We start from the raw sequence: 461,373 nt of genomic DNA, 5'->3' as shown, positions 1-461,373 counted from the left end.
CGAGGGCGCGCTGCTGTACACCTTCGACATGGCCGCCGTCGGCCAGCCGCTGCAGGTCCACCTCTCGGCGCGCCTGGAGCGCGTCGCGGGCTAGATTGGTGGGCGTGGACCTGGCGGAGATGCTCCGGTCGCGCGGGCTGCGGCTCACCGCGCCGCGCCAGCTCGTGCTGGAGGCGGTCTACCGGCTGCGCCACGCCACGCCCGACCAGATCCACGCCGAGGTCGCCGAGAAGGCCGCCGGGGTCAACATCACCACCGTGTACCGCACGCTCGAGCTCCTCGAGGAGCTCGAGCTGATCACGCACGCCCACCTGTCGCACGGCGCGCCGACGTACCACGCGGTCGACGAGCACCAGCACGCCCACCTCGTGTGCCGCGGCTGCGGCTCGGTGCAGGAGCTGCCGTCGCCGGTCCTGGACGGGCTGGCCGGCGAGCTGCTGGCCGAGCGGAGGTTCCGCCTGGACATCGGCCATGTGGCGCTGTTCGGCCTGTGCGGGGCGTGCGGGGACAGCCGAGGAGAGTCATGCTGAGCGCAGTGCCCGTCGCCGCCCTCGATCCCAACGACCCCGATGCCGGCGCCGTCGCCCACTACGGCGAACCGGCCCGCGAGCAGCGCCTGCTCGACACGGCCGCGGGGCTGGTCGACCGCTCCCACCGGGGCGTGCTCGCCATTCCCGGCGAGGACCGGCTGGGCTGGCTGCACAGCCTCACCACGCAGCACCTGACCGGCCTCGCGCCGTACAGCGGATCCGAGCTGCTCGTCCTGTCGCCGCACGGGCACGTCGAGCACCACGCGGCGCTGACCGACGACGGGGCCGCCACCTGGCTCGACACCGGCGACGCGCCGGGGCTGCTGCAGTTCCTCGAGCGGATGCGCTTCCTGATGCGGGTCGAGCCGGCCGAGGTCACCGCCGACTGGGCGCTGCTGTCGATCGTCGGGCCGCAGACCGACGAGGCCCTCATCGCGCTCGGCGTCGGGCCGCTGCTGCCGCCCGACCTGCTCGCGGTGCCCGACGCCAAGTTCGCGACCGGGTCGGTGCCGCCGCGGCCGACCGTCGTCTACAGCGCCGCCGCGCTGCCGGGCGGCGGGTGGGTGCGCCGCATGTCGTACGGGGCCGACCTGCTCGTGCCGCGCCCGACCGTGCCCGAGGTGGTCGAGGCGGCGGGCGTGCCGCTCGCCGGCATCTGGGCGTTCGAGGCGATGCGCGTCGCCGCCCGCCGGCCGCGGGCCGGGTTCGAGACCGACCACAAGACGCTGCCGGCCGAGGTGGGGTGGACCGCGCCCGCCGTACACCTGGAGAAGGGCTGCTATCGCGGCCAGGAGACGATCGCGCGCGTGCACCACCTGGGCCGCCCGCCGCGCAAGCTGGTGCTGCTGCACCTCGACGGGATCGCCACCGACGAGCTCCCGGCCCGGCACACCCCGGTCACGCTCGAGGGCGGCGAGCGGCCGGTCGGCTTCGTGGGCACCGCCGTGCGCCACTACGAGCTGGGGATGATCGCCCTGGCGGTGGTGAAGCAGAACCTCACCCCGGATTCGGTACTGCGGGTGGGCCCCTCCACAGCGGCGATGGACCCGGAGCAGTAGGCGGGCCGAACGTGGCAGGATCGGCGGCGTGATGACAACGACGTTGATCACGGTGGCTCCCACCGGCGCGGAATCGCGCAAATCGGACGTTCCCGCGCTGCCCGTGACCCTCGATGAGCTGGTGGCCACGGCCCGGGACTGTGAGGCGGTGGGCGCGAGCGTGATCCACGTCCACCTCCGCGACGACGCCGCGGAGCCCACCCTCGACCTCGGCCGGCTCAAGGACGCCGTCGCCGCGCTGCGCGCCGAGACCTCGCTGATCGTGCAGCTGTCGACCGGCGGCGCCGTCACCGACCCGGAGGCGGACCGGCTGCGCGTGCTGGAGGCCCAGCCCGACATGGCGTCGTGCACGATGGGCACGGTCAACTTCGGCGACGACGTGTTCCTCAACCGCTGGGCGTTCATCGTCGACCTGCACACGCGCATGCAGGAGCGCGGGATCGTCCCGGAGTACGAGATCTTCGACCTCGGCCAGCTGGCCACGCTGCGCCGGCTGCTGGACCGCCACGGGCTGCCGGCCGGCGGGCACGTCCACGTCGACCTGGTCATGGGGGTGCCGGGCGGGATGCCGGGCACCGTGGCGGCGCTGGCCGCCTGCGAGGCCGCGCTGCGTGACCTGCCCGAGGGCACCACGTTCTCGGCGACCGGCATCGGGCGGTCCTCGCTGCCGGTGCTGCTGGCCGCGCTGGCCGCCGGCGGGCATCTGCGGGTCGGGATGGAGGACACGGTCACGTACGCCAAGGGTCAGCCGGTGGAGAGCAACGCCCAGCTCGTGGCCCGGGCCAGCGGGTTCGCCCGGCTCGCCCAGCGCCCGCCGATGACCCCCGCCGACGCCCGCGCGCTGCTCGGGATCGCGAATGTCTGACCTGTATGCCGGGGGCGAGCTCATCGCCGAGGTGGTCCGCAACGGGGTCGTGGAGAGCCGCCACAGTGGCTCGGCCGTCGTCCTCGACGCGCGGGGCGAGGTCGTGGCCTGGGCCGGCGACGTGCTCGGCGCCGTGTTCCCGCGCTCCTCGAACAAGCCGATGCAGGCGGTCGGCATGCTGCGCGCGGGCCTGAAGGTGGACGATGCGCAGCTTGCGCTGATCGCGGCCAGCCACCGCGGGCACGAGATCCACGTCTCGGGGGTGCGCCGGCTGCTCGGTGACATCCCGGTCGAGGCGCTGCAGTGCCCGCCGGACTACCCCCTCGCCGACGAGCCCCGCGACGCCGCCGGCCGTCGCGAGCGGCTGTTCATGAACTGCTCGGGCAAGCACGCCGGCATGCTGCGCACCGCCCGGGCCAACGGCTGGCCCCTCGAGACGTACCTCGACCCGGCGCACCCCCTCCAGGTGGGGCTGATCGCCACGGTGGAGGAGCTGGCGGGCGAGCCGGCCCGGGCGATCGCGGTCGACGGCTGCGGCGCCCCGCTGCTCGCCATCTCCCTGCGCGCCCTCGCCGGCGCGTTCCTCCGGCTGGTCGGCGCGCCGACCGGTACGGCCGAGCGCGCGGTGGCCGACGCGATGCGGGCACACCCGGAGATGGTCTCCGGCGACGACCCCGGTGAGGACGACACGCGGCTCATGCGGGCGGTGCCCGGGCTGCTGCTCAAGAGCGGCGCCGAGGGGGTCTCGGCGGCCGCGCTGCCCGGCGTCGGCGCGGTCGCGCTGAAGATCGACGACGGCGGCCCGCGGGCCCGGCTGCCGGTGCTCGCGGCCGGGTTCGCCCGGCTCGGCGTGTCGCTGCCGGGCAGGGTGGAAGTTCCGGTGTTCGGCGGCGGGCGCGAGGTCGGCGTGGTTCGCTCAGTATGGTGAGGCGGTTCACGCTAGCTGTGGTTAGCGTTTTGCTTGCAACAGTTAGCAGGCCGCGCTACCGTCGGTAAGCGTGAACGAAGAGCCGCGCGACCTGGGTGGGTTCATCCGTGACCTGCGCCGTAACGCGCGCATCTCGCTCCGGCAGCTCGCCGAGCAGGCCGGAGTGAGCAACCCGTACCTGAGCCAGATCGAGCGCGGCCTGCGCAAACCGAGTGCCGAGGTGCTGGCTCAGCTCGCGAGCGCACTGCGGGTGTCGACCCCGCTGATGTACCTGCGGGCGGGGTTGCTCGAGCGCGAGGGGCACGACGTGCTCGCCGCGATCGCGGCGGACGGTGACCTCACGGTTGCCCAGAAGCAGTCGCTCACCCAGATCTACGAGACGTTCCGCCGGGAGAACGCGCGGAACGCTCCGGCCCCCGAGCCCGGGCCGGACCCGGAGCCGACCCCTTCCCACGAGGAGACGCAGTGACCACGAAGACCACCACTCGAAAGATCCCCACGCCGCTCTACGCCGCGGCCGGCGCCGGCGACCTCGCCTACCAGCGGCTGCGCAAGCTGCCGGAGCAGGTCGCGCAGCTGCGCGCCCGCGTCGAGGAGCTGCGCCCGGCCACCACTGACGGCACCCTGCGCACCGATCTCAACCGCCTGCGCGGCATGGCCCGGCGCAATGCCGCCAGCTTCCTGGCGTCCGCCCAGGCCGGCGCCCAGGTCGCGCAGGACCGCGCCCTGGCCGTCTACACCGACCTCGTCGCCCGCGGCGAGAAGGTCGTCAACACCGCGCGCGGCGCCGAGGCCGAGGCGAAGGTCGAGCTGGAGCCGGCCAAGAAGGCCGTGACCGCCACCGCGACGGCCACCACGGAGCCCGAGGCCGCCGCGCCGGCAAAGAAGCCCGTCGCCAAGAAGGCCGCCAAGCCGGGCGCGGATGACGTCAGGATCGCGGAAACCAAGAAGTAACGGTGTTTCTCGGGAGCCCTCCGGCACCGTCTCGCACGGGCCGGGGGGCTTCGGCATAAGCTCGGTGCATGGTGAGTGCGGTCCCGATCTTCTACGCACAGGTCGAGAACTACATCTCGATCATCGTGTGGATCTTCAGCCTCGTGCTCGGCGCCGCGGCCTTCCTGCACTGCGTGGTGCAGCGCAACGACGCGTTCCCGGCGATCGGCACCATGTCCAAGTCCATCTGGCTCGCGCTCATCGGCGGCGGCGAGCTGCTCACCGCGATCTCCCCCAACCTCGGGCTGGGCTATCTCGGGATCTTCTCGCTCATCGCGACCGGGATCTTTGCGGTGTACCTGCTGGACATCCGGCCCGCCCTGCGCGACGCGGTCGACGGCCACGGCTCCTGGTGAGCTGATGGACTTCCGCTGGCCGCCCCCGCCGGACGGGCGCCCCGACCGGTTCCGGCCGCCCGTGACCCGGGGGCCGCAGACCGGCCGGCCGACGCTGCCCGCGCCGCCGACGGAGCTCGTGGCGACCCCGCACGGAGTCGAGCTCGAGCAGCTCGTCACCGGCGAGGGCGGCCCGGTGACCGTGTTCGCGCACGGGCTCGGCAGCGGCATCGCCGAGACCCGGCCGCTGGGCAGCGCCGTGCACGGGCGGAAGGTGTTCTTCCAGTTCCGCGGGCACGGGCAGTCGGCGGCGCCGGGGGGCGTGTGGACGTACGTCGACCTGGCCCGCGATCTTCGCGCCATCGCCGATCTCTCCGGCGCCACCCGGGCGCTCGGCGTCAGCCTCGGCGCCGGCGCGCTGACCCGGCTGCTGGCCGACAACAACGGCCGGTTCGAGCGGGCCGTGTTCTTCCTGCCCGCCGTCCTCGACACGCCACGCCCGGCCGCCGCCCAGGAGCGCCTCGGCGCCCTGCTCGAGGCGATCGAGGCCGGCGACGCGGCGGCGGTGGCCGACGTGATCTCCCAGGAGGTCCCGGCCCAGATGCGCAACACGCCGTCGGTCTGGGCGTTCCTGCGCCAGCGGCTCGACCAGCTCATGCGCGACGGCCTGGCCGCCGGCCTGGCCAGCCTGCCGGAGCAGTCGGCGATCGACGACCGGGCCGACCTCGCCGCCGTCACCGCGGAGTGCCTCGTCATCGGCTGCCGCGGCGACGACCTGCACCCGGCCGCCGTCGCCGAGCAGCTCGCGGCGGCGCTGCCCCGCGCCCAGCTGCACATCTACGACCGCCCCGGCATCCTGTGGACCCAGCGGGCCGACCTGCGCGGCCGGATCTCCACGTTCCTCAACGCCTGACGGCCCGGCGAACGGCTCACCGGTAGTGGCCGAACGGGTGACCCTCTGACGTGTATCAGAACGCGCCCCGACGGGATCTGTACTGCATGACTACTTCGCAGTGCTGGGCGGGCCCGACCCGCCGCTAAAGTCGGGTTTCATGGGTGTCACACATCACGGCCGCACCTACCGGCTGGACCTGGCCGACCCGACGCTTCGGGAGTGGACCTGCACGGTCCTGTACTCCTCGGCGGAGGACGGCATCGTGCTCGACCGTTCGGCGTTCTACCCCGGCGGGGGCGGCCAGCCCCCGGACCACGGCGTCCTGCTCTGGCAGGGCGTCCAGACCCGCATCGTCGGCACCCGCAAGGCCGATGACCTGTACCTGCAGCCGGCCGAGGGTGACCCGCTCCCCCCGCCCGGCACCGAGGTCACCGGCGCCGTCGAGGACGACCGCCGCACCAAGCTCATGCGCACCCACTCGGGCCTGCACGTTCTGTGCGGCGTGGTGTTCCGCGACTTCGGCGCCCTGGTGACCGGCGGCTCGATGGAGCCCGCGGAGGCCCGGATGGACTTCAACCTGCCGGAGGTACCGCCGGACTTCAAGGCCCGCCTGGAGGAGCTCGTCAACGCCGAGGTGGTCGCCGACCGCAAGGTGGTGACGAAGGTCCTGGCCCGCGACGACGCCCTGGCCCTGCCGGACATCATCCGCACGCAGTCCAACCTGATCCCGGCCGACGAGGAAGAGATCCGCATCGTCGACATCATCGGGCTGGACACGCAGGCGGACGGCGGCACGCACGTCGCGTCGACGGCCCAGATCGGCCGCCTGCAGGTGGTGAAGGTCGAGTCCAAGGGCAAGGCCAACCGCCGCGTCCGCGTCCGCCTGACCGACTAGTCGGCCGAGACGACGACCGCGTCCGGCGGCGGCTCGTGGCGGTGCTGGACCAGGTGCCGGATGCCCGTGTTCAGCACCGCGACCAGCGGTACCGCGACCAGGGCGCCGATGATCCCGGCCAGCACCACGCCCGTCGCGATCGCCACGATCACCGCCAGGGGATGGACCGAGACCGCGCGGCCCATGATCAGCGGCTGCAGGACGTGGCCCTCGAGCTGCTGGACCGCGATCACGCCGATCAGGATGACCACGGCGGTGATGACCCCCCGGTCGACCAGCGCGATCAGGACGGCCACGGCGCCGGAGACCGTCGCGCCGACGATCGGGACGAACGCGCCCAGGAAGACGAGCGTGGCCAGCGGAAACCAGAAGTCGACGTCCAGGAAGAACAGCAGCAGGCCGATGCCCAGCGCGTCGATGAAGGCGACGAGGACGGTGGCGCGGACGTAGGCGACCAGCGTCTGCCACGCCGCCTCGCCGGCGCGGCGGATCGGGTCGCGGGCCGGGGTCGGCACGATGCCGGTCACGAAGTACCAGATGCGCTTGCCGTCGCGCATGAAGAAGAACGTGACGAAGAGGATCAGCAGCGTCAGCGCCAGGAACTCGATCGTCGCCGTGGCGGTGCTGAGGGCGCTGTCGGTCAGGCTGCCGCGGTTGTCGCTGAGCCACGTGGTGGCGGCCTGGAAGGTGGCGTCCAGCTGGCGGCCGCTCAGGTGCAGCGGGCCCGTCGTGAGCCAGACCTGGATCTGTTTCACGCCGGCCGACGCCTTGTCGGACAGGGCCGGAAACCCGTCGACGAACTCGCTGACGACCAGGGTCAGCACGCCGGCCACGGTGGCCAGCCCGCCGATGAGCACCAGGAACGCGGCCAGCGACGGCGGGAGCTTCACGCGGCGGCGCAGCACGCCCATCACGGGGGCCAGCAGCGCGGACAGCAGCAGCGCGATGCTCAGCGGGATCAGGACCGTTCTCAGCCGGCCGATCAGCCACAGCAGCACGGCCAGGGCGGCGATGAGGATCAGCAGGCGCCAGGACCAGGCGGCGGCGATGCGCAGGCCCCGGGGTACCTCGGCGTCGTCGCGGCTGGTGGTCGTCGCGTGGCTGATCTCCTGATCGGGCGCGGGCGGCGGCGGCAGTTCGGCCTCTTCGAGCTCCGCGATGAGGGCGGCCGCCTCGCGCTCGGCCTTGGCCGCCTCCAGCCGCCGGAGGTAGGCGCGGCGCAGGCCCGCCCGCACCGTGTCGAACCGGCTCACGTGTCGAACCTCCTTGCCGGGCAAGCCCGCCCCCCGGCTGGCCAGGACCATTACGGTAGCCCGGGCCGCCGGGTGTTGGCACGCACCCAGGCGGTAGCGTCGCAAGCGTGACAGCTCAACCCGCGGCCGGTTACCAGCCATCCACCGACCAGATGTCCGGCGACCTACCGGGCGACGCCCTGCCGATCCGGCTCCTGCACGACCGGGTGCTCGTGCGGCTCGAGGGCGCCGAGGGGGAACGGCGGCACGTGTCGGGCATCGTGATTCCGGCGACCGCGTCGGTCGGCAAGCGGCTGTCGTGGGCGACCGCGGTCGGCGTGGGGCCGAACGTGCGCTCGATCGTCGCCGGCGACCGGGTGCTGTTCGACCCCGAGGACCGCTCCGAAGTGGAGCTGCAGGGCCGCGACTACGTGCTGCTGCGTGAGCGCGACGTGCACGCGGTCGCGGCCCGGCGGGTCGAGCCCGACTCGACCGGCCTCTACCTGTAGTACATCGGGGGCGGCGGCACGGCCGCGGTCAGGGCGACCGGGACCGGCACGACCGGGGTCGGCGGCGCATCGAGCACGCGCACCACACCGTCGGGGAAGGTGATGTGGTACCGCGCCCCGTCCCACACCGCCCGCGGCGACTGCGGGTCGCGCCCGACGAAGACCTGCCGGTAGGCGTCGAGCGCGCTGAGCAGCTGCCGCTCCTCGGCCAGCGCCTCCATGCGCCGCTTCGGCTGCTTGTCCAGGCCCCGTTGCAGCCCGTCGCGCAGCAGGGCGAGCCGGGTCGCGTCGAACTGGAACGCGCGCATCGCCTTGGCGCCCGCGTCGCCGGCCACGCGTCTGGCCCAGCGGCGGGCCGAGATCCTTCGGCCCAGGGTGCCGAGCGCGGCCACTTCGGGCGGCGAGAACCAGCCCGCCCGTGCGTACTCGCCCAGCACCCGCTCGGTGAGCCGGCCCTCTCCGGCCCGCAGCCACAGCGCGAACCCGACCTGGCACAGGAAGATGGGCATCATCACGGCGAAGTACCCGTACAGCAGCACCCAGGCGCTGGCCGACGCGGTGACCGACATGAAGTTCCAGGAGCCGTGCAGCATCATCGCCGTAAGCAGGCCGGCCAGCGGGGCGAGGAAGCGCACCGCCTTGGTCGACGAGCGCGACGCGACGCCCAGCCCGATGCCGGTCATCGAGGTGAACAGCGGGTGGGCGAAGCCGGTCATGAGGATCCGGACGATGAAGATGGCGATCAGCGCGGCCGCGCCCGAGACCGGCCCGGTCTTGTCGGCGGTCTCGCCGTACCCCTTGAAGCCGAGGTACAGGATGTTCTCCACCATGGCGAAGCCGGTCGCCGACAGGCCACAGTAGACGATGCCGTCGATGATGCCGGAGAACGCGCGCGGGCGGCGCCAGAACAGCAGCACCGGGCCGAGGGCCTTCATGCTCTCCTCGATCAGCGGCGCGAGCAGCACCGCGACGAGGCTGTCCTTGAGGCCGGCCTGCTCGGCGAAGTAGCTGCCGACGGTGTTGACCACCAGCGCGACGCCGGTGGCCACGCAGGCGCCCCAGCCGAAGACGAAGACGAGGTACTTCACCGGCTCCGGCTCGTAGCGATCCAGCCACAGGAAGCAGGTCACGAGCACCGGAACCGGGATGACGGCCGACACGACGCCGACGAGCAGCGCCGTCCAGCCGCCGCTGAACCCGAAGAAGGCGAGCACGGCCACGCCGCACAGGGCGATGAAGCTCATGACGCCGATGAGCATCAACAGCCGCCGCCGGTCGGAGCGCTTGGCCGGCGGCGCGGCGGCGAGGGCGAGCGCCGCCGTCGGGTACTCCTGCTGCCCCGTGCTCGGCTCGGCCGCCTCGGTGATGTTGGGCACCCCGGGCCCCGGCAGCACGGCCGGCCACGGCGCCGGCGCCCCCGGCGCCGGCTCGCCCGTCGGCGGCCCCCACGGATTGGGCGCGGCCTGAGGCGCCGGCCCAGCCTGGGGCGGTGGCCCGGCCTGCGGCGCCGGCCCGGCCTGCGGTGCCGGCGCGGGAGCCGGCCCGATCTGGGGCGATGCGCCTACCTGAGGCGCCGAGGCGGGCGGCGGCGCGGGCGAACCCGAAGCCTCGCCGCCCGGAGAAGCCCAGCTCGGAGGGGCCCAGCCGGCGCCGGAAGCCGGCGAGCCGTCGCCCGGGTTCGGCGGACCGGACGAGGGCGAGTCCGGCGTCCCAGTCGGCGGGAGTTCGCTCATGCCGCAACTTTATCCGCGGTACCGTCGGGTCAGGTCATGAGTGCCAGCGCACAGCCCCGGCTTGCTGGCCGGCAACCCTCGCGTTCGCGGCGGGGTGCCCCGGGTGATGACCCGGCCCGGCACGCGGTGTGCCCGGCAAGCGCGAACGAAGGGTGCTGCCCCATGTCCGATGTGCTGTCCCCCGGCGAGATCAAGCTGCCCGACGGCCGGTCCGTCGACTTCGCCAACCTCGACATCGCCGCCACCGCCCCGTGCCTGCGGTCCGTCGCCGACGTCGTGGCCGACCTGCTGCCGTACTACGGCTCGGTCCACCGCGGCGCGGGCGCGCTGTCGCAGCGGTGCACGCGGGAGTACGAGCTGGCGCGCGAAACCGTCGCGGACACCCTCGGCCACGGCCCGGCCGACACCGTGATCTTCACGCGCAACACCACCGACGCGTTCAACCTGCTCGCGCGGGCCGTCCCGCCCGGCACCACGGTCGTCACGTTCGGCGCCGAGCACCACGCCAACCTCCTGCCCTGGCGCGACGCGGTCCGCCTGCCCGCGCCGAGGTCGCCGGAGGAGGCCGTCGAGGCGTTGGAGCGTCAGCTGTACCGCGGAAAGGGCCAAACCCTGGTCAGCGTCACGGCCGCCGGCAACGTGACCGGCGAGGTGTGGCCGGTGGCGCGGCTGGCCGAGGTGGCGCACCGCTTCGGCGCCCGCATCGCCGTCGACGCGGCGCAGCTGGCCCCGCACGCCGCCGCGTCCCTGTCCGGCCTGGGCGCCGACTACGTGGCGTTCTCGGGCCACAAGCTGTACGCCCCGTTCGGCGCGGGCGTGCTCGCGGGCCGCGCGGACTGGCTCGAGGCCGCCGAGCCGTACCTGGCCGGCGGCGGCGCGAGCGCCCACGTGTCCGACGACGCCGCGGTGCGCTGGGCGAGCGGCCCCGCCCGCCACGAGGCCGGCACCCCCAACCTGCTGGGCGCGGTCGCCCTGGCCACGGCCCTGCGCACGCTGCGCGAGCGGTCGTTCGAGGAGCCCGAGGCGGCGCTGGTCCGCCGCCTGCGCGCGGGCCTGGCCGCGCTGGCGCACACCGAGGAGCTGCGCCTGTTCCCCGCCGACGCCCAGCGGGTCGGCATCGTGTCGTTCGCCGTGCTGGACCGCGACCCGGCGGCGTTCGCCGACGCGCTGGGCCGCGACCACGGCATCGGCGTCCGCACGGGCCTGTTCTGCGCGCATCCGCTGACCCGCCGCCTGCTGGCCGAGGCCGCCGCGCGCAAGGGCGCCGATCGGGCGCCGGCCCAGGCGATCCGCGCGAGCATCGGCATCGGTACCACTGTCGAGCACGTCGACCGCCTCCTGGCCGCGCTGCGCTAGCGCCCTGCCGGGCCGACCGCCTTGAGCACGCCGGGCCGGCCACGGATCGCCGGCCGCGCTCCGCGGTGCTTGGGGTGCGCGCCGGCCCGCGATCGCGCGGTCGATGCTCCCCCGCGGTCTGCACTGCCCTCGGGAGCCGGGCGCACGATCGGCGCTCGCCCGCGGGATTGAGCCCCGCGGGCTGCGCAGGGCCGCCTGGACTGGGACCGCCCCAGGCCTGTTTTGGTCCCGGCGCGCGGCCGACCGCTGGCAACAGCCCACCACCTGCCGCCTCGCGATGTGCACCCCGCGCGAACCATCGACCCGGATATAACCGATAAATCCGATATGTCCGTCACGAAGTGGCGGACATATCGGATCACCAAAGCGAAAGCGGCGACCTAGTCGACAGCTTGCAGGAGATCGCCCAGCGTTTCGATGCGCTCCAGGACATAGGACGGGGTCAGGTCCGTGGCGGTCAGTTCTCCCGCCTCGACCTCGGGCCAGGACAGCGGGGCGCTCACCGTCGGGGTTTCGCCGGCGCGCAGGGAGTACGGCGCGACCGTCGTCTTGAAGGCGTTGTTCTGGCTCCAGTCGATGAAGACCTTGCCGGGGCGCAGCTGCTTCGCCATTTTGGCGACGATCAGGCGCGGGTGGGAGGCGGCCAGCTCCTCGGCCAGGGCCTTCGCGTAGGCGCTCACCTCGTCGGCCGGCTCGTCGCCCGGGAGCGGCACGATGAGCTGCATCCCCTTTTTGCCCGACGTCTTGGCCACGCCCGCCAGGCCGTCCTCGGCCAGGCGCTCGCGCATGAGCAGGGCGACCTCGTAGCACTCGGGCAGGCCGGCCGGCGGGCCCGGGTCGAGGTCGACGACGAGCTGGTCGGGGTCCAGCGCGCGGCCCTCGTCGTCGACGCGCCACTGCGGGGTGTGCAGCTCCAGCGCCGCCAGGTTGGCCAGCCACACGACCGTGGCGACCTCCTCGACCACGATGAAGTCGATTTTCTCGCGGTTCTTGGTCGAGCCGGGGACCGGCAGGCGCACGGTGCGGACCCAGTCGGGGGTGCCGCCGGGCGCGTTCTTCTCGAAGAAGCTGTTGCCCTCGACGCCGTTGGGGTAGCGGGTGCGCGTCAGCGGGCGGCCGGCCAGGTACGGCAGCAGGGTCGGGGCGATGCGCGTGTAGTAGTCGAGGACCTCGGCCTTGGTGAAGCCGGCGCGCGGGTACAGCACCTTGTCGAGGTTGGAGATCTCCAGCTGGCGGCCGTCGACCTCCACTCGCAGCCGGTCAGGCATCGCTGACCTCCTCCGGCGTGAGGTCCGGGCGGATGCGCAGGAAGCGCGGGAAGCGCAGCCGGCCGTCGCGCGTGCGGTGGCCGAACTTCACCTCGACGACGAGGTGCGGGTCCACCCAGACGGCGCCGCGGGCGTCCTCCCGGGGTACCGATGCGCCGAACGGATTCTGGCTCGTCGACAGCGGCTCGAGCGCGGCCAGCAGCTGCCGTTCGGCGGCCCCGGAGATGCCGCCGCCGACGCGGCCGCGGTAGGCGAGGCCGGTCTCGCTCGGCACGCCGACCAGCAGGGCGCCCAGCGCGCGCTTGCCCGGGCGCCAGCCGCCGACCACGAACTCCCGGCTCTCCTCGAGCTTCACCTTGATCCAGTCGGTGGTCCGGATCCCCTGGTGGTACAGCGAGTCCGCCCGCTTCGCCACCACGCCCTCGAGCCGGTTCTCGCGGCTGGCGGCGACGGTCGCCGCGCCGTCGTCGAAGGACGGGGGCACCATCGCGCGGGGCCCCAGCTCCAGGGTTTCGAGGCGTTGGCGGCGGGTGCGGTACGGCAGCGAGACCAGCTCCTCGCCCTCCGCCCGCAGCGCATCGAAGACCAGGTAGGTGACCGGGACGGTGGCGGCCAGGCGGGCCGCCCGGTTGGGCTCGCGCACGTGCATGCGCTCGGCGAGCACCTGGAACGAGGGCTGGCCGGCCTCGTCCATGGCCACGACCTCGCCGTCGAGCACCGAGTCGGCGAGCCCGCGCCCGATGGTGGCCAGCTCCGGGTAGGCGGCCGTCACCTCGGCCCCGCTGCGCGCGAAAAGCCTGGTCCGGCCCTCGGCGACGACCGCGATGGCGCGGATGCCGTCCCACTTGAACTCGTACGCCCAGCCCGGCCCGGTGGGCAGCACGCCGGGCGAGGCGAGCATCGGAGACGGCGGGCCGGCCATAGCCACACCATAGTTCGCCTTGGAGTTCCTCGCGCCCAGGTCAAAACGATGCGATTCTGTTGGTTGAAGGTCCACATCCTGCGGAAAGGGATCTCCATGCGCGCGATCTGGAAGGGCGCGGTCTCCTTCGGGCTGGTCTCGATCGCCGTGCGGCTGTACTCGGCGACCGAGGAGAAGGACATCCGGTTCCACCAGGTGCACCGGGACGACGGCGGGCGGATCAAGTACAAGCGGGTCTGCTCGATCGACGGCGAAGAGGTCGCCTACGACGACATCGCCAAGGGCTACGACCTGGGCGGCGGCGAGATGGTCATCCTGACCGACGACGACTTCGCCGAGCTGCCGCTGACCACCAGCCGGGCGATCGAGGTGCTGGAGTTCGTCCCGACCGAGCAGGTCGACCCGATCCTGTACAACAAGGCGTACTACCTCGAGCCCGAGCAGACGGCCGCCAAGCCCTACGCGCTGCTGCGCGACGCGCTCACCAACACCGAGCGGGTCGCCATCGTCAAGGTGGCCCTGCGCCAGCGCGAGCAGCTGGCGACGCTGCGCGTGCGCGACAACGTGCTGGTCCTCAACACGATGCTGTGGCCCGACGAGATCCGCGCCGCGAAGTTCGACATCCTCGACGAGGACGTCACGGCCCGGCCGGCCGAGCTCGCAATGGCCGGCTCGCTGATCGAGTCGATGGCCGCCGACTTCGACCCGGCGACCTACACCGACAACTACCGCGAGGCCCTGCAGGAGGTCATCGACGCGAAGGTGGCCGGGCGCGAGGTCGTCCAGCCCGAGGAGGCCGAGGAGGCCCCGGCCGCGGCGGTCGACCTCATGGCCGCCCTGCGCGCCTCGGTCGAGCGCGCCCGCGCCGCCCGCGGCGAGGAGCCGGCGGCGGCCCCGGAGGCCGAGGCCGAGTCGGAGCCGACCCCGATCAAGAAGGCCGCGGCGAAGAAGGCGGCGCCGGCGAAGAAGACGACGGCCGCGAAGAAGACGACGCCGGCGAAGAAGGCCGCGGCGAAGAAAAGTGCGTGAAGTACACGGTCGCGCCGGCCTGGTCGAGCAGTAGCCCGTCGCCGATGTCCAGCCAGTGCGGGGCCGGCGGCGCGAACGGGCGCAGGTCGGCGGGGATGTCCGGGGCGCTCGCGGGCGTCGCCGCCGCGGCGAGGCTCGTCGCCGTGGCCTGGTCGGTGACGACCAGGCCGTTCATCTCGTAGTCCATCGGGCCGATCTCCGGGCACTGGCGGGGGCGGGCCTCGCGCTCCTGCCAGTGGACCGAGCGGATGGGTTTCAGCCGGGGGTACATCTGCTCGATGCGGGCCGGCTCGGTGAACACCGCGGTCTTGGTCGGCTTCGTCGGGTCCGCGCAGCCGGCCAGGCCGGGCAGCCAGTCCTTGAGCTGGGTGGCCACGCCGCAGGCCGCCGCCACGCAGGCGATGACGGCGGCCGTGATGAGCAGCGCGATCTTTGCCGGGCGGGTCACCCGTTGATCTGTACCACCTCCAAAGCCCCGCCCGCATAGTCGGCCCGGACCCGCTTCTTGTCGAACTTGCCGACGCTCGTCTTCGGAACCGCCTCGATGAACGACCAGCGCTCCGGCAGCTGCCAGCGGGCCACCTTCTCCGACAGGAACTCGCGCAGGGTGTCGGCGTCGGCGCTCGCGCCCTCGCGCAGGACGACCGTGGCCAGGGGTCGCTCGCCCCACTTCTCGTCGGGCACGCCGACCACGCAGGCCTCCAGCACCGCGGGGTGGGCCATCAGCGCGTTCTCGAGGTCGACCGAGCTGATCCACTCGCCGCCGGACTTGATGACGTCCTTGGCGCGGTCGGTGAGGGTGAGGTACCCGTTCGGGGTGAGCGTGCCGACGTCGCCGGTGCGCAGCCAGCCGTCCTCGAACTTGTCGGGGTCGGGGCCGTCCTCGCCGATGTACTGCGCGGTGATCCACGGGCCGCGGACCTGCAGTTCGCCGACCGCCTTGCCGTCGGCCGGCATGACCTCGCCGGCCGGGCCGACGATGCGGCCCTCGACGCCGGCCGGGATGCGGCCCTGGGTGTAGCGGTACGCCCACGCCTCCGGGCCCTCGACGCCGTACGGGGCGCGGGAGACCGAGCCGAGGGGGGACATCTCGGTCATGCCCCACGCGTGGATGACCTGGATGCCGTAGCGGTCGGCGTAGGCGTGCATGAGCGCCGGCGGGCAGGCCGAGCCGCCGATGACGACCTCCCGGAGCGAGGAGGTGTCGGTGGGGTTGGCGTCGAGGTACGCGAGCAGGTCCGTGAAGATCGTGGGCACCGCGCCGGCGAAGGTCGGCTTTTCGGTCGCGATCATCTGGGCCAGCGGCGCGGCCTGCAGGAAGCGGTCCGGCATCACCAACGAGGCGCCGCTCATGAGCGCGGCGTAGGGCAGGCCCCAGGCCATGGCGTGGAACATGGGCACGATGCACAGGTCGCGGACCTGCGGGCCGAGGCCGAAGCTCTCCGCCATGCACACCTCCATCGAGTGGAGGTAGATCGAGCGGTGGGAGTAGGCGACGCCCTTGGGGTTGCCGGTGGTACCGCTGGTGTAGCACAGCGCCGCCGCGTCGTCCTCGTCTAGCACGGGCCAGTCGTACGTGTCCGGCTTGCCCTGCAGCAGATCGTCCCAGCGGTGTACGTCGACCCCGTCCTTCTGCAGCTTCGAAGTGTCACCTTCACCGGCGACCACGATGTGCCGGACCGTCGTCAGGTGCGGCAGCACGCCGGCCAGCAGCGGGATCAGCGTCGAGTCGACGATGACGACCCGGTCCTCCGCGTGGTTGGCGATATAGATCAGCTGCTCGGGGAACAGCCGGAGGTTGAGCGTGTGCAGGACGGCGCCCATGCTCGGCACGGCGAGGTACGCCACCAGGTGCTCGGCGTTGTTCCACATGAGCGTGCCGACCCGCTCGTCGCCGGTGACGCCCAGCTCGCGCAGGCCGTGGGCGAGCTGGGCGGCCTGCCGGCCGACCTCGGCGTAGCTGGTGCGGCGCGCGCCCTCGCCGGTCCAGGTCGAGACCTCGGACTCCCCGTGGACGGTGCTGCCGTGCTGCAGAATGCGAGAGATCAGGAGGGGTGTCTTCATCATCGTGCTGCGCATGGACAGCACGCTAATGTGCGCTGCGCCACATTGGAACCCCGTGGTTAACTCGCCAGTAACCAGCCTTGTCGCGCTGTTGCACGAAAAATCCGGCACCTTCGGCGCCGGATTTTTCGGACTTATCACGATAAAGCGGGTTCTCCTTGGGCGGCGCCACGGTGTCGAGAGGCGGTTTCTGAAGCGCGACTGTGCGCGGACGCCGCAGGCCCGGGAGTCACGGACCGCGCCCACGGCGGACGTCGCGGCAGCTCGGCGCATGAGCGCGACTGTGCGCGGACGCCGCAGGCCCGCGAGTCACGGACCGCGCCCACGGCGGACGTCGCGGCAGCTCGGGCGCGGACGCGCAGGCCCAGGAGTCACACGGCGCGCGAGGCGGGTTCTGGAGCGCGACTGTGCGCGGACGCCGCAGGCCCGGGAGTCACGGACCGCGCCCACGGCGGACGTCGCGGCAGCTCGGGCGCGGACGCGCAGGCCCAGGAGTCACACGGCGCGCGAGGCGGGTTCTGGAGCGCGACTGTGCGCGGACGCCGCAGGCCCGGGAGTCACGGACCGCGCCCACGGCGGACGTCGCGGCAGCTCGGCGCATGAAAAAGGCCCGGCACCTCGCGGCGCCGGGCCCTTGGTTGTTCAGGCGATCAGAACGCGCCGACCTTGGCCTCCATCTCGGCGGCGGCCTCCTCGCCGTCGGCCGGGGCGGACGGCGCGGCGCCCTGCAGGGCCTTGTTCGGCAGCGCGATCGTGATCAGCGTGCCGACCAGCGCGACGACCGCGGCCGACAGGAAGACCGGGTGCAGCGCGTTGACGAAGATGTGCTCGACCATCTGCAGCTGGGCCGGGGGCAGCGCGCGGACCTGGGCCGGGGCGTTGATCGACACGCCGCCGGCGGCGCCGTGCATCTGCTTGGCCAGCTGGTTGTTCATGACGGCGCCCAGGGCGGCGACGCCGACCGAGCCGCCGAGCGAGCGGAAGAACGTCGCGGCCGAGGTGCCGGCGCCCATGTCGCGCAGGTCGACCGCGTTCTGCACGGCCAGGATCAGCGGCTGCATCGCCAGGCCCAGGCCGACGCCGATGATGGTCATGTAGATGAACGCCTGCCACAGCGGGGTGTCGACCTGGAGGCTGGTGAACAGCAGCAGGCCGGCGCCCATGACGACGGTGCCCGCGACCGGGAACCACTTGTAGCGGCCCAGCTTGGAGATGACCCGGCCGGCGACGATCGACGTCACGATGACGCCGGCCATCATCGGCAGCATCAGCAGGCCGGAGCGGGTGGGGGTGGCGCCCTTGACGATCTGCAGGTACAGCGGGACGTAGATGATCGAGCCGAACATCGCGAAGCCCAGGATGAACGTCGAGGCGTTGGCCAGCGAGAACGTCGGGCGCTTGAAGAGGCGCAGCGGCAGGATCGGCTCCTCGGCGCGGGCCTCGACGAAGACGAACGCGACGGCGAGGACCGCGAAGGCGGCGAACAGGCCGATGATCTTCGGCGAGTCCCAGGCGTAGCCGTCGCCGCCGCCCAGCGAAAGGGCCAGCAGCAGCGCGCTCGACCAGGCGACCATCAGGGCGGCGCCGGCGTAGTCGACGCGGTGGTCGCGGCGGGTGTGCGGCACGAGGCGCAGCACGCGGGCGCAGACGTACATGGCGAAGATCGCCAGCGGCACGTTGATGTAGAAGATCCAGCGCCAGTCGTGCTCGGCGAAGTAGCCGCCGACCAGCGGGCCGGCGACCGAGGAGATGCCGAACACGGCGCCGAACAGGCCCTGGTACCGCGCCCGCTCCCGCGGCGCGACGACGTCCGAGACGATCGTGAACGCGAGCGTCATGAGGCCGCCGGCGCCGATGCCCTGCAGGGCGCGGGTGGCGATCAGCTCGGGCATGTTCTGCGAGAGGCCGGCCAGCAGCGAGCCGAGCAGGAACGTCGCGATCGCGAACAGCAGGACCGGTCGGCGGCCGTAGAGGTCGCTGATCTTGCCGTACAGCGGGGTCGACGCCGTCGAGGCGAGCAGGTAGGCGGTGACCACCCACGAGTAGTGGTCGAGGCCGCCCAGGTCGCCGACGATCGTCGGCAGCGCGGTGCCCACGATGGTCTGGTCAAGCGCGGCCAGCAGCATGCCGGTCATCAGGCCGCCCATAAGCAGCAAGATCTGCTTGTGGGCGAGTACAGGCCGGGCCTGTGTGGTCATCGGGCGTCCCTTTCCAAGGTTGTGCCACTCTGAGGAAGTCGTTCGGCGATCGACTCGTTGAGCCGGGTGAAGAGCTCGGCGAACTGCTGCCGCTGCTGCGGCGTCCAGTCGGCGAGGAGCTCCTGCCAGATGGCCAGCCACCGCTCCCGGTTCTCGGCGAAGACCTCGCGCCCGAGGTCGGTGACCTCGACCAGGCTCGCCCGCTTGTCGGACGGGTCCTGGAATCGGCGGATCAGCCCGGCGCTCTCCAGCGCGGCGGCCTGCCGGCTGACCGTGGAGAGGTCGAGGCTCACGTCGGTGGCGAGGGTCGACAGCCGGGAGGGTCCGTCGACCGCGACCCGGCTCAGCAGTACGTAGGCGGGGCGCTCAAGGCCGCGACCGGCCTCGTTCCATTTGAGCGTCGCGAAGAGCCGCTCGGACAGCCGGATGAACCGGCCGACCTGCCGCCCGATCGCGGCATGCTCGCTGTCCTCGTACACGCTCGTCGGCTCCCCCATCGGTCGATACTTGCTTGCCACAAGCATCGGTACCGAGGGCAGCCGACATCAACCTATTAAGGGGTGATACGCGTTACTGCGGCCTGAGCTGGGAAATCAGTCCTCGCGGCCGAACTCGTAGCGATCGGCCGGATACGCCTTGTCGCCGACGACGAGGACCGGGACGCCCTCCATCATGCTGTGCTCTTTCTTCTCCGCGGGCGTCGGCATGCGCGCGGTGACGACCTCGCCGGCGTGCAACCAGACGCGCTCGCGAGGCTGGAGCGAACGAACCCGGCTGCGATATCCGCGCTTGCTCTCTACAAGTCCTTCACTACGCAGATGAGCCATGGCGTCACGGATTGTGTCGCGCCCGACGTCGTGCTCCTCGGCCAGATACTTCTCCGAGGGCAGCAAACTCCCTGGTGGGAGCTCCCCACTGATGATCTGTTGCCGAATCGCGTCCGCGACCTGTCGATAGAGCGACAGGCCGGAGCTCCGGGAGATCATGCTGGCGACCATACGAAGGTCCATCGGCCAGCCTCTTTCTGGCCTTAGGGCCTCTCGGCTACTATATCGGCAGGCGCGGGACAGGGCTGGGCGGTTCGGTCCCGCGCCACCCCCCAGACCGGGGTGTGGCGCCCGTTCCACTGCTGCGAGCCGCGCGGGCGCCACACCCCCTGGCCGAGAAGGAGCCCCGAGATGCCGATCGAGGAAGAGCCCCTGAGCCCCATCGTCGCGATCGATCTGCGCTTCCTGAACGCGGTCATCACCGAGGACGAGGGCGACCCGATCCTCCTGGTCGACGACGGCGACGTGCAGATCGAGTTCACGTCGGGCATGTGCGGCACGCGGGAGCAGGCCATCATCGGGGCGCAGCGGCTGGCGTCGACGGCTCTGGAGTACGCCGCGACAGTCCGGCGGCGGCCGGCCTCGAGCTGATCGCCCCGCTCCCCCGAATCACCCCCGCGTCGCCACTGGGTCCCCCAGGGCGATTTTTTGTTTCTCTGACGTCCGTCAGTTGATCCGAACGCCGCTATCGACAATCCCGCACTATCAGCGAGAACCTCGGTGACCAAGCTGGCCTCGCCACCAGCTAGGCATGCTCGCGCAGGATCGCGGCGACTACGCCAAGGCCGAACGCCGCTACCAACAATCCCGCACTATCAGCGAGAAGCTTGGTGACCAGGCCGGCATCGCGATCAGCTTGAGCCAGCTGGCCAACCTGCGGACCGCGACCAGCGACAGTGCCGCGGCGACTCCTCTGCTCATCCAGGCACTGTCGATCAGACTCGCCATCGGCGTGCCGCAGGCTGTCAACGACATCAGAGATCTCGTGGACATTCGCGATCAGATCGGGGAGAACGCGTTTTCCGAGGCGGGTTGTCGACGGCGACTCCTACGACGATCTCATTGCGCTGCTGGATGCCGAGGAATGAAAAACGCCGCCCGGGCAGCTCCCGAAGGAACTGCACGGGCGGCGAAGGGGCTTCTCAGGCCGCCGAGCGGCGGCGGGACAGCACGACGAACAGGCGGCCGGCGACCAGCAGCAGCAGGCCGGCGCCCAGGATCATGAAGGCCCGCGGGCCCGTGACCGGCAGGGTTCCGCCGCCGCCGCTCACGTCGCCGTAGCCGCCGGGGGCGCCGCCGTAACCGTAGCCGCCCGACGGGGTGGCCGCGGCGGCCTCCAGGGCGCAGATGCCCAGGTCCAGGATCGTGGTCTTGTCGGGCTGGTCGCCGCCGTAGCCGCCGGACGACGACTTCCATGAGGTGCGGACGATCAGCTTCACGCGGACCGAGTAGGCCTTGGCGTACAGGCCGGTGGGGCTGGTCTGCTTGGCGAGGGTGCCGATCTCGACGCGGAGGATGACCACCCGGGCGGGGTGGGCGCGGGAGCCCTCCGGGGCGTGGACCGTCGACTCGCCGTGGCCGACCGCCGGGAGGCCCGGCAGCAGGGTGTCGAGCAGGGACTCCGGGATCGCCGTGACGCCGGACAGCGTGCCGGACAGGGCCGACGTGGCGCCGCCCAGGAGGTCCAGCAGGGAGATGCCGCTGAGGACCGGGAGGTTCTCGGTGCGGGCCAGGTCCTCGGCGGCGTTGCGGGCGGCGCCGTCGACCGGGACCACGATGTCGGCGTGGGAGCCGGCCGAGTCGATGCGCAGGGCGTCGCGGCCGGGGATGCGTACCTCGAGGACCGGCGCCTTGAAGTCCGCGGTCTTCTTCGGGCCGGCGGCGACCGTCAGCGACGGGGCGCTCAGGACCTTCACGCCGATCGCCGACGGCGAGCCGGGGAGCAGGGTGAAGTCCGCGATGCCGCCGGTCGCGGTGGCCGAGGCGGCGGCCTTGCCGCTCTGGGTGGCGACGGCCGTCGACGTGCCGGCCTCGATGGCGCCGAAGCGCAGCAGCGCGCGGCCGCCGCGGGCCGGGAGGATGGCCAGGCCGGCCAGGCGGGCCTGGGCGGTGGCGCGCGGGCCGGCCGCCTCGGTGCACTTGGCCGCGTCCTGCCAGGTGGCGTGGGCCTGCAGGCGGCCCGTGCCCGTGGCCAGGGCGCCGATGTTCAGGCCATCCACGGGTACGGTCGCCGGATCCTGATGCGGGGGCGGGGCCTGCTGGTAGGCGCTGGGGCCGATCAGGCCGGGGGGCAGGACGCCGCTGCTCTGGATGTAGCGGGCGTCGGCCGCGGCCCGGGCGGGGCCGCCCGCGAAGCCGGAGTGCGCGGTCGCGGCGCGCAGCTCCGGCAGGGGTGGCTGGTTGAGGCCGAGGGGGCGCAGGTCAAGGCCGCCGACCGCGAGCGTGTTGCTCGCCGCGGTCGCGCCGAAACCGTCGGGGCAGCCCGAGCTCTCCGCCGCGCCCGCCGTCGCGGGTGCCGCTAACGCGACCGGGCTCACTGCTCCGAGCACCCCCGCGGCGGCGAGGGCGACGAGGTACCGGGCTGTTTTTGGGCGCGCGGAAGCTACTGGTGCCGTCATGACTTGGGTTCCTCCGAGACCGGGGAGTTGCGGGTTGCAAGCCCGTAGGGCGTGCCACTGCTGCCCCCAACGAGGCCTTCCCCGGCGGAGTTACGCCCGGGTTTACGGGCTCATCCGCACTAGTAACGACGAAAGGCGTGAGATGGGTACGGGGTCCACCAAAAGTGGCGAGTCGGACTTTTCCCGCCTTTTCGCATCATCTGGCCCGAGCCATAGGCGTGCGACGTGGCCCGCGTTACTGTGATCGCCATGGGCATGCTGTGCGCGGTGAGTTTCAATCGCTACGGACGGCTGTTCTACTTCGATCCCGGTGACCTGCGGCCGCAGGTGGGCGACCGGGTGCTGGTGCCGACCGACGACGGGCCCGAGGTGGCCGAGTGCGTCTGGGCCGCCCAGTGGGTCACCGAGGAGACCGAGGGCTTCCCGCGCCTGGTCGGGCTGGCCGGCGACGACGACCTGCGCCGCGACGAGCTGCTGCGCAAGCGCAAGGCCGAGGCCAAGGTCGCGGCGAAGCGGCTCATCCGCGACCACGAGCTGCCGATGAAGGTCGTCGCAGTAGACCACGTGCTGGACTCCACGGGCGGGCAGGGCGCGCGGACGACCATCTACTTCACCGCACCCCATCGGGTGGACTTCCGCTCGCTGGTGCGGGACCTCGGCGCCACGCTGCACTGCCGGGTGGAGCTGCGCCAGCTCTCCGCCCGCGACTCCGCGCGCGTGCAGGGCGGCATCGGCTCGTGCGGGCGCGACCTGTGCTGCGCCACGTTCCTCAACGACTTCGAGCCGGTCACCATCCGCATGGCCAAGGACCAGGACCTGCCGCTCAACCCGCTGCGCATCTCCGGGGCGTGCGGGCGACTGATGTGCTGCCTGAAGTACGAACACCCCCTATATCAGACATTTCAGGCGAATGCCCCCGCCGTCGGGGCGCGGGTGAGCACCCCGGAAGGCGACGGGCGCGTGGTCGGGCACAGCGTCCCGCGCGACTCGGTCATCGTCCGCCTGGACGCCGACGGCTCCCGATGCTCGTGCAGCCGGGCGTCGGTCTGCGGCTCGCGCCAGGCCTACGAGGAGCGCCACGCCTGAGCCGCCGGCGGCGGGACGGTCACCGTCCGGCCTCAGGGATGCGAACATGGCCGCAGTAGCGGCCGGCATCGATGGCACGGCCGGGAAGAGGGGGGTTCCCGCGTGGTCACCGTGCTCATCGCGGACGACAACAGCATCGTGCGCGCGGTACTGCGCGAGACCCTCCACGGCGCCGCCGACCTGACCGTCGTGGCCGAGGCGGCGAACGGGGTCGAGGCGCTGGAGCTGGCCGCCCGGCACCGCCCGACCGTCACGCTGCTCGACCACCGGATGCCGCTGCGCGACGGGCTTTCGGTGGCGGCGGCCATCGGGGCGTACAGCCGGGTGCTCATGCTGACCCGCAGCGTCGAGGAGCGGGTCGTGCTCGACGCGGTCCGGGCCGGCGCCCACGGGTTCCTCGTGCACGGCCAGTTCGCGCCGGCCGAGCTGCTGCAGGCGGTCCGCGCGGTCGCCGGTGGCGAGTCGCACCTGTCGCCGTCGGCGGCGCGGGTGCTCGTGGACACGGTGCGCGCGGCGCCCCGACCGACCGACCACTATGGACTGTCCAACCGGGAGCGCGAGGTGATGGACCTTATCGCCCGCGGACTGTCCAATGCGGACATCGCCCGGACGCTGGTGCTGTCGCCCAAGACGGTGGAGAACCACGTCAACCACATCTTCGCCAAGCTCGGCGTGGCCAACCGGCGGGCCGCCGTGGCCCGCTGGACCCCCAATCCGGGGCCCGGCGGCACCCAGGACTAGTGGGTGCGCACGACGACGTCGACGTCGCGGCTCGCGCACAGCAGCACCGGCCCCGTCCGGCCCTCGGCGCCCCGCGCCACGACCAGCGCCCGGCAGCGCGCGGCGCCCGCCATCCGCCGCCACAGGGCGGCCGCGCCCGGGTGCGCACCGGTGACCGCGCCGTCCGGCTCGTACCCGTGGCAGCCGAGAATCGCCACGTCGGCCCGCAGGTTGGCGAACGCCGGGCCGGCCAGCGGGTCGAGCAGCAGCCCGGTCGCGGGGTCGTAGGTGCCGCCGCTGAGCACCAGGTTGATGCCGGGCGCCCGGCGCAGTACGTCGGCGACGGCGAGCGAGGCCGTGCACACCGTCACGCCGGCGAACGCGGTCAGCCCCGCCGCGACCGGCACGAGGTCGTCGAGGAAAACGACGTCGCCCGAATGCACGAGCTCGGCCGCGTCGGCCGGCAGCGCCGCGCCGCCAAGCGTGCGCACCACGCGCCGGGCGGCGACCAGCGCCCGCAGGTCGCCGCGCACGGTGACCGCGGAGACCTTCAGCTGCGCCGCGAGCTCGGCCACGCTGAGTTCACCCCGCTCGGCGAGCAACGCCAGCAGCCGTCCGTGCCGCACACCCATGCAGGAAGTTTCGGAATCGATTGCACCCCAGGCAAGTCCATGGTGTCGTGGCGACCGTGACGAAGGTGCTGGTGGTCAGCGGGGCCGGGCACGCGCTGGCCGAGCTCGTCCGCCCGGCCGCCGACGCCGTCGAGGTGCGCCCGCTCGCCGAGGTGCTCGCGGCCGGGGGCGGCGGCGCGGACCTGATCGTGCTGCACACGACCGCAGCGGTACGCGAACTGGCCGCCCTGGCCGCATCCCCCGCCCCGCGGCCGCCGGTCCTGATCGTCACCAACGGCATCGTGCCCGGCGACGTGCTCACCGCCCTGCGCTCGGGCGCGCGCAGCATCCTGATCGACGGGCAGTACACCCGGGCCGACCTCCACGACGCGGTGCGCGCCACGGCGGCCGGGCACAGCCGGCTGTCCCCGTCGGCGCTGTCGGTCCTCGTCGACCACGTGCAGAGCCGGCCGCTGGAGCACGGGCCGGGCCCCTTCCGCCAGCCGCTGACCCGCCGCGAGCTGGACATCATGGAGCTGCTCGCGGCCGGCGAGCCCAACGGCTCGATCGCCGACCGGCTCGACCTCGCCGAGAAGACGGTCCGCAACCGGGTCAGCCAGATCTACCTCAAGCTGCAGGTCAACAACCGCACCGAGGCGATCGTGCACTGGCTCAGCCGCACGGGGAGCCGTTGACGGTGAAGGCGGTCGGGTTGGGGTTGCGCTCCGTCCACGTGCCCTGCAGCCCGAACGTCAGCGACTTGCCGGGGTCCAGGACCGGCCGGTCGTTCGTCGGGGTGACCGTGACGTTGGCCCCGTCCTGCGAGGCGATCGCGTTCCAGTAGCTGTAGAGCTTCTGGCCGGCCGAGTACTGGAAGGCCATCGACCAGCCCCGCAGCGGCGCGGCGCCGGTGTTGGTCAGCGTCACGTTGACGACGAAGCCGTTGGCCCACTCGCTCTGCTTGATGTACATGACCTGGCAGAGCCGGGTCTCGGCCAGCGTGGTGGAGGTGGTGCCCGGCACGGCCGGGGCGCTGCCGGACGCCGGGGTGGACGGGCGCGCGGTCACGGAGCGGGCCGCGGACGGGGTCGTCGCCGCGCCCGACGGGGAGCGCCCGGACGCGTCCCCGGAGGCCCGCGCCGTCGCCGGGCCCGCCGTCGCCCGCGGATCGAAGGGCAGGCCGGTGTCCTGCCCGGCGAGCGGCGTCGTGTGCGCGTCGGGCGTTTCCAGGATCAGAACGGCCGCCAGTGGTACCAAGGCAGCCGCCACCGCAGCGGCCAGCCGGACGCGCCCCGAGGGCCGCCGCGCGTCCTCCACCACGGCGCCGGGCACGGTCGCCGTCACCCGGGTGCCGCCGCCGGGGCGCGACCAGACGTCGAGCTGCCCGCCGCAGACCCGCGCCCGCTCCTGCATGCCGACGATGCCGTGGTGGCCCTGGCGCTGCAGGTGGGCGAGGCTGTCCGGCACCAGGAACCCGTCGCCGTCGTCGCGGACCTCGAGCGTGATCGCGTCGCCGTCGCGCCCGAGCGTCACCGCCACCGTCTCGGCCCGCGCGTGCGCCGCGACGTTGCGCAGCGCCTCGCGCAGGATCCAGCACAGCTCGATGCCGGCCTGCGGCGTCGGGTCGGTCCCGTCGCCGTCGTCGAGCCCGGCGCTGTGCAGGATCACGCCGATCCCGGTGCGCGCCGACCACTCCTGGCTGATCGCGGCGACGAGGTCGGACAGCGGCGCGTCGGCCGGGCTGGTGCGCAGCTCCTCGATCAGCCCGCGCGCGTCACGGGCCGCCTCGCGGCTGCCGTCGGCGAGCGTCGCGGCCAGCCGGGAGGCCCGGTCGGGCTCGTCGAGGCTGTCGGGCAGGGCGGCCGCGCCGAGCGCGATCGCGTCGAGGGTCTTGCTGAGCGAGTCGTGCATCTCGCGGGCCAGCCGGGCCCGCTCCTCGGCCGCCGCGGCGGCCCGGATCCGCCGGCCGCGGGCGGCGCGGTAGCGCCAGGCGTACAACGCGGCGACGGGCAGCGCGCCGGCCACGACGACGGCGACCTTGGCCGCCGCGCCGTCGGCGAAGAACAGCAGGGGCAGGGCCAGCAGCGCGCCCGGCCAGCCGAGCAGCGCGCCGGCCAGCGCGGCGGCGAGGATCAGCAGGATCGCGGCGGGCAGCGGCGCGAGCACCGTCGCGGCGGCCACCGCCGCGCCGGCCGCAACGAGCGCCGCGCCGGCGCGGAGGCGGAGATGGTCACCCATGGCCCGTCGAGTATCACACCTCGGGTCCCCAGATCTCGTTCTCGTAGCGCGACAGATCGCCGGCCGGCAGCCAGCGCTGCAGGTCGGCGGCCGGGAGGGGGCGGGAGTAGTGGTACCCCTGCGCCTTGTGACAGCCGAGCAGCGTCAGCTCCCGGGCCTGAGCCTCGCTCTCGACCCCCTCGGCCACGGTGTCCAGGTGCAGGATCTGCCCCAGCCGCAGCACCGCCTGCGCGACCGCGCCCCCGCGCGAGGTCCCGTCGAGCTCGGCGACGAACCCGCGGTCGAGCTTGAGCGCGTCGACGGGGAGGCGGGCGAGGTAGCGCAGCGAGGAGTACCCGGTGCCGAAGTCGTCGAGCGCGATGCGGATCCCGGCGTTGCTGAGCACGGCCAGCTGCGCCACCGACGCCGACTCGCCGATGACCGCGCCCTCGGTCACCTCGAGCACGAGGTTTCCGGGGAAGAACCCGGTCCGCTCGAGGATCTTCAGCACCTGCGCCGCGAACCCGTCGTCGTCGAGCTGCCGCGGCGAGACGTTGACGTTGAGCTGCAGCGCCGGCATCCTTCGCTGCCAGCGCGCGGCCTGCCCCGAGGCCTGCTCGAGCACCCAGCGCCCGAGCTCGCCGATGACGCCGATCCGCTCGGCAAGCGGCACGAACGCGTCGGGCTCGAGCACGCCGCGGCTCGGGTGCGCCCAGCGCACGAGGGCTTCGACGCCCGCCAGTTCCCCGTCGGGAAGGGCGACGATGGGTTGGTACACCAGGCGCAGCTGCCCCGCCCCGACCGCGCCCCGCAGCTCCTCCGCCAGCGGCGTACCGCCCGTCAGGCCCGGCTCGTACGACGCCCAGCGCACCTCGTCCGCGCGCTGCCGGGCCCGGTCCAGGGCCAGCGCGGCGCGGCGCAGGAGGTCGTCCGGCTCGTACTCGCCGGGCGCCGCCACGGCGATCCCGATGTGCGCGGGGGCGGCCGCGGCGATGCGGCGGGCGACGGCCTCGGCGTTGTCGACGGTGCGGATGTCCTGCAGGACGGCGGCGAAGTCCTCCCCGACGCGGCCGACCGGGTCGTCGCGCTGGACGGTGCGGCGCATGACCTCGCCGAAGCCGTCGAGGGCGGCGCGGGCGGGGTCGTCGAGGCCGACGAGCAGGACCGCGGTGCTGCGGCCCTCGCGGGCGCCGCGGCTCAGCACGGCGGCGAGGACGTCACGCATGACCGCGACCCTTGCGCGCCTCGGCCCGGGCCCGCGCCTTGCCCGCGCCAACCCGCGACATCGCGGCCCGGGCCCGCGCCTTGCCCGCGCCAACCGGCGACATCGCGGCCCGGGCCCGTGCCGTCGACGTTGTCCCAGGCTCGGCGCGTGACACCTCGGCCCCGGCCATCCACACCCCGGCCTCGGCCAACGACACCTCGGCCGCGGCCGACGCCACCTCGGCGCAGGGCAACCACATCGCGGCCCCGGCCAACGACACCTCGGCGCCGGGCAACGACACCTCGGCCGCGGCCGACGCCACCTCGGCGCAGGGCAACCACATCGCGGCCCCGGCCAACGACACCTCGGCGCCGGGCAACGACGCCCCGGTCCTGGTCAACGACGCTCCGGCCCGGGCCACCGAGACCGCGATCCGGGTCCACGACATCCCGGGTCCGGGCGGCGGCGCGGTGTCGGCCTCACGCATCGCTCGGTCCTGCATGCGCACGCCGGCCACCCGGCTCATACATCGCCCGTTTTGCCGCGATATTTCGGAAATGTCGTCCAGACGGTGCGCAGTCGGCGATCCACAACGGCCCGATCGGCCGCCCGCGCCCGAACTTGACGAAATGACATCGGCGCCGTCGCCGCGGTTTGACCCGGCATCCGCCCCGGCCCTAGTCTCGGCGTCGCGACCAGGGATGCGGAAGTGAGGCCTTGATGACGCGCCGGACCGGACTCGCCGGAGTGCTCCTGCTGACCGGGCTCGTCGGGCTCCTGGCCGGCTGCGGGAGAAAGCCCGTCGACCAGGTCGACCCCGCCGCGCTCGAGGGCCACTGGCACAGCACGTGCGGCAGCGAGATGGACATCGACGCCGGCGGCAAGCTCTCGGTGCGCGAGTTCAAGACCGACGGCGACGACCTGCGCCTGATCGGCCCCGGCACGTGGCGCCTGGAGCCTGACCCCAACCCCGGCAGGCAGCAGATGCGCCTCATCGTGGCCCCCGAGCACCAGCAGGGCCACGAGACGCTGCGCCTGGTCAAGGACGGCCACAAACTGGTGATGGAGCAGGACCTCGGCGGCCTCGACGTGTGCCGCTTCATGCGCAGCTGAACCGCACTGCCGCCCGCCCCGCCGAGGGTTATCCACAGGCGGGGAATTGGTCTTCCGCGGTGCTCGGGGGGTGCCGTACGGTCACGCAGGGAGGTTGTATGGGGCGGGAGTTCGATGGGTCGTGAGATCGACGAGGCTTGGATCGAGGAGGCGGTCGAGCGCTACCGCCGCATCGAGACCCTGCACGCCGAGTTCGACAAGGCGGTGAAGACCGTCGAGGTGACCGTCCGCTCGGCCGACGGCTCGGTCGAGGTGCTGGTCACCGCCGACGGCACGATCCGCGACGTCCGCATCGAGGGCCCCCTGCACAACCGCACCGGCGAGACCCTGTCCCGCTCGGTCCGCGAGGCGGTGACGGCCGCCGCGGACGCAGCGGCCTGGGCCCGCAAGAGGCTGCACGCCGAAACCTTCGGCGACTACCGCTCGCTCGACTGAGCCGGCCCAACGAACGGGGGTGTCCATTGCGGCTCGACGATCTTGCGAATCGGCTTGAGGCCGGTGGCGACGAGCTGGCCGGCGCGAGCACGACGCTGAGCCTCACCGACCCGGGCCCGCGCACGCTCGGCGCGGACGGCACCGGCGCGCTCGGCCGCGCGTCCCGAGATCTGCACCGCCTTCTGGCGACCGCTCTCACGGCCCGCGGCTCCGAGGCCGCCGCTCACGGCGCCCGGCTGGCCGAGACCGCGCACGTCCTGCGCCGGGTCGCCGCCAACTACCGCTCCGCCGAGGAAGAGTCCGGGGGCCGGTCATGACCCCCGCCGAGGCAGCGCGGGCGACGTCATGACGGATGCGCTCGATCGCCTGGCCGAGACCACGCACGCCCTGCGCCGGGTCGCCGCCAACTACCGCTCCGCCGAGGACGAATCCCGGGGGCCGGCCATGACCCCCACCGGCGCAGCGCGAGCGACGTCATGACGGATGCGCTCGATCGCCTGGCCGACATCGGCGACGACCTGCTCGGCCGGGTCGGCGGCCGGCTGTCCCAAGGCGGGATACCGGCCGGCGGCCCGGTCTGGGTCCTGCTCCGGCGCGTCGGCGCCCTGCCGGCCGACGTCCTCGACTACGCGCTGACCCTCGACGTCGAGGCGCTGCGCACGGCCGCCGCCGACCTGCACGGGGTCGCCGACCGGTTCGGCGCCCTGCCGGAGCGGCTGGAGGCCGGCGTCGGCCGCAGCGCCTGGGAGGGCGCCGGCGCCGAGGCGTTCGGGATCGTCTGGCACGCCCTGGTCGAGCACGTCGGCGACGGCGGCGACCCGGCCACGATCACCGGCCGGCTCGCGGCCACCGCCGCCTACCTCGACGCCCTCGCCGACTGGGCCGCCGGCTTCCGGCGCGAGCTCGCCGAGATCATCGCGCGCGCCGCCGCCTCGGCCGAGGCCGTCGCCGTGCTCGCCGCCTCCGCGGGCCCGGAGACCGCCGCCGCGGCCGCCCGGATCGCCGAGCGCGTGCTGGAGTCCGCCGCGGGCGCCCTGGACGCCGCCGAACACCTGCACGCGCGGTGGGGGGACCGGCTGGCGGAGCTCGAGTACGAGCCGCCGCGCGTTCCCAGCGGTCCGGCGGTCATCTCCGGCGTCACCCGCGTCAACCTCTGACGGCCACGCCGACCACTGCGCGCCCGCGACCACGCGGCCACCGCACCGCACGACCGCGACCACAACCGGCACCGCACGACCGCGACCACGCGGCCACCGCACCCCGCCCCGCGGCCACAACCGGCACCGCACGACCGCGGCCACGGGGCCACCGCGCCCCATGGCCGCGATCACGCTGCCACCGAACCCACATCCGCACGCCCGCGACCGCACCGCGGGCGGCGGCTACTGGATGCGGATCGGGGTGTCCATCAGGTGCAGCTGCATCGGATGGCGGGGCTCGAACCAGGGCGCGTCGTGCGGGGCGTCCGGGCGGGCGTGCCAGCCCCGGGCCGTGCGGCGCACGCCGATCGGGTAGATCGTCAGCGAGCCGTCCGCCGCGAAGTGCAGGCGCAGGAAGCCCTTGTAGCCGGTGATGCCCTGGCCGGCGAAGAGCTCGTTGACGTTCACGTCGAACTTGGAGGCGATCACCAGGTAGAGGGCGAACACCTCGCCGGCGGCCAGGGCGGACAGCGGGAGGTACAGCACGATGGACAGCAGCAGGGGCAGCGGCCAAACCAGGTCCACGAACGGCAGGCTGAGCCAGGCCCAGGTGCCCAGCGCGGCCAGGCCCACGAAGGCGGCGCCGTGCAGCAGGCCCAGCAGCCAGTGGCGGGGCCTTCGCTGGCCGGCGGCGCGGGGCATGGCCAGCAGGCAGGTGCCCAGGAGGTCGAGGACCACCATGAGTACCGCCGGCACCGTCACCAGACGCTGCTCGACGCCCGAGACGACGCGGTCGGCGGCGTTCACGAACGCGAGCATCGTCAGCGTCTGCAGCAGGCCGAGCAGGCCCAGGAACATCGGGTTGCGCCACGGCAGCCGCCAGAACACGCCCAGCGCCAGGCCGCGCGACTGGGGCTTCGTCGGGAAGGTGCGCTGCAGATCGTACGTGCGCGACGGGGAGGCGTTGCGCACCAGCGTGCGGACCGGGGGGACGGAGATCTTCTCCGGCAGCTCGTGGGTCGGGTACAGGTACGCGCCCCCTCCGCCGCAGGTGATCAGCTCGCGCTCCGGCCGGGAGTACCGCGCGTAGTGGTGCAGGTCGCCCGAGATCATCAGGCGCACGTCGGCGCCGGTGGGGGCGATGATCGTGCGCACGAAGTAGTCGAGGCTGTCGTACGCCTTGCGGTCGTCCGTCGCCTCCACCCAGCTGGGCGAGGGCGGGCAGATGATGACCCGGTCACCGGGGCCGAGGCGGGCGGCGACCGACCGGAAGTACCGTAGCTGCGGATCGTCGATGTAAGCGTCGCCCTGCACGTCGATCCCGAGCAGCCACCAGCGGTGCGGGAGCTCGACGGCGAAGTAGGAGCGGTCCTGCCGGGTCCGCCACCCGCCGACGGCGCCCTCGTCGCCGCGGACGAAGAGCCGCAGGAAGGCGGTCAGGCCGTCGTACCAGTCGTGGTTGCCCGGCACCGCATACATCCTCGGCTGCGGGCCCTCCGCCGGCCGCTCGGGCAGGGCGGCGCGGAACGGTCCCTTGAAGCGGTCCTCGTACTGCTGACCGCTCGCCGTCGGATAGACCTGATCCCCACCGAGCACCAGCACCTCGCCGCGCGGCAGCTCATGCCCGTCGACGGTCAGGGCCGGCTGGGCGAGGAGGTACGCGACGGAGTACGTGGCGTTGAACCCGTCGCCGGTGTCGGCCGCGTAGTCGAGCCAGAGCTCGCCGCCGTCGGGCCACTCGTCGTCGTTGACCTGGCCCGAGTACCCGGCGCTCTCGCGCAGAATGCGGGACGGGAGGGCATCCTGGAGCTCGCGCTTGTCGAGGTACGCCCCGAAGAGGTCGGCGAGCAGCACCCGCACCGCGGTCCCGCTCAGCAGCACCGGGCTCAGCCACGGCACCCCCCGCCGCGGCGTGAACCCCGTCTGGTCCGGATCGAGCGCCGTCGGCCGCCCCCCGACGGGCGGCCCCGCCGAGTCGTCTTCCTGCGGCAACGGCAGCAATGGCTCCCCTGGCTCCGCGGAGAGTTCCCCCGGCGCGGGCGGCATGTCGTCGGGCATCACGGGGCGTGACGTTACCGCCGCGCGCCACGACGGGGAATCCCCTCGCGCACCCCCGGGGGTCGTGCCGTACACTCGTAAACCGTTGCCGCCTTAGCTCAGTCGGCAGAGCGATTCACTCGTAATGAATAGGTCGACGGTTCGATTCCGTCAGGCGGCTCCACCGGCTTGACCAGCCATGAAGCGGGCCCGGGAGATCATCCCGGGCCCGCTTTGCTGATCTCGGTGTGTCGGTGGTGCGTCAGGCCGCCGCCATCGGATCGACCTCAGCCGCGCCAGAGGGCGAGCATCATGGCCTCCACGGCGATCCTCGGCTTCACGTTGGCCTCGATCGCGACCCGGCACTCCAGCACGGCCTCGAGGCGGCGCAGCGTGCTCTCGGCGGGCCACTTCCCGGCCGCGGCCTCGGCGAGCTCGTCGACGTCGCCGTGCACCGGGTCGACGCCGGCGGCGAAGGTGTGGACCAGCACGTCGCGGTAGAAGCCGGCCAGGTCGACCAGCGCCCGGTCGAGCGAGTCGCGCTGGGCCCGCGTCGCGCGGGACTTCTGGCGGCGCTCCAGGTCCTTCAGCTGCCCGGCCGAGCCGCGAGCCGCGCCCGCGGCGCCCTTGCCCGTGCCGCCCGCCCCGAGCGCGGTCTCCAGGGCCGACCGCTCCTTGGCGTCCGTCTCCGCGACCGAGGCGACGGCCTCGGCCTCGGCGGCTTCGATGAGTGCGCTCGCCGCGTCGAACGCGGCGCCGATCCCGGTCAGCCGCCGCGGCACCGCCAGCACGGCATCGCGCCGCGTGCGCGCCTGCGGATCGCGCGCCAGCCGCCGCGCCCGCCCGACATGCCCCTGGGCGGCGGCCGCCGCCCAGGCCGCGGTCTGCTCGTCGATCCCGTCCCGCCGGTTCAGCACCGCCGCGATGGCATCGGCCGGCGGTTGCCGCAGCGGTACCACCCGGCAGCGCGACCGGATCGTGACCGAGATGTCGTCCGGGTGCGTGCTCGGCGTGCACAGCAGGAACACCGTCCGCGGCGGCGGCTCCTCCACGGCCTTGAGCAGCGCGTTGCCGGCCGCCTCGGTCAGCCGGTCGGCGTCCTCGACCAGCAGCACCTGCCACCGCCCCTGCGTCGGCGAGCTCGCCGCGCGCAGCACGAGCGCGCGCATCTCCCCGACCGCGATGGACAGCCCTTCGGGCACGACGAACCGCACGTCCGCGTGCGTGCCGCCCAGCGCCGTATGGCACGCCTGACACCGCCCGCATCCGCCGTCGGGGCACTGCAGCGCCGCCGCGAACGTCCGCGCGGCCACCGACCGCCCCGAACCCGGCGGCCCGGTGAACAGCCAGGCATGCGTCATCGCCTGCTGCCCGGCGGCGTCCGGCGCCTCCCCGCGCACGATCGCCCCGGCCGCCTCGACCGCCCGCGACAGCGTCGCCACGGCATCGGGCTGCCCGACAAGCTCCTCAAAGATCGGCGGCGTCATACGCGAACACTCCCGCCCGACAAATCCGATATGTCGCCCACGGTGCGGTCAGCCGGCGTGTCGACCGCCCACGTCCACCCGCGCCCGGGGAAGCCGGCTACGACCGGCCCGTCCCCACTCGGCATAGCGGCCAGATGGTGGGGCCCGGACAACGCATCGAGCAAGGCCACCGACGACCGGCAAGCCTCACGCCGCCGGGTCGGCACAGCTACCGGCGGCCCGGCAACAACCCGCTGAGCAACAAGCGGCCGGCCGCACGTCGCCGCCGGTGCGGAGGCGCGCAACGTCCCACGACCCGCCGACGAGGGCGCCGATCGCGCGCCTTGCACCGCCGTGCGGCCGGCGCGGCGCGACGGCAATGCCGACCGAAGCCGCAGAGATGCCAACGCGGCCGCCAGCGGCGGTGGCGAGACCAACCACGAAACCGCGGCGAACCCCGAAGCCGCAGCCAACCGAGGAACCATGGCCGCCCGCGGAGCCGTGGCGGGCCGCTGAGCCGTGGCGAACCGCGGAGCGGAAGCGAACCGCGGGGCGGGAGCGTGCCGCAACGCGGGAGCGGGCCGCGGAGCCGTGGCGGGGCGCGGAGCCGTGGCGGGGCGCAACGCGGTGGCGGGGCGCGGAGCGGGAGCGAACCGCAACGCGGTGGCGGGCCGCGGAGCGGAAGCGGGCCGCCGAGTGGTCATACGCGGCTGCCCTTGTCGAACGAATCCGGCAGATCCGACTCGTCGGTGAGCTCGTCGCCGGTCAGCGTGGTCGCGACCTCCGCCGCGTGCTGCAGGACCGTGTCGATCGAGAACTCTTCTTCCGGGATCAGGTGGCGGACGCGCTGCAGGACGCCGGCCGACAGGGCCTCGATCGAATTGGTGGCGTCCAGGACCAGGTAGCGGCTCGGGTCGGCCGAGGCCAGGTCGAGGAACGCGTAGCGCACGCGCTCGTGGAAGGCCAGCGACTCGCTCTCCAGGCGGTCGGCCTCGCCGCGGCGGCCCGCCCGGGACAGGCCGGCCGACGGGTCCAGGTCGAGCAGGACGACGAGGTCGGGCTTCAGGCCGCCGGTCGCCCACTTCGACAGCCACGACACCTCGTCGACCGGCAGGGTGCGGCCGGCGCCCTGGTAGGCCAGCGACGAGTCGACGTAGCGGTCGCTGATGACGACGGCGCCGCGCGCCAGGGCCGGGCGCACGACCGACGCCACGTGGTGCGCGCGGTCGGCGGCGTAGAGCAGCGCCTCCGCCCGCGGCGTCATGGGCTCGGCGCCCTCGGCCGGGCGGTCCAGGACCAGGCTGCGGATGCGCTGGCCGATCGGGGTGGCGCCGGGCTCGTGGGTGACGACGACGTCGCGGCCGACGCGCCGCAGGGCCTCGGCGAGCAGGCCGACCTGGGTCGACTTGCCGGCACCCTCGCCGCCCTCGAACACGATGAACACGCCCTGCGCCGCCTTGGGCTCGGCCGCGCTGAGCGGGCGGCCGCGGATCGAGCCGAGCAGGTCGGGCAGGATCGGCACGCCCTTCTTGTCGTCCATCTGGCGCAGGGCGAAGAGGCCGGCGAGCACGCCGAGGACGCCGGCGATCCCGAGCAGCGGCCGGGTGCTGGAGACGTCGAACCGGTAGAAGCCGAGGTCGATCGTGCGGGTGCCGCCGGCGCCGACGATGACGCTGGACAGCGAGATGGTCAGCATGAGCACCACGCGGGTGCCCATCTGGACGAAGGCGAAGGCGCGGCCGCGCATGTCGTCGGCGACCTCGCCGCCGAGCAGCGTGGTGCCGGACAGGAACGCCATGCCGGCCCCGACGCCGACGAGCAGCGCGCCGCCGACGGCGATCGTGAGGTGGGTGGCGAAGGCCAGGATCACCACGGAGCCGGCGGCCAGGATGATCGACAGGCCGAACCAGCGCCGCCGGGACAGCGCGCCGACGAGCTTCGGGCCGACCGCGATGCCGACGCCGAGGCCGAGGAACAGCACGGCGAAGAGCAGCGCGAAGGCGGCGTCACCGGCGCTGAGGGAGACCGCGTAGAACTTGGCCGTGCCGACGACCACGCCACCGCCGGCGAAGGCGCCGAAGATGCCCAGCACCAGGCCGCGGACCAGCGGGGTCTTGCTGACGAAGGCCCAGCCCTGGGTGAACTCGCGGATCATGCCGGGCTTGCGCTCGACGGCGGCGGTGCGCCGGCCGCTGATCTCGCGGATGCCGAAGAAGACGGTCATCGCGGTCGCGAGGAACGTCAGGGCGTTGAACCACAGCGCGACGTTGCTCGGCTGGGCCCAGCGCGGCTGCTCGCCGCCGAAGATCGCGACCACCAGCCACTGCAGGCAGATCAGCACGAGCGCGGCGACGACCGGGGTGATGCCATAGGTCGTGGCCAGCGTGAGCTGGTTGGCCGTCTCCAGCCGGGCCCGGGGCAGCAGGTTGGGCACCGCCGCCTCCTTCGCCGGCGTCCAGATCATCGCGACGGTCTCGATGATGAACGTGGCGACGGCCGTCCAGCCGATGATCAGCGCCCCGTCGGTGGTGAACAGCGCGGCGGCCGGGATGGAGGCGAAGAAGAGGAAGCGCAGCAGGTCGCAGACGACCATCGTCAAGCGCCGGTCGAACCGGTCGGCGAACACTCCGGCGACCGGGCCGAGGATCAGCGCGGGCAGCAGGCGCACGGCGATGACGGAGCCGAACGCCACGCCCTTCGCGGCCGAGTCGGACACCTGCGCGGCGGCGAACGTCGAGGCGGCGAGCAGGCCGAGCCAGTCACCGAGGGACGACAGGCCCAGGACCGCCCACAGCCGGCGGAAGGGCCGGATGCGCAGAACCGCCTGAAGTTCCCCGAAGCCGGAAAGATCGCTGGTGGCGATGGTGGCACCCCCTTTTCTCGGCTCTCACGCTACAGGTCACCCCTGACAATTCCGGAAGCGCAGAGAGGTACGCGAGGTTCTTTCATATTCTCCGCCGTCTCGGTACGGTGAGGCGTGTCCAGCTCCCGTGCCGCTCAGCGAGCCCGCTACGACCGGGCCACCGCCGATCTCGACCCGCCGTTCGCGATCGTCGACCTCGACGCCTTCGACGCGAACGCGGCCGCCCTGGTCGCCCGGGCCGCCGGCAAGCCGCTGCGGGTGCCGAGCAAGTCGGTCCGGGTGCGCGCCCTCATCGAGCGCGCCCTGGGGCGCAGCGGGTGGCGGGGCATCATGGCGTACACCCTCCCGGAGGCCATCTGGCTCGCGGAGCACGGCTGCGCCGACGACATCCTCGTCGCCTACCCCACCGCCGACCGCGCGGCGCTGCGCCGGCTGGCCACCGACGAGAAGCTCGCGGGCACCGTCACCGTCATGGTCGACGGCCCCGACCAGCTCGACCTCGTCGACGCCCTGGTGCCGGCCGACCGGCGGGCCGCGCCGGTGCGGGTCTGCATCGACCTCGACGCCTCCTGGCGGCCGGTGTCCGGCGTGCACATCGGCGTGCGGCGCTCGCCGGTGCACAGCCCCTCCCAGGCCGGCGCGCTCGCCGCCGCCATCGCCGCGCGGCCCGGGTTCCGGCTGGTGGGCGTGATGTCGTACGAGGCGCAGATCGCCGGCCTCGGCGACGCGCCGCCCGGCCGGCCGGTGCGCGGCGCGCTCATCCGCGCGATCCAGGCCCGCTCCATGCCCGAGATCGTGGCCCGCCGCGGCGCGGTCGTCGCCGAGGTCCGCCGCCACGCCGAGCTCGAGTTCGTCAACGGCGGGGGCACCGGCAGCGTGGCCGCGACCGCCGCCGACCCGGCCGTGACCGAGGTGGCCGCCGGATCCGGGCTGTTCGGGCCGTGGCTCTTCGACGGGTACACCACCTGGCGCCCCCAGCCCGCGGCCTTCTTCGCGCTCTCGGTCGTGCGCCGGCCCAACGACCGCACCGCGACCGCGCTCGGCGGCGGCTGGATCGCCTCGGGCGAGGCGTCGCCGACCCGCCAGCCGCTGCCGTGGCTGCCGGAGGGCCTGCGGCTCATCGGCACGGAGGGCGCCGGGGAGGTGCAGACGCCGCTGGTCGGCCCGGGCGCGGCCGGCCTGCGGGTGGGCGAGCGCGTGTACTTCCGCCACTCCAAGGCCGGAGAGCTGTGCGAGCACGTCAACGAGGTACACCTCGTGCAGGGCGAAACGATCGTGGACGTGGTGCCGACGTACCGCGGCGAGGGCAGAGTGTTCCTGTGACGAATTGGCGGACAGCCATGGAGGCCGCGCTCTACGGCCCCGAGGGCTTCTTCGTCCGCTGCGCGCCCGCCGAGCACTTCCGCACCAGCGCGCTCGCGTCGCCGCTGTTCGCCGGCGCCATCGCCACCCTGCTGGTCCGCCTCGACGCGGCGCTGCACCGCCCCGACCCGCTCGACCTGGTCGACGTCGGCGCCGGCCGCGGCGAGCTGCTCACCGGCGTGCTGGCCGCGCTGCCCGAGGACGTCCGCGCCCGCGTCCGCGCCGTCGGCGTCGAGAAGGCCCCCCGCCCGGGTGAACTGCCCTCCACGATCGGGTGGACCGCCGACCTGCCCTCCGGCGTCGTCGGGCTCCTCGTGGCCACGGAGTGGCTCGACAACGTTCCCGTCGACATCGTCGAGCTCGATGAGCATTTCCGGCGGCGGTACGTCCAGTGCTCCCCCGACGGCGTCGAGTCCCTCGGCGCCGAGGTCTCCCCGCCGGACGCCGCCTGGCTGGACCGCTGGTGGCCGCTGGACGGCGCCCCGGTGGGCGCCCGGGCCGAGATCGGCGCGCCGCGCGACGAGGCGTGGGCGGCCGCCCGGGCCGCGATGGCGCGCGGCCTGGCGCTGGCCGTCGACTACGGCCACTTCGCCGCCGACCGCCCGCTCTTCGGCTCGCTGACCGGCTTCCGGGCGGGCCGCGAGGTGCCGCCCGTGCCCGACGGCTCGTGCGACATCACCGTCTCGGTGGCCCTGGACTCCCTCGGCTCGCCGACCCGCACGCAGCGCGACGCCCTGCGCGTGCTCGGCATCGACGGCTCGCGCCCGCCCCTGGCCATGGCGTCGGCGGACCCGGCCGGCTACGTGCGCGCGCTGGCGAGGGCCTCGGCGGCGGCCGAGCTCATCGACCCGGCGGGACTGGGCGGCCACCACTGGGTGATGCACTGGGCGTACGCCGGTGGGTATGACTAGTGGTCATACCCGCGGTACCATATCCGTTATGACGACGAAGGTGACCCTCTCGTTCTCCGACCAGACCATCGCCGACGCCCGCCACTGGGCCGAGCGCGACGGCGTGTCGCTCAGCGCGTGGATCGACCGTGCCACCCAGGAGCGGGCGCTGCGCGAGATCTTCTCGGCCCACGCCGAGGCCGTGCGCCGCGCGAAGGTGGATCTCGACGCCACGGCACTCGCCGACGAGGAGGAGATCGCGCTTGTGAACGCCGAGCTATACCGTGGACGGCGTGCGTCGCGGTGAAGTGTGGCTCATCAAGGGTGCGCGTGAGCGCCTCGGCCTGATCGTCAGCTCCGATGTCTTCAACAGCACCGATGTCCCGGTGGTCATCGTCGCCGAGGTGACCGACGCCGAGGAGCTGCGCGACTCGCCGCTGGCGGTCGAGCTCGACGACCTCGTGGTGATGCCCGACCGCCTGTCCTCGCCGCTGAAGCGGTGGTTCACCGAGCGCGTGGCGGTGGCGGACACCAGCACGATGCACAACGTCTCGCGAGCGCTGCGCATCCTGCAGGACCTCTAGGCTAGAGGTATGACGTCCGAGCTGACGGTCGGCACGGGTGCGGGCCTCGACACCGCCGACATGGTGCTCAACATCGGCCCGCAGCACCCGTCCACCCACGGCGTGCTGCGCCTCAAGCTGCTGCTCGACGGCGAGCGCGTGATCAGCGCCGAGCCGATCATCGGCTACATGCACCGCGGCGCCGAGAAGCTCTTCGAGGTACGCGACTACCGCCAGATCATCATGCTGGCCAACCGCCACGACTGGCTGTCGGCGTTCTGCAACGAGCTCGGCGTGGTCCTCGCCGTCGAGCGGCTGATGGGCATCGAGGTCCCCGAGCGCGCCGTCTGGCTGCGCACCGCCCTCGCCGAGCTCAACCGGGTGCTCAACCACCTGATGTTCCTGGGCTCCTACCCGCTGGAGATCGGCGCGATCACGCCCGTCTTCTACGCCTTCCGCGAGCGCGAGACGATTCAGACCGTGCTCGAGGAGGCCTCGGGCGGGCGGATGCACTACATGTACAACCGCGTCGGCGGGCTCAAGGAGGAGGTCCCGGCGGGCTGGACCGGCCGGGCCCGGGCCGCGATCGACCAGGTGCGCCGCCGGATGCCGGACCTCGACTCGCTGATCCGGCGCAACGAGATCTTCCTGGCCCGCACGGTCGGCGTCGGCGTGCTCACCGCCGCCGAGGCGGCCGCCTACGGCGCCTCCGGCCCGGTCGCGCGGGCCTCGGGGCTGGACATCGACCTGCGCCGCGACGAGCCGTACCTGGCCTACGGCGAGCTGTCGGTGCCCGTGGTCACGCGCACCGCCGGCGACTGCCACTCGCGCTTCGAGGTGCTGCTGGACCAGGTGTACGTCTCACTCGACCTCGCGCAGCAGTGCCTCGACCGGGTCGACCAGCTCACCGGGCCGGTCAACGTCCGGCTGCCCAAGGTGGTCAAGGCGCCCGAGGGCCACACCTACGCGTGGACCGAGAACCCGCTCGGCGTCAACGGCTACTACCTGGTCTCCCGCGGCGAGAAGACCCCCTGGCGGCTCAAGCTGCGCACCGCCTCCTTCGCCAACGTGCAGGCCCTGTCGACGCTGCTGCCGGGCACGCTGGTGCCCGACCTGATCGCGATCCTGGGCTCGATGTTCTTCGTGGTCGGAGACATCGACAAGTAGGCGTGTCCGGCCGTGGCCAGTCAGCGCCAGCGATCGTCCGAGCCCTCGAAGTCGACGATCTGGCGCGCGGCCCGTCCGCCGCGGTGCTCGTCGCGGGCGCCGTTCCAGCCGTACTCGTCGTCGTCCTCGGCCGGCCGCGCCCGCCGGGACACGCGCTCTTCGCCGTACTCGCGACCGCCACCGTACTCGCGCCCGCCCGACCGCTGGGCCGTGTTGATCTCGGACGCCCAGCGCGACGCCGGCTCGGCGGGCGACGCGGGCAGGGCGTGGGCGCTGCCGAGCGCCGGCCGTTCCGAGCGGCGCACCTCCGACCACCGGGTGCCGCCCGACTCGTCCCGGCGCCCCTCCTCGTAGGTGCTCTGCGACCAGCGGGCGTCCGCGCGCCGATGGCCGCCGGTGCTCTGCTCGAGCTCCCAGTCGCGCTCGCGCTCGCGGCTGGCCTCGGAGCGGCGCGGGCTCTCGGTGCCGGAGTCGTAGCGGGAGCCCCGCCGCTGCTCGTACTGCTCCTCGTCGTCGGACGCGCGCGCGCCGTAGGTGCGGGAACCGTGCCGGGCCGAGCGGCGGTCCTCGTCGTCGTCCTCGATCGCCCTGCGGTGGCCGCCCGTGTGCGGCTCGTCGTCGTAGAACTCCTCGTGCCGCACGGTCGCCCAGCGGTCCTCGATCCGCACGTGCGTGCCGGTCTCGTCGGCGTGCACGGCCTCACGGCGCTCGCCCATGCGCAGCTCCCGGCCGCCCCGCTCGTCGCTGTGCACGGAGGCCCAGCGGTCCGTGGTACGCATGCCGGTCACGGCGGCCTCGTCGTCGGGCTCCGGGGCGCGGCGCCGGCCGCCGCCGCGGCGCTCCACGTCCTCCCCGGCGGGCCGGTGCTGCGGCCAGTCGCCGCTGTCGGAGCGGGCCATCCGCTCGCGCAGCAGCTGCTCGGTCCAGGACGACTCGCGCGAGGCCTCGCGGACCCACTCGCTGCGCTCCGAGCGTTCTGGGCGCTCCGCCCGTTCCGAGCGCTCGACCCGCTCGGGGCGTTCCGGGCGCTCAGCACGTTCCGAGCGCTCTGCCCGCTCAGGGCGGTCGACCCGATCCGGACGCTCCGGACGCTCCGGGCGTTCCGGACGGTCCGAGCGCCGGGGCCGGTCGTCGGGGCGGGCCGAGACGCGCTCGGAGCGGTCAGGGCGGCGCTGCTGCGGGATGTCGGGGCGCCCCGACGGGGGCCCGCCCGACGGGGCGCCGTACACGGTGCCGGACCGGGTCTCGGTCGGGTCCATGACCGTCGTCTTGGTGGTGACCTGCACGGTCTCGGTGCGCCGCAGCACGCCCGGCACGGCGGCCGATCCGGTCGGGTGGACCGGCGGCGGCTGGGCGGCGGCCCGCTCGAGCTGGCCGCGCAGCAGGTCGACCTGGCCGCGCAGCGCGTCGACGGTCTCGTGCAGCACCCCGATGCGCTCCATGAGCTGGCCGTGGGTGGCCCGGGCGGCGTGGGTGATGTCGCCGCGGATGTCGTCGCGGAGCTGGTCCATCTCCTCGTACACCAGCTCCTCGACCTCGCCGCGGATCGCCTCGCCGTCGCGGCGCAGCACGATCGACAGGCCGATGAGCAGCACGACGAGGAGGGCCAGCACGGCCGCGAGCTGCAGGACGAAGCCGCTGCCGACGAGCAGGAGCAGGGCGGCCAGCGGCGACAGGCCGACGCCGCCCCAGAACAGGAGCGGGAGCAGCTTGGCGCTCGCCTTTACCCCGGGTGCTCCGGTGGTCTCCGCGGCCGGCATGAGCAGAGAACTTACCCGGTCTTCAGCACAAACGAAATGTCCTCCCGTCCCGCCTCATCGATCAGGAAGAAGCGGGACGAGAGGACCAAACCGGACCAACTAGCCGTGTGAGCGAAGCGAGGCTTCCGCCTAACCCAGCGAACCGTCGGACGAGAAGACGAGCACGAGCGAGGCGTTGCCCTTCTTCAGCGCGTCCTTGCTCTGCGGGCCGCCGGCGTCCAGGCTCAGCACCTTGCCGAACTGGATGCCGTACTTGCTCTGCAGGCCCGGCTGGCAGAACGGCCGCTGCGGGCACTCCGCCGGGCCGCCGAGGATCGTGGCCTGGCCGGAGCACTTCGAGGCGAAGTCGCTCAGCGTCTTCACGCCGTACTTCGTCGCGAACTCCGACGTCACCGCGAACGCGTTGCCGTCGGTGGCCGAGGAGGCCTTGCCGAACGACAGGCCCTGCTTGCCGCCGATCTCCTTGAGCGCCGTCACCGTGGCGTCGACGTCACCCGAGGCGAGCGGCTTGGCGTCCTTGCCGTTGACCGCCTGGTTGATGAACTCGGTCAGGGTCGCGGCGTACTCGGGCACGACCTGGATGTCGCCCTTGGTGAGCTGCCCGTAGTACACCTCGCGCTTGCCGATCGTCTGGACGCTGGCGTCGTAGCCGGCCGCCTTGAGGACGATCTCGTACAGCGCGCCGAGCGTGGCGCTCTCCGAGAAGTCCGCGGCGCCGATCTTGATGGCGCCGCCCTTGCCCTTCTCGATGCCGGTCGTGAGGTTTTCGGCCTTGGCGAACTCGTCCGCCGCGACCTTCGAGGTCTTGCGGTCCACGTCGACCGCCTTGTTGAGCGCGATGAGCTTGTCGACGGTCAGGGCCGTCGACACCTTGTCCAGCGCCGCGACGAGCGCCGGGTCGGCGACCTTCGTGTTGATTGCCGGGATGACGTTGTCCGCCAGCTGAAGCTTTTTGTCGTCGTCGAGAACCACCAGCTTCTCGCCGGCGACCGGAGCGCACCCGGCACCGCTGACGCTCGGCGGCGCCTGAGTGCCCGAGCTGCCTTTCTCACCACAGGCGGCGAGGCCCAGGGCGGAAAAGCTGAGAAGTATGCCAAGCGTGGCGCGCATGGCTGTACGCAAAATGGCCCGCCTTCCGTGTCCCGGCGCGATCACTGTGACCGGCCGCGTGTCCGACGGACGGCGCTATCGGCTAAGAAGCCCGCCCGCTTCCAATTAGGCAACCCCGGCTATGGAAATTCGGCAACCGCAAGCAGGCACGTTTTCGTAACGACCGGTTACGCCCGGCCCGCGGCCCGCCTGAGAACCCGTGGTGTGAGCTTGCGCTCTATGACGGCCATCACTGCGTCGGCGAGCAGGGCGAGGCCCGCGACGAGAATTGCGCCGGCCAGAATCTGCCCGCCGTGGCCCGGGCCGAGCCCGAAGCCGGCCGAGATGATCATGCCGAGGCCGCCGCCGTTGACCGCCGTGGCCAGGGTCGCGGTGGCCACGACCGTGGTGGTCGCGATCCGCAGGCCCGTGGCCAGGAACGGCACGGCGAGGGGCAGCTCGACCCGCAGGAGCCGCTGGGCCGAGGTCATGCCCATGCCGCGGGCGGCGTCGCGGACCTCGGGATCGATCTGCTGCATGCCGGTGTAGGCGTTGGCCAGCAGCGCGGGCAGCGAGAACACGGCGAGGGCGATGACGACGGCGGGCATGCCGAGGCCGAGCGGCGTCAGCGTGAGGATGGTCAGCAGCGCCATCACCGGGACGGCCTGGGTCAGGTTGGACAGCAGGACGATGACGCCGGAGGCGGCGCCGCGCCGGCCCAGCGCGATGCCCAGCGGCCACGCGACGGCGCAGCCCAGGAGTACCGCAAACACGGAAATCTCGATGTGCTCCTGCAACCGGTCGATGATCCCGCCCGGATTTGTCCAGTTCAGCGGGTCGTTGAACCAGACAAGCGCATCGCTGATGGCGCTCATGCCGACCGCCTCCGCGTCCATGGGGTCAGCGACCGGCTGACGAAGATGAGGATGACGTCGAGGACCAGGGCCAGCGCGACGCAGAGCACGGCGGCGGTGGTGATCTCGGCCTTGTAGAAGTTGTTGCGGAAGCCGGCGAGGATCAGCCCGCCCAGGCCGCCCTGCGAGCCGACGATCGCCCCGACCGTGACCAACGCCACGGTCGAGACCGTGGCCAGTCGCAGGCCGGTGAGGATGCCGGGCAGGGCCAGTGGCAGCTCGACCCGCCAGAGCCGGGCGAGTTTGGTGTACCCCATGGCGGTGGCCGCCTCGCGCACGTCGGCCGGCACCTGCAACAGGCCGGTGAGCGCGTTGCGGATGAGCACGATCAGCGCGTACGACGTCAGCGCGACGACGACCGGGGACCGCCCGGTGCCCATGAACGGGGCCAGGAACGCCAGCAGCGCCAGCGACGGGATCGTGTAAAGCACGCCGGCTGATGTCAGAATCGGCGTGGCGAGCGGGCGTACCCAGTAGGCCAGCACCGCCAGCGGTATCGCGATGACCACCGCGATCGCCACCGACCAGACCGTGATGACCACGTGGTCGAGCAGGGCATCCCGCAATGTGTCGTAGTTGTCCTGGACATACGACCAGGAGAACCAGGGATTGCCCGCCTCACCGCGAGCCAGGAAGGACATGGGTGGACGTTACCGGGAAATATGATGCCAACGCGAAGCACGACGCCGCGCCGATCGCTCTCGATCGGCTGCGCAAGGTGTATCCGGACGGCACGGTGGCGGTCGGCGAGCTCAGCCTCGAGATCGGCAGCGGCGAGGTCACGGTGCTCATCGGCCCCTCCGGCTGTGGCAAGTCGACAGTGCTGCGGATGGTCAACCGGCTGATCGAGCCGAGCGACGGCCGCATCCTCATCGATGGGACGGACGTCACACAGGCCGACCCGACCCAGCTGCGCCGCACGATCGGCTACGTGATCCAGAACGTCGGGCTGTTCCCGCACCAGACCGTGCGGGCCAACGTCGGCACCGTGCCGCGGATGCTCGGGTGGGACCGCAAGCGCATCAACGAGCGCACCGACGAGCTGCTGGAACTGGTCGGGCTCGAGCCGTCGCAGTACGCCGGTCGCTATCCACACGAGCTGTCCGGCGGGCAGCGCCAGCGGGTCGGGTTCGCCCGGGCGCTCGCGGCCGACCCCAAGGTGCTGCTCATGGATGAACCGTTCTCGGCGGTCGACCCGATCAACCGGGGGAGGCTGCAGGACGAGTTCATGCGGCTGCGGGAGGCGGTGCGCAAGACCACGATCCTCGTCACGCACGACCTGCAGGAGGCGATCAAGCTCGGCGACCGCATCGCGGTGCTGTCCGATCACGCCCAGCTGCAGCAGTACGCCACACCGGCGGAGCTGCTGGCCCGGCCGAGCAACGAGTTCGTGGAGCGGTTCGTCGGCGAGGACCGCGGCATCATGCGGCTGTCGGTCACGCCGATCCCGCGCGACGGGCTACGGCCGGTCGCCGAGGCGGGCGACGGCGCGCCCTCGGTCCCGGCCGGCGCGACGCTGCGCGAGGCATTCGGGGCCATGCTCGCCGCGGGCCGCGGCGCCGTGGTGGTGCGTGACGGCGACGCGGCCATCGGAGCGCTCACCGCCGCCGACGTGCAGGTGGCCCTGGCGTCTGCGGCGGTGGATTCGGCGGCCTGATTCGCATTTTCCGCTGGTGTACTTCATGCCGGAGCGTGCCCGCGCGTCCTACGGCCGGCGACCGGCCATCGACGCGAGGCCGACGATCCAGCCGACGATCAGCCCGTAGCCGGCGCCGGCGGCGGCGTTGACGGCGGCGGCGGTGAACGAGGCGTTCGGGAGCAGGAAGGTCGTGATGAACGCGGCCAGCGCGGGGGCGAACATGTAGGCCGCCCACCCGGTCAGCAGCGCCGCGATGGTGCCGCGCGCGCTGGCCAGCTCGGCGCCCGCGAGCAGGTTGAGGAACATCGCCGTGAAGACGATGACCAGGATGGCCTTGAGATCCGCGCCGAGCAGGTCGCGCAGGGACGTGTCGCCATCGATGGTCCAGGCCGGCCAGGCGAGGGTCTCGAGGAAGACGCCCCGGTTGCCCGACTGCACCCAGTGGACGTACCACGGGCTGCCGAAGATCAGCACCAGAAGTGCGGCGACGAGTGTACCGGTACTCGTCGCGGTGCGGTAGCGATTCCGCGTAGTGACTGCCATGCCGGGATTAGGCCCGGCCGGCGCGAAAACTAAACCGGCGGGGTTTGCATCAACTCTCGTGATTGATGATGTAGTCGATGAAAGCGGCCCTGACCAGGGGTTCGTTCTCCCCGTAGTGGTGCCCGGTCGCCTCGCGCCACAGCGCGACGGCATCGTCGATGGTGGCGTCGAGCGAGCCGATCCAGCCGTCCTGCGTGTCGTCGTCGCTCAGCGTGACGTGCGTGAACAGGTCCCAGAAGAACTTGATGTCATGACGCTGCCGGGCAAGGGCGAACGCGCGGCCCCGCAGCTCCTCGGTGGTCAGCGAGTCGAGCTCGCCCAGCGTGGCGTCGGTCATGGGCAAGATTTTATCGGGTTCCCCAGCGATCCTCGACGCCCCAGCCCCCGTCGGCGGCCCCGCTCGAGGCCGGCCAGCTGCCGGTGCGGCTGGACGGCGGCGACCACGAGTCCTCCTCCGGCTCGGCCGGGCCGGTGATCGACGGCGGCGTCCACACCTCCTCGCCGGGGTCGTCGGCGATCGTGCGCGGCCGGCCGAAGGTCTCCACGAGCCGGGTCACCACCAGGCCGATCGCGATCGCCCCGGCGGCCAGCGTGAACGGCTGCAGCTTCCAGCCCTCCGCCGCCGTGTACTGCAGCAGCAGCGTGATCACGGCGGCCCCGAGGACCGTGCCGAGGACGCCGCCGCGGCGGCCGAAGGCGGAGGTGCCGCCGGCCAGCGCGGCGCCGAGGGCCAGGCCGGTCAGCGCGAGGCCGCCGATCGAGGCGTCCCCGGCCACGACCTGGCGCTGGTCGAGGGCGATGAGCACGCCGGCGGCCGCGGCCAGCAGCGCGGAGCCGGCGATCGCGAGGCCGGTGAAGGTGGCCGCGCCGCCGCCGCGGCGGTCGGCCGGGTCGCGGACCGGGCGGAAGCGGCCGAGCGCGCGGCGCAGCGGCCGGATCAGCCCGAGGGCGGCGCCGCCGACGGCGAGCACGGCCACGCCGATCGCCCACCACAGCGCGTGCGAGTGCGGGTCGTACGCGCCGCTGACAATCTTCTTGTCGTGCTGGTCGGCGATCCAGGCGATGAGCGCGAACGCGACGGCGAGGCTGACCGCCCAGCCGGGCACGTGGAAGGCCACCACGAGCACGGCGATGACGACGCCGACGCCGAGGGCGATCAGCGCGGTGATCCCGGCGGTCGGGGCCAGGCCGCGATCGGAGTTGCCGGCGAAGAACAATGCGGAGGCCACGGCGATGGGCCCGACGGCCAGGTTGACCGCGCCGGCCCGCAGCGTGAGGCCGACCGCGGCGGCGAGCAGGCCGAGCTCCGCGCCGGCGAGCAGCAGCGAGTGCAGCTCAGCGCCGCGCAGCGCGGCGGACCGGGCGTCGTGCAGGAGGTACACCAGGGCGGCCGCGGCCAGCAGCAGGACCATCTCCCACAGCGCGTGCACGGCGAAGCGGTCGCGGCCGGGCTCGCCGTGCTCCGGGTCGTCGAAGACGTCGCCGAGCTGCTGGGCGGTCGGCGTGCGGCGGCGGTTCTCGCCCAGGTCGAGGGTGCTCGCACCGGTCGGGGCGCCGTAGGCGGGCGAGACCGGGAAGGCGCCGGGGGTGTACACGGACTGGTTGGAAACGCCCAGCGTGGGCGCGTCCTCGGGCACGCCGCCGGAGCGGAAGTCGGGCTCGTCCCGGAAGCCGGGCTCACCTCGGAACCGTGAGTCGTCGTACGTCATGGCCCACGCCTCCTGCCAACCAACCGGTACGGGTCGCACAGTAACCGCGGATGGTGACCAGCGACACCCCCCCCGGCGTACCAAAGCGGGGTCTTTGTGTTGATCCGGCGCCGGGCGGTCAGGCGTTCTGGTCGTCGGGTGTCCGGTCGGCCCCGTCCGCCCGGTGCTGCCTGGGCAGATCCTTGTCGCGGCCGCTCGGAGGGACCCGGCAGGAGCGCTCGAGCCACAGCGCCGCGGCGATGAGCACGATGGACGCGGCGACGCCGAGGAGGGCCTGCGGCAGGTTCTCGGAGACCTTGGCCAGCACGCCACGCTGCGTGAGCAGCCAGGAGGACAGGCCGATGTACATCCCGCCGAACAGGGCCGCGACCAGCGCCGAGGCCTTGCCGAGCACCGCGTAGCGGGCGATCACCAGCGGCTGCAGCGGCCCGGCGCCCTCTTTGCGCAGGATCCGGTTGCGGGTGGAGTACGCCTCGACGCCCTCGAAGATGGCCAGCCCGATCAGCGTCAGCGGCGGCAGCCACGGCAGCGTGGGCAGCTCGTTCCAGAAGTTGCTGATGGCGATCCAGGACAGCGCGGTGGTGGCGAGCGCCGCGATCACCAGCGTCGCGGGCCGGGTCGGCTCCATACGGCCCTTGGGCCCGTCGGCGTTAGGTCGGTTCGGCTCTTCGGGTGACGGCGTGGCCATCGTCTTTCCGCTCCAGATCACGAATCGAGGTGGACGTCAACTCTTGGACGCAGGGCGGCGAGGTCGTCGGCGACCTCGTCGGCGCGGAGCAGGTCGTTGACCCAGCCGCGGCCCGGAAGCTGGGCGTACGGCTGGATGTCGATCCACGGCCGGAGCACGAAGGCCCGCAGGTGAGCGCGCGGATGCGGCAGCGTCAAGTCGGGATCGTCGGAGGTCACCGGCTCCCCGTCGTCGTTCCATACGGCAATCACGTCAACGTCAAGGGTACGCGGGCCGAAGCGGCGGGCGGGGTCACGCACGCGACCGGCCTCGTCCTCGAGCCGTTGAGCGGCGGCCAGCCACTCCCGCGGGCCGGCCGCCGGGTCGACCGCCAGCAGCACCGCGTTGAGGTAGTCCGGCTGGTCCGGGTCGCCCCACGGCGGGGTCTCGTAGACGCCGGAGACCAGCACGACGGCGTCGCCCAGCCCGTCGACCGCGCCCCGCAGGTGCCCCTCCCGGTCGCCGAGGTTGCTGCCGAGCGACAGCAGGGCGCGGGTCACGCGGGCTCCTCGCGCGTACGCCGTACGACGACCGCCACGTCGGCGAACTCGAGCGGGATCGGCGCCTGCGGCTTGTGCACGGTCACGGTGGCCGCCGCGACCCGGGCATCGGCCAGGCAGACCCCGGCCAGCCGGCCCGCCAGGGTCTCGATGAGGTTGACCGGATCACCGGAGACGACCGCGGCCAGGCGTTCGGCCAGCTCGCCGTAGTGCACGGTGTCGGCGACGTCGTCGGAGGCCGCGGCCGGGCGCAGGTCAAGCTCGAGGACGGCGTCGATCACGAAGTCCTGGCCGGTGCGGCGCTCGAAGTCGAAAACGCCGTGGTACCCGCGGACCTTGAGCCCGCGCAGCTCGATGCGGTCGGCGCTCATCGGGCCGCCCTCGTGGCCAGCCAGACCTTGATCGCGTCGACGTTGCCGCGGACCTCGTGCACGCGCACGCCCCAGGCGCCGGCGGCGACGGAGAGCACGGTGGTCGCGATCGTGGCGGCCTCCCGCTCGGCGGTCGGCCGGTCGCGGCCCTCGGCGTCGGCGAGCAGCCGGCCGAGGTGGGACTTGCGACTGGATCCGACCAGGACCGGGTGGCCCAGCCCGATGAGGTCGGGCAGGTGGGCGGCGAGCTTCCAGGTGTGCTCGGGCTTCTTGGCGAAGCCGAGCCCGGGGTCGAGGATCAGCCGTTCGGGGGCCACGCCGGCGGCCACGGCGGCGTCGACCCGCTCCAGCAGCTCCGCGGACACCTCCTTGACCACGTCGTCGTACACGGCCAGGTCGGCCATGCGGCGGGAGTGCCCGCGCCAGTGCATGAGCACCCAGGGGCACCCGGCGTCGGCGACGACCTTGGCCATGTCCGGGTCGGCGAGCCCACCGGACACGTCGTTGACCAGCTCGACGCCGGCCTCCAGCGCCGCCGCGGCCACCGCCGCCCGGGTCGTGTCGATGCTCATGGCGACGCCCTCGGCGGCCAGCGCCCGGATCACCGGCAGCACGCGGGCCAGCTCGGTCGGCGCGTCGACGCGGTCGGCGCCGGGGCGCGTGCTCTCCCCGCCCACGTCGATGACGTCGGCGCCCTCGTCGCGCATCTGCAGCGCATGCTCGACGGCGGCGTCCAGGCCGTCGTAGCGGCCGCCGTCGGAGAAGCTGTCCGGGGTCACGTTGAGCACACCCATGACCACGGGGGAGGGACCTCGAAGGGGCATCACTTGAATGAAGGTACTCAACTCAACGGACGGACTCGGTGGCGACCTGCGGCAACCTGCGAGGGACGGCGCTGAAGTGTCTCACGAGGCACACTGTGCACACTGACCACGGAGCGGTCAGCTTGTTGGAAAGAGGGCTGCACCGTACTCTCTGCAAGTGAACGTTATTCGGACCGTTAAACCCGACAATGGGCATTTAGCAGGGCAAACGCCCGGATAAGGTTCCGCCGGAGAGCGACACAGCAGCCGCGGTGATACCGCAGGGTCGTCTTTTCGGCGAGGCTTAACGCGCGGCGTGCACCTTGCCCGTCGCGCCTCCGGGGAGGTCTGATGATGTTGATGGAGATCGGCCAGGCGCTGTGGGGCTCGGCCACACACGCCGTGGATGCGATCGCCCTCGCTCCGACGCCGACGCCCGAGCCGAAGACGATCAACACCGACGGCATCCTGAACTTCTTCACGACCAAGATCGTCCCGATCCTGCTCGCCGCACTCGGGGTGATCTTCATCGGCCGGGCCAGCAAGGGTGAGGTGTCGCGCGTCCTCACGAGCTCGGCGATCGCGATCATCGGCCTGGCCTTCGTCGCCGGCGCCGCGTCGCTGTTCTTCTTCGGTGACTCGCTGGTCAGCATCATCTTCAAGTAGGCCTAGCCAACATGCGCCTGCGCACAGACGACGACATCTACCGGGCCCGCCTGGTCTACCTAGGCCCGCCCGGCTACACGCTGCCCATCCAGTTGCCGTACGCGCAGTACGGGGTGTTCGCGCTGCTGGTGCCGCTGTTCATGTTCATCCGCTACCTGATCACGCTGCACGTCGACTACTTCCCCGCCTACGAGATCGCGCTCGCGATCGTGGCGACGTCGCTGATCTTCCGTTACGTCGACCCCGATCGACCCGCCCGCATGGTGGTCCGCACCGCCCTGACCGACTGGCGTCACACCCGCGAGCCCAGCTCCGAGCTGCGCGACGCCCGCCTGGTCGCCACGAAGGTGCGCATCCGCCCGGAACTCACCGGTGATCTCGTATGACCACTCCGCCGCCCCGTAGGACCGGGGGCTATCAGGACCGGCCGGACGTCGATGACGACGCTGCGCAGTCAACCGACTACGATGGGGGGCTGCGCGCGGTCGCCGAGGGCGGCCGGGTCGCGATGTTCCGCGGCACCGGACCGTCCGAACGGCCCGTGAGCGGCCAGCCGGCGCCCGACGTCGACTCGCCCTTCATGGGCCTGTTCGACGACCCGCCGCGCGACCGGATGCGGGCCCTCGAGCCCGGCGGCCGCCCCGAGCGCACCGAGCGCGTGCGGCCGATCTCCGGCATCCCGGTCTCCGCCGCGCCCACGTCCGGCGCGGGGCGGGCCCCCGAGGACCTGCGGGTGCCTCAGCGCACCACGCCGCGCGTCCCGATCGAGCCGCCGCGCACGAACGGCGAGCGGCACACCACCCGCCCCGTCCACGAGGAGCGCGGGCGACGCGAGGCCCCACGCGCTCCGCAGCGGGCCCTGCCGCCCGCCGGGCGGACGGTGACCACCACGCCGCCGACGCGGCCGGTCCAGCCCCCGCCGGTGCAGTCCCCGCCGGCCCGGCGGACCGCGCCCGAGCGCGCGGTCCCGGCCCAGCAGCCCCCGCGCCCGCCGCGGATGCAGCCCCCGTCACGGACGCAACCCCCGCCGCAGCGGGGCCGCAAGACGCCGCTGGACCGCACGCCGAAGCCCCGGCACAAGGACCGCAGCGCCTCGATCGACCTGGCGATCACCGAGATCGCCGGGCACCTGACGTTCACCCCCAACACGGTCACCGCCTGGTACTGGCTGCCCGAGGTGCGCTGGGCGTTCCGGCCCGACGCCGAGCGCGAGGCCCTGCTGTCGGCGATCTCCGAGCAGTTCGCCGGCCTGGCCGGTTTCCGGCTGCACCTGCGGCGCACCACCCGGCCGTTCCCGGCCGACCAGTGGGCCCGCGTGGTCGACGGCAACACGCCACACCCGCTGCCCGGCGCGCCCGGCGGCCCCTCCTGGGCCGACCACCTCGTCGCCGCACAGAAGCACCTGCTGTCGATCAACCACGCCGAGGGCCAGACGTACCTCGGGATCGCCTTCGCCCGCCGCACGCTGGGCGACACCTTCGCCGAGCGCATCGGCGCGCTGTTCAAGCGCGGCGTCGCCGACGCCGAGCGCCGCCGGATGGCCCGCACCGTCGAGCAGTTCGACGAGGTGCTGGGCGCCTTCGGCATGCGCGGCCGGCGGGTCACGACGTTCGAGCTGGAGTGGTTGCTGTACCGCTCGGTCGCGCTGTGCATGTCCCCGCCGGGCCACGTCACCGCGCTCGACGGCGGCTGGGACGCCGGCGACCTGCTGGCGCTGACCGAGGCCGTCGAGCGGTACCGCACGCCCTACGGCTCGACGGTGAAGCTCGTCAACCGGGTCACCGGCGAGGAGCGCCACGTCGCCGTGCTCACCGTCGGCCGGATGGAGCCCCTGGAGATCCCCGAGCGCCACGAGCCCTGGCTGCACTTCCACGAGCGCCTGCCCTGGCCGATGGAGCTCTCCTCGCGGATCGACATCCTGGGCCCCAACGACTCCTTCCGCAACCTCGAGCACCGGCTCCGCCTGATCCGCTCCCAGCAGGCCGACTACTCCGAGCACGGCATCGACGCCCCGCCGGAGCTCGAGCGCCTGGCCAAGCGGGCCCTGACCATCGGCGACGAGATCAGCACCGGCCTGCCGGTCGACTCCTCGCGGGCGCACGGCTGGCACCGCATCGCCATCGGCGGCCGCACCCGCGAGGAGTGCCTCGAGCGCGCCCGCCGGGTCACGCAGATGTACTCCCGCGAGATGCGCGTCGCGCTGCAGCACCCGAAGAACCAGGACTGGCTCGCGCGCGAGTTCATCCCCGGCGAGCCGCTGGCCAACACCGGCTACCTGCGCCGCATGCCGGTCAAGCTCTTCGCCGCCGCCCTCCCCCAGGCCGCGTCCACGGTCGGCGACCGCCGCGGCGACCTCATCGGCCGCACCGCCGGCACGTCCCGCCGCCCGGTCTTCCTGGACCTGCACTTCCCGATGGAGGTCCGCGAGCGCTCGGGCCTGGCCGTCTTCGTCGCCGAGCCCGGCGGTGGAAAGTCGACCCTGATGGGCGCCCTGGGTTACCTGGCCGCCCGCCGGGGCGTCCAGGTCACGCTGCTTGACCCGTCGGGCCCGCTGGCCCGCCTGTGCCAGATGCCGGAGCTGGCGCCGTACGCCCGCGTGCTCAACCTGACCGGCTCGGAGCAGGGCACCCTGGCCCCGTACGCGCTGATCCCGACCCCGCAGCGGGCCCACTACGCCGCTGGCCCCCCGGGCGACCGCGAGTTCGAGATCGCCGTCTCCAACGCCCGCGCCGAGCGCCGCATGCTGGTGCAGGACATCTGCATGATGCTCGTACCCCCTCAGGTCGCCCGCGAGGCGTCGACGGCCACGATGCTGCGCCACGCCGTCCGCCAGGTCCCGGCGGAGGAGTCCTCGACCCTCGAGGACGTGATCCGCTCCCTGCGCGACACCGGCGACCACGACGCCGCCGAGCTCGGCAACCTGCTGCTCGACACCGCCGAGATGCCCCTGGCGATGCTCTTCTTCGGCTCCCCGCCCAGCGGCCTGCTCGGCCCGGACGCGGCCCTGACGGTCATCACCATGGCCGGCCTGCGCCTGCCGGACCTGAAGATCGAGCGCGAGTACTGGTCGGCCGAGGAGTCACTGGCCCTGCCGATGCTCCACACCGCCCACCGCCTCGCCGTGCGCCGCTGCTACGGCGGCGACATGTCCCAGCGCAAGCTCGTAGGCCTGGACGAGGCCCACTTCATGGAGGGCTGGCGCTCGGGCCGCTCGTTCCTGGTCCGCCTGGCCCGCGACTCCCGCAAGTGGAACCTGGCGGCCCTGGTCGCCTCCCAGAACCCGAAGGACATCCTCGGCCTCGACGTCCAAAACCTGGTCTCGACGGTCTTCGTCGGCCGGATCGCCGAGGACGCCGAGATCGCCGCCGAGGCCCTGCGCCTGCTACGGGTCCCGACGGACGTCGGCTACGAGCAGACTTTGGCCGCACTGTCCCAGGTGGACACCAGCTCCTCGTCCCGCCTGGGCTTCCGCGAGTTCGTGATGCGAGACGTGGACGGCCGAGTCCAGAAGGTCCGCGTGGACGTGTCGTACGTGCAGGACCTGCTGCGCTACTTGGACACGACGCCGGGCGCACCACCTACCTCGACCACCATCGGCGGCGAGGTCGTGGACATCCACGACGACGACCCGGAGGACGATCGGTGAGACGCCTGCCCGTGTACGTGGCCGTGGTCCTCGTCACGGCCATGGCCACACTCTTCGGAGCCCCCGCCACACTCGCCACCGCCTCCCCCACCCACGCCCCTGGCGACCCCCTCTGCACCGTCGAGGAATGGCGGGTGCCCACCAACTTCGAAAACTGTGCCAACCGTCTCCAGGTCGACGTACAGGGGAAGCTCAGCTGCCTGGACGCACCGACGCCCAGCGCCCCGGATTCCGGCATGGCCGGTTGGTTTGCCCAGCAACCAGAACCGGACCGCGGTTCGCGGCTCCTTTTCCGTTATAGCGAATACGGCTACGCCGGGTACGATTTCACGACGTACGATCTCAAGTGCGCTTCAACTGTCACCAATCCTAGCGCAGAATTTGAAAATACCGTTGCGAATGGCGAGTTCGCAATCGCAACGGGGGTGCTCGGCGCATCCAACGCTCTTCGGGAAAGGGCCTGGGACCCGTCCTACATGTGGGGCTGGGCCGACCCGCTGGTAAACACGGCCACAAAAGCGGTCTACTCGAAGGTGTTCACCGCTTTTGGTGCAGTCACTCTCGTAATCGTCGGTCTGTACCTTCTTTGGCGTTCGCGCCAGTCCGATCTGTCCAACGCCGTGACCACCGCCGGCTGGGCGATCTTCGTCATGGTGCTCATCACGGCAATCGCCCGGTGGCCCAGCTGGTCAGCCGGCCTCGCCGATCAGACATTGATCACCAGCCTGAACGCCATTCACAGCGCCGTCGGACCGCCCGATCAAAGCATCCCTCCAGGCGAGTGCCGCAATCTCGACCCAAAGGCGTGCGTCGACACGCGTCCTCCTGCGGTCCGCGCGAGCGACACGGTCGTTGACGGCCTCCTCTACCGCAACTGGCTCCGCGGGACCCTCGGTTCCGCAGACAGTCAGACTGCTCAGAAATACGGTCCGGCTCTTTACGATGCGAAATCGTTCAGCTGGGACGAGGTCGAGCGCATCCGCACGGCGGAGCAACGCGCACGGGACGAGGAAGACAAGCGCATCCGCGAGCACCGCCCTGGACCACCCATCGAGTCGAACGAGCGCAAGGTCCTGACCGAAAAAAAGCAGCAACGTTGGATGAAGATTGCGGAGCAGATCCGCACGGAAGACCCGGAAGCATATGAGCATCTTCAGGGCAGCCGTGGAATGGATCGGATCGGATCGGGCTTCCTCGCGATCCTCTCCGCGCTCTTCTTTGCACTATTCGACATCACTGCCTCGATCCTTGTCATTCTCGGGTTCCTGATCTTCAGGTGGGCGGTCATTGCCTCTCCGATCCTCGGGACGATCGGATTGCTGCGGCCGGCGAATGCCGGGCTGCGGCGGCTCGGGAACGCGGTCATCGCAGCGATGTTCAACATCGTCATCTTCGGGACCGGGTCGGCGATCTACCTCTTTGCCGTAACGTTGATCTTGAAGACGCCGTCGCTGGCGCCCTGGTTGCAGGTTTTACTGATCTGGCTGACCGGGGTTGTCGGGTGGCTGTTGTTGCGGCCTTATCGGCGGATCACGCAGCTCGGCGGGAAGGACTCAACGCGGGCGCTCACGTCGGCCGGCAGTTGGCATCGGCTGTTCATGCGGGACGTGCGGGCGGCGGCGGCGCTCAAGGTGGTCGACGCCGGGGGTACCAGGGAGCCGGGGTCGCAGCGCGGCGGTGGTGAACTCCAGACCTCGCAACGGCCGGAGGCGCGCAGCGAGGACACCGCCTCGGTCGGAGCCGGAGCCGGGGTGCCCGTCGAGCGGCCGGAGACCGGTGGCAACCGGCGCGGGCAGCAGCAGGGCAGTCGGCGGCGGGAGTCGACGTGGGAGGAGCCCGATCTGCCGGCGGAGAACGTGCCGTCGTACTCGATCTATCGGCCCGAATCGGAGCGGTCCACGTCCGAGCGGGGGAACACTCGGGGCGCGCGGCGGCCCGAGTCGGCGAGCCTGCCGGGGTAGGCGGCGATGCGCACGGTCCTGCGGCTGCTCGGGACGCGGTACGGCATCGCGTTGGTTCTGGTTGTCGTCGTGCTCGGGGTTGTCGCGCTCGGGCGGACCGTGCTCGACAACGGGGCCGGGCGGTCGGGCAACGACGCGATCGGGCCGACCGTAGCGCCGGTGCCGACTTCGGCGGATCCGTACTCCTCGCTCGGGGATGACGGGGTCGACGAGTCGGCCGCGGCGGCGCCGGCGGTGAGCAAGGGGGCGGCCGACGCGGGGACCGTGGCCACGCGGTTTGCCAAGGCGTGGCTGCGCAAGCCCGGAGTCACCGGGGAGCAGTGGCGGGCCGGGCTCAAGCCGGACGCCTCGACGGAGCTGATGGCCGCGCTCGCCGATACCGATCCCGCCGACGTGCCGACGGCGGCGATCACCGGGGCGGTACAGCTGCAGCCCAATGGCGGGACGACCGTGGCCCGGATCCCGGCGGAGGGCGGGACGATCGTGCTCGGGCTGCAGGTCGCGGGCGGGCGTTGGCAGGTCACCTCGCTGGACTGGGAGACGGCGTGAGCGGCATCGGGGAAGACGAGGATTTCGCGGTACCGAAGCGGGGCAAATTCATCCGTCCGGCTCTGCTGGCGGCGTTGTGCTCGGTGCTCCTGCTCGTGTGCTGCGCGGGCGGCGTCGTGGCGTTCTTCTTCGACGCGAAGCGCAACACGCAGACGTACGACACCGGGTGCGGCAACGGGCAGCTCGTCAACGCGGCCGCGGCCAACCTGCCGAGCCATCATGAGCTCTCCGACGAACAGGTCCGCAACGCCGCGATCATTGTGCGGGTCGGGCAGGACATGAACGTGCCGCCGCGGGGGTGGGTGATCGCGGTCGCCACCGCGATGCAGGAGTCGAGCCTGCACAACCTGCCGAATCTCGGGGCGCGCAACGACCACGACTCGCTCGGGCTGTTCCAGCAGCGGCCGAGCAGCGGATGGGGTACGCCGCAGCAGATCATGGATCCGCAGTACGCCTCGCGGAAGTTCTACGAGAAGCTGCTCACCATCCAGGGCTGGGACAAGATGAGCCTCACCCAGGCCGCGCAGAAGGTTCAGATCAGCGCGTACCCGGACGCGTACGCCAAACACGAGCAGCTCGCGAGCACGGTCGTCAACTCGCTGACCGGCGGGGCGGCGCGCGCGGCCGGCGACTCCACGAAGCTGACGTGCGTCAGCGGGGAGCAGGTCGCGGCGTCGGGCTGGACCGCGCCGGTCAACGGCGAGGTCGGCTCCGGCTTCCGCACCGCGGACCGCCCGACGCACCAGGGCGTCGACCTGATCGTCGACCGCGGCACGCTGATCCGCGCCGCCGCCGCTGGCATCGTGGTGAAGGTGCGCTGCCAGGCCCACCTCGCCAACGGCACCGAGTGGGGCTGCTGGCGCGACGGCTCGCCGAACGTGCTCGGGTGCGGCTGGTACGTCGAGATCCAGCATGCGAATGGCATTCTTACGCGGTACTGCCACATGGTGAAGCAGCCGAGCGTCGTCGTGGGCCAGCACGTCGCCCCGGGCCAGGAAATCGGGTTCTCCGGCACGACCGGGCACTCCTCCGGCCCGCACGTGCATTTCGAGGTCCACATCAACAGCGACCCGAGCAACAACGGCGCGATCGACCCGGTGCCGTTCATGCAGCGGATGGGGGCACCCTTGGGAATGAAGCCGTGACCGACCTGCCCGGCGACGCGGACTTCCCCGACTGGGATTTATTGGCCGGCGGTACGGCCAGAACTCCCGCCGGCATCGAACTGGTCCCCGCCTCGTCGCTACGCGACCTGCGCGGCCGCCGCGCCGTCGTCGGCGTCCCCGGTCTGGGTTGGCGGGCGGACCTGCGCATCGACGACAGTGTGGTGCAGGCCAGCCGGACCTATGTGCCGGCGCTGCCGGAGCAGGAGTGGTACCGCGCCGAGTCCGAGCAGACCGAAGTCTTCGCCCCGCTGGTCCCCCTGGAGCGCGTGTGGGTCGAGCGGATCTCGAGCACGGTCACGGCATCCGCCGACCTGACCCTGGTGTCGCTGGACGCGCCTCCCGCGCGTCCTGCGCGACCGGCCCGCGACGTCAAGGCCATCACCGGCCTGCGGGTCGTCCGCGTGCCCGGCCCTGAGGACAAGACGGGCCGGGATCAGCGCGATCTGCGCGCGGTCACGGAGGCGTACAACAGCGCCGAGGGCGACATCTGCATCCGCGTGTGCCGGGAGTTGGACTGGTACCGCTGGGCATGGAGCGGCCAGCCCCCAAAGACCCTCGAAGTCCCCATCCACCTGCTCTGGGCGGAATAGGTACAGGTTAGTTCGCCTTCGTGGCTTTACATAGCCGCCAGGTCGGGCTCTTGGACAGCTGGAACTTCCAGTGCTGCTCAGTGATGGACTGGCCGCCTGACGCCTCGGTCAGCACGATTTGCAGCGTGGCGTCGACGTCGGCTCGATCGCCGTCAACCGTCACATCGAAGCTGCCCGGCTGCACCACCGCTGAGGTGGAAAAGCGTCCCTCGAGTGCCTTCACATCGTTCAAGGTGGCCTCGATGTCCGCCAGATCCGCGGACGAGCACTCAAACAGTTTTGCGCGGATGTTGTCCCGCTTGTTGAACTTGACGTCGACGTATTGCTCGATGACCCCTTCCGGCTGGCTGCGATCGGGTTCGACGGCCTTGTTGTAGTAGATGTAGCCGGCTCCAAGGCCGCTGAGGCAGACGAATGCCGCCAGGCCCAGCAACGTCCACAGGATCGTGCGGCGGGTGGCCTTGCGCTGCTTCGGGTCCGGTGGTGACGGCGGGGGCGGGTCCGTCCGCGGGCGCCCGATCGGAACGCCGCGGTCAATGATCTCGCCCTCAAGGACCTCCTCATTCGCCGGCCGAGACCGGGGAATCGCCTGCCCCTGATCCACCCGCGGGTCGTTCGGCTTCGATGGGTCCACGCTCAGAGGCTAGCGGCCCGAGGCCGCCCGGGCACCTTCCCGCGCCGCACCCCGGCGCGCGGGCGATGAGGGCAGCCCGGCGACCTGCGACAACGCGGTCGTTGGCGTGCACCTGCTGACGGGATTCGCAGTCTGCGTTACCGTTCCCGCATCTGGCTTAGCGAAAACTGGGAAGGGGCACGGTGGCACGCCTTCGGGCACGGATCGAGCGAGCGGCTGCGCAGCACCGGCACACCGCTGCGCTCGTCGCCGCCGCCGGGCCGATTCTCGAGGGGTACTCGGCCAATGCCGCGCCCGCCGAACAGTACGCCGAGCAGCACGACCTCGCGGCCGGGCTGCGTGCCAACGCGGCCATGCTGGCGCCGGGGTGGCTGGGGGCGCAGCTGGACGCGCTGGCGCCCGCGACGCCGTTGGGCGGGCCCCTGCCGCCCACGTTCGTGCGGGTCGGGCAGGCGCATCCGCTGGACGACGCGCGCTTCCCGGTGATCGTGCCGCTGCTGCGGGCCGGGCACATCGCGATCGACGCCGACGCGCGGGACAGCCGCGTGGCCGGGCTGCTGCGCAGCCTCGTGCTGCGGCTGCTGGCGTCCTCGCCGCCGGGGTCGGTGCGGATCCGCACGATCGACGCCGTCGTGGACGGGTCGACGTTCGGGTGGTTCACGGGGATCGACGCGATCATGCCGCCGCCGGCGACCGATGCCGAGGGGCTGCGGGCCGTGCTGGACGAGGGCGAGCGGTGGCTGGCGGCGCGGACCGACGGGCCGGCGCCGACGCTGCTGATCGTCATCGCCTCCCTGCCCGAGCTCACCGAGGGGCGCGACCTCGCGCGGATCGCCGGGCTGGCGCACGCCGGGCCCGCGGGGCGGCTGCACCTGATCGCGGCGGGGTGGCCGCCGCCGCCGCTGACGCAGGAGACGACGCAGGCGCCGCTGCCGCACGCCACCCAGATCGCGATCCGCAACCCGCATGCCTGGGTCGGCGACCCGCCGGGGGCCACGTTCTCCGGGACCGGCACCGGGCCGAGCCGGTTGAACGCGCCGGTGTACCTCGACCCCGACCCGCCGGCCGAGCTCGTGCGGCAGGTGTGCCTCCAGCTGAGCGGGCCGTGGTCGGCGCCGCCGGTGCCGGTCGGCGAGCCGAGCCGCACGGCCTGGCTCGACTACGTCGCCGCCGGGCAGCGGCTCGACACCGTCCGCCGTGAGGTCATCGCGGTGGTCGCCGAGCACAAGGCGGCGCTCAAGGCCGCGCAGGCCGACCTGGCCGCGATCCGCGGGAAGCTGGCGCACCACCAGGCCTACCTCAACGAGCTCGTCGGCGAGGCCGGCGGCCGGCCGGTCGAGCTCGTCCCGGCGTGGCCGGAGATCCAGGCCGCGCACGCGGCGCTGACCGCGGGGCCGCAGCCGGTGGACCCGCGCCGCGGCGCCCCGATGGCCCCGCCCCCGCCGCCGTCGCCCTACGGCGGGCCGCCCCAGGCGTGGGCCCAGGGGCAGCGCGTGCCCATGCCGCCCGTGAGTGCGCCGCCCATCAGCGGCGCGCCCGCCGTGGCGATGCCGGGGACGCCGGCCGTCGCGGGGGCGCCCCGGATGCCCGGCGGGCACACCGGCGGCTATCCGGTCGTCGTGCCGCGCAGCGCGCCGCCGGTCCCGCCGCCCAACATCCACAACACGGGAGCGATCCCGCGGGTGCCCGTCAGCGGGGTACCGAATCGGATCAGTGCCGTGCCGGTCTCCGGGGCGGCCGGGGCCGTCGGGACCGGTGTCGTGAACCCGCTGAGCCCGCCCGTGCCGAATTCCGTGCCCGGAAGGGTGTCGACGGCCCTGCGGATCGCGGCGGCCGGTCTCAAGCAGTCTGAGGCCGCCCTGGCGGCCCCCGGGCGGCAGTCGGCGTCGAACCGGCGGGTGTGGGTCAACGCCGGGATCTACTTCGCCTTCGCGCTCCTCGCGGCGATCGTGCAGATCCCGATGATGCTGGCCGGCGACAGGCAGGGCGTCGGGCTGCTGGCGCTGCCCTGTGCGCTGGTGCTGCCGGCCATCGCGTTCGGACTGGGCTGGCTCACGATCGGGGCCATGACCCGCAAGACCACGTCACGTACCCCCGTGCTGGGCCTGGTCATCAGCCTGCTGGCGCTGATACCCGTGCTGGTGTTCGGCGGGGCCCTGCTCTTCTAGCCGTGCAGGATCAGCGACATCGCCTCGGAGCGTGACTTCGCGTCGTCGCGCAGCAGGCCGCGCACCGCGGACGTGATGGTCCGCGAGCCGCCCTTCTGGATGCCACGCATCGACATGCACATGTGCTCGCACTCGATGACCACGATCACGCCGCGCGGGCCGAGCTGGGACATGAGCAGGTCGGCGATCTGCGACGTCAGCCGCTCCTGCACCTGCGGGCGCCGCGCGTACACCTCGACCAGCCGGGCCAGCTTCGAAAGGCCGGTGATGCGGCCGTCGGTGCCCGGGATGTACCCGATGTGGGCCACCCCGTGGAACGGCAGGAGGTGGTGCTCGCACATCGACTGGACCTCGATGTCGCGGACGAGCACGAGCTCCTCGTGGTCGGCCTCGAACGAGGTGAGCAGCACCTGGGACGGGTCGACGCGCAGGCCGGCGAAGAGCTCCGCGTAGGCGCGGGCGACCCGGGCCGGGGTCTTGCGCAGGCCGTCGCGGTCCGGGTCCTCGCCGACGGCGATCAGGATCTCGCGTACCGCTTCCTCGATGCGCTTGAGGTCCACGTTGCGCTCGACCTCGACGCCACCGAGCTTGCCGCTGACCAGGCGGGCGGCGACGTGGTCCAGCTCCTGATCAGCACCGAGCCCGGCACCGTTGTCGGTGTCGGGCTCGGTGCTGCTGATCTCGCTCAGTGTGCGCCGTCCGTGGTCTCGCCGCCGCTGACGATCCGCACGTGCTCGTCGCCACCGAAGCCGACCGGCTGGGTGATGTCGGAGCCGTTGGCGCCGGCGTCGGCCCGCCGGCGGCGGCCGTTGCCGCTGTACGGCGCCATCGGGGGCCGCTTCACGACGCGGGCGCAGATGCGGGTCATGTCAGCCTGCGAGATCGTCTCCTTCTCCATGAGCTCGGCGACGATGTTGTCGAGGACGTCCCGGTACTCGACCAGGATCTCCCAGGCCTCGTCGTGCGCGATCTCGATGAGGCCGCGCATCTCGGCGTCGATCTCGGCGGCGATCTTCTCGGAGTAGTCCCGCTCGTGGCCCATCGTGCGGCCCAGGAACGGCTCGCCGTCGCCGGTGCCGTACTTGACGGCGCCGAGCTTGGCGCTCATGCCGTACTCCGTGATCATCGACCGGGCGAGCGCGGTCGCCTTCTCGATGTCGTTGCCGGCGCCGGTGGTCGGCTCGTGGAAGACGAGCTCCTCGGCGGCGCGACCACCCAGCGCGTACGCCAGGGTGTCGATCATCTCGGAGCGGGTCTGCGTGTACTTGTCCTCGGTGGGCAGGACCAGCGTGTGCCCCAGCGAACGGCCGCGGGACAGGATGGTCACCTTGTGCACGGGCGCTGAGTGGGGCAGCGCCCAGGCGACGAGCGCGTGACCGCCCTCGTGGTATGCGGTGACCTTCTTCTCGTGCTCGCTCATCACGCGGGTGCGCCGCTCCGGGCCGGCGATGACCCGGTCGATGGCCTCTTCGAGGTAGTCGTTGGTGATCGCCCGCTTGTCGTTGCGGGCGGCCAGCAGCGCCGACTCGTTGATGACGTTGGCCAGGTCGGCACCGGTGAAGCCGGGCGTGCGCCGGGCCACCGAGTCGAGGTCGACGTCGGGCGTGAACGGCTTGCCCTTGGCGTGCACCCGCAGGATGGCCTTGCGGCCCTCCATGTCGGGCCGGTCGACGGCGATCTGCCGGTCGAAGCGGCCGGGGCGCAGCAGGGCCGGGTCGAGGATGTCGGGCCGGTTGGTCGCGGCGATCAGGATCACGCCGCCCTTGGTGTCGAAGCCGTCCATCTCGACGAGCAGCTGGTTGAGCGTCTGCTCGCGCTCGTCGTGACCGCCGCCCATGCCGGCGCCGCGGTGGCGGCCGACGGCGTCGATCTCGTCGACGAACACGATCGCCGGCGCGTTGGCCTTCGCCTGCTCGAACAGGTCGCGGACCCGGGAGGCACCGACACCGACGAACATCTCGACGAAGTCCGAGCCGGAGATCGAGTAGAACGGCACCCCGGCCTCGCCGGCGACGGCGCGGGCCAGCAGCGTCTTACCGGTGCCGGGCGGGCCGTAGAGCAGGACGCCCTTCGGGATCTTCGCCCCGAGGGCCTGGTACTTCGCCGGCGCCTGCAGGAAGTCCTTGATCTCGTGGAGCTCCTCGACGGCCTCGTCGGACCCGGCGACGTCCGCGAACGTCGTCTTCGGGGTGTCCTTCGAGATCAGCTTCGCTTTGGACTTGCCGAAGTTGAGCACACGGGAGCCGCCGCCCTGCATCTGCGACATGAACAGCAGCAGCAGGACCACCAGCACCGCGATCGGCAACAGGTTGATCAGCAGGCTGATGAAGATGTTGTCCTGGGTGACGTTGACGTTGTACTCGCCCAGCTTGTTCTGCGACTTCAGCGTGCTGAGCTCGTTCTGCAGCTCGTCCGCACTCTGCGAGGAGAACTGGCCCTGGATCTTGTCAGTCTTCGTGCCCTTGACATTGATCTTGTCTTTGAGGTCCAGGTTGAGCGTCTGCTCCTTGTCCTGGATCACAGCCTTCTTCGCGTTGCCGGACCGAAGCTGGTCGAGCACCACAGAGGTGTCCGCCTTGGTGTAGCTATCGCCGCCCGTGAAGAAGGAACTGAGCACAATGGCACCGATGATCACAACGATGATCCAGACCACCGGCCGGCGGAACAAACGGGTACGTTCCATGTTGTCGTCGGGCACACGCGGCGCCCGGCCCCTCCATCCGTAAGGCCGTCGACCGCGCCGGACCCACATTCCGACGCGGTGCCGAAAGCGCCGCCATGGTTGGGCTCAGTTGACGCTCGCGACCATTTGACGGTACACCGTGGCACCGACAGTCGCGGATCGGCGTAGGCCGGGGAGGAGGGGCTCTCAGCAGACTCTCAGGAAACCGCAGGTCAGCCGCGCCCGTACACCGAGGGCTTCAGCACTCCGACAAACGGCAGGTCGCGATAGCGCTCCGCGTAGTCGAGACCGTATCCGACCACGAACTCATTCGGAATGTCGAATCCGACATATCGCACCGGAATGTTGACCCGCACCGCGTCGGGCTTGCGCAGCAGCGCCACGACGTCGACCTCGGCCGCGGAGCGGCTCTCGAGGTACTTCAGCAGCCACGACAGCGTCAGCCCGGAGTCGACGATGTCCTCGACCACGACCACGTGCCGCCCGGCGATGTCCCGGTCCAGGTCCTTAAGGATCCGAACGACCCCCGACGACGTCGTGCCCTGCCCGTACGACGAGACGGCCATGAACTCGAGCTCGACCGGCGGGCCGACCCGCCCGAGCGCGCGGGCGAAGTCGGCCATGAACATGACCGCGCCCTTCAGCACGCCGACGAGCAGGATCGACTCGGCGTCCGCGTGATCCGCCGCGACCTGCTTGGCGAGCTCCGCGGTCTTGTCGCGGATCTGCTCCTCGCTGACGATCACGTGGTCGATGTCGGAAGAGTGCCAGGTGGTGCCGTCGGCCATAGTCCTAGCCTGCCCTATCGGCCGCCCCGGATCGATGCGGGGTCACCGGATGAGAGAACTCTCTCTTGCCCCCGCTAGTACCCCATCGCCGACCCGTCGGCCCGAGGCTCCGACCCGGCGACATATCCGGATGCAGTACGCCAGATGGCCTGCCCCGCCCCGAAGACGCCCGGCTCCTGCGCCACGGCGACCCGGTGCCCGCGCCGGCGCAGCTCCTCGGCGGCGGCCGCCAGCCCCGGCTCGACCCGGACGTCCCGCCCCGCGTGCCAGTACCACCGCGGCCGGTTCAGCGCCGCCTGCGGATCCAGCCGTTCGCCGACCGTCGAAAGGACCACCTGGACGTGCCCCTGCGGCTGCATGTGCCCGCCCATCACCCCGAACGGCCCGATCGGCTCGCCGTCCCGGGTCAGAAACGCGGGGATGATCGTGTGGTACGGCCGCTTCCCCGCCCCGACCACGTTCGGGTGCCCCTCGTCCAGCACGAACCCGGCCCCGCGGTCCTGCAGCCCGAACCCGGTGCCGGGCACCGCCACGAACGACCCGAACCCGAGGTAGTTCGACTGGATCAGGCTCACCATCCGCCCTTCCCGGTCCGCCGTGCACAGATATACGGTCCCCCCGCGCTGCGGCTCCCCCGCGTCATACAGCCCGGCCCTCTCCCCGATCAGCCCGCGGCGCTCCTCGAGGTAGGCCGGCGCGAGGAGCCCCGTCACGGGAACGCCGGCGCGCGGATCCGCCACGTAGGCGTGCGCGTCCGCGAACCCGAGCTTCATCGCCTCGATCTGCTCGTGCAGCGACGGCGGCCCGTCGCAGCCGTTCAGGACACCGAGCGCGATCAGCGCCGCGATCCCCTGCCCGTTCGGCGGGAGCTCCCAGACCTCGTGCCCGCCGTACCGGATGGAAAGCGGCTCGACCCAGTCAGACCGGTGGTCCGCCAGATCGGCCGCCCGCAGCAGCCCGCCCGTCCGCTCAGCATGCCCGACGATCGCCTCCACGATGTCCCCGCGGTAGAAAGAGTCGCTGTACGTATCGGCAATTGAACGCAGCGTGCGCGCCGCGTCGGGATTGCTCCACCGCTCCCCCGCCCGCGGCGCCCGCCCGCCGAACGTGAACACGCGCCCCCACTCGGCGAACTCCGGCCCGTCGAGCGACGGGTACACCCGCTCGGCCGCCCGCCGCCAGGCGGCGGCCACGGCGGGCGAGACCGGGTAGCCGCGCTCCGCGTACTCGATCGCGTCGGTGAACAGGTCGGCGAACGGCCGCGACCCGAACCGTTCGTGCAGGTCCCGCCACCCGCGCGGCGCCCCCGGCACGGTCACCGGCAGCCACCCGCGGTCGGGCACGCCGCGCCGGGCCGCCGCCTGATGCCCGCCCAGCGCCGCGGAGACGCCCGCCTCGGGCGCCCGCTCCAGCACCAGCTCGCGGCTCAGCAGTGCCGGCGACCGCCCGGACGCGTTCAGCCCGTGCAGCCGCTCCCCGTCCCACACCAGCGCGAACAGATCGCCGCCGATGTCGTTCGACCCCGGCTGTACCACGGTGAGCGCCACCGCGGTCGCGATCGCCGCGTCGACCGCGTTCCCGCCGCGCCGCAACACCTCGAGCCCGGCCCCCGCCGCCAACGGCTGGCTGGTGGCCACGATCCCGCGGGGAACAAAGACCGAAGAGCGTTCGATGTCGTACGCCATGAGCCTCCGCCTTACGCTCCCGCCCTCGCCCCGCCTCAAGCGTCGGCGCCCACCGCCCGCGCGGTCAATGACTGGGTTCGCCCTGCTCGTTCCCCGCTGGCGCCCACCGCCCGCGGTCAATGACTCGGTTCGCCCACTCGCTCCCCGGCGGCACCCACCGCCGCGCGGTCAATGACTCGGTTCGCCCCGCTCGCTCCCCGGCGGCGCCAGCCGGCCGCCGCTGCGCACGATCGAGATTCCGCCCGGCAGCGCCACGGCCCCCTGCCCGTGCCAGTTCGTCACGAGCGCGTCGAGCGCGTCCACGTGCCGATGCGACAGCGCGGTCCCCGGCACCCCGAGCCGCAGCGCCCAGGCGTGCAGCACCCGCGTCCGGATCGGCCCCGGCATGCCGCTCAGCTCGCTCACGGCGAGCCCGCCGGGGTCGGCCAGCGCCTTCTCCAACGCCTCCCCGGCCACCCCGTCGAGGTATGCGGAGTCCGCCCCCACCAGCCGAGCCGTCCTCGCCAGGTTGTCCACGACGCCGCCACCGAGCGCCTGGACGAGCGGCCGGATCCGCGACCGCGCGTACGCGGCGTCCGAATTGTGCGGGTCCTCCCACACCGGAAGCCCGTCCACCTCGCAGGCGGCCCGGGCCTCGGCCCGGCTCACGTCGAGCAGCGGCCGCACGAACGCCACCCCGCGCCGCTCGCGCCGGACCGGCATCCCCGCCAGCCCGCGCGGCCCCGACCCGCGGGCCAGCGCCAGCAGCACGGTCTCGGCCTGGTCGTCGCGCGTGTGCCCGAGCAGCACGACGGCTGCGCCGTGCTCGATCGCGGCGTCCTCGAGCGCCGCGTACCGCGCCTCCCGAGCCGCCGCCTCCGGCCCGCCCACGCCCCCGACGCTGACGGCACGCACGTCGACCGGCTCGAACCCACGCTCCCGCGCCCACTCGGCCAGCCGGGCCGCCCGCTCCCCGGAGCCGTCCTGCAGCCCATGATCGACTGTCACGAGCCCGCAGCGCACCCCCATGCGCCGCGTCACGAACTTTGCCGCAACGGCCAGCGCCATCGAGTCGGCCCCACCGGAGCAGGCCACCAGCACCAGCCCGTCCAACCCGCCCGCGTTCGCCGCAGGCGCATTAGCCCCGGTCGCCTCCGGGCCGGTCGTATTTGAACCGGCCGGGCTCTCCCACGGCGTGCTCAGGCCGGTCGTGTTTGAACCGGTCGGGTTCTCCCGCGGCGTGCTCGGGTCGGTTGTGTCTGAACGGGCCGGGCTCGACCACGAGGTGCTGGAGGCGGCCGCACCGGCGGGCACGAGCCCGGCAAGGCTACGCCGCACGGCGTTCCTCACCGCGGCCACGGCCGGCGCCAGCGCGGCCACTCGATCAGCCGCTGCTGGCCGGCTTGGCGGGACCGCCTACCGAACCGCGCTCATCCTCGCCGCTCTCGCCCTCCGCACCTGCCTCCGGGACGGCCGCCGCTTCCTCGGCCGGACCCCCTTCGACCACGTCCTCCACCGGCGCCGGCTCGACCGCCTCATCTGGGTCGAACGCGTCCACCGGCGTCGGCGGCGCACCCGGCTCAACCTCCGCCGGATCGTCCTCGGCCGCCTCGTCCTTGGCCACCTCGTCCTTGGCTGGCTCGTCCTTGGCCGGCTCGTCCTCGGCCGCACCGGACGCGGGCCCCTCGGCGACCGGGGCGCCGGGCGCCGTCTCGAAGTCGTCGGCGGTCAGCCCGGCGACCTCGGCCGGCTCCGCGACGCCGGCCTCGGCCGGGGCCTCGTCGAGCGGCTCGGGCACCGTCGGCACCGGGGCCGGCGGCGCCTCCGTCACGGCGGCCTGCGCGGTGACCGGCGCCGGCGTGGGCGCCGGCTGGTGCAGCGCGCTCTCGCCGAGCACCCGGACGATCCACGCCTCGGGGTCGGTCAGCTCGTCCAGGCGCGGGATGGTCAGCGGCGACTGCCAGATCTTGTTGAAGCTCGTCATGCCCACCCGGTCGACGACCGCGTGGACGAACTTGCGGCCCTCGGCGTACTGCCGGAGCTTCACGTCGACGCCCAGCAGCTTGCGCAGGACACGGTCGAGCGGGTTGCCGGCCTCGCGGCGGCGGTTGAACTTGCTGCGGATGTCCTCGACGCTCGGGATCACGTCGGGGCCGACGCCGTCCATCACGAACTCGGCGTGGCCCTCCAGCACCGTCATCAGCGCCGTCAGGCGGTCGAGCACCGCCTTCTGGCCGGGCGTCTGGACGAGGTCGAGGACGGAGACGCGGCTGTTGGGGTCGCGCACGACGTCGGCCAGGGCGCTGACGCCGCGGCGCACGCGCTCGGCGAGCTGGTCCTGGTTGAGCTGCGAGGCGTCGACGAAGGCGCCGACCTCTCCCAGGAAGTACCCCCGCATCCACGGAACCGCCGTGAACTGCACCCGGTGGGTCACCTCGTGCAGGCACACCCACAGGCGGAAGTCGCGGGAGTCGGCGCCCAGCTTGCGCTCGGCCTCGACGATGTTCGGCGCGACGAGGAGCAGCTGGCCGGGGTCGGCGGAGAACACCTCATACTGCCCGAGGACCTTCCCGGACAGGTACGCCAGCACGGTGCCGGCCTGCACGCCGGTGAGGCGCGAGCCGATGGCCCCGACGATGGCGCCCGGGGCCTTGCCGCCGGCGAGCCGTTCGGCCAGCGGTTGAATGACCTCGCGGAGCCCCTCGATGTTGGTGGCAGCCCAGTCGCGGCGGTCGACTACGCGCACCGGAGGGCCCTGGATCATGGCCCGCAGGCCGGTGAAGTCGGAGACGTGCCCGGCCGCTTCTTCGGCCAGTTCACGAAGGTCGGTGACCGCGGCCGCGGCCTCCTCGTAGGACACGGCGGGGCCGCTCTTGCCCAGCGCCGCGGCGGTTGCTGCGGCCAGATCCCAATCGACGAACTGCGCCATAGAACCAACCGTACCCGCGCACGGCCAGCGCCGCGGGAGGTGGAAACCCTGAGTACACCCTGATCGACACAACGTGACCGAGGATGTGCTCAGCGGCAACCACACGCGGCGAGAGCTGCGGCAACGCGGTCGAGCGCGGTCACGGCCTGGTTGGCGTTCGTCGTCTGGTCGGCCATGAACGCGAACGCCAGGGTCCGCCCGTCGGCATCGACGACGATGCCCGCGAGCGAGTTGACGCCCGTGAGCGTCCCCGTCTTCGCCCGGACCAGCCCGGCGGCCGAGGAGCCCTCCTGGGGCTTGGTGTACCGGCCGGCGAGGGTCCCGGAGTAGGCGGCGACCGGCAGGCCGCTGAAGATCGCGTGCAGGTCGCCCCGGTCGGCGCGCGCGGCCATTGCCAGGATCCCCGTCAGCAGCGCCGGCGAGAGCCGGTCGTTGCGGGAGAAGCCGCTGCCGTCGACGAGCCCGTAGCCCGTCACGGGGAGGCCGAGCTCCTCGAGTACACCTTTCATGGCGGAGGCACCGCCCTCGAACGACGCCGGTTGGTTCTTGGCCAGGGCGACCTGGCGGGCCAGCGCGTCGGCCAGCACGTTGTCGCTCTCCTGCAGCATGAACTCGACCATCCGGGCCAGCGGCGCCGACTCGACCTTGCCGAGCTCCTTCGCACCCTGCGGCGCGGTGCCGGCGGCGACCGCGGTGGCGGGCAGCCCGAGCGCCCTGGCGAAGGCCTGCGCGGCCTGGACGTCGGGCTGGGCGTAGCGATCGGAGTACTTGGTCGACTTGGTCCGCCCGCCCTCGGTCATCAGCGGCGTGATCACGGCCCCGGACCCGCCGGTCGTCGCGTCCGGATCCCAGCCCGGCCCGATCCCGGCCCCCTGGTACAGCGACGTGTCGTAGAGGACCTTCGTCGGCGCCGTGTCGCCGAGCGCCTGCTTGACCTTCGCCGCGAGGTCGTCGATGCGGGGTGCGCCCGGGTAGTACGACGTCGGGAACACCGCCAGCGTCGGATCACCACCCCCGACGATCACGACCTCACCCGGCTGCGCTCCCGCGACCACCCGCGTCTGGATCCGGTACGCCGGCCCACGCGCCGCCAGCACCGTCGCCGCGGTGACGATCTTCGTGGTCGACGCCGGGGTCATCGCCGCGTCCTGCTCCGACGCATAGATCGACTGCCCGGTGGCCACGTCGACGACCGACGCGGTGAAGTGCGGCCCGAGCGCCTGGGCGTGCAGCAGCGGCGACAGCGCCGTGGACACGCCCGACTCGGTCGGCATCGGCGCCTGGCTGTCCATCGCGGCGAGCACCGGCGGCGGGGCGGACGGCGCGGTGCCCGCCCGCCAGTGGGCCCCCTGCCCGTTGCCCAGCCCGAGCGCGCTCACGACGGTCGAGCCCGCGAACACGGACGCCAGGGCCAGCACGAGCGCCACGATCACCGCGACGACCGCGCCGATCAGGCCGGCCCGCCCGCCGCCCTGTGGTGTTTCCCTCGCCACCGGACCCTCCCCGTTCAGCCACCTGGTGCCGTACGCGAGACTAATGGTCGGCGCAGCGGTGCGAGGGTGAGGAGTCGTCAGATGGACTTCGACGTCACGGTCGAAATCCCCAAGGGTCAGCGCAACAAGTACGAGGTTGACCACGCCACGGGCAGGATCCGGCTCGACCGGACGCTGTTCACCTCCACGCAATACCCGGCCGACTACGGGTACATCGAGGGCACCCTCGGCCAGGACGAGGACCCGCTCGACGCACTCGTACTCGTGCAGTCCCCCACGTTCCCCGGCTGCCTGATCCGCTCGCGCGCGATCGGCATGTTCCGGATGACGGACGAGAAGGGCGGCGACGACAAGGTCCTGTGCGTCCCCGCCGACGACCCCCGCCTGGAGCACCTGCGGGACATCCACCACCTGGGCGAGTTCGACCGCCTGGAGATCCAGCACTTCTTCGAGGTGTACAAGGACCTCGAGCCCGGCAAGAGCGTCGAGGGCGCCACGTGGGTCGGCCGCGTCGAGGCCGAGGCGGAGATCGCCGAGTCCCGCCGCCGCTACCAGGATGCGATCGCCGCCGGCACGTACCACGACCCGGGCGTCGCCCCGATCGCCCGCCCGATCGAATAACCCGCTCCAAAGCCGCACTCGAGCGCCCGGTCCCCACGGACTCGGGCGCTCGCCTTGTCCGCGCCTTGTTCGCGCCCGCCGCACCTTCTTCGCGCTTTGTTGGCGCCTTGTTCGCGCCGCACCTCTTCGCGCTTGTTCGCGCCGCGCCCACTCCGCGCCGCGCCCTCTCTGCGCCCTCTCCGCGCCGCGCCCTCTCCGCGCCCCGTTCGCGCCGCGCCCTCCGCGCCCTGTTCGCGCCGCGCCCTCTCGGCGCCGTGCCCTCGCTGCGCCTTATTTCGCGCCGCGCCTTCTCCGGGCCTTGGTCGCGCCGCGCCCTCTCCGTGCTTTGTTCGCGCCGCACCCTGTCCCGACGTTCCGGACCGCGCACCCCGCCCCTCCGCCGCGCTGGGCGGCCCCTAGGCGGCCCTTAGGGCCCTAGCCGAAGAGGCCATAGAGCCCCAGGACCGCGCACGCCAGCGGGATCACCGCCACCACGCACAGGGTGTCGAGCAGGTCGGCGGCCCGCCCCACGTAGGGCGAGGCCGGCCGCACCGCCGCCCGCGCGCCCGCAATGGCGACGATGAGGGCGGCCACGGGTACCGCCGCGGAAATGATCCGGACATCGAACCGGGCAAACAGGGCAAGCAGTACGAAACCCGCCGCACCGGTCACAATGAGCGGCAGGCGCTGGCGGACCGTCAGAAAGGTCCGCGCGCGCAGCAGCAGCGCCGTGCCGGCGACCGCGACAAGCACCGCGCCGGAGACGTCGCCGGACCGGGCGAGCACGAGCGCCGACAGGGTGCCGGTCACCGCGAGGCCGAGCAGCATGCCGGTCAGCATCTCGTCGGTGCGCGCCACGGCCGCGAAGACGCGCGATCGGTCGGCCGCGCCGCTCATCCCGCGCCCGTTCGACGCGAGGTCGCCGGGCAGCGCGACGATCGGCATCGGCAGCTTCCCGAGCCGGATGGCCAGCAGCGGCATCCCCGCGACGCCCGCCACCAGCACCGCCAGCACGACCGCCGCGGCGGCGACCGGGCGCGTCACGGTGGCGAGCAGCCCGCCGAGCGCGCCGAGCACGCCCGTGGTCATCCCCCCGACGAAGATCCGCATGAGGTGCGCGACGCCGACCGCGGCGACCAGTGCGGCCAGCAGCAGCGCGACGGCGGCGAGCAGCGCGCGCCCGGCCGGGGTCGCCGGCTGCGGCGCGGCCAGCCAGCCGGCGGCCGCCGCGAACGGCAGCCCGAAGGCGGCCAGCGCCGCGCCGACAAGCGCGTCGCCGTATGCCCGCGAGGCGGTGATGCCCACGAGGACCAGCCCGACGGCGACGGCCGCGGCGGCCAGCGGATAGCCGGTCCGGACCATCGCCACCAGCGCCACGGCCAGCCCCACGCCGGCGACCGAGAGCGCGGTGGCCCTGGTCGCGGCCGGGCTCCACGGCAGACCCTGCCGGCGGGCGCCGGCGGCGATGGCCTCGACCACGTCGTCGTACTCGAGCTCGGGCCACCCCGCCCGCGCAGGCACCAGGTGCAGGACGGCCCCGTCGCGGATACCCTGCCCCGCCAGTCCCGCGGCGGCCGACAGCGTAGTGCCGTCGGAGCGGCGCAGCAGCCAGCCACCGTGCCGCTCGCCGTCGTCGGCGAGCCCGGACCCGGCGTGCTGGAGCAGCTCGGGCAGCAGTTCAGCCAGCGGTACCGCATCAGGCACCGCGACATCGACGCGCCTCTGGGGTGCGTTGATCGTGATGCGGGCCAGTCCGGCCGCGGCTGCGGTCATGGTGATAGAGGTATCACGATGCCCGCTTCCGCGTCGCCCCGACCGCCCGTTGATTTCAGACAGTGACGAACTCGTCACGAACGCCCTTCCGGGGCCACAAAATGTCGTACCCGCCGCCTAAAGTCCCCGGCGTGACATCGGTCGTCGTCAAACGAGCACCGCGGCGCCCCGCTCCAGAAATCCCGAGCGGGGAGCTGGTCGTGCAGGCGCCTCCGGAGATCCCGCCGGCGGCGGGATCGCGCTGGCAGCAGATGATCCAGGTCGTCCCGATGCTGACCGGGACGATCGCGACGGCGCTGCTGTTCGCCGGGCGCGAGGGCGGCACGTATTCCTACGTCATCGGCGCGATCTTCGGCTTCTCCACGCTGGGCATGCTCTTCAGCTCGGCCGGCGGCGGGACGCCGAAGAAGGCGGAGATGATGGCGGCCCGCCGGGAGTACCTGCGGCACCTGGCGACGCTGCGCCGGCGGGTGCGCGACACGGCGACGAGGCAGCGCACCGGCCTGCACTACCGGCACCCCGACCCGCATTCGCTGTGGTCCTCGGTCGACTCGTTCCGGCTCTGGGAGCGGCGCCCGAGCGACGGCGACTTCGCGATCGTGCGGGTCGCGGTCGGCCCGCAGACGCTCGCGACCCCGCTGATCCCGCCGCTGACCCGGCCGCTGGAAGACCTGGAGCCAATGACGGCGGCGGCGCTGCGCCGGTTCCTGGACGCCTATTCGGTGGTGCCCGACCTGCCGGTGGCGATCTCGATGCGCAGCTTCGCGCGCATCCACCTGCGCTCCGGCCGGGTTCCGGGATCGCGCGGGCACGGCGCCGGGCTCGGCGGGCCGCACGATCCGGCCCGGGCGCTCGCGCGCGCCATGCTCGCCCAGCTCACGGTGTTTCACGCCCCCGACGACCTGCTGGTCGCGGTCTGCGTCGCGCCTGAGCGGCGCGAGTGGTGGGAATGGACGAAGTGGCTGCCGCACGCGCTGCACCCGACCCAGGTCGACTCGCTCGGGCCCGTGCGGCTCTTCGCCGATACCGCCAAGGAGCTCGAGGAGCGCCTCGACGACCTGCTGCGCGCCCGCGGGCGGTTCGACGCCGACCAGGGCCAGGTCCCGTCGTCCATGCCGCATCTGGTGGTGATCCTCGACGGCGGCGACCTGTCCGGCAGCGCCCACCTCGGCACCGACGGCGGCGTCGACGGCGTGACCCTCGTCGACCTGGAGCGGGAGCCGCCGCGCCTGCTCGACCGGTCCACGATCGTCCTCGACGTGTCCAGCGGACGGCTGACCACGATCTCGGCGGACAACGACATCGCCGAGCCCGAGCCCCCGATCGGGATCGCCGACGCGCTCGACCTCGCGGAGGCCGAGGCCGTCGCGCGGCGGCTCTCGCCGCTGCGGCTCGCGGTCACCGGCGCCGCCGACCAGCAGGCCGGCGATGCCCGGGAGGCCGGCGCCGACCTGGAGTTCCCGGCGCTGCTCGGCCTCGGCGACCCGGAGACGCTCGACGTCGCCCGGAGCTGGGCACCGCGGCCGCACCGCGACCGGCTGCGGGTCGCGATCGGCGTCGGGCCGCACGGGCAGCCGGTGGACCTCGACCTGAAGGAGTCGTCCGAGGACGGCATGGGACCGCACGGCCTGCTCATCGGCGCGACCGGCTCCGGCAAGTCGGAGCTGCTGCGCACGCTCGTGCTGGGGCTCGCCGCGACGCACTCCTCCGAGACGCTCAACTTCGTGCTCATCGACTTCAAGGGCGGCGCCACCTTCGCGCGGATGGACCGGCTGCCGCACGTGGCCGCGTTCGTCACCAACATGGACAGGGAGCTGATCCTGGTCGACCGGATGCAGGAGGCCGTGAAGGGCGAGCTGAACCGCCGGCAGGAGGTGCTGCGCAACGCGGGCTACAGCTCGGTCCGCGACTACGAGCACGCCCGGGCCGGCGGTGCGCCGCTCGCGCCGCTGCCGAGCCTGCTCGTCATCATCGACGAGTTCAGCGAGATGCTGCAGGAGCGGCCGGCGTTCATCGACATCTTCGTGCAGATCGGGCGGCTCGGGCGGTCGCTCGGCATGCACCTGCTGCTCGCCTCGCAGCGGCTGGAGGAGGGCCGGATGCGCGGGCTGGACACCCACCTGTCGTATCGCATCGGCCTGCGCACGTTCACGTCGCTCGAGTCGCGGACCGTGCTGGGCGTGCCGGACGCATACGAGCTGCCCCGCAAGCCCGGCGGGCACGGCTACCTGAAGTCCGGCACGGAGGCGCTCATCCGCTTCAAGGGCGCCTACGTCGGCGGGCGCTGGCACCGCAGCGGGCAGTCCGCGGCGGCGTCCGGCGGGGGCGGACGGCCGCAGGTGATGCAGTACGGGACGCGGTTCGTCCCGCTGCCCCCGGAGCCCGAGGCCGAGGCCCGGCCCGCCGAGGTGCCCGAGGGCGAGAGCCTGCTGGACATCATCGTCGAGCGGCTCGTCGGGCGGGGCGTGCCGGCGCACCAGATCTGGCTGCCCCCGCTGCCGGCCTCGGCCCCGCTGGACGACCTGCTCGGGCCGGTGGCGGCCGACCGCGTCCGCGGGCTCGCGGTGACCAACCCGCAGCTGCACGGAGCGCTGCACGTGCCGGTCGCCCTCGTCGACAACCCGCTGGAGCAGCGGCGCGACGCGCTGTGGTTCCGGCTCGACGGCGCGCAGGGGCACGTCGCGGTCGTCGGCGGACCCCGCAGCGGCAAGTCCACGGCGCTGCGCACGCTGGTCACGGCGCTGGCGCTCACGCACACGCCGGAGGAGGTCCAGGTGTACTGCCTGGACTTCGGCGGCGGCCAGCTCGGCGGCCTGCGCGACCTGCCGCACGTCGGCGGGGTCGCCGGCCGGCTCGACACGGCGCTCGTCCGGCGCATGGTCGGCGAGGTGGCGTCGCTGCTCGCCGAGCGCGAGCAGCGGTTCGCCGACGCCCGCATCGACGGCATGGCCACCTATCGGCGCCGGCGCGCGGCCGGGGGCGCCGGCAACCCCGACGACGGCTGGGGCGACGTGTTCCTCGTCATCGACGGCTGGCCGACCGTGCGCAAGGACTACGAGGAGCTCGAGCCGGTCCTGCTCGACATCACGATGCGCGGCCTGGCCTACGGCATCCACATGATCGTCTCGGCGCCGCGCTGGATGGACTTCCGGTCCAACTTCCGCGACCTGCTCGGCGCGCGGGTCGAGCTGCGCCTGGGCGACGTGACCGACACCATGGCGACGACGCGCAAGGTGGCCGACACCGTGCCGAAGGAGGCGCCCGGGCGGGGCATCACGCCGGAGGGGCTGCACCTGCTGGTGGTCCAGCCGGAGCTGACCGGCGGCGATCCGGCCGGCCTGGTGAGCTCGATCGCGGCGGCGTGGACGGGCGCACCGGCCCGGCCGGTCCGTCTGCTGCCCCCGTCGGTGCCGCTCTCGGCGATCGCCGACGATGCGGACCCGGCCAACAAGCTCGCGCTGCCGATCGGCATCGCGGAGTCCACCCTCAGGCCGGTTCGCATCGACTTCGCCAGCGACCCGCACTTCCTGGTGTTCGGCGCACCCGAGTCGGGCCGCTCAACGCTGCTGCGCGTGATCGCCACGATGGTCGCCACCCGGTTCACGCCCGAGGAGGCGCGCATCGTCCTGATCGACCACCGCCGCAGCCTGCTCGGCGCCGTGCGCACGGACCACCTGATCGGCTACGGGACGAGCACGCAGCAGACCACGGACCTGATCGCCTCCGTCGCCGACTACATGCAGCGCCGCATGCCCGGCACGGACGTCTCCGAGGACCAGCTGCGCAACCGCAACTGGTGGACCGGCCCGCAGTGCTTCGTCCTGGTCGACGACTACGACATGCTCCCGACGAACCCCAGCCCGCTCGCCCCGCTGCTGCCCTACCTGAACGAGGCCCGCGACATCGGCCTGCACCTGATCCTGGCCCGCCGCAGCGGCGGCGCCGCCGCATCGCTCTACGAGCCGGTCATCAAACTGCTCAAGGAGTCCTGGTCCCCGGGCCTGATCATGTCCGGCACCCGCGAGGACGGCACGGTCCTGGGCGACGTAAGGTTCACGCCACTTCCCCCGGGCCGCGGCCGCCTGGTGTCGAGGAAGGAGAGCGGCACCCTGATCCAGATCCCCGACCTCCCCGCAACCTGACCAGCACGTCCGCACGCTGCCGCGACCACCGACGCCCGCCGCGGCGCCGCCCAGCACCGCGACCGGACCCGCACAGCCGCCCAGCACACACCGCAACTGCCTACGCCCGCCGCGGAGGCCGCCCAGCACCGCAACCGCCGACACCCGTCGCGGAGGCCGCCCAGCACCGCAACCGCCGACACCCGCCGCGGAGGCCGCCCAGCACCGCAACCGCCGACACCCGCCGTGGCGCCGCCCAGCACCGCGACCGGATCTGCACAGCCGCGCAGCACGCACCGCAACTGCCGACACCGCCGCGGAGGCCGGCCAGCACCGCGACCGCCGACGCGCCGCCGGGGTGGCGACGAGCTGCCTTGCGATCGGGCCGACAACGCCCGCGGCAAGCTGGCCGAGCTCGCGACCCGGCGGACGGCGACGCTCCGGGCTGCTCAACGACGCCCGCGGGCCTGCGGGGAACGCCACGCCGCCGTATGCGCAACGCCAGCGGTCAGACAGGCGAGCCCGCCGTCCACTGGCACCGCCGCATCGCCAAACGCTCAGCGCCCGCCGGCAGGCAGGCGGGCCCACGGTCCGGTCGGCGACGCCGCGTCGTCAAACGCTCAGCGCCCGCGAGCAGGCGGGCGGGTCCACGGGCCAGCGGCAACGCCGCGTCGGCAAACGCTCAGCGCAAGCCCAGACCTGCGGGCCCACGAGTCGGGCGGCGCGGACGCGATGGGCGAGGTCGCGCTGAAGCCGCCAGGCGCGCCCGGGCCGACACGTTCGAGGCTGGGCACCGAGCCGCTCCAGCAACACCGGGTGGCGGCGAATGGCGTTGCTCCGTGCGCAGGTCGTGGAGGGCGTCCGCCGGGAGTGGGATGGCACTTGCGATCGACGGGGTGGGTGGACGGCGGGCGGTACGTTGCTGGTAGCCACCTTCCGGGGAGGAAGGCGTACCGGACTGACAGATCGGGGCAACACGGTCCAGAATGGGGTCCATCGCGCTCACCTCCGCCTCCCGCGCCGCCGGCCGGTCTCTCCTCTGGGGACTGTCGGCGGCGCTCGCATGTGCGGTGGCGCTGGGGGTCGCGCCGGGCGTGGCGCTGGCGGATCAGGTGCGGGCCGGGCAGTGGCAGCTCACGGCGCTCGACGCGCGCGATGCCTGGAAGATGTCGACCGGCAAGGGTGTGACCGTTGCCGTGATCGACAGCGGCGTCGACGCCAAGCATCCCGATCTCGCGGGGCAGGTGCTACCCGGCATCGACCTCGTGGATCCGAAGGCCGGGGACGCGGGGAGCCTCGATCCCGTCGGGCACGGGACGACCGTGGCCGGGCTGATCGCGGGCAGCAACCTGGACAGCGCGGGGGTGGAAGGGATCGCCCCGGGCGCCAAGATCCTGCCGATTCGCGTCCTGGACAAAGCCAACAAGTACGACGATCCGAACATTGTCGCGCGGGCGGTTCGGTGGGCCGTCGATCACGGGGCGTCCGTGATCAACCTTTCGCTCGGTGGGGCGCTGCGCAGTGACGCCATTGCCGACTCGCTGCGGTACGCGGCCGAGCGCGATGTCGTCGTGGTCGCCTGCACCGGGAATGTTGCCACCGATCCGTCCACCCACCAGGTCTGGTACCCGGCGCGGGAGGCGGGGGTGATCGCCGTCGCGGGGCTGGGGGCCGCGCGCACCGCCGACACGCTGTGGTCCGGGTCGCTCACCGGGCCCGAGACCGTGCTCACGGCGCCGGCCGTCAACCTCACGGGGGCGCGGCCGGGGGGTGGGTACTGGCAGGTGCAGGGGACGAGCTTCGCGGCGCCGCTGGTGGCGGGGGCGGCCTCGCTGGTGCGGGCGCGGTACCCGCGGATGAGCGCGGCCAACGTGATCAACCGGCTGATCGCGACGGCCCGGGACCTCGGGGTCGCCGGGCGGGACGACCGGTTCGGGTACGGCGAGGTGAATCCGGTCGCCGCGCTGCGCAACAACGTGGCCGAGGTGTCCGCCAACCCGCTCGGGGCGGCGGGGCCGGCGACCGAGACGGTGGCGCCGCAGCCGGCCGGCGCCGGGGCGCCGGTGCTACCGGGCGGGGCGGCGCCGCTGCCGGCCGCCGAGTCCGAGGTACCGCGGCTGGAACGGATGGCCCAGGACGGGCGGGCCGGGGTGAGCGCGGTCGCCGGGCTGTCCGCCATGCTGCTGATCCTGCTCGGGGGCGCCGCGGGGGTACTGCTGCATCACCGACGCCGGTATCGGCCCTAGCCGGCTAGGCGCACTTGCCGGTGCTCGTCGCGTCGGTGTGGGCCTTGCCCGCCTCGGCGACGACCGACGCCTCATCGGCCGTCACCGCGAAGCCCGTCTCCGGGTCGTCGGCCGCGGCGGCGAAGATGATGCCGATGACGCTGCCGTCGGTGGAGAGCAGCGGGCCGCCGGAGTTGCCCGAGCGGACCAGGGCGCGGATCGTGTAGATCTCGCGGGTCACCTTGCCGTCCTCGTAGATGTCCGGGCCGGTGATGTTGCGGTGGTCGCGGATGCGGGCCGACTGCGCGTCGTAGGGGCCGTCGAGCGGGTAGCCGAGCACGATCGCGTCGGAGTTGGACTCCGACTTCTTCGTGGCGAACGGCATGACCGGCGCGTTGAGGTTCTTGACGTACAGGACCGCGATGTCGCGCTCCGGGTCGTAGGCGACCACGGTCGCGGGCAGCTGGCGGGAGGAGCCGTCGACCAGCACGTTGACGGTCTTGGTGCCGGCGACGACGTGGGCGTTGGTCATGACGCGGTTCTGGGCGTAGACGAAGCCGGAGCCCTCGATGCGCCGGGAGCAGCTCGGGGCCTGGCCGAGGACCTTGACCACGGACCTCTTGGCGTTCTTGACCAGCTCGGAGCCGGCCAGCTGCGGGTCGGGCGGGGAGACGTCCTTGACCCGGGTCGGCGACAGGCCGTCGAAGACGTCCGGGAAGCCGCGCGTGTCGACGGTGTCGCGCAGGGCCTGCGACAGGGCGTCGGCCTGGGCGGGCATCGCTTTGTCGACGACGTTCAGGATGATCGAGTTGCTCACCGAGCGGGCCAGCCACGGCAGCGAGGAGGCGCTCAGCGGGGCGGCGACGAGCCACACCACCAGCAGTACCGCCACGACCGACACGACGGCGCCCCCGGCGTTGTCCACGGCCTGGGCGTTGCGGCTCACGATCGCGTTGCGCAGCCGGTTGCCGACGAAGCTGGCCAGCGCCTGGCCGGCCACGGCGAGGCCGAACACGGCCGACAGCGAGATGACCACCCGCGCGGCGTCGGAGCTGAAGAAGTTCTCCGCGAGCAGCGGGCCGAGCTGCAGGCCCAGCAGCGCGCCGCCGAAGAAGCCGACGAATGACAGCAGACCAACGAGGAACCCCTGGCGGTAGCCGTTGACGGCGAACATCACCATGAGGAGCAGGAGGACGATATCGATCACGCTGCCAGACACGCATTCAGCGTACGGGTGCGGCACCAGATGTCGGCAGTTCCTCAACTCGGCCGGTCGGCCAATCCACCGCCCATCCGCCGAGTTCCAGCAGCGTGGACAGCACGCCGGCGGTGAAGCCCCACACCAACATGTCGTGAATCCGAAACGCCGGGCCGATCCAGCCGCTCGGGTGGCGTAAGCGCAGGCGGTGGGCCGGATCCGCCAGCTCACGGATGGGGAGGCGCTCGACGCGGGCCACCTCCGCCGGGTCGGCCGGGCCGACCGGATGTGGGGCGCGCCACCAGCCGATCACCGGCGTTACCAGGAAGTTACTCACCGGGATCCACAGGGTGGGCAGCGTGGTGACGACTTCCACAGTGCTCGGGTCCAGGCCGACCTCCTCCTCGGCCTCGCGCAGCGCGCAGGCGACCGAGTCGGCGTCGCCCGGGTCGACCGCCCCGCCGGGGAAGGCGGGCTGGCCGGCGTGGTTGCGCATGGTGGCGGCGCGCTGCAGCACGAGCACGTCGGGCCCGGTCACCGGGTCCTCGCCGAACAGGACGAGCACGGCGCTCTGCCGGTAGCCGTCGCCGTCCGGCGTCGGGAGCCGGGTGAAGTCGCTGGCCTCGGACGAGCGCAGCCGAGTGAGCAGCGGTTCGAACCACGCAGGTAGGTCAGTCACGCCCAACACCACCGAGAACATGAAATAAGGCATAAGTCCGATATGTCGGGCGCTGACGCGCCCGACATATCGACGAAAAATACTTCACAGCGACACCCCAAGATACTGGCGTGTGAGCTCCTTCAGGCGGGCCGAGGTCAGAGGGTCGCCGTGGTAGGCGTACGCGATCGTGCCCGACGGTGTGATGAACAGCGTCACCGGCAGGGAGAACAGGCCCTGCGACAAGGCGGCGCTCGCGGCGATCGCCAGTTGCTGGCCCTGGTCCTCGAGCATCGGGAAGGTCAGCTTCAGGTCCTCGATCACCGACTTGGCCTGGTCGTGGCGGTCCTTCGTCACCACGCCGACCACCAGGAGCTTGCCGGCGCCGTCGGCGGCGAAGCGGTTCACCTCCGGCAGCTCGGTCAGGCACGGGCGGCACCACGAGGCCCAGAGGTTGACGACGGCCGGGCGGCCGCCGAGGTCGGCGAGGTTGATGTACCGGCCGCCGTCGAAGCACGGCAGCGCCATGGCCGGGAGGGCCGGGCCCGACGCGGAAGCGGAGACGGAGGGCGAGGGCTCCGCGACGCGCTCGATGCAGCGCGGGCCGGTCGGAGCGCCGGTGTCGGCGGGTGCGCCGGGACCGCCGGACGTGCACGCGGTCAGCCCGAGCAGCAGCAGGGCCGCCACGCCCAGCAGCGCCCGCCTCACAGCACCAGCTCGGCGAGCTCGGCGGCGCGCGGGCCCTTGAGCAGCTTGACGGCCACCTCGAGCTCGGTGGGGCCGGTGCCGTACGACGGGCAGTCCCGCCGCAGCGTGCACGCACCGCAGGCCGGCTTCAGCGCGTGACAGACGCGGCGGCCGTGGAAGATCACGCGGTGCGACAGCATGGTCCAGTCGGCGGGCGGGAAGAGCGCGGCGACGGCGAACTCGATCTTGACCTCGTCGGTCTCCTCGGTCCACCGCCAGCGGCGTGTGAGGCGCTTGAAGTGGGTGTCGACCGTGATGCCGGGGACGTCGAAGGCGTTGCCGAGGATCACGTTGGCGGTCTTGCGGCCGATGCCGGGCAGCGCCACCAGCTCGGTCAGCGTGCCGGGCACCGCGCCGTCGTGGCGCTCGACGAGCGCCTGGCCCAGCCGGATCAGCGAGTCGGTCTTGTTGCGGAAGAAGCCGGTCGGCCGGATGAGCTCCTGCATCTCCATGCGGTCGGCCGCGGCGTAGGCGGTGGCGTCGGGGTAGCGCGCGAAGAGCTTCGGCGTCACCTGGTTGACCCGCTCGTCCGTGCACTGCGCGGAGAGGATCGTCGCCACGGCCAGCTCCAGCGGGCTGGTGAAGTCCAGCTCGCAGTGCGCGTCCGGGTGGATGCTCGCCAGGGCGCGCCCCATCCGCCGCGCCCGTCGCTTCAACGCCAGCGCGGTCTCGGTCACGCAACGACAATACGTCGCGCGCGACCGAGACCCGATCCAGCGATTACGAAGACGGCGGCGTGATCGTCCCGTCGGCGGCGATGTGGGCCCCGGTGCTGGGGAAATCCTGCTTCGTCAGATTGGAGACGAACGGGATGGCCTGCTTCTTCGGGTCGGGCTTGGGCAGCCCGGGCGCCACCATGTAGGTGGCGGTCAGCGACCCGCTCTTCCACGTGCCGTCGCCGAGCAGCTGGACCTTGAGCACGCCGCCGATGCCCACCGTGCCGTTGTACGACAGCGCCTTGTAGCCGGCGAAGTTGCCGAGGCTGTAGGCGATCAGCCGGCCCTTGTAGAACTCCATCGCCCGCATGACGTGCGGACCGTGGCCGATGACCAGGTCGGCGCCCGCGTCGATCACGCGGTGGCCGAACGCGATGGGGTCGCAGCGGTTCTCGCCCAGGAACATCTCGGTGCCGGGCTTCACGTGGGTCTTGTCCGAGCCCTCGGCGCCCTGGTGGACCTGCACGACGACGATGTCGGCCTTGGTCGCCGCCTCCTTGATGATCTTCTCGGCGGCGTCGAGGTCGTAGCAGAGGTTCGACCACTTGTAGGAGGCGAACCCGACCACGGCGATCTTCACGCCCTTGGCCTCGCCGACCGAGATCATGCCGGGCCAGCCCGTGTACTTGATCCCGGCGCCGTCCAGGGTCTTCTGCGAGTTCTGGTACCCCTGCTCGCCGTAGTCGTAGGCGTGGTTGTTCGCCATGTTCATCATCATGAAGCCGGCGTCCTTGAGGTTCTGCACGTACGCGGGCGGCGTGCGGAACGCGAAGCAGGTCTTGCCGGCGCTGTCGGCGGAGCACTTGCCGACGCCGGTGTCGTCGGTCAGCACCTGCTCGAGGTTGCCCATCTGGAAGTCGGCGGTGAGGTACTGCTTCACCGGGTCGAAGAACCCCTTGCCGTTGTTCGGCGGCAGCCCGCCGGGCGCCATGCCCATGACGATGTCGCCGGTGGCGCTCAGCGTGATGCCGTCGGCCGGCCCGGCCACGGCGCCGCCGGCGGCCGGCTGGGAGCCGGGGGCCGAGCTGCCGCCGGCCGCCGCCTGCTGCTGCGTGGGTCCCTGGTTCGCGGCCGGCTTGTCGTCGCCGCCGAGGAAGGTCGCCGCGCCCGCGGTGCCGGCGCCGATCACCACGGCGGCGACCGCGCCGAGGATGATCGCGGTGCGCCGCCCGCCGCCGGAGCGCTGGGGCGGCGGGTCACCGGGCAGCGGCAGCTTGCGCCGGCCGGCGCGCTCCTCCGGCACGTAGCCGCGGTCCACCGGCGGCAGATAACTGCGGTCCGGGACCCGTTGAGGCGCGGGCTCGCGGGCGCCGCCATTGGCGGGGCCCCCATAGACAGAGCCGGTGCGCGCCTCGGGCGGGCGTCCCGCCGCAAATCCGTCAAAACTGCCCGTACTCGGGCCGTAACCGCGAACCGGGCCGGACGGTTGATCGTGTTGAGGGGAACTCGGCCGCTCCGGCTCATCCGGCCAGCGCGACGGTCCGCCGTACACCGTCATATGATCCCCACTCCAGCCCTCGGTCGTGTCCGACGCGAAGATATCGCACCCCGGCGAAGTGGGCGCCGCCCTTGCGCGCGACAGCCGGTACTGCAGGTCGGCGAGTAGCATCAGCATCCTCCCGACGTCGGAGAACACGACCCCGTATGCATAAACTGACGTTCGCGCGATCGCTTTCGAAGCGAACGACGCGCCGACGGATTTGAGGTGGACGCGATGGACGAGGTACTTGCGCGCAGCGGGATCTTCCAAGGGGTCGAGCCCGAGGCGGCGGAATCCCTCGCCAAGGAGATGGAGACGATCGACGTCCGCAAGGGCGAGATCGTGTTCAGCGAGGGCGAGCCCGGCGACAGCCTGTACATCGTGCTGTCCGGCAAGATCAAGGTGGGCCGGCGGGCCGCCGACGGCCGGCAGAACCTGATCGCGGTCATGGGCCCCAGCGACATGGTCGGCGAGCTGTCGCTGTTCGACCCGGGGCCGCGCACCGCGACCGCCACCGCGGTCCTCGACACCCGGCTGGCCCGGCTGCGCAAGCAGGCGTTGCGCCCCTGGCTGACCAACCGGCCCGAGATCGCCGAGCAGCTGCTGCGGGTGCTGGCCCGCCGCCTGCGGCGCACCAACGACGCGCTCGCCGACCTCATCTTCACCGACGTGCCGGGCCGCGTGGCCAAGACGCTGCTGCAGATGGCGGGCCGCTTCGGCACCCGCGACGGCGGCGTGCTGCGGGTCAACCACGACCTGACGCAGGAGGAGATGGCGCAGCTCGTCGGCGCCTCGCGCGAGACGGTGAACAAGGCGCTGGCCGACTTCGCCTCCCGCGGCTGGCTGCGGCTGGACGGCAAGAGTGTGATCATCATGGACCCGGAGCGTCTCGCCCGCCGGGCACGAGTCTGACACCCCCATAAAGCCGCCCCACCCGGGCGGCTTTTTTGGCAGCCAAAAACAATCAGTCTTGACTGTTTGTTTCCCGCGGTACACCCTGAAGCCATGACGGCACAGCAGGAGCGAAGCCGCGTCACCCAGCGGCGCCTGCTCGAGGCCACGGTCGAGTGCCTCTACGAGTTCGGCTGGTCCGGCGCCACCACCACGGTCATCGCCGAGCGGGCCGGCGTCTCGCGGGGCGCCCAGCTGCACCACTACCCCACGCGGGCCGCGCTGGTGCTCGCCGCCGTCCAGCACCTCGCCGAGCGGCGCGCCGAGGAGATCCGCACCGAGGCGGCCGCGCTCACCGGCGACCGCGAGCAGCGCCTGGACCGTGTGATCGAGCTGCTCGCGTCGGCGTTCACCGGCCCGCTGTTCGTCGCCGCCCTCGAGGTCTGGGTGGCCGCCCGCACCGACGCCGAGCTGCGCGACGCGCTCGTGCCCCTCGAGGCCCGGGTCGGCCGCGAGATGCACCGGCTGACCGTCGAGCTGCTCGGCGCCGACGAGTCGCGCCCGGGCGTGCGCGAGGCCGTCCAGGCGACGCTCGACCTGCTGCGCGGCCTCGGCGTCGCCAACCTGCTCACCGACGACACCCCGCGCCGCACGCAGCTGCTCGCGGCCTGGAAGCAGCAGCTCGCCACGTTGCTCGCTTGACACCCATCCCAAGAGCCTGACCCCAGAAGGAGGCGCGATGGTGCAGCTCGACGAGGTCCTGCGGGACCTGCACGCCGAGTCGGAGGCGCTCGACCGGCTGGTCAGCGGGCTCGCCCCCGAGGACTGGAGCCGCCCGACCCCGGCGCCGGGCTGGAGCGTCGCGCACCAGATCGCCCACCTGCACTGGACCGACGAGGCGGCCACCCTCGCCAACGCCGACCCGGCCGCGTTCATCGCCCGGCTCGGCGAGACGCTCGTGGACCCGCTGACGTTCGTCGACCGGGCCGCCGCGGCCGGCGTCGCCCCGCCCGACGAGCTGCTGCCCCGCTGGCGGGCCGGCCGGGCCGCGCTCGTTCGGGCCCTGACGGACGTGCCGCCCGGCGAAAGGCGCCCCTGGTTCGGTACGGCGATGTCGCCCCTGTCCAGCGCCACCGGCCGGATCATGGAGACCTGGGCGCACGGGCGGGACATCGCCGAGACGTTCCCCGACGACGAGCGCGCGCGGGAGCACCTGCGCCCGACGCCGCGGCTGCGGCACGTGGCCCACATCGGCTTCCGCACGATCGGCCACGGCTTCGAAAGCCACGGCCGCCCGGCCCCGGCCGCGCCCTTCCGCGTCGAGCTCGCCACGGTCGACGGCGATCTGTGGACCTTCGGGCCCGAGGACGCGCCCAACCGCGTGGCCGGCCCGGCCCTCGACTTCTGTCTCCTGGTCACCCAGCGCCGGGCCGCGGCCGACCTCGCGCTGCGGGCCACCGGTGACGACGCGATCGCCTGGCTCGGGGTCGCCCAGGCCTTCGCCGGACCGCCCGGCGCCGGCCGCGAGCCCGGGGCGGCCGCCCGATGACGCTGCGGATCGGCAACGCATCCGGCTTCTACGGCGACCGGGCCTCGGCCTGGCGCGAGATGCTCGACGGCGGCGAGCTCGACGTGCTCACCGGCGACTACCTGGCCGAGCTCACGATGCTGATCCTCGGCCGCGACCGGCTCAAGGATCCGGCGACCGGCTACGCGAAGACGTTCCTGCGCCAGCTTGAGTCCGTCCTCGGTACCGCACTGGAGCGCAACGTCCGCATCGTGACCAACGCCGGCGGCCTCAACCCGGCCGGGCTGGCCGACGCGATCCGGGCGCTCGCCGACCGGCTCGGCCTGCGCTGCGCGGTCGCGCACGTGGAGGGCGACGACGTCACCGCCCGGGCCGAGGAGCTGGGGCTGGGCGCACCGCTGACCGCCAACGCGTACCTCGGCGCCTTCGGCATCGCCGAGTGCCTCGCCGCCGGCGCGGACGTCGTCGTCACCGGCCGGGTCACCGACGCCTCGCTCGTCGTCGGCCCCGGCATCGCCCGCTTCGGCTGGACCCGGGCCGACCTCGACGCCCTGGCCGGGGCCACAGTCGCGGGCCACGTCCTGGAGTGCGGGGCGCAGGCCACCGGCGGCAACTTCGCGTTCTTCACCGAGCTGCCCGACGGCGCCCGCCGCCCCGGCTTCCCGCTCGCCGAGCTGCACGCCGACGGCAGCGCGGTGATCACGAAGCACCCGGGCACGGGCGGCGCCGTAACGGTCGAGACGGTGACCGCTCAGCTGCTCTACGAAATCGGCTCCCCTCAATATCTCGGCCCGGACGTTGTCGCGGACTTCGGCACGATCCGGCTGCGCCAGGACGGCCCGGACCGCGTGCGCATCGACGGGGTGCGCGGCGCGCCGCCGCCGGACACGCTCAAGGTCGGCGTCAACACGCTCGGCGGCTTCCGCAACGCGATGACGTTCGTGCTGTGCGGCCTGCAGATCCCGGCGAAGGCGGCGCTCGTGCGCGCGCAGCTCACGGACGCGCTCGGCCCGGACGGCCTGGAGTTCACGCTGGCCCGCACCGACCACCCCGACGCCGCCGACGAGCCGTCGGCCAGCGCGCTGCTCACCGTGCACATCAAGGGCCCGGATCCCAAGCGCCCCGGCCGCGCGTTCTCGCAGGCGGCGGTGGAGCTGGCGCTGGCCTCCTACCCCGGCCTGGCGCTGACCGCCCCGCCCGGCGACGCCGCACCGTTCGGCATTTTTACCGATTTTTCGGTACCTCAGGCCGCGGTACCGCACATCGCGGTCCTTCCGGACGGGACTCGCAAGCCGATTGATCCGCCCGAGAGCCCGAATATGGTGATAAGTCCGAAAAATCCGGACGCGCCAGCGTCTGGATTTTTCGGGCAGAAGCAGGTCAGGACCGAGCTCGGGAACCTGTTCGGGGCCAGGTCCGGCGACAAGGGCGGGGACGCCAACGTCGGGGTCTGGGCGCGCAGCGAGCGGGCCTACGAGTGGCTGCGCAGCGAACTGACGCAGCGGCGGCTCAAGGAGCTGCTGCCCGAGGCGGGCGAGGTCGAGCGGTACGAGCTGCCCAACCTCCGCGCCATCAACTTCGTGCTGCGCGGGATCCTCGGCGAAGGGGTCGCGGCCAGCACGCGGTTCGACCCGCAGGGCAAGGCGCTCGGCGAGTGGCTGCGCTCCCGGGTGGTCGAGGTGCCCGAGGAGCTGCTGGCATGAGCGGTACGCAGCGAAGCGGAGTGGCCGCGAACAACAAACACAGCGACCCCTTCGCGACCGAGGAGCGTCGCCGGCTGCGGGAGCTGACCCGCGCGTTCGTGACCCGGGAGGTACTCCCGCACCTGGACGCGTGGGAGCGGCTCGGCGAGGTGCCCCGCGAGCTGCACCGGACGGCGGCCGGGATCGGGCTGCTCGGCGTGGGCTACCCGGAGGAGATCGGCGGGTCCGGCGGCGACCTGCTCGACAGCGTGGTGCTTACGGAGGAGCTGATTCTCGCCGGCGGCTCGTCGGGGCTGGTCGCGGCGCTGTTCACGCACGGCATCGCGCTGCCGCACATCGTCGGCACCGGCGACCCGGAGCTCATCGAGCGGTTCGTGCGCCCGACGCTCGCCGGCGAGCGGATCGGCTGCCTGGCGGTCACCGAGCCCGGCGGCGGGTCGGACGTGGCCGGCGTGCGCACCCGGGCGGTGCTCGACGGGGACGAGTACGTCGTGGACGGGGCCAAGACGTTCATCACCAGCGGGGCGCGGGCCGACTTCGCCACGACCGCGGTGCAGACCGCGGACGGGTTCCGGCTGCTGGTCGTCGACGGCGGCTTCGAGGTCACCCGAAGGCTGGACAAGATGGGCTGGCACTGCTCGGACACCGCCGAGCTCGCGTTCGTCGGCGTCCGGGTGCCGCGCCGGCACGTCGTGGGCGGGTTCGCCGAGCTCATGACCCACTTCGCGACCGAGCGGCTGTCGCTGGCGGTGCAGGCGTACGCGACCGCGCAGCGCTGCCTGGACCTCACCCTCGCGTGGGTGCGGGACCGGCACACGTTCGGGCGGCCCCTCGCCGCCCGGCAGCTGATCAAGCACCGATTGGCCGAGATGGCACGGCAGGTCGACGTCGCGCGCACCTACGTCCGCCACGTGGCGGTCCGTGTCGCAAGCGGCGAGCGGCTCGTTACGGAGGTGGCGATGGCGAAGAACACCGCGGTCGCGGCCTGCGACCACGTCGTCGACCAGGCCGTGCAGCTGCACGGCGGCCTGGGGTACCTGCGCGACGCCGAGGTCGAGCGCCACTACCGCGACGCTCGGATCATGGGCATCGGCGGCGGGACCACGGAGATCATGAACGAGATCATCGCGAAGCAGTTGGGGGTCTGAGGCATGCCGGTACTGACGAGCAACCTCGACCCGCGCGGGCCGAGTCTGCGTGGAGATGCGCGCTCAAGCGCTTACCAGGAAAACAGGCAGGCGATGCTCGAGCGGCTGACCGAGCTGGAGTCGGCGCTGCGCCAGGCGCGCGGCGGCGGGGGCGACAAGTACGTGGCGCGCCACCACGCGCGGGGCAAGCTGCTGCCGCGCGAGCGCATCGAGCTGCTGGTGGACCGCGACTCGCCGTTCCTGGAGCTCTGCCCGCTCGCGGCCTGGGGCACCGACTACCCGGTCGGGGCGAGCGTGGTGACCGGCATCGGCATCGTCGAGGGCGTGCCGTGCGTCATCGTGGCCCACGACCCGACGGTGCGCGGCGGCGCGGTCAACCCGTTCACGCTGAAGAAGACGCAGCGGGCCGCGCAGATCGCCCGGGAGAACCGGCTGCCCCTGGTCAACCTGGTCGAGTCGGGCGGAGCGGACCTGCCCCAGCAGGCGGAGATCTTCATTCCGGGCGGGGCCGCGTTCCGGGACCTGACCCGGCTGTCGGCGGCGGCGATCCCGACGGTCGCGGTGGTGTTCGGCAACGCGACGGCCGGCGGCGCCTACGTGCCCGGCATGTCGGACTACACGATCTTCGTGCGCGACCGGGCCAAGGTGTTCCTGGCCGGGCCGCCGCTGGTGAAGATGGCCACCGGCGAGACCGTCGACGACGAGACCCTCGGCGGCGCCGCCATGCACGCCACCCGCTCCGGCCTGGCCGACTTCGTCGCCGAGGACGAGCGCGACGCGCTGCGGCTGGCCCGGGCGTGCGTGCGCAACTTCGGGCACAACGTCGCGAAGACCTTCGGCGTCGAGCCCAAGTTCGACGCCGACGACCTCCTGGGCATCCCGAGCGCGGACCTGCGGGTGCCGTTCGACCCGCGCGAGATCCTGGCCCGGGTGCTCGACGGCAGCGAGTTCGACGAGTTCAAGCCCGCCTACGGGCCGGCGCTGTGCACCGGGTGGGGCGCGATACACGGCCACCGGGTCGGCGTGCTGGCCAACGTGCGCGGCGTGCTGTTCTCCGCCGAGGCGCAGAAGGCCGCGCAGTTCATCCAGCTCGCCAACGCCGCCGGCACGCCGCTGATCTTCCTGCAGAACACCACCGGCTACATGGTCGGCAGCGAGTACGAGCAGGGCGGCATCATCAAGCACGGCGCCCTGATGATCAACGCGGTGGCGAACTCGCGCGTGCCGCACCTGACCGTCAACATCGGCGCCTCCTACGGCGCCGGCAACTACGGCATGTGCGGCCGGGCGTTCGAGCCGCGGTTCCTGTTCACGTGGCCCAACGCGAAGTCGGCCGTGATGGGGCCGCAGCAGCTGGCCGGCGTGCTGTCGATCGTGGCCCGGCAGGCGGCGGAGGCCAAGGGCCACGCGTACGACGAGGAGCAGGACCGCACCATGCGGTTCATGGTCGAGCACAAGGTCGAGCAGGAGTCCGCGGCGCTGTTCCTGTCCGGCCGCCTGTACGACGACGGCGTGATCGACCCGAGAGACACCCGGACGGTGCTGGGCCTGTGCCTGGCGCTGGTCGGCACCGGCGAACGTGCTCAATTCGGCGTATTCCGGCACTAGGTTTCCGGGTACTGGGGGGAAGCAAACGTGATCAGAAGGCTGTTGGTCGCCAACCGCGGCGAGATCGCCCGCCGGGTGTTCGCCACCTGCCGGGCGACGGGGGTCGAGACGGTCGCCGTCTACTCCGACGCCGACGCCGACTCCCCGCACGTCGCCGAGGCCGACTACGCCGTGCACCTGCCCGGCAATGCGCCCTCGGCGACCTACCTGCGCGGCGATCTGCTGATCGCGGCGGCGCGGAAGTGCGGCGCGGATGCCGTACACCCGGGATATGGGTTTCTCTCGGAGAACGCGGACTTCGCGCGGGCGGTCATCGACGCCGGCCTGACCTGGGTCGGCCCGTCGCCCAAGGCGATCGCCATGATGGGCTCCAAGCTCGAGGCGAAGGCGCTGCTGGCCGAGGCCGGCGTGCCCATGCTGCCGACCGCGGTCGACCCGGACGACGTCGACACGTTCCCGGTGCTGGTCAAGGCGTCGGCGGGCGGCGGCGGCCGGGGCATGCGCATCGTGCGCGACCGCGAGTCGCTGGCCGAGGCGGTCGCGTCGGCGCGGCGGGAGGCGGCGTCGGCGTTCGGCGACGGGACCGTCTTCTGCGAGCGGTACGTCGAACGCGCCCGCCACATCGAGGTCCAGATCATGGCCGACTCGCACGGCAACGTGGTCCCCCTCGGCGAGCGCGAGTGCTCGATCCAGCGCCGGCACCAGAAGATCGTCGAGGAGACCCCGTCGCCGGCGGTCGACCCGCAGCTGCGCGAGCGCCTGTGCCAGGCCGCGATCGCCGCCGCCCGGGCCGTCTCCTACGTGGGCGCCGGCACCGTGGAGTTCCTGCTCGCGCCGAACGGCGAGTTCTTCTTCCTGGAGATGAACACCCGGCTGCAGGTCGAGCACCCGGTGACCGAGTGCGTGGTCGGCGTCGACATGGTCCGGCTGCAGCTGGTCGTGGCCGAGGGCGGCCCGCTGCCGTTCAACGGCCCGCCGCCGCTGCGCGGCCACGCGATCGAGGTCCGCCTGTACGCCGAGGACCCCGCCTACGCCTGGATGCCCTCGACCGGCACGCTGCACCGCTTCGACGTCCCCGGAGCCGCGCACACGTTCGGCCCGCTGTCCGCGCCCGGCCTGCGCCTGGACTCCGGCGTCACCGACGGCTCGGTCATCGGCGTGCACTACGACCCGATGCTCGCCAAGCTCATCGCCTGGGCGCCCACCCGCGCCGAGGCGGCCCGGATGCTCGGCGGAGCCCTCGCCCGCTCCCGCATCCACGGCGTGACGACCAACCGCGACCTGCTCGTGCGGGTGCTGCGGCACGCGGCGTTCCTGTCCGGCGGCACCGACACCGGGTTCCTGGACCGCCACCCGGAGGTCTTCGCCCCGCTGCTGTCCTCGGTCGACGCGGTGCGGCTGTCCTGCCTGGCCGCGGCGCTGGCCGGGGCCGCCCGCCGGGCCAAGACGGCGCTGCTGCCCGGCCTGCCCTCGGGCTGGCGCAACGTCCCGAGCGCGCTGCAGACCGTGGTGTACGAGGGCCCGACCGGCACCGTCGAGGTCGGCTACCGGCTCGACCGCGCCAACGACCTCGCCGCGTGGGCGGTGCGCCGCATCGACCCGGAGGACGTGGCCGTGCCCGGCGCCGCGCTGGACCCGGCCGGCGCGCCCGACCACCCGCCGGCGGCGATCCTCAGCGCCACCGGCGAGCGGGTCGTGCTCGACGTCGGCGGCGTGCGGCTGCAGTTCGCGGTGCACGACGTCGACGGGGTGTCCTTCGTGGACAGCCCCGAGGGCTCGGTGACGCTGACGGAGCTGCCGCGCTACCCCCTGCCGGTCGCCGAGCAGCCCGAGGGCTCCCTGATCGCGCCGCTGCCCGGCGCGGTCGGCCGGGTGCTCGTGGTGCCCGGCCAGCGGGTCGCGGCCGGGGACCTGCTGCTGACGGTGGAGGCGATGAAGCTCGAGCACCCCGTGCACGCCCCCACCGACGGCGTCATCAGCGACCTGCGGGTCGCGGCCGGCTCGCAGGTCGAGTCCGGCGCACTGCTGGCGGTGCTCTCCCCCTCTTAGTTTTGGAGCCTTCGTTGGACTTCGACCACACCCCTCAACAGCAGGACCTCCGCGACGCCGTGGCCAAGCTCGGGAAGCGCTACGGCCACGAGTATTTCGTGCGCAAGGCCAAGGCCGGCGAGCACTCCGACGAGCTGTGGGAGGAGGCGGCCCGCCTGGGCTACCTCGGCGTCAGCGTGCCCGAGCGCTACGACGGCGGGGGCGGCGGGATCACCGAGCTCGCGATCGTGTGCGAGGAGCTGGCCGCCGCCGGCTGCCCGCTGCTGCTGCTCGTCGTCTCCCCCGCGATCGCGGCCACGATCGTCGCCAAGCACGGCACCGACGAGCAGCGCCGGACGCTCCTGCCCGGCTTCGCCGCCGGCACGCTCAAGGTCTGCTTCGCCATCACCGAGCCGGACGCGGGCTCCAACTTCCACAAGCTCACGACGGTGGCCCGCCCGTTCGAGGGCGGCTACGCCCTGACCGGCCGCAAGGTGTACATCTCCGGCGTCGACGAATCCTCGAAGATCATGGTCGTCGCGCGCCTGGAGGACGAGCGCACCGGCAAGCTGAAGCCCGCCCTGTTCGTGGTCCCGACCGACGCCCCCGGCCTGACGGCAACCAAGATCGACATGGAGATCGTCAGCCCCGAGAATCAGTTCATGCTGTACCTCGACGACGTGCGCGTTCCCGCGGGCGCCCTCATCGGCGAGGACCCGGAGGCGGGCCTGCCGGCGCTCTTCTCGGGCCTCAACCCGGAGCGCATCACCGTGGCCGCGATGGCCTGCGGCACGGCGAGGTATGCGCTGGAGCGCGCGTCAACCTACACCGCGAGCCGCGCGGTCTGGGGCCGCCCGATCGGCACCCACCAGGGCGTGGCCCACCCGCTGGCCCACGCCCACATCCAGGTCGAGCTGGCCCGCCTGATGGTCGCGAAGGCCGCGGCGCTGTACGACGCGGGCCGCGACCTGGAGGCCGGCGTGGCCGCCAACATGGCGAAGTACGCCTCCGCCGAGGCCGCCGCGCTGGCGGTCGACACCGCGATCCAGTCGCTGGGCGGCAACGGCATGACCACGGAGTTCGGCGTCGCGACGCTGCTCGGCGCCGTCCGAGCGGGCCGGATCGCCCCCGTCTCCCGCGAGATGATTTTGAACTTCGTGTCCCAGCACCTGATGGGCCAGGAGAAGTCGTACTGAGGACGCCACGAGGCAGTGACCGGCCAGCCGCCCAAGTCACTCCCTCGCGCTCGTCACGCGGCGCCGGGCCCCGCACGATCATCGGCGCGGGCCGGTCCTCTCCCCCGCCCCAGCCCCGTCGCAGCACACCCGACCCTGGCCATAGTTGCAGCGCAGCCGGCCCTGGCCCGGTCGCAGCGCAGCCGGCCCTGGCCCGGTCGCAGCGCAGCCGGCCCTGGCCCGGTCGCAGCGCAGCCGGCCCTGGCCCGGTCGCAGCGCAGCCGGCCCTGGCCCGGTCGCAGCGCAGCCGGCCCTGGCCCGGTCGCAGCGCAGCCGGCCCTGGCCCGGTCGCAGCGCAGCCGGCCGTGTCGACGGAGGGGTCAGCGCGAGCCGTGGAGCTGATCGCCGACCAGGGCGTTGTCGCCCTTGCCGGCCAGGCAGCGGAACGTCGTCGGGCCGGCCTTCTGCTCGGACAGGGACGGGAGCAGCACGGAGCGGCGCCAGGTCGTGGCGCCGATGTTGACCGTCGCGAGGGTCGGGATGCTGCAGACGGCGCTGACCATCGGGTCGTCCTCGCTGGAGATGGTGCTGCCGGCAGGGAGGTCACCGTAGGCGAAGGCCTCCCACGTGTGCCGGCCCGCGCAGTCGACGCGGGAGAGCTTCGCGTCGAAGCACTCCGGGGTGTCTGAGCACAGGGCCCGCTGGTCGACCGGCCCGCCGCAGGCCGCCCGGGGTGGGGCGGCGATCGTGGACGGGCCGGGAGTGGGGCCGTCGTCGCCGAAACCGTAGGCGATGGCCACGCCCACCAGGGCCGCCACGACCAGGAGGCCGCCGAGCACGCCCAGCCAGAGGCCGCGGCGGTCGGCCAGGGGCCTCGGGGGCGGCTTCACCGGAGCCACGAACGGGTCCGACGGCGGCGCTTCCGGTGCCTCCGAGCTCGCCGCGGCACCGGACGAAGCAGCAAACGACCCGCCAGCCGAGCCACCGGACGCGGCAAACGGCCCGCCGCCGGAAGACGACGGACCACCCGACGCAGCAAACGGCGCACCGCCGGAAGACGACGGACCACCCGACGCGCCAAACAGCCCGCCTCCGGAAGAGGACGGACCACCCGACGCGGCAGACTGCGCGCCGCCGGAAGAAGGCAAACCACCCGAGCCGGCGAACGGGGGGCCGCTCGAGGACGACACCGGGTCGGTCGGGGGTTCCTCGGGGCCGGCCGCGTGTGGCATCGTCTGCTCGGGGTCGCGCGGGAAGCCGCCCAGGAACGGCGAGTCGAGCAGCCGGTCCGCGGGCGGTGGCGGCGTGACCGGCGGCAGCGGCGGTGTCGTGTAGACCGGCTCGATCGGCGGCGAGCCCAGCGGCGGGACGATGACCTGCGGCGCCGGGGCCATGCGCAGGCCCATCAGCGCGTCGCGCAGCTGCAGGGCGGTCGGGCGGGTCGACTCGTCGTTGGCCATGCCGGCGCGCAGGATGGCCATCAGCTCGGCGGGGCAGCCGGGCAGGTCGGGGATGTGCTCGTTGAACATGTCGACCAGCGACAGCAGGCTGGGCATCTGGTCCTCGCGCCAGCGGGGCGGGCGGCCGCGCATCAGGGCGTAGAGGGTGGCGCACAGCGCGTAGACGTCCGCGGCGGGGGCCGGCGGGGCGTGGCGGAAGGTCTCCGGCGGAGCGTAGGCCGGGGTCAGGACGTCGAGGGTGATCGAGACGTCGCGCCACTCGGCGAGGATGGCCAGGCCGAAGTCGGCCAGGGCGGGCTCGCCGAAGCGGCTGAAGAGGATGTTGGCCGGTTTGACGTCGCGGTGCAGTACACCCAGGGAGTGAGCATCGGCGAGGGCATCGGCGATCTTGAAGCCGACCTCGCGGGCCTCGGCGGGGCTCAGCGGGGCGTTGCGCATGCGGTCGGCGTAGGAGCCGTCGCAGAGCTCCATGATCAGGTAGGGGTGGCTGTCGGCGGTGACGCCGGCGTCGAACAGGTCGACGACGTGGGGGTGGCTGGACATGCGGCCGGCGGCGCGGGCCTCGCGCAGGAAGCGGCGGCGGTCGCGGTCGGTCTCGAGGGTGCGGTTCTCGACCTTGACGGCGACGTCCCGGCCGACCGACTCCTGCTCCGCCCGGTAAACGGTGGCGTAGCCGCCGCGGGCCAGCACGGAGAACCCGGTCAGCCCGGGCACCGTGGGGAGCGGAGTCGATGCGGTCACGGCTAAGACGGTACGGCAGGGGTCCGACATTTCTCCGTCACGCATCGGCCACAGCCGGGTTTCACGGCTCGGCAACCAGCGGGACGGAGGCGTTGGCCTCGAGGGCTTCCTGGAGTACCGCCGCCGCATAATCGCGACCGCGCACGTCCTCGCCCGGTGCGGTCTGCGCCTGCCGCGCCCAGTCGAGGGCCTCGGAGTTGCGCCCGGCGGCCAGCAGGGCCGCGGCGTAGGCGGCCACCGCGTGCCGGCGGGAGAAGATCACGGAGGGGCCGGGGCGGTCGGCGGCGACGCAGCCGAGCACCTCCAGGGCCGCCGGCAGGTCGCCCTGGGCCAGGCGGGCCAGGCCGAAGAGCACGCGCGGGCCGACCTTGGCCGGCTCGAGCACGTCGTGGGTCTCGACGACCTGCAGCACCGCGCGGGCGTCGGCCTCGGCGGCGACCGGGTCGCCGCGGTCCAGGCTGACGAAGCCGCGCATGGTCCGGGACATGCCGAGCAGGAGCGGGTGGCCGGTCTTCTCGCCGTACTCCGTCGCGTCCGACAGCAGGTCATAGGCGTGCGCCGGCTCGGACAGCTCGCGCGCGACCACGCCCCGCACGACCAGCGCCAGGCCGCGGCCCCAGTCGTCGCCGGCGGCGGCGAACTCGCGGTACGCCCGCCGGGCCTCGCGGTCGGCCTCGGCCAGGTCGCCGCTCTCGGCCGCGGCGAACGCCTCGACCGCGCGCAGCGTGCCGACCGCCCACGCGTCGCCGACCCGTTCGCCGAAGGGCAGGAACGCCTTGGCCAGGCGCCGGGCCTCGCCGAGCCGGCCGGCCAGCAGCCGCACGAACGCCGTCGTGCCCCGCAGCCAGGCCCGCCCGACCGGGTCGCCGAGCTCGGCGAAGCGGCGGGCGGCGCGCCCGAGCGCGGCGTCGGCGCCGGCGAAGTCGCCGCGGGTGGTGGTGACCCACGCGAGGTGCTGCAGGGACCAGGCCTGCGCGCGGCGGTCGCCGGCGGTGACCGCGGCCTGGAACGACTCGGCGAACCGGCCGCCCGCCTCGGCCAGGCGCCCCTCCAGGAAGTCGGCCATGCCGAGGCGGCGCATCGCATCGCCGCGCTCGTACGTCAGGTGGGCGTCCGTCGCCGCGTCCAGCGCCTCGCTCAGCGTCCGGTAGCTGCGCCGGTGATCGCCCATCGCGCGGTAGGCGCGCCCGGCCACGAGCAGGGCGCCGACGCGGACGGCGGCGTCGTCTCCGGCGTTGGCCGTGATCTTTTCGGCGTACCCCAGAGCCTCCTGCGACCGCCCCAGCTGGAGCAGCGCGCGGGCGTGGACCAGCCGGTCGGCCGGCCGCAGCGCGCCGCCCCCGAGCACCGCGGCCCGCTCAGCGGCCTGGGCCGCCTGGGCCGGTTCCCCGCTGGCCAGGGCCGCCCGCGCCGCTCTCCCCAGCGCCAGTACGCCCAGCGGCGCGGCCGAGCGCGCCAGCGAGTCGGGCCGCAGCCCCACCACGTCGGCGAGCCGGCTGGCCCGCTCGGCGTGGTCGGCGGTGAACGCGTCCGCGGCGCCGAGGGTCATGTTGAGCCCGGGGACGTTGCCGGTCCCGCCCGCGGCGATGAACGTGGTGACCGCCGCCGCGGCCCACCGCGAGAGCGCGGCGTGCCGTTCGGCGAGGTCGGCCTTGCCGATGCCGGCGTACGCGGCCTCGCGCAGCAGCGGGGTGGCGAACGCGAAGCCGCCCCGCCCGCGGCGCAGCATCCGCCGCTGCAGCAGCTCCTCGACGGCCCGCTCCAGCTCGACCGCGGCCACGACGGCGGGCCGGGCCGGCTGGCCGGGCGGGTTGAACCGCAGCGCCTCCAGCGCCCGGGCCGGCACGGTGTCGCCGATGACGGCGGCGTCGCGCAGTACCGCGCGGGTGTCGGCCGGCAGCGCGTCGATGCGGGCGGCGAGGACCGCGGCGAGGTCGCGGGAGAGCAGCCGGCCGCCGAGCGACCCGGGCGTGAGCCGCCAGCCGGGCGGGTCGGTGCCGGCCACGGTGGTCAGCGCCCCGCGCTCCTGCAGCAGCGTGACCAGCTCGGCGAGGTAGAAGGGGTTGCCCTGCGCGGTGGCCAGCAGCCGGTCCTCGTCGGGCGGGGCGACGCGGCCCCCGGCGAGGTACGCCGAGAGCAGCCGCGCCGCGTCCGCGCCCCGCAGCGGCGGGATCGGCACGACCTCGGCGTCGGCGATGCGGGTCAGCACGCCGGCCGAGCGCACCAGCTCGGGCCGGCCGAGCAGCACGATGAGCACCGGTCCGGTGAGCCGCTCGATCGTGGCGCCGAACGCGTCGAGGGTCTCGGCGGTGGCGTCGTGCGCGTCGTCGAGGATCACCACGAGCGGCGTCTCCGCGGCCAGGCCCGACAGCAGCTCGGCGACGGCGGTCGGCACCGCGTTGAGGTCCAGCTCGTCGGGCTTGCCGCCGGGCGCGACCCAGGCGGTGTCGCCGATGGCTTCGGTGTACCCGATCAGGTTCAGCAGCAGGTCACTGGCGAACCGCGGCGGCTCCGGGCGGCCCCGCGCGGCGCGGGCCAGGCGCTGGGCCAGGCGGCGCAGCCGCTCCTCGACCGCCTCGCGGGTCAGCGCGGCGTCGGGCGGCAGGCCGATCGCGGCGCGGACCAGGTCGGCCAGGGGCGCCAGGCGGCGCCGTTCGCCGAACGCCGCGCAGTGCACCGACAGCACCCGGGCGCCGCCGCCGGGCGCGAACCCGGCGCTCGGGGTGTACCCGGCGCCGCCGAGATAGCCGGCCGCGAACCGCTCGATCTCGCCGGCCAGCCGGGTCTTGCCCAGCCCCGCCTCGCCGGTGAAGACCAGCACGCGCGGCTCCTGCCGGTCGGCGATCTCGGCCAGGCGCCCGGACACGCGGCCGAGCTCGGCCTCGCGCCCGACGAACGGCGCCTCGTCGCCCAGGCCGGAGCGGGTGCCCGGGGCGTCGAGCAGGCCGAGCAGCTCGAACGCGTCGACCGGCTCGCGCTTGCCCTTCAGCCGCAGCGGCCGCAGCGCCCGCCAGGACGCGAGCCGGCGGGTGGAGCTCGACGTGCGATCGCCCGCGTACACCGCGCCGATCGCGGCGGCGTCGGCCAGCCGCGCGGCGGTGTTCACGGTGTCGCCGATGACCGTGTACTCGATGCCGGCCTGCACGCCGGCGACCACCGGCCCGGTGTTGAGCCCGATGCGCAGCCCGAGCGGGGCGCCGCCGCCGCGCTCGTCGTCCAGCACCCGGCGCACCGCGCGCTGCATCGACAGGGCGGCGCGCACGGCGCGCTCGGCGTCGTCCTCGTGCGCGACCGGTGCCCCGAAGACGGCCATGATCCCGTCGCCGGTGAGCTTGTCGACGTGCCCGCCGAAGGTCTTCACCGCGCCGGCCAGCGCGGCCAGCACACGGTCGGTGACGGCACCGACGCGCTCGGGGTCGAGGTCCTCGGACCAGGCCGTGAAGTCCGACAGGTCACCGAAGAGCACGGTGACGATCCGCCGCTCGGCCGCGGGCAGGGTGGCGGCGGCCGGCAGCGCGGAGCCACAGTAGTGGCAGAACCGCGCACCGGGAACGGCGACGGTCCCGCACACCGAACACGTCACGCCGTCACCTCCCCTGCGCCCCGGTGCCGCCGCCCGGAACGGTCACGTTGCATCCAACCCACCAGCGGGTGGGTGTGATTCCCGTCGCAGAAAATCGATCTGCGCGCGCACGCTCCACTCGGCGGCGGGCCACAGGCTGGGGTCGACGTCGGCGTACACGCGCGCGACCACCTCGGCGGCGTCGCCCGCTCCCGCGGCGAGGGCGGCGCGCACCTGCTCGAGGCGCGCCTCGCGGTGGGCGCGGTAGAACCGGGCGGCGACGCCGGTGTCGGTCAGCGCCGGCCCGTGCCCCGGCAGCGCCGCGCGCCCGTCGAGCCGCGCCAGCCGCCCCAGGCTGCCGAAATAGTCGCCGAGGTCCCCGTCGGGCCAGGCCACCACGGTCGTGCCGCGCCCGAGGATCGTGTCACCGGTCAGCACGATTTCCCGGCCTTGGTACCCCACGAGAAAGCACACGGAGTCCTTCGTGTGCCCCGGCGTGGCGAGCGGTTCGACGGCGACCCCGTCGACCTCGAGCGCTTCAAGCACCGGCGGGTCGTACACCGGCGCCCCCGTCAGCTCCGCCAGCCGCGCCACGCCTTCCGTGTGATCGGCGTGACCGTGCGTGAGGATGATGGCGGCCACTGGCCCGTCGGCGGCCACGGCCCTCAGGTGCCCCTCGTCGAGCGGCCCCGGATCGACCACGACGGCGCCGGCGCCGGGCGCGCGCAGCAGCCAGGTGTTGGTGCCGTCCAGCGTCATCGGCCCCGGGTTGGGCGCACGGATCAGCGTCACCCAGTCGGGCAACGATTCGAGCACTTCGGCGGCGGGGATGGTGACGTGGCTTACCACAACGGAATCGTACGGCGGGCCGCTTCCACCGACACGTCACCCAACCGGCCAGTGGGAATCCGGTTTCCGGCTGTTCCGCTCCTGGCGTCCGGCTCTCCTTCGCGGTCGTCACGCCGCCTGCTCACGGACGGTAATGGTGCAGACCTCCAGCTGGCCGCCTGAGGCTCTTCCTTGCGCTTTGCTTCCCCGCGCCGCGGGGTGGGCTGTCGTCCTGCCGCCACATCACAGGCGGCTCCAGCGCACCGCCCCGCGGCGACCCACGCCCGGCCATAGACCAGCGCGAGCCGCACACCGCCACGGGGGCCACCTACGCACCACCATGCGGACCGGCCATCGTCCGGCGCGGGCCGCGCACCGCCACGCGGGCGACCGGCACCGCCCACCCCGCGCGGCCTTCATCCCCCGCGGCCCGCGCACCGCCACCCGCGCGGCCTTCATCCAGCGTGGATCACGCGCAGCCACGCGGGCGGCCACCATCGGGCGCGGCCACGCGCCACCCCTCTGTGCGCCGCGCCGCTCCCCGCGTGACGCTTCGCACGGATTTATCGCCCGTCACCGTATAAATCCGACAAGTCGTGGCACGGAGTGCCCGACTTGTCGGGACGCTACAGCGCGCCGGTCGGACGCGCGGGTCGGAGATGACCGTCAAAACAACGCGGACATATCCGACCCGCCGCCCGAAACGCAGGCCTCAGGAGACCTCGAGAATGGCCTCGACCTCGACCGGGGCGTTCAGCGGCAGCGACGCCACGCCGACCGCGCTGCGCGCATGCTGACCCGCCTCGCCGAAGACCTCGCCGAACAGCTCGCTCGCGCCGTTCACCACCGCGGGCTGGCCGGTGAAGCCGGGAGCCGACGCGACGAAGCCGACGATCTTCACGACCCGGACGACGCGGCCCAGGCCGACGAGGGCCTCGACGGCGGCGAGCACGTTGACGGCCGAGCGGCGGGCCAGGTCCTTGGCCTGCTCGGGCGTCACGTCGGCGCCGACCAGGCCCGTCGCGGGCAGGGCGCCGTCGACCATCGGCAGCTGGCCCGAGACGTACACATGGTTGCCGGTCTGCACGGCGGGGACGTAGGCGGCCACGGGCGGTACCACCGGCGGAACCACGATGCCGAGCTCGGCCAGGCGCGCGTAGACGTCGCCCATCAGCTTGCCTTCGGGCGCTTGAAGTAGGCGACCAGGTTCTCCGGGTTGGGGCCGGGCACGATCGCCACCAGCTCCCAGCCCTCCTCGCCGAAGTTGTCGAGGATCATCTTGGTGTTGTGGACCAGCAGCGGCGCGGTCAGGTACTCCCATTTCTGCATGTGGGGACGATATCGCCGCGCGTGAGGGGCCCGTCGGGCACAGCCTGATATCGGGGGACACCACGGCTCGCCCCTTGACGCTACTGTGAGGGCCGCCGTCGCGAATGTGTCGCACAAAGGTGGGAGAAATGACGCAACCGCCCCAGTACCCGGGTCAGCCGGAGTATCAAGGCCAGCCTGGCCAGCCGGGGCAGGGCTGGCCACCGCCACCGCCGGTCCAGGACCCGTTCGCGGCGCCGCAGGAATACACCGTGCAGCATCCGGCGGGGGATCCCTACGCCGTGCCGCAGCCCGACCCCTACGCCGTGCCGCCGACCTCGGCGCCGCCCACGTCGGGGCAGCCGTTCGCCGCGCCCTACCCGCCGCCCACGGGCGCCTTCGGGCAGCCGACGGGGCAGTTCCCGCCGCCGACCGGGCAGTTCCCGACCGGGCCGGTCCCGCAGCCGGGGATGGCGCCGCCGTTCTCCGGGCCGCCGGCGCCGGTTTCGGGCATGCCGGTGTCGGGCTATCCGGTGTATCCGCAGCAGGCCCCGCCGAAGAAGAAGCGCGGCCTCATGATCACGCTGATCGTCCTGGGCGTTGTGGTCGTGCTCTGCGGCGGTGGCGGCGCGGCCGCCTACTTCGTCGTGCAGAACAACCAGGGCACCGGCGCGCCCAACGCGGTCGACGCGGTCAACAGCTTCCTGACGGCGGTGTACAAGAACAAGAACAGCGAAGAGGCGCTGAAGTACGTGTGCGCCTCGTCACGCAACAAGGACAAGCTGGCGGCGCGGGTCGACGAGATCCGCAAGTACGACTCTTCCCTGAACACCCCGACCTACACGTGGCCCACGCCGACGGTCGAGAAGCAGGACAAGGACGAGGCGACGCTGATCGTGCCGATCAAGGTGACGACCAGCGATGAGAAGGTCGCCGAGACGAAGTACAAGTACATCGCCACCCAGAGCAAGGGCTGGTGGGTGTGCGAGATCACCGCGGCGTGATCCTTCCCGCGACCAGGTAGCGTCGAGGCGTGACGGCACGCGAGTCTACAGACGGGCGGGGCGGCTACGGCTGGCCCGCCCGTCTCCACGTGGTCACCGGCAAGGGTGGCACCGGCAAGACGACGGTGGCCGCCGCGCTGGCCCTGGCCCTGGCCCGCGACGGCCGGCGGACGCTGCTGATCGAGGTCGAGGCGCGCCAGGGCATCGCCCAGCTCTTCGACCGCGACCCGCTGCCCTACCAGGAGATACGCATCGCCACGGCCCGGGGCGGGGGCGAGATGCGGGCGCTGGCGGTGGACGTCGAGGAGGCGCTCCTGGAGTACCTCGAAATGTTCTACCGCCTGGGTGTGGCCGGCCGGGCCCTGCGCAAGGTCGGCGCGGTCGACTTCGCCACCACGGTCGCTCCGGGCCTGCGCGACGTGCTGCTCACCGGCAAGATCAAGGAGGCGGTCACCCGGACCGTCGACGGCCGGCGGGTCTACGACGCCGTGGTGCTGGACGCGCCGCCGACCGGGCGGATCGGCCGGTTCCTCAACGTGACCGCCGAGACCGCGCGGCTGGCCAAGGTCGGCCCGATCAAGACGCAGAGCGAGGGCGTCGCGGCCATCCTGCGCTCGCCGATGACCGCGGTGCACGTGGTCACCCTTCTGGAGGAAATGCCCGTCCAGGAGACCGCCGACGCCATCGACGAGCTGACGCGGCTGGGGATCCCCATCGGTACCGTCATCGTGAATGCGACCCGGCCCCCGGTCCTGGCCGGCGCCAGGCTCACCCAGGCCGACCTGCGCCGCGGCCTTTCCGCCGCCGGCCTGCACACGGACAAGGAGCTGCTCGGCGGGCTGATCGGCGAGGGGCGGGCCTACCAGACGCGGGTGGCCGCCGAAGCGTCGCTGCGCGCCGAACTGCAGGGGCTCGGCCGGCCGGTGGTCGAGCTGCCCGTGGTCCCCGACGGTGTGACGGCCGACGCGCTCGAGTCCCTTGGTGATCTGCTCCTCACGTCTGCTTGAGGATGCCCCCAGCGGATACGCTCGCAGGGTGCCTCTCACTGCCGAGCCGCGCTCGCCACAGCTCGATCTTGATGCGGTCCTCGCCGATCGGGCGATCCGCATCGTGGTCTGCTGCGGCTCCGGCGGCGTCGGAAAGACGACAACCGCCGCGGCGCTCGCGCTGCGGGCGGCCGAGGAGCACGGCCGGCGCACGGTCGTCCTGACGATCGACCCGGCCCGGCGGCTGGCCCAGGCGCTCGGCCTGACCGAGCTGGACAACACGCCCCGCCAGGTCAAGGGCCTCCAGCCGGACGCGGCCGAGCTGCAGGCCATGATGCTGGACATGAAGCGGACCTTCGACGAGGTCGTGCTCACGCACACCGACCCGAAGAAGGCCGAGGAGATCTTCGCCAACCCGTTCTACCAGGCCATGAGCTCGACGTTCTCGGGCACGCAGGAGTACATGGCCATGGAGAAGCTGGGCCAGCTGCGCGCCCGCGACGAGTGGGACCTGATCGTGGTCGACACGCCGCCGTCGCGCTCCGCGCTGGACTTCCTCGACGCGCCGGCCCGGCTGTCGCGGTTCCTCGACGGCAAGATGCTGCGCCTGCTGCTGGCCCCGGCCCGGGCCGGCGGCCGCAGCGTGTTCAACCTGGTCTCGGCCTCGTTCGGTCTGTTCAGCCGCACCGTGACGAAGATCCTGGGCGCGCAGCTGCTGACCGACCTGTCGGGCTTCGTCGGGGCGCTGGACTCGATGTTCGGCGGTTTCCGCGAGCGGGCCGAGCAGACGTACCGCGTGCTGCAGGCCCCGGAGACCGCGTTCCTGGTGGTGGCGGCGCCCGAGCCCGATGCGGTGCGCGAGGCGGTCTACTTCGCCGGTCGGCTAGCCGCCGACCGGATGCCGCTGGCGGGTCTGGTGCTCAACCGGGTGGTGCCCGTGGCGGCCCCGCAGCTGTCCGCCGAGGACGCCCGCGACGCCGCGGACCGGCTCGACGACCTCGGCGGCCATCAGGCGACCGCCGACGTCCTGCGCGTCCACGCGGACCTGGCCGACCAGCACAGCAGGCAGGCGGCAGTCTCCGGCCGGTTCCTGCGCGCCTATCCGGGCGTGCCGGTCGTCCGAGTCCCGGCGCAGCCCGCCGACGTCCACGACCTCGACGGACTGCGCGCAATCGGAGCAACCTTCGCGTAGCGGGGGCGTTGCCGCCCTCGAAAGCGTTACAACCTGCGTATGGGCTCAGCCGGTCGGAACCAGCTCCTTGGTGTCCTTCGTGCCGCGGTCCATGGCCGCTTCGAACATCTTGCGCCAGCTGGGCACCTGCGGGTGGCGGCGCAGCAAGGCGCGGCGCTCGCGCTCGGTCATGCCGCCCCAGACCCCGAACTCGATCCGGTTGTCGAGCGCGTCCGCCAGGCACTCGTACCGCACAGGACAGCTGCGGCAGATCCGCTTCGCCACGTTCTGCTCGGCGCCCTGGACGAACAAAGCGTCCGGGTCGCCATTGCGACACGCGGCGATGCTGGGCCAGTCGACGACCATGCTCATATTTCCTCTTCCCCCCTTGGACTCCCCCCGGGTCCATCCGCCGGTCTTGCCCCGGCGAAAAGCGCCCAAACCACGTCCCCCCATGGCATTCGGGTGCAGTTCGCCGGATTGCCCGGCGCGACGGCAGGGTCCCCGGCCACGGGAACCCCGAGAGGAGCTTTCCGGAACATCATGCTCTGTAGTCGTCCAGTTACGCAACGTTGTTGCACCAGGTTAATCGCCCCTTTGTGATCCACCGAAGAGGCGAAGAGTGCTACCAGCGCGTCACTCTCGGGTGCGATTTACCCAAATCACCGACGTCTCCCCTGCCGCTTGCCGCAGAATCGAAAACGGGTCAACCTCGCGCTCGACGTGACGCGTCTAGGACAACGAGGACGCGTCCATCTGGACGCGGCCTTATGACGTCGTCACGTAGTCTGAGGCGGTGACCTGGATGCGCAAACGCGAGCACGGCCTGCTGCCCAATGCAGCTTCTTTGCTGCTCTGTGGGCTCTTGGCGGGACTGGTGGTCGCTGCGGCCGCGTTCCCTGCGGTTGCAATGTCGGGCCTCGCCGCGAAGGCGGGCTCCGACACGTTCGAGAACCTCCCGACCGATCTTTCCGTTCTGCCTTCGCCGCAGATCAGCTACGTCTACGCATCCGACGGCAAGACGCTCCTCGCGATGATGTACGACGAGAACCGCCGCGACGTGAAGCTCGACGACGTCGCCCTGGTCATGCAGAAGGCGATCGTCGCGGCCGAGGACAACCGGTTCTACGAGCACAAGGGCGTCGACGTGAAGGGCGTCGCCCGCGCATTCGTGGCCAACCAGAACGCCGGCGGCCAGACCGAGCAGGGCGCCTCGACGCTCACGATGCAGTACGTGCGGCAGGCGCTGGCCTACTCGGCCGCGACGCCGCAGGAGGTCGTGGACGCGACCGACAAGACTCCGACGCGCAAGCTCAAGGAGATGAAGTACGCGATCGACCTCGAGAAGAAGCTCTCCAAGAAGGAGATTCTCGAGAAGTACCTCAACATCGCCGCGTACGGTCACGGTGCCTTCGGCATCTACGCGGCCTCGCACGTGTACTTCGAGAAGGACCCCAAGGACCTGACCCTGCCCGAGGCCGCGCTCATCGCCGGCCTGGTCAAGGCGCCCGGCACCAACGACCCGGCCACGGCCGAGGGCCTGCCGCGCGCGCTGGACCGGCAGAAGTACGTGCTCAACCAGATGGTCGGGATGGGCTACATCGACCGCGCCACCGCCGACGCGGCCGGCAAGGAGAAGCTCAACATCGTCGGCAAGCGCACGCCCGAGGGCTGCGAGTCGGTGCAGCGTCCCGAGCTCGGCGCCGGGTTCTACTGCGACTACCTGCGCCGCTGGTGGATCGGCCAGAAGGTGTTCGGCGAGGACCAGTACCAGCGGGCCAACCGGCTGCGCGCCGGCGGCTACACGATCATCTCGTCGCTGGACATCCAGACGCAGTCGGCGGCGTTCAAGTACGCCCAGCAGCAGCCGTTCGTGTCCAAGGACCAGCAGGTCAAGATGGGCCAGTCCAACGCGCTGATGATCGCGGCGGTCCAGCCGGGGACCGGCCGCGTGACGGCGCTGGCGACCAACCGCAACTTCAGCAACGACCAGTCGCGCAACGGCAACAACACCAACCCGGACAAGCGCGGCCAGAAGGGCAACTGGCCCAACACCACGGTACCGATCATCACCGGCGACTCCGACATCCCCGGCTACCAGGCCGGCTCGGCGTTCAAGATCTTCACCGCGGTCGCCGCCCTGGAGTCCGGCCTGCCGCTGGCCACGACGATCAACACCGAGAAGCAGTACGTCTCCAACTTCCCGATCGAGGCCAGCAGCCCGGCGGCCTGCAACGGCCCGCACTACTGCCCGAAGAACTCCGGCGGCCAGTCCGGCCCGTACAACATGTGGACCGGCTTCGGCAGCTCGATCAACACGTTCTTCGTGCCGCTGGAGGAGCGGGTCGGCGTCGACCACGTCGTCGACGTGGCCAAGCGCATGGGCATCCAGTTCAACGCGCCCAGGGACGCGGAGCTGGCTGCCAACCCGAAGCAGTGGGGCGCCTTCACGCTCGGCGTGAGCGCGACGACCCCGCTGCAGCTGAGCAACGCCTACGCCACCCTCGCCGCCGACGGCATGTACTGCGAGCCCACGCCGATCTTCGAGGTCAAGGACAACAACGGCAAGAAGGTCGACGGCCTCGACCCGAAGTGCAAGCAGAACATCGACCCCGAGGTCGCCCGCGCGGCCGTGGACATGGCCCGCTGCCCGGTCGGCGACCAGTCCGCGACCGGCAAGTGCGCCGGCGCGACCGCCGGCTACGCCCGCGACTTCGTGAAGCGGCCGATCGCCGGCAAGACCGGCACGACCGACTCCGAGAAGAGCGCGACCTTCACGGTCATGACGAAGCAGCTCGCGGTCTCCGCGTTCCTCACCGACCCGGACTGGCCGGAGACGAACAAGGACATGAAGCACCCGCCGACCAACTACGCCGCGCTGGGCACCCTGCGCGACGGCCTCAACGGCCAGCCGGTGGTCCAGTTCACGGCGCCGACGAAGGACAAGACCCAGGGCAAGCTGGTCGACATCCCGTCGGTCAAGTGCCTCTCGGTCGACCAGGCCCGCTCGAAGATCAAGTCGCAGGGCTTCAGCGTCTCGGTCTCCAACCAGCAGGTGGCGTCCCAGTGCCCGCCCGGCACGGTCGACCGGACCAACCCGTCCGGCGCGACGACCAAGGGCGGCGCGGTCGAGCTGGTCGTCAGCAAGGGCCAGGGCGGCCAGGCCCCGCCGTACCTCGGCGGCACCAACGGCGACGTGCCGGACACCGGCGGCGGCAACGACCCGAACAACTGCCCGATACCGTGGATCTGCTGATCACCTGAGCACGCAAACGGCGGGCGTCCCGGCTCTCGGGACGCCCGCCGTTGCGTTGGGTGTCGGATATCCGCCGCGAGGCTCAGCCCCCGGCCAGCTGCGCCCGGACCAGGGCCGCCACGCGGCCGCCCTCGGCCCGCCCGGCCACCGCGGCCTGCGCGGCCTTCATCGCCGGGCCCATGCTCGCCGCGCCGCTGAGCCCGGCCGCGGCGAGCGCGTCGCGCACGATGCCGGCCAGCTCCTCGTCGGACAGCTGCTTGGGCAGGTACCCCGCGAGGACCTCCTCCTCGGCGCGCTCCTTCGCGGCCTGGGCCTCACGGCCCGCGTCGGCGAAGGCGCCGGCGGCCTCGCGCCGCTTCTTGGCCTCCTTGGTCAGCACCGACAGCACCTCGTCGTCGGAGAGCTCGCGGGCCGCCTCCCCGGCGACCTCGGCGTTGCGCACCGCGGTCAGCGCCATCCGCAGGGTCGACGTCACCAGCTCGTCGCGAGCCTTCATGGCGTCGCGCAGGTCGGACTCCAGGCGTGCCTTCAACATGAACAAAGTCTATCGGCCCGATGCGGCGCAAATTCTGTTGTAAAACCGCCGGTACCCTGAGCACATGCGCTCCAAGACGATCCTGCGACTCGCGGCCGGTACCGTTGCCGCGGGCGCCGCCACCCTTGCCTACGCCTCGCTCGTCGAGCGCAACATGTTCACGCTGCGCCGCTTCGACGTGCCGGTGCTCGCCCCCGACGCGGAGCCGCTGCGGATCCTGCACATCAGCGACCTGCACATGACGCCGGGCCAGCACCGCAAGCAGCGCTGGGTGGCCGAGCTCGCCGGCACCGACCCCGACCTGGTCATCGTCACCGGCGACAACATGGCCCACGTCGACGCCGTCCCGGCCGTCGTCCGCGCGCTCACCCCGCTGCTGGACCGCCCCGGCGCCTTCGTCTTCGGCTCCAACGACTACCGCGGCCCGGTCTTCAAGAACCCGTTCGGGTACTTCAACAAGCACAAGCCCTACGTCCAGGGCGCCACGCTCCCCTCCGAGGAGCTGCGCGACCTGCTGACCGGCTCCGGCTGGGCCGACCTCAACAACGCCCGCACCACCCTCAAGGCCGGCGGGCGCACCATCGAGCTCGTCGGCGTCGACGACCCGCACGTCGACCGCGACGACTACGACGCCGTCGCCGGCCCCGCCTCCGCCGACGTCGACCTGCGGGTGGGCCTCACCCACTCCCCCGAGCCGCGCATCCTCGACCGCATGGCCGACGACGGCTTCGACCTGCTCCTGGCCGGCCACACCCACGGCGGCCAGGTGGCCGTCCCGTTCTACGGCGCCCTCATCACCAACTGCGGCCTCGACCGGAGCATGGCGAAGGGCCTGCACCGCTGGCCGTACTCGGAGGCGTTCCTGCACGTCTCCGCCGGCCTGGGCACCCACCCGACGGCCCCGGTGCGCTTCGCCTGCCCGCCCGAGGCGTCGATCCTGACGCTGATCCCGCGATGACCGCGGAGAGCCAGCCCCTCCAGGCCGCCGCGGTCCGGAAATGGCAGCGCCGGGCCGCCTACGCGGGCCTGGCCGGCGCCGCGGGCCTGGCGGTGCTGCTGCCGACGGGCACGGCCGGCGCCGGCTGGTTCCTGGCCGGCCAGGTCCTCAACGTCAACGGGACGCGGGTGTACCCCGTGCGCGTCCGCGCCCACGCCGGCCGCCGCATCACCCTCACGAGGACCCCCGACACGGCCCGCTCCATACCCCTGTCCTTCGTCTGGGCCGGCGGCCACGCCCGCCTCGGCGCCGTGATCTCCCTCGACCGCATGACGGTCACCCGCGAGGTCGAGTCGGTCACGCGCGGGACGCTGGTGGCGGGCGTGCGGGGGTACACCTCGGGCTATGTCTTCGAGGGCGACCCGATGAGCGCCCGGGACCTCCCGTTCGACGAGGTCACCGTCCCGGGCGAGCTGGGCGACCTCCCGGCCTGGCTGGTCCCGCCGACGGGCGGCCCGGCCGACGACACCTGGATCATCGCGGTGCACGGCCGCGGCGCCCCGCGCGGCGAGGCCCTGCGCGCGCTGCCGACGCTGGCCGCATCGGGCCACCGCACGCTGGTCGTGTCGTACCGCAACGACGCCGACGCCCCGCCGTCCCCCGACCACCGCTTCCACCTGGGCCACACGGAGTGGCGCGACGTCCACGCCGCGATCGACTACGCCCGCTCGGCCGGCGCCCGCGACATCATCCTGATGGGCTGGTCGATGGGCGGCGCCGCGATCCTCAACCTGCTCCAGCGCTGGAACCACGGCGGCTTCCTGCGCGCCCTGGTCCTCGACTGCCCGGTCGTGGACTGGAACGAGACGCTGCGCATGAACGCCCGCCAGCTCAACGTCCCCCCGGTCTGGACGTGGACGGCCATGCGCCTGATCCAGCACCGCCTGGGCGTGCGCGGTTCGGACCTGGACTACCGCCACGTGGCCGCCACCCTGGACGTGCCGACGCTGGTGTACGTCGACCACGACGACCGCACGGTGGCCCCCGCCCCCACGATCGAGTTCGCCCACGCCTCCCCGTACGTGACCCTGGTCGAAACTCGTGAGGCCGGTCACTGCCGGGGCTGGAACCGCGACCCCGCCGCCTACGAACACCACCTGTCCACGTTCCTGAAATCCGTATAACCGCAGCTCAACCCACCGCCGAGCGACACGCGGGATACCGAGTTTGCGGTCGCGCGAGCGTGGGCTACGATTACTCGGCACGCTCGGGGTATAGCGCAGCTTGGTAGCGCGCTTCGTTCGGGACGAAGAGGCCGTCGGTTCAAATCCGGCTACCCCGACTTCGTGAAACACCAGCTCAGGGCTGGTTTCCTGGAAACAGGGAACCAGCCCTGAGTCGTTCTCCGGGACCGCGGGTGGTTACGGTCTTGGGATGCTGGACGACGCAACTCTGGCCGGCACGGTCGCGGCGGCGATGGTCGGGGCCGTATCCACCGACCACTGGCCGGTCGTGCGGCGCGGGCTGGCCAACGTCCTGGCGCTGCAGGACGTGACCCGCGCCGAGGCCGTGGAGCAGCAACTGGAGCGGACCAGGGCCGCGGTGGACGAGGCCGGGCCGGCCGACGGGCGGATCCGGGACGCGCACCGGGCCGCCTGGGGGGCCCGCATCGAGGTGCTGCTGACCGACCGCCCCGACCTGGCCGACGCGCTGCGCGCCGTGGTCGCCGGGGGCTGACGCACAGGGACGAACGGGCGGCCGAAAAGGTCCGACCGCTGTCCACCGATGCGCCATTTGCGGCCGAACATCTCAGCGGCGGCGGGAAAAAGCCGATCAAGCTGGCGATGAACGTGCAGGGCGGCCCGGCACCGGTGACACTGGATCCAGTCACCGGTGCACATTCGCGTGCCGCCCTCGACGCCGCCGTGCGCGAGGTGGCCGGCGCGAGCCTGCTCCTGTTCGACGTGGACCACTTCAAGACGGTCAACGACGCGTTCGGGCACCTGCGCGGTGACGTCCTGCTCCGCCAGCTCGCCGAGCGCATCCAGGGTCTCATCCGCGCCGACGACGTGCTGTTCCGCTACGGCGGCGACGAGTTCGTGCTGCTGCTGCCCGAAACGGCGGCCGACGAGGCGCTGCGCCTGGCGATCCGGCTCACCGACGAGGTGCGCGCCCGGCCCTTCGACGGCACGCCGCCGCTGCACCTCTCGATCAGCATGGGCGTGGCGAGCAGCCCCGCCGACGGTACCGACGGCAAGACCCTCATCGCGGCCGCCGACCGGCGCAACTACCTGGCCAAGCGCCGCGGCCGGGGCCAGGCCGTCGGCGACGACGTCGAGGCCGACCCGGCCGCCGGCTCCTCGCGGCTGTGGGAGCGCGACGCGGCGCTGAGCACCACGCAGGAGTTCCTGACCCGGGTCGCCGCCGGCCTGCGCGGCGCCCTGCGCATCGCCGGACCCAAGGGCGCCGGCCACACGAGGTTCCTGCGCGAGGTCGCCCAGATCGCCCGGCTTCGCGGCTTCAAGACGGAAATATCGCCACAAGAAACCCAGGAGCCGGATGTCGTACTCCTGGCCGACGTCAATCACCCGATCCCCGACCTCGGCGACGCCGCCGCCGTCGTCTACGCGACCACGGACCTGCGCGACGACAGCGCGCGGCGCACGACCCTGCCGGAGACGGTGGTCGAGCTCGCCCCCTGGTCGCCCGCCACGCTCAAGATCTGGCTGCGCATCGCCCTGGCCGGCGAGCCCGACCGCACCCTGATCGACCGCCTGGTCGAGCGCTCCGGCGGCCTGCCCGCCCGCGCCGAGGCCGAGCTGCAGCGCCTGCGCGCGGCCGGCGAGCTGGTCGCTACCGGGGACGGCACCTGGGGCGTGAAGCCCGCCGCGCCGAAGCGGCGGCGCAGCCGGCTGCCCGTACCGATGACGAAGCTCGTCGGCCGCGACCGCGAGACGGCCCGGGTGGCCGGCCTGATCCGCGACGGCCGCCTGGTGACGCTCGTCGGCCCCGGCGGCATCGGCAAGACCCGGCTGTCGCTGGCCGCGGCGGGGATGGTGGCCGACGAGTTCGCCGACGGCGCCGTCTTCGTGCCGCTGGCCGACACCACCGACGCGGAGCTGGTGACCGCCGCGCTGGCCCGGGCGCTGCACGTGACCGAGCTGCCCGACCAGCACCTGTTCGACACCGTGCTGGACCACCTGGCCGAGGCCGAGCAGCTGCTCGTGCTGGACAACTTCGAGCAGGTCGTCGACGACGGGGCGTCGCTGGTCAGCGACCTGCTGGCGGCCGCGCCGGGCGTGCGGGCGCTGGTCACGAGCCGGGAGCGCCTGGCGCTGTACGGCGAGCAGGTGTACCAGGTCCCCACGCTCTCCGACTCGCCCGCCGTGACGCTGTTCGAGCAGCGGGCGCGCGCCGTCGACGCCGACTTCGAGATCACCATCGACACCGCGCTGCCGGTCGCCGCGCTGTGCCGCCGGCTCGACGGCCTGCCGCTGGCGATCGAGCTGGCCGCGGCCCGCATCGACCGGTGGACCCCGGACGAGCTGCTCAACCACCTCACCGAGCACCTCGACCGGGACCTCGACTCGCTCGGCGGCACCGGCCCGCGGGACCTGCCGGCCCGCCAGCAGACCCTGCGCGGGGCGATCGACTGGAGCTTCGTGCTGCTCGACGCCGAGGAGCAGCGGCTCATGACCGAGCTGTCGGTGTTCGCCGGCGGCTGGACCGCGCCCGCGGCGCTCGCCGTGGCCTCGCCCGGCGGGGACCTGCACCTGCTGGAGAAGCGGCTGTCCGCCCTCGTCGACAAGCACCTCGTGGTGCGCGACGACGACGAGCGGTACCACCTGCTGACCACGATCCGCGTCTACGCCCACAACCGGCTCGGCGACGCCGCCGGCCCGGCCGACCGGCACGCGGAGTTCTACGCCGCGTTCGCCGAGGCCTCCGCCATCGGCCTGACCGGCCCCGAACAGGTGGAGTGGACGGGCAGGATCGAGGCGGACTACCAGAACGTGCGCGCGGCGTTCGGCCACGGCGAGGTACCGACGAAGACGCGAATCTGCCTGGGACTGTGGCGGTACTGGCGCAACGGCGCCCACATCGGCGAGGGGCGGGAGTGGCTGGCCCGCGTCCTGTCGGCCGCCGAGTCCCCCGACGACGGCACCCGCGCCCGGCTGCTGCACGCGGCGGCCATCCTGGCCGCGACGCAGGACGAGCACGAGGCCGCGTACGCGCTGGGCGAGGAGAGCCTGCGCCGGGCGACCGCGGCCGGCGACCGGGCCACGATCGGCCACGCCCGCAACGCGCTGGGCATCGCGGCGATCGGCGGCGGCGACCACGCGGCCGCGACCGCGCACTTCGGCGAGAGCCTCGCGGTGTGGCGGGAGCTGGACGTGCCGCAGGGCGTCGCGGCGTCGCTGGGCAACCTCAGCAAGGTCGCGCTGAGCCGGGGCGATCATGAGGCCGCCGAGGGGTACGCCCGGGAGTGCCTCGAGCTGGAACGGGCGGCCGGCAACACCCGCGGCATCCTGCTCGCCCTGGAGTGCGTCGGCCAGGCGCGGCTGCTCGGCGGCGACGTGGCCGGCGCGCGGGCCGCGCTGGACGAGAGCCTGACGCTGAGCCGCCAGATCGGCGACGCGTTCGGCGCGGCGATGGCCCAGCACCAGCTCGGCCTGGCCGCGCGGGCCGAGGGCGACCGGGTCGAGGCGCTGCGGCTGCTGGTGACGGCGCTGCTGACCCGGCACGAGGTCGGCGACCGGCTGGACCTCGCGATCTCGCTCGACGTGGTCGCGGCGATGCTGGCCGGCGACGACCCGGCGCACGCCGCCCGGCTGATCGGGGCCGCGGACGCCCTGCGCGGCCGGCACCGGCTGGCCGACCCGCCGGACGCGCAGACCCTGCGCGCGCACACGCTGCCGCGCATCGCCGCCCACCAGCGCGACCGCGCGGCCGGGCGCGCGGTGAGCCTCGACCACATCGTGGACAGCGTGCGTCACCTAAGCTCGTAGCGTGATCGAGGCGTGGCAGCGGATCTTCCCGGGCGAGGAGGCCGTCGGCCGCGAGCTGCTGACGCGGTGGTCCGAGCCCCATCGGCGGTACCACACCGTCGAGCACCTGGCGTTCATGCTGGACGTCATCGAGGCGCACGCCGGCCTGGCCGACGACGCCGACGCGGTGCGCCTGGCGGCGTGGTTCCACGACGCGGTCTACGAGGTGTTCGCGGGGGACAATGAGGAGCGCAGCGCGGCTCTTGCCGTACGACATCTGACGGCTCTTGGCTTCTCTGCGCCGCGCACCGAAGAGGTGGCGCGCCTGGTCCGGCTGACCGCGGGCCACGCGGTGGAGCCCGGTGACCGCAACGGATCCCTGCTGGCGGATGCCGACCTGGCGATTCTCGCGTCGGAGCAGCCGCGTTACGAGCGATACGCCGCGGCGGTGCGCGAGGAGTATGCGGCGGTGCCGGACGACGTGTTCCGGCCCGGACGCGCCGCGATCCTGCGGAACCTGGCGGATCTGCCGGAGCTCTACCGGATCGTTCCGGCACGGGCGGAGTGGTCCGCCCGTGCGCGCGTGAACCTGGAGTCGGAGATCGCTACGCTTCTGGGTGCTCCGTGACGTTCTGCAGATAGAGCGGCTCGCCCAGCTTCTCGATGAGCCCGAGCTGCGTCTCCAGGTAGTCCACGTGGTGCTCCTCGTCGGCGAGGATGTCCTCGAAGATGTTGGCCGAGGTCACATCCCCGATCGAGCGCATGTACTCGATGCCCCGGCGCAGCCGGTCCACCGCCTCCAGCTCGATCTGCATGTCGCACTTGAACTGCTCCGGCACCGTCTCGCCGATGCGCAGCGGGAACAGCCGCTGGTAGTTGGGCAGGGCCTCCAGGAACAGGATCCGATCGGTGAGCACCTCGGCGTGCTTCATCTCGTCGATCGACTCGTGCCTGGTGTGCTTGGCCAGGATCGTGTATCCCCAGTTCTCCTGCATCTTGGCGTGAAGGAAGTACTGGTTGATCGCCGTGAGCTCGGCGGTGAGCTGTTCGTTCAGAAACTCGATGACGCGTGCATCCCCCTGCATGCTGGCAGGCTACGCCGTTTCACGTTGTTTCTAGCCGAAAACGGGCACAGCACCGCGGTTTTCGGTCTCGATCAGATCGGCGATGCGGTCCAGGCACGTGCCGCATCCGGTTCCGGCGCCGCACTCGTCGCCGACGGCGTCCTCGGTGTGCGCACCGGACTGGATCACCCGGCGGATCTCGCACTCGCGGACGCGGTGACAGATGCAGACATACACGGCCGCACTCCTCGCTTAGCCTAACCTAAGCAAGGGTTACCTAATTTCTCCCGTGAGACAACCCCTGACCAGCCTTTTTCTGGCCGCTCGAAGCGGACAAATGCCGTGGACGGCGCAGCCCGGCGCCAACCAGGCGCTCGACGATCTCCCGCGACGGGACGAGCCGGGCACCCAGCCAGACGGCGATCTGCGCCCGTTCGGTCGAGACGTCGTAGTGGTCGCGCTCGAACGCCCGGCGCGGCGCCCCGATCAGCTCGGCGAACGCGTGCAGCTCGGCCGCGGACACGTCGCTGATGAGATGTGCCCAGAGCCGGCCGTGCGCGGGCCACCGGGCTGTGTCGATGTAGAGCACAAGCACTAGCGTGCCAGGTATGGATCTCAACATGGTTCTGGTCGAGGACCTGCGGGCCGCGCTGCCTCACGAGGGTGGCGTGCTGACGGATCCGGACCTCCTGCGCTCGTACGAGCACGACGAGGCGGACCTGGTGCCGTACGGCACACCGGCGATCGTCGTGCGCCCGCGCACGACGGGCCAGGTGTCCGCGGTGCTGCGCGCGGCCGGCCGGTACAAGGTGCCCGTCATCCCGCAGGGCGCGCGCTCCGGCCTGGCCGGCGGCGCCAACGCCATCGAGGGCGCGATCGTGCTCTCGCTGATCGCCATGAACGAGATCATCGACATCGACGTGGAGAACCGCATCGCGGTCGTCCAGCCCGGCGTCGTCAACGCCCAGCTGCGCCGCGCCGTGGCCGAGCGCGGGCTGTACTACCCGCCGGACCCGGGCTCGTGGGAGCAGTCCACGATCGGCGGCAACGTCTCCACGGACGCCGGCGGCATGTGCTGCGTCAAGTACGGCGTGACGAGCGACCACGTGCTCGGCCTCGAGGTGGTGCTGGCCAGCGGCGAGATCCTCACCTGCGGCCGGCGCACCGCGAAGGGCGTCGCCGGCTACGACCTGACCAGCCTCTTCGTCGGCTCCGAGGGCACCCTGGGCGTGATCACCGAGGTCACCGTGCGGCTGCGCCCCGCGCCGGAGCCGGCCCTGACGCTGGTGGCCGTCTTCGACACGTTCCCCGCGGCCGGCGCCGCCGTCGCCGCGATCATCGGCTCCGGGATGCAGCCGAGCATGCTGGAGGTCATCGACCGGGTGGCGCTGAGCGCGATCGAGGCGTACCGCCCGATGGACCTGCCCACGACGGCCGCCGCCCTGATCATCGTCTCGGTCGACTCCGGCCGCCGGGCCCCCGAGGACCTGGCCCGCATCGAGGCGATGTGCCGCACGGCCCAGGCCACCGACGTCTACGTGGCGTCGGACGCCGCCGAGGCCGACGCCCTGCTGGCCGCCCGCCGCCTGGCCCATCCCGCGCTCGAGCACTTCGCCGCGCACCTCTTCCCGCTCGGCGGCGGCATCATGGTCGACGACGTGGCCGTGCCCCGGACCCGGCTGGTGGAGCTGATCGAGGGCATCGAGCGGATCGCGACCGAGCACGGCGTGGTCGTGGCCACGGTCGGCCACGCCGGCGACGGCAACCTCCACCCGATCATCGTGATCGACCGCTCGGACCCGGTGAGCCTCTCGCAGGGCCAGAAGGTCTTCGACGCCATCATGTCGCTGGGCCTGTCGCTCGGCGGCACCTCGACCGGCGAGCACGGCGTCGGCCTGCTCAAGCGCGACTGGCTGGCCCGGGAGATCGGCCCCACCGGGCTCAAGGCGCACCGCTCGATCAAGGCCGCCCTGGACCCCGACAACATCCTCAACCCGGGCAAGATCTTCTAGACCTTCGGGACGGCGCGCAGATCGGCCACGAGCCCGTCGAACACGGCGTCGCGGTCGTCGGCCCGCAGTACCGCGGACGGATGGATCGTGGCGACGAGCACCGCGTCCTCGGCGGACGGGAAGTCGGCCGGATTCTCGGCGCTCGCCGGCCACGGCAGCGGCACGCCGTGGTCGCGGGTCACCCGGAACGCCGGCCCGAGCAGCGCCTTCGCGGCCGTGGCGCCGAGGGCCACGACCCGGTGCGGCCGGATGCGGGCGAACTCCGCGACCAGCCACGGCCGGCAGGCGACGATCTCGGTGCGGTCCGGCGTCTGATGGATACGGCGCTTGCCCGGGGCGGCCGGGCGGTGCTTGAAGTGCTTGACGGCGTTGGTGACGTACACGGCCGAGCGGTCCAGCCCCGCCGCGCCCAGGGCGCGATCCAGGACCCTGCCGGCCGGCCCGACGAACGGATGGCCGCGCCGGTCCTCGATGTCGCCGGGCTGCTCGCCCACGACCAGGATGCGGGCGTCGCCGGGCCCCTCACCGAACACGGCCTGGGTGGTGTCCTCGTACAGCGGGCAGCCCCGGCAGTCCTGCACGGCCCTCCGCAGTTCGTCGAGGGCGGCTCCTTCGGGTACGAACGCTTCAGCGGTCATACCCGACCTATACCCAGTGTTCAGACGCTCGCCCGGTCGACCTGGAAGCCGCGCACGTCCGGGGCGCCCAGGCGCGCGGCGTCCGCGGTCAGGTCGTCGAGCATGCGCTGCGACTCCTGCTCGGCGGCCACGCGGGCCAGGTAGTGGTCGACCTCGCGGGCCCGCGTCGCGGAGTCCCAGCCGAGCACGTCGCCCATGACCTTCGAGGCGTCGGCGGCCGACGCGGCGCCGCGGTGGTCGGTCTCGAACGAGATCCGGGTCCGCCGGGTCAGCACGTCCTCCAGGTGCAGGGCCCCCTCGGCCAGCGCGGCGTAGGCGACCTCGGCGGCGAGGTACTCCGGCGCGCCCTCGACCGGGCGGCGCAGCTGCGGGTCGAGGGCCAGGACCTCGAAGGCGAGCGAGCCGTAGCGCTCCAGCAGGTGCTCGAGCACGCCGACGGCAATGCCGTGCCGGCGGGCCAGATCCGCCCGGTTCGTCCACAGTGGATGGTAGCCGTCGGCGCCGAGGAGCGGCAGGTCGGCGGTGCGCGAGGCCGGGACCAGGCCGCCGTGGCGGCGCAGGCCCCCGAGGCGGTGCGCGACCCGGTCGATGACGTCGGCCGCCATCACGCGGTACGTCGTGTACTTCCCGCCGGCGATGAGCATCAGGCCGAGCATCGGCTCGACGACCGCGTGGGTGCGCGACAGCGCCGAGGTCTGCTCGTCGCGGCTGTGCGGCTGGCGGTGGCGCGCCTCGCGGGACAGCAGCGGGCGCAGGCCGGCGTAGACGCCCTCGATGTCCTCGGTGCCCAGCGGGCGGTCGAGGACCGCGTTGACCTGACCCAGCAGGTAGGAGATATCGGTGGCGGACGCCGCCGGGTGGCCGCGGTCGAGGTTCCAGTCGGTGTCGGTGGTGCCGATGATCCAGTGGCCGCCCCACGGGATGACGAAGAGGACGGACGTCGGGGTGCGAAGGATCAGGCCGGCCTCGCCGGTGATGGCGGAGCGCGGTACCACCAGATGGACGCCCTTGCTGGCGCGGACCTGCAGCCCGGACGACTCGCGCGGCCCCGCGGCGGACAGCATGCCGGCGATGTCGTCCATCCACACGCCGGTGGCGGCCACGACGGTGCGGGCGTGGACCTCGAACTCCTCGCGGCCCTCCAGGTCGCGCACCCGCACGCCGGTGACCTCGCGGGCGTCGCGCAGCAGGCCGACCGCCCGCGCGCTGGGCACGACGGCCGCGCCGAGGCTGGCCGCGGTGCGCGCGAGGGTGGCGACGAGGCGGGCGTCGTCGACCTGGCCGTCGAAGTACTGGATGGCGCCGGCGATCGCGTCCTCGCGCAGCGACGGGAAGCGGCGGTGGGTCTCCGTGCGCGACAGGTGCCGGTGCAGCGGCATGCCGCGCGGGGAGGAGCGGCGCAGGCGGGCGCTGGCCGCGAACACGTCGTAGAGGCCGACGCCGGCGCCGTAGTACGCCCGCTGCCAGACGCGCTGGCCGAGCCCGGTCAGGCCGCGGTGGGCCGGCAGCGGCACCAGGATCGGCACCGGGCGGACCAGGTGCGGCGCGAGCCGCGTGGCGAGCAGCCCGCGCTCCTGCAGCGCCTCCGTGACCAGGCCGAACTCGAGCTGCTCCAGGTAGCGCAGCCCGCCGTGGATCAGCTTCGAGGAGCGGCTGGACGTGCCCGAGGCCAGGTCGCGCGCCTCGATGAGGGCGACCGACAGGCCGCGGGAAGCCGCGTCGAGCGCGGCCCCCGCGCCGGTGACGCCACCGCCGATGACCAGGACGTCGAACCGCTCGCGGCGCAGCCGGGCCACGTCGCCGGCGCGGCGGCCGGGCGACAGGCGGGACGCCTCGAAGCGCGAGAGTGAGGGTTCACGGCGCACCACTACACCGTAGCCTCGCCCGTCACGCGGGTGGTGTGAGATGCCCAGCCGGGGGAATCCCAGCATCGTGTCCATCACCGAACGCATCGTGCGCGCGCCGGTCGAGCGGGTGTACTCCGTGCTGTCCGACGGCTGGTCCTACGCCGACTGGGTGGTCGGGGCGACCCACGTCCGCAACGTCGACGCCGCCTGGCCCGCGCCCGGCGCGCGGGTGCACCACAGGGCGGGCCCGTGGCCGGTCTCCGTCCGCGACCGCAGCGAGTCGCTGGCCTGCGAGCCCAACCGGATGCTGATGCTGAAGGTGCACGTGTGGCCGCTGGGGGCGGGGCAGGCGAAGTTCACGCTCGACCCGCTCGACCAGGAGGCGACCCGGGTGACCATGCAGGAGCAGTTCACCGAGGGGCCGCTGCTGGGTGTGCGCAACAGGGTCGGCGACGCGTTCCTGCACTTCCGCAACGCGAAGGTACTGCAGCGCCTCGCCGATCTCGCCGAGCACGGTCGCTGATCAGCCGGCGTAGATGCCGCGCATCGCGGCGGCGACGGCCGCCCGGTAGGCGTCGCCGAGCACGGGGCGCTGCCGGGCCAGCGCCGCTCGGGCCGCGTTCGCGCCGGCCGCGCCGTGCACGCCGCCGCCCGGGTGGGCGCTGGAGCCGGCCAGGTACAGCCGGTCGATCGGCGTGTCGGCGCGCCCGAGCCCGGGTATCGGCCGCCAGATGAGCTGCTGGTACGCGCCCGCGGTGCCGCCGTTGATCGCGCCCTCGACCAGCGACGGGTTCTTCGCCTGCAGCTCGGCGGGGCCGGACACGCGCCGCCCGACGACCAGGTCGTCGAAGCCCGGCGCGTGCCGGCGCAGCGTGGCGGTCACCCGGTCCACCTGCGCCGCCACCTGCTCCGCGGTCATGTTGCGGGGGATGTGGGTGTACGCCCACAGCGACTCGGTCCCGGCCGGCGACCGGGTCGGGTCGGCCGTGCTCATCTGCCCGACCAGCAGGAACGGCTCCTCCGGCAGCCGGCCCCGGCTCAGGTCCGCGGCGTAGTGCAGCGGATCGGCACCGAGGTGGACCGTGCCCGCCCCCGCGACGTCGGGCGAGATCCACGGCACCGGCCCCGACAGCGCCCAGTCGATCTTGAGCGTTGCGTTGTCCCAGCGGAAGCCGGCGAGGTCCGCGAGCAGCCGCCCGGGCAGATGCCGGGGATCGATCATGTCCCGGTACAGCGGGAGCGCCGGCACGTCCGCCAGCACCGCCCGGCGGGCCCGGAAGAGCCGCCCGTCGGCGCAGCGCACCCCGAGCGCCCGGCCGCCGCCGACGACGATCCGCTCGACCGGCGTCCTGGTGTGCACGACCCCTCGGAAGCGGCGGACCAGGGCCTCGGTGAGCTGCTGCGCGCCGCCGACGGGGACCGGGAAGCCGTACTGCTGGGCGAGCATCGCCAGCAGCCAGCCGAACCCGCCGCCGGCCGCGTCGTCGGGCGCGAGGTCGGTGTGCAGCGCCAGGCCGGTGATCAGCATGCGGGCGCCGTCGCCGGCGAACAGCTCCTCCCCCAGCGCCCGCGCCGGAACTAGGAAGCGCCGGCCCAGCCGCAGCGTGCCGCCGAGCCCGGCCCGGCCGGCGAGGCGGGCACCGGCGCGGACCGGCGGGAACGGGGTGAGCAGGGCGTCGAGGAGGTCGGGGGCGAGGCGGCGCCACTCGGCGTACCACTGCCGCCAGGCCTTGCCGTCCCCGGCGGCGAAGCGCTCGAGGGACTCGGCGGTGAGATCGAGCTCGCGGCTGATGACCGCGGCCCGCCCGTCCGGGAACAGGTGCGCGACGACGTCGGGCGCGTGGGTCCAGCGCAGCCCGTGCTCCTCCAGGCCGAGGGCCAGCAGCGGCGGCGAGGCGGCGGCGAGCGGGTAGAAGGCGCTGCACAGGTCGCTGAGGTACCCGGGCGCGGCCAGCTCCGCCGACCGGACCGCGCCGCCGAGGTGCCCGGTGGCCTCCAGCACCGCCACGTCCCACCCCGCGTCGGCGAGCATGTTGGCCGCCACCAGGCCGTTGTGCCCGGCCCCGACGACGACCGCGTCGACCGTCTCCGTCATGCCCCTGAGTCTCCTTCTCTCGCCGACGCGAGTTGTCATACCCGCCGCGTAAAGTCCCGACCATGGTGATGCCCTCGCGGCGAGCCTGGGGCTGGTCGCTCGCGCTGACCATCCTGCTCGGGTTCTGGACAGTGGCCGTTGTCGTCGCGCCGGAGGCCGTGGTCTGGCTGATCGGCGACTCGCTGGTGATCGAGGGCCTGTCGATGCCGCGGGTGATCTGGCCGCTCGCCCCGCTGCTGGCCCTGCTCGTGGCCGGCCTGCCGGCGCTGCTGCTGGCCCAGCTGTCGCCGGTGCCCTTCGCCCGCACGGCGGGCTGGCAGTGGCTGCTGGGCTGCGTGTTCGGCACGGTGCTCGGCTGCGTCCGGCTGATCCCGCCGACCTACCACGAGCTGTATCTGGCCGTGCTGGCCGCGGTCGCCGCGATCGTCGCCGCGGTGCACATGACGGTGACGGGCCCCCTGGAGCGCCCCATCGAGCCGCACCGCTGGCTGACCTGGCTCTCCCTCGCCGTGGGCCTGCTGCTCCTGATCCCGTGGCTGTGGACCGGCGCCCTCGGCGGCGCCGTCGAGAGCGTCCTCGCGCTGGTGGCCGCGCTAGCCGTGAGCTGGCTCGCGACCCGCCCGCTGCTCGCCCTGACGGCCCGGGTCGGCACCGGCGGCCACGCGTGGGGCCGGGTGGCGCTCGGCGGCCTGATGTCCGGCGTCTTCCTGACCCCGCTGGTCGCGGGCGTCGGCGAGCCGGCAGTGCACCTACTGGCCCTGCTGAGCGTCCCGCCGGTCGCGTTCACGTTCGCCGCGCTGCGCCGCCTGGGCCGCCCGTCGGCGGTCGCCCTGCTCACCCCGGTGCTGTTCGGCCCGCTCGGCCTGGTCGACCCCGACGAGACGTCCCTGATCCTGGGCCTGCGCGACGGCCTGTTCTGGGGCGCGGTCGCCGCCGCGGCGGCGTGGGTGCTCGCGATCGTGGCCGCGATCGTCGTGATGGTCGCCTTCCGCCGCATCCGGTGGCACGCGTGGCTGGCCGGGACGCTGACCGCGGTGATCGCCGCGGCCGGCGCCCTGGTGTACGTGACGCTCGGCCAGCCCGGCCTGGAGGGCGAGCGCCTGTTCGTGGTAATGCGCGAGCAGGCCGACCTGTCGGGCCTCCCGTCGATCACCGACCGCACGGAGCGCATCCGCCAGACCTACGAGCGCCTGGTGTCCACGGCCGAGCGCACCCAGGCCCCGCTGCGCGCCGCACTGCGCTCGCGGCACGTGTCCTACACCCCGTTCTACCTGGTCAACGGCATCGAGGTGGACGCCGGCCCGCTCGCCCGCCAGTGGCTGGCGAGCCGCTCGGACGTCGCCCACGTCCTGCTCAACCCGCACCTGCGCCCCCTGCCGGCCGCGGCCGAGCCCATGCACGGCACGGAGCCCGCCCCGGCGGAAACCCCGTGGAACCTCACCCTGATCGGCGCCGACCATGTCTGGCAGCGCTACTCCACGGGCCAGGGCATCGTCGTCGGCAGCTCGGACTCGGGCGTCGACGGCACCCACCCGGCGCTGCGCGACAACTTCCGCGGCGGCCCCGACTCCTGGCTCGACCCGTATGGCGTCGCCCGCACCCCCACGGACGGCAACGGCCACGGCACCCACACGATGGCCACCGCGGTCGGCAAGTCGGTCGGCGTGGCCCCCGGCGCCCAGTGGATGGCCTGCGAAAACCTCCCGCGCAACCTGGGCAGCATGGCCAACTACCTGACGTGCCTGCAGTTCATGCTGGCCCCCTACGACCCCGGCACCGACCCGTGGCACGCCGGCCACCCGGCCCGCGCCCCGCAGGTCCTCACCAACTCGTGGGGCTGCCCGGAGGTGGAGGGCTGCGACACCTACTCGATGCGCCCCGCCATCGACGCCTTCACCGCCGCCGGCATCTTCTTCGTCGCCGCCGCCGGCAACACGGGCCCGCGCTGCGAGTCCATCACCGACCCCCCGGCCAACTACGCCAACACCCTCACCGTCGGCGCCGTCGACCGCACCCGCCGCGTCGCGGCGTTCTCCAGCCGCGGCCCGGCCCCCGACGGCTCAACCAAGCCCGACGTGCTGGCCCCCGGCGTCGACGTGCTGTCGGCCCTCCCCGGCGGCGGCTACGGCGAGCTCAGCGGCACATCGATGGCCACCCCGCACGTGGCCGGCGTGGTCGCCCTGATGTGGTCCGCCAACCCGGCCCTGATCGGCGACATCCCGCGCACCCGCTCGATCCTCGCCTCCACGGCGCACCCCGCGGAGCCCACCGGCAAGGCCTGCGCCACCCCGGCCGACATCACGGGCGCCGGCCTGGTCGACGCGCTGGCGGCGGTGCAGGCCGCGGTCGCCCTGAAGCCTTCCTGACTCGCCGCCCCGCTACTTGAGGCGTCGGGTGGTTGGTCTGGTGCCCATCGGTAGCGGCTGCGGGCGTGGTGGATGAGGGATCGCGGGGTGACGATGGCGGCGGCGAGGTAGTGGTAGTGGGCGATCGCGCTGGGTGGCGGTCGGTGCGCCGGCGGAGTTTTCCGTGGTGCCGGTGCGGGCGATGCGGCCGTGCCAGCCGCGTTCGTGTCGGTTCGCGCCGGCGGCAACGGTTTCGAGGGGTGCCCCGCCGCCGTCAGTGGCCACGGAGCGTTTCCGGCCGCCTCTGCCGCGGTCGACCGGGGACCGGCCGACGTGGGCGCCGCCGCTGGCCGCTGTGGTGATGCAGCCGTCGACGGCCACGTCGGTCAGCTGCAGCCCGAATCATGGGGCGTGGCCCCGGTGCGCGAGGCCGATCGCGGCCCGGGCCTTCAGCCGGCGGCGGATCGTGGCGTCGGAACAGCCGGGGCTGGCGACGCGTTCGTACCCGGCACTGTGGACCAGGGCGGCAACGAGGCGCTCGAACACGACCCGGCCCGGGATGCGGCGGCGGTGGCAGCGCAGCGGATGGGCCGGGGTCGAAGTCACCCCGAACGGGGGGTCATCCTGTCGGTCACCGAGCGCCGAGAACTCTGATGATCGACGGACCCGTTCGGCGTGACCCACCAATTGTCGGACTCTCGTATCCTCCCGCCTGTTGCTGCTTCGTCCCGGCTCCCCGCCGTTGCCTCTGTGCCTGCTTGTCCCGGGCGCGGCTTAGGGCTTGCGCCTCCGCTGCGCGCGGCGAGCGGCCCGTGCGCACCGCGGCCGCCGCCGCCGAGCGGCGGCTGGCGGCCCGGCGTGGCGGGGACCGTCGCCCCCACCGCGCGCGTGCGCGTCCGACGTGGCTTGCCGTGGTCCGGGCTGTCTCGTGGTCGGCCGCTCTGCGACGTCCAAGCGAGACCCAACGCGTAACGCCGATGCCGCGGCGCGTTCCGGTTTCTTGGCTCCTTCAGCTTACCCGACGCCCAAAAACTGGATCTTGCGATATCACGCAGGGTCATCGCCCCGGTGCGGTCAGCCACACGTTACGCGCAGTACGCGCATCGCGTTGTCCCACGCCAGTTTGCGCAGGTCCGCGTCGGTCCAGCCGCGGCTCGACAGCTCCGCGAACAGAGCCGGATAAGCGGAGACGTCCGGGAGGTCGCCGGGGACCACCTCCGTGCCGTCGAAGTCGCCGCCCAGGCCGACGGCGTCCACGCCGGCCACCTCGCGCACGTGGTCGATGTGGTCTGCCACGTCGGCGGCCGTTGTGGGCGGGCACGGGTTGGCGTCGATCCAGCGCTGGCGGTGATCCAGGAACTCCGGGCTGTCCCACGGCAGCGCTATCGCGTCCTCCACCCGGTAGAGCTCGTCGCCCCAGGACCGACACTCCTCCGTCAGGAAGAACGGCACGAACGTCACCATCACCACGCCGTTGGTTTCGCGGACGCGTTGCAGTACGTCGTCGGGGACATTGCGCGGGTGGCCGCACAGGGCCCGGGCGCTCGAGTGGGAGAAGAACGCGGGCGCCGTCGAGACGTCCAGGACCGCGTGCATGGTCGAGTCGGCCACGTGGGACAGGTCGGCCAGCATGCCCAGGCGGTTGAGCTCGCGCACCACCTCGCGGCCGAAGTCCGACAGGCCGCCGACCGCGGGGGTGTCGGTGGCGCTGTCGGCCCAGGCGGTGTTGCGGGAGTGGGTCAGCGTGAGGTACCGGATCCCGAGCTTGTACAGCGATCCCAGGACCACCAGCGAGTTGTCGAGGCAGTGGCCGCCCTCGGCGCCGAGCAGTGAGGCGATGCGGCCGGTCGCGCGGGCCTGCTCCACCTCGGCGGCGTTGGTGGCGATGGCCAGGCGGTCCGGGTAGCGCGCGACGATCCGGCGGACCAGCTCCACCTGCTCGACCACCTGGATCGCGGCCTGGGGCTCGGGGCGGTCGTTCGGGACGTACACGCTCCAGAACTGGGCGCCGACCCCGCCCCGCTCGAGGCGAGGGAGGTCGGTGTGCAGGCCGGTGCCGCCGAGGTCCTGGGCGAGGTCCGCGAACGACCCGGACGGGTAGCGGATCCTCAGGCGCCAAGGCAGGTCGTTGTGCCCGTCGAACACGTCCATGGACCAAGACCATACGGTCTCCAAAATGTGCGTTTTGCCCCCTACATGCGAAGCGCCCTCATATGGTGAAGCTGGCCGACATGAGGGGGGACCCATGGGCAAGTCAAAGAAGAACGACAGCTTCGACAGCCAGGGCAGCCGCGGCATGCACCGCAGCGAGGACGACCTCGGGTATCTGGACCAGGACCTTTCCGACGACATCACGATCACGCCCGACTCGATGATCTCGGGCGAGTCGACGAACGCCAACACGGCCACGATGCGGGCCAGGACCAAGGCGCAGCAGGACCAGCAGACCTCGCTGCGGCAGAAGAGGTCCAACCAGCCGGAGATGTAACAGGACCGGCATCCGGTACGACGTCGGCGCCCGTGGCAGACGGGGGATCACAGGCGCCGGCGGCACGTGTGCGGGGCAGGCTCGTGGCGAACCCACGACCTGTCCCGCATGCGTTTACAGCGCCTTCGTGTAGATCCAGAAGATGCGCTCGAGGCGGGCGGCGACGGCCTTCGAGTAGAAGCCGATCGGCCCGGCCCACCCGATCTGGGCGGTCGTGAGGCCGCCGGCGCGCTGGTCGGCGAGGCATCGACGCAGCAGTACCCGGCCGACCCCGAGCCCCTCGGCGGCCGGCGCCGTCCCCATGGGGCCGAACCAGCTGGGACGGTTCGCGCCATACGCCGCAAAACCCAAGATCTCCCCATCTCGTACGGCGACATAGCACCCCGCCCCGCCACGGTCCAGCGACTGCTCGACCTCCCAGGCCCAGCCGTCGCCCCAGATGGAGCGCACCCAGTCCGGGGTGTCGCCGCCGGCGGGCAGCACCTTCACGCCGGTGGCTTCGAGCCGGGCCTCGTCGCGGGCCGCCTCGGCGCTGCGCAGCGTGAGGTCCGCGGTCATGTTCCAGGCGGTGTCCGTGAGCCTGTAGCCGGCGCGGCGGGCGAGGCACACCGCCGGGGTGTACCGCACGTCGATCCCCGGCCATGCATAGCACGGCGGGTTGCCGCCGAGCCGGACGCGCTCGGCGCCCAGGTCGGCCAGGCGCTCCTCGGCGGCCCGCAGCAGCGCGGCGCCCACGCCCCGGCGGCGCACCTCGGGCCGTACGGCCAGCAGCTCGACATGGCCCAGCCGCGGGTCGGCGTCGTTGATCGAGGCGAAGACCAGGCCGGTGCCGTCGTCGGCGGTCAGCCGCGTCACGGGCCGCCCGGCCGGCGGCGCCGCGAGCCGACCGGCGAGCATGCCCGCCTCGGCCGCGTCCTCGGGCAGGTCGAGCGCACGAGTCAGCAGGTCAGCGGCGCTGGACAGGTCGTCGAGATCCACGATCATTTGGTAAACATACCTAACTGTTAGGGCGGATCGGCGCTCCTGTCGCACGGATGTGAGGAAAACGAAACAGCCGTCCAAAATCCACGCAGGACGGATGCAAAGGCGAAATAAGGTATAAATCCGACATATCGGTCCCAGGCCCACGACGCCGGAAGACGCGGGCGACGAGGGCAAGCGAAAGGGCGGGACAGCCCGAAGGCCATCCCGCCCTGACGTGGTTCAGCGTGGACTCAGAAGTCCATGTCGCCGCCGCCCGGCGCGCCGGCCGGGGCCTTCTCCTTCTCGGGCTTGTCCGCCACCACGGCCTCCGTGGTGAGGAACAGGGCCGCGATCGAAGCGGCGTTCTGCAGCGCCGAACGCGTCACCTTGGCCGGGTCGATGATGCCCTCGGCCAGGAGGTTGACGTACTCGCCCGTCGCGGCGTTGAGGCCGTGACCGGCCTCCAGGTTGCGCACGCGCTCGACCACGACGCCGCCCTCGAGGCCGGCGTTCACGGCGATCTGACGCAGCGGGGCGTCCAGCGCCACGCGAACGATCTGCGCGCCGGTCGCCTCGTCGCCGACCAGGTCCAGCTTGTCGAACGCGGTCTTGCCGGCCTGCACCAGGGCCACGCCACCACCGGGGACGATGCCCTCCTCGACGGCCGCCTTCGCGTTGCGAACGGCGTCCTCGATGCGGTGCTTGCGCTCCTTGAGCTCGACCTCGGTGGCCGCGCCGACCTTGATGACCGCAACGCCGCCGGCCAGCTTGGCCAGGCGCTCCTGCAGCTTCTCGCGGTCGTAGTCCGAGTCGCTCTTCTCGATCTCGGCGCGGATCTGCGAGACCCGGCCGTTGATCGAGTCGGCGTCGCCGGCGCCGTCGACGATCGTGGTCTCGTCCTTGGTCACGACCACCTTGCGGGCGCGGCCGAGCAGACCCAGGTCGGCGTTCTCGAGCTTGAGGCCGACGGTCTCGCTGATGACCTGACCGCCGGTCAGGATCGCGATGTCGGTCAGCATCGCCTTGCGGCGGTCGCCGAAGCCGGGCGCCTTGACGGCGACCGACTTGAAGGTGCCGCGGATCTTGTTCACCACGAGGGTCGCCAGGGCCTCGGCCTCGACGTCCTCGGAGATGATCGCGAGCGGCTTGCCCGACTGCATGACCTTCTCCAGCACCGGGAGGAGGTCCTTCACCGCGGAGACCTTCGACTCGACGATGAGGATGTAGGGGTCGTCGAGGACGGCCTCCATCCGATCGGTGTCGGTCACGAAGTACGGCGAGATGTAGCCCTTGTCGAAGCGCATACCCTCGGTGAGCTCGAGCTCGAGGCCGAAGGTGTTGCTCTCCTCGACGGTGATGACGCCTTCCTTGCCGACCTTGTCCATCGCCTCGGCGATGATCTCGCCGACCGTGGCGTCGCCCGCGGAGATGGAGGCGGTGGAGGCGATCTGCTCCTTGGTCTCCACGTCCTTGGCCAGGTTGGCCAGCTCGTCGGCGACGGACGTGACCGCCGCCTCGATGCCGCGCTTCAGGGCCATCGGGTTCGCGCCGGCGGCGACGTTGCGCAGGCCCTCACGGACCAGCGCCTGCGCCAGCACGGTCGCCGTCGTCGTGCCGTCACCGGCAACGTCGTCGGTCTTCTTGGCAACTTCCTTGACCAGCTCGGCGCCGATCTTCTCGTACGGGTCCTCGAGCTCGATCTCCTTGGCGATGCTCACACCATCGTTGGTGATGGTGGGCGCGCCCCACTTCTTCTCGAGGACGACGTTGCGGCCCTTGGGGCCCAGCGTCACCTTGACGGCGTCGGCGAGGGTGTTCATGCCCCGCTCGAGACCGCGGCGCGCCTCTTCGTCGAACGCGATAATCTTGGCCATTCGGCGTTGTCCTCCTGGACACTCACGATTCGCCTCGACCCACGTGGGGCCGGCGGCTCACCGCCTGCTTTCGCACCTTCGAGGACCCTGCGGGTTCCCCGGGCGGTCGGGCCGGATGAGCCCGCGACGACCAGCCTCGCGGTGGTTGCCCACCGGAGGACTGCACCGTCCCGACCATTGGCACTCACCTGATGCGAGTGCCAAGTCCTTGTTTAGCACTCTGGCCAGTCGAGTGCAAGCAAACCGCGGGTGACGGCGGAGGTGGCCGGGGGCCAAGATCACCCCGACCCCGGAAGCCATCTATCCCCCGACGGGGTATAAATCCGACAAGTCGTGGCGCGGAGCGCCCGACTTGTCGAAAAACGCCGCAAGCCGGGAAAAGAGGGCCGTAAAACGACGCAGGGCACCGTTCCTCATCAATGAGGACGGTGCCCCGGCGGGGGAAGCAAACGGGGGTCAGGCAAGCAAGCGAACCCCTTCTGCCTGCGGCCCCTTCTGACCCTGCGCGATCTCGAACTCGACGCGCTGTCCGTCTTCCAGCGACTTGTAGCCGTCCATCTGAATCGCGGAGAAGTGGACGAACACGTCCTGCCCCCCGTCGACCGCGATGAAGCCATAGCCCTTCTCGCTGTTGAACCACTTGACGGTGCCCTGTGCCACGGTGCACTTCCTCTACTTCGGTCCTGCTGCGATCACTCGGCTGGTTGTGGGGAACCAGCTCGGGCCTTCGACCCAGGGGGCCGCCGGCAGCCGGGGGTGGCGCAGGCGTTGGATCGATGACGAACCGCACGGTACACGAGGTAACCCGAACCACGACAGGCCCAAATCGGACAGCAAGGTCACGAATCAAGCAGTTCGAAAAGGTCGCCGAGCATGCCTTCTCCGCACTTTCCCTTGCAGAGTCAAACATCGCCCGGCGACTACGTGTTAGTAACCTACGGGACTACACGTGACGGCGTGACTGGACAACGCGGAAGCGGCCCGCGACGTAGGCGCCGTCGGTGAGCGCGGCATTGGCCGCCGGATTGGCGCCGCTGGCGTGGAAGTCGGAAAAGGCCGCCGACTGGTTTACGAACACCCCACCCGTAAGGTTGACTGACAAATGCACACCGGCAAGCAGCGCGGCCTCTTCCATCGCATCCAGCACCGCGGGCGATGTGGAATACACCGAAGCGGTCAATGCACCCTTCCGGCCCACGGTGTCGGCGAAGATCCGCAAACTGCCCGGCGTGGAATCGGTTGCAACAACGAATGAAATGGGGCCGAACCACTCCGTGCCATAGGTCGGCGCGTCGTCGGCGCCGAGTTTCCGGATGAGGGGCGTACGCACGGTCGCGCCGGCATAAGCCGGATGCGAAACGTCTGAGGATTCGAGCACCGGCTCGCCGACCGCGGCGGCCTTCTGGAGCCGCTCCAATACTCCCTCGTTCACGATGGCGCCGGTGAGTTCGACGCCCTTTGCCGCGTCGGCGGTGAGCTTGCCGACGGCGGCCGCGATGCCCTGCGCGACCTCGTCGAAGCTCTTGTGCCCTTCGTCGGTGGCAATGCCGCCGACGGGGACGAGAATGTTCTGCGGCGTCGTGCACATCTGCCCGGAGTACAACACCAGCGAGAATCCGATGTTGCGGCACATTCCGGCGAAGTCGTCGGTGGAGTCCACGACGATGGTGTTCACGCCGGCCTTCTCGGTGTAGACGACGGCCTGGCGGGCGTTGGCCTCCAGCCAGTCGCCGAACTCGGTCGAGCCGGTGAAGTCGATGATGCGCACCTCGGGGCGCAGCGCGAGGGTCTTGGCCAGCCCCTCGCCGGGCGCCTCGGCGGCCAGCAGCACGAGGTTGGGGTCGAAGCCGGCGTCGGCGAGCGTCTCGCGGGCGATCTTCACGGTGATCGCGAGGGGCAGGACCGCGCGCGGGTGCGGCTTGACGATCACGGGGTTGCCGGTCACCAGGGACGCGAAGAACCCCGGGTACGAGTTCCAGGTCGGGAACGTGTTGCAGCCGACGACCAGGGCGGCTCCCCGCGGTACCACATGGAAGGTCTTGGCCATGTGCAGCGTCTGGCCCTTGCCGGCCGGCTTCTCCCAGTCGGCGCTGGCCGGCGTGCGGGTCATCTCGCGGTAGGCGTAGGCGACGGCCTCCAGCGCGCGGTCGAGCGCGTGCGGCCCGCCGGCCTGGAACGCCATGACGAAGGCCTGCCCGGTGGTCGCGTGCACGGCGTTGGCCAGTTCGAAGACGGACCGGTGCACGCGCGCGAGGATCTCCAGGCACACGCCGGCGCGGGTCTGCGGGCCGGCCGCCCGCCACGCCGGCATGCCCTCGGCGAGGGCGGCAAAAGCAAGATCAAGATCCAGGTGGGGGTACCGCACGTCGAGCCCGATCCCGAAGGGCGAGCTCTCGGTGGACACCCAGTCGGTGATGCCCGGCTGGTCCTTGAGCGGGAAGTCCCCGCCCAGGTAGGCGCGGAAGGCCGCCTCGCCCTCGGCGGCCGCGTGCTCGCCGTAGATGCGCGGGCTCGGCGACTCCGGGTAGTTGGACCAGTACGCACGCTCAGCGATCGCGGTCAGCGCCCGCTCCAGCGTGTCCGCGTGGCTGGCGAACATGGGGTGTGAGTTCTCCATGCGGGCAATCCTGCCACCGCCGCCCGCGGGCGCCGTCCTAAATCGGACCCTGCCAGTTCGACCAGTACTCCCGGAAGCGGAACCCCATCGCCTCGTTGATCGAGATCATGAACGAGTTGGATGCCGCGTTGAATGTGTCGATGGTCGTCACCGCCGGCTCGGCCGCCCGCATCGCCCGCAGGTTGGCCACCTTCGCGACGATGCCGAGCCGGTGCCCGCGGTGGGCCGGATGGACCAGGGTGATCAGCTGCCAGGCGTGCCAGTCGACGGTCTTCGCCACCCGCATCGCGGTCCAGGCGACGAGCCGGCCGGTCGCGTCGTGGACGATGCCGGTCTCGTAGCGGCGGGTCCCCCAGGCGGCGAACGCCTCGTACTGCCGGCGCATGCGCTCGGCGGTGACGTTCTGCGGCTCGTAGGCCAGCTCGCCCATCGGCGTCTCGGCGATGAAGGAGCTGTCGAGGGCGGCCAGGTCGTCGAGGTACTCCGAAGGCAGGTCGTTGCGCCACTGCACGACGGAGTAGCCCGCGGCGCGCTCCAGGCCCTCGGCGTGGAGCCGGTCGACCGCGGCCTCGTCGACGTCGGCCAGCAGCAGGCGCCGGCGGGCGTCGGTGAGCCCGTTGGTCAGGCCGAGGGCGGCGCTGAAGGCCGACGGGGCGGCCGCGTCCAGGCTGAACCCGAGCCAGCCGGTGCGCCCGGCCGCCCGGGCGACGCCGGCGGCGTGCGCGGCGAGGGCCCGCCCGATGCCGCGGCGCCGGTGCTCCGGCCGCACGGAGAGCTCGACGTTGGCCTTGTCCAGGTTGTCCAGCCGGGGCAGGTCCAGCTGGAGGGTGCCGGCGGGGGTGTCGCCGTCGAGGGCCAGGTACACGTGCCGCTCGTCGGCCGGCGGCGGTACGGCGAAGGTCGCCCGGTGCAGGAATCGGCACTCGGGCGGGAAGTCGGGTACGTCCGCGCGCTGCGCGGCCTCGTTGATCTCGTACGCCGCGTCGATGGCGGCCGGGTCATCGGCGCGCACCTCGACGATCTCGAGCGTGGATTGGGCCATGCCGCCAGCGTGGGCCGGTCACCGGCGCCGGGGCAACCAAATATCCATGCCCGGAAATTGGTCGAGAGGACGCTCGCCAACACCTCCGGTGTTGTGGTCGCGGGCCCGAACCAGGGTTCCGGCCTCGCGGCGACACGTCCTCCCGCACGGAGCATCCTGAACCCCGGCACCTACGGCGTCAAGTCCGTCACACGGCGGACGGCGCCGCCGCGATCACGCTCAGTATCGATAAACTCCGCCATTCGGACGATCCGTTCCTCGTCCAAGTCTGGAAGCGCTCTCTCAATCTGAACGCTCGGTAATGATCGTCGCTCAAAAAATCATCCGAGCAGGCCGGCCTCGCGGGCCGACTTCAGCGAGGGCTTGACACGGTGGGTCGGGCCGACCCGCTCCGCGACCGCATCGAGGGTCTTGAGGCCGTCGCCGGTGTTGAAGATGACCGTTTCGGCGTTGGGGTCGAGCTTGGCCGATTCGACCAGCTTCTTGAGCACCGCGGTGGTGACGCCGCCGGCCGTCTCGGCGAACACGCCGGTGGTGCGGGCCAGCAGCTGGATGCCGGCGCGGATCTCGTCGTCGTCGACGTACTCCATCCAGCCCCCGGTCCGGCGCACCGCCTCCAGCGCGTAGACGCCGGCCGCCGGGTCGCCGATGTTCAGCGACTTCGCGATGCCGGTCGGCCGCACCGGGGTGATCTCGTCGACGCCGTCGTGCAGCGCCTTGGCGATCGGGTTGCAGCCGGCCGACTGGGCGCCGAAGACCTTCCACTCGCTCGGCGGCACGAGCCCGATCTCGACCAGCTCGACGAACGCCTTGTCGATCTTCGTCAGCAGCTCGCCGCTGGCCATCGGGATGACCACCTGGGCCGGGATGCGCCAGCCGAGCTGCTCGGCGACCTCGTAGCCGAGCGTCTTGGAGCCCTCGGCGTAGAACGGCCGGACGTTGACGTTGACGAACGCGGTGTCCTCGAACTCGTCGGTCTCCGTCAGCTCGGAGCAGAGCCGGTTGACCTCGTCGTAGGAGCCCTCGATGGCGACGACCTCGCCGCCGTACACCGCCGTCATGACGACCTTGCCGGGCTCCAGGTCGGCCGGGATGAACACGGTCGACGGGACGCCGGCGCGCGCGGCGTGCGCGGCGACGGAGTTGGCGAGGTTGCCGGTGGAGGCGCAGGAGTACCGCGTGAAGCCCAGCGCCCGCGCGGCGGTCAGCGCGACCGACACGACCCGGTCCTTGAACGAGTGGGTCGGGTTGGCCGAGTCGTCCTTGACGTACAGCGGCGCGGTGAACCCGAGCTCCTTGCCCAGGCCGTCGGCCTTGACCAGCGGGGTGAGGCCCGGGTCGAGGGTGACGCGGGTGGACGGGTCGACGCCGACCGGCAGCAGCGGCGCGTAGCGCCAGATGTTCTGGGGACCCGCCTCGATCTGCTCACGTGTCACCCGGGCCAGCGCCTCGGGGTCGTAGCCGACCTCGAGCGGGCCGAAACACTCGTAACAGGCGTGCTGCGCGGCGAGCGGGAAGGTGGCGCCGCAGCCGCGGCACACGAGGTTGCGGGCGGGCGAGTCGGTGAAGACGCCGAGCGTCGAGGTCATGGCGGGAGGCCTTCCTCTCATCTTTCCGAGCGCGGTTTCGCGCAAGGACGGATTTGGCACCTACCGCGAGCGGGCGGGCCTCAGCATCGAGACGCTCGCAGGGGTTGCCGGGGCTTCATCGGGCCGTATCCCTCTGCCCCTCTGGATGAGGTATTCAGTTGTTCCCCGATTGTAAGGGGCGCCACCCGGGCCCGGGTATGAGCCATCTCACGGGGTGGACGGGGCTAGCGTTCACTCATGCACCCGATCGCGGCGGACTGGTTCGCACGGCGCACGTCCGGCTGGCGGGACTGGCCGGAGGAGGACGTGCTCGCGGCGAAGGGCGATACCCGGGTGAGCGTGGTGCTGCCGGCCCTGGACGAGGAGCCGACCGTCGGGGAGATCGTGACCGGGGTACGGACGCTGGGGCCGCTCGTCGACGAGGTGATCGTGGTCGACTCGGGCTCCGTGGACCGCACCGCCGAGGTGGCGGCGGCGGCCGGGGCGACCGTGCACCACCGCGACGACATCCTGCCGGCGGCCGGGTCTCGGCCGGGCAAGGGCGAGGTGCTGTGGAAGGCGCTCGCGGTGACGAAGGGCGACGTGCTGGTGTACGTCGACGCCGACCTCACAGACTTCCGCCCGCACTTCGTGACCGGGCTGCTCGGCCCGCTCTTCGCCGACCCGGCCACGCTGATGGTCAAGGCGTTCTACGACCGGCCGCTGCTCGACGTCTCCGCGGCCGGCGGCGGGCGGGTCACCGAGCTCGCCGCCCGGCCGCTGCTCAACGCCCACTTCCCGGAGCTCGCCGGGGTGGTCCAGCCACTGGCCGGCGAGTACGCGGCGCGGCGCACGCTGCTGGAGTCGCTGCCGTTCGCGGCCGGCTACGGCGTGGAGACGGGGCTGCTCATCGACACGTTCCGCGGGCACGGGCTGGACGCGGTGGCGCAGGTCGACCTCGGCCAGCGCACCCACGGCCACCAGGACACGGCGGCGCTGGGGCGGATGGCGGCGACGATCGTGCACACGATCCACGCCCGGGTGGCCCCCGAGCGGGCGCTCTGGCCGACGCTGACGCAGTTCGAGCGGCATGACTCCGCGGTGGTACCGCGAGAGACGCCCGTTTCCCACCCCGACCGCCCGCCGATCCGGACGGTCCCCGGCTACGGGGCCGCCTGACGCCCCGCGACGGTGGCGCCGCCGGCCACGACGAGCATCGGCCTCATGACTCGGGCACGAAGCGCCACAGCTGCGCGGTCGCGGTGCCGGCGCCCAGCACCGCGAGGACGAGGGCGCCCCACTCGGCGGTGAGCAGCCACCACGGCGTCTCGATGACGGCCACCGGGTCGTCGCCGGTGAACGAGCCGACGATGACGGCCACGGCGATGAGCAGCATGACGACGAGCAGCAGGACCGCTATGAGGCGCAGCACCCACTGGCCGGTGCGGCCGCCGAGGCGGGCCAGCAGCGTGCTGCCGGCCGCCACCGCGGCCCCGAACCCGCTGGCGATCGCGCCGAGCAGGGTGAAGATGCGGGCGGTCTCCACCTCCGTCGGCCCCTGCGTCAGGTTCGACGTCTGCGCGAAGTGCGTCCACTGCACCAGGTGCGCCTGGTCGTAGTAGAGGCCCGCCGCGAGGGCGGCGAGCCCCACGACCAACACGCACGCGCCACCGAGGGCGGAGATCCGCATGGACGGGCACCCTACCGGCCGGTAGCGGCCCGTCCATGCAGGGGTCCGCAGCCCTCAGCTCACCACGCGCTGCGTCCTCAGCTGACGACGTCCTTGCGCAGGAAGCGCCACCAGGCCAGGGAGAAGAACACGGTGGCGTACATCAGCGCAGCCACACAGCCCTTGACCAGATCGCCGGTCTGCATAGGGCTGGACAGCAGGCCCAGCCAGGCGTCGGCGTAGTGGGTCGGCAGCACGGTGCGCAGGTTTCCCAGCGCGGTGATCTGGTCGAGGATGTTCGACAGGATCTGCAGCAGCACCGCCCCGCCGACGGCGCCCAGCGGCGCGTCGGTCGACACCGACAGCAGGAACGCCAGGGACGCCACGACGAGCAGGGACACGCACAGGTACCCGACGATCTCCAGCAGCCGCACCACGCTCGTGCCGGCCGGGATCTCCCCGCCGATCGGGGCGCTCAGCGGCGCCCAGCCGTAGCGCAGCGTCCCGGCCAGCAGCGCGGTGGCCACCAGGGTGAGGATCGCGAGCAGGCTGTAGAGCAGCGCGACGGTCAGCTTGATGCCGAGCAGGCGCGCCCGGGGCACCGGCATGGCCAGCAGGTAGCGCAGGCTCCCCCAGCTCGCCTCGCTGGCCACGGTGTCGCCGCAGAACAGCGCGACCACCACGACGAGCAGGAAGCCGGACGAGACCAGCAGGGTGAACAGGGTGAAGTTCGGGCCGCCGGAGGTGGCCAGGTCCGACAGGCGGGAGAACTCGCCGTTGTTGCCGCCGCCGTTGTCGTTGCCGCTGTCGAGCTGGAACGCGGTCAGGATGATCAGTGGCAGCAGCACCATGAAGCCCAGCGCCAGCTGCGTGCGCCGGCGCGAGGCCTGCCGTCGGATCTCGGTCCACAGCGAGAGGGTCGCGCCCGGCCGGTAGCCCGCCGCGCCCCCGATCACAGCTGTAGCTGTATCCATGCTCACGCGTCCTCCGCTTCGCTGCGGCCGTGCAAGGGCCGTCGACTGTGCTTGTGGTGAGCGGTCTCAACGCCCAGTCTGGCTCGACGAGGCTTCGCGACGGTCGACCCAGACCGGGCGCCGCTTCGCTCCGAACCGCTCACGGCCGCTCCCCGCTCGCCTTGGTGTCCCCGCCGACCAATGAAAGGAATGCGTCTTCCAGCCGCCGGCGCGGCGCGACCCGGTCGATGCCGACCCCGGCGCGCACCAGCGCCGCCACCATCTCGGCGCGCGGCATGCCGTCGACGTCGACGACCAGCCCGCGGCCGTCCGCCGCGGCGACCGAGCGGACGCCGGCGAGGTCGCGCAGCACCTTCTCGGCCTCGACGACGTCGGAGACGTCCAGCTGCACCGTCGGGGAGTCGCCGACGATGTCCTCGACCGGCCCCGCGGCGACCACCTCGCCGCGGTGCATGACCACGACGTCGGTGCACGTCTGCTCGACCTCCGCCAGCAGGTGGCTGGAGACCAGCACCGCCCGCCCGCCGGTGGCGTAGCGGCGCAGCACCCGGCGCATCTCGGCGATCTGCGGCGGGTCGAGCCCGTCCGTCGGCTCGTCGAGCACGAGCAGCTCCGGCAGGCCGAGCATGGCCTGCGCGATCGCGAGGCGCTGCTTCATGCCGTGGCTGTAGGTGCGCACCTTGCGGTGCACGGCGCTGCCGAGGCCGGCGATGTCGTAGGCCTCCTCGAAGCGCGCGTCGGCGGCCGGGCGGCCGGTCGCCTTCCAGTACAGCTCCAGGTTCTGCGCGCCGGTGAGGTGCGGCAGGAAGCCCGGCCCCTCGACCAGCGCGCCGACCCGGGACAGCACCGGCGCGCCGGGCAGCAGCCGGTGGCCGAAGACGAGGATCTCCCCCGACGTCGGCCGGGTGAGGCCCATGAGCACGCGCAGCGACGTCGTCTTGCCGGCGCCGTTCGGGCCCAGCAGGCCGACGACCTGCCCGCGGTTGACGGTGAAGTCCACCTTGGCGACCGCGACGAAGTCCTTGTACTCCTTGCGCAGCCCCCGCACGACCAGCGGCGTGTCGACGAGGTCGGTCTCGAAGCTGCGGTCGATGCGCCGGGCCCGGCGGCGGGCCAGCAGCAGCACCAGGACGAGACCGAGCGCGATGGCGGCGACGAGGCCGATCAGGACGTACACCCAGATCACATCGGGGTCGGCGAGCGGCGTGCCGGCGATGGCGGGCAGCGTGACCGCGCCGTCGACCGCCACGGTGTACACCACCGGCTCCGACGGCGACCAGTAGGCGCTGTCGGAGGTCGCCACGGTGATGCCGATCCGGTGCCCGGCCTCGAAGCGGTGCACGACGGCGGGCAGGGTGACGGTCACCGGCACCGCGCCGGAGATGTCCTTCGCCAGCCCGGTGAGGCGGATCGGGGCGATGAGCCCGTCCGGGATGTTCCCCGGCGAGCCGTCGCCCGGCAGGTCGTAGAGCTTGACGAACAGCGTCGCCTCGCCGGTCGGGGACGCGGCCCGCAGCTTGACGGCGGGCGCGCCGGCGACGTCGAGGGCGCCCAGCAGCGGCGCGGAGACGAAGCTCGCGTTCTGGCCGGGCACCTCCCGGGTCACCCCGGCCCCGGCCGCCCCGGCCGCGCCGAGCAGGCTCGACAGGCCGGCGATCGGCAGCGACGAGATCGCGGCCGGGTTGCCGTCCGGCGGGTTGGCGATCGACTGGGCCGGGCCGCGCAGGTCGACCGACGTGCCCGCGTCGTGCAGGCCCGGGTAGTCCGCCACCTTGGACGCGGTGGTGACCACGCCGCGGCCCTGCGCGTTGAGGCCGGAGACACGCGCGTAGGTGAAGCTGTTCTCGGGCGCCGCGCCGTTGCCCTTGAGGTAGTGGTCGAGCCACTGGCCGGCCAGCAGCCGCAGCCGGTCGACCTCGGACTGCGGGCCGGTGCCGCCGTCGTGGCCGCCGGTGAACCAGGCGACCCGCACCGGGGTGCCGTTGGCGGCGATGCCGCGGGCGTTGGCGTCGCCCTCGCTGAGCGGGAACAGGGTGTCGATCTGCCCCTGGACGAGCAGCGTCGGCGCCTTGATCTTGTCGATTACGGACGACGGCGAGGACTTGCGCAGCAGCGCCTCCGAGGCGGGCGTGGCCCGGCCGGTGGCGGCGATGTCGAGGTACGCCCGGCAGATGTCGGCGGCGAATCGGCCGCACTGCGGGTTGTCCGGGTTCTCCGACGAGCCGAAGAACAGCCCGGCCCACTGCTTCTTGAACACCCCGCCCGGCAGGAAGACGTTGACCAGGTCGTTCCAGGTGATCATCGGCACGATCGCGTCGATGCGCGGGTCCTGCGCGGCGAGCAGCAGCGACAGCGCGCCGCCGTAGGAGCCGCCGACCGCGGCCACCTTCGGGTCGCCGCCGACCTTGGCGATGTCGGGCCGGGCGGCCAGCCAGTCGACGAGCCGCTGGGCGTCCTTGACCTCCCAGTCGGGGCTGTCGACATGGATCTCGCCGGTGGAGCGGCCGAAGCCCTGCGCGGTCCAGGTCAGCACGGCGTAGCCCTGGTCGGCGTACAGCTCGGCGTCGCCGCGGACGCTCTGCTTCGTGCCGCCGAAGCCGTGCGCCAGCATGATCGCCGGGACCGGGTGCCCCGCGCTCGCGGACTTGGGCACGTACAGCGTGGTGTCGAGGCTGACCTCGGCCGAGTCGTCCGGCCCGGTGCGCACCGTGATCATCTGGTCGGCGGTGCGGAAGCTCTTCGGCTTGGGCGCCGCCGCCCAGCCGACCAGCCCCGCGACGAGCACGATGGCAACGGCGCCGGAGATGATCCGGCGCCGGCTGAGGCTGGGCAGGCGTAGTCGCATTCGCCAACCGTACGCACCCGACGTGGCCGGAGGCCGAACCACTCAGGCCCTTCTCAGCAACGGCTACGCTCGACTGCGTGTCGGCGACCTTGACGCTCACTGCCAGCCTGCGCCCCGCCGCGCTCGATGCCCGCCGCGGCGTCGTGCGCCTGCACCCGGAGGTCATCACCGCGCTCGGGCTGCGGCCGGGCGACCCGGTCACGCTGACCGGGCGGCGCACCTCGGCCGGCATCGTCGCGGTCGCCGAGCCGAGCGCGAGCCGGGCCCTGCTCTACGCCGACGACCTGCTGCTGGGCAACCTCGGCCTGCGCGACGGCGGCCAGGTCACCGTGGCCCCCGCGCCGCTGCGGGCCGCGTCCGGGGTGACGCTCAACGGCCCGGCCGAGATCATGGCGGTGGTGTCGCCGGAGATGCTGCGGCTGGCCCTGCTGGGCAAGGTCGTCACGGTCGGCGACAACGTCTCGCTGCTGCCCCAGGACGTCTCGCTGGGCACCCTGTCCGTCTCCACGCCCGCGGTGCACATGGTCGACCGGGGCCTGGTCGAGGCGGCCCGGCGCAGCCTGTCCAACACCGTCGGCTACGCCTGGACCAGCGCCCTGCTCAACGTCGTGGCCGCCGACCCGGACCCGGGCGCGCTGGTGACCATGGACACCGCCGTCGGCTGGCAGCACGGCCAGGCCACGCACTCACCTGGCAGCGTCATGGCGACGCCCGGCTCCGCGCCGGCCGCCGTCCCGACGCCCGGCCCGGCGGGCGCGACGGCCGGCGCGGCCGCGAGCGCGCCCGCGGTGCCGCCGCCGACGCTGGACGACCTGCCCGGCCTGCGCGCCCAGGCCGAGCAGCTGATCGAGCTGCTGGACCTCGGCTTCCACCACGGCGAGGTGCTGACCCAGCTCGGCACCACCGTCTCCCTCGGCGTGCTGGTCACCGGGCCGGCCGGCTCCGGCAAGTCGGCGCTCGTGCACGCCGTCGCCGGCGAGGTCGAGGCCCAGGTGATCGCCCTGTGGGCGCCGGAGATCGCCGCGCTGACCAACAACGACGCCGCGGCCCGGCTGCGGCGGGCGGCGGACGAGATGCGCGGCGCAGTCAGCGAGCACCGTCCGGCGATTCTGCTGATTTCGGACGTCGACGCGCTCGCCCCGCGCGATCAGCCCGGGCCAATGGCCACCGTGTTCCGCCAGCTGCTGGGCGAGCTGATCCGCGAGGGCGAGGCGGTCGTGTGCACCACCAGCCGCCCCGAGTCGGTCGACCCGGCGCTGCACTCCCCCGAGTTGCTCGCCCACGAGATCTCGCTGCCGCTGCCCGACGCCGCGCTGCGCCGCGAGCAGCTGGCCGTGCTCACCCGCGGCATGCCGCTGGCCGAGGACGTCCGCCTCGACGACGTCGCCGCCCGCACGCCCGGGTTCGTCGCCGCCGACCTGGCGGCGCTGGCCCGCGAGGCCGGGGTGCGGGCCGCGCTGCGCCACCGCCGCGAGGCCGAGACGCCGCGGGTGCTCATGGCCGACTTCGAGGCGGCGCTGGAGGTCGTCCGCCCGACGTCGATGGCCGAGAGCTCGCTCGAGCTGGCCAAGGTCACCCTCGACGACGTGGGCGACATGGTCGAGGTCAAGCAGACGCTCACCGAGTCGGTGCTGTGGCCGCTGTCGTACCCCGACGCCTTCTCCCGCCTGGGCATCGAGCCCCCGCGCGGCGTGCTGCTCTACGGCCCGCCCGGCTGCGGCAAGACCTTCCTCGTCAAGGCGATCGCCGGCACCGGCAAGGCCAACGTGCTCTCGGTCAAGGGCGCCGAGCTGCTGTCGAAGTGGGTCGGCGAGTCGGAGCGGGCCGTGCGCGAGCTGTTCCGCCGCGCCCGCGAGGCGGCGCCGACGCTGGTCTTCCTCGACGAGGTCGACGCGCTCGCCCCGACCCGCGGCCAGGCCACCGACGGCGGCACCACCGACCGGGTGGTGGCCGCGCTGCTCACCGAGCTCGACGGCGTCGAGTCGCTGCGCAACGTCGTCGTGATCGGCGCCACCAACCGCCCCGACCTCGTCGACCCGGCGCTGCTTCGCCCGGGCCGGCTGGAGCGGCTGGTGTTCGTGCCGCCGCCGGACGCCGACGCGCGGGCCGAGATCCTACGGGCGGCGTCGAAGTCGGTGCCGCTGGCCGCCGACGTGGACCTGGGAGCCCTGGCCGCGTCGCTGGAGCGGTTCTCGGCCGCCGACTGCGCGGCCCTGGTGCGCGAGTCGGCGCTGGCCGCGATGCGCGAGTCACTGGACGCCACCGAGGTCACCGCGGAACACGTGGCCACGGCTCGGGAGCGGGTCCGCCCGTCGCTGGACCCGACGCAGGTCGAGTGGCTGGCGAACTATGCGGAGCAGCAGAAGGTGCGCTGATCCGCCGGGTCCAGGCGTACCAGGCGTGCGTTGGTCAGCGCCTCCTGGCCGCGCGCACTACCGGCGGCGGGCGCGGGAGGCGCGCAGCCGGCGCAGCCGCTGGACCACCACCGGGTCGTGCGCCAGGGCCAGCGGGTTGTCGAGCAGGGCGTTGAGCAGCTGGTAGTACCGCGTGGCGCCGAGCCCGAACGTGTCGCGGATCGCCTGCTCCTTCGCGCCGGCCTGCCGCCACCACTGCTTCTCGAAGGCGAGGATCCGCTGGCTGCGCTCGTCGAGCTCGGCCGGCTCCTCGGCGACGGCGACGTCCGGCCGGGCCGGCGCGCGATCGTCGTCGCCGTCGACGAAGTCGTCGACGTCCTCTGTGGACGGTTGCGCCGGGACGCGGGCGGCGGCGAGGTCGTCGCGCTTCATCGTCGCTCCTGGCTGATCGGGGGGCAGCCTCCTCACCCTAGCGCCTGTTTCATCACTGAGGCGGGGCAGCGGCCGGCGCAGATTCCGCCTCAGTCTTGAAACAGGCGCCAGCCGCTCACCGGTTCACAGCACCCCGCTCTCGCGAGGCCCGCCGTCCCAGGCCGGGACCACACGCCGCAGGTGATCGGCGGTGAGGAACGCGCGGCGCAGCTCGGCCGGCATGCCCTCAAACGGCGACACCTGCGACGCGTGGTGGGCGATGGCCTTCTCGCGCCCGGCCAGGTGCGCCGAGGTGTCGACGACCGTCGTGATGTCGGCGTCGGGCGTGCCCGGGACCTCCGCCTCCAGGTACGGCGAGTCCGGGTTCGCCCCCGCCAGGTGCGCCAGCCAGCGGCGCATGAGCGTCTGGGGCAGGCAGTACAGGTACACCTTCCGGATGGGCGTGGTGGCGCGCCGGACGGCGGCGAGGGTCGCGTCCCGGATCGCGGCGTGGTCGCGGTGCCCGTCGCCGGCGTCGAGGGTCACGACCACGTCCGGCCGGAAGTCCTCGATGCGGGCGAGCACCCGCTCGGCCACGTCGGCCGGGTCGGCGCCGACCAGCGTGCCGGGCCCGGCCGGGCCGTCCATCCCGGAGTCGGCGAGCCCGAGCAGGTCCACCCGGGAGACCCCGAGCAGCTCGGCCGCGGCCCGCAGCTCGCGCTCGCGCACGGCCGGCAGCTCGGCCGCGGTGACGCCGCTGCCGGGCGCCGGCTCGCCGGCCTCCCCGCGGGTCGCGCAGACCACCGCGGTCGCGGCGCCGGCCGCGGCCGCATGCAGCAGCAACGACCCGCACCCGAACGTCTCGTCGTCGGGGTGTGCCACGACAACCATCAACCGGACCGCCATTGGGAACCTCCTCTATGAATACTGCCCAATGCAGTATCTGGCGCGAGTAGACACTGCCCTGGGCAGCATGTCAACGTGACTGTCATGTCCGGGACGAGAACGACCACCTCCTACGCCCTGCTGGGCCTGCTCGCGGTGCGCGACTGGACCACGTACGAGCTGGCCAAGCAGGTCAGGCGCAGCCTCAACTGGTTCTGGCCGCGGGCCGAGCGCAAGCTCTACGACGAGCCGAAGCGGCTGGTCGAGCAGGGGCTGGCGACGTCGGTGCGCGAGCAGACCGGCCGGCGGGCCCGGACCGTCTACCGGATCACCGGCGCCGGGCGGGCGGCGCTGCGCGAGTGGCTGGACGAGCCCGCGGCGCCGCGCGGCATCGAGTTCGAGGCCATGGTGAAGGTCTTCTTCGCCGACGCCGGGTCGCTGGAGCAGCTCACGGCCACGCTCGAGCGCATCGCGGCGGAGGCGGAGGAGCGGATCGCGGCGCTGGCGGAGATGGCGGCGGCGCGGCCGGTGCCGTTCGCGCAGCGCGCGCACATCAGCGCGATCGGGCTGCGGCTGCAGTACGAGCAGGAGGACGCGGTGCGCCGCTGGGCCCGGTGGGCGCGGGCGCAGGTCGAGCAGTGGCCGGACACGACCGACCCGGGCGACTGGGACGCGCTCGCCGCCCTCGACGACCTGGCCGCCGCCCGCCCGGCCGGCGGCTAGGCGGTGACGATCTTGACGCCGGCGGCGCGGAAGGCGTCCAGCGTCGGCTGGGTGGCGTTCGAGTCCGTGACGAGGGTGTCGATGCGGTCGATCGGGCAGATCCGGGCGAACGCGTGGCCGCCGAGCTTCGAGCTGTCGGCGATGATCACGACGCGGCGGGCGCGGGCGACCATGAGGCTGTTCATTGCGGCCTCGCCCTCGTGGTGCGCCGCGGCGCCGAGGGTCACGTCGAGCGCGTCGACGCCGAGCAGGGCGATGTCGAGGGTGACGTCGCGCAGGATGTTGCCGCCGAGCGGGCCGACCAGCTCGAAGGACTGCGGGCGGACCACGCCGCCGGTGACGACGATCTTCATGCGCGAGCGGACCAGCAGCTCGTTGGCGATGTTCAGCGCGTTGGTGACCACCGTCAGCTGGGCGTCGTCGACGCCGCCGGTGAGCTCCGGGCGCACCGCGAGCGCGCGGGCGACCTCGGTGGTCGTGGTGCCGCCGTTGAGCGCGACGACCATGCCCGGCGAGACCAGGGCGGCCGCCGCGGCGCCGATGCGCTGCTTCTCCGGGGCATGCTTGGCCGTCTTGTACCGCAGGGGCAGGTCGTAGGACACCCCGTTGGCCACGGCGCCGCCGCGGGTGCGGGTGATCATCTGCTGCTGGGCGAGCTGGTCGAAGTCGCGCCTGATCGTCGCCTGCGACACGTCGAGCCGGTCGGCGGCGTCCTCCACGCTGATCCGGCCGCTGTCGGTGAGGATCTCCAGGAGCGCGTTCCAGCGCGCGTAACGGTCCACGGCGACCCCCTCCCTGCGCATACGGTGCGAGATGTGTGCACAATAATGCGCGAAACAGCGGGTAAACGCAAAGGCAACTGCTCGAACCGGCGAGTGCGGTACGGTTGCCAGCCCACCCGCGGGTGCGCAATGATGCGCGAACCAGCTGAGTTTTATGCACCGACGATCAGGCGAGGTTTGAGCCGCACATGACGCAGACCGTGATCGCCCTCGATGTCGGGGGCACCGGGATCAAGTGCGCGCTGGTCGGCGCCGACGGCGACGCATTGCACACGGTCCTGCACGCGCAGCGCCACCCCACCGGGGCCGACCGCGGCGGCGCGGCCGTCATCGAGACCATCCTGAGCATCGCCGAGGGGCTGGCCGCGACCGCGCGGGCCAAGGGCCTGGAGCCGGTGGGCGCCGGGCTGGTCGTGCCCGGGGTCATCGACGAGGTCAACGGCGTCGCGGTCTGGGCGGCGAACGTCGGCTTCCGGGACGTACCGCTGAAGGCTCTCCTCGAGGAGCGCCTCGGGCTGCCCGCGGCGCTCGGCCACGACGTGCGCGCCGGCGGCCTGGCCGAGGCGCGGCTGGGCGCCGGCCGGGGCCAGGACTACGTCCTCGTCATCCCGATCGGCACCGGCATCGCGGCCGCCAACGTCGTGCACGGCCAGGTGTACACCGGCGGCCACGGGGCCGGCGGCGAGATCGGCCACATCGTCGTGCGCCCCGGCGGCCCGGTCTGCGGCTGCGGCCAGCGCGGCTGCCTGGAGGCGATCGCCTCGGCGTCCGCGGTCGGGCGCCGCTACTCCGAGCAGGCCGGCCGCGGCGCCACCGCGCAGGAGGTCGTGGCCCTGGCCGCCGAGGGCGAGCCGATCGCGGTCGCCGTCTGGCGCGAGACGATCGACGCGCTGGCCGACGGGCTCATGACCGGCATCGCGCTGTTCGACCCGGCCGTGATCGTGCTCGGCGGCGGGCTCGCCGAGGCCGGCGAGGCGCTGCTGGCGCCGCTGCGCGAGGGCGTGCACGCCCGCGTGACCTTCCACCGCGAGCCGGAGATCACCCGCGCCGCGCTGGGCGACGAGGCCGGCTGCCTGGGCGCCGCCCTCATCGCGCTCGACAACTTGCAAACGAAGGGAAACGCGCAATGACGGTGGTCTCCGGGGTTCGGGTCGTGGCGGGCGACCGCGTCATCGACAACGGCTTCGTCCGGGTCGAGGGCGAGCGGATCGCCGAGGTCGGCGAGCACGACGGCCCCGCAGCCACCGGCACCGCCGTGGCCGGCTTCGTCGACATCCACGTCCACGGCGGCGGCGGCGCGACCTTCACCACCGGCGACGCGGACGAGGCCCGCAAGGCCGCCGCGTACCACCTCGCGCACGGCACCACGACCATGCTCGCCAGCCTGGTCACGTCGCCGCCGGAGCTGATGATGAGCGCCACCAGGGCGTTCGCCCCGCTCGCGGCCGAGGGCGTGCTGGCCGGCATCCACTTCGAGGGCCCGTACCTCTCCCAGGCCCGCTGCGGCGCCCAGAACCCGGCCCACCTGCGCCACCCGTCGACGGACGAGCTCGACGCGCTCATCAAGGCCGGCGAGGGCGCGGTCCGCCTGGTCACCATCGCGCCCGAGCTGCCCGGCGCCCTCGACGCGATCCGCCTGCTCGTCGAGCGCGGGGTCGTCGCGGCCATCGGCCACACCGACGCCACCTACGAGGAGACCCTGGCCGGCGTCGAGGCCGGCGCCACCGTCGGCACCCACGTGTTCAACGGCATGCGCCCGCCCCACCACCGCCAGCCCGGCCCGGTCTTCGCCCTGCTCGGCGCGGCCGGCGTGGTCTGCGAGTTCGTCGCCGACGGCATCCACCTGCACGACGGCACGCTCGCCTTCGCCGCCTCCGTCACGGGGCCGGCCCGGGCCGCGCTCATCACCGACGCCATGGCCGCCGCCGGCATGCCCGACGGCACCTACGAGCTGGGCGGGCAGAGCGTCGAGGTCGCCGGCGGGGTGGCCCGGCTGACCCGCGACGGCGCGATCGCCGGCAGCACCCTCACCATGGACCAGGCGTTCCGCCGGGCCGTCGGCGCCGGGCTGTCGCTGCTCGACGCGTCCCGGATGGCCTCGGCGACGCCGGCCGGGGCGATCGGCCTGGCCGGCGAGGTGGGCGCGCTGCGCCCGGGCCTGCGGGCCGACCTGGTGCTGCTCGACGACGACCTCAACGTTCAGCGCGTGATGCGCGCCGGCTCCTGGGTCTCCTCGACGACGTCGTAGAACGGCCCGGCCCATCCGGCCCTCGTGAGGCGGCCCCCGAGCGGGATGTCGTCCCACGGCACGCGGCGCAGCAGCCGTTCGAGGACCAGGCCGACCATGAGCGCCGCGATGCCGTCGGTGAACCAGTGGAAGCTCAGGTAGGTCGTGGTGAACACGACCACCAGCGGGATCGTGTACCGCAGGGCGGTCACCAGGCGCGGGCGGAGCACCCCGGTCAGCATGGTGGCCAGCACGCCGTAGAACACGATGGTGTTGACGACGTGGCCCGACGGGTAGGACATGCCCGTGTCGATGCGGAAGAGCCACTCGGGGTTGCTGATCTTGTGGTCGCTCGGCGCGGTGCGGTCCGTCCACACCTTCAGCGGGCCGATGGTCACGTAGGTGATCAGCTCCGCCCCGAGGAACGGCAGAAACGGGCGGACCGTGTGCCGGGCCCGGCTCATGAAGAAGGCGGCGATCGCCACCAGGGGGGTGAGCACCATCCCGCCCTGGCCGAGCAGGTTGCCCACCCGCAGGGTGATGTAGAACCAGTGCGGGCGGTGCGCGTCGACGAAGTCGCGCACGGCCGTGTCCACATGCAGCAGCGGGGTCCGCGCGGCCAGCAGGAGCGTGACCGCGACGAACCCCGCTACGAGCACCGCGTCCAGCCACCAACCAGCGGGACGGATCGGGCGTAACTCGAGGCGCACCAGACGAACCTACATGAGCTGCCGCAACTGCTCGGCGATCCGGTCCAGCCGCACGCCCGAGTTGGGGCAGCCGCCGAAGTGGTGCAGGGCGATGACCTTGTTGGTACGCCGGGAGATGACCGGCGAGCCGGAGGAGCCCCCGTCGGTGTCGCAGAAGTACGACATGTCGGTGTTGGCCGCGTAGCCGTCGTACGCCGGGTCGTCGACCGCGCAGTTGCCGCTGCGCTCGGTGCTGTCCTGCGTGGTGATGACCGTCGGCGCGCCCCGCGGGTGCTGCGGGATGTAGAGCTCCTCGCCGCGCACGGGGGCCCGGTCGTCGATCTCCAGGTAGCCGAACTGCTGGATCTGCCCGAAGTTCTTCACGCTGAACAGCGTGTAGTCGAGGATGTCGTCGGTCGCGAGCACCTGGTCGCCCATGACCTTCACCGGGCGCAGCGTGGCGCCGCCGTCGCACCGCGCGCACTCGTAGTTGAACCAGACCTCGGTGCTGCGCGCCTCGCGGGTCGTGGTGAAGCAGTGGTGGTTGGTCAGCATCCGGTTCTGGGTGCCGACCCGCCACGCCGTGCACAGCTCCACGCCGTTGATGAGGATCCGCGCGACCGGCTTCGAGTTCGCGTACGCGACCGGGTCCGCCGACTTGTAGCAGGCCGCGTTCTCGGTCTCGTTCGTCCGCCCGCAGATGCTCTCCTCGTGCGGCGCGGCGGCGAGCGCGGCGCGGCGGTCCGCGTCGGCCTTGGCCCGCTCGGCGGCGGTCTGCCCGCGGGCGACCCGGTCGACGGTCACGCCCATGCTCGCCAGCTTCGACCGGATGCCGAACACGTCGTCCTTGGCCTTCTGCACCCGCACGACCGCGCGGTCGCCGGAGACCGACATCGACCAGTTGTCCGAGTCGCTCAGATCCTTCGAGGTGTACTCGTAGTGCTCCGTCCCCCGCGCATCGCTCACGACGACCTTGTCGCCGTCGGAGAGCGCCAGGCGCGAGAAGTGCACCTTCACGTAGTCGGCGCCGGCGTACGTGAACGTCCGGCTCGCCGAGCGCTCGATCTCCCCGCCGGTCACCGACTCCAGCACGCCGGCCGCCTCGCCGCCCGGCTCCTGCAGCCCGGACACGTCGTGGAACAGCCGCAGCGACGGCGCGCTGGCCGGCGCCCGGGCCGGCAGCGTCGCCGGGCGGGACCCCGCCATGGCGACCCCCGCCCCGGTGAGGGCGAGCAGGGAACAGACCCCTGCCACGAGCAACGACCTACGCCGCATGAGCGCGTCCTCCCGATGATGTCCGCAAGAAGGGAACGCCCGCAGCGTCAGGGGGTAAATCGGGCGATCCGCCCATTCAACGACGCATCCCGCCGCCAGGAGGCGGGAACTCAGCGAACTCCGTCGACCGTCCCGCCAGTACGAGCCAACAGGTCGCCCAGTCCCAGCCGCGTCGTTACCACGGTGAGCAGGTCGTCGGCGCGCAGCACGTACGCGGCCGGCGGGGCCCACACCGTGTGGCGCTCCTCGTCGGTCGCCACGGCCAGGACCCGCACCTCGCCGACCTCCTGCGCGGCCGAGACCGGGCGGCCGTCCAGCTGCGAGCCGGCGCAGACCGGCACCTCGGCCAGCAGCAGCACCCGGCGGTCGACCGGGATCGTGCCGATGACCTCGCGCTCGAGAAGGGCGGCGGCGAAAGCCGGGGCGGCGAGGTACGACACGCTGCGCGAAGCGGTGATGCCGAAGGCGCGCTGCACCCGGTCGGCGAACCGGCCGTCGAAGAGCCGCAGGATGACCCGCAGGTCGGGCTTGAGGGCCCGGCTCTCCAGCGCCGCCTCGAGGTTGGCCTGGTCGTCGGTGGAGACCACGACGAGCGCCCGGCAGGTGTCGACGGAGGCGGCCCGCAGGGTCTCGATGTTGCTCGCGTCGCCGACGATGAACGGCACCCCGCGCTCGCGGGCGGCCTGGGCGCCGCGGGCGTTCTCGTCCCGGTCGATGACCACGACCGGCACGCCGAGGTCGACGAAGGAGTGCATGACCCGGGTACCGACGTTGCCGAGCCCGACGACGACCACGTGCCCCGACATCGGCTCGCGCAGCCGGCCCAGCGCGATGGCCAGCCGGGCGTTGACGACGGCCTCGACGACGGCGGCCGTGACGATCGGGATGAGCGCGACGTTGACCAGCCCGAGCGCGGCGGTGACGAGCTTCTCCGGCCAGGACTCCTCCAGGTCGGGGTTCGCGCCGGTGAGCTCCGACAGCAGCGTCACGTAGGCGGCGTTCCACCAGGCGATGTGCTTGTAGTGGGCGATGACCGCGGAGCCGGCCAGGCCGACGGCCAGCAGGGCGAGGGCGGTGAGCCACAGCCGCCGGCTGATCAGCCCGCGGATGCTGCGCAGCGGGTTGCGCCAGCCGCGCCGGCGGGGCCGCGGGTCGTGGCGCGAGAGGACCGTGGCGGCGCCCTCGCCGTTGGCCACGGCCAGTACCAGATCGGCCTGATCCTGATCTTCCGGCAGCAGCTCGGGGTCGTCCGCGCCGGCGGTCCGGGCCAGCCCGCAGACCACGTCGTCGGGGCGCACCTCGTCGCGGCGGGCCACGAACAGCGTGCGCTGCGCGACCCGCACGTGCACGGGCGCGACCTCGCCCAGCGCCTCGGAGACGAACGCGGGCGCGGCCATCTGCGCGTCGGAGAGCACGCGGACGTCGGCGAAGTTGCGCCGCACGCTGTGCCCGAGCCGCAGGTTGAACATCCGGATGACGAGCCGGATGCGCCGGTTGAGCTCCTGCGCCTGCAGGGCCGCGTCGAGATTGCCGATGTCGTCCTGCTTGACCAGCGCGAGCGCGTCGGCGTCGGCGAGGCCGGCCCGCTCGAACGCCTCGGTGTCGGGCCGGTCGGCCTCCACGACCCGCCCGCCGCTGTCGGCCAGCAGCTTGGCGATCTCAGGCCCGTGCCGCCGCTTGACGCTGGGCAGGATGGCGGTGACGTGGACGCCGTACTGCTCGATGAGCTCCTGGCAGAGCCGCAGCGCCAGCGGATCGTCGCCGCAGACGACCACCCGCTTGGCCGGCCCGTGGACCGCGTGCCGGGCCGCCGGCTCGCTCTCGGCGGCCGGAAGCGACCACGGACGGGTGATCGCCTGAACGCGTGGAAGGTTCCCCCGCAGCCGCCTCATCAGCCACGACTCGGACGCCACCGGGCGATCCTAGCGAAGATCACCAGTTTCCATCGCCCGCCGGCCTCGTTGGACCGAGACGAATCGCATTGTCGACCAGATGGGTTTTCACCGATGAACACGTGGTTTCGCCGGACGGTAGGCACCGTCGGCATCGCGGGCGGCATGCTGCTGCTCGGCGCCGGCGCCGCGCACGCCGATGACACCGCATTGGCACCCGGCCAGCTGGACGATCTGTTCACGCCCGCGGGCGGCCCGAACAACCAGTCGCTGCAGATGCAGGCGCACGGCGACCGCATCGACACCAGCGCCGCGTCGACGACGAACGAGGCCGGCGGGCGCACCACGTCGGCGTCGCTGCGCACGAACAGCCTCAACGGCCGGCCGATGCCGGGCGTGCTGACCGGGCTGCCGCTGTCCAGCCTGGTGCCGACCGAGAGCCTGGGCCTGCCCCGCACCACGTCGAGCCGCCTGCCCGGGCTGCCGCCGCTGCCGACGTCGACGGCCGGCACCGAGGACTCCCTCGCCGCGCTGCCGCTGGTCGGCCCGCTGACGAACCTCAGCCAGCTCGGCCTGCCCGGCACCGACACGCTCCAGGGCGCCTCGATCGCGGACACCTCCACCGCGTTCCCGGCGGCGGCGAAGCCGTCCCCGCGCCGCGCCAAGACCGAGGCCCTGCCCCTGGTCGGCGGCCTGCCGCTGCTGGGCAACGGCCTGCCGGTGCGCGGCACCCTGAAGCCGGTCGACGACTACGGCATCCCGATCGGCGCCGCTACCGAGGACGACGCGACGGAGGCCGCCGGCCTTCCGGTCGTGGGCGACCTACCGCTCGGCGGCAGCGACGTGCTGAAGAACGACTCGGTCACCGGCGTCCCGGTCATCGGCGGCGTCGGCCCGACCCCGGGCGTGAGCACCTCGGCGGTCGCGAACCGCTTCGTGCCCACCACCGGCGCGCTCCCCCAGGCGACGAGCGGCCTGCCGCTGCTCACGGAGAGCGCCTACGCCCCGCGGCACGCCTCCTCCTACACGCCGCGCCACTCGTCTTCCTCGGAGGAGGCTCTGCCTCTGGTGACAGGCCTGCCGGCGGTGGGTGGCCTGGCCGGCGGGGTGCTGCCGATGTTCAGCGGCATCGTCGGCTGATCGTTCGTTTCAACGGAAATGTCCGGCCGCTGGCGCGGCCGGATATTTCCGACATTTCAACATTTAGTGGTACGATAGCTCGCCTGCCCGGATCTGCCCGGGCAGGCGATTCTCATACGGCGCCAGCGGGCAGGCCCAGGCGTCGTCGTACGCGCAGGACGGGTTGTAGGCGTAGTTGAAGTCCAGCCGCACCCGCCCGTCCGGCAGCGCCTCCACCCCGCGCCCGTGGGTGCCCTTCACCGTGTCGGTGAGGTAGCGCCCCGCCCCGTACGTCTCCCTGCCGCTGGTCCCGTCGCGGAAGGGCAGGAACAGCCCGCCGCCGTACGCCGCCAGCCAGAACAGCGTCAGCGGCCCCCACGGGGTGTCGAGGATCCCGACCCGCTCGTAGCGCAGCACCCCGTCCTCCCCGCCGGTGGCGATCTCCAGCTCGCCCTCGGCCGGGGTCAGCGGCACCGTGGCCACGAACTCCTCGCTCGGCGGGAAGTAGCGCAGCGGCCCCGGCGCCGCGGACTGCGGATGGGTGGCGAACAGGTCGTCGCGAAGGGCCCGGAACCCCGCCAGGTCCGCGTCGGACAGGTACATGGCGGCGACCCGGGCCCGGAAGTCGGCGAGTGCAAGAGCGTCCACGCGCTCGAAGCTACCTGCGCAGCGGGGCGCCGGCCTCGTGCAGGTGACGCAGGGCCTGGGTGTAGGACGAGACGAAGGACGCCGAGTGGTACGGCACCCCGATCTCGGCGCAGTAGCCCTCCACGATCGGCTGTGCGCGGCGCAGGGCGGGCGTGGGCATGTTCGGGAACAGGTGGTGCTCGATCTGGTAGTTGAGGCCGCCGAGCGCGATGTCCAGCCAGACGCCCCCGCGCACGTTGCGCGACGTGAGCACCTGCTTGCGCAGGAAGTCCAGCTCGTCGTCGCCGCTGAGCACGGGCATGCCCTTGTGGTTGGGCGCGAACGTCAGGCCGAGATACAAACCGAACAGCGCCTGGTGTACCAGCACGAACGCGACGGCCATCGCGGGCGACAGCAGCAGGAAGACGGCGCCCAGATAGACGGCGATGTGGCCGTACAGCAGGAATCCCTCCAGCCGTCGCCGCTTCACCGACGGGATCGCGCGGGCACTCTGCACGTGGAGGTTGAAGCCCTCGAGCAGCAGCAGCGGAAAGAACAGCAGCGCCTGGTGGCCGCCGATCAGCCGGGCCACGCCCCGCGCCCGCTCCGCCTGCCGGGTCGACCAGACGAGGATGTCCGGCGCGACGTCGGGGTCGTGCTCCTCGTGGTTGGGGTTGGCGTGGTGGCGGGTGTGCTTGTTCATCCACCAGCCGTAGCTCATCCCAATGCCGGCGTTGCCCGCCAGCAGGCCCAGCGCCTCCGACCAGCGGCGGCCGCGGAAGACCTGCTTGTGGGCCAGGTCGTGGGCGACGAGGGCGACCTGGGCGTACGCGATGGCGAGGACGGCGGCGAACCACAGACTGTGCGTCAGGGCCAGCCCCGCCCAGCCGCCGGCGTAGAGCGCGGTGACGAGGGTGAGGCGGACGGCGTAGTACCCCGGCCTGCGCTCAAGCAGCCCGGCGGCGCGGACCCGCTGGGAAAGGGCGGTGAAGTCGCTCGACCGCGGCGCGTCAACCAGAACTGTCATGCGCCTCAGCCTCCCGGCTGCGGCGCCGACGATCGAACCCGTCAGCCCCCTTGTTCCGTGGTAGTGCTGCCCCCACCCCTAGGGGTGCGGCCGGAACCGCGTCGGCGTCCGCGTGAACCGGGCCTCCTCGAGCGCGAACACGTCGCTCGGGGCGATCCGCACGGTCGCGTTGACGTCCGGGTCGAGAAACGACAGCTCGAGCCCGGCCTGGTACTTGGCGTTGGTGGCGTCGAGGAACGCGCGGATCCGGTCCGTGTCGGTGACGACGTCCGCCGTACCGTCGACGATGACCGGCGCTCGTCCGTCCTCGGTGGTGATCGTGCACGCCGGGTTGGCCCGCAGGTTGCGTATCTTTCGCGACCGCACCGAGCTGGAGAACCACACGGCGTCGCCGAGCCACACGGCCCAGACCGGCATCGCGTGGGGGCGCCCGTCGGGCCGTACCGTCGACAGCCAGTAGTTGTGCGAGTCGCGGAGCCGGTCGCGGACCGCCTCCCAGTCGAGCAGCCCCTCGTCGCCCTCCTCGATGCCGTACCCCGGCATCCAGGGCCGTCCGCGCTGCATACCCATGTGCGGAAGCCTAGGCTTGCTCAGGTGCCAGTGCTCATCGGCTCTTACGCAGACCAGTACTCGACCTACGACGACGACTTCAAGCCGCTCGCCCCGCCCGTGCGGACGCCCGCCCCGAGCTATCTGGCGGTCGGCCCGACCGGCGTCCGGTACGCCGTGGCCGAGCTCGACGGCGGACAGGTCTCGGCCTTCACCCCCGACGGCGCGCTCCTCGGCACGCTGCCGACGGGCGGCGGCTCGCCGTGCCACCTCGCGCTGGCCGGCGACCACCACCTCCTGGCCGCGAACTACGCCACCGGCTCGGTCGCGGTGTTCGCCCTGCGCCCCGACGGCTCGCTCGACCGGCAGACCGACCTGGCCCAGCACGCCGGCGCCAGCGTTCGCGAGGACCGCCAAGAGGGCCCGCACGCCCACCAGGTGACGGTCCGCGGCACGATGGTCCACGCCGTCGACCTCGGCATGGACGCGATCGTGCACTACCGGCTGTCCCCCTCGGGGGTGCTGGAACACTTCCACACCACGACGGTCCAACCCCTGGGCAGCGGCCCTCGCCACCTCGTCTTCCACCCCGACGGCCGCGTGTTCGTGGCCAACGAGCTGGCGTCGACGGTCGCGACGTACACCTCGGGCTTCGAGCTCCTCGACGTGAAGCCGTCCTGCCTGGTCCAGCCGGTCGGCGACAACTTCCCGAGCGAGCTGGTCGTGTCCCGCGACGGCCGCCTGCTCTACGTCGGCAACCGGGGCAACGACACGATCACCACGTTCGCCGTCGAGCCCGAAGGCCTGCTCCCGATCGACGAGGTCTCCACGGGCGGCACCTGGCCCCGCCACTTCGCCCTGCTGGACGGCGCCCTCTGCGTGGCCAACCAGCACTCGGGCACGGTGACGCTGCTGGAGCTCGACCGCGACTCGGGCGTGCCGCACCCCGCCCGCGTGGTCCTGGAACACCCCTCCCCCAGCGCGGTGATCCCGGTCGATCGCTGACCCCGGGGCGAGATGCCGGATGACGTGGCACTGAACGCTTGCTGAACCGGCGTTCAGTGCCGCAGCATTGGTCTATGGGTGAGCTGGTGGTGCTGCCCAAGACGGGCGACATTTTCGAGGACGTACGGGGCGGCGACCGCACGATGCGGGTCACGTGCCATCCCGAGCGCGGCACGGTGGTCGTATCGCTGTGGGTCGACAAGATCTGCCGCGCGTCGTTCCAGCTCGCCGCCGCGGATTTGCCGCGGCTGCAGGAGACCTTGGCCGGCATGCAGTTTGCGCCACCCCCGTCCGCCGGGTCGGACGACACTCCCCCGCCGGTCACCGGCACGGACTGGGCCGAGACCGCCTGACCCTGCCTTTGGTCGCAACGGTCGCGCCCTGGTGATCTTGGCCAGCGCGCTCCAGCCCCGCAGCCCACCGCCGCGTCCCGTCGCGCCGGCCACGACGCCCGCGCGGTACGGGTCGGCGGAGCGCAGGTCGATGCGAGTCGCCGCCACGCGGGCCAGGCGGCCCCGCGGCGGGGCACGGGCCAGGTGGGCGCACCGCGGGCAGACCGGCGCGGCACTAGCCCCGGCGCGCGGCGCGGGCCGGGCGCGGCGCGGCGCGGCGCGGCGCGGCGCGGACCAGACTGACGCCGCACGGGCCGGACCCACCGCGCGCCATGGACCGGACGGGCGCGGCACACCACGGACCGGGCTGGCACACCACGGACCGGGCCGAGGCCCGGCTGGCTCAGCACACCACGGGCGAGGCTGACGCGGCACAGGGCTGACACTGACCGAGCGCGGGACCGCGTGGCGGCTCGGCCCCGGTGAGAGTCCCCAAGGCGCAGACCGGAGACCGGAGGTAGGAGTCGCGCACACGCGCGCGTGTGGGCGTTGCTGCGATTCGTGGACGTCAGGCACCGAAGTCCGAAAGCGGGCACCCCGGCCGTGGTTGCGGATACCAACCGGCGGCGGCGTTCCGGTCTCCCACCGTACCAGGCGGCGAAAAATCCCTGTCGATTCCGACTGCGCAGCGTGAAAACGCGCTACCCAGAGCTACGCGGCCTCGGTGGTCGCGGGGGTTGCCGTGGTCAGGGCCGGCTTGTCCGTGGACTCCGAGCGGGAGTTGCGCGCACGCTGGCGCGGGACGCGCTTGCGGGTGCCCAGCGTCGACGCCGTGATGCCGGCCTGGCGCGCGGCGTCCAGCGTGTCGCGCAGCTCCGCGGCCTCCACCGCCACCTCGGCGGCCTCCTGGGCCAGCGCGGCCGCGGCCACGACCGCCACGTCCGCGGCCGTCACCGCGGCGCGCTCCGCGGCCGCCGCGGCCTCGTACAGGCGGCGGGCCCGGCTCTCGGCGGTGCGGCGCAGCTCGACCTCGCGGGCGGCCAGCTCCTGCAGCGGGTCGGCGCCGGCGGCGGCCTTGAAGACCTGCTCCAGCGCGTCCACCGTGATGTCGCCGCGCTTGAAGGCGTCCAGGGCGGCCCGCGACACCTCTCGCTTGGCCTCGTCGTCCTGGTCGGCGGCGGCGGACTCGGCCGTGGCCTGGGCGGCGGCGCTCAGCGCGTCCTGGTAGGCCTTCTGGGCCACGTCGAAGACCGCCCACGCCTGCTCGCGCGCCGTGGTGGCGGCGGCGCTGCGGGCCTGGGCCTCGGCGACCTGGATCTCGGCGCGCTTGGCCGCGGCCGCGGTGGCGGCGGCCTGGCGGATCAGCTCGCCGGCCTCGGCGCGCAGGCGGGCGCGCTCGGTGGGGCTCAGGCTGGCCTCGGCCTCCTGTACGGCGGCCTGGCGGTCGGCGCGGTTGAGCCGGTAGAGGCTCCAGCGGGCCATGAACCCGGCCAGCAGGACGAACAGCACGATGAAGGCCATCAGAGCCAGCCACAGCACGATGGCCCCGGTCACCGGGTCAAGACCGAAGATGCCCCGGCCCCCCGTGAGGGTCCACGGCATGTCAGAGGGGGATTGTGCCAACGTGGCCACGGCGCGACCTCCGGCTGTGCGTGTCGCTACAGCGTAATCGGCGACGGCCAATCGGACATCCGATCGAAAGGTGACGATTCGACGAAGTTCCGTACACGAATAGTGACAACCAAGCAAGAATGCGCCGCTCATCGGCGCGTCGCGCGGCGTGTCGCGATGCCGTGGGGACGGATCTACACGCGGATGTCAGCGACTTGTCACCACATCGTGATCGGAACGGGAATTCGGGTGTCCGTCCGGTGGGTGATGGCTATCGTGCCCGTCATGTGCTTGCGCGTCGTGTGCCCGCCGCCCATCCGGTAGCGGGCCCGCCCAGGATCACGCGAACCCGGTGAACTGACCCGGGTCGGTGGCGGCTGCCCGCGTTCGGAACGCGTCCAGTCGACCATCAACCGGAAGGCACATCCCCCATGAAGCGGGGTCTCATCTACATCGCGCTCGCCGCGGTCTCCTGGGGCGTCGGCGGCTTCGTCGCCGCCCTGCTCTACCGGCACTCCGGGCTCGGCCCGATCGCCGTCACGTTCTGGCGCTACCTCGGCGGGCTGGCCCTGCTCGCCGCCCTGCTCAGGAAAAGGCCGAAGCGGCGCCTCCTCAACGGGCTGGGCATGGCGCTGTACCAGACCGCCTACTACGTCGCCATCGAGCTGGGCGGCGTCGGGATCGTCACCGTCGTCACGCTCGGCTCCGGGCCGATCCTCATCGCCCTCGCTGAACGCACGTTCCGGCAGCACATCAGGATCCTCGCCGCCGCGCTGCTGGGGCTCGTCCTGCTCGTGGCGCAGAACCCCCAGACCGGACCGCACCCGCTGGCCGGGATCCTGGTGGCGCTCGTCAGCGCGGCCGGGTACGCCGGCGTCACGATCCACAACCGCGTCAAGAACGACGACCCGTACGACTCGGCGCTCGGCGGTTTCGCCGTCGGGACGGTCGCGCTGCTGCCCCTCGCCGCGCTCGAGGGGCTCGCGCCGCGCGCCGAGGGCATCGGCGTCACGCTGGGGCTGCTGGTGTTCCTCGGCGCGGTGCCGACCGCCCTCGCGTACGCGCTGTTCTTCAAGGGGCTGACCGTGATCAGGGCGACCACCGCATCGGTGGTCGCCCTGAGCGAGCCGCTGGCCGCGGTGGCCCTCGGCGCGCTGGTCCTGCACGAGCCGCTCACCGTCTGGTCGGCGGCGGGCGGTCTGCTGCTACTGGGGTCGGTCGCGGCCCTGGCGCTTCAGGAACGCCCAGGCCGTGAAGATCGAGCCGGCGATGAGGGCCGCAACGGCCCACAGCCACCAGTTCGACGAGGACGACGGCGGATGTTCCGCAGCCCGAACCGAAGGCGCGGGCGGGCTCTGCGGTAACCGCGCCTCCACCTCCGCCGACGCCCGCGCCGAATTCGGCCCGGTCACCACGACCGTCCACCGGCCCGGCGAGAGCACCGGACCGGAGGAGTAGAAGCCGCGGCCCTCGGCAGAGGGGTTGAGCTGAATCGGGCCGACCGTCCGGCCGCCTGAAGCCGTGGCGTTCAGCACGAGCCGGACGTCGTCCGCCAAACCCGAGGCGCGAACGGTCACCCCCGCCGCCCCGTCCCCGGCGACCTCCAGTTGGAGGCCGGTCGGGGACGGGGCGCGAAGGGTCACCCCCGCCGCCCCGTCCGCGGCGACCTCCAGGTGGAGGCCGGTCGAGGACGGGGCGAACAGGGCGAGCACCATCATGAGGTACAGAACCCTCACAGTTTTCCGTTCTTCTTCAACCGGTTCGGGTCCGAATCAAGGCGCCCGGTGCCCTTGAGGGCCTTGCCGGAGTTGGCCTTGACGCCGGCGTTGTTCGGCGGCGTGCCGCCGAGCCGGACCGTCATCGCGTCGGCGTCGCGGACCAGCGTGTTGCGAACCTCGGCCTCGGGCACCAGGGACGCCGTCAGCAGTGCGCGGAAGTCCGCGAGCTGCTTGAGCGCCTTCGTGTCGTTGCCGCTCGCCTCGGACTTGCGGGCCTTGGCCAGCGCGTCCGACAGCTGGTTGTACGCCTTGTTGGAGAGCCGGCTCGTGGCCTTGAACCGGTCGAGCAGGTTCTGCATGTCGCGGAACGAGGTGGTGACGAAGAACGTGACCGTGGTCGTGGTCGCGTTCCCGGCGTTGTCCGTGCCGACGACCTTGAGCTGGTGCATGCCCAGATCCAGCTCGTACATCGCCTGCAGCGTCCCGGTCTGGTAGGCGCCGCCGTCGAGGCTGCCGCTGACCGACTTCATGCCCGACGTCGAGTCGATCGCCTGCCAGGTGACCCGGACGTCCTGGCTGTCGCCGTAGAGCTGCCCGTCGGCCAGCCCGGCGACGATGACGGTCGGCGCGGTGGCGTCGATCTTCAGGATCGCCGACTTGAGCGTCTCCACGTTGCCGGCGGCGTCGGTCGCCTTGTAGAGCAGCTCGTGCTGGCCCTCGCCGGTGACGTTCACCGGCGCGGTGTACGGCGTCCAGGCCCCGCCGTCGAGCGACCACTCCAGCTTGGTCACCCCGGAGCCGGCGTCGGTCGCGGCGAGCGTGACCGGCGTGGCGCCGTTGTGCCAGCCCGCGTCGGTGGCCGGCGCGAAGCTGGCGGTGGTGACCGGCGCGGTGGCGTCGATCTTCAGGTCCTGGGTCTTGACCGCCGAGACGTTGCCGGCCGCGTCGGTACCGCGGTAGCGCACCTGGTGGGTTCCGTCGCCGCTGACCGGGATCGGGTCGGCGTAGGCGGTCCAGGTGGTGGCCCCGTCGAGCTGGTACTCGATGCGGCCCTCATTCGTGCTCAGCGACACGGTCACCGGACCGGCGTACCAGCCGTTGACGGCGGTGCCGTCCACGGTGGCGGTGACGGTCGGCGGCGTGGTGTCGCCACCCGAGACGTGGAAGTAGTCGAACGAGGCCGGCTTCGACGCCGTCTGGCCGGCGCCGAGGGTGTAGAGCCCGATCTTGGTGTTCGACCCGACCGCCGCGTTGGTGTGCGTGGCGATCGTCGTCCAGGTGGTGCCGTCGGCGGAGTAGCTGCCGGTGTACGCGTTGCCGACCTTGGCGATGCGGAAGTACCACACCCCCGAGGTCAGGTTGCTCACGTTCGGCTGCGGGTCCTGCACGACGCCGCCGATCTCGCTGCGGAACTCGATGCGCCGCACGAGGGCCTGGCCGGGCGAGTTGTCGGCGATGTAGTCGAGCTTCACGTAGTTGTCATCGTCGACATACACGATCGGGCCGCCCTGCTGGTACTGCTCGTTGAACGCCGACCCGTCCACCTTGGTCTCGATGGTGAAGTCGCCGCTCGGAGCCTTCTGCAGGATGAAGTTCTTCGGCCCGCTGTTGCCGGTGCCGTAGATGTCGCCGTTCGGCACGTCGATCTGCAACGCGCCGCCGACCATGCGGTACCCCGTGGAGTCCTCGCGGACGATGGCGTTCCACCGGCAGTGGTCCAACGTGGACCCGTTGAACTCGTCGCTCGGGTCAACGTTGGCCGGCGGGTCGTCGGGCGTGATCTGGAACCAGTCGAACGCCGCGTCGACGACCGGCGCGGTGGTGCCGCCGTTGAGCGCGTAGAGCCCGACCCTCGGGTTGGCGATGCCGGCCAGCGCCGCCGACCGCCCGACCGGGACGAACGTGGTGCCGTCGGCGGAGTACGCCGCGGTGAGGTTCGTGCCGTCGGAGATCAGCCGCACGTAGTACGTGTCGCCCGGCTGGGCGGTGATGGCGTCGGCGGCCTCGTTGCGCGGCGAGCCGGCGCTCTCACGGATGAACTCGACCTTGCGGCCGTCGCCGTACAGCAGGTCGACCTTGGCGTAGTTGTCGTCGTCGCCGTACAGGATCAGGCCGGCCTGCTGGTAGTTCGCCGTCGCCGGCAGGGTCACCTTCGCGGTGGCCTGCCACGCGCCGGACGGGGCGGGCTGCAGCACGAGGTTGGTCGCGCCGTTGGTCCCGCCGTACAGGTCGCCGGACGCGGTCGGCAGGTGCAGCGAGCCGTTGCCGACGCTGAGCGACTGGCCCTCACGCACGACCGTCCACCTCGTACGGTCCAGGGCGGACCCGAGGAAGTCGTCCGAACGCGCGCCGAAGCACTGCGTGTTGGGCGCCTCCGCGCGCACTGCCACGGACGCGGTCCCCTTGGCCCCGCGGGCGTCGGTGACCGTGAGCGTCGCCGTGAAGTTGCCCGGCGCCGTGTAGGTGTGCGAGGCGTTCGCCGTGGCCGCGGTGCCGCCGTCGCCGAAGTCCCACGCGTAGGTCAGCGGGTTGTCGCCCTCGGCGTCGGTCGCCGAGCCGGTGAACGCGACCGTGAACGGCGTCGTGCCGCTCGCCGGGCTCGCCGCGGCCGAGACCACCGGCGGCGCGTTGTCGGTCACGCCGCGACCCAGGAAGTCGACCCAGTTGATGTTGTACCCCGCACCCGAGCCCGTTGCGATGAAGTACAACGGCCCGGACGAGGTGCTGGGGGTGACCGGCACGGACAGGTCGACGTACGTCTGCCACCCGCCGGTGCCGGGCACCGCGACCGAGCCGACGATCGGCCCGTCCACCGCCCCGGTGCGGATCTGGATCGTGCCGCCGCTGGCGTTGTTGCTGGCGGCCCGGATCCGCAGGCTGTCGATCCCGGTCAGGTTGGTCGGCGCGAAGGAGAACCAGTCGCCCTCCTCGACGAACCCGATGTTCTGGAAGCCGCCCTGCGGGTCACCCGTCGTCTCCCGCTGCACGCCCGGGGTGCCGCCGGAGTTGACGCCGGGCACGCGCCCGGTCGCCGCGAAGTACTCCGCCTGCTTGCGCTTGGGCTGCAGCTGGATCAGCGAGCGGCCGGTGAGCGGCGCGGCGCCGCCGGCGCCACCCTTGTCCACATAGGACGCCTCGATCACGCCGAACACGTTGGCTTCCGCGCCGTGGCCGCTGGCCAGCGCCGTCTGGACGGAGCCGGAGCAGCCGGTGTACTGCTGGAGCGGGTGCGCGTGCTCATCGTGCCCGAGGAGGTACTGCACCTGGACCTTCGAGCAGTCGATGGCCCCGTCCTCGGGGTCGCTGACCTCGACGGTGAACTTCACCTGGTCGCCCCAGTCGAAGAAGCCCCCGTCCGGCGGCAGCGTGATCTTCACCGTCGGCGCCGTGTTGCCCACGGTCACGGGCACGTTGGCGGTACCGGTCCGGCCGCCGTCATCGGTGACGGTCAGCTGGGCGGTGAAGTTGCCGTTGCTGGTGTACGTGTGCGAAGGGTTGGCCTCGGTGGACGTGCCGCCGTCGCCGAACGTCCAGGCGTAGGTGATCGGCGTCCCGTCCGGGTCGCGCGAGCCGTCGCTGGAGAACTGCACCGTCAGGGGCGCGACGCCGCTGGTCGGCTTCGCGGTGGCCTGCGCGATCGGGGCGCGGTTGCCGGCCACGTAGTCGATGCGGTACACCCCGGAGTCGTCGTTGTTGCCGCCGAAGCCGGTGCCCCACTCGAGAAGGTACAGCGCGCCGTCCGGCCCGAACTCCATGTCCATCGGGCGGATGAACGACATCCCGGGCAGCAGCTGGTTGATGTCCACAAGGGACTTGCCGTCGGCCGAGACCTGCATCGTGTACAGCTTGCTCTGGTTCCACTCGCCGAAGATCGCCTTGCCGTCGTAGTACGCCGGCCACTTGTTCTCCGCGGTGTTGTTCGCGTCGTAGCGGTACACCGGACCGCCCATCGGCGCGCCGCCGCCCCCGATCTCGGGGAAGCGCGGGTTGCCGTCGTAGTCGTAGTCGACGGTGGCGGCGATGACCGGCGGCAGGTTCGTCAGGCCGGTGTTGTTCGGCGAGTTGTTGACCGGCGCGTTGCAGTCGAACGCCGGGCCGGACGGGCCGGACGGGAAGGTGAAGTCCCGGTACGGCACGTTGGCGCCGGTGCAGTACGGCCAGCCGTAGTTGCCCGGCTTGCCGACGATGTTCCACTCCACCGTGTTGCCGGGCCCGCGGTTGGGGTCGGCCTGCGCCGCGTCGGGACCGTAGTCGCCGAGGTACAGCGTGTCGGTCAGCGGGTCGACGCCGATGCGGAACGGGTTGCGGAAGCCCATCGCGTAGATCTCGGGACGGGTCTTCGCGGTGCCGGGCGCGAACAGGTTGCCGGCCGGCACGGTGTACGTCCCGTCGGCCTGCGGCGTGATCCGGATGACCTTGCCGCGCAGGTCGTTGGTGTTGGCGGCGGTGCGCTGGGCGTCGTAGTCCTCGCGCCCGGCTCGCTCGTCGATCGGCGAGTATCCGCTGGACTCGAACGGGTTGGTGTTGTCACCCGTGGCCAGGAACAGGTTGCCGTGGCTGTCGAACGTCATCGTGCCGCCCTCGTGGCAGCACGTGTTGCGCTGCGTGGTGATCACGAGGACCTGCTTCTCGGTGGCGAGGTCGATGCTGTCGCCGTTCACCGTGAAGCGCCCGAGGATGTTGCGGGGCGGGCCGGAGGCCGGGCTGTAGTACAGGTACACCCAATGGTTCTGTGCGAAGTGCGGGTCCAGCGTGATGCCGAGCAGCCCGTCCTCGTTGCCGGTGAAGACCGGCACCGTGGCCGCCGTGACCGTCGTGTGCGTGTCCGGCTTGACGATCTGCACGCGCCCGTCACGCTCGATGTAGAACACGCGCCCGTCCGGGGCGACGTCGAGCTCCATCGGGTTGTTGGTGTTGCTGTCGAGCGTGACCTTCTCGAAGCTGCTGGACAGCGTGGCGCTGCAGTCGGCCTTGACGACGCCGGCCGCGGTTTGGATGCCGCCGAGGAGGTGGCTCAGGAACTGCGGGTCGGAGTACGACTCCTGGGTGTGGCCCGCGCCGGTGTACCAGGAGCGGCCGCCGTCGTAGTCGTGGCACCAGGCGAACGGGTGGTCCGCCCCCATCGCCCCCGCGCCCGGGTCGTAGCTCGTCTCATCGAGACTCGCCAGGACGTGGACCTTCCCGCGGGGATTGGTGCGGAAGTTGTACCACTCGTCGTACCGGCTCCACTTGGCCGGAAGATCCTTGGTCGACGGGTGCGCGGGATCTTCGACCTTGATGGTGGCCTGCTGCTGCGCCGGGTGGCTGTTGAACCAGGCGCCCATGAGCTCGCCGTACCAGGGCCAGTCGTACTCGGTGTCGGACGCGGCGTGCACGCCGGCGTACCCGCCGCCGTGCTCGATGTAGCGCTGGAACGCCGCCTGCTGCTCGGCGTTCAGCACGTCCCCGGTCGTGGACAGCCAGACGACGACCTCGTACTTGGCGAGGTTGGCGTCGGTGAAGAAGGCCGAATCTTCGGTGGTGTCGACGGTGAACCCGTTGGCCGCCCCGAGCGCCTGGATCGCGGCGATGCCGGCCGGGATGGAATCGTGCCGGAACCCGGCGGTCTTGGAGAACACCAATACGTCGAACGGCGCCGCGGCGGCGTTCGCCTGCGGAACCTGCTGAGCTGGAGGGTTGCCTTGAGCGACGGGACTGGCCTGGGCCGGTGAGGGCAGCGCTACGGCCGCCCCCGCGATGAGCGGCAGGGCCGCAGCAATGAACGGCACGCGGGACGCGCGCCTTCGAACGTTGAACACGGAGCTCCTTGTGCAGGGCTTCGCGCAACGGTCGCCGATACCGCTGAGCTGTTTCGGTGCAGGGGGTGTGCAACTGCATGGCGGAACGCGGCCGGGCACGCCCCGCCGAGGGCGTCCCCACCCGCCGGGGTGGTTCGTTGTGTTGCCTAACAAACTAGCCGGAGGCACGCCGCCAGGGAAGACATAACGGCCCCGGGGGAGCGACTCCACCCGATGCGTGCCATTTACACCCCTCGACCGAAAAGTCGGCAATCAGAGGCGGAGGAGGTGCGGCGAGGGCGCGCTGCTACGCATCACTGCAATACGTCTCCCATCTAACGGGAGCTGATGGGCCGCCTTCCCGGCGCTACGGCCCGGCGCCGCCCAGCGGGGCGGCGACGGCGCCGGTGGGTGAAATGCACGTGCGAATGCGACGGGAGAACGCTTCGGGTGGTGGCTGCGGTCAATTGCAGATGATATTGTTGCGTGCAGGGACGATTTCCGACTCATTCACGATTCATTCAGTCGGGAGTCACGGAATTCGATCTGCCGAGCGCCCCAAATCCGCTCATGATGGAACCTTGGCCATCCGGTTCCCGCAGCCGGCGGGGGCCTTCTTGGTGGGTCGGTGGGCGATGGGCAGGAATTCCGCCGGTCGCGCCGGATCGGCGCGGCCCATGATCGTCGCAGGGCTGTGCCTCGGCGCGCCGCTGGTTGCGGGCATCTTGGGCCTGGCCAGCATCGGGGCGGCCGAACTGGCCACCGGCATGCGTGCGCCGCGCGACTGGAACGAGCTCAGCGACGCCTTCTCCGTGGTGAACGGGGTCTTCTCCGTCTTCGCGCTGGTCGTCGTCGGCGCGACCCTGTGGGTACAGTTCAACGAGCTCCGGATGCAACGTGCAGAATTGCGCATGCAGCGCGAGGCCGCCGAGCAGTCGCAGCGCGAATTGCACCGTTCCTCGGAAGCCGACGTCCGCGCGCTGCACGTCCATCTGGCCGAGATGGCCATCGGCGACTCGGACCTGGCCGCCGTTTGGTCGCGGTTCGATCCTGACATTCCGCCGCGGCGGCTGAAGCAGCTATTCTTCGCCAACCTGGTGCTCGGGCACTACAACCTGGTCTACCGGCTCGGCGACCGGGACGAGCGGTACGTCCGGTCGGTGCTGACGGACCAGTTCCAGAATCCGCTCATGCGCGAGTTCTGGGCGACGGTCCGGGAGTTCCGCCGGGCGGCTCGGCCGCCCGGCACGCCCGAGGGCGACTTCGATTCGTTGTGCGAGGCGGCCTACCAGGAGACCCGCCGTGACTGGGAAACCTAGGCGTCGGGGATGTCGCGCTTGGCGTGCAGCAGGGTGTCGCGGGTGATGACCACGATCCGCTCGTAGCTCGCCACGCCGGCGTCGGCCGGCAGGACGGAGTGCAGCTCGCTGGTCATGTCGGTGCCGATGACGGCGAACCGCCCGTCGGGCAGTTCGAAGATGTCCGGGCAGCTGAGCTCTTCCCGTGAACCCCGCTCGCGAGGCGTTGATCCCAGTCGACGCAGGTGCAGGCTAGTCATCTCATCCTTCGAATGGGGAAGCGCTGCGAGCGAAACGGTACAAACCGGGAAAAAGTACCACAGCGGCCGTCAGGCCATGGACCAGATCTGGTTGTCGCTGGCCTTGCAGTCCCAGATGATCAACGGGGTGCCGATGGCCGTGCCGCCGTTGGCGGCGTCCAGGCAGCGGTGGGACTGCGGGTTCTCCCACGTGTCGTTCGGGTGGTGGACCCAGCGCTGCGCCGGGGTGTTGTTGCAGGCGTACACCCACACCGCGTTCCCGTTGCCCGTGCCCGCGTTCTGCACGTCCAGGCACAGGCCGCTGTCGGTGACCAGCAAGGCGCCCTTGTTCGGGTCGCCCGCGACACGGAAGCGCTGGTTGGTCGCCCGGGCGTCGCAGGTGTCCAGGACGAGCGAGACGCTGCGGCTCGAGACGCGGTACTCGATGCACAGGTGCGACTGCTTGCCGACCATGCGACCCGAGGTGGGCGGGGCCGGCGGCGGGGGCGGGGCCGCGCTCGGGGACGACGAGGCCGGCGCCGAGGAGGACGCGGCCGGGGCGTGCGACGCCGAGGCGGAGGCGGCGCGGGAGCGGGATGCCACGGCCGACGGCGAGGAGTCCGCGCTCGCCGAGTCCTCCGGCGTCGGGCTGGCCGCGACCGGCTCGGGCACGTTCACGCCGGGGACGCGGCCGGGCAGGCCCTCGTTGTGGGTGCCGCCCGAGCCGCCGTCGCGCACGAGCTGGATCGCCACGCCGCCGGTGACGAGCAGGATGATCACCGCCACCGCGACCGCGCCGATCGGGTAGCGGCGCCACGGGGCCACGCGGCGGCGGGTGCCGCGGTAGTCGGCGCCGTCCTCGTCTTCGTCCTCGGCGACGATGGCCAGCGCGGGGGCCACGTCGGCGATGGTCGGCGAGTCGTCAGGCTCGACGGTCGACATCGGGCTGCCGACCGGCATGAGCTCGCCCTCGACGGTCTCGACCGCCTCCTCCGGGGCAATGACTTCCTCCGAAGCAACGGCCTCCTCCGGAGCAACGGCCTCCTCCGAAGCGACAGCCGCGTCCGGAGCATCCGAAGACTCCGGGGCGTCCGGAGAAGACGAAAAAGGCGAAGCGGAGGACGGGGGCGGCGCAAGGGACGGGTCGTTCGTGATCTCGGTGCCGGGCAGCGTGACGATGAACTCGAGCGTCTCGCTGGCCGCGGGCGGCTCCGCCGGGATCGACGCCGTCGCGATCGCCGTCGGGCCGTCGGGGCGGCGCTGGTGCGGGATCGCCGGGATGGTCGGCTTGGCGGGGACGAAGGGTGCGGGCAGGACCGACGCCGCGGCCGTGGCCGGGGGCGGCACGCGGTGGCGGGCGCGCGACGGGCTCGCGGGCGCCGTACCACCCGATTCGCCTGCGTCTTTCCCGTCTCCAGCGACGGACATGCCGAGCTTCCCCCTCCGAAGGTGCCGAACGAGACATCGATTTGTTGCCGGAGGCACCGTAACTTGCTTCGGCAACAAAGGCGACCGGCCATAAGGGCGAAGCCTTCACATCCGGAACGCCAGGTGCGGTATTGGGCGCGGCGCGTTGCGGTCGGCCGGTAAGTTTTCCCGCATGGTGCCAGAGGGCTGGGAAACGATCGTGGCGCAGCATACGGTGTGGGGTCGCGTCGATGACGCCGAGACACACCGTGACCGGGCCGTTGCGCTCGCCGGCGGGCTCGCCGCGGCGCGGGGGCGCTCCGGCGCGCTGCTGGGCGACGATCCGTGGCAGGACGGCGACTTCGCCGCCCGCATGTCGCGGCAGGTCGGGCGCCTGGTCGAGCTGCTGCCGGACGACGTGACGCTGACCGGCGACGAGGCGTTGCTGCTCGTTGCGGTACCGCTGCTGCACGATGCCCTGTGGTCCGGCCTGGCGGCCCGTGAGCGCGGCGTCACACCCGGCGACCTGGAGCCCTCGCAGGACGCGTCGAGCGACCGGGCCGCGTTCGAGCGCTTCGCCCAGACGTATGCGCAGCCGCACCGGCGGGCCCTGGCCGCGATCCGCGCCGGGCACCGGGAGACGGCGGCGGAGCTGGGCTGGTGGCTGCTGCACCGGTGGATCGGGCGGCGGCCGCAGGCCTACCAGCCGGCGACGGTGGCCGAGCTGACCGGGTTCGACGCCGACCCGCGCACGGCGGAGATGCTGCGCGCGATCCGGGCCGACCCGGCGTTCCTCAACCGCCACGACCGGCCCGAGTCGCTGCTGTCGCGCCACGGCGAGGTCCGGGAGCGGCTGGTCGCGTTCCTGCTGGCGATCGCGCGGGGGCTGGCGATCGAGGTGACGGTGCTGCCCGAGGTCATCGGCGAGCACCTCGGCATCGGCGACCCGGTCACCGCCGGGCAGGTGCTCGACACCGTGCGCGACGGGGGCTGGGAGCTGCGCGGGGCCACGCTGGTGCTCAGCGCCGCCTGCGCGCACCCGTCGATCGAGGTCGCGCTGCGCGCCCACATCGACACGCTCAACCAGCTGCTGGCCGAGGCGCAGCGGGCGGCGGCGCGGGACGAGGAGCTGGCGGCGCTGCGGCACCTGCCCAACCGGGCCGCGACCGACGACGTCGGGCCGCTCGTGCGCGACGGCGCGCCGGCCTACCAGTCGGCCGGGGTGCGCTTCCGGCTCGCCGAGGACCGGGTGCGGGAGCTGCTCATGGGCGAGCAGCTGTACGGCGACCCGGCCCTGGCCATCCGTGAGCTCTACCAGAACGCGCTCGACGCCTGCCGCTACCGGGAGGCCCGCACCGAGTACCTCACCCGTGCCCAGGGCGTCACCCTCCCCTGGGACGGGAGCATCCGCTTCGTGCAGGGCGTGGACGAGCACGGCCGCGGCTACCTCGACTGCACCGACAACGGCATCGGCATGGGCGTGCGCGAGCTCAGCGAGGTGTTCTCGCAGGCCGGCGTGCGCCTGGCCGACCTGCCCGAGTTCCTCGAGGAGCAGGCCGAGTGGGCCCGCCTGGACCCGCCCGTGCAGCTGTACCCGAACAGCCGCTTCGGCATCGGCGTGCTCAGCTACTTCATGCTCGCCGACGAACTGACCGTCGAGACCTGCCGGATGGGCCGCGACGGGCAGGCCGGCGAGCGGCTGCGGGTGTCGATCGCCGGGCCGGGCAGCCTGTTCCGCATCCAGGACCTCGGGCCGGGCACCGAGACCGGCACGACGGTCCGGCTGCACCTGCGCGAGGGCATCACGGTCGCCTCCGTCGAGGAGCTGGGCAAGCTGCTGTGGGTGGCCGAGTTCGCCACCGAGGCGAACGACGGCGTGGCCAGCCTGCACTGGGTGCCGGGCGAGCTGTCGCGGGCCGTGTCGTCCGTCGACGACGAGGACGAGGACGAGGAGACCGAGACCGGCACCGGCTTCGTGGCCGCCGAGGGCTCGCGGGTGTGGTGGTGCAAGGGCAACGGCGCGCTGCTGGCCGACGGGCTCTACGCCGGCAAGGAGATCTTCGGCGCCGTGGTCAACCTCAACCGCGACCTCGCGCCGCGGCTGTCCGTCGACCGCACGAAGATCCTGGCGTACCGCGAGGACGACGTCGACCGCCTGCTCTGGGAGGCGGTGCCGGCTCTCACCGCGCCGGGCACGACCCTGCTGGGCTACGACTGGCTGTGCCGGCTCGCCCCGGTGCGGCCCCTGGTCGCCGACCTCATCTTCGAGCAGGCGATCGAGCGCGGCCACGGCAAGTGGGAGATGGACGGCGAGACCGTCGACGCCGCCGTCACCGGCTGCTTCGTGGCCAACGACGGGCCGGTCGGCGGCCCGGACGAGCTCGTCGAGTGGCGGCTGACGGCCCTGGCGGCCGGCGGGCGGTACCGCAAGGTGCTCAAGCCCGGCCCGGACTGGAAGCGCGCCCTGCGCTCCCGCCCGTCCGACGCGCTACTGCTCAGCGTCGACGTCGACGGCACGGGCCCGTGGCTCGACCCGGTCGACATCGTGCCGCTGGTGCACCTGGTGCGGGCCGCCCGCAAGACGGGCCGCTCGGCGCCGGAGGTGGCGGCTCGGCTGGCGACGCTGGGCTTCGAGCCTTCGGTCGGGGCGGAGACGGTCGGCGTGGACCCCGACGACCTGATCTTCACCAGCCGGGACGTGGACGGCACCCGGCCGTGGCTGCAGCCGGACCAGCCGGTGTACCTCGTGCACCTGCTCCGGGCGGCGCACAAGAGCGGCCGCACGGTCCACCAGGTGGTGGCGCGGCTGCGGCAGCTGGGCTTCGAGGTGGACGTCGACGTCGACGTGCTGCCGCTGGAGCAGTTCGGCCCGAAGGATCTCACGATCGCCAGCCGCGACCTGGACGGCTCCCACCCGTGGCTCGACCCGCGCGAGCCGGTGACGCTGCTGCACCTGCTGCGGGCCGCGCACAAGGTGGCCCTGCCGGCCGACGAGACCGCGGCCCGCCTGGCGCTGCTGGGCTACCAGCTCGACAGCGGCTGGGACACGCTGGTCACCGAGCCCGACGACCTCGTGATCATCTCCCGCGACCTGGACAGCACGTCGCCCTGGCTGGACCTGGCCGAGGAGGTCGCTCCGGTACACGTGCTGCGCGCCGCCGAGCGCACCTCGCGCCCGGTCACCGAGGTGGCGGCCCGGCTGCGCTCGTTCGGCTTCCGGCTGGGGGGCAACCTCGACGCGATCGAGGTGGTCAAGCTGGAGCCGGAGGACCTGCAGCTGGCCGGCCGCGACCTGGACGGCTCGCAGCCGTGGCTGGACTCGTCGCGGCCGGTGCCGCTGATCCACCTGCTGCGCGCGGCCGAGTCGACCGGCCGCGAGGTGCGGGAGGTGGCGTCGCGGCTGGCGGCGTGCGGGTACCGCGTGGACATCGATCCGGACGCGATCCTCATCGACCACCTGGAGCCCGACGACCTGACCATCACCAGCGAGGACCTCGACGGGTCGGATCCCTGGCTGGACCCGATGAAGCCGGTGCCGACGATCCGCATCCTGCGGGCCGCCCAGCGCACCCGGCGCACGGTGCACGACATCGCCGCGCGGCTGACGTTCCTGGGCTACGCGGTCAGCCTGCATGGCGCCGGGCCGTCGCTGGACCAGGTGGAGCCGGACGACCTGCTCATCACCAGCCGCGACCTGGACGGCTCGCAGCCCTGGCTGGACCTGGAGGAGCAGGTGCCGCTGCCGCACCTGCTGCAGGCCGCCCGCCGGGTCCGCCGGCCGGTGCACGAGATCGCGGCCCGGCTGGAGACACTGGGGTACACCGTGGACGTGGACCTGGCCAGCATCGCCGTCGACGCGGTGAAGCCGAACGACCTGCTGCTGGCCAGCACCGACCTGGACGGCTCCCGGCCGTGGCTGGACGCCTCGCAGCCGGTGCCGCTCAACCACCTGCTGGCCGCGGCGCAGAAGATCCGCAAGCCGATCGAGGAGGTCAGCACCCGGCTGCGGGCGCTGGGCTACTCCGTGCCCGACGTGGACACCCGCCTGCCGCGGCTACGCCCCGGCGGTGTGTAGCGCCGGCAGCAGCTCGGTGCGGGCCCACTCGATGAACTCGGCCTGGTGCTCGCCGCCGATCTGCAGCAGCGCGACGTGCGTGCACCCGGCCTCGACGAACCGGCGGACGGCCTCGACGTGCTTTGCGGTGTCGGGGCCGCACGGGATCGCCGCGGCGACGTCGTCCTCCGTGACGAACGTGGCCGCGGCGTCGAACGCGCGCGGATCGGGCAGCTCGGCCATCACCGGCCACTGCAGGCCGAACCAGCGGAACTGGTCGAAGGCCCGCTTGCGGCACTCGGCCTCGTCGGGGCCGTAGCACAGCGCCGCCTGCCCGTAGAACGGCCGGCCGGGCCGGCGCAGCGACGCGTCGGGCTGCACGACGACGACCCCGTCGGCCTGCTCGGCGAGCTCCAGCGACTCCGAGCCGGAGACGGCGACGACGACCGGCACGCCCTCGTCGGGCACGTCCCACAGCCGGGCCTCGGGCACGTCGTAGTACGAGCCGGAGTGGCGCACGGTCTCGCCGGCCAGCAGCGGCTGGATGATCTCGAGCGCCTCGGCGAGCATTTCGTGCCGCTGGGTGCGGTGCGGCCACGCGCCGATGACGTGCTCGTTGAGGTTCTCCCCGGCGCCCACGCCGAGGGTGAACCGGCCGTTGGACATGACGCCGACCGTCGCCGCCTGCTGGGCGACCAGCGTCGGGTGGTACCGCCGCGTCGGGCACGTCACCATCGTCATGAGCTCGATCTCGTGGGTCGCGTACGCGGCCGCGCCGAGCACCGACCAGGCGAACGGCGAGTGGCCCTGCTCGGGCAGCCAAGGGTTGTAGTGGTCGGAGATCGCCGCGAAGTCGAACCCGGCCTGCTCGGCGCGCACCGCGTTGTCCACGAGCGGCGTCGGGCCGGACTGTTCGCACATCATCGTGTACCCGAAGTTCACCATGACCATGGGCTACCCGCTGTGGCGTGGGTTACGCAGTTGTCGACCGAACGCCAGCCCATGGGACAGAATCAATCGATGTCTCCCTATTGGCCGGTGATGCGGGACCGGGTGTTCGGCCGGGTGCTGCCCGGCCTCGCCCTCTCGGCGATCGGCGACGGGATGAGCGCGGTGGCGATCGGGTGGCTCGCGGTGCAGTACGCGCCCCACCACCAGCGGGGGCTGTGGGTGGGGCTGGCCATCGCCGCCTACACGCTGCCGGGGGCGATGGGCGCGATCGTGCTGGCCCCGCTGCTGCGCGGGCGGGGCGGCGCGCACCTGGTGGCCCTCGACGGGCTGCTGCGGGCGGTGTTCCTGGGTGCGGTACCGCTGCTGGCCTCCCTGGAGGCGCTGACCATCGGCCGGTACGCCGCCCTGCTCGCGGGCTCCGCGCTGCTGTCCGCATGGGGCTCGGCCGGGCGGTACACGCTGGTCGCCCAGGTGCTGCCGCAGAACCTGCACCTGCCGGCGAACTCGCTGCTCACCCTGATCACGGAGGCCTCGACGGTGGCCGGGCCGATCCTCGCCGGGCTGCTCATCGGCTGGGTCGGCGCCCCGGCGGTGCTGGCCGTGGACGCGGCGACGTTCGCCGCGCTGGCCGTCTCCTTCGCCGCCGTACGCCCCCGGGTGCCCCTGCCACGCCGGGAGCACCGCTCGGCCGGGCTGGCCACGATCCGCCGCGACCGGGAGCTGCTCGGCCTGACCGCGCTGTCGTTCTGGTTCTTCCTGCTGTTCGGGCCGCTGCCGGTCGCCGTGCCGCTGTTCGCGGCCTCGGCGCAGGAGGTCGGCCTGCTGTACACCAGCTTCGGCATCGGCGCGGTCGTCGGCGCGATCGCCACCGCGCACCTGCCGCGGCTGCCGCTGTGGCCGGCCACGATCGGCTCGGTGACCGCGTTCGGGCTGCTGCTCCTGCCGCTGGGGCTGGGCCTGCCGCGCTGGGCGGACCTGCTCACGCTGGCGCTGGCCGGGCTGGCCTGGTCGCCGTACCCGTCCACGAGCGTGTCGCTGTTCCAGCGCGCGGTGCCGGCCGAGCGGCTGCCGCCGGTGCTCGCCGCGCGCGGGGCCGTGCTCGTGCTGTCCACGCCGCTGGGCACGCTGCTCGGGGCGCCGCTCGTGCAGGCCGCCGGCCCGCAGGCGACGATCGTGGCGTGCGGGGCCGCGACCGCGGCGCTCGGGCTGGTCGCGCTGGCCGTGCGGCGGCAGGGGGACCGGGCCGGGCTGGGCGCCTACGCGACGTCCTCCAGCACGCTGCGATAGGAGCAGAGCCGGCGGGTGTACTCCCGCAGCGTCCGGATGGCGACGTCGATGTCCTCGGTCAGCACGTCCGGCAGGTCGACGAGCAGGCGGCGCCCGTCGACGGTGCCGTAGCCGCTGACCTCGAACGCGCCCTCGCGCACCCAGAGGTCCACGCCCAGGTCGACCGTGGTCCGCTCGTAGCGCAGCACCACCCCGACCAGCGCGAACGGGGCCTCACCGGGGCCGAAGCGGCCGATGAGCTCCCAGTGCAGCGAGCGGTGGGTGGCGGCGACCTGCTGGCCGTAGCGCTGGAAGTCCTCGCACGCCTCGTTCAGCGCGCTGAGCAGCGTGGCGGCACCGCTCGATCTCGCATCCATGGTCATCCTCCTGCGGCTCGATAGGCGGCGCCCACCTGGGTTGGGGTGGTGCCGTTGCTGTAGAGGCCGGTGTCGCCGGACTTGCTCGTGTACAGCAGGAACCAGCTGTAGCGCTCGACGTAGGACAGCTCCTGCAGCATCGCCGTGGAGCTCTTGACGAACGCGACCTGCTGGTCCGTCGACGGGTAGACGGTGCCGTTGTCGAAGCGCATCAGCGCGTACTCGGTCAGCCAGATCGGCAGGTGGTAGCGGTTGTACACGTTTTGGATGTACGTCTTGAGCTGGTTCGCGGCGTTGGCGGAGAAGTCGCCGCCGTACCAGTGCAGGGTGATGAAGTCGACCCGGTAGCCGCGCTGCTGGACGCCGGTCATGAACTGGTCGAACCAGCCGCCCGGGGTGTCGGCGCCGTAGGCGGGCGCCGGGCTGCCCAGCCGCAGGCCGGTGGCCTGCAGTTGCGGCCACAGGTCGAGGACCTGCTGCGGGGTCATGTTCGACTGTTCCTTGAGGTCCGGCTCGTTGAACGCGAGCAGCGTCTTGCCGTTGGCCTTCGCCTTGGCCAGGTCGGCGGAGAGGTTGCCGCCGCCCCAGACCATCGGCACGAACTCGACGCCGGACACGCTCGCGACCGGGCTCGGGGACCAGTCGTAGTACCAGCCGGCCTTCACGTCCTTGATCGCCGGGGCGTTGTTCGAGCCGAACTTGTCGTTGGTGCTGACGCCCTTCTTGGCGCTCTTGGTCGCCGGCGGCAGCGCGGCCACGGTGGTCTTGGCCGGCGTCGCGCTCGGCGGCGGCGCGGCGCTGCTCGGGGGCGGTGCCGCGGATGACAGGGCCGGGGGCTCGGCCGGCGAATCGGACGGGGCGGCGGCGACGACCTGCGGGGCGGGCTCGTCCTTCGTGGCCACGTAGACGGCACCGGCGGTGCCCGCGATCGCGACGGTGGCGGCCAGGCCGACCAGGGCCGGCTTCGAGGCCGCGATCCAGCCCGTGATCACGGCCTTGAGGCCCCCGGCCTTGACCGTGATCGCGCCGGTCGTCGTCGCCGCTGCGCCACCGGCGAACGACACGGCGGCCAGCGCGGCCGGCACCGGGACCAGGGCGATCCCGGCCAGCAGCCGCTCGGCGGCGATCATGTCCATCCAGGCCCGGTCGCACTGCCGGCACTCGCGGGTGTGCCGGGCCAGGCGCTTGCGCCACAGCGCGGTGGGGCGCCCGTCCCAGCTGTGCAGCACCGCGCTCAGCTCCGGGCAGCGGGGCCGGGCGGCGAGCGCCCGCACGACCGCCCGGGCCGCGTCGAGCTGCGCCTTCATCCGCTGGATGCGCACGGCCGCGTGCTGGCGGGTCAGGTGCAGCGCCTCGACGACCTCCTCGCGGTCGAGCTGACCGGCCGCCTCCAGCCACCACAGCGACAGCAGCTCGCGGTCGTCGTGGTCGAGCCAGCGGGTGGCCTCGGCGACCTCCTGGCGCTGCCCGGACAGGCGCAGCCGGGTGATCGCCAGGTCGGCGAAGTCGGCGCCGGGGTCGGCGGTGTCGGTCGGGTCGGCCCAGTCGCCGACCAGCGGGGCCTGGACCTGGCGGCGGTGCCGGTCGCGGACCTGCGACATGGCGATCGCGACGGCCCAGGAGCGGAAGCTGTCCGGCTCGCGCAGCCGCGGCAGCCCGTCGACGATGCGCAGCATCGTCTCCTGCACCACGTCGTCGACGTCGGCGTGCCCCTGCAGTGCCCGCCCGACGATGTTGTAGATCAGCGGCAGGTACTCGCCGACCAGGGCATCGAGTGCCCGCTGGTCGCCGCCCCGCGCCGCGATCACCGTCGACGACGTGCTCATCAGTGCCTCCGCCTCCTGTCGAACCTATTCAGGAGACGTGGACACGCCGGGTCAATAACAAGTTCCAGAAAACTACTTTGGGTAAGTACGGCGTGGCCGCGCCGTGGCGGCCTGGGTGCTCGGGCCCCGGGTGGGGCACAATGCATGCTCGTGACCACCTCGATTCACCAGCGCATCGCGGAAGAGCTCGGCGTCAGGGAGCGGCAGGTGACCGCGGCCGTCGACCTGCTCGACGGCGGGGCCACGGTGCCGTTCATCGCCCGGTACCGCAAAGAAGCGACCGAGATGCTCGACGACGCCCAGCTGCGGACGCTGGAGGAGCGGCTGCGGTACCTGCGCGAGATGGAGGAGCGGCGGGCCGCGATCCTCGAGTCGATCCGCAGCCAGGGCAAGCTGGACGAGGCGCTCGAGGCGCAGATCATGGCGGCCGACTCCAAGGCCCGCCTCGAGGACATCTACCTGCCGTACAAGCCCAAGCGGCGTACGAAGGCGATGATCGCCCGCGAGGCCGGGCTCGAGCCGCTGGCCGACGGGCTGCTCGCCGACCCGACCGTGGACCCGCAGGCGGCCGCCGCCGTCTTCGTCGACGCCGAGAAGGGCGTGGCCGACGCCGCCGCCGCGCTGGACGGCGCGCGGGCCATCCTCGTCGAGCGCATGTCCGAGGACGCGGACCTCATCGGCGACCTGCGCGAGAAGATGTGGGCGCAGGGCCGGCTGGTGTCGAAGATGCGCGAGGGCAAGGAGACCGACGGCGCCAAGTTCTCCGACTACTTCGACTTCAGCGAGCCGTTCACGAAGCTGCCCTCCCACCGGATCCTCGCGATGTTCCGCGGGGAGAAGGAGGAGATGCTCGACCTGGTGATGGAGCCCACCCAGGACCCGGAGGCGCCGTCGCTGTACGAGCCGGCCATCGCCTCGAAGTTCGGCATCCGTGACGAGGGCCGCGCGGCCGACAAGTGGCTCAGCGACACGGTCCGCTGGGCCTGGCGCACCCGCATCCTCGTGCACCTCGGCATCGACCTGCGGATGCGGCTGTGGCAGGCGGCCGAGGAGGAGGCGGTGCGGGTCTTCGCCGCCAACCTGCGCGACCTGCTGCTCGCCGCGCCCGCCGGCACCCGCGCCACGATGGGCCTCGACCCGGGCTTCCGCACCGGCGTGAAGGTCGCCGTCGTCGACGCCACCGGCAAGGTCGTCGACACGCACACGATCTACCCGCACGTGCCGCAGAACAAGTGGAACGAGTCGATCGCGATCCTGGCCGCGCTGTGCCAGAAGCACAAGGTCGAGCTCATCGCCATCGGCAACGGCACCGCCTCCCGCGAGACCGACAAGCTCGCCGGCGACCTGGTCAAGCAGTTCCCGCAGCTCGGCGTCGTGAAGGTGATGGTGTCCGAGGCGGGCGCTTCGGTGTACTCCGCCTCCGCCTTCGCCTCGCAGGAGCTCCCCGGCCTCGACGTCTCCCTGCGCGGCGCGGTCTCCATCGCCCGCCGCCTGCAGGACCCGCTGGCCGAGCTGGTCAAGATCGATCCGAAGTCGATCGGCGTCGGGCAGTACCAGCACGATCTGTCCGAGTCGAAGCTGAGCCGCTCCCTCGACGCGGTCGTCGAGGACTGCGTGAACGGCGTCGGCGTCGACGTCAACACCGCGTCGGCCCCGCTGCTGACCCGGGTCTCCGGCATCGGCTCCAGCCTGGCCGACGCGATCGTCGCCCACCGCGACGCCAACGGCCCGTTCCGCAGCCGCCGCGCCCTGAAGGACGTCGCCCGCCTCGGCCCGAAGGCGTTCGAGCAGTGCGCCGGCTTCCTTCGCATCCGCGACGGCGAGGACCCGCTGGACTCCTCCTCGGTCCACCCGGAGTCGTACCCGGTGGTCCGCCGCATCCTGTCCACCACCGGCGGCGACGTGAAGTCGCTGATCGGCAACACCGCCACGCTGGCCCGCCTCAAGCCGGCCGACTTCGTCGACGAGACCTTCGGCCTGCCGACGGTCACCGACATCCTCAAGGAGCTCGAGAAGCCCGGCCGCGACCCCCGCCCGGCGTTCAAGACCGCCGAGTTCGCCGAGGGCGTCGAGAAGATCTCCGACCTCACCCCCGGCATGCTCCTGGAGGGCGTGGTCACCAACGTGGCCGCCTTCGGCGCGTTCGTCGACGTGGGCGTGCACCAGGACGGCCTGGTCCACGTGTCGGCGCTGTCCCGCACGTTCGTGAAGGACCCCCGCGAGGTGGTCAAGCCCGGCGACATCGTCCGGGTGAAGGTCCTGGACGTCGACATCCCGCGCAAGCGCATCTCCCTGACGCTGCGCCTGGAGGACGAGACGACCCCGGCCCCGCGCGGCGAGTCGGCCGGCGGCGGCCGTCCCCGCTCCTCCTCGGGCGGCGGCGGCCGCCCGCGCAGCGACTCCCGCGACTCGCGTGGCGGTAGCGGCGGCGGTGGCGGGGGTGGCGGCCGCTCGAACCGCGACTCGCGCGACTCGTTCTCGGGCGGCGGCGCGCTGGCCGACGCCCTGCGCCGGGCCGGCCTGGACAAGGGCCTGGACGCTCTTAAGGACCAGCAGCCGAAGCAGCGGCGGAAGTAGCCCGCACCAGCCGCCACACCCGCGTGCGCATGACGTCCCCGTCCTCCTCGAGCTCAGGCCGGACGGGGACGTCGTACGCGGCCAGCTCCTCAAACAGCCGCTCCGGCAGGAACCCGCGCCCGGGGTCCCCCACGAGCGCCTCACTCCTGGCCCCGCGCAGGACTTGCAGGACCTTCGGCGCGACGGCGCCCGAGTAGAACACGTCCCCGGCGACGATCACATCGGCCGGCACGATGCTCGCCGCGGTCTGCAGCTCGACGCCGTTGCGCCGGCCGTTGCGCACGGCAGCGTCGCGGGCCGCGGGATCGGTGTCGACTGCGGTGACAGTAGTGGCGCCCGCTCGCGCCGCCGCGATCCCCACGAGGCCGGAGCCCGCGCCGAAGTCGACGACTGTGCGGCCCTTGACCACCGCCGGGTGGTCGAGCAGGTAGCGGGCGAGCGCGATCCCGCCCGGCCAGGCGAAGGACCAGAACGGCGGGGGTGTGTCGCTCCGGTATCCGCCCGTGGCGTCGAAGAGCCGCACCCCCGCCGGGGCGAGGTCGAGCTCGATCTCGGGCAGCACGGTGATGTCCTCCTGCCGCGACTTTAGTGTGGCGGCCGCTCGCGACTTGCCGGTGTTCCCGCTGCGCCGGATATGTCAGGCGCTGGCGCGCCCGACATATCCGACATTTCACGATTTAACGCGATGCGCGCGCCGCGTTACGGCTAGGCTCCGGAGCCGCCCCGCCGCTGAGCTGCCGGGTCACCAGGCCGCGCAGCCCCGCCGCCACGCCGCGCCGCTGAGCCACCACGCCGCGCCGCTGAGCCACCACGCCGCGCCGCTGAGCCACCACGCCGCGCCGCTGAGCCACCACGCCGCGCCGCTGGGCCGCCGCGTGAGCCGCGCGGCTGAGTCGTCGAGCCGCCAGGCCATCAAGCCGCCGCGCAGCCCCACCGCCACGCGTGGAGCCACGCCCCCGAGCCGCCACGCCGACGGGCCATGGAACCGCGTCGCGGAGACGCAAAGACCGGGGCCGCGTGCCGTCGTCCCTTCCGGCCCGAAATTTGCCCTGTCGGGGTATAAATCCGACAAGTCGTGGCGCGGAGCGCCCGACTTGTCGGGCAAACCGACCAACTGTCGGGGAAAGGATTCCCGGCCCGGGCGTGAGCGGTGGTCGTCCTCGCCGCGTTTTGCGAGGAACCGTCTAGGGTGGTTGGGCAACCCCGCACGCCACCCTGTCCTGCACGCCCGGAGGTTCGTCGTGGATTGGCCCCCGTTCCTGGAGCTCAGCGTGCCCGTCACGCTGGCCGTGTGGGTCCTGCTCACGGGCGTGACGCTGTGGCGCTCGCGGACGCGGCTGCCCGAGCCGGGGGCGCCCATGACCACCCCGCCGGGCGAGGAGCCGCCGGCGGTCGTCAGCCTCATGGTGAACCGGTGGCGCTCCGACGAGGACGCGATCGACAGCACGCTGCTCGACCTCGCCGCGCGCGGGTTTCTCGAGCTGCGCCAGCCGGGCGACGACCCGGCCGAGACCACGGTGCGGCTGCGCAAGGGCGACGGGCGGAGCCTTACGCCGTACGAGCAGCAGGTCCTCGACCGGGTCCAGACCCTCTCGACGAACGGCGAGGCGTCGCTGACCAGCCTTGCGTTCCGCAGCTGGGCGGAGGCGCGCCGCTGGCGGGGGAAGTTCTACCGGGCCGTCATCGAGGAGGCGCGCCACCGCGGGCTGTGCCGGCCGCGGCTGTCCCGGCGGACCAAGCGGGCGCTGCTCGGCGCCGCCGTGGTGCCGGCCGGGTGCATGTTCGCGACCTGGATGTGGACCTCCGCCGCCCTGCACGCGGGGCTTGCCGACCAGATCTCCGGGTCGCTCATCGCCGCCGCCGCCGTGTTCCTGGCGATGTACTTCACCGTCGAGCTCCGCTGGAGCGACCAGAGCACGCCGGAAGGCACGCAGGTCGCGGCGGGCTGGCTCGCCTACCGGGCCCACCTGGTCGCCGTCGAGGGCGTGACCGACCTGGCCCCGGCGGATGTCGCCTCGTGGGGCCGGGAGATGTCGTTCGCCTCGGCGCTCGGAGTACTGCCGACGGAAGAGGCCCTCATGCGCTCACGCGTCGCCCTGTAGGGCGGACGCGCTACGCCTGGCCGCGCAGCAGCAGCGTCAGGAACTCCGCGTTGGACTGCGTCTTGGCGAGGCGGTCCAGCAGCTGCTCCGTCGCCGGCTGGCCGTTGGCGCCGAGCGCCTTGCGCAGCCGCTGCACGGCGAGCAGCTCGTCCGGGTGCAGGATGACGTCGTCGCGGCGGGTGCTGGACCCGTCGATGTCGATCGCCGGGAAGACGCGGCGGTCGGCGAGCTTGCGGTCGAGCTTGAGCTCGGCGTTGCCGGTGCCCTTGAACTCCTCGAAGATCACGGTGTCGCCGGTCGAGCCGGTGTCGACGAGCGCGGACGCGATGATGGTCAGCGAGCCGCCGTTCTCGATGTTGCGCGCGGCGCCGAGGAGGCGCTTCGGCGGGTACAGCGCGTTGGCGTCGATGCCGCCGGTCAGGATGCGCCCGGAGGCGGGGGCCGAGTTGTTGTACGCCCGCCCGAGCCGGGTGATCGAGTCCAGCAGGAAGACCACGTCGTGGCCCAGCTCGACGAGCCGCTTGGCGCGCTCGATGGCGAGCTCGGCGACGCCGGTGTGCTCCCCCGCCGGCCGGTCGAACGTCGAGGCGATGACCTCACCCTGGACGGACCGCTGCATCTCGGTGACCTCTTCGGGCCGCTCGTCGATCAGCAGCACCATGAGGTGGCATTCGGGGTTGTTGCGGGCGACGGCGTTGGCGATCGCCTGCAGCACCATCGTCTTGCCGGCCTTCGGGGGCGACACGATGAGCGCGCGCTGGCCCTTGCCGATCGGCATGACCAGGTCGATGAGGCGCGCGGTGAGCTGGCGCGGCCCGGTCTCCAGGCGCAGGCGCTCCTGCGGGAAGAGGGCGGTGAGCTTGCTGAACTCGGGGCGGCTGCGGGCCCACTCGGGGTCGTTGCCGTGGACGGTGTCGAGCCGGGTGAGGGTGCCGCCGTTGGCGCTGCCCGTCAGGGCGTCGCCGTGGCGCAGGCCGTAGCGGCGGACCATCGCGGCCGGAACCGTCACGTCGTCGGGCCCGGGCAGGTAGCTGTCGACCCGGAGAATCATCTTGTCGCGGTACACGTCGACGATCCCGGCGACGTCTCGCGCCTCGGCCGATGAGGGCGGCTGGGGCTGGTTGGCCGGGCGGCTGTGGTCCCGGTTGCGCTGGGCGGAGCGGGTGCGCCGCCGGCCCTGGCTCTGCGCCGAGGGGTTCTTGGGGGTGGTACGTTCCAACACTTCGGTTGGGGCCATATGCGTCCTCCTAAGGACTGTTCGGCCGTAAAAGTGGATCTCTAGGTGCGCGTGCCTCGAAGGTCCTGCCTGCGCTGCTTGCGGTGGACTGCGTGTGCGGTGGCCGCCTAGCTTCCTGCGCGAGAGCGTGACACGCGGTGGCGAATGGCGTCCCCGGGCGGCAGATAGCCGACATCCGCGGGACTGGCTCGACGGTAACCCGAACGCCAGGCAGGGGCAAGTCCCGTGGTGGCGTGGCGCGCTACCTTCCAGCACCCGAGCGGGTCCCGGACCAGCACCGTGACGCCGGTTACCTGGTTGGTGTCAGGGAGCACCACAGCCGGGGGGTTGACATGAACACGACGTTCGACACAGTACGCGCCGAGGCCCTCTTCGCCTCCGCGCTGCAGCCTTCGCAGGACGCGACGCCGGTCCAGGTGCGCGCCGCGGTCACCGGCACGCTGCGCCGCTACGGCGTCAACGGCTGCGCCGGGCGGGTCGCCGGCGAGTTCGGCGAGTACCCGGAGACCGCCGCGGCCCGCATGGGCTGGGCGCTGCAGATGGTCCGCTCGGCCTACCAGGACCTGGCCTCCCGTCAGTTCGCGTACGCCGGCTGAGGGACGTTTCCGCCGACCGCCGACGCGGTAACAGTGCAGTTGTGGACCTTCGCCTGACCGTCGACCTGCCGCGGGATCTCGACCGCATGAACGCCCTCCGGCACGCCCTCGACGGTGCGCTGGTGGGGCTGGAAGTGTCCGAACAGAGTCGGACAGACATCGCCCTGATCATCAGCGAGACCTGGGCGAACGTGATCAGTCACGTGCGGGTCGGTGTGGCCTTTCAGGTCCGGACGACCGTCAACGAACAGCGCTGTGTGATTGAAGTCACGCACCCCGGCGAGCTGTCCGTCGAAAATCTCAACGCATTGCTCGCCTCGGAACATTCCCTCCGGGTCGTGCGGTCCCTCGCCGACGAGGTCGACGTGGACAGCGACGGCCTGCTCGTGAAGGTCACGAAGAAGCTATGACCGAGTTTGCCGCGCTTGCCACCCCCACCGCGGACGGCACGGTCACCGTGACCGCTTCGGGTGAGCTGGACATGACCAGCGCCCCCGACCTGATCGCCGTGCTCCGCGAGGCGATCCGCACCCACGGACCATCGCGGGTGGACCTGGACCTGACCGGTGTCACCTTCATGGACTCGACGGGCCTGCAGGTCCTCGTGGCCGCGAACACCGACGTGGGCGGCGGCCTGCGGATCACCGGCACCAGCCCCGCTGTCTTCCGATTGCTGGAGCTGACCGGGGTACTGGAGGAATTCGGGCTGCGGTCAGGTCGTTCTAGCTAATGGACGAGTGAACCATTGAGCAACCGGACAGTTCCCGCACCGGCACCTGGACAGGAGGTAGCTGGACACAGCAGGGAGTTGCCAGCAGGAGGTCCCACCATGGAGTCCACGTTCCAAGCGGTTCGCGCCGAAGCGCTCTTCGCCTCCACGCTGCAGATGTCCCAGAGCCCGCTCGACGCCGACGTGCGTTCGGCCGTGACGTGCACCCTGCGCCGCATCGGAGTGCAGGGCTGCGTGGCCTGCGTGGCCACCGAGTTCGGCGACCACCCTGAGTGCGCCACCGCACGGATGGGCTGGGCGCTGCGGATGATCCATCATGCCTACGCCGACTCGTGCACCCCGGAGGTCTTCGCCGAGCCGCGGGTGGCGCTGGCCTGATCCCCCGCCGCAGCCCTCAGGACCCCCAAAACCGCAAGGACCCCGGAAACCGCAAGGCCCCCGCCGAGATTGTCGGACGGGGGCTTGCTACTCCTTCGGCCGTGAAGCGGGTCTCGGCCTACGACTCAGGGTGTCTGTCAGACCGCGCGGATGTTGTCGGCCTGCGGACCCTTCTGGCCCTGCGTGATCTCAAACTCGACCTTCTGACCCTCGGTCAGCTCGCGGTAGCCGGTAGCCTGGATCGCCGAGTAGTGCGCGAACACGTCGGGCCCACCGTTGTCCTGCGAGATGAAGCCGTAGCCCTTCTCCGAGTTGAACCACTTCACCGTGCCTGATGCCACGTGTAACTCCTTAGCGACGGCGCCCCGACCCGCACCTCACGGATCAATTTGAAACAGGCACACGCCACGGTGGAGACGGTAGCCTGCGCGCTGGCAAAACGCAGCCCCGGTATCGCGATACGGACCCGATCGACTACCAAACCGAAATGCACACCCCTACAGTGCGGACACTCAGCGTATTGCCGCACTGAACAATCGGTGATATAGCGACCAACTTCAACGCGCCAGTCTCGCGTCCGGCCGACACATCTAGTACAGTCGGGTCAGCTCACCTCGTCCGAACGGTTTGTTTCGGCTGACCGTGGATGAACGGGCCCCGTCCAGCAGCGGCGGGATGCCCGATGAGCACCGCAGGTCTTGCACCGGCACTCAAGAAACGGGTGCCGAGAGCGACTTACCGACCGGCGTTGGCGGCGCTTGCCTTCTTTCACCCTTGTTTCCCGGCCGCAGCATCCGTCTGCGCCCAGGCCGCCGCCGGTCACCCGTACCAGAAGGGCCAAACCCGTGACCGTCTCCATCGACCGTGCCATCGATCAGGCGATCTCCCAGCACGCCCCGCACAACCAGGGCACCGGCGAGTCCGGAAGCACCAGCACCCGCGCCACCGACGCGCAGGCCAAGGCGCTGCTGTCGCTCATGGCCGACCTTCCGGCCGGCGCCGACCGCGACCGCGTCCGCGCGCGGCTCATCGAGATGTACATCCCGCTGGCCGAGTACCTGGCCCGCCGCTTCCGCAACCGTGGCGAGCAGTTCGACGACCTGGTACAGGTCGCCAACCTGGGCCTCATCAAGTCCGTCGACGGCTACGACCCGGCCCGCGGCGCCGCGTTCACCAGCTACGCGATCCCGATGATCGTCGGCGAGCTCAAGCGGCACTTCCGCGACAAGGGCTGGGACGTGCGCGTGCCCCGCCGGCTGCAGGAGCTGCGCCTGGAGATCAGCAAGGTCTCCGGCGACCTGGCCCAGGACCTGGGCCGCTCCCCCACCGTGGCCGACCTCGCCGCCCGCCTCAACGTCTCCGAGGAGGAGATCATCGAGGGGCTGGACTGCGGCCAGGCGTACCGCGCGCTGTCGCTCGACGCCCCGGCCGGCGAGGGCAGCGACCCGGGCGCGGCCGGCCTGGGCGACCTGCTCGGCGCCGAGGACCCGGACATGAGCAACGTGGAGAACCGCGAGGCGCTGCGCCCGCTGCTGGCGAAGCTGCCGGAGCGCGAGCAGAAGATCATCGCGATGCGCTTCCACGGCAACCTGACCCAGTCGCAGATCGCCGCCGAACTCGGCATCTCCCAGATGCACGTCTCCCGGCTGCTGGCCGCTGCGCTGCGCACGCTGCGGACCGAACTCGTCGCCATCGCGGAGTAGGAATCAATCGGGCGAAACGCCGCCGACCTGCCTCAGAAGGAGCGGCGGCGTTTCGCCCTATTCGCGCATTGTTGCAACTCGCACATATACGAAATATCCGAAATGTCGGATCGCGGAGCGTCCGACATTTCGGATTCTCAACGCCGGCGGCCGGATCAGCACGGGGCGGCGATGCCGCCGTGCCGCCGCGCACCGCTCGGATTCTCAACGCCGGCGGCCGTATCAGCTCGGACGGCGAGCCCGGATGGTTCTCAACGCCGGCGGGCGGATCAGCTCGGACGGCGAGCCCGGATGGTTCTCAACGCCGGCGGGCGGATCAGCTCGAGGCGGCGATGCCCGGATTGCTCTGGACGAAGTCCGGCACCGTGCCGCCGCGTACCGCGGCCAGCAGATCCAGGGTCGTCTGGTCGAGCGCCTCGGCGCCGGGGTGCTCGGTCGAGGCGTGGAAGCCGCCGTTGTTGGTCTTCAGCGTGACCATGCGGTCGCCGTCGATGCCGCCCATCGCGAAGATCCAGTCGTCCAGGCCGAACGGGCCGGTGTCGATGGTCATCGCGCGGCCGACGACCTCCAGGACCTTGTTCAGGGTGCCGGGGCTGCCCAGCACCTCCTTGCTCGCGATCTTCTTGAGCAGGGCCTTGATGAACTGCTGCTGGTGACGCTGGCGGTCGTAGTCGCTGTTGGGCAGCGTCTCGCGCTGGCGCACGTAGTCGAGGGCCTGCCAGGCCGCGAGGTGCTGGTAGCCGACCTCGTAGACGACCGGCTTCACGCCCTTGACCTCGATCAGCTCGGTGCCGCCGTTGGCCGCCGGGCGCTGGATGTACGGCACCTTCGTGTTCCCCTGCGCGTCGTGCCCGATGTGCACCGAGACGGTGCGCTGGTCGACGTACATGTCCACGCCGCCGAGCACCCGCACGACGTCCTGGAAGCCGACGAAGTCGACGATCGCCGCGGCGTCGAAGGTGATGCCCCAGTTCTGCTTGATGGTCGCGGCCAGCAGCCCGGTGCCGTGCTTGCGCGCGTCCTTGCCGGTCAGCCCGTAGCCGCCCTCGGCGAAGGCACCGTTGATCTTGTCCTGGCCGCCGTTGTAGGTGCGCTTGCCGTTGTTGTACCGCGGGATCGAGACCCAGGTGTCCCGCGGGATCGAGATGAGGAACGCCATGTCGTGCGAGGCCGGGATGTGCAGGATGAGGATCGAGTCGGCCCGGATCGGGTCGTTCGGGTCCTGGTCGGGCCGCGGATCGATGCCCATGAGCAGGATGTTCTTCGGGCCCTTGATGCTCTTGTGCTGGTCGGTCTGGGGCAGCAGGTCCTCCTGCGCCACGCTGCGTGTGGCGTAGCCGAGGACGGCGTCCTTGACCACGAACGCGCCGCCCGCAACGATCATCATCAGCGCGCCGGCCACCACGAGGAGCCGTGCCCACAAGGGATCGCGCCGGCGACCCTTGCGCCGGGTCTTGCCCTTCGCCACAGCCCGCCCCTCCATCACCATCAGTCACGACAATGACGCCGCCAAGGACGGTACCTGGGCAACGCGATATCGTCACGTCCCAGCGGTCCGATGCCCGACCGATACGGAGAGTGCTTGTGGTGACGGTGATGCGGCCCGGGACCGACGACGGGGTGACGGGCGGGGGCGCGGCGGACGGCCGCCGTACCGGCCTCCGCATCGCGCGCATCGCGATCGCGCTGGCCGTCGCGTGGGTCGTACCGCTGGCCGCTCATCCGCTGCGCCTGGACGCCCTGCTGCCGCTGCTCGTGCTCGCCGGCACGATGGCGGTCCAGCGCGGCGCCACCGGGCTCATCGACCGGTTCGTGCTCGCCTGCGCCCAGCTCTTCGGCGCCGCGTGCGTGTTCGGCCTGGGCCTGACGCTCTGGCCCGGTCACCTCAACCCCACGCTCATCGCCGGGGTCGCCCTCAGCGCGCTGGTGCTCATCGCCGCGGCCACCGGCCGGCTCGAGCCGGTCCGGCGCGCCGACCGCTCGGCGCGCAGGCTCCGGCGCCCGGCCGACGCGCTGCTCGCGCTCGCCGCGGCCGCCGTCGCCGCGATCTCCCTGATCCCGTACATCGCCCGCGACCTCGGCGGCCGCCTGGGCCTGCCGCTCGCGGGCGAGGACATCGCGCGGCACTACCTGCTGTACGACGTCATCGGCAGGACCGGCGGCTACCTCTTCATGCGCCCGGAGGCGCTGCGGCCCTTCGTGCCCGACGAGGAGCTCAACGGCATCGCGAACTACCCGCAGGGCCTGCACTTCTCGTACGCCGTGCTGGGCCGCTTCATCGCCTCCACCACCGGGCAGAGCTCCCCCGGCGCCGCCGTGGACGTCATGGTGTGGCTGCTGGTGGGCACGTTCCTGCTGCTCGCGCTCGCGGTGCTGTGGGCCGTGCGCCGGCTGGCCGGCCCGGGCACGTCGCCCGCCCGGCTGCTGCCCGTGCTGCTGCTCGCCGGCGCCTGGCTGGTGCTCGGCGACCCGGTGACCGTGCTGTCGCGCGGCTACCCGAACGAGCTCGCCGGCCTCGCCTGCGCGGCGGTGCTCACCGCGCTCGTGGTGCGCCCGCTGCCGCGCCTGGGCGAACAGACCGTCACCGTCGCGCTGCTGCTGGTGGGGCTGTCGTTCAGTTACCCACTGTTCCTGGTGTACGGCGGACTGGCCGCCCTGTGGTGGATCGCCCGCGCCCGGTTGTGGCGCTTCTGGTGGGGCTGGCTGGCCGCGGCGCTCGTCACGCTCGTGTCGGCGATCGGCCCGCTCACCGCGGCGGCCGCGTCCAGCGGCTCGCAGCTGCTGCTCAACGGCACGGCCCGGGTCGTCGACCGGCCGGCGACGCTGGCCCTGCTCGGGCTGGCCGTCTTTGCGGTACTGCTGCGCCGCGGCCTGCGCGCGCCGAGCCACCGCGCCGCGCTGTACGCCCTGGCCGTCGCGTTCACGCTGGCCGCCGGGCTGGGGCTGTACCAGACGGCGACGATCGGCCGCCCGGTGTACTACTTCGACAAGCTCCTGCACCTGCTGATCGTGGTCTGCCTGTGCGCGCTCGGCGGGCTCGTGCGGTTCCTGCCGGGCGTCGGCGTGGCCCTGCGGGTCGCGATCGCCCTGCCGATCGTCGCCGCCCTCGCCCTCGCCGGCGGGGAGTGGCACACCACCCCGGTCGCGCCGGGCGTCAAGCTGGCGCTGGGCAAGGACCGCGGCTCTCCGGAGGCGGCCCGTGACGCGCTGCTGATGGCCCGGATGTTCCCCGACGGCGGCAACGCGGTGAACGTGGACCTCATGGGCAGCCCGTGGCGGAACTGGTCGGCCACGCTCGGCGCCGCCGCGCTGCAGCACAATTATCGGTACTTCCCGGCGTGGTCCGGCCTGCTGTACCCCGGATCGGCCGGGAAGGCGAGCACCATGGAGGACCTGGACCGGCTCGTGCGCGAGAGCCCGAAGCCGGTGCGGTTCTTCGTGCACGACCCGGAGGCGAGCCTGCTCGTCGTCGATGCGGAGCACCCGCACCGGCCCAACGTCCGGCCCGGCCAGCCACTCCCGGTGGCCTTCGGCGACCCGGCGGCCCCGACCAATATCGCGGCGGCCCAGGCCCTGGCCTCGAAATATCCGGCGAAAGTGCAGGTCGTGTACGCTACGCCAGCGAACCCATAAGGACTCTGTGTGGTGGCGCAGCACCGCAACCGAGACGGATTGGTCATCGTGCAAAGACCCGAGGTCAGCGTCGTCATTCCCACCCGCAACCGCCCCGAGTTGGTGTTGCGCGCCGTGAGGAGCGCCCTGGCGCAGACCCTGCCGGACATAGAGGTCGTGGTCGTCATCGACGGTCCGGACCCGGCGACCGTCGAGGCGCTGGCCGGCCTCGGCGACGAGCGGGTCCGCCCGGTCGAGCTGCCGACGTCCGGCGGCGCCCCGAACGCCCGCAACCGCGGCGTCGACAACGCGCGCGCCGACTGGGTCGCGTTCCTGGACGACGACGACGAGTGGCTGCCGGAGAAGCTCGAGACCCAGCTCGCCCGGGCCCGCGCGTCCGGGGTGGCGCAGCCGATCGTGGGTAGCCGGCTGTACATGCGCACCCCTCGGGCCGAGCTGATCATGCCCCGCCGGATTCCGACCCCGGACGAGCCGATCAGCGAGTACCTCGCCGTACGCCACGGCCTCTTCCACGGCGACGGGTTCATCCAGACCTCGACGATCATGGCCCCGACGGCACTGCTGCGGAAGGTGCCGTTCGCCGACGGCCTGCGCCGCCTGCAGGAGCTCGACTGGACCCTGCGCAGCCTGCAGGAAGAGGGCGTGGACCTGATCTATGCCGAGGAGCCGCTCGTCATCTGGTACGCCGACGAGAACCGCCCCCGCATCAGCTTCGACGCGCCGTGGAAGCAGTCGCTGCAATGGCTGCAGGAGACTCGCCCCCGGGTCACCCCGCGCGCGTACGCCGCGCTCGCCATGAGCGTGGTCGGCTCGATGGCCGCCGCCAGCCGCAGCCCGCGGGTCTTCTTCGACCTGCTGCGCGAGGCCCGCCGCCACGGCAAGCCGAGCATGACCGACTACGTGACGTTCCTGCAGGTCTGGCTGGTGCCGGCCGGCCCGCGCCGCGTGGTGCGCGACTTCTTCCTCAGCCGCCGCCGCACCCGGGCGAACGAGGGATGACGGGCACCAAGGGCCGCGCGGCGGGCGCCGTCGTCGCGGTGGTGGTCGCGCTGCTGGCGGGCGTCTTGGAGTACACCAGGACGGACTCGATCGGACAGTCCGCGGAGGCGTTCGCGGCCGGCCTGATCGCGATGGCCGTGGTCGGCCTGGCGCTGAGCCTGCCCGGCATCACGCTGCAGGGCCTCGTCTGCGGCGGGCTCTTCGTGCTCGCGGGCATCCTGACCTGGACCGCCACCCACCGCCCCGGCATCATCTGGGCGGTCCTCGCCGTCGAGGTGGTCGTCTTCGCGGTCTGGGCGTGGCCGTGGCTGCGCGCGGCCCGGTCGCTGCCCCGCCTGGGCGCGGCGTGGCTCGGCCTGGCGTACTGGTTCTTCGGCATCTTCGGCGCCGTGCTCGTCGCACACTGGAAGGTCGCCGCCCAGCGCGTCGGCTACGCCGGCGTCTTCACCCTCGCCGTCCTCGCGCTCATCGCCCTCAACAGCCGGGGCAAGCGCCGCGACCTCTCGATCGGCATCGCCTCGGCCATCCTGCTCGGCATCGCCGCGCTGCTGCTGGTCGGCTCCGGCAGCCTGTTCGACCACGTCCACGCGATCCCGGACAACAGCTCCGCCAGCCTCATGACCAACCGTTTCTGGGGCGGCCCCGGCCTCTTCTACCACCCGAACTCCCTCGCCGGCCTCATGGCCGCGGCCGGCATCCGGATCGGCTTCGACCGCACGATCGCCGCCTGGCAGCGCCTGGGCGTCGGCGCGCTGGCCGCGCTGGTGCTGTCGATCAGCGACTCCCGCACGGGCTTCGTCTTCGCCGCCGCGGCCGCCGTCGTACACCTGGGCCTGGTCCTGCTGCGCCGCAACGACGACCTGGACCGCCTCCCGTCGCGCAACGGCTGGCTCGCCGTGGCCACCCCGTTCGTCGTGCTCGTCATCGTGGTGACCCTCGGCGGCGGGTACCAGTTCCTCCTCCGCGACCGCTTCGACAACCAGGGCGCCGACGTCACGAGCGGCCGTACCGACACGTGGCGCCAGGTCTGGGTGGACTGGAAGCACGCGGGCTGGGCCGAGAAGGCCTTCGGCGACGCCCGCACGTCGCGCGCCGTGGTCACCCGCGTCAACGACGGCAACCCTGTCGAGGGCCCGCGCCGCCAGCTGAACACGGACAACGCCGCGGTCGGCGCCTTCCGCCGCGGCGGCGTCTTCGGCGCCGCGTCCTTCGTGCTGGGCCTGGCCCTGCTGCTGTGGCACGCGGTGCGCCGCCGCCCGGACGGTTCGCTGCCTCCCGCGTGGTACACGATCGCCGCCCTGGCGGTGGTCCCGACGATCGCGACGGAGGACTGGCTGATCGGCGGCACGAACGGCGCGATCTGGCTCCTGCTGGCCGCCGGCGAGGCCCAGATCCTGCTGAGCGCCCGCCGCACATCCCCTACCCCGTCCCCAGCGCCAACCCCCGCCTTGAGCTGATCGGGGTCTTCGTGCGCTGTGACGATAAGTCGGGCGCGGGCGCGCCACGACTTATCGGATTTATCGCCCGACAACGCATAAGTCCGATCCTCGACCGCTTTGCCCGGGTGCGCCAAGCATGAGTCGGGCGCAGGCGCACCGGCAACGGTTCGACCGGGCCGGTCCTCGACCCACGTGTCACCGAGGCCGTCAACGGCGGCGGCGCTCGACCCCGCCCCTCGGCCCGCGTCGAGGTGACCGCGCAGCGGCGGCGCCGGCTCAGCGGCACGGGCGGTGGCGCGCTCACGAAAGCCGGACCACGCACGCAAGTCCGATAAGTCGGGCGCTGGCGCGCCACGACTTATCGGATTTATCGCCCGTCGAGGTATAAGTCCGAAATGTCGTGGTGTGCCAGCGCCCGACATTTCGTGCCACAGCACCTAGCGCGGCGGATGGATCGCGTAGGTGACCGACCCCTGCGTCTGCGGATTCCAAGACGGCGGAATGTAGAAGGCACAGCTGATCGGCGGATCCACGCAGACCACAGCATCCACCGTGTCGATGCCCGCCGCCTTCAGATCCGGCTGCAACGACTGCAGCGAAACGAGCTCATCCCCCCGCAGCAGAATCCACCACGGGTACTCCCAAGTGTTGTACCCCTGCAGCAACCCCACCCGCCGAGCGCCGGAGGCGCGAACCTGTGCCGCCGCCCACTGGTAGTCGCGCCCCCATTCGGGCCGCCGGACGAAGCGCTCGTCCGCCCGCGACATGGTGAACACCGAGTGGGGCCCGACCAGCCGCCGCGGCCACCCGAAGGCCACCGAGGCGCCGCCGGCCACCGCCCCGCCGGCCAGCACCAGGACGACCGCCCAGTTGAGCACGCGGCGGCGCGAGGCGAGCAGCGAATCGACCCAGAGGGCGCCGAGCGGAGTACCGAGGAGCACGAGAAACACGACGAGGCGGTTGCCCCAAGGCTGCCACTTCACGGTGACGACGTACGCGAGGACGGCGAACCAGAACAGCGCGGCGTACAGGCGGGCCGGCGAGCGGCGCCACAGCAGGACGAAGGCGCCGATCAGGACGAGCGCGCCCTGCACCGGCAGCGACACGCGGTCCTCGTCCGGGGGCCAGGACTCGTACGGGTACTCCGCGCCCCAATAGGTGATGTCCCGCGCCTGCGGGTCGACGCCGAGCGCGTGCGCCAGGTCGATGATCTGGGCCGAGCCGACGGCGCCGGCGGGGGTCTCCAGGGCGGTCTCGGCGATGCGCAGCGCGTTGATGAGCACCGACGCCGGGTCGTGGCGCTGCATCGAGATCGAGTCGCGCAGGTGGGCGGGGCCGAGCGGGTGACCGTAGGTGGACTGGACGCGCCAGAGGTACGGGCCGGAGATCACCGCCATCAGGGCGGCCACGATCGCGGCGCCGGCCAGCGCGCGCACGACGACGGGGCGCCGGCGAACCTGCGTCGCGAACCACCAGATCAGCATCGGCCCGGCGGCGAGCAGGCCCGTGGCCTTGGTCAGCAGTACCAGTCCGGCCGCCACGCCCAGCAGCAGCGCCGCGGTCCACGGGGTGCGCCGGTGCAGCTCGTCGAGGACGAGGGTGGCGACGCTGCCGACCCACAGCGCGACCACCAGGTCGGTCTGGGTGCTCGTCGCCTCTAATACCACGATCGGAGTCGTACCGAAGATCAGCGCGGCGATCAGCTGAGCGCGACGGGCGCCGCCGAGCTGGGCGGCGATCCGCGACGCGATGATCGCGCCGCCGGCGCCGGCCGCCAGCTGGACCAGGTTGTAGAGCGCGTCGCCGCCGGTGAGCAGGCGCAGGTGCAGCAGGAGGTACTCCGCGCCCGGCGCCATGGCCAGCTGGCGGTCGATGACGGTCGGGTAGAAGCCGACGTCGCCCTGCGCGACCCAGTGCTCGATCTTGGGCAGGTGATAGGTCTGCGAGTCGAAGTTGTTCGGCGGCGAGCGGAGGGCGACGACGAGCTCGGCGAGGAACAGCGAGACGAGCATCGCGACCATCACGCGCTCGCCCCGGCCGGCGTCGCGCCAGAACGCGGGCACCCGGGCCGCGATCGCGCGCGCCCGGTGGCGGCCGAACCAGGCGGCGGCCACCGCGACCAGCGCCCACAGGGCGATGATGATGCCGCGGTACAGCAGCCCGAACGCCGAGAGCAGCTCCACCAGCAGCACGGCGCCGCCGCCGAGCACGAGCCCGGCCCGGATCAGCCCGAGACGGGCCGGCGCGACAATCACGCGCGAACGCTACCGGACCGCGCCGGGCGTTCGCGATGGACTAGAGAAGTTCGACGACGCGGCCCCGGCAACGGTTGCGGGTGTCGAAGACGTACTGCGCATGCTCCTCGATGAGCGCGTAGTCGAAGTCGTCGTGGTCGGTCAGCAACACGACCGCGTCGGCCGCCATGACCTCGACGGCGGTGAGGTCGACCAGCGTCACCCCGCCGAGGGTGCCGACGTCGCGGGGCGCGGCGTGCGGCTCGGCCGCGCGCACGTCGGCGCCGAGGTCGACGAGCAGCTCCGCGACCGCCCGGGCGGGTGACTCGCGCAGGTCGCCGACATTGCTCTTGTACGCCAGGCCCAGCAACAGGATCCGGCTGCCGTTGACCGGCTTGCAGCGGGCGTTGAGCCCGGCGGCGACGCGCTGCACGACGTAGCGGGGCATGCCCTCGTTGACGTCGTTGGCCAGCTCGATGAACCGGAAGCGCTGGCCGACCTCCCGCTTGACCTGCCACGACAGGTAGGAGGGGTCGATCGGCAGGCAGTGGCCGCCGACGCCGGGACCGGGGTCGAAGGCCATGAACCCGAACGGCTTGGTCGCCGCCGCCCCGATCGCCTCGCGCACGTCGACGCCGAGCTTGTTCGCCACGATCGCGAGCTCGTTGACCAGGGCGATGTTGATGTGCCGGAACGTGTTCTCGAAGAGCTTGGTCAGCTCGGCGGTGCGCGGCGCGGAGACGGGCACGAGCCGCTCGACGAAGCGCGCGTAGAAGCGGCGGGTGGCCTCGAGTGAGCTGTCGTCGATGCCGGAGACGAGCTTGGGCGTGTTCTCCAGGTGCCAGGTCGGGTTGCCCGGGTCGATGCGCTCCGGGCTGTACCCCAGATGGAAGTCGTCGGGGGTGCGCAGCCCGCTCGCGTGCTCCAGCAGCGGGCGCAGCACCTCCTCGGTCGTGCCCGGATAGGTGGTCGACTCGAGGATCACCGTGCAGCCGGGGCGCAGGTGCGGCGCGATCTGCAGGGCCGCGTGCTCGATGTGGCTGATGTCGGGCACCCCGTCGGTGAGCGGGGTGGGCACGGTGATCGCGCAGGTGTCGAAGCCGGCCGCGTCCGCGTAGTCGTCGGTCGGCCGGTACCGGCCGGTCTCCAGCGCCCGCGCAAGGCGCTCGTCGGAGATGTCCTCGACGAACGAGAGGCCGGCGCCGAGCGCTTTGACGCGATCGGTGTCGGTGTCGAGCCCGACGACGTCGTCGCCGGCCTCCACGGCTCGGATGGCCAGCGGCAGGCCGACGTAGCCCTGCCCGATGATGACGACTTTGCCCATGATCATCCTATCCGGGTACTACTCGGCCCGCCGGCGAGCGCGCCGACGGGCCGGGCTTGGATCACTGTTGATCGGGTGATACCGCTAAATCGTGATAAGTCGGATTTGTCGTGGCGCGCCAGCGCCCGACAAATCCGAGCGCCGCACGCTCCGAACGCCGCACGCCAGCGCCCGACAGAACCGAGCGCCGGCGCCCGACAGAGACGGGGACAACCGTCAGCGGGACTGGCGGCGGCGGTACGTGATCAGGCCGCTGCCCGCGAGCGCCGTCAGGCCCAGCAGGGCCGGGACGAGGTCCGCGCCGTACGTGCGGTGCTGCTGCTGTCGCGGCGCCGGGGCCGCGACCTCGGTGCCGGCCTGCACCTCGTTGGCCGACAGGCGGTACGGCGACCAGCCGCTGCGGAACGGGCCGAAGAAGCCCGCCGGGCGGTCCCCGCCGTCCCAGTGGCCGCGCACCGGGCTGCTGCCCAGCGGCGTGCCGTCGAAGATGTCGTCCGGCCAGGGGTTCTTCCAGGCCTGGACGCGCACGGCGACCGACAGGGTCTTGTGCGACTTCTTGCCGGTGACCTTGATGATCGCGTAGCCGGGCATGCCCAGCCGCACGCGGGCCGAGAAGCGGCCCTGGTCGTCCGTGCGGCGGTCGCCGTTGACGTTCACGCCCCACGGGTTGTCGTAACCGCCGGAGTTGCGGGTGATCCGGTACTGCACGCGGATCGAGATCGGTTCGCCGGCGATGAAGCCGCGGCCCTGCAGGCGGACCGCGTCGCCCATGGTGACCGAGGCCGCGCTCACCCGGATCGCCGGAGCGGGTGCCGGGTATGCCGCCTCGGGGGCGGCCTGTGCGTTGGTCGGCGCGCCGAGCACGGCCGCCGCGACGAAGGCGCCGGCGAGGCCGGCGAGTGATGTCAGCGCCGTTTTTCTTCGGGCTCGCATTGCTCTCCCTCTCCTCTCCCCGGATTTACCGTAGACCCACAAATCCACCCGATATGGGTGAACCGGACTATTTCTCGCATGCACGGCCAGGTTGCAACCGAGTCGTCCACGGCGTGATCCCCGGCGTCAGCACCAGCCGCGGCTCGACTGCCTCCTGGACCGGCAGCGGGGGCGTCGCCAGGTCCACGACGAGCGTGCTCTGGGCGCCCGGGGCCAGATCGACGGTGAACACGGCGACCTCGCGGCCCTTGTCCAGGCCCGTGCCGAAGTCGGTGGGGGCGCCGTCCTGGGTCGCCGACACGGGCGAGCCGCCCGCGGGGGCGTAGACGAGGACGTTGGTGCGCACCGTGTACTCGCCGGCCAGGCCCAGGCCGAGAACGCTTCGCGGCAGGCCGGTCTTCGGCGCGGTCGAGCCGAGCGTGACCGTCAGCCGCAGCGGGCGCGTGCCGTCGGGCAGGCAACGGCCGGACTCCAGTTGCACCGAGCGGGTCAGGTAGTACCCGAGCTTCGCGCCCGTGCCGTCGTCGAGGAACACGCCGACCGTGGGGTGGGCGCCGTCCTGCTCGGGCAGGGTGCCGCCGAACACCGTGCCGGCGAGCTCGCGCTGTTCCTCGGGGTGGGCGCTCCAGGCCAGCAGCCGGCGCTCCTCCGCGGCCCGCGACAGGGCGGAGACCAGCGCCTGGCTCATCGGCACGCCGCCCATGAGCCGGTCGAGCACGGCCTTGGCGGCGCCGGCGAAGTAGGCGTCCTGGTCGGGCTCGCTGGCAATCTTGAGGTACACCTCGGACAGCAGCTGGCGTACCGCGGTCGCGGCGGTGAGCTGGTCCCCGGTCGGGAGCGTCACCGGGCCGGTCGCGCCGAGCAGGTACGCCAGCGCCACCGGGTCGGTCGCGAACACCCCGTCGACGGTGCGCCCGGAGCGCTGCCGGTACATCTCGCGGATCAGCGCGGCCGCGGTCGGGAAGTCGGGGGTGAGGTTCACGTCGGCCGGGTACGTGCCGAGCCGGTCGGTGAACAGCTCCTGCTGGTCGGGGTCGAGCGGCAGCACCGGCGTGTCGAACTCGCGCAGCGTCTTGGCGGCGGTGCCCTGCTCGACCAGCTCGATGTGGCCGTGGTCGGCCTTGACGACCGCGAACGCGCCGGGCATGCCCCCGGTGGCGCGGACCTCCGCGAGGTTCTGGAACAGCACGAGGTATGTCCGCGGCCCGTCGGCGCCGAGCAGCCCGGGCAGCAGCCTCGCGGCCCGGGCGGCCGGGTCGAGCAGCGGCACCACCTTGTCGAGGCCGTCGGCGACCTGCCTGACCGCGGCGCGCACCCGCGGGCTCAGCCCGGCGCGGTCGAGCCCCTCGAGGCGGCGCTGAGCGGCCCGGGCGGCCGCGGCGGCGGCGGTGATCCGCGGCGCGGCGTTCTCGACGGTTTTCAGATCCGCCTCGGTACCCCCCGAGCCCCGACCCATCGCCCCGCTCATCCCCTCGGCCGCGTCGAGCAGCGGCGGCAGCGCCCGGGCGGCGAGCGCGTCCACGGCATCGGCCACGGCCCCGACGGCGGTCAGGTCGTCCCCGGCCACCGGCAGCCGCCGGCCCAGCCACCAGCTCGGGCCGTGCGCGTCCGCGCGCGCGGCGGCGGTCTGCCGGCGCAGCTCGTTGGCGGTGACCCGGGCCGCGCCGAGGTCTCCGCGGCGCAGCTGCGTTTCCAGGTCGGTCACGAGCGCGGCCGCCCGCTGCAGGTGCGACGCCGCGTCCGCGGCCACGCTCGCCAGGCGCAGCCCGAACCCGGCCACCAGTACGACCAGGACCACCAGGACGGCGACGACTCGCCGCCGTCGTGTGCGAAGCAGGCGCCGGAGATGCTCAATCGGCACCGCTCACCACCTCCTCGACGCGATCGGGGGCGGTCAGGACACGCAGGGCGCGGTAAAAGTCCGCGCGCCGGCGGGCGAGGGTCTCGGCGGCGTAGTTGCGGGCCCGCGCGAGGTTGCGCGCGGACGCGGCGGCCATCGCGGCCGGGTCGGCCGCGAGCGCGGCGATCGCCCGGGCCAGGGCGGCCGGGTCGCCGGGCGGCACCAGGTGGGCGCCGGCGAGCAGCTCGGGGACGCCGCCGACCCCGGTGGCGACCGCCGGCAGGCCGCGGGCCATCGCCTCGATGAGGGCGCGGGGCAGGCCCTCGGTGCGCGAGGGGAGCACGAACAGGTCGGCGTCGTCGAGGAACAGCCGGACGGCGGCGCCGGGCGGGACGGCGCCGGCGAAGGAGACCCGGCCGCCGAGGCGCCGGTCGCGGACCAGCCGCTCGAGGCCGGGCCGGCAGCGGCCGTCGCCGACGTGCACGAGGCTCGCCTCCAGCCCGGCCCGCACCAGCGCCGGCAGCGCCTCGATGAGCACGTCGACGCCCTTGTACGGCTGCTCGAGCGAGCCGACGCTGACCAGCCGCAGCGCGATCCGGGCGGCCCCGGCGGCGCGGCGCGGGTGCTCGGCGAACGCGGCCTCGGCCAGCTCGATGCTCGAGTACGCGGCGGTGACGGCGCCGGGCGCGGCCGGGTAGCGGGCCTGCAGCGCGCGCTCGGTCACGTAGGCGACCGCGGTGGCGGAGCGGCACTGGGCGCGCAGCCGCCGGGTGAACCAGCGGCGCAGCAGCGGGCGCAGCGGGTGGCGGATCGCGCCGGGGGCGAAGACGTCGTAGGGGTCGCCGACGACCTCGAGGCCGAAGGTCCGGCGCCGCCGGCGGATCGCCCGCCACAGCAGCGTGCCGATCGCCGACGGGACGCGCAGCAGCACGGCGTCGCCGGGCTCGGCGGCGGCCCGCAGCCGCGCCCGCAGGCGGGGCAGCCGCCGCAGGTACTGCCACGGCCCGACGTAGTGCGGCAGCGCGTACACCTCGACGCTGTCGCCGTCGACCCGGCGCGCGTCGCCCGGCCGGCCCGGGCGGTCCTCGACGCGGGCCACGACGCGCACCTCGCCGAAGACGGCGCGGTACCGCTGCCAGAAGTCGTTCCCGGCGTCCGTGGTGGACCAGACGCGCCCGTCGGGCGTGCGCAGGTACCGCTGCTCGCTGCTCACGACGATGCGCACGCCGCCACCTCCTCGGCGTCGGTTTCAGCGGTGTCGGTGTCGGTCGAGCGGACCGAGACCATCCGGATCACGCCGTAGAAGAGGGCGCCGTAGACGCAGGTCTTGACGAGCGACTCGCTCTCGCCGCGGAAGCCGTACATCCAGGCGATGGTGAACAGGATGCTGCCGTACGCGTACACGGGCGCCCGGTCGATCCGGTTGGTCACCCACCGGTGCGCGCCGGTGAGCAGCGCGAAGAGCAGCGGGATGCCGGCCAGGCCGAAGTTGAGGTACGCCTCGCCGGTGAGCGAGAACCCGTAGCCGGAGGCGCTGCCGGGCGCGTAGCGGTCGACGAGCCACTGCGACAGCGCCGGCTGCGGGTGCCCCGGGATCAGGTTGATCAGCGCGCGCAGGTACGTGGCCCCGTGCTGGTACGGCTCGACCGACGGCACGTGGCCCATCACCCACGTGTCGATGAACAGCACCGAGCCCTGGTTGAGGATCTGCGAGGCGTTGGAGCCGCCGGCCGCGTCGCCGCTGCCGCGCAGGCTGAACAGCAGGGTGGCGCCGACCAGCAGCCCGGCGCCCCACAGCACCGTGCGCGGGATCTTGCGGCGGCCGCGGCCCCGCTCGCTCAGCACATATTCCCGGTGCAGGACGAGGGCGAAGAGGACGAAGACGAAGTCGCGCTCGCCGGTGGCCAGGCAGTAGGCGATGTACACGCCGAGGTTGAGCCGGTAGGCGAAGCGGCCGGTCGAGGTCTCGTAGGCCAGGAAGTACAGCGCGCACGCGCACATCTGCAGCAGCAGGTAGTCGTAGTGGCCCGGCCCGGCGACGGCGATGCGGTCGAGCTTCGTGCCGGACAGGAACGCCGGCCCGCCCCACGCCAGCACGGCCAGGCCGTAGAGGGCGAGCACGGCGAGCACGGCCGGGACGAGCGGCAGCCGGCGCCCGGACGGCGCGGCCATCGGGTCGGCGATGTCGCGGCGGCGGCGCACGAGCACGCCGGCGGCGAGCACGCCGGCGAAGGCGAGCAGCAGCCCGAGCGCGGCGCGGCCGATGAGCGCCGTGTTGGTGCCGAAGTAGATGGTCCCGCCGAGCAGGTAGCTCACCACCGGGCCGAAGCCGAAGAGGAAGAAGTAGGCGGCGAGGTACGCGAGCATGTCCCGCCGGCCGCCCACGAACAGCAGCACCGGCACCGCGAGGGCGGCCAGGCCGACGCAGTACCAGGGCTCCGCGGCGAGGTCAAAGGGCACGCCGCAGCACCGCCCACTTCAGCGCGCAGTGCACGGCGGCGGCGCCCACGGTGGCCCACGCGGCACCGAGCACGCCGTAGCGGTCCACGAGCGCGAGCGCGCCGAGCACGCCGACGGCGAGCACGGCCGCGTTGACGGCGAGCTGGCCGGTGAAGCGGCGGGCCGCGGACAGGCCGGCGTCGAGCACGAAGCAGGCCCCGCCGAGCGCGGTGGCCAGGGTCAGCACGGTGAGCACGCGGCCGGCCTCCGGGCCGCCGTACTCGTCGCCGTAGAGGTGGCGCAGCAGGCCCGAGCCGAACAGCCCGGCCGCCCACACGCCGAGCGCGCCGGCCACGCCCACGCCGATGAGGGCCTGGTACAGCAGCCCGCGGAAGCCCTCGGGGGTGCCGTTGGCCCGCAGCTCGGCCAGGCGCGGCAGGAGGGTCTGCGCGACGGCGGAGAAGAACACGTTGCCGGTCAGCACGAGGTACCCGGCGGCGGCGAACACGCCCAGCGCGGCGGCGCCGAAGTGGTGCTGCAGCGCGTACCGCGGCACGTTGACGCTCAGCGAGGACACCCCGGAGGCGAGGCCGAGCGGCAGCGCCGTCCACAGCAGGCCGGCGACGCCGCCGTCGGCCCGGTGCGTGTGGCGGGGCGTGCGCGGGTCGGGCCGGTTGTGGAAGCGACCGGCGAACGGCGCGCAGCACATTACCCAGGTGATGAGCGACGCCGCCGCCGAGCCGGCCGCGGCCCAGCCGATGCTGCTGGTGCCGTAGAGCAGGGCGGCGGTCAGCGCGACGGTGAGCCCGCCGTTGACGAGCTGGGCGGCGGCGATGCTGCGCTGGTCGTGGTGGCGCTGGAGCAGGCCCAGGTAGATGTCCCCGATACCGTCGAACGCCTTGGCCGCGCCGAGCAGCAGTACCACCACGGCCGGAAGCCGGAAGACCAGCACCGCGGCGCCGATGACGACCATGGCCGCCGCCATCGCGGCCAGCCGCACGGTCAGGTAGCGGCAGAACGGATGCTCGCCGAGGGGGTCGGTGACCAGCACGGTGCGCAGCGACAGGTTGGCCAGCAGCACGACAGGCGCGCCGACGGCCAGGCCGAGGGCGTAGTCGCCGACCATGGCCGGCGTGCCGAGCCGGGCGACGACGACGAGGACGAGCCACTGGCACAGGGCGTACCCGCCGTTGCCGGCGACGCTCCAGGTGACGTTGCCGGTGAACGAGGGGCGGACCGAGGTTGGGCGATGTCGAGTGGCGGGGTGCCGGGTGGCGGTCATCGGGCGCCGGCTCTGTGTTCGCGCCGCCGCCGCACGGCCCGCTCCAGCGTGTCGGCGACCGCGCGGGCGGCCGGGCCCTGCGCGAAGAGCCGCTCGGCGCGCTCGCGGGCCGCCTCGCCGCGGCGGGCCAGCGTGCCGGCCCGGAAGTCCGCGTACGCCTCGCGCAGCGCCGCGGCGAGCGCGGCCGGGTCGTCGCGGGGCACCACCCAGCCCGAGGCCGGGTCGACGGTCTCCGGCAGGGCGCCCGCGTCGGAGACGATGCTCGGCACGCCCATCGCGGCCGCCTCGAGCGCGGCGCCGTGGTTCTCCGACAGCGACGGGCTCACGCTGCAGTCGGCGGCGGCGTAGCAGTCGCGCACGTCGAGCACCGAGTCGTGCCAGTCGACGGTGCGGTCGGCGGCCACGTTGAAGCGCTCCAGCAGCCGCCGCTTGTGTGCGGCGCCGGCCGCGTCGAAGCCGCCGCCGAGCAGGACCAGCCGCGCATCGGGGCGGTCGCGAGAGAACTCGCGCCAGGCCTCCAGCAGCACGTCGTGGCCCTTGACGCCGCGGCCGGGGCGGATGAGGCGCTTCGGGGCGTACACGTAGGCGACCATCGACACCACGAACGTGTCGTCCTCGACGCACAGCGCGTCGCGCGACGCCGCCCGGTAGGCGGCCGACGGCGGGGTGAAGCGCTCGACGTCGACGCCGTACGGGATCGCGGGCGTGCGCTCCTCGTCGAGGCCGATCCCCCGGTAGAGGGTGGCGATGTGCTCGCTGCCGCCGATGGTGACGTCGTCGAGGCGGCAGAGGAACCGCTCCACGGTGCGGATGAGCGGCGACTCCAGGAACAGCGGCCCGGGCACCATGTGCACCCGGGCGACGTCCCAGCCGAGCGCGGCGAGGCGGGCGGCCAGCGCGGACGCGTACAGGTGGTAGTGCAGCACGTCGGGGTCGACGGCCCGCAGCTGGCGGCGCAGCCGGAGCAGGCCGAGCAGCGTCGAGGGGGACGGGCGGAAGCGGAAGTCGAACGCGGACTGCACCACGTCGACGCCGCGGTCGTGCAGCGCCTTGCGCAGCTGCCCCTCGCTGCCCGGCGGCAGCACGGCGACCACCTCGTGGCCGCGGCCGCGCAGCTCGTCGATGTGCGGCAGCGTCCAGCGCCCGCCGTCGGCGGTCTTGATGATCAGCGCAACCTTCATCGGGCCAACCTTCACCTGGCCGGCACCCCCTTCACGGTCGTCTTGGCCTCGACGTCGCGGGTGACGCAGGCGCCGGCGCCGACCGTCGCGTCGGCGCCGATGCGCAGCCCCTGCAGCACGCAGGCGGTGGTGCCGATGAGCACGCCGGAGCCGATGTGGCAGTCGCCGGAGATCGCGGCGAGCGGGTTGACCTGCACGAAGTCGGCGATCACGGTGTCGTGGCCGACGGTGCTGTTCTGGTTGAGGTGCACATGCCGGCCGATGGTGACGTTGGTGGTGACCCGCGCGCCGGGGAACGCCACGAACCCCTCGCCGAGCACCGCGTCCGGGCCGATCGTCGCCGCCGGGTGGACCAGCGTCGCCGCCGGCAGCCCGTGCAGGCGCAGCTCGTCGTCGATGCGCGCGCGGATGCGGGGGTCGCCGATGCCGATGACGTAGCCGATCGACGGCCGCTCGTCGCTCAGCCGCGCGCTCGGGCCGAGGAACGGCACGCCGAGCGCGGCGATCCGGTCGAGGTTGCGCTGGCTCGGCCCGTCGTCGACGAAGCCGCGCACCGGCTGCCCGGCCGCCCGCGCGATCATGAGCAGCTCACGCCCATGGCCACCGCATCCCACGATGACCAGCCCGTTCTTCATCGGCAAAACCGCCTTTCGGTGAGCGAAGCGAGCATGGGGGGTCCGGGGTGGGAACCCCCGGCGCGCCCGAGCGAAGCGAGCGCCAACGACGCTTTCAGCCTTTCGGTGATTGAAGCGAGCGTGGGGAATCCAAGGTGGGAACCCTCCGGCGCGCCCGAGCGGAGCGAGCGCCGACGACGCTTTCATCACCCTGAAACTCGTGAGCGGTAGCCGAACCGGCCGCGGTGATGCCGTCGCGGCGCAGCACCGTGCGCACCGTCTCGGCGAGGATGCGCAGGTCCAGCCCCAGGGACCGGTTGCGCACGTACTCGAGGTCGTAGGCGAACTTCTGCTCCCACGACAGCGCGTTGCGCCCGCGCACCTGCGCCAGGCCGGTGATCCCGGGCCGCACGTCGTGCCGGCGCCGCTGCTCGTCGGTGTAGCGCGCCAGGTAGGAGACCGGCAGCGGCCGCGGACCGACCAGGCTCATGTCGCCGCGCAGCACGTTCCACAGCGCCGGCAGCTCGTCGAGGCTACTGGCACGCAAGAACTTCCCGGACCTCGTGAGCCGCTCGGCGTCGCTGCCCGGCCCCTCGCGCATGGAGCGGAACTTGACCAGCGTGAACGGCACCCCGTCGCGCCCGGCCCGCTCCTGACGGAACAGCACCGGCCCGCCCAGCGCCACCCGCACGAAGACGGCGGTGGCGGCGATGACCGGGGCGAGCACCAGCGCGGCGGCCGAGGCGGCGATCAGGTCGAGCGAGCGTCTCATCGGGTGGCCAGGAACGCTTCGATCGCCTCGAAGACCCGGCGCCGGTCGTCGTCGCGCAGGCCGGAGCCGCTGGGCAGGTTCAGGCCGGTCTCGAAGAGGCGGTCGGCGACGCCGGTCAGCCAGGCGCGGCGCTCGGCGTACACCGGCTGGCGGTGCATCGGCTTCCAGACCGGCCGGGTCTCGATGTCCCGCGCGGCCAGCCACGCGCCGAGGTCGGCCGCCGCCCAGCCGGCCTGGCCGGGCTCGACGACGAGCGTGGTGAGCCAGCAGTTGGCGCCGGGGTCGCCGTCGCCGAGCAGGCGGGTGCCGGGGACTGCGGCGAAGAGCTTGAGGTAGGCCTCGCGCAGCCGGCGGCGCCGGTCGATCATCTCGTCCAGCCGGGTCAGCTGGCCCCGGCCGAGCGCGGCGAGCAGGTTGCTGAGCCGGTAGTTGTACCCGACGTCGCGGTGCTCGTAGTGCTCGACCGGCTCGCGGGCCTGGGTGGCCAGGTGCCGGCAGCGCTCGGCGAGGGCGCCGTCGTCGGTGACGAGCATGCCGCCGCCGGACGTGGTGAGGATCTTGTTGCCGTTGAACGACAGCGCCGCGGCCCGGCCGAACGAGCCCGCCGGCCGGCCGTCGCGGTGCGCGCCGAGCGCCTCGGCGGCGTCCTCGACCAGCGGCACGCCGGGGGCCGCGTCGGCGTAGGCGGCGTGGTCGGCGACGGAGCCGAACAGGTCGACCGGCACGACCGCGCCGACCGTGCGGCCCTCCCGGTGCAGGTCGCCGACCGCGCGGGCGACGAGGTCCGGGTCGGCGTTGCCGTCGCCGGGCAGGCTGTCGACGAAGACGGGCTCGGCGCCGGTGTAGACGACGGCGTTCGCGGTGGCCGCGAACGTCAGCGTCGGCACCACGACCGCCTGGCCGGGCCCGACGCCCAGCGCCAGCAGCGCCAGGTGCAGCGCCGCGGTGCCGGAGCTGACCCCGACGGCGTGGGCGGTGGCGCACCGCCGGGCGATCTCCCGCTCGAACTCGGTCAGATCCGGGCCGACGGGCGCGACCCAGCCGGACCTCAGCGCGTTGACCAGGTATCGCTCCTCGACGCCGGAGACGTCCGGCGCCGAGAGGTACACCCGTGCGTTCACCATGCACCCCCGCTGGAGCCGTCGCTGATGCTGTTCGTCTGCCGGGCCAACCTCTGCCGTTCGGCGATGGCCGAGCGGCTGGCCCGGGCGCTCGGGCTGGCCGCGGACAGCGCCGGCACGCACGCGCTGCCGGGCCACCCGATGGCCGAGCACGCGCGGACCGTGCTGCGCGAGCGCGGCGCCGACCCGGAGGGCTTCGCCAGCCGCCGGGTCACGCCGCCCCTGCTGGCCGGCGCGGGCCTGGTGCTCACCGCGACCCGGGCCGAGCGGGCGCACTGCGTGTCGCTGGCCCCGGCGACGGCGGCGCGGACGTTCACGCTGCGCCAGTACGGCCGGTACGTCGCCGCGCTACCCGGCGGCGAGCCGGTGACGCCGGCGGCGATCGCCGCGGTCCGCGGGCGGCTGCAGCCGGGCTCGCCGGCCGAGGACGACCTCGCCGACCCGTACGGCGGGCCGATCGAGGGCTTCCGCGACTGCGCCGACACGATCGAGGCCATCCTCAGGCTCCTCGCGTCCCGACCTTGACCCCGCTGACCGGCTCGGCCGGCGCCGGCTCGGGCGCGGCGGCGGCGCTGAGCCGGTGGCGCGGGCGCTCGGCATCGTGCGGGCCGTAGTACGCGTAGGTGTATCCGTCGCCGTTGCCGCCCTTGGCGCCGTTGAGCACGCACCCGAACAGCCGCGCGGAGACCGCGTCGATCGCCTGGACCGCCGCCTGGACCTGGGCCACCGTGGTGCGCCCGGCCCGGGTCACCAGCACGGCGCCGTCGGCCCGGCTGGCCACCACGGCGGCGTCGGTGACGACCAGCAGCGGGGAGCTGTCCACGACCACGTAGTCGTAGGCCTCGCCGACCTCGGCCAGCAGCCGGGTCATCTGCTTGGAGCCGAGCAGCTCGCTCGGGTTGGGCGGGATCGAGCCGCTGGGCAGCACCCACAGGTCGTGGTCGCCGAAGCGCTGCACCGCGGTCTGCAGGTCGAGCTGCCCGACGAGCACGTTGGTCAGGCCGACCGCGCCCTCCAGGTCGAGGTAGCCGGCGAGCTTGGGCCGGCGCACGTCCGCGTCGACGAGCAGTACCCGGTGCCCGGCCTCGGCGAGCACGATCGCCAGGTTGCAGGCGATCGTGGACTTGCCCTCGTCGGGCAGCGCGCTGGTCACCACGACGCAGCGGGCCCGCCGGTCGGGGTCGACGAACTGCAGGTTGGTGCGCAGGTGCCGCATCGCCTCGCCCCGCGGGGACCAGGCGGCGTCCTCGACGAGCAGCGGGGATTCGAGGGCGTGCGCGTCGTGCGGTACCGCGGCCAGAATGGCTTTCTTGCTCGCCTGACGAAGCTGGGCCGCCGACCGGATGCTGCTGTCCAGGATCTCCCGCACGACGGCGGCCGCCGCCCCGGCGACCAGCCCCAGCAGGAGCGCGATCGCGAAGTTGCGGGCCGGCTGCGGGCTGATCGGGTCGGTGCTGACCCGCGGCCCGGTGACCACGTCCACGCGCACGGTCGGGCTGCTCCCGCCGGGCGGCGTCTCGAGCTGCGCCACGAGCGCGGAGAACTTCGTCGCCACCGCCTGCGCGACCCGCAGCGCCCGCGCGCTGTCGGTGTCGGTGACGGTGACCTGCAGCAGCACCGTGTCCGGGATCGTGCGCGCGCTGATGCGCCGCTGCACCTCGCCGGCGTCCAGCCCGACGGCCGGATCGGCGGCGACCGCGTCGGCCAGCCGGTCGCTGCCGACCAGCGTGACGTAGGAGCGGGCGCGCTGCTGGGAGAACAGGCCGCCCTGGTACGCGTCGGTGACGCCGCTGCTCGGGGTGCTGACGAAGAACGTGACGCCGGCGGCGTACGTCGGCGCCGTCCGCGCGGTCATCACCACCGCGGCGACCAGCGCCAGGCACGCCGTCGTGGCCACCAGCCACCAGCGTTTGCGGACCGCGCTGACATAGTCGCGCAGCTCCATGCGCCATGACCTCCCGTAGCCGCTTGTTCGACTCAGCGTGACATCTCGGCCCGGGCTTTGGGGCGTGATACGGCATTTACACCGAAATAGCCCAGTCATTCGTGAAGAATCGTCGCGTGGACGATCACCGACCCGCGGGGCCCGGGGACTGGCCGGCCGACCTGTACGCCTGGACCGGGGGGATCGCGCTCGCCGCGGCCCTGACCCCGGTGCGACCCACCCTCCCGGCCGCCGCCGGCACGCTGCTGCTGGCGCTCGCGCTGCACTCGGCGGTGGCGTGGCCGGTGCAGCTGTACCGCCGCCGCTACGAGTTCGCCTCGGCCGCCGAGGCGCGCGCCCTGATCGCCACGGCGTCGATCGCCTGCGGCCTGCTCGTCGCGCTGGCCCCCGCCCCGCGCGCGGTGTCCGCGATCGGGGGCGCGGCGGCGCTGCTGCTGATGCTGGCCGGCCGCTGGGCCCGGGCCGCGCGCCGCCGCACCTCCCCGGCGCCGCGCGTGCCGGTCCTCATCTACGGCGCCGGCGCGGCCGGCCACCGCCTGCTCGCCGCGATGCAGCGCGACCCGCACTGCGGCTACCGCGCGGCCGGCTTCCTCGACGACGACCCGGACAAGCACCGCCTGCGCATCTCGGGCGTCGCGGTGCTGGGCGGCCGCGAGTCGCTGCGCCCGGCGCTGACCGCAACGGGCGCCGCCGGCGTCATCTTCGCGATCCGCAACACGGACGGCTCGGTCCTGCGGGCCCTGCGCGACGACCTGTCCGCCCTGGAGCACCGCGATATGTCGGGCGCTGCGCGCCACGACATATCGGATTTATCTCCTGGCCGGGGAAAAGTCCGATACGAGCGCATCACAACGGCAACTTCCGCCTATTTCGTCAAGGTGCTGCCCTCCCTCGACGACTCGCTCGACCGCCCGGTCAGCCTCGGCGAGATGCGCGACGTCGAGCTCGCCGACCTGCTGGGCCGGCGCCAGATCGACACCGACCTCGCGGCGATCGGCGACTACCTGACGGGCCGGCGGGTCCTCGTGACCGGCGCCGGCGGGTCGATCGGGTCCGAGCTGTGCCGCCAGCTGCACCGCTTCGCACCCGCCGAGCTCATGATGCTCGACCGCGACGAGTCCGCCCTGCACGCCGTCCAGCTCTCCATCCACGGCCGCGCCCTGCTCGACGACCCGTCGCTGATCCTGGCCGACCTGCGCGACGCCGCCACCATCCGGGCCGTGTTCGAGCAGCGCCGCCCGGAGGTCGTCTTCCACGCCGCCGCGCTCAAGCACCTGACGCTGCTCGAGCGCCACCCCGCCGAGGCCGTGCAGACCAACGTCCTGGGCACGCTCAACGTGCTGGAGGCGGCCGCCGCAACCGGGGTCAGGCGCCTGGTCAACATCTCCACCGACAAGGCGGCCGGCCCGGTCAGCGTGCTCGGCTACTCCAAGCGCATCACCGAACGGCTCACCGCCCACCACGGCTACCTCAACGTGCGCTTCGGCAACGTGCTCGGCAGCCGCGGCTCGGTGGTCACCGCCTTCCGCGCGCAGATCGCCGCCGGCGGCCCGGTCACCGTGACGGATCCCGAGGTCACGCGGTACTTCATGACCGTGCCCGAGGCCGTCCAGCTGGTCATCCAGGCCGCCGCGATCGGCGCCGGGGGCGAGGCGCTGGTGCTCGACATGGGTGCGCCCGTGCGCATCGCGGACCTGGCCCGCCAGCTCATCGCCGGCGCGCCGGTCGAGATCGTGTACACCGGCCTGCGCCCCGGCGAGAAGCGGCACGAGGAGCTGTTCGGCCCCGGCGAGGCCGACGAGCGCCCGCTGCATCCGCTCGTCTCGCACGTGCAGGTACCGCCGCTGGATCCCGCCCTGGCGCGGGCGCTGAACCCGGCGGCCCCGCCCCCGAGCCTCATCGGCGCGATGGCCGACCTGTGCGTGGTGCCCGCGATGACTATCGACGAGCCGACGCTATCTGCCGCTCGTACCAGCTGACCGTCTCCTCGAGCCCCTGGTCCAGGGGCACCGGGCCGTGGCCGGGGAACAGCTCCTGCAGCCGGCTGCAGTCGGCCTGCGAGTCGCGCACGTCGCCCGGGCGCGCCGCGTCGAAGACCACCTCGACCGGCCGGTCGACCAGCGCCCGGATCTTGTCGATGAGCTCCAGCAGCGACGTGCGGGTGCCGAAGGCGAGGTTCACCGGCGTCGGGCTGGTCACCCGGCGCACGGCGGCGTCGGCGAGCAGCCGGACGACCGACCCGACGAACGTGAAGTCGCGCGTCTGCCGCCCGTCGCCGTGCACGTGGACGGGCTGCCCGCGCAGGGCGGCGTCGGCGAACGTGGGGATGACGGCGGCGTAGGCGTGCCCGACCGACTGCAACGGGCCGTACACGTTGAAGAACCGCAGCGCGAGGACCGGCAGCCCGTAGGTGGCCCCGTAGGCCAGCACGGCGGACTCGGCCGCGAGCTTGCTGGCCGCATACGGGCTCTGCGGCCGGGCCGGGAGCTCCTCGTGCTTGGGCAGCACGCGCGTCGGGCCGTACACCGACGACGAGGACGCCGCGATGATCGGGGTGTTCCCGAGCCGGCACGCCTCGAGCACGTGCATCGTGCCGTTGGCGTTGACCAGGTGGCTTCGCATCGGGTCGGCCACGGAGCGCGGCACGCTCGGGCGCGCCGCGAGGTGGATGACGACGTCCGCGTCGCCGACCGCGGCGTCGAGCGCGGGCCGGTCGAGGATGCTGCCCACGACCAGCCGCGCGTCGACGCCGTCCAGATTGCGCTCGCTGCCGGTGGTGAGGTCGTCGAACGCGACCACCTCCGCGACCCGCGGATGTGCCGCCAGCTCGCGGCACAGGTTGCCGCCGATGAACCCCGCCCCGCCCGTGACCAGAACTCTCATCGTTCCAGTCAACGCGGCGAAACCGGACAAGTATCGCGTTACAACTAATTCGGACCCTTCGGATGGATCAAAGGGCCGTCAGATGGAGCCGAGACGGGGCAGGACCTTCTCGGCCAGCTCGGTGACGTACTCGACCGGGTTGCGGTCGGGCATCGTCTGCACCTCGGTGATGCCCAGCTTGGCGAGGGCCTCGACGTAGCTCAGCCAGCCGTCGACGTCGGCCAGCACGGGGCGCACGGCCACCGCGGTCTTGACGATCGAGTCGTAGTCGCGCCCCTCGGCCTCGCAGTGCTCGCGCAGCACCTCGAGCTTGCGGGCCACGTCCTCGGGCGAGGTGGCGAAGATGTTGCAGGCGTCGCCGTACCTGGCGACCAGGCGCAGCGTCTTCTTCTCCCCGCCGCCGCCGATCATGATCATCGGGTGCGGGCGGCTGATCGGCGCCGGCGAGTTGAGCGTCTCGGCGAGCTGGTAGTGCTTGCCGTGGTACTCCCCGACCGTGCCGCTCCACATCTGCAGGCAGATCTGCAGGGTCTCCTCGAGCCGCTCGAACCGCTCGGCGACCGGCACGACGGGCACGCCGAGGCCGCGCTGCTCCCGCTCGTACCACGACGCGCCGATGCCCAGCCGCGCCCGGCCGCCGGAGAGCACGTCGAGCGTCGTGACGATCTTGGCGAGCAGGCCCGGGTGGCGGTACATCACCCCGGTCACGAGCAGCCCGAGCGTCATCCGCTCGGTGAGCGCGGCGACGTACCCGAGGCCGGTGTACCCCTCCAGCATCGGCTCCTCGGCCGGCGCCGACGCCTCCATCTGGAAGTAGTGGTCCATGAACGTGAACGCGGAGACCCCGGACTGCTCGGCGATGAGGACGGTCTGCCGCAGGGTCGGCGCGATCTCGGCCGGCTCGGCGGGCTTGGCGAAGTTCCAGTAGTGCAGACCCAGCTTCATGGGCCCAATTCTTACGCGGTACCGCGGACCACTGCGGCGATCTCGCGCAACCGGCGGTGAACGCCGTCGTACGCCTCGGCGCCGCGCAGGTAACGCTTGGCGACCTTGGCCACCATCGTGTAGTTGGTGTCGCAGACGTTGCCCACGGGCGCCTCGCCGGCCTGGCTCACGAGTTGGTACGCGTCGAGCTCGTCCAGCCCGGTCAGCCCGCCGACCCACGTCACGAGGTCGTGCTGGCTGATGCGGTAGGCGTCCTCGAGCGGCCGCGCCGAGCCGGTGCTCATGAGGAACTCGTCGGACTCCAGCCGCGGCCACGGCGTCGGTACCCCCTTGAGCAGCTCGACCACCAGCGTCGTGCGCATGGCCGCCTCGACCGCGACGCCGCTGACCTCGCCGTGCCCCTGCCGGGCGTGCCCGTCGCCGAGGGCAAAGAGCGCACCGTCCACGTTGACGCCGAAGTAGACGGTCACGCCGGCCCGCAGCTCGGGCGTGTCCATGTTGCCGCCGTGCGCGTCGGGCGTGATCGTCATGCGCGCCTCGAAGGCGGCCGGGGCCACGCCGACCGTGCCGTGCATCGGGTCCATCGGCAGGTCGACGACGAAGTCGCTGTTGCGCGCCCGGTAGCGCACCGTCCCGGCGTCGCGCGACAGCTCGTACACCCAGACGCGCTCCTCCAGCGGCGGCTGCAGCGTCGCCGTGTGCGAGGTCGAGGTGAGCGCGCCGAAGTGCGGGAACGTGCTGGACACGGCCCAGTCGCGGGCCGGCTCGATGCTCACGAAGTGCAGCGCGAGCGTGTCGCCCGGCTCGGCCCCCTCGACGTGGAACGGCCCGGTGACCGGGTTGAGGAACGGAAACTCGACCACGCGCGTCGGCAGCGTGTCGACGCCGGTGACCCGCCCGCCGAAGCAGTCCTCGGTGTAGACGCGCAACGCCTCGCCCGGCCGGATGCGCCGGACCGCTGCCCGGCCACCGAAGGTGTACGCCAGCTCGTCCGCTTTCGGTTCGTAGACGTGCAGCTCAGTCATTGGCCTGTCCGCTCAACTTGGGCCGCCGCCCGGTGGCGTAGAGGATCACGAGGATGACCACGCCGATGCCGAGCCACGTGAAGCCGAGCATCTGGGCGGCGACCTTGGCGTTGATCACGACGTACAGCAGGATCAGGAACCCGGCCAGCGGGAAGATCACGTGGCGCAGCCAGTCCCGGCTCGCGCCGCGCACCACATAGTGCCAGAACACCGAGACGTGCAGCGCCAGGAACGCGGTCATCGCCCCGAAGTTGACCAGCGTCGACAGCAGGGTGATGCCGTCGTCGCGCGACCACATGTACAGCCCGAGCCCGAGCGACACCACCGCCACCACGAAGGTCGCGTTGACCGGCACCCGGTGCCTCGGCGAGATGCGGCTCAGGAACTTCGGCAGCTGCCGGTCGCGGGCCATCGCGTAGAGCAGCCGCGAGGTCGCGACCTGGGCGACGAGCGAGTTGGCGAACCCCCACGCCACGGCCGTGGCCACCGCCGTCAATTTGGCCAGCCACACCCCGCCCCCGACGTGCGCCGCGTCGTAGAAGGCGACGCCGTCGGGGTCCCCGTCCGCGATGAGCTTGTCCGGGTTCGGCACCAGCAGCGCGGCGACCCAGGTCTGCACGATGAACAGCACCCCGGCGAGCACGAGCGCCGCCACCATGGACCGCCCGATCTGCCGCGCCTCCCCCTTGTGCTCCTCGGCGAGCATCGAGATGCCGTCGAACCCGAGGAACGACAGGACGGCGATCGACACCGCCCCGAAGATGAGCGACCACGAGAACGTCGAGCCGTTGTACACCGGCTCCCAGCTGAACCCGCGCCCCTTCCCCTGCGCCAGCGCCACACCCCCGATGACGAGGAAGATCGCCAGCACGACCAGCTCCCCGATGAGCATGACCTTGTTGACGAGCGCGGTGAGCTCGATGCCGAGCAGGTTCACGACGGTGTTGAGCACCACGAAGGCGACCAGCCAGATCCACACCGGGATCGCCGTGATCACGGAGTTCATGGCGACGCTGGCGATGAGGTACAGCAGCCCCGGCACGAGCACGTAGTCGAGCAGGATGACCCAGCCGGCGAGGAAGCCGACGGGCGCCGCGATCCCCCGCCCGGCGTAGCTGTAGACGGAACCGGCCATCGGGAACGCCTTGACCATCTGGGCGTAGGACAGCGCGGTGAACACCATGGCCACCATGCCGACGCCGTAGGCGAGCGCCACCATCCCGCCGGACCCTTGGAACACACCACCGAAGATCCCGAACGGCGCGATCGGCACCATGAAGATCAGCCCGTACACCAACAGGTCGGTGAACGTGAGGGAGCGCCGCAGCTCCTGCGTGTATCCGAATCTCTCGATCTGCTCGGACCCCACCATGCCCAGCAACGGTAGCCCTATTACTTGAAAATGAAAAGAATCCGGCTCCCGCAGGCGGGCCGGGCTGTAACCGACCTAGAAGATTTCCAGGTCGGTTACATCGACCGGCGCACGCCCCGAGCAGCGTGGCGGGCCGTCGTGGCACGACCGCAGGGTCACTTGGACGAGGGGCTGACAAACAACGCTCGGCCGATGGTGGCGGGTGCTCGCCGGTGGGCAGGCGCCATATCCGGCGGCGGTGACAGCTCCGAGCCGGGCAGTGGACCCGGTCTCAGGAATTGCCCGGCATCACCGTCCCGAGCGGGGCGGCGATGTCACATAGTGCACGGGCGTGGGCGGGTCAGGAGAGGGAGCGCACGAAGCGGCCCATGCGTTCCAGGGCCTCGTCCAGCAGTGGCAGCGCGGTGGCGTAGCTGCAGCGGATGTGGCCCTCGCCCGAGGGGCCGAAGACGTTGCCGGGGACCACGGCCACGCGCTCGGCCTCCAGGAGGCGCTCGGCGAAGGTCTCCGAGTCCAGGCCCGTGGAGCGGATCGACGGGAACGCGTAGAAGGCGCCCTGCGGCTCGTCGCAGGTCAGGCCGATGTCGTTCAGGCCCTTCACGAAGAGGCGGCGGCGGCGGTCGTAGCCGGCGATCATCTCCGCCACCCGCGGCTCGCCGGCGCGCAGGCCCTCCAGAGCCGCGGCCTGGGAGACGTGCGGGGCGCAGAGCATCGTGTACTGGTGGATGCGGCCCGCCAGCTCCAGCACCGGAGCGGGCGCGCAGATGTACCCTACCCGCCAGCCCGTCATCGCGTGGGCCTTGGAGAAGCCGCCGAGCAGGACCGTGCGGTCGCGGGCGCCGTCGAGAGCCGAGACGCAGGTGTGCGGGGCGTCGTAGCTGAGGCGCTCGTAGATCTCGTCGGAGACCAGGTAGAGATCGTGACGTACCGCCAGCGCCACCAGCTCCTCGAGCACCTCGCGGGGCTGGATGGCGCCCGTCGGGTTGGACGGGGAGGAGACCAGGATCGCCTTCGTGCGCGGGGTGATGGCGCGCTCGATCTCGTCGATCAGGATGTGGAAGCGCTCGTCGGAGGGGACGTAGACCGGCTCGCCGCCGGCGAAGGTGACGCACGGGCCGTACGCCACGTAGCACGGCTCGGGGATGATCACCTCGTCGCCCGGCGCCAGCAGGGTGCGCATGACCAGGTCGAGGCCCTGTGAGACGCCCGAGGTGATCAGGCACTCGGCGACGGGGTCGAAGCTTACGGCGTACCGCCGGGAAAGGTCCTGGACGATCGCCTCGCGCAACTGCAGAAGGCCGGCGTTCGAGGTGTACGTCGTGTAGCCCTGCTCCAGCGCGTAGATGCCGGCCTCGCGCACGTGCCAGGGGGTGACGTAGTCGGGCTCGCCCACGCCCAGGGAGATCACGTTCTCCAGGGTGGCGGCGATGTCGAAGAACCGGCGGATGCCCGAGGGCGGGCACGCCGCCACGATCGGGTTGAGCGGCTTCACGGCGTGACCGGGAGGCGGCGGTCGACCTCGGCGGTCGCGTACAGCTCGTCGTCGTCCTTGTACGTCTTCATCACGAAGTGCGTCGCGGTCGCGGTGACCCGCTCGATCGTGGAGAGCTTCTGGGCGACGAAGTCGGCGATGTCGTGCATGCTGCGGCCGGTGACCACGCAGCGCAGGTCCTGGGCGCCGGAGACGAGGTACACCGAGCGCACCTCGGGAAACCGGGAGATCCGCAGGGCCACGTCGTCGAAGCCGAGGCCCCGGGCCGGCGTCACGGCGACGTCGATGAACGCGGTGATCAGCTGCTCACCGGTGATCTCGCGCAGCCGGTCGGCGTCGACCACGGCCTTGTATCGCCGGATCACGCCCTGCTGCTCCCACTCGGCGATCTGCGCCCGCACCTGCTCGACGGGGATCCCGGTGAGGGCCGAGATCCGCTCCGGCGTCGCGTGCGCGTCGCCGCGCAGGATCTCCATGATCTCCAACACCCGGCAATCTTACTGTCCGCGACCGCGGGCACTCCAACTACTATTCGACGAATGGACCCAGTCTCGGTCGCCGAGGCGGCGTCGATCATCGGCGGCACGCTGCACTTCCCCGGGGAAGAGCGCGAGGTCGGCGGCGTCGCCATTCACTCGGACCGGTTGCAGGCCGACAGTCTCTTCTTTGCCCTCCAGGGTGCTACGGACGGTCACCGGTTCGTGGCTCGGGCACTGGCCAACGGGGCCATCGCCGCGGTCGTCGCCGAGGACCGGCTCGCCGAGCTGCCCCGCGACGCCGGGCCGCTGATCGCCGTCAAGGACCCGCTCGCCGCCCTGCAGGAGATGGCGGTGTGGTGGCGGCGCCAGCTGACCGGCACGACGTTCGTCGCGGTCGTCGGCAGCAACGGCAAGACCCTGACCAAGGATGCCCTCGTCGGGCTGCTCGCCGGGCACCGGACCACGTACGGCAGCCCGGGCAGCTACAACAGCCAGCTCGGCGTCGCCCTGTCGGTGCTGCAGTGCCCGGCCGACGTGCCGGTCGCGGTGATCGAGGCGGCCGCCACCGAGCCGGGCGAGATGGCCCGGCTGGCCCGCATCGTCGCACCCGACGCCGTCGTGTTCACCAACCTCGGCACCCGCGGCGCGCAGAACTTCGGCAGCCGCGAGGAGCACGCCCGCGAGCTGCTCACCATGGCCGCGGACCTGCCCGCGGACGGCTGGCTGCTCATGGGCGAGCCGCTGCCCCTCGCCGAGCGGCTGACCCGGGCCCGCGTCGTGGTGGCCGGCGACGCCGAGCTGCCCCGGCTCACCCGGGTCCGCCACGTGGAGCGCTCGTCGGCGGTCCGGGCCGCCCTGCCCGGCGCCGAGGAGGCCGACCTGCTGGTGGCCACCCCGTCGCCGGAGGTGCTGCACGACCTGGAGCTCGCGATGGGCGCGGCGACGCTGCTCGGCATGGGCGCCGAGGCACTGCTGGCCGCGGCCGCCGAGTACACGCCGCCGTCGACGCGCATGCAGATGTGGCGCCGCCCCGACGGCGCGACCGTCGTCGGGGAGCTGGCCAACACCGACCCCCTGGCCCTGAGCAGCGCGCTGCGCACCGCCCGCTCGCTGATGGGCGCGCACGGCCGCACCCTGATGATCATCGGTGACCCGCTCGCCGGCCTCACCGCCGAGTCCGCCGCCGCGATGGCCCGCTGCCTGCAGGCCGAGAACGTGGAGCTGGTCTGCGGCCTGACCGAGGACGCCCACGGCCTCATCGAGGACGCGCTGCGCGACACCGGCCTGCCCGTGCACCGCTTCCCGGACGAGGACCGGATGCGCGCGTTCGTCGCCACCGAGCTGCGCCCCGACGACGTGGCCCTCGTCCACGTGCCGCGCGACACGATGGTCACCGACGCCTGGATGCATCTCGTGGAGACCGCGGCCGCGACCCGCCTCTACGTCGACCTGGCCGCGGTGAAGAGCAACGTCGCCGCGTTCCGCAAGCTGGTCGGCCCGCACACGAAGCTCATGGGCGTGGTGAAGGCCGAGGCGTACGGCACCAACCCGCTCACCGTCGCACACACCCTGCGGGAGGCCGGCGTCGACTGGCTCGGCGTGGCGACCTCCGACGAGGGCATCGCCCTGCGCCGCGCCGGCGTGCAGATGCCGATCCTGGTCTTCCTCGCCGTGCCCGGCGACCTGGAGCGCCTGGTCCGCCATCGGCTCACGCCGTCGCTGTACTCCGTGGAGATGTACGACGCCGCCTGCCGCGCCGCCGCCGTCAGCGGCCGCCGGCTGGACGTGCACGTCGAGGTCGACTCGGGCATGCACCGCAGCGGCCTGTACCCGGAGGCCGCGATCGAGCTGCTGGCGAAGCTGCGCGGCCACGAGCACCTGCGCCTGACCGGCCTCATGAGCCACCTGGGCTGCCCCGACGACCCGGCCGAGGACGACCTGACACGCGAGCAGCTCAAGCGGTTCGGCACGGTGTCCACGGCGGCCGCCGAGATGGGCTTCGAGGATGTCGTACGCCACACCAGCGCCACGGCCGCGACGATCCGCTTCCCCGAGGCCCGCTACGACATGGTCCGCATCGGCCTGGGCATGTACGGCCTGCACGTGTCGCCGGCGACCACCGACCTGTTCACGCTGACGCCCGGCGTCGGCCTGGTCAGCCGCATCGTCGAGATCCACCACATGGCCCCCGGCGAGCGGGTCGGCTACGGCGGCCTGTTCCGCGCCCAGTCCCCGGACACGCGGATCGCCCTGATCGCCGCGGGCTACTACGACGCCGTACCGCGCGCCTTCCGCAAGGTCGGCTACGTCCTGGTGAACGGCCGCCGCTGCGAGATCGCCGGCACCATCTCGATGGACTCGATGGCCATCGACATCACCGGCCACCCGGACGCCGAGGTCGGCGACGACGTGCTGATCTTCGGCCAGCACGCGGGCTTCTCGTCCCCGATCGAGCAGGCCGCGGCCGCGATGGACACGGTGTCGCACGAGCTGCTGACCCAGGTCGGCCCCCGCGTGCAGCGCATCTTCACCCAGCACTGACACAGCGGGGCGGGGTGCGTGCGCACCCCGCCCCGTTTGGTGCGGACGTCAGCCGAACAGGATGAGCTGCCACAGGTCGAAGGACTGGATCCCCCGGCCGTGGGTGGCGGCGTAGAGGCGCAGGCCGTACAGGCCGGTCCGCAGCTCCATCGTCGCCGTGGTCGGCAGGTTGCGGCCGAGCACCTTCCAGTTCGCCTGGCCCGGCGCCCGGTACAGCACGCCGAGGTCCGTGCCGACGACGAGCCCGCCGCCCCACAGGACCTTGAGCGCGTTGGCCGGGATGTCGGGCAGGTTGGCGGAGATGTCGGTCCAGTGCGCGCCCGCGTCGCGGGACTCGAAGACGTGGCCGACGCCGGCGCCGGGGCCCTCGGTCCACTTGCGGGAGTAGCCGTTCATCGCCACGAACACGTGGTTCGGGTTGGCCGGGTCGACGTCGAAGCCGGAGACGTACCGGTTGGGGATGACGCCGTCCACCGGCAGGTCCAGCTGGTGCCAGCCGGTCCCGTCGGCCTTGCCGACCGCGATGCCGCGGGTGAAGCCCTGGTTGTTGCAGGGACCGCACCAGCCGACGTACACCATGCCGCCGGAGATCGCGACGCCGGTGGCGACGTGGCCCGCGCCGAGGTCGTACGCGTTGATCCAGTCGGCGCCCGACTGGATGTCGAAGCCCTTGTGCTGGATCCACACGTGCCGGCCGCCGGCCACCCAGTCCTTGCCGGAGGCCGCGATCGGCGCGATGAACCGGGCGCCGGCCGAGCCGAGGGCGTTGTCGGGCGGGGCGATGTTGCGGCTGGAGACCTTGGACGGGTCGGTGATCCAGGAGCCGTCGTTGACGGCGCAGTTGTTCGTCACGGACAGGGCCAGGTACACGTACTCGGCGGCGATGTTGCAGCCGTTGTCCGGGTCGACGATGGTGTCGCCGCCGTCGCCGCCGAAGTTGGAGCCCATCACCTTGTCGCCGGGGCGCAGGATCGACTCGCCGTTGTCCTGCAGGCCGCCGCTGATCGCGAGGCCCGCGTTGCGGCCCTGCTTGTCGGCGCCGACGCCGACCGAGTAGTACTGCAGCACGTCCATGGTGCCGTCGTTCTGCGACGCCCAGTCGGTGGCGTGGCCGGAGGAGTCGGCCTTGCCGTTGACGGGCCGCCGGTAGATGCCGCCGTCGTCGCCGACGAGCAGGTACGGCTTGCCGCCGTTGCTGCCGATCGCGGCGGCGTGCTGGTCGGCGTGGACGGTCTGGTTGCAGTCGCCGGTCTGCTTGGACGGGTCGATGTTCCAGCACGGGAAGTAGAAGTTCCAGTACGGCCCCGGCGTGGTCCACGTGGCGCCGGCGTCCTTGCTCTCGAAGACCTCCTCGAGCCCGATGTACAGGTGCTTCGGGTCCTTGGGGTCGACCTGGACGAACTGGTTGTACCAGGCCTGGATGCCCGGCATGTAGCCCGGCGCGGTGTTCGCCGATCCGGACGCGGCCAGCTTGTGGTAGTCGGCGACGAGCTTCCACGGCCCGAAGGGCGAGCCGTTGTCGGAGACGAAGACGCCGTACAGGTTGCTGTCCCCGTTCGTCGCCAGCATCTCGGGCGACTGCTCGATCGCGTAGTACTTCGACCCGTCGGCCGAGCGGCCGAAGGTCACCGCGCCGACGTTGTCGGGGTCGTTGGCGATGTCGCCGGCCAGGTTGGTCTTCTGCCAGGCGCCGCCGACCTTGGTGTAGAACCCGTTGTAGTCGTCGCCGCTGCGCCAGCCGATGGCCAGCACGACCTTCGACGGGTCGCGCGGGTCGATCGCGATGTCGTTGGCGATGTTCTTGTACGCCGCGTCGTCGTCGGCGGCGTCCGCCCCGCCCGGCAGGAACGTCGGGTTGGGCGCGAACTCGAGGTGCCACGGCCCGGACAGGTTGGTGGTCGAGTGCGTCCACACGCCGCGGCTGGTGGCCGCCCACACCGTGTTGCCGCCGAAGCGCAGCGCCCGGATCGTGGTGTTCTCCAGCTCGGTCCCGCCGACCCGGTCGGAGCTGCGGAACTCGCCGTGCCGCGGGTCACCGAGCACGTACACGCCGGTGCCCACGAAGCTCGTCGCGCTGGTGTTGGCCTCGCCGGTGGCGAACCACAGCCGCCCCTGCCCGTCGAGCCGCAGGTCGCCGGTGGCCGGCGCGGGCAGCTTGTCGGAGATCGGCTGCCAGTGCCCGCCGCCGGTCGAGGAGCGCCACACGCCGCCGTTGGCCGATCCGGCGTACACGTATCCGTGATCGTCGGCGGCCATGCCGACGACCCGGCCGGTCACGTTGCCCGCGCCGCCGGACGAGTTGGAGTTGATGTCGCGGTACCGCGGGTCGTCGGAGTTGTACGGCAGCGCCGTCTCGTCGACCCACCGGCCGCCGGTGTGCGGCAGGCTCTGCAACTGGGCCCAGGCGGCGGAGTAGGCGCCCGGCGCAACGATTCCCGGCGCGCTGCGGGCCTCGTTCCACTGGTCGGCCTGCTCCATGATGTCGCTGGTGCCCTCTTCGTCGTCTTCACCCGGCGCGAGTTTGTGCACGGTCCCGTTGCCGCGGTGCGCGGTGGCTGCGCGGTCGCCGGCGTGCGCGGGCCGTCCCGGCCCGGGCGGCGCCGCACCGGCGGGCAGCCCGCCGAGGACAAGGACCGTCGCGGACAACCCCGCGACGATGAGCACGCGTCGATGCGTTGTGGGCCGCAATGCCCGCTCCCCTCCGTGAGGAGCGCCGGCCGGAGGGGGCCGGCGCCTTCACGCCTGATCGTTCATTCCGCCGACTTTCCGATCAAAGGAAGTCGATCAGGTTTGGATTGAAGGAGGGTCGAGGAAAGGGTCGAGATTGATCAATGAATGCACACCGACACGTTGTAGTGGACGGTTGCAACATCAAATCCAGAATATTGACGGTCATCCTTTTCAAGGCGTGGGCTCCGGGTCGAGACTGGCGCTTGGCTCATCGGCACCCTCCATTCCGCTGACGAACGGAGACCCATGTCCAGAAGACGCGGTATGGTCGCGGCGGCGGCGCTCGCCACCGTCCTCGGCTCGCTCACCCTGCCCGGCAGCGCATCGGCCGCCCCGGCGGCCGGCACCCGGCACGTGCAGAAGGTCGGCACCGGCTCCTACAAGGTGACCGGCACCGGCAACGGCGTCCCCGCCTCGATCTCCACCGAGATCCCGCGCGTGGCCGGCCCGGACGCCAACGAGCTCACGCGGTCGGCCTCGCGGCCGGCCGGCGCGCACCGCAGCCTCGCCCCGGCCCGCGGCGCCGCCCCGGCCGCGCCCTCCGTGGCCGGCGGCGTGATCCGCAACGGACCGCAGCTGCTGCGCAGTTTCGACGGGATCAACCACCGCGACCAGCGCATCGCCAACAATGGCAACCAGTTCAGCCTCGAGCCGCCCGACCAGGGGCTGTGCGCCGGTAACGGCCATGTCGTGGAGGCGGTCAACGATGCATTGCGGGTGTACAACAGCGATGGCACGGGCCAGACCGGCGTCGTCGACCTGAACACCTTCTTCGGCTACCCGCCGGTGATCGACCGCACGACCGGCGTGTTCGGGCCCAACATCACCGACCCCTCCTGCCTGTTCGACCCGACCACCCGCCAGTTCTTCCTGGTGGTGCTCACCCTCGAGCAGACCGCGGACGGCGACCTGACCGGCGACAACCACCTCGACATCGCGGTGGCCGCCGACCCGACCGGCCTGTGGAACATCTACCGCCTCGACGTCACCGACGACGGCAGCAACGGCACCCCGGTGCACCCGCACTGCCCGTGCATCGGCGACTACCCGCACATCGGCGTCGACGCCAACGGCTTCTATGTGACGACGAACGAGTACTCGTTCTTCGGCACGGAGTACAACAGCGCGCAGATCTACGCGTTCTCCAAGCGCGCCCTGGCCCGCGGCGACGCCGACGTGCTCGTCACGCAGCTGGACACGACCGCCGCCGACCGCGGGCTCAACGGCTTCACGGTCTGGCCGGCGCAGTCCCCGTCCGCGTCGGACTACGAGCGCGGGGCGGGCGGCACGGAGTACTTCCTGTCCTCCAACGCCGCCGAGGAGGCCACCGGCAACGACGACTACGTCTCCGACAGCGTCGTCACGTGGGCGCTGACCAACACCCGCTCCCTCGACAGCGCCTCGCCGAGCCTCGGCCTGGACAACACCCGGGTGGGGGTCCGCCGGTACTCGCTGCCGCCCGCGGCGAACCAGAAGTCCGGCCCCGCGCCGCTGCGCGAGTGCCTCAACGACGACCCGTGCGCCACGTTCCTGCTCGGCGCGCCGGACCCGTTCAAGCCCGAGGCGCTCTCGCCGCTGGACAGCAACGACACCCGCATGCAGCAGGTGACCTACACCGGCGGCCGGCTGTACGGCGCGCTGGACACCGCGGTGACCGTCGGCGGGGCCCAAAAGGCCGGCGTCGGGTGGTACATCGTGCGCCCCTCGCTGCGGGGCAGCTCCGTGCGGGCCGACCTGTCCGCGCAGGGCCAGCTCGGCCTGGCCGGCAACAACCTGACGTACCCGGCCATCGGCGTCAACGCCGACGGCAAGGGCGTCATGGCGTTCACCCTGGTCGGCGACGGCTACTTCCCGTCGGCCGCCTACGCGGCGTTCGACGGCCGCACCGGCGCCGGCGCGATCTACCTGGCCCAGGCCGGCCTCGGCCCGCAGGACGGCTTCACGGGCTACAAGGCCCTGGTCGGCGACCCGCCGCGCCCCCGCTGGGGCGACTACGGCGCGACCGCGGTCGACGGCTCGAACATCTGGATCGCCAGCGAGTACATCGGCCAGACCTGCACGCTGGCGCAGTACGAGGCGACCCCGTTCGGCAGCTGCGGCGGCACCCGCACCGCGCTGGCCAACTGGGGCACCCGCATCAGCCTCGTCAAGCCCTGAGGAAGGCGTGCCGCCCGGGCTATTCCGGCCCGGGCGGTCCCGCCCCGATGGTCAGGAACGGGATCGGGCAGCGCGGGCAGGTGCAGTTGGTCAGGCTGTCGCACTCGGCGTCGACGACCTCGGTCAGCGCGGTGCGGATCGCGGCCAGGTCGGCGATCCGCGCGTCGATCTCGGCGATCTTGTCGATGGCCCGCTGCCGCAGGTCGGGCGTGGGGTGCCGGCGGCGGCCGGTGTCGAGGAGCTCGGCGACCTCGTCGAGGGTGAAGCCGAGGCGCTGGGCGGCCTTGATGACCTGCAGCAGCGCGACCGTGTCGGGCGGGTAGAGGCGGTGGCCGCCGAGCGAGCGGTCCGGCGCGGGCAGCAGGCCGCGGCGTTCGTAGTACCGCAGCGTCTGGATGTTCACGCCCGCCCGCTCGGCCACCTCACCGCTGCGCAGACCCGTCACGGCTCCAACGGTAAACCTGTACCCGGGTACCGGATGCAAGTCGCCAGACGTCGAGGAAGGAGCGGAGGTCGTCGACGAGGATCCTCATGCGTGCCGGTGTGCCGATCGGGCCTCCTGCAGGCCGCGGGCGGCGAGGCGGTCGGCGCGCTCGTTCTCGGGGTGGCCGGCGTGGCCCTTCACCCAGTGCCACTCGACCTGGTGCAGGGCGACGAGCGCGTCGAGCTCCTGCCACAGGTCGACGTTCTTCACCGGCTGGCGGTCGGCGGTCTGCCAGCCGTTGCGCTTCCACCGCGGCACCCAGGCGGTGATGCCGTTGCGGACGTACGAGCTGTCGGTGTACAGATGCACGGTCACCGGCCGGGTGAGGCTGGCCAGCGCGCGGATCGGCGCGGTGAGCTCCATGCGGTTGTTCGTCGTCGCCGTGGCCTCGCCGCCGCACATCTCCTTCTCGACGCTGCCGTAGCGCAGGACGGCGCCCCAGCCCCCCGGTCCCGGGTTTCCGCTGCAGGCGCCGTCCGTGTAGATCTCGACGTGGGTCACGCCCCTATTAGACCGCGTGCCACTTCTGGTTCGCCGTGCCGGCACAGTCCCACAGCTGCAGCAGCGCGCCGTTGTCCGGGTTCCAGTCGGCGATGTCGACGCACTTGTTCGCCTGCGGGTTGACGAGGTCGCCGGCGCCGCTGAGCACGAACTGCTGGGCCGCGTTGCCGCTGCAGTTGGCGATCTGGATGGCCGCGCCGTTGGCGGTCGAGCCCCAGGCCACGTCCATGCACTTGTTGTTCTCGGTGCGCAGCGTGCCGCCGGTGAACGTCCACTTCTGGTTGGTACCGCCGTGGCAGTCCCACACGATGAGCCGCTGGCCGTCGGCGAAGTTCCAGTTCGGCACGTCGACGCACTTGCCGTTCCAGTTGCTGGCGACCGACTTCGCGTTGGTGGCCGGGGGCGGCGGCGGGACCGTGCCGCCGCCCCCGCCGGTGAACGGGCTCAAGGTGATGCCCGCCGAACGCGGGTCGCCGTCGTGGACGAGCGACTCCTGGTTCATCACGTCGTCGAACGCGAAGCCGTACGCCTTCCCGTCGGCCATGTTCGCGTGCACGATCTTCGAGTAGTGGTTGGTCAGCGCGCTCTTGTAGAAGTCGGCCGCCGTACCGCCGGGCTGGGTGTCGATCGTGCCGAGCGTGCTGCGGTGCAGGGCGGCGCACAGCGTGCGGGCGATCGGCCCGACGACCTGGTCGTTGGGGGCGCCGAGGGCGCCGTCGCAGCCCCACACGTTGGCCGTCGAGGGCCGGTTGAAGCTCGCCACCTGCCGGCCGGAGCCGTCGGTGAAGTTCATGACGGTGCCGCTGGTGCGGCCGTAGTACTTCACGTTGGGCTGGTCGGTGAACGGCTGGACCGTCAGCGTCTTCGAGGCGTAGGCGCTCCAGGCGTTGGCGATGTAGGGGTCGAGGTACGTCGCGCTGAACAGCCCGGCGTCGGCCGCCTTGCCCGGCGAGAGCACCCGCAGCACGGTCCCGTCGGCGCGGGTCACGACGGTGTTGCCCCAGCCCGCCGTGCCCCTGATCTGGTCGATGACGTTCTGCCGGCCGTTGGCCACGAGCGCGCCGGTGGTGTGGGTCGAGCCGTCGGCGCCGGTCACGCTGACGGCGTGCGGCACGGCGAACATGTCGACCTGCGAGCTGTTGAGCCACAGGCCGGCGTCGTTGTACGTGAACTCGCTCCAGTCGAACAGGATGTCGTGGTTGGGGTCGCTCGCCGACCACGGCGCCGGCTGGACGAGCCCGTCGGGGGTGAGGAAGAACTTGAGCCTCTCCCCCAGCGACATGTACACCCGCCCGGACAGCCCGCGTGGCAGCTGGATGGTCTTGCTGGCCCCGTTCGCGGGGCCCGGGATCGACACGTCGGGCGCCGGCATCGGCGGGTTGGTCCCGCCCGACCAGGCGGTGAACGTGCCGCCGGCGTCGACGTAGCCGAGCCGGCCGGTCGCGAGGTTGGTGCCGAGCACGTACAGGTACACCGCGTCGCCGCGCCCGGTCGTGTTCGTCACGGTGAACGGCAGCAGGTTCGGCCCGGTCGCCAGGGCGGACGGCATGGCGGCTATGGCGACCGGCACGGCGGCGGCCAGCAGAGCCGCGGCGCCGAGCAGCTTGGTCTTCAATCGCACGGTGAAACCCCTTCTGAGAGCGCTCTCACGTGAGAATCGAGCAGGCCGGCACAGGCGTCAACGCGATCCAACGAAACCCAACGATCTGTTAAGGCTCAATTGAGTTTGGGTCTAGCAAACCGTACGTACGTCTTGTTAAGGTGGCGACCATGCGACTACCGACCGGGCCCCTGCGGCTGCTCGTCATCGCGCAGCTCGTCAACACGCTCGGCAGCGGCATGTGGATGGCGGCGGGCGCGCTGTTCCTGACCCGCTTCGCCGGGCTGTCGGTCGCCCAGACGGGCGCCGCCCTGAGCGCGACCGCGCTGGTGTGCATGGTGGCGAGCGCCCCGATGGGGTATGTCGCCGACCGCGCCGGCGCCCGCGGGGTCCTGCTGGCCGGGCTGGTCGCGCAGGCGATCGGGACGGCGGCGTTCGCGCTGGTCGGGTCGGTGTGGACGTACCTGCTGATCGCGGTGCCCCTCGCCGTCGCCGACGCGGCGCAGCGGGCGGCCAAGGGCGCGGTGATCGCCGGCGCCGTGCCGGCCGACAAGCGCGTGCACACGCGGGCCTACCTGCGCTCGGTGACCAACATCGGCATCGCCGGCGGCGCCGCGCTGGCCGGCGTCGGGCTCGCCGTGGACAGCCGCCCGGCGTACCTGTGGCTGATCTTCGGCGACGCGGTGACGTACCTGCTCGCGGCCGTGCTGCTGAGCCGCCTCGACCCGGTGCCGCGCACGGCCCGCCGCGCCGAGGGCCCCCGGCTCATCGCGCTGCGCGACCGGCCGTTCCTGGCCTTCGTCGCCCTCGACGGGCTGCTGTCGACCCACTTCGGCATCTTCGAGGTTGCGCTGCCGCTGTGGATCGCCCACCGCACCGACGCCCCGCACTGGCTCATCGCGGTGCTGTTCCTGACCAACACCACGGCGGTGGTGCTGTTCCAGGTCCGCGCGGCCCGCGGCACCGACGAGCCGCGCGGCGGGGCCCGGGCGGCCCGTCGGGCCGGGTTCGCCCTGCTCGCCGCGTGCGCGCTCTACGCGCTGTCCGGGCCCGCGCACCACGCGGCGACGATCGCCCTGCTGGTGGCCGGCGCGCTGGTCCACGTGGGCGCCGAGCTGTGGCACGCGGCGTCCGGGTGGGGCATCTCGTTCGGGCTGGCGCCGCCGGACGCGCACGGGCAGTACCAGGGCGCCTACGCCATCGGCATGCAGCTCGGCCAGATGCTCGCGCCGGTCGTGGCCACCACCCTCGCCGTGGGCTGGGGCGGCCCGGGCTGGCTCGTGCTCGGCGCGGCGTTCGCACTGGCCGGGGCCGCGATGCCGCCGGTCGTCAACTGGGCCCTGCGCAACCGTCCGTTCGTCACCGATCCAGCGCCGGATCCGGCTCCGGCGACCGCGTAGGCTCCCGGACCGCGCCGGCGATCAGGGTGGCGATGCCCAGCAGGACCGCCGTGGCGATCAGCGCGCGCAGCACGGTGGACTGGTCGGCCAGGAAGCCGATCAGCGGCGGGCCGCCGAGGAAGGCGCAGTAGCCGATCGACGCCACGACGCTCACACGGGGCGCGGCGTACCGGGGATCGTCCGAGGCGGCGCTCATGCCGACCGGGAAGCCCAGCGAGGCGCCGATGCCCCACAGCAGGGCGCCGGCGAACGCCAGCGGCGTGGCCGCGCCAAAGATGAACAGCGCCAGGCCGAGCAGGCCGATCACCGCGATGACCCGGACCACGAGGACGCGGCCGTAGCGGTCAAGCATGCCGGGGCCGTACCAGCGCCCGACCGTCATCGCGGCCAGGAACACCGCGAACGCGAGCGTGCCGACCGCCGCCGGGGCGTGGTAGTCGTCGATGAGCGCCACGTTGATCCAGTCGACGCCGGTGCCTTCGGCGAACGCGAACGCCAGCACGAAGAGGCCGATGAGCAGCGTGCGCGGCTCGCGCCAGAACCGCAGCGTGTGGCGCAGGCCCCCGCCGCCCTCGGCCGGTGCCTCGTCGGGCTGTGTGCCGTCCGGAATGAACCGCTGGACGGCGAGCGCGGTGCTCCCGCCGACGACGAGCGCGATCACGGCCAGGTGCAGCGTCACCGGGACGTGCAGCGCGACGGCGGCCGCGCCGATCAGGGCGCCGGCCACGGTACCGACGCTGAATCCGGCATGGAAGCGCGGCATGATCGAGCGGCGCAGCCCGCGCTCGACCACGGCGCCCTGGACGTTCATGGCCACGTCCCAGGCCCCGTTGGCGAAGCCGAACAGGAACAGGCTGGCCACCACCGGCGCCACCCCGAAGTGGTAGCCGGACGCGGCGCCGGCCAGGGCGATCGTCAGCAGGCCGGCCATCGCCGCGACGGTCCGGCGGGAGCCGAAGCGGGCCACGATGTGCCCGGAGGCGACCAGCGAGACGAGCGAGCCGGAGGCGATCGACAGCAGCACGAGCCCGAGCCGGGACGGGGTGAGGTGCAGGGAGTCGCGGATCTGCGGGATGCGGCTGGCCCAGCTCGACATCGACACGCCGCTCCAGATGAAGGCGGCGTAGGTCGCGCGCGTGGCGGCGCGCAGGTCGGCGGCGGGCTTGGCAAGCGTTGCGGGGTGCGTCACGGGGTGGGTCCGATCGTTCGTTCAACAATGGTGCGGATGTCCTGCCGGGACACCGGCCGGGTCGAGAGGGTCTTGTGCATGACCAGGCCCTCGATCAGGGCGTCGACGCCCCGGGCCGTGGTCGGGTCCACGTAGCGCTCGAGCACGGCGCGGCTGCTGCGCATCCACGCCTCGGTGATCTCGCGCAGGGCCGGCTCGCGCAGCGCCGCCAGGTACAGCTCGTAGGCGATCGCCCAGTCCGGGGCGCTCGCCCCGGCGTCGCCGTCGATGAGGTCGGTGACCGCCTCGACGAACTCCGCGCGGGTCCGCACGCCCCGGAAGTGGGCCTCGTAGATGACCGACATCCGCTCGGCGTGCCGGCGGAACGCCTGCGCCCGCAGGTCGTCGAGCCCGCTGAAGTGGTACGTCAGCGAGCCCAGCGGCACGTCCGCGGCCGCGGCGATGAGCCGGTGGGTGGTCCCGGCGACGCCGTGCTCGGCGATGACCCCGATGGCCGCGTCGATGATGCGGTCCTTGCGGTCGGGGTCGTGCCGGCGGATGGACATCAGATCTCGCGGACGATCCGCGCCGGGTTGCCGACCGCGACGACGTTGGCCGGCAGGTCCTTGACGACCACCGCGCCCGCGCCGACGACGGTGTTGTCGCCGATCGTGACGCCCGGGCAGACGATGACCCCGCCGCCGAGCCACACGTTGTCGCCGATGGTGATCGGCGAGCCGGCCTCCCACTTGTCGCGGCGCAGCTGCGGGTCGACCGGGTGCCAGGCCGTGAGCAGCTGGACATTGCTGGCGATCTGCACGTCGTCGCCGATCGTCACGCGGGCGACGTCGAGGCAGACGAGCCCGAAGTTCACGAAGCTGCGGGCCCCGATGGTCGTCTGGGTGCCGTAGTCGAACTGCATCGGCGCGCGGATCTCGGTCTCCTCGCCGATCCCGCCGAGCAGCTCGGTGAGCAGGCGGCGCTTGGTGTCGGCCTCGGTGACCGGCAGCGCGTTGATGCGGCGCGTCAGCTCCTGGGCGCGCACGTAGTCGCGCCCGATCTCCTCGTCGGCGATGTAGAGCTCGCCGTCGAGCATGCGTTGCCGCATAGACTTCTCGGGACCTGGCATGTGTACAAACGTACACTGCCTATGTACATCTGTACACCACTGTAACTGTTACAGAGACCGCGGTGGAGCGGTGGAGCCGCGCACGACCAGCTCGGTGGCCAGCTCCACGTGCAGCGCGTCGAGCTCGTGCCCGCCCATCAGGCGCAGGAGCATCGTGACCGCCATCCGGCCGAGCTCGGCCAGGGGCTGGCGGACGGTGGTGAGCATCGGCTGGGTGGCCCGGCTGATCTCGATGTCGTCGAAGCCGGCCACCGTCAGGTCCTCGGGCACCCGCAGCCCGCGCTCGGCGGCGGCCCGCAGCGCCCCGAGGGCGATCTTGTCGTTGAAGCACAGCAGCGCGGTCGGCCGTTCGCGCAGGTCGAGCAGCTCGCAGGCCAGGGCGTGACCCTGCTCCTCGTTGGGCTCGGTGACGAAGCGCAGCAGCTCGGCCGGGGGCAGGACGCCGACGTCGACGAGCGGCGCGATGTAGCCGGCCTGCCGCCCGTCGTTGACCGACCACTCGCGCGGGCCGCCGATGATGCCGACCCGGCGGTGCCCGAGCCCGACCACGTGCGCGGCGACGCTGCGCGCGCCGGCGAAGTGCGCCGAGGACACCGCGACGACGTCGCGCGGCGGGGCGGTGCGCGGGTCGACCACCACGAACGGGAACTGCCGGTCGCGCAGCGCCGCCAGGTCCTCGGCGGGCTCCGGCGGCAGGATGAGGATCGCGCCGCGCACCCCGGCCCGCTCGGGCAGGGTCGGCAGCGGGCTGCGGCCGGCGGCGCTCTTGCCGGCGTTGAGCATGACGCTCAGGCCGTGCAGCTCGGCGGTCTCCACGACGGAGGAGACGATGAGGCCGAAGTAGTCGCTGAGCACGTACGGGCAGCGCACGAACACCGTGTCACCGCCGATCGCCGGGCCCGAGCGCGGCCGCGGCCCGTGCGCGCCCAGCTTGCTCGCGGCCCGGAGCACCAGGTCGCGGGTCTGCGCCGAGACGTTCGCGTGCCCGTTGAGCACGCGCGAGACGGTGGCGACCGAGACGCCGGTCTGGTCGGCGAGGTCACGGATCGTGGCACGTCTCGTCACGGACGCGGTCCAATCTTCCTGGTCACGGGCTGCGAGGGGGCTTGGATTGCTGCGCAGTATAAATGACATAAGGTTTGTAACTTGTTTCATTATCTTTTGCTGTGTTTCGTTGACACGCCGCAGCATCGGGTGTTTTCTATGTGACACCCCGCCATGTAGGACCCCTCACCCGACCCCCGACCGCGACGCAGGCCCGCCAGCCCAGCTCCGGTCACACCGCCTTCGAGAGGCGATGTCTCATGCCCAAAAACAAGCCGAGAAGAGCCCGGCAGGCGGCCGTCCTGGCCGCCGTGGCGGTGGCCGCCGCGGCCGTGGCCGTGCTCCCCCAGCAGTTCGCCAACGCGGCGAACGAGAGCGTCAACGTCTGGCTGACCACGACCTCCGACTCCGGCGGCCGGACCGTCACCCGCGGTCTGCAGCAGCAGAGCCCGGTCGTGTTCACCGCGAGCAGCGGCAGCGCGAACCAGACCATCACCGTCAACGACGGCGTCACGTACCAGCCGTTCGAGGGCGCGGGCGCGTCGTTCACCGACACCGCCGCCTTCGACATCCGCGGCAGCGGCGCGCTGAGCACCGCGACGCAGAACGACGTGATGAACAAGCTGTTCAGCCCCACCTCGGGCATCGGCCTGAGCGCGCTGCGCAACGTGATCGGCTCCTCCGACCTGGCGCAGAACAGCTACTCGTACGACAACACCTGCTGCGACCTGAACGACTTCTCGCTGTCGCGGGACGCCGATGTCATGGCGCTCACGAAGCAGGCCAAAGGTCTGAACCCGAGCACCATCGTCATCGGCTCGCCCTGGTCGGCGCCGCCGTGGATGAAGGACAACAACGCGTACAGCCAGGGCTACCTGCAGGCCCAGTACTACAAGACGTACGCGCAGTACTTCGTGAAGTACATCCAGGGCTACGAGGCCCAGGGCGTGCACATCAACTACGTGACCGAGCAGAACGAGCCCGGGTGCTGCGCCGGCTACCCGTCGATGCAGTGGCCGGTCTCGGGCCTGCAGTCGTTCGCCAAGAACGACCTCATGCCGGCCCTGCAGAGCGCGGGCCTGAGCACCAAGCTGCTCATCGGCGACTGGAACTTCGACACCTACGACACGTGGGTGTCGCCGCTGATCAACGACACCGCGATCCGCAACCACCCGAACTTCGGCGGCATCGCGTGGCACGACTACGGCGGCAGCCCGACGCAGATGACCACGGTGCACAACCAGTTCCCGAACGTGAACATGTACTTCACCGAGCACTCCGGCGGCACCTGGGTCACCGACCAGCAGTCCGAGGACATGTACGACCTGGTCGACTACTTCCGCAACTGGGGCCGGTCCTGGACCAAGTGGAGCCTCGCCGTCGACCAGAACATGGGCCCGCACAACGGCGGCTGCGGCACCTGCACCGGCCTGATCACGGTGCACCGCGGCGACTCGCGCAGCGGCCAGGTCGACTACACCATCGAGTACTACACGATGGGCCACCTGACCAAGTTCGTCCGCCCGGGCGCGGTGCGCATCGACTCGAGCGCCAACTCGACCATCCCGAACGTGGCGTTCAAGAACCCGGACGGCTCGAAGGCCCTCATCGCCTTCAACTCCAGCGCCTCGACGCAGACGGTGAAGGTCAACTGGGGCGGCCAGTCGTTCGTCTACAGCCTGCCGACGAAGACCTCGGCGACGTTCACGTGGAACACCGCCACCGGCAACCCGACGCCGACCGCCACGCAGACCGGCGGCGGTGGCACGCACACCGGCCAGATCACCGGCATCGGCGGCAAGTGCGTCGACGTCGCCGGCGCGAGCTCGGCCAACGGGACCGCGGTGCAGCTGTACACCTGCAACGGCACCGGCGCCCAGCAGTGGACGGTCGGCAACGCCGACAACAGCGTCCGCGCGCTCGGCAAGTGCCTCGACGTGACGGGTGCCGGCACCGCCGACGGCACGACCGTGCAGCTGTACGACTGCAACGGCACCAACGCCCAGAAGTGGACGGCGAGCGCCGGGAAGCTGGTGAACACCGGCTCCGGCAAGTGCCTCGACGCCACGGGCAACAGCAGCGCCGACGGCACCCGCCTGCAGATCTGGACCTGCTTCGGCGGCGCCAACCAGCTCTGGACGCTGCCCTCCTGAGTCCGGGCATACCGGACCGAAGTTCCGGCGGCGCCCACCCCCAACCCTGGGCGCCGCCGTCACCCCCCTAGTCGTCCGCCTGTCCAACCGGAGGAAAGTCCATGCCCCGATCCCGCACCCGCAGAAGGCTGCCGCTCCTAGCGGCGATCGGCGTGCTGCCGCTGGCCACCGCCGGCGTCATGTTCGCCAACATCGCAGCCGCGTCCGCCGCCGCCAACCCCGGCCAAGGCTTCCCGGCCCACTACGCCGCGCCGTATGCGGAGATGTGGAACAACCCGTCCACGCTCATGGCCGCGTACAACGCGACGGGCAACAAGTACTACACGCTGGCCTTCGTCATCAGCCAGGGCACCTGTAACGCCACCATCAACGGCGACACCCCGGTCACCGACGCCGGCTGGAACAACGCCATCAACAGCCTGCGCGCGGTCGGCGGCGACGTCATCGTGTCGTTCGGCGGCGCGTCGGGCGACGAGCTCGCCTCGTGCAGCACGGTCTCGGCGATGCAGGCGCAGTACAAGAAGGTCATCGACCAGTTCAACCTGACCCGCATCGACCTCGACATCGAGGGCTCGACGCTGAACAACACGGCCGCCAACGACCGGCGCAACACCGCGCTGGCCAACCTGCAGCAGCAGTACGCCAGCCAGGGCAAGACCCTGGCCGTGGACTACACGCTGCCGGTCAGCCCGAGCGGCCTGGAGTCCAACGGCATCGCGCTGCTGCAGAACGCCAAGAGCCACAACCTGAACGTCAACCTGGTCAACATCATGACCATGGACTACGGCCCGGCGATGGACATGGGCCAGGCGGCGATCAGCGCGGCCAACGGCCTGCGCAACCAGCTCGGTCAGATCTGGAACACCAAGACCGACGCGCAGCTGTGGGCGATGGAGGGCAACTGCCCGATGATCGGCGTGAACGACACCAGCGCCGAGGTCTTCACCATCCAGGACGCCCAGGAGCTCGAGGCGTTCGCCGCGAGCAAGGGCATCCAGGAGCTCACGTTCTGGTCGCTCGGCCGTGACAACCAGGGCCAGAGCGGCACGGCACAGAGCAACTACCAGTTCACCAACATCTTCAAGGGGATCACCGGCGGTACCACGAACCCGCCGCCGACCACCACCCCGCCGACCACGCCGCCGGCCGGCAGCACCACGCCGATCCACGGCTACGGCGGCAAGTGCGTCGACGTCGCCGGCGCGAGCTCGACCAACGGCGCCCACGTGCAGCTGTACACCTGCAACGGCACCAACGCCCAGCAGTGGACGCACACCGGCAACACCTTCCGCGCGCTCGGCAAGTGCATGGACGTGACCGCGGCCGGCACGGCCAACGGCACCAAGGTGCAGCTGTACGACTGCAACGGCACCAACGCCCAGAACTGGACGGTGGGCGCCAACGGCAGCCTGGTCAACACCGGCTCGGGCAAGTGCCTGGACGTCACCGACTGGAGCACCGCCGACGGCAACCAGCTGCAGATCTGGACCTGCGGCGGCACCGCCAACCAGAGCTGGACGCTCGGCTAGCCACCCGGGAAAGCACGGCGGCCCGTCTCCCTGCCCAGGGGAGGCGGGCCGCACTGTTTCACCCGAGCAGGGTCAGGAGGCGACGCCGGCCCGGATGACGTGGGTGGCGCCCAGGCCGAGGCGCTGGACGGCCAGCGTGGCGATCTCGGGGGTCAGGTTGCGGGCGTCGGCGACGTTCCAGCCGTCGCCGGCCGCGTACGTGGCGCCGGACCAGGTCGGGTGCAGCACCGGGATGACGGCCTGCATGACCGCCTCGAAGGTGTGCCCGTCGGCGACCGTGTCGAAGGTGGTGATCGTGACGACGACGCCGTTGATGGTGCAGGTGCCCTGGTCGCGGTAGTCGTACAGGGTGTCCTCGTGCTTCGCGGCCCTGGTGTAGCCGTCGCAGCCCAGGGCCGCGGCGACCTTGTCGGCGTTCTCGCCGAGGTACGGCGGCTTCGTCAGCGCGTCGACCGCGTGCGGGGCCTGCCAGCCGGCCACGCCGGCGACCGCGGTCAGGGCGACGGCGCCGAGCACCGTGCGGGTCCGGCCGCGCCGCGGGGCCGCCGCGACGGGCTGCTCGGCCTCGGGCTTGGACTCGGGCTTGTCGATGATCGTGGCCACTGCGCGTCCCCGCTTCATATCGGCTGATCAGGTACAACGCCAGGCTAGGGGCGAAACGGGTGCCGTTCTGTCAGCCGAAACGACGCCGGCCGGCGCCCCACCGAGGGGACACCGGCCGGCGGAGAACGGGGGTCAGGCGCTGATCGGGAACCAGCTCTGCGGGTTGGCGGGGTCGGCCACCTGCGCCGAGTCGAGCACGTGGCGCAGGTCCGCCTGGGACAGGCCGCCGCTGCTGTGCAGCTCGATCTGGTACTTGCCGTCCGGGGTCATCCGGTAGCAGAGGTCGGCGTTGCCGCTGTTGCAGTAGGAGGCCGTGCCCGGATGCGCTTTCGAGCTGTTGGCGTAGGCGACCGGGAAGACGCCGACCCGGAACGTCGGCGAGCCGGCCGCCGAGGCGTCGACGGTCGCGGTCAGGCCGGTGTACGCCGGGCGGGTCTTGATCAGGCGCTGGCTCGACACCATGTACGGGCCGCCGTTGGGGTAGTCGTCGGTCGCGCCGACCGACGTCAGCCCGTAGCCCGGCGGGGTCCACGTCAGCTTCACCGGCGTCTTCGGGGTCGTCGCCGGTGCCGCGGTCAGGCCGGCGGCAATCTGCACGAACTCGGCCTTGCTGTACCCGTCCGGGGTCACCGACGCCACGGTCGCCCACGCGTTGTCGGCGTACTGCCAGGCGAGCGCGCCCGTCGACGGTGAGGTGTCGCCGGGCTGGTAGTGCACCGACGGGGAGTACAGGCCGGGCCGGCCGTTCACCGACACCGCCTGGGCGCCGCTGAACCGGGTCGCCTGGAAGGCGCCCGGGCGGTACACGGTCAGCAGCGCGCTGTAGCCGGGGACGGAGGAGGCGACGCTGCCGGGGGCGCTGCCGTCGTACATCGTCTCCATCTCGTCGCCGCGGCGGACGTACGCCTCCTGGTAGCCGGGCGTGACGAGGATCGGCGCGCTGACCGTGAACACGCCGGCGGTGTAGCCCCTGAACCCGTACGCGAACGTCCCCTGCGGATAGGACAGCGCCGCGGCCGTCGCCGGGGCGGCGCCCGCGGCCGGGGTCTGGGCCGGCGCGCCGCCGAACGCGTGCGGCAGCGCGAGCGCGGCGGCCACGGCCACCGCGGTGCCGGCCCCGGCGCCGGCGCGCAGCAGCCGTCCGCGGACCGCCCGGCTGCGCCCCGCCTTCACGACCTGGTCGACGTCGCTGCGCATGGGTGGCGCCGCGGCCAGCGCGTCGGCCCGCGCCTGTTGAAGGAGATCCTGCATGTTCTGGCTCATGACGCCCTCTCGATATGTCCGGGTGCCGCGGCAACACCCTGGTTTGCGGCGTGCCACATCGGTTCGGCGACGTCGAGCCGTTCGCGCAGCCGGGCCAGGCCGCGCGCGGTGTGGGTCTTGACGGTTCCCTCGGGGCAGCGCAGCGCCTCGGCGGTCTCCTGGACGGTGCGGCCCTCGAGGTAGCGCAGCACGAGCACGGCCCGCTGGTGCACCGGCAGGGTGCGCAGGGCGTCGAGGACCGTGAGCCGGTCGATCACGGCCGGCGTGCCGTCGCTGGCCGGGGGCTCCGGCAGGGCGTCGCCCGCGGTGCGCTCGCGCCGCCACCAGGGCCGCCGGACCTCGTCGACCGCGGCCCGCACCACCATCGTGCGGGCGTAGGCGTCGGGCCGGTCGACCCGTTTCCATCGGGTGTACAGCTTCGCGAGCACCGTGCACACGGCGTCCTCGGCCAGCTGCCAGTCGCCGCAGGTGAGGTACGCCAGGCCGCGCAGCTGGTCCATCTGCGCGGTGACGAACTCCTGGAACGCCGCCTCTTGGTCACTGTTCACCGGATCGGACTCCAATCGTCGCGCGGACTAGACGGCCGCCCGGCGTCTGCGCGTTTCAGCCTGGCCGAAGTTTCTTGCTGCCGACAACGCGAAATGTCCGGCGCCTGGCGGCGCCGGACATTTCGGTTATTTCACCATTTACATGGATGATGCCGGCACAAAGGTGTAGCCCGCGGCCAGCACACCTTCCACCGTCGTGCGCAGGTAGCTGACGTCGACGTACGGGTGGAAGAAGAAGCTCGCCACGCCGTCCTTGACCGCCGTGTTCAGCTGCGCCGACTTGATGATGTCCGGCGGCAGGTGGGCCGGGTGGTTGTTGAACGGCTCGAGCTCGATGTTGCCGAGGTTCTCCGGGTACGTGATTACGCCGTAGATGTCGCGCACCGTGTACGGGAAGAACTGCCCGATGATCCGCGTGTTGTCCAGCGTCCCGCCGCGCAGCGCGCCGACCGGGTACAGGCCGCGGTCGTAGCGGGTCTGGAACGTCGCCGCGACCGCGCGGTTGGCCGCGTCGGAGCCGGCGTAGTGCGGGAACTCGAAGATCGTCGGCCTGGTCAGGCCGGCCGCGGCAAATGCGGCGAAGCTGCCGTCGATGCGCGTCTGGGCCCAGGCCTGCGAGTCCTCGGGCACCGGGCCGTCGTAGATGACGTTGTTGGTGACCGCGTCGACGTGCGCCTGGTAGAACTCGAAGTCGTCGGCGCTGACGCCGTTGTACGGGTTGTCCTTGGTCGCGTACTGGTGCGTGTACCCGTGCATCAGCAGCGTGCCGCCGTGCTGCTGCATGTTCTTCAGCGCCGCGACCACCTGCGGCCGGTCGGCGAGGGTGTAGTCCTCGGGCACGCCGCCGGTGTTGGCGCCCTTCGGGTCGACGTAGCGCGGGTACACCGCGACCGAGAACGGGACGTTCTTGCTCGACAGGTACGTCGTGATCGCGTTGAGCTCGGCCGGGTCGGCGTCCGGCCCGACGTCCTCGATGCGCACCAGGGCGCGGTGGCGCTCGGCGGTCTGCGGCGCGAGCGCCTCCATGAGGACGTTGGCGAAGGCCACGTACCGGTCGTCGGCGGTCATGTAGGCGTACGGGATCTCGCCGAGGTACGTGAAGTTGCCCGACCGCACGCCCCAGTTCATGGCCGCGCCGTCGCCGTCGTGCACCGCGATGCCGACCGGGGTCGCCTTGGTGGCGTCGCCGATGGTCGTGCCCATGATGCCGGCGAGGTTCTCCGGGTCGCGGGTGAAGGTCCGGCCCTCGTAGTTGACCGTGGACACCGGCGCGACGTCGAACTGCGTCCAGGTGAAGCCGCGGTTCGCCGCGAAGCCGGGGTCGCGGGCGGTGAGCTGCCAGATGTTGTCGTACGACCAGATCACCGGCTTCGTCGTGGCGGTGACGTCGTCGAGGAAGGCGGCCGGCAGCGGCTCGTCGTAGGTCGAGCCCATGTAGATGACGGCCTGGTAGTCGTTGATCTCGCCGGCGGCGTAGTCGACCACCGGCTGGGCCGTCCAGGCGCCGAAGTGCGAGGCGAGGTTGGCGGTGGCGATGGCGTACTGCTCGCCGAGGAACCCGTACGGGCCGGTGGTGTCGTAGAGGACCAGGGTCCGGCCGGTCGAGCCGGGGATGCCGGCGCCGCTGCGGGCGTTGGCCACCGGGGCGGCCGGCGTGGTGACGGCCGTCGCCGGGGAGGCGGCGGAGACGTTGCCGGCGGCGTCGAGGGCCTGGACGGTGAACGAGTACGGCGTGCGCGCGGTCAGGCCGGTGATCGTCGCGCTCGTGGCCGTCACCTCCTGCACGGCCGGGCCGCCGGTGATGCGGTACGCCACCACGCCCCGGTCGTCCGTGGACGGCGCCCAGGAGAGCGCGACCGACGTGGCGGTGACCTCGCCGGCCACCGGCGCGCCGGGTGCCGTCGGCGCGGTCACGTCCGGCGGGGGCGGCGGGGTGAGCGTCGTGAACGTCGCCGCCGAGCTCGCCGGCGAGGCGTTGCCGGCGGCGTCGAGCGCCTTCACCGTGATCGAGTGGTCCGTGGACGGCGCGAGGCCGGACAGGGTCGTGGTCGTCGCCGGCGGGTTGCCCGTCAGCGTGGCGATCGGCGTCGTGGCCGTACCGTCGAAGATCTGGTAACCGGTGACGCCCACGTTGTCGGTGGACGCGCCCCAGGCCAGCGTCGCGCCCGTGGTCGTCACGTCGCTCACCGCCGGGGCGCCCGGCGCGGCCGGGGCGGTGCGGTCGGTGACGCCGGTGGTGAAGGCCCAGACGTACTGGTCGCTCAGCACGCCCGAGGTGTTCGCCACCTTGATCGTGACGGTGTACCGCGTGGAGTCGGCCAGCACCGCCCGCGGGACGAACGTGAAGGTGTGCGTCGGCGCGTCGTAGGTGGAGTACGCGGTGACGGAGGCGCCGCCGACGGTCTTCACGAACGAGAAGCGCAGCGACGCCGGGTTGGTCGCTTCGTTGAACGTCACCGTCGGGTGGACGGTGACCGGTACCCCGGTCGACCCGTTCTTCGGGGTGACCGACGCGACGGCGGGGGCCGCGGCGTGCGCCGTCGCCCCGAGCCCGCCCGCGACGATGGCGCCGACGACCGCCGACCCCACCAGCTTCACCGTTGTGCGCACTGCGTCCTCGCTTCTCTCGCGCTGGGTATGGGCGGGCCCCGGCTCTGGTGCGTGAGCCGGGGCCCGGGTCTTCGGGTCGGTCAGCCGGCGCAGTAGATGTACGGCGTGACGGTGACGCTGCCCGACGAAGCGGTGCGGTTGAACTTGACGATCCAGGTGCGGGTCGTCTGGTCGGTGGTCGACGCGTAGGACTGCGAGAGCGTCGCGCCCGCCGACACGCCGCCGGCGACGGCCGTGGTGCCCGCGGCGCACGTCATCGTGACCGTCTGCGAGCTGGAGTTGTTCAGGGTGACCGGGGTGCTGGTCGCCTTGGTGAGGCCGTCGCCGGCCGGGCCCTGGGCGCCGGTCGCGCCGGTGTCGCCCTTGTCGCCCTTCGCGCCGGCGGCGCCGTTGGCCCCCGCGGCGCCCTTGATGTTGCCGATCGGGGACCAGGTGGTGGCGTCGGCCTTCTTGTACAGCGTGAAGTCCGTCGTGTTGAGGTAGACGTCGCCGACCGCGCCGAGGCCGGCGGCCGGGGCACCCGCGCCGGTCAGCATCGCGCTGCCGTTGGCGCCGTCCTTGCCGGCCACGCCGTCCTTGCCCGCGGCGCCGGCCGCGCCCGTCTCGCCCTGGGCACCCTGGGCGCCGGCCGCGCCGGCCGCGCCGGTGTCGCCCTTGTCGCCCTTCGCGCCCTTGAGCGAGGCGAGCCACGCCTCGGGGGACGACTCGGTGGTCAGGCCGGCGTCGAGCGCCATCTGGTACGCGTCCTTGCCGTCGGTGCCGTGACCGACCAGCGAGGCGAGCCACTCGTCGACGGTGCCGACGCTCGGGTCGGCGGCCACGGCGATGTCGTACGCGCTGGCGCCGGGGATGCCGGGCAGGCCCTGGGCGCCGGTGTCACCCTTGTCGCCCTTCTCGCCCTGGGCGCCCGTGTCGCCCTTGTCGCCCTTCTCGCCCTGCGGGCCGGGGGCGCCGTCCTTGCCGTTGACGCCGGGGATGCCCTGCAGGCCCTGCTCGCCCTGGTCCCCCTTGTCGCCCTTCTCGCCCTTGTCGCCCTGCGCACCCTGGGCGCCGGTCGCGCCGGTGTCGCCCTTCTCGCCCTGCGCACCCTGGGCGCCCGTGGCACCGGTGTCGCCCTTCTCGCCCTGTGCACCCTGGGCACCGGTCGCGCCGGTGTCGCCCTTCTCGCCCTGAGCGCCCTGGGCACCCGTGGCGCCGGTGTCGCCCTTCTCGCCCTGAGCGCCCTGGGCACCCGTGGCGCCGGTGTCACCCTTGTCGCCCTTCGCGCCGGTGGCGCCGGCCGGGCCGGTGGCGCCCGTGGCACCCGTCGCGCCGGTCGCGCCCGTTGCGCCCTTGGCGCCGGCGGGGCCCGTGGCACCCGTCGCGCCGGTGGCGCCGGTCGCGCCCTTGGCGCCGGCCGGGCCCTGGACGCCCTGCGGTCCCTGGGGACCCTGCACGCCCTGCGCGCCGGTCGCACCCGTGGCGCCGGTGGCGCCCTTCGGGCCCTGGTTGTTCCACTGGATCCGCTGCTCGCCACTCTTGCAGCGCTGCCCGCCCTGGTAGTCGATGACGCGCAGCGCACCGGTGCTGGTGTTGCGGCAGCCGGTGATCACGCCGGTGCCGGAGTCGGGCACCGCGCCGTACGCGGTGGCGCCGACGCCGATGAGGACGGCGGCCGCGGTCGCGCCGATGGCCGCGATCTTCTGCTTCTTGGACTGGAACACGAGCTCTCCCGAATCTCAGTGGTGGTGCACTACTTGCCGGTGACGACGACGCGCTCGGACGGACGCAGCTGCGGCGGCGCTGGGGGCGCCGGCATCTCGCCGTTCTTCGCGGGGCGGCTCTCCGCCGCCGGGGCCTGCTGCGCCGGACCCTGGTGGGCGACGCCGATGCCGATGCCGAACGCGAGCGCCACCGCGGCGACGCCGGCGGCTACGCCGATGACGACCTTCTTGCGCATGACGACTCCTCGTGGGCACGGCAGGGCGCGGCCACCGCGGGACATGCGGCAGCGCGGAGCAATACAGGATTTGGAACACCGTTGCTCGGGGCCGGTTTCGCCACTGACTCCCCGCCGGGCCGATTCGGCGACCAGAGGACGCCCGGCGGATCACTGCCTTCCCGACAGCCCGTTGCCGGGCTGGTCCACAAAAGGTAGCGGCTCGGGTGCAGCCGCGTTGTCAGTCGAGAAGGGACGCATCGCGCCGCCGGTCGGATGACGCGCGCCGCCCGCGGACCGCCCTATCCTGACGCCCGGCGGGAATACCGATGCGCGCCGCGCGCGGGCCGGGCACCATGCAGGCGTGTGGCCGTCGCCGTTCTTCGAGGCCCTCCGCGACGCCCGGCGCGTGCTCGTCGCCGGGGCCGGGCGGGTTCGACGTCTTCGCCGGGCTGCCGCTCGCGTTGTGGCTGCAGGGCCGCGATGTTGAAGTACACCTGGGAAATCTGTCGATCGCGAACCTCTATGGCCTCGACCGTGACGCGTGGGTGGCGCCCGGGGTGGCGGCGATCGGCCCGGACACGATGACGTACGACTCGTACAGCCCGGAGCGGACCCTGGCCCGCTGGCTGGCGCGGCACGGGCGGCCGGCGACCGTGTACGCGTTCCCGCGCACGGGCGTGCGGCCGCTGCGCTCGGCGTATCGGGCGCTGGCGAAGCGCCTCGCCCTCGACGCGATCGTGCTGGTCGACGGCGGCACGGACATCCTGCTGCGCGGCGACGAGGCGGCCCTCGGCACGCCCGTCGAGGACGCCACGAGCCTGGCCGCGGTGCTCGGCACGCCGGTGCCGACGCGGCTGGTGGCGAGCATCGGCTTCGGCATCGATGCGTACCACGGCGTCAACCATGTCCAGGTCCTCGAGAACATCGCCGCGCTCGACCGCGAGGGCGCCTACCTGGGCGCGTTCACGGTCCCGGGCCGCAGCCGCGAGGCCGCCCTCTACCGCGACGCGGTCGCGTTCGCCGCCACGGAGATGCCCGGCGCCGAGAGCATCGTCAACGGCCAGGTCGCCGCGGCCCTGGCCGGCCTCGCCGGGGACGTGCGCGTCGCCGAGCGCATCGGGGACTCGGAGCTGTTCGTCAACCCGCTGATGGCCATGTACTTCACGTTCGACCTGCCCGGGCTGGCGCGCCGTTCGCTGTACCTGAACCAGATCCGCGCCACCGAGGACATGCTGTCGGTGTCGGCGGCGATCGATGCCTTCCGCCGTGACATCACCCCGCGCCCGCGGCGGGCCTTTCCGCACTAGCTGTGGCGCGCTACTGCCAGGTGGCGGTGTCGGGGTCGATGTCGTGGGCGCGTGCGCTGGCGTCGATGCTTTGGCGCAACCAGGTCGCCAGGCCGGCGCGGATGCCGTCGTAGTGGGCCGCGAATCCCGGATCGGCCTCGTACTTGCGGCCGAGGCAGACCTGCATCCGCCTGGTGAGGGGAAAGTACGCGGCGAAGACCTCACGGTGGCGCTCGACGAGCCGGTTCGCTTCCGGGCTGCCGGGGGTGACACCGGCGTCGATCGCGGCGCCGAGGGCGCGGTCGAGCTCGGCCGTGGCGTCGGCGATCGCCTGCCATTCCTCCGGGCTGCGGGAGGCCGCGCGTTCGGCGTACTGCTGCCACTGCGTCGTGTCCCCGTAGCGCCGGCGGGCCTGGGCGGGCCAGTCCGGGTTCCACTCGGGGCCGAAGATCGCGGCCTGCTGCTCGGCGGTCAGCAGCAGGCCGCGCTCGTGGGCGGCGATCATCCGGTCCAGGCCGGTGCTGAGCTGCTGGAGACGGTCGATGCGTTCGGCGACCTGGGTGCGCTGCGCGCGCAGTGCGCCGAGCACGTCGGCGGTCGCGTCGTCCAGGATGGCCGGAATCCGGTCCAGGCCGACGCCGATCTCCCGGTAGACGACGATGCGGTGCAGGCGTTCCAGGTCGCCGGCGGTGTAGAGGCGGTATCCGGCGGCCGTGCGCAGCGACGGCCGGGCCAGGCCGATGTCGTCCCAGTGGTGCAGCGCGCGGACGGTCACGCCCAGACGCGCCGAGACTTGACCGACGGTCAGGCCGTCGGCGTCAGCGGCATCAGGCACGCTCCTCATTGTCGCCGCGACCGGCGGCCGGTGGGGTGATCCCGACGGCGGCAAGGTTCCGCGCCTCCTGACTGGCCGGGTCAAAGGGTTTCGCCGCGGTGAACACGATCCGGGCGTTCTCGGGGGTGATCACCTCTACATCGCGGGTGTTCCAGGGTGTGTCCCGTGGGCCGTCGACCGAGTCCGGGCGCAGCGCGCGACAGGCCTCGACGAGGGCATCGACCTGGCTGAGCACGCAGGCGAAATTGAAGCTCACCGCCGGTGTCTGCGCCGGGGCGCTCGCCGCCGAGACGAGGAGTACGTCCTGGAAGGCCCACCGGCGCAGGTGCACCAGCCGGCCGGGGATGCTGAACAGCTCGAAGAACCCGAGCCCGCGGGTCCAGAAGTCCACCGACGCCGCCAGGTCGCTCGTGGGGATCGTGGCGAACGCGGGCATGCCGTAGATACCGCGGAACGGCTCCGGCGCGACCGCGTCCGGGCCGGGGGCGGGCACGGGGCTCATCTCGAAAGCGTTGTAGTAGTCGCTCATGGAACCCACCCTCGTGCCTCACGCAACGTGAGGGTCAAGTCGGTTCGAGCCTCATCGGACCGTCGCGATCAGTTCGGTCAGCTCGCGCATCAGGGCCTCGGCGCGGGCGGCGCCGAACGCGGACTCCAGGGCGCGGTGGTGCGCCGTCGCCGTGTGGTCGAGGCGGGCCAGCAGCGCGGTGCCGGACTCGGAGAGGTACACCGCCACGCGGCGGCGGTCGTTCGGGTCCTGGCGGCGGTAGACGAGCGCGCCGTCGACGAGGCGGTCGACCGCCTTCGTCAGCGTCGGGTGCGGCATCAGCGCCGCCTCGGCCAGGTCGCCCATCGAGTGCCCGCGCCCGTCGGAGAGGGCCTGCAGGATGCGCCACTGCTCGACGGTCACCCCCTCGGCCTGCAGCGCCGCCGACAGCCCGCGGTTGACGGCCCGCTCGGCCTCGCTCAGCACATATCCGAGGTGGGCCCGCAGCCCCGTCGCATCCACCGTCGTACCCCCTTTTCCCCCGTCCCGCTACGAAAGATACTCGGGCGCGTGGATGAGGTCCGCGTGATCCGCGACCCGCTCGAGGCGCGCCTGCTGCCGCCCGAGCCGGGCCGCGCCGTGCGCGTGGCGCTGGTCGTGCCGACGTCGGGGACGCTGGGCATGATGGCCCCGGCGGTGCTCAACTGCGCCCGCCTGGCGGTGGCCGAGCTCAACGCGGCCGGCGGCCTCCTCGGCCTTCCCATCGAGTTGGTACTCCTGGACGCCGGCCGCCACCCCGACACCGTCGCCGCCGAGCTGGCCGGCCTGGTCCACGCGGGCGCGGTGTCCGCGGTCGTCGGCGCCCACGCCAGCGACGTCCGCGTCGCCGCCGTGCGCGCCCTGGGCGGCCGGGTCCCGTACGTGTTCACGCCCCCGTACGAGGGCGGCGAGCGCGCGCCCGGCGTGTACCTGCTCGGCGAGACCCCGGCCCGCCAGCTGCGCCCGGCCCTGGACTGGCTGGTCCGCCACCGCCGGGCCCGCCGCTGGGCGCTGATCGGCAACGACTACGTGTGGCCGCGGATGCTGCACGGCGCCGCGGTGGCGTACCTGCGCGACGCCCACGCCCAGGTCGTGGCCGCCCGCTACGTCCGGCTCGGCGCGCTGGACCCCGCGCCCCTGCTGGACCTGCTGGACCGCCGCCGCGCCGACGCCGTCCTGCTGACGCTGGTCGGCAGCGACCTGGCCGCGTTCAACCGCGCCTACGCGGCGTCCCGGCTGGCCGGCGTGCCGCGCCTGTGCGCCGCCCTGGAGGAGAACGGCCTGCTGGCCACGGACGGCGACGCGACGGGTGAGCTGTACGCCGCAATGGGCTACTTCGGCACGGTGACCACGGACGCGGCCCTGGCCTTCGTGGAGCGCTACACCCACCGCTACGGCTGGCAGGCCCCGGTCGTCAACGGCCACGCCGAGTCCAGCTACGACGGCATGCACCTGCTGGCGGCCCTGGCCGAGCGGGCCGGCTCCCTGCACCCGGCGGCCATGGACGCCACGGCCGACGGCACGACGTTCACGGGCGGCCGCGGCCGGTTGACCCTGCGCTCCCGCCACGTCGACCAGCCCGTCTACCTGGCGCGAGCCGACGGCCTGGACTTCGATGTCCTGCACGCCTTCTGACGGGACGGCCTCAGGCCTCGGCGGCCAGGTCCAGGATCCGCTCGAGGATCTGGCGCGGGGGCAGCGGGGGCTCCTCGGCCAGGCCCTGATGGTAGAAGACCGTCGCCGGGGTCAGGCCGGGCAGCGAGTTGGCCTCGATGATGATGACCTCGCCGGTCTTGCGGTGCATGAACGCGTCGATGCGGCCGTAGCCGGCCATGCCGAGCGCGTTGGCGGTGCGGGCGATGCGGGCGCGGACGGCCTCGACGGCGCCGGGCTCGACGCGGCCGAGCGGGGGTCCGGGCGGCGGGGTGATGTTGACGCCGGTGCCGCCCATGAACTTCTCCTCGAGGGAGAGGATGCCCGCGCTGGCCACCGTGATGCTCGGGTTCATGGCGGCCATCGCGCCCTTCGGGCCGAGGACGCCGACGGTGACCTCGATCCAGCCGGTGTCGCGCTCCAGGCCCCAGACCAGCTCGGCCGAGCCGGCGCGGTCCTCGACGCGCAGGTCGTCGGTGTCGATGTAGTCCTCGAAGAGCAGGTGCTGCGGGCGGGTCGTCGGCATCTCGATGAGCTGCTCCGGGGTGAGCAGCGAGAAGCCGGCGTCCTTGATGCGGCGGGCGTCGGCGTTGATGAGCTCGAGGTACAGGCGCAGGTCGGCGGCGTTGCCCAGCGGGACGATGCCGGCCGAGCAGCCGTCGTCGAGCGGCTTGACGACCACGCGGGTGCCGGTGCACTGCGCGACGATGTCCTGCCAGATGGCCTCGACGGCGGCGTCGTCGAGGACCGCGGGCACGTCGACGCGGATCCGGCGGGCGGTGTGGATGCCCTCGCCGGCGAGCGTCGCCACGACGCGGCCGGTCTCGTACTTGTCCGCGCACAGCCGCGAGCCGTCCGGGCCCGAGCCGTTGTAGCGGATGCCGTGCCGGTCGAACAGCTCCTGGAGGGTGCCGTTCTCGCCGATGCCGCCGTGCAGCGCGATGAAGACGAGGTCGTGGCGGGCCAGGAACTCGTCCATGCTCAGCTGCACCGGCGGGACCACGCTGGCGGTGCGGGCCTCATCCGGCAGCGCGAGGCGCTCGATGATCCGGGCCGCCAGGCGGGCGCGGCGCTCCTCGAGGCGCTGGCCGTCGCGGCAGGCGTAGACGATCTCCTCCACGGAGTGGCGCAGGGCGGTGGAGTACGACACCTGCCAGACGCTGCCGTCGGGCGAGAGCAGGTAGGGCATGGGGGCGTAGCGCTCGGAGCGGGCCAGCTTCAGCCACACGTTGGTGCCGCTGAGGACCGAGACCTGCCGTTCCGCGGTGGCGCCGCCGAACAGCACGGCGACCGGGCGGCCGGTCTGCGCGGCGCGGTCCGAGGCCGACAGGCGGGGGAGGTCGAGGCCGGCCCGGCGCGCGGCGGCGCGCAGGACCTCGCGCAGCACGTCGGCGTGGGCCATGCCGAGCTGGGCGGCCTGGATGAACAGGAAGCTGTTCTGCTCCATGCCGCTGATCGGGTTGACGTCGGAGACCAGGATCGTGCCGTCGGGCTGCAGCCAGCCGTCGATGCGGGCGAAGTCGCGCAGGCCGAGCGCGGTGAACACGGCCTCGGCGGTGCGCTGGATCTCGGCGATGGTCTCGTCGTCCCGCGGCGGCGGGCAGTGGTAGTGCGAGTCGTTGCTGGCCAGGTACTTGCGGCGGTAGTCGAAGATCTCCTCGTCGGCGACCCGGTTGTGCAGCTCGATCTCGACCGGGATGAGCGAGACCGGGCCGTCGGGGCCCTCGAGCACGATCGTGGTGACCTCGACGCCGGTCATGCGCGGCTGGATGACGACGCGGTCGTAGCGCTTGCGCAGCTCGCGCAGGATGTCGGCGGCGGCGCCGCGGTCGCGGGCGACGAACACGTCGATGCTGGAGCCGCCCTTGGCCGGCTTGAGCACGAGCTTGTCGGCGTCGGGGAACGCGCCGGCGACGATCTGCTCGGCCTCGGCGTCGGACATCCCGGCCTCGACGAGGACCGAGGGCACCGCGCCGATGCCGCGGGCGTCGAGGGCCTCCTTGGCGCGGTACTTGTCGAACGCCGTCGCGCACGCCTCGGCGCCGGTCCCGACGTAGGGCACGCCGGCCCGCTCCAGCAGCGCCTGCACCTGCCCGTCCTCGCCGAAGGCGCCGTGCATGACCGGGAAGACCAGGTCGACGGCGCGCAGCCGGTCCAGCAGCTCGTCCTCGGTGAGCGGGCGGCCCTCGTGGGCGAGCTTGAAGTCGAAGTCGGAGGGGGTGTTGCAGTACAGCAGCCCGCGCGGGATCGCGTACGGCCTTACCCGCCGGTCGAAGAAGATGATCTCCCGTAGGTCGACGACCCCACCCTCGAGGTGGTCCGCTACGGAGCGTGCGGAGTTGAGCGAGATGCCGCGCTCCTCGGACGGGCCGCCCAGCAGCAGCGCAACGTCGACCATCGGTTCCTCTTCGCCAGGGTCCATCACGACCCGGTTACCTTACACCGGGGCGTGGTGACAGACTGTCGGCAAAGCGAACCCTCCTCGGAGCGCGATCCCCCCGGTACCCTCAGTCCCCGGCAGGCCGTAGTGCAGAGGTCGACACGCCACCTTGCGAAGATGGAGGACGCCGGTTCGATTCCGGCCGGCCTGCCCTTTCCGCCCGCACAGGTGCCGGTCTGGCGCCGCATCCGGGCCGAGATGCCCTCGGCCGGCGTCGTGGCGCAGGCGGCCCGGCACCGCGCGGCCGGCGACTGGCGCGCCGCCGCGGCCCTGCTGCCGCTGATGCGATCGGCGCATTCCGGATATTTCCGGAACCGGTGCCGCGGCGACTGGCACCGGTTGTCGATCCAGGGCGGGGCCCGCCGCGACCCGCGGGGGCAGGAGCCCCGCGGGTCGCGGACGCGGTCACTTGTAGGTGATGTCGGACGACTTGAAGTTGCAGTGCCCGTCGCCCATGCCGTCGCCGAGGTACTTCGGTTCGCTGCCCTTGGCGACGCCCGTGTACTCCGCGCAGATGTGGATGCCGGACGAGTTCTGCACTACCACACGGGTGAGCGTGGCGGTGTCACCCCAGTTGGTGTTGATGCCGACCACGTACTTGGCGCTGTCGAGCAGCACGTTGTCCACGGTGACGTGGCGCTCGTAGTGGTTGGTGCAGTTGCCGCAGCCGCGGTACAGCTTGCCGATGGTCTTGGCGTAGACGCCGCTGATGTGCACGGTGCCGTTGCCGTTGTGCTGGAAGACCTTGTCGCTGGCCGACCTGACGCCGCCGCCGATGACGTACGAGTCGCCGCCGTTGGTGCCCAGGAACGTGGCCGCGTCCTCGCCCACGTCCTCCCACCACACGTTCTGGATGGTGCAGCGGCCGAGGCAGTGCACGCCGTCGCCGGCCGGGGAGCCGATGATGACGTTCTTGAGCGTCGCGCCGTCGGCGAGCTCGAACATCGGGTCCTGGCTCTCGCTCTGGCTGCCGTCGCCGATGCAGCAGTACCGCTTCATGCCCCCGTCGAGCGTCCCGCTGACCTTGATCGTGCCGCTCACCGACTGCGAGCCGCTGGCGGTCGGCCACGCGCCGGTCGGGGTGCTGCCGCCGCCGGACGTCGGGGTGCTCCCGCCGCCGCCCGAGCCGAGCTTGACGAGCTGCCACTGCTGGTTCGCGCCGTCGAGGTCGGTGTAGCCGGCGATCTTCGCGCCGTCGGCCGTCGACCACTGCCAGACGTCGAGGACCTTGTTGCTGTGCCGGTTGACGAAGCGGACGTACCCGCCGGACGAGTCGGCCAGCCGGAACTGCTGGGTGGTCGAGCCGCTGTCGCTGTTCTGCACGAGCTGGACGCCGTCGGTGGCGTTGGGCAGCTCGAGGACCTTGCCGCTCATCACCGACTTGATCTTGTAGTACCCGCTGCCGGCGTCGACGAATTTCCACTGCTGGACGGTGAGGTCGTTGCGCGACCACTGGTTGATCGGCGCGCCGTCGTTCGTCGCCCAGTTGTAGACGTCGATGACCTTGCCGCTGTTGTGGTTGACGATGACGTAGGTCGCACTCGTGTCCACGGTGGCGGCCGAGGCCTCCGCGGTGACGACCAGCGTCATGCCGCCGATCGCGGCGAGCCCGGAAGCGGCGGCGAGCGCCAGCCGCACCCGTCGCCGCGCTGTTCTGGACTGCATGTACACACCTCCTAGGAAAGCGCTTTCCTGCGGAACGTAGGGAGGTTTCGAAACCCGGTCAACCGCTTCGACGATTGTTACGGTCACATCGACGGATACCGTTGAAACTTTCAGCGTTCCACGCGGACTGGGGTGGATGTTCGGCTCGCCGGGTCGGTCCGTGCGGTCCTGCCACCCGGCCGGTCGCCACCCGTACCGTGACCTTGTGAGTGGGGGCGGGTACCGGCTGGGCATCGACTTCGGCACGTCCAACACGGTGGCGGCGCTGGCCGGCCCCGACGGGCCGGTGCGCCCGCTGCTGTTCGACGGCTCCCCGCTGCTGCCCTCCGCCGTCTTCGCCGGCCCCGACACCGGCCTGCTCGTGGGCGCCGACGCGGTCCGCTCGGCCATCGGCGCGCCGGCCGGCTTCGAGGCCAACCCGAAGCGGCGCATCGACGACCGCGCGGTCTGGCTCGGCGAGCGCGAGTTCCCGATCGAGCACCTCATCGCCGCCGTCCTGCACCGCGTGCACACCGAGGCCGGCCGGGTCGCCGGCGAGCGGGTCACCGACGTCGTGCTCACCCACCCGGCCGCGTGGGGCCGGCCCCGGCTCGAGGTGCTCGCCGCGGCCGCGCGGGCCGCCGGCATCGGCGAGGTCCGGTTCGTGCCCGAGCCGGTCGCCGCCGCCCGCTACTTCGCCACCGTGCTCGGCCAGCGCATCCCGGCCGGGCGCAGCATCGTGGTGTACGACCTCGGCGCCGGCACCTTCGACCTGAGCATCCTGCTGCCCTCGCCCGGCGGGTTCGAGGTGGCCGCCGCGGCCGGCCTGCCCGACGTGGGCGGGCTCGACCTCGACGCCGCCGTCGTCGAGCACGCCCGGACGGCGACCGCGACCGCCGTGGAGGCGTGGCGCCGCCTCGACTGGCCGCAGACCCCGGCCGACCAGCAGGCCCGCCAGACCCTGTGGCAGTCGGCGCGGGCGGTGAAGGAGCAGCTGTCGCGGTACGCCAGCGGCGACCTCCACCTCCCCCTCGTCGACCAGCAGGTGCGCCTGACCCGCGAGGAGTTCGAGAAGGCGGCCCGGGTGCAGCTCGAGCGCACCGCCGCCACGACCCTGGCGACGCTGCAGGAGGCGGGCATCCCGCCGGAGCGCATCGGCGGGGTGTTCCTGGTCGGCGGCTCGTCCCGGATCCCGCTGGCCGCGACGCTGCTGCACCGCACCCTGCGCATCGCGCCGACGGTGATCGACCAGCCCGAGCTCGTGGTGGCTGAGGGCGCCCTCTGCGACCGCCCGGTCACGACGGTCGCGGCCGCCCCGGTCACCCCGGCGGCCGCCCCGGTGGCACCGTTCGGCGCCGCCGGTCAGGTGAGCGCGCCGCCCACGGCTCCGATCTCTCCCGGGTGGGCGGCGGCCACGCCGGCCCCGGCGCCGATGGCGACAGCCCCGGTCAGCGCACCCTCCCCCGTCCCGGCGCCGGTGTCGGCGCCGCCGACCTCCGCGCCGCCGGCGTTCGTCGCCACCACCACGCCGCCGGTGCCGATGCCGCCGACCTGGCACGGCGCGCCGGGGCCGGGCCCGGTGCTGGTCCCGGTGGCCGCCCTGCCCGCGCGGCGCTCGCCGATCGGCACGATCGTCCTGGTCGCCATCGTCGCCGCGCTGGTGGCCGTGGGCGCCGTCCTGGCGATCACCCGGCCCTGGGAGCCGGCCGCGAACACCTCGAACAACGCGAACGCCCCGGCCACCCCGGCGGCGCAGCAGACTCTGCCGGGCGCCGGGCCGGCCGCGGCCACGCCCGCCGCGACCACGCCGGCGGCGGCCCAGACCCCGGCGGCCACCGAGCTGGCGTTCCCGTCGAGCTGGGCCGGCACGTGGACCGGGTCATACGTGCAGGACAACAACAAGGCGTACCAGATGCGGGTGGACATCACCGCGGGCTCCAAAGTCGGCCAGGTCCGCTACATCGAGGCCGGCTGCCAGGGCACGCTGACGGTGCTGTCGGTCAACGGCGACGTGATCCGCGCGCAGGAGGCCATCACGCTGGGCCGGTGCACCCCGACCGGCATCTTCACCATGCACCTGGGCCCCGACGGCGGCCTGGAGATGGCCTACCGCCCGGACGCCGCCACCTACAGCGCCACGGCGACGCTGCACCGCTGATGCTCACCGCGGGCGTCGATCTGGCCGGGCGCGGCCGGCTCGACCTCGGCCGGCGCGAGCCGCTTGTGCGAGCCAGCCACGACGCGTTCGACGCGGTGATCGCCGCCCCCGTCGGGCGCGCGTCCGCCCTCGGCCGCGCGACCCGGCCCGGCGCCGGGCAGGTGGGGCTCGCGCGGATCGAGGGCTGGATCGCCGTACCGACGCTGGAGCTTGATGCCCCTGCGGATCAGCCCATCGTCTTCTGACCGTCGATGGCCTCGCGGATGATGTCCGCGTGGCCGGCGTGCTGGGCGGTCTCGGCCGCGATGTGCTGCAGCGTCCGCCGGTGGCTGCGGCGCGCGCCGGGCTCGAACCACGGCGCCGGCGGCAGCGGGTGGTCGGCGTCGAGGTCGGCCACGCTGCGCACGAGCTCGTCGGTCTCCTTCGCCACCCGCTCGTACTCGTCCAGCAGCCCGGCCAGCGTCTCGCCGGGCAGCATGCGGAAGCCGTTGGCGTAGTCGGCGAAGGCGTCCGGGTCGTCGGCCGGCGCCATGACCGACGGCCCCTCGACGATGAACCGGGCCCACTGCCGCTCGATCGCCGTGACGTGCTTGATGAGCCCGCCGATGCACAGCTCGCTCACCGTGCTGCGGGTGGCGGCCTGCTCGTCGGTGAGGCCCTGGGCGGTGTACCGCAGGAAGAACCGGGCGGCGCCGAGGGACTCGAGCAGGTCGGCGCGCTCGCGGGTGATCGTGGTCATTGGTGAAGCCCTCCTGATCTCGGTGACACCGTTGACGGTACGCAGGGATGCGGTCAGGTTCTGGCCTCTTTCCTCGCCGACCTGACGATCCCGAGGGCGGTTCCGTACATGCCCAGCCCGAGCAGGATGAAGGCGCCCGCGACCGGGTAGCGCCAGCCCGCCGGCATGTAGGTGGCCAGGAACCAGGAGTGGCGCAGCATGCCGTTGCCGACGAAGATCGCGGCGACGATGCCCTGCGGGAACAGCGGGATGGCGCCGAAGCCGAAGCACCACCCGGCGACCATGCGGCGCGTGCGGCTCAGGTCCTGGAACGCGGGCTTCGCCGGCGACGTCGCCCTGCGCCCGGTCCGCATGGTGTCCAGCAGCTCCGGCCCGTGGCTGTCGAGGCGCCGCTCGGCGAGGCGGCCGAAGCCCCACCAGCACAGCGCTCCGGTGACCACGCCGAGCGCGACGCCGGCCCACCCGAAGCGGACCGCGACCAGCCCCGCGGGCAGGGCGGTGGCGATGACGAGGACGAACATGAGGTACGCGAGCCCGGTCAGGCCGCCCTCGTCCTCGCTGGTGCGCAGCGGGTTGCCGCCGCGGCGGTGCGGGTCGGTGCCCGGCACCAGCGCGTACACCGACACCAGCGGCACCAGGCCGGCCGCACCGCCGAGCAGCGCCGCCAGCAGCGCGAGCACGAGCGGCCACGGCCCGCCGGTGACCGCGGTGCACGCCACGGTGAGCGCGACCGCGACGACCCCCTGCGTGGACAGCCAGGCCAGCTGCCGGCCCCGCACGTCGCTCGCGCCGGCCATCATGGTCAGCCACAGCGCGGTGCCGTCCGAGCCGTACAGGTTGCTCGACATGCCGGCGGCCATGACGACGAAGATCGGGCCGGCGTACGGCAGCATCCCGTTCCAGCCGATGATCAGCGGGCTGGCGGCGAAGCAGAGGCCGTAGGACAGGGCGAAGGCCAGGTAGTGGTTGCGGACCAGGTCGCGCGACCAGGTGCGCAGCTCCTTGGCGACGACGGCGCCGGAGGCGGTGCCGGCGGTGATCGGCCGCCGCGCGCGCCCCGACACCCGGGCCGCCCCGGCCCGCCGGCCGAGCAGCGCCGCCCACGCGGCCAGCAGCAGCAGGTCCAGGACGGCCAGCGCGGCGAGCGCCCACCACTGGCCGCGGACGGCGAGCACGCCCCAGGCGGACGGGAGGTACCACACCGCCCTGGGCGTCCCCGTCTGCCCGAAGGCGACCATGAACACCCAGATCTGCCCCAGCGAGGCGACGATCGCGCCGTTGACCAGCCCGGCGGCGATCGCCCCGGCGCGGGTGCGCAGCGCGAGCCCGACGAGGGCCACGGTCACCTTCGACAGCAGCACGAACGCGGCCAGCTGCAGCGCGATGGCGGGCACCGCGGCGAGCGCGTGGACCGGCCCGAGCCGCGCCCCGGCGACCGCGAGCCCGACCAGCGCCCCGAGGCTGACCAGCGGCGCGACGCCGACGAACGCGCCGGCGAGCAGCCCGGCGGCCAGGCGCCGGGGCGGCAGGCCCAGCAGCGTGAAGTACTCCGGCCGCAGCGCCTCGTCGCCGCCGCCGGTGAACACGGGCCCGAGCACCCAGCCGAGCAGCCACACCGCGTAGCCGGCGGCCAGCAGGTCCGGGCTTGCGAACCCGAGGTACACGGTCCCGGCGGCCAGCAGCGCGCCGACGGCGGCCCCCGTGCCCGCCGTCTGCGCGCGCTGCCCCCGGTACGCGTGGCGCAGCATCGCGATCTTCATCCGCGCCATGGTCATCGCGACAGCCACGACAGTTCCTCCCATCCGTTGGCCTTCTTCCCGCCGTTCCGCTCCCCGCCGACCAGCCCGACGAACGTCTCCTCCAGCGACCGCGCCCCGCGCACCTCGTCCAGCGCGCCGGCGGCCACGACCCGCCCCCGGTCGACCACGGCGACGTGGTCGCACAGCTGCTCCACCAGCGCCATCACGTGGCTGGAGAGCACCACCGACCCGCCGGCGGCGACGAACCCGCGCAGCATGGTCTTGATCGCCGCGGCCGACACCGGGTCGACGGCCTCGAACGGCTCGTCGAGCACCAGCAGCCGCGGCCCGTGCAGCAGCGCCGTGGCGAGCCCGATCTTCTTGCGCATGCCGGTGGAGTACTCGATGACGAGCGTCTGGCCGGCGTCGTCCAGCTCCAGCACGGCGAGCAGTTCGTCGGCCCGCGCGTCGACGACGTTGCGGGGCAGGCCGCGCAGCAGCCCGAGGTACTGCAGCACCTCCCGCCCGGTCAGCCGCTCCGGCATCGCCAGCCCGTCCGGCAGCACCCCGACGAGCGCCTTCGCCTTCGCCGGCTCGGCCCACACGTCGGCGCCGAAGATGCGGGCGGTGCCGGCGTCGGGCCGCAGCAGCCCGACCGCCATCGCGAGCGTGGTGGTCTTGCCGGCCCCGTTCTGCCCGACGAGCCCGTAGAACGACCCGCTCGGTACGGCGAGCCCGATCCCGTCGACGGCGACCTTGTCCCCGAACCGCTTCGTCAGCCCCTGGATCTCCAACGCCTGTTCCATGCCCACGACGCTACGAATTTCCGCGGGCATCCGAATCGGGGCTGAATACCGCTCCGGGGTGGGGATAGCTACACCCCGGGAGACCTCCCGGCGGTAAAATGATCTTCGCTGGGGCCGCCGCCGCCGAGGAGTGCGACCGGTGTCCACAGTGGACGATGCGCGCCTGCGCTACCAGAACCGCCACCCGGAAGGGAGGCCCTGGCCAGGCAAATCTTTCGCACACACAGCGGCATCGGACAGCACAGCTCGACCTTGTCATCGCTGGTGAGCGGCCCGGAGAATCGGGCCAACCGGGAATGCGGGGGTGAGGCGTGACGCAATCCTGGGCCGATCTTCCCTTGGACAGGCCCGTAAGCATCGAGGGCTTGAGCGCCGAATCGCTCGCCATGCTGGCCGAGCCGCTGCCCCCGGACGCGCCCGCGATCGTGACGTACGGCGCGGTGCCGCGACACCGTACCGCGGACGTCATCGCGACCATGCTCGTCGAACTCGATCGCGTGGCCCGCGAGCTGTACCCGTCCTGGCTTCCGCAGGCCGCCGACATCGATGGCCCCGCCGGCGCCGGACTGGTCGCGGTGCGGTCCCTCGCCCTCGAGGCGGCCGAACGCACCGGACAGTACGGCCCCTTCCTCGCCGACCTGGCCGAACGCTCGCTGCTGGAGCGGACGGTGCCGAACGGCGTCGCGGGATCGTTCGACGCCGAGGTTCGCGCCACCGGACTGGCCCGGGTCATCGCGACCGCGTTCGGACGCGCTCGAACCGCGATTCTGGTGCGTGTCGAGGAGTCCCTCGACGCCGAGCAGCAGCTGGCGCTGGTCGCGGCCGGCCGCTGGTTGAGCGACTCCGGCCGCTTCGGCATCTGGTTCGCCGGAGACACACCGCACCCGATCGACGCCGTGGAGATCGTGCGGTTCGCGCCGCCGGCCGGCTCCGCGATGCTCAGCGTCGACCGGGGCGTCGTTGCCGGGCCCGCGCCGAGGCCCGTGATGGGCTACCCGGCGATCGCCGGCCGGCCGCATCCGGGCAGCCGCGCCGAGAAGCTGCTTGAGGCCTCGCTGGAGCCGGCCGCGTGGGCGGCCGGGCGCGCATGGAATCAGACGTACCAGTCGCACCCGCTCATGAATCCGATCCGCGTCGATCTGCTCTGGCAGAGCGAGCGGCTGGTCGTCGAGATCGACGGCGCGGAGCACTGCCAGCCGGAGCGTTTCGCCGCCGACCGGCAACGCGACGTCCAGCTGCAGCTGGACGGCTATGCGGTGCTGCGTTTCACCAACCACCAGGTGCTGGCCCATCGCGAACTGGTGCTGGCCCAGATCCAACAATTCCTCGCCGGCCGCCGCGCCGGCACTCACAAGGGGGCGTTGCATGCCGGACATTAAGCTCTCGCTGCCCGAACGGGCGCTGCTGCTGATCCTGATGGCGGAGAACGGTGAGCTCTCCAACGCCGACATCCGGGAGCGCTACGCGCCGGGTCTCGAGCTGACCGGCAAGAACCGGAAGCGACTGGTCGACGAGAAGTTCATCGAGTGCCGCAAGGGGCCGCGCAACGCGTTCTACTTCTCGCTGGCCGACGAGGGCTGGAGCTGGTGCCGTCAGGAGCTTTCCCAGGCCGCGCCCAAGAACCCCGGCTCGGCCGGGCACGCGTTGTACGCCGTGCTGGGCGGCCTTGAGCGCTACCTGACGCGAACCGGGCACAGCCTCGCCCAGGTGTTCGGCGACGTCCCGGCGAGCACCGAGCCCCCCGCGGCGACGTCCGGCCTCCCGGCGGCGACGTCCGGACTCCCGGTGCCGCCGGCGGACGAGATCGAGCAGGCGGTGCGCCGGGCCTACCGCAAACTGGCCGAACCGGCCGGCAGCTGGATCGGCCTCGCCGACCTCCGCGAGCAGCTGGGCGACATCCCCCGGCGCGACGTCGACGGCGTGCTCCGGCTCATGACCCGCATGCAGGGCGTCCAGATCGAAGAGGAGACCAACCAGAAGTCCCTGGAACCGCGGGACCGCGCGGCCGCGGTACGCATCGGCGGCCGCGATCAGCACGTGCTGGCGATCGCGCCATGAGCGATACCGAGATCAAGGCCCTGACCGGCCTGCGCATCAAGCTCGTGCCGACCCGGGACGACGTCTGGCGGCGATCAGAGTTCCACGTGGACACCCTGCACCGCGACGTCGCCCAGACCATCCTCGAGGCCATCGACGAAGCGCGCGACAGCACCGACGGCAGCCCGGTCGGCGTGGTCGTGCAGGGTCAGCGCGGTTCGGGCAAGACCCACCTGCTCGGCTGGGTCCGCGAACAGGTGCAGCGCCAGGACGGGTACTTCTTCCTGGTCAGCCTGCTCGACGGGGCCCGCTTCTGGCACAGCGTCGCGCACTCGATGCTCAACGGGCTCACCCGCCAGGTCGACGGCCACGAGACCCAGTTGCGCATCTTCCTGCGCCGGATCACGCTACTGACCGGTGTGCCGTTTGCGGCGCGCCAAGCGGCGATCGGCGAGGCCGCGCTGGACCGCGACGCCGTCGACGCGACCCTGGAGGCCCTGCACCGGTACAGCCCGGAGGTGGCGATGGCCTGCCGCCACACCGCGCGGGCCCTCATCATGTACAACGCCGGCGACTTTCGGGCGCGGGAGGTCGGCAACAACTTCCTGCTGTCCGGCGAGGAATGCGAGCCCGGCGAGCGCGCACCGTGGGGCCTGCCCCGGGAGGTGTACCCGCCCGAGAGCGTCGTCGGCGAGATCTCCTCGCTGCTGTCCCTCACCGGGCCCTCCGTCATCGCGGTCGACCAGATCGACGGCCTGTTGGCCCCGCTGGCCAAGGCGATGGCGAACGGGCAGCACGCCGAGTGGCAGGACTCCGTCCTGCTCGACCAGATCACCAACGGGCTCATGTCGCTGCGGGAGGCGACCCGCAAGACGCTCACGGTGGTCGCGGCCCAACACGCGACGTGGGAGGTCATCAAGAAGTACGCCATCTCGTCCGTGCAGGATCGATTCCGGGCCACGCACAACCTCGGCCGCATCCCGACCGCCGCCGTCGGGCAGGCGCTGGTGGCCAAGCGGCTGGAGGCCCACTACCGCTCGGTCGACTTCAGCCCGCCGTACGCGACCTGGCCGATCCACGAGGACGCGTTCGACGACGCGGTCAACTTCATGCCCCGCCAGCTGCTCCAGGTCGTCGACCAGCACATTCGCGAGTGCGTCCGCGACGGCGAGATCCGGGTGATGACGTCGCTCGAGACGGCGTCCGCGGAGGAGGAGATCGAGGTGCCGCCCGTCGTGCGGCCGCCCGATGCCAACCTCAAGACGTTGGACAAACGATTCGACGAGCTCAAGGCGTCCGCCACCGGCCTTGACCGGGCGCTCGACGAGTACACCGACGACGCCGAACTGCCCGGTCTTCTCGCGGCCGGCCTGCAGGCCTGGATCATCGAACGCGGGGAGGCGGGGCGGCACTTCGAGCAGGACCCGCCGCCGAGCACGAAGCCCGCCCTGCACGCCCGGCTGCGCCGGACCTTGGACGACACGACCGAGGAGGAAGCGCACTGGGGCTTCAGGGGCATCTCGACGCGGTACCACGCGACCGCCGTGCTGAACCGCATTCGCTCCGCCTGCACCGAGGCCGGGCTCGTCAACAGCGTCGAACAGCGGCGGCTGTTCCTGCTGCGCAACGGCGCCTGGCCCAAGAGCCCGAAGAACGTCGAGGCGCTGGCGCTCTTCGAGGCCGGCGGCGGGCGCACCCTGCCGGTCAGCGAGGACGACCTGCGAACCCTCGCCGCGCTGCGTGAGCTGCTGACCAGGCCGACGGCGGATCTGACCGCCTGGCTGATCGCGCGCCAGCCCACCAAGCACGTGTCGTTCCTTCGCGACGCCCTCGCCGACGCCGCGGCCGATCTGCCGGCCCCGGAGCTCGCCATGCCGGGCGAGCACACGCCGGCCGAGCGCACGCCGGGCGAGCCTTCCACGCCGATCGCAGCGGCGACGGCAGAGCCGGCCGCGCCCCAGATGGCCGGGCCCGCCTTGACGCTCGGGCACACGTTCGACGACGCGGCGGTACCGGTCGGGCTGGAGGCCCTGCGCAAGCACACCGCGATCTTCGCCGGATCGGGATCGGGCAAGACGGTCCTCATCCGCCGGATCATCGAGGAGTGCGCGCTGCAGGGCGTGTCCGCCATCGTCCTCGATCCGAACAACGACCTCGCCCGCCTCGGCGACCCGTGGCCGGAACCGCCCGCCGGGTGGCGAGAGGGCGACGCGGAGAAGGCCCGGGACTACCTGGATCAGACCGACGTCGTGGTCTACACGCCGCGCCGCGAGGCCGGCCGGCCGATCAGCTTCCAGCCGCTGCCCGACTTCCACAGCTTCATCGACGACGCCGACGAGTTCGAGGCGGCGATCGAGGCGGCCCTGGCCACGCTCGCCCCGCGCGCCAAGGTCGACGGCAAAACGGGCAAGGCCGAGCGGGGCCGGGCGGTGCTCAAGGAGGCGCTCGTCCACTACGCCCGGCGGCAGCCCCACACCACGCTCCGCGGGTTCATCGAAATGCTCGACGACCTGCCGGAGGACGTGAGCGACCTGGTCGGCGCGGTGAAGATCGCGGCCGAGCTCGGCCAGACCCTGACCGCGGCCATGGTCATCGACCCGCTCTTCGGCGGCGCCGGCGAGGCGGTCGACCCCGGCGAGCTGCTGACGCCGGCCGCGGGGAAGCGTGCGCGGGTCTCGGTCATCAGCTTCATCGGCCTGCCCGGCGACGAACAGCGGCAGAGCTTCGTCAACCAGCTGCAGATGGCGCTGTTCGCGTGGATCAAGAAGCACCCGGCGGGCGACCGCCCGCTCGGCGGGCTGTTCGTCATGGACGAGGCGCAGACGCTGGCCCCGTCGGGCGCGATGACGGCCTGTACGAAGAGCACGCTCGCGCTCGCATCCCAGGCCCGCAAGTACGGCCTCGGCCTGATGTTCGCCACGCAGTCGCCGAAGGGGCTGCACAACCAGATACCCGGCAACGCCGCCACCCAGTGCTACGGGCTGCTCAACGCGCCGGTCCAGATCGACGCGGCGCGCGAGATGGCCCGGGCGAAGGGCGGCGACGTGCCCGACATCTCGCAGCTTCGCACCGGGCAGTTCTACGTGGCGCTCGAGGGCCAGTCGTTTGCCAAGGTCCGGACTCCGCTGTGCCTGAGCCATCACCCGAAGAGCCCGCTGACGACCGAGGAGGTCCTGCAGCGCGCCCGGGCGCATTAGGGTGCGGGCCACCGATCCGTGACCCGGCTCGGCGGCCCGCCTCGAGCGGTGTGTAGCCTTGCCGACACACAGCGATACATTCGCATACTTCTATTGCTGCCATGATGAGACGACTGGCCACCCTGGCCACGCTCCTGCCGGCGCTTGCCGTCGGCGTCCTGGTCGCGGCCGCGCCCGCCAGCGCGGCGCTGCCGGACCGGTTCGCGTTCGTGCAGTGGAACGGCTCCGCCACCGTTCCCACCGGCACGACTCCCGCGGCCACCACCGTTGTCACCGGGCCGCCCGGGCGGTACCGCATCCTCTTCCCGGGTGCCGGCGCCTCCCGCGGCGTGGTCCACGTGACCGCCATCAACGAGGTCCCGCACTGGTGCCAGGCCAACACCTGGGGCCCGGCCGGGGCGGACGAGGTCGTGTACGTCGACTGCTACAAGGCCGGCGGCAGCCCCGACTTCACCCCGTTCACCGCGATCTTCGAGAGCAGCAGCCCGCCCACGATCGCCATCAACGGCCGCTTCGGCTACGTCGACGCCCAGCCGACCGGCGCCCTCGTCAGCCAGTTCAACTCGTCCGGCGCGGTGAACTCGGTGACGCCGGTCGGGGTGGGCGCCTGGCTGGTGAAGATGCCCAACCTCAGCACCCCCGGCCCGGTCGACGGCAGCCTGCAGGCGACGGCGGTCAACGTCGCCCCCGCGCGCTGCAAGGTCGCCAAGTGGAGCTCGGCGCCGTCGGGCCAGCAGATTCTCGTCAACTGCTACGGCCCGGGCGGCGCGCCGCTCGACACGCGGTTCACGCTGACGTACCAGTATCAGCAGTCGCTGTACGGGGCGGGCTGGCCGCCGAAGTACTTCGGCTACCTGTGGAACGCGCCGCCGCTCGGCCCGGCGTCGACCAACTTCAACTCCGTCCTGGGCCCGGCCGTCAACACGCTGATGCCCGCCGGCACCGGCCTGTCGCTGGTCAAGTTCCCGCAGCTGGCCGTCACGCCGGCCACGGTCCAGGTGACGGCGACGGGCCCGGCGTCGGACTTCTGCAACCTGATCATGCCGTGGATGTACAGCGGCACGGACATCATCGTCCGTGACGTCGCCTGCTACACCAACGCCGGCGCGCGCATCGACTCGGGCTTCCTGATCAGCGCCAACTCGGCGTTCTGAGGCCCGAGGATCTGAAGTCGCCTATTGCCAGAGCGGGTCGCCCAGCAGCGCGCGTGCGGCCCGCCTGGTGTCGGTGAAGGCATGCCGGCAGCTGCAGACATCCCGGTGGATGGCGGGCGAGGTCGCGATGACCGCGCCACACTCGTCCTCGAACAGCCACCGGTAATGGCCGTCGGCCACCTGCACGACGTCCAGCTCACCGTCCATGTCACGAATCCGCTCGAGCGCCGGCTGCCATCGGCCCGGCCGCGGTACGTGTGCGAGCACGTCCGACCGCCCTTCGGTCCGTTGCACCATTCGCCAGGGCTCAGTGTCTCCCCGCGGCCCGGGCAGCACCACGATCACCGCAGGCGCCCCCTTCCCGCCCATTCCGTCCATCACGTTTCGCATGCCCGCATCGCTCGGACCTAACCCGGGCCCCTGGGTGAGCGCGTGGGTCATGGCCCGGGCCGGCCGCGTTCACCCAGCCACGAGCGACCGCGGTCATACGTCCTGGTTTCGGCACCGAGCAGCCGCTACGCCGGAGAATGCGCGCGGGAAATGTGCCCTGGAAACGCGTCAGGGGCCCACCGAATGGTGGGCCCCTGAGCGAAAGTTTGTCCGGCGGCGTCCTACTCTCCCACACTCTCTCGGGTGCAGTACCATCGGCGCTGGAGGGCTTAGCTTCCGGGTTCGGAATGGGACCGGGCGTTTCCCCTCCGCTATGGCCGCCGTAACACTATGAACCTATCAACCCCGCACACCCACCCTCATGTGGGGTGCGTCCGGTGTTGGTTCAGAATCACACAGTGGATGCAAAACTTCTTTGATGCTTGTGTTGTAGGTCAAGTCCTCGGCCTATTAGTACCGGTCAGCTCAAACCTGTTACCAGGCTTCCACTTCCGGCCTATCAACCCAGTGGTCTCGCTGGGGGCCTTAACCCTCAAGGGGTGGGATACCTCATCTCGAAGCGAGCTTCCCGCTTAGATGCTTTCAGCGGTTATCCCTTCCGAACGTAGCCAACCAGCCGTGCTCTTGGCAGAACAACTGGCACACCAGAGGTTCGTCCGTCCCGGTCCTCTCGTACTAGGGACAGCCCTTCTCAAGTATCCTACGCGCGCGGCGGATAGGGACCGAACTGTCTCACGACGTTCTAAACCCAGCTCGCGTACCGCTTTAATGGGCGAACAGCCCAACCCTTGGGACCTACTCCAGCCCCAGGATGCGACGAGCCGACATCGAGGTGCCAAACCATCCCGTCGATATGGACTCTTGGGGAAGATCAGCCTGTTATCCCCGGGGTACCTTTTATCCGTTGAGCGACACCGCTTCCACCTGCCAGTGCCGGATCACTAGTCCCGACTTTCGTCCCTGCTCGACCTGTCAGTCTCACAGTCAAGCCCCCTTGTGCACTTGCACTCAACACCTGATTGCCAACCAGGCTGAGGGAACCTTTGGGCGCCTCCGTTACATTTTAGGAGGCAACCGCCCCAGTTAAACTACCCACCAGACACTGTCCCTGAACCGGCTCACGGCCCAAGGTTAGATACCCAAATCCAACAGAGTGGTATTTCAAGCTTGCCTCCACCCCCACTGGCGTGAGGACTTCACCGGCTCCCACCTATCCTACACAATCGAATTCGAGTACCAATGTCAAGCTATAGTGAAGGTCCCGGGGTCTTTCCGTCCTGCCGCGCGTAACGAGCATCTTTACTCGTAGTGCAATTTCGCCGGGCCTGTGGTTGAGACAGTGGGGAAGTCGTTACGCCATTCGTGCAGGTCGGAACTTACCCGACAAGGAATTTCGCTACCTTAGGATGGTTATAGTTACCACCGCCGTTTACTGGCGCTTAAGTTCTCCGCTTCGCCCCGAAGGACTAACAGGTCCCCTTAACGTTCCAGCACCGGGCAGGCGTCAGTCCATATACGTCGTCTTACGACTTAGCATGGACCTGTGTTTTTAGTAAACAGTCGCTTCCCCCTGGTCTCTGCGGCCACCAACCGCTCCACCAGCATGTGGTCTCACCATCGGTGGCCCCCCTTCTCCCGAAGTTACGGGGGCAATTTGCCGAGTTCCTTAACCACAGTTCGCCCGATCGCCTCGGTATTCTCTACCTGACCACCTGTGTCGGTTTCGGGTACGGGCCGCTCGAAACTCGCTAGAGGCTTTTCTCGGCAGCATGGGATCACTGACTTCACCTGAACGGCTCCGCTTCACGTCTCACCCTCAATGCAGCACGGATTTGCCTATGCTGCGGGCTACACGCTTGCCCCGGCACAACCACCGGCCGGGTCCAGCTACCCTCCTGCGTCACCCCATCGCTTGCCTACTACCACCCGAGGTCCCAGGCTCCCGTCCTCCGCCCGAAGGCATCAGACGTTCACGTGGTTAGTACAAGCAGGTTCAGCATGGACGCTTCTACGCGGGTACGGGAATATCAACCCGTTGTCCATCGACTACGCCTCTCGGCCTCGCCTTAGGCCCCGACTCACCCAGGGCGGATTAGCCTGGCCCTGGAACCCTTGGTCATCCGGCGGCAGGGTTTCTCACCCTGCTTTCGCTACTCATGCCTGCATTCTCACTCGCGTCACCTCCACGGCTGGATCACTCCGCCGCTTCACCGGTGACACGACGCTCCCCTACCCATCCACACACCTGGACCACAAAGGCCGGGTACATGTGTGAATGCCACAGCTTCGGCGGTGTGCTTGAGCCCCGCTACATTGTCGGCGCGGAACCACTTGACCAGTGAGCTATTACGCACTCTTTCAAGGGTGGCTGCTTCTAAGCCAACCTCCTGGTTGTCTATGCGACCCCACATCCTTTACCACTTAGCACACGCTTAGGGGCCTTAGCTGGTGATCTGGGCTGTTTCCCTCTCGACTACGAAGCTTATCCCCCGCAGTCTCACTGCCACGCTCTCACTTACCGGCATTCGGAGTTTAGTTGACTTCAGTAAGCTTGTAGGCCCCCTAGGCCATCCAGTGCTCTACCTCCGGCAAGAAACGCGTAACGCTGCACCTAAATGCATTTCGGGGAGAACCAGCTATCACGGAGTTTGATTGGCCTTTCACCCCTAACCACAGGTCATCCCCCAACTTTTCAACGTTGGTGGGTTCGGCCCTCCACGCGGTCTTACCCGCGCTTCAGCCTGCCCATGGCTAGATCACTCCGCTTCGGGTCTAGGACACGCGACTCAAACGCCCTCTTCAGACTCGCTTTCGCTACGGCTCCCCCACACGGGTTAACCTCGCCACGTACCACTAACTCGCAGGCTCATTCTTCAAAAGGCACGCCGTCACCCCCACCAAAGGTGGGACGCTCCGACGGATTGTAGGCGCACGGTTTCAGGTACTATTTCACTCCCCTCCCGGGGTACTTTTCACCTTTCCCTCACGGTACTTGTCCGCTATCGGTCACCAGGGAGTATTTAGGCTTACCAGGTGGTCCTGGCAGATTCACGGCAGATTACAGGAGTCCGCCGCTACTCGGGAATATGCATACACAGACCGGCAATTTTCGCCTACGGGACTGTCACCCGCTACGGTGCCGCTTTCCAGCGAACTTCGACTAACCACCGATTTTCTGACTGTGCGCCCAGCCGGCAGACCAGACACAGCACATCCCACAACCCCAGACATGCAACCCCTGCCGGGTATCACACATGCCAGGTTTAGCCTCATCCGCTTTCGCTCGCCACTACTCACGGAATCACAATTGTTTTCTCTTCCTGCGGGTACTGAGATGTTTCACTTCCCCGCGTTCCCCCTCACTGCCCTATGTGTTCAGGCAGGAGTGACACCACATGACTGGTGCCGGGTTCCCCCATTCGGACACCCTGGGATCACAGCTCGGTTGACAGCTCCCCCAGGCCTATCGCGGCCTCCCACGTCCTTCATCGGCTCCTGGTGCCAAGGCATCCACCGTACGCCCTCAGCAACTTGACCACAAAGCAAAAAAGATGCTCGCATCCACTGTGCAATTCTCAACCAACACCAAACCCAGCACCGTCAAACGTCGAAACCTGCACACAACCGTGTGTGGTCTTCCAACCGATGTGGATTCCGTCCGAAACAAACCGTGGTTGGTTGTTTCAGGACCCAACAGGGTGCCTATACGATCACCGCAAACCGCATCCGGGACTGTTCCACGCCGTTGCCGGCAGTACTAAGAACCCGAGACCGTTGTCTCCGGAATCTTCGCCAGTGTCTCCGCCATTGAGCACCCCACCACCACATTCGGGTGGTGCGGGCTCCTTGCACGCTTTCGCGTGAAGGTGCTCCTTAGAAAGGAGGTGATCCAGCCGCACCTTCCGGTACGGCTACCTTGTTACGACTTCGTCCCAATCGCCAGCCCCACCTTCGACGGCTCCCTCCACAAGGGTTGGGCCACCGGCTTCGGGTGTTGCCGACTTTCGTGACGTGACGGGCGGTGTGTACAAGGCCCGGGAACGTATTCACCGCAGCATTGCTGATCTGCGATTACTAGCGACTCCGACTTCACGGGGTCGAGTTGCAGACCCCGATCCGAACTGAGACCGGCTTTTTGGGATTCGCTCCACCTCACGGTATCGCAGCCCTTTGTACCGGCCATTGTAGCATGCGTGAAGCCCTGGACATAAGGGGCATGATGACTTGACGTCATCCCCACCTTCCTCCGAGTTGACCCCGGCAGTCTTCGATGAGTCCCCGGCCGAACCGCTGGCAACATCGAACAAGGGTTGCGCTCGTTGCGGGACTTAACCCAACATCTCACGACACGAGCTGACGACAGCCATGCACCACCTGTGAACGCCCCCGAAGGACCCGACATCTCTGCCGGATTAGCGCACATGTCAAACCCAGGTAAGGTTCTTCGCGTTGCATCGAATTAATCCGCATGCTCCGCCGCTTGTGCGGGCCCCCGTCAATTCCTTTGAGTTTTAGCCTTGCGGCCGTACTCCCCAGGCGGGGCGCTTAATGCGTTAGCTGCGGCACAGAGAACCGGAGAGGCCCCCCACACCTAGCGCCCAACGTTTACAGCGTGGACTACCAGGGTATCTAATCCTGTTCGCTCCCCACGCTTTCGCTCCTCAGCGTCAGTATCGGCCCAGAGACCCGCCTTCGCCACCGGTGTTCCTCCTGATATCTGCGCATTTCACCGCTACACCAGGAATTCCAGTCTCCCCTACCGAACTCAAGCCTGCCCGTATCAGCTGCAAGCCCACAGTTGAGCTGCGGGTTTTCACAGCTGACGCAACAAGCCGCCTACGAGCTCTTTACGCCCAATAAATCCGGACAACGCTCGCGCCCTACGTCTTACCGCGGCTGCTGGCACGTAGTTGGCCGGCGCTTCTTCTCCAGGTACCGTCACTTGCGCTTCGTCCCTGTCGAAAGAGGTTTACAACCCGAAGGCCTTCATCCCTCACGCGGCGTCGCTGCATCAGGCTTCCGCCCATTGTGCAATATTCCCCACTGCTGCCTCCCGTAGGAGTCTGGGCCGTGTCTCAGTCCCAGTGTGGCCGGTCGCCCTCTCAGGCCGGCTACCCGTCGTCGCCTTGGTAGGCCATCACCCCACCAACAAGCTGATAGGCCGCGAGCCCATCCCAAGCCGAAAAACTTTCCACACCACGTGATGCCACGCAGCATGAATATTCGGTATTAGCCCCCGTTTCCGAGGGTTATCCCAAAGCCTAGGGCAGGTTACTCACGTGTTACTCACCCGTTCGCCGCTCGAGTACCCCGAAGGGCCTTTCCGCTCGACTTGCATGTGTTAAGCACGCCGCCAGCGTTCGTCCTGAGCCAGGATCAAACTCTCCAACAAAACCTACATCGGTGAGCACATCACCCGGCAACAAACATGTTGTCACCAAAGGAATCCCAGACACGACACCCACCAAACCGGCAGGCCCGTGCCACGGGGTAATAATCATTTGGCACTGGCTTAACAAGCACCCTGTTGAGTTCTCAAACAACCAACACACACCGCATCCTGACCTCTGTTTGTGAGGCCCGAATTCCGGGGCGGTACCGCTAATGTATCCGATCGACTTCGCGATTCCAAATCCGAAGATTGGCTCGCATCTCTCGAACACGCCCAACCGCAGCCGCCCACCGTTTCGATGGACTTCAGAGGTTGGAGTGGTTTGCAGGCCGGCCGATCCGTCGCTTGGCGACTCGCCCGTTTCCCTGCTGGCCGGGTAACTCTACTCGGTCAGTTCCTCCGTGTCAACCAGGTCTCCCTGGCCTCCCGGCGAACCGCCCGCCTTGCAGCACGGAACGTTACAGGACGCCGTTTGCGGAAACCAAATCGCCTGGCCAGTGACTACCCACACACCGTCCACAGAGGACCACTCAGTCACGAAGCCACTCGTCGGCGGTAGCGGCGTACTGAACCTCGGACCCCTCGTCGAATGTGGCGACGTGCCGCAGCCGGCTCTTCTCCATCACCCGCCGGGAGCCGGCGTTGGTCGCCATCGTCTCGGCGAAGACCCGTGGGACGCCCACGACGTCGAACCCGCGGCCACGGTGAGGCGGCGCAGTCGCAGTCGCTCGGTCTCCAGGTGTACCCACATGAAATCCATCATCCAGGGGAGACTGGTGGGCATGGCCGGTCGCATTGTCCACGGGGTGGCCCTGACCTGGGTCGACAACGCCGGGATCACGAGGGTCAAGACGGTGCCGTTCGCGCGGCTGGCCGACGCGGCGCGGTGGGGCGTCGGCATGTCGCCGGTGTTCGACGTGTTCGGCGTCGACGATTCGATCACCACCAGCCGGCACATCGGCGGGCCGGTCGGCGACCTGCGGCTGCGCCCGGACCTGGACCGCCTCACCGTCCTCGCGGGCCAGCCCGGCTGGGCCTGGGCGCCGGTGGACCGGTGGACGCAGGAGGGCGAGCCGTATGTCGCCTGCCAGCGGCGCTTCGCCCGGGCCATGACCGAGCGCGCCGCCTCCGCCGGCCTGAGCCTTCGCATGGCGTTCGAGATCGAGTGGTACGTCGGGCAGGCCCCCGACGACGACCCGCGCCCCGCGTGCGTCGGCCCCGCGTACGGCATGACCCGCATCGTCGAGCTCTCCGCCTACCTCGACGACCTGCTCACGACCCTGGAGGCGCAGGGGGTCGCGGTCGAGCAGCTGCACCCGGAGTACGCCGCCGGCCAGCTGGAACTGTCGATCGCCGCCGCCGACCCGGTCACCGCGGCCGACGACAACGTCCTGGTGCGCCAGACCATCCGCGCGGTCGCGGCGCGCCACGGGCTGCGGGTGTCGTTCGCCCCGGTGGTCGTCGCCGGCCAGGTCGGCAACGGCGCCCACCTGCACTTCTCGGTCCGCGACGCCAACGGCGCCCTGTTCGCGGGCGGCTCCGGACCCTATGGCCTCACCGAGCGCGGCGAGTCGGTCCTCGCCGCCACGCTCGAGCGGCTGCCGGCGCTCTGCGCGATCGGCGCGCCCGGCGTCGCCAGCTACCTCCGGCTGGTACCGCAGCGATGGGCCGGCGCGTTCCAGTGCTGGGGCCACGAGAACCGCGAGGCCGCGCTGCGCTTCGTGACGGGCGTCGCGGGCCAGGGCGACCGGGCCGCCAACGCCGAGATCAAGTGCTGCGACGGCGCCGCCAACCCGTACCTGGTGGCCGGCGCCGTGGCCGCCCTCGTCGCCGACGCCGCCGACCTGGGCCGGCGGCTGCCCGCCGAGGTCGCCGTCGACCCGGCCGCGCTGCCCGACGCCGAGCAGCCGCCGCGCCTGCCGACGTCGCTGCCCGAGGCCATCGCCGCCCTCGAGGCCGACGAGGGCCTGCGCCGCGCGCTGGGCGACCCGCTGTTCGAGGCGTTCCTGGCGGTGCGCCGCGCCGAGGTCGAGCTGTTCGCCGGGAAGTCGCCGGAGGAGATCGCCGCCGCGACCCGATGGCGGTACTGAGTGCTCGACGACCTGCCGCTGCTCGATGCCCACTGCCACGCGGTCACCACCGCCGACCTCGACGCGGACGGCTTCGCGCGGTGGTGCACGGAGGCGTCGACGCCCGCGCCGCCGGGAGTGTCCTATCTGGACGGTCCGGCCGGCCTGGCGGTCCGCCGCTGGTGCGCGCCGGCCCTGGACCTGCCCGCCCACGCCCCCGCCCCCGACTACCTGGCCCGCCGCGCCGAGCTCGGCGCCCCGTCGGCGACCCGCCGGCTGCTGCGGGCCGCCAACCTCGGCGAGCTGCTGGTGGACACGGGCCTGCCCGGCGACCTGACGGGCCCGGCGCTGGCCGCGGCGGCCGGTGCCCGTTACGCCGAGGTGGTCCGCCTGGAGACGGTGGCCGAGCGGGTGCTCGCGGCCGGCGTGCCGGCCGCGGACTTCGCGCCGGCGTTCGCCGACGCCCTGACCGCGGCGGCGCGGGAGGCCGCGGCGGTGAAGTCGATCCTGGCGTACCGCCACGGCCTCGACATCGACCCGGAGCGCCCGTCCCGGCGCGAGGTGACGGCCGCCGCCGGCACGTGGCTGCGCGCGGGTGCTCGCCGCCTGACCGACCCGGTGCTGCTGCGCCACCTGCTGTGGACCGCCGTCGACCTCGGCCGCCCGATCCAGCTCCACACCGGCTTCGGCGACCGCGACCTGGCGCTGCCGAGGTCCGACCCGTCATTGCTGCAGCGGTGGTACGCCATGATCGAGCCAACCCGCGTGCCGATCGTGCTGCTGCACTGCTACCCGTACCACCGCCAGGCCGGCTGGCTCGCCCACGTGTACCCGAACGTGTACATCGACGTCGGCCTGACCCTGACCCACACGGGCCCTCGCGCCGCCGCGATCCTGGCGGAGTACTTCGAGCTGGCCCCGTTCGCCAAGATCCTGTACTCCTCGGACGCCTACGGCCTGGCCGAGCTCTACCTGGTCGGCGCCGCCCAGTTCCGCTGGGCGCTGTCCACACTGCTGAACGACTGGTGGCTGTCGCGCGCCGACGCTGAGCGCCTGGCCCGGGCGGTCGCCGCCGACAACGCCCGCCGCGTCTACCGCCGGTAATACCTGCTCGCCGAGCACGCCGGCGTCAAGGCGCGCATCGACCCGGCCGAGCTCGACTGACGGCGCGGGCCAGCCGGCTCAGCGTTTCTGCGGAAGAATGGACCTTGGAGCGCCGGACGAAGGGGTCCACCACGATGGAGACGCTGGCCCGGCTGGGCGACGAGTATTTCCGGCGGCATTACGCCGCCGATCCGTTCGCGGCCGGGGTGTTCGGCGTGCCGGGGTTCGAGGCCGAGGTGCCGGACCCGAGCCGGGCGGCCGCCGATCGGCATCGGGGTGAGCTCGCGCGCATTACCGAGCAACTACGCGCGGTCGACCCGGCCGAGGACCCGATCAGCCATGCCATTCTGCGGCGGCTGGTCGAGGACGGGCAGCGGGTGCTCGCCGATGGCGTGATGGAGGTCGGCGTCACCGCCGGCGGGACCGGGCCGCTCGCCATGGTGATTTCGACGGTGCCGGCCGGCACCGGGACCGATGCGGAATATCGCGCGCGGCTCGAAAAGGTGCCGGGGTATTTCGACGCCTACGTCGAGCGATACGTGCAGGCGGCGCGCGACGGGCGGTTCCCGGCCGCGATCGGGGTGCGGCAGGCGATCGAGCAGGCAGACGCCTATCTTTCGACGCCGCTGCGCATGGACCCATTGATGCGCCGCTTTGCCGGCGACGTGGTGCCGCTGGCGGTGCGGCCGGCGGTCGTTCGGTTCCGAAATGCGCTCGCGGAGCAGCTGCTGCCGGTCGCGCGGCCCGACGACAAGGTCGGGCTTTGTCATGTGCCGGGCGGGGCCGAGGGCTATCTCGGGCTCGTCCGGGCCTGCACGACCACCGAGCTCGGGCCCGAGGAGATTCATCGGACCGGGCTGGAGCTGGTGGAGCGGCTGCGCGAGGAGTTCGCCGAGCGCGGCGGGCGCGCGCTGGGCACCACGGACGTCGATGAGGTGCTCGTCCGGCTTCGCAAGGACAAAGGCCTCCGCTTCGGTACTGCGGGAGAGATCGTCGACACCGTCACGCGCGCATTGCGGGCGGCGGAGGAGGCGCTGCCGGACTGGTTCGTGCCGTATGGCATCGCGCCGTGCGTCGTGCGGGAAATGGACGCGGCCGAGGCGGAGCACTCGGTGCTGGGCTATTACATGCCCCCGTCGGCGGACGGTTCCCGGCCCGGCGCGCACGTGGTGAACACGTATCGGCCGGAGCTTCGGGCGCGGTTCGAGTACGAGGCGCTGGCCTTCCACGAAAGCGTCCCCGGCCATCATCTGCAGATCGCGCTCGGCCAGTCGCTGGCGGACCTGCCGGCATTCCGGCGATTCGCCTACTTCGATGCGCACGGCGAGGGCTGGGGGTTGTACAGCGAGCGCCTCGCCGACGAGATGGGCCTGTACACCGGCGAGCTGAGCCGGCTCGGCATGGTGTCGTTCGACGCCTGGCGCGCGTGCCGCCTGGTCGTCGACACCGGCCTGCACCACTTCGGCTGGTCGCGGTCGCGCGCGATCGACTACATGCACGCCAACACCGCGCTGTCGCTGACGAACATCAAGAACGAGGTCGATCGGTACATCGCGGTGCCGGGCCAGGCTCTGGCGTACATGATCGGGCGTTTGAAAATCCAGGAACTGCGCGAGCGCTCCTCGCTCGACGTCCGGGCGTTCCATGACGAGGTGCTCGGGCACGGCCCGCTGCCACTCGACGTGCTCGAGGACCTGATCTTGTCCCGGGACAGCGGCGCGTAACTTTCACGGCCGGCCCCCGTGTACGCGGGTCGCCGCGGTCCATCGTTCCCGGTAACTATGTGGCGTGGCACGATGCCTGGCGTGGAGTCCTCACTTGGGGAGACCGGGCGTTCTGGCGAAAGACTGATCTTCCGAGGACTCCACGCCCCCTCACTCTAGGCGCGAAACGTAAGTTTCAGGCCCGCTACCAGGGACTTACGTGCTAGAGGCGGTCCCTGGGACGGGTCTCCTTGACGATGTCCCGGGACAATACCGACGGTAGCTGCACCTCGATTCCGATCCTTCGATGTGAGGAGATTCGATGAGGCGCAAGCTCGCCCTCATTTCGGCCGCTGCAGTCGTAGCGACCGCCGGGGTTGTCGTGGTCGCCAATGCGGCGTCCGCGGCCTCCGGGTGCTCAGCGAAGTACACCAAAGTCGGTGAATGGCCGGGCGGCTTCCAGGCCCAGGTCGACGTCACCAACCTCGGCGACGCCCTGACCAGCTGGAACGTGGGCTGGGACTTCGGTAACTCGTCCCAGACCATCACCCAGATCTGGAACGCCAACAAGACCCAGTCCGGCGTGCACGTCAACGCCACGAGCCTGAGCTACAACGGCAGCGTCGCCACCGGCGCCGCGGCCTCGTTCGGGTTCACGGGCAACTGGAGCGGCAGCAACCCGGTCGGCACCAACTTCACGCTCAACGGCGTGGCCTGCACCGGCGGCACCACGACCGGCGGCCCCTCGTCGTCGTCGCCCTCGCCGTCCAACCCGAACAACCCGGGCACGCCGACCGTGGCGCTGACCAGCCCGACCAACGGCTCGACGTTCACCGCGCCGGCCACGGTCAGCCTCGCCGCCAACGCGAGCGTCACCAACAGCACGATCAGCAAGGTCGAGTTCTACAACGGCTCGACGCTGCTCGGCACCGACACCAGCTCGCCGTACACCTTCAGCTGGACGAACGTCGCGGCCGGCAGCTACTCGCTGACCGCCAAGGCGTACAGCGCCGCGAACGCGACGGCCACCAGCTCGGCCGTGGCGATCACGGTGACGACCGGCGGCGGGAACGGCGGCACGCACGTCGACAACCCGTACGTCGGCGCGAAGTGGTACGTGAACCCGGACTGGTCGGCCAAGGCCGCCGCGGAGCCGGGCGGCAGCCGCGTCTCCAACCAGCCGACCGGCGTGTGGCTCGACTCGATCGCCGCCATCACCGCGCCGTCCGGCTCGGGCTACACCACGAGCCTGGCCAAGCACCTCGACAACGCCCTCGCCCAGGGCGCGACGCTGGCCCAGTTCGTGATCTACGACCTGCCCGGCCGTGACTGCGCGGCGCTCGCCTCCAACGGCGAGCTCGGCCCGACGGAGATCGGCCGGTACAAGACGGAGTACATCGACCCGATCGCCGCGATCGAGGCCAACCCGAAGTACGCCGGCATCCGGATCGTCAACATCGTCGAGATCGACTCGCTGCCGAACCTCGTCACCAACGCGGACGGCCAGGCCGGCGCCACCGCCGCCTGCGCGACGATGAAGGCCAACGGCAACTACGTCACCGGCATCCAGTACGCCCTGAGCAAGCTCCACGCCGCGGGCACCAACGTCTACAACTACATCGACGCCGCGCACCACGGCTGGATCGGCTGGGACAGCAACTTCACCCCGTCCGCGCAGCTGTTCGCGAGCACCGCGAAGGGCGCCACCGGCGGCGTGAACACCGTCGACGGCTTCATCACCAACACGGCGAACTACTCGGCGCTGCAGGAGCCGTGGGTGCAGCCCACGACCACCGTCAACGGCCAGTCGGTCCGCCAGTCGAAGTGGGTGGACTGGAACCAGTACACCGATGAGCTCACGTTCGCCCAGGCCTTCCGCACCGCGCTGGTGGCCCAGGGCTTCAACTCCAACATCGGCATGCTGATCGACACCAGCCGCAACGGCTGGGGCGGCTCGGCCCGCCCGACCACCGCCAGCACCTCGACCGACGTGAACACCTACGTCGACCAGTCCCGCATCGACCGCCGGATCCACGCCGGCAACTGGTGCAACCAGAGCGGCGCCGGCCTCGGCGAGCGCCCGCGCGCCACGCCCGCCGCGGGCATCGACGCGTACGTCTGGATCAAGCCCCCGGGCGAGTCGGACGGCTCGAGCTCGCTCATCCCGACCGGCCCGAACAACCCGGGCGGCAAGGGCTTCGACCGCATGTGCGACCCGACCTACACGGGCAACGGCCGCAACGGAAACAACCTGAGCGGCGCCCTGCCGAACGCCCCCGTCTCGGGCGCTTGGTTCTCGGCCCAGTTCCAGCAGCTCATGCAGAACGCCTACCCGGCGCTGTAACGACTACCGCAACACCTGAAGGGCCTCCGGCAAAGCCGGGGGCCCTTCCCCGTCACCGGATTCGACAGAACGGACGACCCGCTACGGGCAAATTTCGCACCGCTCGTACGCGTCAATGGCTGGGGCTTTGCTAGATAGAGGGCGGCTTGCGATACTTCGCGGACCCGGTGGCCGCCACGAGTTAGGTCAGCTCAGATGCCTCGTCGTTCACATCGATGGCCCGCGGTGGATGACGATTGCCTCTTCTGCTCGGTCAATCGCGATCCGGAAGACACGCTCGAGTGGTACGACCGGCCAATATTGCGAGATCACGGTACCGGCGCCGCCATCGCGGCGTTGGGATCGTTTGTTCCGGGGTATGTTCTGGTCGCGCCCGCGTGGCACCTCAGTTCGGTGCAGGGTTTGCCGATCAACGTAGTGTCCGGGTTCATCCGCTTTCTCACCGAAGTGATCGACCTAGTGAGCGCAAGATACGGACCGTGCACGCTCTTCGAGCACGGCAGCTGCCGCTCCTCGGAGCGACGGCGTTCCGCCTGCATCACTCACGCGCACATCCATGTCATACCCGGCCGATATTCGTTGGACGCGCTGGAGCTGCCGGTCCGGCTGTTCGATGATCTCACCTCGTTCACGACCGTTCCGGCAACTGAGCGCTACGACGGTTACCTGATGTACCGGGAACCCCAGGGTCCGGTGTGCTACGCGGCGGACCTCGGGATCTCGCAGTATTTCCGCCGGCACGTCGCCGCCGTGCTCGGCGCCGCCGATGACTGGGACTACGCACTCTTTCCGAACTGGGACAACATGCGACACACGGTTCAAGAACTGACATCGACCCCCGCAAAGATGAGGATCCAATGAGGTCACCCACGACGACGCTTCCTTCGCAGGTCCAGTTTTGGGACTCCTGGCACGGTCGTCGTGGGGCAACGGGCCAGGATCCGGTCCATCTCGAACTGCGTCAGCGTTTCCTCGACCTGATGTCGGCGGTCAGGCATCCCCGCGTCGCCGACCTCGGCTGCGGGCAGGGGCACGACGCGGTGGCGTTTGCCGCGGAGCAGTTCAGAGTCACCGCCATCGACTTCTCGCCCGTGTCCGTGAGGCAGGTGTCCCGCCTGGCCGCCGTCCGGAACCTCAGCGTCAATCCCGTCTGCCATGACCTGGCTCAACCGCTGCCATTGGGGAGCGCAACGCTGGATGGCGTCTACGCTCACCTGTCGCTGCACTACTTCGACGACCCGACCACGCGATTGCTCTTCGCCGAAATATGGCGGGTCCTGACGGCTGGCGGCGTTCTGGTCTTCAGCGTCAAGTCGACGGAGGACCCGTACTTCAAAACAGGCGAGGAGGTTGGCCCGAATATGTACTGCCGCAACGGCCATCTCCGTCACTTCTTCGACTACGACTACATCGAGGACCTGCTGACCGACTGGAAGGCGAAGGACATCCAGTCGCGCAATGGCTATTACGCAAGCCATGAGCCAAGTGCCTTCTTCCACGTGGTAGCCCGGAAGCCGTACTGACGGCCGGTTGGCATGGAGTCCATCGACCTCGCCCTGATCGAGACGTGCGTCGACCGTTCCATCCGGCTGCTGCAGCGAACGTTCCAACGTCACCCGACGGGCGGGGGCTGGTACCACGACCTGGAAACGGGACCGCCAGGTCCTTCGGCCACCGCCGTCGGCCTGGCGGCGATGCGGCTCATCGCCCGCGCACCGGAGCACGTCCCCGAGGCGACGGCGTTTCTGAAGGCGCGGCAGTGCCGTTCCGGCGACCGCCTCATCGACGGCGGATGGGCGGTCAACACCAGCCACGGCATCCCGGTCACGGAGTGCACGGCGCTGGTGCTGTGGGTCCTCGCCCGCTGCGGTATTCAGTCCACCGCCTCCGGACCCGACCTACGCCGGGCCGCGCAATGGCTGGCCTGCAACCAGAACCCGGACGGCGGCTGGGGCTCGCTGCTCGGCCGACCGTCGCGGACCTGGCTGACCGCACTGTCGGTCCGCGCCCTCAGCGCGGCGCGGGCGAACGAGACCAGCGTGCACCGCGGCGTTCGATGGCTACAGGAACACGGCGACGACGCCGGCGGCTGGCCCGAGGTGCCGGGTTCTCCCCCGACCACGACCCACACCGCGCTCGCCCTGATCGCCCTCCAGGAGGCGGGCATTCCGGCGGACGATGCCGGGGTGCGTCGCGGGTACTCGTGGCTGATCCAACGGCTCGACCCGCACAAGCTCCATGACGACGAGGCCCGCTACGAGGTGTACAACGTCGACCACACGTCGGCCAACGGCACCGCGTCGCCGTGGGTAAGCACGGTCTGGCATCCGGGCCTGCCCTACGCCGTGTCGGCGCTGACGAGGTGCGCCGACGAGGCGGCCGGACCGTTGCTGTTCACCGCGGTCAACACGTTGATCCGCAGCCAGCGCGGCGACGGGCGGTGGCCGGGCCTGGACGGCGTTGCCAGGCTCTCGGTGTGGGATGTCTGGCCCTACCTGGACGCGCTGCACGACGTAGAGACGATGCGGCTGGCGCACCGCGGCGACGTGCTGGTGCTGCTGCGCCCGGGAGCCATGCTGGTCCAGCGGCCCTCCGTTCGCGCACTCGAACCGGCGCGGCTGCTGGCCGGCGCTCGGCGGACACGGTGGCAGTCGCTGCTGCGTCGGCACTGGGCGACGGGCATCCTCGTCGTGTCGGTCACCGTGGGCGCCATTGCGGCGTTGCTGGATGTGCTCGCGGTACGGGACCTCGTGCTCGGGCTGTTGCTGCCGGTCATTCTGGTGTTCGTCCAAACGGCCATGCGACCGTCCCGCTGAGGGCGGCTCGGAGCGCGACCACCGCCTCGTCCTGCGACCGGCAGACCTGCGTGGCGTGGTACCGCAGCCATGGACGACGGCCGTAGTCGGTCGAGCCGACGTAGACGACCGCCGGGATCCGCCACGAGTGCGCATAGACGAGCTCGGCGACGCACCCGATGTAGTTGCGGTCCGGGATCGTCATGTCGACGAGCATCGCGTCGCAGCGCCGCAGCACCGCGAGATCCAGCTCGACGACGTCGGGACCGGCATCCATCTCGTACTCCAGCGGATCGACGAGCCGCATGCCGTGCAGCGCCAGCACCTCGCGCGCCCGAGCCGCCACTTCGGCAACCTTGAGGGGGTCGAGGAAGTCGACGGCTCGGGCGAAGTACACACTCGGCTGACTCATACGGGCACGGTAGCTACCAGCCCTTGATCTCCGGCTCGAACGAGTCGCCGGGCTGGGCGCCGGGTTCGAGGTCGGCGAAGTCGCGCTCGGCGACGACCGTGTCCTTGGTGTCGTACACCCGGATCTTGACCTTCAGTGGGCCGGCCAGCTCCAGCTTGCCGACGCCGTTGGTCAAGGGGGCGGTGGCCAGCACCGTGTCGCCGGTGCGGACCTCGACGCGCACGGCCGCGGGGGGCGCGATGATCTGCAGCGTGTCGGGCTCGTCCTTGCTGAACGTGGGCATCCGCATGGCGATGAGGGCCTTCGCCGGGTCGCCGGCGACGCCGCCGCCGGTCGGGTGGTTGCGGCCGTTCGGCTGTGGGCTCGTGTCGACTGCGAAGGTGTTGTACGGGCCGCCGCCGTCCGCGGTCACCGCCATCACGGTCGCGATCTGGCCCGTGCCGGAGCCCTGGCCGTTGGGGTCGTTGACGACGAAGTCGTCGCTCCACAGCACGACGTAGTGCACGTCCGGGCCGGTGAGCCCGAACTGGTACGCGAGCGCGTTCGCGGCGATGTCGGCGGCCCGCGGCGCCGGTTTGCCGCGGCCGAACAGCGGGGCCGGGTCGACCGGGCTCGACCGCGTGGCGCCGGACGAGGCGACGGGCCCCTCGTAGTACACATTGTCGCCCTTGCTCATCCGCACCCGCAGCCGCGGCGGCAGCGTCGCGTCGTCGCGCAGCAGGTAGTCGCCGGCCGCCGGCTCCCAGGTTCGCTGGACGGTGCCGTCGAGCATGTAGTGCGGCGAGGAGGAGACCGAGAGGTCGTACCCGGCCGGCCCGAACACCAGCGCATAGCCCTCGCCGGCGTCGTGGATGACGGGCTCCTCGACGTCCGTCCAGCTGGTCAGCTCGAGTTTCTTGGCGGCGGTACCGCTGGGTCCGGTCAGATCGATCGCCCGCGGCGCGCCCGTGAACCCGGCCGCGATCACCAGCCGCCGGTTGCCCGGCACGTCGCCGGCGAACAGGATGCGCAGTTTGGCCCGGTCGCCCGGAAGACCGAACTGCTCCGGATCGTCGCCGATGCGCTGGACCACGTCCTTGATGTAGTTGACGTCGCCGGCCAGCGACCCGCGCGTGTCGGAGTTGAGCAGGGGCTGCACCGCCTCCGGCGGCAGCCCGTCGACCCGCCCCGGCCCGAGCTCGGGCGGCTCCATGCCGCCGCCCAGGAAGAACAGCGGCGCCACGGTCACGACACCGCCGAGCATGCACACGACGGCCACGAGGCTGACCGCGGTTCTCGTTACGGTCCGCACGCGCCGCTTGACGGCGGACTTCCGGACGACCGCGTCGGTGATGTCGTACACCTTCGCCTCGCCGGCAATTTCGTCCAGCAGATCCCCGAGCCCGCTCACGACGCCACCCCCATCGACTCCTCGACCCGCTCGGCGAGCTCGGGCGCGAGCTTCCGCAGCCGCCCCAGGGCGTGACTGGTCTGACTCTTGACGGTCCCCACGGCAATGCCCAACGCCTGGGCGGTGTCGCTTTCGGAGAGATCCTCGAAGTACCGCAGCACAATGACCGCCCGCTGTTTGGGCGTCAGTTTGGAAAGCGCGTCGCGCAGCACGAGCCGCAGCACCGTCTGGTTCGTCTCGTCGTGGTGCTGCACCCGCTCCGGGACGTCGGCGATCGAGTGCTCGCGCCATCGTCGTCTTCGCCAGGTGCGGACGTGCTCGTGGTACAGAATCTTGCGCACGTAGGCCTCGGGGTCGTCCGCCTTGGAGATCTTCGGCCAGGCAAGGGCGGCTTTGATCAGCGCACCCTGCAGCAGGTCCTCGGCCTGGGCGTGTCCCCCGGCGAGCAGGTACGCGGCGCGCGACAGCCGCGGCAGCCGTACCCGCAGGAACTCCCGGAACCCTTCTTCGTCAACCACACGACTCCTCCCCGTCGGTCGGTCAACGAGGTACATGCCTCGACCATCGCGCCGGGTTGGAACCCGCGCCCGGAAATGGCCGAGCCCGCCACCATGCATGGTGACGGGCTCGTGGGCTCTGGTGTCAGAGGGCGGGCGCGGCGGGCGTGGCCGGGGTCGCCGGGCTCACCGACTCCTCGGCCGGCATGAGGATCCACAGGATCGGGTAGATCAGGATCTGCGTGCCGGGGATGGCCAGCAGGATCAGCACGAACAGCAGCCGCGCGGGCCACGGGTCGATACCGAAGCGCCGCCCGAGTCCGGCGACGACACCACCGAGAAGACGACCGTTCGTCGGGCGGACCAGGCCGTGCTGCCGCATCGAGCCGTAGACGGTTTCCACTTTCGCTCCTTGTTCGAGGTACCAAATCTGATGCATTCATCGTGTCCCTCGAAGCACCTCAGAAGCATCGGGGCCCGACCCCGGCCCGTCCCTGGCCGCTGCACCCTGAAGGGGTCTCGGGGTCAGTCGTCGTCAAGGGTCGGTATGCCGGCGACGCAGCGGACATCGACCTCGGTCCCGATGCGGGCGGTCGTGCTGCGGAATGTGACGCGCACCTCGGCGGCCGGGCCGCGTTCGACGTGGGCGGCCCGGTAACCCTGGGCCGGGCTCCACGAGACGAGGTACGCGCTGTTGCCGGTGCAGCGGGCGACGACGGTGCCGCCGGCCGAGGACAGCGACCGCTGGACGGTGTCGTCGGTCGGGCTCGGTTTTTTGCCCGCGGCGCTCGTCGGGCGGGCCGAGGGCGGGCCGGACGACGGGCCGGGCGGGGCCTGGTCCGGCCGGTCCGGCGAGGCGGCGGCGCTCGGGCCGGGCATCGCCCGGGTGAGCGAGTCCGGCGTCAGCTGCTGCGGCGGCCCGGACGCCGTGTCGGCGTTGATCGACGAGAGGGCCCAGAGACTCACGGCGACGGCCGCCGCCGCGCCCGCGATCCACGCCAGCCCGCTGACGGCGATGCGGCGCACGGTCGGATTCACGAAGCCACCCTGTCACGGCGTTGGATAAGCGGACGCTAAGCACGGTATAGGGTTCCGCGCGGCCCAGCCGGTAGCGTGTCGCCGTGGCCCGGATCCTGCTTGTCGAGGACGACGCGGAGATCCGGCGCGCGCTGATCCACGCGCTCACCGATCTCGGGCACAGCGTCACGACCGCCGGCGAGGGCATGCGCGGCCTGCATCTGGCGCTGCAGACCGCGCCGGATCTGGTCGTGCTGGACCTCGGGCTGCCGGACGTGGAGGGCGGCGACGTGCTGCGGATGCTCCGCTCGGTGAGCCAGGTGCCGGTGATCGTGGCGACGGCCCGCGATCAGGAGACGGCGATCGTCGATGCGCTGGACCGCGGCGCGGACGACTACCTCAGCAAGCCGTTCGGCGCGGCCCAGCTCGACGCGCGGATCCGGGCGGTGCTGCGGCGCAGCGCCGGCGGCCGGGGCGACGCCGGCCAGCCGCTGGTCGTCGGCGGGCTGCGGATCGACCCGGCGGCCCGCGAGGTGCTGCTTGACGATGCCCCGGTCGAGTTGACCGCTCGCGAGTTCGACCTGCTCAGCTACCTGGCGTCCCGGGCCGGCACGGTGGTCACCAAGCGGGAGCTGATCAACGAGGTGTGGCGCCAGCCGTACAGCGGCACGGACAAGACCGTCGACGTACACCTGTCGTGGCTGCGCCGCAAGCTCGGCGAGAGCGCCCGGGAGCCGCGCTTCCTGCATACCGTGCGCGGCATCGGGGTGAAGTTCGCGGCCCATGCCGACCCGCCGCCCCGATGAGACTGCGACTCGTCCTGCTGGCCGCGGCCACCACCTCGCTGGTGCTGGTCGCGTTCCTGGTGCCGCTGGCGGTGATGATGCGCTCCGCGGCGGCGGATCGGGCGGTCAACGCCGCCGTCGTGCAGGCGCAGGCGGTGGCGCAGCTCGTGACGACCCTCGACGAGCCGGCGCTCGCCGTCACGCTCGAGCACGCCAACGGCTCCGGGCGGTACCGCTTCACGGTCTTCCTGCCCGACGGCCACGTCATCGGCGCGAAGGCCGCCCGCAGCGCGGCGGTCGGGCAGGCGGCCGACGGCAGCAGCCTCACCGCTCCGGCCGCCGGTGGGCGCGAGGTCCTGGTCGCCGTGGCCGGTTTGCCCGACGGAACGGCCGTGGTGCGCACGTTCGTCAGCGACGCGGACATGCGTCGCGGGGTCGACCGGGCGTGGCTGATGCTGGGCGCCCTCGGCATCGCCCTGCTGGCGGTGAGCGTGCTCGTCGCCGACAACCTGGCGCGCAGCCTGACCCGGCCGCTGTCGGCGGTCGCGACGGTCGCGCACCGGCTGGCCGGCGGGGACCTCGACGCGCGGGCCGCCCGGGCGGCGGGCTCGCCCGAGGTACGCGAGGTGGCGGGCGGGCTGAACCTGCTGGCCGACCGGATCAGCGCCCTACTGTCGCGCGAACGCGAGGCGGCCGCCGACCTGTCGCACCGGCTGCGCACCCCCCTGACCGCGCTGCGGATCGACGCCGAGAGGCTGCGGGACCGGGCCGACCAGGACCGGATCATCCGCGGCCTGGACGCGCTGGAGCGCACCGTCAACGAGGTGATCCGGGCGGCCCGGCGCCCGGTCGGCCCGCACGACCTGCCGATGTGCGACGCGGCGCAGGTCGTCGGCGAGCGGCTGGAGTTCTGGTCGCCGCTGGCCGAGGAGGAGCTGCGAAGGGTGGAGGCGCGCCTGACCGCGGGCCCGCTTCCCGTCGGGCTGCGCCGCGACGACCTGTCGGCGCTGGTGGACGCGCTGCTGGGCAACGTCTTCGCGCACACGCCCGAGGAGACCGCATTTACGGTACGGCTGGAGGCGCGCCCGGAAGGCGGCGCCCGGCTCAGCGTCGCCGACGAGGGGCCCGGGCTGCCCGCGACCGTGGTGCGCCGGCGCGGGCATAGCGGGGCGGGCTCGACGGGGCTGGGCCTCGACATCGTCGAGCGCACCGCGGCGGCCTCTGCGGGGGCGGTCACGCTGGGACGCGCACCCGGCGGCGGCGCGCTGATCGTCGTCGATCTCGGCCCTCCGCCCGAGCACAACGCTAACCGCTTGCTAAGTGGCGCATAAGTCTCCGTTAGCCGCCGGTTTTGCCCGTTCTGCGGGCCTATCGACCTGGTAGAAATCTCGGCGATGGAACCGACCAGCGGGTGGACGATCGAGCATGGGCCGGGCCGGTACCGGACCGGCGACCGCCTGTTCTTCTACACGCTCTTCTACTTCGCGCTGGCGGCGAGCATTGAGGTCTGGTGGCTGAACACGCCGGCCGGATCGGTGACCACCCCGGCCGACGCGATGATCGCGGCCGGGCGCATCACGGGAATGGTCGGCGGGTTCGTCCTGCTGGTGCAGGTGCTCGTCATGAGCCGGGCGGCCTGGCTGGAGGCGTGGGTCGGCGCGCACGAGCTGCTCATCTGGCACCGCGCGCTCGGCGGCGCGGTCGTCGTGGTGGTGCTCGCCCACGCGGCGCTCATCGCCGTGGGGTACGCCGCGGCGGAGCACACCTCGCTCGCGTCCGAGACCTGGACCATGCTCACGACGTACCGCGACATGGTGAGCGCCTTCGTCGCGACCGCCATCCTCGTGGCCATCGGGGTGCTGGCGATCCGGGCCGTTCGCCGCCGCATCCGCTACGAGCTCTGGTACTACGTGCACCTGGCCAGCTACCTGGTGCTGCTGCTCGGGTACGGCCACCAGTTCACCGACGGCGCCGATCTGCAGTCCCCGTTCGCCCGCTGGTACTGGTTCAGCCTGTACGCGTTCGTCCTCGTCTGCCTCGTCTGGGGCCGGGTCGTCGAGCCCCTCTGGCTGAACCTCCGCCACCGGTTCCGCGTCCTCGACGTCGTGGCCGAAGGCGCCGACATGATCTCGATCTACGTCGGCGGCCGACGGCTGGACCGCCTCGACGCGCAGGCCGGGCAGTACTTCCGCTGGCGCTTCCTGACCCGGGGCGCCTGGTGGCAGGCGCACCCGTTCTCGCTGTCCGCGGCCCCGAACGCCGACTGGCTGCGCATCACCGTGAAGGTCGTCGGCGACCACACTGGCGACCTGCGCCACCTCGCGCGCGGCGTGCGCGTGTTCGCCGAGGGCCCGTCGGGGGCGTTCACCGCCGGCCACCGGCTGCGCCACGGCGCCCTGCTGATCGCCGGCGGCAGCGGCATTGCCCCCGTCCGCGCTCTCCTGGACGACCTGCCGGCCGACACGGTACTGCTGTTCCGCGCCCGCCATCCGGACGAGCTGACGTTCCGCGCGGAGCTGGACGCGCTGGCCGCCGAGCGCGGCATCAAGGTCTGGTACGTCCTCGGCGCCCGCGACGATCCCGGCCCGCGGCAGGCGTTCACCCCGAAGGGCCTGCGGCAGCTGGTGCCGGACGTGCGCCGCCGGGACGTCTACATGTGCGGCCCCGCCGGGCTGGTCTCGACCTCGCGCCGCGCGCTGCGCCGCCTCCGGGTGCCCGGCCGGCAGATCCACCTGGACCCGTTCGAGTTTTGAGGAGACTGTTGTGCGTAGACCCGCGGCCGCACTGCTGGGAACGGTGGTCGGCACGGTGCTGCTCGTCGGCGCGAAGTACGGCAGCGCGTCGCCGGCCGCGAACACCGCCGACACCGTCGCGGCCGGGCCCAGCGAGAGCGGCCCGGACGCATCGTCCGCACCGCCGCTCGACCCCGGCGCTCCGCCGGGTACGCCCGGCAAGTCCCCCACGGCCGGTAAGGCCACCCCGACGCCCGGCCGGACCGCCGGCACCACCTCGACGACCGCCGCGGCCCCGCCCGCCTGCACCACGAAGTCGGGCTCGGCGGCCGCGATCGCCGACCCCGGCGTCGGCACCATCACGGTCACCATCCAGGTCTGCGGCGGGGTGCTCAAGAGCGCCACCGGCACCCAGAGCCGCTCCAACTGGAGCAAGAACACCGCGGCGGTACCCGCACTGAACTCCCTCGCGGTCACGAACTACAAGACGAACTTCTCCGCGATCCACTACTCGGGCGCGACGCTGACGAGCAACGCGTACCAGGCGTCGCTGCGCTCGGCGCTGAACCAGGCCGGCATCTGAGATGCCCGGCCTGCGCCGCCACGAGCTGGTGATGGGCACGATGGTCGCGATCGACATCGCCGACCCGCTGCCCTCCGCCACCCTGGAGGCCCTCGCCGACGACTTCTTCGCCTGGATGCACGAGGTCGACGAGCGCTTCAGCACCTACCGGGACGACAGCGAGGTCAACCGGGTGGAGCGGGGCGAGCTGCGGCCGGCGGACGGCTCGCCGTACCTGCGCGAGGTCCTCGACGCGTGCGCACAGCTCTGGCACGACACCGACGCCTTCTTCGACGTGTACGCCACCGGCCGCCTCGACCCGTCGGGCTACGTCAAGGGCTGGGCCGCCGAGGTCGCGTCCGCCCGCCTCGTCGCGGCCGGCAGCACGAACCACTTCATCAATGCCGGCGGCGACGTGCGCGTGCGCGGCGGCCCGTGGCCCATTCCGGTGCGCCACCCGTGGGACCCCGACGGCACTCTCCTCGTCCTGAACGGCACCGACCTCGCCGCGGCGACGTCCGGCACCTATGCGCGCGGCTTCCACGTGATCAATCCGCGCACCGGGCACCCCGCCCGCGGGCTGCGGTCGGTCACCGTCGCCGGGCCGGACCTCGCCGTGGCCGACGCCTACGCCACCGCCGGGGTCGCCATGGGGATGCCGGGCCTGCGCTGGCTGGCCGGGCTGCGCGGCTACCAGGTCGCCGTGGTGACCGAGGACGGCGAGGGCTTCTGCTCGCCCGACCTGCCGGTCGTCCCCATCGAGGACTTCGCCGTCGGCTAGTGCGGCGGCGTTTGCGCTTGTTCGACCTGCTGGATGAGTTGCTTGAGGTGGGCGATCTCTTCGCGCAGGGCGGCCTGGCCGGCGGCGGTGAGGCTGACCCAGGTGCGCGGGCGTTTGCCTTCGTAGCCCTTCTCGATCCGGATCAGCTCTGCCTTCTCCAGGACGGTCAGGTGCTGCCCGAGGTTGCCGGCGGTCAGCTGCAGGGTGGTACGCAGGAAGCCGAACTCAACCTGGCGGGCCTGGTGGGCGATGGTCATGATGCCGAGCCGGACGCGCTGGTGGACGACGTCGTCGAGGCCGTTGGCGGGGTGATCGCTCATCACGCCGCGCGAACCTTGGCGCCCGGCCGGAACAGGGCGAACGCGGCGGCGCCCAGGAGCAGCAACGCCGCCGGGACGAGCAGGTCAGGCAGGAAGAACCACGGCGACGACGAGTGGATGACCTGGTTGCCCTGCACCATCCCGATCGCCAGGTAGGCGAGGGTGTACGCCAGCAGCGCCACGTGGCGTTCGACCCAGGCGAGCACCAGCAGCGCCAGCCCGATCACCCCCAGGGGACTGGCCAGCCCGTTGACGAGCCACGCGGCCGGCCCGACCTCGATCTGGACCGGGTTGGTGGAGAACGGGTCGGCGGGCTGGGGAAGGAGCGGGTGGAACGTCAACCAGATCGACACGGCCGTCATCATGACGGCCAACGCGACGCCGACGACGACGTAGGGGCGGATGGGCGTGCCGAGGCCGCGCCGCCGGGACTGCCTGACGTAGAAGGCGGCGATCGCCGCGTAGGCGAGCAGCAACGCGACCGTCCAGTACCCGAGCTCCGCCGGATTGGGCGCCATGCAGACCTTGTCCTGCGGGCGGGTTCGGCAGGTGCCGAAGACGTCGACGTAGGGCGCGTACCGGTACACGGGTATCGCGACCAGGGTGATCACCGCGAAGACCAGCAGCGGGAACCAGGTGCCGCGCTGCGCGACACGGACTCGCCGCGTCAGGTCACGCACGGCCGCCAGCATCTCGTGGGGGCTGTTCGCCTGGGGAGCAGATTCGTCTGCCATGAAGTTAGCTTTGCATTACAGACCAGCCTGCGCAAGAGAGCACATGATGCTTTCCTGGTGCAACCTAGGGCCTTGTCGGTGAAGGGCCCTACGTTTACCATCGGCGCATGGCGGGTTTTCGCGAGGTCGCACGGACGTTGCGCAGGCAAATCCTCGACGGCGAGTATGCGCCGGGTGCCCGCCTGCCCAGCGAGGCCGACCTCGCCAAGCGCTTCGGCTGCAGCCGCGACACGGTCCGCGATGCGATGGCCATCCTGACGTACGAGGGGCACGTCGTGTCGCGCCGCGGGTTCCTGTCGTCGATCCGCCCAAGGCTGACGCGGATCGTCGTCGAGCTCCCGCCGAACGCCACGGTCACGGCCCGCCCCATGAGCCTGGACGAGGCCGAGCAGATCGGCTGCGGCCGCGGCGTCTCGATGCTCGAGGTCCACACTTTTGAGGGCGGCGTGTGCTCCTATCGCGCCGACCTGTACACCTTTACAACGGGCGGCCGAAATCTCGAATGATGAGGGGGCGTTTGTGTCGCAGCCGGACGCGATGATGGCTCGGATCGGCGAAGGCATCGCGCTGAGCCAGGGCGGTGAGCGCGACGCCGCGCGCGGGCTGCTCACGCAGCTGTGGGATGAGATCGGCCCGGACGGGGACCCGCTGCACCGCTGCGCGCTGGCGCACCATCTGGCCGACCTTCAAGACGACGTCCGCGAGGAGTTGGCGTGGGACCTGCGGGCCCTCGAGGCCGCGGACTCCGTGAGCGAGGAGCGAGCGCAGGAAGCCGGGGTTGCCGGCTCGGTGCGGGGCTTCTATCCGTCGCTCCACCTGAACCTCGGCGAGGCCTACCGGAAGCTCGGCGACTTCGACCGGGCGCGCGAACATTTGGCGCAGGGGCGAGCCGCGGCGGGCTCCCTCGCCGACGACGGGTACGGAAACATGATCAAGGGCGGGCTCGATCGTTTGGCCGACCGGCTGAAGGCCCCCGCGTGAGCTGGACGCCGGCCGGGGCCTCCAGGAACTGCTCGAGCAGGCCCGGGACGGCGGCGCGGGCCAGCCGCAGCGCCTCCTCGGCGGGCACGTCGATGACCGGGTAGCTCTGGTTGCCGCCGGCGGTGGTCGCGACCAGGGTGGCGAGGCCGGCCCGGCGCTGGAAGAACGTCTCGCGGATGTTCCAGCCGATGATGGCGTCGGTGCGCAGGGCGATCCGACGGCGCACCACGCTGCCGTAGCGGCTGATCAGGGAGCCGTCCGCGATCGTGTGGCCGAGGCTCGCGGAGCGGTCGGTGGCCAGCAGCGCGGCGATCGGCAGCAGCGACAGCGATGCCGCCGCCGGCCACCACGGGAACCGGCCGGACCAACCGAGCAGCGCGCAGGCCACGATGATCATCGCGGCGGCCAGCAGGGCCCGGTTGTACCGGCGGCGCCGCGCCCGTGGGCCGTGTGGGGTGAGCGGCGCGGTGATCGCGGCCGGGTCTCCGAGTACCAGCGCGGCGACCCGGGCCGCCTCCGTGCGCGGGGCGGGCGGCAGCAGCAGCGAGCCGCCCCGCTCGGCCCCGCGGCCGACCCGCAGGCCGGTGGCGATGCCCAGCACGCGGGCGCCCCGTACCGTGCGCAGCAGCAGAGGTTCGCTGACTTCCACGCCGCGCAGCCGGCGCTCCTCGATGGTGGTGGACCGGGTGGTGATCAGGCCGCGCCGGACGTGCAGGGTGCCGCTCCGGTGGCGGGTGAGCCGGAAGCCCCAGAACGCGAGCACGTAGCCGACCGTGGAGGCGATCGCCACGAAGACCACGGCGGCGGCGAGTACCTCGAGAATCGCCAGCGGCAGCGAGATCGACAACAGCTGGTCCACGGAGCGGCGTACGAACCCGATCTTGCTCAGGTTGACGTGGCCCTCGTTGACGAAGCGCTGCCCGAAGGCCAGCAGTACGCCGACCGTGACCAGCCCCGACAGCGTGAACGGTCCGTAGCGCACCCACGCGGGGTCCAGCCGGACCAGCTCCGTCTCCGGGTTGGCGTCGACGACGGGTGCTGCCTCCGGTACACCTGGAATCTCTGAGCGGTGCAGCAGCTCGCGGTGCAGATTCTCGGCCTCGGCGGCGCCGACGCCGTCGAGCTTGACGCCGTCGTTGCGCTTGTCGGTCTGGCCGGTGCCGATGGTCACCCGGGCCAGCCCGAGCAGCCGGTGCAGCAGGTGCGCGCTGACGTCGACGGTGCGCACCCGGTCGCGCGGCACGGTCAGCACCCGGCGGCGGAAGAAGCCGCGGCGCACCTGCACGTGGGTCACGGTGATCCGGTACGAGGTGGTGAAGTACCGCAGGATGCCCAGCGCCACGGCGACGCCACCGGCGAGCAGGCCCCAGTAGCCGTGCCGGCCGCCCTGCAGGCTGGCGACGACCAGCCCGAGGAACGCCGGCAGCAGGCGGATGACCTCCTGCACCGGATGGATCAGCAGCATCCGCGGGCTCAGCCGGCGCCAGCCCTCCCGGCCGTCGAGGCTGGTCTGCGTGGTGGTGGCGATCGTGTCGACGGTGGTCACGTGGCATCACCCGTGCTCTGGGCGACGCGGGTCGTCAGGTCGGCGACGAGCCGGTCGGCGTCGGCCGACGCCAGCCCATGGATCTTGATCGGCCCGGCGGCGGACGCCGTGGTGACCGTGACGTTGGCGAGACGGAAGAGCTGCTCGATCGGGCCGCGTTCGCTGTCGACCGTCTGGACCCGGGAGATCGGCGCGATTCGCCGCTCGACACTGATCCAGCCGGTCTGGGTGTAGACGGCGGTGTCGGTCGCCTCCCACCGGTGTACCCGGTAGCGCCACCGCGGCATGATCGCCAGGTGCGCGGCGGCGAGCAGCACCCAGGCCACGGCGACGGCAACGTGCGGTGCGATCGACCCGTCGTCGCTGATCAACCAGATCACCTGGGGCACGGCGAGCACCACCCACAGCACCGCGGCCTTCGCGGTCCAGTACCACACCGCGCGCGGGCTGACCCGATGCAGCGGCGGGCGCAGCCGGACCTGTTGCTCTACGACGTCCACAGTTTCAACGATCCCATGGACCCGCTTGTCGTCACGCTACGGTTTGTCCCGCATATTGCATGACACATGTCATCAATCAACTGTGCGCCGGATCGGCGACCGTCGGGGGCCGGCCCTGCTTGTGAGCCTGGCGCAGGTCGATCAGGAATTCGCGGGAGAACATGGCCGACAGCACGGCGATGCCGCCCCGGTGAACGCGCACCTCGCTGTGGCGCAGGTCGCCGGTGAGGACGATGCGCCGCCCGCCGGCGGCCTTCGGGGCCTCGGCGTCCTTGACCCGGCCGCGACCGGTGCGCCGCAGGTCCCAGTCCTCGATGACGGCGTCGTCGTCGACCAGCAGCTTCGTCGTGGCGTGGTCGAGGTCGATCTCGATCTGGATGTCGCCGGCCGGGATGTGGGGCGAGCGCAGGTCCAGGACCGCGACACCGCGGTGCGCCCGTACCTGGAAGCGTCGTTCGGTGGTCCAGTTGCCCACCCGCTTCGTCACCGCGTGGTTCGCGGCGATCCGGACCGGGCCGGTGGTCTGCGCCTCGTTCATGACAGGGTCCCTTCGTTGTGGTCAACTCTAACTATTCACTACCAACTAGTCAGCGTCAACTATCAGCTCGAACAAAGGCAGGAGGACACCGAGCGGTTGGCCACCATGACGTAGCGCGACGGCCCTGTGGGGTGAGTTGCGTGGTTATGCCAGAGTTGAGCACCGTGGTGGGGCGTCTGTTGAGCGGCCGGTACGAACTGCGATCGGTCATCGGCCGGGGCGGCATGGCCGAGGTATGGCTGGCCGTCGACGGGCGCCTGGGCCGGTCCGTGGCCGTGAAGATGCTGCACGCCGAGGGCGTCGCCGATCCGTCGCTGCCGGAGCGGTTCGAACGCGAGGCGCACACCGCCGCGCGGCTGTCACACCCGAACATCGTGGCCGTGTACGACGTGGGGGTCGACGACGGCACGCCGTACCTCGTGATGGAGCTGATCCAGGGGCACAGCCTCGCCGACGAGCTGGCCGCGGGCCCGCTGGATCCGCGGCGCGCGGTGCACATCGCCGAGCAGGTGTGCGACGCCCTGGCGGCCGCGCACGACGCCGGCGTGATCCACCGGGACGTGAAGCCGGCCAACATCCTCATCGGCGACGAGGGCCAGGTGAAGGTCTGCGACTTCGGCATCGCCCGCGTCACCGACCGGGCGCTGACCGCGCTGACCGCCCCCGCCACCGTGATCGGCACCAGCTCGTACATGGCGCCGGAGCAGGTCCTCGGCGAGCCCGCGGACGCCCGGAGCGATCTGTACGCGCTGGGCTGCGTGCTGTACGCGATGCTCACCGGCCGCCCGCCGTTCGTCGCGGACTCGCCGGTGCAGACGGCCTGGCAGCAGGTGCATCAGCCACCGGTACCGGTGGCGGTCCTGCGGCCCGGCCTGCCGCCGCAGCTCGCCGGGCTGGTCGGCGCGCTGCTGGCCAAGCGCCCGGCGGACCGGCCGGCGAGCGCGGCTCAGGTCCGCGCGGCGCTGGCCGGCGGGGCCGGCAGGACCGCAACGGCCGTGCTGGCAACCGCCGCCGGACCGGCCGTGCCCGCGATCCGCGGCCGCGCCGCTGTGCGGCCGGCAACGCGCAGCATGCCCGTGCTCGACGAGTCACCCGCGCCGGCCGCCCGACGCCGGGGCCGCTCGGCCTGGATCGCGTTGGCGGCGCTCGGCGCGACCGCCGTCGCCGCCGTCGTATTCGCGCTCGGGACCCTTCCGGGCCGGTCCGACCACCCGGCCGCGGCGCCCACCACCGCGGACACGACCCAGTCCCTGCCGTCCGCGGACATTTCGAGCGCGGCGCCGAGTGACACACCGAGCGATACGCCGAGTGCCGAACCGAGTGACACACCGAGTGACGTTCCGAGCGACCCGACCGGGGCGACGCTGGCCGCGATCCGCGCCGCCCTGCAGGCGCAGGCCGGTGACGGTGGCCTGGACAGCGGTACCACGCGCGAGCTGAACCGCCGGCTCGACAGCTTCGCCCGCGACCTCCAGCGCGGCAACACCGACCGCGCCGCCGTGGAACTGGCGAGCCTGCGCAACCGGCTCGACCAGCTGCACCGGGACGGCACGCTCAGCAGCACTGCGTACACGGCGATGCTCGCCCCGGTCGACGAGCTCGCGGCGAACCTGCCGGCCTCCGGCGGCGGCAGCGGCCGGGACTGACCCGGCGCACGAGGTTGTACGGCAAGCCGCCGGGCGGCCGGCCCAGCGGCTTGCCGATCGGATCGATTTGGGTTCAGCGTCGCTGATAGCGGCCGGTGAGGCGGCCCGAGGCCAGCACCTTCCCCGCCGCCGCCCGCCGCAGGTCGGCCGCGGACGCTCCCGCGGCCAGGCGGAGCGGTTCGGACAGGGCGAGGATCTCGAAGATGTACCGATGCGAACGGCCACGGGGCGGGTACGGCCCGCCGTACGACCGCCGGCCGAAGTCGTTCTTGCCCTGCGCGGCGCCGGTCGGCACCTCGCCCTCACCCAGGCTCGACTGGTCAGGACCGATGCCCCACATGACCCAGTGCGTGAAGGTACCGCTGGGGGCGTCCGGGTCCTCGACGAGCACGGCCAGCTCAGCGGTCTGCTCGGGCAGTCCGGTGAAGCTGAGCGGCGGTGACACGTCGACGCCGTCGCCCGTGAAGCGCCGAGGGATCTGGTCGCCCTCGTTGAACACCGGGCTGGACACAGCAATCGTCACCTGTGCCTCCGGATACTGAGGGGGTCAGGATGTCGCGTAGACCTTCTCCACGAACTCGCTGAGGCGATGTTCGTCGATGTTGCGGGCCAGGTCGGACTCGCTGATCATGCCGACCAGGCGGTGGTTCTCGATGACCGGCAGCCGCTTGATCTGGTGGGCCTCCATCCGGCGCAGCACCTCGTTGACGTTGTCGCCGGCGTCGACCCAGACCAGCTCACCCCGGGTGAGGTCACGCACCTTGACCTGGCTGGGCTCCTGGCCCTCGGCGATGCAGTTCACGACGATGTCGCGGTCGGTGATGACGCCGTGCAGCCGGTCGTCCGCGCCGCAGATCGGCAGGGAGCCGACGCCGAGGTCGCGCATCTTCCGCGCGGCGGTCGCGACGGTCTCGCCCTCGTCGACGCACTCGGCTCCCCGGTGCATGATGTCTCTCGCCTGCTGCTCCCGCTTCTCGCGAAGCGTCTGCTCAAACTCATCCAGCGCGCGGAGCTTGCCGGCCACGGCCTCTTGTGTCGCATGGCCGGTGTGTTCGGCGTAGCTGGTTCTGCCGAGATCGTGCAGCAGCTTGTCGCGCTGCCGCTGGGCTCGGGTCTCGTCCACTCGCGCCCGGCTCGTCGCCAGGCCGCGCTTGGCGGAATCCTTGATCTTCTCGAAGGCCATAGTGGCCTCCTCTCCGGCGTACCTGAGTGCAAGAGAGCCAACAACGGCGGTACCCACTGGCAACGCTACGTCGCGGCCGCCGCGAACGGCCCCACCCCGTCGGCATTGCCCGGCGGTGACTCCCCCGCCGGGCAATGCCGACGGCATCCACATAGCCTTCCTCAGCCTCGCCACTTGGCCGCGCGGTCGATGGCCGCCTCCACCGCGCCCACGCGGTCCGCGAGCAGCCCGACCGCGCCGACGGCGCGGCTCATCGGGTCGTCCTCGGCGCCGCCGAGCGCCCGCGCCCGCAGGTACGCGGCCTTGATCTCCGCCCATCGCTCCGCCTGCTCGGGCGTCAGGCGGCCGCGCAGCTCGGCCAGCTTGAGCAGGTTCGCCTCGGCGCCGCTGGTGAGCGTCTGCGCCTCGCCGACGTAGTGGTCGTCGATCGCGGCCTCCAGCTCGGCGTCGTTCATGACCGGAACGACCCGCTCGGCGAGCTTGTTCATGTTGCGGTACGAGCCCTGCAGCAGGAACGGCGGCTCGGTGCGCGACGCGTCGGCCTGCGCGGCGGAGGCGATGTACGCGCGGTTGTTGGCCAGGACCACCTCCTGTACCCGCAGCAGCTTGCGCAGTACCGAAACCATCTGATCGACCTCGACCGGCGAGTACGGGTGGGCGAGCTGGTCGGGTCGCACGGTGTCGTCGCCGCGGGCCAGCCGGACGAGCAGCTCCACGTCGCCGCGGTCGCGGGTGGACAGCGGGGCGAGCACGGCGTTGGCGGTCAGCGCGTTCTCGATGTAGCTGAGCGCGAACAGCTCGTCCCTGCCGGTCAGCACGTCGCCGAGGTTCCAGACGTCGGCGCGGTTGGCCAGCATGTCGGGGATCCGGAAGCGCTGCCCCGACTCGGTGTACGGGTTGCCGGCCATGCACACGGCGAACCGCTTGCCGCGCAGGTCGTACGTGCGGGTCCGGCCGTTCCAGACGCCCTCCATGCGGCGCTGGGCGTCGCACAGGGAGATGAACTTCTGCAGCAGCTCCGGCGACGTGTGCTGGATGTCGTCGAGGTACAGCAGGACGTTGTTGCCCATCTCGAGGGCGAAGTTGATCTTCTCGACCTCCTGGCGGGCGGTCGCGTTCGGCGCCTCCGCCGGGTCGACCGAGGTCACCAGGTGCCCGAGCGAGGGGCCGTTGACCTTGACGAACACCAGGCCGAGGCGGCTGGCGACGTACTCCATCAGCGTCGTCTTGCCGTACCCGGGCGGCGAAATGAGCAGGAGCAGACCGGAGCCGGCCAGCTGGCGGGCCAGGTTGTCGCCGATGAGCGGCAGGTACACCTCGTCGAGCAGCCGGTTGCGCACGAACGCGCTCATCACCTTCGGCTTGTACTCGTCCAGGCGCAGCCGCTCCCGTTCGCGCGTGGCCAGCTCGGTGCGGTGGCGCTGGTACTCGCGGAACGCCGGCACCCGTTCGAGCCGGAACTGCCGGGTGCGGGCGAGGATCTCGTCGAGGCGGATCTCCATGCGCCGCCCGGCGATGCGCGGATGGGTGCCGAGCAGACCCTCCACGGTCGCGGTGAGTGCGGCCGACGAGTCGTACCGCGGCAGGTCGTCGCCGCAGAGCACGATCGCCACCGCCTCGTCCAGGTCGGCGACGGTCCCGGCGAAGGACGACAGCCACGCGTGGACGAGCTGCCGGCGGGCGTCGAGGTCCCCGTCGAGCGCGCGCAGGTCCTCCGCGACCTCCCGGGCCGCGGGGGCGCCCAGGGTGCGCCAGAACCGGTCGACGAGCGCCCGCGCGCCGGCACTGGTGACGAACCCGGACGGCGCGCCGGCCAGCTCCTCGAACAGGTACTCGCCGGCCGGGCCGGAGGACCCGATCGCCGCCTGGAGCTCGGCGCACAGCTGCGCCACGGCGTCGGACGGGCCGAACGCGGCCCGGGCCCGCGCGAGGGACTGCGCGCGCCGGGTCCAGGCCGCCTTGTCCGCGTCGCGCGCGCCGAAGGCCCAGAACAGCTGCGCCGCGGCCCGGTCGGCCGGCGGGTAGCGCAGCAGGCCGGCGCCGGCCTGCAAATGTTGCAGCGTCTCGAGGATGAGCGCCGCGTCGTGGTCGTGCACGCCCCGCTCGTAGCCCTCGTCGTACCGTTCCTCGGCGAGTCGCTGCACATCGCTCGCCCCGGTCGAGAGCGCGAGGCAGGCGAGGTGCTCCCCGCGGTACACCTCGGGCGTCTCGGACACGAGCAGCTGTCCCCAGAACGGGCGCGCCGCGGCGATGACCGGATCGTCGACCGGCGCCCGGTAGTCGGTCGCGGTCACGGTGAACGCCAGCGAGTCGCCGTGCGGGACGAGCGTGAGGTCGATCGCCTGGGTGTTGACGGCGAACTGGTGCCGGCCGAGGCGGATGACGTCGGCCGAGCCGCCGAACAGGTCGAGCCGGTCGCGCAGCATCCGGCCGGCCTCGAGCCGGGCCGCGTGGATCCGGCCGGCAAGCTCCTCGGCGCGGACCTGGTCGCCCAGCTCGCGCAGGTCCGCGGCGACGGCGCGCAGCTTCGCGACCATCGGGTCGGAGGCGAAGTAGGTGTTGACGTCGTCGGGCGTGGTCATGGTGGCGACCCGGCGCCCGATGCTGGCGAGGATCCGCTCCGCGGACTCGACGAGCCGGTCGGCGCGGCGGGCCCGCTCGTCGAGCAGCGCCTGCTTGCGGGACGAGAACGCCTCGTAGACGTCCGTGCGCTTGTCGCCGAGCTGGGCGAGGAAGTCGTCGAACTCGCCGAAGCGGGTCTCGAGGTTCTCCAGCTGCAGCATGAGCCGGCCCAGCTGCTCGTCGCACCGCTCCGGGCTGTCGGCGACGGCGAGGGCGCCGGTGATCGCCTGGCCGAGCAGCGCGAACTCGGCCGCGAACTCGGCCCGCCCCTCGACGGCGAGCAGCTCGCGGCGGCGGGCGTCGAGGGTGGCCCGGGCGCGGTTGACGCCGCCGAGCACCTCGCCGATCCGGGTCAGGATGCCGACGCGGACGGTCGCGTCGGCGATCTCGAGCGAGCCGACGACCTCGGTGACGACCTGCAGCGCGTCCGCCTGGGCGGCCAGCCGTTCGCCGACCGGGGCGGCCTCGGCCACGGTACGGATGGCCTCGGCGTCGGCGACGAGGCGCTCGACGTCGGCGTGGTAGCCGGCGAAGGCGTCCTCGCGCTGCAGGTACGTCAGCGCCCGGTTGGCGGCCGCGACGAGCTCGTCGCCGAGGCGCGTCTCGAGGGAGCCGATCCGGTCGATGTCGGCGTAGCGCAGCTCGCGCAGCGGGACGAGGGACCCCTGCGCGTGGCGGAGCTCGGCGAGGCGGCGCACCCAGGCGTCGGTGTCGACCGGCGACTCGCCCTGGGAGCGGCGGATGAGCGACTCGACCCGCCCGGCGGCCTCGTCGACGGCGGTGGCCGCCTGCTCGGTCAGCGCCTGGACCCGTTCGAACTCGGCGAGCACCTGCTCGGCGGTGTTGCGCAGGTCGCTCAGCGGGCCGCGCAGGTCGCCGAGCTCGGCCTCGCCGAGCCAGTGGTAGTGGTCGAACGCGCGGACGCACGCGGCGATGATCGCCTCGAAGACCGCCGCGGCCGGCGCCATCTCGGCGACCATGCGGGCCACCGACAGGCAGTCGGAGATGCCGCGGACCAGGTCGGCGTTGCCCACCCGGTCCAGCGGCCCGGTGCCGATCGGCTGGGCCGCGGCGTAGGTGTCGGACAGGTACGGCGTCTGCCACACCTGCATGGTGTGGACGCGGGTCGGCTCGTCGGACACGGCGCGGAAGACCACGAGCGTGCCGTCGTCGAACAGGGAGTACCCGTGGCAGACCAGCGGGTTGTCGACGGCCTTGCGGATGACGTTGTACGGCAGCAGCAGGGACCGGCCGTCGGCGCGGGCGTGGTAGACGTACAGGACGTCCTCGCCGTTGGTGGAGCGGATGACGCGTTCGAACTCGAGGTCCGCCACGTCGGTGTCGAACGTCCGCGCGACGCCGGTGGCCAGGTAGTAGCCGCCCGGGAAGATCAGGCCCTGGTCCTCCGGCAGCCGCTGGCAGCCCTGGCCGATGGCATCGAGCCGCACGACCGCCTTCGTCCGGGTGTTGAAAACCAAAAAGCGGAAGACGGTTTCCTTGTACGGCCGGATGCGCAGCAGCACCAACGGCCCGACGCGGGCGTAGCTGACGTCGGCGTCGGCGAGGCTCTGCAGCGGTTCGTCGACCGGCTCGCTGTACACCCCCTCGCCCGTCTCGGTGTTGTTCTCGACCTTGACGGTGAGGTCGCCGCCGACGGTCTCGACGAACACGACGTCCTCGATGGAGATGTGCGGGTGCCGGCCGAGGACGTGGTGCTCCCGGCCGACCGGGGTCCACTCGAAGTCGTGCGGCGGCGGGAAGACGTGGTCCCGCTCCCCGCGGTTGTCCACATAGGACACGTCGCCGGCCGGGCCGACCGTCCAGCGCAGCACCTTGATGTCGTCGGTGCGCGGACCGGTCTGGAAGACGGCGAGCAGCTTCCCGTCGAGCTTGCGCAGCTGCAGCAGGCGGGTGTCGCGGTAGTACTTGTACACCTCGCCGAAGTCGCGGATGAGCTGCGGGTCGCGCAGCAGGGCGCTGGAGGCCGGCTCGTCGAACCGGAACGCGTCGCCCTCCCGGCTGAACCGGTGCAGGGAGAAGACGTCGTCGACGGTCGTCTCCGGCTTGAGGCCGATGAAGACGTTGTACCCGAACAGCATCAGCCCGCCGATGGACACGATGTCGCGCGGGACGCAGTTGTGCTCCGTGCGGATGCGCTCGGTGCCGAGCAGGCGCAGCTCGGCGCCGCCGAACACCTCGGTCCGCCGCGCGTTGAGGGCCTCGGCCCGGCGGGTCAGCTCGGCCGCCTGCCCGGCGAGCCGGTCGCGCAGCACCTCGTAGGTGCCGGCGTCCAGGCTCGCCGCGGCAGGGGCCACCGTGTCGACGGTCACCGCGCGGCCGCCGCCAGGGCCGCGACCGGCCGGTCGGCGATGCCGAGCTGGTTGGCCGCCTCGAGCAGCTCACGCAGCTTGTCCCGGTCGGCGCCGCCGCGCTGGATCTGCTGGACGAGGAAGGCCGACAGCGTCAGGTTGGAGACGTCGGCGGTGCTCATCGAGCCGATCAGCCGCCCGAGGTCGCCGGCCAGGTCGCCGTTGCCGTTCAGGTAGGAGGCGCCGACGGTCTGCACGACGTCGGAGTGCTGCACGAAGCCGTCGACGCTCTTGCCCAGGGTGATCGAGCCGAGCAGCTTGTCGAAGAAGACGGTGTCGCCGCCGACGATGTCGATGTTCGCCTTCTCCAGCCCGGCGGCGAGCACCAGCGCCTGCTGCTCGGCGACCTGCCGCTGCACCTCGATGCCGGCGAGGCGGATCTCCTTCTCCGTCTCCAGCCGCAGCCGGTACTCCTCGTGCCCGCGGCTCGCCGCGTCCATCGCGGCCAGCGCGGCGGCCTTCTCGGTGAGGCCCTCCGCCTCGCCCTTGAGCTTGTCGCGCAGCGCGTCGGCGAGCGCGTTGCCCTTCTCCCGCTCGACCGCGGCCTCGGCCAGGCCGGCCTTCTCGATCGTCTCGGCGTTCGCGACCGCCTTCTCCCGCTCGACGGCCGCCTCGGCGCGCCCGACCTTCTCGATCGCCTCGGCGTTGCGCTCGCGGACCTGCACGTCGGCCAGCCCCGCCGCGGCCGCCTCGGCCTGCACGCCCTCGGCCAGCCGGATCTTGGCGCGGGCCTCCAGCTCGGCGGTCTGCTGCCGCGCCTCGGCGAGCACCAGCTCCTCGCGCGCCTTGAACTTCGCCGCCTGCTCGGCCGCCTCGGCCGCCTTGATCCCCTTGACCAGGTTCTCCTGCGCCTCGGCCTCGGCCTGGATGACCACCGCCTGGCGGGTCCGCTCGGCCTCCTCGACCACGCGCAGCCGCTTGATGTTCTCCTCCTGCTCGGCGACGGTCCGCTCGACCGCGATGCGCTCCCGGATGACCTCGGCGATGGCCCGCTTCTCCGCCTCGACCTCCTTGTCCTTGGCGATCGTGGTGAGTTCGGTCTCCCGCTGCCGGGAGATGACCTCGAGCATCCGGTCCTTCTCGATGCGCTCCGACTCGATCGCGATGACCCGCTCGCGGTTCTTCTCCGCGACCGCGATCTCTCGCCGCTTGTTCTCGTGCTGCACGCCGATCTGCTCGTCGGTGCGGATCTCGGCGGTCTGCGACTTGAGCCGCTCCTCGGCCCGCACTCGCGCGGTCTCCGCGTCCTCGCGCGCCTGCAGGATGGCGACCTCGCGCTGCTGCTTGATCTCCGCCTCGGCCTGCCGCCGCTCCAGCTCGAGAATCGCCTCCCGCGCGTCGACGTCCTGCCGCTTGATTTCCTTTTCTTCGGTACGCCGGTACTCGTTGGTCCGCACATGCTCGATCGCGGTCAGCTCGGTGATCTTCCGGATGCCCTGCGCATCGAGGATGTTGGCGCTGTCGAGGCTGCTCAGCGGCGTCTGCTCGAGGAAGTCGATCGCGGCATCCTCAAGGCTGTACCCGTTGAGGTCGGTCCCGATCACGCGCACGATCTGGTCCCGGAACTCGTCGCGCTTGGTGTACAGATCGACGAAGTCCAGCTGCTTGCCGACCGTCTTGAGCGCCTCGGAGAACTTCGCGTTGAACAACTCCTGCAGCGTCTCCTGATCGCTGGCGCGCACGGTCCCGATCGCCTGCGCCACCTTGATGACGTCCTCGACGGTCTTGTTGACCCGCACGAAGAACGTGATCCGGATGTCGGCCCGGATGTTGTCGCGGCAGATGAGCCCTTCGCGCCCGGTCCGCTCGATCTCGATCGTCTTGACCGAGATGTCCATGATCTCCGCCTTGTGCAATACAGGCAGCACGATCGCCCCGGTGAACGTGACGTCGACTTTGCGAATCTTCGAGACGATCAGCGCCTTGCCTTGCTCAATCTTGCGAAACAGCCGGGTGACGGCAAACAGCAGCGCGACCGCGATGAGCACGGCGACGCCGAGCACAACGAGGAAGCCTGTGGTGATAACGGTCATGAGAGCTCCCTCTGTCCGGGGGTGGGAATGACCCAGAAGAACTCACCGATGTGGTCGTATTCGTAGATGACCGCCGTATCACCGGCGGCGAACTTGTCGGCGCCGGTCTGGCGCACCTGCACGATCGCACTGGACCCGTCCGCGGCGTGCACCTCGGCCTGCCCGAAATCGGCGGTCACGGTGCCGGTCCGGATCACGCACGTGCGCCCCACAAAGGCCACACGCGAGTCATTGGTGTTGGGCGGAAAGAACCTTCGCAGCGGTACCGCAAGCAGCCGCGCCACCAGCCACGCCACGACGAGCGCGGCCACCAGCACGATGAGGCCCGGCAGCACCCCGTCGACCACGGTCGCGCCGGCGAGGCTGACGAACCAGGCGACGAGCACGAGCACCGACACCCCGACGGTGACCGGCACCCCGGTCAGCCCGACGTCAACGACGTCAAGCGAGTCGTGGTCGGCCACACCGAACAGGACGACCAGCCAGTACACGATGACGACGGCGAGCAGGAAGGTGAACACGACGGTGGGGAACTCGAGAATCGCTTCGAGAAAATCGCCCATCGCCCCGCTGTCCCCCCATCGTTCGTCAAGGCGATGGTGACAGCAGAGGTCAAGACCAACAGCCCGTCACCGGCTCGGCCGTGGAGGCCGATGCCGGCCGATCCCGGACCTTGCTCGCGCGACGGCGTACGTGCGCTCGTAGAGCGCGAGGCCGCGGGTGACGAGCACGAAGGCGTAGCCCCGCCACACCGCGGCGCGCTTCCAGATATGTATGCAGCGACAAGCGCCGTTCGGCGGAATCTGGAAATTCCCTCATAAATAGCTCCCGTTGCAGATCGGGCATACGAGAAGGCGACCCCCGGCCTTCTCGTAGCGCCGTGTGATCGCCTTCCCACGTCTGACTCGGGCTGCTTGGAGCGTTGCTCGCGGCGGCAGAACGGCGGCGAGCCGGTGGCGTCCGTGTCAGTGGTACACGATGGCCAGGATTTCGAACGGGTTCACGAGGACGAGCGACTGGCCGGCTTGCGGATGACCGGCTCCAGGTAGTCCATGCGCAGCACGAGGGTGTCGTCGCCCGACTCGTTGAACCGCTTGACGACCTCGACCATCTCGGCCTTGAACTGGGCGGCGCGGTCGGCGGGGAGCGCGGCGGCGGCGCGGTTGGTCGGGCCGTAGAACGCCGTGAAAAACTCCGCCTGGTACACGGGCGACGGGAACAGCCACCGGAAGCTGCGCCGCGGCGCCGAGATGGTCGCGTCGGGGCCGAAGAGCTCGCGCAGCCGGTCCGAATCGCCCCAGAGCACGGGCGGCCGCAGCCCGGGCGGGGGCGGCACGTAGCGGCCGATGGTCCGGAACAGCTCGCCGACGTAGCTGTCGGGGGTCCAGTTGACCATGCCGATCCGCCCGCCCGGCCGGCAGACCCTCAGCAGCTCGGCGGCGGTCTGCTCCTGGTCGGGGGCGAACATGGCGCCGCAGGTCGACAGCACTGCGTCAAACGAGTCGTCGGGGAACGGCAGGGCCTCGGCGTCGGCCTCCTTGAAGCTCACGTCCAGCCCATCGGCCTCGGCGCGCTGGCGGGCCCGGTCGAGCAGGGCGGGGACGTAGTCGACGCCGACGACCTGGCAGAACCGGCGCGCGGCGGCCAGGGCGGCGTTGCCGTTGCCGCACGCCACGTCGAGGACGCGCTCGCCGGCCCGAAGGTCGACCGCGTCGCAGAGCAGCTCGGCCGTTGGCTGGAGCCGGGTGCCGACGGCCGAGTAGTCACCCGAGGCCCAGGTGGCCTGCTGTCGTTGCTTGATGGTGGCGATGTCCATGTCGAGCCTCCTGTCGCGACCTCCCAGCGAGGTCGGTCGCTGAAGACGCTATGGACGCCGCGGCCTGCGGGGATCGGGAGCGGCTCCCTACCTCTGGGCGTCGGCCTCCCCAGTTTTCGCGTCGAGGAGGCCGCGCGAGCGAGCCGCCGCGACAGCCTCGTGGCGCGACGCGACGCCGAGCTTCGCCAGCAGGGCCGAGACGTGGTGCCCGACGGTCTTGGTGGACAGCAGGAGCCGGGCGGCGATGGCCGCGTCGGTGAGTCCGTCGGCCAGGAGTTCGAGCACCTCGATCTGGCGGGCGGTGAGGCTGGCGGGGTTGGCCGCCGTGGCCCGGATCGGACCACGGGGTATGCGCTGGTGTCCCCGGCGCCGCAGGTCACGACGCACCCGCAGCGCGGCCTGCCGGGCACCCAGGCCGTCCAGCAGCGCCAGCGCCTCCAGCAGTGCCTCGTCGTGGTCGCCGCAGGCCAGCATCAACGCCTGCTGGTACGGGCAGCCGTGCTCCCGCCACCAGCCGGCCGCCGCGTGCCAGTCACCGGCTAGCGCCAGCCGGTAGGGCTCAGCGACCACCTCGGGCGCATCCGGCAGGGCGCCCGCCAACCGCAGCCAGAAGGCCAGCTCCCCGGTGAACCACGGGTGCGCGGCACGCACGGCCTGCTCGTAAACCCGTGCGGCCTCCTCGGCGATCCGATCGTCGTCGCCGTGCAGCCAGGCGTACTCGGCGCGGGCCGCCGCCACGGGTGCCGTCCACTGCAGCTCCACGGTCGCGAACCCGCGCTCGGTCGCCTCTTGCAGCGTCGCCGCCGCGGCCGGATCGGCCCGGCGCGCCTGCAACAGCCCGAGCGGCACGAGGCCGTCGACCATCCGGGCCCCGCCCGCCACCAGCTCGGCGAGCGCGGCCTGCGCGTCCTGCTCGGCGCCGATCCAGTCTCCCTGCTCCAGTCGCATCTGCGCGCGGCGCCCGAGCAGGTGCTGGACGTATCCGGCCAGCTCGTGGGCCTGGACGAAGGCTAGCCCCCGGTCCAGGTCGTCGCGCGCCTGGCGGTAGTCCCGCATCTCGGCGCTGATCGTTCCCAGGTTGCACAGGGCGCGGGCGGCGTCGTCGTCCAGCCCGGCGGCGACCGCGACGTCGAACGCCCGCTCCAGGTCGGCGCGGCCGGCCGGGTCGGCGTCGAGGAGCCGGGCCGAGCCGATGTTGGTCAGCGCGTGGGTGAGCGTCTCCCGATCGTCGAGCCGCTGGGCTGTCGCGATCGCCCGCTCGGCCCAGTGGATCGCCGCCTCCAGCCGGTTGGCCAGCATGTCCAGCTGGGACTGGTTGCTGTAGGCCATCGCCAGGAGGTGGCCCGGCTCAAGGGTCTCCAGCACGGCGATGGCGCGGGCGGCGGTCGCCTCCGCGTCGCGGCGGTTGCCGTCCCACCAGTGCATCCGGGAGAGCCAGCGCAGGCCGGCGCCGACGCGCTCCCGGTCGTCGGCGGCCTCGTGGAGGTCGACGGCCGCCCGGCGGGCGGTGACTGCCTCGGTGGACAGCCCGGACAGGTAGCACTCGATCGAATACCCCTCCAGGAGGTCCGCGTGTACCGCCCCGGGCAGCCGGTTGGCGCCGGCCAGCACCGCCCGGTAGTGCCCGACCGCCTCCCGGTGCGCCGCCACGGCCGCCGCCTGCCGGGCCGCCTCGGGCCCGTAGCGCAGCACCGCCTCGATGTCGCCGGCCTCGCGCGCGTGGTGCACCAGCCGGGCGACGTCGACGCCGCGCCCGGGGCTCGCTATCAGCACCGCGAGCACGTGCCGGTTGAGCTCCCGGCGGCCTATCGCGGACAGCGAGCCCTCCACCGCCCGCCGCAGCAGCTCGTGCCGGAACCCGATCGTGTCGGCCTCGGCGACCAGCAGCCCGGCCGTGACCGCCGCGTCGACGGCCGCCGTCGAGCTGCCTTCCAGCAGCCACATCTCGGCGCGGGTCGGCACGACGGAGACCAGCCGCACCACCTCCCGCGCGTCGGCCGGCAGGCCGCTGAACCGGGCCAGGACGAGGTCGCGGACGGTCAGCGGCACGTCGGCGTCGGGCGCGGCCAGCACCTCCGCGACCAGCAGCGGGTTGCCGCCGGTGAGCGCGAAGAGCCCGTCGGCGACCCGCCCGGCGCGCCGGGCCAGCTCGGCCACCGCCGCCGGGGACAGCGGCTCGAGGTCCAGGCGTCGTACGGCCTGCCGGGGCAGCCGGCCGACCACGGCCCGCAGCGGATGGTCGGGCCCCAGTTCGTCGTCCCGGTAGGTCACGACCAGCAGCGACCGGGTGCGCTCCATCCGCCGGCCGAGGAAGGTCAGCAGGTCGAGCGTGGCCTCGTCGGCCCAGTGCGCGTCCTCGACCACGACCACCTGCCGCTGCGAGCGCTGGTCCAGTTCGTCGAGGAGCGCCGCGAACAGCTGCTCCCGCGGACTGCCCGCGCCCAGCAGCGCCGCGAGCCGTCCGCCGACCTCGCGCCCGAGGTCGTGCAGCGGCCCGAGCGCCCGGGGCGTGAGCAGCGGATCGCACGCGCCGAACAGGAACCGCGTGTCGCCGGCATGCCGGTGGGCGAACTGTTTGACGAGCGCCGACTTGCCGATCCCGGCCTCACCTGCGACCAGGACGACGTGACCGGCCGCCGAGGTGGCGGCCAGCACAGTGCTCAGCTCGTCGAGCAGCGACGAACGCTCCAACAGGTCCATGGCTGTACTTCACTCTATTGCGAACGACCGTCTCGGTGGTGGTCAGCACCGGCGGTAGCGAGGCGGAGGACGCCACGCCGGGCGCCTCCGACGCGGAGGTAGTACCGCCGGGGCGCCTTCCATACCCCTACGCTGACGGGACGAACAACGCGGTGAGCCTCCGGTTGATCGCATCGACGTCGAATGGCGTCGTGTGCGGGCCGTCCTCCGGATTCCAGTCCTCGATCGGCGCGTCCCCACGCCCGCCGGAACACACGATGTCGACATCGGCGGCCGGATCGTCCAGCTGGTCGACGCGTTCGACGGTGATCCGGTGCTCCCACCAGTCGCCCATGTCGTAGACGTACTTCATGGCGCCCCCGCCGGACAGAACCTTCGCCAGCCGGACGCCGGACTCGTCGTCGCAGTCGTCGAGCTCGAAGTCGGCGTCGGCGTACCGCTGATGACCGGCCTCGAAGAGATGCAGGTGATCGTCGCGCCAGCCGAAGGCCGCCTGGATGACGTAGTGCAGCGCGTCGAGCCGGAGGGCCGCCGGCACGCGCAGCCGCCGCCAGACGGGCGGTCTGACATTCACGAGCGAGACCTTCAGTTGATACACCCGGCGTGGCGGAGGCCCAGCGGCGTTCAACGCCTCGAGCAGTGCGCCGGCGTCCGGGTGCGTGCTGGCGGTGACGACCGGCAGCCCGCCGAACTCGTCGACGAGATGCCAGGCCTCCTCGGCATCCTCGACGGCGAGCGCGTACTCGACGGCCAGCCACCGATGGTCCGCCTCGCTGGGCGCACGGTCGGGCGCCTCCCAGGTGGCCAGCGCCGCCCGTGCGTGCGGCGCCAGCATCGGCCGCTTCAGCGCCGAGCGCCACACCGGCCGCATCGCCTCACCCAGCCCTCCGACGAGATCCATCCCGGCGACACGGGCGGCGGGCCGGGCCTGCTCGGCGGCGGACATCACCTCGGCTGCCGCCTGGTTGACGTCGCGCCCGGCGAGCCATTGCCGGACCACGTCCCACGCCTCGCGCTCCGCCAGCCCGACCAGCCGCTCCAGCAGATCGGTGGCCGGAAGATCCGCGGATACCGGCTGTGGCGCGGAGGCAGCGAAACGCGCTTCGGCCCATCGGCCCAGCGCCGTCAACCGGAGCCCCTCGTCGACGGCGCCGAACTCGCCGAGCAGTTGGGCGCCCGCATCGACCGGCATCACGCCCCGCCGGAACGCCTGATAGACCGCGCCGATATACCAGCCGCCCGACGCATCGTGCAGCCGCTCGTTGACGAGGTCCTCGACGTCGTCCAGCGCCGGTTCGCCGGCGAGCACCGCCAGCAGCGTCCGGCACAGCACGGAGGCGCCCTCGCCCTCACGGTCGTGGGACTCTGCCCGCAGCACCGCGCCCAGGGCGGCCCACCACGCCTCCAACCCATCCGCCGGCGTACTCCCCGTGGCAACCGCCCGGCCGATGCGGACCTCCACGAGACCGACGGCCTGCGCCGCCACCCACGGCCGGTGCAGCGCCTCGACGTCGGCGGCGGTACGAGCACGGGCCGACGCCACGAGACCCATCGCTGCCATTGCGCCGGGAATGTCCACCGGCTTCAGCACGCCCTTCGAGGTCACCGGGCGTCCGTCACCGACCCAGCCGGCCAACGCCACGGCGCGGCGCATCATCGGGCAACCATCGGCGGCTTCAACCAACGCATCGGTCACCGCAAGAGCATAGAAGGAGCGCCCGTCCGCCGTCGGCATGGTCCGGCGCGACCATCATGGCGGACACAACGCCCGCGTTCACCCCGGCCGGTGCTCTTCTTCCTGCCGGACCGGGCGCGCGAGGATCGGCTGCACCAGCTCCTCGAGCGACGTTCGTTGACAACGCCTGTGGCGACCGCGGTACGGGATCGGCTCAACGCAGCCCGGACGGTGGCGGACGCGATCTGGCGGCCGGTCGGGAACGCGGCGCAGCGCTGTCGTCTGGTGGCGCTCGGCGCGTTGGGTGATCGCCCGGACGAACGGGCACTGGCCCGGCTCGACCGCCGCCCGGCGGGATAGCCGGCGGCGCGCACGTCACCGGGCAGCCGTCGACCTTCACGCGGGCGAACCTCCCGGGCGCGTACCTGCGGGTGCTGGAGCCCGGCGAGGTGTGGGCCGGCGATCCGGTGACGGTGGAGGACCGTCCCGCGCACGGGGTCACGATCGCGCGGGCGTTCAAGGCGTACATGTTCGCACCCGAACTGTTGCCCGAGTTGGTGAGGATCGACGGGCTGCCCGACGATCTGCGGGAGACCCTCGCGGAGCGGCTGCCAAGAGGGCGCTAGCCCGCTGTGGGGCCGGGGCCACGGATCGACGCCCCCATGGTCGACCACGGCGTTGAACCCGTCGATCCGCTGTACCGCGCCAAACCTGCGCTACGCGACAGCGCTCACGATCTGGCCGGCCAGGGTCTGCCACTGGGCGTAGGCGTCTGGGTACGCCGATACCTGCACGGTCTGTGCCGCCACCGTGACGGCCATCTGTTCCCAGCCTTGGACCTGGACCAGCGCCGCGTAGAAGCGGCGTGCCGCCTCGGCCGGATTCATGAGCTCGGCGACGGTACCCCAGTTCGGCCGCTGCTGGAACAGCCCGACCGAGTCGTGGTCGCTGCCGACTCCTTCGTTGGGGAGTTTGAGCGACTCCGGAACGTTGGAGTTCGCGAGGTTGTGCAGATGGCTTTCCTGCAGCGCGGTGGCGATCGCGACGACGAATGCGCGCTGCGGCAGGTTCGCCTGCTGCCCGACCTTGATGATCGTGACGGCGTTGTTCATCTCGGCCTGGGTCAGCCCGCCAACTGGAGTGTGGACGGTCGGCGACGGCGAGGCCGTTGCCGGTGCGGCCGCGGCCGCGCTCTGAGCCGGCTGTGCGCCGGCCGAAGCCGAAGGCTGCGGGCTGGGCTGGGCGTCCGTGCGCTGACCGCCGCGGGATGCTCGGTTCTCGGCCTCCGCCGTCCGCCCGCTGTCGCCCTGCTGCACGGTGTCGACCTGGGCGACAGGTGCCGGTTTGCTGCCAAGTGATGTGGATACGAACAGCGCGGCGATCGCCGAGAACGCGATGACGACCGCGGCCGAGTACAGCCGGATCCTCTTGCGGGCCGCCGATTGACGGCCGTGACGGAAGCGCTGCCGGTAACGGGCGGCATGAGGCAACCTCATGACCGCAGGAGAGGGCTGGTTGCGGTACTTCACGAACAACCTCGACTGACTGGGGGCGCCGGAGGTCCGGTCGGCACGGCGCGAGGGCATGCGCCATCGACCGTCCACAGGGGACGGTTGACAGATGCGCCGGTGTGGCCGGTACGCGCCTGAAGGGTTACCGGGCCGGAAGGGGAATGTGCAGTGCCGGCCGGTCTCCGGGGCCGCGGGTCGAGGTGTGGCGACATGCGAGGGTCAGCACGCGATGCTCCTTCCGATGCCGCCTACCGAGTTAGCTGACGGATTCGGGCGGGAGGATCGCCCTACCTCGCGGCGCGAGGCCGCTTGGATTCACCCCAGTTGTGCTTGGTTCCCCGGCTCGTGCAGGCACGACTCGGCCGGTCCGCCACGTCGTCTCCTCGAACCGAGACGGCCAGGCGCGGCGGACTCTCAGACCATAGCGGCTGCATAACCGCAGGTGAAGACCCAAATGGAACTGCCAGGGTGCGCGCGGCAGCCCGGCCTTCCGCCATTTGCCGCGGCGAACACTATCCGCTGGCTAACGCTGCGGGGGCGTGACCGCGGCGACCATGGCCGAGCGCGGTGAGCGCTTGCCGAGCAGGTTCTGGGCATACACGGCATAGGTGTACTCCGTGGAGCCCTTCAGGCCCTTGAGGATCACGTCGGGGCGGTTGGTCGTCGCGACCCGCGTCTCGGCCGCGCCGTTGACGGCCATCACCTGGTACGTCGTGCCGCCGATCGGGTCCCGTCGGCCCTGCCAGGCAAGTCGGACGCTGCTCGAGGTCACGTCCGTGACCGTCAGCCGCTGCGGGGCGCGGCTCTTGGGGTCGACGACGGCAGCGGTGCTGTTGCGGAACACCGTCGCCTCTCGCGTGTCGGTGTCGAGGCCGTTGGGGCCGTCGATGAACCGCCGTCCCCAGGCCGTACGGCTGTTGCCGTCGAAGTTGTTCACCAGGTCCAGGTAGCTGAACTGCTTGTCGTTGCCGCTCCAGGACCAGCCGAGATACCCGAGGTGCTGTTCCTGCGCGTACGCCATGATGGCGTCCTCGTCCGGCTTGCCCCACTGGTGCTGGCTGGAGAACTCGCCGATGAGAATCGGCAGATGGCGCTTGGTGAATGACGTGAGATAGCTGTTGACCTTCGCCGCGGTGTTGAACATGCCGTACATGTGGATGTCGAACGCGGTGTTGCCGGTGGGGTCGGCGGCGACAACCTTCTCGGCGTTGTCGCGCATGACGAACGACTCGTCCTGGCCCCAGCCGGGGCCGTCGACCAGGAGCGTGTTCCTGAAGCCGGCGGCGCGCAGCTGACGGATCGCGTCGGAGGTCTGCTGTACCCAGGGCCAGTTGGTGCCGTTGGCGAACGGTTCGTCGGCAATGTTGACGAGGACGTTGTCCTCGTGGCCGACCATCGTGTCGCGCAGGCTGAGCCAGAACTGCACCGCCTCCGACATCGGCGCCGCCTTCTTGTCCTGGCCGAAGCCGGCGGTGTCGTGGGCGTCGAAGATGCAGACGAGCCGGTTCTGCTGGCACAGGTCGACGACGGTTGCCACCTCCTTGGCCGGGGCCCGCCGCCACTGGTGACCGATGCCGAGGGTGACCCGCACCGCGTTGGCGCCCGCCGCCTTGATGGCCGCGAACGAGCCGTTCTGGTCGGGGTACCACATGAAGTCGTGGTTGACGCCGCGCAGCACGAGGTCGCTGCCGTTGGCCTCGACGAGCCGGCCGTCGCGCACGTGGATGCCGGTGTGCGGCTCGGCGGCGTGCGCCCGGCCGGGCGTCAACAGCACGCCCAGGCCGGCTACGAGCATCGCGAGCGTTAGAACCGCCCGGGTCGGGCCGGCAGCGTCGTCGGTTCTCACGGCCTCTGCGGCTACCCCGGCTCGGCCGCTTCTACCCGCACCGCCGGGGTGACCCGGGCGCTCCGAAACGAACAGGGCCGCAGCGTGTGGCTGCGGCCCTGTCGGTCAGTTGGGGTGCTGGTGTACTACGGGGTCGGGTACTGCGCGATGAAGACCGGCGAGCCGATCCTGGTCGTGTCGGCCGGGCCGCCCACGCCGTTGACGACGTGGTCGATCGTGCCGGCGCTGAGGTTGACGGTCATGATGTGGTGCAGCTGAACGCCCGGGGTCTGGGGGACCTCGAAGCCGTTCTCGGTGTGGATCGACGGGTTGTTCTGGTTGAACACGTAGGCGCCGCCGCCGTAGAGGTGGTGGGTCGTCACGTTGTCGCCGACCTTGTAGGCGGCCCAGCCCTTGACGTCGCCGTTCATCCAGTCGGCCTGGGTCGGCGGGTCGTACGGCAGCTCGTTCTGGAAGAAGATCGTGGTGCCGTTGTTGCCGTTCCAGACGGAGTTGTACTGCTGGAAATGCTCGACGAACAGGCCCAGTGCGGTCACGTTGTCGCCGTTGATGACGACGCCGTTGCGGCCGATGTTGGTGTTCCAGCGCTGCGTGTCGGTGAAGCCCTCGACGCCGTGGTCGGCGCGCCACACCCAGGTGTGGTCGATGATCACGTTGTCGCTGTTGACCTCGAGCGCGATGCCGGCCTTGCCCACGTGCGGGCCACCGACGCGGAAGTACACGTCGGACAGCGTCGTCGGGTTGTCGGCCGAGCTCGGGCGGTTGCCGTGCGGCTTGCCGACCCGCAGCAGGACCGGCGACTCGGTCAGGCCCGCGTCGATCGTGACGCCGGCGACGACGACGCCGGGGACGTCAGCGATGTCGAGCGGAGTGGACCCGTTGACGGCGGTGAGCGTGGCGTGGCCGAGACCGAGGACCACCGTGTCGGGGCGCTTGACCTCGATGCTGCGGGCGATGTCGTACACGCCGGGGGTGAGCAGCAGGTTCAAGCCGCGGGCGAGCTGGTTGTTGATGACCTGCACCGAGTCCGACGGGCTCGCGACGTAGAAGTCCGTGAGCGGGATCGTACGGCCCGGCGTCTCGCCGTTGGCCCACGTGATGCCGCGGCTGTTGCGCTGGGCGGCGGGCACGCGGACGTTGTACTTCCCCTGTGCGTCGGTGAACAGGTACGGCTTCTCGCGGCTCACCGGGGTGTTGTCGAGCGTGGTGTACGGCGGGTCGGGGAAGCCGGCCTCGCTGGGAGCGCCGACGACGCCGGAGAAGACCTGGTTCCACACGCCGTTGGACCAGCCGGCGACCTCGCTGTTGCGGGTCAGCCACTGCTGCTGCGAGCCGCTGATGACGAACGGCAGCTTGGAGTCGGCGATGAAGCCGCCGCTGGCGTACTGCGGACCGGCGGTGCAGTAGTCCATCAGCGACAGGTTGGCGCCGCTGATGTTGAGGCGGCGCATGGACACGGCCTGCGAGACGGCCCAGAAGTCCGCCGAGCCGCGGCAGCCGTCCTGGCCGGCGCTGTTGACGTTGATCGACAGGTTGGACAGCGTGCGCCAGAAGTTGACGAGCGCGAGGCAGTTGCTCGTGCCCCCGTTCTCCAGGCAGCGGTTGTAGACCTCGACCTTGCCGTTGATGACGACGTCGTTGGGCGACGCACCAAGGCCGGCGATCTCGGTGTAGTACCCGACCTTGATCTGGAGCGGGTGCTGGGCGGTTCCGTACGTGCCGGGCTTGAACAGGTAGGCGTGGCGGGCGGTACCCATCTCGTTGCCGACCTGCGCGGCGTTGGCCGCGTCGAGGGTCGCCTGAATGCTGCTGACCGGCATGCTCGGATCGAAGACGGTGACGTTCGCTCCGAGGTCCCAGCTGGTGGGGGGCGGCGCGGCGGCGGCCGTTCCCGCCGTCGCGACGGCGGTGGTCAGCACGAGCCCGACCGCAAGCGCCCGGCCGAGTTGCCGACGACGTAAGGGCGGGTTCGCGAGACCCCGCCTACCGGGGGGCTGGATCGTCATATGGTTCGTCCTTCCTGCTGTACAGGCAACGGTTGGCGGAGAACGTCGGCCCGATCAAGACGGCCTGAACAGGCGACCGAGGTGCTTCACCGACGGGCAAGCGCTCTCTCACGCCATCGGGTACCGATGCTCATCGGCCTGCCTGTTCAGGAGTCATGTGGTGTCCGGACGAGCGGCCCGGGCGAGGGAGAGCGCTCTCACCCAGCCCAAGACTTGTTACAGGGGCGAAAAAAAGTGGGTGGGATGTTTCTACCGCGTAAATCGGCCCGACGCTATGCCACGCAGCCCTTGACTTTTCCGCAGGAAGGCGTTTCGCCGGGGTCGAATTGGCTGCGTAACATCCGGCTGGCCTAAATCGCTTCTTATTTTGCGCCGGGGGTATCAGCGCAACCGCAGCACGTTCATCTGGGTCAGTTGGGCGTCTGCGAAAGCGTCCACAAGCGGCAGCTCGTAGGTGGCGATGGTCTGCAGGCGGCCACGGGGCAAATGCTTCCGGCCGGGATCGCCGACGAGCACCTCGGCGCCGCGCGCCGCGACGCGTTCCAGGAAGGCCAGAACGCGCCGAGCCATGGTCCCGGTGTAGAAGATGTCACCCGCCAGGACCGTTTCGGCGTCGCCGCCGTCCCCGTCGAGCAGGTCCGCGAGGCACTCGACAACGCGCACACCGTTGGCTTTCGCATTGAGTGTGATCGCGGCGACGGCGTACGGATCCACGTCATTTGCGGTCACGGCGGCCGCGCCGGCCTTTCCTGCCGCAATGGCAACCAACCCCGAACCAGCGGCCAGATCCAGGACCCGCCGGCCGGCCACTGTCGCCGGATGGTCCAGCACATATCGGGCGACCGCCTTGCCCCCGGCCCACGCGGAGGACCAGAACGGGGGCGGCAGCTTCATGCCGGCCCGCGCTTCCATCCTGGCCCACCACACGATGGCGTCCTCGGCCAGATAGAGCTGCACTTCGGGTACCAGGGGCACCTCGACAAGGCGAAGCCGGTCCAGGCCGACGCCCGGCGTCGTCACCTCATGGCGCAGCTCGGCCAGCGCCCGCCCAACCCGACTCATCATCGATCAAGCATGACGGATGAACGGCTCGGCTCCCGGTCATCTCCGGTCCACATCACCCGGCGGCCGCCCTGCGGGTTTCCTTCGTTGCCACTTGGGTACGTGTGCCGCACCAAGGTTGGTTCAGGAGGAACGCGTGACTAGCGGTACCGTGAAATGGTTCAACTCGGAAAAGGGCTTCGGCTTCATCCAGCAGGACAACGGAGGCCCTGACGTCTTCGTGCACTACTCGGCCATCGCGAGCAGTGGCTACCGCGAGCTCAACGAAGGTCAGAAGGTTGAGTTCGATGTGACGCAAGGCCAGAAGGGACCCCAGGCGGAGAACGTTCGACCCGCGTGACCCCGCGACGCAGTTCCTGATAATGCCGCGCGGGCGGGTCGCATGGTGCGACCGTGGACGCTGTGACTACGCGTGAGGTGCAGTTCGGTGACGGGACGTCGGGAGCCGTGTCGCTCAACGCGCCTTTCCTGCGGTACCGGAAAAATCCGATCCTGACTGCGCACCAGGTGAACTCCGTGTGGCAGGAGCCGCACCTGCAGGTGGTGACGGTGCACAACGCCGGGGCGGTGGCGCTGGCGGATCGGACCGCGCTGCTGTTCCGGTCGCACCTGCGGTGCGGGGTCAGCGTCCTCGGCCTGGCCACGAGCCCGGACGGCACGTCCGGGTGGTCGGTCCATCCGCGGCCGGTGCTGACCCCCGCGACCAAGGGTGACCTGTACGCGGCCGGGCTCGACTGGCAGGACATCGCGGAGATCGAGTCCGGCGGCGTCGAGGACGCCCGGATCAACCCCGTCGAGGACACGTTCGCCATCACCTACAGCGCCTACCACGCCGGCATCCGCAACCGGGTGCGCGTGTCGCTCGCACTCACCGACGACCTCCTCGCGTTCACCCGGCACGGCCCGATGCTCGACCGCGACATGCGCAACGTGGTGCTGTTCCCGGAGCGGATCGGCGGGCGGTACGTCGGGCTGTTCCGGCCCAACGACATCACCGATAGCGACACCGGCGGCGCGTACACCCAGATCCGCATCGGTTACGCATCGGACTTCCGGACCGGGCCGTGGGAGATCGCCGACGAGCCGATCATGCGGACCGGTGCGGGCCCGAGCGCCTTCGCCGACAAGATCGGCCCGGGCGCGCCGCCGGTGCGCACCCGGCACGGCTGGCTGAACGTGTTCCACGGCGTCCGCACGACGATGGACGGCAACCCGTACGTGCTCGGCGTGGCCCTGCACGACCTCGACGATCCCCGCATCGTGCGCATGTCCAGCATCCCACTGCTGTTTCCGTCGCAGGCCGACTGCCGCGTCGCCGACACCGACTACGTGCACGTGCCGAACGTCGTCTTCTCCTGCGGCCTCGCGCGCCGCCCGGACGGCACGATCGTGATCTACTACGCCGGCAACGACACGGTCATGAACGTCGGGCTCGCGCATGAGGACGTGCTCGCGGAGCTGTGCCACCGGTACGGCCAGGATCCGCTCACCGGCCGGCTCCTGTACGACCTGTGACCCAGCCACTTGTACCGTGGAAATGAAGGGACTGCCGCTGACACCGGGAGGGCCCGTGTTCACCGATTCCGAGGAAATGCTGCGGTACCTCGGCGCGGAAGACATCCAGCTCGTCGACATACGCTTCTGCGACCTGCTGGGCACAATGCAGCATTTCAACGTGCCGGTCGGCTCGTTCGACGAGAGCGTGTTCAGCGTCGGGGTTCCCTTTGACGGCTCGTCGATCCGGGGCTTCCAGAAGATCCACGAGTCGGACATGGTGCTGTACCCCGACATCTCGAGCGCGTTCGTCGACCCCTTCCGGACGGAGCGGACGCTCGCGGTGAATTGCTTCGTCTACGATCCGGTCACCCACGAGGCCTACAGCCGCGACCCGCGCAACGTGGCCAGAAAGGCCGAGTCGTACCTGATCACCACCGGCATCGCCGACGCGGCGTTCTTCGGCCCGGAGGCCGAGTTCTACATCTTCGACTCGATCCGGTTCTCCTCGGCCGCGCACGAGGCGTATTACCACATCGACTCGGTCGAGGGCTGGTGGAACACCGGCCGGGAGGAGCCCGGCGGCAACCTCGGCTACAAGACCCCGTACAAGAGCGGCTACTTCCCGGTGCCGCCGGTCGACCATTTCGTGGACCTGCGCGGGGCGATGGTCGCCCACCTCACCGACGCCGGTTTCACGGTGGAGAAGGCGCACCACGAGGTCGGCACCGCCGGGCAGGCGGAGATCAACTTTCAGTACGCGCCGTTGCTGCACTGCGCCGACAACCTTCAGCTGTACAAGTACATCGTGAAGAACACCGCCTGGGCGGCCGGCCATTCGGTGACGTTCATGCCCAAGCCGCTCTTCGGCGACAACGGCTCCGGCATGCACACGCACCAGAGTCTGTGGCTGAACGGGCGGCCGCTGTTTTACGACGAGACCGGATACGCCGGCCTGTCGGACACCGCGCGGTGGTACATCGGTGGCCTGCTCCGCCACGCCCCGAGCCTGTGCGCATTCACGAACCCGACCGTCAACTCGTACCGCCGCCTGGTGCCCGGATTCGAGGCGCCCGTCAACCTCGTGTACTCACAGCGCAACCGCTCCGCCTGCGCCCGGATCCCGGTCACCGGCGACAACGCGAGCGCCAAGCGCGTGGAGTACCGGGTACCTGATCCGGCGGCGAACCCCTACCTGGCGTTCTCGGCGATGCTGCTGGCCGGCCTCGACGGCATCAAGAACAAGAGCGAACCGCCGGACCCGATCGACAAGGACCTCTACGATCTGCCGCCGGACGAGTTCGCGCACGTCGAGCAGACTCCCGGCTCGCTGCCCGAGGTTCTCGACGCGTTCGAGGCTGACCACCAGTACCTGCTCGACGGCGGCGTGTTTACCCGGGACCTGATCGAGACATGGATCGCCTGGAAGCGCAGCGACGAGATCGACCCGGTCCTGCTGCGCCCCACCCCGTACGAGTTCGCCATGTACTACGACGTCTAGCCGAAGGGAGAGCGCCATGAACATCTTCACCATCGATCTCAAGAACCAGCCCGGCGAGTTGGCTCATGTCGGCGAGGCTCTCGGGCAGGGCGGTGTCAACCTGGAACTGAGCGCTGTGACGGCCGGCGATCACGGTCTCGTCTGCCTCACCATGAGCGACGAGGAGGCCGCCCGCGCGGCGTTGGATGCAGCGAACGTGCCGTACACCGAGCACCCCGCAATCCAGGTCAAGTGCGCCGACCAGCCGGGCGAGGTCGGTCGGATCGCTCGCAAGCTGACCGATGCGAACATCAACATCGAGGGCCTGCTGCCCATCTCGATCTGCGGCGGCGAGGTGGTCTTCGCCACCTGCGCCGACAAGCTGGACGACGCCCGGCGAATCCTGGGCGACCAGGTCGTCGGCTAGCGGTTGCCCGCACCAGAAGACGGCAGGCACCGCGTTCCAGTTGATCGCGATCTCGTTCGTCGACCATCCCTCGATGTGGTCGATGTAGCAGAACTGCGCGTTGTCGCGGAGCAGATCGCCGCCGCCCCCGGGCTCGACGTCGACATCACCTACGGCTCGTCGCCCACGCCGCAGACGGTGACCAACGCAAGCGGGTCGTGCAGCGATCAATGAGTGCAAACTTCTCGACGCCGGACGACAATGGTCAAATACCGGCTAGCCGAGGGGGACCGGCATGCGGATCGCGATGATGGTCAAGGGGTGCGTCTGCACACCCGCCCCGGCCGACATCATCTACTCGCCTATGCAGTTGGCGACCCAGCTGACCCGCGTCCTGGCCGAACGGGGACACCACCTCGACTTCTATGGGCCGGTCGGCTCGGAGGTTCCCGGCGCTCGAGTGATCGACTGCGGAGTGCCCCCGCTGGTCACCGACAAGGACGGGTTCACCGAGGCGCTCACCGACCCGGGGCTCGCCAGCGACAACATCCTTGCACTCTGGGACGCCCGGCTCGCCCAGGAGATGTTCCTGCGGGCCGGTCGCGGCGAATACGACGTTCTGTATTTCCACCACCCAGAGGTGCCGCTGCCCTTCCTCGCCCACCATCCCGACATCCCTGTCGTGAGCAGCGTCTACGACAGCCCCCTGCCACCGCTGCTGAACCAGGCCATCGGCATGTTCGCCAGCCCACAGCACAGCCTGGTCGCGATCTCCGCCGCGCAGCGACACGCAGACCCCGGCCTCACCTTCACCGCCACCATCCCCGGCGGTGTCGACACCGACGACTTCGCCCCAGATCCGACCGCGCCACCGGGCCGGCACCTCCTCTTCGCCGGCCGCCTCGTGCCCGAGAAGGGTGTCGGCGACGCGATCGAGGTGGCCCGCCGGACCGGCCACGAACTGCATCTGGTCGGCCCCTGGTACCGCAACTCCCCCTACTTCGCCGACGAGATAGCCCCGCACCTCGGCGACCGGGTTCGCTACCTGGGACCGCTTTCCCTGCAGGACCTGCGCAAGGAACTCCAGACCCGACCGCGCGCCCTGCTCATGCCCAGCCACCACGAATCGTTCGGCCTCATCATCATCGAGGCACTGGCCTGCGGCGTACCGGTCATCGGCCTGCGGCGCGGAGCGATTCCCGAAATCGTCGTGGACGGGCAGACCGGATTCCTCGTCGACGACGTCGACCAGATGGCAGCCGCAGTCCACCGGCTGGACGCCATCGACCCCGACGCATGCCGCGACGACGCCGTCCGCCGATTCTCCCTCGACCGGATGGCCGACGCCTACGAGACACTCTTCCGCCAGGTCGGGTCGGCCTGATGCGGGTGGCGACCATGGTGCGCGGCTGGATCGCCACCCCGGCACCGCCCGATGTCGTGTACGCCCCGATGACCGTTGCCAGCGCCGTCGCCAGCGGACTCACGGCCCGCGGCAGCACAGTCGATTTCTACGCGCCACGCGGCTCGCGAGTGCCAGGCGTTCCCCTGTACGACGGCAGCCTCGATCCCGTGGTCACCGACCGTGCCGGCTTCGACCGGGTGATCGCCCGGGCCACCCGGGGCGATTACGCGGACCTGGTCGCGGCCGACCGCCACCTCGCCCGACTGATGGCGCGCGGTGCCGCGGCCGGCCGCTACGACGTCCTGCTCTTCCACCACCTCGAGGTGGCGGCCGCGATCGCCGGCGACGTCCCACAGACCCCCGTGGTCTCGGTGCTCTGGGACCCGCCCGGCCCAGAACTCACCGCGGGCGCCGACGAGCACCCGAACCTCTTTGTGATCGCTGTTTCGGACGGTCAGCGACGCGACGCCGGCGACCTGCCCATCATCGGCACCGTCTACCCCGGCGTCGACTGCCCCGCCGACCTCCCCCCGAGGACCCGGAGGGACGGCGGATCCCGGCTGGTGTACCTCGGCCGGCTCATCCCGGAGAAGGGCCCCGATATCGCCGTCGAGGTCGCCACCCGGACCGGAGCCCAGTTGGACCTGATCGGACCGGTCCGGAGCGACGATCGGCGATTCTTCGACGAGAAGGTCCGCCCCCATCTCAGTGCCCGCATCCGCTATCGGGGCCACGTCCCGCACAACCGGCTGGCCGATTACCTCGCAGGCGCCTCCGCCCTGCTCATGCCGATCCGCTGGCAAGAACCATTCGGGCTGGTCATGATCGAGGCGATGGCGCACGGCGTGCCGGTGATCGGCTTCGGCCGCGGCGCGGTACCCGAGGTCGTCGCACACGGCGTCAGCGGCTACGTCGTCAACTCCACCGACGAGATGTGCCGTGCCGTCCGGGCACTCGACCAGTTGTCAGCGGAGGGCTGCCGGCGGCACGTCCGTGAGCGGTTCTCGGTGCATCAGATGGTCGACGGATACCAGGCTGCGCTCGCCAAAGCCACCGCCCTCGCATCGTCACGGCCGTGAGCCCCGGACGGGACGGATCTTCGCTGCGGTCCGTTCGCAAGAGTTTCGCCGCTCGCGGCGGCGGTCGACGCTGATGGACGAGCTGACGCTCACCGTCCCCCACAAGACCCGGCAGGACGTTGACCGCCGCCGGTGGTACCTGGACGCCGCACCCGGCCGACGCGGTGACCGACACCAACAGAGCCATGCTGACGTCTGGAACTCCCGCGTCCAGTCGTTCAACGCCCGCCGCCGAATCGCGGCGGCCGTGAGCCCGCGACCTCTAACGGGCTCGCTGGGCGCGGCTTTGCTCAGATGCGATATACCGGCCGAGCGTAGGGGTGGAGCCGCCGCAGGCCGTCGCGGGCAACCTCAGCGGCGCTGCCCGCCGGTCGAGCCAGATCCCACTCCAGGTACACCTTGTCGCCGTCGTAGCAGCCGAAGCCTTGCAGTCAGGGTGCAGAGCGCGGAGAAACGCGAAACCCCGCTCCACGGGAGTGGTCCGCGCCCACAGCAGCGCCCCCAGTGGTCCGCTCGACGCCATGTCGGTCAGGGGCGTCGATTCGTACCCGTCCAGCGCCAGGTCGTCGAGGTCACCAGGGCCGGAGATCTGCGCGTGCGGCGCGGCATGGGTGAAGGCGATGCCCGCGGCCGGCGCGACGGCTGCGAGCGGCCAACCCGCCATCCACCGCCGGATCGGGGTGAAACCGCCCGAGGGGTACTGCCGCTCCAGGTGGGCCGCCTCGTCGGGATGGAACTTCGCCAGTCGCGGGCCGCCCAGGTGGGCGTGCTCATGGTTGCCCAGCAGGAAATGGACCTGTTGTGGGTAGGCTGCCTGGAGTTGCCGGGCTTCGGCAAGCAGCCGCGGCGTCTGGTCGAGATAGCAGTCGCCGAGATGCTCGGGCCACGCCTGCGGGGCGATTGCCGGGCCGTGCACCAGGTCGCCGCAGAACAGCAGGTGCGGCCGCGGGCCTGGAGTGTCCATGACGGACCTGAACCGGGCCACGATCGCGTGGAAGTCCGCGAGGTTGCCGTGCAGGTCGGTGACGGCGAGCAGGGTGCCCGCCGGTGGCAGGGTCACCACGCGCGACATCCGCTCACGATGGCATGCCGGACACCCGCAGTCCACCGTCGCACCAGCCCTGCAATCGAGGCCCATCACCCGACGAGCTGGACGGCGCTCTTACGTGCGCCGCGGTTGCCGCGGACGGAGGCAGATGCGTGGTCAGGCAGCTTGGAACACCGTGTCGGCGTGCCACAGATGGCACCGGTGGGCGTCGCTGCCGACGCTCAGGCGGCCGGCCTGCACGACGACGGCAGCGGTGAGATGACGGCGGTGGCGGTACCGGTACGGCGCGGTCACGCCGACCTTCCCACCGGTGCAACTCGTACCGGCACTCGGTGCTGTGTTGTACCGGCACCGGTGGCCCGAACCCGCGTGCACCGGTACGGGCGGCGAGATTGGCAGTTGGCACCTCGAGCTTGTCGCAAGGCAACCAGTTGGGCCCGTTGGCCGACTCCAGTTGGTTTAGTTGGGCAGTTGGGTAGCAATTTTGTGGTGCGGTGACCGCGGCACTCCTTGCCCGTGCGTTTATCAACGATCGTGATGTGTGCCTGTTGGAATGGCTGCACGATCACCAGGCGCTGACCGTCGACCAGATCACCCGGGCCCTGTACGACGCGCGACGGACCGCGACTGAACGGTTGTTGCGCCTGCACCGCCTCGGCATCCTCGATCGATTCCAGCGTGCCGAGCACCGCAACCGGACCATGTACTACGTGCTCGGCCCGCTCGGCGCCGACATCGTGGCGGCCTATCGCGGCGATCCGCCGCCGCGAACTGCCGATGTGACCGCCCGGCAGCGGCGGATCGCCATGAGCCGTCGGTGCCGGTGCTGGTGGACAAGATGGCCCGATACGAGCAGCTGGCGGTGCAAGGTGGGCCGGCGTGGCCCGTCTTGTTTCTCGTGCCGAACGGTGTGCGGGAGCGGCAGCTGCGAGATCAACTGGGCTGTCGAACGTTCGCCACGCCGGCGGCGACGGCGACCGTCGAGGGGCTGGGCGGCGGGCGGTGCGTGGCGGACGCGGTGTGGCTGCCGCTCACCGCCGGCGAACGGCATCGGCTGATCGAGCTCGACGGGTTCGGCGACCCGGCCGATGACGCGGCCCTCGCTCGGCTCGACCGGCCACCACGGCGATAGCCGCGAGTAGAGGGGACTGACCACCGCCGCGATGCGGTGCGGGTTGGTCCGGTCGCGCGCCCTTCCAACCCGCAAACCACCATCAGCAGCTCGTGCCGATTCGCCCCACGCTCGCACGCGGCAACAGATGGCGCTCTGTGCGGACCAGCGACGAGGGAGAGCGGTTCCGCGTAGCCTCCGTTGGTGACCACGTTCGCCGGCGACTACACAGCCGCACTCCCGCGTAAGCGCATGGGATCTGGTGTGCTGTTCCGCGACGTCGCCAACCGGGTGCTGCTCCTGGAGCCAACGTACAAGGATTACTGGGAGCTGCCCGGCGGCGCCGTGGAGGGCGACGAGTCGCCGCACGACGCTGCGCGACGCGAGGTCGAAGAGGAACTCGGCTTGGCGATGTCGCCCGGCCGGTTACTGGTCGTCGATTGGGTCCCGCCACGACCGGGCCGCACCGAGGGCGTGATGTTCGTCTACGACGGCGGCCTGCTCGACGCGAAGGCCACCGCGAACCTTCAGCTCCCGGCAGACGAGCTGCGCAGCTGGGCCTGGTGTACGCCGGCCGAGTCGCAACAACGGTTGTCCCCGTTACTCGCTCGCCGAGTGGCCGCCGCACTGGAAGCGACAGCCGGCACGGTCACGTACTACCTGGAAGACGGCAAACGCGTCTGCTGACTCGTGTCGCGGTGGCCCTCTTCCGAGACGGCAGGACGGGGTCCAGGAACGCCGGAGCACGCGTCGAGCCCGGCCGAATCCACAGTGGACGACGTTCTCAGTACTGCATGACGCAGTAGACGACCGTCGGGTGGAGGAACTGGTACCACCGGTTCCATTTGTAGTCCCGCGTGCAGTTGTTGCCATTGGACGCGCCGGGCACGATGTCGATGACGTGCACGGTCCCTTTGGCCTTGCACGCGGAGGCGGCCACGACCCAGCCGGATCCGCTCGGGAACTTGTAGCAGTAGGTGCGTACCAGGTACAGCTCGAGGCAGAGCCGGTAGCCGTCTTCGGTGATGTAGGGCGACTCGGGGTCGGCGCAGGTGTCCCGCGAGTAGTCGACCGAGAGCACCTTGTACGTCCCCTTGGTACCGTTGCAGCTCCCCGTCCCGAGATACGTTCCGGTTTCGTCGACGCCGATGCACTCCCCGACCCGCGCCGGCGCCGGCGGCGGCGCCGCCTGCGTGGTAGGCGGCGCGGCGGGCGCCGTGTAGGTGTCGACCGGATAGGGGTCGCGCGTCGACGTCAAAACGGGCGCCCGCTCTTCCGCCTGCGACTTCGCCTTGTCCCGGAAGACGGTAAGGGCCAACACGCCGGCCACGCAGACGCCGACAACCAACACGAGCACGCCACCGACAACGCCGATGATGAGCCCGGCATTGCTCTTCGGCGGCGGGGGCGGGGTGCCGTACATCGGCGGGACAGCGCCCGGGTACGTGGGGTGGCCCGGGCTGCCCGGGTAGTTCGACTGAGGGGGCAGCGTCACCGGGGGAGTCTGACATAGAACGTCGATGCGTGTGGGGACGGTCTGGACCCGACGAGGCTTGCCGGGCCGCTTCCAGGCGGGCGCGCTGGACCCGGCTTCGGCTGTACTGATCGGCAGCAGGTGGAACGGAGGCGCGGCGGCGTCGTACCTCGACGCCGCCGCGCTCAGTGCGCCACAGGCTTACTGGCAGCGCCAGACGACGGCTTTCGTCACGCCGTTCGCGTCGGCGGCCCGGCCGGCGATCGTACGAGCGTCATCGCCGATGAAGACGACCGTCGGCACCCGGCTGGGAGCGGTGGGCGCGTCGGTGGGCACGCCGGTCTGCGTAGCCAGCTGGTCCAGCCTCACGTGCCGCCGGCCGTCGGCGGCAGCTGCCGGTGTTCGCCGTTGGGCAGCCAGACGTAACCCTGGTTCGCACCGCCCGGGAGGTGCACCACGCCGACGATGGTGCCGTCCTCGGCGACGTCGACGGCCCGGCCGCCGAGGGCGCCGTCGGGCAGCGGTAGCTGCTCGGCCGGCCGGTCGAGCGCTCGCCAGACGACGGGCTGCTCCAGACCGGGGCCCGACACGCGGAGGCCGACCACGAGGTTGCCGCTGTTGACCGCATTCGCGCTGACGCTGTCACCGGCCAGCCGTTTGACGGCGCCGTCGCGGTACAGCCAGGCAGCCAGCGAGTCTTTGACGTAGCTGGAACCGACCGCGGTCCCGGCAGCGTTGACGTCATCCAACACGGCATCCTCGCCGGTCATCGCCACCACGCGCGACGAGTCACCGTTCCAGATCCTGATCTGCTTCGCCGCACCTTGGCTGCTGCGAGTCAGCAGGTACCGACCGGACGGATCGCCGCCCGTCACGGAGCTGAACTGGGCATCCGCCGGGGTCGCCAGCACGTGCAGGACGCACTTGTCTGGCAGAGTCCCACGCGGCGTGGGCGACGTGGTCGCGCCGACCGCCGCAGTCGTCGGCCCGTCGTCCGACCCGGGCCACATCGCCACGGCGGTCACGGCCATGGTCACGACGATGATGCCGAGCCCGGCCCCGAGCGCCCGGTGGCGGCGACTGCGGCGCACCGCACCGGTCCGGGCGATGTCCGCGAGCCGCTCGGGCAGGCACAGGTGATCGGTCGTGTCACGCAGCATCACGCGCAGGTGCTCATCGTCTCGCTCGCTGAGTTCAGCCATGAGAGTCTCCGTTCAACGCGGCGGAAAGGCTTGGGAGGAGTTCGCGCAACTTCGCGAGGCCGCGACCGGCATGGCTCTGCACCGCCCCCTCGGAACACCGCAGCATGGCAGCCACCTCGGCCACCGGTAGGTCCTCGAGGTAGCGCAGCACGATGACGGCCCGCTGCCGCGCGGTCAGGACAGACAGCGCGTCGAGGACGGTTCGCCGACCGATCATGGCGGTCGTGTCGTCGGCCGCCACCACCGTGAGCCCGTCGGGCACCTTGCCGGCCTCGCCGCCCGTCCTGGAGCGGGTCGTCACCCCTGCTTACGGGACCTGCGGCCCGTTGACCATCCGAAGCTCTCCTGCGCACCGGCGTCAGGGCGCCAACAGCTGTTCCTTCAGCACGTTGGTGAGCTGGTCCAGCGGCAGCGCGCCCTTCTCCGCCACCACGGTAAGCGTCTGGTACGCAGGATCGGCCGGCTTTGCGAGGGTGATGACGGCGACCGGTTCGGTGTAGTGGTTGGTGGAATTCGTGTACTCGGAGTACGGCTGCGTGAACACGGTCGCTCCGCCGAGTTCGGTCTGCACGGTCACAGCGCCGGCACGGCGGTCGGCCGGGATGTCCGCGGTGGTGCGGTACACGCCGTGGCGGCCGTTGATGAGCCGCTCGTTGTCCTCGACGGTGCAGGTGGTGGCATACGCCATGAGCCGGATGGTACGGCTCGAGCCGAGGTACGCCACCGTGTTGTAGCCCGGACAGCCGCTCGATGCGGGAGCGTGCGGGATGAGCCGCTGGCCCGCGCCGAGCTGGATGCGGAACGGCACCGGCCCACCGGCGGGCGCAACCGTCGGTGACGTGACCGGCTCGGGGCTGCGGCTCGGCTGGACGTCCGCGGCCCGGCAGCCGCCGACGGCTAGGGCGGCCACCGCCACCACGGTCAACGGGGCCACTGCCGTGATCCTTACGGTGCGGGGCATGCCACCTCTGATGCGCGGCCCGTCAGCGGCGTTCCCCGCTGTCAGGTTCACGACCGGCGGCGCGGACGGGCACGGCAACGGCGGCGATGCCGAGGAATGTGGCGGCGGCCAGCGCCCCATTACTCGTTCAACCCCACCGTTCGGGACGCCAGCGCCATATCCAAGCGATCGACGCGGATCTTCGGGTAAGTACCTTACAGGCCGTCAGGCACTGACCGGGCGGCCCGTAAGGTACCGCGGGCGCGGAAAGATCGGGCACTCGCCGCATGCGGCGGGCGTGCCTTCGGGCGAAGAGTCGAGGTCAGCAGATACGCCACGACGAAGCCCGCAGGAGGCCCAGATGTTCACCACCGACCCGCACATCGCGCTCGACATGTACCGGCAGCGCAGCCACCAGCTGCAGTCCGAGGTGGCCGCGGACGCGCTCGCCGGCCGGGTAAGCCGCCACGCCGCCCGGCCGCGGGAGCTCTGGCGGGCCGTGGCCCGCCGCCGCGCCCCGGCGATGTCCTGAACGGGGCGGACGTGTCATGCTCGATCAGGTGACCACGCGCCCCTCCAGCAGAACCCTCGTCGGTCGGGAGCCCGAGCTTGAGCGCCTCCGCGAGGCGCTCAAGCACGCCCGCGCCGGCGAGCCGGCCACCGTGCTGGTGGGCGGCGAGGCCGGCGTCGGCAAGACGCGGCTGGTCGGCGAGCTGCTGGGGCACGCCCGGGCGGAGGGCACCCGGGTGCTCTCCGGCCAGTGCCTGGAGCTCGGCGAGGAGGGGCCGCCCTTCGCGCCGTTCGCGGCAGCGCTGCGCGACCTGCTGCGTGCCGCCGGCCCGGCCGCCTTCGCCGGCCACGAGCAGGAGTTCGCCCGGCTCCTGCCGGAGCTCGGGCCGGTGGGGCCGGAGCCGGTGGTCGATGCCCAGCGCGGCTCACTGTTCGAGCTGGTCGCCGGCCTGCTGAGCCGGCTGGCCGGCGAGCGGCCATTGGTGTTCGTGATCGAGGACCTGCACTGGGCCGACCGCTCGACGCGCGACCTGATCGCTTTCCTGGTGCGCTCGGCGCGGATCGCGCGGGCGCTGCTGGTGTGCACGTACCGGTCTGACGAACTGCACCGCGGCCACCCCCTGCGCCCGTTCCTGGCGGAGCTCGACCGGGTGCGCGACGTGGACCGGCTGGAGCTCGGCCGCCTCGACCGGGACGGCACGGCGGCGATCCTGGCCCAGCTGTACGGTGCGGAGCAGTCGCCGCGGGACGTGGACAGCATCCACGACCGGGCGCAAGGCAATCCCTTCTTCACCGAGGAGCTGGCCGCCTGCGGCGATCCGCAGCACTGCATTGACATCCCGGACACGCTGCGCGACCTGTTGCTGACCCGGGTCGACTCGCTGCCCGAAACCTCGCAGCGGGTGCTGCGCATCGCCGCCGCGGGCGGCACCCGGATCGGCCACGAGCTGCTGGCCGAGGTCGCGGAGCTGCCCCAGGCGGAGTTGGAGGCCGCGCTGCGCGTCGCGGTCGCCGCGCAGCTGCTGGTCGCCGAGCCGGACGGCGGGTACGAGTTCCGGCACGCCCTCGTCCGGGAGGCGGTGCACGACGACCTGCTGCCCAGCGAGTATGCCCGGCTCCACGCCCGCTACGCCGCCACCATCGAGGCGCGGCCGCACCTCGTGCCGGCCGGCGACGCGCCGGCCGAGCTGGCCCACCACTGGTACGCGGCCAACGATCTGCCGCGGGCGTTGACCGCGACGCTGCGCGCTGCCGTGGCGGCCGGGGAGCGTTACGCGTACGCCGAGAAGAGCCGGCTGCTCAAACGGGTGCTCAAGCTGTGGGAGCAGGTGCCCGACGCCGCCGAACGGCTGGGCATGAGCCACCTGAGCGTGCTCGAGGAGACGCTCACCGCCACCGTCACTGCCGGCGACTACATGCACGCGCTGACGCTGGTCCGGGTGGCTCTCGACGAGGTCGACCGTGACGCCGAGCCGCTGCGCGCGGCGCTGCTGCTGCACCAGCGCGCAGGGCTGCAGCGCCAGCTCGGCAAGAACGACGGCAGCGCCGACTGGCGGGAGGCGGTCCTCCTGGCCCACCGGGCGCCCGAGGAGCCGAGGCAGATCATGCTGCTGGCCGACCTCGCCTCACAGCTCACCTGGTTCGACCTGGCCGAGGCCGCGCGCATCGCCCGCGAGGTGGCCGCGGCGGCCGAGCGGCAGCAGAACATGAGCGTGAGGGTGTCCGCGACCCTGACCATGGGCCGGATTCGCCGGCGGGAGGAGTCGGTCGAGGCCAGCCTCCCGCTACTGCGCGAGGCGGCCGAGCTGGCCCGGTCGACGGGCGATGGTCCGCAGTTCGTCAAGGCGATGGTGAACCTGTCGGACTCGCTGTTCGAGATCGGCGACTACGCCGGCTCGGAGCAGGCGGCCGCCGACGGCGCGGCGCACGCCGAACAGTTCGGCATCAGCCGCTCTACCGGCGCGTTCCTCTTCTCCAACCGGGCCGAGGCGCTGGCAGCGCTCGGGCGGTGGGATGAGGCCGACGCGCTGTGCGCGCAGACCGCCCGCATCGACCCGCCCGGCGCCCTCGGGCTGCATTGGCTGCAGATCAGGGCCCGGCTGCGGTTGGCCCGCGGCGACTCGAGCGCCAGAGACCTGGTCGACCGGGCGCTGCGTTTCTCCACCCGGGCCTACGTGGAGCCGCAGCAGCGGCTGCCGTCGCACCACCTCGGCATCGAGGCGGCGCTGGCGGCCGGAGATCTGGCCGAGGCGGCGCGAGTCGCCCGCGCAGGTCTCACCGATCCGGCGCTGGCCGACCAGCCACGCTACGCCTGGCCGCTGCTGGCCGAGGCGGCGCGGGTCGCGGTCGCCGGCCCCGGCGCCGGGCTGTCGCCGGACGACGTGGCTGCGGTGGCCGAGACCATCGAGATCCGCTACCCGGCCGAGCGGGCGTTCGCGGCGGACATGTGGGCCGCGCTGGCCGGCGGCTCCCGGGCCATCGACAGCATGAACGCGCCCGGCGAAGCCCTGCCGGCCGCCCGGGCCGCAGTGGCCGCCTGGCGCGTCGACGGGCAGCCCTATCCGCTGACGCGCGCCCTGCTGGCGCTGGCCGGTGCGGCCGCCGCGGCGGGCGATCGCCCCCTGGCCGAGGAGGCCCTTGAGGAGGCCGGTGAGCTGGCCACGCGGCTCCACGCTCGGCCGCTGCTGGAGGAGATCGCCACGCTGGGGCGCCGGGCCGGCGTGCGGGCCCGGGGCGCACCCGCGCCGGCCGGTCCGCACGTGCTCACCGAGCGGGAGCGGGAGGTGCTGCGGCTGGTCGCCGAGGGGTACAGCAACGGGCGGATCGCCGAGCAGCTGTACATCTCGCCGAAGACGGCCAGCGTGCACGTGTCGCGGATCATCGCCAAGCTGGATGTCGCGAACCGGATAGAGGCCGCCGCGGCCGCCCGCCGGCTCGGCCTGCTCCAGCCGTAGCGGTTGCGGACTCAGTCGACGAGTGCACCGGCGGACGTGGGGAAACACCTGACCCGCCGCACCCGGCACCGCCGAACGGCCTGCTGGGCACCGCGCTGGATCGCGCGGCGCCCGGCGGGCCGGTCCTGGATCAGCTTCAGCCGCGCAGGAATGCGGTGATCGCGGCGGCGATGTCGGCCTCGCCCTTGTGGTGCGGCCCGAAGTGGTCGAGCTTGGGGAAGGTCTGCAGCCGCGAGGAGGGCAGCACCTCGCTGAGCCGGGCGAGGGCGGGGGGCACCTGGGGCAGGTCGCTCTTGCCGCCGGCCATGAGCAGCACGTCGGCGGAGACCTCGCGGTAGTTGGGGTAGCTGTCGTTGAGCCGGTCGACCTCGGCGTGTTCGTAGGCGACCGCGTCGAGCAGTTCGAAGAGCTTGGTGCGCTTCTCGCCGCGGAAGACCATGCGCAGGATGGCGGCCATGAGCCAGCGGGGGTTGCGCTTGGCCTTGCTGGGTCCGGTGGCGATGGAGAACGTGGCGAAGGCGTCGAACTGGCGGCCCTGGGCGAGGTATTGGCGGTACTGCGGGATCCAGTCGCCGGCGATGAGGCCCTGGACGTTGACGCCGGGTTCGTAGACAGCGAGCTTGGTGATGGCCGGGTCGCGGCGGGCGGTTTCGAGGGCGACGAGTCCGCCGTAGCTGTGGCCGAAGGCGTAGCTGGCGCCGGTGGCGGCGCGGACCGCGCTGATGTCGGCGCATTCGGTCTCGATGCTGTAGCCGGGGCCGATGGGGCCGCTGCCGCGGCGGGCGCGGCGCTGGATGGCGTGGACGGTGAAGGTGGTGGCGAGTGCGTTGATGAGGGTGGTGAAGTCGGTGGCGTCGCTGAGCGCGCCGGGGATGAGCAGCAGGCCGGGGCCGGTGCCGGTGGTGTGGTAGGCGATCGTGGTGCCGTCGGCGGAGCGGACGGTGTGCACGGTGGAGGTGGTGGTCGCGGCGAGGGTGGCAGACATGGCGAGCTCCTAACGGTTGTGGTGATGGGGGTCGTGGCGTACGGATCGGATGCTGGCGTCGCCCAGGGCGGCGTTCAACCGCCGGGTTTGGGTGAGGTAGGTGTCAAACGGCACACCGCTGGCCTCGACCAGTTCGATGAGCCGCTCGATGAGTTCGGTGACGGCGCGGTCGACCGGCACTTTGCCCGCGTCACTGAGGGCGATCTGCCGGCGGTTGCCGCCGGCCGGGTCGGGTGCCACGGTGAGCAGCCCGGTGTCGGCCAGGGCGGCGACCATCCGGCTCACCGACGGCTCGGTCACCGCCAGGCCTTCGGCCAGGGCCCGCTGGGTCGATGCGCCAAGTTCGCCGACGATGACCAGGACCATGAACCGCCGGTACGACAGGCCGTGCTGGGCGCGCAGGATCTGGTCGCCGGCCCGCTCCAGGCGGGACACCAGCGTGTGCAGCTCCAGTCCGAGGTTCTTCGAGCGGCCCATGACTCATAACTTAGCATACTAAGTTAGGAATGCAAGTTACTGCCGGAACGAGGCCGCCACGCCTGCCGATCCGGCGTGGGGCGGCCCGTGTCGACGTCGGGAAAGCGCGGGCTCGGCGAGCCAGCCCCGCCGGCTACCACTCCTCGAAATGGATGTACCGGCTGGGGGCGCTGCTGGATACGACCCGAGCGGAGTAGCCGTGCGGGGAGGGCGGCGTTGTACTCCTCGATGACGACACTGCGGACATGGTTCGATGTGGGCGAATGCCATCGCTGCTCCCCGTGATCGGCAATACAAGTCCGCCCCGGCCCACCTCACGGTTCCCGGCCGTGGCAAACCGGTGAGCGTACGACGCAGTTGACCATGAGGCCGATCGGGAGCAGCGAGTGCGGCCGCACGAAGGTGGTCAGTCGGTGGTCAGTTGGAGGGTAGGCGGACGGTCACGACGAGCCCGCCGCCCTCCTCCGCCGTGCGTGACGTCGCGTCGACGCTGCCGCCGTGGGCGCGTGCGATCGCCCGTACGATCGACAAGCCGAGACCGAAGCCGCGGTCCGGAGCGGACGACCGCTCACCGTTCAGCCGCCGGAACGGCTGGAAGAGCGTCTCCAGTTCGTACTTCGGTACGACCGGTCCGGTGTTTTCCACGGTGAGCATCGCCTGCCCATCCAGCAGGCTCGCGGAAACCGACACCCAGCCGTTCCGTGCGTTGTGCCGGATCGCGTTCTCCACGAGGTTCTGGGCCAGGCGCTCCAGCAGGACGGGGTCGCCGCTCGTCGGTGCCGAGGCGAGGCGCGGTTGTCGTAGGGCCACGTCCGCGGTCGCCGCAGCGCCGGCCGCCTGGACCCGGCAACCTGGGCCGCGCTGATGCGATGCCTGGCCCACCGCACCGCACTGGGCACACGAACCCCACGTGGTGGTCATCGCCGGGTCCGGACCGGGCCGGACCCGGCGCTCCACCGCGGCGGTCCGCCTACTGGTCCATCGTCGCCTCGACCGGGGCGACCTGGGGCCCGACGCGGACGGCGTACGCGGCGACGCCGGCTATCAGCAGCGCCGCGGCGGTGACCGCGGCGATGCGGTCGCCCGAGTCCTGCGCCATCCACAGCGCCGCCTGCCGCCACTGCGGTCCGCCAGGGGCGGCCATGAACGCGGCGAAGGCCGCCCACGCCACCGGTACCTGCCAGGCCGCGCGTGCGCCGCCCACGGCGGCGCAGAGGCCGATGACCCCGGTCAGGCCGGCCGCGTTGCGCAGCACCACCCACACGGGGCCGAAGTCGGCGCCGAACGGGCGGGCGGCGAGCATCAGGGCGCCGACCACGATGCAGCAGGCGAGCAGGTGCGCTCCCCGGCGCGGCGGCCACGGCAGCGCGGCGGTGCGGTCCAGCGCCGGGTCCGGGCCGGCGAGTGTCGGGCCGAGCGGCGCCGCCGCCAGCGCGGTGGTGAGCACCGCGAGGCCGGTCGGCACGTCGGCGCGGTTCATCATGCTGGACCAGGCGGCCGTCACCAGCGCAACGGCGCCCGCCGAGCCGGCGACGGCGATCACGGCTCGGCGTGACGTGAACGCAGGTACAACCATAGTCCGCGGGTCATGCCGCGGCCTGACCGGTGAGGTACGGCATGAGGTCCTGCTCGCAGCGCGGTCACCCGGCGCAACTGCTCGGCGGCCGGCAGCGCTCGCAGTGCCTGGACCCCGGCCCGGATGTCGGGCTGGTGGTTGTCCGCGTATCCGAAGCCGAGCGACGAGTCCCAGAGCCGGACCGTGTCGGTGTCCAGCAGCCACGCGGCGGCGACGGCCTGGGCGACGTCATCGCTGCCGTGGCCGCACCCGGACCATCGGGTGCCGCCACCCATGACGATGCTTTCCGCCACGTCGGGGTCGCGGCCGGTGTCGGGGTCGACCTCCAGCTGGAACTGCACGGTGCCGGGCGAGGGCTTCGGGCGGTACCACTGTTCGCTGTCGTTCTCGCCGATGGTGTCCAGCCGCAGCTCGACCGCGCGGGTCGGTGCGCCGGGCAGCTTCGCGAGGGCGCGCAGTGCGCGGCGGGCGTCGGTGGCGACGCCGGGCAGCAGGTGAGCGTGCACGGCGGTGACGCAGACCTGCGGGGTGCCGTCGGCGCAGACGTACCGGTACGCGCCCGGATCCAGCTGCCAGATGCCGGCCGGGCCCGGGGTGGCGATCAGGACCAGACCGGCCACGCCGGCAGCGAGGCTCGCGAACGCGGCCGCGCGCCACAGCGCGGACGCACCCGCCGCGAGCAGGACACCGGTCAGCAACAGCCCGGCACCGAGCGCGAGGTGGCTCAGCAGCAGGCGGGTGGACATCGTTTCCCACACGGTGTCCGGCGGCCAGGAAATCATCAGCGAGAGGTTGGCGAGCCGGTCGTCGCCGTCCGCGACCTCCGAAGCGCCGGCCTGCACGATCAGCACGGCGGCGGCGAGCACCGGGGGCAACAGCGGCGCGGACCAGCGCCGGCCGGCGGCCACGCCCGTCCAGGCCGCGCCGACGAGCACCAGCGCATCGACCAGCGCCGCGCCGGCACCGCGCAGTCCCAGATACGTGCCGGCGACCAGGACCGCGCCGGCGGTGAGGACCAGCAGGTGCGCGGCCGCGACGGCGATGCCGAGCGCGCTCATCGCCGGCAGCGCGCGCTGCCAGCGAGGCCGGCCGGTGCTCAGCAGTAGGTCCTCGGCGCGGGTGCGGCGGTCCCGGCGGCCGAGGACCGCGCCGCCGGCCAGCGCCAGTGGCATCAGGATGAACATGCCGGTGGTCTGTACGTAGCCGAAGCGCAGCCACTGACCTTGCCAGAACGTGTACATGCTGGCGGCGGACAGACCGCCGATCACGATGAGCAGCACGGCCACGGCCGGGGCGTTGGAGCGACGCAGCTCGGTGCGCAGCGGCCGGATCATGCCGCGTCCCGGTGCCGGTGCAGCAGCACCGAGTAGCCGCGCTCGGCGGGGCTGTCACCGACGCCACCCGTCTCACCGTGCCGGACCAGGTCGGCGGGCACCCCTTGGAACACCAGTTTTCCCTGATCCATCAGTACGACATCCGAACAGGCGGCGACCACGTCCTCCACGAGATGGGTGGAGACCAGCACACAGCTGCCGGCGGCCAGCTCACGGACGAGCTCACGGAACTCCACCCGCTGCTCCGGATCCAGCCCGACGGTCGGCTCGTCCAGCAGCAGCAGCTCCGGCTCGTTGACGATCGCCTGGGCGATCCCGGCCCGGCGCAGCATGCCGCCGGACAGGGACTTGAGCTTCGCGTCGGCGCGGTCGGTGAGCCGCACCCGCTCGATCGCCTGCTGCGCGGCGGCCGGCACCGCCGAGGACGGCATCTCCCGCAGCCACGCCATGTACTCCACGGCGTCGCGGACGGTGAAGCGCGGGTAGAAACCGAACTGCTGCGGCAGGTACCCGAGCCTGGCCCGCACGCGCCGCAGCGCCCGGCCCGCGGTGGCGTCGGCGCCCAGCAGCCGCAGCGTGCCGCGGTGCGGACGCACGACCGTGGCCAGGGCCCGCATCAGGGTGCTCTTGCCGGCACCATTGGGGCCGAGCAGCCCGTGCACGCCGGTGCCGAGGCGAAGGTCGAGGCCGTCGACGGCGAGGTGCCGGCCGGCTTTCACCGACAGTGCGGCCGCCTCGATGGGCCAGGCGTGCCGGGTCGGCGCCACCTCGTCGGCGCTTACTGCGCGTACCAATGTCGTCTCCTTCGCAGGCAGGTTCAACCACGGCGCCGACACGGGCCGGAATGCGTGGGGTGGGGTTCGGGTCAGCGCCAGGTGACCGGGCTTCGCAGGTGGTCGGCGCGCAGCGCGGTCAGCAGGGCCAGCACGGCGGCGGCGGCCGCCCACACGGGCATAGTCTCGGCCCGCATCAATGCCTCGGCGGGTGCGGTGGCGAACGCGGCCGCGGTGCCGTGGGCGAACGACACCGCGCCGGCCCCGGCCAGCCAGCCACCGCCGAGCACGACCGCCGCGAGCGGCACGCCGATACGGCTGCCGAGTAGCAGCGTCGCGGCGGTGAACGTCAGACACGGCAGCAGCCACAGCGCCGGGTTGCGCCCCAGCGCCAGCCCGGCCACCGCCAGTGGCGGCAGGACCAGAGCGAGGACGGCGAGGGTACGGCGCAACAACAGCTCCAGCCCGGCCCGGGCCGTCCCGGCGATCATCTCCCAGGCCGGGTTGGCCCGCCGGGACCAGGCCACCGCCAGCCCGGCGAGGGGCGCGACCGGCGCCAGTAGCAGTACCGCCGACGGCCGGTCGGGGTAGTTCACGTCCAGCAGGACGGCGGCGAGGATGGCGGTGCATGTCATCGCGGCCCAGCCGGACACGGACCAGTCGGTCCACCGCAGCCGCCACCGTCGCAGCGGCCGCGACGGCACGGGCCGGGGCCCGCCGCGCGCCTGGGCGAGGATCGCGGTGCGGGTGTCGTCCAGCAGCGCCCGCAGCGGCGGGTCCGCCAGCTCGGCCAGCCGCGCCCGGCACTGCGCGCAGCGCTCCAGGTGCACCTCGAGCGTCCAGGTGGCGGCATGGTCGGGGCCGAGGGTGCCGGCGGCGTACGCGGCGAGGGCCGCGGGTGCGACGTGGGGTGCGACGTGCGCGGTCATGCCAGCGCCTCCCGTAGTGCGGTGCGGGCGCGCCGCGCCCGGCTCTTCACGGTGCCCTCCGGCAACCCCAGCAGGATCGAGGTCTCGCGCACGGTGAGCCCGTCCAGGACCATCGCCGCCAGGACCGCCCGCAGCTCCGGCGCCAGGCTGTCCAGCGCCGCGCCGAGCTCCAGGCTCATCGAGCCGGCGAGGATCTCGTCCTCGGCGGCCGGCACGCTGCGCTCGGGCAGCACCTCGGTCGGCACCTCCCGCAGCCGGGAACGCCGGCGCAACGCGTCGACCAGCCGGCGCGCCGCGATCGTCCAGATCCAGCCGACGGCGGTGCCGCCCGGCGCGTCCGAGCCACCGGACTGCCGCAGCCCGGTGAACGACCCGGCCGCCCGCCACACCGTCAGGTACGTGTCCTGCAGCACCTCGGCAACAATGCCGTCGTCGCCGCAGCGGCGACGCAACCGGATCGCCAGCCAGGGCGAGGTCCGGCGGTACAGCTCGTCGAACGCGTCAAGATCGGCGCGCGCGACCCGCCGTAGCAGCCGCTCCTCGTCCTGGTCACTTCCTCCCACGCTCAGATGGTCGATCGTGGAGCACCCGACGGATCACACATTGGAGTGATGTGGATCACATTCGATTCCATGCTCGTCCAGGGCCCTTCAACGAATCGACAGACCCGCGCTGGATCGGGCGCGTCGAACGCGGCCAGCACCTTCAGCCGCGCCCGCTCGGTCAGCAGCCCGGCGAAGGCGTGTTCTGCCGCAGCCCTACCGCCGCCTCAGTACGCGAGAAGATCATGTCGACGCCCGCGTCCACCCCGTCATCGAGCAGCCGCTCCCACGCGTCGAACGAGACGCCGGCGCTGCCGTCCGAACGGACCGTGCGGCGGTGAGCAAGATTCCGCCGGGCCAGCGCCATTCCGCGCTCCGGGTGCTCCGGGTCGGCGACGCGTCAGCGGAACACGCTCATGTCGGCGTCTCGGTGGCGCTCGCGATGAGGCCGGCGCGTTCGAGGCGGTCCAGCAGGCTCGGCTTGCGGACGTGTTCCAGACGCAGCTGGTGCATCCGCCCACGGAACGCCTTGCGCTGGCCGTCGCGTTCGCCGAGCGCCTTCAGATCGGCCAGCAGCGCGACCGCCGCGTCGTACTCCTTGGGCTTCTTGGTCGCGATCAGCTCCGCCACCTGCCGCCACGCCCGCTCCGGATCGGCAGCGAGGGCGTCGAGGCGCTGTTCGCGGGCAGCGGCGGCCGCCGCCTCGCGGCGCGCCTGTTCGGCCGCCTTACGTTCCTCGGCCTGCCGCTGCCGGCCCGCCCAGCGCGTCTCGGCGCCGGCCAGCAACTCGCCCACCGTCCGACCACCACCTACGGCCTCCGGCGCCACCGCACCGCCGTACCGGCGCAGCAACTCGGTGCGAAGGTGCGCGCCGTCGCCACGCAGCAGCCGCACGATGACCTCGTCCTTGTCCGCCACCGGCAGCCGCTGCACCCACTTGGTCAACGCTGCCGTCGAAGGCGCCTGTGTGATGAGGGGTGCGCTGGCCTGGGCCGCCGTGTCGAGCAGATCCCCGTCCAGGCGCAGGAAGTCGGCGAGGCTCCGCAACGGCCCCGACAGCTCGCCCAAACCGGGCGGGACCGGCGGCTCCAACTCGTCCTCGTCCAGCTGCCGGTCCTGCACGCACAACAGCCATGCCAGGTACAACAGCCGGGTGTCACCCGCGGCCAGCTCCGCCCGGGCGGGAACGATCGACGCGAGCGCGGATTCGTCTTCCCACCACTCTTCGTCGCCGTCCTCGTCCTCGCTGTACAGGTCGAGGATCACATGCTCACCCGTGGCCCACGACGACGCGGAATGACCCACGCAGTACGCCGCCGCGAGATCCGCATCCAGCAGCTGCACCGGCAGCCGCAGCGCTACCCGGCGAGTACCCCAGTTCGCCAAGTAAAGGTGAGCGTCGAAGTACCGCTCCATCCACTTGCGTGGATCCGCCTTCAGGTCACCCCACTGGTAGTCGTTGACGAAGCTCGACGCGCTGATCCGACCACGCGTCGACACCGCCCGCAACTCGCCCTGCTCGGCCGCCGTCAACGGCCGATCGATCGCCACAAACTCGTAATACTGGTACTCGCTCACGCGTCATCCACCCCAGTGCCGGTACGCCTCGATCCACTGCGCGCCGTCGGGCGGCGGATCCGGCAACGGAAGGTCCAGGATCGCGATCGCCTGCCGCTCGCGACCCCGATGGCAGATCGCCACGATCCGATCGCCGCGCAGGTCCACCCGGCGCACCGTGACCTCGACGCCGAGGACCCGCGTCGTGAACGGCAGCGCGAGATTGTCCTCAATCATGGTGAACAGACCCGTCAACTGCTCATCCTCGTTGTAGCAGTCAACGGTCGCCTCCTCGACCAGAACATCGAGGTCCCGCCGGCTCAGCGAACTCACCGCGGCAGCGTATCCCGACCATCGACCGACCCGCGCAAGAGCACGAACGCCGGCCTGACGGACCGGCGTGTAGCCAAATCCGGACAAACCGAGCCAACGGCTGCCTGATGTTGAACGTCGGAGCGTCACGCCGGCTGGGCGGTGACTATCTCCTCGACCAGGTCGCGTGGCATGCCGTGAGTGTCGTGCAGGTAGTGAAAGTCCCCTTCGGTGAGCGGCCCGCGCTGCAGAAGCCGCTCGATCAACGGCCGGCCGCGGCGCAGCAATGCGCCGAATCGCCGTTCCTCGTAGACCAGGACGTCGAGTACGTAGAGCGGGTCGACGGTCAGGCCGAAGTGTTCCACCGTGTCGGAGATCGGCTTGACGGGCAGGTCGCCGAGACTCCGGGACGGGTCGTCGCGCCAGAGGGCTGTGAGTGTGCGGCGGATGAGGCGACGCAGGACGTACCCGCGGCCGGTGTTCGACGGGTTCACGCCGTCGCCGATGACGACGACGGACGAGCGCAGGTGGTCGTACACCATTCTGGATGGCGTCCAGAGCGACGATACGGTTCGCACCCAGGGCTCGAAGACGTCGATATCGAACACCGACAAGCGGCGTTGCAGAACCATAGCCATCCGTTCAAGGCCCATTCCGGTGTCGACGCCGCACTGCTCGAGGGGGCCGAGGGAGCCGTCGGGGCTGCGGCGGTACCGCATCATGACGTGATTCCACACCTCGACCCACCGCCGATCGCTGGACGGGGTGCCGGTGGGTGGCCCGTCGCCGGTCCACACGAAGATCTCCGAGTCTGGGCCGCACGGGCCGGTCAGCCCGTTCGACCACCAGTTGTCCTCGCCGAGCGTTTCCACCGGTACCCCTAGCTGCTGCCAGGTCTCCAGGGAGCTTGGGTCGCCGTCGAACACAGTGACATGCAGCCGGCCGGGCGGGATGCCGAACCCATCGCGCAGCAGCTCGTACCCCCATTTCAGGCTCGTCCGGCCAGGGTAGTCACCCAGCGACCACGAGCCGAGCATCTGGAATACGGTCAGATGGGTGTCGTCGCCGACCTCGTCAAGGTCGGTTGTGCGCAGGCAACGTTGTATTCCGACCAGCCGGCGGCCGAGCGGATGGGGCATCCCCTCGATGTATGGCGTGAGCGGGTGCATGCCGGCGCTCGTGAACAGCACCGGATCGCCCTGCGGGCGGATCAGCGTGGCGTCGCCGACGAGCTGGTGGCCACGCTCGCGGAAGAAGTCGAGGAATGTGGCGACGATCTGGCTGGTGCTCGTGGTGGTCGGCATCGAGTTGTCCATTGTGGAATCCTTTTGGGATGGACCGGCACGGACCCCACGGCACAAAAGAAAGCCGGCGGACCGTTTCCGGTCGCCGGCTGGAGTGGAGGAGATCAGGCAGCGGCGTCCGGCGAGCGGTGAGCTCGCGCGGCCGCGGCGGAGATGCGCCTGATATGCATGCTGCCAGCGTACCGCACCGGCAGCTGATCCCGCTGATCGGCCAAGACCGACGCCGAACTGGGGGCCATGCAGGGCAACACCATCATGCCCGGCCTCGACGACTACCCGCGCCGCACCGAAAGCACGTCGGTCGCCGATGCACAGGGTCTGATGGACTTCGCTCGTGCCAAGGGCATCGGGTACTTGTCGATGTGGGCCATTCAACGCGACAACGGCGGCTGCCCCGGCACGACCGGATCGAACACCTGCTCGGGCCTCGCCCAGAACACGTGGGACTTCACCCACACGCTCGCGCCGTACACCGGCCAATAGATCTCCGTCCTGGTCGACGCGGCCAACGGCGGATATGACGCAGCCCGCAGCGCACCGGGTCGTGCACTACGGGCTGCCGTTGGCTTCAATCCTGGCTATTTCCCGCCACCGGCGCGGAATGCCACCCAGGCATCGCTCATCCGGTCCGCCTGCCCGGCAGTGAACATGTTCATGCAGGAGTCCTGCGAGTAGTCCATGAAGTTGTGGATCGGGTCCAGCCCGGGAGCGCCGCAGGTGTCCGCGCCAACTGGGCAGTTGAACTGCGGAATGGCCTCCCGCGGGGTGTCGGCCACGAAGTCGCCGGACGCGGCGCACCCGTGCGCGAAGGTGTGCTCGAGCATCAGCCAGTGCCCGACCTCGTGCGTCAGGGTGTCGCCCTCGGCGTACTTGCCGGCCGTTCCGCCAGGCATCGATTCGTCGAGCATGACCACGCCGTCGATATAGTCACGGCCGTTGTTGTACCCCTTCGGGAAATACGACCAGCCGAGCAGCCCGCCGCCGATGTTGGCCGCGTACACGTTGAGGGTGCGGGCGTCGCCGGTGTACAACGCCTTCTTCATGTCCCGCTCGTTCTTGCCCGGCGGCATGACGGCCGCCCCGGTGCACGTCGCGGCAGCAGTCGCACGCGTGCCGCCTGTCCTCCGCCAGCACGCCGTGATGGTCCAATACGGCAGCGCGCTTGATGACCGTCATGCGCCCAACCTGACAAGGTCGGGCTGATCGTCAGCGCTGGACACCGCCCAACCGGCGACTGGTGGCTGGTGGAGATCTCCGATGCTCGCGGTCGATCGAGACGTCGATGACGCCGGACTGGACCACCCTGCCAACGTCTCGCCCACACATGGCCCGAGTTGGATTGCCGCGGCAGCGTCCCGCATCCAACCGGTAGCCAACTCGGGTCAACTCGCGGCGTGTAGCCGGCGACCATCAGAACCGTCGCGGGCGGCTACGGCGACCGGTGTCGCCGCTGTCCGTGCGTGGCACCGGTCCCGGAGCGGTGAGCGCTGGAACCGCCCGAGCAACCCAGCACTGGGACCGATATCTCCGAAGCCGTACAGCTGCCGGGACCGTTGCGGTAAGACCTCGAGCCGAGCCTACGACCGGTAACCGGTCCGGGCGGTCAGCGACAAACCGACCGGGCGGCGGCGCGGGCGGCGCCAATCCTCGATACCGGTACGGGGCCACGGACGATCGTCACGGTCGGAGCCCGGGACCCGTACCGGTCCTGGCTGGCCGTCGGTACCGGGACCGGTCTGCGAGGGCCAGGTGACCGGTGGGCATCTCAGCGCCGGGAGAACCCATGCAATCGTTGCACCGCAGGTCAACGCCGGGTTGTACCACGGAAAGCGCGACGTCGTCATGGCGGTCGCGACCGACAGACCGGTGGCGTCATCGACGTGACCGCTGCTCGTACCGGTACCGCTGTGGACGCCGGCGGGCAGCGACCGGTGCGACCGCGCTGGCGGTACGGTCCCGCTCCGGTGCCCGGTCGGACGGACTTCGTGTTGTGGGCGTACCGGTCCGACCGCACCGGTAGCCCGTACCGGTAACCGGTCTGCCAGTCGGTGCCGCAGCTGCTGGACAAGGTGAAGCGGTACGAGCAGTTGACCGCTCAGGGAGGACCGGCATGGCCGGTGCTGTTCTTCCTGCCGGACCGTGCCCGTGAACGCCAGCTCCACCAGCAGCTGGGTCGTCGGCTTGTCGCCACGCCGGTTGCGACTGCCACCCGTGAAGCGCTCCGCACCGACCTCTGTGTCGCCGACGGCATCTGGCTGCCTGTCGGCGTGCAGGAACGGCCGTACCGACTGATCGAACTCGACACGTTCAGTGATCCAGCTGACGACGCGGCACTAGCTCGGCTTGACCGTCGTCCGTTCGCACAACGCTGACAAGTTCAGCCGATAGTGCGGTGCGCGCTGCCCCGCCGGGCGGTTGTGCTTGTCAGTAGGGTCGGCCCGGGGGCACGATGCCGGCGTTGCCGCTCGCCTGTTCCCGGGCCGCCCTCGACACAACAGCGCGACAGGTCAGCAAAGTGCCGCCAGCGGTCGGTGCTGTGATCGCGAAAGGCTGGCCGGATGCGCGGCGGCCGCAGCGACCGACCTGGAGTCCCTCGGATCTGAGCTGACAACGTCCGCCGACCACCGCGTCGAGTCCGCACACCACTTCCGCCGCGACAACGCCACCCGTCGACCTGCCGCCCAGCGCACCCGACGTGGCGGACGTGTCCTTCGGTCATTCGGTATCGCGCAGTGTTGCGACGACCTCGGCCACGTCGGTGCCCAGGCGCCGCAGTTCTCCCGCGGTGAGAGCCAACTCGTAGCCGTGGTGATGGCCGGCCCGCGAGAGCGCCCACCACAGGTACCCCACCCGGCGAGCGGTCGCCGCGTCGGCGTACCGGTGCAGCAGCAGCACCTGAGCCCGCCGGCTCTGGCACTCGGCGACCTCCGGCGCGACCGTGTTCCAGAACCGGTCGAGCTCCGCCTCAAGAGCGAGCCGCAGCAGCCAGGCACACGCTCGCGGCCACACCCCGCGGGCGCCCCGTGCGGTCTGGGTCAGCAGCCGGTCGGCGCTGGCGAGGTACGTCTCGGCGGCGTTCATCGGAGAGCCTCAGTGAGCCGTGCGGTGTCGCCGACCAGGCGTTCGAGGTTGCCGCCATAGACCCCGTGCGCACCCTGCTTGCACGCCTTGAAGGCGTCGGCAGCCCAGCGGCCTTTGCGCTGGTCGAGGTGTGGCAGTACCTTGCCGCCCTGATCGGCGTCGCCGAACAGTGCCAGCGCCGCCGTCTGGGTCGTGGTCAGTGCTCTTTCGAGCAGGCGTTCAACATCGGCGTGGCGTTCGCCGCGCTGGATTCGTTCGCGGCGGACGCGCTCGTGGCAGGCCGCTTCGATCGCGGAGCGGCAGAACGTGAGCACCAGCGGCCCGCGGATCTTGTCGGGCAACTCGGTCGTCTTCGCCAGCGCAGTGGCGTCGGAGAGGTACCGCTTCACCGGGTCCAGGTTCTTGCGGATCTCGACCTCAGACTGTTCCTTGCGGGTGACCTCCCAGATGGTGGCGTCGATCTGGAGCCTCCGGATGGCCTCCGGCAGCCGGTTGTCGTGGGTGAACACGACGACCTGACGGCGTTCGGCGAGCTCGGCGAGGACCTGCGCGAGGCCGTCCACTTTCGAGGGATCCATGCTCTGCACCGGGTCGTCGATCACAACGAAACGGAACGGGCTGTCGTCGGCGGTGGCGCGGGGCAGGAATACGGCGAGACCCAGTGCGTGCAGTTCGCCCTGGCTCATCACCGCCATGGCCGCGGTCGCGGCACCGTCGATGGTGGCGGGAAACGCGACCCGGCGCCGGGTGCTGGACCCGTCGAGCTTCATCCCGGCGAGCTCGACGTTGCTTTCCTGCCGCAATTGTTCCCAGATGTGCTGGGACTGCGTGGCGAACGGTGCCAACCGGGCGGCTCGCAGGTCGTCGATGGCGGACTTGAACCAGGCGACCGCGGCCTTGAGCCGAGTCGACCGGTCCTCGTCGGCACGGGTTTCTCGCGCGGAGTGCAGCCAGGCGTGCAGGGCGGTGCTGTGATCGCGCCACGCGTCGTCTCGGGTGTGCAGCCAGGCTGCGGCGTGTTCGCGGACGGCGGTGTGCACCTCGAACAGCGACGGGTAGGTGGTGCGCAGATGATTGGCGAACTCGACCAGGTCGGACGTGCCGCCACCGGCTTGCCACGCCTCGACCGCGCCCTGCAGCCGGTCGCCGTGCTCGGCGAGTACATCCGGGATGTCGAACGCAGGGTCGACGGCGCGGAGGGTGCGGGCCTGTCGCCAGGCGTCGTCCAAGGCGGCGTGTGCCTCGCGGGCTGCGGCCGCCTGCTGCTGCGCCACCTCGAGCTGGGCGGCTGCGGCGGCCCGCCATGGCGCGTCGAGGACGCCGACCTGGCAGACGGGGCAGGTGCCGTCACCCTGCTGGTCGTGGTGTTCCAGCGCCAGGCGGAGCAGTTCCTCGATCCGGTGTGCGGCTCCCTCGCGGCTGGCCGTGGCACGCGTGAGGCGTTCGTCCGCCTCGATCAGGGCCGTGGCGACCGCTTCGATGTCAGCCGGCTCGGGCAGTGCCGGAGCTTCAGCGATGCGCCGGCACGCGGTGGCGGTCGGATCCGATCCCTCGCTGTGGTCTCGCAGCAGACGGTCGAGCGCGTCGAGGTCGGGCCTCGCCGCAGTGAGGATGTTGGCGGAAGCACGGGCTCGATCGTCGTCGAGTTCCGTAAGGGCGCGGCGAAGTGCGATCCGCTCGTTCTTCACGACGTTGCTGCGGTCGTCGTACTCCTTGCGCAGCTTCTTGCAGCGGGCGTCGGCGTCGGTCACCGCCTCGATGCCGAGCAGCGGGGCGAGGGCGTCGAACAGGTCGCTGGGGCGGGCCGAGATGAGCCGGCCGAGGTCGTTCGCGGTCAGGAACGGCCGGTAGGCGTCCAGCGGCTGGCGCCAGCCGAGTGCATCGGTGGAGGGGTGTTTCGCGCCGCGGTGGGTGATCTCGTTGACGCCCTGACTGGGCTCGGTGGCCTCGTCGGGCCAGGACCGGCGGATGCGGATGGGGGCCTGCTCGCCGTCGACGTGCGCGACGACCTCGACCGCGCACGGGGACGACAGGTGCAGGTTGCGCCAGCCTTCGCGGAAGACGCTGTGCTTGTCGGCCCAGCGTTGGCTGTCGCCGGTGAGGGCGATCTCGACCGCCTCGGCGAAGCTCGACTTTCCGGAGCCGTTCCGCCCGGCCACGATGGTCAGCCCCGGCTGGGGCTGCAACACCAGCGAGGCCTGCGGCCCGATGCCGCGGAAGCCGGCAACCGTCACGCGGTCGAGGTAGACCTGGCCGGACCCGGGTCCGGCTTCCGGACGCGCCGGCAGCTCGACCGGCTCACCGGCCAGCACGGCCCGGAGCTGCGCCTCGCCGGCGTAGGCGGCCAGGACGAGGTCGGCAACGCTGTCGGGAGTCCGGTTGAGGTCCAGCCGCTCGAACAGCAGGTCGAGCAGCACCTCACGATTGTCGCTGCTGGACATGGTGCCTCATTTCGCAAAAGACGTGGGCAGGCTGTGCGCGCCGGAGTGCGAGCGGCGAGGCGCACGGCCGAGGAACTACGCGCAACGGGGTCCAGCCCGACCTCAGCTCTTTGCCTGACTCGTTCCGGGAAGCTTGGCGTAGGCCGCCAGGCTTACCCGGGAACCGATCGCCAGCTTCCGGAAGATCTGCCGCAGGTGGTAGTTCACCGTGTGCGCGGAGATGCCGAGCCGTCGTGCGATCTGCTGGTTGGTGTACGCCTGCCCGACCAGCCTCGCCACGGCGCGCTCCCGGTCGCTCAGCCGCTGCCAGCCGACCGGCAGGGATGCGGCGCCTCGCTCGTCGTTGGCGACCACGACGAGCACAACGTCGCCGGCGCCGCTCAGGTCGTACCACACCACCGGCTGCAGTCCGGAAGCCCGGAGGCCGCGGAGCACCGCGTCCAGGTCCGGCCGCTCGCCGTCTGCCATGACCAGCTGTTCCATGTCGCCCCCCATGCGATCGAGTGCGGTCAGGCGTTGCCGGAGCAGGTGACGACGGCGTACTGGCCCTCGGAGCTGTTCTCGACGACGACCTTGCCGTCGACGGTGATGCGGCAGGTGATCGTTCCGGTGCCGTTGCCGGACTGCGCGACGATGCTGGCGGTTAGCAGCATGTCGGTGGACGAGGCTTCCTTCTTCCACGGCAGCGCGGCGCCGTTGGCCTGGGAGGAGTTGCCGCCGATGCCGTACGTCACGGAGGTGGCCTTGGTGACGCCCTTGCCGGTCACCTCGAACACGACGGCGTGGGTGCCGTTCTTGGCCGGCTGAGCGGCGGCGGTACCGCTGTGGTCCGGCGCAGTGCTGGCCGTGAAGCCGGGGCCCTGGGTGGTCCCCCGGTTGGTGTCGACCCCACAGCCGAGGGCGAGCAGGGACAGGGCGGACAGAGCGATGAGGGAGTTTTTGCGCATGGTGCACCGACCCTTCGAGGGAACACGCGGACAGCTGCCAGATCGACACCGCAGTGGCGCCTGGCGATTACTGGAACTTAGTGGAATCTACTGGAGACATGCAATGGGGTTCTCCGTCCGTGACGGCCCAACGGCCGGACAAAACCGACCAGACCGCCAGGATCCACGGCGGCAATCACTCCAGCCGGACGGGCGTTCACCAGCCGTCCGGTGGATTCATTCCGGGTGCAGAGCAGGTTCGATGAGAGTGGGAGCATTTGCCCCAGCGCGGCGCTTCGCAGCCTCTCGGACGCCAGCGTTGCCCGAAGTGGGTATTGCTGGAAATTACTGGAGAACGGTACTGTCTCAACCATGGCCGGCAGCGTTGAGGAACTGGAGCAGCGGATCGACGCGCTGCACACCGAGATCCGCCACGCAAGGTCCGTCGGTGACAAGCCTCGGGTCAGGATGCTGCGGGCCGAGGTGCGCGCCCTGGAAGACGCGTTGGACGACGCATTGGACGAGGCGCACGAGGCCCAACCGGCACCGGCGTCGATGCAGCGGGAGAGCGGTTCCCTCCTACCGCTGCGCGAACAGGTCCACAGCGCCCTGACCCTGCTCACCGTGCCGGCCGCGCCGAGACTGATCGCCCAGGTCTACAACGCCTGCTTCAGCGGGGACATGAACAGCGCCAAGCTCACCAGCCTCCGCCGCGACGAGGAGCGCTCGTTCCGCTCGTCGCCGTTCGCCCGGCCGTACTATCTCTGCGCCGCACTCACCGCTGACCGGCTCGCCGCGGTGCGTGGCTTGCTCGCGGTCTCGACCTGGCCTCTCGAGCGGCGGATCATCGGCGCCCTGAGCCCGCGCGTCGACTTCCTCTACGCGGCCGTCAGCATCGCCGAACACGTCGATCGCCTTCCCGAGATCGACCGCGCCACCGCCCGCCTGCTGTGGCTGTTCGCCGAGAACATCCCCGGTGCCGCCGACGGCATCGGCTCGGCCAGACCCGGCACCGTCATCCGCGCCGCACGCGCCGAACTGCAAACGCACGAGCCGGTCGACCGGTCGCACCGCGAAGCGGCCGCCGCTCGGGCTCGCACCCAGCTCGACGACAAAGGGCGGCTCTTCGGCAGCCCTTTGGAGCCGGTGCCTGACGAAAAGGCCGTATAGCCCCACCGCTTCCCCCGCGAAGGAACACTCCCTGTGAACAGCACCGAATCGCGGCTCGATCAGCTGCGCGGCCCGGTGCCGCCCGTGCCGCACAACGCCCGCACGATCGCCGCGCTGACCACCAACCCCGGCTGCACCCGCCGTGCCGTCATGGACGCCGCCGGCGTCGACAAGCGCACGGTCGCCGCCCGGGTCGGTTTCCCGCCGCCCTACGGCCAGTCGCCGTTCGCCATCACCCGCACCAACGCGTTCGAGGCGCAGGTGAAGGCCAACGGCTGCGCCGAGCTGCTGCGGATGCTGCGGAAGGTGCTCGACCTGCCGATCCCCGAGGTGGCGTACCGCGACCTCGAGGAGGCCGCCGGCAACACGAGCCAGAACGTGCGCCACACGTTGGCCCGGCAGGTGCTCGGGGCCGCCGCGAAGGGCACCGACGAGTTCGGCACGCTGTTCGACCACCCGCTGCTGCGCCTGCCGGTCGGCGGCCGGCAGGTGTTCCTCGAGCCGGACCTCATCGCGTTCCAGTTCCAGGGCATCTTCCATATCATCGAGATCAAGTCGTTCGCGGTCATCGACGGCCAGGCCGACGGCGGCAAGGTCGCCGCGGCCGCAGTGCAGTCGGGCGTGTACGTCGTGGCACTGCGCCAGCTGCTGCAGGAACTCGGCCTCGACCCGGAGCGGGTCTCGCACAACGTCGTGCTGGTCTGCCCGGAGAACTTCTCCAACCACGCCGTCGCCACGAAGCTCGACGTGCGCCGCCAGCTCACTGTGCTCAACCGCCAGCTCAACAAGATGACCCGCATCGACGAGCTGCTGGAGCCGCTGGACGATGACCTGACGTTCGATCTGGCGCCGGATCGCGACGGCAAGCCCACGCGTCCGGTCGGCGAACTGTGCGCGGCACTGGAGCACATCCCGGCCCGCTACTCCCCCGACTGTTTGTCCACATGCGAGATGTCGTACTTCTGCCGCCGCGAGGCCCACGGCACCACGCACGCGCTTGGTCGCACCGTCAGCGAGGAGCTCGGCAGCGTCGAGTGGGTCGAGAGCGCCTTGGGCCTGGCCAGCGGACTGTTGCCGCCCGCTCCGGAGCAGATGGAAGCCGCGGTGGTACTGCGGGCAGCCATGCGCCTGCGCAACGAGTGCTTCGGGATCCCCGCATGACGTCGTTGACCTCCATTGCACGGGCGCTCGCGGTCCGCGACCATGCGGCCCAGCGGATCACCACGGTCCGGCACACGCACATCAGCTCCCGGCCGCTCGTGTTCATCCCGCTCACCCTGGCCGGTGAGGCCAACGCGCCACTCGCGGCGATGGTCGGCGATCGCCCGGACGCGCCGCGGCTCTTCGTAGTGCCCCAGCCACGCAACCGCGATCAGCGCTTCGCCTTCGCCGCTGAGCTCGGCCGCTTCGTCATGTCCTATGTGGACAGCTTCGCTCGGCGCCAGGAGGAGGTGCCCGGCGGGCGGGGCCGCGAGAGCCGGCAGCGGTTCACCGACGCCCCGCAACTGCTCGTACCGAACCCGGGCGGCATCGGCTTCGTGCGTCTCTTCGGCCGTTCGACCAGGCTGCGCCGCACATACGGCCCATACGCCGTCGATCGGGTCGTGCCGCTGTTCGGCCAGTGGCTCACGTGGTTCTCCGAACGGGCCGAGTACCCCGGTTCATCAATGCTGCTCGCCATGACCTCGGTGCTCGGCGCACACTGGGCGACCGGACAGAGCGCCGTCGAAGACGCCAACCTCGCCGCACTGCTGGCCTGGCTCGACCCGCCCGCCGGGCGGTCGCCGTTCGACGCCGCGCTCGACGCCGAGGACCCGGAGATCTGGCCGCCGGCCGGCCCGACGACCGACCCGACGTTCGACGCCGAAAGGCTGGCTCCCGCCATCAACCGGTATGCGCGCACGGATGGCGATCCGGTCGCCCGTCAGCAGGCGCTCTCGCGGCTGGAGGCGATCCTCGCGACACAGCTCGAGCCGACATGGCGGCTCATGTGGAAGGGCGTCGAGCTGCTCAACGGCCTCACGCCCGGGGCGAGTGTCGTGGAGCGCTGGGCCCAGGACCGCGACGAGTACACCAAATACGTCACCTACCTCCGCGACGGCACAGCGCTGCCGCAGGCACGCCGGGACAACGCCGTCGCCGCCGCCCGCCGGCTCAGCCGGCTGGAGCGTGCCCAGGCTGCGTACGACGCCCAGCGTGCCCTCGACGACCCGCTGGTCATGGCCGAGTATCGGCTTACCGGCGAGGCATTCGCCGGCACGGTCGTCCACGCCGAACCCAACCGCGTCGACGCTTCGGGCACCCGTCGCGTGCTCCGCCCGCACATCACCGTACGGACGCAGGACCCGCTGCGGCTGGGCGCCGGCGTCACCGTGCAATCGCCGGCCCGGGCCGGCCAGAAGGCGGACATCGTCGCCGTGACGCCGACCGAGGATGGCTCGGACGTCTTGCTGGAACTCACCGGCGGCATGGGACGCTCGCTGACCCCGCCGCCGGGCAGCGTCCCCGCCGAGGGCGAGTGGATCACGTACAGCACGATCTCGGACGAATTCCAGCGAACGGGCCAGTTCCCGGACGTGGACGACACCCCCTGGACGCACGGCGGCCCGCCGGCGCCCCCCGAGCCCACCGAAGAGGATGCCGCGGAGGACTGGTCATGACCACCGACGTGTTTCCCACCGTCATGGCCGATCTGCAGCACGGCCCGGCACGTGGCGTGGTCGTCGATTCCCCACCCGGCGCCGGGAAGTCGACGCTGGTCGTACGGGCCGCACGGCACCTCGCCGAGCTGGGCGAGCCGATCGCCATCGTGGCCCAGACCAACGAGCAGGTCGACGACCTCATCAACAACCTCGCCACCGCAGCGCCGGATCTGCCGATCGGCCGTCTCTCGGCGCAAAACTACGTGCCGGTGGCGCGGATCTCCGGGCACCGCAACGTCACCGTCGACACGGCTATCGCCGGGCTGGCCGGGGCACGCGTCATCGTCGGCACGGCGGCGAAGTGGGGCATGCTGACGGACGGCTCGTGGGCGTGGGCGATCGTCGACGAGGCGTACCAGATGCGCTCCGACGCGCTGCTGCGCATCGCCGGCCGATTCGAAAGGACACTGTTCGTCGGCGACCCGGGTCAGCTGGACCCGTTCTCGACGGTGGAGACCGAGCGTTGGGCCGGCTTGTCCTGGGACCCGCAGCTGAGCGCGGTCGCCGTTCTGCTGCGACACAACGAGGACGTTCCTGTTCACCGGCTGCCGGTGTCGTGGCGGCTGCCAGCTACGGCTGCGCCGGTAGTTTCGGAGGCGTTCTACCCGTTCACCGGCTTCACGTCCGGAACCGGCCCCGACGATCGCTCGTTGACCTTCCAGACGCACGCGTTCGGCGCTGCTCCACTCGACGCAACGCTCGCGATGGCGGCCCGCTCCGGCTGGGCGCTGCACGAGCTGCCGGCGCGGCACAGCATGCGCACGGACGCGGAGGTCGCGAAGGCGTGCGCGGACGCGGCATTGCGCCTGCTGCAACGCGGCGCCGTGGCGGTGTCGGAGAAGTTCCCGGACGGCGCTGCGGTGACGGCGGGGCGGATCGCGATCGGTACTGCTCATCGCGACCAGGCCGCCGCGGTCCGCCAGCACCTGCCGGCGGACTCCGGCATCACGGTCGATACGGCGAACCGCCTGCAGGGCCGCGAGTACGACGTCACGGTGGTGTGGCACCCACTATCAGGCCGACGGGATGCGACGGCGTTCCACCTGGAGGCGGGCCGGCTGTGCGTGCTGACGTCGAGGCACCGCCATGCCTGCATCGTGGTGGCACGGGTCGGCATCTCAGCTCTCTTGAACGCGCACCCGTCCACGGGCCGGATGTACCTCAACGAGGTGGTCAAGTTCCCGGACGGCTGGGAGGCCAACCAAGCGGTGATGACCCATCTCGAACAGCACCGGGTGGTCGCGGCATGAGCATCGTCAACGACGCTCCCGCAACGATCCGAGACCGCGCGCTGGCGCTGGCCGACTACTTGTTGGCGGTCCGGGCGCAGATGGAGAAGCCGGCCCGCACCGTGCCGACGGCCGACGCATTCTGGCAGCACCAGTTGCCTGCCCACCCCGGCTGCGACGTCGGCGCCAGCATCGACGACGCGTCGTGGCTGCGGTTGGGCATGCCGAGCCTGCCGAAGGCACTGTTCGCGCCGCACCGGCTGGCGTCGCTGCTGCGGAAGCCGCTGTCGGCCGACCAGGAACCACAGCTGGACGATGACGATGAGGCGCAGGAGGCGCGTTCGGAGTTCGAGCGGTGGCGGGACGAGGTGTGGCGGCCCTGGGCGGCCGAGGTCAAGCTCGTCAGCGCCATCCGCCAGCTGCATGACCGGCTGTTCGAGCTAAAACACACGCTCGACATGAACTCGGCGACGAACGAGCTGGTGTGGGGCCACGGCATCGTCGAGATGGACATCGACGGACAGCGGGTGCGGTATCCGCTCGTCACGACGCCGGTAGCGATCGAGTACGACCCGGACCGGTCACTGGTCATGGTGGTGCCGCAGGGCGCCGCGCGGTTGCAGACGGATGCGCTCACCGGACTGCCCGAGCGGTACCTGCGGCAGCTGCTGGAGCTCGGCGAGCACGGCGGCCAGGTCGCCGTGAACGTCTGGGAGGACTTCGAGCGCATTGAGCTGTTCGAGCGAGCGATGCGCCGGCTCGGCGCGGAGCCGGTCGTCCGTGCGGCCGGTGCCGCGGCGCCCAGCGGTCCACACATTCACGACACCGGTGTGCTGTTCGTACGGCCGAAACAGCGGCTGATCCGGCGGTTCCTGCAAGAGTTACGCGCCCGCCTGGAAGCGGGCGACATGGGCTCGATCGGTGCGCTCGCCGCCGTGCTGGCGCACGAGCCGAGCCGGCTGCAGCTGCCGGGTGACCGGCCCGAGCGGTGGGAACCTGTGGGCGAGCGGCTGCTCATGCCGCTGCCGACGAACGAGGCGCAGGAGTCGATCGCGCATCGGCTCGCCCGGCACCGCAACGTCGCTGTGCAGGGCCCGCCCGGGACGGGTAAGACGCACACGATCCGCAATCTGATCTGTCATCTCATCGCTCACGGCAAGCGGGTCCTTGTGGTGGCCCAGAAGGAAGACCCGCTGCGGGTGCTGCGTGAAGGGCTGCCCGCGGAGGTTCAGGCGCTGTGCCTCGCGGTGCTGGGCCGGTCGACCGATCAGCTCATCCAGCTGCAGCTCGCCGCCCGTGAGCTGTCCGATCGGGCCGCGACGCTGGACCAACGGCGGGAGCAGCGTGTCGTCGATTCGCTGCGCAACGAGCTGGAGAAGGCCGAGCGTGAGCTCGGCCAAGCGCTGGGCAATCTCCGCACGATCGCGGAGGCGGACGGGGCCACCTACAAGATTGACGACATCGCCTTGTCGTCGGCCGAGGTCGGCGCGTGGCTCCTCGCCCGCGAGGAGCGCTACGGCGACATCCCGGACGCTCTGCACCAGCCCGGTCCGGCGCCGCTGACCGCCGAGGAGTTCGGCGTGCTGCTCGATCTTGCCCGCCGGATCAGCCAGCATGATCGCCGCCAGGCGCTGCGGCATCTGCCGCTCGTTGCCGACCTGCCGACCGCCGCAGCAATCCGCGAGCTGCGGCTGCGGACCGCAGCGACCGCGACGGAGATCAACGACCTGGCCGATCACGCCGTCAACGTGCATGCCGTGCGCGCCTACGGTGAGCAGCCCCTCAACGACTTGCTCGGCCACCTGCGCGAGGCCGTCATCTATCTGCGCAGCCGCGAAGGGTCCTGGACGGACCGACTGGGGCGGCTCATCACCGACCCGCACCTGAACACCACCTGGCAGGACCACGTCCGCGCATCACAGCAGCTCCTCGCAGAGGTCGCCGGGCTCAGCCGCACCGTCGGCGGTCACCGGGTCGAGGTGCCAGCGGCGCGGATGACGCAGCCGCGCGCCCTGCTGGGCGACCTCGCCGAACTGCGGCAGCGCTTCGCCAGCGGCAAGGGCGTCAGCAAAGTGTTCGCCAGTAGCCTCGCCAAACTGGCCGGCGACTGCCGCGTGGACGGCGAGCCGCTGCGTGGCTCGGACGACGTCGATGTCGTCGTCGCGTACGTGAACCGGATCCGGCTACGGCAGGACCTTGGTGCCCGTTGGGCCGAGTGGGCCCAACGCCTGGCCTTCCAGCTTCCCACCGGCCATGCCGAGCCGGAGCTGTGGGCCGGCGGGTTCATCTCCGAGGCGAACAGCGCCCTGGAGTGGGACTGGCGGCGCTGGCCCACGCTGGCCGGCATCATCGGCGGCCTGCTGCCGCGGACCTCGCCGACTGTCGACGCCCGCAGGCTCGACGACCTGGTCACCCGTCTCGGTCGCTGCCAGGCAATCTTTGAGCACGACCGGCTCGCCGAGCAGACCCGGGTGATCTCGGCCGCGCTGCAGGACGGCATGGCGACGACGAACGCCAGCGACCTGTGGCGGATTCTCGACCTGGATTGGCAGGCCGAGGAGCTGACGCGGTGGGATGACACGCTTGCTGAGGCCCGCCGGCTATCCTCGCTGCGCCCCGCCGCTGAGGTGTACGACCGGCTCCACACCATGCTCGCGGGGCAGGCACCGGTCTGGGCGTCGGCGATCGACGACGGCTCGGCACGAGCGCTCGAGGGCACCGGCACGGACTGTGTGCTGCGCTGGCAGTGGCGGCAGGCGCAGACCTGGTTCGACACCATCGTCGGCAGCGTCGACACCATCGCGCTCGGCCGCCGCGTCGAGCAGATCCGCGACCGGATCCGCCGGCTCACCCGGGACCTTGTCGTGCGCTCCGCCTGGCGGGAGGTGTCCCGCGCGCTCGATGACCGTCGCCGTGCCGCGCTCGCGGACTGGGCCACGGCGCTGCGCAAGTACGGCAAGGGCACCGGCAAGAACGCAGCGAAATGGCAGGCCCACGCCCAGCAGGCCATGGCCGACGCGGTTGACGCCGTCCCGGTATGGGTCATGCCGCTGGACCGCGCCATCGAGCAGTTTTCCGGTGGCGCGAAGTTCGACGTGGTCATCGTCGACGAGGCATCGCAGGCCGACCTGTTCGCGCTGCCCGTGCTCACGCTCGCCGAGCGTGCGGTGGTCGTCGGCGATGACCAGCAGATCGGCCCGCAGCTCAACTTCATCGGCGACGTGACCTCGCTGGTCAACGCTCACCTGCTCGGCGAGGTTCCCTCCGCCGAGCATTTCGACACCGAGGGCAGCCTGTACGACCATTCGGTGCGCCGTTCACCGCAGCGGATCCGGCTCACCGAGCACTTCCGCTGTGTGCCGGCCATCATCGAGTTCTCCAGTCGGGAGTACTATGACAACGCCATCGAGCCGCTGCGAACGGACCGCCCGGACGGCATCGGTGACCCGGTCCGGACGGTGTACATCCGGCAGGTCATCGGCTCCTACGGCGAGGTCAACGTCGCTGAGGCCGACGCCCTCGTCGAACAGGTGCAGGCGATCGTCGCCGACCCGGCGTACAACGGCAAAACGATCGGCGTCGTCAGCCTCCTCAGCAGCAGCGGACAGGCCCTCTACATCCTCAACCGGCTCCGGACGGTGATCGGCGAGGAGGAGATCGGCCGGCGCCGGCTGCGGGTCGGCGACTCGTACACGTTCCAGGGCGACGAACGGGACATCGTGCTCATCACCTTGGTCGTGTCGCCGAACAACGGAACGATCTCCGCGTTCACCAAGCGCGATTACCACCGCCGAGTCAACGTGGCCGCATCCCGCGCCCGTGACCAGCTGTGGGTGTTCCACTCCGCCCAACCCGACGACATGCACCCGGAGGACGCCCGAGGGAAGCTGCTGCGGTACTGCCAGAACGCCACCGGCGCCGAGGAGGCCTACGAGCACCTCGAGCAGCGCTGCGACAGCGACTTCGAACGCGAGGTCCTCAAGCGAATCCTGCTGCGCGGATACCGTCCGCAGCCGCAGTTCCGGATCGGCAGTTACCGCATCGACTTCGTGCTGGTCGCACCGGACGGCCGGCGCCTCGCGATCGAATGCGACGGCGACGCGTACCACGGCCCGGACCAGTGGGAGAGCGACATCCGCCGGCAAACCGTCCTGGAGCGGGTCGGCAACTGCGTGTTCGTCCGCATTCGCGGCAGTGTGTTCAGCCGCGATCCCGAGGCCGCGATGGAACCAGTGTGGCAGCGGATCGAGGAGCTCGGCATCGGACTGTACGTGCCGCCGGTCGTCGAGACTCCCGTTCTCATCGAGGCCGAAACGACTCCGACGCCCTCGGATCAGTCCGACCCTCCTTTGGCCACCGCGAAGGACGAGGAGATCCTGCCGTTCGACATCGAGCAGCAGCGGGAGATCGCGCGGCTTATCGCCCTCGGCAAGGCCGTCATGATCGGCCCGGACGGTGCGGTGCAGGAGGCGCCGCCGGCGCAGCCCGTTGCGCCACCGCCGGCGCAGCCCGTTGCGCCACCGCCGGCGCAGCCCGTTGCGCCACCGCCGGCCGCGGTCTCAAGGGTGCCGAACGTGCCCCGCCCTCGGCACAAGGACGCGACTCCGACACGGACGGTTCAGGAGCCAGCCCACGCCGAGCCGGATGCGAATGACTTCGCCGAGGTTCCGGCTGGGTACCGCAGCATTGCCTGGATCAGGCCGCACGAGGCACTCGCCGCACTCGAGGCGTACGACCGGACGGTCGACACGCCGATCCGCCACGAAGGCAAGGTTGCCGGCTGGGCACGGTACTACCAAAGCGCATCGGAGGAGGCCCGCAAGTACCGCGCCAACGTCATGGTCCAACGCGCCCATCCGAGCGGCGCCAAGTTCGTCTGTTGGATCCGCCCGCACGAAGCCAAGGCCATCTTGGTCGCCGCCAAGCACCATCAAGACGCCCCCGTTCTCGACTCGCGAGGCAACGTCGTGGGCCTGGTGCAGTACTTCCCGGCGACCAGTCCGACCGTCGAACGCTTCCGCAGCGTCACGCGACTCCTGCGGGTCATGCACGGCAGCGACGCCGCACCGGCCACCGCTCCGACGGAGCACCGGGACCTGTCCGCTCTAGAAACCCAGTTCCACCGGGCGATGATCCGCCTGTACGAGCGGGCGCGCGACGAGGCCGGCTACACCGCCACGGTGTTCCGCTCAATGCTGGCCGACAAGGGCGGGGTCGCAACGGCCCGGCAACTGCTGAATGCCCCGACAGTGTCGGACGGGTTCACAGCACTGTGGGAACGCGGCCGACTCGACCTCACCGTCGAACGGCTCGCCATGCGGCCGGAGTTCTCATCCCTATTCACGCAGTCCCAGCTCAACACCGCCAGGTCCCGCCTGGAAAACCCGACCTGACCGCGCTCGGTACCTGCCGATGTTGCAGGTCTTTACCGTTGCGGTGGCACGCGCCGATTGAAGCGCGGTTTCAGCGCTAGGACCAGTGCCTCCTTCACGCCCTCCGGGTTGTCCGTCTCGTACCAGCGGACCGTGCACTGCCCCAGCCAGGCCGCAATCTCGATGGCCGAGGCAGCGTGGTCCGGTGTATCGAGGAGCTGACCGACCTGGTCGTGCAGCACCGATGAGCCGCGGTTGCCGGTCAGGTGCTGCCGGAGCCGGCGACGCAGGTCGCCCGTCGACCCGACATAGACGACCACACTCCGGTCAAGCACCACATGCACTCCGGACGAGCTGGGTGCGGCAGCGGCGACTTCCGAGGTGTACGCCTGAATATCGGTGAAATCGGCCAGCAGATCGTCGTACGACACGTCAGACATTCGCCAACCGTAACGGCATCGCGCGCGGCGAAGGGCTGTCGCAAGGCCGACCTGCAACCATGCTGCAATCCAGCGCTCGTAAGGTCGCGTAGCAACAGCGACGGATCATGAGGCAAACTGACGCGGTGGCTGACGAGTTGCCGGCGGGGCTCTACGAGATTGTCGTAACGAAGGCTCTCGAAGACCGGCTCGCAAGCGTCGACAACGGGCTCATCAAACGACAAGCCCTGCGGTCAGCCGACGCAGCTGATCGGATTGCGCTGCTGCTCGCTCGGCAGGTCGAGCAGGCTCTTGACGCCGTGCCTGAAGCCGACCGCGTTGCGATCGGCGTCGAAGTGGCGCAACGTGTCGACGGCGCCCTGAGACTGACCCTCTGCCGACGGATTGGAATTGACCCCTCTCCGTAAGTGTGGAGGGGTGATCAAGTTGGAGGAGTGGGCTGAGATCCGGCGGTTGCACCTGGGTGAGGGTGTGCCGATCAAGGAGCTCGCTCGGCGGTTCGGGTTGTCGCGGAACACGGTGCGGTCGGCGGTGCGGGCGGTGGAGCCGCCGCGGCGTGAGCGTGGGCCGCGGGGTTCGTCGGTTGATGCGTTCGAGCCGCAGATTCGGTCTGCTGGCGCAGTGGCCGTCGATGCCCGTTCCGGTGATCGCGGAGCGGATCGGCTGGACGCGGTCGTTGACGGTGTTGAAGGACCGGGTTCGGCAGTTGCGGCCGTTGTTCCTGCCGCCGGACCCGGCGGACCGGATCGAGTACTCGCCGGGCGAGGTCGCGCAGTGCGATCTGTGGTTCCCGGAGCCGGAGATTCCGGTCGGGGCTGGTCAACGGCGAGTGTTGCCGGTCCTGGCCATGACGTGTGGGCACTCGCGCGTGACGGACGCGGTGATGATCCCGTCGCGGAAGGCGGGCGACATCCTGGCCGGAATGTGGGAGATCATCGGGGGGTGGGGTGCGTGTCCGCGCACGCTGGTCTGGGATCGGGAATCGGCGATCGGCGGGACCGGGACCGGGAAGCTGACGATCGAGGCGACGTCGTTCGCGGGGACGTTGGGCGTGGGCATCCGGCTTGCTCCGCGACGCGATCCGGAGTCCAAGGGTCTCGTCGAGCGGCGCAACGGCTATTTCGAGACGTCGTTCCTGCCCGGCCGGACGTTCGCGTCGCCGTTCGACTTCAACGTCCAGATCAGTGACTGGCTGACGACTCGGGCGAACGTCCGGCACCTGCGCGCGATCGGTGCTTCTCCGGCGCAGAGATCGCCACGCTGGGGCGCCGGGCCGGCGTGCGGGCTCGGGGCGCACCCGCGCCGGCCGGTCCGCACGTGCTCACCGAGCGGGAGCGGGAGGTGCTGCGGCTGGTCGCCGAGGGGTACAGCAACGGGCGGATCGCCGAGCAGCTGTACATCTCGCCGAAGACGGCCAGCGTGCACGTGTCACGGATCATCGCCAAGCTGGATGTCGCCAACCGGATAGAGGCCGCCGCGGCCGCCCGCCGGCTCGGCCTGCTCCAGCCGTAGCGGTTGCGGACTCAGTCGACGAGTGCACCGGCGGACAGGTTGGCGATGGCTCCGACGCACTCGGCGGCGGGAACGCGAAGCTTCCGTCGTGGCGGCCACCGCCCATCAGACGCTGTGGTCCGCCGGCGGATCGCTGCTCGGCCCGAATCCCGGAGTGGTGCTGCGCACCGAAAACCGTGCGTTCGCCGACCTGGTCCGCCGTACACAGTGGTGGAAGCGATCCCAGCACGTACCTGGCACCGGTCAACTCGGCGACGATTGCGGCCGCTGCCAGCGGATGCTGGTGCGCTACGAGCTGCCCACCCGCGGTGCCCCCGATGTGCGCTACGAGTGCCCGGCCTGCGACCGCTCATCGGCCGGCACTCGCGCGCGACGGCGATAGGCCGCGCGGTCAGGCGGCCTGATACACCGTGTCGACGTGCCACTCCAGGAACTCACGGTGCGGGCGGTCGGCCTTCCGCTCCGGAAGCGCAATCTGCTCTCCGCTTCGCGAGTAGAACTCCTCGCCGTTGCCGAAGTCTTCGCGCAGTCGCGGGCTGACCAGCAGCCGGTGTTTCGGGTCGATGCTGAGATACCCGCGGTCGAACATGATGTGGACGTCGGAGCGAAGCAGCAGGCCGTTGTCGATCCGATGCTCACCACCTCGAGGCAACGGCAGGATGTGGGCAGCCTGGAGCACGGGCCGAATCTTCGCCCCGGTGATCGCGCAGCGGTGATGGTAGGCGTCGAGCACGACTCCCTTAAACGCCTGCTGGCCAAGCCTTTGCGGCTGCAGCCGCGGATCGCCGTACACCGGTCCAGGGCGATGCCACGGCGCACTGAGATCGACCTCGACAGCCGTTCCGGTGAGCCGATGCAGCAGGTCTAGGAAGTACCCCGAGTAGGCGCGCTCGGCCAGGTCGTAGCTCTTGCCCTGCACGACATTCGTGGCAAAGTCGGGCGGCGCCGGGGCGTCCAGTTCCGGCCCGAAGAACCGGGTGTCGCGGATGAAGAGGCACCCGATCAGTGGATCCTCGCGCGGCGAGATCGGCTCGTTCCGGTAGCGGCTGATCGCTTCGCGCATTTGCTGGAGGCTCAAGGCGCCGTTGCCCTCGCCGAGCAGTTCCCATGCCTCAGAGATCGTCAGCCGCGCGAATCCGCTGAAGAAACCTCCACCGACGACGCGGTTGTGCTGGTGGTGGCTCTTGAAGAAGAAGGGCTCGCCGACCTGAACGGCGCCGAAACCGTGCCTGCTCGACGGCCGCCAGAAGTTGACCTCCTGCAGCAGCGGCCGGTCGGCAAGGAACCGGTACCAATTGCCGTCCGTCACACCGACATAGGCCTTCACGACCGAACAGTGTGCCGCACGAACCCAGCCCGTGGGAGCACAGAATGAGCACGGTGTGCCATTCGGAAGGTTGTCGAGATCGCCCGGCTGCACGGAGTGGCCAAGTCAAAGGGTCGATCAAGAGAGCCGATGGGGGACTTGAACCCCCCAACCTTTCGATTACAAGGCGAGCTATGTCCGGTTTTAAACCCATGTCCAGGGCGACGGGGTGGCGTCCACGAACAGCGGAGCACATGTCGAGCCCGACAGATTCCACAATGGATGGCGGAGCGTGGCCTCCAGCTTGGCGCGGCGAATCCATCGACGATCTTGCGACACTCGAACATAGGTAAACATTCTTTACAGTTAGATCAGGTTGCGATAGAAGGACGCCGTAGAACCGGGTACCTGCCTTGGCCCGGCTTCCCCTCCCCAGGAGCGTCCCCAATGGACAGATCGAGATCGGCGCGTTTGCGTCGGGTGCTCGTCGCGGCAGCTTCTCTCGCGCTCTGCGCCGTCTCCATCATCCCGCTCAGGCCCGGCACCGCGGCCGCCGCGGGCACGGGTGCAATCTCCGGATACGCCGGCAAGTGCGTCGACGTCGCCGGCGCCAATACCGCAAACGGCACCCAGATCCAGCTGTGGACCTGCAACGGTACCAACGCCCAGAACTGGACCGTGGGCACCGACGGTACGATCCGCGCCCTCGGCAAATGCCTCGACGTGTCCGGCGGCTCCACCGCCGACGGGGCCAAGGTCCAACTGTGGGACTGCAACGGCACCGGCGCCCAGCAGTGGGCCGTCAGCAGCGCCAATGACATCGTCAACCCCCAGGCCAACAAGTGCCTCGACGCGTCCGGCTGGGGTACGGCCGACGGCACCCCGCTGCTGATCTGGTCCTGCCACGGCGGCGCCAACCAGAAGTGGACGGTCCCGGGCGGCGGCACAGGTTCGTGCAACTACCCGAACTGGGTCGCCGGACAGTCCTACGCCACCGGTGCGATCGTGCGGTACACCAACGGACAGCTCTACCAAGCCACGCACGACAACCCCGGCTACGACCCGACGATCAGCACCTGGTTCTGGTCGCCCTACTCCTGCGGCGGTACCAGCACGAGCGGCTTCGTGGTGAGCGAGGCCCAGTTCAACCATATGTTCCCGAGCCGCAACGGGTGTCAAGCCCCGGGTTTGATGGAGAGTGGTTTATCTGGTTTCCAGGGGTGCGGTGACCGTCCGGGCCATCGCGTGTAGGGCCTCGTACTCGGCGGGCGGGACGTGTCCGAGCTCGCCATGAAGCCTGCGGTTGTTGTACCAGTCGATGTACTCGACGGTGGCCATCTCCAGGTCGTCGAGCCCGCGCCATGGACCCTTGTTGCGCACGAGTTCGGCCTTGTAGAGAGAGTTGAACGCCTCGGCCATGGCGTTGTCGTACGAGTCGCCCTTCGAACCGACCGAGGCGACGGCGCCGGCCTCGGCGAGCCGCTGGCTGTAGCGAACCGCTCGATATTGCACGCCGCGGTCCGAGTGATGCACGAGTCCTTGCAGGTCAGCGCCGTGATGCTGGCGACGCCAGACGGCCATCTTCAGCGCGTCCAACGCGAGGTCGGTGTAGAGCGAGGTGGACACCTGCCAGCCGACGATCATGCGGGAGTACACGTCGAGGACGAACGCGGCGTACGCCCAGCCGGCGGCGGTGCGTACGTAGGTCAGGTCGGCGACCCACAGCTGGTTCGGCCTGGTGGCGGTGAAGTTCCGTTCGACCAGGTCACGAGGCCGGTCGGTCTCCGGCGCGGGCCGCGTCGTGCGGGGTGTCTTGTCCCGCAGCAGTCCGCGCAGCCCCGCGGCGCGCATCAGCCGTTCGACGGTGCACCGGGCCACCTCGACGCTCTGGCGGCGCAGCTCGTGCCAGATTTTGCGGGCCCCGTAGACGCCGTAGTTCTCGGCGTGGATCCGCGTGATCAGCGCGTTCAGTTCCTCGTCGCGGCGGCAACGGGCGCTGACCGGGCGGGTCTTGGTGGCGTAGTAGGTCGACGGTGCGATCTGTGCCGGCGTGCCTTCCAGCGCCTGCAGGACCGGCTGGACACCGTGCTGATCCTTCTGGGAGTCGACGAACGCGACCTTCATCGCGACGGCCGGTCCAACTCGGCCGCGAAGAAAGACGCCGCGGACTTCAGGATCTGGTTCGCCCGCCGCAGCTCACGCACCTCCCGCTCGAGCGCGGCGATCCGCTCGGCGTCGCTGCTGGTGGTGCCCGGCCGCGCACCGGCGTCGGTCTCGGCCTGCTTCACCCAGACCCGCAACGCCTCCGGATGGACCCCGAGCTGCCCTGCGATCCGCCGGATCGCCCCGACCGCGGACGCCGGATCCCGGCGGGCTTCAAGGGCCAGTCGGGTCGCACGCTCACGCAGTTCGTCGGGGTACTTCTTCGGTGCCGGCATAACTCGATCTTCTCCCAGGTTTCGATGTCTCCATCAAACCCGGTGCGGGACAGGGTTCTACACGTACGCCGGGCTGGTCGACGCCATGAAGAAGTACCCGGCGTTCGCCACTATCGGCAGCGACACCGTCAAGCGCCAGGAGGCCGCCGCGTTCCTGGCCAACGTCAGCCACGAGACCGGTGGGCTCGTCTACATCGACGAGGTCAACACCGCCAACTGGCCGCACTACTGCGACACCAGCCAGCCCTACGGCTGCCCGGCCGGCCAGCCCGCCTACCACGGCCGAGGCCCGATCCAGCTGAGCTGGAACTTCAACTACAAGGCGGCCGGCGACGCGCTCGGCGTCGACCTGCTCAACAACCCGAACCTGGTCGGCACCGACTCGTCGATCTCGTGGCAGACCGGCCTGTGGTACTGGATGACCGGCACCGGCAACGCGGGCACCACGTCGCACAACGCGATGGTGAACGGCCAGGGCTTCGGAACCACGATCCGGGCCATCAACAGCATCGAGTGCAACGGCGGCAACCCCGCCCAGGTGCAGAGCCGCGTGAACCTCTACAACCAGTTCACCGCCATCCTCGGCGTCCCCGCGGGCGGCAACCTGTCCTGCTGAACCGCCGAGCACCGGCATCATCGGGCTGGTCACGCTACTGGCGTGACCAGCCGTTTGCTTTCGGCGCCCGAGCCGGCCCTGCGGCTGTGATGTGTGCGCTGCCGCGCAGCAGCGACTCGACTTGTGTGAGCGCTGCTTCCCCGGCGAGCCAGTTCCACCACGATCGCAAGCGATGCTGGAGGAGCTCTGCCGTGGTGGGGACCGCAGCGGCGCCCCTGAATCCCGTACCTCATCGAGCGGGCTGATCTCGGTATGGACCGTTGGCCTTCCACGACGCTCTGTCGAACCCCATCCGTTTCGCTCATCGAACACACGACGGCGTACCACCTTGGCGTACACCGTGAGGCCCCGGAAGGGAGTACGACTGTGCCCAGTCAGATGGCCAAGGCCGCGGAAGGGCGGTCCTACGATTACATCGCAGACACGTCGCCCTGCCCCCATACATCGCCTGACAGAGGGTCACCCGCAGGGGCCCGCGTGGAACCAGGTGCTGACACGGAACGATCAATCTCGAAAGGCAACCGCTTGCAGCAGAAGCTGATGCTGGATGCACTGCACAGCCTACTGACGGTACAGCCTGGCCAAAACAAGCGGCAGCTGCTCGCGGGCTTGCAGCACCTGGGTCTTGACGGGTTGAACACAACGGACGTCAATCGAACGCTGTACTTCAACCCGGGAACGTTCATTCATGACGGCGCCACGCCACCGCGCTGGCGCCTGGCCGCCGACGCCGGTCACAACGGCGCCGCGTTTTCCGCACTCATCGCGTCGCCTCGGCCTTGCTGCTATGTAGGCATGGACCCGCGGGCGTGGCAGCTCGAGGCGCTGGCGAAATGGCGTTTCCACGGCCGCCGTGGCGTCGTGGAGGCTGTCACCGGCACCGGCAAGACCACGGTCGGAGTCCTCGCTGCCGCTGCTGCTCTCGATGCTGGCGAAAAGGTCCTCGTGCTCGTGCCGAGCCGTGAACTGCTCGACCAGTGGCACCACGTGCTATGCCGTGACCTGCAAATTGCGCGGGTGGGACGATTCGGAAACGGCCATAGGGACTCGCTCTACGAGCACTCGATCGTGGTGTCCATCGTCAACTCGGCCGCTGCCTACCAGATGCTGCCGCCGGGCACTCTGGGGTTGCTGGTCGCCGATGAGGTCCACCGCTACGGAGCGCCGACCTTCTCCCGAGCTCTTGAACAGGGCTTCGGGGCACGGCTCGGACTTACGGCAACGTACGATCGCCAGGACGACGGCATGACCGAGCACCTGGATCCGTACTTCAGCGGCGTGGTGGCCGGCTGTAGCTACGAGCGTGGCCTCACCGAAGGAATCTTGGCGCAGTTTCACGTCGCCTTCGCAGGGGTGGATTTCGCTCCGGATGAGCAGCGGGAGCACGACGAGCACGACGCGATGGCAAAAAACCTCCGCCACAAGCTGATCGCCGACCATGGATGTCCGCCGGAGCCATTCGGCGACTTCATGGCCTCCGTAACCCAACTCAGCCGTGGCGGTAGCGAGGACTCTCGCGGTACCAGGCATGCCCGCAGATTCTTGAGCGCATTCAGTAAGTGCCGTCAACTGCTGGCCGACTGCCGCAGCAAACACGAAGCACTCGCCACGCTGGCGCCAGTCTTGACTGCCGCGGGCCCCGGACTAGTGTTCGCGGAGACCCAGTCCGCCGCGAAGCAGGCAGCGGCGGTACTGCTCAGCAACGGCGTGCTGGCGGCCGAGTTTCACAGCGGCCTGTCCGCGCAGGAACGCGCACATCGCTTGTTGGCGTTCAAAGACGGCAATGTGAAGGTGCTGACCGCTCCCTGGGCGCTGGACGAGGGCGTCGACGTTCCGGAGGCCGAAATTGGCGTCATCATGGCGGGTAGCCGGAGCAAGCGCCAAATGATCCAGCGGATGGGCAGAATTATCCGACCCAAGCCGGACGGACGCCCAGCAACATTCATCGTTCTGTACGTCAGGGGCACTGCGGAGGACCCCGCCTTCGGAGCGCACGAGGACTTCCGCGAACAACTCACGGAAGCAGCTCGGCAGATAATCGGCGTTCCCAGCGAGTCGCCTGCCACGTACCTGCTTGCATGGTATTTTGCGAACAGGCTGCTCATGACCTTTTCCGGGTCCGCTAAGAACATGGATTCACAGTTCGTGAACTGACACGCCTGAAAAAAGTTCTTTGACTTTCCGCGACGAGATCGCGCATTGACTGCACAATAACCTCAGTCAGCGACGAAAGCACGCGGCGGTCGACTTTAGCGTTGTCGCCCTGCTGCAGTGACCGGCCACGGTCTGGGCGCGACGGTGCTCCTCGCGGCTTAGAGGCGTCAGCAGCTTTGGAGCTGCGCTCAACCGAGCCGACCGATCTTCTCGAGCTCCGCGATTAGTGCTTCTCGACTGACTTCGCCGTCGATGTTGTCGACCTCAACCTTGGTCATCATGCGTTCGTCACCGGAGGAGCTGTTCCATCGCCAGGCCGTGTCCGCCGAGTCACCACACTGTCCTTCGGCCACGATCTCTACGGTTCCCGCGTCGGCTTGTTGCAGCAGCTCGCGCACGCAGGATGCGTTGGTGTCGAGGCCGTCGCTCGCTCGCCATTCCACCGAGGCCTGGTCCGGTCGCGGCCCAGCGAGCAGCTGGCCTGTTCGCCATGTGTTGGTCTGCTCGCCGCCGCCTTCGAGGCAGGCACGGAGCCGGGTCACTCGGTCAATGCGGCCTCGCCACTCGTCGAAGGATGCACTGCCGCCGGTCAACGATTTCACTCGCCAGTTGGAGTTTTGGCCGAACTTGAGCATCGCCCGCAACGCGCCGGCGAAAGATTCGGGGCGGATGGCCCCCTTCCGCGGCTGGTACACGACGGTGAGGTCGCTCATCCGGATCACGAACGGCGCAGCGGTCCCGCCATCGACGTAGTCCCGTTCGAAGTCGTTGACTTCCTCCTGCCAGCGATCAACCCGGACGCGTTCTTCGTAGCCGAGACGGCCGTACAGGACGCCGCCCTCTTCGTGCACCTTCCCGACGTGCCATATCCGGCCGAATCGCTCGGTTGGCCGGCCGGGTATGAGCGCTTCCCTGATCAGTCTGGGACCCGCGCCGAAGAGGTCGCCCTGATCGGGCTCCTCCAAGCGGACCGCGACGATTCGTTCTGTCGCCCTCGACGGCATGCAGGGAAGTCTATCGATGTCACCGCTCGGTCGGCCACGCACCGTCAAATAGCGACAACTCACGGTATTCATTCATGCGATCACGGTTCGCGGGAACGGTCAACCTGCCACAGGTCCTACCGCTCCGCTGCGGCCAGGTCCGTCGGGCGATACCGGTGAGCAGCCGTCGGCAACAGGCCCATTACCGCTGGATGGTGGCGGTCGATCGAGGCACTTGTGCCTCCTAGTACAGGTCCTCGTCAGTTGGGGCGGCTGACGTCATTGCCCCCTCGGGGGTTGGCTGCGTCGAACGCGGCCAGAGCCTGCAGGCGCTCCTGCTCGCTCACCGCCGACACATACACGTCCGTGCTGCCCCAAGTGGCCCGGGACGCTGCCGAGGCGGCCGCCGCCTTGGTACCCAGACGGCGGTAGTGGCCGGTGCTCATCAACATCGCTCCTCCACGGAGCTTTCATCGACACCACGGTCCTAGCCTGTGCCAGAATGAGGGCGCTTCGGCCCGCCGGACCGACCTTGCTGTGCTGCGATCCTGTGCGACCGATAGGTCGCCCCGAGCTGATCGATCGGCCTGGTTCCGCAGCACAAGGCGGGTCGGCGGCGAACCTTATTCGCCCGGTGCGGCGTCAACGACAATCGCGCTGGGATCACTGCTGTCGATAGTTGTCCACACAAGCCCAGCGCCGGCGCGCGCCGTAGCCTTGGGCGTGATCATATGGAAACCAATTGTCACCAGCTCGGAATCGATACTGTCCCCGGCCGTGCCCTTGAGCTGCTCCGATCTGCCCAGGTTGACGACCGGGTAGATCACGATGGCTGCGGTGTAGGGCTCACGCAGACTGTCGGCCGTCGCGTCCGGCCATCCGGTGTCCAGTCCAGCGATACGCCATGCGGCATTGCGGTGCCGCAACTCGCTGATGACTTTGAAAGCACCAGTGTCTGTCCGGGCACGCTTGAAGATGCTCAGTGGTCCGCATCCCATCAGCGTTCTCTGGGAACTTTGATCTGCCTGTTGCGGGAGGATGACCCTCCACTGCTGCACTTCCGTCACGTCTAGCGACTGCAGCCAGGCCAGGTCTGGGGCAAACGCACCGCTGGCAAGCCATTTGAGGCCGCTCAACACGGCGAGCAGCTCATGATGGGACACGCGGGTATGGAACGCGTCGTAGGTAGTCTTGGCTTTCGGCACTGAGAACTTAGCCGTTCCACGGTCAGAGGTCGCAGATCGGAGAATGGCCGCCCATTGCTCGTTGTTCCATGCAATTGCTTTAGGGCTGGTCGGGTAGGCCACGGGTTCCATGGGGCGGGCTGGTGAGCTACGCGAGACCAGACGCGCGTTCCACATCTTGTTCCGGCCGGTCGGCCGCAGGTCCGGTCGATGCTGTTCGATCAGCGGCGGTACCCGCTTGGGCGTGAGTCGCGACTCGGGTGCCGTGGCGTCGGAGTACTTGCGCAGGTCATCTCGCAGAGACTGTTCATCCTGGCAGGCCGCACTGAACATATCGTGTAGCTCAGCAGTGGTGTACAGCCGAACAAGGTCACGGTATCCCGCCCGGAATCCGAACCAGCGTCCCATCTGCATGAGGGTGTCGACCTGCCTCGTTGCACGCCTGTAGTAGCTGACAGTGAGGCCTTCCACCGTGAAGCCACGTGCGAGCTTGTTCCCGCCGACAAGGATCCGCCAGATGTCACGCTTGTCGAAGTCAACCTCTTCCCGCTGTTTGTCGAGCGAAGTGTCGCTATTGACGACGATGATCGGGTCACGCGTCCGGTCTGCCGGGTTGATCTTTGCCAAAGCTGCGGCGATGTCACCGTGCAAGTGAGCGAAATCGTCGGGGGTTGCCAGATCGGGGGCCCGCGCTTGGCTGACAGGAAGCAGATCGGCCTCGTAGAGCTTCTGCAGGCGATGCAGCCCAGCAGCGGTGTGGTAACCGCCGCGGGCCCACAGTTTCGTGAGCAGTTCCGCGGTTTCAGCGTGTGTTTCCTGCCCCATGGCTTCGTGGACGAGCATGGTGTGGTGGCGGTAGGTATGCCCACCGGTCCGCTGGCGGTACAGCTTGATGGCACCGGTCAGCACGAACATGTCGAGCGCACAACGGAGCTCGTCGACGTCCGGTTCTTCGCTGAGCAGACGTACGTGGGCCCGCTCTTTGGAGGTGGTAAGGGGCCGCTCGTTGACGGGGCGTGGGTCGTCAAGGTCATGGAAGTCGTCAACGCCCATGTAGCCAACGGGTCGGGGAAGGGCGACGATGAAGTCCTTGGGGAAGATGTCCTCAACGTCTGAGGGGTCGATGAACACGTTGGCGTACGGCGTCGCGGTGTAACCGACATACTGCGCTCGGGGCATCATATGGAGCAGATGTCCGATAAGCCGGTTGATGGCAGTGCGTTCCTTGCTGTCCTCCTTCCATTTCTTCGGGCTGGTCGTATTGACCGATGCTTGGTCGGACTCGTCATCGATGATGAGGACTGGAATCTCGCCAAGTCGGGCACTGACCTTCTTCAGGTCAGCGACGAGATTGGTCAGCACCGAGGCGTTCTTCTTCGCCACGACGAGGCGAGCGTCGCTGGTGTACAGGTTAACTGGATCGAAGAACGGCCTGTTTGGGTCGTGCCGTTTGAATTTGAGCGCGGAAATGCCCTGCTTGAGCCGCTGGTAGTCGCCGGCGTAGTTGCTCAGCCGCTCGATGTCTGGGTGGCGGGAGTCGGAGGGACGGCCACCGTGGCGCAGGAACCGGCCGTTTTTCCAGTCCTCGTCGTCACGGTACTCGTGCGCGGTCGGATCGTGGTCCGGTTCGATGTTCTCGCGTCCGCACAGCTCCATGTCCAGGCGGCGTTGGGTCTGGGCGCGCAACATGTTGGTAGTACCGGTGAGCACGATGATCATGCGGTAACCGGCGTCGACGGCCTTCGCGATCACGCCCGTGAAGTTGGCGGTCTTGCCGCTCTGTACGTAGCCGACGACGAGGCCTTTGGCCTGGTAGGCAACCTTGCGAGTCGGGTCGGAGAGGCGCTGGACGACCTCCTCAGTAGCTTCATCGAGTCCCGCGACCGCGGCGGCGTTCCAGCCGCGGGCCAGCAGGTAACTGCTGTAGTGCGCCCAGTAGAAGTCGCGTTCGGTGCGTCGCTCCGGCGTACGCCATTCCTCAAAGTCATCGGTGATGACGATCGGTGCGTCCATCGCTGCCCACGGGACGATGTCCTCCAGCAGCAAGGCGGTCGGTTGGTCCAACCCGAGGGCACCACAGACGGCGGCGCGACGTTCCGCAGTGTTGCGGGCGGTTCCAGCAATCCATGGTCCGTCGGTTGCGTGGTCCCACGAGGCGAGGAGGTACGCGAGACGCTGGCGCAATGCATCGTCAGGTCCCGCAGCCTGCAGATGGGCGAGCAGTGCGGTGCCGTCACTGAGCGAGAGGTCGTCGCCGTAGAGTGCCGCGAACTTGTGCAGCGGTTTCGGCCCGCTGGTTTGCATGCCGTCAAGGGCTGCGGTGTAGGCGGTGGTAATGGTGTCGCTCATTGCAGCTCCTGATGCAGTGCCTGCAGTGCGTCGCCGACGACGTCTGGCGGGGTGTCCGGTGGGCGACCTGTGAGGTTGACGCGGTAGCGGACGTCCTGGATGCGTACGGCATCGATGCGTGGGTCGAGCATGGCTGGGGTGATGCGGGGAAATGTGTGGTCGACGACGAAGGCTGCCGGCGGGTTCCGCAGCCGCCACTTAGTCGTGCAGCTTGTAGCAAAGCGGTCGGCCCATCCGGCAGAGGCGAGCAGATCGTCGAAAGCATCCCGATCGGGTCCTGCAGCGAGCAGCGACCGGGCAATGGTAATGAGGTCGGGCAGGGTGGTGCCGCCGGTACCGGCAACTGTCACCTGAAACGAGATCAGCCAGAGACCGCGTTGGTCGGTGGGGACGAGCTGGGTCAGTGATTCGATCGAGTGCAGTCGGGCTTCCCTGGTGGTGGTCTTCACCTCGACGTCGTGGTCGTCGAGACCGAAGTCGTGTTCTTCCGACAGCGCCCCGCGCCATGCACGCAGTGCGGTTTCCGGACCAAGCGTCCGGGCAAGACCGTTGAACAGGGCGAGCTCTCCCAGCAGGCCGGTCTCAGTGGCCCGTTGAAGATTGGTTTCGGGACGCAGGAGGTGGCCGAGACGTCGCAGGGTACTGGTCACCGCCTGGGTGAACGGCTGCTTGTCGACCTGTATCCGGTCCGCGACCGCCCGCAAGACCGGGTAGGCGTCGGTGAAGAGCGCCGCGTCGGTGATCACAAGTTCGATCATCCGGTTGCCGTCGAGCTGGATCAGGCGAACGCTGACATGTTCTAGACCGGTACTTACCGCCTGGTCGCCGGGTGTAGCGAGGGCACGCAGTCCGATGCGTCGGCCAGCCGGGTCGGTGAAGAGAATTAGTCGCGGCTCGCCCGGAATGGGATGGTCCATCGGAGCGGAGTGGCGCAGGTGGGCGGTGAAGGTATCTGGGCTGAGGTGCCGGGCGCCGGGTGCGTTCACCGGCGGGCCTCAAATGTGCTGCGTTCGGCTTTCGCTGCGGCGGTGAGCAGTGTCTGCCAAAGTTCGATGTTGTCCTTGTCGCGTGGGCCGAGGTGCGCACCCTCGAAAACGTTCTCAGCGAGCAGGAAGAGCAGTGTCTTGAGTACAGGAAGGTCATTCAGGCCGCCACGCCGCCCGCCGAGTAGGGCGGCCCGGTAGTTCTGGTTCAGCCAGAGCGTGGACGACTCGCGGTCGATCTCCATGAACTGGTCGTTGGGGAACCGCTTCCATTGGATGCTGAGGGCATCCTCGTGCAGCTGGGGGAGCTCGTCGCGAATTTCGCGTACGACATGTGGATGCAGGCCTCGGCCGGGCGGCTTGACCGGGGAGCGTCGGGCCGTGGTGCGCTGATTGCTGGTGACCCAGGTGTTTTCGGCGGCCCGTAGGTAGGTGGTGATATCCGTGCCGTCGGCAGCACGGGCGCGGGCGACGATCTCGGCGAACTGCGGACCGGCCGTGACCCGTGTCTTCTCGGGATTCATGGTGAATAGGCCGGCGATGTCATCGTCGATATCGATCGCTGCGCGGGCCAGCTGCAGTTTCTTGTCGGGGGCATGGATGCCCTCCCAGCCACCGGCGTGCAGCAGCCGGTGGTGCCGGTAGATGTAGAGGCCCTGCCGCTGCTCGGCGCCGCCTGGAAGTCGATACTGCGGCAGGTTGGACCGGCCAGGCCAGATATGACAATCGATGGCCAATGTCGAGCCGCCGACGGTGGCCTCGAGCCGTTTCGGCCAGCCGTGTGGCGAGGACAGATACGCGAACGGGTCGAGTGCAGCGACATCGTTGGCGACGCCGACGCCGAGTTCCGTGTCCTCGACGTCGATGCTGATACGGATGCCGCGGTCGCTGATGAGCCGGTGGAACGTGAGACCCAAGTGGCCCTGGAGATGTGCAATGGTCCGCGTGAGGAACTCGTCAACCTGTGCGGGGTCATCGGAGGACGGGAAGGCGGCGACGTGGTCCCAACGCACAACCGTGCCGCTGGGTCTGGTCGGCAGACGCCAGTTGCGGTCCAGCTCGGCGGCAGCGAAGTCGCCCGGCACGATGTCGCAGCGATGGTCCCGTCTGGTCGGGTCCTGCAGCCACCGGCGGCCGACCTCGGAGTGGCCGGCTGCCCGGGAAAGTACGGTGAGGCTGGTCGCCTGGCTGAACGATGCGGCTTTGAGGCCGATGCCGAAGCGGCCGAGGTCTTCACCTTGATATGTGCGACGGCCGCCAAGGGTCATGGCGGTGTCGATCGTGGCCGGTCGTATGCCGCGACCGTTGTCCACGACGTAGAGACCGACGAGGCGGACATGACGCTGGATGAACCGGATTAGGATTCGGTCTGCACCAGCGTCGATGGAGTTGTCGACCAGGTCTGCGAGGGCCGTCTCGAGGGAGTGGTTGCGACCGAGCGCGTCGAGGGCGCGGGCGTCCGGGGGTAGATCCCTCGTCCCAGCGGTGGGAATGTCCTCAGTCCACGTGGACATGGTGGTGCTTCCTCCTGGCCGGGTCAGAAGCCAGGGATTTTTCGGAATCCCCGGCGTTGCGCGAGACGCATGATCGGCACTGCTGCGAGGACGTCCCTGCCGGCGGGGCTCCAGCCTTCACGCAGTGCCTCTGCGACATTGCTCACGGTACGACATGCGGCGTCATCGAGAACTCCCTCAGCACGACCCCATTCGGCGAGATCGGACCAGTCGTGGGCAGCCGTTCGGTTGATCAATTCCAGGTCGTCGGCGTAGGTGTCGACGTGTGCGAGCTCGGCCTGCAGCGCAGCTGATGGCTGCCAGTCGAGATCCCGGACCGCGTCCCAGCAGTCGTGCAGCTTGGCCCACTCACCGACATGCGCGCGGCCGTCGGGTGGCGAGGTGATGACCTTCTGGACGAGCACCGCAACCTCGGCGATCGCTTCGCGCAACGCGGGCGACAGGTCCTGGTCACGCCAGATCCGGTCGAGGTCGATCCGACCCTGAGTTGCGTGGACCAGGAATGCGATGGTGTATGCCACGATGTTGATCTTGTAGCCGCCGAAGTTCTGATCGGCAACGATCTTGTCGGTACGCCGGAAGAGGATTGCCTTGGCGATCAGCCGTCGGCAGTAGTCCTTGTCGACGGTCACGGGCTCGTCCTTGAGCCGTTCCTGAAAGAGTACGAAGTTCTTCTCGGCCCCACGGCTGACCAGGTGCGGCATCCGCGCCCAGGCCTGTTCGAACTTGGCCAGGTCCGCTTTGGTGAACTTCTGGTCGGCGGGATTGGACGCTCGAAATGTCGCTCTCCTGGCGGGCGTGGTCTCGCGGGCCACGGCGTTGGCGTACTGGCCACGCGCCCGCTCGTAGTACCAGTGCGTGTCCTGACTGTGGACCGGCCCGGGCGGCGCGAGCAGGGTCCGCATGATCCGCTCCACGTCAACATGGAATCCGCTGTTCGCGCGGAGATCCGATGCGGTGACCTTGTTCTGCGTGTTGGAGTACTGGGAAATGCGGGGGACGATCTCGTCGATCCGGTCGTCCGACACCACAGTGAGCTTCATCTGTACCAGTACGTCACTGATATCGACGCCGAGCCGCTGGGCATGATGGATCGAGGCAGTGGTCTGCCCACCGTTGACGATCTGTAGGTTGTGGATGCGCTGGATCACTCTTTGGCCGGTCGCGTCGGGACCGAACTCGACGGACGATGCAGTGGCGGCAATGCCGTTGTTGTAGGCCAGAAAGCGGGCTGGTGTGGCCCGTAGGGTCTCCTGAATGCCCTTGTTGACCGCTCCCTTGGTCTGCAGGAATGACCGGACGTTGAGCTCGAGCAGGCGACCGCCGTGCTCGCCATACAGTGCTGCGAGAGCCGGGCCCGGCACGATGGCCAGGAAGACCGAATAGTCCTCGGTCGTGGATGGCGTGGCCAGGCAGGGCAAGCCGTCCGGAAACTCAGCGACAATCGGTTCCGCTTGACTGCCGGAGGCCGCCCACGCGGCTAGTCTGCGCAGGTCCCATAGCTCGCGGAGGATCTGACGCCCTTCAATTTCGGTCGCGAGGGCCGGTTCCCGTACCACACTGCGTGCGTTGGTGACGATAATGAGCCGCACCTTGTCGACCTCGTGGAACTTGGCGGCGACCGCCTGTTCCATGCCGAGCACCTCGGACGACAGGTTTTTCCGCCGTGGAGTTCCGGGGATCGAGCGCAGCAGGAAGTTCTGCAGCCGACGGGTGGCGGCGTCGAGCTCCTGCCGGTTGATCTTGTATCCCTCATCGGCGCGGGGACTGTAGATGGTGGCGAAAAGATCGAGGCACCGATCGTCGGACGACACGCCGTAGCCGCTGATCTCGACGCCATGGTCCCGGTACATGATCACCGTGGCGTCCTCGGTGTACCCGTCGCCAGAGAACTGGTCCAGCATGAGCCTGGCGAAGGCTTCGGACAGATCGCATCCGTCCGCCTCGGCCTGGACTCGGACCTCCTCTAGGAGGATATGGGCGTAGGCGCTGATGTCGTCGTCGGGCATCATTTGACTCCGGCTGCCGATGCCGTGCCGGCGGCACGGGAGGGACGCGTCCGGGGAGAGTCGTCGATCATTGCTCACTCCCGGTTGCGGACGGACGGCGTGCTGGCGCGTGCCGATGCTGATCGGCATCGCGGCACCGGCCTTTAGCATAGAGTTCCCGCTCACGGTGCAGGATGACTCGGAACTGGAAACCTTTGAGCACTCCGCAACCGGTAACCGCAATCGGCCTGGGACTGGGTACCATCGTCCGGCGCGGCCGCCGCGTCCGCCCTGCTGCATTTGTCGCCGTGACCCTCCGGCACTGGCGAGTGAACTGGTTTGCACCCGCCATGTCGGCTGGATTCTGCACAGGCCACCATCTGCCCTGAGCTGGCTACCAGCGGCGAACGATCGCGCGGTCGCGGCGAACTCGAGTTTGGCCCGGGAAGCACGGCAATTCACTCCCGCGATGCCGGACGGCACACACCACCCACACGCCGTGCAACCTCGCCAGAGCGAAACAGCCTGTCGGCTCCGGTCGCAGAGTCCGTCCGTTCGCGTGCGCTGAACCGGCCGGACCGCGAGGCGGCGTATCCGTACGGAGGATCACACGGTCACGTAACGATGTCGCGCTGGGCGCACGGCGATCAGCACCGGTAACGTGCGTGCACGTGACCGACACAGCCGACGCCACGGATGAACGCCCCCGGGACCCGTCGGCCCGGCGGGGTGCCTACGGAGTCCGCCTGGTCCGCGGCCCGTTCGTGCAGTTGCCGCCACACCCCGACGCGTGCACCGACGACGAAGGACTGCTGCGCTATGCCGAGGCGGCACAGGTGCGCGGTGACCGGCTCGCCGCAGATCTGTTCAGCGGCGCCGGCGGCCTCAGCCTCGGCTTGGAGAAGGCAGGTTACCGGGTTGTCCTTGCAGTCGACCACTACCCGGAAGCGATCGAGACCCACCGGCACCACCATGCCGGCCTGAGCGTCACCTGGGACCTAGGCGACCCCGATCGGATCAGACAGGTCGCCGACCTCGTCCAACGCACCGGCGTAGAACTGCTCGCTGGCGGCCCACCGTGCCAGCCGTTCTCGAAGGCCGGACGCTCCATGATTCGCCACAAGGTCCGCCACGGTTTGCGGGATCCATACGACGAGCGGCGCGACCTCTGGCGGTCGTTCCTCGAAGTCGTGAGGATCGCCAGGCCACCGGCAGTCCTCATGGAAAACGTGCCAGATATGGCACTCGACAAGGAGATGTTCATTCTCCGCACGATGGTGCATGAACTTGAGTCACTGGGCTACGCGGTCGAGGAGAAGGTGGTCGACACCTTCCGCTACGGCGTGCCCCAATTCCGGCAACGGCTTATTCTGGTCGCCCTGCGCGACAACACGGCATTCGAATGGCCGGCACCACAGCCTGAACGTGTCAGCGTTTGGAACGCCATCAGCGACCTCCCCGAAGTTGAGGGCGGCTGGCGACCAGCCGGCGGTGCAGACGGCTGGAGCGACTACACCGAGCCGCACACCGAGTTCCAGAAGCGGATGCGCGAAGGTATCCCACCAGAGGACGCCAACAAGGTCTTCGACCACATCACCCGACCCGTACGGGAGGATGATCTCCGCGCGTTCGAGCTCATGGACGCCACGACTCGCTACTCAGATCTGCCTGAGGAGATGAAGCGCTACCGCGACGACATCTTCGACGACAAGTACAAACGGCTAGACGAGAACGATCTGTCGAGGACCATCACCGCGCATATCGCGAAGGACGGCTACTGGTATATCCATCCGCGGCAGAACCGAACCATCACGGTGCGCGAAGCGGCTCGTCTGCAGACGTTCCCTGACAGCTTCCGGTTCGCTGGACCGCCATCAGCCGCATTTCGGCAAATCGGCAACGCTGTTCCCCCATTGCTCGGTGAGCACCTGGCTGTCGCGGTTCGTGCGTCACTACAGCGGCCAGCCCCTGCTCATACGAACACCCGCGAGGTTGCCGACATGCTCGCCAGCTGGTTCGACCAAGCGGCGGTGCCCGGAATCCCATGGCTCCGCGCGACTACGCGCTGGCAGGTCATTCAGGCTGAGATCCTGCTCGACCGAACCCATCCCGATGTGACTAGGCACGTATGGAACGTTCTGCGAACCTGGCACCAGCCGCAGGACACCCTCGGCATGGAAGAGAACCTCCGCCGCATGGGCGGCTTCATCGCCCGTGCCAGCAGAGCCGATGTCGTCGTCGAGCTTGCGCGGACGCTTGCCGACAATCCGGCCGTCCTAGGCCAGGACGACGCATTGCGCAAGGTTGCAGGCCTGAACGAGTCGATCGCCGATCTGTCGATCCTCGTCGTTCCCGCCGGAGGTGAGGACGAGTCCGAGGAACCGGTCCTGATCACCAAGGGAGTCCTACGGGTGGCGGCCCGGTTCAGCAGGCACCCCGTCGATCGGCGGAACCGGCTTACCGATGGTCGGCTGGAAGTCGCACGCATGGTCGGCATCGATGCGAACGCCAGGCATGCCCATCTGGGTCTGATCGATCTGGCCAACACGCTGTGCCGCCCGATCGATCCGATGTGCCAGGAGTGTCCGCTGATGAAGAAGTGCGCCAGCGTCCATGAGGACCCTCAGCAACGACTCTTTTAGCAGGTCACTGGGGCTCCAGGCCGAGCAGTTCTGCGACATCAGGCGACTGTTCCCGCAGCAGCTTCTCAATGGCCTCCCAAGCGGACCAGTGACCCGCCTGCATCGCGGCCATCCGTAACGCCAGTCCCGCGTTGGCTGCAGCCTGCGACACTGCGCGTTCCTCGGGCGGGTTCCTGAGATCTGCAGGAAGCGGGCGGCTCACGGAACGCGACGTCTTGCGGTAGGCGTCATCGGCAAGAATGCACAACTCGTTCACCGGCGCCTCGAGCAGCTGACGAACCTGCGGTGGCAGCGCCACCCGCATCTTTGCCACGTTGATCTGGAAGGCGGCGTCCAGATCTGTCTCGAACTCCAGCGCGGCTCTCGCCAACTTGGTGTGCTCGTCGATGCCTCGGATGCCGCTCCAGCCGCCCCACTGCACCAGACGGTCCGCGCGGTACACGTACAGGCCCTGCTGCCGGTTCCAGTTCAACGGGCCGGACAGCCGCTCGAACACCGCAGGACTGCTGAACCGGTCCCGGGCAGGCAGCACATAGCGCCGGAGCTGTACGCGTCCAGTGCCCGTCGCGGTCTCGATCTCGAACGCTTCTCGCGCTAGTTCGACGGTTGCCGGCTCGTCTGTTGCGAACGGGTCCCAGGGCTCGACCTTCTGGCCGTTGACAGTAATGACCAACTGCGGTCGCTCGGGCAGTCCTTCCAGGAACCGGTGGAACACGATGCCGAGGTGCTCCGCAGTGCGCTTCGACAGGGATTCGAGCCGGCGCCGCGCCCAGCCGCCCTCCGGACGTTTCTCGGACAGCACCCTATCGAGCGACTGCCACAGCACGACCGTGCCTGTCCCTTCCACCAACCAGCGCCGTGCCCGATCCACGGTCTCGTTGCCAGGCTGCGGATCGGTGACAACCCACTGGTCCCATTCCTCGATCAGGTCGAGATCCAATGTCCGCGCACTGGTACGCACCGTCGACTTCGAGCTACGAGTTACGACAGTAAGGACCCTGCACTGCGAAAGCGAAGCAGTCTTGAGCCCGAGCCCGTAACGTCCAAGCTCGCCTCTCGTGTACGAACGTCGCGTCCCGAAGCGTAGAGCCTCAAGCAAGGACCGCGCGGACATACCGCAACCGTCGTCGGCAATCAGCACCCGGGAGTTGGGACCGTCGTACTCAATCATCACTTCGACGCGGGTGGCGCCGGCAGTGACACTGTTGTCGACAATATCCGCCACAGCTGTCGTGAAGTCGTAGCCGATGTCCCTCAGCGAGCCGGTAAGCCGTGCAGCCGAAGGTGAAACGTCGTACCAGGCTCTGCCCGACACCTGCCGCCTCCCTACGTCGTCGGTGACGACCAGGATGCCACAACTCACCCATGATCATGAAGTTTCGACTGGCGACTCGCACTCCCTAGTTGCGCTCAGTAGCGCGTGCGTCACGGACTAGGCCCTCGATCGTGTCGGCGACTGCCTCCGGATCCTCGTGCTCCCAGACGTGCAGGACCTTCCACCCTAGTCCCACCAACTGGACATCCTTTTCTCTGTCCCTGGTCACGTTCCGCTGCAGCTTCTGCGCCCACCATTCAGCGTTGTTCTTCGGCATCGTCGAGTGCTGCGGGCACATGTGCCAGAAACAGCCGTCAACGAACACCGCCAGCCGCACCTTCGTGAAGGCGATGTCGGGCCGTCCCGGCAGCACCGGGTGATTCACCCTGTACCGCAAACCACGGCGGTGCAACTCCCGCCGCAGGCGCATCTCTGGATTGGTACGCGCTCTGGGCATCCGGCTCATCTGTGCAGACACGAGGGGGCTTAAAGGTCCGGGCTTCCGACCCGCACGCTGCACAAGCGTGCCGGTATCAGCACCCTCAACGACAGCGGGGGCACCTTCTAGCTCTAAGCCATCCCGTCGGGTCACCACGCCCTCCAGCGGTTATGTCGCCTCGGCTAGCCACCGTACAGGTCATGTCATCTGCAGCTCCGCGTGGGTTAGAGAAGCACCGTGGACGTGGCTGCAGAGCGGTCCTCGAAAACCAGCGTTGCCTGCAGTCCCTGAAATCCGACATTCGCCGATCCGACGGGTGCCGATAGGCGGGCGGCACGTGTCGGCACTGCCGCGATTGGGAGAGGGCCACCCCTTCACCCACTGGGCCAGGACCCTCAGTGTCATCCGTCCGGCCGATCCCATCCCAGCCTAGCTCTCCTTAGCTTAGGAGCCCTGAACCCAACACGCCTTACCGGTGTCCTAGTCGACACGGGCTGTCAACGCGCCCCAAAGGGCACACTCACATCTTCCACACACGGTATGCGTCGGTCACGCGTCGGCGCGGCCCGGAAACATGGCAGTCATTACCGTGGTCGCGCTAACCATACGACGAGTACGGGCCGACTCGGACTTGGATTTCATCGCCAAACACAAGAGCCAGGACGACCTCGAAAGAACCGCGTCCAGACGTGAACGAACAGGAGAACTGAATGGCACGGGTGCGCTCATTCGGCCCATCAACCCAAAACGTCAAGGTTCACCCAACAGAGGTCGACTGCGAGTACAAGACAATTTCGGACGATGCCGGCCAACGCTATCTCCATCTGAGCACCTTTGGCAGCGACGAACGGGAGGCCGAACGTAAGTCGAGCCAGAGTCTTCAACTCGACCTAATCCGCTGCCGCGAGCTTCTGGCCATCCTTGAGATGGAATTTCCGACACTCTCAGACCGTGCAGATTCGGCCCTGCCGACTAATACTGGCCCAATCGACTCGCCAGAGCTGCCGGTGCCGGACAATGAGCAGAACTCGAACAATTACATGACCGCCACCCTGGTCGAAGCCGCCGCAAAAATTATAGCGGACGAACTGAAGGCGAATGTTCAAAGTCGACAATGGGATGCCGTGCTGCTACGGACGGCCGAACTACTTCGCAACTCAACGAAACGTCAGTAGCTGGGGCTGGAGCAGGGCGATTGCGTAGTCGGTCAGCGAGCGCACTGGGAGCGTGTTTGACAATGTCATGATTCGTCGGGCCAGTGTCAAGTTGTCGCCGGGTGGCGGGTCTGCCTGGCGATCGGCAGGTCATGGTGTCAATGGCTGCCCAGCGGATCATGGCCTCGGGCGTGGCGGGGGTGGCGTTCGTAGTCGCGGGCGAATCGGCGGTGGGTAGTGAGCCAGGCAAGGGTGCGTTCGACGCACCAGCGGCGTGGAATGACGGCAAACCCGCTATCCCCTGGCCGGCCTGCCCACCGTGGCCGCGTGCGCGGTGCTGGGCCGGCGCGTCGTCGTTCGCTGTGATCACCGACTGGCTGCACGACGCGGACGCGCACGCCAGGACCCGTCTCGGGTTCAGCCGGGGTGTACCGGCCGGTACGGCGGAATGGCGACTGCCCGGTCAACCGACCCAAGGCACCCGGACTCTCTCGTCCGAACGGGCGAACCAGACACAGCAGGAAGAAGGCTAATATGCCGGGTACTTGCCCCGTTACGTCGGTGCGCATTGCGCCGAGCAGGGACACGATTGTGGACAGGTGCCTTAAGATCAAGCGCGGATTTCGACGCGGCATGCCCCACGTTGACGGGTCGATCCGGATCCGGGACTGTCCACCAAGCCGTGCGGCTCCGAACCGCAGGGGGTCCCAGCATTGACAGGTCGGCTGTAAATACGGACTGGGAGCGTAGACGCGCGTGAGAAGCGAAGAGATCATCCCGAGCGCCGCTCGGCTGATGAACTCCCTACGAGACCTAGGTTACGAATTCACCAACGCCGTCGCCGACCTCATCGACAACAGCATCAGCCACCGTGCGACCCGGATCTCCATCACCATCCACTTCGACGGTCCCCGATCATGGGTCCGGATCGTCGACGACGGCGACGGAATGAGCGGTACGCAAATATCCGAAGCGATGCGCCTCGGAACCGCGCGCGACTACGACGACTCCGACCTCGGCAGGTTCGGCCTAGGACTCAAGACGGCCAGCCTTTCACAGTGCCGGGTCCTCAGCGTGGCCAGCCGGACGAACCCGGACCGCCGGAACATCGAGGTCCGCCGCTTGGACCTGAACCACGTGACCCAGACAGACCGCTGGAGCATCCTGCACCTGTCCGGCACGGAGCGGCCGGAGGTCCTCACCCGGCCGCTCATGGACAACACCGGGACGGTCGTCCTGTGGGAGGACCTGGACCGCGTCCTCAATCTCAACGATCCCTGGGGGGCATGGGCGCAGAAGCGGCTACTCCGCCTCGCAGAGGAGCTCGACCTGCACCTCGGTATGGTCTTCGGGCGGTTCATCGCTGGCACAACACGACGTCGCCGGAAGAAGCTACAGATCACCATCAACGGAACCGACGTCGAGCCGTGGGACCCGTTCGTACGTGCCGAACCGAAATGCGAACCGCTCCCGGAACAGCAGTTCCAGGTGGGCAAGGGCTTGGTCCGGTTCACGCCATTCGTCCTGCCCCCACAACGTGAGTTCAGCAGTGACGGGGCCTGGCGGCGGGCCAGCGGCCCGAACAACTGGAACCGCCAGCAGGGTTTCTATATTTACCGGGGCGACCGGTTGATCCAGTCCGGCGGCTGGTCACGGATGCGCACACAGGACGAGCACACGAAGCTCGCAAGAGCAGCACTGGACTTCTGGCCAGACTTGGACGAGATCTTCGAAATCAACATCTCGAAGATGCGCGTCCGGCTCCCTGAAACGCTCAAGGAGCGCCTCGAACGACCTGTCGCCGCTCTCACCAAACGCGCACAGGAACGCTACCGCAGCGGCGGCGATCGGGCAGCCAAGCAGCCGCGTGCCGGACAGCCACGGCCTGCCAACCCGTCCCCGGACGCCTCACCGTCTACGACGCAAGGCGCAGCAGACCACTCATCTCCCGGTGCGGCGGCAAACGGTGCCCCGGAGGGCACTACACCGGTCAGCAACGCAGCCGGCAACGGCCGCGCTCCCGCAGCCGCGACGTCCGCACCGTTCACGATAGTCACGGCTGCGACACTCTCGGGGACTGCCGCAGCGCTCCAACGCGCGGCGCAACGTGCCGGCCAGAGCGAAGCCCTCGAGCGCATTAGAGCCGAACTACGACGTAGCGAACCGGAGGTCGCCGATGAGCTCGGATGGTGAGCAGCCAGCCGACCTGCCGATCGAAACGTACATGCGCGTCGTTCGAGCCGGGATGAGTACGGGCCTGACGCTCGAGCAGGTCCTGCAGCAGTTCGTCCCTCCTGGGATGCGCGAGGAAATAGGCCGCCGATGGTCGGCGGACAGGGTCACACTCGAACCGGTGACGGTCCTGTCACGCGGTGGCCCAAGACCGTGGTTCGAGACCCACGACCCTGCGGCCGGCTACTACTGGCCGCGGCTACGGGACTGGCTCCTGCTGGAGCGGGGCCGCACCGAGAGCGCGATCGACGCGATCGACACCGCGACAGACCGGATCCTGTCAATGCTGGAGGATCCCCGGCCGGGTGGGCCGTCCACCTTCCAGGTCAGAGGCTTGGTCGTCGGGTACGTGCAGAGCGGCAAGACGGCGAATTTCACGGCACTCATCGCCAAGGCGTATGACGCCGGGTACCGCATCGTCATCGTGCTGTCCGGCATCCACAACTCACTCCGCCGCCAGACCCAGCTGCGGCTGGAGGACGAACTCGGCCTCGCGCCCGACGAGCCGGGTCGACGGGGGGTCGGTGCGCCGGAACCCCATCGGCAGATCATCAGAATGACGGGAGCGGAGATCTGGCAGGACTTCCACCCCGGAACCGCCGATCCGAGCCTGCTGCAGGGCAGCGTTCCGCTGATCTTCGTCATCAAGAAGAACGCAAGCGTCCTGCGCCGACTGGTCAACTGGCTCGAAGAGCGGCAACCCGTCCATCCGCCGGTACTGGTCGTCGACGACGAAGCCGACCAGGCGAGCATCAATACGGGCGGTAACCGACCGCTTGAGGAGGTCGTGGATCTCCTGGCCGACGACGTTGAGACAGCCGTGGACGGACTCGCCCGAGTCGCACCCCAGACGCAGGCCGAGGAGATCAACCCCTCGGTGATCAACGGCTTAATCCGGCGCCTGCTGCACCGCCTGCGCCGTGCCAGCTACGTGGGCTACACCGCCACCCCTTTCGCCAACGTCCTGATCAACCATGAGGCGATGGACCGCGAGGTCGCTGAGGACCTCTACCCGCGCGATTTCATAGTGTCGCTCCCACCACCCGCCGGCTACTACGGACCCGAGCGCCTGTTCGGCCGTGAGGCCCTCGCCGGCGAAGGAGGGGAGGACGTACCGGGCTTCGACGTCATACGCCGAGTCCCCGACCACGAAGCCCGAATAGTCACGCCGGCACGCGGCGCCGCACCGGTGAGTGAGCTTCCCAGCAGCATCGACGACGCCTTGGCCGACTTCATCCTCGCCATGGCCGCCCGTGACACCCGCACCGGGGCACTGCCAGCGTCGGCGATGTTGATCCACGGCTCCCCCTACACCTACCAGCAAGACGCGATCGCGGCGCTCGTCCGCGAACGCCTCGCTGTGCTACGTCAACGGTGGCGGTACGATGCTGCAACCACCGGACCGGAGCTGGCTCGCCGCTGGCAGGAAAAGTTCGTCCCGGTCACCATGTCGATCGCGCCGGAGCGTGAGCTGTCGTTCCAGGACATTGAGCCTGCGCTATCCAGAATCTTCCGCGGCGAGATCCCCGTCCTCGTTCTGCACAACCGCTCGAGCGATGAGCTGGACTACGGACGCAATCCAGATCTCCGCGCTGTGGTCGTCGGCGGCAACAAGCTCTCACGCGGCCTGACGATCGAAGGTCTGCTCGTGTCTTACTACGTCCGAGCGGCGAACTACTTCGACACCCTGCTACAGATGGGTCGATGGTTCGGCTACCGCGAGGACTACGTCGACCTGACACGCCTGTGGACCACCGATGACCTTCGCCAGCGGTTCCGAGATCTCGCGACAGCGGAGGAGGATCTCCGCCGCGAGATCCGCCTCTACGAGGTACTGGGCAGGACCCCGCGAGACTTCGCGCCACGAATCCGTGCCCACGAGTCGATGCGTATCACCGCGAGCAACCGGATGGGTAGCGGTCAGGAGATCAGCTACGACTTCTCCGGCACGCTCTTCCAGACCATCATCTTCCGGCTGGATGACCCGGATTGGCTGAGCAGAAACGTCGAAGCAACCCGGTTGCTGTTGAGCCGCCTCGGCACCCCGAACGCTGTCAGCCGCGACGGACTTCCTGCCTGGAAGGACGTCGACTGGCGGACGATCGAGCAGTTCCTTGGCGGCGAGACCGGCTACCAGACCGCGCCGGGCTCTCAACGATCAAGTCTCGACCTTCGTGAGTACATCGCCGCCCAGACGAAACATCACGAGTTGACCCGCTGGCGGGTCGCCGTCCGGGCACGTCAGTCCGAGGACGCCCTGCTGGGCAGTGAAGACCTCCGGATCGCCGGTCATGAGCGGGTCGCGTGCATCAGCCGGGCACGCGACGGACAGTCGGACTCGAGCATCGGCACACTCGTCAACCCGGTGAGCCGCAAGAACCCGGGAGCCGGTGACGAGGACATCGGCCTTACCGACGTCGATCGGAAATGGGCTGCCGAGATGACTGAGGCGAGTGACGTGAGCTATCCGGTGGCGCTGCGCCACCGGAGACCCGCTACCGAAGGCCTGCTGCTGCTCTACCCGATCAGCAAGTACAGCAGACCCCGCGAGACTGACGCACCGCCGTCCGAACGTAAGGGACCACCCAAACAGAACCTGTTCGAGAACCCCGATGAACGGGGCGGCACAGTGATCGGCATGGCGATCAGCTTTCCAGCGTCGGAGAGCCCGGCCACCATCCGGTACGTGGTCGGCTCGGCCGGACCCGTCACCTCATGACGCTCGAAGAAGACAAACCGGGCATGGGCGACGCCGAACTAGAGATCTTGTGGAGTTCGATTCCCCGACCGTTCGGTCCTCTGCTGGAGGCACACCGGCTCACAGACTGGGCCGGCGGTCCCGTTCTCGTTGCTATCGATGGACACGGAACACGCCATCTCCTGATAGCGATACCGGATCGGAACGGCCCTCCGCTGCCACGACCGGCAAGGGGCCTGCAGATCAAACTGCGGCAGCTGCGCATCCGGCACGCCGGAGAGGGGCTGTGGCTGGACCTCACGTGTCCGGAGCCGACGCTCCTGCGCATGTTCAACGCGTTCACTGGAGACGTCCTGAAGGCACTCTCCAGGTCCCAGATTGCCGACTCCGCCCTCGTCATCGCCGTCGCCGTCGCCGTCGCCGTCGCCGTCGCCGTCGCCGTCGCCGAACAATGGCGCCGCTTCTGGACGGCATCCACAGACGGGCTCGGAAGACAAGCCCAACTCGGTCTGCTGGGTGAGCTCTGGCTGCTCAACAACTGGCTCCCTGCCGTGACACTGCGGGCGCTCCAGTCCTGGAAGGGGCCCCTCGGCGGGCGGCACGACTTCGTCAGCGACGGCCTTTCCGTCGAAGTGAAGACATGCGGGAGGGCCACCGGCCCCACCCTCCACTACATCGGTTCACTCGACCAACTGGCGCCTCCGGAATCCGGCACCCTGCTACTGCTTTCCCTGAGGTTCGCACCCGACCCGCTCGGAAGCGTCAACCTCGACGCGATGATCAGCACCACTCGCCAGAAGGTGGCAGGGGACCAGGCCCGCACCGACGAACTCAATCAGCGGCTCGCCGCTGCCGGATGGTCACCGGCGGACGCCGGCCGTTACCAGCACCCCTGGCGAATCACCGCGCAGACTCTCTATGAGGTCCGTCATGACTTTCCCCGGCTCACGGCCGAATCCTTCACCGACGGGCTCCCCCCTGGGATCACTGATGTGGCCTACAATCTCGACACCGCAGCCTGCGAGCCATGGAAACTCACCGACAAACCGGACACCACGCTCCGTCTGTCAGCGCTCGCGTCCTAACGCCGTACCCACGAACCAGCAGTAGTCGCAGAGCCCTGGCCACACCGGCCATGACCACTATCCGGCAGTGGACGAAATCTGGAAGATCCCGGCCATTGCCGTTCTGAGACGCGTCTGGCGCGCAATGAACCACTCGGCGTAGTCGTCCCAATGCTCGGTGCGGCCGATCTGACCGGGCCGGTAGTCAGCTATCCGGCAACCCTTGCTACCGACCAGTTGCTCGAACTGCAACGACCCACCATATGTCGACTCGATTGACTCCCTCGCTGCGACAGCTGCTGCGAATCGCGCCTCGTTGACTGTCGCGTCTGAATCTTGGAAGAATGCCTCGCTGCACAGCCCCGCCCGACCAAACGAGCAGTTGAACACCAGGCCCGCCGTCCCCGACGGCATCGTCAACCAGTTCTGTGACTGCGCCTTCCGGGCGCGCGTCCATCCAATGTGCCGTCCGACCAGCTGATCAAGGAACCAGGTCCAGAACTGGTGGTATAGCGCTTGGCGTACGCTCTGCCCTTCAGACGCAGCTTTCGCCTTCACTGTCTTACCCCAGTCATTGGGCTGGGCTACGACCGTGAGCAACGGCGCAGGCAGAGAGGAGCCGATGCGCACTACGCCGATTTCGACACCAAAGAACCTGGTCGACTCGTCGGTGCGGCTGTTCAACCAATCCAACGCAGACCGGTGCTCCTCGCGAAACCGTGTCGCGATCCAAACCACGTTGACGGCATTGGTACCGCCAGCATAGGTCAGCAACTGGCCGAGATGTGAGTGGTCCGTGGGAGTGAGCTGATTCTCAATGATCACGCTCTCTCCTGTGGCGCGGTCCACCCCGATGAGATCGAGCGAAAAACTCCCGACAGGGTGCTCGGCTGTCGAAAGATCGAGATCCATTCCCAACGCCTCGCCAACGACATCGGCGTTTGCAAGCAACCACGGGGTGAAGTCGTACGCCTCATGTGACCACACGCCGCGGGCGTTGACCGACTCGAGCTTCCCGAGTTCCGGAAGATCGTCGTGCGTTCCGTTGCCATCCACGCTCCAAACTCTAGCCAGCCAGCGGCGGCCTGTCGGTGCCGACGGCGGGACGATGCCGCCTCCGCGCCGCTGCTGTGAATCGTCGACAGTCACGGCATGACGTCTCCCGACGAGGGCCGAACTGACGCTTGCACTGACCGCGAAGGGCGGAACTCCGATGTGCCAGCGGTTCGGCCGTCAACCGCGATGCCGTTGACGGCCATCAAGTTTTAACAGCTGACGGTTGAAACGACGGGCTGCCGCAAGGCCCCAAGCCGCCACCCAATCCGTGGACGCTTGCACGGCTCAATTGGTGGATGTCACGGTCTCAATGGAAACCGCTGACCACTTTGGCACTGTCGACGAAGCCGACGGTCGCGACGAGGCGTCGAGCGTCGGCACCGCCAACGGCGAGTCTCCGATCGCCTTGCTTGTCGCACTCCGGGTACCCGCCACACCCTCAGGCGTGCCCTGCGCCGTGGCTCGAACTCGAGGTCGACATGTGGCACACGGTCCGCCAGCAATAGCAGCGGGATGAAGCACCGCCTCGCGACTCGGCGAACTTGGAGGGGATAGCAGTTGAGCCCGGCGATCGCGCGGTTGCCCGCGGGCTCGTCTTTCGCTGCGCCCACCCGTCGAGCACAGAATGAGCACGGCGCACTCGCGTAAAGTCCGCCAAGATCGACAAATTGCACACAACGAACAGGCCAGGGGTTTGACCAGGAGAGCCGACGGGGGGACTTGAACCCCCAACCTTCCGATTACAAGTCGGGTGCGCTGCCAGTTGCGCCACGTCGGCCTACCCGCACGATCGTAGCGGCTCCACGTGGCGCTCCGCGCTCAGGATACCTCGGGGCAAAACCACCCAAAACTGCGCCAATGTGGGTCTCTCACTTGGCAGGGGCGTCATCAGCGCTTAACCTTTGGCCTACTCCGCGCCCGCACCGCCGCTGGCCGGAGGTACTTCTACTCGGATCGTCCGGCACGTTCCTGCCGGTGGAAGGTGGCTACCCCATGGCTACAGTCACGTACGCGAAGGCGTCCCGGATCTACCCGGGGACCCCGCGGCCCGCGGTCGACCAGCTCGACCTCGAGATCGGCGACGGCGAGTTCCTCGTTCTGGTTGGGCCGTCCGGCTGCGGCAAGTCGACCTCGCTGCGCATGCTCGCGGGGCTCGAGGACGTCGACAGCGGTGACATCCTCATCAACGAGCGCAACGTCACGCACCTGCCGCCGAAGGCGCGCGACATCGCGATGGTGTTCCAGAACTACGCGCTGTACCCGCACATGACGGTGTACGAGAACATGGCCTTCGCGCTCAAGCTGCGCAAGACGCCGAAGCACGAGATCGACCGGCGCGTCAAGGAGGCAGCGGCGATGCTGCAGCTCGAGGACTACCTCGGGCGTAAGCCGAAGGCGCTCTCCGGTGGTCAGCGGCAGCGTGTCGCCATGGGTCGCGCCATCGTGCGTGAGCCGCAGGTCTTCCTCATGGACGAGCCGCTGTCGAACCTCGACGCCAAGCTCCGTGTCCAGACCCGTTCGCAGATCGCGACGCTGCAGGCCAAGCTCGGCATCACCACCGTGTACGTGACGCACGACCAGGTCGAGGCCATGACCATGGGGCACCGGGTGGCCGTACTGCTGGATGGTGTTCTGCAGCAGGTCGACTCGCCGCGTGCGCTGTACGACCGGCCGGCCAACGTCTTCGTCGCCGGCTTCATGGGCTCGCCGGCCATGAACATCAAGACCGTGCCGCTGAGCGACCAGGGTGGGCGCTTCGGCGACGTCATCCTGCCGCTGACCCGCGAGCAGATTGCGGCGGCGCAGTCGGACGGGGCCAACGGGCGCGTGACCGTCGGGTTCCGGCCCGAGGACACCGACCTGGTCGGGCCGAACGACGGCGGCATCCCGATCACGGTCGACCTGGTCGAGGAGCTCGGCTCCGACGCCTACGTGCACGGCACCGTGGCCCTGGAGGGCCAGGACGAGCGCTTCGTCGTCCGCGCCGACCCGCGCCGCACGCCGCGTCTAACCGAGATCGTGTACGTCCGCCCGCACGCGAACACGCACCACGCCTTCAACGCGGCGACGGGCCGCCGGATCTGAAGTAGCTAAACGAAGGGCGGCGCCTGGCCAAGGCGCCGCCCTTCTTTATGCAAAGTCCCAGACCTGTAGCTTCGCGCCGGCGAGGCACGCAATCTTCGTGGCGTTCCACGAACAGCTCGAGCTTGCCACCTTGGGAAGCGTCCCGAGCGCGACCCGCTCACCACTGGAAGCCGTCACGCCGACCAGCGACAGCGCCGCCGGATACGGCGACGGGGCCTTCCCGAAGAACAGCAGGCTCCCGTTCGTCACGCGAACCCCGAATGTCCCCTGGTCGTCCTGCTTGAGTAGCTGTTTGCCGTCCTCGCCGTACAGCCGGCTGGAGGAACCGTTGCGGGAGTCCGTGGCCAGGATCTGCTTGCCGACCGGAACCAGCGTGTCGGCGCCCTTGGCCTCGCCTTTCCACAGCTCCTTCTTTTCCGCGATCGACAGCCCGTGCACGTTCGTGTCCGAACCGTCGGAGTTGGCGTAGTCGAGCACGCAGACCCGGCCGGCGCCGCAGGTGGCAAAGGCCAGGACGCGGTGCTTGTCGTCGCCGGCGTACAGCTGGTCGGGCTCGCTCTGCTTCGTCAGGTCATAAACCTTGACCGTGTACTTGTAGCTGGTGCCGTACACGAACAGCCGGTCGTCGGCCATGTAGTACTCGGCGTAGCTGTCGGCGCTGTCGTTCCAGCTGCGCAGGATCTTGCCGCCGTCACCCGCGTCGCGCAGGTTGATTTTGTCGCCGTCGACCGAGACGTACGTCGTGCGGGACTTGGTGTCGCGGTTGGTCGGGTCGCCGTTGAAGTCGGCCGGGCCCCGCTCATCGGCGGCGTTGACCGGGCCGCGAATGATGGTGCCCTTCTTGTCGTCGTCGATCGACCACTTCGGGGCGCCGTCCCACGCGTACGCGCTGCTCTTCTTCGCCGCCCCGGAATGCACCACGAACACCGAGTCAAGGAACAGCACGCGGTCGGCGGAGGTGGAAAAATCCATCTGCGCGCGCTCTTTGCCGTTGGAGTTGTTCAGCAGCCTCAGGGTTCCCTTGGTACCCCCATCGCCGACCAGAATCAGCCCGCCCGCATTCGGATACAGCGTCCAGCGGTAGGTGTCGGTCGTGAGGTCATACGCCCACGCCTTCTTCTTGTCGTCGAGGTCGTACGCGACCAAATGGAACGCCTTGTCGGCATACCACCCGGCGTAGGTGCGCGACCCGAGCGTGGCACCGACCGGATAGGTGATCGCGCTGTCATCGCCGCCGAGCGCAAGCTCGCCGGCGTTGGTGACCGTCTTGAAGTCCACGGCGTTGATGCGGTCGCGGAAGAAGAACCAATACCCGCCCGCGGCAACCAGCGCGAGCACCACGACCGCGGCCGCAACTGCGACAAGCAACGCCGTGGGACGGCGCCGCACTGGGGGCACAACCGGGGGCGCCATGACGGGAGGCGCCGAAACGGGCACACCGCTGAAGGCCGGTGAAACCGGCGGAACAGGAGCAGTCGGCGGGGCAACCGGGATGCTCTCGGTAACGTAGCCGTTTGGAATCAACTCGGCCAAGGCGCCTTCTGCGACCGGCAGTTCGGGCTGTTCGAGTACCGTCGGCGCAATCCCAAGATCTGCATGCAAGAGCCGTGCCGCCAGGGGCAACCGTGAGGAGCCACCGACCAGAAAAAGGCCCGCCAGCTGATCCGGGCGCAAACCGGCCGAATGGATGACGTGGCCCGTGTGCCACACCGAGCGGCGGATCAGCGGCTCCGTGACCCGCTCGAGCTCCTCCCGCGTCAGGTGCAGCGCCTGGTCGCGACCCGGCACGGTGATCGGCGCGACCGTGGTCCGCGACAGCATCTCCTTGGCGCCGCGCACGTCGTCCCAGAACAGCCGCCGGTCCCGGCGCTGTGTCGTCGTCTGCGGCGCCACCAGGAACGGGGCCGGGCCGATGAACCCGCTCAGGTGCTCGACGATCGCGGCGTCGACGTCGAGGCCGCCGAGATCCTCGATGCCGCCGGAGGCGATGACCGTGAAGCGGCCGCCGTCGTTGCGGACCACGGCGACGTCGAGGGTGCCGCCGCCGAAGTCGTAGACGGCGAGGGCGCCGCCGACGGGGACGGGGCGGCGCAGGACGTCGGCGAAGTACCGGGCGGCGGCGACCGGCTCCGGCACGAGCTTCACCGGCGGCCAGCCGGCGCGGCGGGCCGCCTCGGCGAGGGCCTCGCGGCGCGGGCCGCCCCAGGCCGCGGGGTGGGTGAGCACCGCGGCGGGCAGAAAGCCGACCGCCTCGACGGCGGCGCGGGCGACCGCGGCCAGGATCGCCGCCAGCAGGTCGACGGTCGCGATCTCGCGGTCGCCGAGCAGGACGGCCGGCTCGTCGATGCGCCGCTTCGGGTTGGGCTCGAAGCGGGACGGATCGAGGCCGGCCATCCGCTGGGCGTCGCGGCCGACGTGCAGCCGGCCGTGCTCGTCGACGTACACGCCGGAGGGCATGATCGGCGCGCCGTCGACCAGCAGCGGCCGGGTGCGGCCGTCGGGGTGCCGGATCACCGCGACGGTGTTCGACGTGCCGAGATCGACCCCGATGGCGAAGCCCTGCTGAGGCTGAGTCACCGGCCCATACTAGGGTCGCCCCTCAAGATCTACTGAGCGCGACGACGGGCCACCTCGGCGAGCGTCACGGCGGCGGCCACGGAGGCGTTCAGCGACTCGACATCGGAGACCATCGGGATGCCGACGCGCAGGTCACAGGTCTGCCCGACCAGCCGCGACAGGCCTCGGCCCTCCGAGCCGACCACGACGACCAGCGGGCCGACGGCGGCCTCCAGCTCGTACAGCGACATCTCCCCGTCGGCGTCGAGCCCGGCGACGATGAAGCCCTCCTCCTGGCACTGCTTCAGGGAGCGGGTCAGGTTCGTCACCTGCGCCACCTTGACCCGAGCCGCGGCCCCGGCACTGGTACGCCACGCCGTGGCCGTGATCGCCGCGGACCGACGCTCGGTGAGGAAGACCCCGTCGGCGCCGAACGCCGCCGCGGAGCGGATGATCGCGCCGAGGTTGCGCGGGTCGGTGATCCCGTCGAGCGCGATGAGCAGCGGCGCCGGGCTCTCCAGCGACGCGGCGAGCAGATCGGCGAACGGCTCGTACGCGAACGGCGGCACCTGCAGGCCTACGCCCTGGTGCAGCACCCCGCCCGTCATGCGGTCCAGCTCGTTGCGGGACACCTCGAGGATGGCCACGCCCCGCTCGGCCGCGGTGCGCACCGCCTCCTTGACGCGCTCGTCCATGTCGATGCCGAGCGCGACGTACAGCGCCGTGGCCGGCACGTGCGTGCGCAGCGCCTCGACGACGGGGTTGCGCCCGACGAGCAGCTCCGGGCCTTCCTTGGGCTGCGCGGACTTGCGCCCCGGGGACACCCGCGGCGTCGACGTCTTCTTCGCGACGGCGGACTTCTTGACCCCGAACGGCCCCTTGCCCGCCGTGCGCTTGGTCCCGGGCTGGCCGATCTTCGGGGCGCGCCCCTCGGCCGCCGCGGCCCGGCGCTCCTTGTCCTGCTTCCAGGCGGTGCGCTGCGGCAGCTCCTCGTCCCCGGAGTACCCCTTGTGCCACGGCCTCTCGTCGGCGGGCAGCGTGCGGCCGCGCCCGGCCAGACCCTGGCGGTTCTTGCCGCCGGAGCCCTTGGTGGCGCCCTTCTTCGACGCGACGCGCTTACCGCGGCGCTCGGAATTTCCTGGCATCTAAGTTCAGTGCTCCAACGTCCATCGTGGACCGGCCGCGGTGTCCTCCACCACGACGCCGGCCTGCTTGAGCTGGTCGCGCACCGAGTCGGCGGCCGCCCAGTCCTTGCGGGTGCGCGCCGCGGCGCGCTGCTCGAGGGCGAGCGCCACCAGCGAGTCGACGACCTTCGTCAGGTCGCCGGCCTCGCCCGAGCGCCACTGCGGGTGCAGCGGGTCGACGCCGAGCACGTCCAGCATGGCCCGCACCTCGGCCAGCGCAGCGCGGATGGCCGGCACGTCGGCCGCCGTCAGCGCCGCGTTGGCGTCGCGCACCGCATCGTGCACGACCGCGAGGGCCCGCGAGGTGTTGAGGTCGTCGTCCATCGCCTCCGCGAACGCCGCTGGTACCTCACCCAGCTCGCCGGCGCCGACTTGCTCGGCGGCGCGCGTCACGAAGTTCTCCAGCCGCCGGTACGCCGTGGCCGACTCCGCCAGCGCCTCGGGCGAGTAGTCGATCACCGAGCGGTAGTGGGGTGCGAGGAGGTAGTACCGCACCTCGACCGCCCGTACGCCGGACTCCTCCAGCGTCTCCAGCGACACCACGTTGCCCAGCGACTTGGCCATCTTGGTCCCGCCGAGGTTGAGCAGGGCGTGGTGCACCCAGAAGCGGGCGAAGCCGTGCCCGGCCGCCTTCGACTGCGCGATCTCGTTCTCGTGGTGCGGGAACTGCAGGTCCAGGCCGCCGCCGTGGATGTCGAACTCGGTGCCGAGGTAGCGCCAGCACATGGCGGAGCACTCGATGTGCCAGCCGGGCCGCCCGGGCCCCCACGGCGAGGGCCAGTTGGCGTCGGCGGGCTCGTCGGGCTTCGTGCCCTTCCACAGCGCGAAGTCGCGCGGGTCGCGCTTGGCCCGCGCGGGCCCGTCGGCGGCCGGCTCCATGGCGTCGGGCTTCTGCCCCGACAGCTCCCCGTACTGCGGGTAGGAGCGCACGTCGAAGTACACGTCGCCGCTGCCGTCGGTGGCCACGTACGCGTGCCCGTCGTCGATCAACAGCTTGATCAGCTCGTGCATCTCCGGGATGTGGCCGGTCGCGCGCGGCTCGTACGTCGGCGGGAGCACCCCCAGCCGCAGGTAGGTGGCCGACAGCAGCCGCTCGTTGGCATACGCGATCGACCAGAACGGCTGCCCGGCCTCGATCGCCTTCTGCAGCACCTTGTCGTCGATGTCGGTGATGTTGCGGATGAACGTCACCTGGTAGCCGGACTTGGCGAACCACCGGCGCAGCACGTCATAGTTGACGCCGGAGCGCAGGTGCCCGATGTGCGGGCCGGCCTGCACGGTGAGCCCACACAGGTAGATGCCGACCTGCCCGGGCGTCTTCGGGACGAAGTCCCGGACCGATCGGGTGGCGGTGTCATACAGGCGTAGGGTCACACGTGCAAGAGTAGCCGCCGCGGCTGTTTCGCACGGCGGCCGGAGTACCGACATCGCCGGTTCACATAGCCTGTGTGGGTGGCAACCGAGACGGCGCAGACCCTGGACCGCGGATTGCGCCTCCTCCACCTCGTCGCCGACTCCCCCGCCGGCCTGACGATGACCGAGGCCGCGACCCATCTGGGCGTCGGCCGCGCCGTCGTCTACCGCCTGGCCGCGACCCTCTCCGAGCACGGCATGATCCGCCGCGACCGCTCGGGCCGCCTCCGCCTCGGCGCCGGCGTGCTCCACCTGGCCCGTCGCGCCCAGCCGCTGGTCGCCGACGCTGCGTTACCCGCCCTGCGCCGCCTCGCCGAGTCGGTGGGCGCCACCGCACACCTGACCATCGCCGATGGGGGTGAGGCCTATGCCCTCGCCGTCGTGGAGCCGAGCTGGACGCAGTTTCACGTGGCGTACCGCACGGGCTCCCGCCATCCGCTGGAGTCCGGCGCCGCGGGCAAGGCGATCCTCGCCGGCCGCCGCGGCGACTTCACCGCCATCACGACAACGGGCGAACTGCAACAGGGCGCCCACGGCGTGGCGGCCGCCGTCCCGGGCGTCGAGGGCCTCGAGGCGAGCGTCGGCGTGGTCGCCCTGACGGAGCTGGACCCGGCCACGGTCCCCGGCGAGGTCACCACCGCCGCCGCCACGATCGCCAAGGCCCTGTCATAGCCGGAACGGGTTAATCCTTCCGGGTGCCGGCCCCGGCGCCTCGACCGATTCGCTTCGAACGGCCCGTGCTGAACCATCAGTACTGTGATATCGGTCGTCCTGACGGCGCTCGAGGTCGAGCATGCGGCCGTCGTCGAGCACCTGTCCGGCCCGCTGACCGAGCGCACCGAGCGCGGCCTGATCTTCGACGTGGGCACGTTCGGCCGCGACAACGCCTGGACGGTCGCCGTCGCGCAGGTCGGCCCCGGCAATCCGGGAGCCGGCATCCTGCTCGAGCGCGCCGTGACCGCGCTGCGCCCCGACGTCGCGATGTTCGTCGGCATCGCCGGCGGCCGCAAGGACGTCACGCACGGCGACGTGGTCGCCGCCGACGCGGTCTACGACTACGAGACCGGCCGGGCCGGCGACGACGAGTACCACCCGCGGATCAAGACCGCCGCGCCGTCGTTCGCGCTGGTCCAGCGGGCGCAGGCGGTGGTCCGCGGGAACCGCTGGCAGGATCGCATCCGCGCGCACTCGCCGGCCCGCCGCCCGCGCGCGTTCGTCAAACCGATCGCCGCCGGCAGCAAGGTGATCGCCGGCGGCCGCTCGACGACGGCCGCCTTCCTGACCCGCCACTGCGGCGACGCCCTGGCCGTCGATATGGAGAGCTACGGCTTCCTCCACGGCGCGTATGTCAACACCGGCCTCGCCACCCTCGTCGTCCGCGGCATCTCGGACCTGCTCGACGACCGGTCCGCCCCCGACGACGAGGCCCGCCGGCTCACGGCGGCCCGCCACGCCGCGGCGTTCGCGTTCGCCGTCCTCGACGACTTCACCCCCGAGGCCGCGCCACCCCCGCACGAGGCCACCTACCACCAGTCGAACACGGCCGATTCCGGCGGCACGGTGTACGCCAACCAGGGCCCCGGTCCGATGATCATCTACAACACGCCTCAGGGATGGACCAGATGAGCGGCCACTACAACCAGCAAAACCACGCCAGCTCAGGCGGCATCGTCAACGCTAACCAGGGCTCGGGCCCCCAGATCATCAACTACAACGCGTACGACCCGACCGCGGAGCGCCGCCGCCGTCGCCGCAGCACCTGGCTGGTCCTGAGCGCCCTGATCGCGGACGTCCTGTACTTCTTCTACGGCATGTGGTCGTACACCGGCCGCAACACCCCGGCCGACACAGTCCGCGCGGTCGTGTACCTCTTCATGCTCGTCATCACGATCCGCCTGATCCGCAACTGGTTCCGCCGCCGCTTCTAGCCCGTCGTGGCACGTTCCCGGGAGCAAAGTCGATCTCGTGGCTTCTACCGTTCTTCTCAACACCGACAAGGGTTTTGTGAATGAGGAGATAGAGCAATGAGCGACGTTGACTACGGGCAGTACGAGGCGGGCCAGGAGAGCGGCGAGCTGGACCAGCTGCACCAGGCCGAGGGTTCCGAGGCCGACTACAACAGCCAGTTCGGCGTGTACGAGGCCGACCACTCCGCTTCCGAGTCCACGGACTTCTCGCAGGGCCACCACGTCGAGTTCGACCAGGGCCCGACGGTGCACTACGAGTCGGACGACTACACCAACTACAGCCACGACGCCTCCGTCGACGACCACGTCTTCGCCGCCGAGGGTTCGGAGTCGATGCACCAGGCGGACTTCTCGGAGCTCGACGCACTCAAGGAGCGCTTCGCCACCCAGTTCGCCCAGGGCACGGAGCTCCGTACTGCCAACTAAAGACGAATTCTGCGAACGGCCGGCCAGCGATGGCCGGCCGTTTTTCAATGCGTGCTCAGACCGGCCGAACTTCGGCGAGCCGCCTGACTGAGTACTCGTCGTCCCAGCAGACGGCGGCTTCCCATGCGGCCGAAGCTTGCGCGGCGATGTCGAGCGCGCCGTCGTCGAGGCCGGCGGCGTTGCCGGGCAGCACGAGGTCGAGGTCGGGCACGTCGACGTGCGCCTCGTCCCAGTCGATCAGCCCAACATGATTGGCGGTCATGCGAACGTTGCCAGGGTTAGGGTCGCCGTGCACGACGCAGGTCTGACGTCCGGTGAGCCGCGCCCACGCCGCCCGGCATCGAGCAACGCCCTCAGAGGGCATCGCATTGAGGTCGATCTTCGTCCCGGTCTCGGCATGCAGGAGGTCGGTCGACGATCGCCAGCCTGGGCGCTGCGGCCAGCCCTTCGTCAGCCGATGCAGCTCGCGGAGCGTTTCGGCCACGCGACGCCAGTCGGCCGGCGTCTCGGGCGGCCCGCCCTCCAGGTAGGTCATCACCACCAGACCGTCGGCGAACAGCCGGCCGTCCATAGTCGGGATCGGCACCGGCACGGTCAGACCTTCACGGTCGAGGTACTGGAGGAGTCCGGTCTCCCACGCAAGATCAGCATCGCTCCTGGAGCCGAGACGACCAACCGCGAGGCGCCCGTCGACACGCACGCTCCACACGTCGTTGGCCACGCCGCCACTCAGCGGTTCGACGCGAGCGGCGTCTTCACCCCACTGCCCGAGCGCCTCCCACCCCACCGGCCACATCCTACGGAATCCCGAACATCACTGTCGTGGCACGTTCCCGGGAGCAAAGCCGATCTCATCGCTTCTACCGTTCTTCTCAACACCAACAAGGGTTTGTGAACGAGGAGATAGAGCAATGAGCGACGTTGACTACGGGCAGTACGAGGCCGGCCAGGAGAGCGGCGAGCTGGACCAGCTGCACCAGGCCGAGGGTTCCGAGGCCGACTACAACAGCCAGTTCGGCGTGTACGAGGCCGACCACTCCGCGACGGAGTCCACCGACTTCTCGCAGGGCCACCACGTCGAGTTCGACCAGGGCCCGTCCGTGCACTACGAGTCGGACGACTACACCAACTACAGCCACGACGCCTCCGTCGACGACCACGTCTTCGCCGCCGAAGGTTCGGAGTCGATGCACCAGGCCGACTTCTCGGAGCTCGACGCGCTCAAGGAGCGCTTCGCCACCCAGTTCGCGCAGGGCACGGAGCTCCGCACTGCGAACTAAAGACGGACTCCGCGAACGGCCGGCCAGCAATGGCCGGCCGTTTTTGCATGGCCGTGCGGCCGCAGTGGTTCCGTCGCTCAGGTGATGGTGTCCAAAAGGTCGGCAAGGGTTTGGTGGGTCTCGGGGCCAAGCAGCGGCGTGGCGATGTCGGCGAATGCGGACGCGCCGATGATAGTGCGGAGTTCGGCGAGCTGGTTCAGGTCGAAGTTTGCCTGAGGTGAGCCGATGGCGAGCCGTATGGCGGCGGCTTGGATGTGGAGCTGGACGGCTTCGGTGGGGTGGCCGGTTTCGGAGCGCAGAATGCCGAGCTGGGTGAGGCTGGTGGCGATTCCGGCCTGGTTGCCGAGCTGCTCGAAGCTGGTGAGAGCCTGCTGGTAGCAGCGTTCAGCCTCGTCGTAGTCCCCGCGGTCCCGGGCCAGGATGCCGAGCTGGCCGTAGCCGCTCGCGAGGCCGGCCTGGTTGCCGAGCTGCTCGAAGCTGGTGATCGCTTGCTGGTAGCGGCGTTCAGCCTCGTCGTAATCCCCGCGATCCTGGGCCAGGATGCCGAGATTGTGGTAGCTACTCGCGAGGCCGGCCTGGTTGCCGAGCTGCTCGAAGCTGGTGATCGCTTGCTGGTAGCGGCGTTCAGCCTCGGCGTGATCTCCGCGATCATGGGCCAGGCTGCCGAGCTGGCCGTAGCTGCTGGCGAGGCCGGCCTGGTTGCCGAGCTGCTCGAAGCTGGTGATCGCTTGCTGGTAGCGGCGTTCAGCCTCGGCGTAATCCCCGCGCTGCTCGGCGAGGATGCCGAGCTGGTGGTAGCTGCTGGCCAGGCGGACCTGGTCGCCGAGCTGCTCGAAGCTGATGATGGCTTGCTGGTAGCGGCGTTCGGCCTCGGTGTAATCCCCCCGAACCTGGGCGAGCATGCCGAGCTGGTAAAAGCTGGCGGCGAGCCCGCCCCGGTCGCCGAGCTGCTCGTCGATGGTGAGGGCTTGCTGGTAGCGGCGTTCAGCCTCGGCGTAGTCCCCGCGGCAGTAGGCCAGGTTGCCGAGTGTGTGGATGTAGGCGGGGTAGCGGGAGGAGTCGGTGGGCAGCCAGCGCAGGGTGTCGTAGATGAGCCCGCGGGCCTGGTCCCACGCCCCGGTGTTCTCCAGCGTGGTGCAGATGGCTGCGGTGACGGTGTCGGCGGTGTCCAGGTCGCCGGTGGCCAGGAGATGATGTCTGGCTTCGAGACGGTCGTGCAGGCCTTCGGTGCGGTCCTGTGGCCAGGTTTGGGCGCGCCATTGCCAGTATTGGGCGGCGGTGTGGTGGGCGCGGCGCAGCGGGTCCTTGCCTGGCTCGAGGGTCGGCGTGCACTGCCAACGGTCGTGCAGTTCGGTGGCGGTCCACCGGTGCATGAACACGGTGCCGCGGTCGAGGTCGTGGTGGATCAGGCTACTGCCGTCCAGGGCCTGCAGCAGCTCGCCCAGCCCGCCGGGTTCGGTGTACGGCGACCGCGGCGGACCGGCCATTTCGGCCAGCAACTGCCGCACCACGGCAATGTCGGTCGGCATGGCCTGCCTGACCCTGTTGTCGGCGGTGAGTTGCTCAGCGGGACGACGGACGCCGGTGTGGAAGGTCAGGGCAAGGCTGGGGATGGGTTCGCGGTAGACGCTGATCGCGGTGAGCAGGTCGATGGCGCCGGGGATGGTGGCGAGGTGGTGCAGGTGTTCGGTGAGCAGGACGTCGTCGGCGGCCAGGGTGATCGTGTCGGCTACCGCTGCGTCGAGGGTGCGGTCCTGGGCCAGCCATGCGGCTGAGGCGTGCGGGCCGAGGCGTTCGGTGACCGCGCGGGTGAGCCGGTCGGTGATGTCGTCGAATCGGCCCTGGCCCTGTCCGAGCAGCGCGTCCAGGTATTCCAGCGACCGTGGATGCCCGCCCACGGTCCGCCAGATCTGTTCTGTGGCGGCCTCGGTGGTGGCGTGCCGGTCGACCTGCGGCAGCGACCACAGCAGCTTCCCGGTCTCGGCCGCCGACAGCGGCCCGACCGGCACCGCCAGCAACCTCCCCTCGGCACCGTCGGGCAGCGCGATCGGGTGGCGGGAGGTGAGCAGCAGCCGGCTGCGGCCCGGCGCCGCCGCCCATGCTGCCAGGAGTCCGGCCAGGTCGGGGTCGGTGATGGTGTGGTGGTCGGAACTGAGGTTGTCTTCGAAGTTGTCCAGCACGAGCAGGATCGGCACGTCGTCGAGCACGTGGTCGTGCAGCAGCGCGAGCCGGTCCGCCCAGGGCAGCTCGACCTGCCCGGCGGCCTGCACCGCCACCGTGGCCGGCCCGGCCACCGCCTGACGGACCAGCAGCTCCCGCCGGGCCACCCCGGCCACCGCGGCCAGGACCGCGTCGACGCTGACCGGGCCGAACAGCGACACCACCCGCCACCCCGGATCCGCGTCCACGGTCCGGCGCAGCACCTCCGCCGCCAGGGTGGTCTTGCCGACCCCGCCGATACCGTGCAACACCAACCCTGCGACGTCGTCGCCGGCGAGCAGCGCCGGGAGCTGCCGCTGCAGCGCGCGGCGGCCGACGAACTGCCCCACCGGCCGCGCCGCCACCGGCCCCCACTCCGACGTGCGCACCGCTGGGGCTGGCACCCGCGGCACACCATGGTCGACGACCGGGACCTCGGGCGCGCCGGCCAGCAGCGTCACCACACCCCACTCGTCCATCCCGGCCAGCATCTGCGCCGCCCGATCCCCACCGGCGAGCAGCTCCCGCTGGACCATCCGCCGGGCGTCAGCGACCGCCCGGACCACATCCGGGTCCCCGCTGGCGGCCAGTTCCGCGTAGACCCTGGCGAACAACAAGGTGGCATAGCGGTCGGTGACACTGGTCTGCGTGCCGATCACCGCGCACGCGCCCCGCCCGGCCAGCTGCGCGGCGAACGACGGGCCCTGCTGCTCCCCGGTGACGTCGGTGTAGCAGGCGGCCAGCGCCAGGACCGGCGGCATCCGCCCCGGCGGGATCGCCTCCTCCAGCAGCTGTTCGGCGGTGACCTCCCGCGCTGCGCCGTCCTCGTCCTCCAGCAGCAGCACCCCTGGTTTGCCGTGCGCCGAGATGTGCAGTACGTGCACCCCGCCGGGCACGTCAAGGGCGGCGCGGATCGCCCGGGTCGTGGCGAACGGCACCACCTCGACCCGAGCCTGATGCTGCCGGGCCCCCCGCACCGCCGCGAGGACCGCCCGCAACTCGCGCTCGTAATCCAGCAGCGGCCCGCCGCCGGTGTCCGGGGAGGCGATCGCCACCACGATCCGCAACGGCCCCGCCAGCCGCCCCGACCCGGCCGCACCGCTGCGCCGATACACCACCACCTGCGGATGCAACGCCAACGGCTGACCCGACACCGGCTCCGGCAACGCCTCCCACGGCAACCCCGCCAGCCCCGGCGCGTCCACCCCGATCCGCAGCGGCAGATGATCGTGCGCCGCGCGCTCCAGCAGCCCCCGCAACCCAGCCGCGACCGGCCCGGGCAGGAACGACTCGGCCAACAACCGCCCCGCCCGGCGCAGCGACACCGATCCCGGCACGTCATCCGTCTCCGGCAGCACGTCCCTCGTGCCCGCCGAGCCGTCGCGCGGCCGCGACGTCAGATCACCACGCCGGCCACGTCGCAGCCACACGTCGTACAACGCATTCCGCAGACCTGGCCGCACCCCGCCATGGCTCGCCGAAACGTCGACGCCCGCACCCACCAGGCGGACCGTCGAGTCCGACACGACCAACGCCACATCCAACGGCACACCACGACCCGTCATACCGACTACTGACGGACCAGCCCGTTCCCGGGAGCAAAGCCGATCTCCGTACTGCCAACTCAAGACGAACACCGCGAACGGCCGGCCAGTGATGGCCGGCCGTTTTTTCAGCGCAGGCGGGTGTAGATCAGCGCGATCTCACCAAGGTCACCCGTCTGCTGGCGGGTCAGGTTCCACTTCGCGCTGGGCAGGCCGTCGTCGAACAGCCGCTGGCCGTCGCCGGCGATCTCCGGGCAGATCAGCAGGTGCAGCTGGTCGATCAGGTCCGCGGCGAGCAGCGGCTTGATGATGCTGGAGCTGCTGTTGACCAGGATGTCGCCGGTGCCGGTGGCCTTGAGCTCGGTGATGACGTCGGCGGCCGGAGCGTTCACCAGGCGGGTGCGTTCCCACGGTGCGTCCGTCAGCATGGTTGACAGTACGACCTTGTCCGCGTTGACCAGCCACTTCGCGTATCCGCGGTCGCGCGGGTCGGCGTCGGGGTTGTCGGCCACCGTCGGCCAGAATCCGAGGAAGCCCTCGGCGTTGAGGCGGCCGAGCACGGCCGTTGTGGCACCTTCCCAGCTGTTGGTCATGTGGTCCCGGGCGACGTCGGTGGTCACGTACGGGATGAACGCGCCGAAGTCGCCGCCGGGTCCGTTGTAGCGGCCGTCGATCGTGAGGGCCAGGTTCGCGCGTACCTTGCGGTCGGTCATGTTGAGAACTCCCTGGTTCCGTGTTTGTGTGACGCCGAAAGCATCTCCCGGAAGGCCGCCGGCGTGGCTCCGTGGCGCCACGGAGTTCACCACGGAGACGGATCGGTAATGATGGGGGTGATGAGTACGGGTCGGGTGGAGGTGTCGCGGCGCGAGGCCGAGGTGCTCGCTGCGCTCGGTGAACGGCTGTCGAACGCGGAAATCGCCGCGAAGCTCTACATTTCGGTCCGCACCGTGGAGACCCACGTCTCCTCCTTGCTCAGGAAGTTCGGGGTCACCGACCGGTGGGCTCTGGCCGACCAGGCCGCCGCGGTGGACGGTTTCGAGTCGGTTGGTGCTGTCGGCCTGCCGGCGGTGTGGACCAGCTTCGTCGGCCGCACCTGCGAACGCCGTGACGTGGCCACCGCACTGTCCGGTTCCCGGCTGGTAACCCTGTTGGGGCCCGGTGGCGTCGGCAAGACGCGCCTGGCGGGCGTCGCGGCCGAGGAGACTGCCGGCGCGTACCCGGGAGGCGTGACGTTCGTCGACCTCGTGCCGGTCCGCGACGGTTTCGTGGCGCAGGCGGTCGCCGCGGTGCTCGGCGTGGTCGAAGGGCCGCAGCAGCCCCTGGAGAGCGCCATCGCGGAGCGGCTCGGGCAGCGCCGTTCGCTGCTTGTCCTGGACAACTGCGAGCACATGATCGGCTCGGTCGCGCTCTTCGTCGACAGCCTCCTTGCCGGGCAGCCGCGCGTACGCGTGCTGACCACCAGCCGGGAGCGGCTGGGTCTGGGCGGCGAACGGGTGGTACGGATCGCGCCGTTGCCGACCGACGACGCGGTCACCCTGTTCATGGACCGGGCGAACGACGGCGATGCCGGGTTCAGCGGCGACCCCGCCGCGCTGGCCGCGCTGTGCGCACAGCTGGATGGACTTCCGCTGGCCGTGGAGCTGGCGGCCGCTCGCGGCGCCGCGCTCGGGCTGGACGGGCTGCTGGCCGGCGCGCAGGACCAGCTGCGCCTGCTGTCCGGCGGCCGCGGCCGCAACGAACGGCACCGGTCGCTGCGCTCGATGCTGGCCTGGAGCTACGACCTGCTCGACGAGCCGGCGCAGACCCTGTTTCGCCGCCTCGCGGTCTTCGTCGGCGGGTTTGGCCTGGCCGCGGCCGCCGCGGTCAGTGGTCGAGGGCTTCCCGAGACGGCCGACGTCCTGGGGCGGCTGGTGGATCAGAGCCTGCTGGTCCACGACCAGTCGCGGTGGCGGATGCTCGCCACAGTGCGGGCATATGCCATGCGGCTCGCCGCCGATGCGCCGGCCGAGGCCGCGACGGCTCGTGAGCGGCATCTGGTCTGGGCCACCGAAGCCGCGCAGCGGCTGGAGGACGAGCCGGACGCCGACTTCGACGCCGCGGCCGCCGACCTGCGTGCCGCGGCCGGTTATCGGCCGACGTCGTACCTGCTGGTCCGGTCGCTGGGACGGTTGACGTTCCGACGGCGGTTCCTGCAGGAGGCGGCCGAGCATTTCCGCACCGCGGCCACGCTGGCGCCGTCGCCGGCGTTGGCCGTCGCCGACCTCATCAGTGCCGCTGACTGTGTTTTCGTCAGCACCGCCTCGGGCCCCGAGGCCTATCGCCTGCTCCTTGCCGCCGCCGATCGCGCCGTCGGCACTCCTGCGCGGGTTTCCGCGCTGTGCCGGGTGATCCAGTCGGCCGGCCGGCATCAGGTCGTGCGCAACAGCGACACGGTCGGCGACGACGTTCTCCGGATGTATGAGGAAGCCAAGGCCGGTGCGGACCACGACGATCCGGTCGAAGCGGCCACAGTCGCGGTTGCCGGCGGCTGGTTCTCCGCGGGAGACCCGATCGAGCATGCCGAGCGTTCACTGGAGCTCGCTCGGATATCGGGGGATCCCGTTCTGATCAGCTCCGCTGTCGACGCGGTCGGCTACCAGCTTCACCGGGCCGGCCGCATCGCCGAGGCCATACGCGTCAATCGTGAACGCGCGACCCTGTTGGATCGGCTGGACGCCACGCAACCAAGGGATGCCGCCGAGATCGGCGATATCTATCTCAGCGCATGCGTCGATGCGATGTTCACCGGCGATCTCCGTGCCGCGTTGGCGGCGGCCCGGCGATTGCCGCCGGGCGGGCTGTACGGCACCGACTCGTACGTCGCGACCGGCATGGAGATCGCACCACTGGTCCTGACCGGTGACCTCGACGGTGCACTCAGCCGCGCCACCAGGCTCATCGAAACCTGGGAACGCGCCGGGCGAACGCCCAGCGGACTGCTTCCGGCCGTCTTTTCCATGGCCTCGCTGGCATCCCGGCTGCGCGGCGACCGCCCCGGCGCGGCCCGGTAGCGTGCCGCACTGGTGCAGTTGGCCGGAACCGACCGCCTGGCGCCGCTCGCCTTCGTCGAAGCGCTCGGCGCCATCCACGACCGCGACTTCGACAACGCCGCAGAGCTTGTCGACCGGGCCTTCGACCGGTTCGTGTTCGGCTGGACCATCCCATACGCCCGGGCCGCCGGCGCTGAGCTGGCCGTCCTCGCCGGGCTCCCGGACGCGACCCACCGGCTCGCCGCCGCCGCACCGGCCGCCGATTACAACCAGTGGGTCGCCGCCTGCCTCACCCGGGCCGCCGGCCACACCCACCGTTCATACGAGAAGGCTGTCGAATCGTGGGAACGCGTCGGCGCCACCCTGGAGGCGGCGGCCACCCGGCGCCTGATCATGAATCACACCGACCAGCGCTGACGACATTGAGAATTCCGTCTTTGCGTGGCCGGGCGGCCGCCGTGGCGGGGGCGGCCGCCCGAGCTGGGGGCGGGAGCGGGAGCGGTCAGGCGTAGTCGAGGGAGAAGGAGTTGTCGGTGAAGTTGGAGCGGCCCGCCGTGCCGCTCAGCTCGAAGCCGAACTGGACCTGGCCCACCGTCACGTCGCCCCACCAGGCGTTGGTGCGCAGCCAGTTCATGACCGCCAGGACGTCCACCGTGGCCGACGTGGTGTTTGAGGTCCGCACGAACGAGAAGACCGCGTTGGCGCCGTTCGAGCCGCGGTACACGTTCCAGGTGTGGCCGCCGACCGTGACGTTGCGGGCGCTGGGGACGGCGCCGCTGGAGTCGTAGGACTCGGCGATCGGGCCGACCGCGCCGTGCTGGTTGGCCCAGATCATGACCTCGTAGGCGTTGTTGTTGGCCCAGATGTCGTACGCCGTCTCGTAGTCGCCGTCGGCGGGCACCGTGACGTTGAAGGTGCTGCGCACCGACGACAGCGAGCTCAGCGTGCGGTTCAGGGTCTTGCCCGTGTGCGGGTACGACTTCACGCCGCTGGTGCGCGGGTGGTCCGCGACCACGCCCCAGTTCGTGCCGGTGCGCGCCCAGATCGTCTGCGGTCCGGCGCCGCCGCCCCAGACGTCATTGATGATGGTGTACCCGTTGTTGGTCCACTGGTCCCAGGCGCCCGTGGCCACCCAGGCCGCATCGGAGGGAACGCCGTTGGTGGAGGACGAGGAGGGCGACGGCGACACCGTGGCGGAGCGGGTCGGCGTCGGGGAGTTCGTCACCGTGCCGGTGCACGCCGTGCCGTTCAGGGTGAACGACGCCGGCACCGGGTTGCTGCTGTTGTTCCACGACCCGTTGAACCCGAACGACGCCGTGCCGTTCGTGGCGACCGAGCCGTTGTAGCCGGCGTTCTTCGCGGTGACCTGCGACCCGCTCTGGGTCACCGTGGCGCTCCACGCCTGGGTGACGGCCTGGCCGGCCGTGTACGACCACACGAGCGTCCACGCGCTGATCGGATCGCCGAGGTTGGTGATCGTCACGCTCGCGCCGAAGCCGCCCGGCCACTGGTTGGTGACCTGGTACGCGACCCGGCAGCCGGAGGCGGCCGACGCCGGGAGCGCCGTGACGATGTTGGCCCCGACGGCGGCGATCGCGACCGCGGCGCCGGCGGACAGGGCAAGAGTGCGTCTGCGCATGACTCGCACGACCTTTCTGGTGAGGTATCGATGCGCTTCGACACGGGAAGCTAGACCGGGGTTCGACCGGAATCAACGTGTGACGGCACAGCCCGGGCGGGCAGGCGCGAAAGCCAGTGAAAGCTACACTCGGCGGCGGCAGCGCCGTAGCGCAGAGGTCGTCGCAACCGACTCCGGATCGGATGACGCCGGTTCGAATCCGGCCGGCTCTGCCCTCGATCGAGGAGGCGCCGTGGTCCCGGGCTGGATGCTCGAGCGGGCCGCGCAACGGCGGCTGGCCGGCGACTGGCGCGGCGCGTGCGCGGTCGCCGGCATCGACGCCGACGTGGACCTCCGCGCGGTCCGGCGGGTACACGGCGCCGAGGTCGCCGACCGGCTCGAGGCTGACCTGCACCACCTGGTGCCCGACCTGCTGCGCTGGCATCTGCCGAGGCGCCGCGACGGCCGGTTGGAGCCCCAGCGGCGCTACCCGCTGACCTTCCTCCCGGACGCGCACGCCCTTGTCGCCCGCCCGCCGGTCTGGCTGAACATGCCGCAGCGGATCACCCTGCGCATCGAGCGCCTCGACTACCTGCCCGAGGAACTGGAGCTGCGCCTCGACCGCCGGTCCACCGGCCGGCGCGACGACACGCTCGTGATGCTGCGGGATCGTTGGGATTCCAGGTGTACACCTGAAGCCTTGAAACGCTGCGGCGGCGTGCAACGGCTGCCCTTCTTCACGCGCACGGGCGAGCGGCTGCCCGAGGCGCTCATCGGCGGCGCGGGCCCGGAGGGGCTGGTCGAGCGGCTCGTGCGGCTCGACGACGGCGGCCGCCCCGCGTCCGCCTGGGCCGCGGCCGGGTTCCGCCTGGAGGTGCTGCTGTTCGACGGGCGATGGGACCGGGAGCGGATCGACCCGGCGGCGTTCGACCCGTACGCGCCGACCGGCACCCGCAACGCCGCTCGCGGCGAGGTGGTCCGCCGCTCGCTTGCCTGGCTGCGCCCCATCCACCCCCGGCTGGCCGACGCCGCCCGGCGGGTCCGGGAGTACCACGCCGAGCGCCGCCGCACCGCGCCGTGGGACGAGTCGGCGTGGAGCGGCCCGCCGTGGGTCGCGGAGGTCGACGAGGACTGCGGGCTCTTCCGCATCGACGTGCACGGCCGGACGCTGGTCCTCGACGGCCTCAACGGGCCGGCCCCGCGCGTGCGGCTGGTGCCCTCCGCGCCCTATGGACGGGCGGACGACGCGCGACGCCGGGTGGAGGTCGAGGAGTTCGGCGTGGAGCTGGCCCGCGTACCGCGGATCCCGCACGTCCTGGCGCGGCGCCCGCCGGAGCTGACGAACCCGTTCGACACGCATCCGCTGGTGTACGCCGCCCTGTTCCCGGAGGCGTCATTGCAACCGGCGCCGGCGATGGCGACGCTGCGTCAGTCGGCCCGCGTGCACTGCAACGGGGCCACCCACGAGGTCGCCATGCGCGGCGACGGATTCAAGGTGCCGCACACGGCAGAGGAGGTCGAGCGCGAGCGGGCGCTCGCCGCGCTCGGCGGCCGGGTCCAGGGCTGCGTCGCCGCGGCGGACGGCTGGCGGGACCCGGCGGTGCGCATGCCGCGCCCGATGCGTGCCCTGCGCGCCGAGCTGATGGCCCTGGTCGACCTCGGCGACGGCCCGGCCGTGGCGGCCGCCCTCGATCGCGGCCTGGACCCGTTCGTCCGCGACGAGCGCGGCCGCACGCTGCTGCACCGCCTGCCCTGGCTGCTCGGCGCCGACCTCCTGCCGCGCCTGCTCGCCGCCGGCCTGCCCGTGGACGTCCGCGACCTGGACGGCGCGACCCCGCTGCATGTCGCGGTCGACCGCGGCTCGCCCGAGCTGGTCCGCGCCCTGCTCGCCGCCGGCGCCGACCGCCACGCCCGTATGAACGGCGACTGGGGCCGGATGGCGATGATCACGAACCGCCCGGAGCTGGCCTTCATACGCGATCGAACCTGATCGCGGCCGCGACCGGCCGGTGATCGCTCCCGGTCGCGGCGAGCGTCCTGATGCTCGCCACGTCGCCGCCGCGGACCATGACCTGATCGATGCGCGCGATCGGCATCCGCGCCGGGAAGCTCCACGCATATCCCGCCGGCGCCGCGTGCATATGTGAAATGACCGGCCGCAGCCCGCGATCGTCGACGCTCGCATTGAGGTCCCCGATGAGCACGACCCGTTGCGTGGCCTCATCGGTAATGAATTTTCCGAGCTTCCGCGCGCTGTCGTCGCGCCATTCGGTGTTGAAGCCGCGCAGCCCCGCGCGCACCGACGGCAGATGCGCCACGAATACGGCCGAGTCGGCGCCCGGCGTCGCCACGAGCGCCCGCAGCCCGCGCCGCCAGTCGGCCTCGAGCCCGTGCGGCTTGATGTCGATCTCCGCCGATTCGATGATTCGGTACCGCGACCAGAGCCCGACCGTCCCGTACACGGCGTGGAACGGGTACGCGCCGCCGAGTTCCCGCTCGTACACGCCGACCTGCTCGGGCGTGACCTCCTCGAGCCCGATGAGGTCGGGTCGCGCTTCGGCGAGGGCTCGTGCCGTACCGGCGGGATCGGCATTTTCGTCGCTCACGTTGTGCTGCACGACGAGAAGGTCCCCGGTTCCGGCGCCGGCCGGGAACGCCACGACGCCGAGCCAGACGACGGCCGGCACCAAGGCCGCGATCATCCGGCGGACGTTGCGCCGCCACACGGCGAGCTCGAACAGCCCCACGACGGCGAGCCCGGCCCACGGCAGGAACGCCTCCACCAGGCTCCCGAGGTGCCCCGGCCGATCCGGAACGAGCCGATGCCCGACGAGCAGCGCGGCGACGATGACGATGACCCACACGCTCTGGTTGACGCTCGGCCCCCGCGATCGGTTGTCACGTCACCTGCTGCCCCCGGACGCGCGCCGCGGTGAGGTGGTCGAAGTAGTCCCGCGAGCTGACGATCTCCCCGTCGCGCACCCGCATCACGAAAATCCCCGGCAGCGCGAAGGCTTCCCCGGTCTCGACGACGGTCCCCTGATACTCGAACTCGGCCACGATGACCTCGGGATCGACCGTCTCGTGCACGGTGATGTTGGCGGCCTTGCGCATGAGCCGCGGCACGTCCTCGTTGGGCCGGAAGTGCTCGCGCAGCTCGTCCCGGCTCCGCAACGCCGGCCGCCGCAGCGGATCGAACGGATGCACGACGTCGGTCTCTTCGGCGTACAGCTCGGGCAGCTCCTCCCACCGCCCGTCGGCCACCCCGTTGACGAGCGCGAGGAACACTTCCCGCGGCGTTCTGTTCGCATCTGAAGTCACGACTCCGATGTTACGGAGTGTGGACTTCGGATATCAAGCACGCATGATGGAGCAATGACCAGCCGCCCGCAGCGCGTCGACGCCCAGGCCAACCGCGGCCGCATCCTGGACGTCGCCGAGGACGTCTTCGGCCGCGGCGGCGAATCCGCGTCGACGGAGGAGGTGGCCCGCGAGGCCGGCGTCGGCATCGCCACGGTCTTCCGCCACTTCCCGACGAAGGCCGCCCTGCTGCAGGCGGTCCTGATCCGCCGCCTGGACCGCCTGCGTGCTCAGGCCGAGTCCCTGCTGGACACCGTGCCGGACCCGGGCGCCGCATTCTTCGACTTCTTCCGCCACCTGGTCGCCGACGCCCCCACGAAGATCGCCATCGGCGACGCGCTGCTCGACGCCGGCGGCGACGAGGGCGGCGAGGCAACGCAGGCGTCCCTCGGCCTGCGCCGCGCGGTGGGCGCCCTGCTGGACCGCGCCCAACGGTCGGGCGCCGTCCGCGACGACGTTGAACTGCCCGAGGTCTACGCCCTGCTGGTCGCGACATCGCGGGCCGCCGCCGTCGCCTCTCTGGACGACGAGGTGAAGGCCCGAACGCTGGCCATCATCTTCGACGGCCTCGCCCCGCGGCCTCACTGAACGCCGTCATCGCAGCATGTCGGCGCTCGCGAAGACGCTGACGACGAGCAGCCAGCACACGAGGCTGAGCATCCACTGCCGCCCACGGTCCGCGCCACGTGAACCACCCGATGACGCTGGCGGCCACGAGGATGAGGACGCTGCCGATGGCCCACCAGAGGCGAGCCTGATTACCGCCGGCACCCAGGTTGCGGCTGACGGCGATGGCCATCGGCACCGCCAGGAAGACGGTGAAGAACCACGCGGCCATCGCCGCGGATCGCCGGAGACGTCGCCACGGATCGGTGATGAGCGAGCTGGACATCGTTCCCCCGGTTGGTCGTGCGGCCTGTCCAACTCAGGCTTTCAGCCCCCGCGCCGACACTCCAGGGTCAATTCGAACCTGTGGATAACTCCGCCACGGGCCTCTTGCGCGTCGCTGCCGGCACGCGGGCGGGCTACGCTCGGAGCGACCGGTACACCATGCGTCACATCCGCAACCGCCGGGAACGGTGAACATGAGCGAGGTCGACCCGCGGTTCGCCGCGCGACTGCGCGAGCTGATCGAGCAGCGTGAGCTTTCCTACCGTGCGCTGGCCGCCCGCGTGCATTACGGCAAGACGCTGGTGAACGACCTCGCCACGGGCCGTAAGTCGCCGACGCCGGACGTGGCCCAGCGGCTCGACGAGGTGCTCGGCGCAGGCGGCGAGCTGGCCGCCCTTGCCGCCGGCTCTGTCCGCAGCGGCAGTGACCTCGATGCCGAGGTCGAGGCGCTCGAGCTGGCGCGCAGGATTGAGGCGTCCGACGTCGGCGACGGCACGCTCGGCCGCTTGGAGCAGGTCGCCGACCGGATGGCGATGGCCTACGCGGGCACACCCCCGGCGCAGCTGCTGCCGCGGGTCCGGCGGCACATCGCGTACGTGACCAGGCTCAACGAGGCCCGCATGACGATCGCGCAGCGTCGCCGCCTGCTCGTCACCGGCGGGTGGCTGGCCCTGCTGGCCGCGACGCTGCACGTGGACCTGCGAGAACGCGACGCCGCCGAAGCGTGGCTCGCGACGGCCGAGCAGATGGCTGACCACGCCGGGCACGACGAAATCCGCGCATGGGTGCTCGAGACGAGAGCCTGGGACGTGCTCACCTCCGGGCGGTATCGGCAGGCGCTAGAGCTGTCGCAGCGGGCGCAGGCGATCGCTCCGGCGGGTTCGTCCGCGCTTATCCAGGCAACCGCGCAGGCCGGCCGGGCTTGGGCGCGCATGGGAGCCGGCGCCGAGACCCGTGACGCCCTCGATCGGGTCGCCTACCTGGTTGGCAACCTCGCCACGCCGGAGAATCCCGAGCATCACTACCGTTACGACCCGGCGAAGGCGATCAGCTACACCGCCACGACGCTGTCGTGGGTCGGCGACCCGGCCGCCGAGCAGTTCGCCCGGCACGCGATCACCGAACTGGAGGCCGCACCGGGCGGCGTGCCCAGGCCTCGGCGTGTCGCGTCCGCGCGGCTCGACCTCGGCCTCGCGCTGCTCGCCGCCGGTCGGCCGGACGAGGCGTCCGCCGAGGCCCTCGCCGCCGTCACCTCGGGCCGCATCGTGCCGTCGAACTGGTGGCGCGCTGTCGAGGTGTACCAGGGCGTGCAGCGCGCTGGCGCACCCGAGGCGGCCGAGCTGCGAGACGCGTTCGAGGCACACCGGCCGGCCCTCGCCGCCGGGCCGATCGCCTGACCCGTCCACCTGTCCACGGACATGGATGGACGTCGGCGGACGTCTGAGCGGCCACAACTACCCGGCGCATCGGGCAGGCTACAGATCAACGACGATCGCTGCGGTGGTCGTACGTCCCGTAGCAGGGTGCGCCGGTTGCTGGACAACGCTGCGAGCCGTGGCCGGCGCGCCCATCCACGAAGGAGGGCCAATGCGTGGCACGACGCGAACCCGGCACACCTACACCAGGCCGCGGTGGATCTGCGATGTCGATGGCGAGCCATGGCCGTGCTCTGAGCGGCGCGCTGTCTTTCTGGAGAAGTACGACGGGCGCCAACCGGAGCTGGAACGGCTCATGGGCATGTTCCTCGCGGATGCCGCCGCCGATCTCACCGGCGAGAGCCCGCCGATGCTCCGCGAGCGCTTCACCGGATGGATCGGCCGGTAACGACAACGGCCGGCCACTGCTGGCCGGCCGTTCGCGGTATTCGTCGTTAGTTCGCAGTACGGAGCTCCGTGCCCTGCGCGAATTCGGTGGCGAAACGCTCCTTGAGCGCGTCGAGCTCCGAGAAGTCCGCCTGGTGCATCGACTCGCTGCCCTCGGCCGCGAAGACGTGGTCGTCGACGGAGGCGTCGTGGCTGTAGTTGGTGTAGTCGTCCGACTCGTAGTGCACGGCCGGGCCCTGGTCGAACTCGACGTGGTGGCCCTGCGAGAAGTCCGTGGACTCCGACGCGGAGTGGTCGGCCTCGTACACGCCGAACTGGCTGTTGTAGTCCGCCTCGGAACCCTCGGCCTGGTGCAGCTGGTCCAGCTCGCCGCTCTCCTGGCCGGCCTCGTACTGCCCGTAGTCAACGTCGCTCATGGCTCTATCTCCTCGTTCACAAAACCCTTGTTGGTGTTGAGAAGAACGGTAGAAGCCACGAGATCGACTTTGCTCCCGGGAACGTGCCACGGATGAGAACGGGCTGGTCCGTCAGTAGTCGGTATGACGGGTCGTGGTGTGCCGTTGGATGTGGCGCTGGTCGTGTCGGACTCGACGGTCCGCCTGGCGGGTGCGGGCGTCGACGTTTCGGCGAGCCATGGCGGGGTGCGGCCGGGTCTGCGGAATGCGTTGTACGACGTGTGGCTGCGGCGTGGCCGGCGTGGTGATCTGACGTCGCGGCCGCGGGACGGCTCGGCGGGCACGAGGGACGTGCTGCCGGAGACGGATGACGTGCCGGGATCGGTGTCGCTGCGCCGGGCGGGGCGGTTGTTGGCCGAGTCGTTCCTGCCCGGGCCGGTCGCGGCTGGGTTGCGGGGGCTGCTGGAGCGCGCGGCGCGGGATTATGTGCCGTTGCGGATCGGGGTGGATGCGCCGGGATTGGCGGGGTTGCCGTGGGAGGCGTTGCCGGAGCCGGTGTCGGGTCAGCCGTTGGCGTTGCATCCGCAGGTGGTGGTGTATCGGCGCAGCGGTGCGGCCGGGTCGGGGCGGCTGGCGGGGCCGTTGCGGATCGTGGTGGCGATCGCCTCCCCGGACACCGGCGGCGGGCCGCTGCTGGATTACGAGCGCGAGTTGCGGGCGGTCCTCGCGGCGGTGCGGGGGGCCCGGCAGCATCAGGCTCGGGTCGAGGTGGTGCCGTTCGCCACGACCCGGGCGATCCGCGCCGCCCTTGACGTGCCCGGCGGGGTGCACGTACTGCACATCTCGGCGCACGGCAAACCAGGGGTGCTGCTGCTGGAGGACGAGGACGGCGCGGCACGGGAGGTCACCGCCGAACAGCTGCTGGAGGAGGCGATCCCGCCGGGGCGGATGCCGCCGGTCCTGGCGCTGGCCGCCTGCTACACCGACGTCACCGGGGAGCAGCAGGGCCCGTCGTTCGCCGCGCAGCTGGCCGGGCGGGGCGCGTGCGCGGTGATCGGCACGCAGACCAGTGTCACCGACCGCTATGCCACCTTGTTGTTCGCCAGGGTCTACGCGGAACTGGCCGCCAGCGGGGACCCGGATGTGGTCCGGGCGGTCGCTGACGCCCGGCGGATGGTCCAGCGGGAGCTGCTCGCCGGTGGGGATCGGGCGGCGCAGATGCTGGCCGGGATGGACGAGTGGGGTGTGGTGACGCTGCTGGCCGGCGCGCCCGAGGTCCCGGTCGTCGACCATGGTGTGCCGCGGGTGCCAGCCCCGGCGGTGCGCACGTCGGAATGGGGACCGGTGGCGGCGCGGCCCGTCGGGCAGTTCGTCGGCCGCCGCGCGCTGCAGCGGCAGCTCCCGGCGCTGCTCGCCGGCGACGACATCGCGGGGCTGGTGTTGCACGGTATCGGCGGGGTCGGCAAGACCACCCTGGCGGCGGAGGTGCTGCGCCGGACCCTGGACGCCGACCCGGGGTGGCGGGTGGTGTCGCTGTTCGGCCCGGTCAGCGTCGACGCCGTCCTGGCCGCGGTGGCCGGGGTGGCCCGGCGGGAGCTGCTGGTCCGTCAGGCGGTGGCCGGACCGGCCACGGTGGCGGTGCAGGCCGCCGGGCAGGTCGAGCTGCCCTGGACAGACCGGCTCGCGCTGCTGCACGACCACGTCCTGGATGACGTGCCGATCCTGCTCGTCCTGGACAACTTCGAAGACAACCTCAACCCCGATAACCACACCATCGCGGACCCCGACCTGGCCGGACTCCTGGCAGCATGGGCGGCGGCGCCGGGCCGCAGCCGGCTGCTGCTCACCTCCCGCCACCCGATCGCGCTGCCCGACGGTGCCGAGGGGAGGTTGCTGGCGGTGCCGGTCGGGCCGCTGTCGGCGGCCGAGACCGGGAAGCTGCTGTGGTCGCTGCCGCAGGTCGACCGGCACGCCACCACCGAGGCCGCCACAGAACAGATCTGGCGCAGCGTGGGCGGGCATCCACGGTCACTGGAATACCTCGACGCGCTGCTCGGACAGGGCCAGGGCCGATTCGACGACATCACCGACCGGCTCACCCGCGCGGTCACCGAACGCCTCGGCCCGCACGCATCGGCCGCGTGGCTGGCCCAGGACCGCACCCTGGACGCGGCGGTGGCCGACACGGTCACCCTGGCCGCCGACGACGTCCTGCTCACCGAACACCTGCATCGCCTCGCCGCCATTCCCGGCGCCATCGACCTGCTCACCGCGATCAGCGTCTACCGCGAACCCGTCCCCACCCTCGCCCTGACCTTCCACACCGGCGTCCGCCGCCCCGCCGAGCACCTCACCGCCGACGACACGGCCCGGCAAGCCATCGCCGACCAGATCACCGAGCTATCGGCCGAGGACACGCCGCTGGCGCCGGCCGATGTTGCCGCGATGCGGCAGTTGCTGGCCGAGGCGGCCAGTCCGCCGCGGTCGCCGTACACCGAACCCGGCGGGCTGGGCGAGCTGCTGCAGGCCCTTGCTGGCAGCAGCCTGATCCACCACGACCTCGACCGCGGCACCGTGTTCATGCACCGATGGACCGCCACCGAACTGCACGACCGCTGGCAGCGCACGCCGACCCTCGACCCGAACAAGGACCCGCTGCGCCGCGCTCACCACACCGCCGCCGAATACTGGCAATGGCGCGCCCAAACCTGGCCGCAGGACCGCACCACGGACCTGCACGACCGCCTCGAGGCCAGACATCATCTGCTGGCCGCCGGCGACCTGGACACTGCGGGCGCCGTCACCGCAGCCATCTGCACCACGCTGGAGAACATCGGGGCGTGGGACCGGGCCACCGGGCTCATCCACGACACCCTGCGCTGGCTGCCCACCGACTCCCCGCACTACCCCAACTACATCCACCGACTCGGCACCCTGGCCCGGCGCCGCGGGGACTATGCCGAGGCCGAGCGCCGCTACCAGCAAGCCCTCACCATGCTTGAGCAGCTTGGCAACCAGGCTGGCATCGCCACCAGCTACCACAGTCTCGGCATGCTCGCCCAGCGCCGCGGGGACTACGCCGAGGCCGAACGCCGCTACCAGCAATCCCTCACTATCAAGGAGCAGCTCGGCAACCAGGTCGGCCTCGCCAGCAGCTATGGCCAGCTCGGCACCCTCGCCCAGCGCCGCGGGGACTACACCGAGGCTGAACGCCGCTACCAGCAAGCCCTCGCCAGCTTCGAGCAACTCGGCCACCAGGCCGGCATCGCCGCCAGCCACCACCAGCTCAGCATGCTCGCCCAGGACCGCGGGGACTACACCGAGGCTGAACGCCGCTACCAGCAGTCCCTCGCCATGCTTGAGCAGCTCGGCGACCAGGCCGGCATCGCCGCCAGCCACCACCAGCTCGGCATACTCGCCCAGGACCGCGGGGACTACGCCGAGGCCGAACGCCGCTACCAGCAATCCCTCGCCAGCTTCGAGCAGCTCGGCGACCAAGCCGCCCTCGCCAGCAGCTATGGCCAGCTCGGCATGCTCGCCCACGACCGCGGGGACAACGCGGAGGCCGAACGCCGCTACCAGCAATCCCTCACCATGCTTGAGCAGCTCGGCAACCAGGCCGGCATCGCCACCAGCTGCCACCAGCTCGGCATGCTCGCCCAGGCCCGCGGGGACTACGCCGAGGCCGAGCGCCGCTACCAGCAATCGCTCACTATCAAGAAGCAGCTCGGCAACCAGGCCGGCCTCGCCACCGGCCTCAGCCAACTCGGCATCCTGCGCTCCGAAACCGGCCACCCTACTGAAGCAGTTCAGCTCCACATCCAAGCCGCCGCCATACGGCTCGCCATCGGCTCGGGCCAGGCCAACATAGACCTCAACCGCCTCGCCGAACTTCGCACCGCCGTCGGCGGCGCCGCGTTCGCCGACATCGCCATGCAGCTGCTTGACCCCGGCAGCTACCAAGCCCTCGTCCACCTTCTGGACACCATCACCTGAGCGACGGAACCACGGCGGCCGCGCGGCCATGCAGAAACGGCCGGCCATTAGTGGCCGGCCGTTCGCGGAATTCGTCGTTAGTTGGAGGCGCGGAGCTCGGTGCCCTGGGCGAACTGGGTGGCGAAGCGCTCCTTGAGTGCGTCGAGCTCCGAGAAGTCCGCCTGGTGCATCGACTCCGAACCCTCGGCGGCGAAGACGTGGTCGTCGACGGAGGCGTCGTGGCTGTAGTTGGTGTAGTCGTCCGACTCGTAGTGCACCGTCGGGCCCTGGTCGAACTCGACGTGGTGGCCCTGCGAGAAGTCCGTGGACTCGGAAGCGGAGTGGTCGGCCTCGTACACGCCGAACTGGCTGTTGTAGTCGGCCTCGGAACCCTCGGCCTGGTGCAGCTGGTCCAGCTCGCCGCTCTCCTGGCCCGCCTCGTACTGCCCGTAGTCAACGTCGCTCATTGCTCTATCTCCTCGTTCACAAAACCCTTGTCGGTGTTGAGAAGAACGGTAGAAGCCACGAGATCGACTTTGCTCCCGGAAACATGCCACGCTACTTGCCGTAGGTGTTCGTGGCCCAGATGACGCCGTGGTCGGAGTTGCGGTACAGGACCAGGTTGCCGTCGTCCTGCAGCACCAGGGTGCCGGCGCCCTTGCCCGACGTGTTCGACGCCCACACCGCCGGGCCCTCGGACAGGTACGCGACCAGGTTGCCGTCGGTCTGGTTCTTGAAGTACGAGTCGAAGCGCGGGCCGAATGCCCACAGCGCCTTCGTCCCGTTCTTGTACAGCACGAGGTTGCCGTCGAAGTCCTGCAGCACGAGGCGGTAGACGCCGTTCGGCGACGTGATCTGGCCGCCCAGGGGGAGGGCCTGGCCGACCTTGAGCTGGTGCGCGCCGGGCGCCGGCGAAGGCGGGGCCGGGGCGTGGCAGCAGGTGTTCGTCGCCCAGAGGACGGCGTGGTCGCTGTCGCGGTACACCACCGCGTTGCCGTCGTTCTGGACCACCAGCGTCGCCGGGGCGTTCGCGCTGGGGAACGTGTTCCAGCCGATCGGGACGTTGAGGTTGTCCCGCAGGCTCAGCATGCCCGCGTCCAGGCTCGCCCAGGCGGCGCTGTTGTGGATGCCGCTCGACCACAGTGGACGCTTGCCGTACTCGTACAGCACCACGTTGCCGTCCAGCGCCTGCAGCACGAGCGAGAACCGGCCGTCGGGCGAGGTGATGCGGTCCTTGCCGGCCTGGCCGCGGACCAGGGACTCGCCGTCGTGCAGGCGGTCGGACTCGGCCGGGCCGGCCGGCAGGCAGCCCGCGGGCCAGACGAACGCGCCGTGGCCCAGGTAGAAGCCCTGGACGTACACGCTGATGGCCGAACTCCCCGACGGCGGAACGGTCACGGTGGCAGTACCGCCCGGCTGGAGGCTGACGTGCTGGGCGAAGTCGTTGGCGCCGTAGACGTCGACCGGGGTGGCTATGCCGTTGGCGGGGGTTGGTGATGGCGACATCGACCGACCCACCGCAGTGCGAGGTGAAGGTGAAGGCCGGGTCGATCGACGGGCCGCAGGTGCCGTTGAGGTTCACCTGCCCGCCCACGCGGTACTGGACGCCGCCCCACGTCGCGTCAAGGATCAGTTGCGCGGCGGTGGACCAGTTGTCGCCCGGGGCCAAGGACGGCATGCGCCCGGTGGCGGTCACCGGGCCGCCGGAGCGGGGCCGATGGTGTCGCCGGCCTGCAGACCCGAGAACGTGCTGTAGCCGGGGCGAGGGGTGACCGCGACGACGGTGGCCGGGTCTTCGAGATTGTTCTGGATGCTCCACTGGATCACCCAGCTGCTGGTGGTGGCGTCGCACGTGGCGGTGCCGGTGATGGTCGCGTTCGGCGCGGCGGCCGAGGCGACGGAGGGATGGACGAGGACCGCGACAATGGCGAGCCCCGTGAGTGCCGCGCGAATCTTGAGCAGCTAATGCGGGCGCGCCATGTGGGGCAGGTCGAGTGCCTCGTCGAGCTGGGCCTCGGTCAAGGTGCCGCGCTCGACGTGGCCGCGGGACACGACGACCTCGCGGATCGTGCGGCCCTCGGCCAGCGCCTGCTTCGCCACCGCGGCCGCCTCCTCGTAGCCGAGGTAGCGATTCAGGGGTGTCGCGATCGACGGGGAGCCGGCCGCGTACGCCGCCATGACCTCGGCGTTGGCGGACAGGCCCGAGACGCAGCGCTCCGCGAACAGCCGGGAGACGTTGGCGAGCAGGGCGATCGACGACAGCAGGTTGTGGGCGATCACCGGCAGCATCACGTTGAGCTCGAAGTCGCCCTGGGTGCCGGCGAAGGCGACGGTCGCGTCGTTGCCGATGATTTGGGCCACGACCTGGCGCACCGCCTCGGGGATGACCGGGTTGACCTTGCCGGGCATGATCGACGAGCCGGGCTGGAGGTCGGGGATGGCCAGCTCGCGCAGGCCGGCCCGCGGGCCCGAGCCCATCCAGCGGATGTCATTGGCGATCTTGTACAGCCCGGCGGCGATCGTGCGGACGGTGCCGGACGCCTCGACGAGGGCGTCGCGGGCGCCCTGGGCCTCGAAGTGGTTGCGGGCCTCGGTCAGCGGCAGGCCGGTCGCCTCGGCCAGGCGGGCGATCGTGGCGGCGGCGAAGCCGGGCGGGGTGTTGAGGCCGGTGCCGACGGCCGTGCCGCCCAGGGGAAGCTCGGCGACGCGGGGCAGCACCGAGTTGACGCGCTCGATGCCGTAGCGGACCTGGGCGGCATACCCCGAAAACTCCTGGCCCAGGGTGACCGGCGTGGCGTCCATGAGGTGCGTGCGGCCGGCCTTGACCAGCGTGGCGAACTCGTCGGCCTTGCCGGCCAGGGCGTCGCCGAGCGCGCTCAGCGCGGGGATCAGCGCGAACGCCAGCTCGCCGGCGACCGCGACGTGGATGGCGGAGGGGAACACGTCGTTGGAGGACTGCGAGGCGTTGACGTGGTCGTTCGGGTGCACCGGCTTGTCGAGCGCGCGGGTGGCCAGGGTCGCGATGACCTCGTTGACGTTCATGTTCGTCGAGGTGCCGGAGCCGGTCTGGAAGACGTCGATCGGGAACTGGTCGGCGAACTCGCCGTCGGCGACGCGCTGCGCGGCGGCGGCGATGCCGTCCGCGACGTCCTGGTCGAGCACGCCGAGCGAGCCGTTGACCGAGGCCGCCGCGGCCTTGATCCGGGCGAGCGCGGCGATCAGGGAGGCGGGGAGGCGCTGGCCCGAGATCGGGAAGTTCGAGACGGCCCGCTGGGTCTGGGCCCGCCACAGGGCCGAGGCCGGTACGCGGACTTCACCCATGGTGTCGTGCTCGATGCGGTACTCCATACAGCCACTATTGCCCTCAGCGGGTCAGCGCGCTCAGGTCTTGCGCACCCAGCGATGTGAACAGCGCCACCGCCTCCTCCATGCGGCCGAGGCCGGCCAAAGCACGGGCCTGCTCGTAGCGGTCGCCGATGCGGGAGGCCTTGGCGTACGCCTCCTTGTTGAGCCAGGCGGCCTCGTCGTCGCGGCCGGCGGCGCGCAGCGTCAGGGCGAGGTCGTTGGCGGTCAGGCACTGGCCGGAGACGTCGGCGACGCGCTCCATCTGGTCGCGGGCCGCGCGCTGGCAGGTGATGGCGTCGGTGAGCCGGCCGCGCAGCCGGTACGCGGTGCCGAGCTTGCTCAGCGTCTCCGCGGCGCCGTACTGGTTGACCGAGTCCCGCTTCAGCGCGAGCGCGCGGCGCAGCAGGGCGGTGGCCACGGTGAGGTGGCCCATGTGGAGGTGCACCAGGCCGAGCTCGCCGATCATGATGGCGACCGTGCGGAGGCTGCCGATGCGCCGGGCGACCTCGAGGCCGCGGCGGTTGGCGGCGAGCGCCTGCGCGTAGTTGCCGGCCTGCGTGTGGACGAGGCCGATCGTGCTCTCCAGCTTGAACTGCAGGCTGGGCGGTACCGAATCCAATTGCACCTGCGCGGCGGCCTCAGCCGACGCGATCGCCTCCGGGTACTGGCCCAGGCGGCTGTGCAGCATGGCCAGGTTGGTCAGCGCCGTGCCGACCAGCCGCGGCAGGCCCTCGCGCTCGGCGATGCGGATGACGGTCTGCAGCGTGGCGAGGGCGTCGGTGAGGCGGCCCATGCGGAAGTACACGGCGGCGAGGTAGTTGCGCGACTCCGCCTCGAGCTCGGCGTCGGGCAGCGCGACGGCCGCGGCGATGGCCCGCTCGTAGAGGTCGAGCTGGTGTTCGCCGAAGCCGAAGCCGAACAGGAACGGCGAGATCGCCCTGGTCAGCATGCACGTGTGGCGGTGCCGGCCGACCTCGGCGGCCAGGCGGGCGACGCTGACCACGTTGGGCAGCTCGCGCTCCAGCCAGCGGCGGGCGTCGACGGGGGTGTCGAACTCCAGCGCGGTCGCCGGCGGGCTGTCCAGCCGCAGGAGCGAGCGGGCGTCGGAGAGCTCCATGAACCGGGTCGCGGCCGTCACGCTGTACAGATAGTGATCGAGCAGTCGCGCAACGGCGTCGGGGTCATCGTGGGACAGCTGGGCGGCGTAGTCTCGCAGGAGGTCGTGCAGCCGGTATCGACCCGCGGCCGGCGCCTCGACCAGATGCACGTCGACGAGGTCCTCCAGCAGCGCCTCGGCCTCCGCCACGGGCAGGCCGGCGAGGGCCGCGGCGGCCGCCGGCTCGAAGTCCCCTGCCGGGTGCAGACCCAAAACCGAAAAAAGCCTCTGCAGCGGTACTGCCAAATGCTGGAACGAAAGCGTGAACGCGGCCGCCACGGTGCGCCCGTCGACCGCCAGCTCCGGCAGGCGGCGGTTGGCGATGCGCAGCCGGGCCGCCAGGTCCGCGACCGTCCAGCTCGGGCGGTGCTGCAGCCGGGCGCCGGCGAGCCGGACCGCGAGCGGCAGCCGCCCGCACAGCTCGGCGACCTCGGCCGTGCACGCCGGGTCGGCGTAGGCGCGCTCGCCGACGGTGCGCCGCAGCAGCTCGACGGCGTCGTCGAGGGGCAGCACGTCGAGGGAGACGGTCTGCGCCCCGTCGAGCCCGCCGAGGCGCCGCCGGCTGGTGATGACGACGCCGGTGTGTGCGGTGCCGGGCAGCATCGGCAGCACCTGCGCGGTGTCGAGGGCGTTGTCGAGCAGCACGAGCACCTGCCGGTCGGCCAGCTCGGTGCGCCACAGCACGGAGCGGTCGTCCAGGCCGGGCGGCACGCGCTCGGCCGGCACGCCGAGCTGGCGCAGCAGCGCGCCGAGGGCCTCGCCGGGGTCGAGCGGGGCGCGGTCGCTGTGGCCGCGCAGGTCCAGGTACAGCTGGCCGTCGGGGTAGCGCTCGGCCGCCGCGTGCGCGACCCGCACGGCGAGCGTCGTCTTGCCGGTGCCCGCCATGCCGTCGATCGCGATCACCTCGGGCCGTTCGGCTCGCAGGGCGCCGACGAGCCGCCGGACCAGTTCTGCCCGGCCGGAGAAGTCGGCGACGTCGCGCGGCAGGCAGCGGGCGGCGCGCCGGCCGAGCGGTCGGGGCGCCTGCGGCAGCAGCAGGTCGGCGTCGCCGTTGAGGATGCGCCGGTGCAGCTCGACGAGCTCGGCGCCGGGCTCGATGCCGAGCTCCTCGGCCAGCAGCGCCCGCCCGCGGCGGAACACGGCGAGGGCGTCGGCGCGCCGGCCGGTGCGGGCGAGGGCGGTCATGAGGTGGGCGCGGAACTGCTCGTGGTGCGGGTAGCGCTCGACCAGGTCGGCGACCTCGGCCAGGACCTCCTCGCCCAGGTCCAGCTGCAGCTCGAGGTCGAGGCACAGCGCCATCGCGGCGGTCCACTGCTCCTCGAGGTGCGCGGCGGCGGCGCGGACCACGTCGGAGTCGACGTCGGTCAGGGGCCGGCCCCGCCACAGCGCGAGCGCGGCCCGCAGTTCGTCGCGGCCGCCGGCGAGGTCACCGTCCGTCGCGGCGGCGCGGGCGCGCTCGACCCGGGTGGCGAACAGGGCGGCGTCGAGGTCCTCGGGCCCGACCTTGATGCGGTACCCGGCGGGCTCGGTGACCACCAGGTCCTCGGGCAGCCCGGCGCGGCGCAGCACCTGGCGCAGCCGGGAGACGCAGCTGTGCACCTGGGCCCGCGCGGTCGGCGGCGGGTTGGTGTCCCACAGGGCCATGATGACCTGTTGCACGGGGACCAGCTGCCCCTCGCGCAGCAGCAGGAGCGCGAGCAGAATCCGCTCACGCGGCGCCGCGACCGTGATCTCGGTTACCGGTGTGCGGATCTGCACCGGTCCCAAGATCGAAAATCTGGTCGAATCGCGCATAACCACCCTCTACGCGGCCGCCGCCTCCCCTCGAAGCTGCACGCTCGAATACTTGATGGTAGTCAGATGAGAGCGACGAAAGAGCAGGGGCGGCGACCCTTTTTCAAGGGAGCGCATACGCGTGCCGGAATGCGTCCAGAGTTTGCGATGGGTTGCTCAAGACCTGCGCAAGCCTTACTCAGGTGAGGCGGCGCCCTTGCTCTGGACGAACGGGGATATTTCGGTCGCGTAGGCGAATCAATTGATGAGGGGCTGCGCCCAAAGACGTGTGCGGCCCCCAAATCACCCCTTTCGCCCGATTTTTCTTCACCAGTGCCCGCGGAACCATTTCCGCCAGCACAACGGGATGAAGAGCAGGGCGGCGAGCCAGCCGAGCGCCGCGATGTGGAGCACCACGGCCAGGGTGGCCGCCAGCGCCACCGCCGCCATGAACGCCCACGCGGTCAGCACGCCGGCGACCCCATCGCGCCGCGAGGCATAGTCGCGCAGCCACGCCCGGAGAGCCCTGACCACGCATCGCAGTCTATCGGTGACGCACCGCGATCCGGTACCTCGCTCGCTCCACCGGACTCGTCGATCCCCCTTGGCACGTTCCCGGGAGCAAAGTCGATCTCGTCGCTTCTAACGTTCTTCTCAACACCGAAACGGTTTACTTTTCTTGAGGAGATAGAGCAATGAGCGACGTTGACTACGGGCAGTACGAGGCCGGTCAGGAGAGCGGCGAGCTGGACCAGCTGCACCAGGCCGAGGGTTCCGAAGCGGACTACAACAGCCAGTTCGGCGTGTACGAGGCCGACCACTCCGCGTCGGAGTCCACGGACTTCTCGCAGGGCCACCACGTGGAGTTCGACCAGGGCCCGGCGGTGCACTACGAGTCGGACGACTACACCAACTACAGCCACGACGCCTCGGTTGACGACCACGTCTTCGCCGCCGAAGGTTCGGAGTCGATGCACCAGGCCGACTGGTCCGAGCTCGACGCGCTCAAGGAGCGCTTCGCCACCCAGTTCGCCCAGGGCACCGAGCTTCGTGCCGCCAACTGACGAACAACGAAGAAAGGCCGGCCAATCTCTGGCCGGCCTTTTTCATGTCCGGATCAGGCGCGGCGGCCGACCGTCAGGACGGGCTTCGTGACCTCGGCGAAGAAGTCGTTGCCCTTGTCGTCCACGACGATGAAGGCCGGGAAGTCGACGACGTCGATCTTCCAGACCGCCTCCATGCCCAGCTCCGGGTACTCGATGACCTCGACGTGTTTGATGCAGTCCTGGGCCAGGCGCGCGGCCGGGCCGCCGATCGAGCCGAGGTAGAAGCCGCCGTGCGAGCGGCAGGCGTCGGTGACCTGCTTCGAGCGGTTGCCCTTCGCCAGCATCACCAGGGAGCCGCCGGCGGCCTGGAACTTCTCGACGTACGCGTCCATGCGGCCGGCCGTCGTCGGGCCGAACGAGCCCGAGGCGTAGCCGTCGGGGGTCTTGGCCGGGCCGGCGTAGTAGACGGCGTGGTCGCGCAGGTACTGCGGCATGGGCTCGCCGGCGTCGAGGCGCTCGGCGATCTTCGCGTGGGCGATGTCGCGGGCCACGACGAGCGGGCCGGTCAGGGACAGGCGGGTCTTCACCGGCAGGGCCGAGAGCTGGGCGCGGATCTCGGACATTGGGCGGTTCAGGTCGACCGACACGACGTCGTCGTCGAGGTGCTCGTCGGTGACGTCCGGCAGGAAGCGGGCCGGGTCGCGCTCGAGCTGCTCCAGCCAGACGCCCTGCTCGTTGATCTTTGCGACGGCCTGGCGGTCGGCGGAGCAGGACACTGCGATCGCGACCGGGCAGGAGGCGCCGTGGCGCGGGAGGCGCACGACGCGGACGTCGTGGCAGAAGTACCGGCCGCCGAACTGGGCGCCGATGCCGAACTCGCGGGTCAGCTGGAGTACCTCGGCCTCGAGCTCCAGGTCGCGGAAGCCGTGGCCGACCGGGGTGCCGGCGGTGGGCAGCGTGTCGAGGTACTTCGCCGAGGCCAGCTTCGCCGTCTTGAGCGCGTGCTCCGCCGAGGTGCCGCCGATGACGATCGCGAGGTGGTAGGGCGGGCAGGCCGCCGTACCGATGAGGCGCAGCTTCTCCTCGAGGAACTGCATCATCCGGGTGGGGTTCAGCAGGGCCTTCGTCTCCTGGTACAGGTAGCTCTTGTTGGCCGAGCCGCCGCCCTTGGCCATGAAGAGGAACTTGTAGGCGTCGTCGCCCTCGGCGTACAGCTCGATCTGCGCCGGCAGGTTGGAGCCCGTGTTCTTCTCGTCCCACATGGTCAGCGGGGCCAGCTGCGAGTAGCGCAGGTTGAGCCGGGTGTACGCGTCGTAGACCCCGCGCGCGATCGCGGCCTCGTCGTTGCCGTCGGTGAGCACGAACCGGCCGCGCTTGCCCATGACGATCGCGGTGCCCGTGTCCTGGCACATCGGCAGGACCCCGCCGGCGGCGATGTTCGCGTTGCGCAGCAGGTCGAGCGCGACGAACCGGTCGTTCGGCGAGGCCTGCGGGTCATCGATGATCGAGCGCAGCTGGGTCAGGTGCGCCGGGCGCAGGAAGTGCGCGATGTCGTGCATGGCCTCGTCCGTCAGGCGGGTCAGCGCCTCCGGCTCGATGGTCAGGAACCGCCCGTCGCGGCCGACCCCGTCGCTGGTGACCAGGCGGTATTCGGTGGTGTCGGGTCCGAGCGGCAGCAGCGGCGAGAACGCGAAGTCGGGCATGGCCTCGACTGTATTACTCGACCCCGGCGAGCCTGAGCAGGGCCGCCGTGAGGGCGGCGGCGACCACAACCACGACGAACGGCAGCTTGCGCCAGGCCAGGATCGCGCCGACCAGCACGCCGGCCGGGCGGGCGATGCCCACGAAATGCGTGCCGTCCAGCAATGCGGCGGTGCCGATGAGCGCGGCCAGCAGGGCGATGGCGGCCAGTTCGAGGTACCGCCGCAGCTCCTGCGACATCGTGAACCGGTCGCGCAGCACTGGGCCCGCGAAACGGAACGCGTAGGTACCGCCGGCCAGCGCAATGATCGCGATCCAGCTCACGACGACCGCCTTCCGAGGACGAGGGCCAGCAGGGCGACGAGGACGGGCAGGCCGGCCGGCAGGAACGGGGTGGCGGCGAGCGCGAGGGCGGCCCCGCCGATCGCGACGCGCAGCGCCGGGCGGTCCTTCAGCGACGGCAGCGTCAGCGCGAGCAGCGCGGCCGGGAACGCGGCGTCGATGCCGAACGTGTCGGGGTCGCCCAGCGCGGAACCGACGATCGCGCCGAGTCCGGAGGCGACGTTCCAGGTCAGGAACAGCGAGATGCCGGTGAGCCAGTACGCGCGGCGGCGGCGCGCCGGGTCGTCCTGGGCCAGGGCGAACGCGACCGACTCGTCGGTCATGAGGTGGCTGCCGAGCAGCCGGGCCGCCCGCCCGGTGCCGAGCACCTCGTTGCCGATCGCCAGGCCGAACGGCAGGTGGCGGGCGTTGAGCAGCAGCCCCGCGACGATGATCGCCACGGCGGTGGCCCCGGCGCCGGTCAGGCCGACGGCGAGGAACTGGGCTCCCCCGGCGTACACGAAGGCGTTCATGACCATGATCTGCGACAACGGCACACCGGCGGCGGACGCGATCGCGCCGAACGACAGCCCGACGACGACGGCGGCCGCACAGAGCGCCATCACATCCCGGGCAATCGGATCTGTTCGGAGAATCGAACGCATAGTTCGGTATGCTGGACCCTGTCGTCGTCGTTCGTCAAGCCGAATGACTCGTTCGATACAGCGAATGGACCGGTGCATGGACCCGAACAAGCCGCCGATCGACCTCATCGCGGCCGCGCTCCGCCGCGAGCGGGAGCGGGAGAAGCTGTCCCTGAGCGAGGTCGCCAAGCGCGCCGGGATCGCGAAGTCCACGCTCAGCCAGCTCGAGGCGGGCGCGGGCAACCCCAACATCGAGACGCTGTGGGCCCTGGCGGTCGCGCTGAACGTGCCGTTCAGCCGCCTGGTCGAGCCCCCGCCGACCGCGCCGCGCGTGATCCGGGCCGGCGACGGCCCCACGATCAAGTCCGAGCAGGCCGACTTCGTCGGCACCCTGCTCGCAACCTGCCCCCCGGGCGTACGCCGCGACATCTACCTCATGCGCGCGGAGCCGGTCGGCACCCGCAAGGCCGACGCCCACCTGCCCGGCACGATCGAGCACGTGGTGATGATCAGCGGCCGCCTGCGCGTCGGCCCCGAGGACACCCCGGTCGACCTGGACGTCCACGACTACGCCTCGTTCGCCGGCGACGTCGCCCACGGTTATGAAGCCCTGGCCCCGGAGACGTCGTTCGCGCTGATCATGGAGCACCGCTAGGCCACGGCCGCGTTCTGGCCGTGACGCCGGATGATCGCCATCGCTAGATGGCGGTCGCCTTCGGCGGCGTCTTGTATGCCTTGCGGATGAGCTCCGGCAACTGGTCGGAGGCGACGTGGCGCTCCGCAAGCCGCCGGCGGTTCCTGGCCTGCAGCTGCGTCAACTTCCCGCCGCCACCCAGTTCAACATGCGCTGGCGCAGCACTGTGGAGACGTTCATTGCCTTGATGCGGTCCGCGAGGGTGTCGGCGTCGATCAGGCGCGCTTCAAGGAGCGCCGATACGAAGACGAGATCCTTCTCCCGGCCGGCGGCGAGCTTGGAGGCCGCGCAGTCGTGCGGCTCCAGACAGCGGGCCTGCGCGGTGCCGGTATTCGCGTTGGCGACAACGACAAGCCGATCCCGCCAACCGTCGGGCAGGATCGCGGTTGAGGTGTCGACACCCTGGGCGTAGTAGCCGTACGTACTGTCGAACGCCGACATCTCCCCGATGCCGCCGTCGACCAGGTCGGCCTTGCGCCCGTCCGGGTCATCAAAGAACGCGATGTCGACTTCCGTCGAGCGGGTGACGACCGGCGGCAGCAGATGTTCCGGGATCGCGCCAAGGATCGACTGGCTGCCGATGACCAGCACGTCGGGGTCGCCCACGATCGCGGACACGGCCCGCAGGACGTGTTCGAGCTGCTCGCGTCTCATGCGGACAACGCCACTCGGGGGTGCGTCGCGTCGAACGCGGCCAGCACCTTCAGGCGCTCCCGTTCGGTCAGCAGCCCAGCGAAGGGCGTGTTCTGCCGGAACTCGGCCGCCGCCTCGGTCCGTGACGTGATCATGTCCACGACGGCGTCCACACCCTCGCCCAGAAGCCGCTCCCAGGCGTCGAACCATGAGTTGGCGCTGCCGTCAGAGTGCACCGCACGGCGGTGGGCGAGATTGCGGCGGGCCAGCGCCATCCCCCGTTCCGGGTCAGCGACGAGTTTGCCGGCGACGGCGCGATGCAGCCACAGCGACTTCTCGACCTCACGACGAAACGGCGGCCGCAGCAGCCGCTCGACGTCGTCGCGGCGGATACGCCGGTGCGTGCCGGCCCGGACGAACGGCAGCGTCCCGTTGTCGCACAGGTCGACGACGTGCTGCCGCGAGCAGTGCAGCAGCGCGGCAACCTCGGTGGTTGTCAGCAGGACACCCGACGTCGAGCTCACGTACGTATGGTAGTCCCAAACGCCAAAAACACCACGAGCAAGCAGTGGGTCAGCCTCGTGGCGGGGGCGTCAGCTGCCTTCGGTCCAGTACTCGTTCAGGCGCGCGATGGCCTCGTCCTTGGTCAAGCGCGCCACGTCCGGTTCGGTGAGACCGACCCGAGTGATGAGCAGGTGTACCACTTCGACGGGGATCGGTTCGGCCGGCGGCGCTTCGGGTTTGCCCCGAGCCGGCCTGACACCGTCGCGCACGCAGGCCCAGAAGACATCTTCGGCGACGTCGAGCTGATCACGCAGGATGTGACTCCAAATGCCCGGACCATAGGTGCCGCGGTCGGGCGGATGGGAGATCCGGGTCCGCAGAATCCGGCCGTCCGGCAACGCCAGTTCGTACGTCAGGTGGTGGGTGCCGGTCCCGCCGCGTGCGGTCCGGACCGGCTCCCACCCCTCGATCTCGCAGAACTTCTGGTGATCCTGGCGCGTCGGCGTCGGCCAGCTCATCGGGGCGCGCCCACCAGCCACTCACGCAGCTGGGCGTCATCACTGAGCTCGATGACCTGGACCAGCGCCCAGTTGCCGCGATGGTTCGGGGCGTCCAGGAGCCGCTCCTGCCAGTCGTCGGCGTACTCCCGCAACGCCACGATCATCTCCTCGATCGCCTCGTCGAACGTTGCCGCGTCCGCGGCCACCGGGACACCATGCAGGAACACCGACCACCCACCGTCTTCGGCTACCACCTGCGGCGATGGCAGCACGGCGACGAGGCTGACGCGCAGACGCTCGGCGTCCACGACTGCGGCCCGGCCGGTCTCCCGCTGCACGGTCGCCACCCGGCCGCGCCGAGCAGCGTCGAGCAGATCCTTGAAGTGCGCCCGAGCGGCCGAGTAGCTGTCAAAGTGCGCGGCAATGGACATGCGTTCCCCCAAGCTTCCCCCACCCAGCATGCGATGCACCGGGCAGGTACGTCAAGTACGTGACGTACGTACCCCGCGCGGAGCGTCAGATCTCGCGGCGGCGGCCGAACCAGACGGCGCCCGCCAGTGCGGCGATGGTGAGCGCGACGGTGATGCCGGTGGCGGGCAGGTAATGGGTTGGCGCGGTGCCGCGGACGAGGTCGGTCAGCGCGCCGGACAAGCTCGTCGGCAGCCACCGCCCGAGCCCTCCGAAGTTGCCGAGCAGCGCCAGTGCAAGCAGTACCCCCAGCGTGATCCCCGCGGTGGCGAGCACTCCCCGGGCGACCGCCGCGACGAGCGCCACCAGGGCGACCACGAACCCGAGAAACACCGCGCCGAACCCGATCCCGGCGAACATGCGCGCCACCGGCAGCCCGCCGAGCAGCACGGCGGTCTCGTACCAGGCGGCGAGCGAGCCGAGCAGCAACGCCCCGACGGCCCCGCCGGTGGTGACGACGTAGGCGGGCACGACCACGGCCCCCACGCCCGGGATGCGCGTACGCAGGAACACGGCCATCTCTCGTCGCGCATCGAACGCGAGCGCGGACGCGGCGACCAGCACCACCACCAGGAGGCCGATCTGGGAGACGTTGCCGATGAACTGGGCGATGCCGTCGGCCGGTCGGGGATCGGGGAACTCCATGCGGACGCCCTCGGTGCCCAGCGAACTGAGGATCTCGCTGATGTACCGGGCGGTCAGCGGCCCGGTGAGGCCGAAGAACAGGTACACGCCGAGCAGCACGACCAGCCGCCGGGTCCGGATCAGGCGCAGCCATTCGAGGCGCCAGAGAGTCATGAGGTCAGCTCCAGGAACACGGACTCGAGGTCGGCGGCCAGCGGTTCGAAGCTGACGACCCGCGCGTCGGCGGCGGCCAGGGCCTGCGGCAGCCGCAGCTCCGCCTCGGCCAGGGAGCGGACGCCGACGCGCAGCGCGTGGCCCTCCTGGTCGACGCCGGTGACCCACTCCTCGCGGCGAAGGTGCTCGGCGACGGGCTCCACGGACTCGCGCAGGCGCACCCGGTACGCCGGAACCGCCCGGCCGACCAGGAGGTTGTCGAGCGGGCCCTGGTACAGCAGCCGGCCGGCCCGCAGGATGCCGACGGTGTCGCAGACCTCCTGGACGTCGGCGAGGATGTGGCTGGACAGCACGGTCGTCGCCTGGGCGCGGAGCCGGAGTACGAGGTCGAGGACCTCGCGCCGGCCGGCGGGGTCGAGGGCGGACACCGGCTCGTCGAGCAGGAGCAGTTCCGGGTCGCCGACGACGGTGGCGGCGATGCCGAGCCGCTGCAGCATGCCGCGGGAGTAGCCGCCGACCCGCCGGTCGGCCGCCTCGGCCAGGCCCGCGGCGTGCAGCGCGTCGTCGATGCGGGGCCCGGACTCCTTGCCCGCGACCAGGTTGCGGGCCAGGGCCACCACCTCGCGGCCGGTCAACCACGGGTCGAACTGCGGCGTGTCGGGCAGGAGCGCGACCCGTTGCCGCGGCAGTTCGCAGTGGACCGTGCCGGTGGTGGGGCGGCGAAGCCCGGCGAGGATGGCCAAAAGCGTGGTCTTGCCGGCGCCGTTCGGGCCGACCAGGCCGTAGACGGCGCCGCGCGGCACGGCGAGGTCGACGGCGTCCAGGGCGACGTGGCGGCCGTAGCGCTTCGCCAGTCCGGTGGTTCGCAGGATCATCGATGGTCCCGGCCGACGAGCAGGTACACGACGCCGCCGAGCGGGATCGACACGAGGCAGATGATGGCCCACACCCATTTGGGGAGGTACCGGACCGGTGATCGGCTCAGGTCGTACAGGCAGTAGGCGACGAAGCCGAGCGCGATGACGGCAAGCGGGATGATCGCCGCAACCGGCACGGACCCGGTCGAAGCCAAGGTGAGCATGCAGGCAGTCTCGGCCCTGCCGGGCGTTTCGGCCAGAGGCCAAGGTCACGCGAACGGTAGGTAGCCGATCGTGCGGCCGCGGCCGATCATCAGGCCCTTCTCGCCGACGCCGATCACGTCCGACGTCGTCTTCACGTCCAGCAGCAGGCGGCCGCTGACCGGCTCGTACGCCGTCAGCTTCCCCTCCTGCGAGTCGCGCACCAGCACGGCGTACCGCGAAATGGCCACGTCGGCCTTCGCGGAGACGGGCTGCTGCCACAGGCGGCCGCCGCGGTCGAAGCCGACGACCGAGAGCGTCTTGCCGCCGTCGGTGCGGACCAGGCCGTACTGGCTGTCGGCGGCCACGATCTCGTCGCCGGCGGCGCCGGCCCACATCTCGTGGCCGTCGCGCGGGGACAAGAACACCTCGCGGTTGTCGCCGCGGGTCGCCACGAGCACCGTGTCGGAACCGCCCGGGTCGTGGCGCTGCTCACAGCCGGCGCCGGAGGCGGTCCGCAGGTCGTACCCCTCCTTCTTCCACACCGACTTGCCGGTGGCCGGGTCGCGAGCCTCGAGGCTGAACCGGCAGCCGCCGTCCTTCGGCGTCGCCGTCGAGGCGAGCACCTTGCCGCCCGCGACGACGATCCGCGTGGTGTTGGACGGCTCCTGCTCGCCGAGCAGCTTGCCGTGCGCGGTGTCGACGACCCGCACCTTCTGCTCGATCGGGAAGCCGAGCATCGCCGGGATGGAGCGGGGCATGGCCTTGATGGCGTCGCGGTACGCGTCGGCCATCACCTCGGTGCCGAGCAGGCCGGGGTTGGCGCCGTTGAGCACGCGGCCGATGCCGGGCAGCGTCACCTTCCAGATCTGGGCGCCGTCGCGCGGGGACCGGGCGGCCAGCGTGCAGTCGGTAAGGCCGCCGCAGGCGAGGGTCAGGACCGAGTCACGGTACGTCCACGCGCCCACGACGTCCTTGTCCGCCCAGCGCTCCTTGCCGGTGGACGGGTCGAGCGCGACGAGCCCCTGGCCGCGGCGGCCGGCGACCGCGACGGTGTTGACGCCGTCGCCGGCCACGCCCGCCCAGTCGGCCTCCCGCTGCCACAGCACCGCGCCGGTGCTCAGCGCGCGCGCCTCGACGGTGCCGCGCATGACGACGATCGCGGCGTCGTTGGCGACGATCGCCGCCGAAGGCTGGCCGCCGACCCGCTCGGTCCAGGTCGTGTCCGGCGTGGCGAGCTTGCCGGTGCTGTCGGCGACCTTCTCCCACCACTGCGACACGTTGGGCAGCGGGTTCCAGCCGGTGACGAGGATGGCCGTGATGATGAGTGCCAGCACGCCGAGCGCGCCGAGCGCCGTCTCGAAGTTGCGGACCGCTCCCCTAGCCACGCGGGCAGCCTAGCGCCGCCGAATGGTAAAGCGCCGGATGGCCGTTTTTACCCGTGTCGCGCTCATTCACCCAGAAGATGAGCCCGAAGCGGCGGCCGCACGGACCAGGGGCAGCACACGGTACGGAATCTGCTCCGCCAACGCGATGATCGTCGACGACCGCAGGATCCCGTCGTAGCTCATGACCCGGTCGATGACCCGCTGCAGGTCGGCGTTGGAGCGCGCCACGATCCGGCACAGCAGGTCGCCGGAGCCGGTGATCGTGTGCACCTCGAGCACCTCGGGGATCTCGGTCAGGTGCGCGGCGACCGGGTCGTGGCCGAAGCGCTGGCGGATCTCCAGCGTCACGAACGCGGTCACCCCGTAGCCGAGGGCCGCCGGGTCGACGTCGGGCCCGTGGCCGCGGATCACCCCGCGGGAGGCGAGCCGGTCGAGGCGAGCCTGGACGGTACCCCGGGCCACCCGGAGCCGCCGCGAGCACTCGAGAACCCCGATCCGCGGCTCGGCGTCCAGCAAGGCGATCAGCCGTGCATCGAGTGCGTCGATTTCGCTGGTCAATCTGCTCACGAGTACACCCTAAATCCCCGACGGAATGTGCAACTTGACCATGCCGTCGGGCGTTCGTTGCCCAACCTCGGATTTCCGGGCCAGGCTTGCGCTATGACCCGCGCCATCGAAGACCTCAGCGAGCTCATCGGGGCCGTCGAGCACGACGCCTCCCACGACCCCTTCCCGCTCACCGGCCTCGATCACGTCCGGTTCTACGTGGGCAACGCCAAACAGGCCGCGCACTTCTACTCCTCCGCGTTCGGCATGACGCTGATCGCCTATCGCGGGCCCGAGCAGGGCTATCGCGACCACGCGGAGTACGTGCTCAAGTCCGGCTCGGCGGTGTTCGTGCTCACGGGCGGCGTACACCGGCAGGCCGCGGCGACCCAGCACTACGAGCGGCACGGCGACGGCATCGCCGACATCGCCCTCGAGGTGCCCGACGTCGACACCGCGTACGCCTACGCCGTGCGCCAGGGCGCGACCGGCCTCGAGGAGCCGCACGACGTCGAGGACGAGCACGGTGTCGTGCGCCGGGCCGCGATCGCGACCTACGGCGAGACCCGTCACACGCTCATCGACCGTTCGCGGTACACCGGCCCGTTCCTGCCCGGCTTCGTGGCGCGCAAGCCGGTCGTCGCCCCGCCGGCCAAGCGCTACTTCCAGGCCGTCGACCACGTGGTCGGCAACGTCGAGCTCGGCCACATGGACGAGTGGGTCGAGTTCTACCGCCGCGTCATGGGCTTCACCAACATGGCGGAGTTCGTCGGCGACGACATCGCCACCGAGTACTCGGCGCTCATGAGCAAGGTCGTGGCCAGCGGCACCCGCAAGGTCAAGTTCCCGCTCAACGAGCCGGCCGTGTCGCGCAAGAAGTCGCAGATCGACGAGTACCTCGAGTTCTACGGCGGCCCGGGCGCCCAGCACATCGCGCTGGCCACCAACGACATCCTGCGCACGGTCGACGAGATGACCGCGGCCGGCGTCGAGTTCCTGACCACCCCGGACTCCTACTACGACGATCCCGAGCTGCGCGCCCGCATCGGCCAGGTGCGCGCCCCGATCGAGGAGCTCAAGGCCCGCGGCATCCTCGTCGACCGCGACGAGGACGGATACCTGCTGCAGATCTTCACCAAGCCGGTCCAGGACCGCCCCACGGTCTTCTTCGAGCTGATCGAGCGACACGGCTCGCTGGGCTTCGGCAAGGGCAACTTCAAGGCCCTCTTCGAGGCGATCGAGCGGGAGCAGGAACTTCGCGGAAACCTGTAACACTGTCCGGGTGACATATCCGGGTCAGGGTGGTGGCGCCCCGGAGTATGGGCAGCCACCGGGTTATCAACAGGGTTATCCACAGAATGTGGCCCAACCGGCGGGTTATCCACAGCCCGCCGGTTATCCACAGCCTGGCTATCCACAGCCGGGCCTGCCCGCGCCGGGTTATCCACAGCCCGGTTATCCACAGGGCAACTACACCGTGCCGCCCAACATGGTCCCGTACGCGCCGAACGGCATGCCCCTCGCCGGCTTCGGCGACCGGTTCCTGGCCTACCTCATCGACGGGCTCGTGACGTTCGGCGTGGCCGTCGTGCTGGCCATCCCGATCTTCATCGCCATGTTCGCGGTGATCGCGGGCACGGCGAACACCGACTCCAGCAGCGCGGGCCCGTCGATCCTGCTGATCCTGCTCTTCGAGTTCGGATACGTCCTCGCGATCTTGGCGTGGATCTACATCTACCACGTCGAGATGTTCGGCCACTCCGGCGTGACCTGGGGCAAGCGCGCCATGAAGCTGAGGATCATCCGGCTGGACGACCCGGCGGCGCCGCCGACCCGCGGGGTCATGGCCAGGCGCTGGGCCGTGCAGAACGTGGCCGGCGCCGTCGTGCCGTTCTTCTCCTACGTCGACGGGCTCTGGCAGCTGTGGGACAAGCCCTACCAGCAGTGCCTGCACGACAAGGCGGCAGGCACCATTGTGGTGAAGGCCGGATGAGCTCGAGCGGTAACACGGAGGCGGAGGCGGCGTGACAGCGCCTGGGTGGTACAAGGACCCTGCGGACCCGGACGTCCAGCGGTACTGGGACGGCGACGGCTGGATCGGCGAACCGGTGCCGGCCTCGGAACCGACCCCGACCGAGCCGCCGGCCGTCAAGGCCGAGCCGCCCGCCCCCGCCGAGGAACCGGCCTCGCGCCCGCCGATCGTGACCACCCCGGGGTCGCCGCTGCCGCAGGGCGCCGTCGTCCTGCCGCCCGGCACCCCGATCCCGCCCGGCGGGTTCCCGCCCGGGCAGCTGCCGCCGGGCGCGATCGTCCTGCCACCCGGCACCCCCCTGCCGCCCGGGCTGCGGCCGCACGGCACGCTGCCCGCCGGCGCGGTGCAGGTGCTACTGCCGCCGCAGGGCCTGCCGGCGCCGGAGACGGTGCGCCCGCACGGGTACACCCTCGCCCCGCTCGGCTCGCGGCTGCTGGCCCGCCTCGTCGACATCGTCGCGGTCGCGCTGCTCAGCACGATCGTCACGGGCTGGTTCATTTTTCAGTACGTCAAGGACGTCGCCCCGGTCGTCGAGGAGGTCTACCGCCGCCAGCTGGCCGGGGAGCCGTTCAACGACGTGACGCAGTCCGACCGCTCGGCGTGGCTGCAGGTCGTGATCCTGGTGCTCATCGCCGCGCTCTGGTTCGCCTACGAGGTCCCGGCGATCGCCGGCAGCGGCCAGACGCTCGGCAAACGGCTGCTCGGCATCAAGGTCGTCGGCCTGGACAGCGACCAGCCGATCGGCTTCCGCCGCGCGATCCGCCGCTGGAACCCGCTCGGCCTGTGGGTGCTGCTGTGGAGCTGCTGCGGCATCGGCTTCGTGCTGCAGCTCGTGATCGGCCTCACGCCGGTGCTCAACTGGCCGCTGCACCAGGCCATCTACGACCGCACCGCCGGCACCGTCGTGGTGCGCGCCAAACGCCCCGCCGACGCTTCGGCGTCTCCCGAGCAGCAGTCCCCCGAACCCCCGAACGCCGGAGAACAGTCATGAGCCTCACCCGCCCCGACCTCGACGCCCTTCCCGCCTACGTCCCCGGCCGCAGCGTGCCGGGCGCGATCAAGCTGGCCAGCAACGAGGTGCCCTACGGCCCGCTGCCCGGCGTCGTGGAGGCGGTGACCGAAGCCGTGGCGGGCTCGCACCGGTACCCCGACATGGGCGTCACCGAGCTGCGCGGCCGCCTCGCCGAGCGCCTCGGCGTCGACCCGGAGCGGATCGCGACCGGCTGCGGCTCCGTCGCGCTGTTCGAGCACCTGTTCCGCGTCACGTGCATGCCCGGCGACGAGGTCATCTACGCGTGGCGGTCCTTCGAGGCGTACCCCATCATCGGCGCCACCACCGCGGCCACCAGCGTCCGCGTCCCCAACACGCCCGAGCACGGCCACGACCTCGACGCGATGGCCGCCGCGGTCACCGAGCGCACCCGGCTCGTCGTCGTGTGCAACCCGAACAACCCGACCGGCACCGCGGTGCGCCGCGCCGAGCTCGACGCGTTCCTCGACAAGGTGCCGTCCAACGTCCTGGTCGCCCTCGACGAGGCCTACCGCGAGTTCGTCACGGACCCCGACGTGCCGGACGGCCTGGTGGCGTACGGCGACCGCCCCAACGTCGTCGTCGCCCGCACCCTGTCGAAGGCGTGGGGCCTGGCCGGCCTGCGCGTCGGCTACCTCATCGGCGCGCCCGAGGTGGTCGCCGCCGTGCGCAAGGTCGTCACCCCGTTCTCGACCTCGCTGCCGGCGCAGGCCGCGGCGCTGGCGGCGCTGCGCGCCGAGGACGAGATGCAGCACCGGGTCGACCTGGTCGTCGCCGAGCGGTCGCGCGTGGTCGAGGCGGTCCGGAAGGTGTACCCCGACGTGCCCGAGACCCAGGCAAACTTCTTCTGGCTGCCGCTCGGCGACCGCAGCGCCGAGTTCGCCGCGGAGTGCGAGCGCGCCGGCGTGATCGTGCGCGCCTTCCAGGGCGACGGCGTCCGCGTCACGATCGGCACCCCGGCCGAGAACGACCAGTTCCTGAGCGTGATCCTCTAACCGATCCCCACCAGCACGACGGTGTCCTGGCTGAAGTAGTAGCGGTCGTCGATCTCCGACTCCTTGGTGGTCTGCAGCCGCTCGACCACCAGGTACCCGGCGTGCAGGTAGTACATGCTGTAGACGAACCGGTCCGCGGGCCGGATACGCAGCTCGGTGCTCGACGTGACGGCCCCGGTCTCCAGGTTGAGCACCAGCAGCTGATAGTCGTTGTTGACCAGGTACACGTTGCGCTGGTCGCCGCCGATGAGCCGCCCCGCGACCTCCGACATCCACAGCCGCTGCCCGGTCGTGCGCGAGAACGCCCAGATGTACCCGCCGGTCATCTGCTGCGCGATCACGTCCCCGACCACGACGATCGTGTCCTTGTCCGCGACCGGCTCGGGCTTGACGGTGTGATCGGCCGCGAGCGACCAGTACGCCGGCGTGATCGTCCCCAGCCCGGAGGCCGCGTCGGTGTACGTCACGACGTCCCCCGTCGGCGCCGCCTTGAACATCGCGCACCCGGACCGCCCCAGCTGGCACGACGCCGGCTCGATGAACCAGTTGGTGACGTTGTCGGTCCCGATCGAGGCCCCCGGCGGCCGCCAGGTGTTGAGCAGCACCCCGCTGGCCGCGTCGTAAATTTCCAGCGTGGCCGGCTTCGCGCAGGTGTTCTTCACGAAGTACGTGTCGGTCCCGGTCCAGTCGTTCGTCCGGCACCCCGGCTCGGCGATGAACGACCGCGTCCACCGGATCACCCCGTTGACCGGATCGATCCCCTCGACGACGTCCTTCCCGGTGGCGATCACGATCGGCTGCTTGTCCACCGCGGACGCCGACACGAACAGGTCCTCCGGCGACCACATCGTCTTGGCCCCGGTCCGCCGCCCCTTGAACGACTCCCCGTCGGCCGGATCGATCTTGGCCTGCCAGACGATGTCGCCCTTCTCCGCATCGAGCGCGACGATCTCCCCGTCCGACCACTTCGTGACCACGACGGACATCCCCACCCCGCTGGCGGGCTTCTCGACCTCGACGATCGACACCACTTCCGCGGGCCACCGCCGGTACGACCAGTGCGGCGTATTCATCCGCTGCGCCGTCACGGGCGTGTCCGCGAACACCCGCCGCTGCTCGGTGTAAACCCGAAGCCGCCCTTCAACAATCAACGGCGCCGAGGGCAGCTCCGCGTACTGGATGGACTTGATCGGCTCCGGCGAGGGCACGGGCTTGTCGGCCCGGCTGACCGTCTCAGCAGGCTTGAGCGTGCGATAGGCCGTGATCCCCATGGCGGCGACCACGACGAGGACGAGCAGCCCGGTAAGCACGAAGCGAACCGGCCGCGACCAGCTACGCGGCGAAACCAGCCGACGCAGCCACGCCCGACCCGTCCCCATAACCACCTCCGCGGGGCACCATACCCGGCGAATGTCGCAGTCCGCTCACAGCGACCGTCGATCCGCAGAAGACTCACACCGCGCTCCCACCGTCCCGTGACCCGCCTCGCACGCCCCGAATCCAGTTGACCGCAGGCCGGAAGCACCACCTCCGCGGCCCGTCACGCCCGCTCCACTGCCGGGTAGCGGCGCGTCCCGCAGGCTTCGGCGTCGCCTGCCCCATCACCCGCAGGTGTCATTCGGCTAGGCCACAGCGCGGCCGACGGCGATCCGGAAGGGCGCTCGGCGTGTGCGGCAAAGCGCGGCTCGGCATGTGCGGCAAGGCGGGATGCGACCCGACGCGGTGCGACCCGGCAACACCAGGCACGGCCCACTGGCGGACAAGCACGGCGCGCCCGCGGCCCAGCGCGGCGGCTCGACAGGGCCCCGGCGCGCCCCGACTCGGGCCACCCTGCCCTGCCCTGCCCGGCACGGCGCAGCCCGACGCGGCACGGCGCGGTCAGCCGGGCCGTCGGCCTCCCGCGCGGCGCCGCCGGATGCGCCCGGCGCGACTCGCGGACGGGACGGCAACGCGGTCGTGGGGCGGTCACTCGGGCTTCGTGACGGTGCCGGTCACCTCCCCGAAGCCGATGCGCGAGCCGGACGGGCCCGGGGCGGTGGCGGTGATCGTGACCGTGTCGCCGTCCAGGAGGAAGGTGCGGGTGGTGCCGTCGGCGAGCTGGATCGGGCGGGCGCCGTTCCAGGTGCGCTCGATGAATGAGCCGGTCTGCTCCGGGGTGGGGCCCGAGACGGTGCCCGAGGCATACAGGTCGCCGGTGCGCGCCCAGGCGCCGTTCACCGTCATGTGGGCCAGTTGCTGAGCCGGCGTCCAGTACATGCCGGCGAAGGGCGGGCGCGCGACCGGCGTGCCGTTCCAGAGGACCTCGAGGTCGATCTCGTAGCCGTGGTGGTCGGCGGCGCTCAAGTACGGCAGGACCGGTGGCTGCTGGGCCGGGCCGGGTGTGCGGGCCGACTCCAGGGCGTCCAGGGGGACGACCCACGGGGAGATCGACGTGCGGAAGGACTTGCCCAGGAACGGGCCCAGCGGCTGGTACTCCCAGGCCTGCAGATCCCGCGCCGACCAGTCGTTGACCAGGACGGCGCCGAACACGTGGGCGCGGAAGTCGTCGATCGGGATCGGGCCCTCGGACGGCACGCCGACCACGAAGCCGACCTCGGCCTCCACGTCGAGGCGGGTCGACGGGCCGTAGGTGGGCGCGGGGTCGTCGGGGGTCCGGCGCTGGCCGAACGGGCGCGGTACGTCGGTGCCGGACACCACCACGGTGCCGGCGCGGCCGTGGTAGCCGACCGGGAGGTGCTTCCAGTTCGGCAGCAGCGGCTCGGGGGCGTCGGGGCGGAACAGGCGGCCGAGGTTGGTCGCGTGCTCCAGCGACGAGTAGAAGTCGACGTAGTCGGCGACCTCGAACGGCAGGTCGAGCCGCACGTCGGCGACCGCCAGGAGCAGGGGCTCGACGGCCTCGCGGTGGCGGGCGGCGCTGAGCAGCTCGGTGAGGTGCTCGCGGACCCGTGCCCAGACCGGGCGGCCGGCGCTCATGAAGCGGTTGAGGTTGCCCTGGCCGAGAAACGCGCCGCCCGCGTCGAGCAGGCCCCGGCCCTCGGCGGCGGCCAGGTTGAGGATGCGGTCGCCGATGCGCACGCCGGTCCAGCGGAAACGGTCCTGGCCGAACGCGCAGTAGGGCAGGTTGTCGATGCCGAACGGGTCGTCGTCCGCCATCTCGAGCCAGCTCGCCGCCGTGGTCATGACCGCACCTCCGCGTCCGTCGGGTCCAGCTTGGGGGTGGCACTAGACAAAGCAAGAACAGAGCCGCGGGCGCCGGTCCGGTGACGCGAGACCGACGCACAGGTCATGACCCGGCCGCGGGCGCCTATGGGGTGACACGCGATCGGCGCGCGGGTCATGACGCGGCCGCGGACGCCGGTCGGGTGACGCGAGACCGACGCACAGGTCATGACCCGGCCGCGGGCGCCTATGGGGTGACACGCGATCGGCGCGTGGGTCATGACGCGGCCGCGGGCGCCGGTCGGGTGACGCGAGGTCGGCGTGCGGGTCATGACGCGGACGCCGGAGGAGTGGGGCGCGGGCGGTCCAGCAGGCCCAGGGCCGTGAGGTCGGTCACCGGGTCCTGGACGCTGCAGCTGCCGAAGCCGACCCACAGCGGGCGCTCGCGGGCCAGGGCGGCGCGGGCGTGGTCGGCCAGGGGGTAGGCGTCGGTGGCGGCCAGGACGGCGGCCAGGTCGGCGGGCTCGGCGCCGTCGGCGGCGTGGAGCACGGCGACCAGGATGTTGAGGAAGCCGTGGTGGACCAGGCCCGTCTCGGCGTCGGTGTGGCGGACCGCGTGGTGCAGGCCGGCGGTGAGCTTGAACGGCAGGTCGCGGTCGCGGCAGGCGCAGATGACGGCGGCGAGCTCGACCGGGGTCGGGAACAGCTCCGCGGCGAGGCCGCCGGTGCGGAACTTCGCGGCCGCGGGCAGGCCCTCGGCGCGCAGCGCCGCGACGGTGTCGAGGGCGGACATGAGGCCCCAGGCGAGCGGCACCTCGAAGTACCACTGCCAGGGCTCTTCGCGCTTCCTCATGAGCGCCGCGAGCCGCTCGATGCCGGGGCGCGGGTCTTCGCCCCGCTTGGCGACCGGGCTCTCGATCTGGCGGGTGCCGGCGGGCAGGTCGTCGACGGCGGCCTCGATCGCGGCCGGCGCGCCGACCAGGCCGACGCCGGTGCCGGGCGGTGCGAGCGCGCGGAAGGCGTCGCGGTCGTCGACGGGGATCAGCAGGGGGCCGATGAGCTGGGCATACCAGCTCTCGCGGTGGCCGGTGTGGGCCGGCACGGCGTCGTCGAGGGCGGCGCTCCCGGGCGGGAAGACGGCGGCGTCGTCGACCAGGGCGGTCAGCAGAGGTTGGCCCAAAGAGGTAGGCACTGCGTTTGACACAGCTTCCGAATCTAGTGGACGCTTTACAGGGCGGACAACTTCGTCCGCTATCCGGACACTCCGTCGGGGAGGGCCGTGATGCCGTACTACCGCCGCGTCGGCGAGGTGCCGCCGAAGCGCCATACCCAGTTTCGCCAGCCGGACGGCTCGCTGTTCGCGGAAGAGCTGATGGGGCAGGAGGGTTTTTCGAGCGATTCGTCGCTGCTCTACCACCGCCATCGGCCGACCGCGATCGTCTCGGCCGTGCCGTTTGATCCGCCGGCGTGGTCGCGCGTGCCAAACCTGCCGCTCAAGCCGCGCCACCTGCAGACCACCAAGATCGGCGGGGGCAAGGCGGACGCCGTGCTCGGCCGCCAGCACCTGCTGGCCAACGACGACATCCGCATCTCCTACGTGGAGGCGACCGAGCCGTCGCCGCTCTACCGCAACGCGGTCGGCGACGAGTGCCTCTACGTCTCGGCCGGGGCCGTCACGCTCGAGACGACCTTCGGCGTGCTGGAGCTCACCGAGGGTGACTACGCGATCATCCCGACATCGGTGATCCATCGGCTCGTGCCGAAGGACGGGCCGGTGAAGCTGCTGACGATGGAAGCGACTGGACACATCGGACCCCCGCGGCGCTATCTCTCCGTGCGTGGACAGTTCCTGGAGCACGCGCCCTACTGCGAACGGGATCTGCGTGGCCCCTCGGCGCCAATCCTCGTGGAGGGGTACGACATTTCCGTGCTGGTGCAGCACCGGCGGGGCTGGACCGAGCACATTTACGCAAATCACCCATTTGACGTCGTCGGGTGGGACGGCTGCCTGTACCCGTGGGCGTTCTCGATCCACGACTTCGAGCCGATCACCGGGCGGGTGCACCAGCCGCCGCCGGTGCATCAGACGTTCGAGGGCCCGAACTTCGTGATCTGCTCGTTCGTGCCGCGCAAGGTCGACTACCACCCGCTGGCGATCCCCGTGCCGTACAACCACCACAACGTCGACTCGGACGAGGTGCTCTTCTACACGGGCGGCAACTACGAGGCCCGCCGCGGTTCCGGCATCGAGCAGGGGTCGATCTCGCTGCACCCGAGCGGCTTCACGCACGGGCCACAGCCCGGCGCGGTCGAGCGCGCGATCGGCGTCGAGGCGTTCGACGAGCTGGCGGTCATGATCGACACGTTCCGGCCGCTCGACCTGTGCGAGCCGGCGCTCGCGATCGAGGACACCGGCTACGCATGGACGTGGTCGCGAAACGCTTAGTGTTCCAAGTACTTCGAGGCGCTCACCCGGCAGACCACCCGCACGTTGTCGGGGTTCGGCTCGACCCAGGGCTTGTCGTCGTACGACCGGCTCAGCTCGTCGATCAGCTCGGGGCCGCCGTCCTCGGTGAGGGTGACGGTCCCGCGCACCTCGACGTAGCGGTACGGGTTCGCCGGGTCGTACACGCAGATGGACACCCGCGGGTCGCGCTCCAGATTGCGGGTCTTGCGCCGGCCGCGGATCGTCGAGAACACGACATCGCCGCCGTCGTGCTTGCCCCAGATGACGCTGCTCTGCGGCGCGCCGTCCGGGTTGATGGTGCTGAGCACGAGGAAGGCGCGGCGGTCGAGCAGCTCGCGAAGCGTGTCGTTCATCTATCCCTCTTTCACGATCGGATAGATCAACGCTACGGCGGTGGCGGCCAGGCCCTCACCCCGGCCGGTGAACCCGAGGCCGTCGGTGGTCGTGCCGGACAGCCGCACGATGGCGCCGATCGCGTCGTGCATCGTGCGCTCGGCCTCGGCGCGGCGCGTGCCCACCTTCGGTTTCACCCCGATGACCTGCACGGACACGTTGCCGATCTCGAAGCCGGCGGCGCGGACCCTGCGGGCCGTCTCGCGCAGGAGGGTGACGCCGGAGGCGCCGGCCCACTCCGGCCGGCCGGTGCCGAAGTTCGCCCCGAGATCACCCAGGCCGGCCGCGGACAGCAGGGCGTCGCAGATCGCGTGGGCCGCGACGTCGCCGTCGGAGTGCCCGGCCAGGCCGTCGATCCCGTCCCATTTCAGTCCCGCGACCCAGCACTCGCGGCCGGCTTCGAAGGCATGTACGTCGGTGCCGTTACCGATCAACATCACGACCGGAGGGTACGACGATCGGTGCGCACCCGTGAACTTCCGGTTGCCGAAGCGTCTCCGGGCTCGGCATCGTGGCGTCCCGGGCCTAGGCTGGTACGGGTGCGCAGCGACCTGACGACCCCGACGAGCCACAAGCCGTGGTGGCGCACCGGAGCCGCACTTCGCTTCGGTCTGCTGGCCCTGCTCGTGGCGACCCTGTCCGTGGTGATCATCGTCGTCCACCCGAACCGTGCCTCGCTGGTCCACGCGATCGGCCCCAACCATCCGCTGGCCCCGGTCATCGCGGTTGCCGGCTCGGCGCTGCTGACCACCGCCCTCGCGCCCCGCACGCTGCTGGCCGGCGTGGGCGGGGTCATCTTCGGATTTGCTGGCGGCGCGATGTACATCATGCTGGGCATCACCATCGGCGCGATCATCGCCCACACGATCGGGCGGCTGCTCGGCCGCGACTTCATGGCCCGCCACCTGAGCGGCCGCCTGCTCGCGATGGAGCAGGCCGTGGCCAAGCGCGGGGTGATGGCGATCGTGATCTCGCGCATGATCCCGCTGATGCCGTTCGGGATCTCCAACTACCTGTTCGGGACGACGAGCGTGAAGATGCGCCCGTTCCTGACGGGGACGGTGCTGGGGGCGCTGCCGGCGACGCTGGCGTACTCCGCGCTGGGCGCCGCGACGGCCCGCGGCGACGCGGTCGGCATGTCGATCGCGGGCGGGATCACCCTGACGCTCGGCATCGGCGGCACGGTCGGCAGCATCCTGTTGTGGCGCCGCCGCCCCCGCAAGGCTTGCGCCGGCGCGGCTGGAGCGGCCGCGGCGGCCTGACCCGCGGCGCGCATTTCGGCAAAGGCGGACAAGAGCCGAAATTTCCGGAATGCGCGCGGCTCACTCCTGGCGCGGGCCGTAATCGGCCATTGATCGCGGCGCGTCGAGGACGCGGCCCTTGAGGGAGCAGCGCGTCGAGCACGCGGCCATCAAGCAAGCGGCCGCTGAGCGCACAGCGCGCCGGGGCAGGCGGCCATCGTGCGAGTGGCCGTAGAGAAAAGAAGAAACGGCGGTCGTCAGAGCAGCAGCTCAGCGACGGCCAGGTCAAAGGGCCGCGTGATCTTCATGGCCGCGTCGGCGCCCGGCACGGTGTACACCTCGATGCCGATGCGCTCGGCCATCCCCGCATCGTCGGTGTGCTCGTCCACGGCCGCCTCATGGGCCTTGACGAGCACATCGCGCCGGAAACCCTGCGGCGTCTGCACCGCCCGCAGCGGGGAGCGCTCCACGGTTTCGACGACAATGCCCGAATCGGCGACCCGCTTTATGGTGTCGACCACAGGGAGAACGGGTATGACCGCGCCGTGCCCCCCACGAACCGCCTCTGCGACCGATTCCACCAGCTCCGGTGGCGTCAGTGCGCGCGCGGCGTCATGGACCAGCACGATCTCGAACGACGGCGGCACCACGGCCAGCGCCGCGGCGACCGATGCCTGCCGAGTAGCCCCGCCGGCCACCACGGTGACCGGCGCGACCGGCTCGAGCAGGGCGGCCACGTCGTCGACGGCGTCGGCCGGCGCGGCGACGACGATGCAGCCGACGCTCGGCGCGAGCGCCAGGCGCCGCACGGCGTGCACGAGCAGTGGCTCGCCGCCCAGAAGTCGAAGTGCCTTGGGGCCGCCGGGTCCGAGTCGGATCCCCATGCCGGCCGCAGGCACGAGGACCGCGACGTCACCACGCACAGTCGCGTGCGCCGTCACGTCGCGGTCCTCGATCGAAGGGATAGCCAGGCTGGAATGTCAGGCCTCGGTCAGCACCTTGTCGAGCAGCGTCTCCGCCTCGTCCTTCGTGCTCTTCTCGGCGAGCGCCACCTCACCGACAAGGATGTCCCGCGCCTTGGCAAGCATGCGCTTCTCGCCGGCCGACAGACCACGCTCACGGTCGCGACGCCACAGGTCGCGCACGACCTCAGCGACCTTGAGCGGATTGCCGGAGGCCAGCTTCTCCAGATTCGCCTTGTAACGCCGCGACCAGTTGGTCGGCTCCTCGGTGTGCGGAGCGCGGAGGACGTCGAAGACCTTCGTCAGACCTTCTTCGCCTACCACCTCGCGCACGCCGACGATCTCGGCGTTTTCGGCGGGCACCCGCACCGTCAGGTCACCCTGAGCGACCCTGAGGACGAGATACTGCTTCTCCTCGCCCCTGATGACGCGAGTCTCGATTGCCTCGATGAGTGCGGCCCCGTGGTGGGGGTAGACAACGGTCTCGCCGACACTGAAAACCATAGGTTCGAAACCCCTTTCGCTGTGTCTAGGGTAACACGGTCACGCGCTGTCGTCCCACCCCAGAGAGCAGCATTCGCGCAGGTCAGAACACATGTGAGTCCCCTTTCTCCCGCTTGACAGGAAACGCGGAACCTGCTGTGTAGCGGATCAACAACCCGGAGCACTCACAAATGGCCTGCCAGTCGGACATATCCGATTGACTACAGCAAGTGTCTCCCCGCACACGGGAGACGTCCAGCACCGACACTCTCCGTGACCTGACCAGCGGCGGAGCGTAGATGATACGCACTGATCTCAATGGAGTCACCTCTGGCGCGTAGCCGTCGTGTGAGGGAAAGTTGAGGCAGGTGCGAGGAGAACAGCGATGGGCACGCTGCGCGGCGACAACGGCGGTGGTGAGCGACCACAAGAGGGCGGTGGCCTGCCCGACCTCCCGCCTGAGTGGGGAACGATCATCATTCCCGACGATGCCGGTGCACTCGATGGCGAAGGCGCGCCGATCCGCCGGCAATTTCGCCGGGCGGCAATCCGTCGCCGCTGGCGGCGGCGGCTGCACCTGCGGCCGGAGCCGGTGCGGCGCACCACCGACGATTCCCCAGGGCTCGCCGTCCCGTTGCTGATCATGTCGATCGCCGTCATCGCGACGCTGATCAGCCTCTTCGCCGTGGCGTGGCCGGGGCACGCCCCCAAGACCAACCCACAGGTCGGCACGCCCACCACGGCGCCGGCCAGCGTCTCGCTGGGGAGCATCACCCTGCAGCGCCCCGACGGCACCGCCGTCTCGCTCAAGGGGCTCACCCCGGCGGTCATCCTGCTCGTCGACGGGTGCAGCTGCGAGCAGCTCATCCGCAGTACCACTGATGCGGTTGCGGGATCCTCGGGCGCGGCCAAGGTCCTCGTCGTGGCCACCCACGCGCCAACGTTGCCGGCCGGGCTCAACGAGAAGGTCGCCGTGCACGCGCTCGCCGACCCCAACAACTCGGTGCGCGCCACCGTGCCCGCGCTGGCCAACGACCGCACCAGCACCGCCGTCCTGGTCGGCGCCGACGCGAAGACGGTCAAGATCGTCAAGTCGGTGACGACACCGGAGGACTTCAAGGGCGAGCTGTCACAGCTGCAGTAGTACGCCGTAGAGGGTCAGGCCGGGGCCGAACGCGAGCGCGACCGTCGTGCGCGGCCGGCCCGCGGCGCGGCGGCGCAGGGCGTCGAGGATCAGCAGTACCGTCGGCGAGGAGCAGTTGCCGTGCTCGGCCAGCGTGCCGCGGGACTCGGCCAGCGCCGCCTCCGGCAGGACGAGCTGGTCGCGCACCACGTCGAGGATGCGCGGGCCGCCGGGGTGCACCGCCCAGCCGTCCACGTCGCCCGTGGTGAGCCCGCGCGGGGTGAGCAGCCGCCCGACGAGATCCGCGACGTACACGGCCAGCACGTCGGGCACCTTCGGCGACAGCCCCATGCGAAACCCGAGGTCGGTGACGTCCCACGTCATGTGGTCGGCGGTCGCGGTGTCGGTCACCGCGGCGATGTCGGACACGCCGGTGCCGGTCCCGCCTGGTACGAGTACCACCGCCGCGGCCGCATCCGAGAACAGCGCGTGGGCGACGATCTGCTGCGGGTCGACGCTCGGCGGCTGCACGTGCAGGCTGGTGAGCTCGAGGCACAGCAGCACCGCCGGCCGGCCCCGCGACACGACGTAGTCGGAGGCGGCGCCGAGCCCCGGGATGGCCGCGTAGCAACCCATGTGCCCGACGAAGAGCCGCTGCGTCTCGGCCGCCATGCCCAGGTCGCGGGCGAGCAGGATGTCGAGGCCGGGCGTGGCGTAGCCGGTGCACGAGCACACGACGAACAGCCCGATCTCGTCGGGGCGCAGGCCCGCGTCGTTGAGTGCGCCGGCGACGGCGTCCTTGCCCAGCGGGAGGGCCTCGGTGAGGTACCGCTCCATGCGCCTGGCCGTCGACCAGCCCGACGCGTCCTCGACCAGCGGGTTCACCGCCCCGTGCCGCGTGACCACCCCCGAGTTGGCGAAGATCCGTTTCGCCAGCCCCCGCCGGGGCCCGTCGTAGTGCCGCTGAAAGTAGCCGTCCCACACCTCGTCCTGGCGCATCTGCCCGGGGAACGTCACGTGCATCCCGGCGATCGCGGCACCTGTCACTGACTCCCCTTCCGGCCGCGCCCCTGGTAGAGGATCGCGGTTGAGAACGTCGGCACGATCGGTACCGCATTGCGCCGGGTCACCAGCCACCGGACCAGCGCGGGCAGCGTCGGGCGGACGCCGCGCACGTCGAGGTTCACCCCGTGCCGGGCGCACGCCTCCCGCAGCCGGCGCGGGTCGACGAACAGCGCCGGGTCGTGGATGCCGCGCACCGCCGGCATGACCGCCTCGGCCAGGCGCACCGCGACCACCCGCGCCAGCAAGGTGTCGGCGAGGGTGTCCAGGACGAGCCAACCGCCCGGCCTCAGGATCCGGCATGCCTCGGCCACTACCCCCAGCCAGTCCGGAACATGCTCCAGCAGTTCGCCCGCGCTCACGACGTCGGCGATGCCGTCGGCGAACGGCAGGCGCCGCACGTCGGCCCGCACCGGGGCGATGCCGTGCTCGCGCGACTGTTCCAGGCCGGAGACGATCAGGTCGACGCCGATGTGGCGGTACCCCTTGTCGGCCACGTGCGGCGCGAGCAGGCCGCCGCCGCAGCCCAGGTCGACCAGGACGGCGCCGGGCCGCTCGGCGGGCGGGATCAGTCGCGCGCGGGCCCGGGCGAGCCAGTACAGCATCGACAGCGGGCTACCGGGGCGCCACCATTCCCCGGCCAGATCGTCGTACTGACCGGGATCGTTGCGGGCACGCCGCACCGAAGGCATGAGATGAGACTGACACGGAACCTCGCGGGCGGCCACACTTGCCGAATGTCGGTTGCGATCTCGTTGGTGCGGGCTTCTCATCCGGAACCCGCGGCCGGCGTCACCGCCGTCGCCGCCCTGCTGTCGATCGGCCTCGGGCGCCCGGCCCTCGGCGTCGCCGCGGCCGCCGTGGCCGTCCTCGCCAGCCAACTGTCGATCGGGTGGGTCAACGACGCCCTCGACGCCCCCCGCGACGCCGCCGCCGGCCGCACCGACAAGCCCGTCGCCGCCGGCAAGGTCTCCCGCCGGCTGGTGTTCACCCTCGGCGCCCTGGCCGCCGCCGCCTGCGTGCCGCTGGGCTTCCTCTCCGGTACGTCGGCCGGGCTGGTCGGCGCGCTGGCGCTGATCTCGGCGCTGCTCTACGACTGGCCGCTGAAGTCGACGCCGGCCTCCGTCGTGCCGTACGCCGTGTCGTTCACCTGCCTGCCCGCGTTCGTGGTGCTCGGCGCCGGCAAGACCCCGCCGGTGTGGCTGCTGGCCGCGGGCGGCCTGCTCGGCGCGGGCGCGCACTTCGTCAACACCCTGCCCGACCTGGACGACGACGCGCGGACGGGGGTACGCGGCCTGCCCCACCTCCTCGGCCGCCGTGGTTCGCTGGCGTCCGCCGGGGTCCTGCTGCTCGCCGCGACCGCGGCGCTCGCGTTCGGACCCCCGGGCCCGCCGCCGGTGCTGTTCTGGCCGGCCCTCGCGGCCGCGCTCATCGCCCTTTCCTGGGGTTGGTACCGCATGAGCCGCGACACAACATCCCGCGCACCCTTCCTGTCCGTCATCGCGGTGGCGTTGATCGATGTGGTGTTTCTGCTGATCAGTGGCCTCAATCTGGACTGAATCCCCAATGCCAGGGTGGGCGTAATCGGCAGATCAACGGCATCTAGGCTGTAGTGCGGCCACCCCTTGATTTGGAGGAACCAAGGTGACGCGTTCGACTCCGGCCACGCCGAAGACTGGCCGCCGCCCGGTGCTGCGCGCCGCGCTGCTGGCCTCGGCCGCGCTCGGCTTGGGCCTTGTCTCCGCCTGCGGCGCCGGTCAGGTCACCCAGACCGCCGAGCAGGTCCCCGCCGTTCCCGGTGTCAACGTCAACAGCGCCGACGGCAACATCGCGCTCCGCGACGGCGTCGTGGCCTACGCCGATTCCTACAAGCCCGGCTCGACCGTCCCGATCAACGTGCGGCTGTTCAACAACAGCACGCAGGCGGTGAAGCTCACCGGCGTGACCAGCGACAACGGCAAGTTCGTCCTCGTCGGCGGCCCGAAGGCCTCGGTCGCGGCGACGCCCGCCGCGGCCTCGGGGACGCCCTCCGCGAGCGGCAGCAAGAAGCCGGCCGGCTCGGCCTCGCCTTCCGAGTCCGCGTCGGAGTCGCCCGCCGCGCCTCCCCCGCCGGTGTCGGCCGGCTCGTCGGAGATCTCCGTCGCCATCCCGGTCAACGGCGTGGTGCTGCTGAGCAAGGACAGCCAGACGTACCTGGCGGTCGACAAGCTCACCGGCCCGCCGCTGGTGGCCGGCGGCTCGCTCACCAACGTGGTCTTCACCTTCACCTACGCCGACGGCAAGACCACCACGATCACCCTGCCCGACCTGCCGATGACGCCGCCGCTCACCCCGCTGCCGAAGCCGACCTCGGTCGTCCAGAACGAGAACGGCGGCGAGTGACCCCAGGTTTTTGTCGTACCCCTGGGCTAGCTTCAGGGCGTGACAAAGACCAAGGGCGCAGCCTTCGAATGCGACGTCTGCGGGCACCGGCCACCCAAGTGGATGGGTCGGTGCCCGGAGTGCGGTGAGTGGGGAGCCATCCTCGAGCTCGCCGGCGGCGCCGCGACCACCGGCCCGGCCGCCCTGCGAGCGGTGCCGTCCCGCGCCCCGCTCGAGCCGGCCCGCCCGATCGCCGAGATCAGCGCCGCCCCGGCCAAGGCCCGCCCGACCGGCGTCGGCGAGTTCGACCGCGTCCTCGGCGGCGGCATCGTCCCCGGCGGCGTCGTCCTCCTCGCCGGCGAGCCCGGCGTCGGCAAGTCCACCCTCCTGCTCGACGTGGCCCAGCAGTGGGCGATGCAGGGCGAGTCCCCGGCCCTCGTCGTCAGCGGCGAGGAGTCCACGAGCCAGGTCCGGCTGCGGGCCGAGCGCATCGGCGCCCTCCACGAGCGGCTCTACCTGGCCTCCGAGACCGACCTGTCCGCCGTCCTCGGCCACCTCGACGCCGTCAAGCCCGGCCTGCTGATCCTCGACTCGGTCCAGACCGTCTCCGCCCCCGGCGTCGACGGCGTCGCGGGCGGCGTCACCCAGGTCCGCGCCGTCACCGCCGCCCTCGTCGCCATCGCCAAGGAGCGCGGCCTCGCCACCGTCCTCGTCGGCCACGTCACCAAGGACGGCAACGTCGCCGGCCCGCGCGTCCTGGAGCACCTCGTCGACGTGGTCCTCAACTTCGAGGGCGACAAGCACTCCTCGCTGCGCATGGTCCGCGGCCTGAAGAACCGCTTCGGCGCCGCCGACGAGGTCGGCTGCTTCGAGATGCACGAGGGCGGCATCACGAGCCTGCCCGACCCGAGCGGCCTGTTCCTCACCCGCTACGCCGACGCCGTCTCCGGCACCTGCGTCTGCGTCGCCATGGAGGGCCGCCGCGCCCTCGTCACCGAGGTCCAGACCCTGATCGGCGCCCAGATGCCCGGCTCCCCTCGCCGCACGGTCAGCGGCCTGGACTCGGCCCGCCTCGCGATGGTCCTCGCGGTGCTGCAGCGCCGCGCGGGCATCCAGCTGCACGACCGCGAGGTCTACGCCGCGACCGTCGGCGGGCTGCGCGTCACCGAGCCGGCCGCCGACCTGGCCCTGGCCCTCGCCGCCGCCTCGGCCGCCCATGAGCTGCCGATGCCGCCGGATCTGGTCGCGCTCGGCGAGGTGGGGCTGACCGGCGAGGTGCGGCGGGTCGGGGCCGTGCCGCGGCGGCTGGCGGAGGCGGCGCGGCTGGGGTTCCGGTTCGCGCTGGTGCCGCCGGGGTGCGGGCCGGCGGCGACGGGGGTGACGCCGCCGGGGATGCGGGTGCTTGAGGTCAACGATGTGCGCACGGCGCTGCACTATGCCGTGAAGGCGACGGCTGAGGACGTGTGATCTTCCGCGGTTTCGCGGGGCGTTTGGGGGTGGGGGGAGGGGGAGGGGGCCGGGGGGGAAGTGTGCTCTCTGAAACCCAGCCCGTGCCCTGCGGCTTTAGGAAGTGGGCGCGGTGACGGCGTTCGTGCGTTGCTTGCCGGTTCGCGGCTGGGCGCGGTGACGACGTCCATTCGTTGCTTGCGGTTCGCGGGCTGGGCGCGGTGACAGCGTTTGTCCGTTGCTTGCGGTTCGCGGCTGGGCGCGGTTGCTAGACGTAGCGCTCCAGGATTGAAGCCTCGGCCAGGCGCGACAGGCCCTCGCGGATGCCTCTTGCCCTGGCGTCGCCGACGCCCTCTACCGCTTGCAGGTCCTCTACCGTGGCGCCCAGCAGGCGTTGGAGGCTGCCGAAGTGTTCGACCAGGCGGTCCACGACCAGGACCGGGAGCCTCGGGACCTTGGCCAGCAGGCGGAAGCCCCGCGGGGAGACCGCGGCGTCCAGAGCGTCGCTCGCGCCGGGGTAGCCCAGGGACTTCGCGACGGCCACCAGGTCGATCAGCTCCGTCGCCGAGAGGGCGTTGAGCTCGTCCAGGGCGTCGTCCGACGAACGGGTGCGGCGGCCCGTGGGGAGGTAGTCGCGGATGACCAGGGTGCGATCGGCCTCGACGCCGGCCATCAGCTCCTCCAGCTGGAGGGCCAGCAGGCGGCCGTCCGTGCCGAGCTCGACGACGTAGCCCGCGATCTCGTCGGCGATGCGGCGGACCATCTCCAGGCGCTGCACGACGGCCACCGAGTCACGGACCGTCACCAGGTCTTCGATCTCCAAGGCTGACAGCGTGCCGCTGACCTCGTCCAGGCGGAGCTTGTAGCGCTCCAGGGTGGCCAGGGCCTGGTTGGCCTTCGACAGGATGGCGGCGGAGTCGTCGAGGACGTGGCGCTGGCCGTTGACGTACAGGCCGATGATCCGCATGGACTGGCTGACCGAGATGACCGGGTAGCCGGTCTGCTTGGCCACGCGCTCCGCGGTGCGGTGGCGGGTGCCGGACTCCTCGGACGGGATCGTCGGGTCGGGCATCAGGTGTACGGCCGCGCGGACGATTCTTGTGCCGTCACTCGACAGGACTACCGCGCCGTCCATTTTGCACAGCTCGCGCAGGCGGGTGGCCGAGAACTCCACGTCCAGGGGGAAACCGCCGGTGCAGATCTGCTCGACGACGCGGTCGTGACCGAGCACGATGAGGGCGCCGGTCCGGCCGCGCAGGATGCGCTCCAGGCCGTCGCGCAGGGCGGTGCCCGGGGCCATCAGGGCCAGGGTGGCGCGCAGTGGGTCGGCGCCGGGCAGGGCGGCGGCCCAGCCCCCGATGAGGCCGGTGTTGGCGCCGCCCCTGCCGGGCTCGCGGTCAATCGGCACCTGCACAGTCTACGGATGGTCAGACATCCGGTGCTGGTGCGGTATCGACCCAGCCCGTAGAGTGGGCGGATGCCATCCGCTGATGGATGGAGTTGATTGCTGAGGGGTCCAACCGGTGGCCGGTCCCGAGCGGATCGAGTGGCGACGGAGCTTCCCGTCCCGATCGCTGGGAACCCTCGCCTGGTATGTCGTATCCGCCGCCCTGGTGGTCCTGCTCGTGCGCGCGCTGTTCAGCGACGAACCCGAAACGCTGGGCTCCGGGTCGCACAACCCGCTGGCCGACCTTCCGATGTGGGCGGCGGGGCTGGCCGTGGCCGGGGCGGTGCCGATCGCGCTGTCCGTGGTACGGCGGCCGCGGGTCGGGGCGAACCACTTCGCGCTGACGGTGCGCCCGGGCTGGCTGCGCACGCTCGTGCTGCCCTGGTCGCGGGTGGGCGAGGTGGCGGCGGTCGAGGTCGGCGGGGAGCGGTTCCTGGCCATCCGTCTGCAGGAGGGCCTCGACCGGACGGGCAGCAACCCGGTGTGGGCCGATCAGACCGTGCTGCGTGAACTGGCGAAACTCAGCGAGCACAGCGTCCGCCGGATCAGCCTGGCCGTGCGCCTTCGTGATTTCAACGGTACGCCGGACGCCCAGCTCGCCTCGCTGGCCGCATTCGCCCCGGACCAGGTCCTGATCGCGAACAACCTCGGCAAGCGCTAGGTCAGCTGGATCTGGACCGGGCTGCTGATCTTGGTGTCGAGGCGGGCGACGAGCTCGTACTTGCCGGCGGGCGGCACGGCCTTGCTGGTGCAGCCGTTGTTGGTCGCCTTGCCGTCCCAGTTGTTGGTGAACGCCAGCTCGATGTTGGGCTTCAGGACCTGCACTTCCTTGCCCTTCGGCGCGTTGCAGTCGTCCGAGGACCAGACCTTGACGGCGGCGACCTGGAGGTACAACTCCTGGAAATCGGGGCCGATGTCCCTCGTGCAGTCGTGGTTGGTGATGTTTTTGACCTTGAGGGTGAACTTCAGGTAGGCGCCGCGGAACTGCACGACCTGGTCGGGGACGGCGACCAGCGACAGGTCGGCGTCGGCGCAGGGCGGCGCGCTCGCGGTGCTCGGCGCGGCGGCGGACGTGACCGTGACCGGCGGGGCCGAGGACGTGGACGTGTCACCCACCGTCGGCACCTGCAGGGTGGTCGCCGGCTCCGAGGTCACTTCGGGCCCGGCCGACGCCGCCATCCGCGTCTGCCCGGCGGGGTCGTCGCCACCGCCGCACGACGTCCACAGCAGGATCGCCGCCACCAGGACGACGCCGCCGACGATCGCCCGGCGCCGCCAGTAGACGCCGGCCGGCAGCGGGCCAACCGTCATTTTCATGATGCACTCACCGTATCGGGAGCATGGCTCGCGACCGGGCAGGCGCGCCGAGGACAGGGCTTTACAAATAGACCTTGCGGGCGTACACGGCGTGGGCGCCCGCGACACGGTCGAGGAAGAGCAGGCCGGCGCAGTGGTCGATCTCGTGCTGCAGCGCCCGGGCCTCGAACGCGTCGGTGGTGATCTCGATTTCCTCGGTACCGCCCGGGGCGAAGCCGGCCACGACCAGCCGATTGGCCCGCTTGACGTCGCCGGTGAGGTCGGGCACCGACATGCAGCCCTCGCGCCCCTTCTGCCACTGCGACGCCTCGACGATGCGCGCGTTGCACAGCACCAGCGGGCCGTGCACGGTGCGCGCCTTCGGGTGGCCGGTGACGTCGACGGCGAAGACCTGCGCGCCGACGCCGACCTGCGGCGCGGCCAGCCCGACGCAGCCCGGCGAGACCCGCATGGTCGCCACCAGGTCCTCGGCGAGCTGCACGATCTCCGGCGCGGTCGGGTCGACCGGCTCGCCCGGCGTGCCGAGCACGTCGGCGGGCGCTCGAACGACCGGGAGAACGGCGCCGGTCACAGCAGGTCCGCGTCGGCCGGTCGCAGCGACACCTCGACGCCGAGGCGCTGCGCAACCGTGCTCAGCGCCTCGCCGAGCGCGACCGGGTCGGCGACGTCGACCTCGGCAACCACGACGTACAGGCTGCCGGACAGCCGCGTGGTCAGGTCGGTGATGTTGCCGCCGGACTCGGCGACGGCCCGGGCGACGGTGGCGACGATGCCGAGCCGGTCGGCGCCGTGCAGCGTGAGCACGTGGTGGCTGCCGGACGGCTCGTACGCCGGCTCCTCGACGACGCCGCGGACGGTCACGAGCAGCGTCCGGTGGACGGTCAGCGGCTCCAGCGCCGCCTCGATCTCCGCGGCGCTGGGCGGCCCGGCACACACCAGCGTCATCGCGAAGTGGCCGCGCAGGCGGGTCATGGTCGAGTCGGTGAGATTGAGCCCGAGCCGGGCGAGGATCTCGGCGACGTCGGCGATGATGCCCGGCCGGTCGTGGCCGATGACCGTGACGGCGTACTCGTTCACCGTCCTATCCTTGCGTATCGCCACCATCGACAACACACAGACCGCCATCGCGTTCACCGTGACGCGCTGGTACGACGCGAACTGCCGCGATCTCGCCTGGCGCCGGCCGGGCGCGTCGCCGTGGGGTGTACTCGTCTCCGAGGTGATGCTCCAGCAGACCCAGGTGTCGCGGGTCGAGCCGGCGTGGCGGCGCTGGATGGAGCGCTGGCCGACGCCGGCGCACCTGGCCGCCGACCCGCCCGGCGAGGCGATCCGGGCCTGGGACCGGCTCGGGTACCCGCGCCGCGCCCTGCGCCTGCACGCCTGCGCGACGGCGATCGTCGAGCGGCACGACGGCGAGGTCCCCGACGACGTCGAGGCGCTGCTCGCGCTGCCCGGCATCGGCACCTACACGGCCCGCGCGGTCGCCGCGTTCGCCTTCCGCCAGCGCCACCCGGTCGTCGACACCAACGTGCGCCGGGTCGTGGCCCGGGCCGTGGCCGGCGACGCCGACGGCGGGGCGAACACAACCCCGGCCGACCTGCGCGCCGTCGAGGCCCTGCTGCCCGACGACCACGAGGCCGCGGCCCGCGCGTCGGTGGCCTTCATGGAGCTCGGCGCCGTCGTCTGCACCGCCCGCGCCCCGCGCTGCGAGGAGTGCCCGCTCACCGGCGTCTGCGCGTGGCGGCTGGCCGGATCGCCGCCGCCGGAGGGTCCGAGCCGGCGTTCGCAGCGGTACCACGGGACGGACCGATATGTCCGCGGCCTGCTCATGGCCGTCCTGCGGGCCAGCGACGACCCGGTGCCGGCGGAGCGCCTCGACGCCGTGTGGCCGGACGCCGACCAGCGCCGCCGCGCGCTGGACGGCCTGCTCGCCGACGGCCTGGTGCGGCATCGTGAAAAGACGTATGCGCTGCCCGGGTAGGTTGCAGCACGGACGGGTGGCGTTATTCACCGGGACGGATACCCCATTTGGGTACTCCGATCAGGGTTTCGTCTCGCTACGCTCCCCAATGTGCTTGTTACCGGCAGGACCCGTCGCGTCGCGGCGATGATCGGCGCGTGCGTCGCGCTGGCCGTCGTGGTGGCCGGCTGCGACGACAAGGCGGCCCCCAGCCGCGCCCAGGGCAACGGCGCCGCCCCGGCGAGCTCGAGCGCGGCGCCCAGCATCGGCCCGTCCGACGACGCCCCCGGCGACGACCCCTCGGCCGACACCCCCGCCTCCGGCAAGCCGACCCCGTCGAAGACGAGCACGACCGCGCCCCCGCCCGGCCAGACCTACGCCGACCGCCTGCCGAAGTTCGGCGAGCCCCCCGCCCCGCACCGGATCAACTTCCCGGAGGGCACCGGCGCCCCGTACTACGCGCGCATCCCCACCGACCAGCCCGTCGCGTTCCTGACCATCGACGACGGCTGGACCAAGCGCCCCGAGGCCCTGGAGCTGCTGCGCGAGTCCGGCGTGAAGGTCACGCTGTTCCTGACCATCAACGCCATCAAGGACAACCCCGACTACTTCAAGCAGCTGAACGACGCCGGCGCCGACATCGAGGCCCACACGCTCACGCACCCCGAGCTCAAGGGCAAGTCCTACGACTTCCAGCGCCACGAGATCTGCGGCTCCGCCGACAAGCTGGCCGCCCTCTACGGGAAGCGCCCGACGCTCTTCCGCCCGCCGTTCGGCGACAAGGACTCGACCACGCTGAAGGTCGCCCACGACTGCGGCCTGCAGGCCGGCTTCTTCTGGAAGGAGACGGTCGACAAGGGCATCGTGCGCTACCAGGAGGGCAAGACCGTCAAGCCGGGCGACATCATCCTGATGCACTTCCGCGACCGCTTCGTCGACGACTTCATCGCCGCGCTGCAGGCCATCTCCGCCGCGGGCCTGACCCCGGCACTGCTGACCGACTACATGCCGGCCCCTCAGGGTCACTGACTCGTCACGCTGGGACATTTCACAAGATCCAGTTTTTTCGGGACTGCTACCGTCAAGGTGCAGAAAACCGGAGCGCCTTCCGCCGGGAGGTTCACGCCCTGGTGTCTCGGGTCTCGGCTCGTGATGCCACGGCCATTGCCCTGCCAGCTCTTCGGAGGTCCACGCCCTCACGTACGCGCCCGCGAGGCACCGCGGACAGCAAGCCCTGCGCCTGCGGCCGTTGCGTGTCAGGTAGCGGCGCGGTACGCGGACTGCAGCGCGGCCAGCTCGTCGTCCGGCAGCGGCAGCTCGCGGGCGAGGGCGTCGCGCCAGGGGTCGGGCACGGCGTACCAGCCGGGGTGGCGGGCCAGGGGCTGCAGGAACGGCGGCACCGGGCCGAGGTCCTCGGTGATGTCGAGGTGGTCGGCCAGGCGCGCGTCCACGGCCGGGAGGCGAGCCAGGCGGCAGAGCAGGTCGCGGTCGGCGGGTGGCAGGGCGGCGACCACGGCGGGGACCAGGTGAGCGGTCAGGTCGCCCTCGACGCGGGCCAGGGCGCGTAGGCGCTCGCGGCGCTCCGGCGCGGGGTGCTGCGCGAGCCAGGCGCCGGCCAGGGCGACCAGGGCCGGCCAGCCGTGGGTCAGCAGGTGCAGGTCGGGGGCGAGCGCGTCGGCGGCCTCGGCGTCGGCCAGGGCGCCGGCCAGGACCTGGTACGTCTCGTCCTCCGCGAACGCCAGCTCGCGCGGGGTGAGCACGGTGGCGCCCGGGACCTGCAGGTCCTCGGTCGCGGCGACGACCACGCCGGCGCGGCCGGCGAGGCGGGCGAGCAGCGGGAGATCCCGGGGTGTGGCGCCGTCGATGGCTAGAGGGCCCGGCGGTGGGGGCCAGCCGCTGGGGGCGTCGATCATGGTGGCGGAGTGCGAGGCGGACCAGGCGTCCAGCAGCGTTGACTTGCCGGCGCCGGGGGCGGCGACCAGGACGACCATGCCGGGGGCGGCGGCCAGGCGGGCGAGCAGGGCTGGGCGCGGGATGGGGCGGGCCGCCGGGCGGCGGCCGAAGCGTCCGGAGCCGAATGCCGGCTGCCCCTTACTCTCCACGTTGGGCAACTTACCCGGGTCGGGCGGTGCCGACGCAAAAAAGGGCGAGGCCCCCGGGAAACCGGGGGCCTCGCCTTGGTCGTGCGGGGTCTTACTGAGCCGACTCCTCGGCGCCGCCGCCGGCCAGCTCGGCCGGGACCGCGTCGGGCACGGCGCCCGGACGGTCCGCGCCGTTGAAGACCAGCTTGGCCTTCTCGAACTGGGCCGGGTCGCCTTCGCAGTCGATGACCACGATCTGGCCGGGGCGCAGTTCGTTGAACAGGATGCGCTCGGACAGGGCGTCCTCGATCTCGCGCTGGATGGTGCGGCGTAGTGGCCGGGCGCCGAGCACGGGGTCGTAGCCCTTGTTGGCCAGGAACTTCTTGGCGTTGTCCGTCAGCTCCAGGCCCATGTCCTTGTTGCGGAGCTGGGTTTCGATCCGGGCGATCATCAGGTCGACGATGCCGAGGATCTGGTCCTGCATGAGCTGGTGGAAGACGATGGTGTCGTCGATGCGGTTGAGGAACTCCGGGCGGAAGTGCTGCTTGAGCTCGTCGTTGACCTTCTGCTTCATCCGCTCGTAGTTGGACTCGGTGTCCTCGGAGGCCTGGAAGCCCAGGGACACGGCCTTGGCCACGTCGCGGGTGCCGAGGTTGGTGGTCAGGATGATCACCGTGTTCTTGAAGTCCACGATGCGGCCCTGCCCGTCGGTCAGCCGCCCGTCCTCCAGGATCTGCAGGAGGGTGTTGAACACGTCCGGGTGGGCCTTCTCGATCTCGTCGAACAGGACCACGGAGAACGGCCGGCGGCGGACCTTCTCGGTCAGCTGGCCGCCCTCGTCGTAGCCGACGTAGCCGGGAGGGGCGCCGACGAGCCTCGAGACGGTGTAGCGGTCGTGGAACTCGGACATGTCCAGCTGGATGAGCGCGTCCTCGGAGCCGAACAGGAACTCGGCGAGGGCCTTGGACAGCTCGGTCTTCCCGACGCCGGACGGGCCGGCGAAGATGAACGAGCCGGACGGCCGCTTCGGGTCCTTCAGCCCGGCGCGGGTGCGGCGGATCGCCTTGGAGACGGCCTTGACCGCGTCTTCCTGGCCGACGAGGCGCTTGTGCAGCTCGTCCTCCATGCGCAGCAGCCGGGCGGTCTCTTCCTCGGTCAGCTTGTAGACCGGGATCCCGGTCCAGTTCGCCAGGACCTCGGCGATCTGCTCGTCGTCGACCTCGGACACGACGTCGAGGTCGCCGGCCTTCCACTCCTTCTCCCGCTGCGCCTTCTGGCCCAGCAGCTGCTTCTCCTTGTCCCGCAGCTGGGCGGCGCGTTCGAAGTCCTGCGCGTCGATCGCGGACTCCTTGTCCCGGCGCACCTGCGCGATCCGCTCGTCGAAGTCGCGCAGGTCCGGCGGGGCGGTCATCCGCCGGATCCGCATCCGGGCGCCGGCCTCGTCGATCAGGTCGATCGCCTTGTCCGGCAGGTAGCGGTCGGAGATGTACCGGTCGGCCAGGGTCGCGGCGGCGACCAGCGCGGCGTCGGTGATCGTCACCCGGTGGTGCGCCTCATACCGGTCCCGCAGGCCCTTGAGGATCTCGATCGTGTGGGCGAGGGACGGCTCGCCGACCTGGATCGGCTGGAACCGGCGCTCGAGCGCGGCGTCCTTCTCCAGATGCTTGCGGTACTCGTCCAGGGTGGTCGCGCCGATCGTCTGCAGCTCACCCCGGGCCAGCATCGGCTTGAGGATGCTCGCCGCGTCGATCGCGCCTTCCGCAGCACCCGCCCCGACGAGCGTGTGGATCTCGTCGATGAACAGGATGATGTCACCGCGGGTGCGGATCTCCTTGAGGACCTTCTTCAGCCGCTCCTCGAAGTCACCGCGGTAACGGGACCCGGCGACGAGGGCACCGAGGTCGAGGGTGTAGAGCTGCTTGTCCTTCAGCGTCTCCGGGACCTCGCCCTTGACGATCCGCTGCGACAGGCCCTCCACCACGGCGGTCTTGCCGACGCCGGGCTCGCCGATCAGGACCGGGTTGTTCTTCGTCCGGCGGGACAGCACCTGCATGACCCGCTCGATTTCCTTCTCCCGGCCGATCACCGGGTCGAGCTTGCCCTCCCGCGCGGCCTGCGTGAGATTCCGGCCGAACTGGTCGAGCACCAGACTCGTGGACGGGGCCGCCTCACCCGGAGCGCCGGTGCCCGCGGCGGCGGGCTCCTTGCCCTGATAGCCGGAGAGCAGCTGGATCACCTGCTGACGGACCCGGTTGAGGTCGGCGCCCAGCTTCACCAGGACCTGGGCGGCGACGCCCTCACCCTCCCGGATCAGACCAAGAAGGATGTGCTCGGTGCCGATGTAGTTGTGCCCCAGCTGCAACGCCTCACGCAGCGACAGCTCAAGGACCTTCTTGGCGCGTGGCGTGAACGGAATATGCCCGCTCGGCGCCTGCTGCCCCTGGCCGATGATCTCCTCGACCTGCTGGCGGACACCCTCCAGCGAAATGCCGAGGCTCTCAAGCGCCTTGGCCGCCACGCCCTCACCCTCATGGATGAGGCCGAGCAGGATGTGCTCGGTGCCGATGTAGTTGTGGTTGAGCATCCGGGCTTCCTCCTGCGCCAGGACGACAACCCTTCGTGCTCGGTCGGTGAACCGCTCGAACATCCCTGCTCCTCACGTGCCGTGTCCGTCGCCGCCGCTCCTCAACGTCTCCGCTTCGAAGCTCTGTCGGACGCCAACGTGA

Annotated in this window: 394 protein-coding genes, 5 tRNA genes, 3 rRNA genes, 15 pseudogenes and 3 riboswitches (1 of these 420 only partly in view); of the genes and pseudogenes, 178 read left to right on the top strand and 239 right to left on the bottom strand. The window is 71.3% G+C overall.

Going from position 1 to position 461,373, the window contains the following annotated elements:
• The 10 genes and pseudogenes from ACQEVU_RS54145 to ACQEVU_RS54100 all read left to right on the top strand — a co-directional run.
• Positions 1-94 carry the 3' portion of an FABP family protein gene (locus ACQEVU_RS54145; RefSeq protein WP_433338853.1) on the top strand. 500 nt of this gene lie to the left of the window's left edge, so only the last 94 of its 594 coding nucleotides appear in the window; the start codon falls outside the window, past its left edge; the stop codon is at positions 92-94.
• 25 nt (positions 95-119) lie between these two features.
• Entirely contained in the window at positions 120-530 is a 411-nt protein-coding gene (locus tag ACQEVU_RS54140) for a Fur family transcriptional regulator (RefSeq protein WP_433339763.1), read from the top strand.
• Positions 524-1,588: a YgfZ/GcvT domain-containing protein gene (locus tag ACQEVU_RS54135; RefSeq protein WP_433338851.1), complete on the top strand. Its 1,065-nt coding sequence runs from the start codon at positions 524-526 to the stop codon at positions 1,586-1,588. The genes ACQEVU_RS54140 and ACQEVU_RS54135 overlap by 7 nt, the downstream gene beginning before the upstream one ends.
• Positions 1,589-1,619: 31 nt before the next feature.
• The gene (locus ACQEVU_RS54130; RefSeq protein ID WP_433338849.1) at positions 1,620-2,453 is read left to right on the top strand and encodes a 3-keto-5-aminohexanoate cleavage protein; all 834 of its coding nucleotides are present in this window, start codon (positions 1,620-1,622) and stop codon (positions 2,451-2,453) included.
• Positions 2,446-3,381, top strand: a complete 936-nt coding sequence (locus ACQEVU_RS54125; protein ID WP_433338847.1) for an asparaginase — start codon at positions 2,446-2,448, stop codon at positions 3,379-3,381. Before ACQEVU_RS54130 ends, ACQEVU_RS54125 begins: the two co-directional genes overlap by 8 nt.
• A gap of 70 nt (positions 3,382-3,451) precedes the next feature.
• Positions 3,452-3,868, top strand: a pseudogene (locus ACQEVU_RS54120) (helix-turn-helix domain-containing protein); the annotation flags it as partial.
• Entirely contained in the window at positions 3,847-4,335 is a 489-nt protein-coding gene (locus tag ACQEVU_RS54115; RefSeq protein ID WP_433339762.1) for a hypothetical protein, read from the top strand. The pseudogene ACQEVU_RS54120 and the gene ACQEVU_RS54115, both read left to right, overlap by 22 nt.
• A 68-nt stretch (positions 4,336-4,403) precedes the next feature.
• Complete coding sequence (locus ACQEVU_RS54110) at positions 4,404-4,730, top strand: DUF2516 family protein (protein WP_433338845.1); 327 nt, start codon at positions 4,404-4,406, stop codon at positions 4,728-4,730.
• Between the two features lies 1 nt (position 4,731).
• Positions 4,732-5,622 (top strand): alpha/beta fold hydrolase, encoded by an 891-nt coding sequence (locus ACQEVU_RS54105; RefSeq protein WP_433339761.1) that lies wholly within the window; start codon positions 4,732-4,734, stop codon positions 5,620-5,622.
• A gap of 139 nt (positions 5,623-5,761) precedes the next feature.
• Positions 5,762-6,499 (top strand): alanyl-tRNA editing protein, encoded by a 738-nt coding sequence (locus ACQEVU_RS54100; RefSeq protein WP_433338843.1) that lies wholly within the window; start codon positions 5,762-5,764, stop codon positions 6,497-6,499.
• Here ACQEVU_RS54100 and ACQEVU_RS54095 read toward each other — a convergent pair.
• Positions 6,496-7,752 carry an AI-2E family transporter gene (locus tag ACQEVU_RS54095; RefSeq protein ID WP_433338841.1) on the bottom strand — a complete coding sequence of 419 codons (1,257 nt, stop codon included), beginning with the start codon at positions 7,750-7,752 and terminating at the stop codon, positions 6,496-6,498. The two genes, ACQEVU_RS54100 and ACQEVU_RS54095, sit on opposite strands and share 4 nt — an antisense overlap.
• Before the next feature lie 152 nt (positions 7,753-7,904).
• Between ACQEVU_RS54095 and ACQEVU_RS54090 the strand changes: the two genes are divergently transcribed.
• Positions 7,905-8,240, top strand: a complete 336-nt coding sequence (locus ACQEVU_RS54090; protein WP_433339760.1) for a GroES family chaperonin — start codon at positions 7,905-7,907, stop codon at positions 8,238-8,240.
• Here the strand turns inward: ACQEVU_RS54090 and ACQEVU_RS54085 are convergent.
• Entirely contained in the window at positions 8,231-9,634 is a 1,404-nt protein-coding gene (locus ACQEVU_RS54085) for a PrsW family intramembrane metalloprotease (RefSeq protein ID WP_433338839.1), read from the bottom strand. The two genes, ACQEVU_RS54090 and ACQEVU_RS54085, sit on opposite strands and share 10 nt — an antisense overlap.
• 371 nt (positions 9,635-10,005) lie before the next feature.
• Positions 10,006-10,121: riboswitch (SAM riboswitch) on the top strand.
• Positions 10,122-10,135: 14 nt separating this feature from the next.
• Between ACQEVU_RS54085 and ACQEVU_RS54080 the strand changes: the two genes are divergently transcribed.
• Complete coding sequence (locus tag ACQEVU_RS54080; RefSeq protein ID WP_433338837.1) at positions 10,136-11,329, top strand: aminotransferase class V-fold PLP-dependent enzyme; 1,194 nt, start codon at positions 10,136-10,138, stop codon at positions 11,327-11,329.
• 380 nt (positions 11,330-11,709) lie between these two features.
• Here ACQEVU_RS54080 and ligD (ACQEVU_RS54075) read toward each other — a convergent pair whose 3' ends face one another.
• Positions 11,710-12,597 carry a non-homologous end-joining DNA ligase gene (gene ligD, locus ACQEVU_RS54075; RefSeq protein WP_433338835.1) on the bottom strand — a complete coding sequence of 296 codons (888 nt, stop codon included), beginning with the start codon at positions 12,595-12,597 and terminating at the stop codon, positions 11,710-11,712.
• Positions 12,590-13,519, bottom strand: a complete 930-nt coding sequence (gene ligD / locus ACQEVU_RS54070) for a non-homologous end-joining DNA ligase (RefSeq protein WP_433338833.1) — start codon at positions 13,517-13,519, stop codon at positions 12,590-12,592. Before ligD (ACQEVU_RS54070) ends, ligD (ACQEVU_RS54075) begins: the two co-directional genes overlap by 8 nt.
• A gap of 96 nt (positions 13,520-13,615) precedes the next feature.
• Here ligD (ACQEVU_RS54070) and ACQEVU_RS54065 point away from each other — a divergent pair, with 96 nt between their 5' ends.
• Complete coding sequence (locus ACQEVU_RS54065) at positions 13,616-14,548, top strand: Ku protein (protein ID WP_433338831.1); 933 nt, start codon at positions 13,616-13,618, stop codon at positions 14,546-14,548.
• On the opposite strand, the gene ACQEVU_RS54060 is transcribed toward ACQEVU_RS54065, so the two are convergent.
• The 5 genes from ACQEVU_RS54060 to ACQEVU_RS54040 form a co-directional block, all read right to left on the bottom strand.
• Complete coding sequence (locus ACQEVU_RS54060; protein WP_433338829.1) at positions 14,448-14,996, bottom strand: hypothetical protein; 549 nt, start codon at positions 14,994-14,996, stop codon at positions 14,448-14,450. The two genes, ACQEVU_RS54065 and ACQEVU_RS54060, sit on opposite strands and share 101 nt — an antisense overlap.
• On the bottom strand, positions 14,993-16,627 hold the full coding sequence (locus tag ACQEVU_RS54055) for a fatty acid--CoA ligase (RefSeq protein WP_433338827.1): 1,635 nt from the start codon (positions 16,625-16,627) through the stop codon (positions 14,993-14,995). Before ACQEVU_RS54055 ends, ACQEVU_RS54060 begins: the two co-directional genes overlap by 4 nt.
• A gap of 635 nt (positions 16,628-17,262) precedes the next feature.
• Positions 17,263-18,810: an MDR family MFS transporter gene (locus tag ACQEVU_RS54050; RefSeq protein WP_433338825.1), complete on the bottom strand. Its 1,548-nt coding sequence runs from the start codon at positions 18,808-18,810 to the stop codon at positions 17,263-17,265.
• Entirely contained in the window at positions 18,807-19,307 is a 501-nt protein-coding gene (locus ACQEVU_RS54045) for a MarR family winged helix-turn-helix transcriptional regulator (RefSeq protein ID WP_433338823.1), read from the bottom strand. The genes ACQEVU_RS54050 and ACQEVU_RS54045 overlap by 4 nt, the downstream gene beginning before the upstream one ends.
• 96 nt (positions 19,308-19,403) lie before the next feature.
• Positions 19,404-19,796 (bottom strand): winged helix-turn-helix domain-containing protein, encoded by a 393-nt coding sequence (locus ACQEVU_RS54040; RefSeq protein ID WP_433338821.1) that lies wholly within the window; start codon positions 19,794-19,796, stop codon positions 19,404-19,406.
• 192 nt (positions 19,797-19,988) lie between these two features.
• Between ACQEVU_RS54040 and ACQEVU_RS54035 the strand changes: the two genes are divergently transcribed.
• Complete coding sequence (locus ACQEVU_RS54035) at positions 19,989-20,228, top strand: hypothetical protein (protein ID WP_433338819.1); 240 nt, start codon at positions 19,989-19,991, stop codon at positions 20,226-20,228.
• A 160-nt stretch (positions 20,229-20,388) separates the two neighbouring features.
• The gene (locus ACQEVU_RS54030; protein ID WP_433338817.1) at positions 20,389-20,862 is read left to right on the top strand and encodes a tetratricopeptide repeat protein; all 474 of its coding nucleotides are present in this window, start codon (positions 20,389-20,391) and stop codon (positions 20,860-20,862) included.
• On the opposite strand, the gene ACQEVU_RS54025 is transcribed toward ACQEVU_RS54030, so the two are convergent.
• Positions 20,780-22,255: a hypothetical protein gene (locus ACQEVU_RS54025; protein ID WP_433338815.1), complete on the bottom strand. Its 1,476-nt coding sequence runs from the start codon at positions 22,253-22,255 to the stop codon at positions 20,780-20,782. The two genes, ACQEVU_RS54030 and ACQEVU_RS54025, sit on opposite strands and share 83 nt — an antisense overlap.
• Before the next feature lie 249 nt (positions 22,256-22,504).
• On the opposite strand from ACQEVU_RS54025, the gene ACQEVU_RS54020 reads away from it, so the two are divergent.
• Complete coding sequence (locus tag ACQEVU_RS54020) at positions 22,505-23,341, top strand: PSP1 domain-containing protein (RefSeq protein WP_433338813.1); 837 nt, start codon at positions 22,505-22,507, stop codon at positions 23,339-23,341.
• A gap of 102 nt (positions 23,342-23,443) precedes the next feature.
• On the top strand, positions 23,444-24,082 hold the full coding sequence (locus ACQEVU_RS54015; RefSeq protein ID WP_433338811.1) for a LuxR C-terminal-related transcriptional regulator: 639 nt from the start codon (positions 23,444-23,446) through the stop codon (positions 24,080-24,082).
• Here ACQEVU_RS54015 and ACQEVU_RS54010 read toward each other — a convergent pair.
• On the bottom strand, positions 24,079-24,693 hold the full coding sequence (locus tag ACQEVU_RS54010) for a DeoR/GlpR family DNA-binding transcription regulator (protein ID WP_433338809.1): 615 nt from the start codon (positions 24,691-24,693) through the stop codon (positions 24,079-24,081). The two genes, ACQEVU_RS54015 and ACQEVU_RS54010, sit on opposite strands and share 4 nt — an antisense overlap.
• 56 nt (positions 24,694-24,749) lie before the next feature.
• On the opposite strand from ACQEVU_RS54010, the gene ACQEVU_RS54005 reads away from it, so the two are divergent.
• A complete protein-coding gene (locus tag ACQEVU_RS54005) occupies positions 24,750-25,367 on the top strand; it encodes a LuxR C-terminal-related transcriptional regulator (RefSeq protein ID WP_433338807.1) in 618 nt (205 codons plus the stop codon).
• Here the strand turns inward: ACQEVU_RS54005 and ACQEVU_RS54000 are convergent.
• The 3 genes from ACQEVU_RS54000 to ACQEVU_RS53990 are packed head-to-tail and all read right to left on the bottom strand — an operon-like array spanning position 25,345 to position 28,619.
• The gene (locus tag ACQEVU_RS54000; RefSeq protein WP_433338806.1) at positions 25,345-26,910 is read right to left on the bottom strand and encodes a cellulose binding domain-containing protein; all 1,566 of its coding nucleotides are present in this window, start codon (positions 26,908-26,910) and stop codon (positions 25,345-25,347) included. The two genes, ACQEVU_RS54005 and ACQEVU_RS54000, sit on opposite strands and share 23 nt — an antisense overlap.
• 13 nt (positions 26,911-26,923) lie before the next feature.
• Positions 26,924-28,114 carry a putative bifunctional diguanylate cyclase/phosphodiesterase gene (locus ACQEVU_RS53995; RefSeq protein WP_433338804.1) on the bottom strand — a complete coding sequence of 397 codons (1,191 nt, stop codon included), beginning with the start codon at positions 28,112-28,114 and terminating at the stop codon, positions 26,924-26,926.
• Positions 28,107-28,619, bottom strand: a complete 513-nt coding sequence (locus ACQEVU_RS53990) for a hypothetical protein (RefSeq protein ID WP_433338802.1) — start codon at positions 28,617-28,619, stop codon at positions 28,107-28,109. Before ACQEVU_RS53990 ends, ACQEVU_RS53995 begins: the two co-directional genes overlap by 8 nt.
• A gap of 194 nt (positions 28,620-28,813) precedes the next feature.
• Between ACQEVU_RS53990 and ACQEVU_RS53985 the strand changes: the two genes are divergently transcribed.
• The 5 genes from ACQEVU_RS53985 (at position 28,814) to ACQEVU_RS53965 (ending at position 30,798) form a co-directional block, all read left to right on the top strand.
• Entirely contained in the window at positions 28,814-29,206 is a 393-nt protein-coding gene (locus ACQEVU_RS53985; RefSeq protein WP_433338800.1) for a hypothetical protein, read from the top strand.
• A 114-nt stretch (positions 29,207-29,320) separates the two neighbouring features.
• Positions 29,321-29,641: a YbaB/EbfC family nucleoid-associated protein gene (locus tag ACQEVU_RS53980; RefSeq protein WP_433338798.1), complete on the top strand. Its 321-nt coding sequence runs from the start codon at positions 29,321-29,323 to the stop codon at positions 29,639-29,641.
• 26 nt (positions 29,642-29,667) lie between these two features.
• Positions 29,668-29,958, top strand: coding sequence for a hypothetical protein (locus ACQEVU_RS53975; protein WP_433338796.1), 291 nt, complete (start codon positions 29,668-29,670; stop codon positions 29,956-29,958).
• 28 nt (positions 29,959-29,986) lie between these two features.
• Complete coding sequence (locus tag ACQEVU_RS53970) at positions 29,987-30,121, top strand: hypothetical protein (protein WP_433338795.1); 135 nt, start codon at positions 29,987-29,989, stop codon at positions 30,119-30,121.
• Positions 30,118-30,798 (top strand): hypothetical protein, encoded by a 681-nt coding sequence (locus tag ACQEVU_RS53965; RefSeq protein ID WP_433338793.1) that lies wholly within the window; start codon positions 30,118-30,120, stop codon positions 30,796-30,798. Before ACQEVU_RS53970 ends, ACQEVU_RS53965 begins: the two co-directional genes overlap by 4 nt.
• Before the next feature lie 225 nt (positions 30,799-31,023).
• Here the strand turns inward: ACQEVU_RS53965 and ACQEVU_RS53960 are convergent, their stop codons facing one another.
• Entirely contained in the window at positions 31,024-32,838 is a 1,815-nt protein-coding gene (locus tag ACQEVU_RS53960; protein ID WP_433339759.1) for a metallophosphoesterase, read from the bottom strand.
• Between the two features lie 87 nt (positions 32,839-32,925).
• Between ACQEVU_RS53960 and ACQEVU_RS53955 the strand changes: the two genes are divergently transcribed.
• Positions 32,926-33,001, top strand: a tRNA-Thr gene (locus ACQEVU_RS53955).
• Between the two features lie 103 nt (positions 33,002-33,104).
• Here ACQEVU_RS53955 and ACQEVU_RS53950 read toward each other — a convergent pair.
• Both ACQEVU_RS53950 and tmk read right to left on the bottom strand, forming a co-directional pair.
• Positions 33,105-34,304, bottom strand: a complete 1,200-nt coding sequence (locus tag ACQEVU_RS53950) for a DNA polymerase III subunit delta' (protein ID WP_433338791.1) — start codon at positions 34,302-34,304, stop codon at positions 33,105-33,107.
• A 679-nt stretch (positions 34,305-34,983) separates the two neighbouring features.
• Positions 34,984-37,101, bottom strand: coding sequence for a dTMP kinase (gene tmk, locus ACQEVU_RS53945; protein ID WP_433339758.1), 2,118 nt, complete (start codon positions 37,099-37,101; stop codon positions 34,984-34,986).
• A gap of 159 nt (positions 37,102-37,260) precedes the next feature.
• Here tmk and ACQEVU_RS53940 point away from each other — a divergent pair, with 159 nt between their 5' ends.
• From ACQEVU_RS53940 to ACQEVU_RS53920, 5 genes are read left to right on the top strand one after another with little or no spacing between them, the layout of a single operon-like run.
• Complete coding sequence (locus ACQEVU_RS53940; protein ID WP_433338789.1) at positions 37,261-38,469, top strand: amino acid deaminase/aldolase; 1,209 nt, start codon at positions 37,261-37,263, stop codon at positions 38,467-38,469.
• Between the two features lie 17 nt (positions 38,470-38,486).
• Entirely contained in the window at positions 38,487-39,419 is a 933-nt protein-coding gene (locus tag ACQEVU_RS53935) for an SAM-dependent methyltransferase (RefSeq protein WP_433339757.1), read from the top strand.
• 28 nt (positions 39,420-39,447) lie between these two features.
• The gene (locus ACQEVU_RS53930; RefSeq protein ID WP_433338787.1) at positions 39,448-39,705 is read left to right on the top strand and encodes a DUF6364 family protein; all 258 of its coding nucleotides are present in this window, start codon (positions 39,448-39,450) and stop codon (positions 39,703-39,705) included.
• Complete coding sequence (locus ACQEVU_RS53925) at positions 39,692-39,982, top strand: type II toxin-antitoxin system PemK/MazF family toxin (RefSeq protein WP_345123761.1); 291 nt, start codon at positions 39,692-39,694, stop codon at positions 39,980-39,982. The genes ACQEVU_RS53930 and ACQEVU_RS53925 overlap by 14 nt, the downstream gene beginning before the upstream one ends.
• 9 nt (positions 39,983-39,991) lie before the next feature.
• Entirely contained in the window at positions 39,992-41,128 is a 1,137-nt protein-coding gene (locus ACQEVU_RS53920) for an NADH-quinone oxidoreductase subunit D (RefSeq protein ID WP_433338785.1), read from the top strand.
• A 20-nt stretch (positions 41,129-41,148) separates the two neighbouring features.
• Here ACQEVU_RS53920 and ACQEVU_RS53915 read toward each other — a convergent pair whose 3' ends face one another.
• The 4 genes from ACQEVU_RS53915 to ACQEVU_RS53900 all read right to left on the bottom strand — a co-directional run bounded on the left by ACQEVU_RS53915 (position 41,149) and on the right by ACQEVU_RS53900 (position 45,532).
• Positions 41,149-42,888, bottom strand: coding sequence for a hypothetical protein (locus tag ACQEVU_RS53915; RefSeq protein ID WP_433338783.1), 1,740 nt, complete (start codon positions 42,886-42,888; stop codon positions 41,149-41,151).
• A 129-nt stretch (positions 42,889-43,017) separates the two neighbouring features.
• Positions 43,018-43,998 carry a glycine betaine ABC transporter substrate-binding protein gene (locus ACQEVU_RS53910; RefSeq protein ID WP_433338781.1) on the bottom strand — a complete coding sequence of 327 codons (981 nt, stop codon included), beginning with the start codon at positions 43,996-43,998 and terminating at the stop codon, positions 43,018-43,020.
• A 167-nt stretch (positions 43,999-44,165) separates the two neighbouring features.
• Positions 44,166-44,852 (bottom strand): ABC transporter permease, encoded by a 687-nt coding sequence (locus ACQEVU_RS53905; protein WP_433338779.1) that lies wholly within the window; start codon positions 44,850-44,852, stop codon positions 44,166-44,168.
• On the bottom strand, positions 44,849-45,532 hold the full coding sequence (locus ACQEVU_RS53900) for an ABC transporter permease (protein ID WP_433338777.1): 684 nt from the start codon (positions 45,530-45,532) through the stop codon (positions 44,849-44,851). The genes ACQEVU_RS53905 and ACQEVU_RS53900 overlap by 4 nt, the downstream gene beginning before the upstream one ends.
• Positions 45,533-45,534: 2 nt before the next feature.
• On the opposite strand from ACQEVU_RS53900, the gene ACQEVU_RS53895 reads away from it, so the two are divergent.
• Entirely contained in the window at positions 45,535-46,548 is a 1,014-nt protein-coding gene (locus tag ACQEVU_RS53895; protein ID WP_433338775.1) for an ABC transporter ATP-binding protein, read from the top strand.
• A 48-nt stretch (positions 46,549-46,596) separates the two neighbouring features.
• Here the strand turns inward: ACQEVU_RS53895 and ACQEVU_RS53890 are convergent, their stop codons facing one another.
• The 7 genes from ACQEVU_RS53890 to folP form a co-directional block, all read right to left on the bottom strand.
• Complete coding sequence (locus ACQEVU_RS53890; protein ID WP_433338773.1) at positions 46,597-47,073, bottom strand: hypothetical protein; 477 nt, start codon at positions 47,071-47,073, stop codon at positions 46,597-46,599.
• 49 nt (positions 47,074-47,122) lie between these two features.
• Positions 47,123-47,410 (bottom strand): hypothetical protein, encoded by a 288-nt coding sequence (locus ACQEVU_RS53885; protein WP_433338771.1) that lies wholly within the window; start codon positions 47,408-47,410, stop codon positions 47,123-47,125.
• Positions 47,411-47,420: 10 nt separating this feature from the next.
• Positions 47,421-48,782 carry an ABC transporter permease gene (locus ACQEVU_RS53880; RefSeq protein ID WP_433338769.1) on the bottom strand — a complete coding sequence of 454 codons (1,362 nt, stop codon included), beginning with the start codon at positions 48,780-48,782 and terminating at the stop codon, positions 47,421-47,423.
• Between the two features lie 118 nt (positions 48,783-48,900).
• On the bottom strand, positions 48,901-49,410 hold the full coding sequence (locus tag ACQEVU_RS53875) for a DUF3180 domain-containing protein (protein ID WP_433338767.1): 510 nt from the start codon (positions 49,408-49,410) through the stop codon (positions 48,901-48,903).
• A gap of 77 nt (positions 49,411-49,487) precedes the next feature.
• The gene (gene folK / locus ACQEVU_RS53870; RefSeq protein ID WP_433338765.1) at positions 49,488-50,009 is read right to left on the bottom strand and encodes a 2-amino-4-hydroxy-6-hydroxymethyldihydropteridine diphosphokinase; all 522 of its coding nucleotides are present in this window, start codon (positions 50,007-50,009) and stop codon (positions 49,488-49,490) included.
• Positions 50,006-50,380 carry a dihydroneopterin aldolase gene (gene folB / locus ACQEVU_RS53865; RefSeq protein ID WP_433338763.1) on the bottom strand — a complete coding sequence of 125 codons (375 nt, stop codon included), beginning with the start codon at positions 50,378-50,380 and terminating at the stop codon, positions 50,006-50,008. Before folB ends, folK begins: the two co-directional genes overlap by 4 nt.
• Complete coding sequence (gene folP / locus ACQEVU_RS53860) at positions 50,377-51,204, bottom strand: dihydropteroate synthase (protein WP_433339756.1); 828 nt, start codon at positions 51,202-51,204, stop codon at positions 50,377-50,379. The genes folB and folP overlap by 4 nt, the downstream gene beginning before the upstream one ends.
• Positions 51,205-51,534: 330 nt before the next feature.
• On the opposite strand from folP, the gene ACQEVU_RS53855 reads away from it, so the two are divergent.
• The 7 genes from ACQEVU_RS53855 to ACQEVU_RS53825 are packed head-to-tail and all read left to right on the top strand — an operon-like array spanning position 51,535 to position 59,761.
• Positions 51,535-51,849 carry a hypothetical protein gene (locus ACQEVU_RS53855; protein WP_433338761.1) on the top strand — a complete coding sequence of 105 codons (315 nt, stop codon included), beginning with the start codon at positions 51,535-51,537 and terminating at the stop codon, positions 51,847-51,849.
• Between the two features lie 11 nt (positions 51,850-51,860).
• Positions 51,861-52,235: a hypothetical protein gene (locus tag ACQEVU_RS53850; RefSeq protein WP_433338759.1), complete on the top strand. Its 375-nt coding sequence runs from the start codon at positions 51,861-51,863 to the stop codon at positions 52,233-52,235.
• The gene (locus tag ACQEVU_RS53845) at positions 52,232-55,495 is read left to right on the top strand and encodes an ATP-binding protein (protein WP_433338757.1); all 3,264 of its coding nucleotides are present in this window, start codon (positions 52,232-52,234) and stop codon (positions 55,493-55,495) included. Before ACQEVU_RS53850 ends, ACQEVU_RS53845 begins: the two co-directional genes overlap by 4 nt.
• A 41-nt stretch (positions 55,496-55,536) precedes the next feature.
• Entirely contained in the window at positions 55,537-57,456 is a 1,920-nt protein-coding gene (locus ACQEVU_RS53840) for an MFS transporter (protein WP_433339755.1), read from the top strand.
• Positions 57,457-57,462: 6 nt separating this feature from the next.
• Positions 57,463-58,005, top strand: coding sequence for a hypothetical protein (locus tag ACQEVU_RS53835; protein ID WP_433338755.1), 543 nt, complete (start codon positions 57,463-57,465; stop codon positions 58,003-58,005).
• 5 nt (positions 58,006-58,010) lie between these two features.
• The gene (locus tag ACQEVU_RS53830) at positions 58,011-59,150 is read left to right on the top strand and encodes a M23 family metallopeptidase (RefSeq protein WP_433339754.1); all 1,140 of its coding nucleotides are present in this window, start codon (positions 58,011-58,013) and stop codon (positions 59,148-59,150) included.
• A complete protein-coding gene (locus ACQEVU_RS53825; RefSeq protein ID WP_433338753.1) occupies positions 59,147-59,761 on the top strand; it encodes a hypothetical protein in 615 nt (204 codons plus the stop codon). Before ACQEVU_RS53830 ends, ACQEVU_RS53825 begins: the two co-directional genes overlap by 4 nt.
• 7 nt (positions 59,762-59,768) lie before the next feature.
• Here the strand turns inward: ACQEVU_RS53825 and ACQEVU_RS53820 are convergent, their stop codons facing one another.
• Positions 59,769-60,395 (bottom strand): hypothetical protein, encoded by a 627-nt coding sequence (locus ACQEVU_RS53820; protein WP_433338751.1) that lies wholly within the window; start codon positions 60,393-60,395, stop codon positions 59,769-59,771.
• 182 nt (positions 60,396-60,577) lie between these two features.
• On the opposite strand from ACQEVU_RS53820, the gene ACQEVU_RS53815 reads away from it, so the two are divergent.
• Positions 60,578-62,563: a hypothetical protein gene (locus tag ACQEVU_RS53815; protein WP_433338749.1), complete on the top strand. Its 1,986-nt coding sequence runs from the start codon at positions 60,578-60,580 to the stop codon at positions 62,561-62,563.
• On the opposite strand, the gene folE is transcribed toward ACQEVU_RS53815, so the two are convergent.
• The 7 genes and pseudogenes from folE to dacB form a co-directional block, all read right to left on the bottom strand.
• On the bottom strand, positions 62,560-63,186 hold the full coding sequence (folE, locus tag ACQEVU_RS53810) for a GTP cyclohydrolase I FolE (RefSeq protein WP_433339753.1): 627 nt from the start codon (positions 63,184-63,186) through the stop codon (positions 62,560-62,562). The genes ACQEVU_RS53815 and folE overlap by 4 nt on opposite strands.
• Positions 63,187-63,359: 173 nt before the next feature.
• Positions 63,360-65,246 (bottom strand): annotated as a pseudogene (ftsH, locus tag ACQEVU_RS53805) (ATP-dependent zinc metalloprotease FtsH); the annotation flags it as partial.
• 212 nt (positions 65,247-65,458) lie between these two features.
• Positions 65,459-66,034 carry a hypoxanthine phosphoribosyltransferase gene (gene hpt, locus ACQEVU_RS53800; protein ID WP_433338747.1) on the bottom strand — a complete coding sequence of 192 codons (576 nt, stop codon included), beginning with the start codon at positions 66,032-66,034 and terminating at the stop codon, positions 65,459-65,461.
• 74 nt (positions 66,035-66,108) lie between these two features.
• Entirely contained in the window at positions 66,109-67,719 is a 1,611-nt protein-coding gene (locus tag ACQEVU_RS53795; RefSeq protein ID WP_433338745.1) for a gamma-glutamyltransferase family protein, read from the bottom strand.
• 168 nt (positions 67,720-67,887) lie between these two features.
• On the bottom strand, positions 67,888-68,811 hold the full coding sequence (tilS, locus tag ACQEVU_RS53790; protein WP_433338743.1) for a tRNA lysidine(34) synthetase TilS: 924 nt from the start codon (positions 68,809-68,811) through the stop codon (positions 67,888-67,890).
• A gap of 775 nt (positions 68,812-69,586) precedes the next feature.
• A pseudogene (locus ACQEVU_RS53785) lies at positions 69,587-70,627 on the bottom strand (zinc-dependent metalloprotease); the annotation flags it as partial.
• Between the two features lie 89 nt (positions 70,628-70,716).
• Positions 70,717-72,120 carry a D-alanyl-D-alanine carboxypeptidase/D-alanyl-D-alanine endopeptidase gene (dacB, locus tag ACQEVU_RS53780; protein WP_433338741.1) on the bottom strand — a complete coding sequence of 468 codons (1,404 nt, stop codon included), beginning with the start codon at positions 72,118-72,120 and terminating at the stop codon, positions 70,717-70,719.
• An 81-nt stretch (positions 72,121-72,201) separates the two neighbouring features.
• On the opposite strand from dacB, the gene ACQEVU_RS53775 reads away from it, so the two are divergent.
• Positions 72,202-72,741: an inorganic diphosphatase gene (locus tag ACQEVU_RS53775; protein ID WP_238008716.1), complete on the top strand. Its 540-nt coding sequence runs from the start codon at positions 72,202-72,204 to the stop codon at positions 72,739-72,741.
• Between the two features lie 414 nt (positions 72,742-73,155).
• Here ACQEVU_RS53775 and eccD read toward each other — a convergent pair whose 3' ends face one another.
• The gene (gene eccD / locus ACQEVU_RS53770; protein WP_433338739.1) at positions 73,156-74,493 is read right to left on the bottom strand and encodes a type VII secretion integral membrane protein EccD; all 1,338 of its coding nucleotides are present in this window, start codon (positions 74,491-74,493) and stop codon (positions 73,156-73,158) included.
• 131 nt (positions 74,494-74,624) lie between these two features.
• Here eccD and eccCa point away from each other — a divergent pair, with 131 nt between their 5' ends.
• Together eccCa and mycP are read left to right on the top strand one after the other, a co-directional pair.
• Positions 74,625-78,635 carry a type VII secretion protein EccCa gene (gene eccCa, locus ACQEVU_RS53765; protein WP_433338737.1) on the top strand — a complete coding sequence of 1,337 codons (4,011 nt, stop codon included), beginning with the start codon at positions 74,625-74,627 and terminating at the stop codon, positions 78,633-78,635.
• Between the two features lie 965 nt (positions 78,636-79,600).
• Complete coding sequence (gene mycP, locus ACQEVU_RS53760; protein WP_433338735.1) at positions 79,601-80,860, top strand: type VII secretion-associated serine protease mycosin; 1,260 nt, start codon at positions 79,601-79,603, stop codon at positions 80,858-80,860.
• A gap of 4 nt (positions 80,861-80,864) precedes the next feature.
• Here the strand turns inward: mycP and ACQEVU_RS53755 are convergent, their stop codons facing one another.
• The 5 genes from ACQEVU_RS53755 to ACQEVU_RS53735 form a co-directional block, all read right to left on the bottom strand.
• Positions 80,865-82,058, bottom strand: coding sequence for a MarP family serine protease (locus tag ACQEVU_RS53755; RefSeq protein WP_433338733.1), 1,194 nt, complete (start codon positions 82,056-82,058; stop codon positions 80,865-80,867).
• A gap of 4 nt (positions 82,059-82,062) precedes the next feature.
• Positions 82,063-82,716 carry an NUDIX hydrolase gene (locus ACQEVU_RS53750; RefSeq protein WP_433338731.1) on the bottom strand — a complete coding sequence of 218 codons (654 nt, stop codon included), beginning with the start codon at positions 82,714-82,716 and terminating at the stop codon, positions 82,063-82,065.
• Between the two features lie 84 nt (positions 82,717-82,800).
• The gene (locus ACQEVU_RS53745) at positions 82,801-83,403 is read right to left on the bottom strand and encodes a TlpA family protein disulfide reductase (protein WP_433338729.1); all 603 of its coding nucleotides are present in this window, start codon (positions 83,401-83,403) and stop codon (positions 82,801-82,803) included.
• Entirely contained in the window at positions 83,400-84,077 is a 678-nt protein-coding gene (nth, locus tag ACQEVU_RS53740) for an endonuclease III (protein WP_433339752.1), read from the bottom strand. Before nth ends, ACQEVU_RS53745 begins: the two co-directional genes overlap by 4 nt.
• 85 nt (positions 84,078-84,162) lie before the next feature.
• Positions 84,163-85,365, bottom strand: a complete 1,203-nt coding sequence (locus tag ACQEVU_RS53735; protein ID WP_433339751.1) for a CapA family protein — start codon at positions 85,363-85,365, stop codon at positions 84,163-84,165.
• A gap of 507 nt (positions 85,366-85,872) precedes the next feature.
• Between ACQEVU_RS53735 and ACQEVU_RS53730 the strand changes: the two genes are divergently transcribed.
• The 8 genes from ACQEVU_RS53730 (at position 85,873) to ACQEVU_RS53695 (ending at position 95,740) form a co-directional block, all read left to right on the top strand.
• Positions 85,873-86,550 carry a Crp/Fnr family transcriptional regulator gene (locus tag ACQEVU_RS53730; protein WP_033363643.1) on the top strand — a complete coding sequence of 226 codons (678 nt, stop codon included), beginning with the start codon at positions 85,873-85,875 and terminating at the stop codon, positions 86,548-86,550.
• A 93-nt stretch (positions 86,551-86,643) separates the two neighbouring features.
• On the top strand, positions 86,644-87,231 hold the full coding sequence (locus ACQEVU_RS53725) for a TetR/AcrR family transcriptional regulator (RefSeq protein WP_433338726.1): 588 nt from the start codon (positions 86,644-86,646) through the stop codon (positions 87,229-87,231).
• A 37-nt stretch (positions 87,232-87,268) separates the two neighbouring features.
• Positions 87,269-88,078, top strand: a complete 810-nt coding sequence (locus tag ACQEVU_RS53720; protein WP_433338724.1) for a TIGR03084 family metal-binding protein — start codon at positions 87,269-87,271, stop codon at positions 88,076-88,078.
• Positions 88,075-89,760 (top strand): acyclic terpene utilization AtuA family protein, encoded by a 1,686-nt coding sequence (locus ACQEVU_RS53715; protein ID WP_433338722.1) that lies wholly within the window; start codon positions 88,075-88,077, stop codon positions 89,758-89,760. The genes ACQEVU_RS53720 and ACQEVU_RS53715 overlap by 4 nt, the downstream gene beginning before the upstream one ends.
• Positions 89,757-90,908, top strand: coding sequence for an acyl-CoA dehydrogenase family protein (locus ACQEVU_RS53710; protein WP_433338720.1), 1,152 nt, complete (start codon positions 89,757-89,759; stop codon positions 90,906-90,908). Before ACQEVU_RS53715 ends, ACQEVU_RS53710 begins: the two co-directional genes overlap by 4 nt.
• 3 nt (positions 90,909-90,911) lie before the next feature.
• Entirely contained in the window at positions 90,912-92,516 is a 1,605-nt protein-coding gene (locus tag ACQEVU_RS53705; protein WP_433338718.1) for an acyl-CoA carboxylase subunit beta, read from the top strand.
• 27 nt (positions 92,517-92,543) lie between these two features.
• The gene (locus ACQEVU_RS53700) at positions 92,544-94,565 is read left to right on the top strand and encodes a biotin carboxylase N-terminal domain-containing protein (RefSeq protein WP_433338716.1); all 2,022 of its coding nucleotides are present in this window, start codon (positions 92,544-92,546) and stop codon (positions 94,563-94,565) included.
• 14 nt (positions 94,566-94,579) lie between these two features.
• Positions 94,580-95,740, top strand: a complete 1,161-nt coding sequence (locus tag ACQEVU_RS53695) for an acyl-CoA dehydrogenase family protein (RefSeq protein ID WP_433338714.1) — start codon at positions 94,580-94,582, stop codon at positions 95,738-95,740.
• Between the two features lie 359 nt (positions 95,741-96,099).
• Here the strand turns inward: ACQEVU_RS53695 and ACQEVU_RS53690 are convergent, their stop codons facing one another.
• From ACQEVU_RS53690 to ACQEVU_RS53665, 6 genes and pseudogenes are all read right to left on the bottom strand, one after another.
• On the bottom strand, positions 96,100-96,282 hold the full coding sequence (locus tag ACQEVU_RS53690) for a hypothetical protein (RefSeq protein ID WP_433338712.1): 183 nt from the start codon (positions 96,280-96,282) through the stop codon (positions 96,100-96,102).
• 646 nt (positions 96,283-96,928) lie between these two features.
• A pseudogene (locus ACQEVU_RS53685) lies at positions 96,929-97,950 on the bottom strand (serine/threonine-protein kinase); the annotation flags it as partial.
• Between the two features lie 64 nt (positions 97,951-98,014).
• A pseudogene (locus tag ACQEVU_RS53680) lies at positions 98,015-101,503 on the bottom strand (adenylate/guanylate cyclase domain-containing protein); the annotation flags it as partial.
• A 42-nt stretch (positions 101,504-101,545) separates the two neighbouring features.
• Positions 101,546-102,331 (bottom strand): MBL fold metallo-hydrolase, encoded by a 786-nt coding sequence (locus tag ACQEVU_RS53675; RefSeq protein WP_433338710.1) that lies wholly within the window; start codon positions 102,329-102,331, stop codon positions 101,546-101,548.
• A gap of 691 nt (positions 102,332-103,022) precedes the next feature.
• Entirely contained in the window at positions 103,023-103,481 is a 459-nt protein-coding gene (locus ACQEVU_RS53670; RefSeq protein WP_433338708.1) for a RidA family protein, read from the bottom strand.
• A complete protein-coding gene (locus tag ACQEVU_RS53665) occupies positions 103,481-103,639 on the bottom strand; it encodes a hypothetical protein (protein ID WP_433338706.1) in 159 nt (52 codons plus the stop codon). Before ACQEVU_RS53665 ends, ACQEVU_RS53670 begins: the two co-directional genes overlap by 1 nt.
• 128 nt (positions 103,640-103,767) lie before the next feature.
• Here ACQEVU_RS53665 and ACQEVU_RS53660 point away from each other — a divergent pair, with 128 nt between their 5' ends.
• The 3 genes from ACQEVU_RS53660 to ACQEVU_RS53650 are packed head-to-tail and all read left to right on the top strand — an operon-like array spanning position 103,768 to position 106,800.
• A complete protein-coding gene (locus ACQEVU_RS53660; protein WP_433338704.1) occupies positions 103,768-104,622 on the top strand; it encodes an Rv0361 family membrane protein in 855 nt (284 codons plus the stop codon).
• 29 nt (positions 104,623-104,651) lie between these two features.
• Entirely contained in the window at positions 104,652-105,629 is a 978-nt protein-coding gene (locus tag ACQEVU_RS53655; RefSeq protein ID WP_433338702.1) for an ArsA-related P-loop ATPase, read from the top strand.
• A 28-nt stretch (positions 105,630-105,657) separates the two neighbouring features.
• Positions 105,658-106,800, top strand: a complete 1,143-nt coding sequence (locus ACQEVU_RS53650) for an ArsA family ATPase (protein ID WP_433338700.1) — start codon at positions 105,658-105,660, stop codon at positions 106,798-106,800.
• Positions 106,801-106,845: 45 nt separating this feature from the next.
• Here ACQEVU_RS53650 and ACQEVU_RS53645 read toward each other — a convergent pair whose 3' ends face one another.
• Complete coding sequence (locus ACQEVU_RS53645) at positions 106,846-107,151, bottom strand: WhiB family transcriptional regulator (RefSeq protein ID WP_433338698.1); 306 nt, start codon at positions 107,149-107,151, stop codon at positions 106,846-106,848.
• A gap of 538 nt (positions 107,152-107,689) precedes the next feature.
• Between ACQEVU_RS53645 and ACQEVU_RS53640 the strand changes: the two genes are divergently transcribed.
• Complete coding sequence (locus tag ACQEVU_RS53640) at positions 107,690-110,035, top strand: transglycosylase domain-containing protein (RefSeq protein WP_433338696.1); 2,346 nt, start codon at positions 107,690-107,692, stop codon at positions 110,033-110,035.
• Between the two features lie 82 nt (positions 110,036-110,117).
• On the opposite strand, the gene ACQEVU_RS53635 is transcribed toward ACQEVU_RS53640, so the two are convergent.
• Positions 110,118-110,576: a GatB/YqeY domain-containing protein gene (locus ACQEVU_RS53635; RefSeq protein ID WP_433338694.1), complete on the bottom strand. Its 459-nt coding sequence runs from the start codon at positions 110,574-110,576 to the stop codon at positions 110,118-110,120.
• 58 nt (positions 110,577-110,634) lie between these two features.
• Between ACQEVU_RS53635 and ACQEVU_RS53630 the strand changes: the two genes are divergently transcribed.
• The 6 genes from ACQEVU_RS53630 to ACQEVU_RS53605 all read left to right on the top strand — a co-directional run bounded on the left by ACQEVU_RS53630 (position 110,635) and on the right by ACQEVU_RS53605 (position 117,123).
• Positions 110,635-111,528: a metallophosphoesterase gene (locus ACQEVU_RS53630; protein WP_433338692.1), complete on the top strand. Its 894-nt coding sequence runs from the start codon at positions 110,635-110,637 to the stop codon at positions 111,526-111,528.
• Positions 111,525-112,691 carry an alpha/beta hydrolase family protein gene (locus ACQEVU_RS53625; RefSeq protein ID WP_433338690.1) on the top strand — a complete coding sequence of 389 codons (1,167 nt, stop codon included), beginning with the start codon at positions 111,525-111,527 and terminating at the stop codon, positions 112,689-112,691. Before ACQEVU_RS53630 ends, ACQEVU_RS53625 begins: the two co-directional genes overlap by 4 nt.
• Before the next feature lie 84 nt (positions 112,692-112,775).
• A tRNA-Pro gene (locus ACQEVU_RS53620) sits at positions 112,776-112,849 on the top strand.
• A gap of 92 nt (positions 112,850-112,941) precedes the next feature.
• Entirely contained in the window at positions 112,942-113,244 is a 303-nt protein-coding gene (locus tag ACQEVU_RS53615; RefSeq protein WP_433338688.1) for a hypothetical protein, read from the top strand.
• Positions 113,245-113,378: 134 nt separating this feature from the next.
• The gene (locus ACQEVU_RS53610; protein WP_433338686.1) at positions 113,379-116,516 is read left to right on the top strand and encodes a diguanylate cyclase; all 3,138 of its coding nucleotides are present in this window, start codon (positions 113,379-113,381) and stop codon (positions 116,514-116,516) included.
• 1 nt (position 116,517) lies between these two features.
• Positions 116,518-117,123, top strand: coding sequence for an HD domain-containing protein (locus ACQEVU_RS53605; protein ID WP_433338684.1), 606 nt, complete (start codon positions 116,518-116,520; stop codon positions 117,121-117,123).
• Here the strand turns inward: ACQEVU_RS53605 and bfr are convergent.
• From bfr to ACQEVU_RS53590, 3 genes are read right to left on the bottom strand one after another with little or no spacing between them, the layout of a single operon-like run.
• Positions 117,101-117,580 (bottom strand): bacterioferritin, encoded by a 480-nt coding sequence (bfr, locus tag ACQEVU_RS53600; RefSeq protein ID WP_433338682.1) that lies wholly within the window; start codon positions 117,578-117,580, stop codon positions 117,101-117,103. The genes ACQEVU_RS53605 and bfr overlap by 23 nt on opposite strands.
• Before the next feature lie 30 nt (positions 117,581-117,610).
• Complete coding sequence (locus ACQEVU_RS53595; protein WP_433338680.1) at positions 117,611-117,796, bottom strand: (2Fe-2S)-binding protein; 186 nt, start codon at positions 117,794-117,796, stop codon at positions 117,611-117,613.
• 40 nt (positions 117,797-117,836) lie between these two features.
• A complete protein-coding gene (locus ACQEVU_RS53590) occupies positions 117,837-118,148 on the bottom strand; it encodes a DUF4031 domain-containing protein (RefSeq protein WP_433338678.1) in 312 nt (103 codons plus the stop codon).
• A 19-nt stretch (positions 118,149-118,167) separates the two neighbouring features.
• Between ACQEVU_RS53590 and ACQEVU_RS53585 the strand changes: the two genes are divergently transcribed.
• Positions 118,168-119,571 (top strand): FAD-binding oxidoreductase, encoded by a 1,404-nt coding sequence (locus ACQEVU_RS53585; RefSeq protein WP_433338676.1) that lies wholly within the window; start codon positions 118,168-118,170, stop codon positions 119,569-119,571.
• On the opposite strand, the gene ACQEVU_RS53580 is transcribed toward ACQEVU_RS53585, so the two are convergent.
• Positions 119,568-120,209 carry a UdgX family uracil-DNA binding protein gene (locus ACQEVU_RS53580; protein WP_433338674.1) on the bottom strand — a complete coding sequence of 214 codons (642 nt, stop codon included), beginning with the start codon at positions 120,207-120,209 and terminating at the stop codon, positions 119,568-119,570. The genes ACQEVU_RS53585 and ACQEVU_RS53580 overlap by 4 nt on opposite strands.
• Before the next feature lie 20 nt (positions 120,210-120,229).
• Positions 120,230-122,161 (bottom strand): glycerol-3-phosphate dehydrogenase/oxidase, encoded by a 1,932-nt coding sequence (locus ACQEVU_RS53575; protein ID WP_433338672.1) that lies wholly within the window; start codon positions 122,159-122,161, stop codon positions 120,230-120,232.
• Here ACQEVU_RS53575 and ACQEVU_RS53570 point away from each other — a divergent pair.
• Positions 122,142-122,579 carry an SRPBCC family protein gene (locus ACQEVU_RS53570; RefSeq protein WP_433338670.1) on the top strand — a complete coding sequence of 146 codons (438 nt, stop codon included), beginning with the start codon at positions 122,142-122,144 and terminating at the stop codon, positions 122,577-122,579. The two genes, ACQEVU_RS53575 and ACQEVU_RS53570, sit on opposite strands and share 20 nt — an antisense overlap.
• On the opposite strand, the gene ACQEVU_RS53565 is transcribed toward ACQEVU_RS53570, so the two are convergent.
• Positions 122,580-124,151 (bottom strand): phytoene desaturase family protein, encoded by a 1,572-nt coding sequence (locus tag ACQEVU_RS53565; RefSeq protein ID WP_433338668.1) that lies wholly within the window; start codon positions 124,149-124,151, stop codon positions 122,580-122,582.
• Between the two features lie 62 nt (positions 124,152-124,213).
• Between ACQEVU_RS53565 and ACQEVU_RS53560 the strand changes: the two genes are divergently transcribed.
• Complete coding sequence (locus ACQEVU_RS53560; RefSeq protein WP_433338666.1) at positions 124,214-126,517, top strand: S8 family serine peptidase; 2,304 nt, start codon at positions 124,214-124,216, stop codon at positions 126,515-126,517.
• A 12-nt stretch (positions 126,518-126,529) separates the two neighbouring features.
• On the opposite strand, the pseudogene ACQEVU_RS53555 reads toward ACQEVU_RS53560, so the two are convergent.
• The 3 genes and pseudogenes from ACQEVU_RS53555 to ACQEVU_RS53545 form a co-directional block, all read right to left on the bottom strand.
• A pseudogene (locus ACQEVU_RS53555) lies at positions 126,530-126,895 on the bottom strand (IS5/IS1182 family transposase); the annotation flags it as partial.
• Between the two features lie 3 nt (positions 126,896-126,898).
• Positions 126,899-127,102 (bottom strand): hypothetical protein, encoded by a 204-nt coding sequence (locus tag ACQEVU_RS53550; protein WP_433339793.1) that lies wholly within the window; start codon positions 127,100-127,102, stop codon positions 126,899-126,901.
• A 468-nt stretch (positions 127,103-127,570) separates the two neighbouring features.
• Positions 127,571-128,647 carry a dipeptidase gene (locus ACQEVU_RS53545; RefSeq protein ID WP_433338664.1) on the bottom strand — a complete coding sequence of 359 codons (1,077 nt, stop codon included), beginning with the start codon at positions 128,645-128,647 and terminating at the stop codon, positions 127,571-127,573.
• A gap of 94 nt (positions 128,648-128,741) precedes the next feature.
• Here ACQEVU_RS53545 and ACQEVU_RS53540 point away from each other — a divergent pair, with 94 nt between their 5' ends.
• The gene (locus tag ACQEVU_RS53540; protein ID WP_433338662.1) at positions 128,742-128,984 is read left to right on the top strand and encodes a hypothetical protein; all 243 of its coding nucleotides are present in this window, start codon (positions 128,742-128,744) and stop codon (positions 128,982-128,984) included.
• Between the two features lie 114 nt (positions 128,985-129,098).
• On the opposite strand, the gene ACQEVU_RS53535 is transcribed toward ACQEVU_RS53540, so the two are convergent.
• The 6 genes from ACQEVU_RS53535 to thrC all read right to left on the bottom strand — a co-directional run bounded on the left by ACQEVU_RS53535 (position 129,099) and on the right by thrC (position 137,069).
• The gene (locus ACQEVU_RS53535; protein ID WP_433338660.1) at positions 129,099-129,968 is read right to left on the bottom strand and encodes a GNAT family N-acetyltransferase; all 870 of its coding nucleotides are present in this window, start codon (positions 129,966-129,968) and stop codon (positions 129,099-129,101) included.
• A gap of 230 nt (positions 129,969-130,198) precedes the next feature.
• Positions 130,199-131,821, bottom strand: coding sequence for a chaperonin GroEL (gene groL / locus ACQEVU_RS53530; RefSeq protein WP_433338658.1), 1,623 nt, complete (start codon positions 131,819-131,821; stop codon positions 130,199-130,201).
• A gap of 456 nt (positions 131,822-132,277) precedes the next feature.
• Positions 132,278-132,481, bottom strand: a complete 204-nt coding sequence (locus tag ACQEVU_RS53525) for a cold-shock protein (protein WP_190251253.1) — start codon at positions 132,479-132,481, stop codon at positions 132,278-132,280.
• 283 nt (positions 132,482-132,764) lie between these two features.
• Positions 132,765-134,438: a phenylacetic acid degradation protein PaaN gene (paaN, locus tag ACQEVU_RS53520; RefSeq protein ID WP_433338656.1), complete on the bottom strand. Its 1,674-nt coding sequence runs from the start codon at positions 134,436-134,438 to the stop codon at positions 132,765-132,767.
• 37 nt (positions 134,439-134,475) lie between these two features.
• The gene (locus ACQEVU_RS53515; protein ID WP_433338654.1) at positions 134,476-135,480 is read right to left on the bottom strand and encodes a GNAT family N-acetyltransferase; all 1,005 of its coding nucleotides are present in this window, start codon (positions 135,478-135,480) and stop codon (positions 134,476-134,478) included.
• A gap of 320 nt (positions 135,481-135,800) precedes the next feature.
• Entirely contained in the window at positions 135,801-137,069 is a 1,269-nt protein-coding gene (gene thrC, locus ACQEVU_RS53510; RefSeq protein WP_433338652.1) for a threonine synthase, read from the bottom strand.
• Positions 137,070-137,083: 14 nt separating this feature from the next.
• Positions 137,084-137,221, bottom strand: a riboswitch (SAM riboswitch).
• 85 nt (positions 137,222-137,306) lie between these two features.
• Between thrC and ACQEVU_RS53505 the strand changes: the two genes are divergently transcribed.
• The gene (locus tag ACQEVU_RS53505; protein ID WP_433338650.1) at positions 137,307-138,227 is read left to right on the top strand and encodes a glucosyl-3-phosphoglycerate synthase; all 921 of its coding nucleotides are present in this window, start codon (positions 137,307-137,309) and stop codon (positions 138,225-138,227) included.
• Positions 138,228-138,270: 43 nt separating this feature from the next.
• Here the strand turns inward: ACQEVU_RS53505 and ACQEVU_RS53500 are convergent, their stop codons facing one another.
• The 3 genes from ACQEVU_RS53500 to ACQEVU_RS53490 form a co-directional block, all read right to left on the bottom strand.
• The gene (locus ACQEVU_RS53500) at positions 138,271-138,738 is read right to left on the bottom strand and encodes a hypothetical protein (RefSeq protein ID WP_433338648.1); all 468 of its coding nucleotides are present in this window, start codon (positions 138,736-138,738) and stop codon (positions 138,271-138,273) included.
• Positions 138,739-138,815: 77 nt separating this feature from the next.
• Positions 138,816-139,691 carry an ABC transporter permease gene (locus ACQEVU_RS53495; protein ID WP_433338646.1) on the bottom strand — a complete coding sequence of 292 codons (876 nt, stop codon included), beginning with the start codon at positions 139,689-139,691 and terminating at the stop codon, positions 138,816-138,818.
• A 139-nt stretch (positions 139,692-139,830) separates the two neighbouring features.
• Positions 139,831-142,536 carry an alpha/beta fold hydrolase gene (locus ACQEVU_RS53490; protein ID WP_433338644.1) on the bottom strand — a complete coding sequence of 902 codons (2,706 nt, stop codon included), beginning with the start codon at positions 142,534-142,536 and terminating at the stop codon, positions 139,831-139,833.
• Positions 142,537-142,613: 77 nt separating this feature from the next.
• On the opposite strand from ACQEVU_RS53490, the gene ACQEVU_RS53485 reads away from it, so the two are divergent.
• A complete protein-coding gene (locus ACQEVU_RS53485; protein ID WP_433338642.1) occupies positions 142,614-144,911 on the top strand; it encodes an AAA family ATPase in 2,298 nt (765 codons plus the stop codon).
• Between the two features lie 57 nt (positions 144,912-144,968).
• On the opposite strand, the gene ACQEVU_RS53480 is transcribed toward ACQEVU_RS53485, so the two are convergent.
• Together ACQEVU_RS53480 and ACQEVU_RS53475 are read right to left on the bottom strand one after the other, a co-directional pair.
• Positions 144,969-145,322 carry a DUF3263 domain-containing protein gene (locus ACQEVU_RS53480; RefSeq protein ID WP_433338640.1) on the bottom strand — a complete coding sequence of 118 codons (354 nt, stop codon included), beginning with the start codon at positions 145,320-145,322 and terminating at the stop codon, positions 144,969-144,971.
• Positions 145,323-145,445: 123 nt separating this feature from the next.
• Entirely contained in the window at positions 145,446-146,207 is a 762-nt protein-coding gene (locus tag ACQEVU_RS53475; RefSeq protein WP_433338638.1) for a PIG-L deacetylase family protein, read from the bottom strand.
• An 84-nt stretch (positions 146,208-146,291) separates the two neighbouring features.
• Between ACQEVU_RS53475 and ACQEVU_RS53470 the strand changes: the two genes are divergently transcribed.
• Positions 146,292-146,909 (top strand): PadR family transcriptional regulator, encoded by a 618-nt coding sequence (locus tag ACQEVU_RS53470; RefSeq protein ID WP_433338636.1) that lies wholly within the window; start codon positions 146,292-146,294, stop codon positions 146,907-146,909.
• Here the strand turns inward: ACQEVU_RS53470 and ACQEVU_RS53465 are convergent.
• Positions 146,906-147,691 carry a DeoR/GlpR family DNA-binding transcription regulator gene (locus ACQEVU_RS53465; RefSeq protein WP_433338634.1) on the bottom strand — a complete coding sequence of 262 codons (786 nt, stop codon included), beginning with the start codon at positions 147,689-147,691 and terminating at the stop codon, positions 146,906-146,908. The genes ACQEVU_RS53470 and ACQEVU_RS53465 overlap by 4 nt on opposite strands.
• 188 nt (positions 147,692-147,879) lie before the next feature.
• Between ACQEVU_RS53465 and ACQEVU_RS53460 the strand changes: the two genes are divergently transcribed.
• Both ACQEVU_RS53460 and nagA read left to right on the top strand, forming a co-directional pair.
• A complete protein-coding gene (locus ACQEVU_RS53460; protein ID WP_433338632.1) occupies positions 147,880-148,821 on the top strand; it encodes an ROK family protein in 942 nt (313 codons plus the stop codon).
• Positions 148,818-149,939 carry an N-acetylglucosamine-6-phosphate deacetylase gene (gene nagA, locus ACQEVU_RS53455; RefSeq protein ID WP_433338630.1) on the top strand — a complete coding sequence of 374 codons (1,122 nt, stop codon included), beginning with the start codon at positions 148,818-148,820 and terminating at the stop codon, positions 149,937-149,939. Before ACQEVU_RS53460 ends, nagA begins: the two co-directional genes overlap by 4 nt.
• Here nagA and ACQEVU_RS53450 read toward each other — a convergent pair.
• The 3 genes from ACQEVU_RS53450 to ACQEVU_RS53440 form a co-directional block, all read right to left on the bottom strand.
• Complete coding sequence (locus ACQEVU_RS53450) at positions 149,891-150,628, bottom strand: phosphatase PAP2 family protein (protein ID WP_433338628.1); 738 nt, start codon at positions 150,626-150,628, stop codon at positions 149,891-149,893. The genes nagA and ACQEVU_RS53450 overlap by 49 nt on opposite strands.
• Before the next feature lie 9 nt (positions 150,629-150,637).
• A complete protein-coding gene (locus tag ACQEVU_RS53445) occupies positions 150,638-151,861 on the bottom strand; it encodes a trypsin-like serine peptidase (protein ID WP_433338626.1) in 1,224 nt (407 codons plus the stop codon).
• Positions 151,862-151,992: 131 nt separating this feature from the next.
• On the bottom strand, positions 151,993-153,795 hold the full coding sequence (locus ACQEVU_RS53440; protein WP_433338624.1) for a potassium channel family protein: 1,803 nt from the start codon (positions 153,793-153,795) through the stop codon (positions 151,993-151,995).
• A 93-nt stretch (positions 153,796-153,888) separates the two neighbouring features.
• On the opposite strand from ACQEVU_RS53440, the gene ACQEVU_RS53435 reads away from it, so the two are divergent.
• Complete coding sequence (locus ACQEVU_RS53435; RefSeq protein WP_433338622.1) at positions 153,889-154,914, top strand: hypothetical protein; 1,026 nt, start codon at positions 153,889-153,891, stop codon at positions 154,912-154,914.
• Between the two features lie 63 nt (positions 154,915-154,977).
• Here ACQEVU_RS53435 and ACQEVU_RS53430 read toward each other — a convergent pair whose 3' ends face one another.
• From ACQEVU_RS53430 to ACQEVU_RS53420, 3 genes are all read right to left on the bottom strand, one after another.
• On the bottom strand, positions 154,978-155,541 hold the full coding sequence (locus ACQEVU_RS53430) for a DUF1684 domain-containing protein (RefSeq protein WP_433338620.1): 564 nt from the start codon (positions 155,539-155,541) through the stop codon (positions 154,978-154,980).
• Positions 155,542-155,551: 10 nt separating this feature from the next.
• Positions 155,552-156,547, bottom strand: a complete 996-nt coding sequence (locus tag ACQEVU_RS53425; RefSeq protein WP_433338618.1) for a fatty acid desaturase family protein — start codon at positions 156,545-156,547, stop codon at positions 155,552-155,554.
• Positions 156,548-156,625: 78 nt separating this feature from the next.
• The gene (locus ACQEVU_RS53420; protein ID WP_433338616.1) at positions 156,626-157,117 is read right to left on the bottom strand and encodes a pyridoxamine 5'-phosphate oxidase family protein; all 492 of its coding nucleotides are present in this window, start codon (positions 157,115-157,117) and stop codon (positions 156,626-156,628) included.
• Positions 157,118-157,141: 24 nt separating this feature from the next.
• Between ACQEVU_RS53420 and ACQEVU_RS53415 the strand changes: the two genes are divergently transcribed.
• On the top strand, positions 157,142-158,101 hold the full coding sequence (locus ACQEVU_RS53415) for a lactonase family protein (protein ID WP_433338614.1): 960 nt from the start codon (positions 157,142-157,144) through the stop codon (positions 158,099-158,101).
• A gap of 74 nt (positions 158,102-158,175) precedes the next feature.
• The gene (locus ACQEVU_RS53410; protein WP_433338612.1) at positions 158,176-158,454 is read left to right on the top strand and encodes a hypothetical protein; all 279 of its coding nucleotides are present in this window, start codon (positions 158,176-158,178) and stop codon (positions 158,452-158,454) included.
• A gap of 690 nt (positions 158,455-159,144) precedes the next feature.
• Here ACQEVU_RS53410 and ACQEVU_RS53405 read toward each other — a convergent pair.
• The gene (locus tag ACQEVU_RS53405; protein ID WP_433338610.1) at positions 159,145-160,035 is read right to left on the bottom strand and encodes a hypothetical protein; all 891 of its coding nucleotides are present in this window, start codon (positions 160,033-160,035) and stop codon (positions 159,145-159,147) included.
• 440 nt (positions 160,036-160,475) lie between these two features.
• Here ACQEVU_RS53405 and ACQEVU_RS53400 point away from each other — a divergent pair, with 440 nt between their 5' ends.
• Positions 160,476-161,408, top strand: a complete 933-nt coding sequence (locus tag ACQEVU_RS53400; RefSeq protein ID WP_433338608.1) for a DMT family transporter — start codon at positions 160,476-160,478, stop codon at positions 161,406-161,408.
• A gap of 368 nt (positions 161,409-161,776) precedes the next feature.
• Here the strand turns inward: ACQEVU_RS53400 and ACQEVU_RS53395 are convergent, their stop codons facing one another.
• Positions 161,777-167,530: a ThuA domain-containing protein gene (locus ACQEVU_RS53395; RefSeq protein WP_433338606.1), complete on the bottom strand. Its 5,754-nt coding sequence runs from the start codon at positions 167,528-167,530 to the stop codon at positions 161,777-161,779.
• A 590-nt stretch (positions 167,531-168,120) separates the two neighbouring features.
• Between ACQEVU_RS53395 and ACQEVU_RS53390 the strand changes: the two genes are divergently transcribed.
• The gene (locus ACQEVU_RS53390; protein WP_433338604.1) at positions 168,121-168,858 is read left to right on the top strand and encodes a DUF6082 family protein; all 738 of its coding nucleotides are present in this window, start codon (positions 168,121-168,123) and stop codon (positions 168,856-168,858) included.
• Here ACQEVU_RS53390 and ACQEVU_RS53385 read toward each other — a convergent pair.
• Together ACQEVU_RS53385 and ACQEVU_RS53380 are read right to left on the bottom strand one after the other, a co-directional pair.
• A complete protein-coding gene (locus ACQEVU_RS53385; protein WP_433338602.1) occupies positions 168,855-169,097 on the bottom strand; it encodes a hypothetical protein in 243 nt (80 codons plus the stop codon). The genes ACQEVU_RS53390 and ACQEVU_RS53385 overlap by 4 nt on opposite strands.
• Before the next feature lie 69 nt (positions 169,098-169,166).
• The gene (locus ACQEVU_RS53380) at positions 169,167-170,504 is read right to left on the bottom strand and encodes a ricin-type beta-trefoil lectin domain protein (RefSeq protein WP_433338600.1); all 1,338 of its coding nucleotides are present in this window, start codon (positions 170,502-170,504) and stop codon (positions 169,167-169,169) included.
• Between the two features lie 199 nt (positions 170,505-170,703).
• On the opposite strand from ACQEVU_RS53380, the gene ACQEVU_RS53375 reads away from it, so the two are divergent.
• A complete protein-coding gene (locus ACQEVU_RS53375) occupies positions 170,704-174,558 on the top strand; it encodes an HD domain-containing protein (RefSeq protein ID WP_433338598.1) in 3,855 nt (1,284 codons plus the stop codon).
• Here the strand turns inward: ACQEVU_RS53375 and ACQEVU_RS53370 are convergent.
• Complete coding sequence (locus ACQEVU_RS53370; protein WP_433338596.1) at positions 174,538-175,482, bottom strand: TIGR03557 family F420-dependent LLM class oxidoreductase; 945 nt, start codon at positions 175,480-175,482, stop codon at positions 174,538-174,540. The genes ACQEVU_RS53375 and ACQEVU_RS53370 overlap by 21 nt on opposite strands.
• Positions 175,483-175,557: 75 nt before the next feature.
• Here ACQEVU_RS53370 and ACQEVU_RS53365 point away from each other — a divergent pair, with 75 nt between their 5' ends.
• The gene (locus ACQEVU_RS53365; RefSeq protein ID WP_433338594.1) at positions 175,558-176,775 is read left to right on the top strand and encodes an MFS transporter; all 1,218 of its coding nucleotides are present in this window, start codon (positions 175,558-175,560) and stop codon (positions 176,773-176,775) included.
• On the opposite strand, the gene ACQEVU_RS53360 is transcribed toward ACQEVU_RS53365, so the two are convergent.
• Both ACQEVU_RS53360 and ACQEVU_RS53355 read right to left on the bottom strand, forming a co-directional pair.
• The gene (locus ACQEVU_RS53360) at positions 176,745-177,131 is read right to left on the bottom strand and encodes a hypothetical protein (RefSeq protein ID WP_433338592.1); all 387 of its coding nucleotides are present in this window, start codon (positions 177,129-177,131) and stop codon (positions 176,745-176,747) included. The genes ACQEVU_RS53365 and ACQEVU_RS53360 overlap by 31 nt on opposite strands.
• Positions 177,132-177,133: 2 nt before the next feature.
• Entirely contained in the window at positions 177,134-178,957 is a 1,824-nt protein-coding gene (locus ACQEVU_RS53355; protein ID WP_433338590.1) for a sigma-70 family RNA polymerase sigma factor, read from the bottom strand.
• 150 nt (positions 178,958-179,107) lie between these two features.
• Here ACQEVU_RS53355 and ACQEVU_RS53350 point away from each other — a divergent pair, with 150 nt between their 5' ends.
• Positions 179,108-181,534 (top strand): Tex family protein, encoded by a 2,427-nt coding sequence (locus tag ACQEVU_RS53350; protein WP_433338588.1) that lies wholly within the window; start codon positions 179,108-179,110, stop codon positions 181,532-181,534.
• Here ACQEVU_RS53350 and ACQEVU_RS53345 read toward each other — a convergent pair.
• Both ACQEVU_RS53345 and ACQEVU_RS53340 read right to left on the bottom strand, forming a co-directional pair.
• Positions 181,500-182,096, bottom strand: coding sequence for a class I SAM-dependent methyltransferase (locus ACQEVU_RS53345; RefSeq protein ID WP_433338586.1), 597 nt, complete (start codon positions 182,094-182,096; stop codon positions 181,500-181,502). The two genes, ACQEVU_RS53350 and ACQEVU_RS53345, sit on opposite strands and share 35 nt — an antisense overlap.
• Positions 182,097-182,276: 180 nt before the next feature.
• Positions 182,277-182,486, bottom strand: coding sequence for a hypothetical protein (locus tag ACQEVU_RS53340; RefSeq protein WP_433338584.1), 210 nt, complete (start codon positions 182,484-182,486; stop codon positions 182,277-182,279).
• A 289-nt stretch (positions 182,487-182,775) separates the two neighbouring features.
• Here ACQEVU_RS53340 and ACQEVU_RS53335 point away from each other — a divergent pair, with 289 nt between their 5' ends.
• A complete protein-coding gene (locus ACQEVU_RS53335; protein WP_433338582.1) occupies positions 182,776-183,636 on the top strand; it encodes a DUF2207 family protein in 861 nt (286 codons plus the stop codon).
• 10 nt (positions 183,637-183,646) lie between these two features.
• On the opposite strand, the pseudogene rho reads toward ACQEVU_RS53335, so the two are convergent.
• Positions 183,647-184,813: pseudogene (gene rho, locus ACQEVU_RS53330) on the bottom strand (transcription termination factor Rho); the annotation flags it as partial.
• 392 nt (positions 184,814-185,205) lie between these two features.
• On the opposite strand from rho, the gene ACQEVU_RS53325 reads away from it, so the two are divergent.
• The 4 genes from ACQEVU_RS53325 to ACQEVU_RS53310 all read left to right on the top strand — a co-directional run bounded on the left by ACQEVU_RS53325 (position 185,206) and on the right by ACQEVU_RS53310 (position 186,577).
• Positions 185,206-185,469, top strand: a complete 264-nt coding sequence (locus ACQEVU_RS53325; protein WP_433338580.1) for a hypothetical protein — start codon at positions 185,206-185,208, stop codon at positions 185,467-185,469.
• 41 nt (positions 185,470-185,510) lie between these two features.
• Entirely contained in the window at positions 185,511-185,879 is a 369-nt protein-coding gene (locus tag ACQEVU_RS53320; protein WP_433338578.1) for an ATP-binding protein, read from the top strand.
• Positions 185,876-186,199 (top strand): STAS domain-containing protein, encoded by a 324-nt coding sequence (locus ACQEVU_RS53315; RefSeq protein ID WP_433338576.1) that lies wholly within the window; start codon positions 185,876-185,878, stop codon positions 186,197-186,199. Before ACQEVU_RS53320 ends, ACQEVU_RS53315 begins: the two co-directional genes overlap by 4 nt.
• A 99-nt stretch (positions 186,200-186,298) precedes the next feature.
• Positions 186,299-186,577, top strand: coding sequence for a hypothetical protein (locus tag ACQEVU_RS53310; protein WP_433338574.1), 279 nt, complete (start codon positions 186,299-186,301; stop codon positions 186,575-186,577).
• Between the two features lie 137 nt (positions 186,578-186,714).
• On the opposite strand, the gene ACQEVU_RS53305 is transcribed toward ACQEVU_RS53310, so the two are convergent.
• Positions 186,715-186,918 carry a cold-shock protein gene (locus ACQEVU_RS53305; RefSeq protein WP_190251213.1) on the bottom strand — a complete coding sequence of 68 codons (204 nt, stop codon included), beginning with the start codon at positions 186,916-186,918 and terminating at the stop codon, positions 186,715-186,717.
• Between the two features lie 504 nt (positions 186,919-187,422).
• Between ACQEVU_RS53305 and ACQEVU_RS53300 the strand changes: the two genes are divergently transcribed.
• On the top strand, positions 187,423-188,280 hold the full coding sequence (locus ACQEVU_RS53300; protein WP_433338572.1) for an RNA polymerase sigma factor SigF: 858 nt from the start codon (positions 187,423-187,425) through the stop codon (positions 188,278-188,280).
• A gap of 316 nt (positions 188,281-188,596) precedes the next feature.
• On the opposite strand, the gene ACQEVU_RS53295 is transcribed toward ACQEVU_RS53300, so the two are convergent.
• Positions 188,597-189,769 (bottom strand): LCP family protein, encoded by a 1,173-nt coding sequence (locus ACQEVU_RS53295; protein WP_433338570.1) that lies wholly within the window; start codon positions 189,767-189,769, stop codon positions 188,597-188,599.
• Between the two features lie 98 nt (positions 189,770-189,867).
• On the opposite strand from ACQEVU_RS53295, the gene ACQEVU_RS53290 reads away from it, so the two are divergent.
• From ACQEVU_RS53290 to ACQEVU_RS53280, 3 genes are read left to right on the top strand one after another with little or no spacing between them, the layout of a single operon-like run.
• Positions 189,868-191,913 (top strand): hypothetical protein, encoded by a 2,046-nt coding sequence (locus tag ACQEVU_RS53290; RefSeq protein ID WP_433338568.1) that lies wholly within the window; start codon positions 189,868-189,870, stop codon positions 191,911-191,913.
• A gap of 48 nt (positions 191,914-191,961) precedes the next feature.
• Positions 191,962-192,912 carry a glycosyltransferase family 2 protein gene (locus ACQEVU_RS53285; RefSeq protein ID WP_433338566.1) on the top strand — a complete coding sequence of 317 codons (951 nt, stop codon included), beginning with the start codon at positions 191,962-191,964 and terminating at the stop codon, positions 192,910-192,912.
• Complete coding sequence (locus ACQEVU_RS53280) at positions 192,909-194,369, top strand: O-antigen ligase family protein (protein WP_433338564.1); 1,461 nt, start codon at positions 192,909-192,911, stop codon at positions 194,367-194,369. Before ACQEVU_RS53285 ends, ACQEVU_RS53280 begins: the two co-directional genes overlap by 4 nt.
• 419 nt (positions 194,370-194,788) lie before the next feature.
• On the opposite strand, the gene ACQEVU_RS53275 is transcribed toward ACQEVU_RS53280, so the two are convergent.
• The 11 genes from ACQEVU_RS53275 to ACQEVU_RS53225 all read right to left on the bottom strand — a co-directional run bounded on the left by ACQEVU_RS53275 (position 194,789) and on the right by ACQEVU_RS53225 (position 208,094).
• A complete protein-coding gene (locus ACQEVU_RS53275; RefSeq protein WP_433338562.1) occupies positions 194,789-196,606 on the bottom strand; it encodes a glycosyltransferase family 39 protein in 1,818 nt (605 codons plus the stop codon).
• A gap of 40 nt (positions 196,607-196,646) precedes the next feature.
• A complete protein-coding gene (locus ACQEVU_RS53270) occupies positions 196,647-197,909 on the bottom strand; it encodes a nucleotide sugar dehydrogenase (RefSeq protein WP_433338560.1) in 1,263 nt (420 codons plus the stop codon).
• 216 nt (positions 197,910-198,125) lie between these two features.
• Positions 198,126-198,842 (bottom strand): hypothetical protein, encoded by a 717-nt coding sequence (locus ACQEVU_RS53265; protein WP_433338558.1) that lies wholly within the window; start codon positions 198,840-198,842, stop codon positions 198,126-198,128.
• A gap of 67 nt (positions 198,843-198,909) precedes the next feature.
• Positions 198,910-200,703, bottom strand: coding sequence for a DUF4012 domain-containing protein (locus ACQEVU_RS53260; RefSeq protein WP_433338556.1), 1,794 nt, complete (start codon positions 200,701-200,703; stop codon positions 198,910-198,912).
• Entirely contained in the window at positions 200,693-201,907 is a 1,215-nt protein-coding gene (locus ACQEVU_RS53255; protein ID WP_433338554.1) for a glycosyltransferase family 4 protein, read from the bottom strand. The genes ACQEVU_RS53260 and ACQEVU_RS53255 overlap by 11 nt, the downstream gene beginning before the upstream one ends.
• On the bottom strand, positions 201,892-203,142 hold the full coding sequence (locus tag ACQEVU_RS53250) for an O-antigen polymerase (RefSeq protein WP_433338552.1): 1,251 nt from the start codon (positions 203,140-203,142) through the stop codon (positions 201,892-201,894). Before ACQEVU_RS53250 ends, ACQEVU_RS53255 begins: the two co-directional genes overlap by 16 nt.
• A complete protein-coding gene (locus ACQEVU_RS53245) occupies positions 203,132-204,403 on the bottom strand; it encodes a lipopolysaccharide biosynthesis protein (RefSeq protein WP_433338550.1) in 1,272 nt (423 codons plus the stop codon). The genes ACQEVU_RS53250 and ACQEVU_RS53245 overlap by 11 nt, the downstream gene beginning before the upstream one ends.
• Positions 204,400-205,584: a glycosyltransferase family 4 protein gene (locus ACQEVU_RS53240; RefSeq protein WP_433338548.1), complete on the bottom strand. Its 1,185-nt coding sequence runs from the start codon at positions 205,582-205,584 to the stop codon at positions 204,400-204,402. Before ACQEVU_RS53240 ends, ACQEVU_RS53245 begins: the two co-directional genes overlap by 4 nt.
• Before the next feature lie 11 nt (positions 205,585-205,595).
• Positions 205,596-206,219, bottom strand: coding sequence for an acetyltransferase (locus ACQEVU_RS53235; RefSeq protein ID WP_433338546.1), 624 nt, complete (start codon positions 206,217-206,219; stop codon positions 205,596-205,598).
• Positions 206,220-206,313: 94 nt separating this feature from the next.
• Positions 206,314-206,970 carry a sugar transferase gene (locus tag ACQEVU_RS53230; protein ID WP_433338544.1) on the bottom strand — a complete coding sequence of 219 codons (657 nt, stop codon included), beginning with the start codon at positions 206,968-206,970 and terminating at the stop codon, positions 206,314-206,316.
• On the bottom strand, positions 206,967-208,094 hold the full coding sequence (locus ACQEVU_RS53225) for a DegT/DnrJ/EryC1/StrS family aminotransferase (protein ID WP_433338542.1): 1,128 nt from the start codon (positions 208,092-208,094) through the stop codon (positions 206,967-206,969). Before ACQEVU_RS53225 ends, ACQEVU_RS53230 begins: the two co-directional genes overlap by 4 nt.
• Before the next feature lie 24 nt (positions 208,095-208,118).
• Between ACQEVU_RS53225 and ACQEVU_RS53220 the strand changes: the two genes are divergently transcribed.
• Positions 208,119-208,616: a low molecular weight phosphatase family protein gene (locus tag ACQEVU_RS53220; protein WP_433338540.1), complete on the top strand. Its 498-nt coding sequence runs from the start codon at positions 208,119-208,121 to the stop codon at positions 208,614-208,616.
• Here ACQEVU_RS53220 and ACQEVU_RS53215 read toward each other — a convergent pair.
• The gene (locus ACQEVU_RS53215) at positions 208,591-210,036 is read right to left on the bottom strand and encodes a polysaccharide biosynthesis tyrosine autokinase (RefSeq protein ID WP_433338538.1); all 1,446 of its coding nucleotides are present in this window, start codon (positions 210,034-210,036) and stop codon (positions 208,591-208,593) included. The two genes, ACQEVU_RS53220 and ACQEVU_RS53215, sit on opposite strands and share 26 nt — an antisense overlap.
• Positions 210,037-210,152: 116 nt before the next feature.
• On the opposite strand from ACQEVU_RS53215, the gene ACQEVU_RS53210 reads away from it, so the two are divergent.
• Positions 210,153-212,015 (top strand): polysaccharide biosynthesis protein, encoded by a 1,863-nt coding sequence (locus ACQEVU_RS53210; RefSeq protein WP_433338536.1) that lies wholly within the window; start codon positions 210,153-210,155, stop codon positions 212,013-212,015.
• Here ACQEVU_RS53210 and ACQEVU_RS53205 read toward each other — a convergent pair.
• From ACQEVU_RS53205 to ACQEVU_RS53180, 6 genes are all read right to left on the bottom strand, one after another.
• A complete protein-coding gene (locus tag ACQEVU_RS53205) occupies positions 211,975-212,919 on the bottom strand; it encodes an NAD-dependent epimerase/dehydratase family protein (protein ID WP_433338534.1) in 945 nt (314 codons plus the stop codon). The genes ACQEVU_RS53210 and ACQEVU_RS53205 overlap by 41 nt on opposite strands.
• 78 nt (positions 212,920-212,997) lie before the next feature.
• Entirely contained in the window at positions 212,998-213,864 is an 867-nt protein-coding gene (locus ACQEVU_RS53200) for an LLM class F420-dependent oxidoreductase (protein WP_433338532.1), read from the bottom strand.
• An 11-nt stretch (positions 213,865-213,875) separates the two neighbouring features.
• Positions 213,876-214,889, bottom strand: coding sequence for an acetamidase/formamidase family protein (locus ACQEVU_RS53195; protein ID WP_433338530.1), 1,014 nt, complete (start codon positions 214,887-214,889; stop codon positions 213,876-213,878).
• A complete protein-coding gene (locus ACQEVU_RS53190; RefSeq protein ID WP_433338528.1) occupies positions 214,882-216,261 on the bottom strand; it encodes an APC family permease in 1,380 nt (459 codons plus the stop codon). The genes ACQEVU_RS53195 and ACQEVU_RS53190 overlap by 8 nt, the downstream gene beginning before the upstream one ends.
• 340 nt (positions 216,262-216,601) lie before the next feature.
• On the bottom strand, positions 216,602-217,753 hold the full coding sequence (locus ACQEVU_RS53185) for an aminotransferase class I/II-fold pyridoxal phosphate-dependent enzyme (protein ID WP_433338526.1): 1,152 nt from the start codon (positions 217,751-217,753) through the stop codon (positions 216,602-216,604).
• Positions 217,750-218,241 carry an Lrp/AsnC family transcriptional regulator gene (locus ACQEVU_RS53180; RefSeq protein WP_433338524.1) on the bottom strand — a complete coding sequence of 164 codons (492 nt, stop codon included), beginning with the start codon at positions 218,239-218,241 and terminating at the stop codon, positions 217,750-217,752. Before ACQEVU_RS53180 ends, ACQEVU_RS53185 begins: the two co-directional genes overlap by 4 nt.
• Before the next feature lie 51 nt (positions 218,242-218,292).
• On the opposite strand from ACQEVU_RS53180, the gene alr reads away from it, so the two are divergent.
• Positions 218,293-220,773, top strand: a complete 2,481-nt coding sequence (gene alr / locus ACQEVU_RS53175; RefSeq protein WP_433338522.1) for an alanine racemase — start codon at positions 218,293-218,295, stop codon at positions 220,771-220,773.
• Positions 220,774-220,821: 48 nt separating this feature from the next.
• Here the strand turns inward: alr and ACQEVU_RS53170 are convergent, their stop codons facing one another.
• Positions 220,822-223,437 carry a glycosyl hydrolase gene (locus ACQEVU_RS53170; protein WP_433338520.1) on the bottom strand — a complete coding sequence of 872 codons (2,616 nt, stop codon included), beginning with the start codon at positions 223,435-223,437 and terminating at the stop codon, positions 220,822-220,824.
• Positions 223,438-223,749: 312 nt separating this feature from the next.
• Here ACQEVU_RS53170 and ACQEVU_RS53165 point away from each other — a divergent pair, with 312 nt between their 5' ends.
• The gene (locus ACQEVU_RS53165; RefSeq protein WP_433338518.1) at positions 223,750-225,660 is read left to right on the top strand and encodes a hypothetical protein; all 1,911 of its coding nucleotides are present in this window, start codon (positions 223,750-223,752) and stop codon (positions 225,658-225,660) included.
• Positions 225,661-225,679: 19 nt separating this feature from the next.
• Here the strand turns inward: ACQEVU_RS53165 and ACQEVU_RS53160 are convergent, their stop codons facing one another.
• The 3 genes from ACQEVU_RS53160 to ACQEVU_RS53150 all read right to left on the bottom strand — a co-directional run bounded on the left by ACQEVU_RS53160 (position 225,680) and on the right by ACQEVU_RS53150 (position 228,266).
• Positions 225,680-226,105 carry a MerR family transcriptional regulator gene (locus ACQEVU_RS53160; RefSeq protein WP_433338516.1) on the bottom strand — a complete coding sequence of 142 codons (426 nt, stop codon included), beginning with the start codon at positions 226,103-226,105 and terminating at the stop codon, positions 225,680-225,682.
• Positions 226,106-226,189: 84 nt separating this feature from the next.
• Positions 226,190-226,645, bottom strand: coding sequence for a ribonuclease HI (gene rnhA / locus ACQEVU_RS53155; RefSeq protein ID WP_433338514.1), 456 nt, complete (start codon positions 226,643-226,645; stop codon positions 226,190-226,192).
• A 7-nt stretch (positions 226,646-226,652) separates the two neighbouring features.
• Positions 226,653-228,266, bottom strand: coding sequence for a glycoside hydrolase family 64 protein (locus tag ACQEVU_RS53150; protein ID WP_433338512.1), 1,614 nt, complete (start codon positions 228,264-228,266; stop codon positions 226,653-226,655).
• 149 nt (positions 228,267-228,415) lie between these two features.
• Between ACQEVU_RS53150 and ACQEVU_RS53145 the strand changes: the two genes are divergently transcribed.
• Positions 228,416-229,645 (top strand): MFS transporter, encoded by a 1,230-nt coding sequence (locus tag ACQEVU_RS53145; RefSeq protein WP_433338510.1) that lies wholly within the window; start codon positions 228,416-228,418, stop codon positions 229,643-229,645.
• Here ACQEVU_RS53145 and ACQEVU_RS53140 read toward each other — a convergent pair.
• The 4 genes from ACQEVU_RS53140 to ACQEVU_RS53125 are packed head-to-tail and all read right to left on the bottom strand — an operon-like array spanning position 229,605 to position 233,007.
• Complete coding sequence (locus ACQEVU_RS53140; protein WP_433338508.1) at positions 229,605-230,834, bottom strand: MFS transporter; 1,230 nt, start codon at positions 230,832-230,834, stop codon at positions 229,605-229,607. The two genes, ACQEVU_RS53145 and ACQEVU_RS53140, sit on opposite strands and share 41 nt — an antisense overlap.
• Positions 230,831-231,379, bottom strand: coding sequence for a TetR/AcrR family transcriptional regulator (locus tag ACQEVU_RS53135; protein WP_433338506.1), 549 nt, complete (start codon positions 231,377-231,379; stop codon positions 230,831-230,833). Before ACQEVU_RS53135 ends, ACQEVU_RS53140 begins: the two co-directional genes overlap by 4 nt.
• Entirely contained in the window at positions 231,379-231,942 is a 564-nt protein-coding gene (locus ACQEVU_RS53130) for a sugar O-acetyltransferase (RefSeq protein WP_433338505.1), read from the bottom strand. Before ACQEVU_RS53130 ends, ACQEVU_RS53135 begins: the two co-directional genes overlap by 1 nt.
• Before the next feature lie 48 nt (positions 231,943-231,990).
• Complete coding sequence (locus ACQEVU_RS53125; RefSeq protein WP_433338503.1) at positions 231,991-233,007, bottom strand: LacI family DNA-binding transcriptional regulator; 1,017 nt, start codon at positions 233,005-233,007, stop codon at positions 231,991-231,993.
• A gap of 239 nt (positions 233,008-233,246) precedes the next feature.
• Between ACQEVU_RS53125 and ACQEVU_RS53120 the strand changes: the two genes are divergently transcribed.
• The gene (locus ACQEVU_RS53120; RefSeq protein ID WP_433338501.1) at positions 233,247-235,139 is read left to right on the top strand and encodes a ricin-type beta-trefoil lectin domain protein; all 1,893 of its coding nucleotides are present in this window, start codon (positions 233,247-233,249) and stop codon (positions 235,137-235,139) included.
• A 101-nt stretch (positions 235,140-235,240) separates the two neighbouring features.
• Positions 235,241-236,668: a ricin-type beta-trefoil lectin domain protein gene (locus ACQEVU_RS53115; protein WP_433338499.1), complete on the top strand. Its 1,428-nt coding sequence runs from the start codon at positions 235,241-235,243 to the stop codon at positions 236,666-236,668.
• A gap of 72 nt (positions 236,669-236,740) precedes the next feature.
• On the opposite strand, the gene ACQEVU_RS53110 is transcribed toward ACQEVU_RS53115, so the two are convergent.
• From ACQEVU_RS53110 to ACQEVU_RS53085, 6 genes are all read right to left on the bottom strand, one after another.
• Positions 236,741-237,271: a hypothetical protein gene (locus tag ACQEVU_RS53110; protein WP_433338497.1), complete on the bottom strand. Its 531-nt coding sequence runs from the start codon at positions 237,269-237,271 to the stop codon at positions 236,741-236,743.
• 132 nt (positions 237,272-237,403) lie between these two features.
• Positions 237,404-238,534 carry a hypothetical protein gene (locus ACQEVU_RS53105; RefSeq protein WP_433338495.1) on the bottom strand — a complete coding sequence of 377 codons (1,131 nt, stop codon included), beginning with the start codon at positions 238,532-238,534 and terminating at the stop codon, positions 237,404-237,406.
• On the bottom strand, positions 238,531-239,082 hold the full coding sequence (locus tag ACQEVU_RS53100) for a SigE family RNA polymerase sigma factor (protein ID WP_433338493.1): 552 nt from the start codon (positions 239,080-239,082) through the stop codon (positions 238,531-238,533). The genes ACQEVU_RS53105 and ACQEVU_RS53100 overlap by 4 nt, the downstream gene beginning before the upstream one ends.
• A 138-nt stretch (positions 239,083-239,220) precedes the next feature.
• Complete coding sequence (locus ACQEVU_RS53095) at positions 239,221-241,692, bottom strand: DUF2334 domain-containing protein (RefSeq protein ID WP_433338491.1); 2,472 nt, start codon at positions 241,690-241,692, stop codon at positions 239,221-239,223.
• Positions 241,693-241,772: 80 nt separating this feature from the next.
• Positions 241,773-243,395 (bottom strand): exosporium protein, encoded by a 1,623-nt coding sequence (locus ACQEVU_RS53090; protein ID WP_433338489.1) that lies wholly within the window; start codon positions 243,393-243,395, stop codon positions 241,773-241,775.
• 29 nt (positions 243,396-243,424) lie between these two features.
• Positions 243,425-243,631 carry a hypothetical protein gene (locus tag ACQEVU_RS53085; protein ID WP_433338487.1) on the bottom strand — a complete coding sequence of 69 codons (207 nt, stop codon included), beginning with the start codon at positions 243,629-243,631 and terminating at the stop codon, positions 243,425-243,427.
• A 308-nt stretch (positions 243,632-243,939) separates the two neighbouring features.
• Between ACQEVU_RS53085 and ACQEVU_RS53080 the strand changes: the two genes are divergently transcribed.
• Positions 243,940-244,920, top strand: coding sequence for a DUF1152 domain-containing protein (locus tag ACQEVU_RS53080; RefSeq protein ID WP_433338485.1), 981 nt, complete (start codon positions 243,940-243,942; stop codon positions 244,918-244,920).
• A gap of 10 nt (positions 244,921-244,930) precedes the next feature.
• Here the strand turns inward: ACQEVU_RS53080 and ACQEVU_RS53075 are convergent, their stop codons facing one another.
• The 3 genes from ACQEVU_RS53075 to ACQEVU_RS53065 are packed head-to-tail and all read right to left on the bottom strand — an operon-like array spanning position 244,931 to position 246,743.
• Positions 244,931-245,734 (bottom strand): MerR family transcriptional regulator, encoded by an 804-nt coding sequence (locus ACQEVU_RS53075; protein ID WP_433338483.1) that lies wholly within the window; start codon positions 245,732-245,734, stop codon positions 244,931-244,933.
• On the bottom strand, positions 245,727-246,263 hold the full coding sequence (locus ACQEVU_RS53070) for a VOC family protein (protein WP_433338481.1): 537 nt from the start codon (positions 246,261-246,263) through the stop codon (positions 245,727-245,729). Before ACQEVU_RS53070 ends, ACQEVU_RS53075 begins: the two co-directional genes overlap by 8 nt.
• A 51-nt stretch (positions 246,264-246,314) precedes the next feature.
• Positions 246,315-246,743 carry a MarR family winged helix-turn-helix transcriptional regulator gene (locus ACQEVU_RS53065; RefSeq protein ID WP_433338479.1) on the bottom strand — a complete coding sequence of 143 codons (429 nt, stop codon included), beginning with the start codon at positions 246,741-246,743 and terminating at the stop codon, positions 246,315-246,317.
• A gap of 48 nt (positions 246,744-246,791) precedes the next feature.
• Between ACQEVU_RS53065 and ACQEVU_RS53060 the strand changes: the two genes are divergently transcribed.
• Positions 246,792-247,895, top strand: a complete 1,104-nt coding sequence (locus tag ACQEVU_RS53060; RefSeq protein WP_433338477.1) for a substrate-binding domain-containing protein — start codon at positions 246,792-246,794, stop codon at positions 247,893-247,895.
• A gap of 10 nt (positions 247,896-247,905) precedes the next feature.
• Here ACQEVU_RS53060 and ACQEVU_RS53055 read toward each other — a convergent pair whose 3' ends face one another.
• A complete protein-coding gene (locus ACQEVU_RS53055; RefSeq protein WP_433339750.1) occupies positions 247,906-249,975 on the bottom strand; it encodes a hypothetical protein in 2,070 nt (689 codons plus the stop codon).
• Positions 249,957-250,311: pseudogene (locus ACQEVU_RS53050) on the bottom strand (hypothetical protein); the annotation flags it as partial. The gene ACQEVU_RS53055 and the pseudogene ACQEVU_RS53050, both read right to left, overlap by 19 nt.
• Before the next feature lie 120 nt (positions 250,312-250,431).
• Between ACQEVU_RS53050 and ACQEVU_RS53045 the strand changes: the two are divergent.
• Positions 250,432-250,504: transfer RNA gene (locus ACQEVU_RS53045), tRNA-Arg, on the top strand.
• Between the two features lie 254 nt (positions 250,505-250,758).
• Here ACQEVU_RS53045 and ACQEVU_RS53040 read toward each other — a convergent pair.
• A complete protein-coding gene (locus tag ACQEVU_RS53040) occupies positions 250,759-252,018 on the bottom strand; it encodes a pectate lyase (protein ID WP_433338475.1) in 1,260 nt (419 codons plus the stop codon).
• Between the two features lie 205 nt (positions 252,019-252,223).
• On the opposite strand from ACQEVU_RS53040, the gene ACQEVU_RS53035 reads away from it, so the two are divergent.
• Positions 252,224-254,155, top strand: a complete 1,932-nt coding sequence (locus tag ACQEVU_RS53035; protein WP_433338473.1) for an Hsp70 family protein — start codon at positions 252,224-252,226, stop codon at positions 254,153-254,155.
• Positions 254,155-254,400: a hypothetical protein gene (locus ACQEVU_RS53030; RefSeq protein ID WP_433338471.1), complete on the top strand. Its 246-nt coding sequence runs from the start codon at positions 254,155-254,157 to the stop codon at positions 254,398-254,400. Before ACQEVU_RS53035 ends, ACQEVU_RS53030 begins: the two co-directional genes overlap by 1 nt.
• Here the strand turns inward: ACQEVU_RS53030 and ACQEVU_RS53025 are convergent.
• The 3 genes from ACQEVU_RS53025 to ACQEVU_RS53015 are packed head-to-tail and all read right to left on the bottom strand — an operon-like array spanning position 254,382 to position 257,439.
• Positions 254,382-254,894 (bottom strand): DinB family protein, encoded by a 513-nt coding sequence (locus tag ACQEVU_RS53025; protein WP_433338469.1) that lies wholly within the window; start codon positions 254,892-254,894, stop codon positions 254,382-254,384. The two genes, ACQEVU_RS53030 and ACQEVU_RS53025, sit on opposite strands and share 19 nt — an antisense overlap.
• A gap of 53 nt (positions 254,895-254,947) precedes the next feature.
• Complete coding sequence (locus tag ACQEVU_RS53020; RefSeq protein WP_433338467.1) at positions 254,948-256,681, bottom strand: hypothetical protein; 1,734 nt, start codon at positions 256,679-256,681, stop codon at positions 254,948-254,950.
• On the bottom strand, positions 256,666-257,439 hold the full coding sequence (locus ACQEVU_RS53015; RefSeq protein WP_433338465.1) for an ABC transporter ATP-binding protein: 774 nt from the start codon (positions 257,437-257,439) through the stop codon (positions 256,666-256,668). The genes ACQEVU_RS53020 and ACQEVU_RS53015 overlap by 16 nt, the downstream gene beginning before the upstream one ends.
• A gap of 365 nt (positions 257,440-257,804) precedes the next feature.
• On the opposite strand from ACQEVU_RS53015, the gene ACQEVU_RS53010 reads away from it, so the two are divergent.
• The 4 genes from ACQEVU_RS53010 (at position 257,805) to ACQEVU_RS52995 (ending at position 263,827) form a co-directional block, all read left to right on the top strand.
• Positions 257,805-258,818, top strand: a complete 1,014-nt coding sequence (locus ACQEVU_RS53010; protein ID WP_433338463.1) for an endonuclease domain-containing protein — start codon at positions 257,805-257,807, stop codon at positions 258,816-258,818.
• A complete protein-coding gene (locus ACQEVU_RS53005; RefSeq protein ID WP_433338461.1) occupies positions 258,805-259,497 on the top strand; it encodes a hypothetical protein in 693 nt (230 codons plus the stop codon). The genes ACQEVU_RS53010 and ACQEVU_RS53005 overlap by 14 nt, the downstream gene beginning before the upstream one ends.
• On the top strand, positions 259,494-262,673 hold the full coding sequence (locus tag ACQEVU_RS53000; protein ID WP_433338459.1) for a helicase HerA domain-containing protein: 3,180 nt from the start codon (positions 259,494-259,496) through the stop codon (positions 262,671-262,673). The genes ACQEVU_RS53005 and ACQEVU_RS53000 overlap by 4 nt, the downstream gene beginning before the upstream one ends.
• 101 nt (positions 262,674-262,774) lie before the next feature.
• On the top strand, positions 262,775-263,827 hold the full coding sequence (locus ACQEVU_RS52995) for a hypothetical protein (protein ID WP_433338457.1): 1,053 nt from the start codon (positions 262,775-262,777) through the stop codon (positions 263,825-263,827).
• Between the two features lie 21 nt (positions 263,828-263,848).
• On the opposite strand, the gene ACQEVU_RS52990 is transcribed toward ACQEVU_RS52995, so the two are convergent.
• The 5 genes from ACQEVU_RS52990 to ACQEVU_RS52970 form a co-directional block, all read right to left on the bottom strand.
• On the bottom strand, positions 263,849-264,034 hold the full coding sequence (locus tag ACQEVU_RS52990; RefSeq protein ID WP_433338455.1) for a hypothetical protein: 186 nt from the start codon (positions 264,032-264,034) through the stop codon (positions 263,849-263,851).
• A 391-nt stretch (positions 264,035-264,425) separates the two neighbouring features.
• Positions 264,426-264,542: ribosomal RNA gene (gene rrf / locus ACQEVU_RS52985) — 5S ribosomal RNA — on the bottom strand.
• A 105-nt stretch (positions 264,543-264,647) separates the two neighbouring features.
• Positions 264,648-267,754 (bottom strand): 23S ribosomal RNA (locus ACQEVU_RS52980).
• A gap of 340 nt (positions 267,755-268,094) precedes the next feature.
• Positions 268,095-269,609: ribosomal RNA gene (locus ACQEVU_RS52975) — 16S ribosomal RNA — on the bottom strand.
• The 16S, 23S and 5S rRNA genes sit together here, the layout of an rRNA operon.
• Before the next feature lie 530 nt (positions 269,610-270,139).
• Positions 270,140-270,292 carry a hypothetical protein gene (locus tag ACQEVU_RS52970; RefSeq protein WP_433338453.1) on the bottom strand — a complete coding sequence of 51 codons (153 nt, stop codon included), beginning with the start codon at positions 270,290-270,292 and terminating at the stop codon, positions 270,140-270,142.
• Positions 270,293-270,391: 99 nt separating this feature from the next.
• Between ACQEVU_RS52970 and ACQEVU_RS52965 the strand changes: the two genes are divergently transcribed.
• The 7 genes from ACQEVU_RS52965 (at position 270,392) to ACQEVU_RS52935 (ending at position 279,645) form a co-directional block, all read left to right on the top strand.
• Positions 270,392-271,699, top strand: coding sequence for a glutamine synthetase (locus tag ACQEVU_RS52965; RefSeq protein ID WP_433338451.1), 1,308 nt, complete (start codon positions 270,392-270,394; stop codon positions 271,697-271,699).
• The gene (locus ACQEVU_RS52960; RefSeq protein ID WP_433338449.1) at positions 271,700-272,782 is read left to right on the top strand and encodes an amidohydrolase family protein; all 1,083 of its coding nucleotides are present in this window, start codon (positions 271,700-271,702) and stop codon (positions 272,780-272,782) included.
• Between the two features lie 134 nt (positions 272,783-272,916).
• On the top strand, positions 272,917-274,506 hold the full coding sequence (locus ACQEVU_RS52955) for a DUF885 domain-containing protein (RefSeq protein WP_433338447.1): 1,590 nt from the start codon (positions 272,917-272,919) through the stop codon (positions 274,504-274,506).
• Between the two features lie 301 nt (positions 274,507-274,807).
• Positions 274,808-276,829, top strand: a complete 2,022-nt coding sequence (locus ACQEVU_RS52950) for a glycoside hydrolase family 6 protein (protein ID WP_433338445.1) — start codon at positions 274,808-274,810, stop codon at positions 276,827-276,829.
• A gap of 225 nt (positions 276,830-277,054) precedes the next feature.
• Complete coding sequence (locus ACQEVU_RS52945) at positions 277,055-277,690, top strand: hypothetical protein (RefSeq protein WP_433338443.1); 636 nt, start codon at positions 277,055-277,057, stop codon at positions 277,688-277,690.
• Positions 277,687-278,352, top strand: a complete 666-nt coding sequence (locus tag ACQEVU_RS52940; protein WP_433338441.1) for a class I SAM-dependent methyltransferase — start codon at positions 277,687-277,689, stop codon at positions 278,350-278,352. The genes ACQEVU_RS52945 and ACQEVU_RS52940 overlap by 4 nt, the downstream gene beginning before the upstream one ends.
• A 12-nt stretch (positions 278,353-278,364) precedes the next feature.
• Positions 278,365-279,645, top strand: a complete 1,281-nt coding sequence (locus ACQEVU_RS52935) for a hypothetical protein (RefSeq protein WP_433338439.1) — start codon at positions 278,365-278,367, stop codon at positions 279,643-279,645.
• On the opposite strand, the gene ACQEVU_RS52930 is transcribed toward ACQEVU_RS52935, so the two are convergent.
• The 5 genes from ACQEVU_RS52930 to ACQEVU_RS52910 all read right to left on the bottom strand — a co-directional run bounded on the left by ACQEVU_RS52930 (position 279,602) and on the right by ACQEVU_RS52910 (position 282,961).
• Entirely contained in the window at positions 279,602-280,036 is a 435-nt protein-coding gene (locus tag ACQEVU_RS52930; protein ID WP_433338437.1) for a hypothetical protein, read from the bottom strand. The two genes, ACQEVU_RS52935 and ACQEVU_RS52930, sit on opposite strands and share 44 nt — an antisense overlap.
• 13 nt (positions 280,037-280,049) lie before the next feature.
• Positions 280,050-281,426, bottom strand: a complete 1,377-nt coding sequence (locus ACQEVU_RS52925) for a hypothetical protein (RefSeq protein WP_433338435.1) — start codon at positions 281,424-281,426, stop codon at positions 280,050-280,052.
• Positions 281,423-281,944 carry a SigE family RNA polymerase sigma factor gene (locus tag ACQEVU_RS52920; RefSeq protein ID WP_433338433.1) on the bottom strand — a complete coding sequence of 174 codons (522 nt, stop codon included), beginning with the start codon at positions 281,942-281,944 and terminating at the stop codon, positions 281,423-281,425. Before ACQEVU_RS52920 ends, ACQEVU_RS52925 begins: the two co-directional genes overlap by 4 nt.
• A gap of 124 nt (positions 281,945-282,068) precedes the next feature.
• On the bottom strand, positions 282,069-282,326 hold the full coding sequence (locus ACQEVU_RS52915) for a PspC domain-containing protein (protein WP_433338431.1): 258 nt from the start codon (positions 282,324-282,326) through the stop codon (positions 282,069-282,071).
• 122 nt (positions 282,327-282,448) lie between these two features.
• Positions 282,449-282,961 (bottom strand): hypothetical protein, encoded by a 513-nt coding sequence (locus ACQEVU_RS52910; RefSeq protein ID WP_433338429.1) that lies wholly within the window; start codon positions 282,959-282,961, stop codon positions 282,449-282,451.
• Positions 282,962-283,044: 83 nt separating this feature from the next.
• Between ACQEVU_RS52910 and ACQEVU_RS52905 the strand changes: the two genes are divergently transcribed.
• From ACQEVU_RS52905 to ACQEVU_RS52885, 5 genes are all read left to right on the top strand, one after another.
• Positions 283,045-283,746, top strand: a complete 702-nt coding sequence (locus ACQEVU_RS52905; RefSeq protein ID WP_433338427.1) for a response regulator transcription factor — start codon at positions 283,045-283,047, stop codon at positions 283,744-283,746.
• On the top strand, positions 283,743-285,056 hold the full coding sequence (locus tag ACQEVU_RS52900; RefSeq protein ID WP_433338425.1) for a sensor histidine kinase: 1,314 nt from the start codon (positions 283,743-283,745) through the stop codon (positions 285,054-285,056). The genes ACQEVU_RS52905 and ACQEVU_RS52900 overlap by 4 nt, the downstream gene beginning before the upstream one ends.
• Positions 285,057-285,119: 63 nt before the next feature.
• A complete protein-coding gene (locus ACQEVU_RS52895) occupies positions 285,120-286,478 on the top strand; it encodes a ferredoxin reductase family protein (RefSeq protein WP_433338423.1) in 1,359 nt (452 codons plus the stop codon).
• 10 nt (positions 286,479-286,488) lie between these two features.
• The gene (locus ACQEVU_RS52890; protein WP_433338421.1) at positions 286,489-287,040 is read left to right on the top strand and encodes a hypothetical protein; all 552 of its coding nucleotides are present in this window, start codon (positions 286,489-286,491) and stop codon (positions 287,038-287,040) included.
• 31 nt (positions 287,041-287,071) lie between these two features.
• Positions 287,072-287,800 (top strand): FAD:protein FMN transferase, encoded by a 729-nt coding sequence (locus tag ACQEVU_RS52885; protein ID WP_433339749.1) that lies wholly within the window; start codon positions 287,072-287,074, stop codon positions 287,798-287,800.
• On the opposite strand, the gene ACQEVU_RS52880 is transcribed toward ACQEVU_RS52885, so the two are convergent.
• Both ACQEVU_RS52880 and ACQEVU_RS52875 read right to left on the bottom strand, forming a co-directional pair.
• Entirely contained in the window at positions 287,797-288,120 is a 324-nt protein-coding gene (locus tag ACQEVU_RS52880; protein WP_433338419.1) for a winged helix-turn-helix domain-containing protein, read from the bottom strand. The genes ACQEVU_RS52885 and ACQEVU_RS52880 overlap by 4 nt on opposite strands.
• Positions 288,120-288,854 (bottom strand): hypothetical protein, encoded by a 735-nt coding sequence (locus ACQEVU_RS52875; RefSeq protein WP_433338417.1) that lies wholly within the window; start codon positions 288,852-288,854, stop codon positions 288,120-288,122. Before ACQEVU_RS52875 ends, ACQEVU_RS52880 begins: the two co-directional genes overlap by 1 nt.
• 107 nt (positions 288,855-288,961) lie before the next feature.
• Between ACQEVU_RS52875 and ACQEVU_RS52870 the strand changes: the two genes are divergently transcribed.
• Positions 288,962-289,360 (top strand): GntR family transcriptional regulator, encoded by a 399-nt coding sequence (locus tag ACQEVU_RS52870; protein WP_433338415.1) that lies wholly within the window; start codon positions 288,962-288,964, stop codon positions 289,358-289,360.
• A gap of 13 nt (positions 289,361-289,373) precedes the next feature.
• A complete protein-coding gene (locus ACQEVU_RS52865) occupies positions 289,374-289,835 on the top strand; it encodes a hypothetical protein (RefSeq protein ID WP_433338413.1) in 462 nt (153 codons plus the stop codon).
• Here the strand turns inward: ACQEVU_RS52865 and ACQEVU_RS52860 are convergent.
• The 3 genes from ACQEVU_RS52860 to ACQEVU_RS52850 form a co-directional block, all read right to left on the bottom strand.
• Positions 289,786-291,381 carry a PH domain-containing protein gene (locus ACQEVU_RS52860; protein ID WP_433338411.1) on the bottom strand — a complete coding sequence of 532 codons (1,596 nt, stop codon included), beginning with the start codon at positions 291,379-291,381 and terminating at the stop codon, positions 289,786-289,788. The genes ACQEVU_RS52865 and ACQEVU_RS52860 overlap by 50 nt on opposite strands.
• Positions 291,378-291,881, bottom strand: a complete 504-nt coding sequence (locus ACQEVU_RS52855; RefSeq protein ID WP_433338409.1) for a PH domain-containing protein — start codon at positions 291,879-291,881, stop codon at positions 291,378-291,380. Before ACQEVU_RS52855 ends, ACQEVU_RS52860 begins: the two co-directional genes overlap by 4 nt.
• 76 nt (positions 291,882-291,957) lie before the next feature.
• Positions 291,958-292,419, bottom strand: coding sequence for a hypothetical protein (locus ACQEVU_RS52850; protein ID WP_433338407.1), 462 nt, complete (start codon positions 292,417-292,419; stop codon positions 291,958-291,960).
• Between the two features lie 164 nt (positions 292,420-292,583).
• Between ACQEVU_RS52850 and ACQEVU_RS52845 the strand changes: the two genes are divergently transcribed.
• On the top strand, positions 292,584-294,065 hold the full coding sequence (locus tag ACQEVU_RS52845; protein ID WP_433338405.1) for a protein kinase domain-containing protein: 1,482 nt from the start codon (positions 292,584-292,586) through the stop codon (positions 294,063-294,065).
• 73 nt (positions 294,066-294,138) lie between these two features.
• Here the strand turns inward: ACQEVU_RS52845 and ACQEVU_RS52840 are convergent, their stop codons facing one another.
• From ACQEVU_RS52840 to ACQEVU_RS52805, 8 genes are all read right to left on the bottom strand, one after another.
• Positions 294,139-294,588 carry a YbhB/YbcL family Raf kinase inhibitor-like protein gene (locus ACQEVU_RS52840; protein WP_433338403.1) on the bottom strand — a complete coding sequence of 150 codons (450 nt, stop codon included), beginning with the start codon at positions 294,586-294,588 and terminating at the stop codon, positions 294,139-294,141.
• Positions 294,589-294,612: 24 nt separating this feature from the next.
• Positions 294,613-295,248, bottom strand: a complete 636-nt coding sequence (locus ACQEVU_RS52835; RefSeq protein WP_433338401.1) for a CBS domain-containing protein — start codon at positions 295,246-295,248, stop codon at positions 294,613-294,615.
• A 161-nt stretch (positions 295,249-295,409) separates the two neighbouring features.
• Positions 295,410-300,185, bottom strand: coding sequence for a DNA repair ATPase (locus tag ACQEVU_RS52830; RefSeq protein WP_433338399.1), 4,776 nt, complete (start codon positions 300,183-300,185; stop codon positions 295,410-295,412).
• Between the two features lie 11 nt (positions 300,186-300,196).
• A complete protein-coding gene (locus ACQEVU_RS52825; RefSeq protein WP_433338397.1) occupies positions 300,197-302,272 on the bottom strand; it encodes a flotillin family protein in 2,076 nt (691 codons plus the stop codon).
• Positions 302,269-302,835 carry a hypothetical protein gene (locus tag ACQEVU_RS52820; protein ID WP_433338395.1) on the bottom strand — a complete coding sequence of 189 codons (567 nt, stop codon included), beginning with the start codon at positions 302,833-302,835 and terminating at the stop codon, positions 302,269-302,271. Before ACQEVU_RS52820 ends, ACQEVU_RS52825 begins: the two co-directional genes overlap by 4 nt.
• 437 nt (positions 302,836-303,272) lie before the next feature.
• A complete protein-coding gene (locus tag ACQEVU_RS52815; protein ID WP_433338393.1) occupies positions 303,273-304,088 on the bottom strand; it encodes a class I SAM-dependent methyltransferase in 816 nt (271 codons plus the stop codon).
• Between the two features lie 87 nt (positions 304,089-304,175).
• Entirely contained in the window at positions 304,176-306,788 is a 2,613-nt protein-coding gene (locus tag ACQEVU_RS52810) for an ATP-binding protein (RefSeq protein ID WP_433338391.1), read from the bottom strand.
• 127 nt (positions 306,789-306,915) lie between these two features.
• On the bottom strand, positions 306,916-308,523 hold the full coding sequence (locus ACQEVU_RS52805; protein WP_433338389.1) for a plasmid pRiA4b ORF-3 family protein: 1,608 nt from the start codon (positions 308,521-308,523) through the stop codon (positions 306,916-306,918).
• Positions 308,524-308,574: 51 nt separating this feature from the next.
• Between ACQEVU_RS52805 and ACQEVU_RS52800 the strand changes: the two genes are divergently transcribed.
• Positions 308,575-308,823, top strand: coding sequence for a hypothetical protein (locus ACQEVU_RS52800; RefSeq protein ID WP_433338387.1), 249 nt, complete (start codon positions 308,575-308,577; stop codon positions 308,821-308,823).
• A gap of 32 nt (positions 308,824-308,855) precedes the next feature.
• Positions 308,856-309,089, top strand: a pseudogene (locus ACQEVU_RS52795) (MOSC domain-containing protein); the annotation flags it as partial.
• 90 nt (positions 309,090-309,179) lie between these two features.
• Here ACQEVU_RS52795 and ACQEVU_RS52790 read toward each other — a convergent pair.
• The 4 genes from ACQEVU_RS52790 to ACQEVU_RS52775 all read right to left on the bottom strand — a co-directional run bounded on the left by ACQEVU_RS52790 (position 309,180) and on the right by ACQEVU_RS52775 (position 314,888).
• Entirely contained in the window at positions 309,180-309,959 is a 780-nt protein-coding gene (locus ACQEVU_RS52790; RefSeq protein WP_433338385.1) for a hypothetical protein, read from the bottom strand.
• Between the two features lie 245 nt (positions 309,960-310,204).
• Positions 310,205-310,348, bottom strand: a riboswitch (cyclic di-AMP (ydaO/yuaA leader).
• Between the two features lie 149 nt (positions 310,349-310,497).
• A complete protein-coding gene (locus ACQEVU_RS52785; protein ID WP_433338383.1) occupies positions 310,498-311,769 on the bottom strand; it encodes a cellulase family glycosylhydrolase in 1,272 nt (423 codons plus the stop codon).
• Between the two features lie 176 nt (positions 311,770-311,945).
• Positions 311,946-313,826, bottom strand: a complete 1,881-nt coding sequence (locus ACQEVU_RS52780; RefSeq protein WP_433338381.1) for an adenylyl cyclase — start codon at positions 313,824-313,826, stop codon at positions 311,946-311,948.
• A 381-nt stretch (positions 313,827-314,207) separates the two neighbouring features.
• Positions 314,208-314,888 (bottom strand): class I SAM-dependent methyltransferase, encoded by a 681-nt coding sequence (locus tag ACQEVU_RS52775; RefSeq protein ID WP_433339748.1) that lies wholly within the window; start codon positions 314,886-314,888, stop codon positions 314,208-314,210.
• 136 nt (positions 314,889-315,024) lie between these two features.
• Here ACQEVU_RS52775 and ACQEVU_RS52770 point away from each other — a divergent pair, with 136 nt between their 5' ends.
• The 7 genes from ACQEVU_RS52770 to ACQEVU_RS52740 all read left to right on the top strand — a co-directional run bounded on the left by ACQEVU_RS52770 (position 315,025) and on the right by ACQEVU_RS52740 (position 320,752).
• On the top strand, positions 315,025-315,228 hold the full coding sequence (locus ACQEVU_RS52770; protein WP_433338379.1) for a cold-shock protein: 204 nt from the start codon (positions 315,025-315,027) through the stop codon (positions 315,226-315,228).
• A 62-nt stretch (positions 315,229-315,290) separates the two neighbouring features.
• Complete coding sequence (locus ACQEVU_RS52765) at positions 315,291-316,403, top strand: glycoside hydrolase family 130 protein (protein WP_433338377.1); 1,113 nt, start codon at positions 315,291-315,293, stop codon at positions 316,401-316,403.
• 55 nt (positions 316,404-316,458) lie between these two features.
• Complete coding sequence (gene glnA, locus ACQEVU_RS52760; protein WP_433338375.1) at positions 316,459-317,883, top strand: type I glutamate--ammonia ligase; 1,425 nt, start codon at positions 316,459-316,461, stop codon at positions 317,881-317,883.
• Between the two features lie 16 nt (positions 317,884-317,899).
• Positions 317,900-318,289 (top strand): hypothetical protein, encoded by a 390-nt coding sequence (locus ACQEVU_RS52755; RefSeq protein WP_433338373.1) that lies wholly within the window; start codon positions 317,900-317,902, stop codon positions 318,287-318,289.
• A 75-nt stretch (positions 318,290-318,364) separates the two neighbouring features.
• On the top strand, positions 318,365-318,502 hold the full coding sequence (locus ACQEVU_RS52750; protein ID WP_433338371.1) for a hypothetical protein: 138 nt from the start codon (positions 318,365-318,367) through the stop codon (positions 318,500-318,502).
• Between the two features lie 61 nt (positions 318,503-318,563).
• Complete coding sequence (locus tag ACQEVU_RS52745) at positions 318,564-319,652, top strand: glycosyltransferase (RefSeq protein WP_433338369.1); 1,089 nt, start codon at positions 318,564-318,566, stop codon at positions 319,650-319,652.
• On the top strand, positions 319,652-320,752 hold the full coding sequence (locus tag ACQEVU_RS52740; protein WP_433338367.1) for a glycosyltransferase: 1,101 nt from the start codon (positions 319,652-319,654) through the stop codon (positions 320,750-320,752). The genes ACQEVU_RS52745 and ACQEVU_RS52740 overlap by 1 nt, the downstream gene beginning before the upstream one ends.
• A 262-nt stretch (positions 320,753-321,014) precedes the next feature.
• Here ACQEVU_RS52740 and ACQEVU_RS52735 read toward each other — a convergent pair whose 3' ends face one another.
• Positions 321,015-321,824, bottom strand: coding sequence for a metallophosphoesterase (locus ACQEVU_RS52735; RefSeq protein ID WP_433338365.1), 810 nt, complete (start codon positions 321,822-321,824; stop codon positions 321,015-321,017).
• Between the two features lie 132 nt (positions 321,825-321,956).
• The gene (locus tag ACQEVU_RS52730; protein WP_433338363.1) at positions 321,957-322,094 is read right to left on the bottom strand and encodes a hypothetical protein; all 138 of its coding nucleotides are present in this window, start codon (positions 322,092-322,094) and stop codon (positions 321,957-321,959) included.
• Positions 322,095-322,294: 200 nt separating this feature from the next.
• Here ACQEVU_RS52730 and ACQEVU_RS52725 point away from each other — a divergent pair.
• The 3 genes and pseudogenes from ACQEVU_RS52725 to ACQEVU_RS52715 form a co-directional block, all read left to right on the top strand.
• Positions 322,295-322,558, top strand: a pseudogene (locus tag ACQEVU_RS52725) (replication-relaxation family protein); the annotation flags it as partial.
• Between the two features lie 59 nt (positions 322,559-322,617).
• Positions 322,618-322,932 (top strand): hypothetical protein, encoded by a 315-nt coding sequence (locus ACQEVU_RS52720; protein ID WP_433339792.1) that lies wholly within the window; start codon positions 322,618-322,620, stop codon positions 322,930-322,932.
• 183 nt (positions 322,933-323,115) lie between these two features.
• Positions 323,116-323,598, top strand: coding sequence for an NUDIX domain-containing protein (locus ACQEVU_RS52715; protein WP_433338361.1), 483 nt, complete (start codon positions 323,116-323,118; stop codon positions 323,596-323,598).
• Positions 323,599-323,695: 97 nt separating this feature from the next.
• Here ACQEVU_RS52715 and ACQEVU_RS52710 read toward each other — a convergent pair whose 3' ends face one another.
• The 5 genes from ACQEVU_RS52710 to ACQEVU_RS52690 form a co-directional block, all read right to left on the bottom strand.
• Positions 323,696-324,406, bottom strand: a complete 711-nt coding sequence (locus ACQEVU_RS52710) for a hypothetical protein (RefSeq protein WP_433338359.1) — start codon at positions 324,404-324,406, stop codon at positions 323,696-323,698.
• A gap of 180 nt (positions 324,407-324,586) precedes the next feature.
• Complete coding sequence (locus tag ACQEVU_RS52705) at positions 324,587-324,754, bottom strand: hypothetical protein (RefSeq protein ID WP_433338357.1); 168 nt, start codon at positions 324,752-324,754, stop codon at positions 324,587-324,589.
• Positions 324,751-325,587: a hypothetical protein gene (locus ACQEVU_RS52700; RefSeq protein WP_433338355.1), complete on the bottom strand. Its 837-nt coding sequence runs from the start codon at positions 325,585-325,587 to the stop codon at positions 324,751-324,753. The genes ACQEVU_RS52705 and ACQEVU_RS52700 overlap by 4 nt, the downstream gene beginning before the upstream one ends.
• The gene (locus ACQEVU_RS52695; RefSeq protein WP_433338353.1) at positions 325,580-325,888 is read right to left on the bottom strand and encodes a sigma-70 family RNA polymerase sigma factor; all 309 of its coding nucleotides are present in this window, start codon (positions 325,886-325,888) and stop codon (positions 325,580-325,582) included. Before ACQEVU_RS52695 ends, ACQEVU_RS52700 begins: the two co-directional genes overlap by 8 nt.
• 57 nt (positions 325,889-325,945) lie before the next feature.
• Positions 325,946-326,521 (bottom strand): hypothetical protein, encoded by a 576-nt coding sequence (locus ACQEVU_RS52690; RefSeq protein WP_433338351.1) that lies wholly within the window; start codon positions 326,519-326,521, stop codon positions 325,946-325,948.
• Positions 326,522-326,888: 367 nt separating this feature from the next.
• Between ACQEVU_RS52690 and ACQEVU_RS52685 the strand changes: the two genes are divergently transcribed.
• The gene (locus ACQEVU_RS52685) at positions 326,889-327,059 is read left to right on the top strand and encodes a hypothetical protein (RefSeq protein ID WP_433338349.1); all 171 of its coding nucleotides are present in this window, start codon (positions 326,889-326,891) and stop codon (positions 327,057-327,059) included.
• 28 nt (positions 327,060-327,087) lie between these two features.
• The gene (locus tag ACQEVU_RS52680) at positions 327,088-329,991 is read left to right on the top strand and encodes a helix-turn-helix transcriptional regulator (protein ID WP_433338347.1); all 2,904 of its coding nucleotides are present in this window, start codon (positions 327,088-327,090) and stop codon (positions 329,989-329,991) included.
• 136 nt (positions 329,992-330,127) lie between these two features.
• Here the strand turns inward: ACQEVU_RS52680 and ACQEVU_RS52675 are convergent, their stop codons facing one another.
• The 12 genes and pseudogenes from ACQEVU_RS52675 to ACQEVU_RS52620 all read right to left on the bottom strand — a co-directional run bounded on the left by ACQEVU_RS52675 (position 330,128) and on the right by ACQEVU_RS52620 (position 339,792).
• Positions 330,128-330,976 carry an alpha/beta fold hydrolase gene (locus tag ACQEVU_RS52675; protein WP_433338345.1) on the bottom strand — a complete coding sequence of 283 codons (849 nt, stop codon included), beginning with the start codon at positions 330,974-330,976 and terminating at the stop codon, positions 330,128-330,130.
• A gap of 9 nt (positions 330,977-330,985) precedes the next feature.
• Positions 330,986-331,453, bottom strand: coding sequence for a MarR family winged helix-turn-helix transcriptional regulator (locus tag ACQEVU_RS52670; protein WP_433338343.1), 468 nt, complete (start codon positions 331,451-331,453; stop codon positions 330,986-330,988).
• Positions 331,454-331,870: 417 nt separating this feature from the next.
• A pseudogene (locus ACQEVU_RS52665) lies at positions 331,871-332,251 on the bottom strand (sensor histidine kinase); the annotation flags it as partial.
• 172 nt (positions 332,252-332,423) lie between these two features.
• A complete protein-coding gene (locus ACQEVU_RS52660; protein WP_433338341.1) occupies positions 332,424-332,996 on the bottom strand; it encodes a hypothetical protein in 573 nt (190 codons plus the stop codon).
• On the bottom strand, positions 332,993-334,363 hold the full coding sequence (locus tag ACQEVU_RS52655; RefSeq protein ID WP_433338339.1) for a hypothetical protein: 1,371 nt from the start codon (positions 334,361-334,363) through the stop codon (positions 332,993-332,995). Before ACQEVU_RS52655 ends, ACQEVU_RS52660 begins: the two co-directional genes overlap by 4 nt.
• Positions 334,360-335,157, bottom strand: a complete 798-nt coding sequence (locus tag ACQEVU_RS52650) for an ABC transporter ATP-binding protein (protein WP_433338337.1) — start codon at positions 335,155-335,157, stop codon at positions 334,360-334,362. Before ACQEVU_RS52650 ends, ACQEVU_RS52655 begins: the two co-directional genes overlap by 4 nt.
• Positions 335,158-335,228: 71 nt before the next feature.
• On the bottom strand, positions 335,229-336,065 hold the full coding sequence (locus ACQEVU_RS52645) for a zf-HC2 domain-containing protein (protein ID WP_433338335.1): 837 nt from the start codon (positions 336,063-336,065) through the stop codon (positions 335,229-335,231).
• Positions 336,062-336,628 carry an RNA polymerase sigma factor gene (locus tag ACQEVU_RS52640; RefSeq protein WP_433338333.1) on the bottom strand — a complete coding sequence of 189 codons (567 nt, stop codon included), beginning with the start codon at positions 336,626-336,628 and terminating at the stop codon, positions 336,062-336,064. Before ACQEVU_RS52640 ends, ACQEVU_RS52645 begins: the two co-directional genes overlap by 4 nt.
• A gap of 160 nt (positions 336,629-336,788) precedes the next feature.
• Positions 336,789-336,974 carry a hypothetical protein gene (locus ACQEVU_RS52635; protein ID WP_433338331.1) on the bottom strand — a complete coding sequence of 62 codons (186 nt, stop codon included), beginning with the start codon at positions 336,972-336,974 and terminating at the stop codon, positions 336,789-336,791.
• Positions 336,975-337,021: 47 nt separating this feature from the next.
• Entirely contained in the window at positions 337,022-338,185 is a 1,164-nt protein-coding gene (locus ACQEVU_RS52630; protein ID WP_433338329.1) for a hypothetical protein, read from the bottom strand.
• Positions 338,186-338,188: 3 nt separating this feature from the next.
• Entirely contained in the window at positions 338,189-338,497 is a 309-nt protein-coding gene (locus ACQEVU_RS52625) for a hypothetical protein (RefSeq protein ID WP_433338327.1), read from the bottom strand.
• A gap of 125 nt (positions 338,498-338,622) precedes the next feature.
• On the bottom strand, positions 338,623-339,792 hold the full coding sequence (locus ACQEVU_RS52620; RefSeq protein WP_433338325.1) for an alanine--tRNA ligase-related protein: 1,170 nt from the start codon (positions 339,790-339,792) through the stop codon (positions 338,623-338,625).
• Positions 339,793-340,017: 225 nt separating this feature from the next.
• Here ACQEVU_RS52620 and ACQEVU_RS52615 point away from each other — a divergent pair, with 225 nt between their 5' ends.
• On the top strand, positions 340,018-340,263 hold the full coding sequence (locus tag ACQEVU_RS52615; RefSeq protein WP_433338323.1) for a hypothetical protein: 246 nt from the start codon (positions 340,018-340,020) through the stop codon (positions 340,261-340,263).
• A 95-nt stretch (positions 340,264-340,358) separates the two neighbouring features.
• Here the strand turns inward: ACQEVU_RS52615 and ACQEVU_RS52610 are convergent.
• Positions 340,359-340,835 (bottom strand): annotated as a pseudogene (locus tag ACQEVU_RS52610) (zinc metalloprotease); the annotation flags it as partial.
• Positions 340,836-341,828: 993 nt separating this feature from the next.
• On the opposite strand from ACQEVU_RS52610, the gene ACQEVU_RS52605 reads away from it, so the two are divergent.
• On the top strand, positions 341,829-342,152 hold the full coding sequence (locus ACQEVU_RS52605) for a hypothetical protein (protein ID WP_433338321.1): 324 nt from the start codon (positions 341,829-341,831) through the stop codon (positions 342,150-342,152).
• A gap of 343 nt (positions 342,153-342,495) precedes the next feature.
• On the opposite strand, the gene ACQEVU_RS52600 is transcribed toward ACQEVU_RS52605, so the two are convergent.
• The 4 genes from ACQEVU_RS52600 to ACQEVU_RS52585 form a co-directional block, all read right to left on the bottom strand.
• A complete protein-coding gene (locus ACQEVU_RS52600; RefSeq protein ID WP_433338319.1) occupies positions 342,496-342,861 on the bottom strand; it encodes a hypothetical protein in 366 nt (121 codons plus the stop codon).
• The gene (locus ACQEVU_RS52595; protein WP_433338317.1) at positions 342,858-345,302 is read right to left on the bottom strand and encodes an AAA family ATPase; all 2,445 of its coding nucleotides are present in this window, start codon (positions 345,300-345,302) and stop codon (positions 342,858-342,860) included. The genes ACQEVU_RS52600 and ACQEVU_RS52595 overlap by 4 nt, the downstream gene beginning before the upstream one ends.
• Before the next feature lie 102 nt (positions 345,303-345,404).
• A complete protein-coding gene (locus ACQEVU_RS52590; RefSeq protein ID WP_433338315.1) occupies positions 345,405-345,785 on the bottom strand; it encodes a LuxR C-terminal-related transcriptional regulator in 381 nt (126 codons plus the stop codon).
• 26 nt (positions 345,786-345,811) lie between these two features.
• Entirely contained in the window at positions 345,812-346,249 is a 438-nt protein-coding gene (locus tag ACQEVU_RS52585; protein WP_433338314.1) for an MmpS family transport accessory protein, read from the bottom strand.
• A gap of 351 nt (positions 346,250-346,600) precedes the next feature.
• Here ACQEVU_RS52585 and ACQEVU_RS52580 point away from each other — a divergent pair, with 351 nt between their 5' ends.
• From ACQEVU_RS52580 to ACQEVU_RS52560, 5 genes are read left to right on the top strand one after another with little or no spacing between them, the layout of a single operon-like run.
• On the top strand, positions 346,601-347,398 hold the full coding sequence (locus ACQEVU_RS52580; protein WP_433338312.1) for a hypothetical protein: 798 nt from the start codon (positions 346,601-346,603) through the stop codon (positions 347,396-347,398).
• A gap of 33 nt (positions 347,399-347,431) precedes the next feature.
• Positions 347,432-348,559: a hypothetical protein gene (locus tag ACQEVU_RS52575; RefSeq protein ID WP_433338310.1), complete on the top strand. Its 1,128-nt coding sequence runs from the start codon at positions 347,432-347,434 to the stop codon at positions 348,557-348,559.
• Positions 348,556-350,058 carry a hypothetical protein gene (locus ACQEVU_RS52570; RefSeq protein ID WP_433338308.1) on the top strand — a complete coding sequence of 501 codons (1,503 nt, stop codon included), beginning with the start codon at positions 348,556-348,558 and terminating at the stop codon, positions 350,056-350,058. The genes ACQEVU_RS52575 and ACQEVU_RS52570 overlap by 4 nt, the downstream gene beginning before the upstream one ends.
• Entirely contained in the window at positions 350,055-351,350 is a 1,296-nt protein-coding gene (locus tag ACQEVU_RS52565; protein ID WP_433338306.1) for an AAA family ATPase, read from the top strand. The genes ACQEVU_RS52570 and ACQEVU_RS52565 overlap by 4 nt, the downstream gene beginning before the upstream one ends.
• The gene (locus ACQEVU_RS52560) at positions 351,347-356,722 is read left to right on the top strand and encodes an AAA domain-containing protein (protein ID WP_433339747.1); all 5,376 of its coding nucleotides are present in this window, start codon (positions 351,347-351,349) and stop codon (positions 356,720-356,722) included. Before ACQEVU_RS52565 ends, ACQEVU_RS52560 begins: the two co-directional genes overlap by 4 nt.
• 32 nt (positions 356,723-356,754) lie before the next feature.
• Here the strand turns inward: ACQEVU_RS52560 and ACQEVU_RS52555 are convergent, their stop codons facing one another.
• On the bottom strand, positions 356,755-357,141 hold the full coding sequence (locus tag ACQEVU_RS52555) for a GIY-YIG nuclease family protein (protein WP_433338304.1): 387 nt from the start codon (positions 357,139-357,141) through the stop codon (positions 356,755-356,757).
• 125 nt (positions 357,142-357,266) lie between these two features.
• Between ACQEVU_RS52555 and ACQEVU_RS52550 the strand changes: the two genes are divergently transcribed.
• From ACQEVU_RS52550 to ACQEVU_RS52535, 4 genes and pseudogenes are all read left to right on the top strand, one after another.
• Positions 357,267-357,548, top strand: coding sequence for a hypothetical protein (locus ACQEVU_RS52550; protein WP_433338302.1), 282 nt, complete (start codon positions 357,267-357,269; stop codon positions 357,546-357,548).
• Positions 357,549-357,558: 10 nt separating this feature from the next.
• A pseudogene (locus ACQEVU_RS52545) lies at positions 357,559-358,384 on the top strand (IS21/IS408/IS1162 family transposase); the annotation flags it as partial.
• Positions 358,385-358,458: 74 nt separating this feature from the next.
• Positions 358,459-358,653, top strand: coding sequence for a helix-turn-helix domain-containing protein (locus ACQEVU_RS52540; RefSeq protein ID WP_433338300.1), 195 nt, complete (start codon positions 358,459-358,461; stop codon positions 358,651-358,653).
• 88 nt (positions 358,654-358,741) lie between these two features.
• A complete protein-coding gene (locus ACQEVU_RS52535) occupies positions 358,742-359,035 on the top strand; it encodes a hypothetical protein (RefSeq protein WP_433338298.1) in 294 nt (97 codons plus the stop codon).
• 9 nt (positions 359,036-359,044) lie between these two features.
• Here ACQEVU_RS52535 and ACQEVU_RS52530 read toward each other — a convergent pair whose 3' ends face one another.
• On the bottom strand, positions 359,045-359,980 hold the full coding sequence (locus tag ACQEVU_RS52530; RefSeq protein WP_433338296.1) for an HNH endonuclease: 936 nt from the start codon (positions 359,978-359,980) through the stop codon (positions 359,045-359,047).
• Between the two features lie 426 nt (positions 359,981-360,406).
• On the opposite strand from ACQEVU_RS52530, the gene ACQEVU_RS52525 reads away from it, so the two are divergent.
• The gene (locus ACQEVU_RS52525) at positions 360,407-361,210 is read left to right on the top strand and encodes a lectin (RefSeq protein WP_433338294.1); all 804 of its coding nucleotides are present in this window, start codon (positions 360,407-360,409) and stop codon (positions 361,208-361,210) included.
• Here ACQEVU_RS52525 and ACQEVU_RS52520 read toward each other — a convergent pair.
• Positions 361,163-362,397, bottom strand: a pseudogene (locus ACQEVU_RS52520) (IS3 family transposase). The gene ACQEVU_RS52525 and the pseudogene ACQEVU_RS52520 overlap by 48 nt on opposite strands.
• Between ACQEVU_RS52520 and ACQEVU_RS52515 the strand changes: the two are divergent.
• Together ACQEVU_RS52515 and ACQEVU_RS52510 are read left to right on the top strand one after the other, a co-directional pair.
• Complete coding sequence (locus ACQEVU_RS52515; RefSeq protein ID WP_433339746.1) at positions 362,291-363,013, top strand: chitinase; 723 nt, start codon at positions 362,291-362,293, stop codon at positions 363,011-363,013. The pseudogene ACQEVU_RS52520 and the gene ACQEVU_RS52515 sit on opposite strands and share 107 nt — an antisense overlap.
• Positions 363,014-363,538: 525 nt before the next feature.
• A complete protein-coding gene (locus ACQEVU_RS52510; RefSeq protein WP_433338292.1) occupies positions 363,539-365,167 on the top strand; it encodes a DEAD/DEAH box helicase in 1,629 nt (542 codons plus the stop codon).
• 188 nt (positions 365,168-365,355) lie between these two features.
• Here ACQEVU_RS52510 and ACQEVU_RS52505 read toward each other — a convergent pair whose 3' ends face one another.
• From ACQEVU_RS52505 to ACQEVU_RS52480, 6 genes are all read right to left on the bottom strand, one after another.
• Positions 365,356-366,171 carry a hypothetical protein gene (locus tag ACQEVU_RS52505; RefSeq protein ID WP_433338290.1) on the bottom strand — a complete coding sequence of 272 codons (816 nt, stop codon included), beginning with the start codon at positions 366,169-366,171 and terminating at the stop codon, positions 365,356-365,358.
• 239 nt (positions 366,172-366,410) lie between these two features.
• Complete coding sequence (locus tag ACQEVU_RS52500) at positions 366,411-366,596, bottom strand: hypothetical protein (protein ID WP_433338288.1); 186 nt, start codon at positions 366,594-366,596, stop codon at positions 366,411-366,413.
• Between the two features lie 177 nt (positions 366,597-366,773).
• Positions 366,774-369,683 carry a Z1 domain-containing protein gene (locus ACQEVU_RS52495; RefSeq protein ID WP_433338286.1) on the bottom strand — a complete coding sequence of 970 codons (2,910 nt, stop codon included), beginning with the start codon at positions 369,681-369,683 and terminating at the stop codon, positions 366,774-366,776.
• The gene (locus tag ACQEVU_RS52490; protein WP_433338284.1) at positions 369,680-370,669 is read right to left on the bottom strand and encodes a PD-(D/E)XK motif protein; all 990 of its coding nucleotides are present in this window, start codon (positions 370,667-370,669) and stop codon (positions 369,680-369,682) included. The genes ACQEVU_RS52495 and ACQEVU_RS52490 overlap by 4 nt, the downstream gene beginning before the upstream one ends.
• Positions 370,666-372,180: an ATP-binding protein gene (locus ACQEVU_RS52485; RefSeq protein WP_433338282.1), complete on the bottom strand. Its 1,515-nt coding sequence runs from the start codon at positions 372,178-372,180 to the stop codon at positions 370,666-370,668. The genes ACQEVU_RS52490 and ACQEVU_RS52485 overlap by 4 nt, the downstream gene beginning before the upstream one ends.
• Positions 372,181-372,203: 23 nt before the next feature.
• A complete protein-coding gene (locus ACQEVU_RS52480; RefSeq protein ID WP_433338280.1) occupies positions 372,204-374,318 on the bottom strand; it encodes an AIPR family protein in 2,115 nt (704 codons plus the stop codon).
• 521 nt (positions 374,319-374,839) lie between these two features.
• Here ACQEVU_RS52480 and ACQEVU_RS52475 point away from each other — a divergent pair.
• Complete coding sequence (locus ACQEVU_RS52475) at positions 374,840-376,810, top strand: DNA cytosine methyltransferase (RefSeq protein ID WP_433338278.1); 1,971 nt, start codon at positions 374,840-374,842, stop codon at positions 376,808-376,810.
• A 4-nt stretch (positions 376,811-376,814) separates the two neighbouring features.
• On the opposite strand, the gene ACQEVU_RS52470 is transcribed toward ACQEVU_RS52475, so the two are convergent.
• On the bottom strand, positions 376,815-378,125 hold the full coding sequence (locus ACQEVU_RS52470) for an ATP-binding protein (RefSeq protein WP_433338276.1): 1,311 nt from the start codon (positions 378,123-378,125) through the stop codon (positions 376,815-376,817).
• A gap of 85 nt (positions 378,126-378,210) precedes the next feature.
• Positions 378,211-378,591: a very short patch repair endonuclease gene (locus tag ACQEVU_RS52465; protein ID WP_433339745.1), complete on the bottom strand. Its 381-nt coding sequence runs from the start codon at positions 378,589-378,591 to the stop codon at positions 378,211-378,213.
• Positions 378,592-379,274: 683 nt separating this feature from the next.
• Here ACQEVU_RS52465 and ACQEVU_RS52460 point away from each other — a divergent pair.
• A complete protein-coding gene (locus ACQEVU_RS52460) occupies positions 379,275-379,739 on the top strand; it encodes a hypothetical protein (RefSeq protein ID WP_433338274.1) in 465 nt (154 codons plus the stop codon).
• A 185-nt stretch (positions 379,740-379,924) separates the two neighbouring features.
• Here ACQEVU_RS52460 and ACQEVU_RS52455 read toward each other — a convergent pair.
• Positions 379,925-380,011: pseudogene (locus tag ACQEVU_RS52455) on the bottom strand (IS5 family transposase); the annotation flags it as partial.
• Between the two features lie 463 nt (positions 380,012-380,474).
• On the opposite strand from ACQEVU_RS52455, the gene ACQEVU_RS52450 reads away from it, so the two are divergent.
• From ACQEVU_RS52450 to ACQEVU_RS52440, 3 genes are read left to right on the top strand one after another with little or no spacing between them, the layout of a single operon-like run.
• Complete coding sequence (locus ACQEVU_RS52450) at positions 380,475-381,911, top strand: ATP-binding protein (RefSeq protein ID WP_433338272.1); 1,437 nt, start codon at positions 380,475-380,477, stop codon at positions 381,909-381,911.
• Entirely contained in the window at positions 381,895-384,669 is a 2,775-nt protein-coding gene (locus ACQEVU_RS52445) for a Z1 domain-containing protein (RefSeq protein ID WP_433338270.1), read from the top strand. The genes ACQEVU_RS52450 and ACQEVU_RS52445 overlap by 17 nt, the downstream gene beginning before the upstream one ends.
• A gap of 23 nt (positions 384,670-384,692) precedes the next feature.
• Positions 384,693-385,733, top strand: a complete 1,041-nt coding sequence (locus ACQEVU_RS52440; RefSeq protein WP_433338268.1) for a PD-(D/E)XK motif protein — start codon at positions 384,693-384,695, stop codon at positions 385,731-385,733.
• Between the two features lie 57 nt (positions 385,734-385,790).
• On the opposite strand, the gene ACQEVU_RS52435 is transcribed toward ACQEVU_RS52440, so the two are convergent.
• Both ACQEVU_RS52435 and ACQEVU_RS52430 read right to left on the bottom strand, forming a co-directional pair.
• Entirely contained in the window at positions 385,791-386,768 is a 978-nt protein-coding gene (locus tag ACQEVU_RS52435) for a DUF4268 domain-containing protein (protein ID WP_433338266.1), read from the bottom strand.
• Positions 386,769-387,473: 705 nt separating this feature from the next.
• A tRNA-Thr gene (locus tag ACQEVU_RS52430) sits at positions 387,474-387,546 on the bottom strand.
• Positions 387,547-387,761: 215 nt separating this feature from the next.
• On the opposite strand from ACQEVU_RS52430, the gene ACQEVU_RS52425 reads away from it, so the two are divergent.
• Positions 387,762-388,853, top strand: coding sequence for an ABC transporter ATP-binding protein (locus ACQEVU_RS52425; RefSeq protein WP_433338264.1), 1,092 nt, complete (start codon positions 387,762-387,764; stop codon positions 388,851-388,853).
• Positions 388,854-388,898: 45 nt separating this feature from the next.
• Here the strand turns inward: ACQEVU_RS52425 and ACQEVU_RS52420 are convergent, their stop codons facing one another.
• Genes ACQEVU_RS52420 through cysS form a run of 3 tightly spaced genes read right to left on the bottom strand, consistent with a single transcriptional unit; the run spans position 388,899 to position 393,967 of the window.
• Positions 388,899-391,430, bottom strand: coding sequence for an Hsp70 family protein (locus tag ACQEVU_RS52420; RefSeq protein WP_433338262.1), 2,532 nt, complete (start codon positions 391,428-391,430; stop codon positions 388,899-388,901).
• A 29-nt stretch (positions 391,431-391,459) separates the two neighbouring features.
• Positions 391,460-392,554: a 23S rRNA (guanosine(2251)-2'-O)-methyltransferase RlmB gene (gene rlmB, locus ACQEVU_RS52415; protein WP_433338260.1), complete on the bottom strand. Its 1,095-nt coding sequence runs from the start codon at positions 392,552-392,554 to the stop codon at positions 391,460-391,462.
• A 6-nt stretch (positions 392,555-392,560) separates the two neighbouring features.
• A complete protein-coding gene (gene cysS, locus ACQEVU_RS52410) occupies positions 392,561-393,967 on the bottom strand; it encodes a cysteine--tRNA ligase (RefSeq protein ID WP_433338258.1) in 1,407 nt (468 codons plus the stop codon).
• Positions 393,968-394,045: 78 nt separating this feature from the next.
• On the opposite strand from cysS, the gene ACQEVU_RS52405 reads away from it, so the two are divergent.
• The 4 genes from ACQEVU_RS52405 to ACQEVU_RS52390 all read left to right on the top strand — a co-directional run bounded on the left by ACQEVU_RS52405 (position 394,046) and on the right by ACQEVU_RS52390 (position 396,399).
• Complete coding sequence (locus ACQEVU_RS52405; RefSeq protein ID WP_433338256.1) at positions 394,046-394,678, top strand: IclR family transcriptional regulator; 633 nt, start codon at positions 394,046-394,048, stop codon at positions 394,676-394,678.
• A gap of 84 nt (positions 394,679-394,762) precedes the next feature.
• The gene (locus ACQEVU_RS52400; protein WP_433338254.1) at positions 394,763-395,632 is read left to right on the top strand and encodes a phosphorylase; all 870 of its coding nucleotides are present in this window, start codon (positions 394,763-394,765) and stop codon (positions 395,630-395,632) included.
• Positions 395,629-395,934: a hypothetical protein gene (locus ACQEVU_RS52395; protein WP_433338252.1), complete on the top strand. Its 306-nt coding sequence runs from the start codon at positions 395,629-395,631 to the stop codon at positions 395,932-395,934. Before ACQEVU_RS52400 ends, ACQEVU_RS52395 begins: the two co-directional genes overlap by 4 nt.
• A gap of 96 nt (positions 395,935-396,030) precedes the next feature.
• On the top strand, positions 396,031-396,399 hold the full coding sequence (locus ACQEVU_RS52390; protein WP_433338250.1) for a hypothetical protein: 369 nt from the start codon (positions 396,031-396,033) through the stop codon (positions 396,397-396,399).
• A gap of 55 nt (positions 396,400-396,454) precedes the next feature.
• On the opposite strand, the gene ACQEVU_RS52385 is transcribed toward ACQEVU_RS52390, so the two are convergent.
• Entirely contained in the window at positions 396,455-397,195 is a 741-nt protein-coding gene (locus tag ACQEVU_RS52385; RefSeq protein ID WP_433338248.1) for a phosphotransferase enzyme family protein, read from the bottom strand.
• A 115-nt stretch (positions 397,196-397,310) separates the two neighbouring features.
• Between ACQEVU_RS52385 and ACQEVU_RS52380 the strand changes: the two genes are divergently transcribed.
• Positions 397,311-397,679, top strand: a complete 369-nt coding sequence (locus ACQEVU_RS52380; RefSeq protein WP_433338246.1) for a hypothetical protein — start codon at positions 397,311-397,313, stop codon at positions 397,677-397,679.
• 77 nt (positions 397,680-397,756) lie between these two features.
• Here ACQEVU_RS52380 and ACQEVU_RS52375 read toward each other — a convergent pair whose 3' ends face one another.
• Positions 397,757-401,416, bottom strand: a complete 3,660-nt coding sequence (locus ACQEVU_RS52375; protein ID WP_433339744.1) for a tetratricopeptide repeat protein — start codon at positions 401,414-401,416, stop codon at positions 397,757-397,759.
• Between the two features lie 134 nt (positions 401,417-401,550).
• Entirely contained in the window at positions 401,551-402,135 is a 585-nt protein-coding gene (locus tag ACQEVU_RS52370; protein WP_433338244.1) for a dihydrofolate reductase family protein, read from the bottom strand.
• A 108-nt stretch (positions 402,136-402,243) separates the two neighbouring features.
• Here ACQEVU_RS52370 and ACQEVU_RS52365 point away from each other — a divergent pair, with 108 nt between their 5' ends.
• Both ACQEVU_RS52365 and ACQEVU_RS52360 read left to right on the top strand, forming a co-directional pair.
• Positions 402,244-404,472 (top strand): ATP-binding protein, encoded by a 2,229-nt coding sequence (locus ACQEVU_RS52365; protein WP_433338242.1) that lies wholly within the window; start codon positions 402,244-402,246, stop codon positions 404,470-404,472.
• 12 nt (positions 404,473-404,484) lie between these two features.
• A complete protein-coding gene (locus tag ACQEVU_RS52360) occupies positions 404,485-404,868 on the top strand; it encodes a hypothetical protein (protein WP_433338240.1) in 384 nt (127 codons plus the stop codon).
• Positions 404,869-404,953: 85 nt separating this feature from the next.
• Here the strand turns inward: ACQEVU_RS52360 and ACQEVU_RS52355 are convergent, their stop codons facing one another.
• Positions 404,954-406,090 (bottom strand): cellulose binding domain-containing protein, encoded by a 1,137-nt coding sequence (locus ACQEVU_RS52355; protein WP_433338238.1) that lies wholly within the window; start codon positions 406,088-406,090, stop codon positions 404,954-404,956.
• A 140-nt stretch (positions 406,091-406,230) separates the two neighbouring features.
• Here ACQEVU_RS52355 and ACQEVU_RS52350 point away from each other — a divergent pair.
• Positions 406,231-406,302: transfer RNA gene (locus tag ACQEVU_RS52350), tRNA-Arg, on the top strand.
• Positions 406,303-406,322: 20 nt separating this feature from the next.
• The gene (locus tag ACQEVU_RS52345; protein ID WP_433338236.1) at positions 406,323-408,059 is read left to right on the top strand and encodes an ankyrin repeat domain-containing protein; all 1,737 of its coding nucleotides are present in this window, start codon (positions 406,323-406,325) and stop codon (positions 408,057-408,059) included.
• Here the strand turns inward: ACQEVU_RS52345 and ACQEVU_RS52340 are convergent.
• Positions 408,040-408,933, bottom strand: a complete 894-nt coding sequence (locus ACQEVU_RS52340) for an endonuclease/exonuclease/phosphatase family protein (protein WP_433338234.1) — start codon at positions 408,931-408,933, stop codon at positions 408,040-408,042. The two genes, ACQEVU_RS52345 and ACQEVU_RS52340, sit on opposite strands and share 20 nt — an antisense overlap.
• 34 nt (positions 408,934-408,967) lie before the next feature.
• Positions 408,968-409,390: a nuclear transport factor 2 family protein gene (locus ACQEVU_RS52335; RefSeq protein WP_433338232.1), complete on the bottom strand. Its 423-nt coding sequence runs from the start codon at positions 409,388-409,390 to the stop codon at positions 408,968-408,970.
• 54 nt (positions 409,391-409,444) lie between these two features.
• On the opposite strand from ACQEVU_RS52335, the gene ACQEVU_RS52330 reads away from it, so the two are divergent.
• The gene (locus tag ACQEVU_RS52330; RefSeq protein ID WP_433338230.1) at positions 409,445-410,017 is read left to right on the top strand and encodes a TetR/AcrR family transcriptional regulator; all 573 of its coding nucleotides are present in this window, start codon (positions 409,445-409,447) and stop codon (positions 410,015-410,017) included.
• Here the strand turns inward: ACQEVU_RS52330 and ACQEVU_RS52325 are convergent.
• On the bottom strand, positions 409,983-410,321 hold the full coding sequence (locus tag ACQEVU_RS52325; protein ID WP_433338228.1) for a hypothetical protein: 339 nt from the start codon (positions 410,319-410,321) through the stop codon (positions 409,983-409,985). The genes ACQEVU_RS52330 and ACQEVU_RS52325 overlap by 35 nt on opposite strands.
• Positions 410,322-410,514: 193 nt before the next feature.
• On the opposite strand from ACQEVU_RS52325, the gene ACQEVU_RS52320 reads away from it, so the two are divergent.
• Entirely contained in the window at positions 410,515-411,717 is a 1,203-nt protein-coding gene (locus ACQEVU_RS52320; protein WP_433338226.1) for a helix-turn-helix domain-containing protein, read from the top strand.
• 190 nt (positions 411,718-411,907) lie between these two features.
• Positions 411,908-412,144, top strand: coding sequence for a hypothetical protein (locus ACQEVU_RS52315; protein ID WP_433338224.1), 237 nt, complete (start codon positions 411,908-411,910; stop codon positions 412,142-412,144).
• Between the two features lie 46 nt (positions 412,145-412,190).
• Here the strand turns inward: ACQEVU_RS52315 and ACQEVU_RS52310 are convergent, their stop codons facing one another.
• Positions 412,191-412,559 carry a hypothetical protein gene (locus tag ACQEVU_RS52310; RefSeq protein WP_433338222.1) on the bottom strand — a complete coding sequence of 123 codons (369 nt, stop codon included), beginning with the start codon at positions 412,557-412,559 and terminating at the stop codon, positions 412,191-412,193.
• Between the two features lie 150 nt (positions 412,560-412,709).
• Between ACQEVU_RS52310 and ACQEVU_RS52305 the strand changes: the two genes are divergently transcribed.
• The gene (locus tag ACQEVU_RS52305) at positions 412,710-416,534 is read left to right on the top strand and encodes a tetratricopeptide repeat protein (RefSeq protein WP_433339743.1); all 3,825 of its coding nucleotides are present in this window, start codon (positions 412,710-412,712) and stop codon (positions 416,532-416,534) included.
• 77 nt (positions 416,535-416,611) lie between these two features.
• Here ACQEVU_RS52305 and ACQEVU_RS52300 read toward each other — a convergent pair whose 3' ends face one another.
• The 6 genes from ACQEVU_RS52300 to ACQEVU_RS52275 all read right to left on the bottom strand — a co-directional run bounded on the left by ACQEVU_RS52300 (position 416,612) and on the right by ACQEVU_RS52275 (position 423,321).
• Positions 416,612-416,980 (bottom strand): hypothetical protein, encoded by a 369-nt coding sequence (locus ACQEVU_RS52300; protein ID WP_433338220.1) that lies wholly within the window; start codon positions 416,978-416,980, stop codon positions 416,612-416,614.
• A 91-nt stretch (positions 416,981-417,071) separates the two neighbouring features.
• Positions 417,072-418,019: a hypothetical protein gene (locus ACQEVU_RS52295; RefSeq protein WP_433338218.1), complete on the bottom strand. Its 948-nt coding sequence runs from the start codon at positions 418,017-418,019 to the stop codon at positions 417,072-417,074.
• A 186-nt stretch (positions 418,020-418,205) separates the two neighbouring features.
• A complete protein-coding gene (locus tag ACQEVU_RS52290) occupies positions 418,206-418,340 on the bottom strand; it encodes a hypothetical protein (RefSeq protein ID WP_433338216.1) in 135 nt (44 codons plus the stop codon).
• Positions 418,341-418,475: 135 nt separating this feature from the next.
• Entirely contained in the window at positions 418,476-419,861 is a 1,386-nt protein-coding gene (locus ACQEVU_RS52285; protein ID WP_433338214.1) for a class II fumarate hydratase, read from the bottom strand.
• Between the two features lie 16 nt (positions 419,862-419,877).
• Entirely contained in the window at positions 419,878-422,772 is a 2,895-nt protein-coding gene (locus tag ACQEVU_RS52280) for a BTAD domain-containing putative transcriptional regulator (RefSeq protein ID WP_433338212.1), read from the bottom strand.
• A 342-nt stretch (positions 422,773-423,114) separates the two neighbouring features.
• Complete coding sequence (locus ACQEVU_RS52275; RefSeq protein ID WP_433338210.1) at positions 423,115-423,321, bottom strand: hypothetical protein; 207 nt, start codon at positions 423,319-423,321, stop codon at positions 423,115-423,117.
• A 161-nt stretch (positions 423,322-423,482) separates the two neighbouring features.
• On the opposite strand from ACQEVU_RS52275, the gene ACQEVU_RS52270 reads away from it, so the two are divergent.
• Positions 423,483-423,851 (top strand): hypothetical protein, encoded by a 369-nt coding sequence (locus ACQEVU_RS52270; protein ID WP_433338208.1) that lies wholly within the window; start codon positions 423,483-423,485, stop codon positions 423,849-423,851.
• A gap of 53 nt (positions 423,852-423,904) precedes the next feature.
• Here the strand turns inward: ACQEVU_RS52270 and ACQEVU_RS52265 are convergent, their stop codons facing one another.
• Genes ACQEVU_RS52265 through ACQEVU_RS52255 form a run of 3 tightly spaced genes read right to left on the bottom strand, consistent with a single transcriptional unit; the run spans position 423,905 to position 426,478 of the window.
• Positions 423,905-425,536 carry a fumarate hydratase gene (locus ACQEVU_RS52265; protein ID WP_433338206.1) on the bottom strand — a complete coding sequence of 544 codons (1,632 nt, stop codon included), beginning with the start codon at positions 425,534-425,536 and terminating at the stop codon, positions 423,905-423,907.
• 13 nt (positions 425,537-425,549) lie between these two features.
• Positions 425,550-425,858, bottom strand: coding sequence for an AzlD domain-containing protein (locus ACQEVU_RS52260; RefSeq protein WP_433338204.1), 309 nt, complete (start codon positions 425,856-425,858; stop codon positions 425,550-425,552).
• The gene (locus ACQEVU_RS52255; RefSeq protein ID WP_433339742.1) at positions 425,855-426,478 is read right to left on the bottom strand and encodes an AzlC family ABC transporter permease; all 624 of its coding nucleotides are present in this window, start codon (positions 426,476-426,478) and stop codon (positions 425,855-425,857) included. The genes ACQEVU_RS52260 and ACQEVU_RS52255 overlap by 4 nt, the downstream gene beginning before the upstream one ends.
• Before the next feature lie 118 nt (positions 426,479-426,596).
• Between ACQEVU_RS52255 and ACQEVU_RS52250 the strand changes: the two genes are divergently transcribed.
• A complete protein-coding gene (locus ACQEVU_RS52250) occupies positions 426,597-427,154 on the top strand; it encodes a helix-turn-helix domain-containing protein (RefSeq protein WP_433338202.1) in 558 nt (185 codons plus the stop codon).
• A gap of 159 nt (positions 427,155-427,313) precedes the next feature.
• Here the strand turns inward: ACQEVU_RS52250 and ACQEVU_RS52245 are convergent, their stop codons facing one another.
• From ACQEVU_RS52245 to ACQEVU_RS52205, 9 genes are all read right to left on the bottom strand, one after another.
• A complete protein-coding gene (locus ACQEVU_RS52245; protein ID WP_433338200.1) occupies positions 427,314-427,847 on the bottom strand; it encodes a DUF6036 family nucleotidyltransferase in 534 nt (177 codons plus the stop codon).
• Positions 427,844-428,350 (bottom strand): helix-turn-helix domain-containing protein, encoded by a 507-nt coding sequence (locus tag ACQEVU_RS52240; RefSeq protein ID WP_433338198.1) that lies wholly within the window; start codon positions 428,348-428,350, stop codon positions 427,844-427,846. Before ACQEVU_RS52240 ends, ACQEVU_RS52245 begins: the two co-directional genes overlap by 4 nt.
• 69 nt (positions 428,351-428,419) lie before the next feature.
• Entirely contained in the window at positions 428,420-428,848 is a 429-nt protein-coding gene (locus tag ACQEVU_RS52235; RefSeq protein ID WP_433338196.1) for a hypothetical protein, read from the bottom strand.
• A complete protein-coding gene (locus tag ACQEVU_RS52230) occupies positions 428,845-429,261 on the bottom strand; it encodes a hypothetical protein (protein ID WP_433338194.1) in 417 nt (138 codons plus the stop codon). Before ACQEVU_RS52230 ends, ACQEVU_RS52235 begins: the two co-directional genes overlap by 4 nt.
• An 85-nt stretch (positions 429,262-429,346) precedes the next feature.
• The gene (locus tag ACQEVU_RS52225) at positions 429,347-430,096 is read right to left on the bottom strand and encodes a hypothetical protein (protein ID WP_433338192.1); all 750 of its coding nucleotides are present in this window, start codon (positions 430,094-430,096) and stop codon (positions 429,347-429,349) included.
• Positions 430,093-430,971, bottom strand: a complete 879-nt coding sequence (locus tag ACQEVU_RS52220) for an ABC transporter ATP-binding protein (protein WP_433338190.1) — start codon at positions 430,969-430,971, stop codon at positions 430,093-430,095. The genes ACQEVU_RS52225 and ACQEVU_RS52220 overlap by 4 nt, the downstream gene beginning before the upstream one ends.
• Positions 430,968-431,177 carry a PLDc N-terminal domain-containing protein gene (locus tag ACQEVU_RS52215; RefSeq protein ID WP_433338188.1) on the bottom strand — a complete coding sequence of 70 codons (210 nt, stop codon included), beginning with the start codon at positions 431,175-431,177 and terminating at the stop codon, positions 430,968-430,970. The genes ACQEVU_RS52220 and ACQEVU_RS52215 overlap by 4 nt, the downstream gene beginning before the upstream one ends.
• A 45-nt stretch (positions 431,178-431,222) precedes the next feature.
• Positions 431,223-432,542 carry a PQQ-binding-like beta-propeller repeat protein gene (locus ACQEVU_RS52210; RefSeq protein WP_433338186.1) on the bottom strand — a complete coding sequence of 440 codons (1,320 nt, stop codon included), beginning with the start codon at positions 432,540-432,542 and terminating at the stop codon, positions 431,223-431,225.
• A gap of 66 nt (positions 432,543-432,608) precedes the next feature.
• Positions 432,609-433,109 carry an Lrp/AsnC family transcriptional regulator gene (locus ACQEVU_RS52205; RefSeq protein WP_433338184.1) on the bottom strand — a complete coding sequence of 167 codons (501 nt, stop codon included), beginning with the start codon at positions 433,107-433,109 and terminating at the stop codon, positions 432,609-432,611.
• Positions 433,110-433,202: 93 nt separating this feature from the next.
• On the opposite strand from ACQEVU_RS52205, the gene hppD reads away from it, so the two are divergent.
• The 4 genes from hppD (at position 433,203) to hisC (ending at position 437,145) form a co-directional block, all read left to right on the top strand.
• Positions 433,203-434,360, top strand: coding sequence for a 4-hydroxyphenylpyruvate dioxygenase (gene hppD / locus ACQEVU_RS52200; protein ID WP_433338182.1), 1,158 nt, complete (start codon positions 433,203-433,205; stop codon positions 434,358-434,360).
• Positions 434,361-434,577: 217 nt separating this feature from the next.
• A complete protein-coding gene (locus tag ACQEVU_RS52195; RefSeq protein ID WP_433338180.1) occupies positions 434,578-435,081 on the top strand; it encodes an RDD family protein in 504 nt (167 codons plus the stop codon).
• 31 nt (positions 435,082-435,112) lie between these two features.
• Positions 435,113-436,111 (top strand): RDD family protein, encoded by a 999-nt coding sequence (locus ACQEVU_RS52190; RefSeq protein WP_433338178.1) that lies wholly within the window; start codon positions 435,113-435,115, stop codon positions 436,109-436,111.
• Positions 436,108-437,145 (top strand): histidinol-phosphate transaminase, encoded by a 1,038-nt coding sequence (hisC, locus tag ACQEVU_RS52185; RefSeq protein ID WP_433338176.1) that lies wholly within the window; start codon positions 436,108-436,110, stop codon positions 437,143-437,145. The genes ACQEVU_RS52190 and hisC overlap by 4 nt, the downstream gene beginning before the upstream one ends.
• Here the strand turns inward: hisC and ACQEVU_RS52180 are convergent.
• The 3 genes from ACQEVU_RS52180 to ACQEVU_RS52170 all read right to left on the bottom strand — a co-directional run bounded on the left by ACQEVU_RS52180 (position 437,142) and on the right by ACQEVU_RS52170 (position 441,484).
• Complete coding sequence (locus tag ACQEVU_RS52180) at positions 437,142-438,455, bottom strand: PQQ-binding-like beta-propeller repeat protein (protein ID WP_433338174.1); 1,314 nt, start codon at positions 438,453-438,455, stop codon at positions 437,142-437,144. The genes hisC and ACQEVU_RS52180 overlap by 4 nt on opposite strands.
• A gap of 655 nt (positions 438,456-439,110) precedes the next feature.
• Positions 439,111-440,325 carry a fumarylacetoacetase gene (fahA, locus tag ACQEVU_RS52175; protein ID WP_433338172.1) on the bottom strand — a complete coding sequence of 405 codons (1,215 nt, stop codon included), beginning with the start codon at positions 440,323-440,325 and terminating at the stop codon, positions 439,111-439,113.
• 307 nt (positions 440,326-440,632) lie between these two features.
• A complete protein-coding gene (locus ACQEVU_RS52170) occupies positions 440,633-441,484 on the bottom strand; it encodes a hypothetical protein (RefSeq protein ID WP_433338171.1) in 852 nt (283 codons plus the stop codon).
• Between the two features lie 102 nt (positions 441,485-441,586).
• Here ACQEVU_RS52170 and ACQEVU_RS52165 point away from each other — a divergent pair, with 102 nt between their 5' ends.
• Positions 441,587-442,750 carry a homogentisate 1,2-dioxygenase gene (locus ACQEVU_RS52165; RefSeq protein WP_433338170.1) on the top strand — a complete coding sequence of 388 codons (1,164 nt, stop codon included), beginning with the start codon at positions 441,587-441,589 and terminating at the stop codon, positions 442,748-442,750.
• Here the strand turns inward: ACQEVU_RS52165 and ACQEVU_RS52160 are convergent.
• Together ACQEVU_RS52160 and ispF are read right to left on the bottom strand one after the other, a co-directional pair.
• Positions 442,747-443,124: a PPOX class F420-dependent oxidoreductase gene (locus ACQEVU_RS52160; RefSeq protein WP_433338168.1), complete on the bottom strand. Its 378-nt coding sequence runs from the start codon at positions 443,122-443,124 to the stop codon at positions 442,747-442,749. The genes ACQEVU_RS52165 and ACQEVU_RS52160 overlap by 4 nt on opposite strands.
• A complete protein-coding gene (gene ispF, locus ACQEVU_RS52155; RefSeq protein WP_433339741.1) occupies positions 443,125-443,601 on the bottom strand; it encodes a 2-C-methyl-D-erythritol 2,4-cyclodiphosphate synthase in 477 nt (158 codons plus the stop codon). It abuts the gene before it with no gap.
• A gap of 102 nt (positions 443,602-443,703) precedes the next feature.
• Between ispF and ACQEVU_RS52150 the strand changes: the two genes are divergently transcribed.
• A complete protein-coding gene (locus ACQEVU_RS52150; protein WP_433338166.1) occupies positions 443,704-444,426 on the top strand; it encodes a TVP38/TMEM64 family protein in 723 nt (240 codons plus the stop codon).
• 236 nt (positions 444,427-444,662) lie between these two features.
• Here the strand turns inward: ACQEVU_RS52150 and ispD are convergent, their stop codons facing one another.
• Both ispD and ACQEVU_RS52140 read right to left on the bottom strand, forming a co-directional pair.
• Positions 444,663-445,346 carry a 2-C-methyl-D-erythritol 4-phosphate cytidylyltransferase gene (gene ispD / locus ACQEVU_RS52145; protein ID WP_433338164.1) on the bottom strand — a complete coding sequence of 228 codons (684 nt, stop codon included), beginning with the start codon at positions 445,344-445,346 and terminating at the stop codon, positions 444,663-444,665.
• 39 nt (positions 445,347-445,385) lie between these two features.
• The gene (locus ACQEVU_RS52140) at positions 445,386-445,871 is read right to left on the bottom strand and encodes a CarD family transcriptional regulator (RefSeq protein WP_344617800.1); all 486 of its coding nucleotides are present in this window, start codon (positions 445,869-445,871) and stop codon (positions 445,386-445,388) included.
• A 364-nt stretch (positions 445,872-446,235) separates the two neighbouring features.
• Here ACQEVU_RS52140 and ACQEVU_RS52135 point away from each other — a divergent pair, with 364 nt between their 5' ends.
• The gene (locus tag ACQEVU_RS52135) at positions 446,236-446,994 is read left to right on the top strand and encodes a hypothetical protein (RefSeq protein WP_433338162.1); all 759 of its coding nucleotides are present in this window, start codon (positions 446,236-446,238) and stop codon (positions 446,992-446,994) included.
• Here the strand turns inward: ACQEVU_RS52135 and ACQEVU_RS52130 are convergent.
• Together ACQEVU_RS52130 and ACQEVU_RS52125 are read right to left on the bottom strand one after the other, a co-directional pair.
• Positions 446,980-447,996 (bottom strand): type III polyketide synthase, encoded by a 1,017-nt coding sequence (locus ACQEVU_RS52130; RefSeq protein WP_433339740.1) that lies wholly within the window; start codon positions 447,994-447,996, stop codon positions 446,980-446,982. The two genes, ACQEVU_RS52135 and ACQEVU_RS52130, sit on opposite strands and share 15 nt — an antisense overlap.
• Before the next feature lie 20 nt (positions 447,997-448,016).
• The gene (locus ACQEVU_RS52125; protein WP_433338160.1) at positions 448,017-448,727 is read right to left on the bottom strand and encodes a class I SAM-dependent methyltransferase; all 711 of its coding nucleotides are present in this window, start codon (positions 448,725-448,727) and stop codon (positions 448,017-448,019) included.
• Between the two features lie 3 nt (positions 448,728-448,730).
• Here ACQEVU_RS52125 and ACQEVU_RS52120 point away from each other — a divergent pair, with 3 nt between their 5' ends.
• From ACQEVU_RS52120 to radA, 3 genes are all read left to right on the top strand, one after another.
• The gene (locus ACQEVU_RS52120; protein WP_433338158.1) at positions 448,731-449,594 is read left to right on the top strand and encodes a UbiA family prenyltransferase; all 864 of its coding nucleotides are present in this window, start codon (positions 448,731-448,733) and stop codon (positions 449,592-449,594) included.
• An 85-nt stretch (positions 449,595-449,679) separates the two neighbouring features.
• The gene (locus ACQEVU_RS52115; RefSeq protein WP_433338156.1) at positions 449,680-450,417 is read left to right on the top strand and encodes a hypothetical protein; all 738 of its coding nucleotides are present in this window, start codon (positions 449,680-449,682) and stop codon (positions 450,415-450,417) included.
• Between the two features lie 39 nt (positions 450,418-450,456).
• A complete protein-coding gene (radA, locus tag ACQEVU_RS52110; RefSeq protein ID WP_433338154.1) occupies positions 450,457-451,863 on the top strand; it encodes a DNA repair protein RadA in 1,407 nt (468 codons plus the stop codon).
• A gap of 247 nt (positions 451,864-452,110) precedes the next feature.
• Here the strand turns inward: radA and disA are convergent, their stop codons facing one another.
• Positions 452,111-453,250, bottom strand: coding sequence for a DNA integrity scanning diadenylate cyclase DisA (gene disA / locus ACQEVU_RS52105; protein WP_433338152.1), 1,140 nt, complete (start codon positions 453,248-453,250; stop codon positions 452,111-452,113).
• A gap of 115 nt (positions 453,251-453,365) precedes the next feature.
• On the opposite strand from disA, the gene ACQEVU_RS52100 reads away from it, so the two are divergent.
• On the top strand, positions 453,366-453,950 hold the full coding sequence (locus ACQEVU_RS52100; RefSeq protein ID WP_433338150.1) for a hypothetical protein: 585 nt from the start codon (positions 453,366-453,368) through the stop codon (positions 453,948-453,950).
• Here ACQEVU_RS52100 and ACQEVU_RS52095 read toward each other — a convergent pair.
• The 3 genes from ACQEVU_RS52095 to ACQEVU_RS52085 all read right to left on the bottom strand — a co-directional run bounded on the left by ACQEVU_RS52095 (position 453,947) and on the right by ACQEVU_RS52085 (position 455,683).
• Positions 453,947-454,606, bottom strand: coding sequence for a hypothetical protein (locus ACQEVU_RS52095; RefSeq protein WP_433338148.1), 660 nt, complete (start codon positions 454,604-454,606; stop codon positions 453,947-453,949). The two genes, ACQEVU_RS52100 and ACQEVU_RS52095, sit on opposite strands and share 4 nt — an antisense overlap.
• Before the next feature lie 61 nt (positions 454,607-454,667).
• Positions 454,668-455,177 carry a peptide deformylase gene (gene def, locus ACQEVU_RS52090; protein WP_433338146.1) on the bottom strand — a complete coding sequence of 170 codons (510 nt, stop codon included), beginning with the start codon at positions 455,175-455,177 and terminating at the stop codon, positions 454,668-454,670.
• Complete coding sequence (locus ACQEVU_RS52085) at positions 455,174-455,683, bottom strand: glycine cleavage system protein R (protein WP_433338144.1); 510 nt, start codon at positions 455,681-455,683, stop codon at positions 455,174-455,176. The genes def and ACQEVU_RS52085 overlap by 4 nt, the downstream gene beginning before the upstream one ends.
• 16 nt (positions 455,684-455,699) lie before the next feature.
• On the opposite strand from ACQEVU_RS52085, the gene ACQEVU_RS52080 reads away from it, so the two are divergent.
• Complete coding sequence (locus ACQEVU_RS52080) at positions 455,700-456,587, top strand: A/G-specific adenine glycosylase (RefSeq protein ID WP_433339739.1); 888 nt, start codon at positions 455,700-455,702, stop codon at positions 456,585-456,587.
• Between the two features lie 90 nt (positions 456,588-456,677).
• Positions 456,678-457,595 (top strand): polysaccharide deacetylase family protein, encoded by a 918-nt coding sequence (locus ACQEVU_RS52075; RefSeq protein ID WP_433338142.1) that lies wholly within the window; start codon positions 456,678-456,680, stop codon positions 457,593-457,595.
• 227 nt (positions 457,596-457,822) lie between these two features.
• Here the strand turns inward: ACQEVU_RS52075 and ACQEVU_RS52070 are convergent, their stop codons facing one another.
• Both ACQEVU_RS52070 and ACQEVU_RS52065 read right to left on the bottom strand, forming a co-directional pair.
• Positions 457,823-458,668, bottom strand: a complete 846-nt coding sequence (locus ACQEVU_RS52070) for a hypothetical protein (RefSeq protein ID WP_433338140.1) — start codon at positions 458,666-458,668, stop codon at positions 457,823-457,825.
• Positions 458,669-458,759: 91 nt separating this feature from the next.
• Positions 458,760-461,294 (bottom strand): ATP-dependent Clp protease ATP-binding subunit, encoded by a 2,535-nt coding sequence (locus ACQEVU_RS52065; RefSeq protein WP_433338138.1) that lies wholly within the window; start codon positions 461,292-461,294, stop codon positions 458,760-458,762.
• Positions 461,295-461,373 lie beyond the last annotated feature (79 nt).

The sequence above is a fragment of the Dactylosporangium sp. CA-139066 genome (assembly GCF_050936175.1).
In the GTDB taxonomy this organism is placed as follows: domain Bacteria; phylum Actinomycetota; class Actinomycetes; order Mycobacteriales; family Micromonosporaceae; genus Dactylosporangium.
Note: the sequence above shows the minus strand (reverse complement) of the source record. Positions and strands in the feature narration are given on the sequence as shown.

Bases quoted from the DNA above. Each gene is read 5' to 3' on its own strand.
- ACQEVU_RS52775 (WP_433339748.1), bottom strand. From the start codon at position 314,888: ATGAGTCGGGTTGGGCGGGCGCTGGCCGAGCTGCGCCATGAGGTGACG.
- ACQEVU_RS52940 (WP_433338441.1), top strand. From the start codon at position 277,687: ATGAGGTCACCCACGACGACGCTTCCTTCGCAGGTCCAGTTTTGGGAC.
- ACQEVU_RS54020 (WP_433338813.1), top strand. From the start codon at position 22,505: ATGGGCATGCTGTGCGCGGTGAGTTTCAATCGCTACGGACGGCTGTTC.
- ACQEVU_RS52870 (WP_433338415.1), top strand. From the start codon at position 288,962: ATGGCGGGTTTTCGCGAGGTCGCACGGACGTTGCGCAGGCAAATCCTC.
- ACQEVU_RS53660 (WP_433338704.1), top strand. From the start codon at position 103,768: ATGACGCAACCGCCCCAGTACCCGGGTCAGCCGGAGTATCAAGGCCAG.
- ACQEVU_RS54000 (WP_433338806.1), bottom strand. From the start codon at position 26,910: ATGGGTGACCATCTCCGCCTCCGCGCCGGCGCGGCGCTCGTTGCGGCC.
- ACQEVU_RS52250 (WP_433338202.1), top strand. From the start codon at position 426,597: ATGGACCCGAACAAGCCGCCGATCGACCTCATCGCGGCCGCGCTCCGC.
- ACQEVU_RS53710 (WP_433338720.1), top strand. From the start codon at position 89,757: ATGAGCGGTACGCAGCGAAGCGGAGTGGCCGCGAACAACAAACACAGC.
- ACQEVU_RS52065 (WP_433338138.1), bottom strand. From the start codon at position 461,294: ATGTTCGAGCGGTTCACCGACCGAGCACGAAGGGTTGTCGTCCTGGCG.
- ACQEVU_RS52835 (WP_433338401.1), bottom strand. From the start codon at position 295,248: ATGGCCTTCGAGAAGATCAAGGATTCCGCCAAGCGCGGCCTGGCGACG.
- ACQEVU_RS53385 (WP_433338602.1), bottom strand. From the start codon at position 169,097: ATGACTAGCCTGCACCTGCGTCGACTGGGATCAACGCCTCGCGAGCGG.
- ACQEVU_RS53535 (WP_433338660.1), bottom strand. From the start codon at position 129,968: ATGATCGTGGATCTCGACGACCTGTCCAGCGCCGCTGACCTGCTGACT.
- ACQEVU_RS52810 (WP_433338391.1), bottom strand. From the start codon at position 306,788: ATGGACCTGTTGGAGCGTTCGTCGCTGCTCGACGAGCTGAGCACTGTG.
- ACQEVU_RS53965 (WP_433338793.1), top strand. From the start codon at position 30,118: ATGACGGATGCGCTCGATCGCCTGGCCGACATCGGCGACGACCTGCTC.
- hpt (WP_433338747.1), bottom strand. From the start codon at position 66,034: ATGGCCGACGGCACCACCTGGCACTCTTCCGACATCGACCACGTGATC.
- ACQEVU_RS54055 (WP_433338827.1), bottom strand. From the start codon at position 16,627: ATGCGCAGCACGATGATGAAGACACCCCTCCTGATCTCTCGCATTCTG.
- ACQEVU_RS53885 (WP_433338771.1), bottom strand. From the start codon at position 47,410: ATGACCGACGCCACGCTGGGCGAGCTCGACTCGCTGACCACCGAGGAG.
- ACQEVU_RS52225 (WP_433338192.1), bottom strand. From the start codon at position 430,096: ATGACTCTCTGGCGCCTCGAATGGCTGCGCCTGATCCGGACCCGGCGG.
- ACQEVU_RS52310 (WP_433338222.1), bottom strand. From the start codon at position 412,559: ATGAGCGACGTTGACTACGGGCAGTACGAGGCCGGCCAGGAGAGCGGC.
- groL (WP_433338658.1), bottom strand. From the start codon at position 131,821: ATGGCCAAGATTATCGCGTTCGACGAAGAGGCGCGCCGCGGTCTCGAG.
- ACQEVU_RS53625 (WP_433338690.1), top strand. From the start codon at position 111,525: ATGACCGCGGAGAGCCAGCCCCTCCAGGCCGCCGCGGTCCGGAAATGG.
- ACQEVU_RS52735 (WP_433338365.1), bottom strand. From the start codon at position 321,824: ATGTCGCGCGTGGTGACCCTGCCACCGGCGGGCACCCTGCTCGCCGTC.
- ACQEVU_RS53950 (WP_433338791.1), bottom strand. From the start codon at position 34,304: ATGACGCCGCCGATCTTTGAGGAGCTTGTCGGGCAGCCCGATGCCGTG.
- ACQEVU_RS52560 (WP_433339747.1), top strand. From the start codon at position 351,347: ATGAGCATCGTCAACGACGCTCCCGCAACGATCCGAGACCGCGCGCTG.
- ACQEVU_RS52235 (WP_433338196.1), bottom strand. From the start codon at position 428,848: ATGAGCTGGCCGACGCCGACGCGCCAGGATCACCAGAAGTTCTGCGAG.
- ACQEVU_RS53245 (WP_433338550.1), bottom strand. From the start codon at position 204,403: ATGACCGCCACCCGGCACCCCGCCACTCGACATCGCCCAACCTCGGTC.
- ACQEVU_RS52440 (WP_433338268.1), top strand. From the start codon at position 384,693: ATGGGCGACGCCGAACTAGAGATCTTGTGGAGTTCGATTCCCCGACCG.
- ACQEVU_RS52965 (WP_433338451.1), top strand. From the start codon at position 270,392: ATGGCCGGTCGCATTGTCCACGGGGTGGCCCTGACCTGGGTCGACAAC.
- ACQEVU_RS53560 (WP_433338666.1), top strand. From the start codon at position 124,214: ATGGTGATGCCCTCGCGGCGAGCCTGGGGCTGGTCGCTCGCGCTGACC.
- ACQEVU_RS53460 (WP_433338632.1), top strand. From the start codon at position 147,880: ATGACGCAGACCGTGATCGCCCTCGATGTCGGGGGCACCGGGATCAAG.
- rlmB (WP_433338260.1), bottom strand. From the start codon at position 392,554: ATGCCAGGAAATTCCGAGCGCCGCGGTAAGCGCGTCGCGTCGAAGAAG.
- ACQEVU_RS53000 (WP_433338459.1), top strand. From the start codon at position 259,494: ATGAGCGATACCGAGATCAAGGCCCTGACCGGCCTGCGCATCAAGCTC.
- ACQEVU_RS53915 (WP_433338783.1), bottom strand. From the start codon at position 42,888: ATGCCGGCCGCGGAGACCACCGGAGCACCCGGGGTAAAGGCGAGCGCC.
- ACQEVU_RS52445 (WP_433338270.1), top strand. From the start codon at position 381,895: ATGAGCTCGGATGGTGAGCAGCCAGCCGACCTGCCGATCGAAACGTAC.
- ACQEVU_RS53130 (WP_433338505.1), bottom strand. From the start codon at position 231,942: ATGCCAGGTCCCGAGAAGTCTATGCGGCAACGCATGCTCGACGGCGAG.
- ACQEVU_RS52395 (WP_433338252.1), top strand. From the start codon at position 395,629: ATGAGCGGCCACTACAACCAGCAAAACCACGCCAGCTCAGGCGGCATC.
- ACQEVU_RS52255 (WP_433339742.1), bottom strand. From the start codon at position 426,478: ATGGCGCTCTGTGCGGCCGCCGTCGTCGTCGGGCTGTCGTTCGGCGCG.
- ACQEVU_RS54135 (WP_433338851.1), top strand. From the start codon at position 524: ATGCTGAGCGCAGTGCCCGTCGCCGCCCTCGATCCCAACGACCCCGAT.
- ACQEVU_RS53920 (WP_433338785.1), top strand. From the start codon at position 39,992: ATGACGTCCGAGCTGACGGTCGGCACGGGTGCGGGCCTCGACACCGCC.
- ACQEVU_RS52230 (WP_433338194.1), bottom strand. From the start codon at position 429,261: ATGTCCATTGCCGCGCACTTTGACAGCTACTCGGCCGCTCGGGCGCAC.
- ACQEVU_RS53935 (WP_433339757.1), top strand. From the start codon at position 38,487: ATGGAGGCCGCGCTCTACGGCCCCGAGGGCTTCTTCGTCCGCTGCGCG.
- ACQEVU_RS53480 (WP_433338640.1), bottom strand. From the start codon at position 145,322: ATGAAGCGCGACGACCTCGCCGCCGCCCGCGTCCCGGCGCAACCGTCC.
- paaN (WP_433338656.1), bottom strand. From the start codon at position 134,438: ATGGAGAACTCACACCCCATGTTCGCCAGCCACGCGGACACGCTGGAG.
- ACQEVU_RS54040 (WP_433338821.1), bottom strand. From the start codon at position 19,796: ATGATCTCCCGGAGCTCCGGCCTGTCGCTCTATCGACAGGTCGCGGAC.
- ACQEVU_RS53575 (WP_433338672.1), bottom strand. From the start codon at position 122,161: ATGCGTTCGGTGATGGACACGATGCTGGGATTCCCCCGGCTGGGCATC.
- ACQEVU_RS53980 (WP_433338798.1), top strand. From the start codon at position 29,321: ATGGGTCGTGAGATCGACGAGGCTTGGATCGAGGAGGCGGTCGAGCGC.
- ACQEVU_RS53115 (WP_433338499.1), top strand. From the start codon at position 235,241: ATGCCCCGATCCCGCACCCGCAGAAGGCTGCCGCTCCTAGCGGCGATC.
- ACQEVU_RS52700 (WP_433338355.1), bottom strand. From the start codon at position 325,587: ATGGCTGAACTCAGCGAGCGAGACGATGAGCACCTGCGCGTGATGCTG.
- fahA (WP_433338172.1), bottom strand. From the start codon at position 440,325: ATGACCACGGCGGCGAGCTGGCTCGAGATGGCGGACGACGACCCGTTC.
- ligD (WP_433338833.1), bottom strand. From the start codon at position 13,519: ATGGCCGGCCCGCCGTCTCCGATGCTCGCCTCGCCCGGCGTGCTGCCC.
- ACQEVU_RS52565 (WP_433338306.1), top strand. From the start codon at position 350,055: ATGACCACCGACGTGTTTCCCACCGTCATGGCCGATCTGCAGCACGGC.
- ACQEVU_RS52655 (WP_433338339.1), bottom strand. From the start codon at position 334,363: ATGATCCGGCCGCTGCGCACCGAGCTGCGTCGCTCCAACGCCCCGGCC.
- ACQEVU_RS53380 (WP_433338600.1), bottom strand. From the start codon at position 170,504: ATGTCCGTCGCTGGAGACGGGAAAGACGCAGGCGAATCGGGTGGTACG.
- ACQEVU_RS52525 (WP_433338294.1), top strand. From the start codon at position 360,407: ATGGACAGATCGAGATCGGCGCGTTTGCGTCGGGTGCTCGTCGCGGCA.
- ACQEVU_RS54110 (WP_433338845.1), top strand. From the start codon at position 4,404: ATGGTGAGTGCGGTCCCGATCTTCTACGCACAGGTCGAGAACTACATC.
- ACQEVU_RS52995 (WP_433338457.1), top strand. From the start codon at position 262,775: ATGATGAGACGACTGGCCACCCTGGCCACGCTCCTGCCGGCGCTTGCC.
- ACQEVU_RS53220 (WP_433338540.1), top strand. From the start codon at position 208,119: ATGCTGTTCGTCTGCCGGGCCAACCTCTGCCGTTCGGCGATGGCCGAG.
- ACQEVU_RS53200 (WP_433338532.1), bottom strand. From the start codon at position 213,864: ATGAAGCTGGGTCTGCACTACTGGAACTTCGCCAAGCCCGCCGAGCCG.
- folB (WP_433338763.1), bottom strand. From the start codon at position 50,380: ATGAGCGCCGACCGCATCGAGCTGCGCGGGCTCAAGGTCCGCGGGTAC.
- ACQEVU_RS52320 (WP_433338226.1), top strand. From the start codon at position 410,515: ATGAGCGAGGTCGACCCGCGGTTCGCCGCGCGACTGCGCGAGCTGATC.
- ACQEVU_RS52300 (WP_433338220.1), bottom strand. From the start codon at position 416,980: ATGAGCGACGTTGACTACGGGCAGTACGAGGCGGGCCAGGAGAGCGGC.
- ACQEVU_RS54050 (WP_433338825.1), bottom strand. From the start codon at position 18,810: ATGACCACACAGGCCCGGCCTGTACTCGCCCACAAGCAGATCTTGCTG.
- ACQEVU_RS53325 (WP_433338580.1), top strand. From the start codon at position 185,206: ATGAACACGACGTTCGACACAGTACGCGCCGAGGCCCTCTTCGCCTCC.
- ACQEVU_RS52615 (WP_433338323.1), top strand. From the start codon at position 340,018: ATGCAGGGCAACACCATCATGCCCGGCCTCGACGACTACCCGCGCCGC.
- ACQEVU_RS53905 (WP_433338779.1), bottom strand. From the start codon at position 44,852: ATGAGCGCCATCAGCGATGCGCTTGTCTGGTTCAACGACCCGCTGAAC.
- ACQEVU_RS52990 (WP_433338455.1), bottom strand. From the start codon at position 264,034: ATGGACGGTGAGCTGGACGTCGTGCAGGTGGCCGACGGCCATTACCGG.
- ACQEVU_RS53835 (WP_433338755.1), top strand. From the start codon at position 57,463: ATGCGCACGGTCCTGCGGCTGCTCGGGACGCGGTACGGCATCGCGTTG.
- ACQEVU_RS53205 (WP_433338534.1), bottom strand. From the start codon at position 212,919: ATGAGAGTTCTGGTCACGGGCGGGGCGGGGTTCATCGGCGGCAACCTG.
- ACQEVU_RS52095 (WP_433338148.1), bottom strand. From the start codon at position 454,606: ATGAAAATGACGGTTGGCCCGCTGCCGGCCGGCGTCTACTGGCGGCGC.
- ACQEVU_RS53015 (WP_433338465.1), bottom strand. From the start codon at position 257,439: ATGGAACAGGCGTTGGAGATCCAGGGGCTGACGAAGCGGTTCGGGGAC.
- ACQEVU_RS53360 (WP_433338592.1), bottom strand. From the start codon at position 177,131: ATGGATGCGAGATCGAGCGGTGCCGCCACGCTGCTCAGCGCGCTGAAC.
- ACQEVU_RS52675 (WP_433338345.1), bottom strand. From the start codon at position 330,976: ATGTCTGCCACCCTCGCCGCGACCACCACCTCCACCGTGCACACCGTC.
- ACQEVU_RS52580 (WP_433338312.1), top strand. From the start codon at position 346,601: ATGGCCGGCAGCGTTGAGGAACTGGAGCAGCGGATCGACGCGCTGCAC.
- ACQEVU_RS52245 (WP_433338200.1), bottom strand. From the start codon at position 427,847: ATGAGACGCGAGCAGCTCGAACACGTCCTGCGGGCCGTGTCCGCGATC.
- ligD (WP_433338835.1), bottom strand. From the start codon at position 12,597: ATGCCTGACCGGCTGCGAGTGGAGGTCGACGGCCGCCAGCTGGAGATC.
- ACQEVU_RS52555 (WP_433338304.1), bottom strand. From the start codon at position 357,141: ATGTCTGACGTGTCGTACGACGATCTGCTGGCCGATTTCACCGATATT.
- ACQEVU_RS54100 (WP_433338843.1), top strand. From the start codon at position 5,762: ATGGGTGTCACACATCACGGCCGCACCTACCGGCTGGACCTGGCCGAC.
- ACQEVU_RS52805 (WP_433338389.1), bottom strand. From the start codon at position 308,523: ATGCCGACGGCGGACGGGCGCTCCTTCTATGCTCTTGCGGTGACCGAT.
- ACQEVU_RS53310 (WP_433338574.1), top strand. From the start codon at position 186,299: ATGGAGTCCACGTTCCAAGCGGTTCGCGCCGAAGCGCTCTTCGCCTCC.
- ACQEVU_RS53960 (WP_433339759.1), bottom strand. From the start codon at position 32,838: ATGCCCGACGACATGCCGCCCGCGCCGGGGGAACTCTCCGCGGAGCCA.
- ACQEVU_RS53715 (WP_433338722.1), top strand. From the start codon at position 88,075: ATGACGCTGCGGATCGGCAACGCATCCGGCTTCTACGGCGACCGGGCC.
- ACQEVU_RS53105 (WP_433338495.1), bottom strand. From the start codon at position 238,534: ATGAGCCAGAACATGCAGGATCTCCTTCAACAGGCGCGGGCCGACGCG.
- ACQEVU_RS53195 (WP_433338530.1), bottom strand. From the start codon at position 214,889: ATGACTGAGCTGCACGTCTACGAACCGAAAGCGGACGAGCTGGCGTAC.
- ACQEVU_RS53120 (WP_433338501.1), top strand. From the start codon at position 233,247: ATGCCCAAAAACAAGCCGAGAAGAGCCCGGCAGGCGGCCGTCCTGGCC.
- ACQEVU_RS52390 (WP_433338250.1), top strand. From the start codon at position 396,031: ATGAGCGACGTTGACTACGGGCAGTACGAGGCGGGCCAGGAGAGCGGC.
- ACQEVU_RS53775 (WP_238008716.1), top strand. From the start codon at position 72,202: ATGGACTTCGACGTCACGGTCGAAATCCCCAAGGGTCAGCGCAACAAG.
- ACQEVU_RS52780 (WP_433338381.1), bottom strand. From the start codon at position 313,826: ATGACGATCCAGCCCCCCGGTAGGCGGGGTCTCGCGAACCCGCCCTTA.
- ACQEVU_RS53495 (WP_433338646.1), bottom strand. From the start codon at position 139,691: ATGGATACAGCTACAGCTGTGATCGGGGGCGCGGCGGGCTACCGGCCG.
- ACQEVU_RS53850 (WP_433338759.1), top strand. From the start codon at position 51,861: ATGCGCCTGCGCACAGACGACGACATCTACCGGGCCCGCCTGGTCTAC.
- ACQEVU_RS52950 (WP_433338445.1), top strand. From the start codon at position 274,808: ATGAGGCGCAAGCTCGCCCTCATTTCGGCCGCTGCAGTCGTAGCGACC.
- ACQEVU_RS53370 (WP_433338596.1), bottom strand. From the start codon at position 175,482: ATGGTGAACTTCGGGTACACGATGATGTGCGAACAGTCCGGCCCGACG.
- ACQEVU_RS53665 (WP_433338706.1), bottom strand. From the start codon at position 103,639: ATGCAGAAATGGGAGTACCTGACCGCGCCGCTGCTGGTCCACAACACC.
- ACQEVU_RS52850 (WP_433338407.1), bottom strand. From the start codon at position 292,419: ATGAACGAGGCGCAGACCACCGGCCCGGTCCGGATCGCCGCGAACCAC.
- ACQEVU_RS53545 (WP_433338664.1), bottom strand. From the start codon at position 128,647: ATGGACGTGTTCGACGGGCACAACGACCTGCCTTGGCGCCTGAGGATC.
- ACQEVU_RS53910 (WP_433338781.1), bottom strand. From the start codon at position 43,998: ATGCGCGCCACGCTTGGCATACTTCTCAGCTTTTCCGCCCTGGGCCTC.
- alr (WP_433338522.1), top strand. From the start codon at position 218,293: ATGGACCCAGTCTCGGTCGCCGAGGCGGCGTCGATCATCGGCGGCACG.
- ACQEVU_RS53030 (WP_433338471.1), top strand. From the start codon at position 254,155: ATGCTCACCGCGGGCGTCGATCTGGCCGGGCGCGGCCGGCTCGACCTC.
- ACQEVU_RS53230 (WP_433338544.1), bottom strand. From the start codon at position 206,970: ATGAGACGCTCGCTCGACCTGATCGCCGCCTCGGCCGCCGCGCTGGTG.
- eccD (WP_433338739.1), bottom strand. From the start codon at position 74,493: ATGACCGCAGCCGCGGCCGGACTGGCCCGCATCACGATCAACGCACCC.
- ACQEVU_RS52195 (WP_433338180.1), top strand. From the start codon at position 434,578: ATGGTCCCGTACGCGCCGAACGGCATGCCCCTCGCCGGCTTCGGCGAC.
- ACQEVU_RS52355 (WP_433338238.1), bottom strand. From the start codon at position 406,090: ATGCGCAGACGCACTCTTGCCCTGTCCGCCGGCGCCGCGGTCGCGATC.
- ACQEVU_RS53240 (WP_433338548.1), bottom strand. From the start codon at position 205,584: ATGAAGGTTGCGCTGATCATCAAGACCGCCGACGGCGGGCGCTGGACG.
- ACQEVU_RS52380 (WP_433338246.1), top strand. From the start codon at position 397,311: ATGAGCGACGTTGACTACGGGCAGTACGAGGCCGGCCAGGAGAGCGGC.
- ACQEVU_RS52895 (WP_433338423.1), top strand. From the start codon at position 285,120: ATGGAACCGACCAGCGGGTGGACGATCGAGCATGGGCCGGGCCGGTAC.
- ACQEVU_RS52140 (WP_344617800.1), bottom strand. From the start codon at position 445,871: ATGGTTTTCAGTGTCGGCGAGACCGTTGTCTACCCCCACCACGGGGCC.
- ACQEVU_RS52620 (WP_433338325.1), bottom strand. From the start codon at position 339,792: ATGGACAACTCGATGCCGACCACCACGAGCACCAGCCAGATCGTCGCC.
- bfr (WP_433338682.1), bottom strand. From the start codon at position 117,580: ATGCAGGGGGATGCACGCGTCATCGAGTTTCTGAACGAACAGCTCACC.
- ACQEVU_RS52485 (WP_433338282.1), bottom strand. From the start codon at position 372,180: ATGTCCACGTGGACTGAGGACATTCCCACCGCTGGGACGAGGGATCTA.
- ACQEVU_RS52270 (WP_433338208.1), top strand. From the start codon at position 423,483: ATGAGCGACGTTGACTACGGGCAGTACGAGGCCGGTCAGGAGAGCGGC.
- ACQEVU_RS53990 (WP_433338802.1), bottom strand. From the start codon at position 28,619: ATGAGCCGGGTGGCCGGCGTGCGCATGCAGGACCGAGCGATGCGTGAG.
- ACQEVU_RS53215 (WP_433338538.1), bottom strand. From the start codon at position 210,036: ATGGAGCTGCGCGACTATGTCAGCGCGGTCCGCAAACGCTGGTGGCTG.
- ACQEVU_RS53845 (WP_433338757.1), top strand. From the start codon at position 52,232: ATGACCACTCCGCCGCCCCGTAGGACCGGGGGCTATCAGGACCGGCCG.
- ACQEVU_RS52815 (WP_433338393.1), bottom strand. From the start codon at position 304,088: ATGGACATCGCCACCATCAAGCAACGACAGCAGGCCACCTGGGCCTCG.
- ACQEVU_RS52825 (WP_433338397.1), bottom strand. From the start codon at position 302,272: ATGACCGTTATCACCACAGGCTTCCTCGTTGTGCTCGGCGTCGCCGTG.
- ACQEVU_RS52885 (WP_433339749.1), top strand. From the start codon at position 287,072: ATGGGCACGATGGTCGCGATCGACATCGCCGACCCGCTGCCCTCCGCC.
- ACQEVU_RS54090 (WP_433339760.1), top strand. From the start codon at position 7,905: ATGTCCGGCGACCTACCGGGCGACGCCCTGCCGATCCGGCTCCTGCAC.
- ACQEVU_RS52465 (WP_433339745.1), bottom strand. From the start codon at position 378,591: ATGAGCCGGATGCCCAGAGCGCGTACCAATCCAGAGATGCGCCTGCGG.
- hppD (WP_433338182.1), top strand. From the start codon at position 433,203: ATGACCCGCGCCATCGAAGACCTCAGCGAGCTCATCGGGGCCGTCGAG.
- ACQEVU_RS52285 (WP_433338214.1), bottom strand. From the start codon at position 419,861: ATGGAGTACCGCATCGAGCACGACACCATGGGTGAAGTCCGCGTACCG.
- ACQEVU_RS52135 (WP_433338162.1), top strand. From the start codon at position 446,236: ATGGGCACGCTGCGCGGCGACAACGGCGGTGGTGAGCGACCACAAGAG.
- ACQEVU_RS54030 (WP_433338817.1), top strand. From the start codon at position 20,389: ATGCTCGCGCAGGATCGCGGCGACTACGCCAAGGCCGAACGCCGCTAC.
- ACQEVU_RS53580 (WP_433338674.1), bottom strand. From the start codon at position 120,209: ATGACCGCTGAAGCGTTCGTACCCGAAGGAGCCGCCCTCGACGAACTG.
- ACQEVU_RS53145 (WP_433338510.1), top strand. From the start codon at position 228,416: ATGCGACTACCGACCGGGCCCCTGCGGCTGCTCGTCATCGCGCAGCTC.
- mycP (WP_433338735.1), top strand. From the start codon at position 79,601: ATGGGGTCCATCGCGCTCACCTCCGCCTCCCGCGCCGCCGGCCGGTCT.
- ACQEVU_RS52370 (WP_433338244.1), bottom strand. From the start codon at position 402,135: ATGACCGACCGCAAGGTACGCGCGAACCTGGCCCTCACGATCGACGGC.
- ACQEVU_RS52120 (WP_433338158.1), top strand. From the start codon at position 448,731: ATGAGACTGACACGGAACCTCGCGGGCGGCCACACTTGCCGAATGTCG.
- ACQEVU_RS52425 (WP_433338264.1), top strand. From the start codon at position 387,762: ATGGCTACAGTCACGTACGCGAAGGCGTCCCGGATCTACCCGGGGACC.
- ACQEVU_RS52480 (WP_433338280.1), bottom strand. From the start codon at position 374,318: ATGCCGATCAGCATCGGCACGCGCCAGCACGCCGTCCGTCCGCAACCG.
- ACQEVU_RS54125 (WP_433338847.1), top strand. From the start codon at position 2,446: ATGTCTGACCTGTATGCCGGGGGCGAGCTCATCGCCGAGGTGGTCCGC.
- ACQEVU_RS52130 (WP_433339740.1), bottom strand. From the start codon at position 447,996: ATGCACGTGACGTTCCCCGGGCAGATGCGCCAGGACGAGGTGTGGGAC.
- ACQEVU_RS53405 (WP_433338610.1), bottom strand. From the start codon at position 160,035: ATGCCGTGGACCCTCACGGGGGGCCGGGGCATCTTCGGTCTTGACCCG.
- thrC (WP_433338652.1), bottom strand. From the start codon at position 137,069: ATGACCTCGACGCTCGGCGTCTTCACCGACTCGCCCGCCCGCAACCTC.
- ACQEVU_RS52160 (WP_433338168.1), bottom strand. From the start codon at position 443,124: ATGAACGACACGCTTCGCGAGCTGCTCGACCGCCGCGCCTTCCTCGTG.
- ACQEVU_RS52790 (WP_433338385.1), bottom strand. From the start codon at position 309,959: ATGAGGTTGCCTCATGCCGCCCGTTACCGGCAGCGCTTCCGTCACGGC.
- ACQEVU_RS52590 (WP_433338315.1), bottom strand. From the start codon at position 345,785: ATGGAACAGCTGGTCATGGCAGACGGCGAGCGGCCGGACCTGGACGCG.
- ACQEVU_RS52880 (WP_433338419.1), bottom strand. From the start codon at position 288,120: ATGAGCGATCACCCCGCCAACGGCCTCGACGACGTCGTCCACCAGCGC.
- ACQEVU_RS52295 (WP_433338218.1), bottom strand. From the start codon at position 418,019: ATGTCGCCATCACCAACCCCCGCCAACGGCATAGCCACCCCGGTCGAC.
- ACQEVU_RS53795 (WP_433338745.1), bottom strand. From the start codon at position 67,719: ATGGCGTACGACATCGAACGCTCTTCGGTCTTTGTTCCCCGCGGGATC.
- ACQEVU_RS52635 (WP_433338331.1), bottom strand. From the start codon at position 336,974: ATGGCGCTGGCCCGGCGGAATCTTGCTCACCGCCGCACGGTCCGTTCG.
- nagA (WP_433338630.1), top strand. From the start codon at position 148,818: ATGACGGTGGTCTCCGGGGTTCGGGTCGTGGCGGGCGACCGCGTCATC.
- ACQEVU_RS53410 (WP_433338612.1), top strand. From the start codon at position 158,176: ATGGGTGAGCTGGTGGTGCTGCCCAAGACGGGCGACATTTTCGAGGAC.
- ACQEVU_RS53400 (WP_433338608.1), top strand. From the start codon at position 160,476: ATGAAGCGGGGTCTCATCTACATCGCGCTCGCCGCGGTCTCCTGGGGC.
- ACQEVU_RS53515 (WP_433338654.1), bottom strand. From the start codon at position 135,480: ATGGCCCAATCCACGCTCGAGATCGTCGAGGTGCGCGCCGATGACCCG.
- ACQEVU_RS54130 (WP_433338849.1), top strand. From the start codon at position 1,620: ATGACAACGACGTTGATCACGGTGGCTCCCACCGGCGCGGAATCGCGC.
- ACQEVU_RS53425 (WP_433338618.1), bottom strand. From the start codon at position 156,547: ATGACAGTTCTGGTTGACGCGCCGCGGTCGAGCGACTTCACCGCCCTT.
- ACQEVU_RS52900 (WP_433338425.1), top strand. From the start codon at position 283,743: ATGAGACTGCGACTCGTCCTGCTGGCCGCGGCCACCACCTCGCTGGTG.
- ACQEVU_RS52685 (WP_433338349.1), top strand. From the start codon at position 326,889: ATGTTCACCACCGACCCGCACATCGCGCTCGACATGTACCGGCAGCGC.
- ACQEVU_RS53070 (WP_433338481.1), bottom strand. From the start codon at position 246,263: ATGAGCGACTACTACAACGCTTTCGAGATGAGCCCCGTGCCCGCCCCC.
- ACQEVU_RS54080 (WP_433338837.1), top strand. From the start codon at position 10,136: ATGTCCGATGTGCTGTCCCCCGGCGAGATCAAGCTGCCCGACGGCCGG.
- ACQEVU_RS54065 (WP_433338831.1), top strand. From the start codon at position 13,616: ATGCGCGCGATCTGGAAGGGCGCGGTCTCCTTCGGGCTGGTCTCGATC.
- ACQEVU_RS52645 (WP_433338335.1), bottom strand. From the start codon at position 336,065: ATGACCGCGCACGTCGCACCCCACGTCGCACCCGCGGCCCTCGCCGCG.
- nth (WP_433339752.1), bottom strand. From the start codon at position 84,077: ATGGGGCGCGCCCTGGCGAGCATCCACCCGGACGCGCACTGCGAGCTG.
- ACQEVU_RS53135 (WP_433338506.1), bottom strand. From the start codon at position 231,379: ATGTCCATCCGCCGGCACGACCCCGACCGCAAGGACCGCATCATCGAC.
- ACQEVU_RS52595 (WP_433338317.1), bottom strand. From the start codon at position 345,302: ATGTCCAGCAGCGACAATCGTGAGGTGCTGCTCGACCTGCTGTTCGAG.
- ACQEVU_RS52935 (WP_433338439.1), top strand. From the start codon at position 278,365: ATGGAGTCCATCGACCTCGCCCTGATCGAGACGTGCGTCGACCGTTCC.
- ACQEVU_RS52670 (WP_433338343.1), bottom strand. From the start codon at position 331,453: ATGGGCCGCTCGAAGAACCTCGGACTGGAGCTGCACACGCTGGTGTCC.
- ACQEVU_RS52955 (WP_433338447.1), top strand. From the start codon at position 272,917: ATGGAGACGCTGGCCCGGCTGGGCGACGAGTATTTCCGGCGGCATTAC.
- ACQEVU_RS53930 (WP_433338787.1), top strand. From the start codon at position 39,448: ATGACGACGAAGGTGACCCTCTCGTTCTCCGACCAGACCATCGCCGAC.
- ACQEVU_RS53875 (WP_433338767.1), bottom strand. From the start codon at position 49,410: ATGGAGCCGACCCGGCCCGCGACGCTGGTGATCGCGGCGCTCGCCACC.
- ACQEVU_RS54025 (WP_433338815.1), bottom strand. From the start codon at position 22,255: ATGACGGCACCAGTAGCTTCCGCGCGCCCAAAAACAGCCCGGTACCTC.
- ACQEVU_RS53490 (WP_433338644.1), bottom strand. From the start codon at position 142,536: ATGCGACTACGCCTGCCCAGCCTCAGCCGGCGCCGGATCATCTCCGGC.
- ACQEVU_RS53040 (WP_433338475.1), bottom strand. From the start codon at position 252,018: ATGCAGTCCAGAACAGCGCGGCGACGGGTGCGGCTGGCGCTCGCCGCC.
- ACQEVU_RS52505 (WP_433338290.1), bottom strand. From the start codon at position 366,171: ATGCCGTCGAGGGCGACAGAACGAATCGTCGCGGTCCGCTTGGAGGAG.
- ACQEVU_RS53355 (WP_433338590.1), bottom strand. From the start codon at position 178,957: ATGAGCACGTCGTCGACGGTGATCGCGGCGCGGGGCGGCGACCAGCGG.
- ACQEVU_RS52745 (WP_433338369.1), top strand. From the start codon at position 318,564: ATGCGGATCGCGATGATGGTCAAGGGGTGCGTCTGCACACCCGCCCCG.
- ACQEVU_RS53420 (WP_433338616.1), bottom strand. From the start codon at position 157,117: ATGGGTATGCAGCGCGGACGGCCCTGGATGCCGGGGTACGGCATCGAG.
- ACQEVU_RS53670 (WP_433338708.1), bottom strand. From the start codon at position 103,481: ATGGGCGACGTCTACGCGCGCCTGGCCGAGCTCGGCATCGTGGTTCCG.
- folP (WP_433339756.1), bottom strand. From the start codon at position 51,204: ATGCCCCTTCGAGGTCCCTCCCCCGTGGTCATGGGTGTGCTCAACGTG.
- ACQEVU_RS52215 (WP_433338188.1), bottom strand. From the start codon at position 431,177: ATGCTCACCTTGGCTTCGACCGGGTCCGTGCCGGTTGCGGCGATCATC.
- ACQEVU_RS53970 (WP_433338795.1), top strand. From the start codon at position 29,987: ATGACGGATGCGCTCGATCGCCTGGCCGAGACCACGCACGCCCTGCGC.
- ACQEVU_RS52740 (WP_433338367.1), top strand. From the start codon at position 319,652: ATGCGGGTGGCGACCATGGTGCGCGGCTGGATCGCCACCCCGGCACCG.
- ACQEVU_RS53080 (WP_433338485.1), top strand. From the start codon at position 243,940: ATGCGCGCCGCGCGCGGGCCGGGCACCATGCAGGCGTGTGGCCGTCGC.
- ACQEVU_RS52325 (WP_433338228.1), bottom strand. From the start codon at position 410,321: ATGTCCAGCTCGCTCATCACCGATCCGTGGCGACGTCTCCGGCGATCC.
- ACQEVU_RS53640 (WP_433338696.1), top strand. From the start codon at position 107,690: ATGTCGGGCCTCGCCGCGAAGGCGGGCTCCGACACGTTCGAGAACCTC.
- ACQEVU_RS52500 (WP_433338288.1), bottom strand. From the start codon at position 366,596: ATGAGCACCGGCCACTACCGCCGTCTGGGTACCAAGGCGGCGGCCGCC.
- ACQEVU_RS52495 (WP_433338286.1), bottom strand. From the start codon at position 369,683: ATGAGCGACACCATTACCACCGCCTACACCGCAGCCCTTGACGGCATG.
- ACQEVU_RS52570 (WP_433338308.1), top strand. From the start codon at position 348,556: ATGACGTCGTTGACCTCCATTGCACGGGCGCTCGCGGTCCGCGACCAT.
- ACQEVU_RS54010 (WP_433338809.1), bottom strand. From the start codon at position 24,693: ATGGGTGTGCGGCACGGACGGCTGCTGGCGTTGCTCGCCGAGCGGGGT.
- ACQEVU_RS52785 (WP_433338383.1), bottom strand. From the start codon at position 311,769: ATGCTCGTAGCCGGCCTGGGCGTGCTGTTGACGCCCGGCCGGGCGCAC.
- ACQEVU_RS53840 (WP_433339755.1), top strand. From the start codon at position 55,537: ATGGCCACACTCTTCGGAGCCCCCGCCACACTCGCCACCGCCTCCCCC.
- ACQEVU_RS53880 (WP_433338769.1), bottom strand. From the start codon at position 48,782: ATGACGTACGACGACTCACGGTTCCGAGGTGAGCCCGGCTTCCGGGAC.
- ACQEVU_RS53505 (WP_433338650.1), top strand. From the start codon at position 137,307: ATGCACCCGATCGCGGCGGACTGGTTCGCACGGCGCACGTCCGGCTGG.
- ACQEVU_RS53225 (WP_433338542.1), bottom strand. From the start codon at position 208,094: ATGGTGAACGCACGGGTGTACCTCTCGGCGCCGGACGTCTCCGGCGTC.
- ACQEVU_RS54140 (WP_433339763.1), top strand. From the start codon at position 120: ATGCTCCGGTCGCGCGGGCTGCGGCTCACCGCGCCGCGCCAGCTCGTG.
- ACQEVU_RS52165 (WP_433338170.1), top strand. From the start codon at position 441,587: ATGCCGTACTACCGCCGCGTCGGCGAGGTGCCGCCGAAGCGCCATACC.
- ACQEVU_RS53565 (WP_433338668.1), bottom strand. From the start codon at position 124,151: ATGACGGAGACGGTCGACGCGGTCGTCGTCGGGGCCGGGCACAACGGC.
- ACQEVU_RS53720 (WP_433338724.1), top strand. From the start codon at position 87,269: ATGGTGCAGCTCGACGAGGTCCTGCGGGACCTGCACGCCGAGTCGGAG.
- ACQEVU_RS52585 (WP_433338314.1), bottom strand. From the start codon at position 346,249: ATGCGCAAAAACTCCCTCATCGCTCTGTCCGCCCTGTCCCTGCTCGCC.
- ACQEVU_RS52820 (WP_433338395.1), bottom strand. From the start codon at position 302,835: ATGGGCGATTTTCTCGAAGCGATTCTCGAGTTCCCCACCGTCGTGTTC.
- ACQEVU_RS53985 (WP_433338800.1), top strand. From the start codon at position 28,814: ATGACGCGCCGGACCGGACTCGCCGGAGTGCTCCTGCTGACCGGGCTC.
- ACQEVU_RS53540 (WP_433338662.1), top strand. From the start codon at position 128,742: ATGGGCAAGTCAAAGAAGAACGACAGCTTCGACAGCCAGGGCAGCCGC.
- ACQEVU_RS53280 (WP_433338564.1), top strand. From the start codon at position 192,909: ATGACGGGCACCAAGGGCCGCGCGGCGGGCGCCGTCGTCGCGGTGGTG.
- ACQEVU_RS52460 (WP_433338274.1), top strand. From the start codon at position 379,275: ATGGCACGGGTGCGCTCATTCGGCCCATCAACCCAAAACGTCAAGGTT.
- ACQEVU_RS52600 (WP_433338319.1), bottom strand. From the start codon at position 342,861: ATGAACGCCGCCGAGACGTACCTCGCCAGCGCCGACCGGCTGCTGACC.
- ACQEVU_RS54035 (WP_433338819.1), top strand. From the start codon at position 19,989: ATGCCGATCGAGGAAGAGCCCCTGAGCCCCATCGTCGCGATCGATCTG.
- ACQEVU_RS53855 (WP_433338761.1), top strand. From the start codon at position 51,535: ATGATGTTGATGGAGATCGGCCAGGCGCTGTGGGGCTCGGCCACACAC.
- ACQEVU_RS53725 (WP_433338726.1), top strand. From the start codon at position 86,644: ATGACGGCACAGCAGGAGCGAAGCCGCGTCACCCAGCGGCGCCTGCTC.
- hisC (WP_433338176.1), top strand. From the start codon at position 436,108: ATGAGCCTCACCCGCCCCGACCTCGACGCCCTTCCCGCCTACGTCCCC.
- ACQEVU_RS53900 (WP_433338777.1), bottom strand. From the start codon at position 45,532: ATGTCCTTCCTGGCTCGCGGTGAGGCGGGCAATCCCTGGTTCTCCTGG.
- ACQEVU_RS53295 (WP_433338570.1), bottom strand. From the start codon at position 189,769: ATGGTGATGGAGGGGCGGGCTGTGGCGAAGGGCAAGACCCGGCGCAAG.
- ACQEVU_RS53690 (WP_433338712.1), bottom strand. From the start codon at position 96,282: ATGGTCAGCGCCGTCTGCAGCATCCCGACCCTCGCGACGGTCAACATC.
- ACQEVU_RS53365 (WP_433338594.1), top strand. From the start codon at position 175,558: ATGTCTCCCTATTGGCCGGTGATGCGGGACCGGGTGTTCGGCCGGGTG.
- ACQEVU_RS53630 (WP_433338692.1), top strand. From the start codon at position 110,635: ATGCGCTCCAAGACGATCCTGCGACTCGCGGCCGGTACCGTTGCCGCG.
- ACQEVU_RS52930 (WP_433338437.1), bottom strand. From the start codon at position 280,036: ATGAGTCAGCCGAGTGTGTACTTCGCCCGAGCCGTCGACTTCCTCGAC.
- ACQEVU_RS52365 (WP_433338242.1), top strand. From the start codon at position 402,244: ATGATGGGGGTGATGAGTACGGGTCGGGTGGAGGTGTCGCGGCGCGAG.
- ACQEVU_RS53890 (WP_433338773.1), bottom strand. From the start codon at position 47,073: ATGGCAGTCACTACGCGGAATCGCTACCGCACCGCGACGAGTACCGGT.
- ACQEVU_RS53615 (WP_433338688.1), top strand. From the start codon at position 112,942: ATGCTGGACGACGCAACTCTGGCCGGCACGGTCGCGGCGGCGATGGTC.
- ACQEVU_RS53165 (WP_433338518.1), top strand. From the start codon at position 223,750: ATGTCCAGAAGACGCGGTATGGTCGCGGCGGCGGCGCTCGCCACCGTC.
- ACQEVU_RS53190 (WP_433338528.1), bottom strand. From the start codon at position 216,261: ATGGTGGGGTCCGAGCAGATCGAGAGATTCGGATACACGCAGGAGCTG.
- ACQEVU_RS53730 (WP_033363643.1), top strand. From the start codon at position 85,873: ATGGACGAGGTACTTGCGCGCAGCGGGATCTTCCAAGGGGTCGAGCCC.
- ACQEVU_RS52265 (WP_433338206.1), bottom strand. From the start codon at position 425,536: ATGCCCGACTTCGCGTTCTCGCCGCTGCTGCCGCTCGGACCCGACACC.
- ACQEVU_RS52125 (WP_433338160.1), bottom strand. From the start codon at position 448,727: ATGCCTTCGGTGCGGCGTGCCCGCAACGATCCCGGTCAGTACGACGAT.
- ACQEVU_RS53005 (WP_433338461.1), top strand. From the start codon at position 258,805: ATGCCGGACATTAAGCTCTCGCTGCCCGAACGGGCGCTGCTGCTGATC.
- ACQEVU_RS52220 (WP_433338190.1), bottom strand. From the start codon at position 430,971: ATGATCCTGCGAACCACCGGACTGGCGAAGCGCTACGGCCGCCACGTC.
- ispF (WP_433339741.1), bottom strand. From the start codon at position 443,601: ATGTTGATCGGTAACGGCACCGACGTACATGCCTTCGAAGCCGGCCGC.
- ACQEVU_RS52385 (WP_433338248.1), bottom strand. From the start codon at position 397,195: ATGTGGCCGGTGGGGTGGGAGGCGCTCGGGCAGTGGGGTGAAGACGCC.
- ACQEVU_RS53315 (WP_433338576.1), top strand. From the start codon at position 185,876: ATGACCGAGTTTGCCGCGCTTGCCACCCCCACCGCGGACGGCACGGTC.
- ACQEVU_RS53270 (WP_433338560.1), bottom strand. From the start codon at position 197,909: ATGGGCAAAGTCGTCATCATCGGGCAGGGCTACGTCGGCCTGCCGCTG.
- ACQEVU_RS52755 (WP_433338373.1), top strand. From the start codon at position 317,900: ATGAACATCTTCACCATCGATCTCAAGAACCAGCCCGGCGAGTTGGCT.
- ACQEVU_RS53025 (WP_433338469.1), bottom strand. From the start codon at position 254,894: ATGACCACGATCACCCGCGAGCGCGCCGACCTGCTCGAGTCCCTCGGC.
- ACQEVU_RS53085 (WP_433338487.1), bottom strand. From the start codon at position 243,631: ATGCGCAAGAAGGTCGTCATCGGCGTAGCCGCCGGCGTCGCCGCGGTG.
- ACQEVU_RS52315 (WP_433338224.1), top strand. From the start codon at position 411,908: ATGCGTGGCACGACGCGAACCCGGCACACCTACACCAGGCCGCGGTGG.
- ACQEVU_RS52875 (WP_433338417.1), bottom strand. From the start codon at position 288,854: ATGGCAGACGAATCTGCTCCCCAGGCGAACAGCCCCCACGAGATGCTG.
- ACQEVU_RS53235 (WP_433338546.1), bottom strand. From the start codon at position 206,219: ATGAAGAACGGGCTGGTCATCGTGGGATGCGGTGGCCATGGGCGTGAG.
- ACQEVU_RS53645 (WP_433338698.1), bottom strand. From the start codon at position 107,151: ATGAGCATGGTCGTCGACTGGCCCAGCATCGCCGCGTGTCGCAATGGC.
- ACQEVU_RS52330 (WP_433338230.1), top strand. From the start codon at position 409,445: ATGACCAGCCGCCCGCAGCGCGTCGACGCCCAGGCCAACCGCGGCCGC.
- ACQEVU_RS53265 (WP_433338558.1), bottom strand. From the start codon at position 198,842: ATGCGAGCCCGAAGAAAAACGGCGCTGACATCACTCGCCGGCCTCGCC.
- ACQEVU_RS53705 (WP_433338718.1), top strand. From the start codon at position 90,912: ATGCCGGTACTGACGAGCAACCTCGACCCGCGCGGGCCGAGTCTGCGT.
- ACQEVU_RS53470 (WP_433338636.1), top strand. From the start codon at position 146,292: ATGTCCGGGACGAGAACGACCACCTCCTACGCCCTGCTGGGCCTGCTC.
- ACQEVU_RS53995 (WP_433338804.1), bottom strand. From the start codon at position 28,114: ATGCGTGACGTCCTCGCCGCCGTGCTGAGCCGCGGCGCCCGCGAGGGC.
- ACQEVU_RS53435 (WP_433338622.1), top strand. From the start codon at position 153,889: ATGAACACGTGGTTTCGCCGGACGGTAGGCACCGTCGGCATCGCGGGC.
- ACQEVU_RS53585 (WP_433338676.1), top strand. From the start codon at position 118,168: ATGGATCTCAACATGGTTCTGGTCGAGGACCTGCGGGCCGCGCTGCCT.
- ACQEVU_RS54045 (WP_433338823.1), bottom strand. From the start codon at position 19,307: ATGGGGGAGCCGACGAGCGTGTACGAGGACAGCGAGCATGCCGCGATC.
- ACQEVU_RS53500 (WP_433338648.1), bottom strand. From the start codon at position 138,738: ATGCGGATCTCCGCCCTCGGTGGCGCGTGCGTGTTGGTCGTGGGGCTC.
- ACQEVU_RS53475 (WP_433338638.1), bottom strand. From the start codon at position 146,207: ATGGCGGTCCGGTTGATGGTTGTCGTGGCACACCCCGACGACGAGACG.